The organism is Brevibacterium sp. K72 (assembly GCF_050562175.1).
In the GTDB taxonomy this organism is placed as follows: domain Bacteria; phylum Actinomycetota; class Actinomycetes; order Actinomycetales; family Brevibacteriaceae; genus Brevibacterium; species Brevibacterium casei.
The window spans coordinates 3,063,368-3,524,740 of sequence record NZ_CP191582.1; the positions used below are offsets into that span (position 1 = coordinate 3,063,368).

397 protein-coding genes, 5 tRNA genes, 3 rRNA genes and 4 pseudogenes (2 of these 409 only partly in view) are annotated in these 461,373 nt (G+C 67.9%); 109 read left to right on the forward strand and 300 right to left on the reverse strand.

The genetic code is table 11. The annotated features are described in order from the left end of the window. The 22 genes from gmk to aspS all read right to left on the reverse strand — a co-directional run. Positions 1-425 carry the 5' portion of a guanylate kinase gene (gene gmk, locus ACQ1RG_RS13875; RefSeq protein WP_009377161.1) on the reverse strand. It extends 139 nt beyond the left edge of the window, so only the first 425 of its 564 coding nucleotides appear in the window; the start codon lies at positions 423-425; its stop codon lies beyond the left edge, outside the window. A gap of 19 nt (positions 426-444) precedes the next feature. Beyond that, the gene (mihF, locus tag ACQ1RG_RS13880) at positions 445-756 is read right to left on the reverse strand and encodes an integration host factor, actinobacterial type (RefSeq protein WP_040341490.1); all 312 of its coding nucleotides are present in this window, start codon (positions 754-756) and stop codon (positions 445-447) included. 96 nt (positions 757-852) lie between these two features. Then, positions 853-1,716, reverse strand: coding sequence for an orotidine-5'-phosphate decarboxylase (gene pyrF, locus ACQ1RG_RS13885; protein ID WP_009377159.1), 864 nt, complete (start codon positions 1,714-1,716; stop codon positions 853-855). Then, positions 1,713-4,988, reverse strand: coding sequence for a carbamoyl-phosphate synthase large subunit (gene carB, locus ACQ1RG_RS13890; protein WP_009377158.1), 3,276 nt, complete (start codon positions 4,986-4,988; stop codon positions 1,713-1,715). Before carB ends, pyrF begins: the two co-directional genes overlap by 4 nt. Before the next feature lie 10 nt (positions 4,989-4,998). After that, the gene (carA, locus tag ACQ1RG_RS13895) at positions 4,999-6,138 is read right to left on the reverse strand and encodes a glutamine-hydrolyzing carbamoyl-phosphate synthase small subunit (protein WP_009377157.1); all 1,140 of its coding nucleotides are present in this window, start codon (positions 6,136-6,138) and stop codon (positions 4,999-5,001) included. Then, positions 6,135-6,629 carry a hypothetical protein gene (locus tag ACQ1RG_RS13900; protein ID WP_009377156.1) on the reverse strand — a complete coding sequence of 165 codons (495 nt, stop codon included), beginning with the start codon at positions 6,627-6,629 and terminating at the stop codon, positions 6,135-6,137. Before ACQ1RG_RS13900 ends, carA begins: the two co-directional genes overlap by 4 nt. After that, positions 6,614-7,924 carry a dihydroorotase gene (locus ACQ1RG_RS13905; protein ID WP_009377155.1) on the reverse strand — a complete coding sequence of 437 codons (1,311 nt, stop codon included), beginning with the start codon at positions 7,922-7,924 and terminating at the stop codon, positions 6,614-6,616. Before ACQ1RG_RS13905 ends, ACQ1RG_RS13900 begins: the two co-directional genes overlap by 16 nt. Beyond that, entirely contained in the window at positions 7,917-8,894 is a 978-nt protein-coding gene (locus ACQ1RG_RS13910; RefSeq protein ID WP_430600169.1) for an aspartate carbamoyltransferase catalytic subunit, read from the reverse strand. The genes ACQ1RG_RS13905 and ACQ1RG_RS13910 overlap by 8 nt, the downstream gene beginning before the upstream one ends. Then, entirely contained in the window at positions 8,891-9,442 is a 552-nt protein-coding gene (gene pyrR, locus ACQ1RG_RS13915; RefSeq protein ID WP_009377153.1) for a bifunctional pyr operon transcriptional regulator/uracil phosphoribosyltransferase PyrR, read from the reverse strand. The genes ACQ1RG_RS13910 and pyrR overlap by 4 nt, the downstream gene beginning before the upstream one ends. Positions 9,443-9,554: 112 nt before the next feature. After that, complete coding sequence (nusB, locus tag ACQ1RG_RS13920) at positions 9,555-9,962, reverse strand: transcription antitermination factor NusB (RefSeq protein ID WP_009377152.1); 408 nt, start codon at positions 9,960-9,962, stop codon at positions 9,555-9,557. After that, positions 9,963-10,523: an elongation factor P gene (gene efp, locus ACQ1RG_RS13925; protein WP_009377151.1), complete on the reverse strand. Its 561-nt coding sequence runs from the start codon at positions 10,521-10,523 to the stop codon at positions 9,963-9,965. A gap of 129 nt (positions 10,524-10,652) precedes the next feature. Next, positions 10,653-11,765, reverse strand: coding sequence for a 3-dehydroquinate synthase (gene aroB, locus ACQ1RG_RS13930; RefSeq protein ID WP_063250253.1), 1,113 nt, complete (start codon positions 11,763-11,765; stop codon positions 10,653-10,655). Then, positions 11,762-12,385 carry a shikimate kinase gene (locus tag ACQ1RG_RS13935; RefSeq protein ID WP_009377149.1) on the reverse strand — a complete coding sequence of 208 codons (624 nt, stop codon included), beginning with the start codon at positions 12,383-12,385 and terminating at the stop codon, positions 11,762-11,764. The genes aroB and ACQ1RG_RS13935 overlap by 4 nt, the downstream gene beginning before the upstream one ends. Further along, on the reverse strand, positions 12,382-13,575 hold the full coding sequence (gene aroC / locus ACQ1RG_RS13940; RefSeq protein ID WP_063250252.1) for a chorismate synthase: 1,194 nt from the start codon (positions 13,573-13,575) through the stop codon (positions 12,382-12,384). The genes ACQ1RG_RS13935 and aroC overlap by 4 nt, the downstream gene beginning before the upstream one ends. Positions 13,576-13,585: 10 nt before the next feature. Continuing rightward, a complete protein-coding gene (locus ACQ1RG_RS13945; RefSeq protein ID WP_144587538.1) occupies positions 13,586-14,341 on the reverse strand; it encodes a prepilin peptidase in 756 nt (251 codons plus the stop codon). A 3-nt stretch (positions 14,342-14,344) separates the two neighbouring features. After that, positions 14,345-15,199, reverse strand: coding sequence for a shikimate dehydrogenase family protein (locus ACQ1RG_RS13950; RefSeq protein ID WP_167560886.1), 855 nt, complete (start codon positions 15,197-15,199; stop codon positions 14,345-14,347). Further along, on the reverse strand, positions 15,175-16,302 hold the full coding sequence (gene mltG / locus ACQ1RG_RS13955) for an endolytic transglycosylase MltG (protein ID WP_009377145.1): 1,128 nt from the start codon (positions 16,300-16,302) through the stop codon (positions 15,175-15,177). The genes ACQ1RG_RS13950 and mltG overlap by 25 nt, the downstream gene beginning before the upstream one ends. Next, the gene (gene ruvX / locus ACQ1RG_RS13960) at positions 16,299-16,769 is read right to left on the reverse strand and encodes a Holliday junction resolvase RuvX (RefSeq protein WP_009377144.1); all 471 of its coding nucleotides are present in this window, start codon (positions 16,767-16,769) and stop codon (positions 16,299-16,301) included. Before ruvX ends, mltG begins: the two co-directional genes overlap by 4 nt. After that, positions 16,766-19,420 (reverse strand): alanine--tRNA ligase, encoded by a 2,655-nt coding sequence (gene alaS, locus ACQ1RG_RS13965; RefSeq protein WP_009377143.1) that lies wholly within the window; start codon positions 19,418-19,420, stop codon positions 16,766-16,768. The genes ruvX and alaS overlap by 4 nt, the downstream gene beginning before the upstream one ends. A 164-nt stretch (positions 19,421-19,584) precedes the next feature. Then, positions 19,585-20,184 carry a 30S ribosomal protein S4 gene (gene rpsD, locus ACQ1RG_RS13970; RefSeq protein ID WP_009377142.1) on the reverse strand — a complete coding sequence of 200 codons (600 nt, stop codon included), beginning with the start codon at positions 20,182-20,184 and terminating at the stop codon, positions 19,585-19,587. Between the two features lie 242 nt (positions 20,185-20,426). Next, positions 20,427-21,938 (reverse strand): replication-associated recombination protein A, encoded by a 1,512-nt coding sequence (locus ACQ1RG_RS13975; protein WP_051995522.1) that lies wholly within the window; start codon positions 21,936-21,938, stop codon positions 20,427-20,429. 41 nt (positions 21,939-21,979) lie between these two features. Further along, entirely contained in the window at positions 21,980-23,761 is a 1,782-nt protein-coding gene (aspS, locus tag ACQ1RG_RS13980) for an aspartate--tRNA ligase (RefSeq protein WP_009377140.1), read from the reverse strand. Positions 23,762-23,859: 98 nt separating this feature from the next. Between aspS and ACQ1RG_RS13985 the strand changes: the two genes are divergently transcribed. Beyond that, positions 23,860-24,195 (forward strand): ArsR/SmtB family transcription factor, encoded by a 336-nt coding sequence (locus ACQ1RG_RS13985; RefSeq protein WP_009377139.1) that lies wholly within the window; start codon positions 23,860-23,862, stop codon positions 24,193-24,195. Positions 24,196-24,231: 36 nt separating this feature from the next. Here ACQ1RG_RS13985 and hisS read toward each other — a convergent pair whose 3' ends face one another. Together hisS and ACQ1RG_RS13995 are read right to left on the reverse strand one after the other, a co-directional pair. Next, a complete protein-coding gene (gene hisS / locus ACQ1RG_RS13990; RefSeq protein WP_009377138.1) occupies positions 24,232-25,566 on the reverse strand; it encodes a histidine--tRNA ligase in 1,335 nt (444 codons plus the stop codon). An 85-nt stretch (positions 25,567-25,651) separates the two neighbouring features. After that, the gene (locus ACQ1RG_RS13995; RefSeq protein ID WP_009377137.1) at positions 25,652-26,299 is read right to left on the reverse strand and encodes an MBL fold metallo-hydrolase; all 648 of its coding nucleotides are present in this window, start codon (positions 26,297-26,299) and stop codon (positions 25,652-25,654) included. A gap of 106 nt (positions 26,300-26,405) precedes the next feature. Here ACQ1RG_RS13995 and ACQ1RG_RS14000 point away from each other — a divergent pair, with 106 nt between their 5' ends. Further along, positions 26,406-27,758 (forward strand): DUF349 domain-containing protein, encoded by a 1,353-nt coding sequence (locus ACQ1RG_RS14000; protein WP_009377136.1) that lies wholly within the window; start codon positions 26,406-26,408, stop codon positions 27,756-27,758. Between the two features lie 146 nt (positions 27,759-27,904). Next, a complete protein-coding gene (locus ACQ1RG_RS14005) occupies positions 27,905-28,489 on the forward strand; it encodes a hypothetical protein (protein ID WP_009377135.1) in 585 nt (194 codons plus the stop codon). Here the strand turns inward: ACQ1RG_RS14005 and ACQ1RG_RS14010 are convergent. The 19 genes from ACQ1RG_RS14010 to ACQ1RG_RS14100 all read right to left on the reverse strand — a co-directional run bounded on the left by ACQ1RG_RS14010 (position 28,468) and on the right by ACQ1RG_RS14100 (position 49,419). Next, positions 28,468-30,765 (reverse strand): RelA/SpoT family protein, encoded by a 2,298-nt coding sequence (locus ACQ1RG_RS14010; RefSeq protein ID WP_095375515.1) that lies wholly within the window; start codon positions 30,763-30,765, stop codon positions 28,468-28,470. The genes ACQ1RG_RS14005 and ACQ1RG_RS14010 overlap by 22 nt on opposite strands. A gap of 20 nt (positions 30,766-30,785) precedes the next feature. Further along, complete coding sequence (secF, locus tag ACQ1RG_RS14015) at positions 30,786-31,802, reverse strand: protein translocase subunit SecF (protein ID WP_009377133.1); 1,017 nt, start codon at positions 31,800-31,802, stop codon at positions 30,786-30,788. Beyond that, positions 31,799-34,123, reverse strand: coding sequence for a protein translocase subunit SecD (gene secD, locus ACQ1RG_RS14020; RefSeq protein ID WP_238614622.1), 2,325 nt, complete (start codon positions 34,121-34,123; stop codon positions 31,799-31,801). The genes secF and secD overlap by 4 nt, the downstream gene beginning before the upstream one ends. A 27-nt stretch (positions 34,124-34,150) precedes the next feature. Continuing rightward, positions 34,151-34,774, reverse strand: a complete 624-nt coding sequence (gene yajC, locus ACQ1RG_RS14025; RefSeq protein WP_238614621.1) for a preprotein translocase subunit YajC — start codon at positions 34,772-34,774, stop codon at positions 34,151-34,153. A gap of 81 nt (positions 34,775-34,855) precedes the next feature. Continuing rightward, positions 34,856-35,899, reverse strand: coding sequence for a Holliday junction branch migration DNA helicase RuvB (gene ruvB, locus ACQ1RG_RS14030; protein WP_101623730.1), 1,044 nt, complete (start codon positions 35,897-35,899; stop codon positions 34,856-34,858). A gap of 41 nt (positions 35,900-35,940) precedes the next feature. Then, complete coding sequence (ruvA, locus tag ACQ1RG_RS14035; protein WP_430600170.1) at positions 35,941-36,561, reverse strand: Holliday junction branch migration protein RuvA; 621 nt, start codon at positions 36,559-36,561, stop codon at positions 35,941-35,943. A 69-nt stretch (positions 36,562-36,630) separates the two neighbouring features. Next, positions 36,631-38,562, reverse strand: coding sequence for an HNH endonuclease signature motif containing protein (locus ACQ1RG_RS14040; protein ID WP_186372557.1), 1,932 nt, complete (start codon positions 38,560-38,562; stop codon positions 36,631-36,633). 985 nt (positions 38,563-39,547) lie between these two features. Further along, a complete protein-coding gene (gene ruvC / locus ACQ1RG_RS14045) occupies positions 39,548-40,144 on the reverse strand; it encodes a crossover junction endodeoxyribonuclease RuvC (RefSeq protein WP_430600171.1) in 597 nt (198 codons plus the stop codon). Next, positions 40,144-40,896 (reverse strand): YebC/PmpR family DNA-binding transcriptional regulator, encoded by a 753-nt coding sequence (locus ACQ1RG_RS14050; protein WP_095375512.1) that lies wholly within the window; start codon positions 40,894-40,896, stop codon positions 40,144-40,146. Before ACQ1RG_RS14050 ends, ruvC begins: the two co-directional genes overlap by 1 nt. Positions 40,897-41,151: 255 nt before the next feature. After that, the gene (locus ACQ1RG_RS14055) at positions 41,152-41,631 is read right to left on the reverse strand and encodes an NUDIX hydrolase (protein WP_040341488.1); all 480 of its coding nucleotides are present in this window, start codon (positions 41,629-41,631) and stop codon (positions 41,152-41,154) included. Beyond that, complete coding sequence (pgsA, locus tag ACQ1RG_RS14060) at positions 41,618-42,238, reverse strand: phosphatidylinositol phosphate synthase (RefSeq protein WP_009377124.1); 621 nt, start codon at positions 42,236-42,238, stop codon at positions 41,618-41,620. The genes ACQ1RG_RS14055 and pgsA (ACQ1RG_RS14060) overlap by 14 nt, the downstream gene beginning before the upstream one ends. A gap of 4 nt (positions 42,239-42,242) precedes the next feature. Then, complete coding sequence (locus ACQ1RG_RS14065; protein WP_131247765.1) at positions 42,243-44,501, reverse strand: alpha/beta hydrolase family protein; 2,259 nt, start codon at positions 44,499-44,501, stop codon at positions 42,243-42,245. After that, on the reverse strand, positions 44,498-45,112 hold the full coding sequence (locus ACQ1RG_RS14070) for an HIT family protein (RefSeq protein ID WP_009377122.1): 615 nt from the start codon (positions 45,110-45,112) through the stop codon (positions 44,498-44,500). Before ACQ1RG_RS14070 ends, ACQ1RG_RS14065 begins: the two co-directional genes overlap by 4 nt. Continuing rightward, positions 45,109-47,115, reverse strand: coding sequence for a threonine--tRNA ligase (thrS, locus tag ACQ1RG_RS14075; RefSeq protein WP_119296213.1), 2,007 nt, complete (start codon positions 47,113-47,115; stop codon positions 45,109-45,111). The genes ACQ1RG_RS14070 and thrS overlap by 4 nt, the downstream gene beginning before the upstream one ends. Positions 47,116-47,309: 194 nt before the next feature. Continuing rightward, complete coding sequence (locus ACQ1RG_RS14080) at positions 47,310-48,689, reverse strand: DUF4190 domain-containing protein (protein WP_009377120.1); 1,380 nt, start codon at positions 48,687-48,689, stop codon at positions 47,310-47,312. A 344-nt stretch (positions 48,690-49,033) separates the two neighbouring features. Next, a tRNA-Val gene (locus ACQ1RG_RS14085) sits at positions 49,034-49,105 on the reverse strand. 38 nt (positions 49,106-49,143) lie between these two features. After that, a tRNA-Val gene (locus ACQ1RG_RS14090) sits at positions 49,144-49,215 on the reverse strand. A gap of 34 nt (positions 49,216-49,249) precedes the next feature. Continuing rightward, a tRNA-Cys gene (locus tag ACQ1RG_RS14095) sits at positions 49,250-49,320 on the reverse strand. A 26-nt stretch (positions 49,321-49,346) separates the two neighbouring features. Then, positions 49,347-49,419 (reverse strand) — tRNA-Gly (locus tag ACQ1RG_RS14100). Positions 49,420-49,553: 134 nt separating this feature from the next. On the opposite strand from ACQ1RG_RS14100, the gene ACQ1RG_RS14105 reads away from it, so the two are divergent. Beyond that, positions 49,554-50,033, forward strand: coding sequence for a PGPGW domain-containing protein (locus ACQ1RG_RS14105; protein ID WP_223289878.1), 480 nt, complete (start codon positions 49,554-49,556; stop codon positions 50,031-50,033). Positions 50,034-50,207: 174 nt separating this feature from the next. On the opposite strand, the gene zapE is transcribed toward ACQ1RG_RS14105, so the two are convergent. The 8 genes from zapE to hrcA form a co-directional block, all read right to left on the reverse strand. Further along, positions 50,208-51,221 (reverse strand): cell division protein ZapE, encoded by a 1,014-nt coding sequence (gene zapE, locus ACQ1RG_RS14110; RefSeq protein ID WP_009377118.1) that lies wholly within the window; start codon positions 51,219-51,221, stop codon positions 50,208-50,210. Between the two features lie 97 nt (positions 51,222-51,318). Continuing rightward, entirely contained in the window at positions 51,319-52,254 is a 936-nt protein-coding gene (gene era, locus ACQ1RG_RS14115; RefSeq protein WP_009377117.1) for a GTPase Era, read from the reverse strand. 1 nt (position 52,255) lies between these two features. Beyond that, positions 52,256-53,524, reverse strand: coding sequence for a hemolysin family protein (locus tag ACQ1RG_RS14120; RefSeq protein ID WP_009377116.1), 1,269 nt, complete (start codon positions 53,522-53,524; stop codon positions 52,256-52,258). Between the two features lie 3 nt (positions 53,525-53,527). Further along, positions 53,528-54,016, reverse strand: coding sequence for an rRNA maturation RNase YbeY (ybeY, locus tag ACQ1RG_RS14125; RefSeq protein ID WP_009377115.1), 489 nt, complete (start codon positions 54,014-54,016; stop codon positions 53,528-53,530). After that, positions 54,013-55,032: a PhoH family protein gene (locus tag ACQ1RG_RS14130; RefSeq protein ID WP_009377114.1), complete on the reverse strand. Its 1,020-nt coding sequence runs from the start codon at positions 55,030-55,032 to the stop codon at positions 54,013-54,015. Before ACQ1RG_RS14130 ends, ybeY begins: the two co-directional genes overlap by 4 nt. Before the next feature lie 65 nt (positions 55,033-55,097). Further along, positions 55,098-55,880 carry a 16S rRNA (uracil(1498)-N(3))-methyltransferase gene (locus tag ACQ1RG_RS14135; protein ID WP_009377113.1) on the reverse strand — a complete coding sequence of 261 codons (783 nt, stop codon included), beginning with the start codon at positions 55,878-55,880 and terminating at the stop codon, positions 55,098-55,100. Beyond that, the gene (gene dnaJ / locus ACQ1RG_RS14140) at positions 55,877-56,989 is read right to left on the reverse strand and encodes a molecular chaperone DnaJ (protein WP_095375503.1); all 1,113 of its coding nucleotides are present in this window, start codon (positions 56,987-56,989) and stop codon (positions 55,877-55,879) included. The genes ACQ1RG_RS14135 and dnaJ overlap by 4 nt, the downstream gene beginning before the upstream one ends. A gap of 101 nt (positions 56,990-57,090) precedes the next feature. Further along, complete coding sequence (gene hrcA, locus ACQ1RG_RS14145) at positions 57,091-58,143, reverse strand: heat-inducible transcriptional repressor HrcA (RefSeq protein WP_009377111.1); 1,053 nt, start codon at positions 58,141-58,143, stop codon at positions 57,091-57,093. Between the two features lie 136 nt (positions 58,144-58,279). On the opposite strand from hrcA, the gene ACQ1RG_RS14150 reads away from it, so the two are divergent. Then, positions 58,280-59,137, forward strand: a complete 858-nt coding sequence (locus tag ACQ1RG_RS14150; RefSeq protein ID WP_430600172.1) for a DUF3097 domain-containing protein — start codon at positions 58,280-58,282, stop codon at positions 59,135-59,137. Positions 59,138-59,331: 194 nt separating this feature from the next. Beyond that, positions 59,332-60,129 carry a DUF4870 domain-containing protein gene (locus tag ACQ1RG_RS14155; protein ID WP_009377109.1) on the forward strand — a complete coding sequence of 266 codons (798 nt, stop codon included), beginning with the start codon at positions 59,332-59,334 and terminating at the stop codon, positions 60,127-60,129. A gap of 76 nt (positions 60,130-60,205) precedes the next feature. Here ACQ1RG_RS14155 and ACQ1RG_RS14160 read toward each other — a convergent pair whose 3' ends face one another. The 3 genes from ACQ1RG_RS14160 to lepA all read right to left on the reverse strand — a co-directional run bounded on the left by ACQ1RG_RS14160 (position 60,206) and on the right by lepA (position 64,385). After that, positions 60,206-60,850, reverse strand: a complete 645-nt coding sequence (locus tag ACQ1RG_RS14160) for a hypothetical protein (protein WP_131247771.1) — start codon at positions 60,848-60,850, stop codon at positions 60,206-60,208. Positions 60,851-61,286: 436 nt separating this feature from the next. Then, positions 61,287-62,516, reverse strand: coding sequence for a radical SAM family heme chaperone HemW (gene hemW / locus ACQ1RG_RS14165; protein WP_009377107.1), 1,230 nt, complete (start codon positions 62,514-62,516; stop codon positions 61,287-61,289). Further along, positions 62,517-64,385: a translation elongation factor 4 gene (lepA, locus tag ACQ1RG_RS14170; RefSeq protein WP_081590978.1), complete on the reverse strand. Its 1,869-nt coding sequence runs from the start codon at positions 64,383-64,385 to the stop codon at positions 62,517-62,519. 165 nt (positions 64,386-64,550) lie between these two features. Here lepA and ACQ1RG_RS14175 point away from each other — a divergent pair, with 165 nt between their 5' ends. The 3 genes from ACQ1RG_RS14175 to rpsT all read left to right on the forward strand — a co-directional run bounded on the left by ACQ1RG_RS14175 (position 64,551) and on the right by rpsT (position 66,441). Further along, positions 64,551-65,330, forward strand: a complete 780-nt coding sequence (locus ACQ1RG_RS14175) for an endonuclease/exonuclease/phosphatase family protein (protein WP_009377105.1) — start codon at positions 64,551-64,553, stop codon at positions 65,328-65,330. Positions 65,331-65,368: 38 nt separating this feature from the next. Beyond that, entirely contained in the window at positions 65,369-65,974 is a 606-nt protein-coding gene (locus ACQ1RG_RS14180) for a type II toxin-antitoxin system PemK/MazF family toxin (RefSeq protein ID WP_009377104.1), read from the forward strand. Between the two features lie 206 nt (positions 65,975-66,180). Further along, a complete protein-coding gene (gene rpsT / locus ACQ1RG_RS14185) occupies positions 66,181-66,441 on the forward strand; it encodes a 30S ribosomal protein S20 (protein ID WP_009377103.1) in 261 nt (86 codons plus the stop codon). 183 nt (positions 66,442-66,624) lie between these two features. Here the strand turns inward: rpsT and holA are convergent, their stop codons facing one another. After that, positions 66,625-67,608 (reverse strand): DNA polymerase III subunit delta, encoded by a 984-nt coding sequence (holA, locus tag ACQ1RG_RS14190; protein WP_009377102.1) that lies wholly within the window; start codon positions 67,606-67,608, stop codon positions 66,625-66,627. Between the two features lie 53 nt (positions 67,609-67,661). On the opposite strand from holA, the gene ACQ1RG_RS14195 reads away from it, so the two are divergent. Further along, a complete protein-coding gene (locus ACQ1RG_RS14195; protein ID WP_156491169.1) occupies positions 67,662-68,237 on the forward strand; it encodes a hypothetical protein in 576 nt (191 codons plus the stop codon). A 52-nt stretch (positions 68,238-68,289) separates the two neighbouring features. Here the strand turns inward: ACQ1RG_RS14195 and ACQ1RG_RS14200 are convergent, their stop codons facing one another. The 4 genes from ACQ1RG_RS14200 to ACQ1RG_RS14215 all read right to left on the reverse strand — a co-directional run bounded on the left by ACQ1RG_RS14200 (position 68,290) and on the right by ACQ1RG_RS14215 (position 73,778). After that, positions 68,290-70,620: a ComEC/Rec2 family competence protein gene (locus tag ACQ1RG_RS14200; RefSeq protein ID WP_063250242.1), complete on the reverse strand. Its 2,331-nt coding sequence runs from the start codon at positions 70,618-70,620 to the stop codon at positions 68,290-68,292. After that, complete coding sequence (locus ACQ1RG_RS14205; RefSeq protein ID WP_009377100.1) at positions 70,604-71,464, reverse strand: ComEA family DNA-binding protein; 861 nt, start codon at positions 71,462-71,464, stop codon at positions 70,604-70,606. Before ACQ1RG_RS14205 ends, ACQ1RG_RS14200 begins: the two co-directional genes overlap by 17 nt. A gap of 134 nt (positions 71,465-71,598) precedes the next feature. Further along, complete coding sequence (locus tag ACQ1RG_RS14210; RefSeq protein WP_009377099.1) at positions 71,599-72,474, reverse strand: DegV family protein; 876 nt, start codon at positions 72,472-72,474, stop codon at positions 71,599-71,601. Beyond that, positions 72,471-73,778: a UDP-glucose dehydrogenase family protein gene (locus tag ACQ1RG_RS14215; protein ID WP_040341484.1), complete on the reverse strand. Its 1,308-nt coding sequence runs from the start codon at positions 73,776-73,778 to the stop codon at positions 72,471-72,473. Before ACQ1RG_RS14215 ends, ACQ1RG_RS14210 begins: the two co-directional genes overlap by 4 nt. A gap of 93 nt (positions 73,779-73,871) precedes the next feature. Between ACQ1RG_RS14215 and ACQ1RG_RS14220 the strand changes: the two genes are divergently transcribed. Next, the gene (locus tag ACQ1RG_RS14220; protein ID WP_009377097.1) at positions 73,872-74,567 is read left to right on the forward strand and encodes a hypothetical protein; all 696 of its coding nucleotides are present in this window, start codon (positions 73,872-73,874) and stop codon (positions 74,565-74,567) included. A 62-nt stretch (positions 74,568-74,629) separates the two neighbouring features. Here the strand turns inward: ACQ1RG_RS14220 and nadE are convergent, their stop codons facing one another. Both nadE and leuS read right to left on the reverse strand, forming a co-directional pair. After that, the gene (nadE, locus tag ACQ1RG_RS14225) at positions 74,630-75,466 is read right to left on the reverse strand and encodes an ammonia-dependent NAD(+) synthetase (RefSeq protein ID WP_009377096.1); all 837 of its coding nucleotides are present in this window, start codon (positions 75,464-75,466) and stop codon (positions 74,630-74,632) included. Between the two features lie 35 nt (positions 75,467-75,501). Further along, positions 75,502-78,414, reverse strand: a complete 2,913-nt coding sequence (gene leuS, locus ACQ1RG_RS14230) for a leucine--tRNA ligase (protein ID WP_063250139.1) — start codon at positions 78,412-78,414, stop codon at positions 75,502-75,504. A gap of 173 nt (positions 78,415-78,587) precedes the next feature. Between leuS and ACQ1RG_RS14235 the strand changes: the two genes are divergently transcribed. After that, positions 78,588-80,396 (forward strand): AMP-dependent synthetase/ligase, encoded by a 1,809-nt coding sequence (locus ACQ1RG_RS14235; protein WP_430600173.1) that lies wholly within the window; start codon positions 78,588-78,590, stop codon positions 80,394-80,396. 99 nt (positions 80,397-80,495) lie between these two features. Further along, a complete protein-coding gene (locus ACQ1RG_RS14240; RefSeq protein ID WP_063250140.1) occupies positions 80,496-81,527 on the forward strand; it encodes a glutathione S-transferase family protein in 1,032 nt (343 codons plus the stop codon). Positions 81,528-81,585: 58 nt separating this feature from the next. Here the strand turns inward: ACQ1RG_RS14240 and ACQ1RG_RS14245 are convergent, their stop codons facing one another. Beyond that, positions 81,586-82,290, reverse strand: coding sequence for a DedA family protein (locus ACQ1RG_RS14245; RefSeq protein ID WP_063250141.1), 705 nt, complete (start codon positions 82,288-82,290; stop codon positions 81,586-81,588). 112 nt (positions 82,291-82,402) lie between these two features. On the opposite strand from ACQ1RG_RS14245, the gene ACQ1RG_RS14250 reads away from it, so the two are divergent. Next, positions 82,403-83,452 (forward strand): YhjD/YihY/BrkB family envelope integrity protein, encoded by a 1,050-nt coding sequence (locus tag ACQ1RG_RS14250; protein WP_063250183.1) that lies wholly within the window; start codon positions 82,403-82,405, stop codon positions 83,450-83,452. A gap of 43 nt (positions 83,453-83,495) precedes the next feature. Continuing rightward, positions 83,496-84,980, forward strand: a complete 1,485-nt coding sequence (locus ACQ1RG_RS14255) for a glyceraldehyde-3-phosphate dehydrogenase (protein WP_063250142.1) — start codon at positions 83,496-83,498, stop codon at positions 84,978-84,980. Between the two features lie 123 nt (positions 84,981-85,103). On the opposite strand, the gene ACQ1RG_RS14260 is transcribed toward ACQ1RG_RS14255, so the two are convergent. The 9 genes from ACQ1RG_RS14260 to ACQ1RG_RS14300 all read right to left on the reverse strand — a co-directional run bounded on the left by ACQ1RG_RS14260 (position 85,104) and on the right by ACQ1RG_RS14300 (position 96,140). Next, the gene (locus ACQ1RG_RS14260; protein ID WP_430600174.1) at positions 85,104-85,700 is read right to left on the reverse strand and encodes a hypothetical protein; all 597 of its coding nucleotides are present in this window, start codon (positions 85,698-85,700) and stop codon (positions 85,104-85,106) included. Beyond that, a complete protein-coding gene (locus tag ACQ1RG_RS14265; RefSeq protein ID WP_430600175.1) occupies positions 85,697-86,665 on the reverse strand; it encodes a D-2-hydroxyacid dehydrogenase in 969 nt (322 codons plus the stop codon). The genes ACQ1RG_RS14260 and ACQ1RG_RS14265 overlap by 4 nt, the downstream gene beginning before the upstream one ends. Next, positions 86,607-88,325: an MDR family MFS transporter gene (locus ACQ1RG_RS14270; protein WP_232252587.1), complete on the reverse strand. Its 1,719-nt coding sequence runs from the start codon at positions 88,323-88,325 to the stop codon at positions 86,607-86,609. The genes ACQ1RG_RS14265 and ACQ1RG_RS14270 overlap by 59 nt, the downstream gene beginning before the upstream one ends. Positions 88,326-88,366: 41 nt before the next feature. Beyond that, complete coding sequence (locus tag ACQ1RG_RS14275) at positions 88,367-89,005, reverse strand: TetR/AcrR family transcriptional regulator (RefSeq protein ID WP_095375490.1); 639 nt, start codon at positions 89,003-89,005, stop codon at positions 88,367-88,369. 235 nt (positions 89,006-89,240) lie between these two features. Further along, the gene (gene dnaG / locus ACQ1RG_RS14280) at positions 89,241-91,256 is read right to left on the reverse strand and encodes a DNA primase (RefSeq protein ID WP_391532191.1); all 2,016 of its coding nucleotides are present in this window, start codon (positions 91,254-91,256) and stop codon (positions 89,241-89,243) included. Between the two features lie 3 nt (positions 91,257-91,259). Next, on the reverse strand, positions 91,260-92,567 hold the full coding sequence (locus tag ACQ1RG_RS14285) for a deoxyguanosinetriphosphate triphosphohydrolase (RefSeq protein ID WP_373314604.1): 1,308 nt from the start codon (positions 92,565-92,567) through the stop codon (positions 91,260-91,262). Between the two features lie 2 nt (positions 92,568-92,569). After that, the gene (dusB, locus tag ACQ1RG_RS14290) at positions 92,570-93,733 is read right to left on the reverse strand and encodes a tRNA dihydrouridine synthase DusB (RefSeq protein WP_063250146.1); all 1,164 of its coding nucleotides are present in this window, start codon (positions 93,731-93,733) and stop codon (positions 92,570-92,572) included. Positions 93,734-93,738: 5 nt separating this feature from the next. Continuing rightward, a complete protein-coding gene (locus ACQ1RG_RS14295) occupies positions 93,739-95,418 on the reverse strand; it encodes an ATP-binding cassette domain-containing protein (RefSeq protein ID WP_131247781.1) in 1,680 nt (559 codons plus the stop codon). Positions 95,419-95,591: 173 nt separating this feature from the next. After that, positions 95,592-96,140, reverse strand: coding sequence for a helix-turn-helix domain-containing protein (locus ACQ1RG_RS14300; protein ID WP_009377081.1), 549 nt, complete (start codon positions 96,138-96,140; stop codon positions 95,592-95,594). A 54-nt stretch (positions 96,141-96,194) separates the two neighbouring features. On the opposite strand from ACQ1RG_RS14300, the gene ACQ1RG_RS14305 reads away from it, so the two are divergent. Then, on the forward strand, positions 96,195-97,745 hold the full coding sequence (locus ACQ1RG_RS14305) for an L-lactate permease (RefSeq protein ID WP_009377080.1): 1,551 nt from the start codon (positions 96,195-96,197) through the stop codon (positions 97,743-97,745). A 308-nt stretch (positions 97,746-98,053) separates the two neighbouring features. On the opposite strand, the gene ACQ1RG_RS14310 is transcribed toward ACQ1RG_RS14305, so the two are convergent. Further along, a complete protein-coding gene (locus tag ACQ1RG_RS14310; RefSeq protein ID WP_009377078.1) occupies positions 98,054-99,322 on the reverse strand; it encodes an FAD-dependent oxidoreductase in 1,269 nt (422 codons plus the stop codon). A 38-nt stretch (positions 99,323-99,360) separates the two neighbouring features. On the opposite strand from ACQ1RG_RS14310, the gene ACQ1RG_RS14315 reads away from it, so the two are divergent. Continuing rightward, a complete protein-coding gene (locus tag ACQ1RG_RS14315; RefSeq protein WP_040341482.1) occupies positions 99,361-100,008 on the forward strand; it encodes a TetR/AcrR family transcriptional regulator in 648 nt (215 codons plus the stop codon). Here the strand turns inward: ACQ1RG_RS14315 and ACQ1RG_RS14320 are convergent. Beyond that, the gene (locus ACQ1RG_RS14320) at positions 99,924-101,252 is read right to left on the reverse strand and encodes a M24 family metallopeptidase (protein WP_009377072.1); all 1,329 of its coding nucleotides are present in this window, start codon (positions 101,250-101,252) and stop codon (positions 99,924-99,926) included. The genes ACQ1RG_RS14315 and ACQ1RG_RS14320 overlap by 85 nt on opposite strands. 204 nt (positions 101,253-101,456) lie before the next feature. On the opposite strand from ACQ1RG_RS14320, the gene ACQ1RG_RS14325 reads away from it, so the two are divergent. Both ACQ1RG_RS14325 and ACQ1RG_RS14330 read left to right on the forward strand, forming a co-directional pair. Then, a complete protein-coding gene (locus ACQ1RG_RS14325) occupies positions 101,457-101,942 on the forward strand; it encodes an Lrp/AsnC family transcriptional regulator (RefSeq protein WP_009377070.1) in 486 nt (161 codons plus the stop codon). Next, positions 101,939-103,330, forward strand: a complete 1,392-nt coding sequence (locus tag ACQ1RG_RS14330; protein WP_051995511.1) for an aspartate aminotransferase family protein — start codon at positions 101,939-101,941, stop codon at positions 103,328-103,330. Before ACQ1RG_RS14325 ends, ACQ1RG_RS14330 begins: the two co-directional genes overlap by 4 nt. A gap of 151 nt (positions 103,331-103,481) precedes the next feature. On the opposite strand, the gene ACQ1RG_RS14335 is transcribed toward ACQ1RG_RS14330, so the two are convergent. Beyond that, entirely contained in the window at positions 103,482-104,864 is a 1,383-nt protein-coding gene (locus ACQ1RG_RS14335) for a glycine--tRNA ligase (RefSeq protein WP_430600176.1), read from the reverse strand. Positions 104,865-105,201: 337 nt separating this feature from the next. Between ACQ1RG_RS14335 and ACQ1RG_RS14340 the strand changes: the two genes are divergently transcribed. Further along, positions 105,202-106,992 (forward strand): DEAD/DEAH box helicase, encoded by a 1,791-nt coding sequence (locus tag ACQ1RG_RS14340; protein ID WP_430600177.1) that lies wholly within the window; start codon positions 105,202-105,204, stop codon positions 106,990-106,992. A gap of 346 nt (positions 106,993-107,338) precedes the next feature. Here ACQ1RG_RS14340 and ACQ1RG_RS14345 read toward each other — a convergent pair whose 3' ends face one another. From ACQ1RG_RS14345 to ACQ1RG_RS14360, 4 genes are all read right to left on the reverse strand, one after another. Beyond that, complete coding sequence (locus ACQ1RG_RS14345) at positions 107,339-108,124, reverse strand: isoprenyl transferase (protein WP_119296196.1); 786 nt, start codon at positions 108,122-108,124, stop codon at positions 107,339-107,341. Then, positions 108,121-108,849, reverse strand: a complete 729-nt coding sequence (gene recO / locus ACQ1RG_RS14350) for a DNA repair protein RecO (RefSeq protein ID WP_009377063.1) — start codon at positions 108,847-108,849, stop codon at positions 108,121-108,123. The genes ACQ1RG_RS14345 and recO overlap by 4 nt, the downstream gene beginning before the upstream one ends. A gap of 65 nt (positions 108,850-108,914) precedes the next feature. Next, positions 108,915-110,678 carry a 2-isopropylmalate synthase gene (gene leuA, locus ACQ1RG_RS14355; RefSeq protein WP_009377062.1) on the reverse strand — a complete coding sequence of 588 codons (1,764 nt, stop codon included), beginning with the start codon at positions 110,676-110,678 and terminating at the stop codon, positions 108,915-108,917. Positions 110,679-110,933: 255 nt separating this feature from the next. After that, on the reverse strand, positions 110,934-112,100 hold the full coding sequence (locus ACQ1RG_RS14360; RefSeq protein ID WP_164672034.1) for a DUF6636 domain-containing protein: 1,167 nt from the start codon (positions 112,098-112,100) through the stop codon (positions 110,934-110,936). A gap of 61 nt (positions 112,101-112,161) precedes the next feature. On the opposite strand from ACQ1RG_RS14360, the gene ACQ1RG_RS14365 reads away from it, so the two are divergent. Both ACQ1RG_RS14365 and ACQ1RG_RS14370 read left to right on the forward strand, forming a co-directional pair. Continuing rightward, complete coding sequence (locus tag ACQ1RG_RS14365) at positions 112,162-112,941, forward strand: L,D-transpeptidase family protein (RefSeq protein WP_009377058.1); 780 nt, start codon at positions 112,162-112,164, stop codon at positions 112,939-112,941. Then, positions 112,941-113,504: a hypothetical protein gene (locus tag ACQ1RG_RS14370; protein ID WP_009377056.1), complete on the forward strand. Its 564-nt coding sequence runs from the start codon at positions 112,941-112,943 to the stop codon at positions 113,502-113,504. The genes ACQ1RG_RS14365 and ACQ1RG_RS14370 overlap by 1 nt, the downstream gene beginning before the upstream one ends. On the opposite strand, the gene ACQ1RG_RS14375 is transcribed toward ACQ1RG_RS14370, so the two are convergent. Together ACQ1RG_RS14375 and ACQ1RG_RS14380 are read right to left on the reverse strand one after the other, a co-directional pair. After that, entirely contained in the window at positions 113,467-114,138 is a 672-nt protein-coding gene (locus ACQ1RG_RS14375) for an NAD(P)-dependent oxidoreductase (RefSeq protein WP_009377052.1), read from the reverse strand. The two genes, ACQ1RG_RS14370 and ACQ1RG_RS14375, sit on opposite strands and share 38 nt — an antisense overlap. A 58-nt stretch (positions 114,139-114,196) precedes the next feature. Further along, a complete protein-coding gene (locus ACQ1RG_RS14380) occupies positions 114,197-115,972 on the reverse strand; it encodes an N-acetylmuramoyl-L-alanine amidase (protein ID WP_009377047.1) in 1,776 nt (591 codons plus the stop codon). Between the two features lie 157 nt (positions 115,973-116,129). Here ACQ1RG_RS14380 and ACQ1RG_RS14385 point away from each other — a divergent pair, with 157 nt between their 5' ends. Both ACQ1RG_RS14385 and ACQ1RG_RS14390 read left to right on the forward strand, forming a co-directional pair. Continuing rightward, positions 116,130-117,011 (forward strand): DUF817 domain-containing protein, encoded by an 882-nt coding sequence (locus ACQ1RG_RS14385; protein WP_009377045.1) that lies wholly within the window; start codon positions 116,130-116,132, stop codon positions 117,009-117,011. Positions 117,012-117,049: 38 nt separating this feature from the next. Continuing rightward, positions 117,050-119,710, forward strand: a complete 2,661-nt coding sequence (locus ACQ1RG_RS14390; protein WP_009377043.1) for a penicillin acylase family protein — start codon at positions 117,050-117,052, stop codon at positions 119,708-119,710. 54 nt (positions 119,711-119,764) lie between these two features. On the opposite strand, the gene ACQ1RG_RS14395 is transcribed toward ACQ1RG_RS14390, so the two are convergent. Beyond that, on the reverse strand, positions 119,765-120,964 hold the full coding sequence (locus ACQ1RG_RS14395; protein ID WP_009377041.1) for an alpha/beta hydrolase family protein: 1,200 nt from the start codon (positions 120,962-120,964) through the stop codon (positions 119,765-119,767). A 141-nt stretch (positions 120,965-121,105) separates the two neighbouring features. On the opposite strand from ACQ1RG_RS14395, the gene msrB reads away from it, so the two are divergent. Then, positions 121,106-121,525 carry a peptide-methionine (R)-S-oxide reductase MsrB gene (msrB, locus tag ACQ1RG_RS14400; RefSeq protein WP_009377039.1) on the forward strand — a complete coding sequence of 140 codons (420 nt, stop codon included), beginning with the start codon at positions 121,106-121,108 and terminating at the stop codon, positions 121,523-121,525. Continuing rightward, on the forward strand, positions 121,526-122,062 hold the full coding sequence (locus ACQ1RG_RS14405; RefSeq protein WP_009377037.1) for a GNAT family N-acetyltransferase: 537 nt from the start codon (positions 121,526-121,528) through the stop codon (positions 122,060-122,062). Between the two features lie 45 nt (positions 122,063-122,107). Here the strand turns inward: ACQ1RG_RS14405 and ACQ1RG_RS14410 are convergent, their stop codons facing one another. Continuing rightward, positions 122,108-122,572 (reverse strand): MarR family winged helix-turn-helix transcriptional regulator, encoded by a 465-nt coding sequence (locus tag ACQ1RG_RS14410; RefSeq protein WP_009377035.1) that lies wholly within the window; start codon positions 122,570-122,572, stop codon positions 122,108-122,110. Positions 122,573-122,686: 114 nt separating this feature from the next. Between ACQ1RG_RS14410 and ACQ1RG_RS14415 the strand changes: the two genes are divergently transcribed. Continuing rightward, positions 122,687-122,902, forward strand: coding sequence for a hypothetical protein (locus ACQ1RG_RS14415; protein ID WP_009377033.1), 216 nt, complete (start codon positions 122,687-122,689; stop codon positions 122,900-122,902). Positions 122,903-123,035: 133 nt separating this feature from the next. Here the strand turns inward: ACQ1RG_RS14415 and hemQ are convergent, their stop codons facing one another. From hemQ to hemE, 3 genes are read right to left on the reverse strand one after another with little or no spacing between them, the layout of a single operon-like run. Continuing rightward, positions 123,036-123,746: a hydrogen peroxide-dependent heme synthase gene (gene hemQ / locus ACQ1RG_RS14420; RefSeq protein ID WP_009377031.1), complete on the reverse strand. Its 711-nt coding sequence runs from the start codon at positions 123,744-123,746 to the stop codon at positions 123,036-123,038. Continuing rightward, positions 123,743-125,167 carry a protoporphyrinogen oxidase gene (gene hemG, locus ACQ1RG_RS14425; protein ID WP_009377029.1) on the reverse strand — a complete coding sequence of 475 codons (1,425 nt, stop codon included), beginning with the start codon at positions 125,165-125,167 and terminating at the stop codon, positions 123,743-123,745. Before hemG ends, hemQ begins: the two co-directional genes overlap by 4 nt. Continuing rightward, a complete protein-coding gene (hemE, locus tag ACQ1RG_RS14430; RefSeq protein WP_040341475.1) occupies positions 125,164-126,219 on the reverse strand; it encodes a uroporphyrinogen decarboxylase in 1,056 nt (351 codons plus the stop codon). Before hemE ends, hemG begins: the two co-directional genes overlap by 4 nt. Positions 126,220-126,410: 191 nt before the next feature. On the opposite strand from hemE, the gene ACQ1RG_RS14435 reads away from it, so the two are divergent. Genes ACQ1RG_RS14435 through ACQ1RG_RS14445 form a run of 3 tightly spaced genes read left to right on the forward strand, consistent with a single transcriptional unit; the run spans position 126,411 to position 128,784 of the window. Beyond that, on the forward strand, positions 126,411-127,025 hold the full coding sequence (locus tag ACQ1RG_RS14435; protein ID WP_009377025.1) for a DUF3000 domain-containing protein: 615 nt from the start codon (positions 126,411-126,413) through the stop codon (positions 127,023-127,025). Continuing rightward, positions 127,022-128,194: an HRDC domain-containing protein gene (locus tag ACQ1RG_RS14440; protein ID WP_009377023.1), complete on the forward strand. Its 1,173-nt coding sequence runs from the start codon at positions 127,022-127,024 to the stop codon at positions 128,192-128,194. The genes ACQ1RG_RS14435 and ACQ1RG_RS14440 overlap by 4 nt, the downstream gene beginning before the upstream one ends. Beyond that, positions 128,191-128,784, forward strand: a complete 594-nt coding sequence (locus tag ACQ1RG_RS14445; protein WP_009377021.1) for an AAA family ATPase — start codon at positions 128,191-128,193, stop codon at positions 128,782-128,784. Before ACQ1RG_RS14440 ends, ACQ1RG_RS14445 begins: the two co-directional genes overlap by 4 nt. A 29-nt stretch (positions 128,785-128,813) precedes the next feature. On the opposite strand, the gene dxs is transcribed toward ACQ1RG_RS14445, so the two are convergent. Then, the gene (gene dxs, locus ACQ1RG_RS14450) at positions 128,814-130,754 is read right to left on the reverse strand and encodes a 1-deoxy-D-xylulose-5-phosphate synthase (protein ID WP_009377019.1); all 1,941 of its coding nucleotides are present in this window, start codon (positions 130,752-130,754) and stop codon (positions 128,814-128,816) included. A 698-nt stretch (positions 130,755-131,452) separates the two neighbouring features. After that, the gene (gene acnA / locus ACQ1RG_RS14455; RefSeq protein ID WP_063250163.1) at positions 131,453-134,137 is read right to left on the reverse strand and encodes an aconitate hydratase AcnA; all 2,685 of its coding nucleotides are present in this window, start codon (positions 134,135-134,137) and stop codon (positions 131,453-131,455) included. Between the two features lie 295 nt (positions 134,138-134,432). On the opposite strand from acnA, the gene ACQ1RG_RS14460 reads away from it, so the two are divergent. Next, positions 134,433-134,627, forward strand: a complete 195-nt coding sequence (locus tag ACQ1RG_RS14460) for a hypothetical protein (protein WP_009377015.1) — start codon at positions 134,433-134,435, stop codon at positions 134,625-134,627. A gap of 78 nt (positions 134,628-134,705) precedes the next feature. On the opposite strand, the gene ACQ1RG_RS14465 is transcribed toward ACQ1RG_RS14460, so the two are convergent. Together ACQ1RG_RS14465 and ACQ1RG_RS14470 are read right to left on the reverse strand one after the other, a co-directional pair. Next, positions 134,706-136,103 (reverse strand): class I SAM-dependent RNA methyltransferase, encoded by a 1,398-nt coding sequence (locus ACQ1RG_RS14465; RefSeq protein WP_063250164.1) that lies wholly within the window; start codon positions 136,101-136,103, stop codon positions 134,706-134,708. 4 nt (positions 136,104-136,107) lie between these two features. Beyond that, positions 136,108-138,018: an APC family permease gene (locus ACQ1RG_RS14470; RefSeq protein ID WP_063250165.1), complete on the reverse strand. Its 1,911-nt coding sequence runs from the start codon at positions 138,016-138,018 to the stop codon at positions 136,108-136,110. Positions 138,019-138,155: 137 nt separating this feature from the next. On the opposite strand from ACQ1RG_RS14470, the gene ACQ1RG_RS14475 reads away from it, so the two are divergent. After that, positions 138,156-138,830, forward strand: coding sequence for a potassium channel family protein (locus tag ACQ1RG_RS14475; protein WP_009377008.1), 675 nt, complete (start codon positions 138,156-138,158; stop codon positions 138,828-138,830). Then, positions 138,827-139,492 (forward strand): potassium channel family protein, encoded by a 666-nt coding sequence (locus tag ACQ1RG_RS14480; protein ID WP_009377006.1) that lies wholly within the window; start codon positions 138,827-138,829, stop codon positions 139,490-139,492. Before ACQ1RG_RS14475 ends, ACQ1RG_RS14480 begins: the two co-directional genes overlap by 4 nt. 35 nt (positions 139,493-139,527) lie before the next feature. On the opposite strand, the gene ACQ1RG_RS14485 is transcribed toward ACQ1RG_RS14480, so the two are convergent. From ACQ1RG_RS14485 to dut, 3 genes are read right to left on the reverse strand one after another with little or no spacing between them, the layout of a single operon-like run. After that, the gene (locus tag ACQ1RG_RS14485) at positions 139,528-139,896 is read right to left on the reverse strand and encodes an OB-fold nucleic acid binding domain-containing protein (RefSeq protein ID WP_009377004.1); all 369 of its coding nucleotides are present in this window, start codon (positions 139,894-139,896) and stop codon (positions 139,528-139,530) included. Between the two features lie 4 nt (positions 139,897-139,900). Next, complete coding sequence (locus tag ACQ1RG_RS14490; RefSeq protein ID WP_063250166.1) at positions 139,901-140,755, reverse strand: DUF3710 domain-containing protein; 855 nt, start codon at positions 140,753-140,755, stop codon at positions 139,901-139,903. Positions 140,756-140,761: 6 nt separating this feature from the next. Continuing rightward, positions 140,762-141,235 carry a dUTP diphosphatase gene (dut, locus tag ACQ1RG_RS14495; RefSeq protein WP_009376998.1) on the reverse strand — a complete coding sequence of 158 codons (474 nt, stop codon included), beginning with the start codon at positions 141,233-141,235 and terminating at the stop codon, positions 140,762-140,764. A gap of 65 nt (positions 141,236-141,300) precedes the next feature. Between dut and ACQ1RG_RS14500 the strand changes: the two genes are divergently transcribed. Continuing rightward, entirely contained in the window at positions 141,301-141,756 is a 456-nt protein-coding gene (locus tag ACQ1RG_RS14500) for a DUF3093 domain-containing protein (RefSeq protein WP_040341470.1), read from the forward strand. 168 nt (positions 141,757-141,924) lie between these two features. Here ACQ1RG_RS14500 and ACQ1RG_RS14505 read toward each other — a convergent pair whose 3' ends face one another. Continuing rightward, positions 141,925-142,224: a DUF4193 domain-containing protein gene (locus ACQ1RG_RS14505; protein WP_009376994.1), complete on the reverse strand. Its 300-nt coding sequence runs from the start codon at positions 142,222-142,224 to the stop codon at positions 141,925-141,927. A 290-nt stretch (positions 142,225-142,514) separates the two neighbouring features. On the opposite strand from ACQ1RG_RS14505, the gene ACQ1RG_RS14510 reads away from it, so the two are divergent. Then, complete coding sequence (locus ACQ1RG_RS14510) at positions 142,515-142,745, forward strand: hypothetical protein (protein WP_009376992.1); 231 nt, start codon at positions 142,515-142,517, stop codon at positions 142,743-142,745. Between the two features lie 181 nt (positions 142,746-142,926). Here ACQ1RG_RS14510 and ACQ1RG_RS14515 read toward each other — a convergent pair whose 3' ends face one another. Next, positions 142,927-144,042 carry a ferrochelatase gene (locus ACQ1RG_RS14515; protein ID WP_082834947.1) on the reverse strand — a complete coding sequence of 372 codons (1,116 nt, stop codon included), beginning with the start codon at positions 144,040-144,042 and terminating at the stop codon, positions 142,927-142,929. A gap of 168 nt (positions 144,043-144,210) precedes the next feature. On the opposite strand from ACQ1RG_RS14515, the gene sepH reads away from it, so the two are divergent. Continuing rightward, positions 144,211-145,326: a septation protein SepH gene (gene sepH / locus ACQ1RG_RS14520; RefSeq protein ID WP_063250167.1), complete on the forward strand. Its 1,116-nt coding sequence runs from the start codon at positions 144,211-144,213 to the stop codon at positions 145,324-145,326. Here the strand turns inward: sepH and cydC are convergent. Genes cydC through ACQ1RG_RS14535 form a run of 3 tightly spaced genes read right to left on the reverse strand, consistent with a single transcriptional unit; the run spans position 145,301 to position 151,397 of the window. Further along, entirely contained in the window at positions 145,301-148,792 is a 3,492-nt protein-coding gene (cydC, locus tag ACQ1RG_RS14525; protein ID WP_063250168.1) for a thiol reductant ABC exporter subunit CydC, read from the reverse strand. The two genes, sepH and cydC, sit on opposite strands and share 26 nt — an antisense overlap. Further along, complete coding sequence (gene cydB / locus ACQ1RG_RS14530) at positions 148,789-149,811, reverse strand: cytochrome d ubiquinol oxidase subunit II (protein WP_009376984.1); 1,023 nt, start codon at positions 149,809-149,811, stop codon at positions 148,789-148,791. Before cydB ends, cydC begins: the two co-directional genes overlap by 4 nt. Before the next feature lie 14 nt (positions 149,812-149,825). Beyond that, positions 149,826-151,397, reverse strand: coding sequence for a cytochrome ubiquinol oxidase subunit I (locus ACQ1RG_RS14535; RefSeq protein WP_009376982.1), 1,572 nt, complete (start codon positions 151,395-151,397; stop codon positions 149,826-149,828). A gap of 252 nt (positions 151,398-151,649) precedes the next feature. Between ACQ1RG_RS14535 and ACQ1RG_RS14540 the strand changes: the two genes are divergently transcribed. Further along, positions 151,650-152,012, forward strand: a complete 363-nt coding sequence (locus ACQ1RG_RS14540) for a BlaI/MecI/CopY family transcriptional regulator (protein WP_119296328.1) — start codon at positions 151,650-151,652, stop codon at positions 152,010-152,012. A gap of 19 nt (positions 152,013-152,031) precedes the next feature. Continuing rightward, positions 152,032-152,925 (forward strand): M56 family metallopeptidase, encoded by an 894-nt coding sequence (locus ACQ1RG_RS14545; RefSeq protein WP_119296183.1) that lies wholly within the window; start codon positions 152,032-152,034, stop codon positions 152,923-152,925. 44 nt (positions 152,926-152,969) lie between these two features. On the opposite strand, the gene ACQ1RG_RS14550 is transcribed toward ACQ1RG_RS14545, so the two are convergent. After that, on the reverse strand, positions 152,970-155,081 hold the full coding sequence (locus ACQ1RG_RS14550; protein ID WP_119296182.1) for a DNA gyrase/topoisomerase IV subunit B: 2,112 nt from the start codon (positions 155,079-155,081) through the stop codon (positions 152,970-152,972). 97 nt (positions 155,082-155,178) lie between these two features. On the opposite strand from ACQ1RG_RS14550, the gene ACQ1RG_RS14555 reads away from it, so the two are divergent. Continuing rightward, positions 155,179-156,003 carry an N-acetylmuramoyl-L-alanine amidase gene (locus ACQ1RG_RS14555; RefSeq protein WP_119296181.1) on the forward strand — a complete coding sequence of 275 codons (825 nt, stop codon included), beginning with the start codon at positions 155,179-155,181 and terminating at the stop codon, positions 156,001-156,003. A 167-nt stretch (positions 156,004-156,170) separates the two neighbouring features. Here the strand turns inward: ACQ1RG_RS14555 and ACQ1RG_RS14560 are convergent, their stop codons facing one another. Both ACQ1RG_RS14560 and ACQ1RG_RS14565 read right to left on the reverse strand, forming a co-directional pair. Beyond that, positions 156,171-157,664, reverse strand: coding sequence for an RNA polymerase sigma factor (locus tag ACQ1RG_RS14560; RefSeq protein WP_040341469.1), 1,494 nt, complete (start codon positions 157,662-157,664; stop codon positions 156,171-156,173). A 580-nt stretch (positions 157,665-158,244) separates the two neighbouring features. Then, positions 158,245-161,001 (reverse strand): hypothetical protein, encoded by a 2,757-nt coding sequence (locus ACQ1RG_RS14565; protein WP_430600186.1) that lies wholly within the window; start codon positions 160,999-161,001, stop codon positions 158,245-158,247. A gap of 330 nt (positions 161,002-161,331) precedes the next feature. Here ACQ1RG_RS14565 and ACQ1RG_RS14570 point away from each other — a divergent pair, with 330 nt between their 5' ends. After that, positions 161,332-163,890 (forward strand): helix-turn-helix transcriptional regulator, encoded by a 2,559-nt coding sequence (locus ACQ1RG_RS14570; protein WP_009379897.1) that lies wholly within the window; start codon positions 161,332-161,334, stop codon positions 163,888-163,890. Between the two features lie 19 nt (positions 163,891-163,909). On the opposite strand, the gene ACQ1RG_RS14575 is transcribed toward ACQ1RG_RS14570, so the two are convergent. Continuing rightward, positions 163,910-165,193, reverse strand: coding sequence for a DUF4192 family protein (locus ACQ1RG_RS14575; protein WP_009379899.1), 1,284 nt, complete (start codon positions 165,191-165,193; stop codon positions 163,910-163,912). A 164-nt stretch (positions 165,194-165,357) separates the two neighbouring features. Between ACQ1RG_RS14575 and ACQ1RG_RS14580 the strand changes: the two genes are divergently transcribed. Together ACQ1RG_RS14580 and ACQ1RG_RS14585 are read left to right on the forward strand one after the other, a co-directional pair. After that, positions 165,358-166,149, forward strand: coding sequence for a spermidine synthase (locus ACQ1RG_RS14580; protein WP_009379901.1), 792 nt, complete (start codon positions 165,358-165,360; stop codon positions 166,147-166,149). 95 nt (positions 166,150-166,244) lie between these two features. After that, entirely contained in the window at positions 166,245-168,455 is a 2,211-nt protein-coding gene (locus ACQ1RG_RS14585) for a HelD family protein (RefSeq protein WP_009379903.1), read from the forward strand. A gap of 239 nt (positions 168,456-168,694) precedes the next feature. Here the strand turns inward: ACQ1RG_RS14585 and nrdR are convergent, their stop codons facing one another. The 22 genes from nrdR to mraZ form a co-directional block, all read right to left on the reverse strand. Continuing rightward, complete coding sequence (gene nrdR, locus ACQ1RG_RS14590) at positions 168,695-169,192, reverse strand: transcriptional regulator NrdR (RefSeq protein WP_040342212.1); 498 nt, start codon at positions 169,190-169,192, stop codon at positions 168,695-168,697. Between the two features lies 1 nt (position 169,193). Then, on the reverse strand, positions 169,194-170,498 hold the full coding sequence (hisD, locus tag ACQ1RG_RS14595; RefSeq protein WP_100227506.1) for a histidinol dehydrogenase: 1,305 nt from the start codon (positions 170,496-170,498) through the stop codon (positions 169,194-169,196). Between the two features lie 39 nt (positions 170,499-170,537). After that, positions 170,538-174,047 carry a DNA polymerase III subunit alpha gene (dnaE, locus tag ACQ1RG_RS14600; RefSeq protein WP_051995583.1) on the reverse strand — a complete coding sequence of 1,170 codons (3,510 nt, stop codon included), beginning with the start codon at positions 174,045-174,047 and terminating at the stop codon, positions 170,538-170,540. 170 nt (positions 174,048-174,217) lie between these two features. Next, positions 174,218-175,141, reverse strand: coding sequence for an RluA family pseudouridine synthase (locus ACQ1RG_RS14605; protein ID WP_009379914.1), 924 nt, complete (start codon positions 175,139-175,141; stop codon positions 174,218-174,220). Then, the gene (locus ACQ1RG_RS14610) at positions 175,134-175,670 is read right to left on the reverse strand and encodes a signal peptidase II (protein WP_009379916.1); all 537 of its coding nucleotides are present in this window, start codon (positions 175,668-175,670) and stop codon (positions 175,134-175,136) included. The genes ACQ1RG_RS14605 and ACQ1RG_RS14610 overlap by 8 nt, the downstream gene beginning before the upstream one ends. Before the next feature lie 165 nt (positions 175,671-175,835). Continuing rightward, positions 175,836-176,657 (reverse strand): DivIVA domain-containing protein, encoded by an 822-nt coding sequence (locus tag ACQ1RG_RS14615; RefSeq protein ID WP_040342213.1) that lies wholly within the window; start codon positions 176,655-176,657, stop codon positions 175,836-175,838. Between the two features lie 158 nt (positions 176,658-176,815). Further along, positions 176,816-177,115 carry a YggT family protein gene (locus ACQ1RG_RS14620; RefSeq protein WP_430600189.1) on the reverse strand — a complete coding sequence of 100 codons (300 nt, stop codon included), beginning with the start codon at positions 177,113-177,115 and terminating at the stop codon, positions 176,816-176,818. Between the two features lie 82 nt (positions 177,116-177,197). Next, the gene (locus ACQ1RG_RS14625) at positions 177,198-177,698 is read right to left on the reverse strand and encodes a cell division protein SepF (RefSeq protein WP_009379922.1); all 501 of its coding nucleotides are present in this window, start codon (positions 177,696-177,698) and stop codon (positions 177,198-177,200) included. A gap of 128 nt (positions 177,699-177,826) precedes the next feature. After that, a complete protein-coding gene (gene pgeF / locus ACQ1RG_RS14630; RefSeq protein WP_009379923.1) occupies positions 177,827-178,558 on the reverse strand; it encodes a peptidoglycan editing factor PgeF in 732 nt (243 codons plus the stop codon). 11 nt (positions 178,559-178,569) lie between these two features. Beyond that, a complete protein-coding gene (gene ftsZ, locus ACQ1RG_RS14635) occupies positions 178,570-179,757 on the reverse strand; it encodes a cell division protein FtsZ (protein WP_009379925.1) in 1,188 nt (395 codons plus the stop codon). Between the two features lie 160 nt (positions 179,758-179,917). Continuing rightward, positions 179,918-180,664 carry a cell division protein FtsQ/DivIB gene (locus ACQ1RG_RS14640; protein ID WP_009379927.1) on the reverse strand — a complete coding sequence of 249 codons (747 nt, stop codon included), beginning with the start codon at positions 180,662-180,664 and terminating at the stop codon, positions 179,918-179,920. Positions 180,665-180,669: 5 nt separating this feature from the next. Beyond that, on the reverse strand, positions 180,670-182,070 hold the full coding sequence (gene murC, locus ACQ1RG_RS14645; protein WP_009379929.1) for a UDP-N-acetylmuramate--L-alanine ligase: 1,401 nt from the start codon (positions 182,068-182,070) through the stop codon (positions 180,670-180,672). A 2-nt stretch (positions 182,071-182,072) separates the two neighbouring features. Next, the gene (locus tag ACQ1RG_RS14650; RefSeq protein ID WP_009379931.1) at positions 182,073-183,173 is read right to left on the reverse strand and encodes a UDP-N-acetylglucosamine--N-acetylmuramyl-(pentapeptide) pyrophosphoryl-undecaprenol N-acetylglucosamine transferase; all 1,101 of its coding nucleotides are present in this window, start codon (positions 183,171-183,173) and stop codon (positions 182,073-182,075) included. A 1-nt stretch (position 183,174) separates the two neighbouring features. After that, positions 183,175-184,629: a putative lipid II flippase FtsW gene (gene ftsW, locus ACQ1RG_RS14655; RefSeq protein ID WP_430600191.1), complete on the reverse strand. Its 1,455-nt coding sequence runs from the start codon at positions 184,627-184,629 to the stop codon at positions 183,175-183,177. 1 nt (position 184,630) lies between these two features. Beyond that, complete coding sequence (murD, locus tag ACQ1RG_RS14660) at positions 184,631-186,178, reverse strand: UDP-N-acetylmuramoyl-L-alanine--D-glutamate ligase (RefSeq protein WP_095376571.1); 1,548 nt, start codon at positions 186,176-186,178, stop codon at positions 184,631-184,633. Continuing rightward, positions 186,168-187,259, reverse strand: a complete 1,092-nt coding sequence (gene mraY, locus ACQ1RG_RS14665) for a phospho-N-acetylmuramoyl-pentapeptide-transferase (RefSeq protein WP_201671067.1) — start codon at positions 187,257-187,259, stop codon at positions 186,168-186,170. The genes murD and mraY overlap by 11 nt, the downstream gene beginning before the upstream one ends. Beyond that, on the reverse strand, positions 187,256-188,722 hold the full coding sequence (locus tag ACQ1RG_RS14670) for a UDP-N-acetylmuramoyl-tripeptide--D-alanyl-D-alanine ligase (protein WP_063250875.1): 1,467 nt from the start codon (positions 188,720-188,722) through the stop codon (positions 187,256-187,258). Before ACQ1RG_RS14670 ends, mraY begins: the two co-directional genes overlap by 4 nt. A gap of 1 nt (position 188,723) precedes the next feature. After that, positions 188,724-190,265, reverse strand: a complete 1,542-nt coding sequence (locus ACQ1RG_RS14675) for a UDP-N-acetylmuramoyl-L-alanyl-D-glutamate--2,6-diaminopimelate ligase (RefSeq protein WP_063250876.1) — start codon at positions 190,263-190,265, stop codon at positions 188,724-188,726. After that, positions 190,262-192,025, reverse strand: coding sequence for a peptidoglycan D,D-transpeptidase FtsI family protein (locus ACQ1RG_RS14680; protein WP_063250877.1), 1,764 nt, complete (start codon positions 192,023-192,025; stop codon positions 190,262-190,264). Before ACQ1RG_RS14680 ends, ACQ1RG_RS14675 begins: the two co-directional genes overlap by 4 nt. Before the next feature lie 82 nt (positions 192,026-192,107). Next, entirely contained in the window at positions 192,108-192,653 is a 546-nt protein-coding gene (locus tag ACQ1RG_RS14685; protein ID WP_101623679.1) for a hypothetical protein, read from the reverse strand. Next, positions 192,650-193,612, reverse strand: a complete 963-nt coding sequence (gene rsmH, locus ACQ1RG_RS14690) for a 16S rRNA (cytosine(1402)-N(4))-methyltransferase RsmH (protein ID WP_063250878.1) — start codon at positions 193,610-193,612, stop codon at positions 192,650-192,652. The genes ACQ1RG_RS14685 and rsmH overlap by 4 nt, the downstream gene beginning before the upstream one ends. A gap of 171 nt (positions 193,613-193,783) precedes the next feature. Beyond that, entirely contained in the window at positions 193,784-194,215 is a 432-nt protein-coding gene (mraZ, locus tag ACQ1RG_RS14695; RefSeq protein WP_040342214.1) for a division/cell wall cluster transcriptional repressor MraZ, read from the reverse strand. Between the two features lie 455 nt (positions 194,216-194,670). Between mraZ and ACQ1RG_RS14700 the strand changes: the two genes are divergently transcribed. From ACQ1RG_RS14700 to ACQ1RG_RS14710, 3 genes are read left to right on the forward strand one after another with little or no spacing between them, the layout of a single operon-like run. Then, complete coding sequence (locus tag ACQ1RG_RS14700) at positions 194,671-195,660, forward strand: AAA family ATPase (protein ID WP_063250842.1); 990 nt, start codon at positions 194,671-194,673, stop codon at positions 195,658-195,660. 4 nt (positions 195,661-195,664) lie between these two features. Next, a complete protein-coding gene (locus ACQ1RG_RS14705) occupies positions 195,665-196,813 on the forward strand; it encodes a DUF58 domain-containing protein (protein WP_009379962.1) in 1,149 nt (382 codons plus the stop codon). Then, on the forward strand, positions 196,777-199,212 hold the full coding sequence (locus ACQ1RG_RS14710) for a transglutaminaseTgpA domain-containing protein (RefSeq protein ID WP_238614755.1): 2,436 nt from the start codon (positions 196,777-196,779) through the stop codon (positions 199,210-199,212). Before ACQ1RG_RS14705 ends, ACQ1RG_RS14710 begins: the two co-directional genes overlap by 37 nt. On the opposite strand, the gene ACQ1RG_RS14715 is transcribed toward ACQ1RG_RS14710, so the two are convergent. The 3 genes from ACQ1RG_RS14715 to dinB all read right to left on the reverse strand — a co-directional run bounded on the left by ACQ1RG_RS14715 (position 199,196) and on the right by dinB (position 201,800). Next, positions 199,196-199,819 (reverse strand): YdcF family protein, encoded by a 624-nt coding sequence (locus ACQ1RG_RS14715; RefSeq protein ID WP_009379964.1) that lies wholly within the window; start codon positions 199,817-199,819, stop codon positions 199,196-199,198. The two genes, ACQ1RG_RS14710 and ACQ1RG_RS14715, sit on opposite strands and share 17 nt — an antisense overlap. Before the next feature lie 96 nt (positions 199,820-199,915). Continuing rightward, positions 199,916-200,329 (reverse strand): DUF3040 domain-containing protein, encoded by a 414-nt coding sequence (locus tag ACQ1RG_RS14720; RefSeq protein ID WP_009379965.1) that lies wholly within the window; start codon positions 200,327-200,329, stop codon positions 199,916-199,918. 232 nt (positions 200,330-200,561) lie between these two features. Beyond that, a complete protein-coding gene (gene dinB, locus ACQ1RG_RS14725) occupies positions 200,562-201,800 on the reverse strand; it encodes a DNA polymerase IV (RefSeq protein ID WP_009379966.1) in 1,239 nt (412 codons plus the stop codon). Positions 201,801-201,875: 75 nt separating this feature from the next. Between dinB and ACQ1RG_RS14730 the strand changes: the two genes are divergently transcribed. Further along, positions 201,876-202,385, forward strand: a complete 510-nt coding sequence (locus ACQ1RG_RS14730) for a hypothetical protein (protein WP_081591034.1) — start codon at positions 201,876-201,878, stop codon at positions 202,383-202,385. Next, a complete protein-coding gene (locus ACQ1RG_RS14735) occupies positions 202,382-203,518 on the forward strand; it encodes a polyprenyl synthetase family protein (RefSeq protein WP_009379968.1) in 1,137 nt (378 codons plus the stop codon). The genes ACQ1RG_RS14730 and ACQ1RG_RS14735 overlap by 4 nt, the downstream gene beginning before the upstream one ends. Before the next feature lie 37 nt (positions 203,519-203,555). On the opposite strand, the gene ACQ1RG_RS14740 is transcribed toward ACQ1RG_RS14735, so the two are convergent. Continuing rightward, the gene (locus tag ACQ1RG_RS14740) at positions 203,556-203,906 is read right to left on the reverse strand and encodes an Rv2175c family DNA-binding protein (protein WP_009379969.1); all 351 of its coding nucleotides are present in this window, start codon (positions 203,904-203,906) and stop codon (positions 203,556-203,558) included. A gap of 157 nt (positions 203,907-204,063) precedes the next feature. Here ACQ1RG_RS14740 and ACQ1RG_RS14745 point away from each other — a divergent pair, with 157 nt between their 5' ends. Together ACQ1RG_RS14745 and ACQ1RG_RS14750 are read left to right on the forward strand one after the other, a co-directional pair. Beyond that, the gene (locus ACQ1RG_RS14745; RefSeq protein ID WP_009379970.1) at positions 204,064-205,137 is read left to right on the forward strand and encodes a LysM peptidoglycan-binding domain-containing protein; all 1,074 of its coding nucleotides are present in this window, start codon (positions 204,064-204,066) and stop codon (positions 205,135-205,137) included. Then, positions 205,134-207,371 (forward strand): protein kinase domain-containing protein, encoded by a 2,238-nt coding sequence (locus ACQ1RG_RS14750; RefSeq protein WP_009379971.1) that lies wholly within the window; start codon positions 205,134-205,136, stop codon positions 207,369-207,371. Before ACQ1RG_RS14745 ends, ACQ1RG_RS14750 begins: the two co-directional genes overlap by 4 nt. 106 nt (positions 207,372-207,477) lie before the next feature. Here ACQ1RG_RS14750 and ACQ1RG_RS14755 read toward each other — a convergent pair whose 3' ends face one another. The 4 genes from ACQ1RG_RS14755 to gcvH are packed head-to-tail and all read right to left on the reverse strand — an operon-like array spanning position 207,478 to position 210,721. Then, on the reverse strand, positions 207,478-208,872 hold the full coding sequence (locus tag ACQ1RG_RS14755; RefSeq protein ID WP_009379972.1) for a class II 3-deoxy-7-phosphoheptulonate synthase: 1,395 nt from the start codon (positions 208,870-208,872) through the stop codon (positions 207,478-207,480). 13 nt (positions 208,873-208,885) lie between these two features. Then, a complete protein-coding gene (locus ACQ1RG_RS14760) occupies positions 208,886-209,368 on the reverse strand; it encodes a bifunctional nuclease family protein (protein ID WP_009379973.1) in 483 nt (160 codons plus the stop codon). Between the two features lie 10 nt (positions 209,369-209,378). Beyond that, on the reverse strand, positions 209,379-210,317 hold the full coding sequence (locus ACQ1RG_RS14765) for an FHA domain-containing protein (protein WP_009379974.1): 939 nt from the start codon (positions 210,315-210,317) through the stop codon (positions 209,379-209,381). Then, positions 210,317-210,721, reverse strand: coding sequence for a glycine cleavage system protein GcvH (gene gcvH / locus ACQ1RG_RS14770; protein ID WP_009379975.1), 405 nt, complete (start codon positions 210,719-210,721; stop codon positions 210,317-210,319). Before gcvH ends, ACQ1RG_RS14765 begins: the two co-directional genes overlap by 1 nt. Positions 210,722-210,954: 233 nt before the next feature. Here gcvH and ACQ1RG_RS14775 point away from each other — a divergent pair. Further along, a tRNA-Pro gene (locus ACQ1RG_RS14775) sits at positions 210,955-211,028 on the forward strand. Positions 211,029-211,145: 117 nt separating this feature from the next. Here ACQ1RG_RS14775 and ACQ1RG_RS14780 read toward each other — a convergent pair. After that, positions 211,146-212,276, reverse strand: coding sequence for an IS1249 family transposase (locus ACQ1RG_RS14780; protein ID WP_144589524.1), 1,131 nt, complete (start codon positions 212,274-212,276; stop codon positions 211,146-211,148). A gap of 161 nt (positions 212,277-212,437) precedes the next feature. Beyond that, positions 212,438-213,652: an MFS transporter gene (locus ACQ1RG_RS14785; RefSeq protein ID WP_223289883.1), complete on the reverse strand. Its 1,215-nt coding sequence runs from the start codon at positions 213,650-213,652 to the stop codon at positions 212,438-212,440. A gap of 287 nt (positions 213,653-213,939) precedes the next feature. On the opposite strand from ACQ1RG_RS14785, the gene ACQ1RG_RS14790 reads away from it, so the two are divergent. Further along, positions 213,940-215,370, forward strand: a complete 1,431-nt coding sequence (locus ACQ1RG_RS14790) for a sugar porter family MFS transporter (protein WP_176472497.1) — start codon at positions 213,940-213,942, stop codon at positions 215,368-215,370. Between the two features lie 68 nt (positions 215,371-215,438). Here the strand turns inward: ACQ1RG_RS14790 and ACQ1RG_RS14795 are convergent, their stop codons facing one another. Together ACQ1RG_RS14795 and ACQ1RG_RS14800 are read right to left on the reverse strand one after the other, a co-directional pair. Next, entirely contained in the window at positions 215,439-216,113 is a 675-nt protein-coding gene (locus ACQ1RG_RS14795) for a DedA family protein (protein ID WP_342474427.1), read from the reverse strand. Between the two features lie 73 nt (positions 216,114-216,186). Beyond that, positions 216,187-217,401: a metal-dependent hydrolase family protein gene (locus tag ACQ1RG_RS14800; RefSeq protein ID WP_009379979.1), complete on the reverse strand. Its 1,215-nt coding sequence runs from the start codon at positions 217,399-217,401 to the stop codon at positions 216,187-216,189. Positions 217,402-217,560: 159 nt separating this feature from the next. Here ACQ1RG_RS14800 and ACQ1RG_RS14805 point away from each other — a divergent pair, with 159 nt between their 5' ends. Next, complete coding sequence (locus ACQ1RG_RS14805; RefSeq protein ID WP_063250854.1) at positions 217,561-221,502, forward strand: Pls/PosA family non-ribosomal peptide synthetase; 3,942 nt, start codon at positions 217,561-217,563, stop codon at positions 221,500-221,502. Beyond that, positions 221,495-222,805, forward strand: a complete 1,311-nt coding sequence (locus tag ACQ1RG_RS14810) for a M1 family metallopeptidase (protein ID WP_063250855.1) — start codon at positions 221,495-221,497, stop codon at positions 222,803-222,805. The genes ACQ1RG_RS14805 and ACQ1RG_RS14810 overlap by 8 nt, the downstream gene beginning before the upstream one ends. Here ACQ1RG_RS14810 and ACQ1RG_RS14815 read toward each other — a convergent pair. The 28 genes from ACQ1RG_RS14815 to ACQ1RG_RS14950 form a co-directional block, all read right to left on the reverse strand. Further along, complete coding sequence (locus ACQ1RG_RS14815; RefSeq protein ID WP_063250856.1) at positions 222,776-223,537, reverse strand: GNAT family N-acetyltransferase; 762 nt, start codon at positions 223,535-223,537, stop codon at positions 222,776-222,778. The genes ACQ1RG_RS14810 and ACQ1RG_RS14815 overlap by 30 nt on opposite strands. Continuing rightward, on the reverse strand, positions 223,534-224,850 hold the full coding sequence (locus ACQ1RG_RS14820; RefSeq protein ID WP_063250857.1) for an MATE family efflux transporter: 1,317 nt from the start codon (positions 224,848-224,850) through the stop codon (positions 223,534-223,536). Before ACQ1RG_RS14820 ends, ACQ1RG_RS14815 begins: the two co-directional genes overlap by 4 nt. An 80-nt stretch (positions 224,851-224,930) precedes the next feature. Further along, entirely contained in the window at positions 224,931-226,130 is a 1,200-nt protein-coding gene (locus ACQ1RG_RS14825; protein WP_119297016.1) for an acetyl-CoA C-acyltransferase, read from the reverse strand. Between the two features lie 89 nt (positions 226,131-226,219). Continuing rightward, a complete protein-coding gene (locus ACQ1RG_RS14830) occupies positions 226,220-226,963 on the reverse strand; it encodes an SDR family oxidoreductase (protein WP_119297015.1) in 744 nt (247 codons plus the stop codon). 259 nt (positions 226,964-227,222) lie between these two features. Beyond that, a complete protein-coding gene (locus ACQ1RG_RS14835; RefSeq protein WP_009379991.1) occupies positions 227,223-227,849 on the reverse strand; it encodes an L-threonylcarbamoyladenylate synthase in 627 nt (208 codons plus the stop codon). A 315-nt stretch (positions 227,850-228,164) separates the two neighbouring features. Continuing rightward, positions 228,165-229,256, reverse strand: a complete 1,092-nt coding sequence (locus ACQ1RG_RS14840; protein WP_009379992.1) for an AI-2E family transporter — start codon at positions 229,254-229,256, stop codon at positions 228,165-228,167. Next, positions 229,257-230,768 carry a ribosome biogenesis GTPase Der gene (gene der, locus ACQ1RG_RS14845; RefSeq protein ID WP_430600197.1) on the reverse strand — a complete coding sequence of 504 codons (1,512 nt, stop codon included), beginning with the start codon at positions 230,766-230,768 and terminating at the stop codon, positions 229,257-229,259. It abuts the gene before it with no gap. Beyond that, positions 230,765-231,424, reverse strand: coding sequence for a (d)CMP kinase (gene cmk, locus ACQ1RG_RS14850; RefSeq protein WP_009379994.1), 660 nt, complete (start codon positions 231,422-231,424; stop codon positions 230,765-230,767). The genes der and cmk overlap by 4 nt, the downstream gene beginning before the upstream one ends. Continuing rightward, positions 231,421-232,587: a prephenate dehydrogenase gene (locus tag ACQ1RG_RS14855; RefSeq protein ID WP_430600198.1), complete on the reverse strand. Its 1,167-nt coding sequence runs from the start codon at positions 232,585-232,587 to the stop codon at positions 231,421-231,423. The genes cmk and ACQ1RG_RS14855 overlap by 4 nt, the downstream gene beginning before the upstream one ends. After that, entirely contained in the window at positions 232,584-233,429 is an 846-nt protein-coding gene (locus ACQ1RG_RS14860) for a pseudouridine synthase (protein WP_040342229.1), read from the reverse strand. Before ACQ1RG_RS14860 ends, ACQ1RG_RS14855 begins: the two co-directional genes overlap by 4 nt. 18 nt (positions 233,430-233,447) lie before the next feature. Continuing rightward, positions 233,448-234,080: an SMC-Scp complex subunit ScpB gene (gene scpB / locus ACQ1RG_RS14865; protein WP_063248821.1), complete on the reverse strand. Its 633-nt coding sequence runs from the start codon at positions 234,078-234,080 to the stop codon at positions 233,448-233,450. Continuing rightward, the gene (locus ACQ1RG_RS14870) at positions 234,077-234,982 is read right to left on the reverse strand and encodes a segregation and condensation protein A (protein WP_259788124.1); all 906 of its coding nucleotides are present in this window, start codon (positions 234,980-234,982) and stop codon (positions 234,077-234,079) included. Before ACQ1RG_RS14870 ends, scpB begins: the two co-directional genes overlap by 4 nt. A 50-nt stretch (positions 234,983-235,032) precedes the next feature. Next, positions 235,033-235,902, reverse strand: a complete 870-nt coding sequence (locus ACQ1RG_RS14875; protein WP_063248820.1) for a ParA family protein — start codon at positions 235,900-235,902, stop codon at positions 235,033-235,035. 40 nt (positions 235,903-235,942) lie between these two features. Next, positions 235,943-236,890: a site-specific tyrosine recombinase XerD gene (gene xerD / locus ACQ1RG_RS14880; RefSeq protein ID WP_063248819.1), complete on the reverse strand. Its 948-nt coding sequence runs from the start codon at positions 236,888-236,890 to the stop codon at positions 235,943-235,945. A 6-nt stretch (positions 236,891-236,896) separates the two neighbouring features. Beyond that, on the reverse strand, positions 236,897-237,559 hold the full coding sequence (locus tag ACQ1RG_RS14885; RefSeq protein ID WP_119297011.1) for an NUDIX domain-containing protein: 663 nt from the start codon (positions 237,557-237,559) through the stop codon (positions 236,897-236,899). 7 nt (positions 237,560-237,566) lie between these two features. Next, positions 237,567-239,246, reverse strand: coding sequence for a CTP synthase (locus ACQ1RG_RS14890; RefSeq protein WP_063248817.1), 1,680 nt, complete (start codon positions 239,244-239,246; stop codon positions 237,567-237,569). Next, positions 239,243-240,391 carry a glycosyltransferase gene (locus ACQ1RG_RS14895; protein WP_119297010.1) on the reverse strand — a complete coding sequence of 383 codons (1,149 nt, stop codon included), beginning with the start codon at positions 240,389-240,391 and terminating at the stop codon, positions 239,243-239,245. Before ACQ1RG_RS14895 ends, ACQ1RG_RS14890 begins: the two co-directional genes overlap by 4 nt. A gap of 149 nt (positions 240,392-240,540) precedes the next feature. Next, entirely contained in the window at positions 240,541-241,743 is a 1,203-nt protein-coding gene (locus tag ACQ1RG_RS14900; RefSeq protein WP_197931841.1) for a glycosyltransferase, read from the reverse strand. Next, a complete protein-coding gene (murJ, locus tag ACQ1RG_RS14905; RefSeq protein ID WP_119297008.1) occupies positions 241,740-243,524 on the reverse strand; it encodes a murein biosynthesis integral membrane protein MurJ in 1,785 nt (594 codons plus the stop codon). The genes ACQ1RG_RS14900 and murJ overlap by 4 nt, the downstream gene beginning before the upstream one ends. Then, positions 243,521-244,393 carry a hypothetical protein gene (locus ACQ1RG_RS14910; RefSeq protein WP_119297007.1) on the reverse strand — a complete coding sequence of 291 codons (873 nt, stop codon included), beginning with the start codon at positions 244,391-244,393 and terminating at the stop codon, positions 243,521-243,523. Before ACQ1RG_RS14910 ends, murJ begins: the two co-directional genes overlap by 4 nt. A 1-nt stretch (position 244,394) precedes the next feature. Beyond that, positions 244,395-245,345 carry a copper transporter gene (locus ACQ1RG_RS14915; protein ID WP_119297006.1) on the reverse strand — a complete coding sequence of 317 codons (951 nt, stop codon included), beginning with the start codon at positions 245,343-245,345 and terminating at the stop codon, positions 244,395-244,397. Next, positions 245,342-246,592 carry a putative cytokinetic ring protein SteA gene (steA, locus tag ACQ1RG_RS14920; RefSeq protein ID WP_259788131.1) on the reverse strand — a complete coding sequence of 417 codons (1,251 nt, stop codon included), beginning with the start codon at positions 246,590-246,592 and terminating at the stop codon, positions 245,342-245,344. Before steA ends, ACQ1RG_RS14915 begins: the two co-directional genes overlap by 4 nt. Before the next feature lie 15 nt (positions 246,593-246,607). After that, positions 246,608-248,311 (reverse strand): DNA repair protein RecN, encoded by a 1,704-nt coding sequence (gene recN / locus ACQ1RG_RS14925; protein ID WP_119297004.1) that lies wholly within the window; start codon positions 248,309-248,311, stop codon positions 246,608-246,610. Further along, entirely contained in the window at positions 248,312-249,253 is a 942-nt protein-coding gene (locus ACQ1RG_RS14930) for an NAD kinase (RefSeq protein WP_009380021.1), read from the reverse strand. Next, complete coding sequence (locus ACQ1RG_RS14935; RefSeq protein WP_430600200.1) at positions 249,250-250,104, reverse strand: TlyA family RNA methyltransferase; 855 nt, start codon at positions 250,102-250,104, stop codon at positions 249,250-249,252. The genes ACQ1RG_RS14930 and ACQ1RG_RS14935 overlap by 4 nt, the downstream gene beginning before the upstream one ends. Further along, the gene (locus ACQ1RG_RS14940; RefSeq protein WP_259864022.1) at positions 250,101-250,349 is read right to left on the reverse strand and encodes a hypothetical protein; all 249 of its coding nucleotides are present in this window, start codon (positions 250,347-250,349) and stop codon (positions 250,101-250,103) included. The genes ACQ1RG_RS14935 and ACQ1RG_RS14940 overlap by 4 nt, the downstream gene beginning before the upstream one ends. Then, on the reverse strand, positions 250,342-251,535 hold the full coding sequence (locus ACQ1RG_RS14945; protein WP_430600202.1) for an HAD-IIA family hydrolase: 1,194 nt from the start codon (positions 251,533-251,535) through the stop codon (positions 250,342-250,344). Before ACQ1RG_RS14945 ends, ACQ1RG_RS14940 begins: the two co-directional genes overlap by 8 nt. Then, positions 251,532-252,641 carry a hypothetical protein gene (locus ACQ1RG_RS14950; RefSeq protein WP_009380028.1) on the reverse strand — a complete coding sequence of 370 codons (1,110 nt, stop codon included), beginning with the start codon at positions 252,639-252,641 and terminating at the stop codon, positions 251,532-251,534. Before ACQ1RG_RS14950 ends, ACQ1RG_RS14945 begins: the two co-directional genes overlap by 4 nt. 12 nt (positions 252,642-252,653) lie before the next feature. Here ACQ1RG_RS14950 and ACQ1RG_RS14955 point away from each other — a divergent pair, with 12 nt between their 5' ends. Continuing rightward, a complete protein-coding gene (locus ACQ1RG_RS14955) occupies positions 252,654-253,724 on the forward strand; it encodes a hypothetical protein (RefSeq protein ID WP_009380033.1) in 1,071 nt (356 codons plus the stop codon). 439 nt (positions 253,725-254,163) lie between these two features. Here ACQ1RG_RS14955 and ACQ1RG_RS14960 read toward each other — a convergent pair whose 3' ends face one another. Next, positions 254,164-254,343 carry a hypothetical protein gene (locus ACQ1RG_RS14960; RefSeq protein ID WP_040342217.1) on the reverse strand — a complete coding sequence of 60 codons (180 nt, stop codon included), beginning with the start codon at positions 254,341-254,343 and terminating at the stop codon, positions 254,164-254,166. Positions 254,344-254,492: 149 nt separating this feature from the next. On the opposite strand from ACQ1RG_RS14960, the gene ACQ1RG_RS14965 reads away from it, so the two are divergent. Both ACQ1RG_RS14965 and ACQ1RG_RS14970 read left to right on the forward strand, forming a co-directional pair. Then, a complete protein-coding gene (locus ACQ1RG_RS14965; RefSeq protein WP_063250342.1) occupies positions 254,493-255,977 on the forward strand; it encodes an aldehyde dehydrogenase family protein in 1,485 nt (494 codons plus the stop codon). Then, positions 255,974-257,569 (forward strand): GMC family oxidoreductase, encoded by a 1,596-nt coding sequence (locus ACQ1RG_RS14970; RefSeq protein ID WP_063250343.1) that lies wholly within the window; start codon positions 255,974-255,976, stop codon positions 257,567-257,569. The genes ACQ1RG_RS14965 and ACQ1RG_RS14970 overlap by 4 nt, the downstream gene beginning before the upstream one ends. A 243-nt stretch (positions 257,570-257,812) precedes the next feature. On the opposite strand, the gene ACQ1RG_RS14975 is transcribed toward ACQ1RG_RS14970, so the two are convergent. Continuing rightward, positions 257,813-259,594, reverse strand: coding sequence for a BCCT family transporter (locus ACQ1RG_RS14975; RefSeq protein WP_009380042.1), 1,782 nt, complete (start codon positions 259,592-259,594; stop codon positions 257,813-257,815). A 434-nt stretch (positions 259,595-260,028) separates the two neighbouring features. On the opposite strand from ACQ1RG_RS14975, the gene ACQ1RG_RS14980 reads away from it, so the two are divergent. From ACQ1RG_RS14980 to ACQ1RG_RS15000, 5 genes are all read left to right on the forward strand, one after another. Next, the gene (locus tag ACQ1RG_RS14980; RefSeq protein ID WP_201670700.1) at positions 260,029-260,952 is read left to right on the forward strand and encodes a LysR family transcriptional regulator; all 924 of its coding nucleotides are present in this window, start codon (positions 260,029-260,031) and stop codon (positions 260,950-260,952) included. Continuing rightward, positions 260,952-262,052, forward strand: coding sequence for a mandelate racemase/muconate lactonizing enzyme family protein (locus tag ACQ1RG_RS14985; RefSeq protein ID WP_009380044.1), 1,101 nt, complete (start codon positions 260,952-260,954; stop codon positions 262,050-262,052). The genes ACQ1RG_RS14980 and ACQ1RG_RS14985 overlap by 1 nt, the downstream gene beginning before the upstream one ends. Before the next feature lie 117 nt (positions 262,053-262,169). After that, positions 262,170-262,445 carry a muconolactone Delta-isomerase gene (gene catC / locus ACQ1RG_RS14990; RefSeq protein ID WP_009380045.1) on the forward strand — a complete coding sequence of 92 codons (276 nt, stop codon included), beginning with the start codon at positions 262,170-262,172 and terminating at the stop codon, positions 262,443-262,445. Between the two features lie 78 nt (positions 262,446-262,523). Then, a complete protein-coding gene (catA, locus tag ACQ1RG_RS14995) occupies positions 262,524-263,393 on the forward strand; it encodes a catechol 1,2-dioxygenase (RefSeq protein WP_009380047.1) in 870 nt (289 codons plus the stop codon). Between the two features lie 148 nt (positions 263,394-263,541). Then, positions 263,542-264,399: an IclR family transcriptional regulator gene (locus tag ACQ1RG_RS15000; RefSeq protein WP_009380059.1), complete on the forward strand. Its 858-nt coding sequence runs from the start codon at positions 263,542-263,544 to the stop codon at positions 264,397-264,399. On the opposite strand, the gene ACQ1RG_RS15005 is transcribed toward ACQ1RG_RS15000, so the two are convergent. The 8 genes from ACQ1RG_RS15005 to ACQ1RG_RS15040 form a co-directional block, all read right to left on the reverse strand. After that, positions 264,281-265,420 (reverse strand): amidohydrolase family protein, encoded by a 1,140-nt coding sequence (locus ACQ1RG_RS15005; protein ID WP_430600205.1) that lies wholly within the window; start codon positions 265,418-265,420, stop codon positions 264,281-264,283. The two genes, ACQ1RG_RS15000 and ACQ1RG_RS15005, sit on opposite strands and share 119 nt — an antisense overlap. A 52-nt stretch (positions 265,421-265,472) precedes the next feature. Further along, positions 265,473-266,774, reverse strand: a complete 1,302-nt coding sequence (locus ACQ1RG_RS15010) for an MFS transporter (RefSeq protein ID WP_119297231.1) — start codon at positions 266,772-266,774, stop codon at positions 265,473-265,475. Positions 266,775-267,032: 258 nt separating this feature from the next. Beyond that, positions 267,033-267,152: ribosomal RNA gene (gene rrf / locus ACQ1RG_RS15015) — 5S ribosomal RNA — on the reverse strand. A gap of 135 nt (positions 267,153-267,287) precedes the next feature. Continuing rightward, a 23S ribosomal RNA gene (locus ACQ1RG_RS15020) occupies positions 267,288-270,391 on the reverse strand. Positions 270,392-270,777: 386 nt separating this feature from the next. Next, positions 270,778-272,303, reverse strand: a 16S ribosomal RNA gene (locus ACQ1RG_RS15025). Together the 16S, 23S and 5S rRNA genes form the textbook arrangement of a ribosomal RNA operon. Before the next feature lie 495 nt (positions 272,304-272,798). Next, the gene (locus ACQ1RG_RS15030) at positions 272,799-273,035 is read right to left on the reverse strand and encodes a hypothetical protein (RefSeq protein ID WP_063250036.1); all 237 of its coding nucleotides are present in this window, start codon (positions 273,033-273,035) and stop codon (positions 272,799-272,801) included. A gap of 1 nt (position 273,036) precedes the next feature. Continuing rightward, positions 273,037-274,389 (reverse strand): TRAP transporter large permease subunit, encoded by a 1,353-nt coding sequence (locus tag ACQ1RG_RS15035; protein WP_063250035.1) that lies wholly within the window; start codon positions 274,387-274,389, stop codon positions 273,037-273,039. Positions 274,390-274,422: 33 nt separating this feature from the next. After that, on the reverse strand, positions 274,423-275,778 hold the full coding sequence (locus tag ACQ1RG_RS15040) for an NAD(P)-binding domain-containing protein (protein WP_119297170.1): 1,356 nt from the start codon (positions 275,776-275,778) through the stop codon (positions 274,423-274,425). A gap of 147 nt (positions 275,779-275,925) precedes the next feature. Here ACQ1RG_RS15040 and ACQ1RG_RS15045 point away from each other — a divergent pair, with 147 nt between their 5' ends. Then, on the forward strand, positions 275,926-276,675 hold the full coding sequence (locus tag ACQ1RG_RS15045; protein WP_119297171.1) for an IclR family transcriptional regulator: 750 nt from the start codon (positions 275,926-275,928) through the stop codon (positions 276,673-276,675). Between the two features lie 46 nt (positions 276,676-276,721). After that, positions 276,722-277,570 (forward strand): formate/nitrite transporter family protein, encoded by an 849-nt coding sequence (locus tag ACQ1RG_RS15050; RefSeq protein ID WP_119297172.1) that lies wholly within the window; start codon positions 276,722-276,724, stop codon positions 277,568-277,570. Between the two features lie 13 nt (positions 277,571-277,583). Here the strand turns inward: ACQ1RG_RS15050 and ACQ1RG_RS15055 are convergent, their stop codons facing one another. The 10 genes from ACQ1RG_RS15055 to argC form a co-directional block, all read right to left on the reverse strand. Further along, positions 277,584-277,985: a YccF domain-containing protein gene (locus ACQ1RG_RS15055; protein ID WP_009381140.1), complete on the reverse strand. Its 402-nt coding sequence runs from the start codon at positions 277,983-277,985 to the stop codon at positions 277,584-277,586. Positions 277,986-278,127: 142 nt separating this feature from the next. Further along, positions 278,128-278,757 (reverse strand): hypothetical protein, encoded by a 630-nt coding sequence (locus ACQ1RG_RS15060; protein ID WP_119297173.1) that lies wholly within the window; start codon positions 278,755-278,757, stop codon positions 278,128-278,130. 34 nt (positions 278,758-278,791) lie between these two features. Next, the gene (gene tyrS / locus ACQ1RG_RS15065; RefSeq protein WP_119297174.1) at positions 278,792-280,078 is read right to left on the reverse strand and encodes a tyrosine--tRNA ligase; all 1,287 of its coding nucleotides are present in this window, start codon (positions 280,076-280,078) and stop codon (positions 278,792-278,794) included. A gap of 129 nt (positions 280,079-280,207) precedes the next feature. After that, a complete protein-coding gene (gene argH, locus ACQ1RG_RS15070; RefSeq protein ID WP_119297175.1) occupies positions 280,208-281,629 on the reverse strand; it encodes an argininosuccinate lyase in 1,422 nt (473 codons plus the stop codon). A gap of 238 nt (positions 281,630-281,867) precedes the next feature. Then, entirely contained in the window at positions 281,868-282,401 is a 534-nt protein-coding gene (locus ACQ1RG_RS15075; RefSeq protein WP_430600207.1) for an arginine repressor, read from the reverse strand. Beyond that, positions 282,398-283,321: an ornithine carbamoyltransferase gene (gene argF, locus ACQ1RG_RS15080; protein WP_430600208.1), complete on the reverse strand. Its 924-nt coding sequence runs from the start codon at positions 283,319-283,321 to the stop codon at positions 282,398-282,400. Before argF ends, ACQ1RG_RS15075 begins: the two co-directional genes overlap by 4 nt. A gap of 11 nt (positions 283,322-283,332) precedes the next feature. Beyond that, positions 283,333-284,547, reverse strand: coding sequence for an acetylornithine transaminase (locus ACQ1RG_RS15085; protein WP_430600210.1), 1,215 nt, complete (start codon positions 284,545-284,547; stop codon positions 283,333-283,335). Beyond that, a complete protein-coding gene (argB, locus tag ACQ1RG_RS15090) occupies positions 284,540-285,616 on the reverse strand; it encodes an acetylglutamate kinase (protein ID WP_430600211.1) in 1,077 nt (358 codons plus the stop codon). Before argB ends, ACQ1RG_RS15085 begins: the two co-directional genes overlap by 8 nt. Continuing rightward, positions 285,613-286,788, reverse strand: coding sequence for a bifunctional glutamate N-acetyltransferase/amino-acid acetyltransferase ArgJ (gene argJ / locus ACQ1RG_RS15095; protein WP_430600212.1), 1,176 nt, complete (start codon positions 286,786-286,788; stop codon positions 285,613-285,615). Before argJ ends, argB begins: the two co-directional genes overlap by 4 nt. After that, positions 286,785-287,894 carry an N-acetyl-gamma-glutamyl-phosphate reductase gene (argC, locus tag ACQ1RG_RS15100; RefSeq protein ID WP_430600213.1) on the reverse strand — a complete coding sequence of 370 codons (1,110 nt, stop codon included), beginning with the start codon at positions 287,892-287,894 and terminating at the stop codon, positions 286,785-286,787. Before argC ends, argJ begins: the two co-directional genes overlap by 4 nt. 44 nt (positions 287,895-287,938) lie before the next feature. Here argC and ACQ1RG_RS15105 point away from each other — a divergent pair, with 44 nt between their 5' ends. The 6 genes and pseudogenes from ACQ1RG_RS15105 (at position 287,939) to ACQ1RG_RS15130 (ending at position 296,074) form a co-directional block, all read left to right on the forward strand. Then, positions 287,939-288,913, forward strand: a complete 975-nt coding sequence (locus ACQ1RG_RS15105; RefSeq protein WP_430600873.1) for a quinone oxidoreductase family protein — start codon at positions 287,939-287,941, stop codon at positions 288,911-288,913. A gap of 470 nt (positions 288,914-289,383) precedes the next feature. Beyond that, positions 289,384-291,441 carry a hypothetical protein gene (locus ACQ1RG_RS15110; RefSeq protein ID WP_430600214.1) on the forward strand — a complete coding sequence of 686 codons (2,058 nt, stop codon included), beginning with the start codon at positions 289,384-289,386 and terminating at the stop codon, positions 291,439-291,441. Positions 291,442-291,722: 281 nt separating this feature from the next. Next, positions 291,723-292,921: pseudogene (locus tag ACQ1RG_RS15115) on the forward strand (IS3 family transposase). 215 nt (positions 292,922-293,136) lie between these two features. Then, positions 293,137-293,781 (forward strand): hypothetical protein, encoded by a 645-nt coding sequence (locus ACQ1RG_RS15120; RefSeq protein ID WP_430600215.1) that lies wholly within the window; start codon positions 293,137-293,139, stop codon positions 293,779-293,781. Next, complete coding sequence (locus tag ACQ1RG_RS15125; protein ID WP_430600216.1) at positions 293,774-294,694, forward strand: McrB family protein; 921 nt, start codon at positions 293,774-293,776, stop codon at positions 294,692-294,694. The genes ACQ1RG_RS15120 and ACQ1RG_RS15125 overlap by 8 nt, the downstream gene beginning before the upstream one ends. 15 nt (positions 294,695-294,709) lie before the next feature. Next, positions 294,710-296,074 carry a 5-methylcytosine restriction system specificity protein McrC gene (locus ACQ1RG_RS15130; RefSeq protein ID WP_430600217.1) on the forward strand — a complete coding sequence of 455 codons (1,365 nt, stop codon included), beginning with the start codon at positions 294,710-294,712 and terminating at the stop codon, positions 296,072-296,074. 5 nt (positions 296,075-296,079) lie between these two features. Here the strand turns inward: ACQ1RG_RS15130 and ACQ1RG_RS15135 are convergent, their stop codons facing one another. The 5 genes and pseudogenes from ACQ1RG_RS15135 to ACQ1RG_RS15155 form a co-directional block, all read right to left on the reverse strand. Beyond that, positions 296,080-297,147, reverse strand: coding sequence for a DNA methyltransferase (locus ACQ1RG_RS15135; protein WP_430600218.1), 1,068 nt, complete (start codon positions 297,145-297,147; stop codon positions 296,080-296,082). 545 nt (positions 297,148-297,692) lie between these two features. Then, positions 297,693-298,044 (reverse strand): annotated as a pseudogene (locus tag ACQ1RG_RS15140) (IS1634 family transposase); the annotation flags it as partial. Positions 298,045-298,077: 33 nt separating this feature from the next. Next, positions 298,078-298,392 (reverse strand): annotated as a pseudogene (locus ACQ1RG_RS15145) (IS3 family transposase); the annotation flags it as partial. A 299-nt stretch (positions 298,393-298,691) separates the two neighbouring features. Beyond that, a complete protein-coding gene (locus tag ACQ1RG_RS15150; RefSeq protein WP_430600219.1) occupies positions 298,692-300,707 on the reverse strand; it encodes an ABC1 kinase family protein in 2,016 nt (671 codons plus the stop codon). Positions 300,708-300,919: 212 nt separating this feature from the next. Beyond that, the gene (locus ACQ1RG_RS15155; protein ID WP_430600220.1) at positions 300,920-301,879 is read right to left on the reverse strand and encodes a LysR family transcriptional regulator; all 960 of its coding nucleotides are present in this window, start codon (positions 301,877-301,879) and stop codon (positions 300,920-300,922) included. Positions 301,880-302,035: 156 nt separating this feature from the next. Here ACQ1RG_RS15155 and ACQ1RG_RS15160 point away from each other — a divergent pair, with 156 nt between their 5' ends. From ACQ1RG_RS15160 to ACQ1RG_RS15180, 5 genes are all read left to right on the forward strand, one after another. After that, a complete protein-coding gene (locus ACQ1RG_RS15160) occupies positions 302,036-302,743 on the forward strand; it encodes an aspartate/glutamate racemase family protein (protein ID WP_430600874.1) in 708 nt (235 codons plus the stop codon). Between the two features lie 195 nt (positions 302,744-302,938). After that, positions 302,939-304,120, forward strand: a complete 1,182-nt coding sequence (locus ACQ1RG_RS15165; protein ID WP_430600221.1) for a sodium:solute symporter family transporter — start codon at positions 302,939-302,941, stop codon at positions 304,118-304,120. A 395-nt stretch (positions 304,121-304,515) separates the two neighbouring features. Beyond that, positions 304,516-305,802, forward strand: a complete 1,287-nt coding sequence (locus ACQ1RG_RS15170) for an ISL3 family transposase (RefSeq protein ID WP_430600222.1) — start codon at positions 304,516-304,518, stop codon at positions 305,800-305,802. Positions 305,803-306,393: 591 nt separating this feature from the next. Then, entirely contained in the window at positions 306,394-306,747 is a 354-nt protein-coding gene (locus ACQ1RG_RS15175; RefSeq protein ID WP_430600224.1) for a hypothetical protein, read from the forward strand. 16 nt (positions 306,748-306,763) lie between these two features. Further along, positions 306,764-307,798, forward strand: a complete 1,035-nt coding sequence (locus ACQ1RG_RS15180; protein ID WP_009381402.1) for an IS30 family transposase — start codon at positions 306,764-306,766, stop codon at positions 307,796-307,798. 518 nt (positions 307,799-308,316) lie between these two features. Here the strand turns inward: ACQ1RG_RS15180 and pabB are convergent. The 4 genes from pabB to pheS all read right to left on the reverse strand — a co-directional run bounded on the left by pabB (position 308,317) and on the right by pheS (position 315,293). Further along, positions 308,317-310,695: an aminodeoxychorismate synthase component I gene (gene pabB / locus ACQ1RG_RS15185; protein WP_430600225.1), complete on the reverse strand. Its 2,379-nt coding sequence runs from the start codon at positions 310,693-310,695 to the stop codon at positions 308,317-308,319. A gap of 13 nt (positions 310,696-310,708) precedes the next feature. Then, positions 310,709-311,590, reverse strand: coding sequence for an SDR family NAD(P)-dependent oxidoreductase (locus tag ACQ1RG_RS15190; RefSeq protein ID WP_430600226.1), 882 nt, complete (start codon positions 311,588-311,590; stop codon positions 310,709-310,711). 79 nt (positions 311,591-311,669) lie between these two features. Continuing rightward, positions 311,670-314,246, reverse strand: a complete 2,577-nt coding sequence (gene pheT, locus ACQ1RG_RS15195) for a phenylalanine--tRNA ligase subunit beta (RefSeq protein WP_430600227.1) — start codon at positions 314,244-314,246, stop codon at positions 311,670-311,672. A gap of 3 nt (positions 314,247-314,249) precedes the next feature. After that, the gene (gene pheS, locus ACQ1RG_RS15200) at positions 314,250-315,293 is read right to left on the reverse strand and encodes a phenylalanine--tRNA ligase subunit alpha (RefSeq protein ID WP_430600228.1); all 1,044 of its coding nucleotides are present in this window, start codon (positions 315,291-315,293) and stop codon (positions 314,250-314,252) included. 241 nt (positions 315,294-315,534) lie between these two features. On the opposite strand from pheS, the gene ACQ1RG_RS15205 reads away from it, so the two are divergent. After that, positions 315,535-317,184, forward strand: coding sequence for an acetolactate synthase large subunit (locus ACQ1RG_RS15205; protein ID WP_095376506.1), 1,650 nt, complete (start codon positions 315,535-315,537; stop codon positions 317,182-317,184). Between the two features lie 69 nt (positions 317,185-317,253). On the opposite strand, the gene ACQ1RG_RS15210 is transcribed toward ACQ1RG_RS15205, so the two are convergent. The 5 genes from ACQ1RG_RS15210 to infC all read right to left on the reverse strand — a co-directional run bounded on the left by ACQ1RG_RS15210 (position 317,254) and on the right by infC (position 320,729). After that, complete coding sequence (locus ACQ1RG_RS15210) at positions 317,254-317,913, reverse strand: pentapeptide repeat-containing protein (RefSeq protein WP_095376505.1); 660 nt, start codon at positions 317,911-317,913, stop codon at positions 317,254-317,256. Between the two features lie 286 nt (positions 317,914-318,199). Beyond that, on the reverse strand, positions 318,200-319,021 hold the full coding sequence (locus ACQ1RG_RS15215; RefSeq protein ID WP_095376504.1) for a TrmH family RNA methyltransferase: 822 nt from the start codon (positions 319,019-319,021) through the stop codon (positions 318,200-318,202). A gap of 202 nt (positions 319,022-319,223) precedes the next feature. Continuing rightward, complete coding sequence (rplT, locus tag ACQ1RG_RS15220; protein WP_009378556.1) at positions 319,224-319,613, reverse strand: 50S ribosomal protein L20; 390 nt, start codon at positions 319,611-319,613, stop codon at positions 319,224-319,226. Positions 319,614-319,738: 125 nt separating this feature from the next. Then, the gene (gene rpmI, locus ACQ1RG_RS15225; protein WP_063250542.1) at positions 319,739-319,945 is read right to left on the reverse strand and encodes a 50S ribosomal protein L35; all 207 of its coding nucleotides are present in this window, start codon (positions 319,943-319,945) and stop codon (positions 319,739-319,741) included. 97 nt (positions 319,946-320,042) lie between these two features. Beyond that, positions 320,043-320,729, reverse strand: coding sequence for a translation initiation factor IF-3 (gene infC / locus ACQ1RG_RS15230; RefSeq protein ID WP_366235556.1), 687 nt, complete (start codon positions 320,727-320,729; stop codon positions 320,043-320,045). A gap of 266 nt (positions 320,730-320,995) precedes the next feature. On the opposite strand from infC, the gene ACQ1RG_RS15235 reads away from it, so the two are divergent. Beyond that, positions 320,996-321,367, forward strand: coding sequence for a DUF1844 domain-containing protein (locus ACQ1RG_RS15235; protein WP_009378551.1), 372 nt, complete (start codon positions 320,996-320,998; stop codon positions 321,365-321,367). Positions 321,368-321,486: 119 nt separating this feature from the next. Here the strand turns inward: ACQ1RG_RS15235 and ACQ1RG_RS15240 are convergent, their stop codons facing one another. Then, positions 321,487-322,260 carry a TetR/AcrR family transcriptional regulator gene (locus ACQ1RG_RS15240; protein ID WP_119297140.1) on the reverse strand — a complete coding sequence of 258 codons (774 nt, stop codon included), beginning with the start codon at positions 322,258-322,260 and terminating at the stop codon, positions 321,487-321,489. 144 nt (positions 322,261-322,404) lie between these two features. Here ACQ1RG_RS15240 and ACQ1RG_RS15245 point away from each other — a divergent pair, with 144 nt between their 5' ends. Next, positions 322,405-323,448, forward strand: a complete 1,044-nt coding sequence (locus tag ACQ1RG_RS15245; RefSeq protein WP_095376503.1) for a hypothetical protein — start codon at positions 322,405-322,407, stop codon at positions 323,446-323,448. Positions 323,449-323,593: 145 nt separating this feature from the next. Here ACQ1RG_RS15245 and ACQ1RG_RS15250 read toward each other — a convergent pair whose 3' ends face one another. The 9 genes from ACQ1RG_RS15250 to ACQ1RG_RS15290 all read right to left on the reverse strand — a co-directional run bounded on the left by ACQ1RG_RS15250 (position 323,594) and on the right by ACQ1RG_RS15290 (position 331,680). After that, positions 323,594-325,237, reverse strand: a complete 1,644-nt coding sequence (locus tag ACQ1RG_RS15250; protein ID WP_095376502.1) for an AbgT family transporter — start codon at positions 325,235-325,237, stop codon at positions 323,594-323,596. Positions 325,238-325,257: 20 nt separating this feature from the next. Next, positions 325,258-326,604 carry an amidohydrolase gene (locus tag ACQ1RG_RS15255; RefSeq protein ID WP_063250546.1) on the reverse strand — a complete coding sequence of 449 codons (1,347 nt, stop codon included), beginning with the start codon at positions 326,602-326,604 and terminating at the stop codon, positions 325,258-325,260. Between the two features lie 89 nt (positions 326,605-326,693). Next, a complete protein-coding gene (locus ACQ1RG_RS15260; protein ID WP_063250547.1) occupies positions 326,694-327,440 on the reverse strand; it encodes an SseB family protein in 747 nt (248 codons plus the stop codon). A 5-nt stretch (positions 327,441-327,445) separates the two neighbouring features. Next, the gene (gene priA, locus ACQ1RG_RS15265; protein ID WP_063250548.1) at positions 327,446-328,174 is read right to left on the reverse strand and encodes a bifunctional 1-(5-phosphoribosyl)-5-((5-phosphoribosylamino)methylideneamino)imidazole-4-carboxamide isomerase/phosphoribosylanthranilate isomerase PriA; all 729 of its coding nucleotides are present in this window, start codon (positions 328,172-328,174) and stop codon (positions 327,446-327,448) included. An 86-nt stretch (positions 328,175-328,260) separates the two neighbouring features. Beyond that, on the reverse strand, positions 328,261-328,914 hold the full coding sequence (hisH, locus tag ACQ1RG_RS15270) for an imidazole glycerol phosphate synthase subunit HisH (protein WP_063250549.1): 654 nt from the start codon (positions 328,912-328,914) through the stop codon (positions 328,261-328,263). Continuing rightward, positions 328,911-329,513: a hypothetical protein gene (locus tag ACQ1RG_RS15275; RefSeq protein ID WP_063250550.1), complete on the reverse strand. Its 603-nt coding sequence runs from the start codon at positions 329,511-329,513 to the stop codon at positions 328,911-328,913. Before ACQ1RG_RS15275 ends, hisH begins: the two co-directional genes overlap by 4 nt. Next, positions 329,510-330,106 (reverse strand): imidazoleglycerol-phosphate dehydratase HisB, encoded by a 597-nt coding sequence (gene hisB / locus ACQ1RG_RS15280; RefSeq protein WP_063250551.1) that lies wholly within the window; start codon positions 330,104-330,106, stop codon positions 329,510-329,512. Before hisB ends, ACQ1RG_RS15275 begins: the two co-directional genes overlap by 4 nt. A gap of 107 nt (positions 330,107-330,213) precedes the next feature. After that, entirely contained in the window at positions 330,214-331,347 is a 1,134-nt protein-coding gene (locus ACQ1RG_RS15285) for a histidinol-phosphate transaminase (RefSeq protein ID WP_063250552.1), read from the reverse strand. 9 nt (positions 331,348-331,356) lie between these two features. Beyond that, positions 331,357-331,680, reverse strand: coding sequence for a LysM peptidoglycan-binding domain-containing protein (locus ACQ1RG_RS15290; protein ID WP_063250553.1), 324 nt, complete (start codon positions 331,678-331,680; stop codon positions 331,357-331,359). Between the two features lie 242 nt (positions 331,681-331,922). Here ACQ1RG_RS15290 and lexA point away from each other — a divergent pair, with 242 nt between their 5' ends. Then, positions 331,923-332,678 (forward strand): transcriptional repressor LexA, encoded by a 756-nt coding sequence (gene lexA, locus ACQ1RG_RS15295; protein ID WP_009378532.1) that lies wholly within the window; start codon positions 331,923-331,925, stop codon positions 332,676-332,678. Positions 332,679-333,063: 385 nt separating this feature from the next. Here the strand turns inward: lexA and ACQ1RG_RS15300 are convergent, their stop codons facing one another. The 3 genes from ACQ1RG_RS15300 to hflX are packed head-to-tail and all read right to left on the reverse strand — an operon-like array spanning position 333,064 to position 336,795. Next, positions 333,064-333,306, reverse strand: coding sequence for a hypothetical protein (locus ACQ1RG_RS15300; RefSeq protein ID WP_101624768.1), 243 nt, complete (start codon positions 333,304-333,306; stop codon positions 333,064-333,066). A gap of 31 nt (positions 333,307-333,337) precedes the next feature. Then, entirely contained in the window at positions 333,338-335,323 is a 1,986-nt protein-coding gene (locus tag ACQ1RG_RS15305) for an ATP-dependent DNA helicase (RefSeq protein ID WP_063250555.1), read from the reverse strand. Then, positions 335,320-336,795, reverse strand: coding sequence for a GTPase HflX (hflX, locus tag ACQ1RG_RS15310; protein ID WP_063250556.1), 1,476 nt, complete (start codon positions 336,793-336,795; stop codon positions 335,320-335,322). Before hflX ends, ACQ1RG_RS15305 begins: the two co-directional genes overlap by 4 nt. 89 nt (positions 336,796-336,884) lie before the next feature. Here hflX and ACQ1RG_RS15315 point away from each other — a divergent pair, with 89 nt between their 5' ends. Next, the gene (locus ACQ1RG_RS15315) at positions 336,885-337,502 is read left to right on the forward strand and encodes a class I SAM-dependent methyltransferase (RefSeq protein ID WP_119297143.1); all 618 of its coding nucleotides are present in this window, start codon (positions 336,885-336,887) and stop codon (positions 337,500-337,502) included. A 56-nt stretch (positions 337,503-337,558) separates the two neighbouring features. On the opposite strand, the gene dapF is transcribed toward ACQ1RG_RS15315, so the two are convergent. From dapF to ACQ1RG_RS15375, 12 genes are all read right to left on the reverse strand, one after another. Continuing rightward, positions 337,559-338,524, reverse strand: coding sequence for a diaminopimelate epimerase (gene dapF / locus ACQ1RG_RS15320; protein ID WP_063250558.1), 966 nt, complete (start codon positions 338,522-338,524; stop codon positions 337,559-337,561). Then, positions 338,521-339,459: a tRNA (adenosine(37)-N6)-dimethylallyltransferase MiaA gene (miaA, locus tag ACQ1RG_RS15325; protein WP_063250559.1), complete on the reverse strand. Its 939-nt coding sequence runs from the start codon at positions 339,457-339,459 to the stop codon at positions 338,521-338,523. The genes dapF and miaA overlap by 4 nt, the downstream gene beginning before the upstream one ends. Position 339,460: 1 nt before the next feature. Beyond that, positions 339,461-340,108: a hypothetical protein gene (locus tag ACQ1RG_RS15330; RefSeq protein WP_063250560.1), complete on the reverse strand. Its 648-nt coding sequence runs from the start codon at positions 340,106-340,108 to the stop codon at positions 339,461-339,463. Between the two features lies 1 nt (position 340,109). Further along, complete coding sequence (gene miaB / locus ACQ1RG_RS15335; protein WP_063250561.1) at positions 340,110-341,606, reverse strand: tRNA (N6-isopentenyl adenosine(37)-C2)-methylthiotransferase MiaB; 1,497 nt, start codon at positions 341,604-341,606, stop codon at positions 340,110-340,112. 44 nt (positions 341,607-341,650) lie between these two features. Beyond that, a complete protein-coding gene (locus ACQ1RG_RS15340) occupies positions 341,651-342,391 on the reverse strand; it encodes a regulatory protein RecX (RefSeq protein WP_430600231.1) in 741 nt (246 codons plus the stop codon). A 4-nt stretch (positions 342,392-342,395) separates the two neighbouring features. Beyond that, a complete protein-coding gene (gene recA / locus ACQ1RG_RS15345; RefSeq protein ID WP_009378512.1) occupies positions 342,396-343,481 on the reverse strand; it encodes a recombinase RecA in 1,086 nt (361 codons plus the stop codon). Between the two features lie 223 nt (positions 343,482-343,704). Beyond that, positions 343,705-343,932: a DUF3046 domain-containing protein gene (locus tag ACQ1RG_RS15350; RefSeq protein ID WP_009378509.1), complete on the reverse strand. Its 228-nt coding sequence runs from the start codon at positions 343,930-343,932 to the stop codon at positions 343,705-343,707. Then, a complete protein-coding gene (locus ACQ1RG_RS15355; protein WP_373270486.1) occupies positions 343,932-344,300 on the reverse strand; it encodes a helix-turn-helix domain-containing protein in 369 nt (122 codons plus the stop codon). Before ACQ1RG_RS15355 ends, ACQ1RG_RS15350 begins: the two co-directional genes overlap by 1 nt. A 147-nt stretch (positions 344,301-344,447) precedes the next feature. Next, on the reverse strand, positions 344,448-344,954 hold the full coding sequence (locus ACQ1RG_RS15360; RefSeq protein ID WP_009378506.1) for a CinA family protein: 507 nt from the start codon (positions 344,952-344,954) through the stop codon (positions 344,448-344,450). Next, positions 344,944-345,678, reverse strand: a complete 735-nt coding sequence (gene pgsA, locus ACQ1RG_RS15365) for a CDP-diacylglycerol--glycerol-3-phosphate 3-phosphatidyltransferase (protein WP_009378504.1) — start codon at positions 345,676-345,678, stop codon at positions 344,944-344,946. Before pgsA (ACQ1RG_RS15365) ends, ACQ1RG_RS15360 begins: the two co-directional genes overlap by 11 nt. 107 nt (positions 345,679-345,785) lie before the next feature. Continuing rightward, positions 345,786-348,530 (reverse strand): DNA translocase FtsK, encoded by a 2,745-nt coding sequence (locus ACQ1RG_RS15370; RefSeq protein ID WP_430600232.1) that lies wholly within the window; start codon positions 348,528-348,530, stop codon positions 345,786-345,788. A 330-nt stretch (positions 348,531-348,860) separates the two neighbouring features. Next, positions 348,861-349,592 carry an ArsR/SmtB family transcription factor gene (locus tag ACQ1RG_RS15375; RefSeq protein WP_082835024.1) on the reverse strand — a complete coding sequence of 244 codons (732 nt, stop codon included), beginning with the start codon at positions 349,590-349,592 and terminating at the stop codon, positions 348,861-348,863. 476 nt (positions 349,593-350,068) lie between these two features. Between ACQ1RG_RS15375 and ACQ1RG_RS15380 the strand changes: the two genes are divergently transcribed. Then, a complete protein-coding gene (locus ACQ1RG_RS15380; RefSeq protein ID WP_009378497.1) occupies positions 350,069-351,283 on the forward strand; it encodes an MFS transporter in 1,215 nt (404 codons plus the stop codon). A 305-nt stretch (positions 351,284-351,588) separates the two neighbouring features. On the opposite strand, the gene aceB is transcribed toward ACQ1RG_RS15380, so the two are convergent. Continuing rightward, on the reverse strand, positions 351,589-353,193 hold the full coding sequence (gene aceB / locus ACQ1RG_RS15385; protein WP_430600234.1) for a malate synthase A: 1,605 nt from the start codon (positions 353,191-353,193) through the stop codon (positions 351,589-351,591). 320 nt (positions 353,194-353,513) lie between these two features. Beyond that, positions 353,514-354,329 (reverse strand): DUF899 family protein, encoded by an 816-nt coding sequence (locus ACQ1RG_RS15390; protein WP_095376490.1) that lies wholly within the window; start codon positions 354,327-354,329, stop codon positions 353,514-353,516. A 477-nt stretch (positions 354,330-354,806) separates the two neighbouring features. Here ACQ1RG_RS15390 and ACQ1RG_RS15395 point away from each other — a divergent pair, with 477 nt between their 5' ends. Further along, positions 354,807-356,612, forward strand: coding sequence for an L-lactate permease (locus ACQ1RG_RS15395; RefSeq protein ID WP_063249005.1), 1,806 nt, complete (start codon positions 354,807-354,809; stop codon positions 356,610-356,612). 285 nt (positions 356,613-356,897) lie between these two features. Here the strand turns inward: ACQ1RG_RS15395 and ACQ1RG_RS15400 are convergent, their stop codons facing one another. Both ACQ1RG_RS15400 and dapA read right to left on the reverse strand, forming a co-directional pair. Further along, positions 356,898-358,544: a ribonuclease J gene (locus tag ACQ1RG_RS15400; protein WP_009378488.1), complete on the reverse strand. Its 1,647-nt coding sequence runs from the start codon at positions 358,542-358,544 to the stop codon at positions 356,898-356,900. A 34-nt stretch (positions 358,545-358,578) separates the two neighbouring features. After that, a complete protein-coding gene (gene dapA / locus ACQ1RG_RS15405) occupies positions 358,579-359,502 on the reverse strand; it encodes a 4-hydroxy-tetrahydrodipicolinate synthase (protein ID WP_009378486.1) in 924 nt (307 codons plus the stop codon). A 128-nt stretch (positions 359,503-359,630) separates the two neighbouring features. Between dapA and ACQ1RG_RS15410 the strand changes: the two genes are divergently transcribed. After that, the gene (locus tag ACQ1RG_RS15410) at positions 359,631-360,938 is read left to right on the forward strand and encodes an ATP-binding protein (protein ID WP_063249006.1); all 1,308 of its coding nucleotides are present in this window, start codon (positions 359,631-359,633) and stop codon (positions 360,936-360,938) included. A gap of 78 nt (positions 360,939-361,016) precedes the next feature. Here the strand turns inward: ACQ1RG_RS15410 and ACQ1RG_RS15415 are convergent, their stop codons facing one another. From ACQ1RG_RS15415 to ypfJ, 3 genes are all read right to left on the reverse strand, one after another. Next, positions 361,017-361,649 carry a TetR/AcrR family transcriptional regulator gene (locus ACQ1RG_RS15415; protein ID WP_009378480.1) on the reverse strand — a complete coding sequence of 211 codons (633 nt, stop codon included), beginning with the start codon at positions 361,647-361,649 and terminating at the stop codon, positions 361,017-361,019. Next, positions 361,646-363,625, reverse strand: a complete 1,980-nt coding sequence (locus ACQ1RG_RS15420; protein ID WP_063249007.1) for an FAD-dependent oxidoreductase — start codon at positions 363,623-363,625, stop codon at positions 361,646-361,648. The genes ACQ1RG_RS15415 and ACQ1RG_RS15420 overlap by 4 nt, the downstream gene beginning before the upstream one ends. Positions 363,626-363,786: 161 nt before the next feature. Then, positions 363,787-364,665: a KPN_02809 family neutral zinc metallopeptidase gene (gene ypfJ / locus ACQ1RG_RS15425; RefSeq protein WP_063249008.1), complete on the reverse strand. Its 879-nt coding sequence runs from the start codon at positions 364,663-364,665 to the stop codon at positions 363,787-363,789. A gap of 56 nt (positions 364,666-364,721) precedes the next feature. Between ypfJ and ACQ1RG_RS15430 the strand changes: the two genes are divergently transcribed. After that, complete coding sequence (locus ACQ1RG_RS15430) at positions 364,722-365,972, forward strand: heparan-alpha-glucosaminide N-acetyltransferase domain-containing protein (RefSeq protein WP_430600236.1); 1,251 nt, start codon at positions 364,722-364,724, stop codon at positions 365,970-365,972. 59 nt (positions 365,973-366,031) lie between these two features. Here ACQ1RG_RS15430 and ACQ1RG_RS15435 read toward each other — a convergent pair whose 3' ends face one another. From ACQ1RG_RS15435 to rimP, 20 genes are all read right to left on the reverse strand, one after another. Beyond that, positions 366,032-366,481 (reverse strand): hypothetical protein, encoded by a 450-nt coding sequence (locus ACQ1RG_RS15435; RefSeq protein WP_063249010.1) that lies wholly within the window; start codon positions 366,479-366,481, stop codon positions 366,032-366,034. Then, positions 366,481-367,221 (reverse strand): 4-hydroxy-tetrahydrodipicolinate reductase, encoded by a 741-nt coding sequence (gene dapB / locus ACQ1RG_RS15440; protein ID WP_063249011.1) that lies wholly within the window; start codon positions 367,219-367,221, stop codon positions 366,481-366,483. The genes ACQ1RG_RS15435 and dapB overlap by 1 nt, the downstream gene beginning before the upstream one ends. A 215-nt stretch (positions 367,222-367,436) precedes the next feature. Further along, the gene (locus tag ACQ1RG_RS15445) at positions 367,437-367,979 is read right to left on the reverse strand and encodes a GNAT family N-acetyltransferase (protein WP_009378468.1); all 543 of its coding nucleotides are present in this window, start codon (positions 367,977-367,979) and stop codon (positions 367,437-367,439) included. A 238-nt stretch (positions 367,980-368,217) separates the two neighbouring features. Further along, entirely contained in the window at positions 368,218-368,844 is a 627-nt protein-coding gene (locus tag ACQ1RG_RS15450) for a superoxide dismutase (RefSeq protein WP_009378466.1), read from the reverse strand. Positions 368,845-369,079: 235 nt separating this feature from the next. After that, positions 369,080-370,246 carry an acyl-CoA dehydrogenase family protein gene (locus ACQ1RG_RS15455; RefSeq protein ID WP_063249012.1) on the reverse strand — a complete coding sequence of 389 codons (1,167 nt, stop codon included), beginning with the start codon at positions 370,244-370,246 and terminating at the stop codon, positions 369,080-369,082. A gap of 115 nt (positions 370,247-370,361) precedes the next feature. Beyond that, positions 370,362-371,990 (reverse strand): thiamine pyrophosphate-binding protein, encoded by a 1,629-nt coding sequence (locus tag ACQ1RG_RS15460; RefSeq protein ID WP_063249013.1) that lies wholly within the window; start codon positions 371,988-371,990, stop codon positions 370,362-370,364. Next, positions 371,987-374,146: an acetate--CoA ligase family protein gene (locus ACQ1RG_RS15465; RefSeq protein WP_430600240.1), complete on the reverse strand. Its 2,160-nt coding sequence runs from the start codon at positions 374,144-374,146 to the stop codon at positions 371,987-371,989. The genes ACQ1RG_RS15460 and ACQ1RG_RS15465 overlap by 4 nt, the downstream gene beginning before the upstream one ends. A gap of 7 nt (positions 374,147-374,153) precedes the next feature. Beyond that, entirely contained in the window at positions 374,154-375,329 is a 1,176-nt protein-coding gene (locus tag ACQ1RG_RS15470; RefSeq protein ID WP_101624759.1) for a Glu/Leu/Phe/Val dehydrogenase dimerization domain-containing protein, read from the reverse strand. A gap of 76 nt (positions 375,330-375,405) precedes the next feature. Beyond that, positions 375,406-376,074: a TetR/AcrR family transcriptional regulator gene (locus tag ACQ1RG_RS15475; protein WP_227007248.1), complete on the reverse strand. Its 669-nt coding sequence runs from the start codon at positions 376,072-376,074 to the stop codon at positions 375,406-375,408. Between the two features lie 110 nt (positions 376,075-376,184). After that, the gene (locus ACQ1RG_RS15480; RefSeq protein ID WP_095376487.1) at positions 376,185-377,459 is read right to left on the reverse strand and encodes a M16 family metallopeptidase; all 1,275 of its coding nucleotides are present in this window, start codon (positions 377,457-377,459) and stop codon (positions 376,185-376,187) included. A gap of 83 nt (positions 377,460-377,542) precedes the next feature. Continuing rightward, entirely contained in the window at positions 377,543-379,774 is a 2,232-nt protein-coding gene (locus ACQ1RG_RS15485; protein WP_095376486.1) for a polyribonucleotide nucleotidyltransferase, read from the reverse strand. A 289-nt stretch (positions 379,775-380,063) separates the two neighbouring features. Beyond that, positions 380,064-380,333, reverse strand: a complete 270-nt coding sequence (gene rpsO, locus ACQ1RG_RS15490) for a 30S ribosomal protein S15 (protein ID WP_009378450.1) — start codon at positions 380,331-380,333, stop codon at positions 380,064-380,066. Between the two features lie 93 nt (positions 380,334-380,426). After that, a complete protein-coding gene (locus ACQ1RG_RS15495) occupies positions 380,427-381,365 on the reverse strand; it encodes a bifunctional riboflavin kinase/FAD synthetase (RefSeq protein WP_063249018.1) in 939 nt (312 codons plus the stop codon). A 152-nt stretch (positions 381,366-381,517) separates the two neighbouring features. Further along, positions 381,518-382,444, reverse strand: coding sequence for a tRNA pseudouridine(55) synthase TruB (gene truB / locus ACQ1RG_RS15500; protein WP_009378448.1), 927 nt, complete (start codon positions 382,442-382,444; stop codon positions 381,518-381,520). Positions 382,445-382,448: 4 nt separating this feature from the next. Next, positions 382,449-383,327 (reverse strand): hypothetical protein, encoded by an 879-nt coding sequence (locus tag ACQ1RG_RS15505; RefSeq protein ID WP_009378447.1) that lies wholly within the window; start codon positions 383,325-383,327, stop codon positions 382,449-382,451. Between the two features lie 205 nt (positions 383,328-383,532). Next, positions 383,533-383,970: a 30S ribosome-binding factor RbfA gene (rbfA, locus tag ACQ1RG_RS15510; protein WP_009378445.1), complete on the reverse strand. Its 438-nt coding sequence runs from the start codon at positions 383,968-383,970 to the stop codon at positions 383,533-383,535. Positions 383,971-384,088: 118 nt separating this feature from the next. Beyond that, positions 384,089-386,926 carry a translation initiation factor IF-2 gene (infB, locus tag ACQ1RG_RS15515; protein ID WP_040341774.1) on the reverse strand — a complete coding sequence of 946 codons (2,838 nt, stop codon included), beginning with the start codon at positions 386,924-386,926 and terminating at the stop codon, positions 384,089-384,091. A gap of 134 nt (positions 386,927-387,060) precedes the next feature. Next, positions 387,061-387,267 carry a YlxR family protein gene (locus ACQ1RG_RS15520; RefSeq protein WP_009378440.1) on the reverse strand — a complete coding sequence of 69 codons (207 nt, stop codon included), beginning with the start codon at positions 387,265-387,267 and terminating at the stop codon, positions 387,061-387,063. A 190-nt stretch (positions 387,268-387,457) separates the two neighbouring features. Further along, positions 387,458-388,420 carry a transcription termination factor NusA gene (gene nusA / locus ACQ1RG_RS15525; protein ID WP_009378438.1) on the reverse strand — a complete coding sequence of 321 codons (963 nt, stop codon included), beginning with the start codon at positions 388,418-388,420 and terminating at the stop codon, positions 387,458-387,460. Between the two features lie 108 nt (positions 388,421-388,528). After that, positions 388,529-388,993, reverse strand: a complete 465-nt coding sequence (rimP, locus tag ACQ1RG_RS15530; protein WP_009378436.1) for a ribosome maturation factor RimP — start codon at positions 388,991-388,993, stop codon at positions 388,529-388,531. A 154-nt stretch (positions 388,994-389,147) separates the two neighbouring features. On the opposite strand from rimP, the gene ACQ1RG_RS15535 reads away from it, so the two are divergent. After that, a complete protein-coding gene (locus ACQ1RG_RS15535) occupies positions 389,148-390,104 on the forward strand; it encodes a hypothetical protein (protein ID WP_009378430.1) in 957 nt (318 codons plus the stop codon). Next, positions 390,101-391,120, forward strand: a complete 1,020-nt coding sequence (locus ACQ1RG_RS15540) for an aminoglycoside phosphotransferase family protein (RefSeq protein ID WP_009378428.1) — start codon at positions 390,101-390,103, stop codon at positions 391,118-391,120. The genes ACQ1RG_RS15535 and ACQ1RG_RS15540 overlap by 4 nt, the downstream gene beginning before the upstream one ends. A gap of 44 nt (positions 391,121-391,164) precedes the next feature. Here the strand turns inward: ACQ1RG_RS15540 and ACQ1RG_RS15545 are convergent, their stop codons facing one another. Beyond that, positions 391,165-391,974 carry a TSUP family transporter gene (locus tag ACQ1RG_RS15545; RefSeq protein WP_009378426.1) on the reverse strand — a complete coding sequence of 270 codons (810 nt, stop codon included), beginning with the start codon at positions 391,972-391,974 and terminating at the stop codon, positions 391,165-391,167. 10 nt (positions 391,975-391,984) lie between these two features. Continuing rightward, positions 391,985-393,895: a proline--tRNA ligase gene (locus tag ACQ1RG_RS15550; protein WP_430600244.1), complete on the reverse strand. Its 1,911-nt coding sequence runs from the start codon at positions 393,893-393,895 to the stop codon at positions 391,985-391,987. A 192-nt stretch (positions 393,896-394,087) separates the two neighbouring features. On the opposite strand from ACQ1RG_RS15550, the gene ACQ1RG_RS15555 reads away from it, so the two are divergent. Both ACQ1RG_RS15555 and ACQ1RG_RS15560 read left to right on the forward strand, forming a co-directional pair. Next, positions 394,088-394,819 (forward strand): NUDIX hydrolase, encoded by a 732-nt coding sequence (locus tag ACQ1RG_RS15555; RefSeq protein WP_430600245.1) that lies wholly within the window; start codon positions 394,088-394,090, stop codon positions 394,817-394,819. An 11-nt stretch (positions 394,820-394,830) separates the two neighbouring features. Beyond that, the gene (locus ACQ1RG_RS15560; RefSeq protein ID WP_009378365.1) at positions 394,831-395,223 is read left to right on the forward strand and encodes an RNA-binding S4 domain-containing protein; all 393 of its coding nucleotides are present in this window, start codon (positions 394,831-394,833) and stop codon (positions 395,221-395,223) included. Between the two features lie 27 nt (positions 395,224-395,250). Here the strand turns inward: ACQ1RG_RS15560 and ACQ1RG_RS15565 are convergent, their stop codons facing one another. Then, positions 395,251-396,129: a DUF4081 domain-containing GNAT family N-acetyltransferase gene (locus tag ACQ1RG_RS15565; RefSeq protein WP_100227458.1), complete on the reverse strand. Its 879-nt coding sequence runs from the start codon at positions 396,127-396,129 to the stop codon at positions 395,251-395,253. An 11-nt stretch (positions 396,130-396,140) separates the two neighbouring features. Next, positions 396,141-397,289 (reverse strand): flavodoxin-dependent (E)-4-hydroxy-3-methylbut-2-enyl-diphosphate synthase, encoded by a 1,149-nt coding sequence (ispG, locus tag ACQ1RG_RS15570; RefSeq protein ID WP_009378363.1) that lies wholly within the window; start codon positions 397,287-397,289, stop codon positions 396,141-396,143. 211 nt (positions 397,290-397,500) lie between these two features. On the opposite strand from ispG, the gene ACQ1RG_RS15575 reads away from it, so the two are divergent. Beyond that, the gene (locus ACQ1RG_RS15575) at positions 397,501-398,976 is read left to right on the forward strand and encodes a serine hydrolase domain-containing protein (RefSeq protein WP_140955760.1); all 1,476 of its coding nucleotides are present in this window, start codon (positions 397,501-397,503) and stop codon (positions 398,974-398,976) included. Between the two features lie 99 nt (positions 398,977-399,075). Here ACQ1RG_RS15575 and ACQ1RG_RS15580 read toward each other — a convergent pair whose 3' ends face one another. Beyond that, positions 399,076-400,596 carry a M50 family metallopeptidase gene (locus tag ACQ1RG_RS15580; RefSeq protein ID WP_140955759.1) on the reverse strand — a complete coding sequence of 507 codons (1,521 nt, stop codon included), beginning with the start codon at positions 400,594-400,596 and terminating at the stop codon, positions 399,076-399,078. After that, positions 400,593-401,867, reverse strand: a complete 1,275-nt coding sequence (dxr, locus tag ACQ1RG_RS15585; protein WP_430600247.1) for a 1-deoxy-D-xylulose-5-phosphate reductoisomerase — start codon at positions 401,865-401,867, stop codon at positions 400,593-400,595. The genes ACQ1RG_RS15580 and dxr overlap by 4 nt, the downstream gene beginning before the upstream one ends. Positions 401,868-401,963: 96 nt before the next feature. Between dxr and ACQ1RG_RS15590 the strand changes: the two genes are divergently transcribed. Continuing rightward, positions 401,964-403,163, forward strand: coding sequence for an acyl-CoA dehydrogenase family protein (locus tag ACQ1RG_RS15590; RefSeq protein ID WP_040341771.1), 1,200 nt, complete (start codon positions 401,964-401,966; stop codon positions 403,161-403,163). 109 nt (positions 403,164-403,272) lie between these two features. Here the strand turns inward: ACQ1RG_RS15590 and ACQ1RG_RS15595 are convergent, their stop codons facing one another. From ACQ1RG_RS15595 to rpsB, 8 genes are all read right to left on the reverse strand, one after another. Further along, positions 403,273-403,941: a hypothetical protein gene (locus ACQ1RG_RS15595; RefSeq protein WP_009378358.1), complete on the reverse strand. Its 669-nt coding sequence runs from the start codon at positions 403,939-403,941 to the stop codon at positions 403,273-403,275. Further along, positions 403,934-404,494: a DivIVA domain-containing protein gene (locus tag ACQ1RG_RS15600; RefSeq protein ID WP_009378357.1), complete on the reverse strand. Its 561-nt coding sequence runs from the start codon at positions 404,492-404,494 to the stop codon at positions 403,934-403,936. Before ACQ1RG_RS15600 ends, ACQ1RG_RS15595 begins: the two co-directional genes overlap by 8 nt. Positions 404,495-404,623: 129 nt before the next feature. Continuing rightward, positions 404,624-405,925, reverse strand: a complete 1,302-nt coding sequence (rlmN, locus tag ACQ1RG_RS15605) for a 23S rRNA (adenine(2503)-C(2))-methyltransferase RlmN (RefSeq protein WP_240388916.1) — start codon at positions 405,923-405,925, stop codon at positions 404,624-404,626. 106 nt (positions 405,926-406,031) lie between these two features. Beyond that, positions 406,032-407,039 (reverse strand): phosphatidate cytidylyltransferase, encoded by a 1,008-nt coding sequence (locus tag ACQ1RG_RS15610; protein WP_009378355.1) that lies wholly within the window; start codon positions 407,037-407,039, stop codon positions 406,032-406,034. Then, positions 407,039-407,596 carry a ribosome recycling factor gene (gene frr / locus ACQ1RG_RS15615; protein WP_009378354.1) on the reverse strand — a complete coding sequence of 186 codons (558 nt, stop codon included), beginning with the start codon at positions 407,594-407,596 and terminating at the stop codon, positions 407,039-407,041. The genes ACQ1RG_RS15610 and frr overlap by 1 nt, the downstream gene beginning before the upstream one ends. Positions 407,597-407,684: 88 nt before the next feature. After that, positions 407,685-408,437 carry a UMP kinase gene (gene pyrH, locus ACQ1RG_RS15620; protein ID WP_040341769.1) on the reverse strand — a complete coding sequence of 251 codons (753 nt, stop codon included), beginning with the start codon at positions 408,435-408,437 and terminating at the stop codon, positions 407,685-407,687. A 159-nt stretch (positions 408,438-408,596) separates the two neighbouring features. Further along, complete coding sequence (gene tsf, locus ACQ1RG_RS15625) at positions 408,597-409,424, reverse strand: translation elongation factor Ts (protein ID WP_009378352.1); 828 nt, start codon at positions 409,422-409,424, stop codon at positions 408,597-408,599. Positions 409,425-409,457: 33 nt separating this feature from the next. Next, positions 409,458-410,441, reverse strand: a complete 984-nt coding sequence (gene rpsB / locus ACQ1RG_RS15630; protein WP_063249026.1) for a 30S ribosomal protein S2 — start codon at positions 410,439-410,441, stop codon at positions 409,458-409,460. 794 nt (positions 410,442-411,235) lie between these two features. Between rpsB and ACQ1RG_RS15635 the strand changes: the two genes are divergently transcribed. Then, the gene (locus tag ACQ1RG_RS15635) at positions 411,236-412,144 is read left to right on the forward strand and encodes a peptidoglycan DD-metalloendopeptidase family protein (RefSeq protein WP_223289966.1); all 909 of its coding nucleotides are present in this window, start codon (positions 411,236-411,238) and stop codon (positions 412,142-412,144) included. A 26-nt stretch (positions 412,145-412,170) separates the two neighbouring features. Here the strand turns inward: ACQ1RG_RS15635 and ACQ1RG_RS15640 are convergent, their stop codons facing one another. The 18 genes from ACQ1RG_RS15640 to smc all read right to left on the reverse strand — a co-directional run bounded on the left by ACQ1RG_RS15640 (position 412,171) and on the right by smc (position 430,925). Beyond that, positions 412,171-413,295, reverse strand: a complete 1,125-nt coding sequence (locus ACQ1RG_RS15640) for a tyrosine recombinase XerC (RefSeq protein WP_009378349.1) — start codon at positions 413,293-413,295, stop codon at positions 412,171-412,173. A gap of 17 nt (positions 413,296-413,312) precedes the next feature. Next, complete coding sequence (dprA, locus tag ACQ1RG_RS15645) at positions 413,313-414,542, reverse strand: DNA-processing protein DprA (RefSeq protein ID WP_040341767.1); 1,230 nt, start codon at positions 414,540-414,542, stop codon at positions 413,313-413,315. Beyond that, positions 414,539-416,203 (reverse strand): YifB family Mg chelatase-like AAA ATPase, encoded by a 1,665-nt coding sequence (locus tag ACQ1RG_RS15650; RefSeq protein ID WP_009378347.1) that lies wholly within the window; start codon positions 416,201-416,203, stop codon positions 414,539-414,541. The genes dprA and ACQ1RG_RS15650 overlap by 4 nt, the downstream gene beginning before the upstream one ends. Beyond that, positions 416,200-416,616, reverse strand: coding sequence for a YraN family protein (locus tag ACQ1RG_RS15655; protein WP_009378346.1), 417 nt, complete (start codon positions 416,614-416,616; stop codon positions 416,200-416,202). The genes ACQ1RG_RS15650 and ACQ1RG_RS15655 overlap by 4 nt, the downstream gene beginning before the upstream one ends. A 174-nt stretch (positions 416,617-416,790) precedes the next feature. Next, complete coding sequence (locus ACQ1RG_RS15660; protein ID WP_009378345.1) at positions 416,791-417,108, reverse strand: DUF2469 domain-containing protein; 318 nt, start codon at positions 417,106-417,108, stop codon at positions 416,791-416,793. Next, complete coding sequence (locus ACQ1RG_RS15665; RefSeq protein WP_009378344.1) at positions 417,105-417,845, reverse strand: ribonuclease HII; 741 nt, start codon at positions 417,843-417,845, stop codon at positions 417,105-417,107. The genes ACQ1RG_RS15660 and ACQ1RG_RS15665 overlap by 4 nt, the downstream gene beginning before the upstream one ends. Beyond that, positions 417,845-418,546 carry a signal peptidase I gene (gene lepB, locus ACQ1RG_RS15670; protein WP_009378343.1) on the reverse strand — a complete coding sequence of 234 codons (702 nt, stop codon included), beginning with the start codon at positions 418,544-418,546 and terminating at the stop codon, positions 417,845-417,847. The genes ACQ1RG_RS15665 and lepB (ACQ1RG_RS15670) overlap by 1 nt, the downstream gene beginning before the upstream one ends. A 54-nt stretch (positions 418,547-418,600) precedes the next feature. Then, positions 418,601-419,281, reverse strand: coding sequence for a signal peptidase I (gene lepB, locus ACQ1RG_RS15675; protein ID WP_430600249.1), 681 nt, complete (start codon positions 419,279-419,281; stop codon positions 418,601-418,603). Between the two features lie 33 nt (positions 419,282-419,314). Further along, a complete protein-coding gene (rplS, locus tag ACQ1RG_RS15680) occupies positions 419,315-419,656 on the reverse strand; it encodes a 50S ribosomal protein L19 (protein WP_009378341.1) in 342 nt (113 codons plus the stop codon). Between the two features lie 171 nt (positions 419,657-419,827). Next, complete coding sequence (gene trmD, locus ACQ1RG_RS15685; RefSeq protein WP_009378340.1) at positions 419,828-420,598, reverse strand: tRNA (guanosine(37)-N1)-methyltransferase TrmD; 771 nt, start codon at positions 420,596-420,598, stop codon at positions 419,828-419,830. A gap of 8 nt (positions 420,599-420,606) precedes the next feature. Continuing rightward, the gene (gene rimM, locus ACQ1RG_RS15690; protein ID WP_009378339.1) at positions 420,607-421,107 is read right to left on the reverse strand and encodes a ribosome maturation factor RimM; all 501 of its coding nucleotides are present in this window, start codon (positions 421,105-421,107) and stop codon (positions 420,607-420,609) included. Between the two features lie 230 nt (positions 421,108-421,337). Then, positions 421,338-421,568, reverse strand: a complete 231-nt coding sequence (locus ACQ1RG_RS15695) for an RNA-binding protein (RefSeq protein ID WP_009378338.1) — start codon at positions 421,566-421,568, stop codon at positions 421,338-421,340. A 1-nt stretch (position 421,569) separates the two neighbouring features. Continuing rightward, positions 421,570-422,043, reverse strand: a complete 474-nt coding sequence (rpsP, locus tag ACQ1RG_RS15700) for a 30S ribosomal protein S16 (RefSeq protein WP_009378337.1) — start codon at positions 422,041-422,043, stop codon at positions 421,570-421,572. Positions 422,044-422,198: 155 nt separating this feature from the next. Then, positions 422,199-423,803 carry a signal recognition particle protein gene (ffh, locus tag ACQ1RG_RS15705; protein WP_119296448.1) on the reverse strand — a complete coding sequence of 535 codons (1,605 nt, stop codon included), beginning with the start codon at positions 423,801-423,803 and terminating at the stop codon, positions 422,199-422,201. 212 nt (positions 423,804-424,015) lie between these two features. After that, positions 424,016-425,236, reverse strand: coding sequence for an ammonium transporter (locus ACQ1RG_RS15710; protein ID WP_119296447.1), 1,221 nt, complete (start codon positions 425,234-425,236; stop codon positions 424,016-424,018). Between the two features lie 233 nt (positions 425,237-425,469). Further along, positions 425,470-426,612, reverse strand: coding sequence for a signal recognition particle-docking protein FtsY (ftsY, locus tag ACQ1RG_RS15715; RefSeq protein WP_119296446.1), 1,143 nt, complete (start codon positions 426,610-426,612; stop codon positions 425,470-425,472). 125 nt (positions 426,613-426,737) lie between these two features. Next, positions 426,738-427,139 (reverse strand): hypothetical protein, encoded by a 402-nt coding sequence (locus tag ACQ1RG_RS15720; RefSeq protein ID WP_009378330.1) that lies wholly within the window; start codon positions 427,137-427,139, stop codon positions 426,738-426,740. A 192-nt stretch (positions 427,140-427,331) separates the two neighbouring features. Further along, complete coding sequence (gene smc, locus ACQ1RG_RS15725; RefSeq protein ID WP_119296466.1) at positions 427,332-430,925, reverse strand: chromosome segregation protein SMC; 3,594 nt, start codon at positions 430,923-430,925, stop codon at positions 427,332-427,334. 177 nt (positions 430,926-431,102) lie between these two features. Between smc and ACQ1RG_RS15730 the strand changes: the two genes are divergently transcribed. Beyond that, on the forward strand, positions 431,103-433,037 hold the full coding sequence (locus tag ACQ1RG_RS15730) for a BCCT family transporter (RefSeq protein ID WP_009378326.1): 1,935 nt from the start codon (positions 431,103-431,105) through the stop codon (positions 433,035-433,037). 34 nt (positions 433,038-433,071) lie between these two features. On the opposite strand, the gene ACQ1RG_RS15735 is transcribed toward ACQ1RG_RS15730, so the two are convergent. After that, a complete protein-coding gene (locus ACQ1RG_RS15735; protein WP_009378324.1) occupies positions 433,072-433,218 on the reverse strand; it encodes a zinc finger domain-containing protein in 147 nt (48 codons plus the stop codon). 601 nt (positions 433,219-433,819) lie between these two features. Here ACQ1RG_RS15735 and trxB point away from each other — a divergent pair. From trxB to chrA, 8 genes and pseudogenes are all read left to right on the forward strand, one after another. Further along, a complete protein-coding gene (trxB, locus tag ACQ1RG_RS15740) occupies positions 433,820-434,794 on the forward strand; it encodes a thioredoxin-disulfide reductase (RefSeq protein ID WP_040341762.1) in 975 nt (324 codons plus the stop codon). Next, positions 434,791-435,117, forward strand: a complete 327-nt coding sequence (trxA, locus tag ACQ1RG_RS15745) for a thioredoxin (RefSeq protein ID WP_009378320.1) — start codon at positions 434,791-434,793, stop codon at positions 435,115-435,117. Before trxB ends, trxA begins: the two co-directional genes overlap by 4 nt. After that, on the forward strand, positions 435,114-436,220 hold the full coding sequence (gene arsB, locus ACQ1RG_RS15750; protein WP_009378318.1) for an ACR3 family arsenite efflux transporter: 1,107 nt from the start codon (positions 435,114-435,116) through the stop codon (positions 436,218-436,220). The genes trxA and arsB overlap by 4 nt, the downstream gene beginning before the upstream one ends. Next, positions 436,220-437,212: a metalloregulator ArsR/SmtB family transcription factor gene (locus ACQ1RG_RS15755; protein WP_009378314.1), complete on the forward strand. Its 993-nt coding sequence runs from the start codon at positions 436,220-436,222 to the stop codon at positions 437,210-437,212. Before arsB ends, ACQ1RG_RS15755 begins: the two co-directional genes overlap by 1 nt. Before the next feature lie 15 nt (positions 437,213-437,227). Further along, a pseudogene (locus tag ACQ1RG_RS15760) lies at positions 437,228-437,626 on the forward strand (arsenate reductase ArsC); the annotation flags it as partial. A gap of 96 nt (positions 437,627-437,722) precedes the next feature. After that, on the forward strand, positions 437,723-438,073 hold the full coding sequence (locus tag ACQ1RG_RS15765; RefSeq protein ID WP_231882174.1) for a low molecular weight phosphatase family protein: 351 nt from the start codon (positions 437,723-437,725) through the stop codon (positions 438,071-438,073). A 178-nt stretch (positions 438,074-438,251) separates the two neighbouring features. Further along, the gene (locus ACQ1RG_RS15770) at positions 438,252-438,587 is read left to right on the forward strand and encodes a PadR family transcriptional regulator (RefSeq protein WP_040341809.1); all 336 of its coding nucleotides are present in this window, start codon (positions 438,252-438,254) and stop codon (positions 438,585-438,587) included. Beyond that, complete coding sequence (gene chrA, locus ACQ1RG_RS15775) at positions 438,580-439,800, forward strand: chromate efflux transporter (protein WP_009378308.1); 1,221 nt, start codon at positions 438,580-438,582, stop codon at positions 439,798-439,800. The genes ACQ1RG_RS15770 and chrA overlap by 8 nt, the downstream gene beginning before the upstream one ends. A gap of 95 nt (positions 439,801-439,895) precedes the next feature. Here the strand turns inward: chrA and mutM (ACQ1RG_RS15780) are convergent, their stop codons facing one another. Beyond that, entirely contained in the window at positions 439,896-440,750 is an 855-nt protein-coding gene (mutM, locus tag ACQ1RG_RS15780) for a bifunctional DNA-formamidopyrimidine glycosylase/DNA-(apurinic or apyrimidinic site) lyase (RefSeq protein WP_040341758.1), read from the reverse strand. Between the two features lie 579 nt (positions 440,751-441,329). After that, a complete protein-coding gene (locus tag ACQ1RG_RS15785) occupies positions 441,330-442,328 on the reverse strand; it encodes an arsenic resistance protein (protein ID WP_009378305.1) in 999 nt (332 codons plus the stop codon). A gap of 105 nt (positions 442,329-442,433) precedes the next feature. Here ACQ1RG_RS15785 and ACQ1RG_RS15790 point away from each other — a divergent pair, with 105 nt between their 5' ends. From ACQ1RG_RS15790 to lspA, 4 genes are read left to right on the forward strand one after another with little or no spacing between them, the layout of a single operon-like run. Further along, entirely contained in the window at positions 442,434-442,859 is a 426-nt protein-coding gene (locus tag ACQ1RG_RS15790) for a MerR family transcriptional regulator (protein ID WP_009378303.1), read from the forward strand. Between the two features lie 37 nt (positions 442,860-442,896). Next, positions 442,897-443,256 carry a Cd(II)/Pb(II)-sensing metalloregulatory transcriptional regulator CmtR gene (gene cmtR, locus ACQ1RG_RS15795; protein ID WP_007633539.1) on the forward strand — a complete coding sequence of 120 codons (360 nt, stop codon included), beginning with the start codon at positions 442,897-442,899 and terminating at the stop codon, positions 443,254-443,256. Then, a complete protein-coding gene (locus ACQ1RG_RS15800; protein WP_009378300.1) occupies positions 443,253-445,163 on the forward strand; it encodes a heavy metal translocating P-type ATPase in 1,911 nt (636 codons plus the stop codon). Before cmtR ends, ACQ1RG_RS15800 begins: the two co-directional genes overlap by 4 nt. Then, entirely contained in the window at positions 445,160-445,723 is a 564-nt protein-coding gene (lspA, locus tag ACQ1RG_RS15805) for a signal peptidase II (RefSeq protein WP_009378298.1), read from the forward strand. Before ACQ1RG_RS15800 ends, lspA begins: the two co-directional genes overlap by 4 nt. A gap of 195 nt (positions 445,724-445,918) precedes the next feature. Here lspA and ACQ1RG_RS15810 read toward each other — a convergent pair whose 3' ends face one another. The 6 genes from ACQ1RG_RS15810 to merA form a co-directional block, all read right to left on the reverse strand. Then, the gene (locus tag ACQ1RG_RS15810; RefSeq protein ID WP_311199573.1) at positions 445,919-446,227 is read right to left on the reverse strand and encodes a zinc finger domain-containing protein; all 309 of its coding nucleotides are present in this window, start codon (positions 446,225-446,227) and stop codon (positions 445,919-445,921) included. Positions 446,228-446,635: 408 nt separating this feature from the next. Next, a complete protein-coding gene (locus tag ACQ1RG_RS15815; RefSeq protein ID WP_009378292.1) occupies positions 446,636-447,553 on the reverse strand; it encodes a cytochrome c biogenesis CcdA family protein in 918 nt (305 codons plus the stop codon). 3 nt (positions 447,554-447,556) lie between these two features. Next, a complete protein-coding gene (locus ACQ1RG_RS15820; protein WP_009378285.1) occupies positions 447,557-448,036 on the reverse strand; it encodes a TlpA family protein disulfide reductase in 480 nt (159 codons plus the stop codon). A 45-nt stretch (positions 448,037-448,081) separates the two neighbouring features. Further along, a complete protein-coding gene (locus ACQ1RG_RS15825) occupies positions 448,082-448,375 on the reverse strand; it encodes a hypothetical protein (RefSeq protein WP_009378284.1) in 294 nt (97 codons plus the stop codon). Positions 448,376-448,403: 28 nt separating this feature from the next. After that, complete coding sequence (gene merB / locus ACQ1RG_RS15830; RefSeq protein ID WP_009378283.1) at positions 448,404-449,072, reverse strand: organomercurial lyase MerB; 669 nt, start codon at positions 449,070-449,072, stop codon at positions 448,404-448,406. A 50-nt stretch (positions 449,073-449,122) separates the two neighbouring features. Next, positions 449,123-450,544 (reverse strand): mercury(II) reductase, encoded by a 1,422-nt coding sequence (gene merA, locus ACQ1RG_RS15835; protein WP_430600254.1) that lies wholly within the window; start codon positions 450,542-450,544, stop codon positions 449,123-449,125. A gap of 103 nt (positions 450,545-450,647) precedes the next feature. Here merA and ACQ1RG_RS15840 point away from each other — a divergent pair, with 103 nt between their 5' ends. Continuing rightward, complete coding sequence (locus ACQ1RG_RS15840) at positions 450,648-451,037, forward strand: heavy metal-responsive transcriptional regulator (RefSeq protein ID WP_009378277.1); 390 nt, start codon at positions 450,648-450,650, stop codon at positions 451,035-451,037. Between the two features lie 352 nt (positions 451,038-451,389). On the opposite strand, the gene mutM (ACQ1RG_RS15845) is transcribed toward ACQ1RG_RS15840, so the two are convergent. The 7 genes from mutM (ACQ1RG_RS15845) to coaD form a co-directional block, all read right to left on the reverse strand. Further along, positions 451,390-452,229, reverse strand: coding sequence for a bifunctional DNA-formamidopyrimidine glycosylase/DNA-(apurinic or apyrimidinic site) lyase (mutM, locus tag ACQ1RG_RS15845; protein ID WP_040341752.1), 840 nt, complete (start codon positions 452,227-452,229; stop codon positions 451,390-451,392). Continuing rightward, positions 452,222-453,169 carry a bifunctional DNA-formamidopyrimidine glycosylase/DNA-(apurinic or apyrimidinic site) lyase gene (gene mutM / locus ACQ1RG_RS15850; protein WP_430600256.1) on the reverse strand — a complete coding sequence of 316 codons (948 nt, stop codon included), beginning with the start codon at positions 453,167-453,169 and terminating at the stop codon, positions 452,222-452,224. Before mutM (ACQ1RG_RS15850) ends, mutM (ACQ1RG_RS15845) begins: the two co-directional genes overlap by 8 nt. A gap of 22 nt (positions 453,170-453,191) precedes the next feature. After that, the gene (gene rnc, locus ACQ1RG_RS15855) at positions 453,192-453,896 is read right to left on the reverse strand and encodes a ribonuclease III (protein WP_430600257.1); all 705 of its coding nucleotides are present in this window, start codon (positions 453,894-453,896) and stop codon (positions 453,192-453,194) included. 3 nt (positions 453,897-453,899) lie between these two features. Beyond that, positions 453,900-454,103, reverse strand: coding sequence for a 50S ribosomal protein L32 (rpmF, locus tag ACQ1RG_RS15860; RefSeq protein WP_063249041.1), 204 nt, complete (start codon positions 454,101-454,103; stop codon positions 453,900-453,902). Between the two features lie 2 nt (positions 454,104-454,105). Beyond that, positions 454,106-454,624 carry a YceD family protein gene (locus ACQ1RG_RS15865; RefSeq protein WP_009378265.1) on the reverse strand — a complete coding sequence of 173 codons (519 nt, stop codon included), beginning with the start codon at positions 454,622-454,624 and terminating at the stop codon, positions 454,106-454,108. A 131-nt stretch (positions 454,625-454,755) separates the two neighbouring features. Beyond that, positions 454,756-455,943, reverse strand: coding sequence for an MFS transporter (locus ACQ1RG_RS15870; RefSeq protein ID WP_009378263.1), 1,188 nt, complete (start codon positions 455,941-455,943; stop codon positions 454,756-454,758). A 3-nt stretch (positions 455,944-455,946) separates the two neighbouring features. Beyond that, positions 455,947-456,435 carry a pantetheine-phosphate adenylyltransferase gene (gene coaD / locus ACQ1RG_RS15875; RefSeq protein WP_009378261.1) on the reverse strand — a complete coding sequence of 163 codons (489 nt, stop codon included), beginning with the start codon at positions 456,433-456,435 and terminating at the stop codon, positions 455,947-455,949. 79 nt (positions 456,436-456,514) lie between these two features. On the opposite strand from coaD, the gene ACQ1RG_RS15880 reads away from it, so the two are divergent. After that, on the forward strand, positions 456,515-457,021 hold the full coding sequence (locus ACQ1RG_RS15880) for a hypothetical protein (protein WP_009378258.1): 507 nt from the start codon (positions 456,515-456,517) through the stop codon (positions 457,019-457,021). A gap of 55 nt (positions 457,022-457,076) precedes the next feature. Here the strand turns inward: ACQ1RG_RS15880 and ACQ1RG_RS15885 are convergent, their stop codons facing one another. From ACQ1RG_RS15885 to ACQ1RG_RS15895, 3 genes are read right to left on the reverse strand one after another with little or no spacing between them, the layout of a single operon-like run. Next, positions 457,077-457,526 (reverse strand): hypothetical protein, encoded by a 450-nt coding sequence (locus ACQ1RG_RS15885; RefSeq protein WP_009378255.1) that lies wholly within the window; start codon positions 457,524-457,526, stop codon positions 457,077-457,079. A 43-nt stretch (positions 457,527-457,569) separates the two neighbouring features. Beyond that, complete coding sequence (locus tag ACQ1RG_RS15890) at positions 457,570-458,019, reverse strand: hypothetical protein (RefSeq protein ID WP_131248111.1); 450 nt, start codon at positions 458,017-458,019, stop codon at positions 457,570-457,572. A 4-nt stretch (positions 458,020-458,023) separates the two neighbouring features. Then, positions 458,024-458,773, reverse strand: a complete 750-nt coding sequence (locus ACQ1RG_RS15895) for a GntR family transcriptional regulator (protein ID WP_009378251.1) — start codon at positions 458,771-458,773, stop codon at positions 458,024-458,026. 113 nt (positions 458,774-458,886) lie between these two features. On the opposite strand from ACQ1RG_RS15895, the gene ACQ1RG_RS15900 reads away from it, so the two are divergent. The 4 genes in view from ACQ1RG_RS15900 to ACQ1RG_RS15915 are tightly spaced (at most 21 nt apart) and all read left to right on the forward strand, a layout consistent with a single transcriptional unit that may run on beyond the window. After that, positions 458,887-459,768 carry a transporter substrate-binding domain-containing protein gene (locus ACQ1RG_RS15900; RefSeq protein ID WP_009378249.1) on the forward strand — a complete coding sequence of 294 codons (882 nt, stop codon included), beginning with the start codon at positions 458,887-458,889 and terminating at the stop codon, positions 459,766-459,768. Positions 459,769-459,789: 21 nt separating this feature from the next. Further along, positions 459,790-460,581, forward strand: a complete 792-nt coding sequence (gene ehuC, locus ACQ1RG_RS15905; protein ID WP_063249045.1) for an ectoine/hydroxyectoine ABC transporter permease subunit EhuC — start codon at positions 459,790-459,792, stop codon at positions 460,579-460,581. Continuing rightward, positions 460,581-461,237, forward strand: a complete 657-nt coding sequence (gene ehuD, locus ACQ1RG_RS15910) for an ectoine/hydroxyectoine ABC transporter permease subunit EhuD (RefSeq protein WP_063249046.1) — start codon at positions 460,581-460,583, stop codon at positions 461,235-461,237. Before ehuC ends, ehuD begins: the two co-directional genes overlap by 1 nt. Then, positions 461,224-461,373, forward strand: partial view of an amino acid ABC transporter ATP-binding protein gene (locus tag ACQ1RG_RS15915; RefSeq protein WP_140954586.1) — the 5' end (the start) only. The gene runs 654 nt beyond the window's last position; only the first 150 of its 804 coding nucleotides appear in the window; it begins with the start codon at positions 461,224-461,226; its stop codon lies off the right edge, out of view. The genes ehuD and ACQ1RG_RS15915 overlap by 14 nt, the downstream gene beginning before the upstream one ends.

The window sequence follows — 461,373 nt, forward strand, 5'->3', positions numbered from 1 at the left end:
TCGGCGGACTCGGTCCCGCGACCGGTGAGGCGGCACACGAGCTCCTCCCATGTCGGCGGGGCGAGGAAGACGAAGAGGGCGTCGGGCATCTTCGCCTTGACCTGCCTGGCGCCCTGGAGGTCGATCTCGAGGAGCGAGGGCACTCCTGCCTCGAGCCTGCTCCGCACCGGGGCGGCGGGAGTGCCGTAGCGGTGCCGACCGTGGACGACGGCGTATTCGAGCATCTCGTCGCGGGCGATGAGTCCGTCGAACTCGTCGTCGGAGACGAAGTGATAGTGGACACCGTCGATCTCGCCGGGGCGGCGGGGCCGTGTGGTCGCGGAGACCGAGAACCAGATCTCGGGGTGGTGCTGTCTGATGTAGCTGCTGATGGTGCCTTTTCCGACCGCTGTGGGCCCCGCGAGCACGGTGAGTCGAGTGTTCACAGATCTGAGGTTGTCACACTCAGGAGTATTTCTCCAACAGGGCGTTCTTCTGGTGCACTCCGAGTCCCTTGATGCGGCGCGAGGAGGCGATGCCGACCTCCTCCATGGCCGCTTCGGCGCGCCTGTCGCCGACGCCGGGCAGGGAGCGCAGCAGGTCGAGCACGCGCATCTTCGCGAGCGCTTCGTCCTTCCCCGCCTTCTGGAGCACTGCCGCGAGATCCGTCTCTCCGCTCTTGAGCGCCGCCTTCACCTCGGCACGCACCTGTCGAGCCTTGAATGCCTTGTCAAGGGCGGCCGAACGCTGTTGCGGGGTCAATGGTTCGAGTGCCACATTATCTCCTCTGTCACCATGAACGGGCAGGTAGGGAAGTTGCTTCAGTCTAAAACACAAACCCGCATGACCGACACAGCGAGGAGAAGAAAAACCTCAGTCGTCGAGGGTCAGGGACGCGTTGAGCGCCTTCGCCGCCTCGCGCAGACCTGTCGGTCCGGCTGCGAGCACGGCCCGGGAGGCGGCGACGACGATCTGGCGACGGCGCAGCGCCTCCCGCCCGAAGACGGCGATGAGCTCGCCTCGGCCCGCACCCTGGGCGCCGACGCCGGGAGCGAGAATGGGACCTCCGCAGTCGCTCGGGTCGAAGCCGAGTTCGGACGCTGCCCGTCCGATCGTCGCACCGACGACGAGGCCGTAGGGACCCAGCCCCTCCCCCTGCGTCAGCTGCGCATTGGCCTGGGCGACGGCGGCGGCGACGCTGCCGGCCACGGAGTCGCCGAAGCCCTCGACCGGGTGACCCGTCCGGGCGTGCTGGACGCTCGCGCCTTCGGGATTCGAGGTGAGGGCGAGGACGAACAGGCCCCGGTCGTCGGCTGCCGCGAGGTCGAAGGCGGCGCCGAGCGCGCCGACGCCGAGGTACGGGGAGACCGTGACGGCGTCGGCGGACAGCGGCGAGTCGGGTGCGAGATGGGCCTGGGCGTAGCCGGCCATCGTCGAGCCGATGTCCCCGCGTTTGACGTCGAGGATGGTGATGAGCCCCCGCTCACGGCACGCGGCCAGCGTCTCCTCGAGGGCTGCGACCCCGGCGGAGCCGAAGCGCTCGAAGAACGCCGACTGCGGTTTGACCGCGGCCACGGTGCCGGCGAGCTCGGTGACGGTGCGCAGGGCGAACTCCCTCACCCCGGCTGCGGTCAGGGGCAGCCCCCACGCCTCGAGGAGGTGGTCGTGGGGGTCGATGCCCACGCACACGGGTCCGTGCGCGGCCATCGCCTCCGAGAGCCTCGTGCCGAACATCATGCGCTCCAGTCCTGGAGGCTGCGCACGCCGAAGGTCTTCTCCCGCACCGCGTGGAGCGAGGTGACGGCGGCTGCGAACTCCGCGATCGTCGTGATCAGCGGCACCGAGTTCGCGGTCGCGGCGGCGCGGATCTCGTAGCCGTCGGCGCGTTCCTGCCGGCCGGCAGGGACGTTGATGACCATGTCGATCGTGCCCGCTGCGAGGTAGTCGAGCACCGTGCGGTCCTCGGCGTCGGCCTCGAAGTGCTTGTGCACCTGGGAGGTCGCGATCCCGTAGCGGGAGAGGACCGCGGCGGTGCCGGTGGTGGCGACGACGTCGAAGCCCATGTCGACGAGCTCCTTGACCGGCAGCACCATGGCCCGCTTGTCGCGGTCGGCGACGGAGACGAAGACGGTGCCCGAGGTGGGGAGCTTGATCGAGGCCCCGAGCTGTCCCTTCGCGAACGCTGTCGGGAAGTCGTGGTCGATGCCCATGACCTCACCGGTCGAGCGCATCTCGGGTCCGAGCACGGAGTCGACGACCTTGCCCTCGACGGTGCGGAACCGACGGAACGGCAGCACGGCCTCCTTGACGGCGATCGGGTGGTCGAGCGGCAGCGTCGAGCCGTCACCGGTCTCCGGCAGCAGGGTCCCGCGCAGATCGGCGATCGTCCGCCCCACGGCGATGAGCGCGGCGGCCTTCGCCAGCTGCGTCGACGTCGCCTTCGAGACGAACGGGACGGTGCGCGAGGCGCGCGGGTTGGCTTCGATGACGTAGAGGACGTCGGCGGTGATGGCGAACTGGATGTTGAGCAGTCCGCGCACGCTCACGCCTTCGGCGATCGCCCGGGTGGCGGTGCGCACCCGTTCGAGGACGTCCTCGCCGAGGGTGAGCGAGGGCAGCACGCACGCGGAGTCGCCCGAGTGGATGCCGGCCTCCTCGATGTGCTCCATGATGCCGCCGATGAAGATGTCCTCACCGTCGTAGAGGGCGTCGACGTCGATCTCGATCGCGTCCTCGAGGAAGCGGTCGACGAGGACGGGCCGGTCGACGGAGACCTCGGTGGCGGTGGCCATGTAGTCGAGCAGCTGGGTGCGGTCGTAGACGATCTGCATGCCGCGCCCGCCGAGGACGTACGAGGGGCGCACGAGCACGGGATAGCCGATCTCCTCGGCGATGACGGCCGCCTCGTGGGCGGTCACCGCGGTGCCGTGCTTGGGGGCGGTGAGACCCGCCCGGGCGAGGACGGCACCGAACTCGCCGCGATCCTCGGCGAGGTCGATCGCCTCGGGCTGCGTGCCGAGCACGGGGACGCCTGCTGCCTTGAGCCGGTCGGCCAGTCCCAGCGGGGTCTGCCCGCCGAGGGTGCAGACGACGCCGAGGACGGGACCGGCGGCGAGTTCGGCGTGGTAGACCTCCATGACGTCCTCGAACGTCAGCGGTTCGAAGTAGAGGCGGTCGGCGGTGTCGTAGTCGGTCGAGACGGTCTCGGGGTTGCAGTTGACCATGACGGTCTCAAAGCCGGCCTCGCCGATGGCCATCGTCGCGTGGACGCACGAGTAGTCGAACTCGATGCCCTGGCCGATCCGGTTCGGGCCCGAACCGAGGATGAGCACGGCGGGGCGATCACGCGGCTCGACCTCGGTCTCCTCGTCGTAGCTCGAGTAGTGGTAGGGCGTGTGGGCCTCGAACTCGCCGGCGCACGTATCGACGGTCTTGAACACGGGCCGGATCCGCAGGGCGTGGCGGACCCCGGTGACGACGTCGGTGCTCAGGCTGCGCAGGTGGGCGATCTGCTCGTCGGAGAAGCCGTGGTTCTTCGCGATCCGCAGCACCTCGGCGTCGAGCTCGTCGGCGCCGGCGATGAACTCGGCGACCTCGTTGATGAGTTCGATCTGGTCGAGGAACCACGGGTCGATGCCGCTCGCCTCATGGACCTCGGCGTTCGTCAGGCCGGCCGCGAGTCCGCGCTGGACGGCGTGGATGCGGTCTGCGGTGGGGTGGCCGATCGCCTCGAGCAGGGCCTCGCGCACCTCGTCGTCGGAGATGTCCGGCAGGTCCGCCCAGGAGAACGACGAGCCCTTCTGCTCCATCGAGCGCATCGCCTTCTGCAGTGCGGTCGTGAAGTTCCGGCCCAGCGCCATGACCTCGCCGACGGACTTCATGGTCGTCGTCAGGGTCGGGTCGGCGGCGGGGAACTTCTCGAACGTGAAGCGCGGGATCTTGACGACGACGTAGTCGAGGGTGGGTTCGAAGCTCGCCGGGGTGACCTGCGTGATGTCGTTGGGGATCTCGTCGAGGGAGTAGCCGACGGCGAGTTTGGCGGCCATCTTCGCGATCGGGAAACCGGTCGCCTTCGACGCCAGCGCCGAGGACCGGGAGACGCGCGGGTTCATCTCGATGACGACGATGCGCCCGGTGACGGGATCGACGGCGAACTGGATGTTGCAGCCGCCGGTGTCGACGCCGACTGCGCGGATGACGTCGATGCCGATGTCGCGCATCCGCTGGTATTCGCGGTCGGTCAGGGTCAGCGACGGGGCCACGGTGATCGAATCGCCGGTGTGGACGCCGACGGGGTCGACGTTCTCGATCGAGCACACGACGACGACGTTGTCCTTGTGGTCGCGCATGAGCTCGAGCTCGTACTCCTTCCACCCGAGGATCGACTCCTCGAGGAGGACCTCGGTGGTGATGGAGTCGGAGAGGCCGGCACCGGCGATGCGGCGCAGATCGGTCTCGTCATACGCCATGCCCGATCCGAGTCCGCCCATCGTGAAGGAGGGGCGGACGACGAGGGGGTAGCCGAGCTCCTCGGCGCCGGCGATCGCCTCGTCGAGGGTGTGGCAGATGACGGAGCGGGCCACCTCGGCGCCGCAGTCCTCGACGATCTGCTTGAACTTCTGCCGGTCCTCGCCGCGCTGGATCGCGTCGACGTCGGCGCCGATGAGCTCGACGCCGTACTTCTCCAGCGTGCCCGCCTCGTGGAGGGCGATCGCGGCGTTGAGCGCGGTCTGCCCGCCGAGGGTCGGCAGGATCGCGTCGGGGCGCTCCTTGGCGATGATCGACTCGATGATGTCGGGGTCGATGGGCTCGACGTAGGTGGCGTCGGCGACGTCGGGGTCGGTCATGATCGTCGCGGGGTTGGAGTTGATGAGGATGACGCGCAGGCCCTCTGACCTGAGCACACGGCACGCCTGGGTGCCGGAGTAGTCGAACTCGCAGGCCTGCCCGATGACGATGGGACCGGAGCCGATGACGAGGACGGAGTCGAGATCGTTGCGAAGTGGCATGGGCGGCTCCTTAGGCGCGGGAGGACATGAGGTCGACGAACCGGTCGAACAGGTAGTCCGAGTCGTGGGGTCCCGCGGCGGCCTCGGGATGGAATTGGACGGAGAAGGCGGGGATGTCGAGGCACTGGAGTCCCTCGACGACATCGTCGTTGAGGCACACGTGCGAGACGACGACACGGCCGAAGTCGGGATCGGCAGGCGCAGTGGTCTCCCCCTCGAGGGGGGCGTCGACGGCGAAGCCGTGGTTCTGCGCGGTGATCTCGACCTTGTCCGTCGTCCGGTCGATGACGGGGACGTTGATGCCGCGGTGGCCGAAGGGCAGCTTGAACGTGCCGAAGCCGAGTGCCCGGCCGAGCAGCTGGTTGCCGAAGCAGATGCCGAAGAAGGGGATCCGAGCCCCCAGCACCTCGCGCAGCAGCGCGACCTGCTCGTCGGCGGTCGCGGGGTCGCCGGGTCCGTTGGAGAAGAAGACGCCGTCGACGCCGAGGGCGCGGATCTCCTCGAACGTCACCGAGGCGGGCACGACGTGGACGTCGATGCCGCGCTCTGCCAGGCGCTGCGGGGTCATCGCCTTGATGCCGAGGTCGACGGCGGCGACGGAGAACTTCGCCTCCCCCACGGCGGGCACGAGTTCGGGCTCGCTCACGCTCACCTCGTCGGCGAGCTGGGAACCGGCCATCGGCGGAGTCGCGAGCACGGTCTCGAGCATCGTCCCTGGGTCCGCCTCGGCGGCGGGACCGGAGAAGATGCCCATGCGCATCGCGCCCTTGTCGCGCAGATGCCGGGTGAGCGCACGGGTGTCGACGTCCTTGATCCCCACGACCCCCGCCTCGGCGAGGTGGGTCTCGAGGTCGCCCTCGGAGCGCCAGTTCGACGAGATCCGGGAGGCGTCGCGGACGACGTAGCCGGACACCCAGATCTGCCGGGACTCGTCATCGGCTGCGTTGATGCCGGTGTTGCCGATGTGCGGAGCCGTCTGGATGACGATCTGCCGGTGGTAGGAGGGGTCGGTCAGGGTCTCCTGGTAGCCGGACATCGCGGTGACGAAGACGGCTTCGCCGACGGTCTCCCCGACGGCTCCGTAGGCGGACCCGGTGAACGTGCGGCCGTCTTCGAGCACGAGGACGGCGGGAGTGGTGGACAGTCTCATGGTGCCTCTACGATCATCTCTCTGATGCGGTTGACGGTGGGCGCGGTGTCGGCGGAGTAGCGGGCGCGGAAGCCGGTGTCGACGAGCGTCTCGCCGAGCCTCCACGTGATGCGCACAATGCCGCCGCGTTCGACGAATTTGCCGATCATCCCCGAGGTGGTGTCGACGGAGACGATGTCGGCGCGCGGGATGAGGAAGTCCTCACGACCGGCGAGGTCGAGGATCACTCCCCCGTCGGTGACGACGAGCTCACCGCTGGTGCGGATGCCGAGCCCGTGGATGGCGACCCGCTCGAGCGGGTGTCCCGCGTGCGTGGTCGAGACGTACGAGCCCTCGACGGGATCGGCGATCGGGGTGATGCCGAGGTGGGGCTTGGCGGGCGCGGTGAGCGCCTCCTGACTGCGCTTGCGCCGCGTCCACCCCCATGTGAGGGCGAGGAGGATGAGGAGGAAGATGCCTGCGATGATGAGGACGCTCACGCTTCGGTCCATGATGCTCCTCCCGGGTGGGGTGTGCTCAGCGCACCGTCGGCGAGCACGCGGTGGCCGTAGAAGAAGGTGTCGGTGACCTTCGTGTTCACCTCGACCCCGGCGAAGGGGTTGTTCCGGCCCTTCGTCGCATGCTCGGCCGGGGTGATCGTGTGCGGTGCGGCGGGGTCGATGAGGACGATGTTCGCGCTCGCCCCGGTCTCGAGGCTGCCGTGGCCGGTGGCGCCGGTGATCCTCGCCGGTGCCTGCGAAATCACACGGGCGACGTCGCCGAAGTCGAAGTCGTAGTCCTTCATCGCTTCGACGACGACGGCCAGCGCCGTCTCCATCCCGACCATGCCCATGGCCGCCGCGGACCATTCGCTGCATTTGTGCTCGGCGGTGTGCGGGGCGTGGTCGGTGCCGACGACGTCGATCGTCCCATCGGCCAGGGCCTCGCGCAGGGCCTGGACGTCGCGGTCGGTGCGCAGCGGCGGGTTGACCTTGTAGACGGGGTCGAAGGTGCGCACGAGTTCGTCGGTGAGCATGAGGTGGTGAGGGGTGACCTCGGCGGTGACCCGGACCCCGCGCGACTTCGCCCAGCGGATGATGTCGACGCTGCCGGCCGTGGACACGTGGCAGACGTGGAGGCGGGAGCCGACATGTTCGGTGAGGAGGACGTCGCGGGCGATGATCGACTCCTCGGCGACCGCGGGCCAGCCGGGCAGGCCGAGTTCGGCGGAGACGACGCCCTCGTTCATCTGCGCACCCTCGGTGAGCCGGGGCTCCTGGGCGTGCTGGGCGATGACGCCGTCGAAGGTCTTGACGTATTCGAGGGCGCGGCGCATGAGGAGGGGGTCGGAGACGCAGATGCCGTCGTCGGAGAACATCCGCACCCTGGCCTCGGAGCGGGCCATGGCGCCGAGCTCGGCGAGCTGACGGCCCTCCAGCCCGATCGTCACGGCGCCGACGGGCACGACCTCGGTAAAACCGGCGGTCCGGCCCAGCCGGTGGACCTGCTCGACGACGCCGGCGGTGTCGGCGACCGGCGCGGTGTTCGCCATCGCGTGCACGCACGTGAACCCGCCGGCTGCGGCCGACCGGGAGCCGGTGAGGACGGTCTCCGCGTCCTCCTTGCCGGGCTCGCGCAGGTGCGTGTGCATGTCGACGAACCCGGGCAGGGCGATGAGCCCGGTGGCGTCGACGACCTCGTGGTCGTCTCCGAGCAGTTCGGGGTCGACGATCGTGCCCTCGGAGATCGCGATGTCGGCGATTCCGCGGCCGAGGACGTCGGCGCCGGAGATGAGATAGTCAGTCAATGGTCTCCTCCTGACCGGTCAGCAGGCGGTGGAGGACCGCCATGCGCACGCTCACCCCGTTCTCGACCTGGTCGAGGATGAGGGCGCGGGGCGAGTCCGCGGCGGCCGCCGAGATCTCGAACCCGCGGTTCATCGGGCCGGGGTGCATGATGAAGGTGTCGCCGAGGCGCTGCAGTCGCGCTTCGCTCAGGCCCCACAGCCGCGCGTACTCGCGGGCGTTGGGGAAGAACGACTCGTGCATCCGCTCGTGCTGGACGCGGAGCATCATCACCGCGTCGAAGTCGACCGCGCCGATGGCGGAGTCGAGGTCGTAGTGGATCGTCACCGGCCACGTCTCGGCACCCCACGGGAGCAGGGTCGGCGGGGCGACGAGGTGGACGTCGGCGCCGAGGCGGTCGAGGAGGTGGACGTTCGACCGTGCCACCCGGGAGTGGAGGATGTCGCCGACGATGGCGACGCTCGCACCGTCGAGGCCCTTCCCGCGGGGACCCTCGGCGACCGCGCCCGAGGCGGGGACTCCGGCGAGTGCCCGACGGAGGGTGAAGGCGTCGAGGAGGGCCTGGGTGGGGTGTTCGCGGGTGCCGTCCCCGGCATTGACGACGGGGACGTCGATCCAGCCGGTGTCGGCGAGACGCTGCGCGGTTCCGGCAGCCGAGTGGCGGACGACGATCGCATCCGCACCCATCGCGGAGATCGTCTGCACGGTGTCCTGGAGGCTCTCGCCCTTCGAGACCGATGAGCCCTTCGCGGAGAAGTTGAGCACATCGGCCGACAGACGCTTCGCGGCGGCTTCGAAGGAGAGCCGCGTGCGGGTGGAATCCTCGAAGAAGAGGTTGACGACGGTGCGCCCCCGCAGCACGGGCAGCTTCTTCACCTCGCGGGCGCTGAGCTGGGTCATCTCCTCGGCGATGTCGAGGAGACCGATCGCGTCGGCGCGGGAGAGCGAGGAGGTGTCGAGGAGGTGCTTCATCCGCGGCCTCCCGAGATCGTCACTGCGTCCTCGCCGTCGACCTCGGTCAGCGAGACATTCACCCTCTCGCTCGAGGAGGTCGGGAGGTTCTTGCCGACGTGGTCGGCGCGGATCGGCAGGTCGCGGTGGCCCCGGTCGACGAGGACGGCGAGCCGGACCCGTGCGGGCCGGCCGAGGTCGGAGAGTGCGTCGAGGGCGGCCCGGATCGTCCGCCCGGAGAAGAGCACATCGTCGACGAGGACGACGGTGCGTCCGTCGATGCCCGCATCGGGGATGCGGGTGGGCTCCGGGGCGCGGTAGGCGCCCGAACGGAGGTCGTCGCGGTACATCGTGATGTCGAGGCTGCCGACGAGCCGATCCGCGGACTCCGGTCTTCCCGAGATGTCGGCGATGAGTCCGCCGAGGCGGTTCGCCAGGGGCACTCCCCGTCGGGGGATGCCGAGGAGGACGAGGTCGTCCGTGCCCTTGTTCGATTCGATGATCTCGTGGGCGATGCGGGTCGTCGCCCTGCGCACATCGGCGCCGTCGAGCACTGTTCGCTCTGTCATGTCTGCCCTTCTCCGCCTCTCGGGACGGTGGTTAAAGGAGCGTGTCCAGCCCAAGTCTAACCGCTGACCCGGGTGGGGTGATCCGCTGGGTCCGGAGTCCGGACCCAGGGACCTAGGTGAGCGTCGGTTTGACGTCGAGGATGCGCGAGAGCAGCCCCGAGACGAAGCCGGGCGAGTCGTCCGTGGAGAACTGACGGGCCAGGGAGACGGCCTCGTCGATCGCCGCGGCGTCGGGGATGTCGTCGTTGAAGAGGATCTCCCACGTGCCGATCTCGAGCAGGGCCCGGTCGACGGCGGGCATGCGATCGATCGTCCACCCCTGCGCATAGGTGGAGATGATCTCGTCGATCTCCTCCCGGCGTGCCTTGACGCCGTCGACGATCTCGACGGCGTAGGGCTTCATCGGATAGGCGGGGTCGTTCGAGCGCATGGCCACGACCTCGTCGATGTCGAGTCCCCGCTGCCCGGCTTCGAACAGGAGTTCGAGGGCCCGGCGGCGGGCCCGGCTGCGTGCCGACACTTACTTGACGCGGCCGAGGTAGTCACCCGTGCGGGTGTCGACCTTGATCTTCGTGCCCTCTTCGAGGAAGAGGGGGACCTGGATCTCGTATCCGGTCTCGAGGGTGGCCGGCTTCGAGCCGCCGGTCGAGCGGTCGCCCTGGAGGCCGGGCTCGGTGTGGGAGATCGTCAGCTCGACGGAGGCGGGCAGTTCGACCGACAGCGGTGTCCCGTCGTGGAAGGAGACCTGCAGCTCCTGGTTCTCGAGCATGTAGTTCGCGGCGTCGCCGACGAGGCTCGAGGGGATGGTGACCTGGTCGTAGTCCTTCGCGTCCATGAAGACGTAGTCGGATCCGTCGTGGTAGAGGTACTGCATGTCGCGGCGGTCGACGTTGGCGGTCTCGACCTTGGTGCCGGCGTTGAACGTCTTGTCGATGATCTTGCCGGAGATGACGTGCTTGAGCTTCGTGCGGACGAAGGCCGGACCCTTGCCGGGCTTGACGTGCTGGAACTCCAGCACCTGCCACAGCTGGTTGTCGAGGTTGAGCACGAGACCGTTCTTGAGGTCGTTGGTTGTCGCCACTAATCCGTCCTTCTTCACATCATCGTCCCCGTCGACGAGGTCGCTACGGGTGAGGCAGTTTTGCCAATGAACGATTCTATCAAGCCCGCCCAGGGCTCGTGAAACCGCGAGCCGCGGGCGTGCGGGGCCTCACAGGGTCGGACCGAGGAGCTTCCGCGGGGACTCCTCCCCGATCTCCTGGTAGGCGGTGTGGAGGAGTGAGACGTCGGGGATCTCGACGGTGGCGGGCGCGCCGATCTCGGACAGGAGCACCATCCGCAGCATCGAGCCCCGGGTCTTCTTGTCCCGTCTCATCGTCTCGAGCAGCTGCGGCCAGACATCCGACCGGTAGCCGGTGGGCAGACCGAGCTTCGAGAGCAGCTCGCGGTGTTCGTCGACGACCTCGGCGGGCAGGTTCCTCACCATGGCCGCGACCTCGGCGGCGAAGACCATGCCCACGGACACGGCCGCCCCGTGGCGCCACTGGTAGCGCTCCTTGTGCTCGATCGCGTGGGCGAGGGTGTGACCGTAGTTGAGGATCTCACGGCGGCCCGCCTCGGTGAAGTCGCCGGAGACGACTTCGGCCTTGACGGCGATCGCCCGTTCGATGAGCTCCCGGAGGACGGGTCCGTCGACGTCGCCGATCTCCTCGCGGGTGTGGTCGCGGATGAGGTCGAGGATGGCAGGGTCGGCGATGAAGCCTGCCTTGACCACCTCGGCGAGGCCGGTGAAGAGCTCGTTCTCCGGCAGGGTGCGCAGGGTGTCGAGGTCGGCGAGGACACCGGCGGGGGCGTGGAAGGCACCGACGAGGTTCTTGCCCTCGGCCGTGTTGATCCCGGTCTTGCCTCCCACGGCCGCGTCGACCATGCCGAGGACCGTGGTCGGGATGTGGATGACGCGGATGCCGCGCAGCCAGGTGGCGGCGACGAACCCGCCGAGGTCGCTCACCGCTCCCCCGCCGACGGTGACGATGGCATCGGTGCGGGTGAAGTCGGACTGTCCGAGGACCTGCCAGCAGAACGCGGCGACCTGGACGTGCTTGGCCTCCTCGGCGTCGGGGATCTCCGCAACGATCGCGTCGAGTCCGGCGGCGGCGAGGTCGTCGCGGACGGTCTCGCCCGTCGTGCGCAGAGCGCGGGGATGGATGACGAGGACCTTCTCCGCCTGCGGGCCGAGCAGTTCGGGCAGCTGCCCGAGGAGTCCGTGTCCGACGAGCACCGGGTACCGGCCTCCTGCGTCGACGTCGATGGTGGTCACGCTCATGGGTTCTCCTTCGTCTGTTGGTACTTCGCGTACTCCTCGGCGCGCTGCAGGCCGGTGAGGACGTCGACGATCCGGTTGACCACGGTCGACGGCGGCGAGTTCGAGGCCTGGACGCGGAAGGTCGCGACCTGTTCGTAGAGGGGTTCGCGCTCGCTCACGAGCGCGAGCCAGTTCTCGACAGCGGACCCCGACCCGCGCAGCAGCGGCCGGTGCGGGGCGTTGAGTCGGGGGGCGACGGTGTCGACGTCGATGTCGATGTGGACGACCTTGATCGCCGGGTGGAGCAGCTGCGCCCGGGTCCCGGAGTTGAGGATCGCTCCCCCGCCGAGCGAGACGATTCCGGGGCGGTCGAGGAGGCGGCGCAGCGCCTTGCGCACGACTTCGCGTTCGAGTCTTCGGAAGTGGTCCTCGCCGCGGGTGACGAAGATGTCGGCGATGACCCCGTGGCGGTCGACGATGTTCGCGTCGGTGTCGGTCAGCGGCAGCCCCAGACGGTCGGCGAGCAGGCGGCCGATCGTCGACTTCCCTGCGGCTGGGGGTCCGGTGAGCACGATGCGCGAGTGCGCGGCGGGGACCGGCTCCAGGGGTGGGACCGGTTTCGGAAGCGGATGCTCGTTCATCGCCCGATGCGCAGGTTCTCCGGAATGGCGGCGAGGTAGCCCTCCAGGTTCCGCTTCGTCTCGGCCACGGAGTCGCCGCCGAACTTCTCGACGACCGCCTCGGCGAGGACAAGGGCGACCATTGCCTCGGCGACGACGCCGGCGGCGGGGACGGCACAGACATCGGAGCGCTGGTGGTTGGCCTTCGCGGGCTCTCCCGTGGCGACGTCGACGGTCGACAGGGCGCGGGGCACCGTGGCGATGGGCTTCATCGCTGCCCGCACGCGCAGGGGCTCGCCGGTGGACATGCCGCCCTCCGTCCCGCCGGCGCGGTTGGAGGCGCGACGGTAGCCGGAGCCCGCGACGAGGATCTCGTCATGGGCGGCGGAGCCGGGGCGAGCGGCGGTGAGGAAGCCGTCGCCGACCTCGACGCCCTTGATCGCCTGGACGCCCATGAGGGCGCCGGCCAGACGCGAGTCGAGGCGGCGGTCCCAGTGGACGTGGGAGCCGAGTCCCGGCGGGAGGTCGTAGGCGAGGACTTCGACGACGCCGCCGAGGGTGTCCCCGGCCTTCTTCGCCGCGTCGATCTCGGCGACCATCCGGGTGGAGAGGGCGGGGTCGAAGCTGCGGACGGGATCCCCATCGAGGGCGTCGACATCGCTCGCCCGCGGCAGCGCACCGTCCCGGGAGTCCTCGACGCCGCCGATCGCCACGGTGTGGGAGACGAGCGTGATGCCGAGTTCGCCGAGGAACTTCGCGGCCACGGTGCCCAGCGCCACGCGCATCGCCGTCTCGCGGGCCGAGGCGCGTTCGAGGACGGGCCGGGCCTCGTCGAAGCCGTACTTCTGCATGCCGACGATGTCGGCGTGGCCGGGCCGGGGTCGGGTGAGCGGGGCGCTGCGGGCCTGACCCTCGAGCTCGGACTCGTCGATGGGGTCGGCGCTCATCACCGTCTCCCATTTCGGCCATTCGGTGTTGCCGACCTCGATCGCCACCGGGGAGCCGAGGGTCTTCGCATGGCGGACGCCGCCGAGGATGCGCACTTCGTCGGCCTCGAACTTCATGCGGGCGCCACGCCCGTAGCCGAGTCGGCGCCTGGCGAGATTGACGCGGATGTCGTCCCTGGTGATCGGGATGTGGGCGGGCAGCCCCTCAATGATCCCGATCAGTGCTTCGCCGTGGGATTCGCCTGCAGTCAGCCATCTCAACATTCCACCGATTCTATAGAACGAACCTCGCCGAGACCGACCCGACCCACAATCCGGTCAGCATCGCGGGACCGAACGCGATCGTCGTCTGGTGCAGGCTGCCCGCACGCGCGCCGGCGACGATCGCCCAGGCCCCTGCGACGAGCATTGTGACAACGAGGACGAGGGCGGGCGCCCACGGGGAGATGAGGGAGGAGACGCCGGCGACGACGACGGCGAGCTTGACGTCGCCGAGTCCCATCGTCGGGCGGTGCAGGGCACGCCCGAGCAGGTGGAGTCCGCCGAAGAGGAGGAGCCCGCACACGGCTCCGACGAGCCCGAACCACCAGCTCGTCGAGCTGCCGAGACCGATGCCGAGGCCGCAGGCGAGGACGAAGAGCCCGATGAGCGGGTACATGATCCGGTCGGGGAGGCGCCGGACGACGAGGTCGGCGACGACGAGGACCGGGGTGGCACCGGCGGTGGTCCCGAGGACGAGGGCCATGAGCACGAGGTCGAGCGTGCTCAGGGAGGGCGGGACGAACTCGGTGCCGCTGCCGGGAGCGATCGCCGTCCAGTCGGGACCCACCGGGACGAGGAACGCGGCGAGTCCGGCGATGACGATGCCGGCGAGGACGAGGAGGACCGGACGGAAGGCGCGCGAGCCGGTGACCGTCTCGGCGTCGGCGGTGTCGGCGAGCCAGCGGGCGGGAGTGCCGACGAGGAGGAGTCCGGTGCCCGCGGCGACGGCCGTGCTCAGGCCGAGCAGGACTGCGCTCTCGACCGTCACGGCTCAGTCCCGTTCGGGCAGGGCCGCGTGCATCGATGCGGCGATCGCCTCGATCTGAGCCGGGCTCGGTGGGGTGCCTGCGGCTGCGGTGAGGAAGAGCACGGCCTGGGCGACGGCCTGTTCGAGGAGCATCGCGGTGCCCGGCACGGCGGTGTACCCGTGGGCGGAGGCCCCGGTGAGGACGGCGGACTCGGCGGCGTAGGCGACGTCGAGGGCGACGCCGCTTCCCGGTTCCCACGTCAGGGTGGGGGCCGCCTCGGCGGGGAGGGTGGAGACGACGACGGCGGAGGACCGGATCGTCTCGAGACCGCCGATCTCGACGGCGAGCCCGAGGCGCGTGCCGAGCTCGGCTGCGGCGGCGGCACGGGAGGCGCTGCGGACGAGGAGGTCGACCTCGGTGATGCCGAGGCGCACGAGGGCGAGCAGCGCCGACCGCGCTGTGGCTCCGGCACCGAGGATCGTCGCCCGGGTCCCGGACCCGGGGCGCAGGCGGATCGCTCCGACGATGCCGTCGACGTCGGTGTTCGCCACGGTCGTCGCGTTCGGGAACCGCACGAGCGTGTTGGCCACGCCGGTCGCCTCGGCGGTCTCGTCGAGGTCCCAGCCGCGTTCGCGGGCGAGGGCGACGAGACGCTCCTTGAGCGGCATCGTCAGGGAGAAGCCCGTCTCCGCCGGATGGGCGTCGAGGAAGGCGGCGAGGTCTTCGTCTCCGACCTCGGCGCGACCGTACTCACTGTCCTCGAGTCCGAGAGCCGCGAACGCCGCACGGTGGAGGACCGGGGAGAGCGAATGGGCGATCGGACGCCCGAGCACGGCGGCGCGGACGACCGGGCTCACCCGTCCTGCTCCCGCAGCCATGCCCGGTACTCCTCGACGTTCTTCTGGTGCTCGGCGTAGGTGTCGGCGAACTTCGTCTCACCGGTGTCCGGATTCGTCGCGACGAAGAACTGCCAGCTGCCGTCCGCCGGGTTGAGTGCGGCGTCGACGGCCCCGGCGCTCGGCGAGTTGATCGGTCCGGGCGGCAGGCCCTTCCGCTTGTACGTGTTGTACGGGCTGTCGGAGTTCCGCTCCTCCTTCGTCGTCGTCAGGTCCGCGCGGGCGCCGTGGATGTAGGCGACCGTGGCATCGGACTGAAGGAGCTGACCGGTCTTCGAGTCCTCCGAGATGCGGTTGAGGAAGACCCGGGCGACCTTCTTCCGTGTCTCCTCGTCCCCCGGGGATTCGATCTCGACGAGGCTGGCGAGGGTGAGGATGCGGTTGGCGTCCTTGTTCTCGATGCCCGCGGTCTCGAGCTCGAGCTTCGTCTTCGCGACCATCTCGGAGACGATGTCCTCCGCCGTCTTCGCCTTGTCGAGGTCGTAGGTCGCGGGATAGAGGTAGCCCTCCAAGCTGGGCGCGTCGACGTCGAGGCCGTAGTCCTTCGGAGTCCTGTCGTCGATCGCCTTGTCGACCTCTTCGGCCTTCATCCCCGATTCGATCATCGTCGCTTTGATCTGGTCGATCTTGCGTCCTTCGGCGATCGTGAGCTTCGGGGGTTTGATCGGGTTGATGAACGCGTCGACGGCGGCCTTCGAACTCATCTGCTCACGGAGGATGACCGGTCCCGCCTGGATCGTGAGATCGCGTCTCTCGACCTCCTCGAGGAAGGGCTTGGAGTCCTTGATGACGCCCTCCTCGACGAGCTGGTTGGCCACCGACCGCGCCGAGGCGCCGGGCGGAATCTCGAGCGTGACCTCGGTCGTGCCATTGCCCTCGTAGTCGCCGCCCCCGCCGAAGAGGTCGTCGACGACACCGCCGGCGGCGCGGAGGCCGAAGAAGCCGCCGAGGCCGAAGACGAGGACGCAGACGGCGACGATGACGGTGGTGCGACGTTTGCGCATCATCCGCCGGCGCTTCTTCGCTCGGATCTCGGCGCGTGAGAGCCCTTCGTCGTCCGAGAACTCACCGGGGAACGGGTTCATTGCTCACTCTCCTGTTCGGGCAGCTCCCGACCGGCGGGCCTGCCCGTGTTGCGTTCGGACTCGAGCGCGTTCTGCAGAATGATGACGGCCGCCTGTGCGTCGACGATCTCGCGGCGCTGCCGTGAGCTCTTGCCCGCAGCTGCGAGCGAGCTGTGCGCCTCGACGGTGGAGAAGCGCTCGTCGACGAGGCGGATCGGCACGTCGGTGTCGATCCGGCGGGCGAAGTCGAGGGCGGCGGCGGCCGCGGCGCGGGCGGAGCCGTCGAGGGACTTCGGGTCGCCGACGAGGATCTCGATGGGTTCGTACTCGGCGATGATCTCCCGCAGCTGCCGCAGTGCCGCCGGCTCGTCGGCCCGGCGGATGACGGCGAGCGGGGTCGCGAGGATCCCATCGGGATCGCACGCCGCGACCCCGATCCGCACCGATCCGATGTCGAGGCCGAGACGTCGGCCGCGCCGCAGTGTCACGTGAGGGCCGCCTTGACCGCGCTGATCGCGGCCGGGATCTGCGTGGTGTCGCTGCCGCCGCCCTGGGCGAGGTCGGGCTTGCCGCCTCCTCCGCCGCCGAGGGTGGAGCTCGCTGCCGACACGAGCTTGCCGGCCTGCGCTCCGGACTCGCGGGCGGCCTCGGTGGTGGCGATGACGACGACGGGCTTGCCGCCGCTCACGCCGATGCCGAGGACGACGGCGACCCGGTCGCTGACGCGGGCGCGCAGGTCGGTGACGATCGTGCGGACGTCCCCGCCGCTGGAGACCTCGCCGAGGTCGGCGACGACGAAGAGCGTGTTCCCGACGGTCTCGGCGGTCTCGAGGAACCGTCCGGCCTGGGCGAGCAGCTGCTGGGACCGGAGGCGGGAGATCTCCTTCTCCGCGTCCTTGAGCCTGACCATGAGCTCGGAGACCCGGTCGGTGACATCCGTGCCGGGCACCTTGAGCATCTCCGAGAGCGAGGACACGATCGTGCGTTCGGCAGCGAGTGAGCGGAACGCGTCCATCCCCACGGAGGCTTCGATGCGGCGCACTCCGGAGCCGACGGAGGCCTCGGAGAGGACGGAGATCGGACCGACCTGCGCGGAGGCGCCGACGTGGGTGCCGCCGCAGAGCTCGCGGGAGAACGGTCCGCCGATGTCGACGACACGGACGATGTTCGGATACTTCTCCCCGAAGAGGGCCATCGCGCCCGAGCGCTTCGCGTCCTCGAAGGGCATGTACTCGGTGCCGACCTCGTAGTTCGAGCGCACGGCGAGGTTGGCGACGTCCTCGATCTCGGCGCGCATCTGCGCGCTCGGTGCCTCCGGGTAGGAGTAGTCGAAGCGCATGTATCCGGGCTGGTTGAGCGAACCTGCCTGGACGGCGTGGGTGCCGAGGATCTCCCGCAGGGCCGCGTGGACGAGGTGGGTGGCCGTATGCGCCTGGGAACCCTGGAAGCGATGCTCGTGGTCGACCTCGGCGAGGACGTCGGCGCCGACGGGGATCTCGCCGTCGATGACCTCGATGCGGTGGGCGGCGAGGCCCTTGACCGGGTTCTGCACGTCGAGGACTTTGGCGGTGAAGCCGTCGCCCTTGATGAGGCCGACGTCGGCGCGCTGGCCACCGGATTCGGCGTAGAACGGGGTGAGGTCGAGGACGAGGTCGCCGGTCTGTCCGGTGGTGAGCACCTCGCGGGCCTCGCCGTCGACGACGATGCCGCGGATCCGGGAATCGGCCTCGAGGTCGTCATAGCCGACGAACTCGCTTCGGCCCTCCTCGAGCAGGGCGGAGTAGGCGGAGAGGTCGGTGTGTCCGCCGCCCTTCTTCGCCTTCGCATCGGCCTTCGCTCGGGTGCGCTGTTCGGCCATGAGCGCGCGGAATCCGGCCTCATCGACGTTGACGCCGTGTTCGGCGGCCATCTCGAGGGTGAGGTCGATGGGGAAGCCGTGGGTGTCGTGGAGGGCGAAGGCGACGTCGCCGGAGATCGTCTTGTCCGAGTCCTCGAGCTTCTCGTACGCGGTCTCGAAGAGCTGGGTGCCGGATTCGAGGGTCCGCAGGAAGGCCTTCTCCTCGGCGTAGGCGATGCGCGAGATCCGGTCGAAATCGGTCTCGAGCTCGGGGTACGAGTGCTTCATCGCGTTCATCGACACGGGCAGCAGCGAGGGCATGACCTCGGTGGTGACGCCGAGGAGGCGCATCGCGCGCACGGCACGGCGGATGAGGCGGCGGAGGATGTAGCCGCGTCCCTCGTTGCCGGGGCGCACGCCGTCGCCGATGATCATCAGGGCCGAGCGGACGTGGTCGGCAACGACGCGCATCTGCACGTCGGAGTGGTGGTCGGCGCCGTACTCACGGCCCGAGAGGCGACTCGCCTCGGCGATGACGGGGAAGACCTCGTCGATCTCGTACATGTTCTCGACGTCCTGGAGGAGGAAGGCGACGCGTTCGAGGCCCATGCCGGTGTCGATGTTCTTCGCGGGCAGCTCGCCGGCGATGTCGAAGTCGACCTTGGAGCGGACCTCGGAGAGTTCGAACTCCATGAAGACGAGGTTCCAGATCTCGATGTAGCGATCCTCATCGGCGATCGGTCCGCCCTCGGCGCCGTAGGCGGGACCGCGGTCGTAGTAGATCTCGGAGCAGTAGCCGCCGGGTCCGGGCTGACCGGTGTGCCAGAAGTTGTCCTCGTTGCCGCGCAGCTGGATCCGCTCACGCGGGATCGAGGTCTCCTCGAGCCAGAGGTCGATGGTCTCGAGGTCGTCCTCGTGGACGGTGGCCCAGAGCAGGTCGGGGTCGAAGCCGAGGCCGCCTTCCTCCGTCGGGGAGGTGAGCAGACCCCACGCGTAGCGGACGGCTTCGCGCTTGAAGTAGTCGCCGAAGGAGAAGTTGCCGTTCATCTGGAAGAACGTGCCGTGGCGGGTGGTCTTGCCCACCTCTTCGATGTCGGCGGTGCGCACGCACTTCTGGACGCTCGTGGCGCGGAGGAACGGCGCAGGCTCGCGACCGGTGAGGTACGGGATGAACTGGACCATGCCCGCGATGTTGAAGAGGATCGAGGGATCGGAGCTGATGACCGACGCCGAGGGCACGACCACGTGTCCGTTCGCCTCGAAGTAGTCGAGCCAGCGCTGTTTGATCTCTGCCGTCTTCATCCATGGCCTTTCAGATGGTGCGTCTGCGGTGGGCGCTGCGCGCCCGTTCCAGAATAGTTTAATTGCTCACCAGTTCAGATGGTGGTCGCCTGCGCGTCGGCGCGTGCAGGTGAATGCACGACTGCCCGGAACGCGGGACGTTCCGGGCAGTCGTGAGAGGTGGCTCAGCGCGAGTAGAACTCGACGACGAGCTGCACGTCAGCGGTGATCGGGACCTCTTCGCGCTTGGGGCGGCGCAGCAGGGTGGCCTGCAGGCCCTCAAGGTTGACGTCGAGGTAGCCCGGAACTGCCGGGAGGACGTCGCGGTGTCCGCCGGCGGCGGCGACCTGGAACGGATCCATGTCGGCGCTCTTCGGGTGGACCTGGATCGTCTGGCCTTCCTTGACGCGGAAGGACGGACGGTCGACGCGCTGGCCGTCGACGGTGATGTGGCGGTGGACGACGAACTGGCGCGCCTGGGCGATCGTGCGGGCGAAGCCGGCACGGAGGACGAGGGCGTCGAGACGCATCTCGAGGAGCTCGACGAGGTTCTCACCGGTCAGACCTTCGAGGCGCTTGGCCTCCTTGTAGGTCTTGAGCATCTGGGCCTCGCGGATGCCGTACTGGGCGCGAAGACGCTGCTTCTCCTTGAGGCGGACCGAGTAGTCGCTGTCATTGCGGCGACGGGCGCGGCCGTGCTCGCCCGGGGGGTAGGGGCGGCGCTCGAAGTACTTCTCAGCCTTCGGGGTCAGCGGCAGGCCGAGGGCGCGCGAGAGGCGAGCCATCCGGCGGTTACGTGCTGGTGCTGGCACTGGGTTACCTTTCTTGGGTGTGGGTCGTCCCGGCAGGCATGATGTCCTCGCCCTGATCGGAACCGTTGTTTCCCCGGTTGGGAAAGAGGGATTGAGCGTCGAGAACCGCTCGCACCGACCGCCTTTACATATGAGGCACAACAGCTGACCATCTTAGCTCAGTCGCCGCGTCCCCCGCAACGCGCGGGCCGGGGGCGAACGCCGACGGGCAGCCCTCACTCTCCGCGCAGGAGACGGCGGATCGTCTCGAGGCGCTCCCCCATCGTCCGCTCCATGCCGTTGCCCGACGGCGTGTAGTACTCCTTGCCGCGCAGCGCTTCGGGCAGATGCTGCTGTGGTGCCACGCTGTGCGGGAAGTTGTGGGCGTATTTGTAGCCCTTGCCGTGACCGAGCTGCTTCGCCCCCGGATAGTGGGCATCGCGCAGGTGGTCGGGGACCTCCCCCACGAGGCCGCTCCTGACATCGGCGATCGCCGCGTCGAGGGCCTTGTAGCTCGCGTTCGACTTCGGTGCCATCGCCAGGTAGGTCACCGCCTCGGCGAGCGGGATCCGCCCCTCCGGCATGCCGATGTTCTGCACGGCCGTCGAGGCGGCCACGGCGATCGGCAGGGCCTGCGGATCGGCCATGCCGATGTCCTCGGCCGCGGAGATGACGATCCGACGCGCGATGAAGCGCGGGTCCTCCCCGGCGACGATCATCCGGGCGAGATAGTGCAGCGCGGCATCGACGTCGGATCCGCGGATCGACTTGATGAACGCGGAGACGACGTCGTAGTGCTGGTCCCCGTTCTTGTCATAGCGCACCACCGCTTCGCTGCTCGCCTCGGAGGCGGCCTCGACGGTGATGCGAATCGGGCTTGCTTCGCCGTCGGCCGACTCGTCGTCGACAACGTCACCGCCACGGCTCTCAGTGCTGACCGCCTCGGCAGCCTCGTCATCCGCACTCTCAGCGTCGTCGGCGACAGCCTTGCCCGCGCCGCCGCCGCGCTCCCCCGCCTGCGCCGCGGCGATGCCGGCGGCAGCCTCGAGGATCGTCAGTGACCGGCGGGCGTCGGCCCCGGCGATGCGGACGATGAAGTCCTTCGCCTCGGCATCGAGCTCGTACTCTCCCGCCAGACCCCGCTCGCTGACCATCGCGCGATCGAGCAGGGTCGAAATATCGTCATCGCCGAGCGGACGCAGCGTGAGCATGAGGGACCGTGAGAGCAGCGGGGAGATGACGGAGAACGACGGGTTCTCCGTCGTCGCCGCGACGAGGACGACGAGGCGGTTCTCCACGGCCGGCAGCAGAGCATCCTGCTGGGCCTTCGAGAACCGGTGGATCTCATCGAGGAAGAGCACGGTCGTGCGCCCGTACATCTCGCGTTCGCGCCGGGCGTTCTCGATCACCTGTCGGACGTCCTTGACTCCGGCGGTGATCGCCGAGAGTTCGACGAAGGTGCGTCCCGGCGCATGGGAGATGACGTGTGCGAGGGTCGTCTTCCCGACCCCGGGCGGACCCCAGAGGATCACCGAGGAGGCCCCAGCCCGGTCTCCCCCGCTCGCCTCGACGAGCTGGTCGAGCGGGGAGCCGGCGAACGTCAGATGCTCCTGGCCGACCACCTCGTCGATGGTGCGCGGACGCATCCGCACGGCCAGGGGGTCGAGTGCCCTGCCTGCGGGCGCACTCGGACCCGGGCCGGGGATCTCCCGGTCCGGGTCGGAGAAGAGGTCGGGACCCTGCGTCACCGCGGCCACCGCCTCACGCCGGCACCGACGTCATCGCGACATCAGTCGTCGGTCTCGGCGTCCGGGTCGAAGTCGACTCCCGCCTCGGCGCGCTGGGCTTCGGTGATCGGGGCCGGAGCCTGGGTGAGCGGATCGTAGCCGCCGCCGGACTTCGGGAACGCGATGACCTCGCGGATCGAGTCGACCCCGGCGAGCAGGGAGACGATGCGGTCCCAGCCGAAGGCGATGCCGCCGTGCGGGGGCGCACCGAACTTGAACGCCTCGAGGAGGAAGCCGAACTTCTCCTCGGCCTCGTCCTCGCCGATGCCCATGATCTCGAACACGCGCTCCTGGACGGCGCGCTGGTGGATGCGGATCGAGCCGCCGCCGATCTCGTTGCCGTTGCACACGATGTCGTAGGCGTAGGCGAGAGCGGCCCCCGGGTCGGTCTCGAGGGTCTCGAGGTACTCGGGCTTCGGGGCGGTGAAGGCATGGTGGACGGCCGTCCACTGTCCTTCGCCCACGGCGACGTCGCCGGCGGCCTGCGCATCGGCGGCGGATTCGAAGAGCGGAGCGTCGACGACCCAGACGAAGGCCCAGTCGCCGTCCTTGATCAGGCCCACGCGCTCGGCGATCTCCCGGCGTGCGGCACCGAGGAGGGCGCGGGAGCTGTTCGCGTCTCCGGCGGCGAAGAAGATCGCGTCGCCCGGGTTCGCGCCGGCCGCCTCGACGAGACCGGCCTTCTCCGTCTCGGAGATGTTCTTGGCCACCGGGCCGGTGAGGGTGCCGTCCTCGGCGACGAGGACGTAGGCGAGTCCCTTGGCTCCGCGCTGCTTCGCCCAGTCCTGCCACGCATCGAGCTGGCGCCTCGGCAGCGATCCGCCGCCGGGGTAGACGACCGAGCCGACGTAGTCGGACTGGAAGACGCGGAACGGGGTCTCGGAGAAGAACTCCGTGAGGTTGGTGAGTTCGAGGCCGAAGCGCAGGTCGGGCTTGTCCGACCCAAAGCGCTCCATCGCCTCGTGATAGGTGATGTGCGGGATCGGCGTCTCGATGTCGTAGCCGATGAGCTTCCACAGGGCGACGAGGATCTCCTCGGCGAGGGCGATGATGTCGGCCTGCTCGACGAACGAGGCCTCGATGTCGAGCTGAGTGAACTCGGGCTGACGGTCGGCGCGGAAGTCCTCGTCGCGGTAGCAGCGGGCGATCTGGTAGTAGCGCTCCATGCCAGCGACCTGGAGGAGCTGCTTGAACAGCTGCGGCGACTGCGGCAGCGCGTACCACGACCCCGGCTGCAGGCGTGCGGGGACGAGGAAGTCGCGGGCGCCCTCGGGGGTCGACTTCGTCAGCGTCGGCGTCTCGATCTCGACGAAGCCGTGCTCGTCGAGGACCGTGCGGGCGGCCCGGTTGACCGCCGAGCGCAGACGCATCGCATGCGCGGGACCCGAACGGCGCAGGTCGAGGTACCGGTAGCGCAGACGGGTCTCCTCGCCGACGGTGCCGGAGTCCTCCGCATGGTCGGAGACCTGGAAGGGAAGGGGGGCCGCCTCGGCGAGGATCTCCACGCTCGTGTCGACGATCTCGATCTCACCGGTGGGCAGGTTGGGGTTCTGGTTGCCCTCGGGGCGCAGGGAGACCGTGCCGGTGACCTTGACGACGGTCTCGTTGCGCAGTGCGTGGGCATCGTCCTCGCGGACGACGACCTGGACGATTCCCGAAGCATCCCGCAGATCGATGAAGGCGACACCTCCGTGATCGCGGCGACGATCGACCCACCCGGCGAGGGTGACGGTCTCTCCTGCGTTTGCGGCACGCAGGCTTCCGGATTCGTGGCTTCGCAGCACAGAGGGCTCCTTTACGATGGTCATGCGGGGAGTGCGTCAACCATGATAGTCGCTCGCACGGACATTCCCGCACGCACCGGCGGGCAGCGAGAGGACGCATGGACGGACACGAATCGGACCCGGCCCCCACCTCGGCGCAGGTCGAGGTCGCGGCGGAGACGTTCCGCATGCTCTCCCAGGCCACCCGACTGCGCGTCGTGTGGACCCTGGTCCACCAGGAGCTCGATGTCTCCTCCCTCGCCGAGGCGATCGGTGCGACCGTGCCCGCCGTGAGCCAGCATCTCGCCAAGCTCCGTCTCGCCGGGCTCATCTCCTCCCGCCGGGACGGGCGGAGGATCTTCTACACCGTCGACGACCCGCACGTCGTCTCGATGGTGCGGGAGATGTTCGACCACATCGCCCCCGACGGGTCGCTCGCCCCCGACCCGGAGTGAGGCGGCAACCCTGAGTAAGGCAGGGACCCCGAGCCGTCAGCCCTGCGTCACCTGCGGCCAGCGGTCCTCGACGCTCGGCTCCCATGTCTGCGGGTCGGCAGGCGTCTGCTCGCCGGTGCGGATGTCCTTGACCTCGTGACCGGACTCACCGTCGGTGAACCACACGAAGGGGATCCCCCGGCGCTCGGCGTAGCGGATCTGGCGACCGAACTTCGCCGCACTCGGTGAGACCTCGCACGGGATGTCGCGGGCGCGCAGGGCGGTGGCGACCGTATCCGCCTCAGACCGGCGCTCCTCGTCGGTGACGGCGACGACGACGGCCGACGGGGTGCCGCGGGAGGCGGTGATGCCGGAGTCCTCGCCGAGGACGAACGCCATGAGGCGCGAGACGCCGATCGACATGCCCACACCCGGGTAGGTCTTCTTCCCCACCGTGGCCAGCGAGTCGTAGCGCCCGCCTGAGGCGACGGAGCCGAGCTCCTCGTGTCCGACGAGCTGCGTCTCGTAGACCGCTCCCGTGTAGTAGTCGAGTCCGCGGGCGATCTTCAGCTGCGCGACGAGGACGCCGGGCGCTCGCTCGGCGGCGGCGGTGAGCATCCTCGTCAGGGACTCGAGGCCCTCGTCGAGGAGGGGGTGCTCGACTCCGAGGGCGCGCACCTCCTCGGCGAAGTCGGGCGAGTCCGATTCGATCGCGGCCAGAGCGAGGCACAGCTGCTGCTGGCGCTCATCGGCTTCCGCTTCGGCGGCGAGGAGCTTCGCGACCTCCTCGGGCCCGATCTTGTCGTACTTGTCGAGGCACCGGAGCACTGCGGGGATGTCGGTGAGTCCGATGCCGCGGGCGAAGCCCTCGAGGAGGCGGCGGTCGTTGACGACGATGCGCACCGGTGGCACCCCGAGCGGGGCGAGCCTGGCGAACGCGTCGGCGATGATGAGCGGGATCTCGACCTCGACGTGGCCGGGCAGCTCGGCGTCGGCGATGACGTCGACGTCAGCCTGGATGAACTCGCGGTAGCGCCCGGCCTGCGGCCGCTCACCGCGCCACACCGGCTGGATCCGCGCGGCCCGGAACGGGAAGCTCAGCTCGTTCGCGTTCTCGGTGACGAAACGGGCCAGCGGCACAGTGAGGTCGAAGTGGAGGCCGAGCGGATTGCGCTCGGTGCCCTCGGAGTGGAGTCGGGAGACCGCGAAGATCTCCTTGTCGATCTCCCCATCCTTGGCGAGCTGGCTGATCGGTTCGACGGCACGGTGGTGGAGGGCGGAGAAGCCGTGGAGGGCGAAGGTGTGCTCGAGGATGTCGATGATGCGCTTCTCGATGACGCGCTCCGCCGGGAGCCGTTCCGGGAATCCGGACAGACGGGCTGACTTCGCCATGGTTCTCCTTGCTCGTGTGGATGCTGCCCTGGCAGGCAGTGCCGGTGCCTCGCCGAGGCGGCGCCTCGGGCGGCTGTGGATCGGATCAGAGGAACGGGTTCGTCCGGAGCTCGTGGCCCACCCGCGAACCCGGACCGTGTCCAGGATAGATGGGAACGTCGGGCAGGTCCGCAAAGGCCCGCAGTGTGCTGCCCATCGCCTCGGCGTCGCCGCCGGGCAGGTCGATGCGCCCGATGGCTCCGGCGAAGACGACGTCGCCGGTGAAGACGACCTCCTCACCGTCGGCGCTCACCCGCAGCAGGGTCGACCCTTCGGTGTGGCCGGGGGCAGCGACAGCGGTGACGGTGAGTCCGGCGACGGTGACGGCGGTGCCGTCGGTGAGGTCGACCACCTCGGCGGGGGCCTGCCAATCGGTGAGCAGCGGAGCGATCATCTGTGCGAACGCCGGCCCCAGGGTCTCCCCCGGTGCGGCCATCCGGTAGTGGTCATCGGCGCCGAGGTGGACGGGAACGTCCCAGCGCTCGAGCATTCCCGGCAGCCCGAGGATGTGGTCGGGGTGGCCGTGGGTGAGGAAGATCGCCTGCGGGGTCAGTCCCTCCTCGGCGAGGACCTCGGCGAGGCCGGGAGCGGCGTCGAAGCCGGCATCGACGAGGATGCAGTCGCTGTGCCCCTCGGCGCGCACGGCGTAGCAGTTGACGTCGAGGAATTCGGCACGGGTGGTCAAGACATCCATGGGCAGAGTCTATCCAGACGGTGGCGGATGGTTATGCTGGTGTCACGCAATGATCGAGTGATCGGCGAGACCGCCGGTTCGACCGATGAGGAAACAGGTGAGAGACATGTCGACCCCGACCCCCAAGCCGACTCCCCGCCCGTCGTCGCTGCCCCGCCCGCAGGCGGCTCAGCCGGTGACCGGGACCACCGTCGACCACGACGCCGAGGTGGCGCGCGCGGTCACGCACGGTCGCGCGGACGAGCAGGGGACGGTGTTCGTCATCACCGCCGACGGTGAGCGTGAGGTCGGCCAGTACCCCGACGCGACCGGTGAGGAAGCCGTCGAGTACTTCGCGAAGAAGTACGTCGAGCTCGTCGAGCACGCCGCTCATCTGCGCAACCGACTCTCCGCCGGAGCGCCCGGACGCGAGGTGACGACGGCGGCGACCGCGCTGCGGGACTCGCTCGCCGACGCGAACGTCGTCGGCGACCTCAAGGGTCTCGCCGCGACCCTCGACACGCTCCTCTCCGACGCCAAGGCGACGGAGTCGAAGCAGGCGGCCCGCGCCGAGGCGGCCAAGCTCGAGGCCGCGCAGAAGCGCGAGGAGATCGTCGTCGAGGCCGAGACCCTGGCCGGCAAGGATCCCGAGAAGATCCAGTGGAAGGTCTCCGGTGCCCGTCTGCGGGAGCTCTTCGCCCAGTGGAAGGACATGCAGCGCAGCGGACCGCGCCTTCCGCGGTCGGTCGATCAGGAGCTGTGGGGCCGATTCTCGCAGGCCCGGAACACCTTCGAGCGCAAGCGCAAGGACTTCTTCGCCGAGCTCGACAAGCACAACTCCGAGGGCAAGCGGATCAAGGAGAAGATCGTCGCCGAGGCGGAGTCGCTGTCCGGGTCGACCGACTTCCGCACCGTGTCCCAGAAGTACAAGGACCTGATGACCCAGTGGAAGCGCGCCCCGCGCGCCTCGCGCAAGGACGACGATGCCCTCTGGGCGCGCTTCCGTGCCGCCCAGGACGTCTTCTTCGCCGCCAGGGATGCGGAGAACGCCGCACTCGACGAGGAGTACAAGGGCAACCTCGAGGTCAAGGAAGCGCTGCTGAAGAAGGCGCAGGCGCTGCTGCCGATCACGGATCCGGTGGCAGCGAAGCGTGAGCTCCGGGTCATCCAGGACGAGTGGGAGGAGGCCGGGAAAGTGCCCCGCGCCGATGTCTCCCGGATGGAGAACGGTCTGCGCGAGGTCGAGCGGGCGCTCGCCGACGCCGAGGACGCGGCGTGGAAGCGGAGCAACCCCGAGACCAAGGCCCGCACCTCGGGGGCGCTGAGCCAGCTCGACGAGTCGATCGCCGAGCTCGAGGCGGCGCTCGAGACCGCGAAGGCCTCGGGCGATGAGAAGTCCGTCGCCGATGCGCAGGCCGCTCTCGACGCCCGGCGTGCGTGGCGCGATCAGCTCGCGCAGACGGCGGCCGAACTCGACTGACGCTCAACAGCTTCTCGTCAGGGCCGGACGGTGAACCGTCCGGCCCTGATTCTTCTCTGTCCACAGGCGCGGACCCGAGTCCGTGGTTGTCCACAGGCCGACGATTCGGTCTTGCCCTCCCAGGGTGAGACGACGATAGTGGCCTCATGGAGGACATCTTCCGACTCCGCGACTACGGCTACGAGCAGCTCACGGAGCTCACCCTCGACGGTCTGCTCGTCCCACTGACGGAGACGACGTGGGTGCGGTCGGGTGCGGTGCTCGGACCAGAGGATCGAATCAGTGCGCTGGCGGCGCAGATCCCAGCGCGGCTCGTCGTCTCGCACTCGACTGCCTGGTGGGTCCATGTCGGTCTCGGTCGGGCGCCGAGCCCGCTGACCTTCACGACGCATCCGCGCAGGCGGGTGCTCGACCAGGACGGAGCCGTCGTCCACGAACTCAACCTCGGCCGCGGCGACTGGGAGACGATCGCCGGTCTGCCGGTGACGACGCCGATGCGCACGCTCTACGATCTGCTCCTACCGCACGTCCGCCGTCCGGAGGCGGGTTCGGCCAGGGCGGTGGCCGAGATCATCGACGAGGTGCCGCCGGCGATGCGCACGCGTTTTCGGCTCTACCTCGACGGGGTCTCCCGGCGGCCGTACGCCGCGCAGATGCGGGAGGTCGTCGATCGGCGCGGACACACGTCGACCCCCTGGCCGCGCGCACCTCAGCCGCCGGAGATGCGGTAGACGTCGAAGACGCCTTCGACCTTCCGAACGGCGGAGAGCACCGTGTCGAGGTGGCTTGCGTCGCTCATCTCGAAGACGAACTTCGACTGAGCGACGCGGGCCTTCGAGGTCGCCACGGAGGCGGAGAGGATGTTGACGTGGGTGTCGGTGAGGACCTTCGTGATGTCCGAGAGCAGTCCCGAGCGGTCGAGGGCTTCGACCTGGATCTGGACGAGGTAGACGCCGCTCGTCTTCTCCCCCCAGGAGACCTCGACCATGCGCTCGGGTTCGCGTTCGAGGGAGACGACGTTGGGACAGTCGACCCGGTGGACGGAGACTCCCGAGCCGCGGGTGACGAAGCCGACGATCTCGTCCCCGGGCACCGGGGTGCAGCAGCGGGCGAGTTTGACGAGGACGTCGTCGACGCCCTTGACGACGACGCCGCCCGAGGACGAATGATGACCCGAGGACTGGCCGGTGCGATTGCGCGGTGCCGGAGGCAGGACCGCGGCCTCCTCGTCGTCGCCGACCTCCTTCGCGAGCAGGTCGACGACGTGGGCGGCCGAAGTCACCCCGTTGCCGATCGCCGCGTACAGCGCGGTGACGTCGGGCAGGCGCAACTCGGTCGAGACGACCTGAAGCGCCTCCTGGCTCATCAGGGCGTTCGCGGACAGGGAATGGCGGCGCATCGCCCGGGCGAGCTGCTCGCGGCCGTTCTCGATCGCCTCTTCGCGGCGCTCCTTGGAGAACCACTGGCGGATCTTCGACCGGGCGCGCGGGCTCTTGACGAAGCCGAGCCAGTCGCGGCTGGGACCGGCGTTCTCGTCCTTGGAGGTGAAGACCTCGACGGAGTCGCCGTTCTTGAGCTCGGTGTCGAGGGCGACGAGGCGGCCGTTGACCCGGGCGCCCATCGTCTTGTGCCCGACCTCGGTGTGCACGGCGTAGGCGAAGTCGACCGGCGTCGCCCCGGCGGGCAGGCTCATGACGTCGCCCTTGGGCGTGAAGACGTAGACCTCCTTCGAGTTGACCTCGTAGCGGAGGCTGTCGAGGAACTCGTCGGGGTCGCTGACCTCACGCTGCCAGTCGAGGAGCTGCCGCAACCACGCGGCGTCGTCGACGCCGCCGTCGTCGGAGACCTTGACGGAGCGGGCAGTGTTCGAGGTGATCGCCTTCGACGGGTTGCCGCGGTCCTTGTACTTCCAGTGCGCGGCGACGCCGAACTCGGCTCTGCGGTCCATCTCGTGGGTGCGGATCTGGATCTCGACGGGTTTGCCGTTCGGGCCGATGACCGTCGTGTGCAGGCTCTGGTACATGTTGTACTTCGGCATCGCGATGTAGTCCTTGAACCTGCCGGGAACCGGGTTCCAGCGGGCGTGGACGATGCCGAGGGTGGCGTAGCATTCGCGGACGGTCTCGACGAGGACGCGGACTCCGACGAGGTCGTAGATGTCGGCGAACTCGTGACCGCGCACGACCATCTTCTGGTAGATCGAGTAGTAGTGCTTCGGGCGGCCGGTGATGGCCGCCTCGATGCCGGATTCGGCGAGCTCGGACTGGAGTTCGGACGAGACGGTCGCAAGGTACTTCTCGCGCTCGGGCGCACGGTCGGCGACAAGGCGGACGACCTCGTCGTAGACCTTGGGGTGGAGAACCTGGAACGAGAGGTCTTCGAGCTCCCATTTGATCGTGTTCATGCCCAGCCGGTGAGCCAGCGGGGCGTAGATCTCGAGGGTCTCGCGGGCCTTCTTCGTACTCGAGGCGGCGGGGACGAACTTCCACGTGCGGGCATTGTGGAGGCGGTCGGCGAGTTTGATGACGAGGACGCGGATGTCCTTGGCCATCGCGACGATCATCTTCCGCACGGTCTCCGACTGGGCAGCCTGACCGTAGGTGAGCTTGTCGAGCTTCGTCACCCCGTCGACCATCGCGGCGACCTCGGGCCCGAAGGACTCGGTGAGCTGCTCGAGCGAGTAGTCGGTGTCCTCGACGGTGTCGTGGAGCAGAGCAGCCGCCAGGGTGACGGGGAGCATGCCGATCTCGGCGAGGATCGTCGCCACCGCCACCGGGTGGGTGATGTAGGGGTCCCCGGACTTCCGGGTCTGACCGCGGTGGGCCTCCTCGGCGACCGTGTAGGCACGGACGACAAGGTCGATGTCGGCCTTCGGATGGCTCGCCTGCAGGGCACGGATCATCGGTCCGAGCACCCTGGGGTAGTCGGCGTTGTTCTGTGCCCTGGCCGCCCACCAGGCCAGACGGGAGATGCCGCGCGGACGGCGCGATTCAGCTGATGATGCCATCACATCCCCCTCTCAGCGTCTCAGACCTCGGCGTGGATCACCGGTGGAACGTCCTCGGATCCATTCCGTAAACGCAATTCTCGCACGGCTTCTTCCTGTTCCTTCACCGCGGGTTCGTTCGCTCGCAGAAGCGCGTAGAGGGGGCTGGCGACGAAGAGGGTCGAGGCCGCGGCGACGATCGTGCCGATGAACAGCGACAGGGAGATGTCGACGAGGGTGCCGGCGCCGAGGAGGAACACGCCGATGAAGAGGATCGAGGCGATCGGGAGGACCGAGACGACCGAGGTGTTGATCGAACGCACCGTCGTCTGGTTGACGCCGAGGTTGACGAGCTCGGAGAACTTGAGGTTCCGTTTGTCCTGGAATCTCGTCGTGTTCTCTCTGATCTTGTCGAAGACGACGACCGTGTCGTAGAGCGAGAAGCTCAAGACGGTGAGGAAGCCGATGATCGCCTCGGGTGTGACCTCGAAGCCGGTGACCGAGTAGATGCCCATGGTGATGATCATGACGACGAAGAGGCCGATGATCGCTGCCAGGGACATCTTCCAGGTGCGGAAGTAGAGGGCCATGACGATCATCGCGATGGCGACGAAGATGACGAGGGCTCTGATCATCTTCGACGTCACGTCAGCGCCCCATTGGGGACCGACGAAGGTCGAGGTGACGTCCTCGGCATTGACCGAGTAGCCGGAGGCCAGGGCGTCGCGGACCTCCTGCATCTGGGGATCGGTGAGCTGGTTCGTCTCGATCCTCACCCCGGTGTCCCCGGTGGGGGTGAGCCGGGGTTCGGAGTCGGGGACGACATCGGTGACGATCGATTCGCCTTTGGCCGCCGAGGTGTCGGTGACGTTGTCGACCTGGAACTGCGACCCGCCGCGGAAGGCGATGCCGAAGTTGAAGCCGGCGACGAGCGGGACGAGGAGGGAGAGGAGGACGAGGACGCCGGCGATGCCGAGCCACAGCTTCGCCTTCCCGACGAACGGGATCGACGACTCGCCGTTGTGGAGGCGGTTGCCCCACGCGAAGAACCGTTTCACTTCTCGTCTCCCGTCTCGTCGTCGGACTGCCGCGCCGCGCGCCTGGCGGCCGCCTTGCGTTCGGCGATGGTGCCGCCGCCCGCACTCGGCTCCGTCCGTGAGCGTCGCCGCTTGCCGGAGCGCGCGCTCGAGGTCTTCTCCTCGGCGGTCGTGCTCGACTCCGCAGTCACTTCTGTGTCTGCCGCCTCAGTCTCCTCGGCGGCTTCGCTCGACGTCGTGCGGGTGGCGGTCTTCGTCGTGCCGTGCTCCTCGGCGGTCACCTCGGCACTGGTCGCGGAATCGGAACCGCCCGAGTTCGCAGCGGACTCGCTCTTCGCCTTCGCGCGCCGGCCGGCGATCGTGTCGCTGTCGATGCCGGCTTTGCGGGCGCGCGCCTTCTCCCGGCGCTTGGCTTCGGGAGACTTCTCCGACTCGGGGAGGTCGATGTTGAGCGCTCCGCGGTAGGCGGCGCGTTTGACGCCGAGCAGACGCGGGTCCATGCCCGACATCGGGTGTCCCTGGCCGAAGAACTTCGTTCTCGCGAGCACTTCGAGCATCGGATGGGTGAAGAGGAAGACGACGATGATGTCGACGATCACGGTGAGTCCGAGGGTGAACGCGAATCCGCGCACCGAGCCCACGGCGAGGATGTAGAGGATCACCGCGGCGAGCATGTTCACCGACTTCGACGCCCAGATGGTGCGCTTGGCGCGGTCCCAGCCGACTTCGACAGCCGAGAGGAGGTTGCGGCCGCTGCGCAGCTCGTCCCGCACGCGTTCGAAGTAGACGATGAAGGAGTCCGCTGCCATGCCGATGCCGATGATGATACCGGCGACACCGGCCAGGGAGAGGCGGTAGCCGTATCTCCAGGAGGCGATGAGCAGCAGCAGATAGGTGAGCACACCGACGACGACGAGGCTTGCGACCGTGACGAGGCCGAGCACGCGATACTGCAGGAGCGAGTACACGACGACGAGGATGAGGCCGACGAGGCCGGTGAGCAGGCCGATGTTGAGGTAGTTCGCGCCGAGGGTCGGCGAGATCTGTTCTTCGCTCTGCACCTGGAAGCTGATCGGCAGGGAGCCGTTCTTGAGCTGGTTGGCGAGCGTCTGCGCCTCGTCGAGAGTGAAGTTGCCGGAGATCTCTGCACGGCCGTCGGAGATGACGGCGTTCGAAGTCGGGGCGGAGAGGACGAGGCCGTCGAGGGCGATGGCGAACTGGTTGTACGGCTGCTGCAGGCCCGTGATCGCCGAGGTGATCTGCTTGAAGATCTCACGGCCGGTGTCGTCGAACTCGAGGTTGACGGCGGGCTGGTTGGTCTGGACGCCGTTGGCGCCGGCCGCATAGCCGAAACTCGCGTCCTTGAGGTGGTCGCCGGAGAGTTCGACGGGTCCGAGCACATACTTCGCCGAACCGTCCTGGGCACATGCGACTACGGGTTCGTCGGCGGGCTGCTGCTCACCACCGGTCCGGTTCTTCGGGTCCGTGCAGTCGAGTTCCGTGTAGCGCTTGACGATGGCCTCGGTCTGCCATTCCGAGGCGTCCTTCTCCGGGTCGAAGAGGGGACGCGGTGTGGAGTCGGTGACCTTCGTATCCTCGCCCTGACCTTCGCCGGCCGGGGTCTCGCCACCTGCGGGAGTCTCTCCGCCGGCCGGGGTCTCCTCGCCGGAGCCCGAGGCGTCCTTGCCGGCAGGGCCGGGAACGCTGCCGCCGGCGTTCGGGTCGGTCTCAGTTCCGTTGCCGGTCTCAGTGCCGCTTACGGTGTCGGCTCCGGCGCCGGTTCCGGTGCCGGAGTTGACGACGGCTCCGCCGCCGGCCGGCGATTCCTGATTGCCGCCGGTGAGCTCCTCGAGGCGCTTCCGCTCTTCGTCGGAGAGTCCGTCGTCGCTGTTGCCGCCGCCGTTCTCGCTGCCCTGCTGCTCCTCATTGATCTGCTCCTGGGAGCGGGGGTCGCCGACGAGGGCGACCCGCCGGAACACGAGTTGCGCCGAGGAGCGGACGAGGTTGCGGGTCTCCTCATCAGGATTGCCGGGCAGGTTGACGACGATGTTCCTGTCGCCCTGGGTGGTGATCTCCGCTTCGGAGACGCCGGTCGAGTCGACTCGCTGGCGGATGATGGCGACCGCCTGATCGAGCTGCTCCTTGCTGATGGTCGTGTCCTCGGAGACCTGGGGCTCCAGGATGATCGAGGTGCCGCCTTCGAGGTCGAGGGCGAGCTTCGGTGTGGTCGTCGCGTCGGACCAGATCACTCCCCCGGCGAGGACGCCGCCGAGGACGAGGGTGACGATCGCCAACCACAGGAACCGCAGACCTGGTCGCGGCTTTTCTTCGATATCGGACACGATTCAGCTTTCGATCGGGTGCGGGTGTCAGTTCTTCTTGTCGTCGGAGTCCGGCGTGCTTCCGGGCTTCTTCGACGAGTCCCCTGCGGCCGAGTCGTCTTCGAGGCCATCGACGGCCTTCTTGTCGGTGGTGCCGCCGGTCGTGTCGGCATCGATCGTGTCAGCGGTGTCGGTCTTCCGCGCATCCTCGGCCCGACGGGCCTCAGCGGTGTTCGCATCGGCGTCGGCCTTGGCGATCGCGTCGATGTCGTCGGCCTGCGCGGTCGTCGCCGCGTCGGCGTCCCCATTGCCCTCGGCGCGCTTGCGCTCGTTCATCGCGTCGAGTTCGGCGTCGGTGATCGCCGGGGTCTCAGCGGCGTCGTCAGTGGTGCCGTCGGCGATGGGCGCGACGTCGGTCTCGGGGTTCTCGATCTGGCCGATCGCCTGGCGGTGGACCTTGAGGATGGTGCCGGGGCCCGATTCGATGGTGACCTGGTTGTCCTCGTCGTTGATCGAGAGCACGGTGCCGAAGACGCCGAAGGTCGTCATCACCTTCGCCCCGGGAACCAGACCGGCCTTGATCTGCTCCGCTCGCGCCTTCTGCTTACGCCGAGAGTTGAACAGGAAGAAAATCAGCAGCGCGGCAAGCGCGAGAGGGATGAGCAAATCCACAGGTATCAACCTTCCATAAGAACGGACCAGTGCACTAGCTTAGTTCGAACTGCGCACTCAAGGCGAACCGGTGGCCCCGGTTCAGAACTCATAGTTTGCTGGGACGTGGAGGCCCAAGTGCCTCCATGCCGCCGAGGTGGCGACGCGTCCGCGCGGAGTGCGGCTGATGAGTCCCTCCCGCACGAGGTAGGGCTCGGAGACCGTCTCGACCGTGTCGGCCTCCTCGCCGACGGAGACCGAGAGAGTGCCGAGGCCGACAGGGCCCCCGCCGAAGCGCCGGCAGAGCACGTCGAGCACGGACCGGTCGAGGCGGTCGAGGCCGAGTTCGTCGACTTCGTACACGGTGAGCGCATTGAGGGCCGCCGCCTCGTCGATGACGCCGGAGCCGCGGACCTGCGCCCAGTCGCGGACGCGCCGGAGCAGGCGGTTGGCGATGCGCGGGGTGCCGCGCGAACGGGTGGAGATCTCCTCGAGACCACGCACCTGAGCATCGATGCCGAGCATGCGGGCCGAGCGTTTGAGCACGGTGAGCAGGTCTGCGCTCGAGTAGAAGTCGAGGTGGCCGGTGAAGCCGAACCGGTCGCGCAGGGGTGCGGGGAGGAGGCCCGAGCGCGTGGTCGCCCCGACGAGGGTGAAGGGCGGAAGGTCGAGCGGGATCGCCGTGGCACCGGGCCCCTTGCCGACGATGACGTCGACGCGGAAGTCCTCCATCGCGACGTAGAGCATCTCCTCGGCGGCCCTGGCCATGCGATGGATCTCGTCGATGAAGAGGACTTCGCCCTCTTCGAGGGAGGAGAGGATGGCGGCGAGGTCGCCGGCGTGCTGGACTGCCGGGCCCGAGGTCACCCGCAGGCTCGCCTGCATCTCATGGGCGATGATCATCGCCAGCGTCGTCTTGCCGAGTCCGGGCGGTCCGGAGAGCAGGACGTGGTCGGGAGTCCTGCTGCGCGCCTTGGCGGCGTCGAGGACGAGGGAGAGCTGTTCGCGGACCTGGGGCTGTCCGATGAAGTCCTGGAGTCCCTTGGGACGGAGCGCGGCTTCGGCGTCGCGCTCGGCCGCTTCGGCGGTGCCGGAGACGAGGCGGTCCTGCTCGGCCCCGGTGAGTCGCTGGTCGCCGAAGTCCATTTCGTAGGAGTCGGGTTCGCGCGACAGAGATTCTCGTCCGGTCATTTCCTCGCACCCAGGACTTTGAGGGAGGCCTTGAGGAGTGTCGAGGTGCCGGCGTCAGGACCGAGCTCGCTGACGACGTCCTGCACCGCCTCGGCGGCCTGGGGTTCCTTCCACCCGAGGCCGACGAGGGCGTCGACGACCTGCTGGTTGACTCCCCCGAAGGACAGCGCGGGCGCGGAGGCCGTCGCGGCGAATTTCGGCAGCTTGTTCTCGAGTTCGAGGATGATGCGCGAGGCGCCCTTCTTCCCGATGCCCGGCACGCGGGTGAGCGCGGTCGCGTCCTGTCCGGAGATGGCGGCGGCAAGCTCGTCGGGGCCCATGACCGAGAGGATGGCCATAGCCAAGCGCGGACCGATGCCGGAGATGGTGAGGAGGACTTCGAAGGTGTGGTTCTCGTCCTCGGTGCCGAACCCGAAGAGGGTCATCGAATCCTCGCGGACGACGAGTGTGGTGACGAGCTCGATTTCGGCGCCATGGCGAGTCCCCGCGAGGGTGTCCGGTGTCACGTGCACTTTGCGTCCGACTCCATAGGTGAGGACGACGAGGTGGTCAGCTGCGATGCGATGAACCGTACCGCTGAGGAAACTGATCACGGACAGCCTTTCGGGTGGGAACACTTGTACGAATCCAGGTTAACAGGAACCCTTAACCCAACGTATCCGACATGCCCGGGCGGAGTCCGCCGTTCACCCACCGCCACCGAAGCCACCAGCGTCGCTTTCGGGTTCACTCCCGGGCGCTGGCCCACTGCTCCCTGGAGGCTCACCGTCATGTGGAGGCCCACTCGTCCCCGGAGGTTCGTCAAAGAGGGTTTCGGCGGCCTCGCGGGCGATGAAGCGGGCGTGGAGGATCGGTCTGCGTTCGACATCGATCGAGGCGGGCGGAATCCACGCGGGTCTGCCGTCAAAGAGCATGTAGGCATACCAGTCCGATTTGTCGATGAGGTGGTGATGCATTCCGCATGCCAAGGTGAGGTTGTTGAGTTCGGTCTTCCCGCCCATCGCCCAGGGGACGATATGGTGCGCATCGCACCACCCCGGAGGTGTCTCGCACCCGGGGAACGTGCATCCCTGGTCGCGTGAGGCGAGGATGGCGAGCTGCTTCGCCGTCGCATGCCGATTCTCGGTGGCCAGAGACAGGGATTTCGCCTTGTCGCTCATGAGGTGAAAGAACACCGAGCCGTTGAGTCCCTCGTCGACAGCGAGGTCGATGGGAAACTCCGCTTCGGCTCCGGTGGCCGCTCGGCCCTTCTTCTCCGCAAGGTGCTCGGCCGTCGCGTTGACGACGAGTGCGAACGGTGCGCCCTTGCCCACTCGGTCCATCTCGATCCGGGAGATCATGGTGGCGAACCGTTCGTAGATGAGGTTCTTCACCGATCCCTGAGCGTCAGAGGTGTCGACGAAGGCTCCGTCTTCTCGCACGCCCCAACCCCGGCTGATGCCGCAGTCGGTCGCGCCCGGAGTCAGGTCGGTGGGGACACGCGCATCCGAGACGTCGCCGGAGAGGACGCTGGAGAACAGGTCGACGATCTCCTGGTCGCCGGCACTGTGCGGCTGCCCGGTGATCGGGTCGAGATCGCCGGCACGACCAGCCGGACTGCCGCCGACAAGGCCCTCAGAGCCCGCGCGAACGACCTCAGCGCCGCTGGTGCCGTCAGCGCCTGTACCGTCAGCGCCGCTGGTGCCGTCAGCGCCTGTACCGTCAGCGCCGCTGGTGCCGTCAGCGCCCGCGCCGACAGCGCCGGCACCTGCCGCTCCGCTGCCTGCGTCGCCGCTCTCGACAGTTCCGTCTCCAACACTGCCGGTGGTCGCAGGGTCGTCGGCTTTGATCCGCGAGGTCAGCCAGCCCTGGAGGATGCCGCCCGAGATCGGGTCGAGCAGTCCGGACAGATCCCAGTCGCCGTCTCGTCGCTGGCGAACATTCACCCGATACTTCGAGCGATCATGCGAGTCCGGGGGCTCCTCACCGTCAGGGTCGAGACGATCAAGCATCTCGGTGAAGATCCGCTTGAGGTCGGACACCCGCACGCTCGGTGCGCGCGAGACAAGCTTCTCCTCGACCCTGCTGCGCACATCGGAGGAGATCCAGAACGGTACGGCGTCCATGCATTCGCCGATGACCGCTGCCTGACTCGAGGAGAGCCGGCCGGATCGCAGGCCCTCGGCCACGACAGGGTACTTGGGCGGTCGTGACTGGCCGGTGACATCGACTCGGTTCCCGAGGTTCTTGGCCAGTTCCGTGCGCCGGTGAGCTTCTCTGCCACTGAGCTTGAGCTTGTCCTGCACAAGTGACTTGGTGGTCTTCGCGCCGTAGTCCTTGGGAGTGCCGGTGCGTTCGAACACCGAGAGGGTGACGGCCGAGAGCAGGTCGACGATGCGACTGAGTGCTTCGAGGCCCTGCATCACGGTGACAGCCTCGTCGGGTCCCATCGGACGTTGGAAGGTCTGCAGCTGTGTGGCGAGCTCGGTGAGAGCAGTGAGGCTCCCCGTGACCTCCGGCACCGACGACTGCATGTCGGCCCACTGCTCGCTGCTGAGCATCGGGTGCGGGGAGTCGGGAATCGAGGTGTCACGGTGCTCGTCGACGGCAGTCTGGAACGGGTTCGCGATATCGGACACGCACGGCCGATCCACTGCATCCGAGCCCACATCGGTCAGCTTGTCTTCTCCGCTCCGACCGGTCCCTCCCCCTGCGATGCCATCGTCTCGAACGCCGTCGTCCGAGCGATGGGATCCATCCGAGCGCAGGGACCGTTTCGCAGCCGCGCGCTTCGAGGACTGTTTCCCCGCATCGGACCGCGCATCATCAGACCGCACTTCGCGCGACTGACTCCCAGCAGCCCCGCAATCGTCGGAAACGACTCGGCCCTCGTCTGTCTGCGGACGGGGTTCATCGAGCTTGCCGAAATCCTGGGGTGCGACCGGAGCGATCTCACCGAAGCGATCGGCGAGTTCGTGTCCGCCGAGATCCATACCGGCGTCTCTGAGCTGATCGAACAGCGACTGCGGCTGGCTTCCGCCCGCTCGTCCACCCGCGCCGCCGACCGACGATTCGTCTCGGGTCCACGGGAGCGGCTGTCCGGCCGCGCGCCCTCCCTTTCCGTCGGAGCCTCTGCTCCGACGGCTCGGCGTGCGATCCGGTGTCAGCGTCATAATCTCAGTGATTCGTCCATCAACATCTTCGTTGTGCGGTTGGTCACATTCTACGCGCGTTCATTTCGCCATGTCTACAGTTTCGTTCGATTTTTTCAGAGTTTTTTCTATGTGTTTCGCCGTCGTTCTAATCGGTGTAGATTCACGTCTCTGACCAGCGCACACGTTCCGCAACCAACAAGATGCACGCACGCAGAGAACCGAACGTCGATGCTCCGAACACAGAGGCGCGCGAGATAGAACGACTTCCGAGCACGAGGGAAACAGCCTGCAGGGAGCGACGCAACACGGCACTGATCCGCCCAAGGAACCGCCGTCGAAGGGCGGGGGAACACACCCCCAAAAATGCGGGGAAACAGGACGTTGAAGCGCGAATAGGCATCGCCCGCCGTCCATTCGCCCTGACACAGCGTCGGCATTCGGCGTCATCCGAACAGTACGCCCGGAACCCTCACTTCGCGTCGCGCAGGGCTCTTGCCCACTGCTCCTGGGCCTTCGTCAGCCGGCTCCCCTGCCGGCCGCCGCCCTTGCGCTCGGTGAGGTCCTTGTTCGCACCCGGAGTCGACTGCGCGCTCAGCGCCCCTCTCCATGAGTGGCAGATGGCGATCGCCAGTGCGTCGGCGGCATCCGCGGGCTTGGGCGGAGCGTCGAGGCCGAGGATGCGGGTGACCATGTTCGTCACCTGTTTCTTGTCGGCTCGGCCGGAGCCGGTGATCGAGGCCTTGACCTCGGACGGGGTGTGCATCGCCACGGGGATCCCGCGGCGCGCGGCGAGCCCCATCGTCAGCCCCGAGACCTGGGCGGTGCCCATGATCGTCGAGACGTCATTGCGCGCGAACACCCGCTCGATGGCCACCACATCGGGACGGTGCACATCGAGCCAGGTGTCGAACGCCTCGGCGAGGCTCCCCAGCCTCAGGTCCACGGAATCCGCGGACGGGGTGCGGACGACGTCGACGGCGACCATGGCGACCCGACGGGCCGACAGGGTGTCGATGACGCCGAGCCCGCACCGCGTGAGGCCGGGGTCCACGCCGAGGATGCGCATCAGGCGTCGAGTTCTGCGAGGACCTCGTCGCTGACGTCGGCGTTCGAGTAGACGTTCTGGACCTCATCGCTGTCCTCGAGGGCATCGATGAGCTTGAACACCTTGGCTGCGGTCGCAGCGTCGAGGCTGACCTTGAGTCCGGGCACGAACGACGCCTCGGCGGAGTCGTAGTCGATGCCCGCGTCGACGAGCGCGGTGCGCACGGCCACGAGGTCGGTCGCCTCGGAGATGACCTCGAAGGTCTCGCCCTCGTCGTTGACCTCTTCGGCCCCGGCTTCAAGGGTCGCTTCGACGATGGCGTCCTCGTCGGTGCCCTCGGCCGGGACGACGATGACGCCCTTGCGGTTGAAGTTGTACGACACCGAGCCGGGGTCGGCCATCGATCCGCCGTTGCGGGTCACGGCGACCCGGACTTCGGAGGCCGCACGGTTGCGGTTGTCGGTGAGGCACTCGATGAGCAGCGCCACGCCGCCGGCCGCGTAGCCTTCGTACATGATCGTCTCGTAGTTGACCGCTTCGCCGTCGAGGCCGCCGCCGCGCTTGACCGCGCGGTTGATGTTGTCGGCCGGGACGGAGTTCTTCTTCGCCTTCTGGATCGCGTCGAAGAGGGTCGGGTTGCCATCGGGATCAGGTCCACCGTTGCGTGCGGCAACCTCGATGTTCTTGATCAGCTTGGCAAAGAGCTTGCCGCGCTTGGCATCGATGGCAGCTTTCTTGTGCTTAGTCGTTGCCCATTTGGAATGACCTGACACTGGTGTTCCTTCCTATAGATACAGCCCTACGATTCTATACGCTCGCGCCCCTCCGCCCGAAAGCGCGCCGGAGGACGGAATGAGGAGCACCCCGCCGAGGCTGTTCGTCGGTCCCAGCCTTCCCCCGCCGAGGCTGTTCGTCGTCCCAGCCGACCCCGCCGGTTCTCCCCTGCGACGGTGAGCCGATCCCGGCGGAACCGCCGATCGAGCTGAGCCGGCTGCCGAGGCGTCTGCCGGCCGACCGCCCGCAGACAATCAGTCGATGACGAGCGGGACGTCGGGGACGGCTCCCCGGGAGGCGAGCTCCATGAGGCTGAGCAGGTTCCTCGGGTAGATCGTCTCCGTCGTCTCGAGCAGCTCTTCGCGGCTCCACCAGCGGAACTCGAGGAGACTGCGCTTCTCGATGTCCGTCCACACGGCGTCTTCGAGCTCGATGTCCTCGGTCGTCCGATAGGCGAAGTAGGTCTCGAGCTGCCGCAGCTCCTTCTCCGTGAAGTGGAAGACCTCGTCGCGGATGGCGAGCGGACCGATGAGGTCGCCGGGCTCGCATTCGATGCCTGTCTCCTCGGCGAGCTCCCGCGCCGCCGTCTGCGCCGGGGTCTCGCCCATCTCCGAACCGCCGCCGCACGTCATCCACCACTGGTGGGACGGAGTGAGCAGGTCCTGGGCCCTGATGAGGAGAACCTCGTCGCGCTCATTGAGCAGTACGACCCGCGAAGCTTTACGAGGTTTCATGGTTCTCCAGGAGTTGACGGCGGACAGACGAAATTCTTTGCAGGATAGTGATGCAGCAGGCGATCATCAAGACGCCCAGGGCGACCGTCAGAACGATATCGGGTAGTCCCATTCCGACCAAGCCGGTGACGACGAGTGTGACCAACAACCGATCGGCGCGCTCGGCGATCCCACCCGCGGCGTGGACGCCGAGTCCCTCCGCGCGCGCCCGGACGTAGGAGACGAGCGAACCGGTGACGAGACAGCCGAGGGCGAGCAGCGCGGTGAGCGGGTCGGAGGCGCCGAGGAAGAACCACAGGGCGAGCCCGATGAAGACCGCGGAATCAGCGATCCGGTCGAGCGTCGAGTCGAGGAAGGCCCCCCAGAGGCTGTTGCGCCCGGTCTCCCGGGCCATGATCCCGTCGAGCATGTCGCAGAAGACGAAGACCGTGATGACGATCGTCCCCCAGAGCAGCTGCCCGAGCGGGTAGAACACCAGGGCACCCGCGCACACCCCGATCGTCCCGATGTACGTCACGGCATCGGGTGTCAGTCCCAGGCGCAGGAGGAGCCTCGCCAGGGGACGGAAGAGTCGGGTGAATGCCGCGCGGGCAATGGTGTTGAGCATCGGGTCAGCGAACCACCGCGGTCGTCAGTGGACGGTCGTCGGTCGCCGACTCCGCCGGTCGCCCGCCGAGGTGGGTGTCCCACCAGTCGATGATCGCGTCGAAGCGCTGCCGCCGATGGCGCGGCTGCCCCGACCGGGAGAGTTCGTGGTTCTCGCCGGGGAAGATGAGCAGCTCGGTCTCCACGCCGGCCCGCTGCAGGGCGGCATAGTACTGCTGAGCCTGCTCGAGCGGGCACCGGAAGTCGAGTTCGGAATGCATGACGAGTGCCGGGGTGCGCACCTCAGCTGCATGGGCGAGCGGCGACTGCCGTTCGATCGCGGCGGCGTCCCGGCTCGTGTACTCCTCCGAGAAGAAGCGTCCGATGTCCGAGGTGCCGACGAAGCTGTGCGGGTCGAGGTAGCCGCGTTCGACGATCGCGGCCCGGAACCGGTGGTCGGCGGCGATCGTCATCGCGGTGAGGTATCCGCCGTACGATCCGCCCTGCACGCCGAGGCGGTCCCCGTCGAGGTCCGAATCGAGCGCGAGCGCATGCTCGAGGACGGCGAGGACGTCGGCCATCGCCGGCTCCGCCATGTTCCCCTGCACTGCCGTGCCCCATGTGCGGGTGCGTCCGCCTGAACCGCGAGGGTTCGCGTACACGACCGCATACCCCGCCGAGGTGAGCACCTGGGTCTCGTCGAACCATCCGTGCGTGTACTGGGCGAAGGGACCGCCGTGGATGTTGAGGACGACTGGGAAGGGTCCCTGACCTGTGGGTTTGGCGAGCCATCCGGTGATCGTCCCGCCCTCGCCATCGACGCGCAGAAGCCGCGGGAGGACGGAGTTCGCCGGTGCCGGGTGCGCGCGCAGCACGCTCGGCCCCGTCTCCCCCGCCGAGGCGGTGGCCCCGGCTGCCTCCGCCGCATCGGCGACGCCGGCGACGGCGAGCCCGGATTCAGCGGAGGACACGGCGGCGACGTCGGAGTCGTACATGTCGTCCTCACCGGCTGCGTGCGCCTCGGCGAGCGTCGAATCGGCATGGGGGTGCTCATCGTCGACGAGGTCGGCGACGGCGTTGGCGTCCATCACCCCGCCCTCGATCGAGCTGTGGCCCGCGATCTCCGTCGCCCCAGCCGTCGGGCTCGGCCCGTCGGCGCCGGAGCCGTCGAGGCCGACCCGGATGAGCACGGCGGGACTCTCCGGGGTCACGGCAGTGGCGACGGCGGTTCCCCCGTCGACGGCGAAGCCGGTGACGACGCTGAGCGCATCGGTGAGGAAGCGGAGGTCGTCGAGTACGACCGCCTCGGCGGACAGATCGATCCTCGCCAGGCGCGTCGCACCGTCGGTGTCGACGGCGACGACCGCCGACTCCCCGAGGACGATGGGAGGCAGGGAGGCGATCGCCACGGTTTCGGGGTCGGTGAGCCGGCGGGTCGTGCCCGTGCTCAGATCATGGACGAAGAGGCCGGGCATCTGACCGACGAAGTCGAGGGCGTCGCGCGTGAGGTCGGCGCCGACGAGGAGGACGCGATCGTCGTCGATCCAACGGTGCAGACTCACGCTCATCCGCGGCAGCTCGAGTGCCTCCGGTCCTTCGGAGCCGAGCAGCCACACCGTCGAGCGCAGGTCGGGTTCTCCCCGGTCAGGAGTGACGTCGGCGATGACGCTCATCCGTGCGCCGCTCGGCGAGAACTGCGGGTCGTGGACATCGGACTCGGGGGTCTGAAGCATCGTCGACAGCGGCACCTCGGCGCTGCCGGTGATGCCCGCCTTGCCGAGGCCCGGCTCGATGAGGTCGACGAGGAAGGCCCGGGCGGGACGATCCCCCACATACCCGAGCCCGTTGGCGTGATACGCCGCCGAGGTGATCCGACGCGGTGCCTCCTCCTCGGCGGGGATGTCGTCGTCGGTGCCGTAGCGGCCGGATTCGGCGACTCGGGCGACGTAGAGGGCGCGACTGCCGGCATCGTCGATGTCGAACTCGGTGACGCCGAGGTGGTTGTCCGTGATCCGGTGCGCCGTCGCGAGCGAGGGGCCGGCGAAGAGCTGCGGTCGCTCGGACTTCTCAGCGCTGAGATATCCGGACCAGTGCTCGCCGATGTGCGGGGCCGAGTCACGCCAGCCGTGCGTGATCCGCTGCGAGGACTCCCCACGGAAGGCGAAGAGCTGCGTGAGGTAGGTGTTCGACTCGAGGTCGGGGCGGGTGATCGCGACGATCGTGTCCTCACCGGCGACGACGGGCGTGGCGTATTCGGCGAGCGAATCGAGGTCTTCGGGGTTCATCGGTTCCATTCTCTCGACAGCGCTGCCCGGGCATCGGCGTGCACTTGCGGCAGGGCTTTCGTCTGTGCGACGACGGGCAGGAAGTTCGCGTCTCCGCTCCAGCGCGGGACGACGTGCTGGTGGAGGTGGGCGGCGATCCCGGCACCGGCGACCTCGCCCTGGTTCATGCCGAGGTTGAAGCCGTCGGGCCCGGAGACCGACCGGATGACGCGCATCGCCTTCTGCGTGAAATGGGCGAGCTCGACCGTCTCCTCCTCGGTGAGCTCCGTGTAGTCGGCGACGTGCCGGTAGGGACAGATGAGGAGATGTCCCGGGTTGTACGGATAGAGGTTGAGCACGGCGTAGACGGACTCACCGCGAGCGACGATGAGCCCCTCCTCGTCGGACTTCTTCGGTGCCGCGCAGAACGGGCATTCGTCGACACCCGAGTCCTTCGGCTTGTCCTGGCCGCCGATGTAGACCATCCGGTGCGGTGTCCACAGCCGCTGGAATCCGTCGGGCTCCCCCGGGAAGCCCGAGGCCGACTCGATGTCGGCCAGGTCCATGCCGAGGTCGGGTTCGGTCCGCTTCCCCTCGCCGAGGTGGTCGGACTGTCCGTCCTCCGTGGTCATACCTGGGCCTTGGTCTCGATCGCCTCGACGATCCGCTCGATCGCCTCGGCGACGGGCACTCCGTTGTCCTGCTCACCGTCGCGGAAGCGGAAGGAGACCGCACCGGCGTCGCGGTCCTCCCCACCGGCGATGAGGACGAAGGGCACCTTCGACTTCGAGGCGTTGCGGATCTTCTTCGGGAAGCGGTCGTCGCTGTCGTCGACCTCGACGCGCACGCCCGCGGCGCGCAGCTTCACGGCGACCTCATAGAGGTAGTCGTTGAACTCGTCGGCGACGGGGATGGCGGTGACCTGGACGGGTGAGAGCCAGACCGGGAACGCTCCGGCATAGTGTTCGGTGAGGACACCGAGGAAGCGTTCGATCGAGCCGAACTTCGCCGAGTGGATCATCACCGGCTGCTTGCGGCTGCCGTCGGCGGCGACGTATTCGAGTCCGAAGCGCTCTGGCTGGTTGAAGTCGAGCTGGACGGTCGACATCTGCCACGTGCGCCCGATCGCATCCCGGGCCTGGACGGAGATCTTCGGGCCGTAGAACGCGGCTCCGCCGGGATCGGGGACGAGTTCGAGTCCGGACTCGGCAGCGACCTGCTCGAGGGTCGCGGTCGCCTCGGCCCACTGCTCGTCGGAGCCGATGAACTTGTCCTTCTTCTTCCCGTCCTCGTCGCGGGTGGAGAGTTCGAGGTAGAAGTCGTTGAGTCCGAAGTCGCGCAGGAGGCTCAAGACGAAACCGAGGAGATGGCGGATCTCGGCGGCCGCATCCTCGATCGCGACGTAGGAGTGCGAGTCGTCCTGCGTGAGCGCCCGGACGCGGGTGAGACCGTGGACGACGCCGGAGGGTTCGTCGCGGTAGACGGTGCCGAACTCGAAGAGCCGCAGCGGCAGATCCCGGTAGGAACGTCCGCGGGAGCGGTAGATGAGGTTGTGCATCGGGCAGTTCATCGCCTTGAGGCGGTAGGGCGTGCCCGCCTTGACGATCTCTCCCTCCTCGTCACGGACCTCGTCGACGAGCATCGACGGGAACATGTTCTCGCCGTAGTAGGGCAGATGGCCCGAGGTGTAGTAGAGGGTCTCCTTCGAGATGTGCGGAGTCCCGACGTACTCGAAGCCCTCCTCGATGTGGCGGGCGCGGACGTAGTCCTCCATCTCGCGCTTGATGACACCGCCCTTGGGGTGGAAGACGGGCAGACCGGAGCCGAGCTCCTCGGGGAAGGAGAAGAGGTCGAGTTCGGCACCGAGCTTGCGGTGATCACGGCGTTCGGCCTCAGCGAGGCGGTCCTGGTAGGCCTTGAGGTCGTCCTTCGAGGCCCACGCGGTGCCGTAGACGCGCTGGAGGCTCGCATTCGCCTGGTCGCCGCGCCAGTAGGCGGCAGAGGAGCGGGTGACGGCGAACCCGTTGCCGATGAGCTTCGTGTTCGGCAGGTGGGGGCCGCGGCAGAGGTCCTGCCACACGACCTCGCCCTTGCGGTCGACGTTCTCGTAGACGGTGAGTTCGCCCGCCCCGACCTCGACGGCTGCGGACTCGTCGTCGCCGGCGCCCTTGTCGCTGATGAGTTCGAGCTTGTACGGCTCGTTCGCCATGCGCTCGCGCGCCTCGTCCTCAGTGACGACGACGCGGTTGAAGGTCTGGCCCGACTTGACGATCTGCGCGGCCTTCTTCTGGATGGCCTTGAGGTCATCGGGGGTGAAGGGCTCGGCGACATCGAAGTCGAAGTAGTAGCCGTCGGTGATGTAGGGGCCGATGCCGAGCTTGGCATCGGGGAAGAGCTCCTGCACGGCCTGCGCGGTGACGTGCGCGGTCGAGTGGCGGAGGATGTCGAGACCCTCGGGGGAATCGATGAGGATCGGGGCGATGCTGTCGCCCGGGGCGAGTTCGCGGCTGAGGTCGGCCGGCTCCCCATTCAGCCACATCGCCACCACCGCGCGGTCCGTGGAGAAGATCTCCGTCCCGGTCAGACCCTGTCTCCAGGGAATGCTCTCACCCGCGCAGTCGATGCTGTCTGCCACTGAATCTCTCCGATCGTTGTGCTTGTCTCACGTTGCGGCGCCGACACGCTGACGGCTTCTGCGCGCACGCCGCTCTTAGAGTCTAGTACCAAAACGGGTCTGCGAAATCAGTTGGGTGGCAGTCGTATGACTGCCACCCAACTGCCCCTGCGCGACTGCGGTGGGGAACGCTCGGACTCGCTCCGGCCCGGTCGTCAGACCTTCTTGAAGTCGAAGGTCGTGCCCTTGCCGAGGTCGTCGAAGAGCAGGAGCTGGAGCTCCATCTGATCGACCTCATCGGCGGGAACGCCGTATGCGAACTCGTAGGTCTTCTCACCGCCGGCGGGGACGGGTTCGGCGAAGGCAAGGATTCCCTGGTACTTGTTGCCGTCGAAGACGTCCGAGTAGGTCGCGCCCGAGCCGTTGGAGGCCGTGACGCTGGTCAGGGACATGTCGATCTCGGAGCTCGAATTGTTCTTGATCGTCATCGTCACGATGGCGATCTCGCCGTTCGTCGACTCCGCGCCGATCGCGGTGTTGCTCGCCGTGCCGGGCGCGACGCTGACTGCAGCCGTGACGTCGGTGCCGATCTCGACTTCTCCGCCCTCGACCGGTGCGGCCTCCGCCGTCTCCTCGGTCGCCGGCGACTCGGCACCGGGATCGGTCGGGTCGATCGGTGCACCGTAGGAGGTGGGCGCATCCGACATCTCGTCGACGGCCTTGCCGAGCATGCCGATGCCGATGATCGTGGCGATGATGACGATGATCGAGATGAGGATCGAGACGAAGCCGAGGATGAGACCGGTGATGGTCACGCCCTTGTTGCTCGCCAGGCCCTTCTTGATCGCCGAGAGGCCGATGAAGCCGAAGACGACGGCGGCGATGCCGAAGATCAGGCCGATGCCGAAGACGAAGGCGAGGACGACGCCGATGATGCCGCCGATGAGGGCGAGGATGCCCCAGATGTTCTTCGAGGTGCTGCCGCCGGATCCCGAGGAGTAGTTCCCGTAGGAGGCGTTCGGGTTCGCAGGCGTGAACTGGTCTCCCCCGCCGCCGGCTGCAGCATAGGCCGGCTGCTGGCCGTACTGGTTGGAGTCGTAGCTCTGACCGTAGTTCTGATTCTGGTCGTAGCCCTGGGCGTTCTGGTCATAGCCCTGGCCGTAGTTCTGGTCGTAGCCGCCCTGGGAACCCTGGGCGTTCTGGTCGTAGCTCTGACCGTAGCCCTGACTCTGGCCGTAGCCGCCCTGGGAGCCGCCGTACTGACCGTCCTGACCGTACTGGGACTGAGAGCCGTAGTTCGGAGCCTGGTTGTCCGAGCCGTAGCTCGGCGCCTGGTCACCAGAGCCATAGCTCGGTGCCTGGTTGTCCGAGCCGTATGACTGCGTCGGCTGGTCGGACCCGTACGACGGCGCACGGTCACCCGAATCGTACGAACGGGTCGGCTCGTTCGATCCGTACTGGGGGGCCTGGCTGTTCGAACCGTACTCGCTGCCGTTCTCATCTGCTGAACGGCTCTGATCGTTCGCGGAATTCTCGCCGGTGTTCTCGTTGTCCGAACGGCGGTTCGGATCGTACGGATTCTGCGGGGTAGACATATGTGCTCCGAGTCCTTGTGTGGGCTGTGCTCTGACTAGCGTACAAGCATAAGAGTAGCCTCAACATGCACTGTGCGTGGCAGAACTGCCACACATGTCGCCTTTTCCGTCGGCGCGTCGTGAACGGCGACAATGCTGCCGCTCAGCCGTCGACCCGGCCGACGGAGGAGAAGGCGCCGCGTGGCTGCCTTCGGCCCGGGAGGCGGGTGAGAAGACGCCGGCGCCGAGGGGCTTCAGCTGCTGCACTGCTGGGACCGCGGGGGACCGCGAGAGCGCGGACCCCGAGGAGTTGAGCACTGGCGTGAATGCACGAAACCCCAGGTCAGAGCCTGGGGTTCCTAGTGTGCGCGATACTGGGATCGAACCAGTGACCTCTTCCGTGTCAGGGAAGCGCGCTACCGCTGCGCCAATCGCGCTCTATTCATTTGTTGCACCGGAACCGTGAAGGCCCCTGTGCGCGATACTGGGATCGAACCAGTGACCTCTTCCGTGTGAAGGAAGCGCGCTACCGCTGCGCCAATCGCGCTAACTCACCGACAGACGAGCTGTCGGAGAATCCGAGGTGGCGACGGGATTCGAACCCGTGTATACGGCTTTGCAGGCCGCTGCCTCGCCTCTCGGCCACGCCACCGCCAAGGCAGTGCCATGACGCCTCCGAGCGGATGACGGGACTCGAACCCGCGACCCTCACCTTGGCAAGGTGATGCTCTACCAACTGAGCCACATCCGCGTTTCGCTGCCCGGTTTCCCTGGCAACGAGATATAACTCTATACGCAGCCGGGCACGGACGCAAAATCCAAACGCGGTGATCGTCGTCACAGATCCGAATCAAGCTTTCAGACTCCTCGGGTTGAATGGCTGACGTGGATGAGCGACCCCCTGACAAGCGGCCAGCGGGCTGGCTGTCGCGCCATCACAAGCACGGCCGGCCCTCCTGGCGTCGGTTCCGTCTGGGGTTCCTGCGCTGGCGGATGAGCGTGACCGCGAACCCGCACGCGGCCCGGCTCTACAGGTTCATCGTCGGCGGAGTCGGCTCGCTCATCGTCGTCATCGGGCTCATCCTCGTCCCCCTGCCCGGCCCCGGGTGGCTCATCGTCATCATCGGCCTCTTCGTCATCTCGACCGAGTTCCACTGGGCCAGACACCTGCTCCACTTCGTCCGCGTGCGCGTCGAGGCGTGGACGCACTGGATCATGCGCCAGCCGCTGTGGGTGCGCTGGGCGGTCGGCGCTCTCACCGCGGCCTTCGTCGCCTGCGTCGTCTGGCTGGTGCTGCGCCTCATCGGCATCCCCGACTGGGTGCCCCACTTCGGCGGGGTCTTCGAGGCCCTCGACCTCCGCTGAGGGAGGAATCCAGACACGGCCGTCGAGGTCGTCGACCGGAGGCGTCCGCCCTCGGACCTCCACCCAGCCCGGAATCCAACCAGAAGTGGTCGAAGAACCGAGGAGAATCGACCGATTCGGGCAGAATGCCTCGGTTCTTCGACCACAACTGGAAGTGAGGGAAGGGAGAAGGGACTACTCCGGAGAGGAGAGCGCAGTGAGGCGCGAGAGGCAGCGCATGTACTTCTTGCGGTACCCGCCGGACAGGGACTCCTCGGTGAAGACCCGGTCGAGGCGCTCACCGGAGTTGATGATGCGCACATCCCGGTCGTAGAGGCGGTCGACGAGCGCGACGAAGCGCAGCGCCACGCTCTCATTGTCGATCGTGTGGACGTTCTCCCACACGGCGGCGTCGATGCCGTCGACCATCCTCCCGTACTTCGAAGGATGGACGGTCGCGAGATGCTCGAGCAGAGTGCTGAAGTCATCGCGGGCGACCACTCCGGGCAGCTCGGCGGCAGCCGCATCGAGTTCGGCCGGCGTCAGCGGTTCAGCCGGTGCGGTGAGCCCGCGGTGCCGGTAGTCCTGACCGTCGATCCGGTAGACCTCGAACTGGTCGGCCAGGGCCTGGATCTCCCGGAGGAAGTCCTGCGCGGCGAAGCGACCCTCCCCGAGCGATCCCGGGAGGGTGTTCGAGGTCGCGATGATCTTCACCCCGGCGTCGGTGAGCTCGCGCATGAGCCGGGACATGAGCACCGTATCGCCGGGATCGTCGAGTTCGAACTCATCGACGCACACGAGCTTCATCTGCTTGAGGTCGTCACGGGCCCGGACGAAGCCGAGTGCCCCGACGAGGTTGGTGTACTCGACGAACGTGCCGAAGGTCGCCGGCTTCTCGTTCGCGTGCCACGCCGAGGCGAGAAGGTGGGTCTTGCCGACGCCGTAGCCGCCGTCGAGGTAGACGCCCTTGGGACCGTCCTTGCCCTTGGAGAAGAGCTTTCCGAAGAACCCCTTCGACCGGTCGTCGGCGACGAACTCCTCGAGCTTGGCTCGCGCTTCGGCCTGCGAGGGCTCGTTGGGGTCGGTCCGGTAGCTCGCGAACGACACGTCCTCGAACTGCGGGGGCGGGACGAGTCCGGCGATGAGTTCGTCGGGGGCGACGGTGGGATTGCGCTCGCTCAGCGAGGTGAGGGTCTGCTCGGCATTCACCCGCCCTAGTCTATTGCAGGGCACGTTCGGGCCGGCATGACCCCAGACACACCGGGCGACGGCCCGAGGCAGCGACAGGCGGCCCGCGCGCCCGGCCTCAGGTGAAGTCGAAGCCGAGGCGTCCGAGCTGCTTGGGATCGCGCTGCCAGTCCTTGGCGACCTTGACGTGGAGGTCGAGGAAGACCTTCGTGCCGAGCAGCGCCTCGATGCCGCGGCGCGACTCCGAGCCGATCTCCTTGAGCCGCTTCCCGCCCTTGCCGATGATGATCGCCTTCTGACTGGGGCGTTCGACGTAGAGGTTGACGTGGACGTTCCACAGCGGGTTGTCCTCGCTGCGGCCCTCCCGCGGGTACATCTCCTCGACCTGGACGGCCAGCGAGTGCGGCAGCTCATCGCGGACGCCTTCGAGGGCGGCCTCGCGGACGAGTTCGGCGATCATCACCTCTTCGGGTTCGTCGGTGAGCTCGCCTTCGGGGTAGAGCGGCGGGGACACCGGCAGGTAGCTCGAGAGCACCTGATCGACGGTCTCGACCTGGAAGCCGTCGACGGCGGAGACGGGGATGACGTCGGCGAAGTCGGCGAGTTCGCTCACGGCCAGGAGCGCCTCGGCGACCTTGTCCTGACTCACGGTGTCGACCTTCGTCACGAGGGCGACGATCGGGGTCCGGCCGTCGAGGAGGGCGAGCTGGGAGGCGATGTAGCGGTCGCCGGGTCCGATGGGCTCGTCGGCGGGCAGGCAGAAGCCGATGACGTCGACCTCGCTCAGGGTCGCGACGACGAGGTCGTTGAGCCGGGAGCCGAGCAGGGTCCGGGGCTTATGCAGGCCCGGGGTGTCGACGATGATGAGCTGATGGTCGTCCTCGTGGACGATCCCGCGGATCGTGTGGCGCGTCGTCTGGGGCTTCGCCGAGGTGATCGCCACCTTCTCGCCCACAAGCGCGTTCGTCAGCGTCGACTTGCCCGTGTTCGGGCGGCCGACGAAGCATGCGAAGCCCGCCCGGAAGTCCTCGGGGTAGTCCGTGCGAAAGTCCATCTCAGCTCTCTTCCTCAGGTGTGTCGACCCGTGTCACCGTGACGTGGGCGATGCGGTGGCGGCGGCCTTGGCCTTCGAGCGCGGTGAGGCGCAGACCGGCGATCTCGGCGCTCGAGCCGGCGATGGGCACGCGCCCGATGAGCTTCGTGAGCAGACCGCCGACGCTGGTGACGTCGTCGACGTCGATGCGCACGTCGAAGTACTCGGCGAAGTCGGTGATCGACATCCGCGTGCTCACGAGGTAAGTGCCGTCGTCGGCCTCGACGAGGTCCTCATCGACGGCATCGTATTCGTCGTCGATCTCGCCGACGATCTCCTCGACGATGTCCTCGATCGTCACGAGTCCCGCGGTGCCGCCGTACTCGTCGATGAGGATCGCCAGATGCGTCGACTCGATCTGCATCTGCCGCAGCAGGTCGTCGGCCGGCTTCGTCTCCGGGACGAAGAGGACGCTGCGGGCGAGCGTGTTGACCGGACGCTCGGCGTCCTCCGGATGCTGATGGAGTCGCCGGGCGACGTCCTTGAGGTAGGCGACGCCTTCGATGTCGTCGAGGTCCTCTCCGCTGATGGGGATCCGGGAGAACCCGGAGCGGAGGAAGAGGTTCATCACCTTGTTGAGCGGAGTGCCCGAGGTGACGGTGACGAGGTCGGTGCGCGGGACCATGACCTGCTTCGCCGAGGTCTCCGAGAGCATGAACACCGACTGGATCATGTCGCGTTCGCCGTCCTCGATGATGTCGGACTCGCTCGCCCTCTCGACGAGGTCGCGCAGCTGATCCGAGGTGACGAAGGGTCCGTCCTTGTAGACCTTGTCCGGGGTGAGCAGGTTGCCCAGCCACACGAGGACCTTCGTCAGGGGACGGAGGACGACGAGGAGGAAGGTGACGATCCCGCTCAGTCCCAGGCTCACTCCCAGCGAACGGCGACGCCCGATCGTGCGCGGGGAGACCCCGGCGACGACGAAGACGGCGATCGAGGAGGTGAGCACGGTGAGGACGACCATGAGCGGACCGACCGAGTAGAGCGAGTCGTAGGCCAGCGCGATGAACACGGTCGCGAGCGCCTCGAGGAAGAGGCGGACGAAGATGATGACGTTGATGTTCGTCGGCAGGTCGGCGAGGATCCGCTCGACCCGCACCGCCGAGGCCTTGCCCTCGTCCTTCGCATCCTGGATCGCGTGGTGGGAGACGCTGAGCAGCGCCGCGTCGACGGCCGCCAGCGTCGCCGAGAAGATGAGGCAGAGCAGCGCCGCGAGGAAGAACCAGAGCACGGCTCAGACCTCGGTCGGCGTCGGGATGTCCGTCCGGCCGTCGTAGCGGGCGGCGAAGAACGTCAGCAGCAGGTGGCGCTGGAGGGCGAACATCGCCTCCCGCTCCTCCGGCTCCCCGTGGTCGTAGCCGAGAAGGTGGAGGAATCCGTGGACGGTGAGGAGGAGGATCTCATCCATCGTCGAATGGCCCGCCGCTGCGGCCTGCTTCGCGGCCACGGCCGGGCAGATGATGATGTCGCCCATCTGGCCCTCGGTCGGGGCGTCGGCGCGACCCTGGCTGAGCTGGTCCATCGGGAACGACATGACGTCGGTGGGTCCCTCGAGGTCCATCCACGTGACGTGGAGTTCGGACATCGCCGCCTCGTCGACCATCGTCACCGACAGCTCCGCCCCGGGGTGCATGTGCAGGGCCTCGCCGAGGTATTCGGTCAGCGCCACGACCTCGTCGAGGTCGACCTCGTCCTCGGTCTCGTTGGCGATCTCGGTGTTCACTTCGCGTTCCCCCACAGGTCGTAGGCGTCGACGATCTTCGTCACCAGCGAATGCCGCACGACGTCCTTGCTGCCGAGCTGGCAGAAGGCGAGGTCGTCGATGTCGGCGAGGATCTTCTGGACGACCTTGAGTCCGCTCTTCGTGTTCCCGGGCAGGTCGATCTGCGAGACGTCGCCGGTGACGACCATCCGGGAGCCGAAGCCGAGCCGCGTGAGGAACATCTTCATCTGCTCGCCCGTCGTGTTCTGGGCCTCGTCGAGGACGATGAAGGCGTCATTGAGGGTGCGCCCGCGCATGTAGGCGAGCGGGGCGACCTCGATCGTGCCCGTCTCGATGAGCATCGGGATCGACTCGGGGTCGACCATGTCGTGGAGGGCGTCGTAGAGGGGGCGGACGTACGGGTCGATCTTCTCCCCCAGCGTGCCCGGAAGGAATCCGAGGCGCTCCCCGGCTTCGACGGCCGGGCGGGTGAGGATGATCCGTGAGACGTCCTTGTTCTGGAGGGCGTTGACGGCCATGGCCATCGCCAGATAGGTCTTGCCCGTGCCCGCCGGGCCGATGCCGAAGGTGATCGTGTTGTTCCGGATCGCCTTGACGTAGTCGTGCTGGCCCATCGTCTTCGGGCGGATCGACTTCCCTCGGGTCGAGAGGATGTTCGTGCCCATCACCGCCGAGGCCGCCTTGCCCTCGGAGGAGAACGAGGCGACGCGGTCGATCGTCTCCTCATCGATGCGATGGCCCGACTGGTGGAGCTTCTTCAGCTCACCGATGACGGTGACGAACGAGCTCACCTGGTCGGGATCGCCGGCGGCCTGGAGCTGGTTGCCGCGCAGGTGGAGGTCGAGTCCGGAGAAGACCCTCTCGAGCGTGCGGAGGTTCGCCTCTCCGGGGCCGAAGAACTCGACGAGGTCGATCGAGTCCGGGATGACGAGGCGGACGGTCTCCGAGGACGCCGAGTCCGCTGCGGTCGATGAATCGGTGGAGGTGTCCAGAATGGTCCTTCGTTCGTAGGTCACTCAGGCGGAGCGTCGCGCGCTCACCCGAGGTGAGGACAGGTCAGCTTCTATCGTAGTCCGGTTCGTCACCAGCGGCCCAGGGAATTCTGCGCGAGGACGAGTCCGGCCGGTCCCGCCGAGGAGGACCGGAGGACGGTGTCGCCGAGGACGACGGTGCGCGCCCCGATCCCCTGCAGGGCCTCGAGCTCGGCCTCGGTGATCCCGCCTTCGGGTCCGACGATGAGGACGATGCGCTCGGTGCTGCCCGCATCGAGGTCCCGCAGCTGCGCGGTCAGGCGGGTCGCCGCGGCTTCGTGGAGGACGAAGATCGCCTCCCCACCCGGGTCGGCTGCAGCGGAATCCCCGGTCCCCTCGCCGAGGCGGTGGGCCAGTCCCGTGCCGCGTGCGAGCTCCCCGAGGACGGGGAAGCGCGAGCGCCGCGACTGGAGGGAGGCCGCGGTGAGGAGGTTCTCCCATTTCGCGGCCATCTTCGCGGCCTTCTTCGCCGGCCAGTCGGCGATCGAGCGTTCGGCCGCCCATGGGATGACCTCGTCGACGCCGATCTCGGTGGCCGCCTCGATCGCCTGGAGGTCGCGGTCGCCCTTCGCAAGCGCCTGGACGAGGACGAGCCGAGGTCCGTGCTCGGGAGTCCGGGTGACCTCGGTGACGTCGAGGACGAGTGCAGTCGCCGAGGCGGTGCTCACGGTTCCGCGGGCGCGGACCCCGTGCCCGTCGACGACGTCGATCTCCTCGCCGGGGCCGATCCGGCGCACGCGCACGGCGTGCCCGGCGACGTCCTCACCGAGCGTGAGCGCGGAACCGGCGACCGCCTCGGCGGCCTGCGGGGAATGGAAGACCGGGAGGCTCACCGACCGGCGAACTTCTCACGCATGCGGGAGAACATGCCGCGGTTCTCGGTCGTGATCTGCGCGCGCGGTGTCTCCTCGCCGCGGACCGTCGCGAGTCGGGCGAGCAGCTCCCGCTGTTCGTCGTCGAGCCTGTCGGGCGTGGTGACCTCGACGGTGATGAGGAGGTCCCCGCGGGTCTCGGTCCGCAGGCGGGTCGCGCCGAGGCCCGGAAGCCTGACGACCGTGCCCGACTGAGTGCCGGGTTCGATGTCGAGGTCCTGGGTGCCGTCGAAGGTCTCGAACGGGATGCGGGCGCCGAGCGCCGCCGCGGTCATGGGCACCGAGACGGCAGCGCGGAGGTTGTCGCCGTCGCGGCGGAAGACCTCATGGCGGGTGACCATGACCTCGACGAAGAGGTCACCGGCGGGACCGCCGCCAGGGCCGACCTCGCCCTGGGCGGAGAGCTGGATGCGCGTGCCGTCGGAGACTCCGGCGGGGATGCGGATCTTCATCGTCCGCTGCTTGCGCACGCGTCCGTCGCCCTGGCAGTTGAGGCAGGGGTGCGGGATGACGGTGCCGAAGCCGTGGCACTGGTTGCACGTCTGGTTCGTCACCATCTGACCGAGCAGGGTGCGGGTCATCCGCTGGATGCTGCCGGAGCCGTGGCACAGCGAGCACGTCTCGATCGAGGTGCCGTCCTGGGTGCCGGCGCCGCTGCACGTCTCGCACACGACCGCAGTGGTGACGTCGAGGTCGACGGTGCCGCCGAAGGCCGCGGTGCGCAGATCGATGTTGACGCCGACGAGGGCGTCCTTGCCGCGCTGGGTGCGCGGGATCGGACCACCGGCGGAGCCGCCCCCGCCGCCGAAGAAGGTCTCGAAGATGTCGCCGAAGCCGCCGAAGCCGCCGGCAGGGAAGCCCTGACCGTTCTCGCCGCCGCCCATGTCGTAGTTGCGGCGCTTCTGCGGATCGGAGAGGACCTCGTAGGCGAGTGAGATCGACTTGAATTCCTCGTCGTAGCCGGGGTTGACGTCGGGGTGGTACTTCCGGGCCAGCTTGAGGTACGACTTCTTGATCTCAGCCGCCGAAGCGTCCTTGGACACTCCGAGTGTTTCGTAGTGATCGGCCACTGAAACTTCTCTCTCCCTGATGGTGATCGTGGTGTGTGGAACTGTCTGTCAGGTGGGACTGTCTGGGGCGACGGGCGCTGCGCCCGCCGGTGAGGCCTCGCCTATCCCCGTTCGAGGGCGGAGGACACGTATTTGGCGACGGCGCGCACGGCCGAGATCGTCGTCGGATAGTCCATGCGGGTCGGACCGAGCACGGCGAGGCGGGCCGAGGATCCTGCCACATGACCATATTCGGCGGCGACGACGGATGTCGAGCTGAAGGACTCGTGAGTGTTCTCACGGCCGATGCGGACACTGATCTCGGCGTGGTCCTCGGCCATCGAGGTGAGCAGCTTGAGGAGGACGACCTGCTCTTCGAAGGCTTCGAGGATCGGGGCCATCTGCTCGCCGAACTCCTTGCCCGAGCGGGCGAGGTTCGCGGTGCCGGCCATGATGATCCGCTCTTCGCGGGTCGCGGCGACAAGATCGATGACGGCGTCGCGGAGGCGGGCGAACGTCGCCTCTCCCCCTGGGACTTCGGCCATGCCCTCGGCAGGGGCGTGATCCGACTCCGCCGCTCCGGCGGCCTCGCCGAGGTCGATGCGTGAGAGCTTCCGGCCGGCGAACTCGGCGTTGATCCGCTCACGGATGCGGGCGAGATCCTCCTCATCGACCGCCTCGGCGAGGCCGACGATCTTCTGCTCGACCTGGCCCGCGTCGGTGATGAGGACGACGAGGATCCGGCCGGCGGCGAGACCGACGACCTCGATGTGCTTGACCCTGGCCTGCGAGACCATGGGGTACTGGATGAGCGCGACCTGGTGGGTGAGCCCGGCGAGCAGGCGGACCGTGCGGTCGAGCATCCCGTCGAGGTCGGATTCGCTTTCGACGAGCTGGATGATCGCGCGGCGCTCGGCGGCGCTGAGCGGTTTGAACTCGTCGATGCGGTCGACGAACATGCGGTAGCCGAGGTCGGTGGGGATGCGCCCCGCCGAGGTGTGCGGCTGGGCGATGTATCCCTCGGCCTCGAGCTGAGCCATGTCGTTGCGGATCGTCGCGGGCGACACCCCGAGGGTGTGCCGCTGCACGATCGCCTTCGACCCCACGGGTTCGTTCGTGGCCACGAAGTCTTCGACGATCGCACGGAGCACCTGCGCGCGCCTGCTGTCGTTCATCCGACTCCTCCCGGAATTTGGCACTCGAATAGTCCGAGTGCCAATTCTACGCCTCTTCTCCGGTGAATTCACTTTCCGCCGCCCCACCCGCGGGTCAGCGCGGATCGGCCCTGCGCATTCACTACGCTGGTGGGCTGTGAATGCCTTTGATCGCTATGGTTCGGACGTGCTCTCCGGTTCGTCGCCGTCCTCGCACCGGCCCAAGAAGTCCCGCCCCGTCGAGGTCGGCCTCGGCATGGTGCTCGAAGACGCGATGAGCGGTTTCGTCGGCGCCGTCGTCGGTGCCGAGAAGACGACGGGCGGCGTCGTCGTCAAACTCGAGGACCGCCGCGGCGCTGTCCGGTCATTTCCGCTCGGCCCCGGCTTCCTCCTCGAGGGCGAGCCTGTCGACCTTCGCCTGCCCAAGCGCAAGCCGGCTGCCCCCGGTCGTACAGCCTCGGGCTCACGTGCCGTGGTCGGCGCGAAGGCGCGGGTGGCCAGGGGGTCGCGGATCTGGGCCGAGGGCAAGCACGACGCCGAGCTCGTCGAGAAGATCTGGGGCGACGACCTGCGGATCGAAGGCGTCGTCGTCGAACCCCTCGGCGGACTCGACGACGTCGCCGACAAGCTCGCCGAGTTCGGCCCGGACCGGCAGCATCGGGTCGGGATCCTCGCCGACCATCTCGTCTCCGGGACGAAGGAGTCGAAGATCGCCGAGGCGGTCCGCTCCGATCCGCGCTACCGCGACGTCGTCCACATCATCGGCCACCCGTACGTCGACATCTGGCAGGCGGTCAAGCCGCACGTCGTCGGCATCGCCGCATGGCCGACCGTCCCGCGCGGAGAGGACTGGAAGACGGGGATACTGCGCCGCATCGGCTGGCCGCACGCCGATCACAAGGACGTCGCCGCCGGATGGGTGCGGATCCTCAGGTCCGTGAGCACGATCGCCGATGTCGAGCCGACGCTCTCGGGCCGGGTCGAGGAGCTCATCGACTTCGTCACCGTGGACTGAGGGGTCTGAGTTCGCTGCGGGGCTGCGTGGACTGAGGTCGCTGCGGGGACTGAGGTCGCTGCGGTTTCGACTCCGAGGCAGTCGCAAGGGCCCGGCTCCGAGGCAGTTGTGACGAACTTGGAACGCCGCTCCCACCCTTCGGCTGGGGCCGCTGGTCTAGGGTGGAAGTGCAGAAGCTTCTCGAAAGGACCCTCATGTCGAACTCCCCGCAGCCTCCGAACGGAGAGCCGAACCAGTCGCGTCCGATGCCTCCGAACTACACCCAGGCGTCCGGACCCCAGCAGCCCTACAGCCAGCAGCCGCAGCAGAACTCCGGTTCGCAGCAGCAGTACGACTCCCAGCAGAACTCCGGTTCGCAGCAGGGCTACGGTCAGCAGGGTTATGGCTCCCAGCAGAACCAGTATGGCAGCCAGCCGCAGAGCTACGGCGGCCAGCAGCAGCACGGTTCCCAGCAGAACTACGGCGCTCAGCAGTACGGCTCGCAGCAGGGCTATGGCCAGCAGTACGGCGGCCAGCAGAACTACGGCGGCCAGCAGTACGGCGTCCAGCCCGCGATGCACGCCAACCCCGCGATGTTCGACTCCGCCAACCTGCCCGAGTCCGCGTACGGTCCGGGCTCCGAGCGCTTCTGGAACGCCACCGACTCCGAGCGGACCACCGCGCTGTGGACGAACATCGGGTCGCTCTTCGTCGGCTTCCTCCCGCTCATCATGTTCCTCGTGAAGAAGGACGAGTCGCCCTTCGTCCGCGACTACGCCCGCCAGGGCACGAACGCGTGGATCACGAACATGATCGCCACGTTCGCCGCCTCGATCGTCCTCGGCATCATCGGCACCATCCTCGCGTTCGTGACGATGGGCTTCGGATTCCTCATCGTCTACTTCGCGTTCCTCATCCCGCTCGTCTACGCGGTCATCTACATCATCGCCGCCGTGGCTGCGAACAAGGGCGAGGGCTACAAGTTCCCGCTGACGATCAACTTCATCAAGTGATCAGCTGCGGCCATTGAGCCGCCGACTCTCGGACCCGCCGTCTGCGCATCTGCGCAGGCGGCGGTCCTGTTTCGGCTCACCGTGAGAATCGCCTGTTCCGGCGGTGGACGAACCACGCCGACGAACGCGGGAGGAAGGCGAAGACAAGACTGGCCGTCGCGAAGATCTGAAACCCTGCGGTGAGAACCGGACTGAACGGAGTGAGGACGAAGAGTGAGGCGACGAGAGCGATGAGCGCCACCCATTTGGCGTGACCGCGCCCCACGAGCACTCTCCACGCATAGATGCAGAACGCCGCGATGACCACGAGCCCCACAATGATGCCGAAGGCGACGAGGGCGTCCGCCAGGCCCGTTGAGATGTCGGCAGCGGCGTTGACCGGTTCGACGCCGGTCGTGTCCCCGATGCCGCGCAGCATCCAGCCGAACGACCTCAGTGTGCGTCCACCGGTGACTGCCATCGAGATGATCGCGAGGACGATGAACAACGGCGCGATGAGCCCGAGGACAGCAGCGGTGCGGATCTCCCACGGCCGACTCGGGCGGCCGTGCCCCTCGCCGGGAAGTCGACTCGAGACCGCATACATGTCCCTGCCGTGACGCCATGCGGTCGTCGAGGCCGCCGCAGTCGTGTGTGCCGCGGCGCGTCCTTTCGCTGCCGCCGCCCGTGAAGCGCTTCCCGCCGCCGCGCGTCCCCGCTTCCAGAGGTCGGACCGTTGCACGGACTCAGCAGCCGTCGCCGCTGCGCCCACGGCATCTCTGCCCAGACGCCTGAGGTCTGCCGTCCCCGACGGCCGCCGGGACGAGTGCCGCCGGGGTCTCGAGCGCGGAGGCGGCCCGGATGCCTGCGGCGGGAGGTAAGACGGAGGCGGTGCTGGCGACTCCGGAACAGGCGGCTGGCCTCCACGCGGATCAACGCCGGGCGGGCGGGAATCAGAACCCCGGTCCGCATTCGCTCCAGGCACAGCAGAGTCCTGTCGGCCGTGTCGGTCATCTTCGGGCTGAGGGTTCGACATCGTCCACCTCGCTTGCTCCGCACCGTCGGGGGTCCACGAAAGGTACACCACATCATCCACGATAGGTGTAGTCAGTCTAGCAGGAGCCCTCCGACGAACGCAGGCCGTTTCCGCACGTCATCGTCGGGCGTCATGGTGGGCGTCACCGTACGTAGTCGGTGAGCACCCTGACCATATGGTCGGCCATGAGCCGGCCCTGGAGCGTCGGGGAGAACCGGCCGTCGGCGACCGCCGCGGCGTCGAGAAGTCCCTGCTTGACGAAGGTGCGGATCGCCGCCTCGCTGCCGAGGCCCAGCGAATCGAGGGGCAGCTCGGAGTCGATGCGGGCGGCGAGCATGATCCGCTCGATCTCGCGCGTCGTCTCCGAGAGCACCTCCCGTCCGATCGCCGGGGAGTGACCGGCGAGGAGCCTGTCCGACCAGGCGCGGGGATGCTTGGCGTTCCAGAACCGGACTCCCCCGACGTGGGAGTGCGCACCCGGGCCGAAGCCCCACCAGTCGGCACCCCGCCAATACGCCATGTTGTGCTCACAGCGGGTGTCCGGGTTCTTCGACCAGTTGCTCACCTCGTACCAGCGCAGACCGGCAGCGGCCATGGCCGCATCGGCGATCTCGTACTTGTCGGCGAGGTCGTCCTCATCGGGCATGGGCAGCTGCCCGCGACGAACCATCGCCCCCATCTTCGTGCCCGGCTCGACGATGAGCGAGTACGCGGAGATGTGGTCGACGTCATTGGCCAGCGCCGAGTCGAGGGAGGCACGCCAGTCGTCGATCGACTCCCCCGGTGTGCCGTAGATGAGGTCGAGGCTGAGCTCGAGCCCGGCCTCCTTGACCCAACGCGCGACATCCGGGATCTTCAGCGGATCGTGCGTGCGATCGAGGGTTGCGAGCACGTGCGGGACCGCCGACTGCATGCCCACGGAGATGCGGGTGAAGCCGGCGGCGGCCAGCGTGTCGAGATAGGCGGGACTGAGGGTGTCCGGGTTCGCCTCGGTCGTCACCTCGACATCGGAGGCCAGCCGGTAGCGGGAGCGGATGTCGGAAAGGACACCGGCGAGCACCTCGGCGGGAAGGATCGTCGGGGTGCCCCCGCCGAAGAAGATCGTCCCGACCTCACGATTGCCCGCCCCCGCCTCGGCGAGGACACGGGTCGAGAGATCGAGCTCCCGGGAGATCATCTCCCGGTAGTCGTCGCGGTTGGCACCCGGTCCGAGTTCGTCGGCGGTGTAGGTGTTGAAGTCGCAGTAGCCGCAGCGCACGCGGCAGTAGGGTACGTGGACGTAGAGGCTCAGCCGCTCGCCGTTCCCGGTCCCCGCCGAGGCGGGAAGGGAGCCGTCGAGCGGTGGGATCTCACCGATCGGCTGTTCCGGCACCTACTTCTTGGCGTCCTTCTTGTCCGGTTCGTCCGAGGACAGGGCCGCGATGAAGGCCTCCTGCGGCACCTCGACGCTGCCGACCATCTTCATCCGCTTCTTGCCCTCCTTCTGCTTCTCGAGCAGCTTGCGCTTGCGGCTGATGTCGCCGCCGTAGCACTTCGAGAGCACGTCCTTGCGGATCGCGCGGATGGTCTCACGGGCGATGATGCGCGAGCCGATGGCGGCCTGGATAGGGACCTCGAACTGCTGGCGCGGGATGAGTCCGCGCAGCTTGCCGGCCATGAGCACCCCGTACGAGTACGCCTTGTCGCGGTGGACGATCGCGGAGAACGCGTCGACCTGATCGCCGTGGAGGAGGATGTCGACCTTGACGAGGTCGGCGCCGTCCATGCCGTCGTCGGCGTAGTCGAGGGAGGCGTAGCCTTTCGTCCGGGACTTGAGCTGGTCGAAGAAGTCGAAGACGATCTCGGCCAGCGGCAGGCGGTAGCGGATCTCGACGCGGTCCGAGGACAGGTAGTCCATGCCCTGGAGCTTGCCGCGGCGGTCCTGGCAGAGTTCCATGACCGCGCCGATGTAGTCGCTCGGGGTGAGGATCGTCGCCTTGACCATCGGCTCGCGGACCTCGCGGATCTTGCCGGTCGGGAACTCCGAGGGGTTCGTCACGACGACCTCGGAGCGGTCCTCGAGGGTGACGTCGTAGATGACGCTCGGGGCGGTCGAGATGAGGTCGAGGTCGAACTCGCGCTCAAGGCGCTCGCGGACGATCTCGAGGTGGAGGAGGCCAAGGAACCCGCAGCGGAAGCCGAAGCCGAGCGCCGTCGAGTTCTCCGGTTCGTAGACGAGGGCGGCGTCGTTGAGCTTGAGCTTGTCGAGCGCGTCGCGCAACGCCGGGTAGTCGGAGCCGTCGATGGGGAAGAGCCCGGAGAAGACCATCGGCTTGGGCTCCTCGTAGCCGGCCAGGGGCTCCTCGGCCGGGGCTGCGGTCGCGGTGACCGTGTCGCCGACCTTCGACTGGCGGACGTCCTTGACACCGGTGATGAGGTAGCCGACCTCGCCGACGCCGAGTCCCTTCGTCGCGATCGGCTCCGGGGAGGACACACCGATCTCGAGGAGTTCGTGAGTCGTGCCCGTCGACATCATCGTCACCTTCTGCCTCGGCGACAGTGCGCCGTCGACGACGCGGACGTAGGTGACGACACCCCGGTAGGTGTCGTAGACGGAGTCGAAGATCATCGCCCGCGCCGGCGCATCGGCGTCGCCGACGGGCGCGGGGATGTCGGTGATGATCCGGTCGAGGACGCCTTCGACGCCCTCACCGGTCTTGCCGGAGACCCGCAGGACGTCGTCGGGGTCGACGCCGATGAGGTTCGCGAGCTCCTCGGCGTACTTGTCCGGCTGCGCGGCCGGCAGGTCGATCTTGTTGAGCACCGGGATGATCGTCAGCTCGTTCTCCATCGCGAGGTAGAGGTTCGCGAGCGTCTGGGCCTCGATGCCCTGCGCGGAGTCGACGAGGAGGAGCGCGCCCTCACAGGCGGCGAGCGACCGGGAGACCTCGTAGCTGAAGTCGACGTGGCCGGGGGTGTCGATCATGTTGAGTGCGTACGGGGTGCCGTCGGTCTCCCACGGCATGCGCACGGCCTGGGATTTGATGGTGATGCCGCGTTCGCGTTCTATGTCCATCCGGTCGAGGTACTGCGCGCGCATGTCGCGCGGCTGGACGACGCCGGTGATCTGGAGCATCCGGTCGGCGAGCGTCGACTTCCCGTGGTCGATGTGGGCGATGATGCAGAAATTGCGGATCAACTCGGGTGAGGTCGCGGACGGTGTGATCCGCTGGAGTGCTTGTGGCGACACCTGAGGTGACATGAACGCCCTTTCTTCAATTCGTGCGAACCTCCATTGTTCCACGACTCGGCCTCCCGGCCGGAATCCGCGGTCGCCCCACTCACCTGCCCGGTCGCGCTGGTCCGGCGAGGGGAAATCGCTGCGGATATCCCCGCGATCGCGGTCGAGGTCCGCGATGATGGTCTCATGAGCGACTTCACCGTTATGAGCTTCAATCTCCGCTACCCCGCGATGGACGGGCATCCCGTCGCCGAGCGTCTGCCGGTCGCCGCCGAGCTCATCTCCGCCGCCCACCCGCACCTCATCGGCACGCAGGAGGGTGAGCTCGATCAGCTCGAGAAGCTCATCGAGCTGCTGCCCGATGAGTACATCTGGCTCGGCGAGGGGCATTCGGGCGGCAATGCCGGGGAATTCACCGCGATCATCTGCGACTCCTCCCGCTTCGAAGTCGAGACCGTCGACATCAGCTGGCTCTCCGAGACCCCGGAGACCGTCGCCTCCGAATCGTGGGGCGTCTCCCATGCCCGGACCCTGACGACCGTCGACTTCACCGACCTCGAGTCCGGACGCAGGCTGCGCCTGCTCAACACCCACCTCGACCACAAGTCCGAGCGTGCGCGGCTGGAGTCGGCGAAGATCATGGCGGAGACCATCGCCGAGGTGGCCGTCCCCTGTGTCATCACCGGTGACTTCAACGTCGCCACCGGTGCCCCGGTGTATGAGTACTTCACCTCCGAGCTCGGCCTCACCGACACCGCAGTGGCAGCACCCGGGGAGGACATCGGCACCTTCCACCGCTACAGGGGACCGAAGGCCGGGGAACCGCGCATCGACTGGATCCTCACGACGAAGGGACTCGAGACCGTCTCGACCCGCATCGACACGTTCAACGTCGACGGCACCTACCCGTCCGACCATTTCCCCGTCGAGGCGACCCTCCGCTGGGCCGACGACGTCGTCGCCTGAGCGGTCCCTGCGGCCCATCGTCCACTAGGCTGGGCGGCATGAGCTGGAGATCAATCGTCAACCGTGCCGTGCAGATCGGTGTCCGCGAGGGCATGAAATACCTCAGGCAGTCGCAGAGCAGGCGGTCGCAGGGCGGCGCCGACGACAGCCGGGGGGCCGATCGCCGCCCGGGACCCCGTCCTCAGGGGCAGGGGCCGACCGGGAACGCGAGGACCACCTCGGCGAGGGATGACCGTCCGGGAACGGGCTACCCGGGTGACTACCGGGGATCGGTCACCGTCGTCTACTCCCCCGATCTCGACGGAGACGCCGATCCCGGCGAGGTCGTGTGGGGGTGGATCCCATTCGAGGAGGATCACACGAAGGGCAAGGACCGCCCGTCGCTCGTCATCGGCAAGGACGGGGCGTGGGTCCTCGTCCTCATGCTCACGAGCAAGGACCACATTCCCGGCGGGATCGGCGAGGTCCGCACGGATGGCAGCGCCCGGTGGATGAACATCGGCAGCGGCGCCTGGGATTCGCAGGGACGCCCCTCGGAGGTCCGCCTCGACCGGATCATCCGCCTCGATCCGCGCAGCATCCGGCGTGAGGGCGCGGTCATGGACCGGTCGGTCTTCGACCTCGTCGCAGCCGAATTCTCCTGACGCGGGGACCGGGTCGGGGATTTCCGCCGGGCGGAGCCAGCCTGTATCATTGTCAACTGTGTCTTCATCATGGCGTGTGTCTCGCCGAGGTCGGGTGAAGATGCCATCCGATGCGATTTCGTCAGAGTGTTTCCCCGCCGAGACGAAGGCTGTCGCGCGGATGCGCCCTCACGACCATGTAGTACGAACACGGAAGAGTGTTGAAATTGGCTAATATCAAGTCCCAGATGAAGCGGATCAAGACCAACGAGAAGGCTCGCCTGCGCAACAAGGCAGTGCGTACCGAGGTTCGTGGCCTCGTCCGCAACGTCCGTGAGAGCATCGCTGCCGGCAACAAGGACGAGGCACAGCAGGCTTATGCTGTGGCCGCCCGCAAACTCGACAAGGCTGTCTCGAAGGGTGTTCTGCACAAGAATAACGCTGCGAACCGCAAGTCGAAGCTCGCCAAGCAGATCAACGCTCTCTGAGTCGCTGACTGAGGTTTGCCTGAAGGGGCCCGATCCGCACTGCGGATCGGGCCCCTTCGTCTGTGCCGGGAGGTCCCTTCCGCAGGGCAGCGACTCGGCGCCGGACCTCCCGCGCTCGACTCAGCGCGTGCGGCGAGCTGGCGCACGACTCAGCCGGCGCGTGTGGGCGAGCTGGCGCGCGGCTCAGCGGGTGCGGGCGAGGCGGCAGACCTCGGAGACGAAGGTCTCGACGGCGTAGACGGGATCTCGGCCTCCGCCCTTGACGGCTTCGTCCGCTTCGGCGGCGGCGATGAGCGACTGGCCGAGCGCGACTTCGTTCCAGCGCCGGACCTCGCGCCGAGCGCGATCGACCTGCCAGGGGGCCATCTTCAGCTCGGCCGCGAGCTCGCCGCTCGATCCGGAGAAGCCCTGCACCTTCGCCATGCCGCGGAGCTTCATCGCCACGGCCGCGACGAGCGGGACCGGATCCGATCCTGTCGACAGCGCGTGCCGGAGGAGGCTGAGTGCGCTCTTGGCGTCGCCGGAGACGGCCGCGTCGGCGACCTTGAACCCGGTCGCTTCGACCCGCCCGCCGTAGTAGCGGTCGACGATCTCTGCGGTGATCGTGCCTTCGGTGTCCTCGATGAGCTGGTCGACACCGGCGTTGAGTTCGGCGAGGTCGGAGCCGAGGGCGGCCATGAGCGAGGCCATCCCCGCATCGTCGATCTGACGCTTCGCGGCCTTGAGCTTCGTCTGAGCGAACTTCGCGCGGTCGCTCTCGTTCTTCAGCGCCGCCGCGTCGATGCGGGGGAAGCCAGCGGAATCGAGCTTCTTCACGAGTTTCGCACCGCGGTTGCCGCCACCGTGGAGGAGAAGGACGACAGCGTCGTCATTGGGTTCGTCGAGGTAGGCGAGGGCGTCCTCGAGGAACGCCTCCGAGCACTTCTCGACGGCGTCGACGACGATGAGCTTCGCGCTGGAGAACAGCGACGGCGAGGCGGCCATCTCGAGTTCCCCGCCCTGGTATGCGGCGGCATCGAACTCAACCTCTTCGGGCGACTTCTTCCGGGCAGCGGAGACGATGCGGTCCTTGGCCATCCGGATGAGCACAGATTCGCCGCCGGAGATCATCACGACGGGCGCGGGCTTGGCCGAGCTCCACGGGATGAGGGTCTTCTTCGCTGCCATGCTCCCAAGCCTATCGTCCGCCACAGACGCCGACACTCACTAGACTCCTGACCATGGACCCAGCGCATCGTGCCGCCTCAAAATACGGAACCTACATCGAAGCCACCGGAGCCAAAGCAGACTTCGCTGAGGCGATGACCACGTGGGTGCCCGTCGCCCACGCTCTCCTCGTCGAGACGGCGCGCTCCTACAATCGGACGACGACGTACAAGGAGCTCACCGACCTCGTCCAGACCAGGTCGGGCATCAGGACGAAGATGCTCATCGGCCATTGGAGCGGTCGACTGCTCGAGGCAGTCGCGGTCCGATCCGCCGACGCCGGTGAACCTCCGCTCACGTCGCTGTGCGTCCATCAGGACGGGACCGTCGGCGAAGGCTATCGAAGTGCTCCGAAATCGGTGGAGAGCAATCCTGAGTCCGACGTCGACGATCTTGCAGCCGCCCATCGCCTGCTCTGCTATCGGCGTTACGCGACGGACCTGCCCGCCGACGGCGGAGTCCCGACCCTCACCCAGAAGGTCGCCGCGACCCGGTCGAAGCGGACAAAGGACACTGAGAGACGACGCGCGGTGTGTTCCGTGCACTTCATGGAACTCTCGGCCACCGGTGTCTGCCCCGAGTGTGACTGAGCCGGCACTCCTGCGACAGCCGTCTGGTCGGCTCTCGCCCGCCTTGGGGACCTCAGCGGTCGCAGCTGTGTGCGGTGCTGTATCGGCCGCCTGAGTAGAGGGCGATCGTCCCGCACCGGTCGGTGCGCAGCACCGGAACCGGACCGAAGGCGCGCAGGGATTCCGTGGTCGGGTGACCGTAGCGGTTCTCCCCGACGGAGACCGTGCCGAGGCGGGCGCCGGCCGCCCGATAGAAGTCCGGGGAGAGGTCACCCGACCCATGGTGGGGTGCGATGAGCACATCGACCGGCCGCAGGCTCTGAGCGAGGACGTACTGCTCCTCCTCGCCGATGTCGCCGGGGATGATGACGCTCAACCCATCGAGGTCGACGCGCAGGACGAGGGAGTCCTCGTTGCGCGCCTCTGTGCCCGACTCGGCGTCCGTGCCGGGCGGGTCCGCAACGGCCGAGAGATCCGGTACCCTCCCAGGACCGCTGTCCGAAGAGGCCGTCGTGCCCGCCGCCGCGGCCGGCGGCCAGAGGACCTCGATGCCGACCCCGCCGACATCGGTGCGACTCCCCCGGGAGAGTCCGACCACCTCGGCGCCGGTGTCCGCGACGATCCGGGCGACCTCCGGACCGTTCGCGACGGTCTCCGAGACCCAGAGCCGACCGATGTCACGCGACCGTGTCGTCCCCGCATACCCACCGCTGTGGTCGGCGTCGAAATGCGAGATCGCGAGGTCGAGCCGGTCGACGCCGGCATCGTCGAGGCAGGCGTCGACCGGTGCCGGGTCCTTCCCGGAATCGACGACGAGGCCCGCCCCGTCGCCGAGGTTGATCACGGTCGCCGACCCCTGACCGACATCGCAGACGAGCACGAGCCAATCCCGCGCCGGTCCCCGCGGACTGCCGGTGACGACGACGGCCGCTCCGAGGGCGATGACGAGGGCGATGACGGGGATTCCCCACAGGCGTCTGCGCACGAGTAGGACGATGCCGATCGTCAGCCCGGCGAGGAGAGCGAGAGCGACGATCGATCCGAGGGGAGGCTCCGGCCACGACAGAGACGCCCCGGGCAGGAGGGCGCAGACGCGGGCGACAGCGACGATCCACCACGCAAACAGGGAGCCGAGCCACGCCGTGAGTTCGGCGGCGAAGCCCATGACCGGAACGCCGAGGAGACTGAGGCCGCCTGTGACGAGGGAGAGGAATCCCGCAATCGTGGCCGGCAGCACCGCGGGGCTCGCGAGGGCGTTCGCGACGACCGACCATCCGCCGAGGCGGGGGTCGATGGCGACGAGCACCGGCGTGCACGCAAGCTGGGCGACGAGCGGGACGAGGAGGGCGGTCAGCAGCACGCTCGGGGCGCGCGGCCAGCGCACGTTGAGCCGTCTGAGCAGGATCGGGACGGCGAACATGATCGCGGTCGTCGAGATCACAGAGAGGACGAAGCCCACCGAGGACGCGAGCATCGGCAGACCGGTGAGGAGCAGGCTGACGGTGCCGGCGATGACGGCGACCGGAGAGATCCCACCCCCGCGGAGGAAGACGACAGCGACGGCGATCGCCATCCCCGCCGCTCTGATCGCGCTCGGTTCGACGCCGACGATGAAAACGTAGCCGAGGCACGTGAGCACCCCGACGGTCACCCGCGTGCGCGGTCCCGCACGGCAGGCACCGGCGAGGAGTCCCGCGCCGAGGCTGACGATCGTCACGTTCGTGCCCGAGACGGCGGAGAGGTGCGTGAGGGAGACGATGCGCATGTCCTCGACCATCTGCGCATCCTGCGGGCCCGTGTCGCCGACGACGAGGCCGGGCAGGAGCGCTCCCCCGTCGTGGCCGACGGCCAGGGAGTCCGCTCGGAACCGTTCCCGCAGTTCGGCCCGCCACCGCCACACGCGGTTCGGGGCCCGGATGACGGCCGGCTCCGCTTCGGAGACGCGGATCCGGTCGAGGCGTTCGGTGCGCATGACGACGCGCGAGCCGGCGGCGGGGGTGCCTGGGGCGAGGACTTCGGCGAATCCGCCCGGGGTGATCAGGGTCAGTCGTGACCACCCGGAGGGGCCGGGCGTCGTCGTACCGACGACGATCCCCTCGGTGTCCGTGGGTCCGTCGGGGCCGCGCGCAGCGGCGAGCGTGAGGACCTGGACCGAGGCGAGGCACGCGAAGACGATGAGTCCCACGCCGAGGTGGTGACGCGGTCTCAGGACCGCGAATCCGACCGCGCCGATCACGACGGCGAACCCGAGCACCCACGGTCCCGGCGCGAGGAGGGCGAGTGCCCACAGCCCCGCCGCGCAGGCGACGAGGCGCACCGATCCCGGCCACAGGGTCGCCGTGGTCCGCGTCCAGTCGAGGACGGTACGACGCAGCCCTGCCCTCGGCTCACCCGACCGTGACAAGGTCCTTGAGGCTTTCGAACGTCTTCGGACCGATGCCCTTGACGAGGAGGAGGTCCTCGACGCTGGTGAACGGCGTCGCCTCGCGGTGGGCGATGATCGCCTCGGCGGTGACGGGGCCGACTCCGGGCAGGGTCTGCAGGGTCGTCGAATCCGCCGTGTTGAGATCGATCTTCGCGCCGGTCCCGCTGCCCGAGGCGTCGGAGCCTCCCCCGCTGCCGGACGAGCCTGAGCCCGACGATTCGGCGCCCGAGCTGCCCGAGCCGTCCGCGCCCGAAGGAGCAGGAACCGTCGGCGCCGAGGCGGGAGGGTCCTCCCCGACTGCGGGGATCCAGATCTGCTCGCCGTCGGCGACGATACGGGCGAGGTTGACCGCCTCGGCGTCGGCATCGGCCGTCAGGCCACCGGCGGCATCGACGGCGTCGCGGACGCGCGAACCGCCGGCCAGGGTGACGACGGAGGGATTCTCCACCTCCCCGGTGACGTGGACGACGACCTCGGCCGCAGGGTCGGCTTCGGGTGACGCACCACCCGTCTCACCGGCTGCACGCTGCCCGCCCGGTGCAGCGTCGCCCGCCCCTGGTGCCGGAGCGTCCGTGGCAACAGGTGCCGGGGCGCTCGGCGCCTGTTCGGTGTCGGCCGGTCGGAGCACCCAGTACGCGAGGACGAGGACGGCGATCGTCGCCACGGCCAGCGCGATGAGCACGGGCAGGCGGACGCGGCGCGGCTCGACGGGCTCCTCGTCGCCGGCAGTGTCGCTCGTGACGACATCGCCGGGCACCCAGCCGCCGCGTTCCGCACTCGACGTGAGGAGGCCGGCGAACCGGTCGTCGGGGGACACAGCCATGCGCGCACGCTACGACTCGAACCAGCCAGGAGACCAGGAGGTCGACAATGCCTGTGGACGGAGGTTGAGCGTCCACAGACCGTGAGCACACGAGTGGAGCGAGCGTGCACAGAAAAGTGCGCACGAGTGGGGAGTCAGGGCGTCGTCTGGATCGTGATGCCGAGGGTGCCGGGGCCGACATGGGCGGTGATGATCGGTGAGAGGGTGCGGAAGCTCGTCGTCAGCCCCCGCTCGGCGAGCTTCTCGGTGAGAGCGACGACGTCCGCATCATCAGGATGACCGTCGGCCTGCTGGACCTCGATCTCGAGCGGCCGGTCGTCCTCGCTCAGGGATGCGGCCGCCTCGGCGGCGATGAGACTCATCCGCTCGAGCGCCTTCGCGCGCGTGCGCACCCGGGCGATCGGGGTGACGACCCCGCCGGTCAGCCCGAGTACGGGAACGATCTGCAAAGCGCGACCGAGCAGCGAGGACGCGGCGCCGATGCGCCCGCCCCGGCGCAGATGCTCGAGGCTCTGCGGGGCGAAGACCGTCGTCGTCTCTCCGGCGCACCAGTCGGCGACGGTCCCGGCGATCGAGGCGACGTCCTCACCGCGGGCGATCCCTGCCGCGGCCACCTCGACGGCCCCGGCCAGTCCCGCCGAGGTGGTGCGGGAGTCGACGACGTCGATGAGCACGGGCTGGTCGGCCGCTGCGCTCACCGCGGAGTCCCGGGTGCCCGAGAGCTCGCCGGACATCGTGACGACGACGATCGCCTCGGCGCCGTGGTCGATGAGGTCGGAGTAGGCGGCGGCGAACTGGCCGGGGGTGGCCATCGACGTGCTCACCTCGGTGCCGGCGTCCATCTCCCGGCAGAGCACGTCGACGTCGAGGTCGCCGTCGGTGAAGGACTCGCCGCCGATGATCACGGTGAGCGGGACGATGCGGAAGAGCCCGCCGGTGGTCTCGTCGAGCCGGGCGATCTCGTCCTCACGCAGCTGCGCCGTCGAGTCGGTGACGAGACCGATCCTCATGGGCGCCCCAGCGCCCGATACGTCCACCCCGCCGCCCGCCACTGCTGCGGATCGAGGACGTTGCGCCCGTCGACGAGGACCGTGTTCGCCACCAGGCCCGCCACCTGGGCCGGATCGAGGTCACGGTACTCGCTCCACTCGGTGAGCAGGAGCACCGCGTCCGCCCCGGTGAGCGCCTCGGTGGTGTCGGTGACGAAGTTGAGCTCCGGAAACGCCCGGGAGGCGTTGTCGACAGCCTCGGGATCGGTGACGGTGACGACACCGCCCTGGGTGCCGATGAGACGGGCCACGGCCAGGGCCGGCGAGTCCCGGACATCATCGCTGTCGGGTTTGAACGCCGCCCCGAGGATCGTGATCCTCTTGCCGATGAACGACCCGCCGAGGGCATCGCGGGCAATGTCGACCATCCGCACCCGCCGACGCATGTTGATCGAGTCGATCTCCCTGAGGAACGCCACCGCCTGATCGGCCCCGAGCTCACCGGCCCGGGCCATGAACGCCCGGATGTCCTTGGGCAGGCACCCGCCGCCGAAGCCGAGACCCGCGTTGAGGAACTTCCGACCGATCCGGTCATCCATCCCGATCGCATCGGCAAGCAGCGTGACATCGGCACCGGAGGTCTCGCAGAGTTCGGCCATCGCGTTGATGAACGAGATCTTCGTGGCAAGGAACGAATTCGCCGCGGTCTTGACGAGCTCGGCGGTCGCGAAGTCGGCGACCAGGCGCGGAGTGTCGGCCTCGAGCATCGAGGCGTAGACCTCGTCGAGGGCCTCAGTGGCCGTCTGGCCGGCCTGCCCGTCGGCGACACCGTAGACGAGACGGTTCGGGTGGAGCGTGTCCTCGACGGCGTGGCCCTCGCGGAGGAACTCGGGGTTCCACATGAGGACTCCCCCGGCGGGTTCGACGAGTCCGGCGAGGCGACCGGCAGTGCCCACGGGCACCGTCGACTTGCCGACGACGACCGCCCCGGGCTGCAGGTGCGGCAGCAGCGCATCCACAGCCGCATCGACATAGGTGACGTCGGCGGCGAACTCGCCGGGCTTCTGCGGGGTGCCCACGCACACGAAGTGCACGCGCGCCTCGGCGGCATCGGCGATGTCGGTGGTGAAGTCGAGGCTGCCCTTGTCCTGGGCTTCGAGCAACAGGTCGGCGAGGCCGGGTTCGAAGAACGGGGGCCTGCCCTCGCGCAGGGCGCTGACCTTGGCCTCGTCGACATCGACGCCGACGACCTCATGGCCCAGCGACGCCATCGCGGCCGCGTGCACGGCTCCCAGGTACCCACAACCGATGACCGAAACCTTCACCCGCACACTCCCGTTCGAACCGAGCAATTTCACGCACACTATATGTCACCTGCTTGCACGATATCTGGAGGCGGAAACAGTACGCTTGGATTCGTGAAGCGTTTCCTCGATTTCCTCACCAATTCGACGGCAGCGGTGGCACTCGCGGCCATCGTCGTCGTCGGACTCGTCCTCTTCCTCATCCCCCCGCTCCACCCCTTCGCGTGGGTGATCGGCATCGTCGTCTGCCTCGGTGCGGCGGCGGCTCTGCTCATCTTCCACGGCGAATGGCGACGGGCCCAGACCCAGATCGATGGGCTGCGCCAGAGTCTGAGCACCGAACGCGGACGCCTCGACGCGGTGGGGCTCACCCCCGTCGACGAGGAGGTCGCCCAGATCCCCGACGAGACGCGGGCGCAGCGGATCCTCACCCTCCTGCCCGACGAGGGCGGCCTCGTCCAGTCCCTGCGTCTCGATGCGACCTTCGGCACGCTCGCCGTCGACGAGTTGGCCCCCCTGCACACCTTCCGCGAGGAGTTCGCGAAGTCGAGCTTCGACAATCCCCGCTCGCACACCGCGTTCATGAACCTCTACCGCGCCGCCGAGGCGCTGTCGATCTGGGTCAACGAGGAGACGCGGACGCTCAGCGACGACGACGCGAAGCGCGAGATCCGCCCCGGCGACACCCGCGAGGGCGGCTGGCGCGAGTACACCGAGGCCCGCAGCCGCGGCGAGAGCCTCGGCGACCGCTTCGTCTCCGCCCGCTGGGAGTTCAAGCAGACCGCGCTCGAACTCGGCCTCGTCGCCTGAACCCAAGGCAGACGCACAGAGACCCCGACCGGATGGTCGGGGTCTCGTCCGATCGCCGTCCCTCAGTGCCGGATCCACCAGTCGTCGGTCGGGGTGACCGGGGTGCGGCGCTTGTGCTCGGTCGCGCGGTAGCGTTCGATGATCGTGGTCGCGACCGCATCGTCGACCTCCCGGCCCTCGAGGAAGTCGTCGATCTGCTCGTAGGTGAGCCCGAGAGACGACTCATCGGTCTGACCCGGCGCCTCGTCGAGAAGGTCGGCCGTCGGGGTCTTCGTCGTCAGGTGCTCAGGCGCGCCGAGGTGGCGCAGCAGGGCCCGGCCCTGCCGTTTGCTCAGCCCGGAGAGCGGGATGACGTCGGCGGCACCGTCGCCGAACTTCGTGAAGAAACCGGTGACCGCCTCGGCGGCATGATCGGTGCCGACGACGAGGAGCCGCTTCTCCCCGGCGATCTCGAACTGAGCCGTCATCCGCATCCGCGCCTTGACGTTGCCCTTGCCGAAGTCGGAGATCGCCTCCCCCATCGCCGCACGGTACTCCTCGGCGGCGGCGTCGGTGGCGGCGCCGATGTTGAAGACGACCTCGTGGTCGGCATCGATGAACCTCAGCGCGTCCTGCGCATCGGACTCATCGGCTTGGACGCGGTACGGCAGGCGCACCGCCCAGAACTCGGCGTCGGCACCGCGCCGGCGCAGGTCCTCGACCGCGAGCTGGCACAGCCGACCGGCCAGGGTCGAGTCCTGGCCTCCGCTGATGCCGAGGACGAGGCCGCGCACTCCCGTGGTCAGCACGTAGTCGACGAGGAAGTCGACCCGCTTCTTCACTTCGGTCGCCGGGTCGATCTCCGGGCGCACGCCGAGGGTGCTGCGGATCTCGTCCTGGACGGCGTCGTGTGTGCTCATGAAGGTCTGAGCCCTTCCTGGTCAGAGGCCTGGACTCAGGCCTCGGGGACGATGTTGACGAGCTTCGGCGCCTTGACGATGACCTTGCGCACGCCGGCTCCGCCGAGCGCCCGCTGGACGTTCGACGACTCGAGAGCGAGCGCCTCGAGGTCGGCCTCGGAGATGTCGGGGGCGACGTCGAGACGGGCCCGGACCTTCCCCTTGACCTGGACGACCGCGGTGACGGTGTCGGCGACGAGGTAGGCGGGGTCCGCCTCCGGGAAGTCGACGTAGGTGATCGAGGACTCGTGGCCGAGCCGCGACCACAGCTCTTCGGCCAGGTGCGGGGCGAAGGGAGAGAGCATGATCGCCAACGGCTCGAGGACGTCGGCCGTGGCGGCACCCTGCTTCGTCAGGTGGTTCGTGAGCACGATGAGCTTCGAGATCGCCGTGTTGAACCGCAGATGGTCCATGTCGTCGCGGACTCCGGCGATGACCTGGTGGGCGACCTTGAGGGTCTCCGGGTCGGCGGTGCCCTCGGCGATCACGGACTCTCCGGTCGTCTCGTCGACGAAGAGGCGCCACACCCGCTGGAGGAAGCGCTGGGCGCCGACGACGGCGCGGGTCTCCCACGGACGGTCCTGCTCGATGGGACCCATCGACATCTCGTAGACGCGGAACGTGTCGGCGCCGTAGGCGTCGTACATCTCGTCGGGCATGACGGAGTTCTTCAGCGACTTGCCGATCTTCCCGTACTCGCGGTTGACCTGCTCCCCCTGGTACCAGAATGTCAGCTCGCCGTCGTCGCCGGCCCGCTCCTCCACCTCGGCGGCGGGGACGTAGACGCCGCGGGAGTCCGTGTAGGCATACGCCTGGATGTAGCCCTGGTTGACGAGCCGGTGGAAGGGCTCCGAGGACGTGAGGTAGCCGAGGTCGTGGAGGACCTTGTGCCAGAAGCGGGCGTAGAGGAGGTGGAGCACGGCATGCTCCTGACCGCCGACGTAGAGGTCGGCGCCGCCGCGCGGCTTCGCGTCCCGCGGCCCCAGCCAGTACTCCTCGTTGACGGGGTCGACGACGGCCGAGGAGTTGTGCGGGTCAGCGTAGCGCAGCTGGTACCACGAGGAGCCGGCCCAGTTGGGCATCGTGTTCGTCTCCCGGAAGTACGTCCGCGGTCCGTCGCCGAGGTCGAGTTCGACCTCGACCCAGTCGCGGTTGCGGCCGAGCGCCGGCTCCGGCTGGGAGTCGGCGTCGTCGGGGGCGAAGGTGCGCGGGGCGAAGTTGTCGACCTCGGGCAGCTCGACGGGCAGCATCTCGTCGGGCAGGGCGATCGGGGTCCCCGTCTCGTCGTAGACGATGGGGAACGGCTCACCCCAGTAGCGCTGCCGGGAGAACAGCCAGTCCCGCAGGCGGTACTGGGTCGACCCCTCGGCCAGGCCCTTCTCCGCCAGCCACGCGGTGACCCTCGCCTTCGCCTCGTCGACGGCGAGCCCGTTGACGTCGACCTCGGCGTTGGCGGAGTTGATCATCACTCCGGGGCCCGTGTACGGGGTGTCCTCGTCGTGGTCGGCAGGCGGCTGGACCGTCCGGACGTAGGGCAGACCGAACTCCTTCGCGAACTCCCAGTCGCGGGCGTCCTCGGCGGGCACAGCCATGATCGCGCCGGTGCCGTAGCCCATGAGGACGTAGTCGGCGACGAAGATCGGAATCTGCTGCCCGGTGGCCGGGTTCTCGGCGTACGACCCGGTGAAGATGCCGGTCTTCTCCCGGCTCTGCTGCCGGTCGGCGTCGGTCTTGGCCGCCGCTGCCCGCTGGTAGGCGGCGATCGCCTCGGCGGGGCTGGCCGCTCCCCCACGCCACTGCTCGGGGGTCTGCGGATCCCACTCTGCTGCGGTCAGCTCGGCGACCTGCGGATGCTCGGGGCTGAGCACGAGGTAGGTGGCGCCGAAGAGCGTGTCCGGTCGGGTGGTGTAGACCTCGACGGAGGACTCGGAGCCGGTCAGCGGCAGGCGCAGCAGGGCGCCCTTCGAGCGGCCGATCCAGTTGACCTGCATCCGGTGGACCGCGCTCGGCCAGTCGAGGGCGTCGAGGTCGTCGATGAGACGGTCGGCATAGGCGGTGATGCGCATGTTCCACTGCCGCAGCGTGCGCGTGTAGACAGGGAAGTTCCCGCGTTCGGACAGCCCGTCGGCGGTGACCTCCTCGTTCGCGAGCACGGTGCCCAGGCCCGGGGCCCAGTTGACCGGGGACTCCGAGACATAGGCGAGCCGGAAGTCCTGGAGGACGGTCTCCTGCTCGGCGTGGCTGAGCTCCTGCCACGGACGGCCGTCAGGGGTGGGGCGCTGACCGGTGGCGAACTGCTCGATGAGCGTGGAGATCGGCCGGGCTGCACCCGTGCCGTCCTCGCCGGGGGTCTGCGCCTCGGGGTCGTACCACGAGTTGAAGATCTGGAGGAAGATCCACTGCGTCCACTTGACGAAGTCGTCGTCGGTCGTCGCGAAGCTGCGGCGCTCGTCGTGGGCGAGGCCGAGGCGACGCAGCTGTGCCTTCATGTTCGCCATGTTCGCGTCCGTCGTGATCCGCGGATGCTGCCCGGTCTGCACCGCGTAGAGGTCGGCGGGCAGGCCGAAGGCGTCGTAGGACAGCGCGTGCATGACATTGCGCCCGCGCATGCGCTGGTAGCGACCGTAGACGTCGGTGCCGAGGTAGCCCAGGGGATGTCCGACGTGGAGTCCCGCGCCCGAGGGGTAGGGGAACATGTCCATGATGTAGAGGGATTCCCGCTCGCCGAGGTCGGACGGCGGTCCGTACGCGGACGCTGAGGAGGCGTCGAGGTCCTGGCTGAGGTCACCGGTCGGGTTGGGCGTGTGGAACGTGCCCGCCTGCTCCCATGTGCGCTGCCAAGTCGACTCGATCTTCTCCGCCAGCTCCGCGTCGTAGCGGAAGCCGGTCTCCTCAGGGTTCGTCGTCATTACCAACCTTCACCAGACTTCACGTTTGATCCATCGTAGCCTGAGCGTTCGGCCCTCTCATGTGGCTAGACTGCAGATGAGACCTCGCAGGACGGAAAAGGTGAGCGATTTCACTACTGAACGATCGCACACTAAGCTTACTGGGCAGTCACCCATGTCCCGAAGGAGTACACATGAGCCCATCGACAATGCCCCAGTCATCCACTCCGGTCGTCGGGTTCGACGTGGACACGACGTCCTCGACGACCGATGTCCTCCTCTCCCGCCTGGAGTCCCACCCCGACCACGGCGCCCTCGCGAAGTTCTCCGACGGAGAGTGGGTCGAGGTGACGACCGCCGACTTCGTCGCTCAGGTGAGTGCGGCCGCCAAGGAGCTCATCGCCTCGGGCGTCGGGTTCGAGGACAAAGTCGCGATCTTCGGCCCCACCTCCTTCGACTGGACTCTCAGTGACTACGCCGTGTGGTTCGCCGGGGCGATCTCCGTGCCCTTCTACGACACGTCCTCTCAGGACCAGCTCGCCTGGATGCTCGAGAACGCCGAGGTCACCAGCGGCCTCGTCGCGACCCGGGAACACGCTGAGCGGGTCCGCGATGCCGCGGCGATCGCCGGTCTGCCCGCCCCGCGCCTGTGGATCTGGGACGAAGGCGCGTTCCTCGACCTCGCCGCCGCCGGCGAGAGCGTGAGCGACGCCGATCTCGAGGCCCGGCGCGCGCAGGTCGGCAGCGAGTCGATCGCGACGATCATCTTCACTTCGGGCACCACCGGACGCCCGAAGGGCTGTGTGCTCACCCATGCGAACTTCGTCCAGACCGCGCAGGCCGCCGAGCAGCAGATCCCCGAGGTGACCGGAGAGGACGGCCGCTGCCTCCTCTTCCTCCCCCAGGCCCATGTCTTCGCCCGGTTCATCGAGGTCCTCTGCGTGTCCACGGGCGCCCTGCTCGCCCATCAGTCCGATCTCACGAAGCTCACCGACGCCCTCGGCAGCTTCAAGCCGACGTTCATCCTCGGCGTCCCCCGGGTCTTCGAGAAGGTCTTCAACTCGGCGCTGGCGAAGGCGCAGGCCGGGGGGAAGGAGAAGATCTTCCGGCGTGCGGAGAAGGTCGCCGTCGCCTATTCGAAGGCCCAGGACGCCGGCAGGGTCCCGGCGTCGCTTAAGCTCCAGCACGCCCTCTTCGACAAGCTCGTCTACAGCAAGCTGCGCGAGATCATGGGCAACAACGTCAAATGGGCGGTCTCGGGCGGCGGACCGCTCGGCACCCGCCTCGGCCACTTCTACCGCGGCATCGGCCTCATCGTCCTCGAGGGCTACGGCCTGACCGAGACGACGGCGCCGATCACGGTCAACATCGTCAAGAAGTCGAAGATCGGCACGGTCGGCGTGCCCCTGCCCGGCGCCACCGTCGCCATCGCCCCCGACGGCGAGGTGCTCGCCAAGGGCGTCCCGGTCTTCCGCGAGTACTGGAAGAACCCCGAGGCCACGGCCAAGGAGTTCCACGACGGCTGGTTCGCCACCGGTGACCTCGGCTCCCTCGACGAGGACGGCTACCTGAGCATCGTCGGACGCAAGAAGGAGCTCATCGTCACCTCGAGCGGGAAGAACATCGCGCCGGCTCCGCTCGAGGACGCCCTGCGCCGCCACCCGATCATCGGCCAGCCCGTGCTCGTCGGCGACAACCGGAAGTTCATCACCGCGCTCATCTTCCTCGACCCCGAGATGCTGCCGACGTGGCTGAAGAACCACGGCCTTCCCGAGATGACACTCGAGGAGGCCGCGGAGGACGACACCGTGCGGCAGACGATCGAGGCGGCCGTCGAGCGTGTCAACCGCACGGTCTCCCGCGCCGAGGGGATCAAGAAGTTCCGCATCGTCCCCGTCGAGCTCAGCGAGGCCAACGGCTACCTCTCGGCCAAGCAGTCGGTCAAACGCCACATGCTCGGCAAGGACTTCGCCGACGAGATCGAGGCCCTCTATGCGGAGTGAGTAGTATAGATTTCAACCACCGTGTCGGCCGCGGCCGTCGGGACGCCGTCAGGCGACCGCGGCCAACAGGGGGTCCACCATCGCCAGAGAGGAGATCCCATGTCGAACGACACCGCCGCCTACGTCAACGTCGGCGAGGAGTACAACCGGGACACGAACTACATCGAGGACCGCATCCTCGATGATCCCGACGCCCGCTGGCCCGTCGAACCCGGTCGCTATCGGCTCATCGCCGCCCGTGCGTGTCCGTGGGCGAACCGCACCGTCATCGTCCGCCGCCTCCTCGGCCTCGAGGACGTCATCTCGCTCGGCATGCCCGGGCCCACCCACGACCAACGGTCGTGGACCTTCGACCTCGATCCCGGCGGCGTCGATCCGGTGCTCGGCATCGAGCGCCTCCAGCAGGCGTTCTTCACCCGGTTCCCCGACTATCCGCGGGGGATCACCGTGCCGGCGATCGTTGACATCCCCACCGGCGCCGTGGTGACGAACGACTTCCCTCAGATCACCGCGGACTTCGCGACGCAGTGGCGCTCCTACCACCGGGAGGGTGCGCCCGATCTCTGGCCCGAGGAGTCTCGGGACGAGATGGAGTCGCTCATGAAGCTCATCTACACGGAGATCAACAACGGCGTCTACCGCTGCGGATTCGCCGGGTCCCAGGAAGCCTACGACAAGGCCTTCGATCGCCTCTTCACCGCGCTCGACACGATCGAGGAGCGGCTGGCGACCCGCCGGTTCCTCATGGGCGAATCGATCACCGAGGCGGACGTCCGGCTCTTCACGACGCTCGCACGCTTCGACCCGGTCTACTACGGGCACTTCAAGACCAACCGCACGGCGCTGCGCGACTTCCCCAATCTGTGGGGGTACGCCCGCGACCTCTATCAGACGCCCGGGTTCGGCGACACGATCGACTTCACGCAGATCAAACAGCACTACTACATCGTCCACAAGGACATCAATCCCACCGGCGTCGTTCCCGACGGACCGGATCTCTCCGGCTGGCTCACCCCGCATGGTCGTGAGGAGCTCGGTGGCCGTCCGTTCGGCGACGGCACGCCGCCGGGACCCGTGGCCGCCGGCGAGGAGGTTCCCGTCGAGCACACCGCCGCCGCCTGGGTGAGCTGAGACCCTGATGGCGTGACTCGCCGAGGCGATCGCCGATGGAGGCCTGGACCCGCGGGGTTCAGGCCTCCGTCGTCTCCGCTCGGCTGCGGCGACGGCGGCTGCGGACCTTGAGGACGATCCAGACGACGACGGCGATGACGACGACGGCGATGACGAGTGTCTGGAAGTACCCGGCGTAGGTCTCGACGATCGACCAGTTCTCGCCGAGGAGGAAGCCCGCGACGATGAGGACGGTGTTCCAGATCGTGCTGCCGGCGGCGGTGAGGAGAATGAACTTGACCATGGGCATCGCACGCATGCCCGCTGGAATCGAGATGAGCGAACGGAAGATGGGGATCATCCGTCCGAAGAAGACGGCCTTGTCGCCGTGACGGTCGAACCATGAGACCGTCTTGTGCACGTCGGCGACGTCGACGAGCGGCATCTTCACCGCGACCCGCACGATGCGGTCGAGACCGATCCACCGGCCGATCGCGTAGAGCAGGACGGCCCCGACGACCGAGCCGATCGTCGCGAAGACGATCGCCAGGACCAGGCTGAGCTGACCGCGACTGGCGGTGAAGCCGGCCAAGGGCAGGACGAGCTCGCTGGGGATCGGGGGGAAGATGTTGTCGAGGAAGACAAGGAACCCGACGCCGATGGGACCGAGGGTCTCCATGATGCGCACTGTCCAGGCGGAGAAGCCGCTGAGGTTCTCCGCGGCGCCGGAGGCGACGGTGTCGATGAGCAGTCCGGGCGCGGCGAGAGCGGCGGTGTGCGACATGCGCAACAGTCTAGGCAACGGCCTTGTCTGCCGCTCACAGAGCGCTCCCAGCGGTTAGTGTGGGAGCAGACACCGCACCGAACGAGCACTCAGTGACATGAAGGAGCACTCAGTGACACCAGCGAAGATCCTGGCCTCACGCAGTCCGGTCGCCGAAGCCGGACACCACGCCATCACCCAGCCCGGGCCCGCACATCTCATCCGCGCAGTGCAGCGCTTCATCCAGCGGCTCGGCAATCAGTTCGGGGCGGCGATCACCTATTTCCTCGTCCTCGCCATCGTCCCCATCGCGATGTTCACCTTCGCCGGTCTCGGTTTCGTCCTCGACGTCCTCCGGCCCGACCTCGTCCCCGTCATCACCGAGCAGATCGAGGCCTTCTCCCCCGGCAACTCAGCGATGACCGACCAGCTCGAGGGCTTCCTCAACGACTGGCAGGCCGTCGGCATCTTCGGTATCCTCGCGGGTCTCTACACCGGGCAGGGATTCATCGGCAACCTCGGAGCGGCAGTGCGCGCTCAGCTCCACGACGACTTCGACGACGAGGTCAACCAGCCGTTCGTCAAGAAGTTCGTCGGCAACGCCGTGACCCTCCTCGGGCTCATCGTCGGTCTGCTGCTCACCGTCGCCCTCACGGTCGTCGGCACCGGCCTGCGGTCGTTCATCACCGACCTCTTCAACCTCTCCGGCTGGATGTCCGGGCTTCTCGTCGCCGTGCCGATGCTCATCACGTTCGGGGCGTCGTGGCTGATCTTCATGTTCCTCTTCACGATGCTGCCCGAACATCCGGTGGACAAGCAGGCGAAGGTGCGGGGCTCGCTCATCGGAGCGGTCTGCTTCGTCATCCTCCTCAACCTCGCCACCGTCCTCGTCGACCTCTTCTCCGCGGGCAAGGCCGCGGGTGTGTTCGGGTCGATCATCGCGATCATGCTCACGCTCAACATCTTCGCCCGCATCATCCTCTTCGTCGCCGCCTGGATCGGCACCGCGCAGGCTCCGCGGCCGAAGGAGGACGACAGCGCTGATCACGGGTTCATCGAACCGAAGCTCCAGGCGCAGACTCTCGGTGCTCTCATGGCCGGTGCCGGGATCGTCGCGCTCACCCTGCTCGGCTTCAAGCGCTTCGACGAGAGGCGGTCGGAGAGCGCATCGGCGACACGGTAGAATGGAGCGGGAACTAGTCAATTGAATAAAGGGGACTCGACCTTTGACTGAAGCAACCACAGCTCGTCTCGACGAGTGGGCGAAGAAGCAGACTGCGGCTGAAGACCTCATCCCGCTCGTCGGCCGCCTCTACCGCAACAACGACGTGCTCCTCACCCTCTTCGGGCGTTCGCTGCAGGGCAAGTCCGTGACCGGCATGATCAAGGCTCACCGCTATGCCCGTCACTTCCTCGGCGAGGAGCTCGACATCGAGACCACGCTCGAGGTCGTCCGCGCTCTCGCCGACCTCGACCTCGGCCCTGCCCGGATCGATCTCGGTCGCCTCATCGTCAAGCTCAACGAGCAGTCGGCCTCGACCGCCGATTTCCTCGCCGCTGAGCTCGACCAGGTCATCGGTGCGCAGTCCTCCGACGATGAGGGCGTCCGCGACGTCGTCCTCTACGGCTTCGGACGCATCGGGCGTCTGCTCGCCCGCATCCTCATCGACCGCGCCGGCGGTACCGGGATGCGTCTGCGTGCGATCGTCGTCCGCCGCGGCGGGGAGAACGACATCGTCAAGCGCGCCTCGCTGCTGCGCCGCGACTCCGTGCACGGAAAGTTCGACGGCAGCATCGTCGTCGATGAGGAGAACAACACGATCCTCGCCAACGGCACCCTCATCCAGGTCATCTACTCCGATGACCCCTCCCAGGTCGACTACACCGCGTACGGCATCAACGACGCGATCATCGTCGACAACACCGGCAAGTGGCGCGATGAGGAGGGTCTGTCGAAGCACCTGCAGAGCAAGGGCGCATCGAAGGTCCTGCTCACCGCTCCGGGCAAGGGCGACATCAAGAACATCGTCTTCGGCGTCAACGACTCCGACATCACCGACGCGGACACGATCCTCTCCGCCGCGTCGTGCACGACGAACGCGATCACCCCGGTGCTCAAGGCGCTCAACGACCGCTTCGGTGTGCGCAACGGCCACGTCGAGACGGTCCACTCGTTCACGAACGACCAGAACCTCATCGACAACTTCCACAAGGGCTCGCGTCGCGGCCGTGCCGCCGGCCTCAACATGGTGCTCACGGAGACCGGTGCGGCGAAGGCTGTCGCGAAGGCTCTGCCCGAGCTCAAGGGGAAGCTCTCGGGCAACGCGATCCGCGTGCCCACCCCGAACGTGTCGATGGCGATCCTCAACCTCAACCTCGAGACGCCGACGACCGTCGACGAGCTCAACGCGTTCCTCCGTGAGACGTCGATGAACTCGCCGCTGCGCAACCAGGTCGACTACGTCGCCTCCCCCGAGCTCGTCTCGACCGACCTCGTCGGCTCGAAGCGTGCGGGTGTCGTCGACGGTCTCGCCACGATCGTCGACGAGGACCGCGTCGTCGTCTACGTCTGGTACGACAACGAGTTCGGCTACAGCTGCCAGGTCATCCGCTGCGTGGCGGAGATGGCCGATGTCGACACCCCGGCCTTCCCCGTCGTGGAGCAGGCCGAGGCCGTCGTCGAGACCGAGCCCGAGGTCGCCCCGGTCTGATCCGCTTGGTCGGTCCGGACTGAGCCCGGGACTCCGAAGAGGCGCCCACGTTGTGAACGTGGGCGCCTCTGTCGTCTTCGTCGGCGACGGCTGTCCGGATCTTCCTGACCGCCACCGAGGTGGTCAGGCCCTGCCCTCGCCTCGGCGCTCCCGCTCGAGGGCGTCGTGGAGCCAGATCGGGGTGAACGTGGCGAAGCGCCGGGAGAGTTCGTCGTCGCCGTCGAGGATGAGTGCGAACCTGTCATCGGCAGTCGAGAGCTCGTGCGCCCAGATCGGGCCGAGGCAGGCGAGGAGCAGGCAGGCGAGGACGACGGCGGCACCGAGGATCGGCGTCTGCGGCCACAGGAGGATCCCGAGGAGCACGCCGAGGACGGCGAAGCCGATCGCGATCGCCATGCCGCCGGAGCGGGTCCGCGGGACACGGGGCGTCGCCGGTCGTCTCGCCGCCACCGAATCGAGCGGGTCCCGACCGAGCCTGGTCCACGCGACGATCGCACCGAGGGCGCAGACGATGCCGATCATGATGAGGCTGAAGGCGGAGAAGAGGAGCACGGCATCGATCCTCTCCCCCTGTGCCTGCAGTTCGGCGCCGAGCCCGGCGACGAGCATGGCGACGGCGAGGACGAGCATGCTCAGCAGCCGCGCACGCCTGATCGCCGTGAGCTCGGCGAGAACCCGGGCGAGATAGCTGCGTTCGGCGTCGCCGTCGATCGTGCTCATCGGACGAACCCTGCCTTCTTGTCGACGGTGTGGGGAAACGGAGTGCCCTGCCGGTGGAGGGCGAAGAGCTCGAGGAACTGATCCTCCAACCGCTGGCGCCACCCGTGGGTGTCTCCGGACATGTGCGGGCTGATGACGACGTTCTCGCACTCCCACAGCGGGTGGTCGGCCGGCAGCGGTTCGACGTCGACGACATCGAGGGCGGCACCGGCGATCGATCCCGCAGCGAGGGCGTCGACGAGGGCGGCGGTGTCGACGGTCGCGCCGCGGCCGACGTTGACGAAGAATGCGTGGGGATCCATCGCTGCGAACACGGAGGCGTCGAAGAGGCGCTCGGTGCGTTCGGTGAGCGGGGCGATGTCGATGATCCAGTCGAAGCCGGACACGTGGGCGGCGAGCTCGCCCGAATCGATGATCGTGCCGAAGTCGGGGTCACCGCCTCGCGCGTGACTGCCGGCTCCGACGACCTCGACGTCGAGCGCGCGGAGCACGTGCGCGATCTCGCGTCCGATCGCCCCGGTCCCGACCACGAGCGCCCGCGTGCCTGAGAGGTCGGAGGTCGACTGGCGGTTCCACGCCTGACGACGCTGGTCGGCGAGGACGGCCGCCAGCGACTTCGCGTGGAGGAGCAGGAAGCCGAGGACGAACTCGGCGATCGGCCGGTCGAAGACGCCGCGGGCGTTCGTGACGACGACGTCGGAGTCGATCAGTTCGTCGAAGAGCAGCGAGTCGACTCCGGCGGCGGCCACGTGGACCCAGGCGAGGTCGTCGGCACGGTGGAACTGTCCGGCCAGCGCCGTGGAGAAGAAGTCCCAGAGCAGGAGCACATCGGTGCCCGGCAGAGCGTCGCCGAGCTCATCGGCACTGGCGGCGACGCGGACCTCGACGTCCTCGAGGTCCCCGAGGTCACGCAGGCGGTCGGGAACCCCGTCCTGGGGTGTCGTGAGAATCGTCAGTGTCGTCATCCGCGGAAGCTTTCGTGATCGTCGGCAGACTCAGACTATCCGATGCCGGGGTCGCTGCGGCAACCTCGGCGCCCTCAGGGACGAGGACGTGCTCACGGCTCGTCGTGTCCTTCTTCAGCGTCTTCGCCAACGGCGTGTTCGGCAGGAAGAGGAGAATGACGAAGCCGGCGAAGGCAAGCGGAGCCACCCAGAGGAAGAGGGGCACGAGTGCGTCGTTGTACGAGGTGATGATGAGGGTGTGCAGGGGTTCGGGCATCTGGGAGACGATCTGCGGGGTCAGACCCGTCGAGGAGACCTGAGGCGGCTGCGCGTCCGGTGAGGCGGCGGCGAGGTCGGTCATCCCGGCCTTGATGTTCTCAAGCAGACGCTGGGTGAAAACCGAGCCGATGAACGCCATGCCCAGGGTCGCTCCGACCTGGCGGAAGTAGTTGTTCGCAGCCGTCGCGGTGCCGACCATCTCGACGGGGAAGGCATTCTGGACGACGAGCACGAGGATCTGCATGCTCAGGCCGAGGCCGAGGCCGAGGAGCGCGAGGCCGACCATCGGCTCCCACGCGGGGCTGTCGGCCTTGAGCGTCGAGAGGAGGACGAGGGAGGCACCGATGAGGAGGATGCCGATGAGCGGGTAGCGCTTGTACCTTCCGGTCCGTGCGACGACGAAGCCGATGAGGGTCGAGGAGAGGAGCATCGTGCCCATCATCGGGACCATCATCAGTCCGGCCACGGTCGCGTCGATGCCGTGGACCATCTGCAGGTAGGTCGGCATGTAGGAGAGAACGCCGAACATGCTCACACCGATGAAGAGGCCGGCGATCGTCGAGAGCAGGAAGTCGCGGTTGACGAAGAGTCTCAGCGGGATGACCGGCTCGCTCACCTTGGATTCGACGATGACGAAGGCGACGGTCGCGAGGGCACCGACGACGATGAGTCCGTTGATCTGCCAGGAGCCCCACTCGTAGTCGTGGCCGCCCCACGCGGAGACGAGGACGATGCAGGAGGTGACGATCGAGATGAGGGCCATGCCACCGACGTCGATCTTCGGGCGGGGGCCGTGCGTGTGTTTGGGGATCTTGAGGAAGACCGCTGCGGCGATGAGCGCGACGGCTCCGAGCGGGAAGTTGATCGCGAACGCCCAGCGCCAGCCGGGCCCTTCGGTGAGCCACCCGCCGATGAGGGGGCCGGCGACCGAGGAGACGGCGAATGCGGAGCCCATGATGCCCATGTACTTCCCGCGCTCGCGGGCCGGCACCACAGAGGCGATGATCGACTGCGAGAGGATCATCATTCCGCCGCCGCCGATGCCCTGGAGGACACGGCCGAGGATGAGCGTCGACATCTCGTTCGCGACGAGGGCGAAGACCGATCCGGCGAGGAAGCAGCAGATCGCGAACATGAACAGCGGCTTGCGGCCGAAGAGGTCGCCGACCTTGCCGTAGATGGGCATCATGATCGTCGAGGCGAGCATGAAGGCCGTCGACACCCAGAGCATCTGGTCGACTCCGTCGAGTTCGCCGACGATCGTCGGCAGCGCCGTGGCGAGCACGGTCTGGTTGAGGGAGAACATGAACATCGCGATCATCAGTCCCACGAAGAGGAGGATGATCGCCGAGGTGGTCATCGGCTGCGTGTCGTTGCTGTGGTTGCCCGGTGAGGTCGTCATGTCCCCGGTCCTCAGGTCGTTGTTGCTTCTCATCTCAGCTTTCATCTCAGTCGCTCGAGCACCTTGAGGAAGAGCCCCAAGGAGTCGTCGTAGACGTTCTTCGTGCCGTCGGGGTCGGCGGCGAGGTCGGGCGTGCGCTTGACCACCCGCGCAGCGTGCTGGAGCGGGACCATGCACAGTTGGGTGAGCATCCGCGCGCTGCGCCAGGCGGAGTCCTCGGACGAGAACTCCTGGCCGAGGTGCTTGAGCCGTGCGAGCACGTGCTCGGAGACGAGTTCCTCGAGCGCCTCGACCTGTTCGAACCGCTTGGTCACGAGCTCCGGATAGGCGGCGAAGAGCTGCCGCCTGCGCACCGAGAGCCGCGGGTCCGTGCCGACGAGGAGCGCTTCGCGCACGAAGTTCGCCGTGTCCTCGGCCAGGGACTCGATGCCGGTGTCGGATTCGACATAGTCGCGCACCAGCTGGGTGTCGATGGTCGAGACGTCGAGGCCGACGATCGCGTCCTCCTTTGTCTGGAAGTAGTTGAAGAAGGTCCGCGGAGACACCCCCGCGTCGGCGGCGATCATCGCCACCGTCACCGAGTCGAGTCCCTCGTCGAGGACACGGGTGATCGCCGCTTCGTGGAGCGCGGTGCGGGTCGCTCGCGCCTTCTTCGTCCGCAGCGATTCGTGGTCAGTCATGCCCTCAATTTTGCACCATCTGCAACTTTTCATCAACTGCAAAATTGCAACTGTGCAGTATTTCACGCCCGAACGCCGACGGGACGTTCAGGATTCGAGGATTCGGGAGTTCGCGGGCGGCCGCGAACGCGCGCTGGGTCGCTGCTCGAGTGAGCGATCGCGGGGTCGGGCGATCGCGGGTGACGGCGCTGCGGAGTCCTCCGCGGGATGTCGGAGCCTGGTGACAGAGTCCGAGTCAGGCCATGAGTTCGCGCAGGCGCACCCGGTGCTGCTCAAGCACCTGGAGCTGGCGCAGCAGCGCGGTCTGCGCCTCGGCGTCCGTGGCGGACTGTCGCTGGAGGCGCGAGTGGAGTTCCTTCGCGATCCTCTCGAGGTCATAGTCGAAGAGCTTCGCGACGATGCCCTGGGCGAACTTCTCGGCGCCCATTCCCTCGGACACGGGCAGCGGGGTGACGAGGAGCTGGGCGATGCCGGGCTTGAGGTCCTCATCGCTGGCGTCCATGACGGTCTCCACCCACCGCCCGGGGTCGGCGGCTCCCGCGCGCAGTCCTCCCGCCGCGCTGAGCACGGCTTGGACCCGGCGGTACCCGGGATGCTCGAATGCGTGGGCAGAGAGCGAGTCGAAGAGCTTCGCGTTGACGAACTCCGGATGCTGGAGGGCGACCATGAGCGCGCCCTTCTCCGTCTTCAGGCGCGTCGGAGTGATCGGAGCGGAGAGGTTTGAGACGTCGGGGCGCTCGTCGTAGACGTATTCGATGCCGTCCTCACCTGGCGCCCCCGGCCGACCACCGCCGCCCGCGGAATCCCCCGGACCGCCGGGGGCACCGCGGCCCCCCTTCGCACCGGAAGCGCTGCTCGGACCCGGACGGCCGGCGGTCCGAGCGTTCTCGGATCCCGACTGCCGACCCCGGTCCGATGCGGAGGCGCGCGGGTGCCGGCGGGCGGTCTTGACGGCAGCCTCCACCTCGGCGATGTCGACGCCGATGCGACCGGCGACGAAACGGTGGTAGTGGCTGAGGCTGTTCCGGTCGCGGATCCCGGCGAGCACCTCGGCGCTGGCCCGGACGGCGGCGATGCGGCCCTCGACGGTGTCGAGGTCGTACTGGGCGATCGCGGTGGTGATGACGAACTCGAAGAGGGGTCTGCGGCCCTCGATGAGCTCCCGGATCGCGGCATCGCCCTTCTCCAGGCGCAGGTCGTTGGGGTCGAGGCCCGAGGGTTCGACGGCGACGAAGGTCTGCGCGGTGAACTCGGATTCGAACTCGAAGGCCTTGAGCGCCGCCTTCTGTCCAGCCTCGTCGCCATCGAAGGTGAAGACGACCTGCGCGCTCGGGTCGTCGCCGATGAGGCGGCGGACGATCTTGACATGTTCGGCGCCGAAGGCCGTGCCGCACGTCGCGACGGCCTGGGTGACGCCGGCGAGATGGGCGGCCATGACATCGGTGTAGCCCTCGACGATGACGACGCGCTTGGTCTTCGCGATGTCGCGCTTGGCGAGGTCGAGGCCGTAGAGGACCTGGTTCTTGTGGTAGAGCGCGGTCTCCGGGGTGTTGAGGTACTTCGGCCCCTGATCGTCGTCGAAGAGCCGCCTCGCCCCGAAGCCGATCGTCCGACCCGTCATGTCCTTGATCGGCCACATCACCCGCCCGCGGAACCGGTCGTAGATGCCCCGGCTGCCTTCGCTCGCGAGCCCGGCCGCGAGGATCTCCTCATCGCTGAAGCCGGCCCGGCGCAGGTGGGAGGTGAGCGCATCCCAGGACTTCGGGGCGAAGCCGATGCCGAAGTGGGCGTTCTCCCCGGGAGGGAAGCCCTTCTCGGCGAGGAAGTCGCGGGCGATCTGCCCGGCGTCCTCACCCAGAGCGGTGGCGAAGAAGCGCTCGGCGACCTCGTGCATCTCGAGCAGACGCTGGCGTCTGCTCGCCTGCTCCCGGTCGGGGCCCTTGCCGTCCTCGTAGCGCAGGTGCATCCCGATCCGCCCGGCGAGCATCTCGACGGCCTCGACGAAGCTGAGCTGCTCGACCTTCTGGAGGAAGGTGAAGACGTCCCCGGATTCCCCGCAGCCGAAGCAGTGGTACATCCCGACCTGAGGGCGGACGGTGAACGAGGGAGTCTTCTCGTCGTGGAAGGGGCACAGGCCTTTGAGCGAGCCGATGCCCGCGGTCTTGAGCGTGACGAACTCGCCGACGACCTCGTCGAGGCGCGTGCGCGAGCGCAGCTCGTCGATGTCCTCGCGCTTGATGAGTCCGGCCATGGTCTAGAGACGATCCCCCGCCCCGGCTTGGATCCGGTGGTAGAGCGTCCACGCCGAATGGTCGGTCAGGGACGCGATCTGGTCGGCGATGACGCGCAGTCGGGCCGCATCGTCGGCGGCCTCCGCATGGTCGGCGGCGAACATCGGATCGAGCCCTCTCGGGTGCGCGTCATACCATTCGGCGAGCGTGGTGATGACGGTGTCCTGGATGTCGTGGAGGCGCAGCCGGTCCTCCGCGACCATGACCGTGAGCGTGGCCATCCCCTTGAGCACGGCGATCTCCACGGCCGTGGACTCGGGGACAACGAGCGAGGCCTGGTAGCGGTTGAGCGGCTCCCACCCGTACTCCTCGCGGGTCGCGGCCTCCGCGGCGCCGACGAAGCGGCCGATGAGCTGGCTCGTCATGTGCTTGAGGGCGGCCTGGGCGCGGCGGGAGCCGTCGAATTCGGTCTCCGGCCAGTACGCGGCGGCCTGGAGGCGGGTGAGCGCCTTGTCCATCTCCGCATCGTCGGTCTCGGGCAGGTACCACTGCCGGGTGATCGCGAAGAGCTCCGCGCGTCGGGCCTCATCGGTGAACTCGCTCAGGCGCAGGTGCCCGGCGACGACGGCGTCCTCGACGTCGTGGACCGAGTAGGAGATGTCGTCGGCGAGATCCATCACCTGGGCCTCGAGGCAGCGGCGACCGTTGACGACACCGGCCCGGTAGAAGTCGAAGACGGCGATGTCGTCGTCGTAGACGCCGAACTTCCGCACTCCCGAATCGCGTCGACCGGCCGAGGCCTCGGCCCGCGGCCACGGGTACTTCGTCAGGGCGTCAAGGCTGGCCCGGGTGAGGTTGAGCCCGGCGGGTCGGCCATCGGGGGCAAGCACCTTGGGTTCGATGCGGGTGACGAGGCGCAGGGTCTGCGCGTTGCCCTCGAAGCCGCCGATGTCGGCGCACAGCCGGTCGAGGATCGTCTCCCCGTGGTGGCCGAAGGGCGGGTGCCCGAGGTCGTGGCTCAGGCATGCGGTGTCGACGATGTCGGGATCGCAGCCGAGGTAGCGGGCGAGTTCGCGGCCGACCTGCGCGACTTCGAGGGAGTGGGTGAGCCGGGTGCGGACGAAGTCGTCGGTACCGGGCGAGACGACCTGCGTCTTCGCGCCGAGGCGGCGCAGCCCCGAGGAGTGGAGCACACGGGCGCGGTCGCGCTGGAAGGCCGAACGACGCGGGTTCTTCGCCGGTTCGATGACCCAGCGCTCCTCGTCGCGGGCGGTGTAGTCCGCGACGTGCCCGGAGGCCTGGGCGATGCGTGCGGAGGTCTCGGTCGGCACGCTCAGCCTCCCGAGATGTCGAGTTCGGCTTCGGCGAGCAGCGCGGTGCCGCTGGCATCGAAGACGCGGGAGTCGAGCCAGCCCTCGGGCAGGTGGGGCCGTTTGGGGCGGGTCGTGCGTCCGCGCGAGCCCTCGGCGGCCTCCCCCGGGTAGGGGGCGTCGTCGAGTTCGGCGAGGAGGGCGTCGAGTTCGGCCAGGGATGAGACCATCGCGAGTCGGCTGCGCAGATCGCCGCCGACAGGGTAGCCCTTGAAGTACCACGCGATGTGCTTGCGCAGGTCGCGGACTCCGTAGAACTCCTCGCCGTAGTAGTCGACGAGGTATTCGCCGTGGAGGCGGACGGCACGGGCCACCTCGGCCAGTCCGGGACGGTGGCGCTCATCGCTGCCGTTGAGTGCGTTCGCGAGGTCCCCGAAGAGCCACGGCCGTCCCTGACAGCCGCGGCCGATGACGACGCCGTCGCAGCCGGTGCGCGCCATCATCTCCAGCGCGTCCTCGGCGGAGAAGATGTCGCCGTTGCCGAGCACCGGGACGCTGTCGCCGAGGTGGTCCTTGAGCCGGGCGATCGACTCCCAGTCCGCGGTCCCGGAATAGAGGTCGGCGGTCGTGCGCCCGTGCAGGGCGATCGCCGCGACGCCCGCGTTCCGGGCGGTCTCCCCCGCGTCGAGGTACGTGTGATGGTCGGCGTCGATGCCCTTGCGCATCTTCACCGTCAGCGGGATCCCGCCCCGGTCGGCTTCGCGCACCGCGGTGGTGACGATCGCCGTGAAGAGGTCCTGCTTCCACGGCAGGGCCGAGCCGCCGCCCTTCCGGGTGACCTTGGGCACCGGGCAGCCGAAGTTGAGGTCGATGTGGTCGGCGCGGTCCTCCTCGACGAGCATGCGCACGGCCTGCCCGATCGTCACCGGGTCGACGCCGTAGAGCTGGACCGAGCGCGGGGTCTCATACGGTTCGTGGTGGATGATGCGCATGCTCTTGGGGCTGCGTTCGACGAGCGCGCGTGAGGTGACCATCTCGGTGACGTAGAGTCCGGCACCGTATTCGCGGCAGAGCCGGCGGAACGCGGTGTTCGTGATCCCGGCCATGGGGGCGAGCACGACCGGGGAGGACAGCTCGATGGGGCCGATGCGCAGAGGCGCGACGGCCGGGGACGTGGATTCGCTCATGACACTCACCCGTCCATTATCCCAAAGGCAGGCAAATCGGACACCGCCCGGTCCGTTCCCTTACTCACAGTCGTCGACCGGTCGCCCTCGGCGGGTGCCTCCCGCAGTTCGCGAACGTCCCATTCGGTGACCGCGCCCAGTTCCTCGCCGAGGCGGTCGTCGTGGGTGACGAGCAGCATCGCTCCCCCGAATCCCTCGAGCGCCGAGGTGAGCGCCCGCTGGGAGGCGACGTCGAGGTTGTTGCCGGGTTCGTCGAGGAGGAGCAGCTGCGGGGCGGGGTCGGCGAGCAGGGCGGCGGCGAGCGCGACGCGGAAGCGCTCCCCTCCCGAGAGCGTCCCGCACAGCTGCTCGGTGCGCCCGGCACGCAGACCCATCGCCGCGAGCACCTCGTGGACGCGATGCTTCTCCAGTCCCGGGTTCGGGTCCCGGACGGCATCCATGACGCTCGAGTGCTCGGGCAGCCGGTACTGCTGGTCGAGGTGGGCGATGGGCACGTGGACGGCTGTGCTCAGCCCGGGGAAGAGCTCGACGACCGGAGCGCTCGCCGACCCACCGCGCAGGGCGGCGAGCAGGCTCGACTTTCCGGCGCCGTTGGGTCCGGTCAGGCGGATCCGCTCCGCTCCGACGATCGTCCACGGACGCTCGAGCCCTGCGCTGTCGATCTCGAGCACCCGCTTGCCGGCATGGACCTCGGTCTCGGGCAGGTGGAGGGTGATCGACGGGTCGCGGCGGAGGGCGTCCTTCGCCCTCTGCACGTCCGCTTCGGCTCGGGCTTCGTCGGCGGCTTTGTCTCCGCGACGTTTGGCTGCCGACTTCTGGGCGAAGTCGCTCAGTCCGTTCATGACGATCTTCGGCCGCCGCTTGTTCGCCGTGTCCGTGGCCGCCTTCCGGTCGGCGCGCGCCAGCGTCGTCTCGAGCTCGATGCGCTGGCGCTTCTCGATCGTCAGCGTCTTCTTCGCATCGGTGAGCCGAGACCGCTTGGCCTCCTCCTCGGCGGCGACCATCTCCTCGTAGGCGCTGTAGCCGCCGCCGTAGACACGCAGTTCGTCAGTCATCTCGACGATCGCGTCCATCGTCTCGAGCAGGTCTCGGTCGTGGGAGATGATGAGGCTCGGTCCGCTCCGCCGGTCGAGGAGCTCGCCGAGGAGTCTGCGCCCTGCGGCATCGAGGTTGTTGCTCGGCTCGTCGAGGATGAGCCATGCGGATCCGGCGAGAGCCGCACGGGCGAGGCCGATGCGCATGGCCTCCCCACCGGAGAAGGTCCGCAGCCGGCGGTCGAGGTCACGGGACTCGAGACGCAGCCCCACCTCGGCGAGGGCGGACAGGGCCCGCTCTTCGATGTCCCAGTCGTCGCCGATGACGGCGAAGTCCTCGTCCTCCCCGTGCCCGGCGAGGGTGCGGTGGAGGGCGGAGCGGACGGTTCCGATGCCGAGGACGGTCTCGACGGGGACATCGGTGTGCGGGAGCAGCTGGTCGATGTGGACGGCGCCAGCGGAGCCGATGACGGTGCCCGTCGTCGGGGTGAGTTCGCCGGTGAGGAGACGGGCGAGGGTGGACTTTCCGATCCCGTTGTCACCGACGAGGCCGACGCGTCCGGTCGGGATGGTCGCGGTGAGGGAGTCGAGGATCTCGGTGTCGTCGCCGAGGCGGTAGCCGAGTCCGGAGATGGAGATGGCAGCAGTCATCTGTGACCTCATTTCGTGCACACGTGTGTGGTGCGGGGCCGTTTCGCCCGCGGGTGCGGAAATGAGTGGTCACTTCACTGGGGGTGGCTACCTTCCGACGGGAATGGGACCCGTCAAGGATGCCTGAGTCCGGTGGGGCCCGTCAAGGGCGGACCGCCTCGGCGGGGGCGGTCTCAGACGATGATGAGGATGAGTTCGGCCGGACGGTCGCTGGGGTTGGCGACCTGGTGCGGGACGTCGCCGGGGGCCTGCGCGCAGTCGCCGGCGCGGAGCACGGTGCGACGGTCGATCGTGACGATCTCGACGATCCCGGCGAGCACGTAGAAGGTCTCCCGGGATCCGGAGCGGTGGGCGGCGATGGCGGAGGTCTCGCTGCGCGGATCGAGGGTGTAGTGGATGACCTCCATGTTCTCCATCGGGGAGGGGAGGTCGCGGCGGTGCGTGCCCGGACCGTAGCTCGTGAGCGCGAGGATGGCTTCGCTGGGAGTGATGACGACCTCGGGTTCGGCGAGCAGTTCGCCGACGTCGACGCCGAGGGCGCGCGAGAGGCCCATGGCATTCGAGACGGAGGTGTCCTGTTCGCCGCGCTCGATCTTCGACAGGGCGGCGCGGGAGATCCCGGCGCGGGCGGCGAGCTCGTTGAGCGTGAGGTTGCTGTGCCGCCGGCGGGACCGCACCCGCGCGCCGAACACCCGCGCTCCCGTGTCCTCTGACTTCGCCATGATCCCATCCTAGTGTATTCTCAGATAGTAGATTTCGATCCATGAAGAGCGAAAATGCCCGGTGTCCTTGCGCTCTCCCCTCTTGCCCTCGTGATCGTCCTCCTCGCCGTCCGGGTGCCGACATGGATCTCGGCGGCGGCAGGACTCCTCGGGTCGATCGTCTGTGCGCTTCTCGCATTCCCCACACCGCTTGCCGTCTTCGCCGCCGCCGGCACCGACTACTTCCCGCTCGTCGTCGAAGTCGCCCTCATCCTCCTCTTCGGCATAATGCTCGCCTCGATCCTCGAGGCCAGCGGTGCCATGCGCGCACTCTCCGGCTGGGTCGAGGCGACCGTGCCGAGTCGATCGATCGGCGTCGCCCTCGTCGTCTTCGGGATCGTCCCCTTCGCCGAGTCCGTCACCGGCTTCGGCATCGGTGTGACGATCGGCGTGCCGGTGCTGCGCCACCTCGGCTGCTCGATCCGCCATTCCGCGCTCTTCGGCCTCCTCGGGCTCGTCGCCGTCCCCTGGGGTGCGCTCGGCCCGGGCACGACCGTCGCTGCCGCGCTCGCCGACCTCGACGTCGACGCGCTTGGCCTGACGACGGCCTGGATCAATGCGATCCCCATCGCCGTCGTCCTCGTCGCGATCATCGTCCTCGCTCGCCCGAAGCCCCTCAGCGCCCTCGGCATGGCAACTGCCGCCGGGCTGCTCTGGGCCGGCATCCTGGCTTCGAACGCCCTGCTCGGCATGGCCCCGGCTGGCATCGTCGGCTCGCTCCTCGTCATCGCCGGCATCGGCCTGCCCCTGTCGATCCGCAGCCGCTTCGCCGGGATGGACCGCAGGCTCGGCCGCGCGGTGTTGCCGTATGCGACACTCACGGTGGGCATCCTCCTCGCCCGTGAGCTCTACGCCCTCGTCCCGTCGCCCCTCACCGACATCGTCTCCTCTCCCCCGTTCTGGCTCGCGGTCGCCTGCCTCGTCGCCGTCCTCGTCGCCCGGGGCCGGGGGCGAGCGCGCGGGGCGAGCGCCGGGCCGGCGGACACCCCGGGTCCCGGACCGACGGACACCCCGGGTCCCGGACCGACGGACGCCGAGGCCGGCGAAACGGCGGACGCAGGCGACTCCGGCACCGACCCTGACCCAGCTGTCGCCTCGGCGAAGGAACCCCTGCGCCCGGTCGCGGCGTCCGCGGTCCGCGCATGGGTCCCCATCGGGGCGGCGACGGCGGCGTTCATGGTCATGGGCTGGGTGATGACGACGAGCGGGATGAGCGACGCGATCGGCGCACTCGTCCCCGCCGGCCTCCTCCTCGTCACTCCGTGGCTGACCACGGTCGGGGCGGTCCTCACCGGGTCGAACACGGGCAGCAACGCGATGTTCTCGGGCACCCTCGCCTCGGCGGCCGACGCGGCAGGGGCCCCGGCGATGACGGTCGTCGCCGCCGGAAATGTCGCAGGATCCTTCGCCGCCCTGGCCGCGCCCCCGCGCGTCGCGATGTCCGTCCAACTCTCCGGCGGCACCGGCGCGGATCCCCGCGACGGATTGTGGGTGCTCGGCCGCGCGGCGCTCATCGTCGCGATCAACGCGCTCGCCGTCGGCCTCTGGCTGCAGTTCCTCGGGTGATTTCCTTCGACGACATCACGCCGCGTCACAGTTCGCCCCCGCAGGCGCACGTCCTCCCCGAAGCGGCACCTCCACCCCGCAACCGCACGTCCTACCCGTGACAACACCCCATCGTCGTCGGTTCACAGACAACCCTCCGCTCGGCACGTCATCCCCGCAGCGACGAAACCTCCCCGTGCACGCGTAGGAAATACCGCTCCGGGTGCCGGGTGCGTGCATCCCCGCCGAGGCGGTCGTCCCGTCCGCGCAACCCGCACCAACCGCGTCGCAGTCCGCGTCCGCCGCCACCTCCGCAACCGCAGCCGCATTCACCGCCTGCTGAAACCGCGCCGCGCATCGGCACCGACATGTTCGGGGCGAGGCCCCACGCCGATGATGCGTCCGGGCACGTGGGCGAGCGCGGGGAATCGGGCGACGAGGCGCAGAGGCAGGGGCGGACGCGAGGCTGGGCGATCCGCGAGGAGCACCGCCTGGATGCGCAGCTGGACCCACTGGATGAGCGTCGCCGGCCAGGCGCGCCGCCTCTGCACTCGGCGCAGCTGCCTCGCCGTCGGTGTGCCCGCGCGGAGATTCGGCCCGAGGATTCGCGCCGCGGCGACCGCGTCCTGGATGGCGAGGTTGATGCCGACTCCACCGGCCGGCGACATCGCATGCGCGGCGTCTCCGATGCACAGCAGGCCGGGTGCGTGCCAGCGTCGCAGGCGCTCCAGTCTCACCCGCAGGAGCCTGACGTCGTCGAGACCCACGTGCTCCATCCGTCCGCTCAGCTGCGGGGCGATCCGGGCGACCCGCGCCCGCAGTGCGGTGAGCGCCGCCGCCGACGGCACCCAGGTGCCTGCCGGGATCGCATTGGCGACCTGGAAGTACTCGCCTCGGTCGATGGCGAGGAGAAGACCGGCACCAGCCTGCACGAAGGGAAGGGACTCACCACTGGCCTTCGGCACGCGGAACCAGAGCACGTCCATCGCCGTCGCCAGCCGCCGGGGGTGCAGTCCCGCTGCGTCCCTCACGGTCGAATCCCGACCGTCCGCCGCGATGACGAGGCGTGCCTGCAGGGTCTCCTCCCCCGTCGACGATCGCGTGCGGACACCGTCGATCCGCTCTCCCGCCCGGACGACGTCGATGACCTCGGTGCTGCGCAGCAGCGTGAACGTCGGCTCGCGCAAGGCGGCGCGGGCGATGAGATCGAGGAACTCCCACTGCGGCATGAAGCTGATCACCCGACGCCGGGTCGGCAACCGCGAGAAGTCAGCGAGCACGAACTCCTCCTCGTTCCACCGCAGCCTCACGCGAGGCATGTCCTCGTGCGGCAGGGTGAGGAACTCGTCGAGGAGGCCGAGCTCGGCCAACAGGTCCTGGGTTGAGGGATGGATGGTGTCGCCGCGGAAGTCGCGGAGGAAGTCATCGTGCTTCTCCACCACTGTGACCCTCACCCCGAGACGGGCGAGCACGAGCCCGCAGACGAGGCCGGCGGGACCGCCGCCGACCACGATGCAGTCCGTGTCCGCCGCCGCGCCGAGTCGCCGCGAATCGTCACCGGTGACCGTCTGATCCTGTTCGAATCGCTCTGCCTTCATGGCCTCAGACTGCGCCCGAGAAATGGGACAATGCCACCATGGTCAATAAACAGCCGGGTCGGCCCTCGGGGACGTCGGACGCCCGGCAGAGACTCGTCGCCGCGGCTCAGCGTCTGCTTGCCGGCGGACATCCGGCGACGATCACCGCTCGGCAGATCGCGGCGGAGGCAGGCCTGAGCCACTCGCTGGTCAATTATCACTTCGGCTCGAAGGACGAACTCCTCATCGTCGCCCTCGCCCTCACCGTCGCCCCGCATCATGTCGTTGCCGCGGCGACCGAGCACGGCACCCTCGACGTCCGGGCACTGGCCGAGGGCATCGTCGCAGTCTGGGATCACCCCGTCCACGGCCCCCGCCTCGTGGCGTTCGCCAGAGAGCTCGCCGATGACGGTTCGCGGGCTCAGCTGCTCAGCCGCTATCTCGAGCGGACCGTCTTCGGCGCCCTCGCCGAGGCGGTCGGACGTACCGCAGCCCGTCGGCTCGCCGTCGTCATCGTCGGCACGATCTTCACCCGCTACGTCCTCGCGCTGCCGATGATGGCGACCCTGTCCCCCGCCGAGGTGGTTCGACAGATCGTCGCCCTCGCCGGTCCGATGCCGGCTCAGAGCCGGATGAGTTCGCGCGGGAAGTCCGTGAAGGTGTCGACACCGGTGTCGGTGACGAGGATCGACTCGGAGAGTTCATAGCCGTAGCCGTTCATCCACATCCCGCAGATGAGGTGGAAGGTCATGCCCGCCTCGAGGATCTGGTCGTCCTCCGTCCGGATCGAGATCGTCCGCTCACCCCAGTCCGGCGGATAGCCGATGCCGATCGAATAGCCCAACCGACTCGGCTTCTCGAGCCCGCCCCGGGCAAGCACCCGATTCCACGTTCGCGCGAGTTCGGCTGTCGGCACGCCCGGGGCGGCGACGTCGAGGACCGCCGCGAGCGCCTCGGCGACGACCCCCTCGAGGCGGACGAGCTCCTGCTTCGGACGCCCCACCACGGCAGTGCGCGCCAAGGGGACATGGTAGCGGCGGTGGACCCCGGCGAGTTCGATGCTCACCGACTCATCGGCGGCGAAGGTCCGATCCGTCCAGCTCAGGTGCGGAGTGTCAGCGCTCTCACCGGTGGGCATGAGCGGGACGATCGCGGGATAGTCACCCCACGACGTCCCGCTCCCCCGCGCCTGCGCGGCGGAGATCGCGGCGGCGACCTCGTGCTGGCCGACCCCCTGCCCGACCGTGCCGAGGGCCGCGTCCATCGCCGCGCTCGTCACTTCGGCAGCCCGGTGCATGAGCGCGAGCTCGTCAGCGGACTTGATCGCCCGGATCCAGTTGACGAGCTCGAACGAGTCGACGAGACGCCACTCCGGCACACCGTTGACGAGCGCCCGGAAGGCGCGCGGGGAGAAGAAGTGCGAATCCATCTCGACCCCGACCGGCGAGGACGAGGCCCGGGCGACCTCCCACCGCTGACGGAGCGCGAAGGCGACCCAGTCGAAGGGGTGGATGTGCGGGCGCTGGACGTAGCGCTCGGGGTAGCCGACGATGTCCTCGGGCGGCAGCCACGAGGTGTGGGAGGCCCCGCGGGCGTCCATATCGCGCAGGAAGAGCGTGAGCGGACCCGAGGAGGGGACGAAGAGCAGCTGCGGGGTGTAGAACGACCACGCGTTGTAGCCGGTGAGGTAGTAGATGTTGGCCGGATCGGTGACGATGAGCGCCGAGAGCCCCTGGTCGCTCATCCGTCCGCGCACCGCCGCGATCCGGGCGAGGTACTCCTCTGGGGAGAACCCGAGGTTCTGCGCCCCGATCGTGTCGACCTCCCCCGGTGTCGGCTGCGGGCGCGAGCGCACCGCCTGCCCTGCACCGCCCTGCTCGGATCCCGGCCGCATTCCCTGGACGTCGGGACGGTCCGCCTCGCCGCCGGTGAACAGCTCGCCTTCATTCATGCCCTCAGTGTGGTGATCGCGCTCACACGGTGTCAATGACGGTCCGCGAGCGTGTCGACAGGCACCGCCTGCACCTCGGATCGCCACGCATTGACGGATACAGAATGAAATTTCAACACAATCAACTGAATCCGCACAGCGGACTACGCATTCCGACTGATTCAATGGTAGATTGATCTGAGACTCACATCACGGAGGTGAAGAATGGCCCACTCGCTGCCGAGCGGAAGCAGTCACCGCCTGGGCAACCTCGACGAGAAGTCCAAGGCGATCATCGTCGAACTCCAGCATGACGGACGCAAGTCCTACTCTGCCATCGGGAAGTCCGTCGGACTCTCCGAGGCGGCCGTGCGACAGAGGGTGTCGAGGCTCATCGACTCCGGCGTGATGGAGATCGTGGCCGTGACCGACCCGCTCAGTCTCGGCTTCGCCCGACAGGCCATGGTGGGAGTGAAGGCCCGCGGAGACATCTCGAAGGTCGCCGACAGGCTGCACGGGTACGACGAGATCGACTACCTCGTCGTCACCGCGGGGTCGTTCGACCTCCTTGTGGAGATCGTCTGCGAATCGGACCGACACCTCATCGATTTCGTCAACAGGGAGCTCCGGTCGATCGACGCGGTCGTCGACACAGAGCTCTTCATGTACCTCTCACTCGAAAAGCAAAAATACAATTGGGGGACACGATGACAGACAATGTCACCAGAGCCGGCACTCCGTATCAGGAAGCCGTGCGCAACAACGTGTGGATGCATATGGCTCCGCACCAGGCCCTGTTCAACGGCGGACAGGCACCGATCATCACCCGCGGCGAAGGCCACTACATCTTCGACGATCAGGGCAAGCGCTACATCGACGGCCTCGCCGGTCTCTTCACCGTCCAGGTCGGACACGGTCGCGAGGAGATCGCGAAGGCGATGTACGACCAGACCATGAAGCTGCCCTTCATGCCGCTGTGGTCCTTCGCCCACCCGCAGGCCATCGAGCTCTCCGAGCGCCTCGCCTCCTACGCCCCCGGCGATCTCAACCGCGTCTTCCTCACCTCCGGCGGCGGCGACTCCGTCGAGTCCGCGATGAAGCTTGCCAAGAACTACTTCAAGCTCACCGGCAAGCCCGGCAAGCACAAGATCATCTCCCGTGCCACCGCCTACCACGGCACCCCGCACGGCGCCCTGTCCGTGACCTCCCTGCCGGGCCTGCGCGAGCAGTTCGCCCCGCTCGTCCCCGGTGCCCACAAGGTCCCGAACACGAACTTCTACCGCGCACCCGAACCGTACGCGCACGATGAGAAGGCCTTCGGCCGCTGGGCCGCCGACCGCATCGCCGAGGCGATCGAGTTCGAGGGTGCCGACTCCGTCGCCGCCGTCTTCCTCGAGCCCGTGCAGAACTCCGGCGGCTGCTTCCCGCCGCCTCCCGGATACTTCGAGCGCGTGCGCGAGATCTGCGACGAGAACGATGTCCTCCTCGTCTCCGATGAGACGATCTGCGCCTACGGTCGCATCGGCGACATGTTCGCGTGCAACGACTTCGGCTACGTCCCCGACATCATCACCAGCGCCAAGGGCATCACCTCGGGCTATGCTCCGCTCGGTGCGATGATCGCCTCGGACCGCCTCTTCGAGCCCTTCGGTCCTGGCGGCGACGCGACGTACTACCACGGCTACACCTTCGGCGGTCACCCCGTCGCCTGTGCCGCCGCGATGGCGAACTTCGACGTCTTCGAGAACGAGAAGCTCAACGACCACGTGCACGAGAACGCCGGCGCGTTCAAGTTCACGCTCGAGAAGCTCAAGGACCTCCCGATCGTCGGCGACGTCCGCGGTGAGGGCTTCTTCTACGGCATCGAACTCGTCAAGGACAAGGACACGAAGGAGTCCTTCACCGAAGAGGAGTCGGAGCGGATCCTCAAGAACTTCGTCTCGGCGAAGATGTACGAGAACGGCCTCTACTGCCGTGCCGACGACCGTGGCGACCCGGTCATCCAGCTCTCGCCCCCGCTGACCGTCGGTCAGAAGGAGTTCGACGAGATGGAGCAGATCATCCGCGGCGTCCTCCAGGAAGCCTGGACGATGTTCTGATCGTCACTCGCACGACGACGGCCTCGGCACCTTTCACAAGGTGCCGAGGCCGTCGTCGTCGGTGCCGGGGGCAGGGCCGCTGTCAGGTTCTCGCCCCGCCGAGGCGGTCGCACGGCTGCGGCGGACCCGCCGTGCCGTGCGACCGTGGAGCTCAGGCCCCGCCGAGGTGGTCGGCGAGGTAGGACTCGACCTGATCGAGGCTCACGCGCTCCTGGCTCATGTCGTCGCGCTTGCGGATCGTCACCGCACCGTCGTCGAGGGAGTCGAAGTCGTACGTGATGCACAGCGGGGTGCCGATCTCGTCCTGGCGGCGGTAGCGGCGACCGATCGCTCCGGCGTCGTCGAAGTCGATGTTCCAGCGACTGCGCAGGCGAGCGGCCAGAGCCTTCGCCTCGGGAGTGAGCTTCTCGTTGCGGCTGAGCGGAAGCACAGCCGCCTTGACCGGAGCGAGGCGCGGATCGAGCTTGAGCACGATGCGGGTGTCGGTGCCGCCCTTGGTGTTCGGCGCCTCGTCCTCGGTGTAGGCGTCGATGAGGAAGGCCATCATCGACCGGGTGAGGCCGAACGCGGGCTCGATGACGTAGGGCGTGTAGCGGTCGCCGCTGGCCTGGTCGAAGTACTGCAGCTTCGCCCCCGACGCCTCGGTGTGGGTGCTCAGGTCGTAGTCGGTGCGGTTGGCCACGCCCATAAGCTCACCCCACTCCGAGCCCTGGAAGCCGAAGCGGTACTCGATGTCGATGGTGCCTGCCGAGTAGTGGGCGCGGTCGTCCTCGGGGACGTCGAAGCGGCGCATGTTCTCTTCGCTCAGGCCCAGGCCGAGGAACCAGTTCCAGCAGTCCTCGACCCATTCGTCGAAGAGGGCTGGAGCGTCGTCGGGGTGGACGAAGTACTCGAGCTCCATCTGCTCGAACTCACGGGTGCGGAAGATGAAGTTGCCGGGCGTGATCTCGTTGCGGAAGGACTTGCCGATCTGCCCGATTCCGAACGGCGGCTTCTTCCTTGATGCGGTGAGCACATTGTTGAAGTTGACGAAGATGCCCTGCGCGGTCTCCGGGCGCAGGTAGTGCAGTCCGGCCTCGGACTCGACGGGGCCGAGGAACGTCTTGACGAGTCCGGAGAACTGCTGCGGCTCGGTCCACTGGCCGCGGGTGCCGCAGTCGGGGCACACGACGTCGGCCATCCCGTTCTCCGGAGCCTTTCCGTGCTTGGCCTCATAGGCCTCGATGAGGTGGTCCTCGCGGTGACGGTGATGGCAGTGGAGGCATTCGACGAGCGGGTCGACGAAGGTCTCGACGTGACCGGAGGCTTCCCACACGCGCTTGGGCAGGATGATCGACGAGTCGAGGCCGACGACGTCCTCGCGTCCGCGGACGAAGGTCTGCCACCACTGGGACTTGATGTTGTCCTTGAGTTCGACGCCAAGCGGGCCGTAGTCCCACGCCGAGCGGGAACCACCGTAGATCTCCCCTGCCTGGAAGACGAATCCTCTGCGCTTGGCCAGGGCGATGACGGCATCGAGCTTGGACTGTGCCACGGTTGACTCTCCTTGGTATCCGTTGCCGCCACGGCCGGCTGCCGTGGCGCACAGACTCCAGCCTATCGGGTCACGGCCGCCTCCAGGTGAAGCGCGGCAGGCGATGGAACTCACACCTCTTACGCAGGGTCGGGGCCGCCTCGGCGAGGATCGGCACGGTAGACTGGTGCCACACCCAAACCTTTCTCCGTACCGATGGCTGTGCCCGCGCGCAGTCGGAAGGAAGCGTACGGTTCCGGCCCGGATTGCCAGTCATGATCGCACAAGCGGCCGCAGGGTAGATCGCCACTACAGTCATCTGCGATCAAGTGTGTGCCGACGTGAGAGAGAACCACTCATGACCGAAGAATCCACTCAGGAGACCACGCCGACGTTCGCCGAGCTCGGCCTCCATCCCGAGGTCCTGCGCGCCGTCGAAGCCCTCGGCTACGAATCGCCGTCCCCGGTCCAGGCCGCGACGATCCCTGCGCTCGTCGCCGGTCGCGACGTCATCGGACTCGCGCAGACGGGTACGGGCAAGACCGCGGCGTTCGCCCTGCCGATCCTCTCCCACCTCGCCGAGGCGGGGCGGGCATCGGACGGACCGTTCGCTCTCGTGCTCACCCCCACCCGTGAGCTCGCGCTCCAGGTCGCCGAGGCGTTCACCTCGTATGCGACGAATCTCGACGACTTCTCCGTGCTCCCCATCTACGGCGGCCAGTCCTACGGTCCGCAGCTCGCCGGCCTCAAGCGCGGTGCGCAGGTCGTCGTCGGCACCCCCGGTCGCGTCATCGACCACCTCAAGCGGGGCTCGCTCAAGCTCGAGAACCTCCAGCACCTCGTCCTCGACGAGGCCGACGAGATGCTCAAGATGGGCTTCGCCGAGGACATCGAGGAGATCTTCAACGCCACCGGCGACTCGCGTCAGGTCGCTCTGTTCTCGGCCACGATGCCGACCTCGATCCACCGGCTGACCGGCAAGTACCTCAACGATCCCGAAGAGGTTCGGGTCGCGGCGAAGTCGCAGACCGGGTCGAACATCCGGCAGCGCTACCTCATGGTCCAGCACTCCCACAAGCTCGACGCGCTCACCCGCATCCTCGAGGTCGAGGAGTACGACGGCATCATCATGTTCGTCCGCACCAAGCAGGCCACCGAGGAGCTCGCGGAGAAGCTGCGGGCGCGTGGCTTCAAGGCCTCGGCGATCAACGGCGACATCCCGCAGCAGGCCCGTGAGCGCACGGTCGAGATGCTGCGCGAGGGCAAGATCGACATTCTCGTCGCCACCGACGTCGCCGCCCGTGGTCTCGACGTCGAGCGCATCTCGCTCGTCGTCAACTACGACATCCCCCACGACACGGAGTCCTACGTCCACCGCATCGGCCGCACCGGTCGCGCGGGACGCTCCGGTGAGGCGATCCTCTTCATCACCCCGCGTGAGCAGCGCCTGCTCGGCTCGATCGAGCGCGCGACGAAGCAGAAGGTCGAACCGCTCACTCTGCCCAGCGTCGAGGAGCTGACGAACACGCGCGTGGAGAAGTTCACCAAGCGCATCGACGACGCGCTCGCGACGACGGAGCTGAGCGAGCTCGCCACCGTCATCGAGCAGTACGAGCTCAGCCGCAACGTCCCCGCCACGGACATCGCCGCGGCACTGGCGTCGATGGTCCTCGAGTCGAACTCCCTCAAGGCCGAGCCGATGCCCGAGCCGACCCGCGGCAAGCAGGGCCGCGACCGTGACGGCAAGCCCGGCCGTGAGCGCGGCGGTCGCAGCCGCGAGGGCATGGTCACCTATCGTCTGGCCGTCGGCCGCAACGAGCGGGTGCAGCCCGGTTCGATCGTCGGAGCGATTGCGAACGAGGGCGGCATCACCTCGAAGCAGATCGGGCACATCGACATCCGCTCGAACCACACCCTCGTCGACCTGCCCGCGGATCTCGATCCGGGTGTGCTCAAGAAGCTTGCGAACACGGAGATCCAGGGCCGCCCGATCGACATCCGTCCCGACTCCGGTCGTCCGGGACGCCCGTTCAAGAAGCGCAACTTCGACAAGCAGCCCGGCGACAACCGCAACTTCCGCGGCGACCGCCGAGGCGGCGGGAAGAAGTTCGGCGGCCGCGACCGGGACCGCTCGCGCGACCGGTACTGATCTCGCGTCAGTAGCCGGCGCTCTCCGCTTGACGGTCGGCGCCTGGTATTGAGTCGGTGTTCTCAGCGTCAGGGTCGGCGCCCGGTACTGAGCCGGCACACAGCCAGAAGGGGCCCGCAGCATTCGTGCTGTGGGCCCCTCGCGCTGTGCGGAACGGCCTCTTCTGCTGAAGTTCCGCCCAGGACGGGGGCCGCCTCAGCAGAGAGAGCACTCTCCCGATGTCCACGTTTCGACTCTGAGTCACTTTTCGCCCGATCGGTCGGGGCATGCCCCGACCGATCGGGCGAAAAGTGACTCACACCGGCGACGCTCGGGCGGAAAAACGATCGTCCTGGCGGAAAGTGACTCAGCTCGCGGTCTCCCCCGGCCGATCGACGGCACCGCCGAAGCGCCGGTCGCGGCGCGCGTACTCCTCGATCGCCGCCCACAGCGTGCGCCGGTCGACGTCGGGCCAGAGCACGTCCTGGAAGACCATCTCCGCATACGCGGACTGCCAGAGGAGGAAGTTCGAGGTCCGCTGCTCGCCCGAGGACCGGAGGAAGAGGTCGACGTCGGGAACCTGCGGCGCGTAGAGGCGGGAGCGGATCGTCTTCTCGCTCACCTTCCCGGGCTTGAGCTTTCCCGCCGCCACCTCGGCGGTGATGGCATTGACGGCGTCGACGATCTCCGACCGACCGCCGTAGTTGACGCAGAACTGCAGGGTCAGACCTGTGTTGTGCTTGGTCATCTCGGCCGCGGTCTCGAGTTCATCGATGACCGAGCGCCACAGGCGACCTCGCCTGCCGGCCCAGACAATGCGCACCCCGAGCGCGTTGAGCTCGTCCCGACGCCGGCGGATGACGTCGCGGTTGAACCCCATGAGGAAGCGGACCTCCTCGGGTGAGCGCTTCCAGTTCTCCGTCGAGAACGCGTACGCCGATAGATAGTCGACGCCGATCTCGATCGCCCCGAGGATGACGTCGAGCAGGGACGCCTCCCCCGCCTTGTGGCCCTCAGTGCGCGGCAGCCCGCGCTCGTTGGCCCAGCGCCCGTTGCCGTCCATGACGACAGCGACGTGGGAGGGCACGAACTTCGGGTCGAGGCGCGGAGGTCTCGCCCCGCTCGGATGGGCGGGAGGGGCAGGATAGGTCACGTGCGCTCCAGGACAGACAGTGATCGGATGTTGCGTTCGAGGTGCCACGACACCCAGTCCGAGACGAGCTTGGAGCCGTCGATCTGGTCGTGGAGGTCCGAGGCTTCGGCACTCTCCCAGTCCCCGGTGAGGAGGGCGGCGAGGTGGTCGAGCGCGTCGGTGTCGGGCAGGGCGGCCCCGCTCGGGCGGCATGCCGAGCACACGGCGCCGCCGAGCGCGGCCGAGAACGCCCGGTGCGGTCCCGGCGCCCCGCATTGGGCGCAGTCGAGCAGACTCGGCGCCCATCCGGCGACCGACATCGCCCGCAGCAGGTACGCGTCGAGGGCCAGCCTCGGCGGGTGCTCGCCCTTGCACAGGGAGCGGATCGCGGAGACGAGGAGGAGGAACTGGGCCCGGGAGACGGGTTCGGCCTCGGTGATGCTGCGGGCCGTCTCCGCCATCACCGAGGCAGCCGAATAGGCGTCGAAGTCCGCGCCGATGCCGCGGGCGAAGGGTTCGATGAGCTCGACCTGGGTGACGATGTCGAGGTTGCGTCCGATGTGGCACTGGACGTCGACGAGCATGAACGGCTCGAGGCGGGAGCCGAACCGCGACTTCGTGCGCCGGACCCCCTTCGCGACGGCGCGGACGAGTCCGTGGCTGCGGGTGAGGACGGTGACGATGCGGTCCGCTTCGCCGAGCTTGTGGCCCGCGAGGACGATGCCTTCATCACGATAGCTGTGCACCGATCCATTATCGCAGAGCGCGGCAGGGAATGCCCTGCCGCGCCCTGTGAGTGTCGCCGCCCGGCTCACTCCTCGCGGTCGCGCACCGCTCGGTTGACCGCGGAGATGACCGCCTTGAGCGAGGCCTTCGTGATGTTCGGGTGGAGGCCCGCACCCCAGCGCACCCGGTCGTCGATGGCGAGTTCGACGTAGGCCGCGGCCGTCGTGTCCGCTCCTGATCCGATCGCGTGCTCCGTGTAGTCCTGGAGGCGCATGTCGAGGTCGAAGTTGTCGTTGAGCACGCGCACGAGGGCGTCGATCGGGCCCTTGCCCCGGCCTTCGTACGTCCGCTCCTGGCCGTCGACGATGAGGTCGACCTCGATCCGCTCGGAGGAGGTCGTGTCGTCGACGGCCCCGGACTCGGTGCGCAGCCCCACGATCTGGAAGCGGCCCCAGGTCTGGTCGGGGTTGTCGCTGGGCAGGTACTCGTGGTTGAAGATGCGCCGGATCTCCTCGGCGGTGAGCTCGCCTCCGGCCTCAGTGTGCTGCTGGACGGCCTTGGAGAACTCGACCTGCATCCGGCGCGGCAGATCGAGACCGTACTCGCTCTTGAGCAGGTAGGTCACGCCGCCTTTTCCCGACTGCGAGTTCACGCGGATGATCGCCTCGTACGAGCGGCCGAGATCCTTCGGGTCGACGGGCAGGTAGGGCATGTCCCATTCCATGAGGTCGACAGGGACCCCGTCGGCCTTCGCATTGCGCTCACGGTCGGCGAAGGCCTTGTTGATCGCATCCTGGTGCGAGCCGGAGAACGAGGTGAAGACGAGGTCGCCGCCGTAGGGGTGACGTTCGTGGACGCCGATCTGGTTGCATTCGGTGACCGTGTGGATGACCTCGTCGATGTCGGAGAAGTCGAGTTCGGGGTCGACGCCCTGCGTGTAGAGGTTGAGCGCGACGGTGACGAGGTCGAGGTTGCCGGTCCGCTCTCCGTTGCCGAACAGGCAGCCTTCGATCCGATCGGCGCCGGCCATGATGCCGAGCTCGGCCGCAGCGACCCCGGTCCCGCGGTCGTTGTGCGGGTGGAGGGAGACGGCCACCTCGTCGCGGTAGGGCATGTTCCGGCAGAACCATTCGATCTGGTCGGCGTACGTGTTCGGGGTGCCGCGTTCGACGGTGGCGGGCAGGTTGACGACGGTCTCGCGTCCGGCGGCGGGCTGCCACATGTCGAGGACGGAGCCGACGATGTCGAGAGCGAACTCGGGTTCGGTGTCGACGAAGATCTCCGGCGAGTACTGGTAGCCGAAGTCCGCGTCGCCGAGCAGCGTCTCGGCGTGCTTCATCACCGCCTGGGTTCCCTGCAGCGCGATGTCGCGGGTCTGGTCGAAGCCGTCGCCGTCGAAGCCGAAGACGACCTTGCGGAAGACCGGGGCGGTCGCATTGTAGAGGTGGACGGTGGGCATCTTCGCCCCGACGAGCGATTCGACGGTGCGTTCGATGAGGTCCTCGCGCGCCTGGGTGAGGACGGAGATCCGCACGTCGTCGGGGATCGCATCATCGTCGATGATCGAGCGGACGAAGTCGAAGTCGACCTGACTCGCCGCGGGGAACCCGACCTCGATCTCCTTGAACCCGAGTTTGACGAGGAGATCGAACATCCTCCGCTTGCGATCGGGGGTCATCGGGTCGATGAGCGCCTGGTTGCCGTCGCGCAGGTCGGTGCTCAGCCAGCGCGGGGCCTTCCGGATGACCTGGTCGGGCCAGGTGCGGTCGCGCATGTCGAGCGCGATCCGGTCCTGGAACGACTTGTACTTCTGGTACGGCATGGGGGTCGGCTGCTGCAGATTCATCATTCCTCGTCATCTCTCGTCGTGCGGATCAGCATGGAGGACTCCGCGACGAGGGCGCTGTCCGTTCAGGACTCGTCGCGGCACGGAAGGAGGATGAACCTGTGAGCCACGCCTCCACGGTAGACCGCCGACCCGCCGGGGCGAGCGCACTGTCCACATCTCAAGACACATGGCTCGTGATCCGACACCGTCCCCTGCCGCCGAGGCGGTCGACGGTCCCCGGGACCACCGCAGTCCCCGACGCCGCCGGGGCGGCCCTCAGTCCCCGAGGAAGTCGACCGAGGCTCGGCGAACCGTGAAGCCGACGCCGGTGGAGTCGGATGTGCACGTCATGCCGTCCTCGGCGGACGTGCATGTCATCCCCGAGGCCGAGATCGACTCTCCGTATCCGAGGACGCGCGCCGGCCCCGCGTTCTCCGGGGCCTCGACGCACGAGAACCCTGCGCCTTCGCCGTTGGCGACGACGACCGAGCCCCAGTTCTCCATCTGGCAGTCCTCGGGCCGTTCCGGAGGCGTGTAGTCGAAGGAGCTGATGACACAGCGAGCCCGCTCGGAGTCGATCGTGCACTCGATGTTGCCCGACGGCGAGGCGAAGGTCTCGACCGCGGCCGGTGGGCTCGACTTCTCAGGTCCCTCGGTCGGTTCGAGACTCGGGGCGGGGCTCGGACTCACCGGCCCCGAGGCGACGTCGTCCCTGCCCTGCATCGAATCCCAGACGATGTAGCCGACGATGCCGAGGGCGAGGACGAGAGCGATGGCCGCGAGGACCCACAGCCACGCCGGCACGCGCTTCGTCTCCGGCTCGCGCCGGTAGGGTCCCCCCGGACCGCTGCCGCCGCCGGCCCCCGTCGGACCCCCCGGACCGTAGCCGTCACCGCCGTAGCCGGCGGCGTACCCGGCACCTGCCGGAGGGACGGGAGTGCCGCCGCCCTGACCCTGCGACCCGTACCCTGCCCGACCCGGAGCGGCTGCCGCGCCGGAGGCCGCTGCCATGCCGGAGACCGCGGCGCCGAAGCCCTCGCCGCCGCGACCCGGACCTTCAGCTCCCCCGTTGTGCGGGGTTCCCTGCGGGTTCCATTGGCGCGGCGCCGAGGCGGCCTGCGCCTCGGCAATGTCTGATGCACTCGCCTTCCTCGGGGACGGTCCGGACTCCTCGGACTCCGGTCCCCCGGATCCTGCGCCCTCGGCGGCGAGCTGACGGAGTTCATCGAGGCTGAGGACCTCGGTGGCCTCAGTGCCGTCGGCGGAGACCATCGACCGCAGCCGTTGGATCTCCTCGGCCGACAGCGCCTGCGTCGATCCGTCGGCGTCGGCGGGCCTGTCCTGGCCGATGAAGAGCTGCGTGGTGATCGAATCCGGAGTCTCCTCGGCCGGTTTCCGGCGCCCGGGGCGCGGAGGATGGTTCGGCACGGGTGGAATGCTCATGGGAGCCATTTTCTCACAGACACGCACCCCGCCCGGGTCGCGCCCGTGAGAGGATGGCGTCATGGTCAGTGCTCGCACCCGCCTGTGCGCGGGCGTCGTCGGGCTCGCGTTCGTGCTCTCCTCGTGCGGGCCCGACGAGGAGCCCCCCGACACCGACCGGGGTCTCGCGGCTCCCGCTCAGCAGATGCGGACCGGCGACTTCGCCGTCCCCGCCCAGCTCGACCCCGGCGGTCAGGAGTCCGCCTCGGCGGCAGGACCGACGGTCCCGGGGCTCGGCCCTGAGACCTCGGCGCAGATCCCGGCCGGCACGACCCAGGTCATCGTCGTCAGCAGCCCCGACGTGCAGTCGGAGTCCGGTGAGCTCGCCTTCTACGAGCGCACGGACGAGACGTGGACGAAGCGGAAGACCTTCCCCACCCACAACGGCTCCAACGGCTGGCTCGCCGACCGCCGGGAAGGCGACAAGACGACCCCGAGCGGTGTCTTCACCCTCACCGATGCAGGCGGATACCGGAAGAACCCGGGAACGAAGCTGGACTACACGCGCGATGCCGGACTGCCCGCCTCGGCGACCGTCGCCTACGGGGAGGAGTACTCCCGCGTGTTCGACTACATCATCGCCATCGACTACAACCGCAAGCGCGGCACTCCGCCGACCGACCGGACGCGGCCCCTGGGCACGGAGAAGGGCGGCGGCATCTGGCTCCACCTCGACCACGACTCGGGCACGAACGGGTGCGTCACCCTCAAGGAGAAGGACCTCCTGTGGATCATGCGGACGATCGACCCGGAGGCGGACCCGCGCATCGCCATGGGTCCCGTGAGCGAACTGAGGGAATGATGCGCCGGATCACCATCGCCCTCGTCCAGACGATCAACGGCGCCTACGCCCACGACGGCTGGTCGACGGGGGTCTCGACGCCGACGGACTTCCGCTACTTCGTCGGACTGCGCCGGCGAGCGGGAGCGATCATCATCGACCGCCGTACCGCGCTCAACCCCCGGCTGCCGATGATCAACGCCCCCGGCAAAGCCCTCGAACACACCCCCGTCCACGTCCTCACGGAGTCCGACCCCGCTGAGCTCGCCCGGCAGCTCGCCGATCGGGGACTCGACTACCGCGCCGTGGGCTTCACCCCGAACTCCCTCGCCGAGGTGGTCGCCGGGCTCGCGTCGGACAGCGACGAGATCGTGTGCGAATCCGGGCCCAACCTCGCCTACCGGATCCTCGAGCACTATCCGCGCACGGAGCTGCATCTGAGCATCTCGCCGCGCTACCTCCGGGACGGTCTCACCCACTTCTCGGGGCTCGAGGCCGACATCCCCCTGCGCGTGCGTGGGATCGAGCAGCTCGACGATCAGGTCGTCATCCGCTATGCGAAGGCGAAGCCCCCTCCTCAGTGAGCAGGGCGTCGGACGGGGCGAGGTGGGTGATGACCTCGTCCGTGCCTGCAATGAGGATGCGCTCGGCGGCGCTGACGACGACGTCGATGCCGATCGTCTCGACCCCGCCCTCGGTGTCGTTGCGCTCATCGCCGTGGAGCGGAGCGAGGATGGTGAGCTCCCGGAACCGCACGGTCGGGGACTCGGCGTCGGCGACGCGGATGAGCATCTGCTGGGCGGCCCCGAAGACGCTGATCGCCCCCGAGCCCACGCAGGCCTCGATGCTCGCGACGCCGTTGAACGCGAGGTGGGTGCCCACCCCGAGGTCTGCGGCGACCGCGCACGCCGAGAAGTGCGCGCGCAGGTACGAGTCGAAGTCGGCGTCGAAGGCGTCGATGCCGCGGCCGAGCATCGGCCCGTCGACGTACCAGCCGCCGACCGCAGCGATCTGCGCGTCGATGCTCAGTCCCACCTCGGCGAGCGCCTCGGCGACGGCGTGCGGTCGCTCGACCCAGTCGGGGACGACGAGTGGGGTGAAGTCCGCCGAGGCGGTCGGCGGAGTGCGGACGACGCCGACGATGTCATGGTCGCCGGACAGGCGTCGGGCCAGGCGGGAGCCCACCCAGCCGGAGGCGCCGAAGAGAAGGATGCGCATCAGCCCAGTCTAGGGGGCGGGCTCGCCGGCGGACCCTGCCTCGCCTCTGACAGGATGCTCACCCGGCGAAGACCTTGACGCCCTCGCTCGCCGTGTACGTCATGTACCCCTTCTCGAAGTTCTGTCGGGTCTTGCCGTTCGAGGTGTACTCGCCGCTCGTCGGCAGGCCGAGGCTGCTGCGCTCCCAGCCGAGCGACTTCCGCTTGCCGAGGAAACCGCCGCTGAGCGGCTGGCCCTTCGTCGTCGACGAGTACGTGATGATGCCGCCCGCGAAGTTCTGGTAGACCGCGGTCGAGCGGTACTTGAAAGTCACTTCGTCGCTCGTGGGGAACCCGAGCCTGCCCTTCTCGTAGCCGATCGCGCCGTACGCGGTCCTGATTCCGCCCTTGTTGAGGTGCGCCCCGGTCGCGCTCGACCAGTAGACCGTGCCCTTCGTGAAGTGCTGGTAGGCGCCGTCGGGATTCGACAGCGACCTCTCGGTGCCCGTCGGCTCCCCGGTCTGCGCCCGATGCGCACGGTAGTACGCGCCGATCGCTCCCTTGGTGACGTAGCCGAGCGAGGACTGGAGGTTCGCCGCCGCGGTGCGGATCGACCCGAGCCGGTTGTAGAACGCCGTGCCCGGGCAGTCCGTGTAGCTCGTGTCCCGGTGGCCGGAGACGGTCTTGAGCGTGACCGACTTCCCCTCCGGATACTTCGAGGTGCTTCCCCCGCCGGAGGTGAGCGTCATCGACCCTGTCGGTGAGAACGCGAACATGTTCGCCTTCCACGCGACGACCCGTTCGACGGCGCGCTGGGCGGCCGAACTCGGGGCCGATCCGCTGTACGTCCCGAGGACGGCCACCCCGATCGTCCCCGAGTTGAAGCCCGAGGCGTGTGCCCCGGTGATCGCCTTGTCGATGCTGCCGGCACGGCCTTCGTAGATCGTGCCGAACCGGTCGACGAGGAAGTTGTAGCCGATGTCGCACCAGCCCCGGGACTGCGTGTGGAACGTGAGGTAGCCGCGGATGATGCCCGGCGCCTGGGCCTGCGTGTACGAGTTCGACCCGGCCGTGTGGTGGAGGAAGACGCCCTTCGCGCTCGACGTCTGGTCCGACTGGCAGCGCACGAGGCTCTCGTCAGCGCCCCACTCCTTGCGGGTGACGATGTTCGCCTTGAGTCCTTGGTCGTAGATCTGTGGGGACAGTCCCTGTGTCGGGTCCGGGGCCGGCGGCGGGTCGATCGCCTCATCGGCATCGGTGACCGGGGTCGAGACCGTCGTGATCTCGAGGTCCGTTGTCGCGGCCGAACCGTTGCCGCTGCGCACCTCGACTCTCGAGGAGTCGAGGACGGGCACGGCCTCGGACTCACCGGAGACCGCTGCCGCCTGCTGCGCCTCGGCGGAGCCGTCGTCCGGCCCGCCTTCGTCCTCGACGCGAAGCTCCTCCCAGTCCGACCATGTCCCGGACTGCTTGTAGCGGATCTCGAGGCCCGGGTCGTCGCCGTTCCACGTCGCACCGAGGATGGTCACCTCGTCGGCGTCGAGGTCGATGCCCGTGACAGCGCCGGCACGGGCCGAATGCGTGGCGATCGCGGTGTCGCCGAGGGTTTTCGTCGCCGGTGGGTCCGAGGCGGCGCCTGAGCCGGAGCCGGAATCGGTCGCCGGTGGGTCCTTCGGATCGGAGCTCTCGGTGGGGTCGGCGCTCTCGGTGGGATCGGGGGTCGTCGCGGGTGCGGAGGTTCCCGGTGTGTCCTCGGGGCTGCCGAGTTCAGCGGCGAGCGCGGTCGTGCCGAGGGAGGCGGTGAGGGCGAGTGCAGTGGCGGCGGAGATGGTCAGTGACAGCGCTCGTGTGCGCATGATGCTTCCTCGCAGGTCGGTGACACCTGCGATGCTACCCGAGCTGTGAGCAGCTTGTGAAGAACCTCACTGTGCCGGGGGTCCCGCCGAGGCGCACCTCTGGCCTGGAACGATGACGATAGTCTTGAGGCCTCCGACCGATCGCCGAAGGACCCCGATGACCTCTGACCGCGAGCTCACGCGGCTCGAACTCCTCCTCGATCGCTTCGCCAACCGCTGGCTGACCCGGGTGCCCACCGGAGTCCGGGAGTTCCTCGTCTTCGGGATCAAGCAGGCGTGGGCGTGCCTGTTCGGGGCGCTCATGCTCGCGGCCATCGTCGCCACCGCGTGGTGGTATCCCGACGGGGCGGCCCTCGACCGCAACGACCTCCTCGTCATCATCGCCGTGCTCATCCAGATCGGCATGCTCGCCTTCCGTCTCGAGACGGGTCGGGAGTTCCTCGTCATCGTCGTCTTCCACATCGTCGGCACGGGGATGGAGATCTTCAAGACCGCCGTCGGGTCGTGGAACTACGCCCCCGGCGGCGTCCTCCACATCGGCGCGGTCCCCCTGTTCACGGGATTCATGTACGCCGCCGTCGGGTCCTACATCGTCCGCGTCTACCGCCTCTTCGACCTCCGCTTCAGCCATTACCCGCCGAGGTGGATCACCGCGATCATCGCCGCTGCCATCTACCTCAACTTCTTCACCCACCATTGGCTGCCCGACATCCGTCTCGTCCTCGTCGCGGCCACGGTCATCGTCTACTTCCGCTGCACGATGCACTTCCGCGTCCACACCCGCACCCTGCGCATGCCGATCCTCCTCGCCTTCGTCCTCGTCGCCTTCTTCATCTGGATCGCGGAGAACATCGGCACGGCCGCGGGAGCCTGGCTCTACCCGTCCCAGGCCGGCGGCTGGGAGCTCGTGCCCGTGACAAAGCTCGTCGCGTGGTTCCTGCTCATGATGATCTCCGTCGTCCTCGTCACCTTCGTCTACCCGCCGCGGCCCCCGGAGGACCCGTCGGCCGGCGTCGATCCCGCCCGTTCCCGCCGGTGAGCACCTATACTCTGAGGTGACGCCGTCGAAGGAGACCCATGGCTGCCGCGGATGCTGACGTGCCGAGCCCGCTCGAATCCGCCATGCGCCCACCCGACGGTACCCACCTGTCCCTGAGCATGAAGGCCGTCCTCCGCGTCGTCGCGGCCCTCGTCGCCCTCCTTCTCATCGCCGTCCTCCTCGGCATCGGCGTCGTCCGCCGCTCCTTCCCCACCACCGACGGAACGCTGAGCATCCCCGGCCTCGACTCCCAGGTCGTCGTCACCCGCGATGCCTCCGGCATCCCCCGCATCGAAGCGGACACGGCCCGCGACCTCTTCCTCGCCCAGGGGTTCGTCCACGCCCAGGACCGGTTCTGGGAGATGGACTTCCGTCGGCATGTCACCGCGGGCCGGCTCTCCGAGCTCTTCGGCGCCTCCCAGTACCGCACGGACGCGTTCATCCGCACGCTGGGCTGGCGGAGGGTCGCCGAGGAGGAGGTCGCCCGCCTCGACCCGACGACGCTCTCCTACTACCAGGCCTACGCCGACGGGGTCAACGCCTACCTCGCCGACCGCTCCCCCACCGAGGTGTCCCTCGAGTACGGCATCCTCGGCCTCCAGACGGGGCCGGTGACGATCGAGGAGTGGACGCCGGCCGACAGCGTCGCCTGGCTCAAGGCGATGGCATGGGACCTGCGCTCGAACCTCGAGGACGAGATCGACCGCGCGATCTCCGCGGGGTCCCTCGACGAGTCGCAGATGGCCGACATCTACCCCGACTACCCCTATGACGACCGCCCCACGATCGTCGACGGCACCCCGGAAGCCGAGTCGGCAGCGGAACCGGGAACCGCCTCGGCGGACCCTTCGACATCGGGAACCGCCTCGGCGGGGGACGACCCGAACGCCGGAGGCACCGTCACCGACCCCCGGCCGGAGGACGCCCTGCCGGGCGACCTCACCGAACTCGACGAGCAGATCCGCAGGCTCCCGGCGCTGCTGGGGATGAGCAGCCACGACCTCGGGTCGAACTCGTGGGTCGTCTCCGGGGAGCTCACGGCCACCGGGGCCCCGCTGCTGGCCAATGACCCGCACCTGTCGCCGGCGATGCCCTCGGTCTGGTATCAGGTGGGTCTGCGCTGTCGCACGGTCTCCCCCGCATGCCCCTTCGACGTCTCCGGTTTCTCCTTCTCCGGCATGCCCGGGGTCGTCATCGGCCACAACCAGTCCATCGCGTGGGGGATGACGAACCTCGGCCCCGACGTCACCGACCTCGTCGTCGAGAAGATCCGGGACGCCAACGTCCTCTCCGACGCAGGCGATGAGAGGGTCGAGACTCGGCAGGAGACGATCGAGATCGCCAAGGAGGAGCCGCGGACGATGACGGTGTGGGAGACGAAGCACGGACCGATCGTCTCCGACCTCGACAAGACCTACCGTCGCGTCCTCGACACGACGACCGGGGAGAAGTCCGCCACGGAGGGATTGGGCGGAGTGCGCTACCGGCTCGCCCTCGAATGGACGGCCCTGCAGCCCGGGCGCACGGCCACGGCGATCTTCGCGCTCAACAGGGCGACGAACTGGGAGGAGTTCCGTGACGCCGCCGAGCTCTTCGACGTCCCCTCCCAGAACCTCGTCTACGCCGACACCGAGGGCAACATCGGCTACCAGGCGCCCGGGAAGATCCCCCGCCGCGGCACGGCCGACGGAATGATGCCCCGCCAGGGCTGGGAGTCGGCCCAGGACTGGCAGGGGTGGATCGGCTTCGATGAGCTGCCGTCCCTGTTCAACCCCGAACGCGGCTGGATCGTCACCGCGAACAACCCCGTCACGCGTCCCGGGCAGTCCGTGCGGCTGTCCGGCGACTTCGACAGAGGCGACCGGGCCGAGCGGATCACCGATCTGCTCACCGAGGCGATCGCCGCCGGTCCCGTCACCGCTGACGACTTCTCCCGCATCCAGGGCGACGACCTCAATCCTATGGCCGACACGCTCCTGCCCCGCCTCCTCGCCGTCGACGCCCAGGGGGATGCCGACATCGAGGCGGGTCAGGAGCTGCTGCGGACGTGGGACGGACGCGACGCGGCGAACAGCGCCGGTGCGGCGTACTTCAACGTCGTCGTCTCCACCGTCCTCGACGAGGTGTTCGCCCCGAAGCTGCCCAAAGGGGTGCGCCCGAGCGGCGGCAGCCACTGGTACCTCGTCATCGACAACCTCCTCACCCAACCCGACTCCCCGTGGTGGCAGGAGGGCGAGGTCGAGAACCGCGACGAGGCCCTCGCCCGGGCGCTCGGCTCCGCGTGGAACCGGACGGAGGACCTCCTCGGTCCGGAGCCGGTGACATGGCGGTGGGGCACCCTGCACGAGCTGACGATCCGCAACGCGAGCCTCGGCGAATCCGGGATCACCGCGGTCGAGCGGCTCTTCAACCGCGGACCCTACGAGGTCTCGGGCGGCTCAGGAGTCGTCAATGCCACCGGCTGGGACGCCTCCGAGGGCTTCGCGACGAACTGGGTGCCCTCGATGCGCCAGATCATCGACCTCGCCGATTTCGACGACTCTCGCTGGATCAACCTCACCGGCGCCTCGGGGCATGCGTTCCATCCGAACTATGCCGACCAGACCGAGGACTGGGCGGCGAATCGGACCCGCCCGTGGGCGTATTCGCCGCAGGCCGTGCGGGAGAGCACCGTCGACACGCTCGTCCTCACGCCGTGATCGGGTGGATCCGTGATCCCGCGCCGAGGCGGGGCTCAGTCGTGGAGTCGCGCCTCAGTCGTGCGGGAGGACCTTCGTCTCGAGGAAGTTCGCGACATCGTCCTCCCAGCGGACGGGGTCGATGTTCCATTCCTTCGTGTGTCGGGCCCTCTCATAGGCCGGCATCGTCACGAGGTCGCGCCGAACGGAGGCGAGCGCATGGGACGGTGAGGAGGGGACGAACTCGTCGTCGTCGGAGTGGATGAGGAGCACGGGCACATCGAGTTCCGCCGCCCGCGTCACCCAGTCCATCCGGCTGAGGTCGAGGGGCGTCTCGAGCCCGGTGATCGGGCGCGCCCACGGCTGGGTGATCATCTCGAGCGTGAGCTTCGCGACCGGGGTGGGCAGCATGTTCTTCCGTGCCTGCCCGTCGAGGACGTTGATCCAGTCGACGACGGGCCCGTCGAGGACGAGGGCGGCGACGTGCTCGCGGTTGCGTCCGCGGGAGGCGGCCTGGAAGGCGATTGCCCCGCCCATCGACCAGCCGAAGAGGACGACGTTGCGGGCACCGCGGGCGAGGGCATAGTCGATCGCGGCGTCGACGTCGATCCATTCGGTGTCGCCGAGGCCGTAGCGGGACGAGGACTCGACCCGCACCTCAGCGTCGTTGCGGTAGGACATGGCGATCGCCGGGACGCCGAGAGTATTGAGGACGGGGGCGGCACGCAGGCCCTCGGCGCGGGTGCTCGCCCGGCCGTGGATGAGGATCGCCCAGGTGTCCGAGGGCTCGGGGTGATCGGTGGGCAGGTACCACGCGGGCAGGACTCCGGCGTCGGATTCGAGTTCGATGTCCTCGAACTTCACGCCCGCTGCCAGCGGGTCGGGGTAGACCACGCCGGTCCACCGACCGTGGCGGGCCCGGCGGATGTCGCCCTTGGTCACGGAGAGGATCTCCCGGGACACCGTCTGGGACCTGGGGTCGTATTCGACGATGTCGCCGATGACGGCATGACCGGCGCCCTGGCTGAAGTAGAGACCGTACGTGCCCGGGACCGTCGTCTCCTCATCGGCGGGCAGGTGGATGCGCATGTTCGGTGAGAAGCCGTCGATGTGGAGGATGTCGAGCTCTTCGGGTGCGTTCTCGGGAACGACGATGCGGCGGGCGAAGTACGCGGCGAGTCCCGACGACGCCACCGAGATCACGGCGCCGACACCGGCACCGACGCCGACGGCGGCGAGCAGCAGACGCGTCGGGAACTGTGAGTCGCGGACCATGTGAACCTCCTGATCTCATTCTCTCCCACGGAATGAGATCTCTCCAAACGCTGTTGAGCTGGTGGGAGGGTCTGTCAGGACCACCCTGCGGCTGGGATGATGGATGCGACCAGTCCCGCACGAGAGAGACCGGAGGACATGATGAGTGAGACGAACGCCCGCACCGCAGCAGACGGCGAGGAGGTCCGCTGGCAGGACGTGCTCAGCCCCGAGGAGTTCGCCGTCCTCCGGCAGGGCGGCACGGAGAGGCCCTTCACCGGCGAATACGTCGACACGACGACGGCGGGGATGTACCAGTGTCGGGCGTGCGGCGCCGACCTCTTCCCCTCAGACACGAAGTTCGCCTCCCACTGCGGCTGGCCCTCCTTCTACGCCCCGCTCGCCGAGGACCGCGTCCGCTACATCCGGGACACGTCGATGGGCATGGAGCGCGTCGAGGTCCGCTGCGCGAACTGCGACTCGCACCTCGGCCACGTCTTCGAGGGTGAGGGATACGACACCCCTACTGACCAGCGCTACTGCATCAACTCGATCTCGCTGCGGCTCAACGAGGACGCCTGAATGTCCGATCTCGTGCTCAAGCGCTTCGCGGAGCTGACGACGACCGAGCTCTACGGCATCCTCCAGCTGCGCTCGCAGGTCTTCGTCGTCGAACAGGACTGCGTGTTCCTCGATCTCGACGGCGTCGACACCCTCGAGGGCACGCTGCATGCGTTCTTCCCGGGACAGGGGCGGACGATGGCCGATACGCACGGTGCGGAGCTCGGGAAGAGCCTCATGCCGCTCGCTTACGCGCGGGTGCTCCCACCCGACTTCGCCGACGGTCCGGCGGCGGAACCCGGGGCGCGCAGCATCGGCCGCGTCGTCACCGACCCGGCCGTCCGCGGCGGAGGCTGGGGCAGGCGGCTCGTCGCCGACCTCGTCGAGGCCTTCCCCGGCGAGCCGCTCACCCTCAACGCCCAGTCGCACCTCGAGCGCTTCTACTCAGGCTTCGGCTTCTCCCCCAACGGTCCCCGCTTCGACGAGGACGGGATCGAGCACACGCCGATGTCGCGCCCGGCCTCCGCACTCGTCGGCGATGCCGCCGGGACGCTGTGAGTCCGACCGCGTCGGCGTCCCCGCCTGTCACCGGGGCAGCGTTCGTCACCCGGCGGCCTTCTCCTCGGCGGCGTTCGAGGCGTCGACGGCGGCGATGAGGTCGGTCATCGTCGCGTGGAGTGCGCGCAGACCGGCTTCGTCCATGCCGAGCTTCTCCATCATCGCCGGGGGGATCGCCTCCGCCTCCGTGCGCAGCGCGGCCCCGGTCGGCGTGAGGTCGACCTCGACGATGCGCTCGTCGGCGGCGCTGCGGGTGCGGGTGACGTAGTCGAGGGCCTCGAGGCGTTTGACGAGCGGCGACACGGTCGCCGGTTCGAGCCGGAGCATCTCCGCGATCCGGCGCACCGGCAGGCGACCGTGCTGCCAGAGCGCGAGCATGACGAGGTACTGCGGATGGGTGAGGTGGAGCGGGTCGAGCACCGAGCGGTACGCTCCGATGACGCTGCGCGAGGCCACCGCGAGGGCGAAGCAGATCTGGCTTTCGAGATCGAGTGGGTCATGGTCGGTCATCGTGTTGTTCCCCCAATTAGTTAGTGCACTAACATTAAGTGTACTATTGAAATGTCGGAGCGTCCGTGCACACCGGGATCCACCCGGTCGGAGAGCCCGAGGAGGACTGCCCCCATGACTGAGAACCACGATCCCCAGCGCCGCGTGAAGTGGCTCAACCAATTCTTCCGCAGGATCGTCGGCCCCGCCCAGGTCGACGGCACACGCCCCGGAGGCTACTTCGAAGACGCGAACCGCAGCACCGAACAGCTTGAGGCGCTCGGACTCGAGATGCGCACGGATGCCGCCGGACACTCCTACGTCGTCAGGCGCGAATCGCCTGGCGAGTGAGAGCGTACTGATCTGAAGCGCAGCAGCGAACCGAAGGGGGCCGACGCCATGATGGCGTCGGCCCCCTCGTCGTCTCTGCCGTCGGCGGCCGGCGGGTCCGCCGCCGTGGGTCGATGCCACGGCGGCGGAGCGCTCAGCGCCAGTCGGAGATGATGTCGACGAGCTCGCGGCGCGGGCCCGTGTAGAACGGGATCTCCTCGCGCACGTGCAGGCGGGCCTGCGTGTTGCGCAGATCGCGCATGAGGTCGACGATGCGGTGGAGCTCCTCGGCCTCGAAGGCGAGCAGCCATTCGTAGTCGCCGAGCGCGAACGCGGAGATCGTGTTCGCCTTGATGTCCTTGTACGGGGCGGCGGCGATGCCGTGGTCGCGCAGCATCGTCGAGCGCTCCTCCGGGTCGAGGACGTACCAGTCGTACGAGCGGACGAACGGGTACACGCAGATGTAGGAGCCGGGCTCGTCGTCAGTGAGCAGCGCGGGCAGGTGAGCCTTGTTGAACTCGGCGGGGCGGTGGAGGCCGACGACCGACCACACGGGTTCGAGGACTCCCCCGAGCAGGGTCCTGCGGATCGCGGAGTACGCGGCCTGGACGAGTTCGATCGTCGGCGCGTGGTACCAGAACATCACGTCGGCGTCGGCGCGCAGGGCGGAGACGTCATAGATGCCGCGGACGACGAGACCCTTCTCCCGCAGCGGGGCGAGCGCCTCGTCGAGCTCGGTGGCGAGCTCGGCGCGGTCGGCGTCGCCGAGTTCGGCGGCAGCGGCGAAGACCGAGTACGCGATGTAGCGGGTCTCCTGGTTGGCGCGTTCGATCTGCTCCTCGGTGGGCTGGGTGTAGTCGCTCATTGATTCTCCTTCGTCTCATCTGGACTGTCAGTGGTCATCAGTCGGTCCGCGACGGTGTGGGCACGTCCGATGCAGGCGGGGATGCCCACACCCGAGTAGGCGGATCCGACGAGTTCGAGTCCCTCGATGCCCGCGATCTCCTCATCGAGGTCGTCGACGGCGTCGAGGTGGCCGGGCACGTACTGCGGCAGCGCCCGGTCCCAGCGCCTGACCTCCGCGGTGAGGATCCGGTCGCCGCTGCGTCCGGTGATGGCCTGCCAGTCGGCGAAGGCGCGGGCAGTGAGCTCGGCGTCGTCGAGGTCCTGCCAGGTGCCGGGCGCGTCGCCGAAGCGTCCCACGCTCATCCGCACGAGCGCGGTGCCGGCGGGGATCCGTCGCCGCATCCACGGCCATTTGTTCGACGCGAACGTCGAGGCTTTGATGAAGGCGTCCGCGGTGGGTGGGACGAGGAACCCGGACCCCTCGAGATCGTCGTCGCCGAGGTCGATGTGGGCGAGGACGAGGGCGGTCGAGGCGTAGGGCACGGCCGCAAGCGTCGTCGCGGGTCCCGGGGCCGCCTCGGCGAGGAGATCGGCGGTGACATAGGCGGGGGTGGCGAGGATGACCGTGTCGGACTCGATCGCGCCTTCGGGGGTCGCGACGCTCCAGCCCCTTCCGGCCCGGCTCAGGCCGGTCACCGGGGAGCCGGTGCGGATCTCTCCTCCGGCTGCAGTGATCGCCTCGGCGAGGGCGGGGATGAGGGCTCCGATGCCTCCGGGGAGGCTGAGGAAGACGGGTGCGGGTTCTCCGCCGGGATCGGTGTGTGCGGTCTCTGCGCGGGCGGCGAGCAGGGTGGCCGCCCGGTCGAGGACGGAGGTTCCGTCGAGGGCGGCGGGGAGGAGGGCGGGGACGGTCGCGGCGAGCGAGAGGTCGCGGCAGCGCCCGGCGTAGACGCCGGCGAGGAGGGGGTCGACGAGCGTGTCGACGAGGTCGTCGCCGAGGCGGGCGGCGAGGAACTCCCCCACCGAGGTGTCCGTGCCCGCGATCGGGGCCGTGACCTCCTCGGCGGCCACCCTCGCGGTCGCCTCGGGCCCGAGCAGACCTGCCACGGTGTCCGGGTCGGCGGGCACGCCCATGATCGTCTCGCGCGGGATCGGCCGCAGCCCTCCTCGACTGAGCACCTGCGAACCGTGCTCCCGCGAGGGGTGGACCGGGTCGAGTCCGAGTTCGGCGATGAGCTCGCGCGTCTCGGGGCGGCGGTGGAGGCTCGCCTCGGCGCCGAGATCGATCCCCTCAGCCACCGTTCCCGACAGGGTCGTCGAGTCGAGGCAGCCGCCGAGGCGGTCGGCCGCCTCGAGCACGATGACCTCGTGCTCGGACGCGAGGCGGTGAGCGGCGGCAAGACCGGAGATCCCGCCGCCGACGATCGTGATCCGGCTCATCGGGTCGCCGCCGCCTCCCCGAGGATCTCCGCGGACACCCGATGGACCTCAGCGACGACGCGGCCCGGCACCTCGGGGTCGGTGTCGGGCAGGACACCGTGGCCGAGGTTGAAGACGAAGCCGGCGTCGTGGCTGAGCCCGGCGCGGACGATCTCACCGATGCGCGGGGCCAGCGCCTCCCACGGGGCGAAGAGCAGCGCCGGGTCGAGGTTGCCCTGGAGGGCCTGCCCGGGCTGGATGCGGGTGGCGGCGTCGGTGAGTGCGACGCGGAAGTCGACGCCCATCGCGGTCGACCCGGCCCGGGACATCGAACCGAGCAGCTCCCCGGTCTGGACGCCGAAGTGGATGCTCGGCACGTCATGGCCGGCGAGTGCGTCGAAGACCGCGGTCGAGTGCTCGAGGACGTGGTCGTCGTAGTCGCGGCGGTTGAGGTAGCCGGCCCACGAGTCGAAGAGCTGGAACGCCGACGCGCCGGCGGAGAGCTGCACATCGATGAACGTCGCGGAGATGCGCGCGAGCTTGGACAGGAGGAGGGAGAAGGTCTCGGGGTCGGCGACCACGAGCGACTTCGTCTTCTCGTGGTTCTTGCTCGGTCCGCCTTCGATGAGGTAGCTCGCCAGGGTGAACGGGGCCCCGGCGAAGCCGATGAGCGGGGTGTCGGAGCCGAGCTCGGCGGTGATGCGCCCGACCGATTCGGCGATGTCGGGAATCTGGTCGGGTTCGAGCTCGGGCAGGGCCTCGACGTCGGCGCGGGTGCGGATCGGTGCGGCAAGCACCGGTCCGCGGCCGGCGACGATCTCGACCTCGACACCGGCCGCCTGGAGGGGGACGACGATGTCGGAGAAGAAGATCGCGGCGTCGACTCCGTGACGGCGCACGGGCTGGAGGGTGATCTCGGTGACGAGTTCGGGGTCCCGGCAGGAGTCGAGCATCGAGGTGCCCTCGCGCAGTCTGCGGTACTCGGGCAGGGAGCGACCGGCCTGCCTCATGAACCAGACGGGGGTGTGATCGATCGGCTCTCCCCGCAGAGCAGGCAGCAAAGTTGAAGTCATGAGCCCATCCTCCCATTCCAGAGACCCCGCCGCCCAACCGCGCACGGTTTCAAGACGCTGCGTCTTGCGCCCGGATCCGTTGCGGGACCCGGACCCTGAGCCGGCAGACTCCGTCGGTGGGAAGCGATTCTCTCGGGCCGCCTCGGCGTGGATGATTCCGCACCGGTGCACGCTGTTCTATCGTGTCGAGTGTGGTCAACACCTCGCCTCTCAACCGCATACCGGCGGAGTTCAGCGCCGTGACGTCGGTGCTCCGTGAAGCCCGGGACACGAACAACGTCTCGATCTCGGAGATCCCGGCTCCCGCGAAGCTCGCGCCCTACTCCTATGCCCTCGGCGCCGAGGTCACGGCCGACGAGAACTTCATCGCCGCCAGCGGTGAGTCGATCGAGGAGCTCGCGACCGGACGCATCGTCGTCCTCTTCGACCCCGAGGCCCCCGAGGAGTGGGAGGGGCCGTTCCGGATCGTCTCCTACATCCGGGCCGAACTCGAACACGAGCTCGGCAACGAGACGATGCTCGGCCACGTCGCCTGGTCGTGGCTCGAGGATGCCCTCGAGGCCAATGACTGCGAACTCGTCGCAGCAGGCGGGACGACGACCCGGGTGCTCTCGGAGAGCTTCGGGACGCTGGCGACGAGACCGGCGACGATAGACTTGGAGCTGCGCGCCTCGTGGACGCCGATCATCACCGAACCGGAGATGATCGGCGATCATCTCGAGGCCTGGATCGATCTGCTGTGCACCGTCGCGGGTCTCCCGCCCCTGCCTGAAGGAGTATCAGCCCTGCCCGGGCGACGTCGATGACTACCGAACCACCGCTTCTCTCCGTGCCCGAACACGGCGTCCCACCCGTCGTCGACACCTCAGAGGCCTTCGCCGAGGTGCGCGCCGGTCTCGCCGCAGGCTCCGGTCCCATCGCGATCGACGCCGAACGCGCCTCGGGCATCCGCTACGGTCAGCGCGCCTTCCTCGTCCAGCTGCGCCGCGCCGGTGCGGGCACCGTCCTCCTCGACTCCGAGGAGCTCGGGGACCTGTCGGCGCTCAACGCGGCCCTCAGCGGCGGCGAGTGGGTCATCCACTCCGTCACCCAGGACCTGCCGTGCCTGCAGGATCGCGGCATGGTCCCCACAGCGCTCTTCGACACCGAACTCGCCGCCCGACTCCTCGGGTGGGAGAAGTTCGGCCTCGCCGCGGTCGCCGAACGCACGCTCGGCGTCCGCCTGGCCAAGGAGCATTCGGCCGTCGACTGGTCGACCCGTCCCCTGCCGGAGGAGTGGCTCAACTACGCCGCCCTCGACGTCGAGGTGCTCCTACCGATCCGCGACGCCCTCGCCGCAGAGCTCGTCGCGGCCGGCAAGTGGGAGTTCGCGGAGCAGGAGTTCGCCCACCTCCTCGACTTCCGTCCGAAGGTCCATGCGGAGCCGTGGCGACGCACGAGCGGGCTCGCGAAGCTCACCTCGCGCGCCGAGCTCGCGAAGGTCCGCGAACTGTGGCTGACCAGGGACGCGATGGCCTCCGAGGTCGACATCGCACCCTCGAAGGTGCTGCGCGACCGTGAGCTCGTCGACATGGCGCGGTCGCGGGCCCGCTCGAGCGATGACCTGCTCGGACGCTGGTCCCGGCTCTCCCGTGCCGACGCGGCGAGGCTCTTCCGGGCCCTGCGCAGGGCCGCTCGCCTCACTCCCGACGAACTGCCTCCCAAACGTGAGCCGAGCCGACTCCCCCGGTCCCCATTCAGCCACACGGAGATCAAGGAGCGCACCGCCGCGCTCAAGGCCGCAGTCGCCGAGGTGGCCGAGGAGCACACGATCCCCCACGATGTCCTCCTCCAGCCCGCTCTCGTCAAGTCGCTCGCCGCCTCCGGGCGCGAGGACGTCGAGGCCTTCCTCACCGAGCACGGGGCCAGGCCGTGGCAGGTCGCACTCACGGCCCCTCCGCTCTCAGCGGCGCTCGATGAACTTCCTCGCGCATGAGCGAACACGGTGAGGGAGCGCCCTGGCCGGGTGCAGCCGGTCAGAGTGCTGCCCGGCTCATCCGCCCACCCGAGCTCATCCTCATGGTCGGCCTCGCCGGCGCCGGGAAGTCGACCCGCGCCGCAGAGCTCGCCGCCTCGCTGCCCGCCGTCCGGCTCTCCCCCGACGAATGGATGCGCCCGCTCTTCGGCGACCCCGATCCGGACGGTCAGCGCCCGGTCCTCGAGGGCAGGCTCATCGCCACCGCGCTCGAGATCCTCCGCGCCGGCACCTCGGTGATCCTCGACTTCGGACTCTGGAGGAAGCAGGAGCGCGTCGCCCTGAGCTGGCTCGCTGCCCGAGTCGGAGCGGTGGCACGCACAGAGTATCTCCCGATCAGCAGGGAGATGCAGGCCGAACGGATCGCCGAGCGCCACCGCCGGTCCCCGGAGACGGAATGGCCCGTCACCCAGGCCGAACTCGATGAGTGGCGGGAGATGCTCGATGAGCCGGATTCCGCCGAGGCGGTCGGCGACTTCGGGGCCCGCGCCGCCGAGGACTGGAGCGGGTGGATCGCCGAGAAGTGGCCGACGGCGTTCGCCGAGACCTGAGGCTCTGGTCTGAGGCTGAGGTCTGAGGCTCAGACGGCGCGGCGACTGCCGTGTTCGGCCCGTCCCCGCACGTCCGCGGGCAGGGCGTTGACGATCTCGGCGACCATCGTCGGCACGTCGAGGCCGATGTACTCGAGGATCTCGTCGCGGGTGCCCTGCGGGAGGAACTCGTCCGGGGCGCCGAGTTCGACGACGCCGATGCGGGAGTCCGCGGCCCGCAGGTCGCTGCGGATGCGCGAACCGATGCCGCCGAGGCGGACCCCGTCCTCGATGACGGCGACGAGGCTGTGCTCGCTCGCGAACTCGATGACGCTGTCGGGCACCGGCAGGACCCACCTCGGGTCGACGATCGTCGCAGACAGACCTTTCGCGGCCAGCGCCTCGGCGACCTCCTGGGCCCGGGCGGCGAACGGTCCGACGGAGACGACGAGGACGTCCTTGGCCTGACCGGCAGGGATCTCGCGGATGACGTCGACGCCGTCGGCGGTGCGCGTGAGAGCAGGCACGTCCGCCCCGACGCTTCCGCGCGGGAAGCGGATGACGGTGGGGGCGTCGGAGATCGCGACGGCTTCGCGCAGCTCCTCGGTCAGGCGTGCCCCGTCGCGTGGGGCGGCGAGCTTGAGGCCGGGGACGATGCGCAGCATCGCCATGTCCCAGACGCCGTGGTGGCTGGCCCCGTCGGGGCCGGTGATGCCGGCGCGGTCGAGAACGAAGGTCACGCCCTGCCCGTGGAGGGCGACGTCCATGAGGATCTGGTCGAAGGCCCGGTTGAGGAAGGTCGCGTAGATGCACACGATCGGATGGAGTCCGCCGTAGGCGAGGCCGGCGGCTGAGGCGACGGCGTGCTGTTCGGCGATGCCGACGTCGAAGACGCGGTCGGGGTAGGCCTCGGCGAACTTCGCGAGCCCCACGGGCAGGAGCATCGCTGCGGTGACGGCTACGACGTCGTCGCGGTCGCGGGCGATCTCGAGCACCTCGTCGCCGAAGACCGAGGTCCACGACGCCTGCTTCGACGGGGTCGAACGGCCGGTGACCGGGTCGATGACGCCGACGGAGTGGAACTGGTCGGCGTCGTCGTTGACGGCAGGGTCGTAGCCCTGGCCCTTCTGGGTGATCATGTGGACGATGACGGGCCCGCCCTCGTACTGCTTGGCCCGGGCCAGAGCCTTCTCGACGCTCTCGAGGTCGTGGCCGTCGACAGGGCCGAGGTATTTGATGCCGAGTTCGTCGAACATGCCGGTCTGCTCTGCGCTGACCATGTCCTTGAGCCCCTTCTTCACCCCGTGGATCGCGCTGTACGCGGCACGGCCGGGGGCACCGGACTGCCGGAGCGTCGACTTGCCCCACGAGAGGAGCTTCTCGTAGCCGGAGGTCGTCCGCAGCTCGTCGAGGTGGGCGGCGAACCCGCCGACGGTCGGGGCGTAGGAGCGGCCGTTGTCATTGACGACGATGACGAGTTTGCGCGGCGGGGTCGAGGTGTCGGCGGCGATGGTGTTGAGCGCCTCCCAGGCCATGCCGCCGGTGAGCGCACCGTCGCCGATGACGGCGACGACATGACGGTCGCTCTCGCCCTTGAGCTGGTGGGCCTTGGCGATGCCGTCGGCCCACGACAGGGACGCCGAGGCGTGGGAGTTCTCGATGACGTCATGGTCGCTCTCGGCCCGGCTGGGGTAGCCGGAGAGGCCGTGGCGCTGGCGCAGAGTGCCGAACTCCGCCATCCGCCCGGTGAGCAGCTTGTGGACGTAGGTCTGGTGGCCGACGTCGAAGAGGATCGTGTCGTGTGGGGAGTCGAAGACCCGGTGCAGCCCCATCGTCAGCTCGACCACGCCGAGGTTGGGGCCGAGATGCCCGCCCGTGCCCGCGACCGTCGTGACGAGGTAGTCGCGGATCTCCTTCGCGAGCACTTCGCACTCGGCCGAGTCGAGTCCGCGCAGGTCCTCAGGCGACTCGATCGACTCAAGGAATGTCATGCGGCCTCGCTTCTCGGATGGGACGGCGATCGACGATCGGTCGATCGCGATGGTGCAGGTGGTACCACTCGGAACATTTTAGCGCGTCGGCTACACGCAACCCAGCTTGCCTCGAAGATTCGTGTCGCCGGTCACGCTCGGCACGTCGCCCACGGGGTACGTCTCCCCGTGCCTTGAACCCATGCCCGCACCTCGGCGAAGTCTCCCACCCCGCACCCAACACCCTTGGCCGCGCTCCGCACCCGACACTGCACACCACACCGTCAGCCGCACAACGCACCTGTGGCACGACAACCTCGGCGGAGCTCCGCATCCCGCACCCGGAGCGCGAAAAACAACCGTTGCAGAGGTTGTGTGTGCGGCTGAGGGTGCGGGGTCCGCAGGAGCCCCACCTCGCCGAGGCGGTCCCCCGCACCCGAAACCCACACCACACCGTCAGCCGCACAACGCACCTCTGGCACGACAACCTCGGCGAAGCTCCGCACAACGCACCCGGAGCGCGAAAAACAACCGTTGCAGAGGTTGTGTGTGCGGCTGAGGGTGCGGGGTGCGCAGGAACCCCACCTCGCCGAGGCGGTCGACCCGGGCCGTCCCCGCCGAGGCGGACGCACGCACCCCATCCCGCCGAGGCGGCCGAACGCGAACGTCCCCCGCCCCGACCCCATGAGGGCCGGAACGGGGGACGTCGTCCGAGCGGATCAGGCAGTCGCGAGCTGACGGAGCACGTACTGGAGGATGCCGCCGTTGCGGTAGTAGTCGGCCTCACCCGGGGTGTCGATGCGCACCACGGCGTCGAAGTCGACGGTCGTGCCGTCGTCCTTGGTCGCTGAGACCTTGACGGTCTTCGGGGTCGTGCCCTCGTTGAGCTCGGTGACACCGGTGATCGAGAAGGTCTCGGTGCCGTCGAGTCCGAGCGACTCGGCCGATTCGCCGACGGGGAACTGCAGCGGCAGGACGCCCATGCCGATGAGGTTCGAACGGTGGATGCGCTCGAAGCTCTCAGCGATGACCGCGCGGACGCCGAGCAGCTTCGTGCCCTTGGCCGCCCAGTCGCGCGAGGATCCCGAACCGTACTCCTTGCCGCCGAGGACGACGAGCGGGATGCCCGCGGCCTGGTAGTTCACGGACGCGTCGTAGATCGTCGTCTGCGGCGCACCCTCCTGCGTGAAGTCGCGGGTGAACCCGCCCTGGACTCCGTCGAGGAGCTGATTGGCCAGACGGATGTTCGCGAACGTGCCGCGGATCATCACCTCGTGGTTGCCGCGACGCGAACCGTAGGAGTTGAAGTCCTTGCGCTCGACGCCGTGCTCGACGAGGTACTTGCCGGCCGGGGTGTCGGCCTTGAAGGAGCCCGCGGGCGAGATGTGGTCGGTCGTCACCGAGTCGCCGAGCTTCGCGAGCACGCGGGCGCCCTCGATGTCGGTGACCGGGACGGTCTCGAGCGTCATGCCGTCGAAGTAGTTCGGCTTGCGCACGTAGGTCGAGTTCTCGTCCCACTCGAAGATCGCGCCTTCGGGGGTCTGCAGCGCCTGCCAGCGCTCGTCACCGTCGAAGATCCGACCGTACTCGGTGTCGAACATGTCGGTGGAGATCGAGGAGTCGATGACCGACTGGACCTCCTCAGGCGAGGGCCAGAGGTCCTTGAGGTAGACGTCGACGCCTTCGGAGTCCTTGCCCAGCGGCTGGTTCTCGAAGTCGAAGTCCATCGTTCCCGCCAGCGCGTAGGCGATGACCAGCGGAGGCGAGGCGAGGTAGTTCATCTTCACGTCGGGGCTGATGCGGCCCTCGAAGTTGCGGTTGCCCGAGAGCACTGCGGTCACGGCGAGGTCGTTGTCCTGGATGGACTCGGAGATCTCGGCGTCGAGGGGACCCGAGTTGCCGATGCAGGTCGTGCAGCCGTAGCCGACGACGAAGAAGTTGAGCGCCTCGAGATCCTCGATGAGCCCGGCCTTCGTGTAGTAGTCGGTGACGACCTTCGACCCCGGTGCGATCGAGGTCTTCACCCACGGCTTCGAGTTGAGTCCGCGCTTGCGCGCGTTGCGGGCGAGCAGACCTGCGGCGAGCATGACAGAGGGGTTCGAGGTGTTCGTGCACGAGGTGATCGAGGCGATCGCCACGGCGCCGTTGGCCAGCTCGAAGTTCCGTCCGTCACCGGTCGACACGGGTGCCGACTTCGACTCCTCGCCGGGAGCGGCGTAGTTGTGGATGTCCTTGGCGAACTGGCTCTTGGCATCGGAGAGCTCGATGCGGTCCTGCGGACGCTTCGGTCCCGAGATCGAGGGCACGACCGTGGAGAGGTCGAGCTCGAGGTACTCGGAGTAGGCGACCTCGTTCGCCGGATCGTGCCACAGCCCCTGGGTCTTCGCGTAGTCCTCGACGAGCTGGATCTGCTCGGGCGAGCGGCCCGTGAGCTTGAGGTAGTCGATGGTGACGTCGTCGATCGGGAAGATCGCGGCGGTCGAGCCGAACTCTGGGCTCATGTTGCCGATCGTCGCACGGTTGGCCAGCGGCACCGAGGCCACGCCCTCACCGTAGAACTCGACGAACTTGCCGACGACGCCGTGCTGGCGGAGCATGTCGGTGATCGTGAGGACGACGTCGGTGGCGGTCACGCCCGAGGGGATCTCCCCGGTGAGCTTGAAGCCGACGACGCGCGGGATGAGCATCGAGACGGGCTGGCCGAGCATCGCGGCCTCGGCCTCGATGCCGCCCACACCCCAGCCGAGGACGCCGAGGCCGTTGACCATCGTCGTGTGCGAGTCGGTGCCGACGAGCGTGTCGGGGTAGGCGCGGAGCACTCCGTCGACCTCACGCGGCATGACGACGCGGGCGAGGTATTCGATGTTGACCTGGTGGACGATGCCCATGCCGGGAGGCACGACCTTGAAGTCGTCGAACGCGGTCTGGCCCCAGCGGAGGAACTGGTAGCGCTCGCCGTTGCGCTCGTACTCGATGTCCATGTTGCGCTCGATCGCGTCGGCCGTGCCGAAGGCGTCGATCTGGACGGAGTGGTCGATGACGAGCTCGGCCGGGGCGAGCGGGTTGACCTTGTCCGGATCGCCGCCGAGCTCCGCGACCTTCTCACGCATCGTGGCGAGGTCGACGATGCAGGGCACGCCGGTGAAGTCCTGCATGACCACACGGGCCGGGGTGAACTGGATCTCCGTGCTCGGGTCGGCGCTGGGATCCCAGTTCGCGAGGGCCTTGATGTGCTCCTCGGTGATGTTGGCACCGTCTTCGGTGCGCAGCAGGTTCTCCAGCAGCACCTTGAGGCTGAAGGGAAGCTTCTCCGCCCCGGGGACCGCGTCGAGGCGATAGATCTCGTAGTCCGTATCGCCCACGGTCAGGGTGCTCTTCGATTCGAACGTATCGACGTTGCTCATCGTGATTCTCCTGTTTCATTCGACACTCATCCAAGAAACCGGGCCAGGCCCTGCGCGCGCACCGATTTACGCGACACAATTGTTTCCAAAAGTATCTTGACGTCAAGATAAATTCTAGCGCATTCCCCTGCCGATGACCACCTCGGCGAGTCGCCATTCGGACAGGGCAGGCTCGGGTTTTCCTCCCCACCTCGTCCGGTTCGCACCACGGCGCCGGCGGCCCGCCCGGTCCTAGTCTGGAGCGAGAACACAGCACTGTCCGCTCCGTCGACGGACCCCTGAATGAGGAGAGACCATGGATCCGTTCACCCTCGGCGCCGGCTTCGGCTTCGGCGCCCTGCTCGTCGGCATCATCTTCGCCGTCGTCTGCCAGACCGTCGCCAAGGAGAAGGGGCGCTCGGGCGGCTGGTGGGGCCTGTGGGGATTCCTCACGACGTTCCTCGCCCTCATCGTCCTCGTCCTCCTCCCCCGCAGGTCCGGCGTCCACTGAGTCAGTCCCTCGCCGAGGCGGCCGTCCGGTCCTGCCGAACCGTCCGGGGGCGCTCCCGTCCCCGGCCGAGGTGCCGGCTCAGCGCCGGAGGACCGTGACCGTCTCGATGTGTGCGGTGAGTGGGAAGAGGTCGAAGCCCTCGAGGCTCTCGATCGCGTAGCCGCCGGCGGTGAGGGCGGCGAGGTCGCGGGCGAGCGTGCCCGCATCGCAGGAGACGTAGACGATCGAGTCCGGACCCGATTCGACGAGGCGGTCGGTCACAGCCTTCCCCGCTCCCGCGCGGGGCGGGTCGAGGATGACGACGTCGGAGTCAGGCAGTGTGGCGGTGTCGACCCGTCCGGCGACGAACTCGGCGTCGAGACCGGCGGCATTGGTCCGCGCGTGCTCGATCGCCGGTCCCACTCCTTCGACGCCGTAGAGGCGCGCGCCCGTGGCCGCGGCCGCGCCGATGCCGAGCAGCCCGACCCCGCAGTAGAGGTCGACGATCTCACGGGCGTCGTCGGGCAGGGCTGCGACGACGCGGTCGCTGAGCAGCGCTGCCGCCTGCTCGTGGACCTGCCAGAAGCCGTCGGCGGAGACCGTGAAGTCGCGACCAGCCACGGTCTCCGTGAGGGTCTCAGTGCCCCGGTGAACCTGCAGAGGCCCAGTGGGCTCCCCCGCCGCAGAGCCCCCGTGGGAGCGGTGCGCACTGCCGCGGTGCCGGCCGCGGGCGCGGCGATCGTGTCCGCGGCGTGCCGTCTGCCGCGGCGGCGCTGCCGGTCCGGTGAGCAGCGACCAGTCCTCGGGCAGGGCCTCGGCGAAGTCGCGCAGCGCCGTGTCCTCGACCGCCCCGCGGACGATGACGGCACCGGTCTGCCCCGTCGCGGCGAACTCGACGCGCTCGGCACCGGGCAGGCGCACGGTGCCGAGGTCCACCTCGGCGATGGAGGTCACGGCGAGCGGTGCGCGACCCACGGCGACGACGTCGTGGCTGCGGGACCTGACCATGCCGAGCTCGCCGTGCCGGTCGACGGCGAGCTGAACACGGGTGCGCCAGTCCGTGCCCGTCGTCTCCCCGGGTGCGGCGGACACGGTGACCTCCCGGTCGAGTCCCCCGAGGCGCCGCAGCTGGTCGGTGACGATCTCCGCTTTGAGGTCACGGCTGTGGGCGAGGTCGACGTGGGCGAACTCCATGCCCCCGAACAGACCGCCGGCGCCCCGGTCGTCGGGACCGGCCGCCTCGGCGAGGTAATCGATCCGACGGTCGGGGACGCGATGCTCGGAGGCCTCGAGGACCTCGGTGACCTCGGCACGGAGCACCTTCCCCGGTCCCGGCACGGTGCGGGCGCGGACGAGCTCGCCGGGCAGGGCCCCGGAGACGAAGACGACGCGGCCGTCGTCGCGGGCGACGAACGAGCCGCCGGCGGCGGGACCCTCGATGCGCAGGACGAGGTCCTCGCCGTTCGGGTGTGCGGAGGCGGGGGTGTGGGGGCTCACGATCTCAGGCCTGTCCGTAGAGGGGAAGTTCGGCGTCGGGACCGTCGCCGCGATGCTGACGCGAATAGGAGCGCAGCCGCCACGGGACGGAGACGACGACGACATTGGGGACGAGGAGGAGTCTCGTGCGCAGTTTGAGGGCGACCTGGTTGTGGAGGATGTGCTCCCACCAGCGGCCGACGATGTACTGCGGGATGTAGACGATGACGAGGTCGCGCGGGGAGCGCCTGCGGATCGCGAGCACATGGGCGAGCAGGGGGCGGACGAGCTCACGGTAGGGCGAGGCGAGCACCGTCAGAGGCACCGGCAGCTCCATCTCGTTCCACCGTCGCTGCAGCCTCTCCGCGGCCTCCTCGTCGACGGCGACGGTGACGGCCTCGAGCTGGCTCGACCGGGCCACCCGGGCGTAGGCGAGTGCCCGCAGGGTGGGCTTGTTGATGTCGTTGACGACGACGATCGCGTGCGTGTTCGACGGGATCGTGCGCGAGTCGACCTCGGCGTCGGGGGCGAGTTCGCTCGCCACCCGTGAGTAGTGGCGGTGGATGGCGCCCATGACGAGGTAGAGCACGGCCATCGCGGCCACGGCGATCCAGGCGCCGGCGAGGAACTTCGAGACGATGACGACGATGAGCACGCCGGCGGCGATGACGCAGCCGACCCCGTTGATGAGCCGGTTGATGCGCATCCGCATCCGCGCCTTCGGGTCGATGACCAGGCGCAGGCGCTTGTTCCAGTGGAGCACCATGCCGAGCTGCCCGACGACGAAGCTCGCGAACACGCCGACGAGGTAGAGCTGGATGAGCGTCGTCGCCGAGGCGTTCGTCGCCACCACGAGGATGATCGCTGCGACGGCGAGGAGGAGGATGCCGTTGGAGAAGGTGAGCCGGTCGCCCTTGCTCGCGAGCTGGCGGGGCAGGAAGGCGTCCCTGGCCAGCCGCGATGCCAGTCCGGGGAAGCCCTCGACGGCGGTGTTCGCGGCGACGATGAGGACGAGCGCGGCGACGAGGACGACGATGTAGAACATGATCGGGGTGTCGGCGAAGATCGTGTGCGCGAGCTGACCGAGGACCGGTTCCTGTTCGTACTCGGCCGAGACGGGACTGCCGTCGGCGCGGACGAGATAGAGGTGCGGATCGTCGACGTACTTCACCCCGGTCACCGAGGCGAGGTAGGTCAGCCCCGTGAGCATGATCGCGGCGAGGAACCCGGAGAGGACGAGGGTGTTGCCGGCGTTCTTCCCGCGCGGCTTCGCGAACGCGGGAACCGCGGTGGCCACGGTCTGGACGCCGGCGAGCGCCACCGAACCCGAGGAGAAGGCGCGGAGCACGATGAGGACCGTCGCGAGTCCCAGGCTCGCCTGGTCGGCCAGCTCGTCGTGGACGATCGTGTAGTCCGCCGTCTCCGCCTGCGGGACGTCGCCTTGGGCGACCATGAGCAGGCCGACGATCATCGTGAGGAAGACGGCGCCGAGGAAGAGGTAGGTGGGGATCGCGAGCAGCACGGGCCGTGCCCGTGATCCGCGGAGGCCGAGGAGGGAGATGACGACGATGCCGACGATCGCCACCGGCACCCGGTAGGGCGCGAGCAGAGGGAAGGCCGTGGTGATGTAGGCGGCGAAGACCGTCATCGACACCGCGAGCGTGAGCACGTAGTCGACGAGGAGGGCGGCGGCGACGATGAGACCGGCCTTGGGGCCGAGGTTCTTCGACGCGACCTCGTAGTCGCCGCCGCCTGACGGGTAGGCGCGGACGTTGAGCCGGTAGCAGGCGACGATGACGAGGATGACGGCGCCGACGGCGACGCCGATCCACGGGGCCACGGTGATCGAGACGAGCGTCGTCAGTGAGAGCGCGAGGAGGATCTCGTCGGGGGCGTATGCGACCGAGGAGAGCATGTCCGAGGCGAAGACGGGCATAGCGATGCGCTTCTTGAGCGCGGGTGCGCGCCTGTCCTCACTGCGGAACGGCCGTCCAACGAGTAGTCTTTTGACGGCATCAGAAAAACTGCTGGCCACGAGCACCAATGGTAGAGCACGTTCCGAGAAGGGATACCATGCACTTCGTCATCATGGGCTGCGGCCGAGTCGGGGCAACGCTGGCCAAAGCACTCGATGCGAATGGCCACTCGGTTGCCGTCGTCGATCGTGACCCCGACGCCTTCCTCAAGCTCGGACCCGACTTCAAGGGTGCGACGATCACCGGCCTCGGATTCGACCGGGAGACCCTCACCCAGGCCCGCACCGCCGACGCGTTCGCCTTCGCCGCCGTCTCGAGCGGAGACAATTCCAACATCCTCGCCGCGCGTGTCGCCCGGGAGACCTTCGGCGTCCCGAACGTCGCCGCCCGGATCTACGACCCCGACCGCGCGCAGGTCTTCGAACGCCTCGGCATCCCCACGGTTCCCACGGTGCGCTGGACGGCGGAGCAGGTGATGCGCAAACTCGTCCCGCAGGGCTCGATCACCGAGTTCCGGGAGCCCTCAGGCAACCTCGTCCTCGCCGAGGTCCACCTCGACCCCGGGTGGGTGGCCAGACCCATCGCGGAGATCGAGGAGGCCACCGGCGCGCGGGTCGCCTACGTCACCCGACTCTCCGAGGGCATCGTCGCCACCGACGAACTGCTCATCCAGGACGGCGACCTCGTCCACCTCATGTGTCCGGTCGGTCGCCTCAGCGAGATCGAGCGCATCCTCGACAAGCCCGTGACCGCCAGGGAGGAAGAAGAATGAGAGTCGTCATCGCCGGCGCCGGATCCGTCGGCCGCTCCGTGGCCAGGGAGCTGCTCGACAAGCACCACTCCGTCCTCCTCATCGATCAGAGCAAGGAGGCGCTCGGGCACGAGAAGATCCCCGGCGCCGAATGGCTGCTCTCCGATGCGTGCGAGCTCTCCGGTCTCGGCGAGGCCCACCTCGAGGAGGCCGACGTCGTCGTCGCCGCGACCGGTGACGACAAGACCAACCTCGTCCTCTCCCTGCTTGCGAAGACGGAGTTCGGGGTGCCCAGGACGGTGTCCCGGGTGAACAACCCGAAGAACGAATGGCTCTTCGACGACAACTGGGGCGTCGATGTCGCCGTGTCGACGCCGAGGCTGATGACCGCGCTCGTCGAGGAGGCCGTCGAGGTCGGCGGCCTCGTCCATCTCATGAGCTTCGAACGGGGGCAGGCGGGGCTCATGGAGTTCACCGTCAACGAGACCTCGGAACTCGTCGCCTCCAGGATCGGGAACATCAGCTTCCCCGTCGACACGGTCCTCGTCGCGATCATCCGCAACGCACGGGCGTTCGCGCCGAGCCCGGACGACGTCATCGAGGCAGGAGACGAACTCTTCTTCCTCTCCTCCCCCGATCAGCAGGGGGCGCTGCTCAGCCTGCTCCAGGCCACAGCGAAGTGAGCGGACGCGAGCGCTGAGCACCCGTCGGAGGGTGCTCAGTCGTCGCGGGAGGCGACGAGCTCGTAGACGGGGTTGTGGGCGCGCAGGAGACCGTCGCGGTCGCAGAAGCGGCCTTCGAGGACGATGAGCGCACCGGGCCTGATGCCGCTGATCTCCCGGCGGCCGAGGAACTGTGCCTCGACTTCGCCGGTGCCGTCGGAGACGGTGATCGTCAGCCGCGGATTGTCACTGTTCGTCGACCGGGTCAGGGAGCTGACGACGCCGGCCACGCGCACCGTCGACCGGGACGGGACGGTGTCGATGCACGAGACGCCGGGGATCCGGCTGGCCAGCCGCAGGTCCTCGCGCGCGTCGTCGTCGCGAGACCCGAAGCCGTGGCTGAGGCGGGAGATGAGTCCGCGCATGGGATCAGCGGACCTCGGTGATCTCGGGTCCGCGGGCGAACGGGTTGATGTCCTCGGTCTCGTCCGTCTCCTCCTCGGCGGCCTCGACCTCGGGGGCGGTGAGCACGATGAGCTCTCGGGGAGCCATCGCCTCCTGCCCGCGGTCGACGACGACGCCGCGGACGAGGGCGCTGAGCTCGGCCCTCACCTCGGTGTCGGTGACGGCCTTGCCGGAGAACACGGCGCGGATGAACCAGCGGGGGCCGTCGATGCCGGCGAAGCGCATCGCGCGCCTGCTCGGGCGCCCGTCTTCGGACTTCGCGGGAACCTCGACGGCGAGCTCACGACCGAGGCCGGTGTGGAGTTCGGTGCACTCGCCGCCCTGCGCTTCGACGCTCGTCGCGAGCTGGCGGCGCACGGTGTTCCACAGGCCTTCGGAGCGCGGGGTCGCGAATGCCTGGAGCTGCACACCGCCGCCGTCGTGGATGAGGGTGACGGCGAGCACGCGCTCGGTCTCGTCGTCGGTGTCGAGTCGGATCTGCATGCCGTCGACGACGGGGACCTTGAGCGCCCCGAGGTCGAGGCGGTTGAGCTCGGGGTAGTCCTCGGCCGCGTCGAAAGGACCCTTCTCGGAGCGGTCGAAGGGAGCGGACTTCTCGAGCATCGCATCCTCGTCGAGGTCCTCGGTCTCCGCCTCCGTCTCGACGACGTCGTCGGAGGCGGATTCGTCGGAGGTGGACTCGTCGGAGGCATCCGCCTCGGCGACCTCCGTCTCGGAGTCCACGGCTGAGTCGGTCTCGTCCCGGTCGACGACCTCGGTGTCCGGGGTCTCGTCAGTCTCCGGTGACGACTTCTTGGAGAAACGTGAAAACAGTCCCATGATCCTTCACTCCACTGTATTGCCGAGGCCGGTGACGACTCCGCCGGTGGAGCCGAATCCGCCGGCGCCGCGGTCGCTGTCGTCGAGGCTGTCGACGACGCGGAAGTCGGCCTGCCGGACCTCTTGGATGATGAGCTGGGCGATGCGGTCTCCGCGGGAGATCCGCATCGGCACCTTCGGGTCGAGGTTGATGAGCGGCACCTTCACCTCACCGCGGTACCCGGAGTCGATCGTCCCGGGTGCGTTGACCACGGTCACCCCGTGCCGGCTCGAGAGTCCCGAGCGGGGATGGACGAAACCGGCGTGGCCGGCGGGGAGCGCGATCGCGATGCCCGTGGGCACCACTCTGCGCTCGAAGGGTTCGAGGGTGAAGTCGATCGCCGAGCACAGATCCGCGCCGGCGTCGGACGCGTGTGCGTAGGTCGGCGGGGCCATTCCCTCGTCGACGAGCGTGATGTCGATCTGCAAGCCTTCTGTCACAAGGAAGCACTCTAGTCCTCCAGGCTGAGCGCTTCAAAAACGTCCGCTGTGGGACAATGGGGGACATGGCTCAGACTCATACCGAACCGCACGTCGCCTTTCGGGAGAAGGTGCGCCCCTCGCCTGCGATGTGGGTGCTCTCCGCGATCGGCGCGGGCTCGACGGCGCTCATGGTCCTCCCCGTGTGGGCGCTCGGCGCCTTCGTCCTGCCCGTGATCACCTTCGCTCTCCTCGCCCTGTGGCTGCGTTCGCTGACCGTGACGATCATCGTCACCGACCAGAGGCTCTACGTCGGTGAAGCCCACATCGAACGGATCTTCATCTCTCGCGCCGAGGCGCTCGACGAGACCGCGACCGGCACCGCCCGCGGCGTCGGACTCGACGCGCGCGCCTTCCTCGTCACCCGCCCGTGGGTGAAGACCGCGGTGCGCGTCGACATCGACGACGCGGCCGACCCCACACCGTACTGGCTCGTCTCGACGCGCCGACCCCGCGAGCTCGCCGCCGCTCTCAACGGCTGAGCCCGCCCGGCAGAGCCGCACGGCACGGCTGAGCCCGGCCCGGCAGAGCCGCACGGCCCGGCTGTGCCCGGCGGCACTGCCGCTGAGCCCGCCCGGCTCGGCTGCGTCCCGGGAAAACGAAAACGCGCCCCGAATGGGGGCGCGTTGACGACGTCGACGAGGTGAGGCTCAGCCTGCGCAGTCCGTGCAGATGAGGATTCCGCCCTCATCGCTGGCCAGCTGCGAGCGGTGACGGACGAGGAAGCACTCCATGCACGTGAATTCGTCGTTCTGCTTCGGAAGCACGCGGACGGAGAGCTCTTCGTTCGACAGGTCGGCTCCCGGGAGTTCGAACCCTTCGGCGGCCGCCGTCTCGTCCTCGTCGATCTTGCTCGCCTGGGCCTGCGAGCGCTGCGCCTTGAGCTGCTCGATCGAGTCGCTCTTGATTTCGTCGTCGTGCTTGCGAGGTGCGTCGTAATCGGTTGCCATATGGCCTCATCGCTCTCTGTCGGGTGTGCTGAAATGGAGTTTCAGCCCCTGTCGCCTATCGTGTCCCCAGCATTGTGCACTGCATGGCACCCATTGGCAAGAGCAGATGATAACCTGTCACGGTGATTCTCGTCACCTTATGACGCTCACACATACGACTCTCGAAAAGCTCTGTCAGAATGCAGAGGACGATGCCGTGCGCGTGCGCCGGATTTCGACGAGCACCGAACACACGTCGGCGATGACTCCGCTCATCCCCGACCGACTATTCCCGGAAGGACGGATGCACGATGAGTGAATTCGCAGAGCAGCTGGACAGCAGGATCGACGATGTTCGTCACCGCTTGCAGGATGCCCGATCAGCCGGAGACGACTACCTCGTCGAGAACCTCATCGACGACCTCGAGAACCTCCTCGAACTCGCCGACCGCAACGACGTCGACACCGGGCCCATCGTCGAGGTCATCAAGGCCGAGACCGGTGCGCTGCCGGTGATCCCGGAGCCTGAAGAGCAGAGCTGAGTCCCACCACCGAGGCGGTGGAACGACGGAAGGCGGGTGCCCGAGGGCACCCGCCTTCCTGCGTACGCGCTGTCCGTGCGCATGCTCTGTCGAGCGCGAACCCGCGCTCGCTCAAGCCCGCCGTCACTTTTCGGACGTTCCTCGCCTCGCAAAGCGACGGCCGGCGTGAATGAGAGAGATCTCACCCGGCAGCAGGCGCCCAGTTCGGCAGCGTGGGCTTGTCGGCGCGGCCGCGGCAGCACGCGATGCTGCACGCGCCGCTGCCGGGGGACAGCGGCGTCGTGCCCGGCAGCGCGGGCGTCTCGACGGACTCCCCGCGCAGCTGTGCGAGCCGCTCCTCGACGAGGTCGACGAGCCCGGAGACGAAGCGCGGGTGGGTCCCGACGGTGGCGACGCGGGTGAACGCGAGCCCGAGGTCGGCGGCCGTCGCCTTCGCCTCGGTGTCGAGGTCGAAGGCGACCTCCATGTGGTCGGAGATGAACCCGATGGGCACGAGGACGACGCCGGTGACGCCCTCCGCGGCGAGTTCGGTCATCCGGTCGTTGACGTCGGGCTCGAGCCACGGCATCGAAGGCGGTCCCGACCGCGAGCAGTAGACGAGTTCGGCGGGCAGGCGCTGACCGGCCTCGAGCCCGTCGAGCAGCCACGCCATGAGCTCTTCGTGCTCAGCCCGGTAGCCGACGGTTTCGACCTCCGAGGCGGCCTGCATGACGTCGGGGATCGAATGCGTGACGAAGAGGATGCGGTGCCGCTGCGGGTCGAGCTCCCCGACCTGTCCGGCGAAGTCGGTCAGCCCCTCCCCGAGGAGCTCGGCGCAGGCCTCGGCGTAGCCGGGGTGGTTGTAGAACTGGCGGATCTTGTCGAAGCTCACCTCGACGCCCTCCGCGGCCAGCGTATCCACGGTGCCGGCGAAGTCCTCGCGGTACTGGCGGCACGAGGAGTAGGAGGAGTACGCCGAGGTGTCGATCGCGAGGAAGCGGCTGCGACCGGCCTTCGCCTCGTCGCGGGCGACGTCGGTGAGGTAGGGCGTCCAGTTCCGGTTGCCCCACACGATGGGAAGGTCGAGGTGACGGCGCCCGATCTCGTCCCGCAGCGCCGCGAGCAGCGCCTTGTTCTGGTCGTTGATCGGGGACTTCCCCCCGAATCCGTAGTAGTGCTCCCCCACCTCCTCGAGCCGCTCGTCGGGGATGCCGCGGCCTGCGGTGACGTTCTTGAGGAAGGGAACCACCTCCTCGGGAGCTTCCGGTCCGCCGAAGGACATGAGGACGATGGTGTCGATGGGAGCTGTCGTATTCACGACTGCGATTTTACAGGCTGCAGTCCTCCGCCGCCCGCTGTCCGCACCCTGAGCGGATCCGACTCACGAGGGCGCCGGATTTCGCGACTCGCGCGGAAATCTGCGGGCTTCGAGGGCTCGGACGTGACACGATGCAGGGTGAGAAGCGATGACAAGGAGCGAAGGCGAATGCGTGAACTGATCTTGCACGGGGTCGACGCCGACGGCACACATCTGCTCCTCGGCGATGACTCCGGGGCGCAGTACAGACTGGCACTCGACGAGTCGCTCTATGCGGCTGTGCGCAAGGACAGGGCCGTGGTGCGCTCCGATGCGCCCGTGCGCCCCCGCGACATCCAGGCGATGATCCGCGGCGGCATGAGCGCCGAGGAGGTCATCTCCGCCACCGGCGCCGATCCCGACCAGGTCCGCACGTACGAACGTCCGGCGCTCGCCGAACGCGCGCACATGGCGCACACCGCGAGCCGGCATCCCATCTACTCCGACCACGATCCCAACGGCGATCCGACCCCCCTCGTCGAGCTCGCCCAGACCCGCCTGGCGATGCGCGACGTCGACATCGAGACGATGGACTGGGACGCCTGGAAGCAGCAGGACGGCAACTGGTACGTCGAGCTCAGCTTCACCGCCGCCGACCGCAAGCGGACCGCCGGATGGAACTACTACCGGGGTTCGCTCACCGCCCTCGACGACGAGGCGAAGTGGCTCGCCGACTCCGGACCCACCGACACCGGACCGATCCCCGGCTACAGCTCGAACGGGGAGCGCCGCCGCACCACCGAGGAGATCGAGACTCCCCCCGCCGAGGCGGAGGTGGCATCACGCTCCCAGGAGCGTCCGGCCACACTGAGCGACCATCAGGCCGAGACGGGTCGGATCCTGGAGAACCTCCGCCGTCGCCGGACCCGGCATGACGACGACGAGGAGCCTCGGGGCCGTCTGCGCGCGGTGACCGAGGATCCCGAGACCCATCCGCAGGGCGCTCACACCGCCCCCGGCCGTCCCGCCGATGCCACCGATGACGAGGTCCTCGCGTTCGAGTCCCGCTCCCCCGCCGAGGCGGATCACGTCTCCGGTGAGGACGAGCAGGAGCCGACCCAGGAGGTCGGGACCTTCGACGACGACAATCAGCTCTCCCTGCTCAACGAGCCCGGTGTCAGCGACGGCGTGCCCTCCCCCAAGGAGCCCGAGTCCAAGGAGTCCGAGTCGCGGGCGAAGAAGAAGAGCAGCCGCGCCTCGATCCCCAGCTGGGACGAGATCATGTTCGGATCGAAGCGGGACTGACCTCCGTCCCCAGCTGCTCCACCCGGTCGCCCGCGGCCACCAGGCTGTGATCATGGGTGACCATGATGACCGTGTGATCGCTCAGGCTGGTACGCAGGTCGTCGATGAGGCGGTGCGCGGTTCCCTCGTCGAGGTGGGCCGTCGGTTCGTCGAGGACGATGACCTCGGCCCCGGTGAGCAGGGTGCGGGCGATCGCCAGCCGCTGCCGCTCGCCGCCGGAGATCTCTCCACCGTGGTCACCGACCCACCGGTCGAGACCGGCCGGGGTCGCCCAATGCCCGAGGCCTGCCGCACGCAGGGCTGAGAACATCGCCTCATCGTCGGGGACCCGTCGCGAGGCCAGGGCGAGGTTGCCGCGCACCGTCGACCTGAAGACGTGCGCCTCCTGCGGACACCACGCGATGCGCCCGGCGAGCTCCTCGGGACCGAGGGCGAGGACATCGATGCGCCCGCCGTCCCCCTCTTCGGCCGAGTAGGTGCCCGACCAGGGGTCGAGGAAGCGCAGGAGAACGCTCACAGTCGTCGTCTTCCCGCTGCCGCTCTCCCCGCACACGACGGTCCACGCGGTGGCATCTGCCGTGAGAGCGAGGTCCTCGAGCACGGGCACGCCGTCCCAGCCCACCGAGACGTCGGCGAGCTCGAGCTCGGTCAGGGGCGCACGATCCGGCTCCCAGGCCTCGGACTCTGTCCGGGCCGCCTCGGCGGGGTGGGCCTCGGTCTCCTCGGACTCGGCCGGATCCGCCTCGGCGAGCTCGGACTCAGCGGCGGCGGTGACGGGCGGGAGCCGGTCGAGGGCGATGCCGAGAGCGGGCATCTGCCGCCACGCCCCCAGGGCGGAGGCGAAGACGTCGGCGAGGCCGAAGGTGCTGAGGACGACGACGGCGAGGATCTCCGTGGGAGCGCCCGAGGTCAGTGCGATGACGATCGCCGCGAGCACGGTCGAGGCCTCGATCCACAGTTGAGCGGCGCCGAGGTGGCGCGCCGACCTCTTCTGCGCGGACTCGAGGTCGTCCTCGGCCTCGGCGAGTCGGTCGAGCACCGCGTCCTCGGCGCCGTTGGCGCGCAGGTCGGCCTTCGCACCGAGGGCACGGGTGAGGAGCGAGAGGACCATGGCCCGACCGACGTGGATGCGGTTCGCGAGCACGCCCTCGGCCCGGACGAAGACGAGTGGGACGACGATGACGTTGATGATGCCGAGGACGACGATGACGGGCACGGAGGCCGGGTCGAGGATCGCTGCGGCGATGATCACGGCGGTGACGACGAGGGCTGTGACGACGGGCGGGAAGAGCGTGCGGGGCACGAGGTCGCGGACTTCGTCGGCGTCGGCGACCATCGTCGCCAGCGCCGTGTCCGAGGAGAGCATCTTCCGGTCGCTCATCCCGGCCTGTGTGAAGTGCGTCCACAGCACCGAGCGCAGCCGTCCGAGCGCACCGAAGACCGCCGAGTGGAGGTGGAGCCGGCTCACGTAGAGCAGGACGGAGCGGCACAGACCGAAGAAGCGCACGCCGACGATCGCGACGAGCAGCGTCATGATCGGAGGACCGTACGAGGCCTCGACGATGAGCCACGCGGAGACGGCGGTGAGCGAGATCGCCGCGAGGCTCGCCGCGCACGCGGTGAGCAGGGCGATGGCCATGGTGCCGGTGAACAGCGGCAGGGTCGCCCGCAGCGTCCTCCAGCGGGCGCGGAGGGTGCCGGGTCCTCCGTGGGTCCGCGACGACGCGTCGATCCGAGCCTGCGCGCTGCGCTGTGCCGTGCGCTCGGTGTCGGTCGCAGGCCCCGCCGGGCCGGCACCCGAGGGAGGCGGGCTCGCGACATCCGCTGTCGTTCCGGTGTTCGGGCCGGCGGTGTGCGATGAGGCGGTCTTCGCTGCCCCCGAGGCGCTCGGGACTCCCGTGCGCCCCCTGTCCCCATCGGTCGCCGGTGCCGTCTCCGCCCGGCCGAGGACCGGGGTGATCGTGTCCGTGGCGAGGGCGAGGACCCGCGGGTCATGGCTGGCGAGGACGACCCGGGTGTGCTTGGCCGCCTCGGCGATCATGGCGATGATGATCTCCGCATTGTCGTCGTCGAGGTGGGCGGTGGGTTCGTCGAGGACGAGCAGATCGGCGTCCTCCCGCATCCGGGCGCGGAGGCGGACGAGGGCGAGCCGGCGCAGCTGACCGGGACTGAGCGCCGCCGTCGCCTGGTCGCCGTCGACAGGCAGCCCCGCCTCTCGCAGGGCAGCGGTCGCGTCGTCGTCTGAGAGCCCGAAGGTTGCAAGCTCCTCGCCGACGGTCGCGCCGAAGGTCCGCGGGCTCTGCGGGACGAGGGCGGCCCGCTGGGAGGCGATCGTCGTCTCCGCACCTTCGGGCAGGCTGCCCGTGAGCGCTGAGAGCACCGTCGTCTTCCCCGCCCCCGAGGGACCGAGCACGGCAGTGATCCCGGGTTCCGTCGGCATCGTGTCCGCCCAGGTGATCGTCGTGCCGTCGGCGTAGACGGCCCGGTGGTCGCCTCCCGTCGCCGAGGCGCCGGCGCGGTCGCCGGGGACGGCGTCCTCCCTCGTGCGGTCGGGGTCGTCGAGCAGGGTGTGGGCACGCTCGAAGGCGTCCCGACCGTTCTCACTGGCGTGGAAGCCGGCCCCGAGGGCCCGCAGCGGCATGAAGCACTCGGGGGCCAGCAGCAGGGCGAGGAGTCCGTCACTGAGCTCCATCGACCCGGACACGAGTCGGACGCCGATGACGACGGCGACGAGGGCGACGGAGATCGTCGCGATGAGTTCGAGGGCGAGGCTGGAGAGGAAGGCGACGCGCAGAGTCGTCAGACTCGCCGCATGGTAGTCGTCGCTGAGACGTCGCAGGGTGCGCGCGTGCTCCCGGGAGCGGCCGAGGCCGATGAGGACGGGCAGTCCCTCGGCGAGCTCGGCGAGGTGGTCCGAGAGCCGTTCGAGGGCGCGGATGCTCTGCTTCGTCGTCTCCTCGGTGTAGCGGCCGATGAGGATCATGAAGAACGGCACGAGCGGGAGGCAGAGGACGATGATGATCGCCGAGAGCACATCGGCGAAGACGATCCGCACGAGGAGGACGGCCGGGACGATCGCGGCCTGCGCGAGGGCGGGGACGACGGTGGTGAAGTAGTCGTCGAGGTCGTCGATGCCGCGGGTGACGGTGACCGCGGCCTTCGCGCGCGGCTGGCCGGGGCGGCGCAGCAGAGTCCCGAGGATCCGGGAGCGCAGCCCTCGCTTGGCAGCGGCGGACTGCGCGGTTCCCAGGCTGTGGTCGGCCCACAGGCTCGCCCCGCGCAGGGCCGCCCCGAGCACGCCGAGGACGACCCAGAGCGGGACGGGCCCGAGGTCGAGGATCGTGCGCACGAGCGCCTCGGCGATGAAGACGATGCCGACCGCGCGGACGGCGGCCGAGGTGAGAGCGAGGACGAGGGACCTCCTGCCCCCGGGCAGGGACAGGAGGATCCCGAGCGGTGAGCTCACGAGCGGATCGCCGCCGGCACCCGGTGGGCGTCGGGGATGTGCGATTCGGCGATCCGGTTGAGGAAGTGCCGGTAGCTGTAGATCTGGTAGCCGATGACGATCGGCAGGAAGATCGCGGTGACGATGAGCATGACGCCGAGGGTGTAGTCCGACGACGAGGCAGTGCCCACGGTCAGCGAGAACGCCGGATCGAGCGTCGAGGGCAGGACGTTCGGGTAGACGCCGGTGAAGACGGCGGCCATGCCCGCGAGGAGGAAGAGCCCATGGAGGAAGAACGCCTTCTTCTCCGCCCCCGCGCGGATCGCAACGTATGCTGCGATGATCGCGACGACGGCGATGCCGACGGGCACGACGAGCCACGTGCGGTTGAGAATCGCGAGGACGAACCAGATGAGCATCGGCACGGAGCACACGAGCATCGACTTCGTCGCCCAGCGCCGGGCCTTCGCCCGCAGTTCGCCTTCGGTCTTGAGCGTGAGGAAGAGGAGGCCGTGGACGAAGCAGAAGGTCACCCCGGCGAGACCGCCGAGGACGGCAGGCCAGCCGAACCACGCGAAGGCTCCGCCGACGAGGTCGCCGTTCTCATTGAGCGGCAGACCTGTCGTCGTGGTCACGAGGAGGGCGCCGATGAGGAAGGCGGTGACCGTCGAGCCGATCGCCATCGCCCAGGTCCAGAACGTCAGCCACCGCTGGGTGTGGCCCTTGCCGCGGTACTCGATGGCCACGGCACGGAAGATCAGCCCGAGCAGGCAGAGCGTGAGCGGGATGTAGAGGGCGCTGAAGAGCGAGGCGTACCAATGCGGGAACGCCGCGAACATCGCCCCGCCGGCGGTGATCAGCCACACCTCGTTGCCGTCCCAGACGGGACCGATCGAATTGAGCAGGACGCGCTTGCCGCGCTCGTCCTTGGTGAAGATCGGCATGAGCATGCCGACGCCGAGATCGAACCCGTCGAGGAAGAGGTATCCGATCCACAGGACTGCGATGAGGACGAACCAGATCGTCGCAAGAATCTCCATCGGTCTTCTCCTCCTCAGTAGGCGAACGACAGAACGTCGTCGTCTTTGCCGGTGATGGTCGGTTTGTGATTGGACTCGGCGAGTTCGGGCATCGCCGAGGCGACCCCTCCCCTGATGTACTTCGTGAGCAGTTTGAGCTCGACGACCATCAGTCCGCCGTAGACGAGGGTGAGGCTGATCAGCGAGAACAGCAGCATCGCCGGCGTCACCTGGGGCGAGAGCGCGGCCTGGGTGAACATGTACACCCCGTCGAGCTGCGCCGGGTTCGGAGCGACGACGAAGGGCTGACGGCCCATCTCGGTGAAGATCCACCCGGCCGAGTTCGCGATGAACGGCGCGGCGATCGCCAGCAGCGCCCCGCGCATCAGCCAGGTCGAGGTCGGCACCGTCCCCTTGCGGGTGAGCCACAGTCCGACGACGCAGACACCGGCGGCGATGATGCCGAAGCCGATCATGGCGCGGAAGCCCCAGTACGTGACGATCATGATGGGCTGGTAGTTGATCGGCTCGCCCGCATGCTCGCCGTAGCGCGGATCGTCGGGGATCGTCGTGCCGTAGCGCTCCTGGTACTCCGGCAGCAGCGTCGTGACACCGTGGACGGGAGTCTCGAAGTCGCCGTTGGCGAGGAACGAGAGCAGACCCGGGATCTCGAGGACGTTCTGGACCTCGGAGCACTTGTTCGAGGCGGGGTCGCCGATCGTGAGCACAGAGAACTCGGTGCCGTCGTGGCAGGCGCCCTCGGCCGAGGCCATCTTCATCGGCTGCTGCTCGAACATGAGCTTGGCCTGGATGTCGCCGGTGATCGAGACGCCGGCGAAGGCGATGATGCCGGTGATCGCTCCGATCCGCAGAGAGGTGATCCACACCTTGTAGTCGATCTTGTCGCGTCCGGGAACGTCCGCAGCGCTGCCGACGATGACCTTGCCGTCGGCTCCGACGGAGTCGATGCCGTCCTTGCGCCGACGGTAGAGGTGGTACCACGAGATGCCGACGAGGAAGCTGCCGCCGACGGCGAGGGCGCCGAAGAGGGTGTGGGTGTAGGCCGCGATCGCGGTGTTGTTGCCGAGCACCGCCCAGACATCGGTCATCACGGGCTTGCCGTCGACGAGTTCGACGCCGACGGGGTGCTGCATCCACGAGTTCGCGACGATGATGAAGAACGCTGAGATCCACGAGCCGATGACCGCGCACCACAGCGCGGTCAGGTGGAGCCAGCGCGGCAGTCGTCCCCAGCCGAAGATCCACATGCCGAGGAACGTCGATTCGAGGAAGAAGGCGAGCAGAGCCTCCATCGCCAGCGGGGCACCGAAGACGTCGCCGACGAAGCGGGAGTATTCGCTCCAGGCCATGCCGAACTGGAATTCCTGGACGAGACCGGTGGCCACGCCCATGATGAAGTTGATGAGGAAGAGCTTGCCGAAGAACTTCGTCGCCCGCAGGTAGACCTCGTTGCCCGTGCGGTGGTAGATGGTCTGGAGGATCGCGACGAGCATGCCGAGCCCGAGGGTGAGCGGAACCATCCAGAAGTGGTAGACCGTGGTGATGCCGAACTGCCAACGGCCGATGAGCACCGGATCCAGTTCCATGGGCTTCTCCAATCCTGTCGTCGAGGGAATCTTTCTACAACACGTAGAATTCTACGCCCGGTAGAAGTCGGTTGGACAACGTCTCACAGTGCGACTCATCACGTCCTGACATCTGCGCCGTCGCCGTCGCAGACACGGCGGCACCAGGAGAAACTCCCGCCACACGGAGGTCGACCTCACATGGAATTCGACAATGCGTAGAGGTAGAATGAGCGGACAAGGCGAATGACCATATCGAAGGACAAGGGAATCGTGGGCACACTGGGCGAACTCGAACGCAGCGTCATGGACGCCATCTGGGTCCACGACGACGGACTGAGCGCGGCTGAGCTGCGCGACGCCCTCGCCGATCGTGACCTCGCACTGACCACGATCCACACCGTGCTCACACGCTTGGAGAAGAAGGGCTTCGTCACCCGCGACCGCAGTGTCCGCCCCCATCGCTACATCGCGGTGTCGACGCGTGAGGACCACGTCGCCGAACTCATGACCGAGGTCCTCTCGCAGGCCCCGGACCGGCAAGCCGTCCTCGCCCGCTTCCTCGGCACCGTGACCGAAGCCGACGAGAAGACCCTGCGGAACCTGCTCGGACGCAACCACTCGTCGCGTTCCTGACGGCGGACCGAGTTCCACCATGATCTTCGTGGGATGCCTTCTGGCGATCCTCGCATTCCTCCTCGCATGGCCCGTGCCTGCGCTGCTGCGACGATTCCGCAGCGATCCGATCTCCGAAGTCATCCTCTGGCAGGCCGTCGGGCTCTCCGGAGGCCTCTCCCTCATCGGAGCCGCACTCGCCTTCGCCGTCGACCCGGAGGCGACGAGCCTCCCCGACGGGCTCTGGGACCTGGTGCGCGGCGAATCCCACGCGAAGCTCTCGATCTTCGCGTGGATCTTCCTCATCATCGCACTCGTGCTGATCGGGCGCCTCCTCGGCTGCCTGGCGCTGACGTTCTACTCAGCGCGGAGGACTCGACTGCGTCATGCCGAGATATTACACCTGCTCAGCGAACCATCCCAGAACTATCCCGACACTCGCATCATCAGTTCCGACGAGGCGGTGGCGTACTGTCTGCCGCAGGGCCCGAGAAAGGGCACAGCCGTGCTCTCAACAGGGCTTCTTGAGGTTCTCAGCGAGGACGAGCGTTCGGCGGTCATCGCGCACGAGAAGGCCCATCTCGATTTTCGTCACGATATCCTTGTCATTCCCTTCGCGGCCTGGCATCGGGCGCTGCCGTTCTTCTCGGCGACGGCGATCGGGCTGAACTCGGTCAACCGGCTCATCGAGTTCATGGCCGACGATCAGGCCCGCGACCGTGTCGACCCGGCCGTGCTCGCCCGCGCGGTGTCCGCGGCTGCCAGAATCAGCCCCGAGCACCGGGAAGAGCTGAGCGCCGAGCGCATCCAGCGCCTCTCCCAGCCTCGCCATCCTGCCAGGGCCGTGGTCCGGCTGTTCTCGTGCCTGGCAGCCGCCGGGCTGCTGCTCATCCCCACGGCGCTCCTCTTCGTCCCCGTGCCCGCCCTGTTCTGAGCAGGCGGCGGGCAGACGCGCACGCTCGGACGCTCGGGGCGGTCTCAGCTGTCGATGCGCTCGGCGTCGAGGATCGCGGCGCCGGAGACGATGAATTCCTTCCGGGGGCCCACGGATGAGCCCATGAGGAGTTCGAAGGTCCGCTCGGCCGCCTCGGCGTCGGCCATCGTCACCCTCCGCAGGGTTCGGTCGGCGGGATCCATCGTCGTCTCCGCGAGCTGGTCGGCATCCATCTCGCCGAGGCCCTTGTAGCGCTGGATCGGCTCCTTGTACGTCTTCTTCGACTTGTCGAGCTTCTTGAGAAGCGCATGGAGTTCGGCCTCGGAGTACGTGTAGACGATCTCGTTGGGCGTTCCGCGCTTGGTCACGATCTCGACCCGGTGCAGAGGCGGGACGGCCGCGAAGACACGACCCTCCTCGACGAGCGGCTTCATGTACCGGAAGAAGAGCGTGAGCAGCAGCGTCCTGATGTGGGCGCCGTCGACATCGGCATCGGTCATGATGATGACGCGACCGTAGCGGGCCGACTCGAGGTCGAAGCTGCGGCCCGAGCCGGCGCCGATGACCTGGATGAGGGCCGCGCATTCGACGTTGGCGAGCATATCGGCCAACGAGGCCTTCTGGACGTTGAGGATCTTCCCGCGGATCGGGAAGAGCGCCTGGTAGTCGGAGTTGCGGGCGGCTTTCGCCGTGCCCATCGCCGAATCGCCCTCGACGATGAAGAGCTCCGTGCTCTCGACTCCGTTGTCACGGCAGTCGTAGAGCTTCGCGGGCAGCGAGGACGCCTCGAGCGCGGTCTTCCGGCGCTGGTTCTCCTTATGGGTGCGCGCGGAGATCCGGGATTTGAGCTCGGCGACGACCTTCTCCATGAGGACGGCGGCCTGCTGCTTCTCCGCACGCTTGGACGAGGTGAGGATGGCCCCGAGCTGTGCCTCGACGGTCTTCGCGACGATCTGGCGGACCGCGGCGGTGCCGAGGACCTCCTTCGTCTGCCCCTCGAACTGGGGTTCGGCGAGTTGGACCGTGACGACGGCGGTGAGCCCGGCGAGGACGTCGTCCTTCTCGAGACGGTCCTTGCCGAGCTTGAGCTTGCGCGCATTGGCCTCGACCGCTTTGCGCATCGCCTTGAGGGTGGCCTGTTCGAAGCCGGCGAGGTGGGTGCCGCCGTGCGGGGTGGAGACGACGTTGACGAAGCTCTTGATCTTCGTGTCGTAGCCGGTGCCCCAGCGCAGGGCGACGTCGACGCCGACCTCGCGTTCGACCTCCTTGGACACGAGGTGCCCCGAGGAGTCGAGGACGGGTACGGTCTCCTTGAACGATCCCGTCGACTGCATCCGCCAGGTGTCGGTGATCGGCGGGTCGATCGAGAGGTGGTCGACGAACTCGGTGATTCCGCCGTCGAACCGGAAGTCCTCGACCCGTTCGGCGATGACCTCACCGGTCTCGTCGCGGGCGACACCGCGCCGGTCGACGATGGTGAGTTCGAGTCCGGGGACGAGGAACGCCGTCTGCCGGGCGCGTTCGACGAGGTGCTGGTAGTCGAACTGGGCGCTGCCGAGGAAGATCTGCGGGTCGGCCCAGTAGTGGACCTTCGTGCCGGTGACCCCGCGCTTGGCCTTGCCGACGATCTCGAGGCCGGTCGCCTCGTGGAACTCCTCGAACGGGCTGTCCGGGCTCGGGGTGCCGCCGGAGTCGTCGAAGCGTCCGGGCACGCCGCGGCGGAAGGACATCTTGTGGACCTTCGACCCGCGGGTGACCTCGACGTCGAGGCGCGAGGACAGGGCGTTGACGACGGACGCGCCGACGCCGTGGAGTCCGCCGGACGCGGCGTAGGAGGAGCCGCCGAACTTGCCGCCGGCGTGGAGCTTGGTCATGACGACCTCGACCCCGGTCAGCCCGGTCTTCGGTTCGATGTCGACGGGGATGCCGCGACCGTGGTCGGTCACGGCGACGGAGCCGTCGGGTTCGAGTTCGATGAGGATGGACGAGCCGAACCCGCCGAGGGCTTCGTCGACGGCGTTGTCGATGATCTCCCACAGGCAGTGCATGAGCCCTCGGGAGTCGGTCGTTCCGATGTACATGCCCGGCCGCTTCCGCACGGCCTCGAGGCCGGACAGGACGGACAGATGGCGGGCGCCGTAGCTTTCCTCTTCCACACTCTTCCTCTCGTTCGATTGAATTCTAATCGTCCGACTCCGCGGCACCCGGCTGCGGGGGCACCGTGTCGGCGGGGAATGCTGGGACAATGGGCTCATGACAGCTCGGCGCCGCACCTCGCACCCGCCCCGCGGCACGCTCGCCTGGGCGAGCACCCTCGTCACGGCGGCGATGCTCACCGGTTGCGCACAGGGAGCCTCCCCCACCGCCGACCCGACCTCGGTCGCTCCGGAGCCGTTGGCCACATCCACCTCGGCGACGGCGACCCCACCGAACGACGCATTGGCGGGGCGGACCATCGCCCTCGACCCCGGGCACAACGGCGGCAATGCCGCGCACCCCGACGAGATCGCCCGACAGGTCCCCGACGGGCGCGGTGGGACGAAGGCATGCAACACGACGGGCACAGCCACCGACGACGGATACACGGAATCCGCGTTCACGTGGGCGGTGGCCCAGCTGCTCTCCGAGAACCTCGAATCCAAGGGCGCGAGAGTGATCATGAGCCGCGACGACGATGACGGCGTCGGACCGTGCGTCGACGAACGCGGCACGTTCGCCGATGGGGCCGACGCGCTCGTGAGCATCCACGCCAACGGCAGTGAGTCGAGCAGGACGAAGGGATTCCACGTCATCGTCGCCGATCCCGGGACGAGTCCCGAACTCGAGGAGCAGTCGAACGCCCTCGCGACGTCCGTGAGCGCGGCGATGGCCGAGTCGTTCACCCCGAATCGGGCCTACGGCAAGGAGGCGATCAGTCCGCGTCCCGACCTCGCCGGACTCAACAACGCCTCGGTGCCTGCGATCATCGTCGAATGCGGGGAGATGCGCAATCGCGACGAGGCGAAGGTGATGGAATCCGAGGACGGACAGCGGCGCTACGCCGAGGCGATCGCTGCGGGGATCGACGACTGGTTCTGACGATCGGCGCCGGCTGAGGTGCGGCACGGAGACCCGGGACTGCAGACGGCGGCGGGCACAGGGGTCGAGAGCAGCCGCCATTGCACAGTCCCGCGCGGGAAACGCGACGACGTCGGGCACGGCACCGGAATGTGCCGTGCCCGACGTCGTCGCAGCTGTGAGCGTGATCAGTCGAGGTAGTCGCGCAGAACCTGTGAACGCGAAGGATGGCGCAGCTTCGCCATCGTCTTCGATTCGATCTGGCGGATCCGCTCGCGGGTCACCCCGTAGACCTTGCCGATCTCGTCGAGGGTCTTCGGCTGACCGTCGTTGAGGCCGAAGCGCATCGAGACGACGCCGGCCTCGCGCTCGGAGAGCGTGTCGAGGACAGAGTGGAGCTGCTCCTGGAGGAGGGTGAAGCTCACCGAGTCCGAGGGCACGACGGCTTCGGAGTCCTCGATGAGGTCACCGAACTCGGAGTCGCCGTCCTCGCCGAGGGGCGTGTGCAGGGAGATGGGCTCGCGGCCGTACTTCTGCACTTCGACGACGCGTTCGGGCGTCATGTCGAGTTCCTTCGCGAGCTCTTCGGGGCTCGGCTCACGGCCGAGGTCCTGGAGCATCTGGCGCTGGACACGGGCGAGCTTGTTGATGACCTCGACCATGTGGACCGGGATGCGGATCGTGCGCGCCTGGTCGGCCATGGCGCGGGTGATCGCCTGACGGATCCACCACGTCGCGTACGTCGAGAACTTGAAGCCCTTCGTGTAGTCGAACTTCTCCACGGCGCGGATGAGGCCGAGGTTGCCTTCCTGGATGAGGTCGAGGAAAAGCATGCCGCGACCCGTGTAGCGCTTGGCGAGCGAGACGACGAGACGGAGGTTCGCTTCGAGGAGGTGATTCTTCGCGATCCGACCGTCGTGGATGATCCACTTGTAGTCCATCGTCAGACGCGGGTCGCTCACCTCGCCCTCCTCGAGGAGGTGCTCGGCGTACATCCCGGCTTCGATGCGCTTGGCGAGGTCGACCTCCTCGGCGGCGTTGAGGAGTGCGACCTTGCCGATCTGCTTGAGGTAGTCCTTGACCGGGTCGGCGGTCGCACCCGCGGAGACGACCTGCTGGGCAGGCGCGTCGTCCTCATCGGCGTCGGAGACGATGAAGCCGCCGGCCTCGGTGACCGCGGCGTTCTTCTCCTTCTCCTCGGAGTTCTTCGTCTCCGTCGATTCGGAGGGGCTGAGCTCGGTGGCGAGTGCATCCGCGGTCGGCTCGACCTCTTCGGTCGACTCGAGGTCCGCGTCGGACTTCTTCTTCGTGTTCGTCTCTTCGCTCGGCTCAGCGGTCTTCTTCGCGGCCGTCGTCTTCTTCGCCGTCGCGGTCTTCTTCGCGGCGGTCTTCTTCGCCGGTGCCTTCTTCGTCGTCTCGGTCGTCGCCGAATCGGTGTCGTCAGCGGGAGTCTTCTCCGCCGCCTTCTTGGTCGTGGTGGTCTTCTTCGCAGCCGTCGACTTCGCGGTCGTCTTCTTCTCGGCCGTCGACTTCTTCGCCGCTGTCGTCTTCGCTCGCGTGGTCGTCGACGTCTTCGTCGTCTTCTTCCCCTTCGCCGCTGTGGTCGTGGAGCCACCCGTGGACGTCGTCGCGGACGTGGCCTCGGACTCCTCAGTCACCGTTTTCCTGTCGACTGTCGGCACGTGTACACCTTTCGCGAGCGTTCATACTTCCCGATTGCACCAGGACATTACTAAGACCCTTGTCAAGGGGGCACAGAGTTCGTGTCCGTTGGGAGGAGCGCACAACTCTCCCAATATGCAATGACAGGGTCAACGCACAATCCTCGCACGTTATTCCTTGTGCTGTCCATTTCTCCGCGCGGTTTCGCTCGCCGGTCGGCCGTCGATGGACACCTCGTTCGTCGAAGGTCGGAGCCGTGACCCGGGTCGGAGAGCAGCCGGCAGACCGTTTCATCCCCGGAGCAACGCCGCGCACCCGCGGCACGATGACAGCCCCGGAACGCCACAACCTCGGCGGAGTTCGTCTTGTCATACCTGTACCGGCAATTCATCCCTCTGCACGGGGATGATTTCGCACCAGCGGTGACTGGTGGTGTGACCCCTCGGAGCGCGAAGGATTCCGCCTCCGAACACGGGGCGACCTGGTTGGAGTCAACAGCGAATCGGCCGTGACCCTGTCCTCCTGAGAGGAGAACTCGAGTCACGACCGTTCACTTCACGCGACGCGCGGGCGTGAATCTTCTCGACGCGGCTGAGGTGATCAGTTCCGTCGACGTGCGAGGACGAAAGCGGCAGCACCCGCGATCAGCAGCAGAGCTCCGATGCCCACCAGGCCTAGTGGCGCCCCACCTGTTCGCGGCAGGTCGCCACCGTCCGAAGCTGCACCGCTGCCGGCAGAGGATTCACCGGCTGCAGAGGACGAACCTCCCCCGGCACCAGAGCCGGCTGACGAGGCAGATCCCGAGTCGGAATCCGAAGCAGCAGACGAACCGCCCGTCGATCCCGAGTCATCCTTGGAGCCTGAGTCGTCCTTCGAGCCGGCATCATTCTTGGACCCCGAATCGTCCTTGGAGCCTGAGTCATCGTTCGATCCCAAGTCGTCCGCGGAAGCCGAGGCATCCGTGGTGCCGGCGTCGTCCTTGGAACCGGATTCATCCTTCGATCCCGAGTCATCCGCGGAAGCTGACGCATCCGTGGTGCCGGCGTCGTCCTTCGATCCCGAGTCATCCGCGGAAGCTGACGCATCCGTGGTGCCGGCGTCGTCCTTCGATCCCGAGTCATCCTTGGAGCCTGAGTCGTCCTTCGACGCAGCGTCGTCCTTGGAACCGGAGTCGTCAGCGGAAGCCGAGGCATCCGTGGTGCCGGCATCGTCCTTCGATCCCGAGTCGTCCGCGGAAGCAGAGGCGTCCTTCGACGCAGCGTCGTCCTTGGAACCGGAGTCGTCCGCTGAAGCCGAGGCATCGGTGGTGCCGGCGTCATCCTTCGATCCCGAGTCGTCCGCGGATGCAGTGGCGTCCGTGGTCCCGGCGTCGTCCTTCGAAGCCGAGTCGTCAGCCGCCGCAGTTGCGTCCTTCGACGCAGCGTCATCCTTGGATCCGGAGTCATCCGCAGAAGCCGAGGCATCCGTGGTGCCGGCATCATCCTGCGAACCGGAATCGTCGGCCGCCGCCGTTGCGTCCTTCGACGCGGCGTCGTCCTTCGATCCCGAGTCGTCAGCGGAAGCACTGGCGTCCTTCGACGCGGCGTCATCCTTCGATCCCGAGTCATCCGCGGAAGCCGAGGCATCCGTGGTGCCAGCGTCGTCCTTGGAACCAGAATCGTCAGCCGCAGCGGATACGTCCTTAGATCCGGAGTCATCCGCGGAAGCCGAAGCATCCGCAGTGCCGGCGTCATCCTTGGATCCGGAGTCGTCGGCCGAGCCGTTGTCCGCAGTGACTGTGAAAGTCGTGGTTGCAACGGCAGAGAACTCGCCGTTGGTCAGACGCACGGTCTTCTCACCCTCAGCAGCACCCGCCGACTTATACACAAACGACACATTCCCCGACGCATCAGACCGCTTCGTCTCCACATCACCACCGGCAACATTGAGCACCACATCAGCATCCGCAGGGAACCCCGAACCCGACACAGTCACACCAGGATCAGCCAACTCAGACACCGTCACCGACCCCGGCGACACCGACACCTTCGGCTCATACACCACCGGATCCGCAGTCACCGTGAACGACGACGACGCCGACCACTGACCACTCGTCAGCTTCACCGCCTTCTCACCCTCAGCAGCACCCGACGACTTATACACAAACGACACATTCCCCGACGCATCAGACCGCTTCGTCTCCACATCACCACCGGCAACATTGAGCACCACATCAGCATCCGCAGGGAACCCCGAACCCGACACAGTCACACCAGGATCAGCCAACTCAGACACCGTCACCGACCCCGGCGACACCGACACCTTCGGCTCATACACCACCGGATCCGCAGTCACCGTGAACGACGACGACGCCGACCACTGACCACTCGTCAGCTTCACCGCCTTCTCACCCTCAGCAGCACCCGCCGACTTATACACAAACGACACATTCCCCGACGCATCAGACCGCTTCGTCTCCACATCACCACCGGCAACATTGAGCACCACATCAGCATCCGCAGGGAACCCCGAACCCGACACAGTCACACCAGGATCAGCCAACTCAGACACCGTCACCGACCCCGGCGACACCGACACCTTCGGCTCATACACCACCGGATCCGCAGTCACCGTGAACGACGACGACGCCGACCACTGACCACTCGTCAGCTTCACCGCCTTCTCACCCTCAGCAGCACCCGACGACTTATACACAAACGACACATTCCCCGACGCATCAGACCGCTTCGTCTCCACATCACCACCGGCAACATTGAGCACCACATCAGCATCCGCAGGGAACCCCGAACCCGACACAGTCACACCAGGATCAGCCAACTCAGACACCGTCACCGACCCCGGCGACACCGACACCTTCGGGTCGTAGCTCGGGGTCGGAGTCTCGTTCTTCGCGGTGAAGTTGAACCGGTAGCCCTGGCAGCCGAGCGAAGGCATCGAAGCATAGCCCTCCCCGGAAGCGGTGCCGTCGGACTTGATGACGACGTTCTCCAACCGGTACTGCACCTCGGCGCCACCGCTGTTCTCGTTGAAGAGCCATTCGAGGTCGAACGGAACATCTGCGGTCACCGCGGTCTTGGGAATGCCAGTCCACTGCATCGCCGTGGGGAAGAGTCCGCACTGGATATAGCTCTCGGTATCGAACTCGGTGATGTTGCCGTCCTTGTCGATGACAAGCTCGACCGTGGCCCCGTTGTAGGCGTCGCTGGAACCCGTATAGGTGCCGGCTGGAGGCTTTCCGGCCGCCGAAGCAGCACTCGATGCGAAAGCCAGGGATGCGAACAAGGCGAGGACGGCGAATATCGCGAAGACGATCGTCTTCGGCGATCTCACTGCCCTCCGAGGGGTATTGCTGTGCATGGGAGCACAATCCTTTCTTAGGGAACCACGGCAGCACATCCGCGAACGATGTCCTCAGGACACATGCGAGCGACTCGTCTCCGCAGAAGACGAGTCGACCCACTGTTCGCGAACTCTCCAAGTCTGTCGAGCGAATTCTCAGGTGCCTACCCGTATTACTACGGGTATTTGGCCCGAACTGCCCGCAGTTCGGGCTGCGACCGTGCCCGACGCATCCGAGCCGTTCGAAGCTGGACTAGTCTTGGAACACCCTTGTCCCCACAGCGTCACGAATACGTCCTGACAACGTCACTGATCGAATACAGCACTCCTTGCTGCGAAAGGATGTCCATGTTGCTCGGACGTGCCGCAGAGGTCCACCGGATCTCCGCATGGCTGGACTCCGCGACGAGCGAATACTCTGGTCCGCTCCAATTCCTCGAGATCGCCGGATCCATCGGCGTCGGCAAATCCACTCTCGTCACCTCGGCACTCCACCGACGTCGCTCCCGGAATGAGACCGTCGTCGTCTGCCGCGGATCACGCTCAGCACAGGTCTCACCGCTCTCAGCGGTCCAACCTCTGATCTCGGAGCTGCTCAACGAAGATCGTGCCCGTCTGCTCGATCTGTCCTATATCGGCCGCATCGCACGCGACTGCGCTCAGCAGCTGGGCGCGAAACCCCTGGTGCTCGTCATCGACGATACGCAGTGGATCGATGCCGCGAGCACCGAATTCCTCCGCCTCTTCCTGCGCCGGCCGGCCCGCGCCCACCGCTCCGTGATCGCCATCCACCGCCCGGATCAGGCTCCTCATGAGCTGCTCGAGGAGGCCCGCTCGCTCGGCGCCCACATCGAACAGCTCTTCCTCGACGTCCTCGACGACGCTGCGATCCGCGAGATCGCCACCGGCATCACCCCCGCTCAGACCGAGTTGGTCGTCGCAACGGCCGCGGGCAACCCCTTGTTCGCCTCGACGCTGACATCCGTGTTCCGCAGGTTCGCGGACTCGACCTCGATCGACGAGGCGCTCGACCTCGCCCGAAGTCACCGGACGACCATTCTCCAGAGTGTCGTCATGGCCGACATCGAGTCGCTTCCCCGCGAAGTCCGCGACGTCGTCTTCGCCCTCGCCGTCCTCGATCGCCGCTCCCCCGCCGAGATCGCCGCCGTCCTCGGCATCCCCGACGCCTCGGTCCAGGCCTCTCTCGACACGCTCATCGGCACCGGCCTCCTCGACCCCAACCCGCAGCTCACCCTGCACCCGCTGGTCACCCACAGCGCAGTGATGAACGCGGAACCAGCGCTTCTGCGCAGACTCCACCGCACCGTCCTCGACCTGCCCGGCCACACACCGCTCTCCAGCGCCACGCACCTGTCGGCGCTCGGCCCCCACGCCACCGCCGACGAACGTCGACGCCTCATCGATTCAGCCCGACTCGCGATCGGCTCCGACCCTGCCACCGTCGTGAAGTGGCTGGCTCCCCTCGCCGAGGCGACCCGATCCCCTGCGTCGGCGCACGACCATGAGGCGGCGATCCTCCTCAGCCGAGCGGAGCTCCTCAGCGGCCGCGTCCGCGAGGCCGTCGACCGCCTGCGCACGATGGCCGAAGGCCTGCAGGCGGCCGCGGATGGTCCCGCCCCCGACTCTTTGCTCAGCCAGATCCGGGTCCTCCTCGCGCGGGGTCTGCGCATGCTCGGCCACCCCGAAGCGGCGATCGACGTCCTTGAGACCCACCTCGACGACGCCGACCCTGCACTCGTCATGGAGCACATCGCCCTGCAGACGCTCACCGATGCGCCCGTCTCCAGAGCACTCATCCGCAGGCTGATTGCCCGGGACGAACTGCGCTACCGGGCGGCCGCCCTGAGCTTCGAGGTCATCTCGAACCTCAATCAGGGACTCATCCACGAAGCACGGGACCTGTTCCGCGAGCTGCCCCCGCTCGTGACCTCCCTGCCCCCGGAGGACGCGGTCGAGATCATCGATGCGATCGCCTCGGCGGCATGGGCGGCGTACCTGCTCGACGACTTCGGATCCGGGATCGACTTCGCCTCCATGGGTCTGCGGATCTCCCGGCGTTTCGGACACGGTGACATCAGCTCGAATCTCGGAACCGCACTCTCCTTCTCCCTCCTCGCCCGAGGACGCTTCGGCGAAGCCGAGCTCGCCGCAGAGGAGGCCATCGAGGACGCCGTGCGCTTCGGCTCCCCCGACTTCATCGCCATGGCGCTCTCCGGACTGGTGCAGTCGGCGATGTGGCGTCGGGACACCGCCGAACTCGAGGGCCTCTCGGCCCGCATGGATGAAGCCCCGACTCCGTCGGTCGCGTGGTGGCGACGCACCGTGGAGACGAATGCCGCCCGGCTCACCGCCGTGCTCGGGCACCCGGCGACGGTGAGGCCGTCGCTCCATCCCCACGACGCCTCGATCGCCTATCGTCACGCCGACGCCGCACTCGTCGCCCTCACCGAGGGACATCCGCACGAGGCCAGGGCCCTGCTGTCGACCGGACTCGACTGGGCGGAGAAGTTCGATCTCGGTTCGCAACGGGCCCTGATCCTCACCATGCAGGCCGAACTCCTCGAACAGTCAGGCAACGACCTCGAGACAGCCGTCGAACTGAGCCGCAGGGCCGCGGACATCTTCGATCGCCTCCACATGCCCGCCCATCTCGCCCGCGCCCGACGCACGCAGTCCGCGGCATCGGCCGAACTCTCCCGCACGGGCGTGAGCGCGCTGACGAAACGCGAACGGGAGGTCGCCGAGCTGGCGGCCAACGGCCTGAGCAACAAGGAGATCGCCGAGACACTGGTCATCAGCCCGCGCACCGTCGAAGAGCACATCGCCAAGGCCCTGAAGAAGACCGGACTGAGTTCACGCACCGGCCTGGCCAAGCTCTTCGGCTGACGAACCCGATCGTCACCGGTCAGAACGGTGCGCGGCGGCGCGGTTCGGGCATGAGCCACTGCGGGAGGAACCCCTGACCGATCGCCGAGACGAGGAGTTCGGCCAGCGAATGGTGCGGGTCGTGGTCGAGCGCGGCGAACGCGTACTGCTCGGCCAGGGTCGATCCGCCGAGCGACCAGTGGAACCACGCGATCACTCCGTAGGCGGTCGCGAGCGTCTCGGGACCGGACCAGTGGACGTACGCCTCGCACAGGTCGATGGCGAGCAGGATGTCGCGGTGCTGCGGGGCGCGCGCGGACAGGCCGATCATCTGCTCGGCGGCCAGCCGCGAGGCCCCGGCGCGGCGGGCCGCGCGGGCGAGCTCGGCCGGGGCGAGACGGCACATCCGCTTGGGGAGGAAGTCGGGGTGGTCGAAGCTGAGGATCATCTCGAGCGCATCCCTGGACCACTTCTCCGCGAGCAGACGGTCGAAGGCGCAGACCACGTCGGGAGTCATGAGCGCCTCGAGTCGCTCCCGGTCGAACTCGTCCGTTCCCGCACGCATCTCGAGCAGGGTCGGATAGATCTCGCCGAGGCGGCCGAAGCTCTCCTCGACGCTCGGGCGGGGATCGGCGGCGCCGCTGCGGTACTCGGCGGCCGCCTCGGCGTCCACCGGTCGGACGACGAGGTCCGCGGGCCCGGCGGCCGGGGCAGATCCGGTCGAGACGAGCTCGGTCGCGCACGCCGAGGACTGGGCGAGGGCGATGTCGGTGCCGGGATCCTCGCCGTCGTCGATGCGACCGAAGCGTCCGCCGCTCACCCACCACGCGCTCAGGGTCGCGATGCCCGCATCGCCGAGCGCCGTCGCCATCTCATCGGTCGCGGCGCGCACGAGTCCGCGGTGCAGTCCCGCATAGTCCTCATCGAACCAGTCCTCGTCGGCATCGTCGTCGCAGACGCTGTCCCCGCCGGCACCGTCCCCGAACCCGACACGATCGCCGACCCCGTCCCCGTGCCCACGGGTCGGCCCGAAGCGCTCGGGGACGGCACCGGCGGGGATGTAGTCGTCGTCGTAGAGGATGAGGAAGACCCCGCTCGGCGCACACGCCCGGCACACGAGGTCGCGCAGCCACTCACCTCCCTCCGCGAGCGTCATCGCAGCCGTCTCGAGGTCGAAGTCGACGCGCATCGTCGTCCCGCACGACTGCACGCCGTCGCCGTCGGTGACGACGAGGATGGCGACGAGGCTGCTCGCCGGGGTGTATCCGAGGGTGTGCGGCACGATCCCGATGAGATCCTCGGCCGTCTTCGCTGGCGTGTCCATGCCCACAGTCGACTCCCCCGTCCCGGCCGTGCGCCAGAGCCGCGGTCCCGGCTGTGGACGGAGCCTGGCCGTGCACAGGCCGAGCGCACACGAGTCGGCGTCGCCGTCCACACGCGCCCGGGCGGCGAATTGCCCTCGGCGGCGAACTGGCATAGAAGTGAGGGGTGGCGAAGAGACGGATATTCACAGCCCCGAGCACACAGGTCGTTCCGATCGCAACCGGGGAGGCCCGGCTGGAGAAGGTCGACGGAGAACCCGACAGCTACGTCCTCCACGTCAACGGCGTGCCGTCGTCGTCGATCACCCTCAGCGATCCCGCCCGACTCGACTTCGAATACCTCGACTGGATGTCCCGGATCATCGAGACGGCCCTGCCCGGCGGATCGCTGCGCGCCATCCACCTCGGCGCCGCAGGCTGCGCGCTGGCCCGCGCCCTCGACGCCCGTCGGCCGGGCTCCCGGCAGACCGCGATCGACATCGATCCCGTCCTCATCGACCACGTCCGCACCTGGTTCGACCTTCCCCGCTCCCCCGCTCTGGCCCTGCGCGCCGGGGATGCCGCCGAGGAGGTCGCAACCTTCCGCGACGACACCGCCGATGTCATCATCCGCGACGCGTTCTCCCACGACTCCGTCCCCACCCGCCTCCAGACGGCGGAGTTCTACGCCGACTGCGCCCGTGTCCTCAAACCGGCAGGCCTCTTCCTCGCCAACGTCCCCGACTCGGGAGACCACCGGGTGCTCAGGGATGAGATCAGGGCCGCGTCCTCCGCCTTCGCCCACGTCGCCGCCGCCTCGGAGTCCGGGGTCCTCAAGGGACGCCGCCGCGGCAACGTCATCGTCGCCGCCTCGCAGGCCCCGCTGCCCGACGCCGCCCTCGACCGGAGTCTGCGCACGGCCCCGACGATGGCGACGTGGCTGGGCGCCGACGAACTTCGCGCCCGCTTCGGCCGCTGAGCACCTTGGTGACGGCGAACACACCGTCCAGGTGACGGTTCGACTACTCCCGTCGCCCAAAGTTCGGCATAATTGAATGCCGATTGGAAGGTGAGATGAGCGAGACTTCAGAAATCCGCGTCGAACAGAGCAAGCTCGACGAACTCTACGCACGACTCGACGAGCTGCGCGATGAGACCACCGACCGTTTGGGGACCGTCCGGATCTCCGAGGTCGGGGGAAACCACCAGCACCGCAGCGAGCGCGACGCCTTCGCCACCCTGTACGAGGACCAGCTCATCCGCCTCAACAGCGCTGAGGACGGACTGTGCTTCGGACGCCTCGACTTCAAGGACTCGGCCGAACCGAGCTACATCGGGCGCATCGGACTCACCGACGCCGATCGCAAGCAGATCCTCATCGACTGGCGCGCTCCCGCCTCGGAGCCCTTCTACCAGTCGACCGCGGCGAACCCGGAGGGCGTCGTGCGGCGCCGTCACCTCGTGACGAAGAACCGCAGGGTCACCGATGTCGAGGACGACGTCCTCGACCTCGACGCCCTCGATGACTCCCAGCGCTCGGCACTCCAGGGCGAGGGCGCGCTCATCGCCGCCCTCACCACACACCGGACCGGGCGGATGGGCGACATCGTCGCGACCATCCAGGCCGAGCAGGATGCGATCATCCGCCAGCCCCTCCAGGGCGTCCTCGTCGTCCAGGGCGGACCGGGCACGGGCAAGACCGCCGTCGCCCTCCACCGCGCCGCGTACCTCCTCTACAGGCACCGGGAGAGGATCGCGAAGTCCGGCGTCCTCCTCGTCGGCCCCTCCCCGGTGTTCCTCAAGTACATCGAGAAGGTCCTGCCCAGCCTCGGCGAGACCGGGGCGCTGCTGCTCACCCCCGGCCAGCTCTACCCGGGTCTCGACACGGAGATCTCCGACGACCCCGTCGTCGCCGAGATCAAGGGTCGTTCCACGATGGCGAGAGTGCTCGCCAACCACATCGCGAACTATGAGCGGGTGCCCGAGCACGACGAGCGCCTCCGGGTGGGGGCCCACACCGTCCTCCTGCGCCGCAAGGACGTCCGGTCGGCCAGGGAGCGCGCCCGCCGCAGCGGCGACGCCCACAACGCCGCGCGCACCGGCTTCGTCTCGGGCCTGCTCAAGACGCTCGCCGAGGACCTCGCCGTGCAGATGGGACTCGACGGAGCGGGCGAGCGGCTGCCGGAGCTCCTCGACGAACTCCGCTCCTCGGTCGACGTCCGCCGCGCCCTCAACCTCGCATGGTTCCCCATCAGTCCCGGCGATGCCCTCCGGACCCTGCTGACCAAGCCGCACAAGCTCGAGGCGGCGGCTGCCGGCGTGCTCACCCCGGACGAGCAGGCAGAGCTCATCCGCCCGGTTGAGGCACCGCTGACGATCGAGGACGCGCCTCTCCTCGACGAGCTCGCGGAGCTCCTCGGTTCGACCCCGCAGCAGACCGCAGCCCGGGACGAATCCGCCCGAGAGTACGCCGAGGCCGTCGTCGACATGACCGAGACTTCGTCGATCGTCAGCGCTGAGACCCTGGCCGCCCGCTGGGCGGAGGAGGGTCCCGCGACGACGCTGGCCGAACGGGCCATCGAGGACCGGGAATGGACGTACGGCCACCTCGTCGTCGATGAGGCCCAGGAGCTCTCGCCGATGCAGTGGCGGGTCCTCTTCCGCCGGGTGCCCTCGAAGTCCGCGACCCTCGTCGGCGACCTCGCGCAGGCCTCCCACAGCGACAGCTCCCGGACCTGGGGATCGATCCTCTCCGAGTTCGTCGGCGACCGCTTCGCCCTCGAGGTCCTCACCGTCTCCTACCGCACCCCGCAGGCGGTCATGGATCTCGCCAACCGCTACCTCCACCGCCACTTCCCCCAGCTCGAACTCGTCGAGTCCGTGCGTCAGGGCGGTCACCCGCCGAGGTTGGTGTCCTTCCCCGACACCGCAGCCGTCATCGCGGGCCTCCCGGAGGCGACCGGGGCCGAGGTCGACGCCGTCGCGGGTGGGAAGATCGCCGTCATCGCCCCCGAGTCCCTCGTCGATGCCGTCGCCGAGGCGCTCTCGGGCTTCGACATCGGGCGCTCGGCGGCCGGCCTCGACCATCAGATCGCCGTGATCACCCCGCAGCAGGCCAAGGGACTCGAGTTCGACTCGGTGCTCATCGTCGAACCGGGGCTCATCGCCCCGATCGGCGCGGACGAGGGTGTCGGCGCGCTCTACGTCGCCCTCACCCGCACGACCGACCGCCTCGGCGTGCTCGCCGCGGTCCCGACGGAGCTTGCCGAACTCGGACTCGACTGAGTCACCGAGAACGAGAAGTCCCCACGCGACGAACCTGAGCGTCGTGTGGGGACTTCTTCTGCTCTCACCAGTGCGAACGGTGAGGATCGCCGTTAACGGCCCGGGAACGTAGAAGGCCGCTTGACGGCTCGGCTTCCCCTCCGAACCGCAAGCGGCCACGCACCATAGGCGCGCACTGACAATGGTACACAACTATGGACGTGATCGCGGAATCCGCTCCGAGATTTTCCGAAGAATCTTCAGTCCTCGAAGTCCTCGGGGACCGCTTCGCGCGAATCACCGGAGCGCAGGGCCGCATCGGCGCGCAGCGAGTCGATCGCGGCTTCGAAGTCCTCGAGCGAGTCGAAGCCCTGGTAGACGCTCGCGAATCGCAGGTAGGCGACCTGGTCGAGTTCGCGCAGCGGTTCGAGAATGCTCAGCCCGACCTCGTCCGCGTCGATCTCCGCGATGCCCTTCGAGCGGATGTCCTCCTCGACCTTCTGGGCGAGCTTCGCGAGGTCGTCATCGCCCACCGGGCGGCCCTGGCAGGCTTTGCGCACCCCGGACATGATCTTCTGGCGGGAGAACTCCTCGGTCACGCCGGAGCGCTTGATCACCGAGAGGCTCGTCGCCTCCATCGTCGTGAAGCGGCGTCCGCAATGGCGGCACTGCCTCCGACGGCGGATCGCCGCCCCGTCCTCGCTCGTCCGCGAATCGACCACCCGGGAATCGGACTCCCGGCAGAATGGACAGCGCATATCACTCCTCGAAGCGGATGGCCACGGCACGTCCGTGGGCCGGAAGGTTCTCGGTCCGCGCGAGCGCCACGACATGGTCTCTGACCTCGCCGAGCGCCGGACGCGAATAGTCGATGACCTGGCTGACCTTGAGGAACGAATGGACGCCGAGACCCGAACCGTGGGCGGCGGTGCCCATGGTCGGGAGCACGTGGTTCGATCCTGCACAGTAGTCGCCGAGCGAGACCGGAGCGTACGGGCCGACGAAGACCGCTCCCCCGTTGACGATCCGTGCGGCCACGGCCCGGTCGTCGGCGGTGTGGATCTCGACGTGCTCACCGGCGTAGGCGTTGACGACGGTGATCGCGTCGTCGAGGTCGTCGACGAGGACGAGGGCGGACTGGCTGCCGGCCAGGGCCGTGCGGATCCGCTCGGCATGGGCGGCCTCCGGGACCTGCCGCTCGAGCTCGGCCTCCACAGCCTCGAGCAGGGGCTGCGAGTCGGTGACGAGCACGGAAGCGGCGAGTTCGTCGTGCTCGGCCTGGCTGATGAGGTCGGCTGCGACGAAGGCCGGATCGGCCGTGGCATCGGCGAGGACGATGATCTCGGTCGGTCCGGCCACGGCGTCGATGCCCACGTGGGAGCGCACGAGTGACTTCGCCGCGGCGACGTAGGCGTTGCCGGGGCCGGTGATGAGGTCGACCGGTTCGAGCACCTCGGCGTCGTCGAAGCCGTAGGCCAGCGCCCCGATCGCCTGCGCTCCGCCCATCGCCCACACCTCGTCGACGCCGAGCATGTGGGCGGTGGCGAGGACCACCGGGTGCGGGAGGCCGTCGGCCTGGGGAGGGCTGGCGATCGCCAGCGACTGGGCACCTGCGGCCTGCGCGGGGACGACGTTCATGACGACCGTCGACGGGTAGACGGCGAGTCCGCCGGGGACATAGAGGCCGACGCGTTCGATGGGCAGGCTGCGGGTGGTCACCTCGGCTCCGGGACCGAGTTCGGTTCGGACGTCGGTGGGCACCTGGTCGGCGGCGACGCGGCGGGTGCGCTCGATCGTCTCCTCAAGCGCGGCCCTGACCTCGGGGTCGAGGTCGGCCGCCGCCTGCGCGAGCGCCTCGGCGGGCACCCGCAGCGTCTCCGGACGGACTCCGTCGAAGCGTTCGGTGAGGTCGGCGACGACACTCGAGCCGCCGACTGCGACGGAGTCGAGGAGCTCGGCGACCCGCCGTTCGACGTCGGCATGGGTCTCCGCCGCCCGAGGCAGTCGCTGCCGGAGGAATCGTCGGCTCAGGGTCTCACCGCGGAAGTCGAGAATGTTCACCAGACCATTCTAGTCCCGCGGTCGCGGGCTCCCGACGCCGCCTCAGGCGCTGAGGCAGCGGGAGCCGAGGAGTGCCTTGAGGTCGCCGTAGAGGCTCGGGTTCGGGTCGACGCGGATCGACCGGTCGAGACGCATGACGGTCTGCCGGCCGGGCTGGGTGAGGACGAGGTGGACGTCCGTGTGGCCCTTGTTCGCTTCGAGGATGCGCCGCAGCTTCTCGGCCATCTCCTCGGTCGCCTTCTCCATCGGCACGATGAGGTTGAGCGGCCGGTCGCCGGGATCCGTGATGTCGGGGATCGTCATCGACATCGCCATGAGCGAGGTCGGCCGGTCGTCGGACTGACGGATCCGCCCGGTCAGGGAGATGACGAGGTCGGTGGCGAGCAGGCTTGCGACCGGTTCGTACGTGTCTCCGAAGAACATCACCTCGACCTCGGCGTCGAGGTCCTCGAGCGTGACGATCGCGTACGGCTTGCCGGAGTTCTTCGACACCTTCCTCGTGACCTGGGTGATCATCCCGCAGACCTTGATCTGCGAACCGTCGGGGCGGTGCGATTCGGGGTCGACCACCTCGGCGATGGAGGCATCGGACTCCGCGGCGAGCACCCCTTCGAGGCCGTTGAGGGGATGGTCGGAGACGTAGAGGCCGATCATGTCGCGTTCGAACGCGAGCTTCTCCTTCTTCTCCCACTCGGGGCGGTCGGGGATCGCGACGGAGAAGCTCGGCCCGTCGTCGCCGCCGTCGAGGCCGGCGAAGAGGTCGAACTCGCCGATCGCCTCCTTGCGCTTGACGCCGATGACCGAGTCGACGGCCTCCTCATGGACCTCGACGAGGGAGCGGCGGGTGTGTCCGAGCGAATCGAAGCCTCCGGCCTTGATGAGCGATTCGATCGTGCGCTTGTTGCACACGTGGCTCGGGACCTTGTCGAGGAAGTCGGTGAACGAGGTGTACGAGCCCTTCTCCTCACGCGCGGCGACGATGCCGTCGACGACGTTGCCGCCGACGTTGCGCACCGCGCCCATGCCGAAGCGGATGTCCTCGCCGACCGGGGTGAAGTGGAGTGCGGACTCGTTGACATCGGGCGGGAGCACCGTGATCCCGAGGCGGCGGCACTCGTTGAGGTAGATCGCGAGCTTGTCCTTGTTGTCGCCCACCGAGGTGAGCAGGGCCGCCATGTATTCGGCCGTGTAGTGCGCCTTGAGGTAGGCCGTCCAGTAGGAGACGACGCCGTAGGCCGCGGAGTGGGCCTTGTTGAACGCGTAGTCGGAGAAGGGCAGGAGGATGTCCCACAGCGCCTGCGCGGCGGCCTCGGAGTATCCGCGCTCCTTCATGCCCCCGAAGAAGCCGACCTGCTGCTTGTCGAGCTCGGCCTTCTTCTTCTTGCCCATCGCGCGCCGGAGGATGTCGGCCTGACCGAGCGAGTAGCCGGCGACCTTCTGCGCGATCGCCATCACCTGCTCCTGGTAGATGATGAGGCCGAAGGTCGTGTCGAGGATCTCCTTGAGCGGTTCGGCGAGCTCCGGATGGATCGGGGTGACCTCCTGGAGGCCGTTCTTGCGCAGGGCGTAGTTCGTGTGCGAGTCCGCACCCATCGGGCCCGGACGGTAGAGGGCCAGCGTCGCCGAGATGTCCTCGAAGTTGTCGGGCTTCATCATCCGCAGCAGCGCGCGCAGGCCGCCGCCGTCGAGCTGGAAGACGCCGAGCGTGTCCCCGCGGGTGAGGAGTTCGTAGGCGCCCCGGTCGTCGAGCTCCAAGTGTTCGAGGTCGAGGTCGAAGTCCCGGTTGGCCCTGATGTTCTCCACCGCGTCGGAGATGATCGTGAGATTGCGCAGACCGAGGAAGTCCATCTTGATCAGTCCGAGACCCTCGGAGGTCGGGTAGTCGAACTGGGTGATGACCTGGCCGTCCTGGAAGCGGCGCATGATCGGGATGACGTCGATGATCGGGTCCGAGGACATGATGACGCCTGCCGCGTGGACGCCCCACTGGCGCTTGAGGCCCTCGAGGCCCTTGGCCGTCTCGAACGTCTCCTGCGCCTCGGGGTCGGTGGCGACGAGTTCCCGGAACTCCCCGGCCTCCTTGTACCGCTTCGCCTCGGGGTTCTCGATGTCGGCGAGCGGGATGTCCTTGGCCATCTCCGCCGGCGGCAGGGCCTTCGTCAGCCGCTCGCCGAGGGAGAAGGGCTTGCCGAGCACCCGGGCGGAGTCCTTGAGCGCCTGCTTCGTCTTGATCGTGCCGTACGTGACGATCATCGCCACGCGTTCGTCGCCGTACTTCCGGGTGACGTATTCGATGACCTCGCCGCGGCGACGATCATCGAAGTCGACGTCGAAGTCGGGCATGGACACGCGGTCCGGGTTGAGGAAGCGCTCGAAGAAGAGTCCGTGCTGGAGCGGGTCGAGGTCGGTGATGCGCATCGCGTAGGCGACCATCGACCCGGCACCGGAGCCGCGGCCGGGTCCGACCCGGATCCCGTTGTCCTTCGACCAGTTGATGAAGTCGGCGACGACGAGGAAGTAGCCGGGGAAGCCCATCGAGATGATGATGTCGAGCTCGTAGTCCGCCTGCTTGCGGACATCGTCGGGGATGCCGTCCGGGTAACGGTATTCGAGGCCCTTCTCGACCTCCTTGATCAGCCACGACGTCTCGTCCTCACCGGGAGGGCACGGGAACTTCGGCATGTAGTTCGCCGAGGTGTCGAAGGAGACCTCGCACTTCTCGGCGATCTCCAGGGTGTTGTCGCAGGCCTCGGGCATCTCGCGGAACAGCGCCCGCATCTCCGCCGGGGTCTTGAGGTAGTAGCCGGACCCGGAGAACGCGAACCGCGAACCGCCCTGGTCGTAGGTGGGTTCGATGAGCTTCGAACCCGACTGGATGGCGAGCAGCGCCTCATGCGCCTTCGCGTCGGATTCGTGCGTGTAGTGGAGGTCGTTCGTGGCCACGAGCGGGATATTCATCTCCCCCGCCAGGCGCAGCAGGTCCTTCGTCACCCGCTTCTCGATCGAGAGCCCGTGGTCCATGAGCTCGCAGTAGTAGTTCTCTGCGCCGAAGATGTCCCGGTACTTGCCCGCCGCGGCCTTCGCCTCCTCGTACTGGCCCAGCCGCAGGCGGGTCTGGATCTCACCCGAGGGGCAGCCGGTGGTGGCGATGAGGCCTTCGGAGTAGTTCTCGAGCAGGTCGAGGTCGAGGCGCGGCCACTTCGCCGTCACCGAGTCGAGAGAGGCGTGCGAGGAGGCCTTGAAGAGGTTGCGCATGCCCGTGTTGTCCTTCGACAGCAGGGTCATGTGTGTGTAGAGGCCGCCGCCGGAGAGGTCGTCGGACTTCTGCGACTCGTCGGTGCGCCACTTCACCCGGGTCTTGTCGGTGCGGTCGGTGCCGGGGGTGACATAGGCTTCGACGCCGATGATCGGCTTGATGTCGGCCTTCGTCGCCTGCGACCAGAAGTCGAAGGCCCCGAAGAGGTAGCCGTGGTCGGTCGTCGCGATGGCCGACATCCCCGACGCCTTCGTCGCCGCCATGAGGTCGCCGAGGCGGGCCGCCCCGTCGAGCATCGAGTACTCGGTGTGGACGTGGAGATGGACGAAATCGTCGTTCGGCACGGGCTGCCTTCCCTCGGATGCGGGCCTGTCTGCCCACCCAGCTTAGACCATGCCGGGGACACGGCTGAGGTGATCTCGGCGACCCCGGACAGCCCCTCCTCAGAGCCCGAATGCCGCGTGTCTCAGCCCTGGCGGATCGTGTCGAGCGCGTGCTGGAGGTCGTCGGGGTACTCGCTCTCGAACTCGACCCACTCCCCCGTCTCCGGGTGGTGGAAGCCGAGTCCCACGGCGTGGAGCCACTGCCGCTGCAGCCCGAGGTCCTTCGCGAGCACCGGATCCGCGCCGTAGGGCAGGTCGCCGGCGCACGGGTGCTTGAGGGCCGAGAAGTGGACGCGGATCTGATGCGTCCGCCCGGTCTCGAGGTGGATCTCGAGGAGTGCCGCCCGCCGGTGGGCTTCGATGACCTCGTAGTGGGTGATCGCGTGCTTGCCCTCGCTGTGGACCGCGTAGAGCCCGTCGTGGCGCGGATGTCGGGCGATGGGGGCGTCGATGGTTCCGAGCACGGGGTCGGGCAGGCCTTGGACGAGCGCGTGGTAGGTCTTCGACACGGTCCGATCCTTGAAGGCGCGTTTGAGCACGCTGTAGGCGTATTCGCTCTTCGCGACGACCATGAGTCCCGAGGTGCCGACGTCGAGGCGCTGGACGATGCCCTGTCTCTCCGATGCGCCGGAGGTCGCGATCCTGAAGCCGGCCGCCGCGAGGCCGCCGACGACCGTGGGCCCGGTCCACCCGATCGCGGGATGGGCGGCGACCCCGACCGGCTTGTCGACGACGACGAACGAGTCGTCGTCGTGGACGATGCGCATCCCCGGCACGGGGTCGGCGACGACCTCGAGCGGGCGCTTGGGTTCGGGCAGCGTGACGTCGAGGCGGGCGCCCGAGGTGACACGGTCGGACTTGCCGACGGGACTCCCGTCGAGTTCGACCCCGCCGTCGGCGCAGATGTCGGCGGCGGCCGTGCGGGAGAGTCCCAGCAGCTTCGACAGGGCCGAGTCGACCCGCTGCCCGTCGAGGCCCTCGGGGACGAGGATCGAGCGCTCAGTCATGGAGGTCCTCCTTGGTCCTCTCCTCGCTGCGCCGATGCGAGCCGTCGAGTTCGATCCCGCGGATGCTCGCGATGACGAGGGTGACCGCTGCCGCGGAGATCGCGATGTCGGCGAAGTTGCAGATGAAGAGCGAGAGGTCGATGTAGTCGACGACGGCGCCGCGGAGGAAGCCGGGCTGACGGAAGAGCCGGTCGACGAGGTTGCCGAAGAGACCGCCGAGCAGCATCCCCAGACCGATCGCCCAGACGCGGGAGCCGAGCTTGCGCGACATCACGAGGATCGCAGCGAAGACGGCGATGGCGATGAGCGGGAAGATCCACGTCACTCCGGAGCCGAGTCCGAGTGCGGCGCCGGGATTGCGGTAGAAGGTGAATCCGGCGAGTGAGCCGATGACGGGGATCGGCGGCTGGCCCTCGAGGAAGGTGACGGCGAGGAATTTGAGCACCTGGTCGATGACGAGGATTCCCGCGGCCAGGCCGAAGAGGATGACGAGCAGCCGCCGTCGCGGCTCCGGGCGGTGATCGTTCATTCGGATCATTCTAGCCGACCCGACCGACCGGAATGTGCCGCCGCGGCACCGGACGAATGTGCACCGGCTGAGAGTTCCGCGGACTCCCTGGGACCGCGGTCTGCGCGGAGACGACGCTGGGGCCGGACGACATCGGTCGTCCGGCCCCAGCGAGGCGCTCGGAGATCAGAGCTTGTGGTTCGAGGATCCGAATGAGTTGCCGTCGAGGGTCTCGGGAGCGAGGCTCGTCGAGTTCTCGAGGTCACGCAGCTGATCGTTGAGGTAGCTCTTCAGGCGCGTGCGGTACTGGCGCTCGAAGTTCGAGAGCTGGTCGATCGAACGCTCGAGCTGGGACTTCTGCGTCTCGAGGCTCGACAGGATCTCGTCGCGCTTGGCCTCGGCCTTGCGGACGATGTCCTGTGCTTCCTTCTCCGCACCCTTGATGAGCTCGGCGCGCTTGCGCTCACCTTCGGCGACGTGCTCGTCGTGGACGCGCTGGGCCAGGGCGATGAGCCCGTGCGAGTCGTTGCCCCCGGCAGCGGCGGCACCGGCACCGGCGCCCGCTGCACCAGCGGCGGCGGCCGGAGCGGCGGCGGAGACGGCGGGAGCGGAGTCGTTGGCCTTCGGGGCCGGGGCGGCTTCCTTGACGACCGGGGCCTTGGGTTCGTCGGCGGCGGGAGCAGACGGAGCCTCGGGAGCCTTCTCGGCCTTCGGGGCGGGAGCGTCCTTGGACGAGTCCGGCGCGGGAACGGCGGCGGGCATGGCCTGAGTGGCGTCGATGTCACCCGCGGGCGCGGCCTTGGCGGAGCCGCCACCGGCTTCGAGCTCCTTGACGCGCTGTTCGGCGGCCGAGAGCTTCTGACGCAGTTCGTCGTTCTCCTGGTAGAGACGGCGGAGCTCGACGACGACCTCGTCGAGGAAATCGTCGACCTCGTCCTGGTCGTATCCGTCGCGGAACTTCACATGCTGGAACCGCTTGTTTACTACGTCTTCAGGCGTGAGCGCCATGAGGTCACCTTTGGTCGATCTGCATTCATTTCACTGCCGCCCACATGGGACGGCTTCAACGTCACATTAGCGTAACACCTGCCGCTTTGTCGTGCAGAAATGCTCCGCCACGCCGAACTGGGCGAACTTCTCCGCCCGTCAGGTCCCCTGCCGCAGTCTCACACGCCCGAGCGCGAGAGCCCGAAGAGGAACGAGGCGATGATCTGGATGCCGATGAGGAGGACGATGAACCCGAGATCGAGCGAGATCTGCCCCAGGCGCAGCGGAGGGATGACCTTCCGCAGGAGCTTGAGCGGCGGATCCGTGAGCGTGTAGACGATCTCGGCGAGGACGAGGAAGAAGCCCTGCGGCTTCGAGTCGCGGGAGAAGACCTGCACAAGATCGAGCACTACTCGGGCGAGCAGCACGTACACGTAGAGGCTGAGTGCCGTGCCGAGGATGTAGAAGATGATGGCCACGTGGGATCCTCGTGCCTTTCGTCGGTGCGGATCTGTCGTCGACCAGACTATACGGTCGACCTGAGGATCTGCTCAGACCGGCTCAGCTCTGGTTGAAGAAGCTCGCCTGAGTGTCCGCGTCGGATTCGCTCTCTCCGCTGACCTCGATGTTCTCCGGGGTGAGGAGGAAGACCTTGTTCGTCACCCGTTCGATCGAACCGTGGAGTCCGAAGATGAGGCCGGCGGAGAAGTCGACGAGGCGCTTCGAGTTGTTCTCGTCCATCTCCGAGAGGTTCATGATCACCGGGGTGCCGTCGCGGAAGGCCGCGCCGATGACCATGGCGTCGTTGTAGCTGCGGGGATGGATGGTCTTGATGCGATTCATGGAGGTTCCTGGCGCCGGAGTGTCAACGGGACGAATCGGTGTCGGGTGGATCGGCGTCACCTGCGCGGGCGGACGCTCGTCGACCGGGGCGGGCTCCTTCGCGCGCTCGGGCTCGTCGTAGGTCTCGACGACCTCGCGGTTCCGTCGCTCGGGAGTCTGGGGCTCGTCGTCCTCTTCGACGAATCCCAGGTACTCGAGAGTCTTCTTGATAGCTGACATACCTAACGCTCCTCTGGCCTCCGGCACTTCGACATCTGCGGCCAAACTATCGCACTCTCCGCTTCCGCAGGCGGTGCCGTCGCGGTGTGTCGTGCGGAAAAATCCTCACATCCCTCGAGGCGACGGGGTCACTGCAGCCAGACGACGCCGGCGAAGCGGCCCGTCCGCCGGCTGCGACGGTACGAGTAGAGGTCCTCGGACTCGCGCGAGCACGTGCGGGAGAAGTGGTCGATGACCGCACCCTCGCGGCGCAGCTGCTCGGCCACGGCCCCGGCGACGTCGAGTGCAGGGGTGCCGGACACCGAGACCGAGGCGGCGACGGGTTCGACCGCGGCGACCTCGTCGCGCAGGGACGCCGGGACCTCGTAGCAGCGCGGGCACACGGAAGGGCCGATGACGGCATGGATCTCACGGGCCCCGAGCTCGCGCATCGCGGAGAGCGTCTCCGAGACGATGCCTGCGGCCATGCCCGGGCGCCCGGCGTGGACGGCGCCGATGACTCCCGCCTCGGTGTCTGCGAGGAGGACCGGAGTGCAGTCGGCGACCATGATCACCAGACCGACCCCGGCAAGCGCACTCACCTGGGCGTCGGCTTCGGCACCGGCACGGATGGCGGCGGTGTCGGTGACGTGGTGGACGGCCGTGCCGTGGACCTGGGAGACGAAGCTGAGACGCTCCGCGCTCAGCCCGAGGACCTGGGCGAGGGCGGAGCGGTTGGCGGCGACGAGCTCCTCATCGTCGCCGACGTGGCGGGCGAGGTTGAACGAGGAGAAGTCGCCGCTCGAGTATCCGCCGTGCCGGTCGGTGAACGCGACGTGCGCGGTCGACCTACCGGGGACGACGAATCTCGAGTGCAGCATGGTGCCGGATGCTACTTGAGGAAGTCGGGGATGTCGAGATCGTTGTCGAGGCTCGACGTGCTCCGCTCATTGGGCAGCGAGGTCGGGATCTGGTGCTCCTCACGGCGCGGTTCCTCGCGGCGCGGTTCCGGCTCGGAGGTCTCGGGCTCGGAGGAGTCGAAGGTCTCTGCGTCGGATTCGACGACGGCGGGTCCCGACGACGCGGCGACGCCTGCCGGCACGGCCTCGACGACGTTCGCCTCCTGACCGGCGACGGTGCTGTCGAACCCGGCGGCGATGACGGTGACCCGGCATTCGTCGCCGATGTTGTCGTCGATGACGGCGCCGAAGATGATGTTCGCCTCGGGGTGGGCGGCTTCCTGGACGAGCCGGGCGGCTTCGTTGACCTCGAAGAGGCCGAGGTCTGCCCCGCCCTGGATGCAGAAGAGCACACCGTGGGCGCCGTCGATGCTCGCCTCGAGCAGCGGGGAGGCGATCGCGGACTCAGCGGCCTGGACGGCCCGGTCGTCGCCGGTGGCGGCACCGATGCCCATGAGCGCCGTGCCTGCGTCCTGCATGACGGATTTGACGTCGGCGAAGTCGAGGTTGATCAGGCCCGGCACGGAGATGAGGTCCGTGATGCCCTGGACGCCGGAGCGCAGCACCTCATCGGCCGAGCGGAACGCCTCGACGACGGAGACGCTGCGGTCGGAGATCGAGAGCAGACGGTCGTTGGGGATGACGATGAGGGTGTCGACCTCTTCGCGCAGTGCCGCGATGCCGGCTTCGGCCTGCGCCGAACGGCGGCGGCCCTCGAACGTGAAGGGGCGGGTGACGACGCCGATCGTCAGGGCGCCGAGCGACCGGGCGACGCGGGCGACGACGGGAGCCGCACCGGTTCCCGTGCCGCCTCCCTCACCGGCGGTGACGAAGACCATGTCGGCGCCCTCGAGGGCGTCGCGGATCGCGTCCTCGCTCGACTCGGCGGCCTTGCGGCCGATCTCCGGGTCGGCGCCGGCGCCGAGTCCGCGCGTCTGGTCGCGGCCGATCTCGAGCTTGACATCGGCGTCGGAGAGCACGAGCGCCTGCGCGTCGGTGTTGATGGCGATGAACTCCACGCCCCGCAGGCCGACGTCGATCATCCTCTGCACAGCGTTGACACCACCGCCGCCGGTACCGGCAACCTTGATATCCGCTCCGGATTGTGGGAATTCAGCCAAGTCGGTTCCTCGTCTCACGTGCATCGTCCACGCTGTCTCAAGCGTGCATTGTTCGAAGTCTCTGCCCTGAGGCTATTGGCCTGGGCGATACCACTGCAACCATTCTCCCCGGAGTGTCGGACATCGGCCAGTCTCAGCCTCGGTGTGTCGGGGCCAATCGTCAGCCGGTGACCGGCACGGAGGGCACCGACACGTCGATCTCGGTGCGTCCGTCGGCGGCGAGCTGGAGTGCCGTCTGCATCTTCTGGCTCGCGTTCTCCGCGTCGCCGAAGACGACCGAGGCCTTCGTCTCCCCCGTGTCGATGGTGCCGGCCAGTCCCTCGCTGCCCTTCGCCTCGACCGTGCTCAGCTGAGAGCGCAGCTCGGGGCTGAGCGAGGACATGAAGCGGACGACCGCGGCGATCGTCTCCTCGTTCGGCGAGGCCGATTCGAGGACGGTCAGCCCCTTCGGCGCCTCGTCGACGGTGCCGAGGTCGACGGCCTCGGCGTCGTAGAGGGTGAAGCCGCCGCCCGCGGCGATCGCGATGACCGGGGTGCGGTCGGTGACGGCGATCGAGATCGACTGCGGTCCGGAGTAGCGGACGTCGGCCGCCTCGGCGCGGGGGAACTTCTCGAGGACCTCGGCTTCGATCCGGGACAGGCGCAGCTGCGGCAGCGGGGTGCCGCCGTGCTCGGCCTCGACGAAGTCGGCGACCTTCCCGCCGGCCACGAGCTCGGAGCCCTCGACGGAGACCGACCCGAGGGCGAGCAGCGGGGAGAACCAGGCGACGGCCGCGAGCGCGAGGACGGCGGCGATGCTGCCGAGGACGGTCAGGCGCTTGGCCCAGACCTCCCGGCGGCGGGCCCGGATGATCCCGGTGAGGTCCGCCGTCGACTCGTCGCCGACCCGTGGGGGCTGCAGGGGCACCGGTCTCACTTCTCCAGGGCGGCGAGGATCTCCGGACCGAGGATCGTCACGTCGCCGGCGCCGACGGTGAGCACGAGGTCTCCGGGGCGGACGCGTTCGGCGACGAACGGTACGGCGTCGGAGAACGACTCGAGGAACGTCACATGGGAATGTGGCACCCGTTCGGCGATGAGGTTGCCGGTGACCCCGGGCACAGGGTCCTCGCGGGCCGGGAAGACGTCGAGGACGACGACCTCGTCGGCGAGTCCGAGGGCCTCACCGAACTCGGCCTTGAACTCCATCGTCCGGGAGTAGAGGTGCGGCTGGAAGATCGCCCACACCCGCCCGTCGTCGGCGACGACGCCGCGGGCCGCGGAGAGGACCGCGCGGACCTCGGTGGGGTGGTGGGCGTAGTCGTCGATGACGCGCACGCCCGCGGCGAGCCCCCGCTCCTCGAAGCGGCGGCGGGTGCCTCCGTATCCGGCGAGTCCGGCGGCGGCGCGTTCGACGTCGGCGCCGAGGCTGTGGGCGACGGCGATCGCGGCCGTGGCGTTGCGGGCGTTGTGGGCTCCGGGCTGGCGCAGCGCCACCGGCAGCGGTGCGCTGCGGCCGGGCACGAGGAGCGAGAATTCCGAGCCGAGTCCGGAGACGAGGTCGACGATGCGGATGTCGGCGTCCTCGGCGGTGCCGTAGAGGAGGACACGGGTGCCGGTCGCACGCGCGTGCTCGGCGACGTCCCGGGAGCCGGGATCGTCGGCGCAGGCGATGACGGTGCCCCCGCGCGCCCTGATCCCGTCGCAGAAGTCGATGAAGGCCTGCCGGACGTTCTCGGCGGTGCCGTAGTGGTCGAGGTGGTCGGCTTCGACGTTGGTGAGGATGCCGATCGCGGGATCGTAGAGGAGGAACGAGCCGTCGGATTCGTCGGCCTCGGCGACGAAGACGTCTCCGGTGCCGAGGTGGGCGTTCGTGCCCGTCGTCGAGAGCACTCCCCCGATGACGAAGGACGGGTCGAGGCCCGCGGCCTGCAGCGCCACCGTCGTCATCGACGTCGTCGTCGTCTTCCCGTGGGTGCCGGCGACGGCGACGGCGGTCGAGTCGGCCATGAGCGAGGCGAGTGCCCCGGAGCGGTGGAGGATCCGCAGCCCCTTCTCCCGCGCGGCGACGAGTTCGGGGTTGTCGTCGCGGATCGCCGAGGAGACGACGAGGGTGTCGGCCTCGCCGAGGTGGTCGGCGGAGTGTCCGATCTCGACGCGGGCACCGAGGGCCCGGAGGATGTCGACGACAGCGGACTCCTTCGCGTCCGATCCCGACACGCTCACCCCGTTCATCGCCATGATCCGGGCGATCCCGGACATGCCCGACCCGCCGATGCCGATGAAGTGGACGGCTCCGAGCTCGGTGACGGGGACGATCTCAGCTGTGCTCATGGTCAACCTCTCAGAGCGGTCGTGGTGATCTGGGCCATGGTGGCCGCGGCATCGGTCGGGTAGTCCAGGGCGCGTGCCGCCCTGCTCATCCCTCTCAGACGGTCGGGGTCGGCGAGCAGGGGCAGGACGACGTCGGTGACGGTCGCGGAAGTGAACGCCTGGTTGTCGATGATCTGCGAGGCCCCGGCCTCGGCGCTGCCTGCGGCGTTGAGGCGCTGCTCGCCGTTGCCGATGGGCAGGGGGACGTAGATCGTGGGAACGCCGGCGACGGTGGCCTCGGCGACGGTGGCCGCCCCGGACCGGGCGACGAGGAGGTCGGCGGCCGCGTACGCCTTGTCCATCCCGTCGACGTAGTCGACGACGTGGTAGTCGGGCAGCTCGGCGGTCGCCTCCCGGAGGGCCTCGCCCTTGCCGGCCCCGGTGATATGGAGGACCTGGACTCCGGCGGCCTGGCACGCGGCGGCGGCGCCCTGGAAGGCCTCGTTGATCCGCTGCGCTCCGGAGGATCCGCCGGTGACGACGAGGACGGGCCGCTCGTCGGTGAGTCCGAGGGCGGCGCGGGCGGCCGCGCGCACGGACGGGTCGTCACGGTCGAGCTCGGCGATCGAGGCGGGCATGGGCATCCCGACGAGCTCGGCGCCGCGCAGCTTCGTCCCCGGGAAGGTCACCCCGACCCGACCGGGACGGGTGAGGACCGCGCCGAGGCGGTTGGCCATGCCCGGCTTCGCGTTCGCCTCGTGGATGATGATGGGGATCTTCGCCTGCTTCGCGGCAAGGTAGGCCGGCGGGCACACGTACCCGCCGACGCCGACGACGGCGGCGACGTCGCGCTCGGCGATGATGGCCCGGACCGCTGCGATGTTGTCCGCGAAGCGCTTCGGGAACCTCAGCAGTCCGGCCGAGAGCGACCTGGGCATGGGGACCTTCTCGATCGTCAGCAGCTCGAAGCCCGCGGCGGGCACGACCCTGGTCTCGAGGCCGTCGTCGGTGCCGAGCGCGAAGACGTCGGTCTCGGGAAGGGACTCCCGCAGCTCCCGTCCGATCGCGAGCATCGGCGAGATGTGCCCGGTGGTGCCGCCACCGGCCAGGAGAATGCTCGTCACGTCATTTCCTCACTTTCTTCGCGAGTACGCCGAAGGAGGACCGCACACGGTCCTTGTGGGCACGGATCGCCTCGGCGGCTCCCTCTTCGGTGCGGGCGAAGGAGAGGAGGACGCCGACGGCGAGGAGGGAGGCGATGATCGACGATCCGCCGTAGGAGACGAAGGGCAGCGGGAGGCCGATGACGGGCAGGAGGCCGGCGACGACGCCGATGTTGATGGCCGCCTGGCCGATGAGCCACGCGAAGAGGCCCGCCGTGGTGATCTTGACGAAGAGGCTCGTCGAGCGCATCATCACCCGGATGAGTCCGAAGGCGAGCATCGCGAAGACGAGGATGACGGCGAGCGTGCCGACGAGGCCGAGCTCCTCGCCGATGATCGCGAAGATGAAGTCGTTGTGCGCCTCCGGCAGCCACGACCACTTCTCGCGACTCGCTCCGAGCCCGACGCCGAACCATCCTCCCGAGGCCAGGGAGAAGAGTCCGTGGTTGGACTGCCAGGCCTGACCGGTGACGTCGATCGCCGACTGGTCGGAGTGACCGGTGATCACCGTGGTCAGCCGGTTGAGACGGTTCTCGCTGCTGAAGACGAAGAAGGCAGTGACCGCGCCGAGTCCGAGGGCGAGCAGGGCGAAGTACTTCCCGGGGAAGGCGCCGATGAAGAGGCAGGCCAGGGCCATCGCCATGAGGACGAGCGCGGTGCCCAGGTCGTTGCCCGCGACGACGAGGCCGACGGCGGCGCCGATGCCGGGCACGACGGGGATCATCGCATGGCTGAAGGTCGTCATCTTCCCGAACTTGTTCGCGAGCACGCAGCCGAGCCACACCGCGAGGGCGATCTTGAGGAACTCCGAGGGCTGGAGCTGGAAGCCGCCGATCTGGATCCAGTTCGCATTGCCCTTCGTCGCCTTGCCGAGCCCAGGGACGAAGACGGCGGCCTGCATGAGAACACCGAGGCCCATCGCCCACCACGCCAGGCGCTTCCACATGGTCAGTGGGACGAAAGAGGCGGCGATGAGGAGCGCGAAGCCGACGCCGGCGAAGCCCGCCTGCTTGTTGAAGTAGGCGAACGAGGAGCCCTCTCCCCCGTCGTACGAGGTGATCGAGGACGCCGAGAGCACCATGACGAGGCCGAGGCAGGTGAGGGCGACGACGGAGATGAGGATGATGTAGTAGGTCGTGAGCGGGTGGGCCGACACCCGGGAGTACTCGGCGCCGATCGCCCGCAGCAGTCCGCGACCGGGGAAGGGCCTGCGAGTCCGGCCAGCCGTCGCTGTCGCCGAAGCGGTCCTCGCCGAGGCGGTCGCCGGCTTCGTGCGCTTCGGTTTCGCGGACTTCGCCGGCTTCGGCTTCGCCTTCGCTGTTCCTGCCGCCTTCGCGGGCGCTGCCGCCTTCGCGGGCGCTGCCGCGGAGCTCGTCGGTCGGCGTGCTCCCGGTTTCGCGGTGCTCTGCCGTCCCATGTCAGGCCTCCGTGCGGGCGTGGACGGCGCGGGCGAAGAGGTCGCCCCGGGTGGTGTAGTCGAGGAACTGGTCCATGCTCGCGGCGGCCGGGGCGAGGAGCACGGTGTCCCCGGCCGAGGCGATGTCGACTGCCGCGGCGACCGCGGCGTCCATGACCGCAGCTCCCCGCTCACGGGGGGCGACGGTGGGATCGTTCGGGTCGTCGGCGAGATTCGGGTCGATGCGCACGATCTCGAGGTCGGGGACCGCCGCGATCGCCGCCTGGCGCAGCGCGGTGTCGTCGGCGCCGATGAGGACGAGGGACTTGAGCCGCTGGCCGTGCCGGGAGAGCAGATCGGTGAAGTCGGCGCCCTTCGGCAGGCCGCCGGCGATCCAGACGATCGACTCGAGGCTGGACAGCGAGGCGTCGGCGGCGTGGGTGTTCGTCGCCTTCGAGTCGTCGACCCAGCTCACCCCGTCGGCCTCCGCGACGGTGACCATCCGGTGGGCGCCCGGGGCGTGATCGCGCAGCCCCTGCGCGATCGCCTGACCGGGCACGTCGATGCTGCGGGCAAGGGCCGCTGCGGCCAGGGCGTTGGCGATCTGGTGATCGGCGGGTCGTCTGCCCGGGGTGCCGGCGGCCTGCGCGACGTCGCTGAGCGAGGCGAGTTCGGCCGCGGCGGTGTAGCGCTGCGGGATGAAGGCCCGGTCGACGAGGAGCTCGTCGACGACGCCGAGCTCACCGGCGCGGGGGATCTCCGTGGTGAAGCCGATCGCCCGGGCCCCGGCGACGACGTCGGCGTCCTCGACCATGCGCAGGGTCGCCTCGTCGGCGACGTTGTAGACGCACGCGGTGGACACGTCGTGGTAGATCTTCGCCTTGTCGGCGGCGTACGCCTCGGCGCTGCCGTGCCAGTCGATGTGGTCGGGGGCGAGGTTGAGGACGACGGCGGAGGTCGCCGACATCGAGAACTCCCAGTGGAGCTGGAAGCTCGAGAGTTCGATCGCGAGCACCTCGAGTCCGGGTTCGAGGACGGCTTCGAGCAGCGGCGTGCCGATGTTGCCGCAGGCCCGGGCGCGCAGCCCGGCGGCGAGCAGCATCGATTCGAGCATCGTCGTCGTGGTCGTCTTGCCGTTCGTGCCGGTGATCGCGAGCCATTTCGCGTCGTTGGTCCCGCGGATGCGCCAGGCGAGCTCGACCTCACCGATGACGGGGATCCCTGCGGCGATCGCCGCGGCGAGCACGGGCTGCTCGGGCTTCCAGCCCGGTGAGGTGACGACGAGGTCGAACCGTCCCTCGGGCAGGTCCGCCACTGCCGCCGGTCCGCGTCGGATGTCGACGTCGAAGACCTCGAGGATCTCGGTCTTCTCGCTGAGGTCGCGGGTCGTGTCGCCGTCGATGACGACGACCTCGGCACCGCGTTCGCCGAGGTGGACGGCGGCGGGAAAGCCGGTGACGCCGAGTCCGGTGACGAGGATCCGCAGTCCGGCCAGGGACGAACTCGGTCCGGACAGGGCCGCGGGGACCCGGTCGGCGAGCGGATAGTTCAGGTCGGGGTCAGTGGCCAACGCGGGCGACCCATTCGGCGTAGAAGAGGCAGATGCCGGCGATGACGAAGAGTGCGGCGATGATCCAGAAGCGGACGACGATCGTCACCTCGGCCCAGCCCTTGAGTTCGAAGTGGTGCTGCAGCGGGGCCATCCGGAAGACGCGCTTGCCTGTCGTCTTGAACGAGGCGACCTGGATGATCACCGAGAGCGTGACGATGACGAAGAGTCCGCCGATGACGAGGAGGAGCAGCTCGGTGCGCGACATGATCGCCAGACCCGCGATCGCGCCGCCGATCGCCAGCGATCCGGTGTCGCCCATGAAGATCTTCGCCGGTGAGGTGTTCCACCACAGGAAGCCGAAGCACGCGGCGGCCATGGCGCCGGCGACCATGGCGAGGTCGCGGGGGTCGCGCATGTAGTAGCACGCGTTCGTCGCCTCGGACATGAGGTTGCAGTTCTGCGTCGACTGCCACGTGCCGATGACGACGTAGGCGGCGAAGACGACCGCCGAGGCGCCCGCGGCGAGACCGTCGAGTCCGTCGGTGAGGTTGACGGCGTTCGAGACGGCCGTGACGATGAGGTTCGCCCAGATGACGAAGAGGATGAGGCCGAGGACGCCGCCGGCGAAGGCGAGGTCGAGGTTGGTGTCGCGGATGAAGGAGATCTTCGTCGACGCCGGGGTCTCTTCGAAGGCGTTGGGGAACTGGAGGGCGAGGACGGCGAAGGAGATGCCGACGAAGGCCTGCCCGAGCAGCTTCGGCACCGGCCGCAGACCGAGCGAGCGCTGCTTCTTGATCTTGATGAAGTCGTCGAGGAAGCCGACGACGCCGAGGCCCGCGGCGAGCCAGAGGACGAGGAGTCCCGAGGCGGTGGGCACCGAGCCGGTGAGGAGGTGGCCGAGCAGGTAGGCGATGATCGCGGCGCCGATGATGACGACGCCGCCCATCGTCGGGGTGCCGCGCTTCGTCGCATGCGTGGTCGGACCGTCATCGCGGACGAACTGCCCGTAGCCGCGCTTGACGAGGACCCGGATGAACAGCGGGGTGCCGACGAGCGCGAGGAAGAGGCTGACACAGGCTGCGAGCAGAACCGCGATCATTGGGCCCCCGAGACGCCGGCGATGTCGTCCCCGAGGTACCGCAGACCGGCGTCGCGGGAGGACTTGAACAGGACGATGTCACCAGGGGCGAGTTCGGCGCCGAGCAGGTCCTTGGCCTCGGCGACGGTGGCGACCCAGGTCGCCTCGTTGCCCCACGAGCCTTCGAGGTTGGCGGCGTTGAAGATCGGCTTCGCCCCCTCGCCGACGACGATGGTGCGGGTGATGTTGAGCCGGACGACGAGTTCGCCGATGTCGGAGTGCGCGGACACGCTCTCGTCGCCGAGTTCGAGCATCTCGCCGAGCACGGCGAAGGTCCGGCGGGGGCGGCTGTCCTCGTCGCCGCGGCCCATCGCCGCGAGCGTCTTGAGCGAGGCGCGCATCGACTCCGGGTTGGCGTTGTAGGCGTCGTTGAGCACGGTCACGCCCGAGGGCGAGTCGATGAGCTCCATCCGCCAGCGGCTCGCCGCCGAGGAGGTCGCGAGCGTGGTGACGATCGACTTCACCCCGACTCCGCAGGCGAAGGCCACGGCGGCCGCGGCCAGGGCGTTGCCGACGTGGTGCTCGCCGACGAGCGCGAGACGCACCTCCTGCGGCTCCTCGCCGGGCAGATGGAGGGCGAACGAGGGGTGGCCGGAGGAGTCGGTGGAGATCCCGGTCGCGCGGACGATGCGGTCGTCGGCACCGACCCATTCGGGCAGGGATTCCCGCTGGGAGAACCACAGCGTCTCGACGTCTGCGGCGAGCACCTCGCGCATCGCCGCGACGCGGGAGTCGTCGGCGTTGAGCACCGCCGTCGAGCCCGCGACGAGCGATTCGACGAGTTCGGCCTTCGCCCGGGCCGTGTTGTCGATCGAACCGAACACGCCCGAGTGGGCGGTGCCCACGGCGAGTTCGACGGCGATGTCGGGCCGGATGAGGCTCGTGAGGTAGGCGAGGTTGCCGATCGAGCGAGCGCCCATCTCGAGGACGAGGAACTGCGTCTCCTCGTCGGCGCGCAACGCGGTGAGCGGGACGCCGACCTCGTTGTTGTACGAGTTCGGGGGCCACACCGTCGGGCCGGCACCGGCGAGGAGATCGGCGGTGAGGTCCTTGACGGTGGTCTTGCCGACCGAGCCGGTGATGGCGATGACGCGCAGCTCCCCGGTCTCACGCAGCGCTTCGACGCTGCGGCGGGCGAGCTGCCCGAGCGCCTCGGTGGCGTCGGCGACGAGGACCGTCGGCAGCGGGCTGTCGTCGACGGTGGGGACGGATTCGCCGATGACGAGCGCGGCACCGGCCTCCACGGCGGCGGCGGCGAACTCGATGCCGTCGAAGTTCTCTCCGCGGCGGGCGACGTAGATGTCACCGGGGCCGACTTCGCGGGAGTCGGTGACGACTCCGGCGCTCAACAGGGATTCGGGGTCGATGCCGTACAACTCGCCGTTGACGGCGGTTGCGATCTCGGCTGCACTCAGTCGCTTCATATCAACTGTGAACTTTACCTGTTTCGGGGCGCCCGAGTCGCGCGGTCAGCGCTGAGCGTGTCCTCGAGCGGTCGTCGAATTCGGTGACGACGCCGCCCGCCGACTGGCCCGTCTCATGGCCCTTGCCCGCGATGAGCACTGTGGTCGCGGGGCTCGCGGAGGCGATCGCCTTGTCGATGGCCTCGCCGCGATCGCCGATTTCGATGACCTTCTTCACACGCGCGCCTCCCGCAGCGATCTCGGCATCGATTCCCGCCCTGACGGCGGCCCGGATGGCCGCGGGGTCCTCGCTGCGCGGGTTGTCGTCGGTGAGAACGATCACATCGGCCCCGCGTGCCGCGGCCGCACCCATTCCGTGGCGCTTGCCGGGGTCGCGATCGCCGCCGGCGCCGACGACGATGACGAGCTCGTCGCTGTCGGCGTCGAGCGAGGCGAGGGCCTTCGCGATCGCATCGGGCGTGTGGGAGTAGTCGACGATCGCCCGCGGAAGCTCGTGCGCTGCGTCCTCGGCGATGCCGATGACCTCCATGCGTCCGGGGACGGCGGCGGTGAACGTCCGCCCGATCGCGCTCAGCTCGGTCGCCGGGATCCCGGATTCGACGAGCATCGCGGCCGCGAGTGCGGTGTTCGTGACGTTGAAGTCCCCCGGCAGCGGTGAGCGCAGCGGAATGGTCTCTCCCTCGCCGAGGCGGAGGCTGAAGTCGGATTCGCCGGGTGTGTGGTCGATCCGCAGCCGGCTGCGGTCGTCGCGGCCGAGGGTGGTCACGGGGATCTGCGCGGCCGCGGCCATCCGCTCGCCCCATTCGTCCTCGATGACGATGACGGCCCGGTCGGCGAAGGCGCGGGTGAAGAGCGCGGCCTTGGCCGCGAAGTACTCGTCCATCGAATGGTGGAAGTCGAGGTGGTCCTGGGAGAGGTTCGTGAACCCGGCGACGGCGAAGTGGGCGCCGTCGACGCGGTGCTGGCTCAGCGCGTGCGAGGAGACCTCCATCGCGCACGTGTCGACGTCGGCGGCGCGCATCTTCGCGAACAGGGCGTGGAGCTCAGGTGCCTCGGGAGTGGTGCGCACGGCCGGCACGGCGGTGCCGTCGATGAGGGTCGCCACGGTGCCGATGACGCCGGTGCGCCGTCCGAGGGCCTCGAGCATGCCCGCGAGCAGGTAGGTCGTCGTCGTCTTCCCGTTGGTCCCGGTGACGCCGAGGAGCTCGGGGCGGACGTCGGTGCCGTAGACGGCGGCGGAGACGAAGCCGAGCACGGCCCGGGGGTCGTCGACGACGAGGCCGGTGACCGCGGCGAGGGCGTCCGGGTCGACCGCCTCGGCGATGAGCCGCCAGCCGACCGGATCGGTGAGGATCGCGCTCACGCCTGCGGCGATGAGGTCGGGGGCGAAGCGGGCGCCGTGGACGTTCGACCCCGGCAGGGCGGCGTAGAGCTGCCCCGGGGCGACCGTGCGCGAGTCGTGGGAGACGCCCGAGACCTCACGGTCGGGGTCTCCGTGGATCGTGCCGGGGGCCGCGGGGAGCAGCTGGGAGATGCGCATCATTTCCATTCTCGAGCAGGCAGGTTCGGGTCCGTCGACGACGGGGGGATCTTGTAGTGCCGCATCACGAAGCCGGCGACATCGGAGAACACGGGCGCGGCGGCGGTACCACCGTAGTAGCCCTTCCGCGGGCGCTGCAACGTCACGGAGATCGCGAACTGGGGGTCCTCGGCGGGGATGACTCCGACGAAGGACGCGGTGTAGCCGTCGTAGCCGCCGCCTTCGGCGGACGGGGCCTGCGCGGTGCCCGTCTTGCCGGCGACGCGGTAGCCGGAGACCTGCGCGGACTGTCCGGTGCCCTCGGCGACGACGCCCTCGAGCATCGCCAGCGTCTGGTCGGCGGCCTTCTCACTGACCACCCGTCTCGGTTCGTCGGCGGGGAGAGGGATCGTCCTGCCCGATGGAGAGATCGTGCCGTCGACGAGGCGGGAGGGCACGTCGACTCCTCCGTTGGCGATCGTCGCGATGACATCGGTGGTCTGGATCGCGTTCGCCGCCATGCCCTGTCCGAACATCACCGTGTACTTCGTCCGCCCGTCCCAGTCCTGATAGGGGTGGAGGATGCCGCCGGTCTCGGCAGGGAAGCCGATGCCCGATGCCGATCCGAAGCCGAAGCGCTTCATGTACTCATACCGCTGCGCCTCGGTGAGCGCCTGACCGGCGAGGATCGTTCCGGTGTTCGAGGATTCGGCGAGGATGCCGGCGAACGTGAGCTTCTGGTCGGGGTGGGGTGAGGAATCGCGGAACTCCTCGCCGTTGGGTGCCTTCCACGTGTCGGGGACCGTGAACTCCTGGTCCGGGGTGACGAGGCCCTGGTCGAGCAGCGCTGCGGCGGTGACCATCTTCGCCGTCGACCCGGGCTCGAAGACGTCGGTGAAGATGCGCGACCCGCGGTCGGCGCCGTCGACCTTGCCCGGATTGTTCGGGTCGACGCTCGGGGCATCGGCGGCGGTGAGGATCTTGCCGGTCTTGATCTCCTTGATGACGACCGATCCCGACTCGGCCTTGTGCTTCTTCACCTGTTCGGCGATCGCCTGCTGCGCGTAGTACTGGACGGACGGGTTGATCGTCGTGCGGATGCCGTCGCCGTCCTTGGCCGCGCGGATGTTGTTGTCGCCGAGGGGGATGATGTCCCCGCGCGCGCCGCGTTCGTACTGCTGCTGCCCGTCACGGCCCGAGAGCTGCTCGTCGTAGGCGAGTTCGAGGCCGGCCTGGGCCGGGCCGTCGGAGCTGAGGAAGCCGACGAGGTTGCCGGCGACCCCGCCGGAGGGATAGGAGCGGACCGCGTACTCCTCGGCGGAGATGCCGAGGATGTCAAGGGCCTCGATCTCCCGCCAGGTCTCCGAGGTCAGGCCCTTGGCCACCGGGTTCCACCGCTTGTCGCCGACGAGTTCGGGGTAGAGCAGGCCCGGGTCGGTGTTGAGCGGTCCGGCGAGCGCCTCGGCGGCCCCCCACGCTCCGAGCAGCTTGCCGTCCCGTTTGTACTGGGCGACGTTCTTCTGGTCGACGACGAGCTGATAGCGGGAGACGCTGTCGGCGAGCACCGTGCCGTCGGCGGCGACGATCTGTCCCCGGTCGGCGGGCAGGGTGCGGGTGACGAGGCGGTTGGCCAGTGCCTTCTCCGCGAGCTTCATCGAGTCCATGCCCTGGATGGAGACGAGGCGGACGCCGGTGACGACGAGGACGATCACGGAGAGGATCGCGACGACGGCGATCCGACGGCGCAGGTTGGGTGCCTTCGCCTTGCGCGCTCGTGGGGCCATGCCTCGTCCTTACCTCGTGGCTCGTCTCTGTCTCCGGGCGCCGGCCCGGCTGCGGGGCTCCCCCGCCCCGAGCGGGCGAGGATCAGTTCGGGGACTTCTGTGCGGGGGGTGCGATGTCCTTGCCCGGGCTTCCGCCGACGACGGGAAGCTTCTCATCCGATCGTAGATTGGGTCGGAGGTCCTCCCTGGTATCGGCGCGCGGGCCGGGGACGACTGTCGGCTTCTTCTCACCGGACTCGTCGATCGGCGGGGCGTCGATGACCTTGCCCGTCTTCGCGTCGAGGAACTCCGGGGAGGTGTCGCGGACGAGGCCGAGCTCCTCGGCGGCCTTGGCGATGTTCTGCGGGGACTCGCGGTAGGAGTTGTCCTCGACGAGGCGGTCCTTCTCCTCGGCGAGTTTCTCCTTCTCCGCTCCCAGCCGCTCGATCTCATACGAGGTGTTCGAGATGAAGATGTTGAGGAGGAGGACGGCGACGAGGGTGGCGACGAGGATCCCGATGCAGAGCAGCGAGAACGGCAGCTTCGACTTCGGCAGCTCGAACTTGAGCAGGCGCAGCCGCGGAGACGATGCGGGGGTCTCCTGCCTGCGGCGCTGAGGTGCTCCGGCGACGGCGTGTGCGTGGCTCACTGCTGGTCCTCCCTGATCTTGACAACGGCGCGCAGCCTCACGCTCTTCGCGCGAGGGTTGGTCTCGGCTTCCTCGTCGTCGGCGACTTCGGCTCCGCGCACGATCTCGCGCAGCCACGGCTGCAGGTGCTCGGGCACGACGGGCAGGTCCGGCGGCGCCTGGCTGACGGTGCCGGCTCGGAAGATCCGCTTGACGATCGTGTCCTCGAGCGACTGATAGGACTCGATGACGGCCACTCCCCCGACGTGGAGCGCTTCCAGCGCGGCCGGCAGGGCAGTGCGGAGCACGCCGAGTTCGTCATTGACCTCGATCCGCAGCGCCTGGAACGTCCGCTTCGCCGGGTGGGAGCGCTTCTTGCCCTCGGGCAGGACGCGGGCGAGCATCGCCGCGAGCTGATCGGAGGTCTCCCACGGGGTCGTCTCACGGTCAGTGACGATGATCTTCGCGATCTTCCCGGCCATCTTCTCCTCGCCGTACTCGCGCAGGATGCGCCGCAGTTCGGCTTCGGGATAGGTCGCGAGCACCTCGGCGGCGGTCCTCCCCCGGCTCTGGTCCATGCGCATGTCCAGCGGGGCGGGACGGGAGTAGGAGAAGCCGCGGTCGTCCTCGTCGAGCTGGAGGGAGGAGACGCCGAGGTCGAGGAGGATGCCGCTGATCGCCTCGATGCCGAGGTCGGCGAGGACGCGCGGCAGTTCGTCGTCGACGGCGTGGACGATGTCGGTGCGCTCGGCGAAGGGGGCCAGCCGCTTCGTCGCGATGGCGATGGCCTCGAGGTCGCGGTCGATGCCGACGAGGTGGACGTCGGGGAAGGCCCGGAGCACCGCCTCGGCGTGGCCGCCCATGCCCAGGGTGCCGTCGACGATGACGGGGGTGCGCCCCTGGTCGCGGGCGGCGGCGACGCCGACGCCGAGGAGCTCGACCACGCGCTCGAGGAGCACTGGCACATGCTGTGCGTTCATGGTGGAGTCCTTCGTGCGTGGTCGTCTCTGGTCTCGGTGCCCTGCTGGAGTCGGAACCTTGTCCGCCGCGGCCCTGGCACCGGGGAAGTGTGTCAGGACGGGTGAGCTTCGGAACCGGGGAAGTGCCCCGAATCTCAGCACACGGCGGGCAAGGATCGAACCCGAGCAGGATCAGATCACTCCGGGGATCACCTCGTTCTCGCGTTCGGCGAAGGCCTGCTGCGCTCCCACGAGGTACTCCTCCCACGTCGGTGCGTCCCAGATCTCGACTCGGTTGCCCATGCCGATCACTGCGACCTCCCGATCGAGCGATGCGTACTGCCGCAGTATGTGCGGGACGGTGATGCGCCCCTGCTTGTCCGGCTGATCCGCAAAGGCCGCCGACAGGAACACGCGCTGGTAGTCGCGTGCCTCCTTGTTCGTCTTCGGCGCGTTCTGGATCCGCTCGTGCTCGGCCTCGAACTCCGTGGTGGGGAACAGGGTGAGGCAGTTCTCCTGGCCACGGGTGAGAACGAGTCCTGGCGAGAGCTCGTCACGGAACTTTGCGGGCAGGATGAGGCGACCCTTGTCGTCGAGCTTCTGCATATGAGTGCCCAAGAACATGTCGTCTCACCCCTTTCGAAACCAATCGGCTCCGATAGCAACCACCCTACTCCACTTCCCTCCACATCATCCAGCACATTCCCCCCACTTCCTCTCCAGAGCCAATGAAATCCCAGGTCAGACCGGTGGAGGAAAGTGGAGAAAATTTCCCATCGGCGCGTTCGACGGTGCTCGTCTCCCGGTGGGATGGGCCGCCTCGGCGGGGGTGTCAGGGTCCGTGATCCCCGGATTTCCGGGGTTGACCGCCGAGGTGGAGGGCAGTGGGGAGGAAAGTGGGGCGGTCGGTGGAGCGAAGTGGGGCGGGCGGTAGAGGAAGGTGGGGAGGGAAGTGGAGACCCGCCGGGAGGCGTGTGGGCAGGGCCGGGGAGCGGAGTGGGGCGAGGTCGACGGCGACCGCAGAGTTCCTGAGAGGCGCCCGAATGGATGCCGGGGGCGGGATAGGGAAGAATGGACGCATGTCGACCAGCCAGGAAGCCACGCAGACCAACTCCGTCATCGGCACCGAGCACATCGAATGGGTTCAGCAGCTGACGTCCCGCGCCCGCACGGCGATGAACTCCGTGCTCGAGGGCAAGGACGAAGCCGTCGGCCTCTCCCTCATCGCCCTCCTCGCCGGCGGCCATGTCCTCCTCGAGGACGTGCCCGGCGTCGGCAAGACGCTCCTGGCCCGTGCGATGGGCAAGGTCGTCGACGGTTCGGTCCGCCGCATCCAGTTCACGCCCGACCTTCTGCCCACCGACGTCGTCGGGGTCAACCTGTTCAATCAGGAGACCCGCCACTTCGAGTTCCGGCGCGGCCCGGTCTTCGCGAACATCGTCATCGCCGACGAGATCAACCGCGCCTCCCCCAAGACCCAGTCGGCGATGCTCGAGTGCATGGCCGAGGGTCAGGCGACGATCGACGGGGAGACGCACAGGATGCCGTCGCCGTTCATCGTCGTCGCCACGCAGAACCCCATCGACATGGAGGGCACCTACGCCCTGCCCGAGGCCCAGCGCGACCGCTTCATGACCCGACTCTCGCTCGGCTACCCGGCGACGGCCGACGAGGTCGATCTGCTCGACAATCAGATCGAGCACGACCCGCTCGCCGCGGCACAGGCGGTCACGAGCCTCGAACAGGTCGGACAGGCCCGCGACATCGTCCGTCACGTCGGTGCCAGCCGCGAGCTGCGCGAGTACATCGTCGCGATCCTCCAGGCCAGCCGCAACGACCAGGCGATCCTGCTCGGCTCATCGCCCCGCGGCGGCGTCCACCTGCTCCGTGCGGCGAAGGCGCGCGCAGCACTGTCGGGCCGCACCTTCGTCACCCCCGACGACATCCAGGCACTCGCGCCGTACATCCTCGCCCACCGCATCATCCCCCGCGACGGCGACGACTCCGAGCTCGCGGCCGAACTCATCGGCCGTGTCCTCCAGCGGGTCCCCGTCTCTGCGAATCAGTGACGGCATGCGACTGAGCACCTCGGGAATCATCTTCATCATCGCCGGTGCCGCGCTCATCGTCGGCGCCTACCGGTTCGCCCTGCCCGGTCTGCTCCCCGCCGGCCTGCTCCTCCTCGCCCTCGTGCTCCTCTCCGCGGCGCTCATCGGGTGGGGCACCCGGCGGATCTCGGTGAGCCTGCGCACCCCCCTGCCCGAGGTCCGGCTCCGGCCCGGCGGCGACCGGTACCCCCTGGCGCCCGAAGGCAAGGAGGTCGAACTCGACGCGGTGGTGACGAACACCGGCCACCTCGCGGTGCCGTCCTCGACGATCGACTTCATCGCCGCCGACGGATTCGGCGATTCCACCGTCGGGGAGGTCCCGCCGCTGGCCGGCGGTCGCTCGCAGACCGTGCTCACCTCCTTCACCCCCGGACGACGCGGGGTCAGCGGCATCGAGTCGGTGCTCATCACCGTCGCCGGGCCCTTCGGGCTCGTCACGGCGAAGAAGAAGGTCCTCGGGTCGTTCCCCATCGCCGTGGCTGTGCCGACGCTCGGCGCGCGCATCCCCCGCGAATCGGCGAACCGGCCCGCCCGCCTCGACGAGGGGAAGATCCGCTCCGGGCACACCACCCGCGACTTCCACACCCGGGAGTACGTGCCCGGCGACGACCTCCGGCACGTGCACTGGCCGACGACCGCGAAGTCCGGGGAGCTCATGGTCCGCCACGAGGCCGAGGAGGAGACGCTCCACGCGCTCATCGTCATCGACCTCGATCGTCCGGAGCAGGCGCCCGACGAGCTCGAGACCGAGTTCCTCATCGCCGCCGCGGCAGCCGCCGGGGTCGCCTTCCTCCGCGCCGACTACGAGGTCTGCGTCGTCGCTCCGGGACACGAGATCAGGTTCCGCGGGCAGAAGGACGTCGACCGACTGCGCCTGCTCACCGCGCTCATCGAACCCGGGCGGGCCGAGCTGCCCGCCCATGACGATCCCAACCACGTCGTCATCTGCGCCGCCGACGACTCCCGCGCCGAGGCGATGGCCGCGCACTTCTCCCGGCGGATCCCCATCACGGTCCGCAGCCTCTCCGAGATCGACGACATGACGATGCTCGGCCTCAGCGAGGACCTTCCGGAATCGTGGACGACCTTCGAGACGAAACGGGTGATCCGATGACCGCCGACCTCGCCCAGACCACCGAGGCGAAGTCCTCGACCTGGTTCGAGTCCCTCGCCGTGTTCGTCGCCATGGTGCTCACGGCGATCGGTCTCTCCGCGGTCTTCTCCGACCTGGGCTGGCTGCCGCCGGTCCTCGTCGCCGTCGCCCTCATCGTCGCCGTCGGCGCGATCTTCCGCAGCATCGCCGGACTGCGGGCCACCGGCACCGCCGTCATCGCCCAGTGCGTCGCCGGCGTCTACGCCGTCCTCATCCTCTGCGTGCCCGACACGATGCTCTTCGGGGTCATCCCCACCGGTGATTCGTTCGTCGCCGTCATCGACCTGCTCTCCTCCGGGGTGAGCGACCTCTACGCCTCGACGCCGCCGGCGGCGAGCACACCCGGCTTCACCGCGATGCTCACGATCGCCTTCACACTCATCACGATCCTCATCGACGGCCTCGTCTCCGACCTGCGCGCGCCCAAGGTCTCCGGTGTGCTCCTGCTCGTGCTGTGGATGATCCCCGTCTTCTTCGCCCCCGCCGAGGTCCGCTGGTGGCACATCGCCGCAGTGCTCGCGGCCTTCCTCCTCCTCATCCTCAGTCCGTACTTCCCGGCGGCGAAGTGGCGGGGCGGACTCACCGCGCTCGTCGCCGGAGCGGTCGCCGTCATCCTCGGCATCGGTCTGCCCACGATCCTGCCGACGGTCCCCACCCTGCCGGACCGGGCCTCGAACAACCAGGGCGACCTCACGGTGACGAATCCGTTCCTCGACCTGCGCTCCGACCTCGGTGACCGGGACGACTCGACGCTGTTCTCCTACACGACGACGGCGGAGGAGCCGGAGCCGATCCGGCTGACCTCGGTCAACTCGTTCGACGGACAGACGTGGGCCCCGACGCCGTTCGGCCTCGACCAGTTCGCGATCGCCTCGGAAGGGCTGCCGTGGCCGGAGGGGCTGCCGCGCAACAACGGCTACACCGAAGAGCGCATCGACGTCACGATCGGCGACTACGACCAGCAGTACCTGCCGACTCCCTATGCGCCGCAGCAGCCCCAGGGACTCAACCGCCGGTGGATCTACGACGAGGAGTCGCTGACGATCGTCGGCAACGGTGAGCGCTCAGCAGGTCAGCAGTACTCGATGGAGTACCTCTCGATCACCCCCAACGTCGAGGATCTGAGGACGGCGACTCCGGTGAACTCGAGCCAGTTCGAGACCGAGCTCGAAGTGCCCGCGAGCCTGCCCCCGAGCGTGCAGCAGACCGCGGAGGACGTCACAGCCGGGGCGAGCAACCAGTGGGAGGCGGCTGTGCTCCTCCAGGCGTACTTCCGCAGCGGTGAGTTCGAGTACTCGCTCGACGCTCCCGAACAGGCCAGCGGCGATGCGATCTCCGACTTCCTCACCGAGAAGAAGGGCTACTGCGTCCAGTTCTCCTCGGCGATGACGATCATGGCGCGGACCATGGGGATCCCCGCCCGGATCGGCGTCGGCTTCGCCGGAGGCACCGAATCCGGCGACGGGTACGAAGTGTCCATGCAGGATTCGCACGCGTGGCCCGAGCTCTACTTCGAGGGCGCCGGCTGGGTCCGCTTCGAACCGACGCCCGGCGGACCGGCCGGCGCCCCGCCGGCGTGGACGCTCGCCGACGGCAGCAGTGAGAGCACCGACGAGGAGACCGAGGAGTCGGCCTCGCCGACAGAGGAGCCGACGGAGTCGGCTGCCGAGACGGCTCCGGCCGAGACCGAGGAGCCGACGACCGAGGAGACCGACGCGGCCGCCCAGCCGGCGTCGGCGGACTACTCGACGATCGTCTGGGCCCTGGTCATCGCCGCGCTCGTCCTCCTCCTGCTCGCGATCCCCGCGATCTGGCGGATGCTTCTGCGCAGCCGCCGCACCGGCTCACCCGTCGACGTCGAACGGGTGTGGACGGAGATCAGGGCACTGGCCACCGACTACGGGCAGAGCCTCGACCCGAGCCGCACCCTGCGCCACGACGAGCTCGTCCTCGCCGGAGGTCCGGCAGTCGCCGGCGCCGCTCCGGGGGATGCCGGGCCAACCGCCGGGGACCCGGCGACGGGCGGGCCTGGGCCCGGCCCCGGACCCGACGGTGCGACTGCCGGACCCGACAGCGCGACCGCGCGCCCCGACGGCAGACTCGCCCCTGCGGGCGGACTCGACGCCCTGCGCCGACCGGTGCCCTCGGGCCCTGACGGAGGCCGCCGCGACACCGCGCTGGCCGGGTTCATCGACGCCCTCGAGGCCAAGCGCTACGGTGCGCAGCCGGTCGACGTCTCTGACGCCGAGGCCCGTGCGGTCGTCGACGAGGTGCAGACCGACCTGTCCGAGCATGCGACGCCGGGCGCACGGATCCGGGCGAAGATCTGGCCGGCGAGCATCTTCAGCCCGCCGAAGTGAGCCTCCGGAGGCTCCGGCGTCCGAGGACCGCTTCGACGGGTTTGACCCACCACAGCTCCCCGAGGCGGTAGTCGCCGCCGCGGACGAGGCGCTCGGCGAGGTCGGGGCGCAGCCGCCGCAGGCAGATCCGTGCCTTGAGGGCATGGTGGGACGTCGAGACGACGGCGATGCTCGTCGCCTCCTCGAGGAGCGGGATCGCCTGCTCGATGTTCTCCTTCGTGCTCGTGCTTGCCGTCTCGAGGCGGATGGCACCGGTGAAGCCGAGCTCGTCGCGGGCGTACCGGCGCATGAGTTCGGCTTCGGGGAGCGCTCCTGCGACCGCGCCGCCGGAGAGCACGAGCGCGGACTCCGCGGCTTCCGGATCGACCGAGCGCACGCCTGCGCGCACCCGGAAGCGGTTGATCGCGTTCGCCCGTGGACCCGGGTTGCGGTACCCGAGGACGAGGACGGCGTGCGACGCCGACGGATCGGTGGCGCCTTCCGACGTCTCCGACCCGCTCCGCGGGAACCCTCGCCGGCTGGCGGCCCAGCTGGAGAGCTCACCGAAGGCGACGACGCCGATCGCGGCGATCACCCCGGCCGAGGTCAGTGCTGCGGCTGTGCGCACGAGTCGTTCCTCCCCCGGGAGGATCCGGCAGGGACAGCAGAAATGCGCCCCCGGCTGGGAGCGCATTCGGTTGGCATTCGGTGTCTCAGCGGTCGGTCATTCGCCGCGCTGGCGCTTCTCCCACCGGTCCTCGATCCGGCTCATGAAGCCGCCGGAGGAGCCCTTCGCGTTCGACTTCGGCGCCGCCGCACCCGTGGAGCCCTTCGCCCCGCCTCCGATGCGACCGGGACGGCTGAACGCCCAGTACATGCCGGCGACCATGAGGCCGAAGCCGACCACGCCGAGGGCGATCCAGGCGACGGCCTGGTTGACCATCGAGATCGCGAAGATCGTTGCGGCGAGACCGAGGAGCGCGACGAGGATGCCCACGACGAAGCGCTTCGCCGAGAACCCGGGACCGCTGACAGCGGCCTGGGTCTCCGAGATGTTGCGTGCGAACCGGGGGTCTTCGCTGCGCAGCTGCTTCTCCAACTGATCGAGAAGCTGCTGTTCGTGATCGGAGAGTGGCATGTCGAACCCCCGTTTCCTTACTCTGGCCTGTGCCTCAATCATAGTCTCTGAACACTGAAAAAACATCTCGGGAACGGGGGCGACGGCGGTATTCCCATCCCGTCCACAGACTCGTCCGCACGCCCGTCTCCGCAGGGCTGCAGACCGGCGCTGCGGCCCCGGTGCCGCGGCCGGGTCGAGGGGCCTCGACGTTCTCCCAGGCCAGCCGCCGTACTCGGTTCCCGCCCCGTCCTCAGCGCGGCCTGGGGTGCCTACGCAGCAGTGAGGCCTGGGAGATCGCATCGGTCCCGAAGCGCCGGCGCACGTCGTCGAGCGCCATCTCCGCCTCCCTCCCCGCATGCTCGGGTTCGTCCAAGCGGGCTTGTCGTCCGCTGACCGCGAAGTCCATGAGCCCGGCGGCCCTGACCCCGAGCAGCCTAACCCCCCGCTGACGCTGCTCGCGCAGCCCGGTGAGCGCCGGCCGCAGCGCCTCGTACATCTCCCGGGCGAGGTCCGTGGGCGCCTCGAGCGTGATCGACCGCGACAGGGTCGTGAAGTCGTCGAGACGGTATTTGAGCCCGAGGGTCGTCGCGACCTTCTCCTCGGCCCGCACCCGGTGGGCGACCTTGTCGCAGAGGCGCAGGAGCTCGTGCTCGAGTTCGGAGACGTCCCAGATGTCGGCGCCGAAGGTGTGCTCGGCGCTGATCGAGCGGTCCTTGACCTGCCGGTCCATGCCGTGCGAGTCGAGTCCGTGGGCGCTGCGCCACAGGTGGTGTCCGTGCGCCCCGAACACCCGCCCGACCCAGGCCTCGTCCATGGCCGCGAGGTCGCCGATGAGCCGGATCCCGTATTTTGCGAACCCGATGCGGGTCTTCTCCCCCACCCCCGGCAGCGCTTCGATCGGCATCGGGTCGAGGAACGTCTGCGTCGCGGCGAGCGGGACGAGGAGCTGGCCGTGCGGCTTCGCCCGCGCCGAGGCGAGCTTCGCGACCACCCGGGAGCCGGCGATGCCGACGGAGGCGCTCAGGCCCGTGCGCGCTTCGATCTCCGCGCGCAGCGCCGAGGTGATCGCCACCGGGGAGCCGAGGCGCCGCACCGCCCCGGAGACGTCGATGTAGGCCTCGTCGACGCTGACCTGGTGGCAGTCGGGGGTGACCTGGGCGACGAGCTCGAAGACCTGCTTCGAGTACGCGGAGTAGAGGCCGTGGGAGGGCGGGATCACCTCGGCGACGGGGCACAGGCCCATCGCCCGGGACATCGGCATCGCGGCGTGGACGCCGAACTCCCTGGCCTCGTAGCTCGCGGAGACGACGACGCCGCGGCCGGCCCGCCCGCCGACGATGACGGGACGGCCGACGAGTTCGGGACGGGTGAGGAGTTCGACGGAGACGAAGAACGAGTCCATGTCGAGGTGGAGCATCGTCGCACCGGTGTCGTCCGTGCCGAGATGCTCGAGGTCACCGCCGGAGCGGGCCAGCTGTTTGCGGCTCATGTCCCACCCATGGCTCGATCGCGGTCCGAACCGGCGGGTTCGGCTCCTGCGGGGTCTGCGGGTAATCTGTCAGACATGGTATCGCGCAGGACTGTCACGACGCTGACTCTCGCCTTGGGCCTCGCTCTCACCGGCTGCACCGGCCAGTCCGGGTCGACGCCGGACGCCTCGCCGAGCGAGGCATCGACCACCCCGGCGGGCACGCAGTCCGCCGACCCCACCGGGTCTCCGGCCCCGACGGAGACGGCTGCGGAGGAGGAGGTCGAGCTCCCCGACTTCATGGAGCCCTACCCCGACGCCGAGGTGATCTCGAGCTCGCGCGCGGCCGCCGAATCGGGCGAACTCGACGCCGTGAGCCTCGTCATGCGCGCGCAGGCCGAACCGAAGGACATCATCTCCTTCTACACCGACCGGCTCGAGAAGGCCGGCTTCGAGACCTTCGGCAAGGAGTCGATGACGAAGTCCGCGCAGGTCGTCAACTTCCGGCACAAGGACAACGACGGCGTCCTCGTCATCACCGTCAGCGACGACCCGGACGATCCCAAGGCCTCGATCGTCTCCCTCGGCGGGAACATCGCTCCGTGATCTCAGCCGACCGCGTCGAGTCCCTCGACGCTCCCGCTGACATCGCCGCCGAGGCGGCCGCCGGAATCGAAGGCTTCCTCCGAGCGAAGGCCGCCGAGTTCGCGGCCATCTCCCCGGACACCGCCGAGATCGGCGACTCGCTCATCGCCTACACCCGCGGCGGCAAGCGGATCCGACCCGTCCTCCTGTGGTGGGGCTTCCAGCTGGCCGCCGGCAGCGAGCTGACCCCGGGGTCCCAGGCGCGCACCGGGCTCGCCGAGGCAGCCGCTTCCCTCGAGCTTCTCCACGCCGCGGCCCTCATCCACGACGACGTCATCGATCATTCGGACACCCGCCGCGGGGCTCCGGCCCTGCACCGGCAGTTCGAGTCCCTCCATGCCTCGCTCGGCTACGAGGGCGACGGCGAGGCCTTCGGGGTCTCGGCCGCGATCGTCATCGGCGACATCTGTCTGGCGTTGAGCGAGGAGCTCTTCGAGTCCGCGCAGGACCGCCTCGGCGCCTCCGTCCCCGCGCAGCGTCTGCGCGCGCAGATGCGCCGGGACGTCATGGTCGGGCAGTTCCTCGACGTCCGCGCCGAGGTTATCCCCCTCGACGACGCCCGCATCGGCGAGCGGGCGTGGGAGGTGCTCAGCTTCAAATCGGCGAAGTACTCCGTCGAGCAGCCGCTGCTCCTCGGGGCCGCGCTCGGCGGGGCCGACGACGCGCAGCTCGCCGCGCTCTCCCGCTTCGGCCTGCCGCTCGGGCAGGCGTTCCAGCTGCGCGACGACGTCCTCGGCGTCGTCGGCGACCCGAGCGCGACAGGCAAACCCGCAGGCGACGACATCCGCGAGGGCAAGCGGACGGTCCTCATCGCAGAGAGCCTGCGCCGGATGGACAGGGAGCAGGCGGACCTGCTCGCCTCCCGCCTCGGCGATCCGACGCTGAGCGCGGAGACGGTGGCGGAGACAGTCGCGATGCTCCGGGAGGTCGGCGGACTCGACGCCCTCGAGGAGATCATCGCCGACCGGCACGCTGCGGCGCTGAGCGAGCTCAGCGCCTGGTCAGGCGGCAACGGGGCGGCGTTCGACCTCGGCGAGGGGGCACGGACGCGGCTGACGTCCTTCGCGGAGACGCTGAGCTACCGGCAGCGCTGAGCCGCTGAGAGCTCTGCGCCGAGGCGCAGGCGGGGGCTCAGAAGGCCAAGGCCTGGGCCCGCCGGCGGACCTCCTTGCGGTTGCCGGCGCGCAGCAGGTCGATGGGACGACCCGGCAGGGAGTCGTCGGGGGTGAAGAGCCACCTGATCGACTCCTCGTCGTCGAATCCGGCGTCCTTGAGCGTGCTCAGCGTCCCCTTGAGCGGGGTGAGGACCTCGCCGTCGACGAAGAAGGCCGTCGGCACGCGCAGCACCTTGGGGTCTCCGTGCTTGTATCCGCAGATGGCGCCGTCCTCGAGGAGTCGGCGCACCTGTGTGATGCCCAGTCCGGTGGTCTCCGCGATGTCGGGAAGGGTGGCCCAGTCCTCGACGAGTTCTTCGGTGTTCACGCCCCCAGCGTAGCAATTCCTCGGAAGAAACACGCCGCCATGCCCGCCGCAATCCCGGGCTCGGAGCGGCCCAGTCGATACGCTGGTGGGTGGAACTTCCCCACACGATATGCAGCCGAACAGGTGACAGATGACACGCTCGCGACGGACTTCTCCGATGCCGATCACCGCCGCCCCTGACATCCGTGCGGCCTCCCGGGTGAACTCGACCGGTCCCGTCCCCCGTCCCGAGGGGTCCGGCGATGCCCCCGCCGAGGCGGCTCCCGAGTCGACCCCTGCCGCCGACACCGCGCCGTCGTCTGCGGCCCCTGACCGTGCCGCGACCCCGCAGTGGCTGACGGGCACGAAGAGCGAGACCGTCCCCGTCACGCACGGTGGCCGGACGTACAAGGTCAAGCAGGGCGACACCCTCTACGCCGTCGCCAGCCGCCACGGCGTCTCCGTGCCCGCGCTCGCCGAGCTCAACCGGATCTCGCCGCGCCAGAACCTCGTCCAGGGCCAGGTGCTCTCCCTGCCGGAGAAGAACGACCTGCCCGAGACCGATCCCTCGCACATTGTCGCCCCCGGAGAGACGCTCTTCGGCATCGCCGCCTCCCACGGGGTCTCCCCCGGCACGCTGCGGCGGGCGAACGGGATGGGCGAGGACTCCCACATCCGCGTCGGAGAACTGCTCATGCTCCGCGACACCGGCACCCGCCCCCGCCGGCAGGCCCCCGAACCTCCGGCCCCGCTGCCCCAGGTCGCCGCCGGCGGCTGGGGTGAAGAGCTGCGGGAGAGCGTCGTCCAGGCGGCCCGCCTGAACAAGGCCACGCTGCTCGGCCGCTCGCACCCGAACCCTGAGCAGGCGCGGCTCCTCGTCGCCTCGATCGCCGAGGAGCTCGGCGCCGAGCCCGCGCTCATGCAGGCCGTCGCCGCCCAGGAGTCCGGCTTCCAGCACGCGACCGTCTCGGCGGGCAACGCGATCGGCATCATGCAGGTCACCCCCCGCTCGGCCAGATGGGCCAGCGACATCGTCGGACGCGGACTCGACGTCCTCGACATCGCCGACAACATCGTCGCCGGCACCGTCATCCTCGGGTGGCTCATCGAGTCCACCGACTCCGAGGACGAGGCGCTGGCCGGCTACTACCAGGATCTGCGCTCGGTCCGCGCCGACGGACCGCTCCCGGAGACGAAGGCCTTCGTCCGCGGCGTGCAGCTCCAGCGGAAGCGGCTGGAGGAGGCCCGATGAACTCGCTGCCCGACCCGCTCATCGGGGTCGTCCTCAACGACCGGTACCGGATCGGCGCGAAGATCGCCCGCGGCGGCATGGCGATGGTCTACCGGGGCACCGACCTGCGTCTCGACCGCGAGATCGCGATCAAGGTCATGCACGAACACCTCATCTCCGATGACACCTTCGTCGAGCGCTTCCGCCGTGAGGCCATCAACGCCGGTCGCCTCACCCACCCCAACCTCGTCGCCATCCATGATCAGGCGCGTGACGGAGACGTCGTCTACCTCGTCATGGAGCACCTGCCGTCGGTGACCCTGCGCCGCGAACTCAAGCACCGCGGCACCTTCACCCCCCGGCAGGCGATCGTCGTCCTCGACGCGATCCTCGCCGCTCTCGAGGCCGTCCACTCGACGGGCATCATCCACCGCGACCTCAAGCCCGACAACGTCCTGCTCGGCACCGACGGTCAGGTCAAGCTCGCCGACTTCGGGCTCGCCCGCGCCGTCACCTCGGCGACGACGACGAAGACGCTCATCGGCACCGTCGGCTACGTCGCCCCCGAGCTCGTCACCCGGGCCGGCGCGGATGCCCGCACGGACCTCTACACGGTCGGCATCATGTTCTACGAGATGCTCACCGGCTCGCAGCCCTACACCGACGACGTCCCCATCCAGGTCGCCTACCGGCACGTCCACGACACGGTCCCCCCGCCCTCGGAGCGCACCGACGGCATCAGCCCGCTCCTCGACGCGCTCGTCCTCTGGGCGACATCGAAGGATCCCGAGGACCGACCTGAGGATGCCGGGGAGTTCCGCCGGGCCCTCGCCGAGGCGCGGGCGCAGATGTCCGATGCCGAACTCGACTACGGCGATCCCGACGCCGTGGCCGGTGAGCACTCTCCCGCACTCACCGCGAGCATCGACCTCGGCGAGGAGGTCCCGAAGGAGCGGAAGTCCCGCACCGACGAGATCCCCTACCTCGCCGAGGAGGATGCCGACGGCGAGGGCACCGCTGCCGCCGATGATGCCGCCAATGCCGCGGCCAACGGCGATGAGGACTCGGCGTCCGTCCCTCTCGCCGGTACCGCTGCCGCGGTGGCCGCCGGTGGCACGGCCGCGGCGATCGCCACGGGCCCGGGAGCGGAGCGGGCCGAGGACACGGACGATCCTCAGGACGCGAGCGACGACGATGCCGCAGCCGACGGCGCGACCGCCTCGGCGGGCGACGTTGACACGGCCGACGATGCGACCGCCTCGGAGGATGCCGCCGACACAGGGAAGGACGGCAAATCCACCCGCGCGGGCAAGCGCACCCGCACGAAGGCGGCGGCGATGTCCGCAGCGGCCGCCGCCGGCTCCGGCAGCGGAGGCTCCGGCTCCGCTGGCTCTGGCAGCGGCGGCTCAGGCACCGGCGGCGGGAGCCGCGGTGCGGGCGATGACGACCCGGCCCCGGTGGCGGCCGGTGCCGCGCACACCCGACGGCGCAGGCGTCGGCGTCTGGCGACGACGGTCGGCGCAGGACTCGTCGTCCTCGTGCTCCTCGCGTGGCTGATCATCGCCAACCTGCCTGCCCCCACCTCCATCGTCCCCGGTCAGCTGGCCGGGAAGGAGTTCTCCGAGGCGACCGAGGTCGTCGAGAGCAGCGGTCTCAACCCGGAGAAGCAGGAGGTCTTCGACGATTCGATCCCTGCAGGCACCGTCATCGGCTCGGAGCCGGTCGGCGGCACGGAGCTCTCCCCCGATTCGACGGTGACGCTCGTCGTCTCGAAGGGGGTCGAGACGTTCGCCGTGCCCGAACTCGAAGGACTGAGCGCCGAGAAGGCGAAGGCCGCGCTCGACGACGCGGGCCTCGGGGTGGGCAAAGTCGACGAGAAGTACGACGAGAACGTCGCCAAGGGCATCGTCATCAGCGCCTCGGAGAAGGAAGGCGAGGAACTCGTCCACGATGCGAAGGTCGACCTCGTCGTCTCCAAGGGCGACGCCCCGGTCGAGGTCCCGGACGTCGAGGGCCTCACCTACGACGCGGCGTTCGCCACCCTGACGAAGCGCGGCTTCCGCGTCGGCAAGGAGGAGGTCTTCTCCGACACGGTGCCCAAGGGCAAGGTCGTCTTCCAGTGGCCCAAGAGCACCGAGGCGAAGCCGTACAACTCCCTCGTCATCGTCCGGGTCTCCAAGGGCAAAGAGGAGAAGAAGGACGACAAGCCCAAGGACGAGAAGCCGAAGGACGAGAAGAAGGACGAGGGCAAGTAGGACCGGCCTCGCGTCCTGAAATCTCGCTCGTCGAGATCTCGACCCTGATATGACGAAGCGCCGGCGGATCACCGCCGGCGCTTCGTCGTCTCAGTGCTGGGCTCGCTCAGCCCCTCCGGGTGAGGTACTCGGCGACCTGGAAGGCCATCTCGAGCGACTGGTCGTGGTTGAGGCGCGGGTCGACGAGCGTCTCGTAGCGACGGCGCAGCCCCTCGTCGTCGATTTCGGTGGCGCCTCCCATGATCTCGGTGACGTCGTCGCCGGTGAGTTCGATATGGAGGCCGCCGGGGATCGTCCCGGCCTCCTGGTGGGCTGAGAAGAAGCCCTCGACCTCGGCCATGACGTCTTCGAAGCGGCGGGTCTTGTAGCCCGTGCTCGAGGTGATCGTGTTGCCGTGCATGGGGTCGCTCATCCACGTCACCTGCGGGAGTCGGTCTCCGATGCCGGCGAGCAGCTTCGGCAGGACGTCGTTGATCTTCCCCGCACCCATCCGGGTGACGAAGGTCAGGCGCCCGGGTTCGGCGTTCGGGTCGAGCTTCTCGGCCAGCGCCAGGGCGTCCTCGGCGGTCGCGGTGGGACCGAGCTTGACGCCGATGGGGTTCTGGACCTTCGAGAGGAAGTCGACGTGGGCGCCGTCGATCTCGCGGGTGCGCTCCCCGATCCACAGGAAGTGGCCGGAGACGTCGTAGGGCAGGCCGGTGCGGGAGTCGATGCGGGTGAGCGCCCGCTCGTACTCGAGCAGCAGCGCTTCGTGGGCGGAGTAGAACTCCGTCGTCCGCAGGGCGTCGAAGTCGGCGCCGCAGGCGTCCATGAAGCGGATCGCGCGGTCGATCTCCCGGGCGGTCTGCTCGTAGCGCTGGTAACCGGGGTTCGAGGCGAGGAAGCCGCGGTTCCATTCGTGGACGAGGCGCAGGTCCGCGAAGCCGCCCTGGGTGAAGGCGCGGATGAGGTTGAGCGTCGACGACGACACGTGGTAGCCCTGGAGCAGCCGCGCGGGGTCGTGGCGTCGGGACTCCTCGGTGAATTCGTAGCCGTTGACGATGTCCCCGCGGAACGAGGGCAGGGTCACTCCGTCGCGGGTCTCCATGTCCGCCGAGCGGGGCTTGGCGAACTGCCCTGCCATGCGCCCGATCTTCACCACCGGCATCGAACCGCCGTAGGTGAGGACCGCTGCCATCTGGAGGACCGTCTGGACCCGGGCGCGGATCTTGTCCGCCTGGGCACCGGCGAAGGATTCGGCGCAGTCGCCGCCGGCGAGGACGAACGCCTCACCGCGGGAGGCCGCCGCGATCCGCTGCTTGAGCACGTCGGCTTCCCCGGCGAAGATGAGCGGCGGGAGGCTGCGCAGCTTCGTCAGGGAGTCCTCGAGCGCCTCGGCGTCGAGATACGTCGGCTGCTGTTTGGCGTCCATCGACCTCCAGTCGTCGAGACCGGTGAGGTCGTCGGTGCCGGCTGCGGTGATGTCGGTCTGAGCGAAGACCGGATCGATGTGGAGGCTCACGCTAGTTCTTTCTTCATTGCTCGTCGCCGGTCTCGAAGTCCTCGGCGGAGACGTTGTCGAGGAAGTCGCGGAACTGGGCGACCTCCTCCTCGTCTGCTTCGGGCGCTTCGATGCCGGCGTCTTTGAGGAGGTCGGAATCGACGTAGACCGGGCACTCGGCTGTCAGGGCCAGGGTCACGGCGTCCGAGGGTCGGGCGGAGATCGTCCTGCCGTCCTCGGTGTGGAGTTCGGCGAGGAAGATCTGACCGTCGCGGCCGGTGATCGTGACGTCGGCGAGCTCGTCGTCATGGGCGGCGAGGACGTCGAGCAGGAGGGCATGCGTCATCGGCCGCGGCGGGGTGAGACCGCGCTGCGCGATCGAGAGCGCGTTCGCTTCGATCGCCCCCACCCAGATCGGCAGGTAGTAGGCGGGCTCGGTGGCCTTGAGCAGGAGGATCGGCTGATTGGCGGGCAGCTCGATGCGCACCCCGACGACCTCGACTTCGACGTTTGGCATTATCCCCTTCTCAGGAGCGCGGACGCTGCTGGAAGATCATCCGGAACTTCCCGATCTGCACGTCCGCGCCGTTCTGCAGTTCGATGGAGTCGATGAGCTGACGGCCGACATAGGTGCCGTTGAGCGATCCGGTGTCGCGCAGCGTGAACCCGCTCGGCGTGCGGATGAACTCCGCGTGCTTCCGCGAGACGGTGACATCGTCGAGGAAGATGTCGGCGTTGGGGCTGCGGCCGACGGTGACGACGTCGGTGTCGAGCAGGATCTGCGAACCGGAGTCCGGTCCGGAGACGACGACGAGGAGCGCATCGGTGTCCTGGAGACCGTCGAGGTCGGGCACCGGGTGGATCTCACCGGTGTGCGGATCGAGGATGCCCTGGAACGGCTGCCGACCCGAGTCGGTCATGCTCTGTCCACCGGGAACCGGGTACTGCTGCTGGTTGGTCTCGCCGCCCGAGCTCGGCTGCTGGGCGTACTGCTGCTCGCGGGGATCGTGACCCTGCTGGCCCGCCTGCTGCGGATAGCCGCCGTCCTGCTGGTACCCGCTCTGCTGGTACCCGCCTGGCTGCTGGTATCCGTCCTGCTGCTGGTATCCGTCCTGCTGGTACTGGGCATGGCGGCCCTGCTGGTCGTCCTGTCCCTGGTATCGGCCCTCGTCGTACCGGCCTCCGGGCGCCTGCTCACCGGTCGGGTGATCGGCGTGCCGGCCGTGGCCCTGCCCACCGTCCTGCTGGTGCTGTCCCTGCTGGTCGCCGCCGTAGTTCGGTGCCTGCGGGGCGCCGTCGACGGAGGGCTGGCCGTAGGCCGGCGTGTTCGGCCGGGCGTCTCCGCCCTGGTCCTGCGGGGCGCCGTCACCGGGGCCGAAGGGGAACTTCTTCGACTGCGGGACTTCGCCGTTGTCGTACCACGGCTGCGAGGGATTCCGGCGACCTTGGTCATTGTTCTGCGACATCATGCCTCCTCGCTCTGCACGAGCTTGTGGTACTGCTCCTCATCCATCAGACCGGTGACCTGCTCAGGATCGCTCGCCTCGACGAGGTACATCCATCCGTCCTCGTAGGGCGAGGAATTCACGGTCTCCGGTCTGCCTTCGAGGGCATCGTTGACGTGGGTGATCGTTCCCGACAGCGGTGCGATGAGGTCGGACACGCTCTTCGTGCTCTCCACCTCGCCACAGGACTCCCCCATGGTGATCGCATCTCCGACGGCAGGCAGGTCGACATAGACGACGTCGCCCAGCTGAGACTGGGCGAAGTCCGTGATGCCCACGCGGTAGACGGCGTTGTCCTCCGTGGTGTGGACCCACTCGTGGTCCTTCGAGTACAGGTAAGACACTGGAAAATCCAGTTCCGCCATGTCGACTCCTCTTAGCTTGTCGGTGTTCCAAGCATAGCCGCCTGGGGTGCTTGCATAACAATCGCGAAACAGAAATGTTACTGACCCCCTGAAAGGGAGTCCGCAGACACCTGTTTCTCCGGTGATTACCTGGGATGATACTAGTTTGTCGAAGGTCACGATCGGCAATTTTGGCAGTTGGACGACGATCGTTATAGGCTAGTTCTCGTTGCTTCGGCCCAGGTGCTGGACAACGGGCTATGGCGCAGCTTGGTAGCGCGCTTCACTGGGGGTGAAGAGGTCGTGGGTTCAAATCCCGCTAGCCCGACTTACTGATCGTTCGATCACTAACGCCTCGAACCACGGGTTCGGGGCGTTTCTGCTTTGCCGGCGGTCATCGACGAGTCGGGGTTATAGGACAGAAAGTGTGTCTTTTCCGGGCGCGTCACCCGCGTCGTCCTCCCCACCCCTTCTGGATGCCGATGCCGTCTTCCCACGAGAACCCTGTCCCGTACTCCACCGGTCCGATCGGCTCCTCACGAGGAGCACGCACACGCTTCGGCGGTGCCCAATGCTCCGGCCCGACCAAGGACCACCCCGTCCCGGCCTGATGAGACCTCTCGAAGAGGAACCAGTCCACCCCACGCCGGGCATGCCCCTCACTCAACCCGCGGTGTGCCCGCAGCAGTCCTTTGATGCCCGCATTGATCCCGCCTTCTAACGCGTTCGTCGTCCGCGCGAGCTCGATACCCTCGTCAGCGGCATCCAACCAGGTGAACAAGTGTCCTTTCGCGATGATCCGTGAGAGGAAGAAATACGCTCGACGGGTCCGCAGATGCGTGTACCACCACGACTGTCCACGACGGACATGCGCCGGCCTCGCACCAGCGTCTTTGGCCCTGGTGCGGTGTTTGAGGAACCTTGACCACTTCGCCTCCCACGACGCGAACGCCGCCAACCACGCTGCTGCTTGATCGCGGGAGTCAACCCGCGGCAGCGCCTGGTACAGGCGCAACAGTTCCTGGTTGGCCGGCAAGCTCGGATTCCGGGTCAGGTGCCGGTGTCCGGCCTGCCGGATATGGAAGAAACACCGTTGGATGCGGGTATCTGGCCACAGCGTCTCGATCACAGTGGTCAAAGGACCGTTGCCATCGACGACGGCGTATCTCGGGGCAGGGATACGGGCGATCAACGCCGTCCAGGACGCGGTCTTCTCCCGATCACACCACTGCCAGTGAATGACCTTCTCCCCGGTGTAGGCGATGAGGACGCACCACCCGTTGAAATAGGTGCCATCGAGCATGATCTGGTCATGGATCTCCCCAGTCGCTGACACGGTCGGGGCGATTCGCCAGCACCATTGAGTGCGGCGGCGGAAGGTTCGGGTCGACCCGAAGTGATCGACAGCCGTCTGTGGTGCGGGACCGAGTAGCCAGTCGAGGAAGACCCGCAGCTCGGTTCTTCGTGTCGATACGGCCCGTGTACCGGTGCTGCTGGCCCCGCAGTTCGGGCACCGGTACCTCGGTGTACCAGCACTGGTCGTGCCGTTCTTCTTCAGCCTTGTTTGACAGATCACGCATGTACGTCGATTGCAAGCACCCCATCGATGCTAAGCCCGATCAGCTAAGCAAACCGGGTATTGCCGTTGGGATTGCTGGGCACGAGCCTGATCCGAGACACACTTTCTGTCCTATAGCCCACGAGTCGCCGGCCCGATCCTTGTCACGCATTCGCGGCTCACCCGTGATCGGCTGCCGCTCCCCGGCTCCCGGGACCGTCGAGGCTGGGTGCGAAGACCGCCGTGACCACCCCGATGAGGACGAGCAGCCCGAGCCCCCAGCGCAGGCTCGCCGCCGTCGCGATGATCCCGACGAGGGGACTCGTGGCGAGGAAGCCCGCCCGCATCATCCAGTTGACGAGCGTGACCCCGCCCGCACCGCCGACGCCCGGGATCCGTGAGGCCGCCGTGATCGCGTTCGGCACGAGGGTCGCCGCCCCATAGCCGAGGGCTGCGAGCGAGACGAGCAGCTGCACGGTCCCGGTGGACGTCGCCAGTCCGAGACCGCCGAGGGCGATGAGGATCCCGCCGAGGCGGCCGATCCGTCCCGCGCCGAAGCGCTGGACGAGGACGTCCCCGGAGAACCGTCCCAGGCAGTGGGCGCCGATGACGGTGCTGAAGGCGATGCCCGCCTCGGCCGCAGGCATCCCGCCGAGCTCGACGGCGGCGAGCGCCGACCAGTTGTTGGCGATGTCCTCGACCGCGATCCCGCACACCGCGACGACCGCCAGCGGCAGGGCGATGCGCATGATGGCGCGACGCCGACCGGGCATCGCCGTCGGGGTACCGTCCGCAGAGTCGTTCACGAGGCGCCTGCCCCACTGCCGTCCCTCCGCACCGAGAAGCAGTCGGCCGATGACGACGAGGACGATGCAGCCGAGCGCGACGACGACGAGGTGGAGGCGCATGTCGACCCCCGCGGCCGAGGCGGCCGTGGCCAGGGCTCCGCTGAGCAGACCGCCCAGGCTCCACACGGCGTGCATCGAGGAGAGGATGACGCGGTTCCGGTTCTCCTGCACCCCGATCCCGACGACGTTCTGGGCGACGTCGACGACGGCGTCGCAGACACCGGCGACGAAGAGGCACGCTGCCATCATCCACCCGTTGACCGACCACGGAGTGAGCGCGGCCGCGGCGACGAGGGCGACGGTGCCGCCGAGGACGACGGGATTGGGACCGAAGCGCGCGATGAGGCGGGCGGGCAGCACGGAGGAGAGGACGGCGCCGAGGGCGAAGCAGGAGACGACGAGCCCGAACTCGATTGAGTTCAGGCCCAGCCTCTCGACGAGCTGGGGATACCACGGGAGGAGACCGGCGAAGGCGGCGCCGTTCGACCCGAAGTAGATCCCGGCACCCGCGATGCCGGAGAATCCCGGCTTCCGCTGTCCGTCCACGCCCGCCTCCCTCCCGTCCCCTGCGTGGGGATTGCCGTCTCCGAGCACACTGCCGCCCACTCTACCCACGCCCCGGACACACCCGTTCACGTGCGCACCCCGCCCCGGGACCGCCTCGGCGAGGGACCCCAGCGGGAAATCCCCGCCGAGGATGTCGTCCATCACCTCCGACCTGGCGTAGCCTGGGGGACGATCCGCAGTCGGGACGCCCGTCCCGGCGACCACATGAGCCAAGGAGACCTCCCGTGTCCACGTCACCGAAACCAGCCGACGACCGGCTGCACGGAATGGAGCGGGTGTCCTCCCGCATCATCGGCATCTCGATCGCCGCAGCCCTCGGCGGGTTCCTCTTCGGCTTCGACACCGCCGTCATCAACGGTGCCGTCGACGCCCTCGCCGAGGACTTCTCCCTCGGCGCAGCCCTCAAGGGCTTCGCCGTCTCCTCGGCCCTCATCGCGTGCGCGCTCGGAGCATGGTTCGCCGGCAGCCTCGCCAACCGCTTCGGACGCCTGCCGGTCATGGTCGTCGCCGCGATCCTCTTCTTCGCCTCGGCGATCGGCTCGGGACTCGCCTTCGGGGTCACCGACCTCATCATCTGGCGCATGGTCGGCGGCCTCGGTGTCGGTGCGGCCTCGGTCATCGCCCCCGCCTACATCGCCGAGGTCTCCCCCGCCCGCGTGCGCGGCCGCCTCGGATCGCTCCAGCAGCTCGCGATCGTCACCGGCATCTTCGCCGCCCTCCTCTCCAACGCGCTCCTCGCCTCGGTCTCCGGCGGGGCGGCCGCACCGTTCTGGTTCGGCATCGACACGTGGCGGTGGATGTTCATGGTCGAGGCGGTCCCCGCCCTCGTCTACGGTCTCGCCGCCCTCGGCCTGCCCGAGTCCCCGCGCTTCCTCGTCGCCCGCGGACGCGAGGAGGAGGCCGCGAAGGTCCTGCGCGACTTCACCGGCGTCGTCGACACCGATGCCCTCATCGCACGCATCCGCGATTCGCTCAAGCGGGAGGAGCGCGAGTCCTTCCGCGACCTCCTCGGCAGGGCGTTCGGGCTCAAGCCGATCGTGTGGATCGGCATCCTCCTCTCCGTCTTCCAGCAGTTCGTCGGGATCAACGTGATCTTCTACTACTCGACGACGCTGTGGAAGTCCGTCGGGTTCGACGAGTCGAGCGCCCTGCTCACCTCCGTCATCACCTCGGTGACGAACATCCTCGTCACCATCGTCGCGATCCTCCTCGTCGACCGGGTGGGACGCCGGAAGATGCTGCTCGCCGGCTCCGCCCTCATGGGGCTGTCGCTGGCGACGATGGCGCTGTCCTTCTCCTTCGCCGAGCTCGTCACCGCCGCCGACGGCACGCAGAGCGCGGAACTCGGCGCACCGTGGTCGATCATCGCGCTCGTGGCCGCGAACCTCTTCGTCGTCGGCTTCGGCGCGACATGGGGGCCGCTCGTGTGGGTGCTCCTCGGCGAGATGTTCCCCAACCGGATCCGCGCCGCCGCTCTCGCCGTGGCCGCGGCCGCGCAGTGGGTGGCGAACTTCGCGATCTCGACGACGTTCCCCGTCTTCGCCGACATCAGCCTCACCTTCGCCTACGGCTTTTACGCGTTCTTCGCCGTCCTCTCCTTCTTCTTCGTGTGGTGGAAGGTCCCGGAGACGAAGGGGATCGAACTCGAGGACATGACCGAGGACGCCGCCCCTGTCCACCACGGGCGCGAAGGCTGAGCCCCGTTCCCCTGCGTCAGGGGTGTCCCCTTCCTCAGGGGTGCCGTCCCTCAGGGGCGTTGCCCCTTTCAGGGGGTGTCGTCGCCGGACCGCGCCGAGGCGGGGCCGGTCGCGGTCTCGTCCGTGCCCTCGGGTGCCGCGCCCGTCTTGCCGGGTGCCGCGTCCATGCCGCCGGGCGTCTCGTCCGTATCGCCGGGCGTCTCGTCCGGATCCTCCCCGTCCCCGCTCTTCGGTGACCCGTCCCCGCGCCTGAGGCCGATGACGAGGCCTGCGATTGCGAGGACGAAGAAGACGCCGAGGCCCACGGTCAGACCCGGAGCGGCGGCATAGGCCATCGCGAGGGCACGGAACCCGATGAGGCCGACGGTCGAGTAGATGAGCGCCCACAGCGACCCGCCGAGGATGAGGGCGGGGACATAGCGGCGCGCGCTCATCCCCGTCGTCCCCGCGGCGAGGTTGACGACGGTCTGGAGTCCGACGGTGAGGAAGGAGACGGCGACGACCGGGGCGCCGAAGCGTTCGATCATCGCCTCGGCCCTGCGGTATCGGGGTCCGGACATGATCCTCTCGACGCGGTCGATGCGCTGCATGCCCTTCCGGGCGAGGCGCCCGAGGAGGTAGGTGCCGCCGGCGCGGGCGAGGATGATGCCGAAGAGGATGAGCCAGGTGACGGCGATCGGCAGCGACCAGTCGAGGGGGTTCATCGGTGCTGCGTGCCTCCGTGCCGGGTGCGGTGTGCTCACACCGATTCTACGCCGATGTTAGCCTCACCTCACACCGCCCGGGAGCCGGCCTCGCCCGGTCGGCAGCGCGTGCTCAGACGCGGGTGCCGTCGAGCCAGACCTCGCTCACCCGGTCTTCGATGCCGCGGACGTCGTCGCTGCTCAGGTCCCCGTCGACGAGGACGAGGTCGGCGAGCGCGTCCGGGGCGATGCGCCCCCGGTCGTCGTGGCCGAGGAGGTCGGCGGCGACCGAGGTGCCTGCGGCGAGCGCCTCGGCGCTGCTCAGACCGGCCCCGGCGAGCAGGCTGATCTCCTCGAGGTTCTTCCCATGGGGTCCGACCCCGGCGTCGGTGCCCATGGCGATGCGGATGCCCGCCTCGTGCGCCCTGACGATCGACTCGTGATGGGTCTCGATGACGGCGTGGGCCTTGTCGATGACGGACTGGGGCAGGCTCGCCCCCGCCTCGGCGGCCTTGATGACGGCCCGCGGCGCCTGGAGGGTGGGGACGAGGAACGTCCCGTGCTCGAGCATGAGGTCGATGGCCTCGTCGTCGAGGTAGATCCCGTGTTCGATCGAGCGGACCCCGGCCCGGACGGCGTTCTTGATCCCCGGCGCCCCCTGAGCGTGGGACATGACGTGCGCTCCCTGGGCGGCCGCCTCGGCGACGATGACGGCGATCTCCTCCTCGGTGAACTGGGAGTGCCGGGGATCGTCGCGCGGGGAGAGCACTCCCCCGGTCGAGCAGATCTTGATGTGGTCGGCTCCCGCCCGCAGCAGCTCCCGGGTCTTGCGCCGGACCCCGTCGACGCCGTCGGCGACGCCGGAGGGCCGTCCCGGGTGCGGGGCGAGGAACGGGGAGTCGGAGCCGGAGACGAGGTGGAAGTCCCCGTGCCCGCCGGTCTGGGACATGATCGTCACGGCGATCGTCATCCGCGGTCCCCGGACGACGCCGGTATCGACGGCGACCTTGGCGCCGAGGTCGGTCCCGCCTGCGTCGCGCATGGTCGTCACCCCGCCCGCGAGCGTCTCCTCCATGTGACGGACGGAGGAGTAGAACGGCAGCGAGAAGGGGTCGTGGAAGGCCGAGGTGCTGGCCGCGCCGGCGCTCATGAGGTGGACGTGGCAGTCGATGATCCCGGGGACGAGGGTGCGCTCAGAGCAGTCGACGAAGGTGTCCGAGGCGTTGTGGGAGCCCTGCCCCGCCTCGGTGATCGCCGTGATCCGCCCACCGTCGACGACGACGTCACGACGGCCCGGGATGAACCGGGTCCCGTCGAAGACCTGCGCATTCGTGAACACTGTGACCATCGGCAATCTCCTCATCATCGGTGTCGGCTTCCTCACATCTATCACGTCCGGCGGGGCCGCGTCATGTTCACCGGTTCGACACCTTGACGCAGTATGATCAGGGCCGATACGGGTCGTCTGCCTCGGCACCGGCCCCTGGTCGCTCGATCCGGAAGAACTGTGACTGACTACGCCGCGCAATTCCCTGCTCAGCCTCGCCCGCGCGAGGACCGCACCCTCATCGACGTCCTCCTCGAGACGGCGGGTGCCCACGGTGATCAGCCGGCGATCGACGACGGGCACACCGTGCTCAGCTACTCCGAGCTCATCGTCGAGATCAGGGATCTCGCGCTCTCCCTCGCCGAGGCGGGCATCGGTCCCGGTGACAAGGTCGGCATCCGCGTGCCCTCGGGGTCGGTCGACCTCTACGTCGCGATCCTCGGCACGATGATGCTCGGGGCCGCGTACGTGCCCGTCGACGTCGATGACCCGGAGGAACGGGCGCGCACGGTCTTCTCCGAGGCGGCCGTGACCGGGGTGATCACCGCGGGACGGGTGATCGAGGCCCGCACCGACCGGGGACCCCTCGACCGTGCCGAGCTGCGCAGCCCCACCCCGGACGACGACTGCTGGGTGATCTTCACCTCCGGCTCGACGGGCACCCCCAAGGGTGTGGCCGTGAGCCACCGTTCGGCCGCCGCCTTCGTCGACGCCGAGGCGGCGCTGTTCTGTCAGGACGATCCGCTCGGTCCCGGCGACCGGGTGCTCGCCGGACTCTCCGTGGCCTTCGACGCCAGCTGCGAGGAGATGTGGCTGGCGTGGCGCCACGGTGCGTGCCTCGTGCCGGCCCCCCGCTCCCTCGTCAAGTCCGGAATGGACCTGGGCCCCTGGCTGTCCTCGCGCGGCATCACCGTCGTCTCGACCGTGCCCACCCTCGCCGCACTCTGGCCCGCCGAGGCGCTCGACGCCGTGCGGCTGCTCATCTTCGGCGGCGAGGCCGCCCCACCCGAGCTCGGGCGACGACTGAGCGAGGAGGGGCGCGAGGTGTGGAACACCTACGGTCCCACCGAGGCGACCGTCGTCGCATGCGGGGCGATCCTCGACGGCACGGAGCCCGTGCGCATCGGCCTCCCGCTCGACGGCTGGGCGCTCGCCGTCGTCGACGCCGCAGGCGTGCCCGTCGCCGAGGGCGAGACCGGTGAGCTCATCATCGGCGGCATCGGGCTCGCCCGCTACCTCGACCCGGCCAAGGACGCCGAGAAGTACGCCCCGATGCCCACACTCGGCTGGGACCGCGCGTACCGGTCCGGCGATCTCGTCGTCAACGACCCACGGGGACTCATCTTCGTCGGTCGCGCCGACGAGCAGATCAAGCTCGGGGGTCGGCGCATCGAACTCGGAGAGATCGACGCGGCCCTCCAGGCTCTGCCCGGTGTCGAGGGTGCGGCGGCCGCGGTGAAGACGACCCCGGCGGGAACGGACATCCTCGTCGGCTACCTCGCGACCACCTCGGCGGGGGCCGAGGAGAGGATCGACGGCTGGGAGGAGACGCTGCGGGCGGAGCTGCCGGCCGCGCTCGTCCCCCGGCTCGCCCTCGTCGACGAACTCCCGACGAAGACCTCGGGCAAGGTCGACCGCAACGCCCTGCCCTGGCCGATGGGCGAGACGGCCGAGGCCGAGGACTCCGCGGAGACCTTCGGCCCCGACGTCGAGTGGATCGCCGAACAGTGGACGGCGGTCCTCGGCACCCGGCCGGGATCGGACACGGACTTCTTCACCGTCGGCGGCGGCAGCCTCGCCGCCGCCCAGCTCGTCTCGCGTCTGCGCCTCGAGCACCCGAGCGTGACCGTCGGCGACATCTACGCCCACCCGCGGTTCGGGGCGCTCGCGACCCTGTGCCTCGGGGACGAGGGCGCCGCCGTCGCCGCAGGACCGCAGCGCGACATCGCACGGACTTCGAAGGGGATGCAGGCGTTCCAGACGCTGCTGGCCGTCCCCGTCCACATCCTCGCCGGAGTCCGCTGGGTCGTCATCGCCATGGTGCTCGCGAACCTCGCCGCCGGACTCGGCGCCGCGGTCCCGTTCACCCCGTGGCCGGTCGTCATCACCCTCTTCCTCGTCTTCGTCACCGCGTGGGGGCGGATGCTCATCTCCGCCGCCGCAGCGAGGCTCCTCCTCTTCGGGCTGCGGCCCGGGGTCTACCCGCGCTCGGGCTGGGTGCACAAGCGCCTGTGGCTGGCCGAGCACATCGCCGACATCGCCGCCGCCGTCTCCGTCGCGAGCGCCCCCTGGGTGACGTGGTACGCGCGCCTGCTCGGGAATCGGGTCGGCTCGGACGCCGACCTCCACTCCGCCCCGCCTGTCACCGGCTTCCTCACCCTCGAGGCAGGGGCTGCGATCGAACCCGAGGTCGACCTCAAGGGCTGGTGGGTCGACGGGGACCTGCTGCGCATCGGGACGATCGAGGTCGGGGAGAACGCGACGGTCGGGGCGCGCTCGACGCTCATGCCCGGCACCCGCATCGGATCCGGGGCGCTCATCGAGGCCGGGTCCGCGGTGACCGGGAAGGTCCGGCGCAACCAGATCTACTCCGGTTCGCCGGCCGTGCGCATCGGCAAGGCGAAGAAGACGTGGCCGGCACCACCGGACCGGCGACGGCTGCCGTTCCTCTTCTACGCCGCCGGATCCCAGGTCAACGCCGCCCTGCCCTACCTCGCCGCGATTCCGGGGCTCTGGCTCATGGTCGCCGTCTCCGGCATCGACGTCGTGACGAACCCGTGGCTCGTCCTCGCGTGGTCACCGCTCATCGCATGCCTGTGGTTCCTCACCACGGCCCTCCTCATCCTCCTCTCGGTGCGGCTGCTCGCGATCGGGATGGAAGAGGGGGAATTCCCTGTCCGCTCGGCCCGCGGCTATCGGGTGTGGGCGACGGAGAGGCTGCTCGATCTCGCCCGCGACCTCCTCTTCCCCCTCTACGCCTCGATGCTCACCCCGTGGTGGCTGCGCGCGCTCGGAGCGAAGGTCGGTCCCGGCACCGAGATCTCCACCGTCGTCTTCGTCCCGAAGATGACGACGATCGCCGCCGGCGCCTTCCTCGCCGACGACACCATGGTCGCCAGCTACGAGCTCGGCCACGGGTGGATGCGCGCGGGCCGGGCGAAGGTCGGCAAGCGGGCGTTCCTCGGCAACTCGGGCATCGCCTCCCCGGGTCGCCGGGTGCCGAAGAACGCGCTCGTCGCCGTGCTCTCTGCGGCCCCGGCGAAGGCGAAGAAGGGCTCGTCGTGGCTCGGGTCTCCCCCGGTGCAGCTGCGCCGGGCCGCCGTCGACGCCGACGAGACGCTCACGTACGCCCCGAAGTTCGGGGTCAAGGCCGCCCGCGCTCTCTTCGAGACGATGCGGATCACCTCGGTGATGGTCGGCGGCGCCCTCGTCGCCGCCGTCATCCTCACGATCATCGCCCTGCTCGACCTGCCCGGCGGGATCGGCATCTCCGGGGAGCGGGGGAACTTCTTCGCCTCCGTCGGCCTCGCCCTCGTCACCTCCGGGCTGGTGATGTTGGCGGCCGGCGCGGTCGCGGCGGGACTCGCCGTCATCGCGAAGTGGGTCTTCGTCGGCCGCATCTCCCCTGGCGACCACCCGCTGTGGTCGTCGTTCATCTGGCGCGGCGAGGTCGCCGACTGCTTCGTCGAACTCGTCGCCGCCCCCTGGTTCACCCGCAACGCCGTGGGCACGCCCGCGATCGTGTGGTACTTACGCGCGATGGGCGCGAAGATCGGCCACGGTGTGTGGTGCGAGAGCTACTGGCTGCCCGAGGCCGACCTCGTCCGCCTCGGCGACAACTCCACGGTCAACCGCGGCTGCGTCGTCCAGACCCACCTCTTCCACGACCGGGTGATGAGCCTCGACGTCGTCGAACTCGAGGCCGGTGCCACGCTCGGCCCCAACAGCGTCATCCTGCCGGCCGCCACCCTCGGGGAGAACTCGACGGTCGGGGCGACCTCGCTCGTCATGCGCGGGGAGTTCGTGCCCCCGCATGCGTACTTCAGCGGCAATCCTGTCATACCCTGGGTGGATGCCCCAGAACTTCCCCGCGCCGAGGCGGTCGACACGATCCATGCCTGACAGCTACACCCCCGGAGTCGGCACCCCCGACCTCCACATCGACCACTACGACATCGACCTCGACTACCGGATCGGACCCAACCGGCTCTCCGGCCGCGCCCGGCTGACCGGGCGGGTGCTCACTGAGACGACGGCGATCCTCCTCGACCTCACGGGCATGCGGGTGACGAAGGCGAGCGTCAACGGGCGCAAGGTCCGCTTCGCCGCCCGCGCCGGGAAGCTGCGCCTGACCACGGAGCCGCTTGCCCGCAATCAGCCGGTGCGCATCGACATCGCCTACGCGGGCAACCCGCAGCCGGCGATCGGGACCTGGGGAGACATCGGCTGGGAGGAGCTCGAGGACGGAGTCCTCGTCGCCGGGCAGCCCATCGGGGCCTCGACGTGGTTCCCGTGCAACGACCACCCCTCGAACAAGGCGACGTTCCGGATCACGGTCCTCACCGAATCCGAGTACACCGTCGTCTCCAACGGCGACCTCGTCGAGAAGGTCCGCAGGGCCGGGCGCACCGCGTGGACGTTCCAGTCGGGCACGCCGCTGGCGACGTATCTTGCGACCGTGCAGATCGGCCGCTACCGGCAGGGCCCGATCGCCGTGCCCCTGAACTCTGCGCCGAGCCCCGTGCCCCTCGGGCTCTTCGCTGCCGAGCACTGGAACCGGGCGGCCCTGCGCCTGCCCGTCCAGCACGCCATGATGAACGCGTTCATCGAGCTCTTCGGGCCCTACCCGTTCGACCGCTACGACGTCGTCGTGACGAACGAGGAGCTCGAGATCCCCCTCGAGTCGCAGCCGCTGTCCGTGCTCGGACCCAACCACCTCGGACCCGAGTGGGAGTCCGAGCGCCTCATCGCCCACGAGCTCGCCCACCAGTGGTTCGGCAATTCGCTCACGCCGAGGCAGTGGTCGGACATCTGGCTCAACGAGGGCTTCGCATGCTACGCGGAGTGGCTGTGGTCGGAGGCCTCAGGTCGGATGAGCGCCGACGAGTGGGCGCTGCGCTGGTACGAGTCGCTCGCCGTCTCCCCGCAGGACATCGTCCTCGCCGATCCCGGGGGGCCGGGGATGTTCGACGACCGCGTCTACAAGCGCGGAGCAATGTTCCTCCATGCTCTGCGCGTCAACCTCGGCGACGCCGTGTTCTTCGACGGCGTCCGCGAGTGGACGACCCGGCACCGGCACGGCAGCGTCGACACGGCCGAGTTCATCGCGCACTTCACCCGCATCGCCGGGCGCAGCATCGCCGAGGTCGTCGACCCGTGGCTCTTTCGGACCGCTCTACCGCAGCTGCCGCACCATGAGGTCTGAGTCGCCGTTGCGCCCGACCGTGGCGAACCCCCGGTCGACGTAGAGGTTCTTCGCCCCGTTGCCGTCCTCGACGGCGAGGCTGACGGCCTCGACCCCGCTCATCCTCGCGAGTGAGAGGAGGACGTCGAGGAGCGCCGTGCCGATCCCTTCCCCCTGGTGGTCGGGGAGGACGGTGATCGAGAGCTCGGGGATGTCCGCTGCCACCCAGCCGTAGCCGGCGAAGGGCTCGGCAGTGTCCTCGGCGTCGTCGGTCGCGGTCTCAGGCCCCGCCTTCGCAGTCCCGGCATCCGCCTCGGCGGGGGCACTCTCACCGGAGGATCGGGACCGGTTCCCGGTGTCCTCGGCATCCGCCTCGGCGAGCACCTCGGATTCCACGGTCCGGCCCGCCTCGGCGGGATCCTCACTCAGCCCTGTCGCGAACGCGGCATCGGCAGGACCCTCATCGGGGGTCTCGACCCCGCCGCCCTCAGCCAGGCGCAGCCATGCGAGCCCGAGGATCTCCTCTCCGGACTCGTCGAAGCAGGCCACGGCCAGGTCGCGGGTCCGCCCCCAGTCGGCGAAGTAGTGCCGGGCGTCGGGACGGGTGACCAGCTCCTCGCGCGGGATCGTCGGGGCGTCCATCGACCAGTTGAAGCAGAGGTCGACGAACGGGAGGAAGGTCTCCTCGGGGGTGTCGGCCGGCAGCGGTCGGATCCGGGATCGGAGGTCGGCGGGTGTGTCGGAGCTGGTCATGTCAGTCCCTTCTTCACGGCGGTGCGGATCCACTGGTGGTTGCGGACTCGCCAGCCCAGCGTGATCGCGCGGAGGCCGATGAAGCCGAGGCAGAACGCCGCCCACAGGCCCTGTGCGCCCGGCCAGAGTCCGGTGACCGGAACGAGCAGGAGGGCGTAGCCGATCACCGCGACCAATTGTGCCAGAGCGAGGTAGCGAGCGTCCTCGGCACCCATGAGGACGCCGTCGAGGACGAAGACGTACCCGGCCACGGGCATGCCGAGGGCGAGGATGGGCAGGAGTCCGGTGAGGGTGGCGATGACGGCCGGGTCGGAGGAGAAGACGAAGGGGATGATCCCGGAGCCGGCGACGAGGACGAGGCCGACGAGGATCCCGAACCCGATGCCCCAGACGATGAGGCGGCGGTTGATCGCGGCGACGACGTCGACCCGCTGCGCCCCGAGCTGGAGGCCGATGAGGGCCTGACCGGCGATCGCGAGCGAGTCGAGGGCGAGCGCGAGGGCGAAGAAGAGGCTCTGGGCGACCTGGATCGCCGCGAGGTCCGTGGCGCCGAGCGCGGTGGCGAGGACGACGAGGATGATGAGGGAGGCGCGCAGGCTCGCGTTGCGCACGAGCAGCCAGCCCGAGGTCTTCGCCGAGGAGATCACCCCGGCCCAGTCGGGGCGGAAGCTCGCGTGGTGGCGGCGGGCGGCGCGCAGGGCGATGAGGATGTAGACGGCGCACATGCCGGCCTGGGTGAGGACGGTGCCGAGTGCGGATCCGGCCACGCCCATGCCGAGTCCGTAGATGAAGAGGGCGTTGAGTCCGATGTTCGCGACACAGCCTCCGGCGGCGACGACGAGAGGGGTGCGGGTGTCCTGGAGGCCGCGCAGCAGCCCGGTCGCGGCGATGACGACGAGCATGAACGGCAGTCCCCACCACGAGATCGCGAGATAGGCGTGGGCGCCGCTCGCGATCTCGGGTGTCGGTCCGAAAGCGCCGATGGCGGTGCCGAGCAGCGGCAGTCCGAGGGCGAGGAGGACGACCGAGGTGAGGAGCGCAAGCCAGATGCCGTCGAACCCAGCACCCACGGCTCCCCGGGTGTCCCCGGCACCCATCCGCTTGGCCACCCGCGGGGTCGTCGCATAGGCGAGGAAGACCATGAGCCCGAGGACGGTCTGGAGGATCGTCGAGGCGATCGCGAGCGATCCGAGGGCGCCCGCACCGAGATGGCCGACCATGGCCGTGTCGGTGAGGAGGAAGATCGGTTCGGCGATGAGCGCGCCGAGGGCCGGCAGCGCCAGCCGGAGTATGTCCCTGTCGATCGCTGCCACGCCTGGCAGTCTATCGAATCGCCGGCGAGGCGCGCGCCCTAGCCTCGGGCGCAGCGCGCGCCTCGGCGGAGGGGCAGGCGTCAGGCGACTTCGAAGAGTCCCGCGGCTCCCTGCCCGCCGCCGATGCACATCGTCACGACGACGTACTTGACGCCTCGGCGCTTGCCTTCGATAAGGGCATGGCCGACGAGGCGGGCCCCGGTCATCCCGTAGGGGTGGCCGACCGAGATGCCGCCGCCGTCGACGTTGTAGCGATCGGGGTCGATGCCGAGCCTGTCCCGGCAGTAGAGCGCCTGGACGGCGAAGGCCTCGTTGAGCTCCCACAGACCGATGTCGTCGATCTTCAGCCCGTGGGCGTCGAGGAGCTTGGGGACGGCGAAGACGGGGCCGATGCCCATCTCGTCGGGGGCGACTCCGGCGACGGCCATGCCCCGGTAGATCCCGAGCGGGGTCAGTCCCCGCCGGGACGCCTCGGTGTCGGACATGAGGACGGAGGCCGAGGCACCGTCGGAGAGCTGGGAGGCGTTGCCCGCGGTGATGCTCGGCTCCTTCGAGGCGACCCCCGGCTCGAGGACGGGTGTGAGCTTCGCGAGCCCCTCGAGCGTCGTCTCGGGGCGGTTGCCCTCGTCCTTGGTGAGCGTGACCTCCTGCGTGGACGTCTCCCCGGTCTCCTTGTCGAGAACGACCTTCGTCGAGGTCAGAGGGACGATCTCGTCGTCGAAGCGGCCTGCCTCCTGCGCGGCGGCGGTGCGCTTCTGCGATTCGAGGGAGTAGGCGTCCTGGTCCTCGCGGCTGACCCCGTAGCGTTCGGCGACGACCTCAGCGGTCGCGAGCATCGGGTAGTAGATCCCGGGAACGTTCTCCTCGAGCCACGGGTCCTTCGCCCGGTAGGTGTTCATGTGCTCGTTCTGGACGAGGGAGACGGATTCGACGCCGCCGCCGACAGCGATCTTCTGCCCGTCGACGATGATCTGCTTCGCCGCGGTGGCGATCGCCATGAGGCCCGAGGCGCACTGGCGGTCGACGGACATGCCGGCGACCGAGACGGGCAGTCCCGCCCGCAGACCCGCCTGACGGCCGATGTTCGTCGACTGGCTGCCCTGCTGGAGGGCGGAGCCGATGATGACGTCATCGACCTCGGCGCCTTCGACACCGGCGCGTTCGACGGCGTGGGCGATCGCGTGACCGGCGAGCTCCTGGGCCTGGGTGTCGTTGAACGCCCCTCGGTAGGCCCGCCCGATCGGGGTCCTGGCGGTGGAGACGATGACGGCATCGACCATGGTGTGGCTCCTTCGAAAGCAGTGCGGTGGGGTGGGGCGGTGGGGCGGTGGCGCGGATGGCGCGGCGCGGGCGGCGCGGCGCGGGCGGGTCAGTCCTTGGGTCCGCCGGCGACGTAGATGACCTGGCCGGAGACGAAGCCTGCGCCCTCGGAGACGAGGAATGAGGCGGTGTTGGCGATGTCCTCGGGATTTCCTGCGCGACCGACGGGGATCTGGCTGATCGCGGCCTTCTTGAAGTCCTCGAAGTCGACGCCGACGCGTTCGGCCGTCGACTTCGTCATGTCGGTCTCGATGAAGCCCGGGGCGATCGCGTTGGCGGTGACTCCGAACTTGCCGAGCTCGATCGCCCACGTCTTGGTCATCCCCTGGATCCCGGCCTTCGCCGCCGAGTAGTTCGTCTGCCCGCGGTTGCCGAGCGCCGAGGTCGATGACATCGAGACGATGCGCCCGAACTTCTCGGCCACCATGTGCTCCTGCACGGCCTTGGCCATGAGGAACGCCCCGCCGAGGTGGACGGAGAGGACCTTCTCGAACTCCTCGTAGGTCATCTTGAACAGGAGGTTGTCGCGGAGGATGCCGGCGTTGTTGATGAGGACGGTGGGCGGTCCGAGACGATCGGCCACCTCGGCGACGGCGGCGGTGACGGAGTCCTCGTCGGAGACGTCGGCGTTCAGTCCGATCGCCTCTCCCCCGGCTGCGGTGATCGCCGAGACGGTGTCCTCGGTCGGTCCCATGTCGAGGACGGCGACCCTGAGGCCGTCGGCGGCGAGCCTGGTCGCGATCGCGGCGCCGATGCCGCGTCCGCCTCCGGTGACGATTGCTGTGCGTGCCATGCGTGATCCTCCGGGGTAGGTGGTGTGCGACGCAGCGTGACTCCCGTCTCACTGCGGTCAGGTCTCACTCTAGCCGAGAATCGCTCCTGAACGAATGATTGCTCACTGGGCGAGAACGCGCCTTCACCAACGCGGTGATCCAACGCCCGGCACGCCACCAACGCGGTGATCCGACAAAAACGCGGTCTGCAGACCGCGTTTTTGTCGGATCACCGCGTCGAAGCGGAGCAAGGCCGCGGGTCGAAGCGGAGGGGGCCGCCTACTCCTCGTCGAAGCGGGAGACGTCGCCGGCGCCGACGCGCGCGACCTCCGGGTACCTGCCGGTGAAGTCGATGACCGAGGTCGGCACGACGCCCGGCGTCCCGGACTCGATGACGACGTCGACGTCGTGGCCGATCTGGTCCATGACGTCGTCGGCCTCGGTGAGCGGGTCCTCGTCTCCGGGCAGGAGGAGCGTCGAGGAGAGGATCGGCTCCCCCATCGCCTCGACGAGGGCGAGAGCGGTCGTGTTCTGCGGGATGCGCGCGCCGACCGAGTGCTTCTTCGGGTGCATCATCCGGCGCGGCACCTCCTTCGTCGCCTTCATGATGAACGTGTACGGGCCGGGTGTCATCGACTTGATCGCGCGGAAGTCCGAGTTGTCGACGATGACGAACTGTCCGAGCTGCGCGAAGTCGTGGCACATGAGCGTGAAATGGTGCTTGGAATCGAGGTGGCGGATGCGCGTGATCCGCTCGATGCCCGCCTTGTTCTCGAGCGCACAGCCGAGCGCGTAGCACGAGTCGGTGGGATAGGCGATGAGTCCGCCGTCACGGAGCACCTCGGCGGCCTTCGTGATGAGTCGGGGCTGGGGGTTCTCGGGATGGATCTTCAGTAGTGTCGCCATAGTCCATGGTAATCACGGGTGCGCTCCGTTGGGAACGAGCAGCCGGCACCCGCGATCCGGTTCCGTGCCGAACCACGCCAAGCAGGGAAATCGACGCTCCCACGATCCGCCGCATCGCCGATCCACGTGGGGCCCGAAATCCGCGCCGCCCGCGACGCGGAAACCCGGCTCTGCGTTGATCGACAGAATTTCGCCGAGGTGGCCGACCAGAGTGCGTGCCCGTGCCGTCGCGGCGTGCCGGCGGCCGCGGACCCTCGCCGAGGCGGTCCGCCCGGCTCTGCGTGGATCGACGGTGCGTCGCCGAGGTGGTCGGGGTCAGTGGACGGGGGTGTGGGCGGTGCGCGGGTCGGAGGCGATGAGGATGTTCACCCACCGGGCCTTCGGGTCGGCGTCGACGAGGAGGGCCTTGAGAAGCAGGGTCGCGGGCAGTGCGAGGAGGGCGCCCAGCCATCCGAGGACCCACACCCAGAAGAGCAGGGAGAGGAAGGAGACGAGCGGGGTCACCCCGACCGACTCGCCGGTGAACTTCGGCTGGATGATCGCCTGGATGACGAAGTTGAGCACGCTGTAGGCGACGATCACCCACACGGCCGACTGCCACCCGCTGTCGACGAGGGCGAGCAGGGCGGGTGGGATGAGCCCGATGACGAAGCCGATGTTGGGGATGTAGTTCGTGAGGAACGCGAGCACACCCCACACCCACACAAGCGGGACGTCGATGATCGCCAGTGCCACGACGTCGAGGATCGCGACGATGAGGCCGAAGATCGTCGCGACCACCCAGTAGCGGCGCACACCGGACGCGAACCCGCCCAGCGACTGCGCGAGCGCAGGCTTGGCGTCCTTGAGCATCCCCATCCGCGACGACATGCCCATCGAGTCCATGGCGACGAAGAAGACCGCCATGATCACCGTCGTGAGCAGACCCGCCCCGAGCGAGACGTTGGTGAGCAGCGGGCTGACAGCGTCGAAGATCGAACGGACGTTGAACTGCCGCAGTTGCGCTTCGAGGACGTTCGAGGTCACGCCGAGCTCCCCGAGCATCGACATGAGGCTGTGATAGGTCGCCACAAGCTGGTTGCCGTAGCTGGGGATGAGCATGACGAGCTCGGCGATCGCCCACGCGGTGAGCCCGAAGAACCCGAAGAGCATGACGAGGACGAGGACGACGGAGACGCACGCGCCGAGCGCCCCCGGCACGCGATGCCTCGTCAGCCAGCGCTGGAGCGGGTAGACGACGATGTAGAAGTTGAGCGCGAGGAAGACCGGAGCGACGATCTCCTGGAGCCCGCGGAAGAACGTCAGGGCGTAGGCGAGCCCGGCGATCGTGAGGACGACAACGAGTGCTCTCGCCGGCGGCCTGGCGTGCCACGGAGTGACTGCCTGGGGCTCAGTGCCTGCGCTCAACTACCGACCTCGTCTCTTCTCCCTGATCCGCATCGAGACCTCGATCGGCGTCCCTTCGAAGCCGAACGTCTCGCGGAGTCGTCTGATGATGAAACGACGATACCCCGGTTCAAGGAATCCTGTGGTGAAGAGGACGAATTTCGGTGGGCGCGACTGCACCTGAGTGCCGAAGAGGATGCGCGGCTGCTTGCCTCCGCGCACCGGGTGCGGGTTCGCTGCGACGAGTTCGCCAAGGAACGCGTTGAGGCGTCCGGTCGGGATCCGCTTGTCCCAGTTCTCCAGCGCGGTCTCCATCGCCGGTACGAGCTTCTCGGCGTGTCGGCCGGTCTTCGCGGAGATGTTGACCCGCGGGGCCCATGCGACGTGGGCGAGGTCGCGTTCGATCTCGCGTTCGAGGTAGTAGCGGCGCTCCTCGTCGAGGAGGTCCCACTTGTTGAACGCGAGCACGATGGCCCGTCCCGCCTCGGCGGCGGTGGTGACGATCCGCACGTCCTGCTCGCTCAGCGGTTCCTGGGCTTCGAGGAGGACGACGGCGACCTCGGCGCGCTCGAGCGCGGTCTGCGTGCGCAGGGCCGCATAGAAGTCCGCACCGCTGGCCTGGTGGGCACGGCGGCGGATGCCCGCGGTGTCGACGAAGCGCCACTGCCTGCCGCCGAGTTCGATGAGCTCGTCGACGGGGTCGCGGGTGGTGCCGGCGACGTTGTCGACGAGCACGCGTTCGGACCCGACGAGCTTGTTGAGCAGGGAGGACTTGCCGACGTTGGGACGCCCGACGAGGGCGACCCGACGCGGACCACCCTCCTCGATGCGGGTGTCGACGGCGGAGACCTCGGGGAGGACGGAGACCGCCTCGTCGAGGAGGTCGGCGACGCCGCGACCGTGGAGGGCCGAGACCGACCACGGCTGGCCGAGGCCGAGGCCCCAGAGTTCGGCAGCCATGAGCTCGCCGCGTTCGTCGTCGACCTTGTTCGCGGCGAGGATGACCGGCTTCTTCTTCTTCCGCAGCATCTTCACGACCATCTCGTCGGTCGCGGTCGGTCCGGTCGTGGCATCGACGACGAGGACGACGGCGTCGGCCATGTCGACGGCGACCTCGGACTGGATCGCGATCCGCGAGGCCATGCCCTTCGAGTCGGAATCCCAGCCGCCGGTGTCGACGAGGGTGAAGTCCTTGCCGTTCCACTCCGCCTGGTAGTTCACGCGGTCGCGGGTGACACCGGGGACGTCCTCGACGACGGCCTCACGGCGGCCGAGGATGCGGTTGACGAGCGTCGACTTGCCGACGTTGGGGCGGCCGACGATCGCGAGCACCGGGTTGGCGCCGATCGCCTCCTCGTCCTCGATCTCGAAGCCGAGGGAGTCGAGCAGCGCCCGGTCCTCGTCCTCGAGCTCATAGCTCTCGAGTCCGGCCTCGAGCGCGGTCGCCCGCTGCTCGGCCTCTTCGTCGCTGATCCGCTCGAGACGCTCGGCGAGCGCCTCATCGGGGGTCTCGTGGAATTCCTCGTCGGTCATTCTGCGTCCTTCACCAGGTCGAGCACGGTCCCCACGACCTGCTCGAAGTCGAGATCGCTCGTGTCGAGGGTGTACACGCCCTCGGCGGCGGTGAGGAAGCTCGTCGTGGCCGAGTCCTTGGCGTCACGGCCGGTGACGAGCGACGCGGTGGCGGCGACCGCCTCGGCGTCGGCACTGCCGTGGACCTCCTTGGCCCGGCGGGCCACGCGGACGTCGTCGCGGGCGGTCATGAGGATGCGGACCTCGGCGTCGGGGGCGACGACGGTCGTGATGTCACGGCCTTCGACGACGATGCCGGGGGACGCTGCGGCGATGATCTCCCGCTGCCGTTCGATGAGCTCGGTACGGGCGTCGGGGACCGCGGAGACGGTCTGGACGTTCTCGGAGACCTCGGCGCTGCGGATCTCCTCGGCGACGTCGATGCCGTCGACGGACACCGCGAAGTCGTCGGGGTCGGTGGAGATCTCGAGGTCGGCACCGCGGACCTGCTCGAGGACGTCGACAGGGTCGGTGACCCCGCGGCTGAGCGCCAGCCACGCCATCGCGCGGTACATCGCACCCGTGTCGAGGTAGGCGAAGCCGAGGCGGCGGGCGACCTCCTTCGCAGTGCTCGACTTGCCGACCCCGCTGGGTCCGTCGATGGCGACGACGCTCATGTGGTTCCTTCCTTCTCGATGGCGGATTCGGGGATCCGCCATCCCAGTGCTTGCAGTCCGGTCTCGAGTTCGTTCGCGTTCGCGGGCATCACGGAGACGTCGACGATGCCGAGCCGGCGCCCCGGGGCATGGTCCATCCGGAAGTCCTCGACGTTGATGCCGAGGTCCCCGATGTCCTTGAACAGGGAGGCCAGGGTCCCCGGGGTGTCGGGGATGAGGACCGTGACGACAGCATATGCGGTCGGGGCCTGTCCGTGCTTGCCGGGGATCCGGTCGTGTCCCTCGTTGCCGTGGGCGATGGCCCTGGCGATCGCCCCGGTCGACCCGGGTCCGAGGCTGAGCGCCTCGATGAGGGAGTCGAGCTCCCCGCGCAGGGCGAGCAGCACCGTCCGGACCTCCTCGGCGTTGCCGGAGAGGATCTGTGTCCACAGTCCGGGGTCGGAGGCGGCGACGCGGGTGACGTCGCGCAGTCCCTGCCCGGCGAGCGCCACCTCGTCGAGCGGGGCGTGGCGCAGCTGGGAGGCGACGAGGGAGGAGACGACCTGCGGGACGTGGGAGACCTTCGCGACCGCGGCGTCGTGGATGCGCGGGTCGAGGTGGGTGACCGAGGCGCCGGTGGCCTCGGCCATCTCGACGACCTCCCGCAGCCGGGAGGCCGGCGTGTCGTCGTCGGAGCAGATCACCCACGGTCGGGCGGTGAAGAGGTCGGGGCGGGCGGAGATCGCCCCGGACTTCTCCCGTCCGGCCATCGGATGGCAGCCGATGTAGCGGTCGAGCTGGTCGGCGGTGACGAGACCGCGCACGGTCTCGAGCAGGCGGGTCTTGATGCTCGCGACATCGGTCACCGTCGCCCGCGGGTAGTCCCGAAGTGCTGCGGCGATGACGTGGGCTGCGACGTCGGGCGGGGTGGCGACGACGACGATGTCCGGGTCGATGCCCTCCCCCGCCGAGGTGGTCGCCCCGGGTGAGTCCCCCGCCGTTCCCGGCACGGCCGTTCCCGGCACGGGCACGGCCGGGGCCACCGGTTCACCGGCGCCGAGGTCGGAGGCGAGCTGCTGGGCGGTCGGCGAGGTGTCCTCGAGGGTGACCGTGTGTCCGCGCCCGGACAGGGCGAGGCCGAGGCTCGCACCGAGCAGCCCGGTGCCGATGATGTGGACTCTCACAGGTCGACGGCCTCGAAGAGCTCGCCGATCTCATCCGAGCGCAGGGGTCGGATCTTGCCCTGCCGCTGCTCGGCGAGCGAGATCGGTCCGAACTGGGTGCGCACGAGGCGTTCGACGGGGTTGCCGATCGCCGCGAGGAGACGGCGCACGACCCGGTTGCGGCCCGAGTGGAGGGTGAGTTCGACGACGGAGCGGCCAGGCGTCGAGTCGACGAGCTTGAACTCGTCGACCGTGACGATCCCGTCGTCGAGTTCGATGCCGGCCTTGAGCCGGGCGCTCGCATCCTTGGCGATCTGCCCCTTGACCTGCGCGAGGTAGGTCTTGGGGATCTCGTAGCGGGGATGGGCGAGGCGGTTGGACAGCTCCCCGTCGTTGGTGAGCAGGATGAGGCCCTCGGTGTCGGTGTCGAGGCGTCCGACGTGGAAGATCCGCTCGGCGCGGTTGCCGACGTAGTCGCTGAGGTTCTTGCGCCCCTCGGGGTCCTTCATCGTCGAGACGACCCCGGCGGGCTTGTTGAGCGCGAGGTAGACCTTCTGCGGGCTCGTCGAGATCCGCAGGGTGTCGACGTAGACCGCCTGGGTCTCCGGATCGATGCGGGTGCCGAGCTCGGTGACGATGTTCCCGTCGACCTCGACCCGTCCGTCGAGGATGAGCTGCTCGCACGCGCGACGGGACCCCAGCCCCGCCTCGGCGAGGACCTTCTGCAGGCGCACTCCCCCGCTGACGTGGGCGTCCGAGGTCTCTCCCGTGCCGGTGGGGGCCTTCTTCGCGCTCGCACGCTGCTTTCGGCTCGGACGGTTGCTGCGCCCGCCGGGCGCCCTGGGATCGCGGTAGGGACTCATGGGGACCATTGTCTCAAATCAATCGTCCTCTGGTGACATTCCGTCCTCGACTGTGGCGAGGACCTCGGTCTCGTCGGCCCCGAACTCCTCGAGGTCGGCGTCCTCGGGCAGGTACGGGGCGATGTCGGGCAGCTCGTCGAGGCTGACCATGCCGAGGGCGTCGAGGAACTGGTGGGTCGTCGCATAGAGCAGCGCCGAGGTCGTCGCCTCCTTCCCCGCTTCGACGATGAGACCCCGCAGGAGCAGGGTGCGGATGACGCCGTCGACGCTCACCCCGCGGATCGCGGCGATGCGGGGCCGGGAGATCGGCTGTCGGTAGGCGATGACGGCGAGCGTCTCGAGCGCTGCCTGGGAGAGCTTCGCGCTCTGCCCGGCGGTGAGGAAGTCCTTGACGACGTCGTGGTAGTCCCCGCGGGAGTGAAGGCGGAAGCCGCCGGCGACCGCGCGGATCTCGAAGCCCCGCTGCCGCCTGGCGCCCTGCCCGTCGGGGCCGGCAGGGGCACCGTCGTAGTCACGGGCCAGTTCCGCGATCGCCTCGGTCACGGTGTCCTCGTCGATGCCGAGGGCCGTCGCGAACTCCTCGGCGGACACCGCGGAGTCGCTGACCATGAGCACGGCTTCGATGCCGGAGAGGATCTCATCGTCGATCATGCCTGGCCTTCCGTCGTATCGTCCCCGTCCGTCTCCCCCGCCGAGGTGGCGCCGTCGTCCGTCTCTCCCGCCGAGGCGGTGCCGGCCTCAGCACCGTCCCCGTCCTCCTCGGCGCTCCACGCGCCTTCGGTGCGCAGGTCGACGCCGTCCTCGGGGGTCTCGGTCCGCGTGATGACGAGCGGGCCGAGCGGTTCGGCCTGGTCGAAGTCGCAGAGGCCGACCTTGAAGAGTTCGAGGAGGGCCAAGAACCGGGCGACGACGACGAGCGTGTTCTCGGAGGTGTCGAGGAGGTCCTGGAACTCGACGTCGCCCGAGCGCAGCAGTCCGAGGATGAGTCCGCGCTGTTCGGAGACACTGACGAGAGGGAGGTGGATGTGGTCGACGGCGACCGTCGGCGGGGTGTGGTCGCGTTGGAGGACGGTCGCGAAGAGGGAAGCGAGCTCACCTGGGCCGATGCTCAGCTCGAGCGGGGGCAGGACGTCTTGGAACTCCTCCTCGAGGCCGACCGAGCGGGGGACGCGGATGGAGCCTGCGGTCATCGCCTCGGAGAGGAAGCCGCTCACGGCCTTGTACGCCTTGTACTGAAGCAGGCGGGCGAAGAGGAGGTCGCGGGCTTCGAGGAGTTCGAGGTCGAGTTCCTCCTCCCCCTCCTCGTGCGGGAGCAGGCGCGCAGTCTTGAGGTCGAGGAGGGTGGCGGCGACGAGGAGGAACTCGGAGATCTCGGCGAGGTTGGACCCGCTGCCCCCGTCCTTCTCCGACAGTTGCGTCGTGTACGCGATGAACTCGTCGGTCACCTCGGCGAGCGCGATCTCCGTGATGTCGAGGCGACGCTTCGAGATGAGGCCGAGGAGCAGATCGAAGGGGCCGGAGAAGTTCTCCAGCTCGACCTGGAACCCATGCACGTCGTCGGCGACGGCATCGTCGTCGGCGACGGTCTCGACGGCGGTCTCGCTCAGGGTGCGCCTCCGCGGGCGATGAGCTCCCGGGCCAGGCGCCGGTAGGCCTCGGAGCCGGGGTGCTTGGGCGCGAACGAGGTGATCGGCTCGGCGGCGACGGAGGCGTCCGGGAACTTCACGGTGCGGTTGATGACGGTGTCGAAGACCTTGTCGTCGAAGGCCTCGGAGACCCTGGTCATCACCTCTTTCGAGTGCAGGGTCCGCGAGTCGAACATCGTCGCGAGGATCCCGTCGATCTCGAGCGAGGGGTTGAGCCGGTCCTGGACCTTCTCGATCGTCTCGACGAGGAGGGCGACGCCGCGCAGGGCGAAGAACTCGGTCTCGAGCGGGATGATCACGCCGTGGGAGGCGGTGAGCGCGTTGACGGTGAGCAGGCCGAGCGAGGGCTGGCAGTCGATGAGGATGACGTCGTATTCGCCGGCGACCTTGGCGAGCGCCCGGGAGAGGACCTGTTCGCGAGCGACCTCGCCGACGAGCTGGACCTCGGCGGCGGAGAGGTCGATGTTCGCCGGCAGGACGTCGATGTTCTCGAAGTCGGTTTCGACGATGACCTCGTGCGGGTCGAGGCGCGGGTTCATGAGCAGGTTGTAGACGCTGATGTCGAGGTCGTACGGGTTGATGCCGAGCCCCACGGACAGGGCACCCTGCGGGTCGAAGTCGACGAGGAGCATCTTGCGTCCGTACGCGGCCAGGGAGGCGCCGAGGTTGATCGACGACGTCGTCTTCCCCACCCCGCCCTTCTGGTTGACCATGGCGATGATCCGGGCGGGCCCGTGCGAATCCAGGGATGCGGGTTCGGCGAAGTCCTCGGCTCCCGCCGTCGGGGTCGTCGCTGTGGGGAGATCCAACGCCTGCTGCGGATTCATCACTCGGTCGGCCACCTTTCGTTGCGTGCTGGAACCAACCCTACCGCGCCCTGGGGTGCGAGGTGGCGTAGACCTCGCGCAATGTTTCCTCCGACACCTTCGTGTAGATCTGCGTCGTCGTCACCGAGGCGTGGCCGAGCAGCTCCTGGACGACGCGGATGTCCGCCCCGCCCTCGAGGAGGTGCGTGGCGAACGAGTGGCGGAACGTGTGCGGGGAGACTTCCGTCTCGAGTCCGGCGAGGCTGCCGGCGCGTCCGACGATCTTCCACGCCGTCTGCCGCGACATCCGCGTGCCCCGCGCGTTGAGGAACAGGGCGCCTGCCGGAGTCCCGGACCTCGCCTTCTCGGCCATCGTCGGGCGCACCCGGGTCACCCACGCCCCGAGGGCGACGGCCGCATGGGAGCCGAACGGGACGATCCGCTCCTTGCCGCCTTTGCCGTAGAGCCGCACGAGCCGGGTCTCGAGGTCGAGGTCGTCGAGGTCGGCGCCGACGGCCTCGGAGATCCGGGCCCCGGTCGCGTAGAGGAGTTCGAGGAGGGCCGCCGCCCGGATCTGGGCCGGCTCCTCCCCCGCCGTCGTCGCGAGCATCGCCTCGATTGCGGAGAGCGAGAGCGCCTTCGGCAGCCGCAGCCCCTCCCTGGGCGGGCTGACCTCGGAGGCGGGATCGGTGTCGGTGAGACCGTCGGCGAGGGCGAAGGCATGGAACCGGCGCACCGCGACGAGGGCGCGGGCCCGGGTCCGCGGGGCGAGCCCTGAGTCCTGGAGGTGGAGCGCGAAGTCCTCGACGTGGGCCCGGGTCACCCCGCCGAGGCGGTCGATCCCGGCCTCGGCCAGCCAGGTCCCGTACCTGCCGAGGTCACGGGCGTAGGCGTCGATGGAGTTGAGCGAGAGTCCGCGTTCGAAGCGCAGAGCCGAGAGGTACGAGCCGATCGCGCGGGCGATCTCGGCGGGAAGGTCGGGAAGGAGTTCGGCGCCGTGACGGGCCATGGGGTCTCAGGCGTCCGTATCGTCGGCTGCGTCGCGGCGGTCGACGAGGAGCCGGGGCGCATCGACAAGACGGGTGCGCACGGGTCGGCCGGCCGCCTCGGCGGCAAGGACGTTGCTCACCTGGAGGACCGCGAGCTGGGCGACGGAGTTGGTGATCCGCCCCGCGGCGATCGCGTCGAGGGCCTCGGGCACGCTCACCCACCGGTAGACGAACCCGGCCTCCTCGTCGCTGCGGGCATGCTGGTCGGCAGCGGGCACCTCGGCGAGGTCACGGGCGAGGTAGAGCCGGATCGTCTCGCTGCTGCCGCCCGGTGAGAGCGCGGAGTCGGAGAGGACCTCCCAGCGGGCAGCGGTGAGGTCGGCCTCCTCGGCGAGTTCGCGCTTCGCAGCGGTGAGCGGATCCTCACCGGGGATGTCGAGGAGTCCGGCCGGAACCTCCCACAGGCGGGCGCGGACGGGGTGGCGGTACTGCTGGACGAGGAGGATCTCGCCTGCCTCGTTGAGGCAGGCCACCGCCACGGCCCCGGTGTGGGCCATGAGGTCGCGGACGAGTCCGGTCGCCTCGGGCAGGTCGAAGGTCTCCCGCCGGATCGTCCACACGGCGCCCCGATACACCTCGTCGGAGGCAGTGATCTCCGGGGTGAACGGGACGTCGTGCAGATCGCTCACGGTCGGCTCACTGGCGCTCGAGTGCCGCGGCGACGAGGCCCGCGAAGAGCGGGTGGGGCTTCGTCGGGCGCGACTTGAGCTCGGGGTGGGCCTGGGTGGAGACGTAGTACGGGTGTTCGCTGCGCGGGAGTTCGACGAACTCGACGAGCTCGCCGTTGGGCGAGGTGCCGGAGAAGACGAGCCCCGCCTCGGCGAGGTCGTCGCGGTAGGCGTTGTTGACCTCGTAGCGGTGACGGTGGCGTTCGCTGATGTCCGTCGACCCGTAGGCCTCGGCGACGACGCTGCCCTCGTCGAGCTTCGCCCGGTACGTGCCCAGGCGCATCGTGCCGCCGAGATCGCCCTCACCGTCGACGATCGACATCTGCTCGGCCATCGTCGCGACGACCGGGAACTTCGTGTCGGGGTCGAACTCGGAGGACGAGGCGCCCTCGATGCCGGCCTTGTGGCGGGCGTACTCGATGACCATGCACTGCAGGCCGAGGCACAGGCCCAGCGTCGGGATGCCGTTCTCGCGGGCGAACCTCAGCGCTCCGACCTTGCCTTCGATGCCGCGGATGCCGAAGCCGCCGGGAATGCAGATCGCGTCGAGACCTGCCAGCGCCTCGGCGGCGTCCGCATCGGACTCGCAGACATCGGACTGGATCCATTCGATGCGCACCTTGGCGTCGTTGGCGAAACCACCGTGGCGCAGCGCCTCGGTGACGGAGAGGTAGGCGTCGGGCAGGTCGATGTACTTGCCGACGACCCCGATGGTCACCTCGTGGGCGGGCTGGTGCACGCGCTCGAGCACCCAGTCCCACTTCGTCCAGTCGACGTCGCGGAAGGGCAGGTTGAGGCGGCGGATGACGTAGACGTCGAGGCCGCCGTCGTGGAGGACCTTGGGGATGTCGTAGATGCTCGGCGCATCGACGCACGAGACGACCGCTTCCATGTCGACGTCGCACGAGGAGGCGATCTTGCCGCGGATCGAATCGGGCAGCTCCCGATCGGAGCGGAGCACGATCGAGTCCGGCTGGATGCCGATCGAGCGCAGTGCGGCCACCGAGTGCTGGGTCGGCTTCGTCTTGAGCTCTCCCGAGGGTCCGAGGTAGGGCACGAGGGAGACGTGGATGAAGAAGACGTTGTCGCGGCCGACGTCATGGCGGACCTGGCGGGCCGCCTCGAGGAACGGCTGCGACTCGATGTCGCCGACGGTGCCGCCGATCTCCGTGATGATGACATCGGGACGGTCCTCGGCGGGACGCTCAGCCTGCGCCCGCATCCGGGCCTTGATCTCGTCGGTGATGTGCGGGATGACCTGGACGGTGTCGCCGAGGTAGGCCCCGCGGCGCTCCTTGGCGATGACCGAGGAGTAGACCTGACCAGTGGTGACGTTGGCCGCCCCGTCGAGGTCGATGTCGAGGAAGCGCTCGTAATGGCCGATGTCGAGATCGGTCTCCGCACCGTCCTCGGTGACGAAGACCTCACCGTGCTGGAACGGATTCATCGTGCCCGGATCCACATTGAGGTAGGGATCGAGCTTCTGCATCGCGACCTTGATGCCGCGCTGGGTGAGCAGGTGTCCGAGGCTCGATGCCGTGAGACCCTTGCCGAGAGAGGAGGCGACGCCGCCTGTAACGAAGATGTGCTTGACTGTGTTCGGCTCGTGAGCCCCGATTCGATTCACCACGGAATTTGATTCTATCAAACCCGGCTTGCCGACTTCGACAGGGCCTCGACCTCGGCGTAGAGACCGAGGAGGCTCGCGGCGATCTCACCGGGGTTGTCGACGTCGATGACCCGCTTCTTCGCGGCGATCGCCTGCGCACCGCGGGCTGCCGGATCGTCGAGGAGATGATTGATCTCACGCAGCAGCGCGTCGGTGTCGTCGGCGGGGACGATGTCGGCGGCCTCCCCCCAGATGCCGGCGCGGCGTTCGGCGCCGATGAAGACGGTCGGCTTGGCCAGCTGCATGAGGTCCTCGTGGCTGAGTCCGGTCATCTGCTCGCTGGCGATGACGACGTCGGAGGCGGCGGCGACGTCGACGAGGTCACCGGCAGGGGCGACGATGACGCCGCGGTCGGCGAAGGCGGAGGCGATGGTGCGGCGGTCGCGGCCGGTGCCGGTGAGGACGAAGACGACCTTGCGGTCGGGCCGGCGCCTGTTGATCTGGTCGGCGGCGTCGAGGACGGTGGCCAGGGCCGTGTGGTCCTTCAGGGCGATCGGGCTCGCGACCATCCACGTGCCGTCCCCGATGCCGAGTTCACGGCGCACCTGCGCCCGGGAGGCGGTGACGGTGAGGTCGGTGTCGATGTCGGGGGTGACGAGTTCGGCGCGTTCGACGAGCGGAACGGAGCCTGCGAACCATTCGACGACGGGTTCGGTCGTGCCGAGCACTCCGCGGGCGGTGCGGGCGACGATCTCCGCACCGGTCTTCTCGATGACGTCGGCGGGGGCGAAGTTCTCGACGGTGGCGACCGCGGTCGGGCTCAGGCGGGCGGGCAGGCCGGTGAAGCCGAGGCCGGTCAGCGTCGCGGCGTGGAGTCCGTGGCCGTGGACGATGTCGACGTGGGGGTAGATCTTGTGGAGCGTGAAGGCCGAGGCGGGATCCGAGGGTGAGAGCCGGCGCTTGGCGCTGAGCTCGATCTCGCGGTAGTTCCCGATGAGGTCCTCGGGGACGTCGAGGCGGTCGAGGATCGACCGGTGGGCGGCGAGACCGACCTGGTGACCGGCCCGGAGGTGACCGATGACGGCGAGCTTGGCCACCTCGGCGACGGGGTCCGTCGTGTCGGCGAGCACGTGAAGGATCCGTGCGTCGGTGCTCAGCGGCTGGATCTCGGCGGTCTCGGTCATTCCTCATCCCTCTCAGTCGTGTGTCTCTAGCCTACCGGTCTCCCCCGGCCTCTTCGGCAGCGGCCGGGGCCGTGTTCGGCACGGTGTCCGCCCTGGTCGTCGCCGGGGTCGTCGGGGTCGTGCGGACCCCGGTTCTCCGAGGCGGGAGTTCAGTCCCGCGGTGACGGCTGGGTCTCCGCGTAGACGGCGAGCAGCTCGGCGGCGACGTCGCCTTCGTCGGGCAGCTCCCGTCCTCGGGCCCTGGCCCGCTCCCCGAGCTCGGCACGCAGCGCGGGGTTCTCAGCGAGCGTGCCGATCGCGTCGGCGAGCGACTCGTCGTCGTCGGAGTCGATGAGGACGCCTGAGTCCCCGACGAGCTCCGGGGTGCCCCCGGTGGCCGTGGCGACGATCGCCTGCCCGGTCATCAGCGCTTCCTGGAGGACGAGGGCCCGGGCCTCCCAGACGCTCGTGAGGACGTAGACGTCCGCGGCGGCCAGGAGTGCGGCGACGTCGTCGCGGGCTCCGAGGAAATGGAGGGCCGGAAGCGCCGAAGCGGTCGCGGCCTCTGCATACTGCGCGCGGACCTCGGCGAGCACCGCCTCATCGGCGGCCCCAGCGACGAGGACGACGATCTCGCGTGCGTCGGCGGCATCGGCCGGTGCGGCGGCGTCGGCCGGGTCGGCTGTGTCGGTCGGTGCGTCCGGGTGACCGAGGCGGCCCAGGGCACGGACGAGCATGCCGTAGTTCTTCTGCGGGGCGACGCGGCCGACGGCGAGCACGATGACGGCGTCCTCGCTGAAGTCGTACTCGGCGGCAAGCGCCGCCCTCGTCGCGCGGGCCTCGGCGGCGCCGACCTCCCGGATCGCGGGGGCCGCTGCCGGAGAGAAGCGGGCGTCGCGGGCACCGAGGTCGTGGGCGCGGACGACGAGGTCGGTGCTCGCGGCCAGCGTGAGATCGGCCCCGCGAGCAAGCAGCCGTTCGATGCCGGTCTCGACGCTCCCGCGGATGCCGGTGCCCGAAGCCTGGTTGTGGAGGCTTTCGATGAAGGTCGGCCGCGGGCGCAGCAGACGGGTCGCGAGATGGGCGATGAGTCCGGCGCGGAAGCCGTGGGCATGGACGATGTCAGGGCCGAAGCCGCGCAGAATGCGTCGCAGCCGGGCGACGAGGACGGTGTCGCGCAGATCGACGCCGGTGCCGACATCGAGGGCGGCGAAGCGGACCCCGGGGAGGGCGGAGAACCCGAAGTGCTCGTCGGTCTGGGCCGGGCCGATGACGCCGACCTCGTGGCCGGCGGCGGCGACGTCGCGGGCGAGTGCCCGCACGTGCGTGCCGACTCCGCCGGTCGACGTGCCGATGACGTAGACGATCCTCATGGTCTCTCCTCCTCGTTCTGCGGTGCGGGGCCGGGTCGCTGGGGTGCGGCACCGGGGGTCGAGGGTGGGATGCCCGGACCGTCGTGGTCGGGACCCGGCTCCGGGGCGGTGGGCACGGTGGGGTCGGCGGGTCCCTGGGTCTGTCGGCGGGAGGCGAGCATGCCGCGCACCTCGGCGACGTAGCCGCGGTCGAGGACGAGGATGCCGGCGAAGACGAGGCAGCCGACGAGGGCTGCGAGGATGCCGACGATGACCGAGGGGACGGCGGCGGTGCCGATGAGACCCGCGAGCCACCAGGCGGCCAGCGCGCCTGCGGCGGATCCGAGCGCTGCGGCGAGGAGCGAGTGGAGGCCGCGGCGAAGGATGCCGCGCAGTGCGTCCGAGCCGAGGACCCGGCGGATTGAGACGAGGAGCGCGGCCGCCGCGGCGCTCATCCCGAGCACATAGCCCGCGCAGATGGCCACGAGCGTGCGCTCGGGGCTGCCGTTCGCCTCGGTGAGGGCGATCGCCGCGACCATGCCGACGATGACGAGGATCCACCCGGTCGTCGTCGCCGCCGCCGCGTGGCGGGAGCGTTCGAGGGCGTAGAAGATCCGTGAGCCCCACGCGATGAACGACCAGCCGGGCACGGCCAGGGCCATGACCATGATCGCGGTGCGCATCGCCGAGAACGGGGCGGCGTCACGACCGCCGACGGCATCGATCGAGGTGAAGAACGATTCCAGCGGTCCGGCGGCGCTGAAGAGGATGACGGTGCCGAGCAGTCCGATGGTGACGATGACCGCCGAGGTCGTCGCCGTCATCGCGCGCAGCCGCACTCCCGCCGCCTCACGGTCGGCCGCCTCGGCGTCGTCGTCCTTCGTCCGGCCCACCCACGTCGACAGGGTCGGGAACATCACGGTGACGACGGGGATCGCGAGGACCGCGTAGGGCAGGAGGTAGACGGCGTTGATGTAGTTGAAGAGGACGAACGTGCCGGTGCCGCCCGAACGGTTGGAGAGGACGAGGGTGACGAGCACGGCTCCCTGCTGGGCGAGCAGTGCGGCCATGCCGGCCCCGGCGAGGCGCAGCGCCCGGTGGGCGACGCCGGGTGGGAACGACCACGTGGGGCGGATGCGCAGCCCGGTCGAGCGCATCGGCAGGGCCAGCGGCAGGGCGAGGGCGGCGACACCGGCGGTCGTGCCCCAGCCGAGCCATCCGATGTGGGTCTCCCATGTCGCGTCGGTGCCGCCGACACCGCGGTAGGTGATGTAGGAGCCGATGACGACGAGGCTCGAGAGCAGCGGGGCGAACGCCGGCCAGAGGAACTTCCGGTGCGCCTGGAGGACGCCGGTGAGGACGGCGCCGATGCCGTAGAGGACGAGCTGCGGGGAGAACATGAGGAGGAAGGAGGCGGTGGCGACCTGTTCGTCCCCGGCGGAGTCGACGAGGAGGGTCGCGATCGGCTCGGCGAAGACGGCGAGGACGATCGTCAGGGGCAGCGTCACGGACACCGCCCAGGTGAGCAGCGCCGAGGTGATCCGCCCGGCCGTGTCCCGGTCGGCGCGGGCGAGCGGGATCGCGAGCAGGGGGATGACCGCTCCCGCCAGTGCGCCTCCGGCGACGACCTCGAAGAGGATGTTCGGCACCTGGTTGGCACTCTGGTAGGCGGTGCCGACGGTGCCGGCCCCGACCGTGCTGGAGAAGACGAGCCACCGGAGGAACCCGACGAGCCGGGTGATCAGGGTGATGATCGAGACGAGCAGCGCCGCGGAGGCGAAGACCCGGAGGAGCCGGTTCACTTCACCGTGCGCCCGAAGGCGTCGATCTCACGCAGTCCGGGGGTGGATTCGATGACGGATGTGAACGAGACCTTCTCCGAGGCCAGGGTGAGGCCGGCGAGGACGGCGAGGAGGACCGCGCGCGTTCCGGCGCTCGTGTTCGCCGCCACGGTCGTGCCGATGGCAGCCCCGAGGGCGTTGGCTCCGGTGTCGCCGAGCATGACGGACCCGTCGAGGTCGTCGGGCCACGCGGCGAGGCTCGTGCCGGTGACGACGGCGGTCGGCACCCAGGTGAGCTGCCGCTGATGCGGCATGAGGCCGAGGACGAGGAGACCGGCCTTGAGTGCGCGTCCGGGGCGAAGGTCGAGGAGGTTGAAGAGGTTCGCGGTGCCGGCGATGACCCCGCCGGCGACGACGGTGTCGATGCTCGCCTTCCACCACGGTGCCGTCTCAGCGGGGCGGAAGGCGTCGAGGAGTCCGTGGTGGCGACGGTTGTCGGGGCCGAGGATCGCGGCGGCGATGATCGCGGCGACGGGGATGCCGGTGACCTTGATCGCCCCGGTGGTGACCTGTCCGTGGGCGAGGGCGCTGAGGTGACCGCGCAGGCCCTTCGACGACCCGGACTCGAGGAAGTCGTCGACGGCGCCGAGGACGCCGGAGACCGAGGTCGCGAGCAGGGTGGCCGCCCGCTGCCGCGGATCTTCGATGAGGGCGCTGCCGGCGAGCAGTCCTGCGGTCACGGCCGGGCCCTCGACGAGGGAGACGTCGCGTCCGGCATGGTTCGTCCGCACCGCGCGCTCATGGCGACGCAGCGGGGAGTTCAGCACGGCCTTCGTCACGCCGTATCCGACGAGACCGGCGACGGCGGAGCTGACGAGGGTTCGGATCATGTCATTCCCTTCCGGGCAGGATCGATTCGGCGTCCGAGGCGAAGCCGAAGTGGCCGTGGGTGCCGGCTCGGCCGGCGGCGATCGCGCAGACCGTGATGATCGCCCCGGCGCCGAGGCCGAGGCCGTCGACGGTCGAAGCCCGGGACTTCCCGGTGCGGAGCACGGAGACGAGGCCGTTGGCCGCCGAGGCGGCGTCGCCGGCGACGACGACGGACGTCGCCTCGTTGGTGAGCGCGTTGACGAACTCGGTGACGGCGTCGCGGGAGGCCATGTCGCCGGTGGCCTCAGGGCTCGGTTCGGTCTCCTCGGCGAGCTGGGAGTTCTCGTCGTCGATGATGACGAAGAGGTCCGTCGTCTTGTGGTCGGTGTCCGTGCGCAGGCGCCCGGCGTCGACGAACGCGTTGAAGATCTCCTCGGCCTTCGCCTCGGCGTCGTCGCGGTCCTTGCCCTCGGCGAGCATCGAGGCCTTGCCGGTGAGCGCGATGACGAGGGCTGCGCGCAGCGCGGTCGCATCATCGGCGGGCAGGGCGGGGACGAGTCCGCGCAGGGTGGTCATGAACTCTCCGGCGCCGCTGACGCTGAGCGCATCGTCGACGAAGGAGACGTCGCTGGCGATCGTTCCGCCGGCCTCCTTGATCCGGTTCGTCACCTCCTCGACCTGCTGGGGGTCGGCCTCGGGGGCGGAGATGACGGTGACCGTCGCATCCTTGAGGGTGTCGCCGATGAGCTCGGGGGCCGCGGCGGTGACGAACTCGTTCTGCTTCTCGATGTTGCCGTTGGCGGCGTCGAGCTTCGTGCGCAGGTCGTCGCGGTCGGCGCGCAGGGCGTCGACCTGGCTCTGCAGGGACTCGCCGATCGGCTCCTTGAGGGGGCCGGCGCCGAGGACGATGCCGACGGCCAGGGCGAGGAACACCGAGACGAGGGAGACGAGGTGGTAGCGGAAGTCGATCACGAGAGAGTCCTTGAGTCGAGTCCGGCCCAGATCGTGCCGGCGGATTCTGAGGTCGCGGCGGGATCCCCGCCGAACAGGGAGCCGATCCAGCCGAAGACGCCGTCGAGCTGGGCTCCGATGAGTCCGAGGAACGTCTGCCCGGCGGCGGTCGCCGCCATGGCGACGCCGAGCGCGACGAGTCCGGCGATGATGAGCACCGCGAGCTGCAGGCTGGAGATCCGCTGCCGGTAGAGCAGGGAGACGCCCTTGGCGTCGATGAGCTTCGACCCCACCCGCAGACGGGTGAGGAACGTCGAGGCCATGCCCTTGCGTCCCTTGTCGAGGAACTCCATGAGCGTGTCATGGGTGCCGACGGCGACGATGAGGTCGGCGCCCTTGTCGTCGGCAAGGAGCATCGCGATGTCCTCGCTCGTGCCCGAGGCGGCGAAGGCGACGCAGTCGCCGCCGAGGGCCTTGACCCTCTCCGTGCCCGGCGCGTGTCCGTCGCGGTAGGCGTGGACGACGATCTCCGCGCCCGAGGTGAGCGCGGAGTCGGACACGGAGTCCATGTCGCCGACGATCATGTCCGGCTTGTAGCCGGCTTCGAGGATCGCATCGGCGCCGCCGTCGACGCCGATGAGCAGCGGCCGGTACTCGCGGATGTAGGAGGCGAGGATCGCGAGGTCCTCTTTGTAGTGGTAGCCGCGGACGACGATGAGGGCGTGCCGGCCGGCGAAGTCGGTCCGCACCTCGGGGACGACGAGTTCGGCCGAGAGCAGGTCGGAGTCCTTGCGGATGTACTCGATCGTGTTGTCGACGAAGTCGACGAGCACGGAGTTCATTCCTGCCTCGGCCTCGTTCATGTCCTCGGCGATGGTCTCCGGGGTCTGGAAGACGCCCGAAGCCACCTCGGTGCCGTTCCGGTAGACGATGCTGCCGTCGATGCTGATCTCGTCGCCTTCGCTCACCGTGTCGAAGATCTCAGGTCCGGTCGCGTCGATGAGCGGGATTCCGGCGTCGACGATGATGCCGGGGCCGAGGTTCGGGTACCGGCCGGAGATCGACTTGTCCGCGTTGATCACGGCGACGGGGCGGCACGCGACGAGCGCCTCGGCGGAGACGCGGTCGATGTCGGAGTGCTTGATGATCGCGATGTCACCGGCGGCCAAGCGCTTCGTGAGGTCCTTCGTCCGTCGGTCGAGCTTGGCCGGGGCCGCATCGGACCGGGTCGGGACAGGGGGGTTCTCCCGTAGTCTGCGCGCTTTCATGGTTCGCCTATTCTCTCATGTTGCCGCAGCGGCACCGGCCTTGACCTGCCGCGCGGAGTCGAGGAGTTCGGCTGCGTGGGCCTTCGCCGAGGCGGAGTCCTCCATCCCGGCGAGCATGCGGGAGAGCTCGACGACCCGGTCGTCCTCGCTCAGCTCCCGCACGCCTGAACGCACGGTCTCCGCGTCGTCATCCTTGACGATCGTCACGTGCGTGTCCGCCCAGGCCGCGACCTGCGGCAGGTGGGTGACGACGATGACCTGGGCGTGGCGGGCGAGCTTGGCCAGGCGTCTGCCGATCTCGACGGCGGCGCGACCGCCGACGCCGGCGTCGACCTCGTCGAAGACGTAGGTGGGCACGCCGTCCTCGGCGGCGCGGACGACCTCGATGGCGAGCATGACGCGGGAGAGCTCACCGCCGGAGGCGATCTTGGCGATGTCGTCGCCGGTCGAGGAGTCGTGCGGGGCGAAGGTGAGGCGGATGTCGTCGAGGCCGTGGACGGCGGGTTCGCGTTCGGTGATCTCGAAGCGCACCTGCGCCTTGGGCATCGACAGGGCGGTGAGCTCCTCGCTCACGGCGGCCGAGAACGACTCCGCGGTCGACCGGCGCAGAGCGCTCAGGGCGGCGCCGGTCTCGCGCATGGCAGCCTCGGCGGCCTCGAGTTCGCCGTCGAGCTGGTCGAGGTCGCGGTCCTCGGCTTCGAGCTCGGTGAGTTCGGCGGCCGCGCGGGTCTCGAAGGCGAGGACCTCCTCGACGGTCTCGCCGTAGGGGGCGAGCGAGCCGAGTTCGGCGCGTCTGGCTTCGGTCTCCTCGAGCGAGGTCTCCCCCAGTTCGTCGAAGCCCGAGAGGTAGGAGCTCAGCTCCGCGGCGGCGTCGGAGAGGCGCAGCACGGTGTCGGAGAGGCCCTCGCGGATCCGGACGAGTTCGGGGTCGGAGGACTCGACGTCGCTGAGTGCGCTGATCGCCTCGTGGACCCGGTCGACGGCGGCCCCGGTCTCGTCGATGTCCGAGCCGAGCAGAAGGTCATGGGCACCGCCGACGGCGCGGGTGATGTCGGCGGCGGCACCGAGCTTCGCGGCAAGTGCGCTCAGCGCCTCGTCCTCGCCGGGGACGGGGCGGACGGCGTCGATCGCGTCGAGGCAGCCCTGCAGCCAGAGGATGCGCTCGCGGCGGGCGGCGGTCGAATCCTTGATCCGCTGGACGCGGGCTTCGGTCTCGCGCCAGTTCTCGAAGGCCCGCGAGTACTGTGCGGCCGCCTCGGCGAGGTCGGGTCCCCCGGCGGCGTCGAGGAGCCGGCGCTGGGAGGCCTGGCCCTTGAGTTTGAGCTGTTCGGACTGGCCGTGGAGGGTGATGAGGTCGTCGGCGATCTCGGAGAGCACTCCGATCGGCACGGTCCGGCCGCCCGCTGTCGCCCGGGCGCGGCCCTTGGCGGCGACGGTGCGGGAGATGATCGCCTCGTCGTCGGCACTGCCTCCGGCTTCCTCGATGCGGGTCTGCACGGTGCCCGGCACCTCGGTGAAGATGCCTTCGACCTCGGCCTTCTCCGCGCCTTTGCGGACGACCCCGGCTCCGACCTTCTCCCCCATGAGGAGGCTGAGGGCGGAGACGAACATCGTCTTGCCGGCACCGGTCTCACCGGTGACGACGGTGAAGCCGGGGGCGAGTTCGACCTCGGCCTCGGCGATGACGCCGAGGTGGGAGATGCGCAGTTCGGAGATCATTCAGCCTCCTTCGATCGGTCCCCGCCATCCGGAGACGGGCAGGCGGAACTTCGCGACCAGCCGGTCGGTGAACGGACCGGTGTGGAGACGGGCGAGCTTGATCGGCGATTCCGAGCGCTTCGCCTCGACGCGTGCCCCGGCGGGCAGTTCGAGGGCGCGGCGGCCGTCGCACCAGAGGACCGCGGCGAAGTCGGGATTCGACGGGGAGATCTCCACGCCGAGGCGGGAGTTCGGGTTGACGACGAGCGGTTCGGTGAAGAGCGCGTGGGCGGAGATGGGGACGAGGAGGAGGGCCTCGACCTCGGGCCAGACGATCGGTCCGCCGGCGGAGAACGAGTACGCGGTCGACCCGGTGGGGGTGGCGAGGATGACGCCGTCGCAGCCGAACGCGGAGACCGGGCGGGAGTCGACGCCGAGGACGACGTCGATCATCCGCGCCTTCGAGGTCTTCTCCACGGTCGCCTCGTTGAGCGCCCAGGCCGAGTAGATCTGTTCACCCTCATGCCACACGGTGACGTCGAGGGCGAGCCGCTCCTCGACGAGGTAGTCGCGGGCCGAGGCACGGTGGACCGCCTCGGCGAGGTCCTCCCTCTCGCTCTCGGCGAGGAATCCGACGTGACCGAGGTTGATGCCCATGAGGGGGACGCCGGAGCCGTGGAAGCGTTCGGCGGCGCGGAGGATCGTGCCGTCGCCGCCGAGGACGATGACGAGTTCGCACTTGGACTTCCAGGTCGCGAGCTGGCTGGCGCTGATGATCACGCAGCGGGAGAGGAGGTCCTGGTGGACGTCGGGGTACGAGCTGCGGGAGGAGATGTCGAGGATCTCCTCATCGAGGACGACCGGGGTGATGCCGTCGTCGAGGAGCGCCCTCCACACCTGCACGGCCGCCACCGCGGAATCCTCGCGGTTCGGGTGGAGCAGCACCATGATGTACCGGCTCACGACTCTCCTTCCACACTCTGGGCTTCCATGTTCTGGGCCAGCATGATCGCGTCGAGGCGGTCGGGGATCTCCGCCGTGACGAGCCTATCGGACGCACCCGGGGTGGATTCGGGTCGAACACGCAGGAAGTACTCGCGGTTTCCGCTCGGTCCCGGCAGCGGTGAGGCGGCGATGTCGCTCACGCGGGCGCCGGCCTCGGTGATCGCGGCGAGGACGGATTCGACGGCGCGCCTGCGGTCGGCGGGCTTGGTGACGACGCCGTGCTTGTCGAGGACGGAGCGGGCGAGTTCGAACTGCGGTTTGACCATGAGGAGGAGTTCGCCGCCGGGACGGACGACGCCGAGCAGTGGTTCGACGAGCAGGCGCAGGGAGATGAACGAGACGTCGGCGACGACGAGGTCGACGCTGTGGGCGGGGACGTCGGAGTCTGCGAGGTCGCGGAGGTTGAGGCCTTCGCGGACGTGGACGCGCGGGTCGTCGCGCAGGGTCGCGGCGAGCTGGTCGTGGCCAACGTCGACGGCCCACACCCGATCGACTCCGCGGCTGAGGAGGACCTGGGTGAACCCGCCGGTCGAGGCTCCGGCGTCGAGGGCGGTGCGCCCGTCGAGGCGGTCGATGCCGAAGTCGTCGAGCGCGCCGAGGAGTTTGTGGGCGCTGCGTGCGACCCAGGGGTCGGGATCGCTCACGGTGATCTCGTCGGTGCCGGAGACCTCAGCGGACGGTTTGGTCGCCGGAGTGCCGTTGACGCTCACGCGCCCGGCGGCGATCTCGCGGGCGGCGCGGGAGCGGGAGGGCAGCAGACCACGGTCGACGAGGGCCCGGTCGAGTCGGGTCCCGCCCGGTCGGCTCACAGGGAGCCCACCTGCGTCTCGAGGTCGTCGAGGAGGGCGGAGAGTGCCGTGTGGCGTTCGTTGGCCGGGGCCTCGGCCGTCTCGGCGAGGCCGCGCTTCCACGCTTCGGCGGGGACCTCCTTGTTGACACTGCCCGGGGTGGGGGCTGGGGCGGGGGCTGGCGTGGGCGCTCCTGGGGTCGGCCGGTTGCCTGGGGTGGGGGCTCCGGGGGTCGGCCGGTTGCCTGGGGTGGGCGTGTCAGTCATCGATCCTCCTCGGCAGATTTCCCGGCTCTATGCTCTCACCTGCGTCGATCGCCTTCCAGGCCAGCCGCAGCGCCGCTTCGATCGCCGCCGGGTCGCTCAGCTCAGCCTCGGCGAGATCGATCTCCCGGCCACAACCAGTCCCCCGCGATTTGCTGGTCGCTGCACCGAGGTCCGCGGGCGATTTCGGCGCATTCTCCTCGGCAGAGTGACCAGGGAATCGCATCGTTGCGGCCTGCACGCTTCCACCGTCCCCGTTTGCGGTCGACAAATGGTGGTCGATGGGCCGATTCTGCGTTTTCGCCTCGGTTTTGCGACCACCGTCGGGCGCGGTGGAGCCGACCGGCCGACTCGTCGCGGCATCGAGGACGCGCGGAAGGTCGGCGAGTGTCGGGAGGATGAAGGTCGGGCGTCGGATCGGGTCGGCGGTGAGCGCATCGTGGAGGTCGTGGACGCCGGTGAGGACGAGCGCGGTGTCGAAACCGGCGCGGTTACCGCCCTCGATGTCGGTGTCGAGGCGGTCGCCGACCATGAGCGGTCGCCGAGCGCCGAGCCGCTGCACCGCATGCGTCATGACATCCGGGGAGGGTTTGCCGACGATCCGCGGCTGCCGGTCGGTGAGGCGGGCGAGCATGTCGACGAAGGCGCCGTTGCCGGGGACTCGGCTCGCGCGGCCGACCATCGAGTAGTCGGGGTTCGTCGCCCACCAGTCGAGGCCGGTCGCGATCGCTTCGGCGGCGCGGACGATGCCCGCGTAGTCGATGTGCGGGTCGAGGCCCTGCGCGAGTGCGACCGGTTCGTCGGCGAGCGAGTCGACGATCGTCAGTCCGGCCTCGGTCAGTGCTGTCGAGAGTCCCGTCGTGCCGATGAGGAGGATCTTCGCCCCTGTGCCGTACTCCTCGCCGAGGCGGGCCGCGAGCACCTGCGAGGAGGTGATGACCTCGTTCGGCTCGGTCGGGATGCCGAGGTTGGAGATGTGGTCGGCGACCACCTCGGCGGTGCGGGTGGCGTTGTTCGTCACGTAGCCGACGGGGATGCCGCGATCGTGGAGACCAGCGATCCCCTCGACGGCGCCGGGGATGGCGTCGGGGCCGTGGTAGACGACGCCGTCGAGGTCGAAGAGGACGCCGTCGATCGGCGTCCCCGCGGGGACGCCGAGGTCGCGGGCCTGCTCAGCGCCCGGTGTCACCGATCTCCGTTCGCCGAGTCCGATCCCTTCGGGTCGTCGGCGGCCTCGGCCGCGTCACTGGGGGCGGAGTCGGCATCGGCGGTGTCAGCGTCAGCGGCGTCGGCCGCGTCAGCGTCGGTGGTTTCAGCGTCGTCGTCCGAGTCGGCGTCAGCCTCGGCGAGGATCTCGTCGAGTTCGGCCTCGATCTCGTCCTCGGAGACCTTGACCTTCTTCAGTTCCTTCTCGGAGACGTGCGTCTTCGCGGACTTCGCCGGCGCGGCTGCCGAATCCTCGGCTGCGGCTTGGTCAGCGGCGGCTTCCTCAGAACTCGCATCGGTCGCACTGCCGTCGGCCGGGGCGTTCGAGTCGTCCTCTGCGCCGGAGGTGGCAGAGGCAGCGGATTCGTCAGCGCGCTCTGCGTCGCCGGACTTCGCAACGTCACCTGAGTCCGCGTCGTCGTCAGGCGCCGAATCGCTCACCGCATCGGTCGGGACACCCACCGACTCGGACGAGTCGGTCTCTGCCGCCTCAAGGTCGCCTTCGGGGGCAACGTCGGTGTCGTCACCCTGACCACCGGTCTCGGCAGGTGCCTCGCCCTCGAGCTCCTCGTCGGGGATCTCTTCGATGGTCTCGATCTCGACGCCGAAGTTCGGGTCGGGCTCCTCATCGCCGAACAGGGTTCCCGTGGCCTTCGCCGTGCGGCGGGAGAGCTCTTTGTACTTGTCGGCGAGTTCGGTCTCACCGTGGAGGCGCAGCACCTCGGCGTAGGCGGCCATCAGGCGCACGAGGGCGCCGCCGGGCCGCTGGGTGAAGTCCTCGGCTTCGATGAGCCTGCGCGCGGCGTCGATGTCGCCGAGGTCGGACTTGGCTCCGGCCGCGACGATGACGAGTTCGGTGCGGGTGTCGTTGTCGAGCTCGGCTTCCTTCGACCATTCGAGGAGTTCGAGGGCCTTCTCCGGTTTGCCGCGACCGCGTTCGGCGTCGGCGATGAGCGCGATGTTCTCATTCGAGCCGGAGATGCGACGGTGGGTGCGCAGTTCGCGGACGGCTTCGTCGTACTTCTCGACGTGGTAGGCGGCGATGCCGAGTGCTTCGCGGACGAGGCCGACGCGTCCGGCGCGGGCCATCGCGGCCTTCGCGTGCTCATAGGCGCGTTCGGGATCGACGTCGAGGAAGCCGCCGGTCGCGACGAGGTGCTTCGCGACGGTTTCGGCGTTCTCCTTGTCGAGCGAACGCAGCTGGCCGCGGATCTCCTTGTCGAGTTCCTTGCCGGTGATGTCCTCGGGGATCTCGGGTTCCTGGAGGCGAGGGCGGCGGGAGCGCTGTTCCCGCGCGTAGTCACCGGTGTCGGTCGCGCGGGAGGCGCGACGGTCGTTGTTGTTCCGACCGTAGCCGCCGCGGTCGCCTTGGTATCCGCCGCGACGGTCGTCGTCGCCTCGGCGGTCCCCGCGGTATTTCCCGCGGTTGTCGTCTCGGCGGTTGCCGCCGCGGTAACCGCCCTGACGGTCATCGTCACGGCGATTGCCCTGGTAGCCACCTCGACGCTCACCGTCGTTACGGCGATCCCCGCGGTATCCGCCCCGGTTGTCATCGCGACCTTCTCCGCCGCGGTAACCACCCTGACGGTCGTCGTCCCGGCGGCCCTGGAATCCTCCACGACGATCGCCGTCACGGCGATTGCCCTGGTAGCCGCCTCGGCGCTCACCGTCATTGCGACGGTCCCCGCGGTAACCACCCCGGTTGTCATCGCGGCGATCTCCACCGCGGTAGCCGCCCTGACGGTCGTCATCGCGCCGGCCCTGGAATCCTCCACGACGATCGTCGTCACGGCGGTTGCCCTGGTAACCGCCGCGGCGGTCACCGTCGTTTCGGCGGTCTCCGCCGCGGTAACCGCCCTGACGGTCCTCTTCACGGCGGCCCTGGAATCCTCCACGACGATCGTCGTCGCGGCGATTGCCCTGGTAGCCGCCTCGACGCTCACCGTCATTGCGACGGTCCCCGCGGTATCCACCCCGGTTGTCATCACGGCGATCTCCGCCGCGGAATCCGCCGCGCTCACCGTCATTGCGACGGTCCCCGCGATAACCATCCCGGTTGTCATCGCGACGGTCCCCACCGCGGTACCCGCCCTGGCGGTCATCGTCACGGCGATTGCCCTGGTAGCCGCCTCGGCGGTCGGAGTTTCGCGGCCCGCGCTCACCACGCGATGACGGAGAGTCCTGTCGACGATTGCGACTGCCTCCGCGATTGTCGTCGCCCGAGCGGCGGTTGTGCTGGCTGTCTCGCGAATCCCCTTGGGCCACGATTCTCCCTATAAAGACTTTTCAATGATTCCGCCCCATTCTAGTCCACGACCGCCTCAGGCACCCTGTGGGCGCGGACACGTCGGACCAGTCATCTTGCCGTGCAGCCCCGCGATTTCGGGGCTTCCCACCTCGGAGTCCGCAGGAAGCGCTCTGTTAGACTCGTCGCGAACCGATCAGTGAGCCCCGAGCATGGGGCGACCACCCATTCGCACGCAGTCAGTGGGGTATTCATGGCCGCAGAGACGACAGATGTCGTGAACCTGCACCTGGATCGGAGCCCTCGAGTCCGCCGCCGCGTCGGATCAAGCCGCCTCCGTGTCGGACCAGACGGCATCACCCTCGCCTACGCGAACTCGTCGGATGTGCAGGCCTGCCTCGTCCGGTCACCCGCCTCGGCGCCCTCGCCCACGACGACCGCACCTGTCCGCACCGGCAGCACCACCGCCTCGGCGGTTGCCGTCCCACCGGCCACGGGCACGACGGTTCGCATCCTCGGCACACCGACGACCGCCTCGGCGAGCATCGCTGTCCACCCCGGTGACGGTTCACCGGACGGACCGCACCTGCGCATCCCGCTGCCGACTGCCCCCGCCGTCGGCTCAGCCCGCTGGCGGCTATGATCGCTGTCCGCACGACCGCACTCGAACGATCGCATCAGGAATAGGAGACATCGTGCCCAACACACTCTTCATCGATGGCAAGTGGGTCTCTGCCCAGGACGGCAGGACCCGCGAGATCCACAACCCTGCCGACGACACGCTCGTCGCCGTCGTCGACGAGGCGAGTCCGGCCGACACCGAACTCGCGATCGCCGCCGCGCGCCGCGCCTTCGACTCCGGCGTGTGGTCGAGCAGGCCCGCGAGCGAACGCGGTGACTTCCTGCTCCGCTTCGCCGCGGTGCTGCGTGAGCGCAAGGAGGAGTTCGCCGTCGCCGAGTCCCTCGACACCGGCAAGCGCATTGTCGAGTCGCGCATCGATATGGACGACATCGCCAACTGCTTCGACTACTTCGGCAAGCTCGCCGCCAACGATGCCGGACGCATCGTCGACGCCGGCTCGGACTCCGTCGTCAGCCGCATCTCCTACGAACCCGTCGGCGTGTGTGCGCTCATCACGCCGTGGAACTACCCGCTGCTCCAGGCCGCGTGGAAGATCGCCCCGTGTCTGGCCGCCGGCAACACATTCGTCCTCAAGCCCGCCGAGCTCACCCCGCACACCGCGATCATGACGATGCAGGTCATGGAGGAGCTCGGGCTGCCCGCGGGAGTCGGCAACCTCATCCTCGGCGCCGGTGCCGACGCTGGTGCCCCGCTGTCGACGAGCGAGGACGTCGACATGGTCTCCTTCACCGGCGGGCTCGTCACCGGTCGCCTGCTCGCGGCCAATGCCGCGGCGACGGTGAAGAAGGTCGCCCTCGAACTCGGCGGCAAGAACCCCAACGTCGTCTTCGCCGACGCCGACCTCGACGCAGCCCTCGACAACGCCCTCAACGGCGCGTTCGTCCACTCCGGCCAGGTCTGCTCGGCCGGTGCCCGGCTCATCGTCGAAAACTCGATCGCCGAGGAGTTCGTCGACAAGCTCGTCGAGCGCGCCTCGCAGATCCGCCTCGGCGGGCCCTTCGATCCCGATGCCGAGACCGGACCGCTCATCTCCGCCGCCCACCGCGACAAGGTGACGAAGTACGTCGAGAAGGGCATCGCCGAGGGCGCACGCCTGCGCTGCGGCGGCAAGTGGGGCGAGGGCGAACTCGAGAACGGCTACTACTACCTGCCGACCGTCCTCGACAACGTCGAACGCGGCATGTCCGTCGTCTCCGACGAGGCCTTCGGTCCCGTCGTCACCGTCGAGACGTTCTCGACCGTCGACGAGGCGGTCGCGACTGCCAATGACACGATCTACGGTCTCGCGGGTGCCGTGTGGACCCAGGATGCGGGCAAGTGCCAGGAGGTCGCGGCGAAGCTGCGCCACGGCACGATCTGGATCAACGACTTCCACCCGTACCTGCCGCAGGCCGAGTGGGGCGGCTTCAAGCAGTCCGGCTTCGGCCGTGAGCTCGGACCCACCGGCATGGCCGAGTACCAGGAGGCCAAGCACATCTACCACAACCTCGAACCCGCCGTGACCGGTTGGTTCCCCGTGCACACCGAGAGCGAATGATCGCAGCGAGAGCGAAGAAGGAGATTCCCGTGGACACCACCCACAGCTTTGACTACGTCGTCGTCGGAGGCGGATCGGCCGGAGCCGCCGTCGCCGCTCGCCTGAGCGAGGATCCCACCGTCACCGTCGGTCTCCTCGAGGCCGGCCCCACCGACGTCGACGAGGACGTCATCCTCCGCCTCAACCGGTGGATGGAACTCCTCGAGTCCGGGTTCGACTGGGACTACCCGATCGAGAAGCAGGAGCACGGCAACTCGTTCATGCGCCATGCGCGGGCGAAGGTCCTCGGCGGCTGCTCCTCCCACAACTCGTGCATCGCCTTCTGGGCGCCCAAGGAGGATCTCGACGAGTGGGAGACGAAGTACGGCGCCACCGGCTGGGGTTCGAAGGACACCTTCGGCCTGTACAAGAAGCTTGAGAACAACGAGCTCCCCGGCGACCACCACGGCCATGACGGTCCGGTGCGCCTGATGAACGTGCCTCCGGTCGATCCCTGCGGCATCGCGCTCCTCGAGGCGTGCGAGCAGGCGGGCATCCCCACGGTGCAGTTCAACGAGGGCGAGACCGTCATCAACGGTGCGAACTTCTTCCAGGTCAACCGCAAGGACGACGGCACCCGGTCGTCCTCCTCGGTGAGCTACCTCCACCCGATCCTCGACCGCGAGAACCTCACGATCCTCACCGACACCCAAGCCAAGGAGATCGAGTTCGACGACGAGAACAACGCCACCGGCGTCCTCGTCGTCAACAACGCCTTCGGCAAGACGCACCGCATCGAGGCGAAGAAAGAGGTCATCGTCTCCGCGGGTGCGATCAACACCCCGCAGCTGCTCATGCTCTCGGGCATCGGACCGAAGGACCACCTCGCCGAGGTGGGGATCAAGTCCCGTGTCGACGCTCCCGGAGTCGGGGAGAACCTCCAGGACCACCCCGAGGGAGTCATCTCGTGGGAGGCGAAGAAGCCGATGGTCGAGGACTCGACGCAGTGGTGGGAGATCGGCATCTTCTCCCCCACCGAGGATGGCCTCGACCGCCCCGACCTCATGATGCACTACGGGTCGGTGCCCTTCGACATGCACACTGTGCGCCAGGGGTACCCGACTTCCGAGAACACGTTCTGCCTCACTCCGAACGTCACGCATGCTCGCTCGCGCGGCACGGTGCGTCTGCGCTCGTGCGACTTCCGCGACAAGCCGCTCGTCGATCCGCGCTACTTCACGGATCCCGAGGGCCACGACATGCGCGTGATGATCGCCGGCATCCGCAAGGCCCGTGAGATCGTTTCGCAGGATGCGATGTCCGAGTGGGCCGGCCGCGAGCTGTTCCCCGGCACCGACGCACAGACCGACGAGGAGCTCGAGGACTACATCGTCCGCACCCACAACACCGTCTACCACCCGGTGGGCACGGCGAAGATGGGCGCTCCCGACGACGACTCGGCTCCGCTCGATCCGCAGCTGCGCGTCAAGGGTGTGGGCCGCCTGCGCGTCGTCGACGCCTCGGCGATGCCGGAGATCACCACGGTCAACCCCAACATCACGGTGATGATGATGGGCGAGAAGTGCGCGGAGATGATCAAGAACGGGCAGTGATGTCGGTGGTCTAAGGCGCGTGACGCCGGCCGGGGGTCTGGTTTGCGTGACGCGACCTGGCGATCCGGCAGGGCGCTGACGGGCACTGACCACAGCGGAGGGCCGGTCGCACACCACATTCGGTGCGCGACCGGCCCTCTTGCGCGACTGATTCACTTTTCGCCCGATCGGTCGGTTCGAAACCCGATCGATCCGGCGGAAAGTGACTCAAGCCGGCGCGGCTGGCCGACCCGCGCCCCACCCCTACTCCCGCTGCGGCCGGGCCTTGCTGCCGGTCCGGCTGGCGAGCGTGCTCTGTCGCTTCGGCTTCGCCTTCGGTGCGTCGACGTAGGGGTCGCGGAACTCCGGCGCAGGCTCGTCGGCCTCGGGGGCGACGACGGTCTCCTCCGACGCGTCGTACTCGTCGTTGAAGGCATCGTCGTCATCGGCCCTCCGCTCGGCCTCCTCCGGCGGCAGCACCTTCTTCCACCGGCGCATGCGCACCCGCGGCGGCTCGCCCGCGTCCTCGCGCAGGGCACGCATGAGCGCGTAGATCTGGAAGTAGGCGATGACGAAGAACGGCAGACCGACGAGGATGATCGTCGACTGCAGCGCCTCGAGACCGCCTGTGCCGGAGAACACGAGGAGGGTTGCGGTGACGACGGCGATGGCAAGCGCCCAGAAGATCCGCTGCGCCAAGGGGTTGAAGTCCTCGTGCCCGTTGTTCATCGTGTCGACGACGAGCGCCGCCGAGTCGACGGAGGTGACGAAGAAGATGACGACGAGCATGATCGCGATGACCGAGATCGGACCGGCCAGCGGGTAGTTCTCGAGGAACGCGAAGAGCGCGCCCGGAATGTCGCCCTGGTTGACGACCCGGTCGACGAGACCGCCGCCCTTGTTGAACTCGATGTCGAACGAGGCGTAGCCGAAGACGCCGAACCAGATGATCGAGAACGCCGAGGGGATCGCGAGGACGCCGATGACGAATTGGCGGATCGTCCGTCCGCGCGAGATGCGGGCGATGAAGATGCCGACGAACGGCGACCATGTGATCGTCCACGCCCAATAGAAGACCGTCCAGCTGCTCTGCCACCCGGTGTCGGCGAACGTGTCGTTCCACAGCGCCAGCTGCGGCAGCTGCTGGATGTAGGTGCCGAGGGACTCAAAGATCCCCCGCGCCATGAACAGCGTCGGCCCGACGACGATGATGAAGACGAGGAGCAGCACGGCGACGACGATGTTGATATTCGAGAGCACCTTGATGCCCTTGTCGAGACCGAGCGAGACCGAGATCGTCGCCAGTCCGCAGACGACGCCGATGATGATGAGCTGCCACAGCGCGTTCTCCGGGATCCCGAAGAGCTGCGCGAGTCCCCCGTTGATCTGCAGGGTGCCCAGTCCGATCGAGACGGCGACGCCGAAGACGGTGCCGATGATCGCGACGACGTCGATCGTCTTCCCGATCGGCCCGTGGATCCTCTCACCGAGGATGGGCTGGAAGATCGAACTCACCCGCGGCGGCAGGTTGCGCTTGTGGATGAAGTACGCGAAGCACAGCGCTGGCAGCGTGAAGATCGTCCATGTGTGCAGGGTGAAGTGGTAGTACGTGAAGTTCATCGCGTCCGCCGCGGCCTCGACCGTGCCCGGTTCGATCCCGGTGCTCGCCCGGGGCGGATCGCCGAGGTGGCTGACCGGTTCCGCGACACCCCAGAACATGAGGATCGACCCGATGCCCGCGGCGAAGAGCATCGCGAACCACGCACCGTTGGAATGCTCGGGCGGTTCGTCGTCGGGTCCCAGCTTCGCCCGTCCGTAGCGGGAGGCGGCGATGTAGATGAGGAAGACGAGGAAGACGGTGACGCCGAGGATGTAGAACCATCCGAGGTTGCGCAGCAGCCAGTCGGAGGCGGCGGAGACCCCGGTGTCGAGGGCGTCGGTGAAGAGGATCGTTCCGAGGACGAAGAGAATGATCACAGCGGCTGAGGAGAAGAAGATGACCGGGTTCGTCCTCAGCCTGAGAGCATCGTGCAGACGGTTGAGCATGCGCTGTACCTTCCATTGATGTGTGCTCACCACGCTATCGAAGTTCGCAGATATGACAACAACGCCGATTGCGGCCACGGCACGCCCAGCGCCCACCACGACCGCCGAGAATGCCCAGATCACGGGCTCAGCGCGCCCCGCAACACCCTGCAGGATCGCCACCCGACTGCAGTGATCGCAGGCGGTGCACGCGCGCCGGGAGCACACACTGCGCGCCGCTCGCGTGCCCCGCGATTGATAACATCAGCGTCTCAATCGAGACGTAATCGGCTCTTTAAGTCATCCGTGATCGGGCCTACTGTGACTACTGACAGCACCGGCCGGCGTGGCGTCGAACCAACGGCCCCGAACCACAAGCCTCGAACCATCGGCCCGACAGCGCAGCCTCGACGGAGAGGGAGACCGATGACGATCGCACCGATGAGCGTTGTCCCATGATGATCGAGACCCGCCAGCTGCAGTACTTCGCCACCGTCGCCGAGGAACGCCACTTCGGCCGTGCCGCGGAGCGGCTCAACCTCGCCCAGCCCTACCTCTCGCAACAGATCAGGAAGCTCGAACGCCAGCTCGACACCACCCTCCTCAACCGGACGACGCGCTCGGTCTCACTGACGGAGGCGGGCAAGCACCTCCTCGACGAGGCCCGCCGCGTCCTCGCCGACCTCGAAGCCCTCGGCACCGAGGTCCGACTCATTGGCGACGGCCTCCAGGGTCCGCTGCGGCTCGGCTTCACCGGGTCGACGACTTACGGGATCATGCCCCAGGTCGTCCGGCGGACCGCCTCGGCGGCACCGGCACTGCGGCTGACCGTCAGCGGTGAGATGATCACCCCGCGCCTCATCACCCGGCTCCTCGACCACACGATCGACATCGCACTCCTGCGGTCGAACTCGCGGATCCCGGGGCTGACCTACGCTTCGCTCGGCTTTGAATCCTGTGTCCTCGCCGTCCCCTCCGACTCCCCACTGGCCGACCATGAGACCGTCCCCGCCGCCGAGGTGGGAGCGCACGCCCTCGTCGGCTACCCCGAGAACTCGGTCATGGCGGCCGCGACCCAGCGGCACCTCTCAGCGCACTCCGCCCAGCCCGAGTACACGGTGCGCGCCTCGGAGACCTCGACCCTGATGTCGCTCGTCGCCGCCGGACTCGGTGCCGCCGTCATCCCGCGCACCGCCACCGCCCTCGGCCTGCCCGGGGTCCTCTTCCGCGAGCTCAGTGACGCCCCGCGCACCGAGCTCGCCCTGGCCTGGCGCAAGGACGAGGACACCGCCGCCATCGCCCGGATGTCCGACATCATCGCCGAGGTGGTCGCCGACGTCATCGACGACCCGGCCTCCGCCGAGGAGGCGAGCGCCTGATGCGCATCACCGCCGTCGAGACGATCCCCTACCGGATCCCCATGCGCAAACCCCTGCGCTTCGCCAGCGGCGAGGTCGACCACATCGAGCACGTGCTCGTACGCCTGCGCACCGACGACGGGCTCGTCGGCACCGCCGACATCCCGCCTCGCCCCTACACGTACGGGGAGACGACCGACTCCGTGACAGCGATCATCGGGGGTGTCTTCACCGAGGCGCTGCTTGGCGCCGATCCCCTCGACCGTGCACTCATCCACGCCCGCCTCCACCGCACGGTCGGCAATCAGACAGCGAAGGGCGGCATCGACATCGCCCTGTGGGACCTCATCGGCCAGGCCCTCGAGACCCCGGTCCACCGCCTCCTCGGCGGGTTCGCCCCGTCCGTCGAGGTCTCCCATATGCTCGGCTTCTCCCCCGCCGAGGCGGTCGTCGACGAAGCCCTCGCCTGTGTCGAGTCGTACGGGGTGCGGGCATTCAAGATCAAGGTCGGCCGCCGTCCGATCTCCCTCGACGTCGAGGTCGCGATCGCCCTGCGCGAGGCCCTCGGACCCGAGGTGCTCCTCTACCTCGACGCGAATCGCGGGTGGACGGCGAGCGAGGCCCGCCGCGTCCTCGAGGCCACCGCCGACCTCGACCTGCGGTTCTTCGAGGAACCCGATGACGCCGCCGAGGTGCTCGCCCGCAGGTCTCTCGTCTCCGCCTCACCGATACCGATCGTCGCCGACGAATCGGCGTCCACCCTCGGCGAAGCGGCCCGGGAGATCCATACGGGAGGGGCGAGCGCGCTGTCGATCAAGACGGCGCGGACCGGGTTCACGGAGTCGGCGAAGATCCTCGGGTTCGCCGAGGCGCTCGGCATCGACGTGCTCATGGGCAATCAGATCGACACGCAGCTGGGCAGTGCGGCGACGGTGACGTTCGGGGCGGCGTTCGAGCACTCCTCGCGGTATCCGGCGGAGCTGTCGAACTTCCTCGACATGGGCGATGACCTCATCGGCGAGCCGCTGACGATCGTCGACGGTCGCCTCCCGGCACCGACTGTGCCCGGCGTCGGGACTGCGGTCGATGAGGACAAGCTCGCCCGCTACCGCCTCGACTGACCCGGCAGCTGCGCCGACTGGCATCCGAGCCGACGACCACCGACCGCGACCCCGACCGATGACCACCGACCCAACCCCCGACCACCGACCGACGACGAACCGCAATTGGAGGCGACGATGCTCTACCTCGTGAGGATGGATGTGACCCTGCCTGAGGGTCAGAGCCCGGAAGAGAGAGCCGAGCTGCTCGCCCGGGAGAAGGCCTATTCGCAGGACCTGCAGCGCGACGGCAGGTGGAAGGAGATCTGGCGGATCGTCGGCGAGTACGCGAACTACTCGGTCTTCGACGTCGCCGATCACGACGAACTCCACGGCCTCCTTGCCGGGCTGCCGCTCTTCCCGCACATGCGGATCAGCGTCACGCCGCTGGCCACGCATCCCTCCCACATCTGACCACGATCCCACCACCCGAACACGCACTCACCACCCGAACCGCCGGCAGAGCCGGCTCGTCACAGAAGAGGAACAGCAATGTCTGAGAACAGTTTCACCGAAGAGGTCACCGCCAGGGCCGCGGATTCCGGGGCGAACGCCTCGGCGCGGTTCCAGGAGCGTCAGGCCAAGGCGGCCGGCGGAGTCGTCGACCATGAGCGGGTCGCTCTGCTCGCCGGGAAGGCGGTCAAGGCGCTCAACGACCTCGTCCTCGAGGAGCAGGTGACCTATGAGGAGTACAACGCGTTCAAGGCGTGGCTGATCAAGGTCGGCGAGGACGGCGAATGGCCGCTGTTCCTCGACGTGTGGCTCGAGCACTCAGTCGAGGAGGTCGCCAACCAGGACCGCGAAGGATCGAAGGGCACGATCGAGGGCCCGTACTACCTCGAGGGCTCACCGGAGCTGCCATGGAACGGGACCATCCCGATGCGCCCGGACGAACCGGGCACACCGTTCGTCTTCAAGGGCCAGGTGACGTCGACCGACGGCGCTCCCCTGCCTGGGGCGAAGCTCGAGCTCTGGCATGCCGACAATCTCGGCTTCTACTCGCAGTTCGCGCCGGGGCTGCCCGAATGGAATCTGCGCGGGACCTTCGTCGCCGACGACGAGGGTCGGTATGAGATCCACACGATTCGGCCTGCGCCCTACCAGATCCCCACCGAGGGAGCGTGCGGCCAGCTCATCGAGGCGGCCGGATGGCATGCGTGGCGTCCCGCGCACATGCACTTCAAGGTCCATGCGCCGGAGCATCAGCTCATCACCTCGCAGCTCTACTTCCCCGGCGATCCGCACAACGAGGACGACATCGCCTCGGCGGTCAAGCCCGAGCTCATGCTCGATCCCCAGCCGAACCCGGACGAGGAAGGCGAGATCACCGTCTACGACTTCGTCCTCGACCCGGCCCGCTGAGAAGGCCCGTCGCTGAGGAGGCGTCCACGACCGCGGCCGCGGCAGCAGCTCACCGAGCTGCTGCCGCTCAGCCATGTCACCACCTCGGCGATGCACCACCTCGGCGAGTGACCACCCCACGAATCCGACGTCTGATGGGAACTGGACGATGATGGAGAACCTCGACCTGCGGGCGGTGCCGAGCACGTTCATCCAATCGATCGATCGTGCGCTGATCATCCAGAAGATCCTCCGGGACTCCGTGCCGCTGCACCTGCAGGAGATCAGTGCGCGCACGTCCCTGTCGCCGTCGACGTGCCATCGCATCCTGCAGATGCTCGTCTACCGGGACTTCGCGACCCAACTCGATGACCGTCGGTATACGGTCGGGCCGGCGGTCACGGCTCCGTTGCCGGTCTCCGATGATCTCGACGCACTGCAGGAGAGTGCTCGGCCGCGGATGGATCGCCTCGCGGAGGAGGTCGGCGAGACCTGCCACCTCATGGTGCGCACGGGCAGCACGGTTCGTGTCCTCGTCTCGAGCCCGGGCAGCCTTGAACCCCGCGTGGGCAGTCGGGAAAACGCCGTCCTGCCGGCGGCGACGACCTCGGGCGGTCTCGCGCTGCTGGCGCAGATGCCCGATGAGTGGCTCATCCGGGTCTTCTACCTTCAGCAGTCGGGGCGTTCGTCCCCGGTGACCGAGCACTTCCCGACGGCTGCGGACTTCCAGCGGACCATGGAGCGCATCCGTCGCGACGGCTTCGCCCAGGTGTCCGGGCTGACCGAACGCGGGGTCGATGCGTTCGGGATCGCTCTGCGGGGCGCCGAGGCGGTCGCACCGGTCGCACTGAGTGTGGCCGCCCCGACGGTCAGGGCGGCCACACTTTCGTCCTCGGTGACGCGGGAGGCTATCCTCCGATGCGCTGCGGAGATCGTGGAGCGGGCCCCGCAGGCGCAGGCTCAGTCGCAGGCCGGGGAGCCGCCTGGGACTCAGGCTGGGATTCGGACCGTGCCGCAGCCTCGGTGACGGTGCGGATGGGGGCGGTCGGCGAGGTGCCGTCGGCACCGCTGCCCGACTCCAGACCGAACAGTCGTGCCGCGTTGCCCGAGGCGATCTTCTCCTTGTCCCGGTCATTGAGCTCGATCGCGTCGAACCACCGTGCCGCCTCCTCCATCGACTCGAACGGGTAGTCGGCGGAGAACATGATCCGGTCGGCGCCGACCTCCTGGATCGCGTTGAGCAGTGCGGGAGTGCGGAAGTTGCCGCTCGTGGTGAGGTAGAAGTTCGTCCGCAGGTAGTGGCCGAAGGAGTGCTCGACGTCGAGTCCGCGCGGTGCCACTGCGAGACGGTGATCGGTGCGCCAGATGTTGAAGGGCAGCAGTTCGCCGAGGTGGCCGAGGATCACCCTCACCCCCGGGTGTCGGTCGAAGAGGCCGGAGCCCATGAGCCGCAGCGCGTGCGTGCCGGTCTCGACGGAGAACGCCCACGAGGAACCGTAGAGCCAGGGATGCCCGTCGTACTGGGGGCTCTTCGAGACGAGCGGATCGCGGGGGTGGAGGTAGACGGGAACGTCGAGTTCGGCGACGGTGGCCCAGAAGTCCTCATAGCGTGGGTCGTCGAGGTAGACGACCGTGTTCTCGTCATCGACCTGGGAGAAGCCGTTGATGAGCGCCCCGAGGAGACCGAGTTCCTTCACCGATCGTCGCAGCTCCTCCGTGGCAGCATCCGGGTCCTGCATGGGGAGGGCAGCGAAGGAGGCGAAGCGGGCGGGGTTCACCGCGACCTGGTCGGCGGCGTAGTCGTTGAGGCGGTGGGCCCAATCGACGGCGTGAGCCCGATCGTGGAGCGACTGGATTCCCGGCGCGAGGAGGGAGAGGATGACCTTCTCGATCTCGAGGTCGTCCATCTGTTGCAGCCGGGCCTCGTGGATGTCGAGCAGCGCTGCTCGCCGGGCCGGCCACGCGTCGGGGGTGAAGTGCTCGGCGGACTGCTCGACGATGTTCGGGTCGGAGGCGCCGAAGTGCTCTTCGAGGGCGATCTTCTTCATGGTGTTCTCTGCTCCTTGCTGGTGGTGGTGCGGGTCGTGGGGCGTCGTCGCCTCAGGGCTGGGAAGCGGCGGGTGCGGCGGAGGTCCGGTCATCGGCGTTCGCGGCGACGGTGGGCAGCGCGGCTCGGCGGATGACGACGATAAGGATGACCATGACACAGGCGGCGAAGAGCGCTCCCCCGGCGAAGGCCGAATAGACCGCGGCGACACCGGCGGCAGTGCCGATGAGCAGACCTCCGGTCTGCGGGGCGAGCACGGCGCCGAGGCGGCCCACCCCGAGAGCCCATCCGAGGGCGGTTCCGCGGATCGCCGCGGGGTAGGTGTTGTTGATCGCGCCGATGATGAGGCAGAGCGACCCGTGGGTGCCGATGCCGGCGACGACGAGCAGCAGGTAGGTGACGAGGGTGGGCAGTTGGTCGGAGATCATGATGACCATGGCGATCCCGGTCAGGGCTGTGGCCACCGAAGCGGCGGCGAGGGCTCCGAAGCGCGTGCCGGCCCAGGCGGTGAGGATCGACCCGATGACCGCGCCGAGGTTGAGCGAGAGAGTGAAGGTGAGCGCGGATCCGAGGTCGTAGCCCTGGGTTTCGAGGAGGCGGGGAAGCCACGTGCCGAGCCCGAACCATACGAAGAGCACGGCGAGGGCGGAGACGGCGAAGAGGACGGAGATCATGGCGTAGCCGCCGGTGAAGAGGGTGCTCGTCTCCTTGCGTGCGGATTCGAGGCGTCCTTCCTCCTGCCCGCGTGTTGGCAGGTACTTCAGGGCGAAGGGGATGATGAGCAGGGAGATGAGGGTGAGGAAGAACATCCAGCGCCAGCCGAGGGTGGGGATGACGATGAGGCCGGTGAGGGCTGCGAGGACGCCGCCGACGGGCACGCCGGACATCATGATCGTCGCGACAGTGGCGCGCCACCGGGGTGCGACGAGGCCGGCGACGAGCGCGTTCGAGCTCGGCAGCAGTCCGCCGAGACCGACTCCGGCGAGGAAGCGGAGGATGCCGAAGAGGATGGGGCTGTCGACGGCTCCGCAGAGGGCGTTGAGGCAGGTGAAGAGGATCGTGCAGACGATGACGGTGCGCTTCTGGCCGAAGCGGTCGCCGAGGCGGCCGCCGGCAAGAGCGCCGATCATCATTCCGACGAATGCCAGGGAGCCCAGCGTCCCGATCGACGCGTTCGTCAGTCCCCACCCGGTGGTTTCGATGAGCGAGGTCTGGACGGTGCCGAAGACGATGAGGTCGTAGCCGTCGGAGACCACGAGCAGCCAGGCCACGAGGATGGCCATCGTGGGCACGACTTTCGCCGTGGCGGTGGATGTGGGTGCGTCGGGTCGGCTGTGACCGGTCGGGTTGCTCATGTCCGTCTCTTCTCGATTCCTCACCGTTGAGGTGTGCGGCAGTATCTCTGCGACGAGTTGGACGTTACGGGGGAAGCGACGGATGGCCACGCGGATCCGCGTCCAATTCCATATCGTGAAAAACCACGGTCACGGCAGTGGTCGTGAATGCAGAAAAGGGGAACCCCACCAGGTCCCCCCGCTCCCCCACAGGCTCCTACCCGTGAATGAAAAAAGGAGGGGATCCTGCCCCAAGGACAGGATCCCCTCCAACGAATATTGCGGCAGTCACTTACTCTCCCACAACCACCAAGTTGCAGTACCATCAGCATGACATGGGCTTAGCTACCGGGATCGGAACGGTTAACCGGGCGTTTCCCCACCACTATCACCACCGCAAAACCATCAGACAACCACCACACACGAGAGTGTGTGTGGTAGTGGTCCAAGAACCGTACAGCGAACGCGAACACCATCGTGTCATCTCGTCAAAAAATCGTTAATGCTTTTCACGCACACACCAACCCTCTTGGGTTGTGTGAGTGATCGGCGTATTAGTACCAGTCAACTCCACACCTCACAGTGCTTCCATACCCGGCCTATCAACCCAGTGTTCTCCTGGGCACCTCTCCCCACAAAGGGATGGAAATCTCATCTCGGAGCAGGCTTCCCGCTTAGATGCTTTCAGCGGTTATCCTTCCCGAACGTAGCCAACCAGCCATGCACCTGGCGGTACAACTGGCACACCAGAGGTTCGTCCGTCCCGGTCCTCTCGTACTAAGGACAGCCCTCCACAAATTTCCTACGCACGCAGCGGATAGGGACCGAACTGTCTCACGACGTTCTAAACCCAGCTCGCGTACCGCTTTAATGGGCGAACAGCCCAACCCTTGGGACCGACTCCAGCCCCAGGATGCGACGAGCCGACATCGAGGTGCCAAACCATGCCGTCGATATGGACTCTTGGGCAAGATCAGCCTGTTATCCCCGAGGTACCTTTTATCCGTTGAGCGACCACGCTTCCACAAGCCATGGCCGGGTCACTAGTCCCAGCTTTCGCTCCTGCTCGACACGTCCGTCTCACAGTCAAGCTCCCTTGTGCACTTACACTCGACACCTGATTGCCAACCAGGCTGAGGGAACCTTTGGGCGCCTCCGTTACTCTTTAGGAGGCAACCGCCCCAGTTAAACTACCCATCAGGCACTGTCCCTGAACCCGATCAGGGTCCGAAGTTAAGGAATCCAGAATGGTCAGAGTGGTATTTCACTTGCCGACTCCACCCGATCTGGCGACCAGGCTTCAACATCTCCCACCTATCCTACACAAACCACACCGAAGCCCAATACCAAACTATAGTGAAGGTCTCGGGGTCTTTCCGTCCTGCTGCGCGTAACGAGCATCTTTACTCGTAATGCAATTTCGCCGAGTTCGTGGTTGAGACAGCAGAGAAGTCGTTACGCCATTCGTGCAGGTCGGAACTTACCCGACAAGGAATTTCGCTACCTTAGGATGGTTATAGTTACCACCGCCGTTTACTGGGGCTTAAATTCTCCGCTTCACCCAAGGGTTAACGGGTCCTCTTAACCTTCCAGCACCGGGCAGGCGTCAGTCCGTATACATCGACTTACATCTTCGCACGGACCTGTGTTTTTAATAAACAGTCGCTTCTCTCTGGCCTCTGCGACCACCACCAGCTCCCAACCGCAAGGGCTGTTCACCAGGATGGCCCCCCTTCTCCCGAAGTTACGGGGGCATTTTGCCGAGTTCCTTAACCACGATTCTCTCGATCACCTTAGTATTCTCTACCTGACCACCTGTGTCGGTTATAGGGTACGGGCAACACACACCCTCACGTCGATGCTTTTCTCGGCAGCAGAGGATCACCAGATCACCCCACCACTGTGGGGCGCCCATCAGCTCTCACACACTCGTGGGGACGGATTTGCCTACCCCCACATGCTACGACCTTAGACCACGACTACCATCGCGTGGCCTGGCTACCTTTCTGCGTCACACCTCACGCTTACCGACTCCACACTCAGGTCCTCACCACCCCACCAACCAGACATCCGAAGACGCCACGGGTGGACCGGGGAGTTAGTCTCATGTGTTTTGGTATTGTCGGTTGTGTGTCGGTACCAGAATATCAACTGGTTGTCCATCGACTACGCCTGTCGGCCTCGCCTTAGGTCCCGACTTACCCAGGGCGGATTAGCCTAGCCCTGGAACCCTTGGTCATCCGGTGGACGGGTTTCTCACCCGTCTTTCGCTACTCATGCCTGCATTCTCACTCGTGACGCCTCCACCACTCGTTCACACGGCGACTTCACTGGCGACACGACGCTCCCCTACCCAACACCACACCATTACAGTATCGTGATGCTGCCACAACTTCGGCGGTGTACTTAGCCCCGCTACATTATCGGCGCTCAATCACTTGACCAGTGAGCTATTACGCACTCTTTCAAGGGTGGCTGCTTCTAAGCCAACCTCCTGGTTGTCTTCGCAACTGAACATCCTTTCCCACTCAGCACACGCTTAGGGGCCTTAGTTGATGGTCTGGGCTGTTTCCCTCTCGACAATGAAGCTTATCCCCCACTGTCTCACTGCCACGCTGAACCTTACCGGCATTCGGAGTTTAGTTGACGTCAGTAACCCGGTGGGGCCCATCAGCCATCCAGTAGCTCTACCTCCGGCAAGAACCACGCAACGCTGCACCTAAATGCATTTCGGGGAGAACCAGCTATCACAGAGTTTGATTGGCCTTTCACCCCTAACCACAGGTCATCCCCTCCATTTTCAACTGAAGTGGGTGCGGGCCTCCACAACATCTTACTGCTGCTTCACCCTGCCCATGGCTAGATCACTCCGCTTCGGGTCTAGGACACGCGACTGGACCGCCCTATTCGGACTCGCTTTCGCTACGGCTACCCCACACGGGTTAACCTCGCCACGCACCGCTAACTCGCAGGCTCATTCTTCAAAAGGCACGCCATCACACCAACACGGGTGCTCTGACGGATTGTAAGCACATGGTTTCAGGTACTCTTTCACTCCCCTCCCGGGGTACTTTTCACCATTCCCTCACGGTACTGATCCGCTATCGGTCATCAGGAAGTATTTAGCCTTACCAGGTGGTCCTGGCAGATTCACACGGAATTCCACGAGTTCCGTGCTACTCGGGGACACGTGTCACACCGGGGCCACGCGTTTCGTCTACGGGACTCTCACCCACTCCGGTACTGTTTCCCACCAGCTTCGACTACACGTAAGCACTCATCAGCGTCTCGGTCATGCTGAACCGAACACACACACCCCACAACACCATGTACGCAACACCAGCACGCTTGACACGCACACGGTTTAGGCTCATCCAGTTTCGCTCGCCACTACTCCCGGAATCATTCTTATTTTCTCTTCCTACGGGTACTGAGATGTTTCACTTCCCCGCGTTCCCTCCACACACCCTATATATTCAGGTGCGGGTCACCGCACTCGCATGCGGCGGGGTTCCCCCATTCGGACATCCTCGGATCACAGCCCGTTTATCGGCTCCCCGAGGCTTATCGCAGATTTCCACGTCCTTCATCGGCTCCTGATGCCAAGGCATCCACCATGCGCTCTTACACACTCACACCCACCCCTAGAGGTTGGTATCAGTGTGCGCGAAAATATCACACTAAGATTTTTTGACTCAAAGAAAATCACACTACACACCAGCACAAAGGCTGGTGCTTGATGCTCGCGTCCACTATACGATTCTCAAACCACTACCAATCACCACCCCAGCCAGCACCAGCACTGCTGCTGCCTCTGGGTTGGGTCGGTGCCTGGTGAAACCACTTGTGGTTCCAGGACCCAACAGCGTGTCTGTTCTATCCGACCACCCACCCACCGTGCCCGGGGCATTGACCCCAGCCCGGCTGGTTGGGCGAGCGAAGTATGTGATGTTCCACCCTTGAGCAACCCACCCGAACCACACATGGGTTCTGTTGGTGGGCACCATACTGGTGTGCTCCTTAGAAAGGAGGTGATCCAGCCGCACCTTCCGGTACGGCTACCTTGTTACGACTTAGTCCCAATCACCAGTCCCACCTTAGACGGCCCCCTCCTTACGGTTAGGCCACCGGCTTCGGGTGTTACCGACTTTCGTGACTTGACGGGCGGTGTGTACAAGGCCCGGGAACGTATTCACCGCAGCGTTGCTGATCTGCGATTACTAGCGACTCCGACTTCACGTAGTCGAATTGCAGACTACGATCCGAACTGAGACTGGCTTTAAGGGATTCGCTTGCCCTCACGGGTTCGCCTCTCTCTGTACCAGCCATTGTAGCATGCGTGAAGCCCAAGACATAAAGGGCATGATGATTTGACGTCATCCCCACCTTCCTCCGAGTTGACCCCGGCAGTCTCCTATGAGTTCCCACCATCACGTGCTGGCAACATAGAACGAGGGTTGCGCTCGTTGCGGGACTTAACCCAACATCTCACGACACGAGCTGACGACAACCATGCACCACCTGTACACCAGCTTCAAAGAAGAGGACCTGTTTCCAGGACGGTCCGGTGTATGTCAAGCCTTGGTAAGGTTCTTCGCGTTGCATCGAATTAATCCGCATGCTCCGCCGCTTGTGCGGGCCCCCGTCAATTCCTTTGAGTTTTAGCCTTGCGACCGTACTCCCCAGGCGGGGCACTTAATGCGTTAGCTACGGCGCGGAGAACGTGGAATGCCCCCCACACCTAGTGCCCAACGTTTACGGCATGGACTACCAGGGTATCTAATCCTGTTCGCTCCCCATGCTTTCGCTCCTCAGTGTCAGTTACAGCCCAGAGTCCCGCCTTCGCCACCGGTGTTCCTCCTGATATCTGCGCATTTCACCGCTACACCAGGAATTCCAGACTCCCCTACTGCACTCTAGTCAGCCCGTACCCACTGCACGCGCAACGTTAAGCGTTGCGTTTCCACAGCAGACGTGACCAACCACCTACGAGCTCTTTACGCCCAATAATTCCGGACAACGCTCGTACCCTACGTATTACCGCGGCTGCTGGCACGTAGTTAGCCGGTACTTCTTCTGCAGGTACCGTCACTTGCGCTTCTTCCCTGCTGAAAGCGGTTTACAACCCGAAGGCCGTCATCCCGCACGCTGCGTCGCTGCATCAGGGTTTCCCCCATTGTGCAATATTCCCCACTGCTGCCTCCCGTAGGAGTCTGGGCCGTGTCTCAGTCCCAGTGTGGCCGGTCGCCCTCTCAGGCCGGCTACCCGTCGTCGTCTTGGTGAGCCATTACCTCACCAACAAACTGATAGGCCGCGAGCCCATCCCCAACCGAAAAAACTTTCCACCACCAGACATGCGTCCGGCAGTCGTATCCGGTATTAGACCCAGTTTCCCGGGCTTATCCCGAAGTCAGGGGCAGGTTACTCACGTGTTACTCACCCGTTCGCCACTCATCCACCCGGTGCAAGCACCAGGCTTCAGCGTTCGACTTGCATGTGTTAAGCACGCAGCCAGCGTTCGTCCTGAGCCAGGATCAAACTCTCCATAAAAAAATTTACTTCTAGTGATCCCGGCAAGACAGTCACCCATCCACGGGGGTGGACGGTGACCCCACCATGAACCGAAACAGTCCATGGATTTTGGTTGTCTTACCAGAAAAAATTTCTGGCATCACATTGTTCAAACAAACACGCTATTGGATTCTCAAACCACAAACACACACCCACACCACACACGAATATTCGCGTGCTCGTTGGGGGCATCCACAGGATTGCGTCCGCCCGATCCACACACCCGGACTGTCCTGCCCAAACTACTGTTTGTGCTGGTGACACCCGGTGGAAACACCCCGTTGTTGTGGTGTTCCCGGTGAGGCGAACGAGATATAACTCTAGACCACCCGAACACCCCCACGCAACCCGAAAACCGAAACTTCGGCTGTGACAACCGTCACCGCTGTAGTCAAGCGGGAAAGCGGCTCTTCACGAGGGCGCCCCGAGGGCCGGTTGCGGGAGGATCCCCGCACCCGGCCCGCTGACAGAACATCAGTCGTCCGCCTCGGCGCCGGTGGTCGTGTAATAGGCGTAGCCGAGGAGGCTGACGACGATGGCGGCGATGATGCTCGGTCGCGCCAAGGTCTCATAGGCGGCGTCGATCCACGCCCCCTGAGCGAAGACGAGACCGACGAGCTGGGTGATGACGATGGTGAAGGCAAGGACGAGGAAGATCGCCATGGCCAAGGTGAAGAGCGGGAGCAGGATGGTCTTCAGGGTGGTTCTCATGTCAGCCTCCCACAGGGACAGGAACGATGCTCAGCGCGATGAGCACGCCGAGGATGAAGATGGGTACGACGTAGTAGATGACCAGGGGGATGAATGTCTTCTCCGGTTGCGCCTCGGTGAGGCCTGAGGCGACGAAGATCGATCCCGAGGCCGGCGGCGAGGCGCCTTCCGTCGAGGCGAAGACGAGGATCGCGACGACGGCGAGCAAAGGGTCGATGCCCGCCGCGACCATCGAGAACAGCGCCACCTGCCCGACCGCGCTCAGGGTCGCTGTCGACGAGAGCGGACCGGCGACGACGACCACGAGGACGCCGATGAGCGTGACGAGCAGCCAGAGAGGCAGATCGAGTGTCTCCAGGAGCGAAGTGACATCGGTGGCGAGGCCCAGTGAGGCCAGCACCTCGGAGGCCATGATCGCGAAGAAGAGGATCGCGCCGATGGTGTAGAAGCGGGGGACGGAACCGGCGAGGAACTCCCACCATTGCCGAGCGCTCTTCGGGAGCTCCTTCCGGGCGACGATCGCGCTGATGGCGATGATGAGGATCGGGATCCACATGATGAGTGAGATGTTGCCCAGCGACTCCCCGATCGTGGCGATCGATGAGAGGAAGTCCGCGAGAGGTCCGACGGTGATGAGGATCGGAATGATCGCGCCGAGGAAGACGAGCACTGACGTCCAGCCGAGGCGCAGCGATGTCCGCAGAGGGACGTGGTCCGCTCCCGTCTCCGGCCTGATCCCGTCGCGGTGGACGAACCAGGCGGTCAGCCCGATGCGCAGGAGCACCTGGTACGAGCCCGCGACGAGCAGCGCCAGATACACCTGTGACGTCGTCACCAGGGTTCCGGCGAACCCGATCATGATGATCATCGACGCACTCGGCGGAAGTGCCGCGCCGAGGCCCGCGTTGCCGGCGATGACGGTGGCCGCACGTTCACGTTTCCAGCCGGTGCGGACCATCCACGGGCCGGTGATCGACCCGGATGCGGCGGCATTGCCTGTGTTCGATCCCCCGGCCAGTGCTCCCATGGCCGCCGAGGCGACGGTGTCGACATAGGCCGGCCCGCCGGGCAGACGCCCGAGCAGAGAGGAGAGGATCGTGATGAGCTTGTTCATCACACCGGTCCGTTCGACGAAGTAGGTCATGAACACGAACGCGACCGCGGCGTAGAGCACTTCGTTCTCGGAGGCTTCGACGAAGGCGTCGGCGGCGAACTGTGGGGCGTTGGCACCCGCGAAGAGCAGTGTGACGATGAAGCCGAGCAGCATCGCCTCGGCCATATTCCGTTTGATGACGACATTCCAGATCACGATGACCGCGATGAAGACTGCCAGGGCGATAAGGGCGAGAGGCATCGTTGTCCTCCCCTTTCTGATCGGTGGTGGGTCCTAGGACTGGGTGCTGCTCGCAGCCGTCGCGCGGATCTCCTTCTGACGTCGCTGTTCGTCGGCGATCACCGCTCTGCCCGCTGCGACCGCCTGTTCGGCTGAGGTCGCGGGGACGACGAGGACTCCATCGGCATCGGCGACGATGTAGTCGCCGTGGTGGCAGACCGCTCCGGCGACGGAGATCGTCTCGCGGAGGCGCCCGGGTCCCGATTTGTACGGGCCCGCCGGTGAGACGGCTCTCGCCCACACGGGGAAGCCGAGCTGTGCGATCTCCGCCGCGTCGCGGATGGCGCCGTCGATGACCATTCCTGCGATCCCCCGAATCTGAGCCCGTTCAGCGATCAGTTCTCCGATGAGCGCCCGGTCGGTCTCACCGCCGCCGGCGATGACGAGGATGTCGCCCGGGCGGGTGAGCGGAAGCGCGCGATGGATGGCTTGATTGTCTCCCGGACGTGTGAGGACGGTGAAGGCCCGTCCGGCGATGGGGGCACTGTCCCACATGGGTTTGATGCCCGAGTCGAGGAATCCGAGGCGATCGCCACCGTCGCCGAGGGCGGACGTCGGAAGCGCTGCGAGTTCGGCGGCAAGGTTCGAACCCTGTGCTCGCGCCACCCCGAGATGGACGGAACGGGCAGCCTCGCTCATCGGCCAGGGGTGTGCGTGTTCGGCCAGGAGGTCGATGCTGTCGCCGAGCTCGGCTGCGCGCCGGAGGGCGTGCGTCCGGGTGCCGGTGAGAAGCCGATCGAGCGTGGCCTCCCCATCGGCGAGTTCCCCTGCGATCTGGGCACGCATCCAGTCGACCTCCCCGGACTCCTCTCCTGCCCGCATCGATTCGGTGATGAGGGCGCCGAGACCCTTCATGAAAACGCTGCGGAGCAGCTTCCGCTGGGAGGCGTCACCGATGCGTCCCTGGATGGGTTCGGCGTCGGCTCCGACGATCCGCAGAAGCTCGGCGGCCTCCTCGGAGTGAGCCCCGGAGAGGAGTACGCGGACTCTGGCACCGTAGCGCGGTACGGAGCCGATGACCGCACCGTCGACGACCTTCGCTCGCGGGCCGAGCGCCTCGGCGACCTCCTGTTTGCGTGTGGGCGACGCGGCGTTGAGGTCGAGGAAGAGCGCGCCGTCCTGCAGTGCTTCCGACGCCTCCTCGGCCACCGCGACCGACGGACCTGCCGTCGTCAGACCGAGGACGAGATCAGCGCCGGCCACCGCCTCGGCGATGCTGCCGGCCATCGACACCCCGCTGGGAGGATCGATCGGGCGCGGATCGAACCCGACGACTTCACATCCGGCCTCGACGAAGGCCGCCGAATAGAGCGATCCGGCTTCACCGAGACCGAGTACTGCAACACGCATCTTCGCGCTCCTATCATTCTGTGATAGTTTCTATCATTGTGTAGTAGGTGGTGATCAGTGTGATCCAGCCGCTGCGTCAAGTCAAGGGCTGCAGCGACGATTCGCTCTGCGAAGATGGGTCCGTCGGCGATTTCAGGAGGACATTCGGTGGCAACGACGAACAACCAGGGGCGGACGCTCGATCGAGCCCTCGATGTCCTCGAGTGCGTGACGAGCACCCACGAACCGGTGACCCTGACCGAGATCTCACGCGCAACGGGACTGCATCTCGCGACGACGCAGCGCCTCATCGGCCAGCTGGTCAAGCGCGATTACCTCAAGAGCACCCCGCGCGGCTACACGCTCGGTCCCCAGGTGCTGCCGATGTCGCACTCGTTCGTCCTCCAGGATCGGCTCGCCCTGGTCGCGCCGAGCGTGCTCTCAGCACTGACGGACCACACCTCTCTGACGTCATCGGTGTTCGTCCGGGTGGCGGATCGCCGCGTGCTCGTCTCCCGGTTCGAGGCCCCCAACCCCCTGAGCTACCAGTTCCCGGTCGGGCAGGTGCTCGGCCTCTTCGTCGGCGGCGGAAAGGTCTTGCTGGCACACGCCGAGGAAGAGGATCGGGAGCGCCTGCTCGCCGACTACGAGCCTGTGGCGCTCTCGAGCGGTCGCCTGCAGAACCTCGAGGAGCTGCGGAACGATCTCGAGCAGATCCGCGAGACCGGCTATTTCCTCGCCGAGGCGGAGCGGAGCAAGGACAGCCTGAGCACGACCGTGCCCATCTGGTCACCGGACGACAGCCTGTTGGGCACGATCAATCTCGTCGCGAACACCGGGGACACGACCAGGAAGGAGCTCGAGAGGCACACCTCGACGCTTCTCCAGGCGAGCCGGCGGATCACCGCCCAGATGTGACGTCTTAATCCGACAAGGCGGCATGCGCGGATCGTAGACTGGGTCCATGACCCAGAAGGAACAGCGCGAACGTCTCGGCCAGAACGATCTCGACCTCGAAGACGGTCTCGTCCAGGAGGCGTCTGCAACCGTCACCGAGGGAGCCGCGCGTCTCAATCGGAAGCTGCCCGAACTCATCGTCACTGGTCTCTTCGGTGGAATCGACGTCGGCCTGGGGATCCTGGCGATGATCCTCGTCAAACAGGCCACAGGGTCGGATATCCTCGCCGGCATGGCCTTCGGCATCGGTCTGCTGGCGCTCAAACTCGCTCATTCCGAGCTGTTCACCGAAGAGTTCCTCCTGCCGCTCAATGCCGTCCTCGCAGGAGAGGCGAACTGGCTTCAGCTGGTGCGCCTGTGGGTGATCAGCCTGGCGACGAACCTGGTGGGCGGGGCGGCGTTCGCCTGGCTCATCGTCCTCGGCCTGCCCGACTATCACGCGGTGCTCGTCGACACGGCCCTCGGCTACATCGATCAGCCCTCACTCGCGGTGATGATCGGGCTCTCCCTTCTCGCGGGAGCGACGATCACCCTGGCCACGCGCATGCAGCAGGGGGCGACGAATCAGGTGGTCACCGCGATCGTCTGCATGGTCACCGGACTGCTCGTCATCGGGTTCAGCATGCTCCACGGGGCGATCAACGCGATCATGATCTTCGCGGCTATGTTCGCCGGCGCCGACATCTCAATCCTGCAGTTCCTCCAGTGGTTCGTCATCGTCATCATCTTCAACATGCTCGGCGGACTGCTCGTCATCGCACTCCCGCGGGTCATTCGGACCTATCGGGTGCTCAAAGCGGTGCGTCGGGGTGAGATCTCGCTCGAGGAGCTGCAGGCGCAGGCGTCTCAGGACTGAGGTCCGGTTCGCGTCACCGCTGGTGGTACCTGGGCAGCACGGCGTCGCTGTCGACGATCTGCTTGCCCAGTGGCATGAGCGAGACGGGGATGAGTTTGATGTTCGCCCATCCGAGCGGGATGCCGATGATCGAGACGAACAGCGGGATCGACGTGATGACGTGTCCGATCGCGAGCCAGATGCCGGCGACGACGAGCCAGATGATGTTGCCGATCGTCGCACCGATCCCGGCGGTCCCGGTGTCGACGACCTCACGGCCGAAGGGCCAGAGCGCGTAGTTGCCGATGCGGAACGAGGCGATTCCCCACGGGATGGTGACGATGAGGATGCAGCAGATGATGCCGGCGATGTAGTAGCCGATGGCCAGCCACAGGCCGGAGAAGATCAGCCAGATGAGGTTGAGCAGGGTCTTCACGGTGTGCTCCTCTTTCGTCGTGGAGTTCCATCGTCGTCCACCATGACCCGGGTCGGCAACTGCGGTTGTCTGCATTTCTGCCTGGGGAGATCCCTACGCGGAGGTCTGGTTCCGCCTCACACCTTTGGCCGACGCAGCCCTTTCACCACGAGCTGAGACGCTCAGCTTCCTCACGCCCCGAGGCGAATACGAGTACCAGGGAGGCGATCATGCCTGCCAACAGCACTGCTCCGCCCCACCCGGCATCGGACTCGTCGGGCCCGACGGCGATGAGCGAGAGGAGCACCGGGACGAGTGAGCCCACCAGCCCGAGAACAGCGACGATCCGCGAGAATCTGCGCCGGCCGCCGGTCATCAGCCCCGCGGCGACGATCGGCAGCACGACGAGGACGAGCATCGCCACGATGATCGCCAGTCCGATGAAGCCCACCAGGAAGGCGATGAGAAGCGCCGGGGAGTCCGACGAGCCCGAGTCCTCTCCGAGCAGGACCTCCGCTCCGGAGTTCGACAGCCCGGCGCCCGCGATCGTGGCCACCGAGAACGGCTCATCAGCATCCTCGGCGGTGGTTTCCGTGAACATCGGAAGGAAGGTCCCGAGCACGAGCAGAGCGGCAGCACCGAGGCAGCACAGGGAGATCAGGGCCCGTTCGAGGCGGAGCACCCGGTAGTGAAGGCGGTTGACCTCGGCAGTCAGATCTCGCCCATCCGCGCCCGGAGGACGACCGACGCCGCGCGGCGAGGCATCCCGCTGCACGGCGTCGTCGCTGCTCATCGGCTCATCCGATCCAGGCTCATCGATTCCGGTCTCAGCCGACGATGTCGACCGCTCCGAGGGTCTTCTTGCCGCGGCGCAGGAGGACGACTCCCCCGCCGGCGGTGTCGAGGACGTCGTCGGCGGTGAGCGTCTGATCCTCGCCGGACACCTTGACGTTGTTGACGTAGGCGCCGCCGTCCTTGATCGCCCGGCGGGCTTCGCCCTTGGACTTGACGATGCCCGCGGTGACGAAGGCGTCGGCGACGGGCACGCCTGCACCGAGCGATGCCGCAGGGACCTCGCCGCGCGGCAACTCGGCGGTCGCGGCACCGAGGGTCGCCGGGTCGAGGGACGTCAGCTCACCGCCGCCGAAGAGCGCGGCAGCCGCGGCGATCGCCTGATCGTACTGCTCACGTCCGTGGACGAGGGTGGTGACATCCTCGGCGAGGACCTTCTGCGCCAGTCGGGTGTGCGGGGCAGCTTCGAACTCGGCCCCGATGGCCTCGAGCTCCTCGAGCGGACGGAACGAGAAGACCTTGAGGTACTTCATGACGTCGCGGTCGTCGGCGTTGAGCCAGAACTGGCTGAACGCGTACGGGCTGGTCAGCGAAGCGTCGAGCCAGACGGTGCCCGACTCGGTCTTGCCGAACTTCGTGCCGTCGGCCTTCGTGATGAGCGGGGTCGCCATCGCGTGGACGCTGGTCGCCTCGACGCGGCGGATGAGGTCGACGCCCGAGGTGAGGTTGCCCCACTGGTCGGATCCGCCGGTCTGCAGGGTGCAGCCGTAGCGGCGGTAGAGCTCGAGGTAGTCGTTGCCCTGAAGCACCTGGTAGGAGAACTCGGTGAAGGACAGGCCGGACTCGTTCTTCAGGCGCGCGGACACGGACTCCTTCGCGAGCATCCGGTTGACCGGGAAGTGCTTGCCGATGTCGCGGAGGAAGTCGATCGCCGAGATCTCCGACGTCCAGTCGTAGTTGTTGACGACCTGGGCCGCGTTCGGTCCGGTGAAGTCGAGGAAGCGTTCGACTTGGGCACGGATCTTGCCGACCCATTCCTCGACGATCTCGCGCGGGTTGAGCGTGCGCTCCCCCGACATCCGCGGATCGCCGATGAGTCCGGTGGCCCCGCCGACGAGCGCAAGCGGACTGTGCCCGGCCTGCTGGAGGCGGGAGGCTGTGATGAGCTGGACGAGGTTGCCCATGTGCAGGCTCGGCGCGGTCGGATCGAACCCGACGTAATAGGTCAGCGACTCCTCGTCCAGAGCTGTCTGGAGCGCGGTCTCGTCGGTCGACACCGCCACGAGCCCGCGGGCTTTGAGGTCACTGAATACGTCGGTCACTTCGGTCCTTTCGAAACTGTGTGGACTGCCGGCATCGAACCGGCCCTCCCAATTCTACGGCGTACGTGAGACCGTGACCGTTGCGGTCCGGGGTGAGTCCTTCCCCGCCGAGGTGGTCGGACGTTCCCGTCACACGCTCCGGGGCGACTCCGCGAAGGTCCGCAGCCTGGCCACCTTGGCGCGGGCGCTCTCGAGCTGGACGGCCACGGCTGACCGCGCTGTCCCGCCCTTCGCGTCACGCGAGTCGATCGAGCCGAGCGTCGTGAGCACTTCCCGCACCTCGGGGGTGAGGTGCTCGGAGATCCCGGCGTAATCCTCGTCGGTGAGGTCCCACAGTTCGACGTCGCGGGACTCGGCGAGCTGAACGCACGCACCCGAGAGCTCGTGCGCGACGCGGAACGGCACGCCCCGGCGGACGAGCCATTCGGCGATGTCGGTGGCGAGCGCGAAGCCGCGCGGGGCGAGGTGGGCCATCCGCTCGGTGTCGAACTTCAGGGTCGCGATCATCCCGGTGAACGCCGGCAGCAGGAGCTCGAGCGTGTCGGTCGCGTCGAAGACCGGCTCTTTGTCCTCCTGCAGATCGCGGTTGTAGGCCAGCGGCAGCGCCTTGAGCGTGGCGAGCAGTCCGGTGAGGTCGCCGATGAGGCGGCCGGCCTTGCCGCGGGTGAGCTCGGCGACGTCGGGGTTCTTCTTCTGCGGCATGATCGACGACCCCGTCGAGTACGCGTCGTGGAGCGTGACGAACGAGAACTCCTTCGTCGCCCATGCGATGACCTCCTCGCTCAGCCGCGAGAGGTCGATGCCGATCATCGCGGTGATGAAGAGGTACTCGGCGAACACGTCACGCGAGGCGGTGCCGTCGATCGAGTTCTCGACCGAATCGGCGAACCCGAGATCGGCCGCCACGGCCTGCGGATCGAGTCCGAGCGACGACCCGGCGAGCGCCCCTGAACCGTACGCCGAGACCCCGGCACGGTCGTCGAAGTCGACGAGCCGCTCGACATCGCGCAGCAGCGGCCACGCGTGCGCGAGCAGGTGGTGGGCGAGCAGCACGGGCTGTGCGTGCTGGAGGTGGGTGCGCCCGGGCATCGGCGCCTCGGGGTGCTCCTCGGCCTGGGCGATGAGGACGTCGACGGCATCGAGGACGAGGCCGGCGATCTCGCGAGCGTGATCGCGCAGGTACATCCGCCCCATCGTCGCGATCTGGTCATTGCGCGACCGGCCCGCCCGCAGCTTTCCGCCGAGCTCCGGCCCCGCGATCTCGATGAGCCCACGCTCGAGCGAGGAGTGGACGTCCTCGTCGGACTCGGCGGCGACGTACTCCCCCGACTCGACACGGCGCGCGAGCTCGTCGAGCGCCGAGAGCATCCCCGCGAGCTCATCATCGGTGAGCAGACCCGCCCGGTGAAGGACGGCAGCATGCGCCTTCGACCCTGCGATGTCGTACTGGGCGAGCCGCCAGTCGAAGTCCGTCGACTTGCTCAGTGCTGCCAGCGCATCGGCCGGTCCGTCGGAGAAGCGTCCGCCCCACAGGCTCAGTCGTTCACTCACTCGTCGTCCTTTCGTGCCGTGTCACGGCCGTTCGTCCCCGTCCCATCCAGGACCGGTCATCGTCAGTCATTGTCTCACCGCCGCCGAGGCAGTGCTGGGCGCGTTCGTCCGCTCGTTCCACGCGAGGCCCGAATTCCGCGTCGCGGGCGGCGCGGATTTCCGGCGCGGCGTGGATCGAGCCAAACTTCGAGTTGATCGAGGCCCGCGTGCCGACCGATCCCGCGCCCCACCGCAACCCTCACCCGTCTGCGGCCCCGCCGGCGGCCAACTCGAGGAAGGTCTCCGCGAGCGCCTGCCCGCCGACCGCGGCATCGGCGATGACGAGGACGGTGTCGTCGCCGGCGATCGTGCCGAAGATCCCCGTCATCGACGACCGGTCGATCGCCGAGGCGAGGTACTGCGCAGCCCCGGGCGGGGTCCGGAGCACGACCATGCTGTCCTGCGCGGCCGCCGAGACGAGCAGCTCCTCGAGCAGCCGCGGCAGCTTCGCGTCGAGACTGTCCCCCGTCGATTGCTGCAGGCTGCGGTCACCGCCCTCACCGGGTACGGCGTACACGGATCCCGACGTGGACCGGATCTTCACGGCCCCCACCTCGGCGAGGTCGCGCGACAACGTCGCCTGGGTCACGGAGATTCCGAGCGTCGCGAGCTCATCGGCGAGCTCGATCTGCGAGTGCACGGACCGGCGAGTGATGAGATCGATGATCTTCTGCTGCCGGGCCGTCTTCGTCAGCGGCGCAGCGCCGGCCTGAGGAACGGTGTTCTCGCTCATCGCGATTCCAGGAGGAACGTGAGCAGGGCCTTCTGCGCGTGAAGGCGGTTCTCGGCTTCGTCGAAGACCGCCGAGGCGGGGCCGTCGATGACCTCGGCCGTGACCTCTTTGCCCCGGTAGGCCGGCAGGCAGTGAAGGAACATCGCGTCGTTGCCTGAGTTCATGAGCTCCTGCGTCACCTGGTACTTGACGAACGGGGACGCGTCATCGTCGCGGCCGGCCGCGTCCTGGCCCATCGACACCCATGTGTCGGTGACGAGGACGTCGGCACCGTGCGCCGCGGCGACCGGGTCGTCGGTGACCGTGAGCGATCCGCCGGTGGTCGCGGCCAGGGCGTTCGCCTCGGCGACGATGGTCTCATCGGGCTGGTAGTCGGCGGGGGCGGCGATGCGCACGTGCATGCCGGCGTTGACTCCGCCGAGCGCGTACGAGTTCGCCATGTTGTTCGCCCCGTCGCCGAAGTAGCTCATCGTCAGCCCCGCCAGTGCCCCGCGGTGTTCGCGGATCGTGAGCAGGTCGGCCAGGATCTGGCACGGGTGGAAGTCGTCGGAGAGCGCATTGATGACCGGCACGGTCGAGTGCGCGGCCATCTCCTCAAGCCCCGCCTGGGCGTAGGTGCGCCAGATGATCGCCGAGACCATCCGCGCCATGACCTGCGCGGTGTCGGCGATGGACTCCTTGTGCCCGAGCTGCGCCTCACCGGGGTTGATGATGAGCGGCTGACCGCCGAGGGCCGCGATGCCGGCGGCGAAGGAGACCCGGGTGCGGGTCGAGGTCTTGTCGAAGATGATCGCGGCCGTCTGCGGCCCCGCGAGCGGGGTCCGCGAATAAGGCGCGGCCTTGAGCTCGGCGGCGAGGTCGAGGACCTCGGTGAGTTCGGTGGGGCTGAGGTCGGTGTCCTTGAGGAAATGGCGGGTCATCGTGGTCCTAGTCAGTCGTGTGTGAGGAGGTCGGGCAGGGCGGTGAGGAACGGGGCGATCTCCTCGTGCGTGATGGTCAGCGGCGGGGCGAGGCGCAGGCGTTCGGGGGTGACTGGGTTGACGATGAACCCCGCCTCGAGCGCGCGGGCGGCGATGGCCTTGGCATCGGGGCTGTTCCCGGCGAGTTCGACCCCGAGGAGGAGTCCCTGCCCGGTAACGCCGGCGACACCGGAAACGCTCGCCAGTTCGGACTTCAGCTGCTCGCCGAGGCGGCCCGCATGATCGAGCAGTCCCTCGGTTTCGATCGTGGTGAGAACGGCGAGCGCGGCGGCGCACGCGATGGGGTTGCCGCCGAAGGTCGTGCCGTGCTGGCCGGCAGAGAGCAGGCCGGTGTTTTCGGTGCCGACGGTGATCGTCGCCCCGATGGGCATACCGCCGCCGAGGCCCTTCGCCGAGGTGATGATGTCGGGGACGACACCTTCGCCGATCGCAGGATCCTGGTGGGCGAACCAGTTCCCGGTGCGTCCGATGCCTGACTGCACTTCATCGAGGATGAGCAGGGCCCCGGCAGCAGAGGTGAGCTCCCGGGCCGCGCGCAGGTATCCGGCGGGGTGGGTGCGGACACCGACCTCACCTTGGATGGGTTCGATGAACACGGCCGCAGTCGTGTCGTTGATCGCGGCGGCGAGTGCGTCAACGTCGCCGTAGGGGACGTGGACGACTCCGGGCACGCCTGGGGCGAAGGGCTCACGGTAGGCGGCTTTCGCGGTGAGCGACAGGGCGCCCATCGTGCGACCGTGGAAGGCCCCGTCGACGGCGATGATGATCGGGCGGCCCCCACCGCCGGCGCGGCGGGCCATCTTCAGGGCGGCTTCGTTCGCCTCGGCACCGGAGTTCGAGAGGAACACCGCGGAGCCTTCGGGCAGGTCGAGGATCTCGTGGATCTTCTCAGCCAGCGCGATCTGCGGGGGCGAGGTGAAGAAGTTCGAGATGTGGCCCAGCGTCGCGGCCTGCTCGGACACGGCCCTCACCCATGCGGGGTGGCAGTGGCCAAGCGCGTTGACCGCGATCCCGGCGAGCAGGTCGAGGTACTGCTTCCCGTCGGCATCCCACACGTAGGAGCCGCGACCGCGAACGATGTCGAGCTGGGGTGACCCGAAGACGGGTGAGAGGACGCGGGAGAAATCATCGCGCCAGGTGGCGGTGCCGGTCGTCGCCTCACTCATTGTTCGCCTCCGCGAATTCGTCAGCGCTGCCGGCAGCGCTCCCGGCAGCGCCGGCAGCTGTGATCCCGGCACCCCGGCCAGCGTCCTCGGTCTCGTTCTCGTCCGAATGCCCGCGGTGCCCGTCGCCGAGCGGGGCGGGTTCGACGACGGTGTCCTCGACCATCGTGCCGATGCCCTCGGACGTGAACACCTCGAGGAGCAGCGAGTGCGCCATCCGGCCGTCGATGATGTGGGCCTGCTGCACTCCGTGTTCGATCGCTTCGAGGGCAGCGGTCATCTTCGGGATCATCCCCGCGTCGAGGGTCGGCAGCAGGGCGCGCAGTCGGTCGGGGCCGATGCGGGAGATGAGGGAGGACGTGTCGGGCCAGTTCGCGTAGAGGCCGGGGACGTCGGTGAGCATGATGAGCTTCTGTGCCTTGAGTGCCTTCGCGACGGCGGAGGCGGCGAGGTCGGCGTTGATGTTGAGCGGTTTGCCGGCCTGCCCGCCGATCTCCGCGGCGATCGAGCAGATCACGGGCACCCGGCCGGCATCGAGGAGTTCGGTGAGGACGGTGGTGTTGACCTCGGCGATCTCGCCCACCCGGCCGAGGTCGACGGTCTGTCCGTCCACCTCGGCGACGGTCTTGTGGGCGAGCAGGAGATCGGCGTCCTCACCGGAGAGCCCGATCGCGGCGTTGCCGTTCATGTTGATGCGGGAGACGATGTCGCGGTTGACCTGGCCGGCAAGCACCATGCGGATGACCTCGGCGGCTTCCTCGCTCGTCACCCGCTGGCCGGCCTTGAACTCGGATTCGATGCCGAGCTTGGCGAGCATCGCCGAGATCTGCGGTCCCCCGCCGTGGACGACGACGGGGCGGATGCCGGCGAAGCGGAGGAAGGCGATGTCGTCGGCGAAGGACTGCTGGAGCTCCGGGGAGATCATCGCATTGCCGCCGTACTTGATGACGATCGTGGCCCCGGCGAAGGTCTTGATCCACGGCAGCGCCTCGGTCAGCGCTTCGGCCTTGACCTGGGCGGCGGCGAGGCGGGCGGCGGTGGATTTCGTGGAGAAGTCGGGCTGAGTGCTCATGTGGAGTAGGCGCTGTTCTCTTCGACGTAATCGTGGGTGAGGTCCGAGGTCCAGACGGTCGCGGTCGCGTCCCCGGCGTGGAGGTCGATGACGACGTCGACCTCGCGTCCGAAGACCACCTCGGCGGGGTCCGCGTACGGACCGGAGGCCCGGCACACTTCGACGCCGTTGATGGTGACGTCGATGGTCGTCGGGTCGAACTCCGCCGAGGTGGTCCCCACCTGGGCGACGACGCGACCCCAGTTGGGGTCCTCCCCGAAGATCGCGGCCTTGAAGAGGTTCGACCGGCCCACGGACCGGGAGACGGTGAGCGCCTCGTCCTCCGAGGCAGCACCGCGGGTGGTGATGGCGATGTCGTGGTGGGCGCCTTCGGCGTCGACGTGGAGTTGGCGCATGAGGTCGTGGCAGACCTCGCCGAGGAGGTCCCCGAATTCGCCCTCGTCGACCGTCGTGTCTGCGGCTCCCGAGCTCATGAAGATGACGGTGTCGTTCGTCGACATGCACCCGTCGGTGTCGAGGCGATCGAAGGTGGTCGCCGTGGCTGCGCGCAGCGCTGCGTCGAGGACGGGCGGGTCGAGAGGGGCGTCGGTGGTGATGACGACGAGCATCGTCGCGAGCCCTGGAGCGAGCATGCCCGCGCCTTTGGCCATGCCGCCGATCGTGTATCCGCTGCCCTCAGCTGTCGCGGTCTTCGCGACGGTGTCGGTGGTCATGATCGCCTCGGCGGCGTTCGCTCCCCCGGTGACGGAGTCGTCGGCTGCGGCGACGAGCTCGGGCAGGTGGTCGAGGATCCCGGCGCGGAACTCCTCACCGCCGACGCCGATGAGGCCGGTCGAGCAGATGAGGACCTCGTCAGCCTGGGTGGGGATGCCGGAGTCGGTGAGGAGGGTCGCGGTGTCTTCGGCGGTGAGTTGGGTGGTCGCGAATCCGAAGTCGCCGGTGTAGCAGTTCGCGCCTCCGGAGTTGAGGACGACGGCGCGCGCGTGGCCGGTGGCGGAGACCTGCTTCGACCAGATGACGGGGTTGGCTTGGCACCGGTTCGACGTGTAGACGGCGGCGACGGCGGTGCTCGGTCCCTGGTTGACGACAAGGGCGAGGTCTTTCTTGCCGCTGGGTTTGAGGCCGGCGGTGAGGCCGGCGGCGGTGAAACCGAGGGGTGCGGTCACGCTCATGGGGCGACTCCTTCGAGCGGGAGGGCGGCGGTCTCGTCGAGACCGAGGGCGAGATGAATGGATTGGAGGGCTTGGCCGGCGGTGCCGCGGACGAGGTTGTCGAGCGCCACGACGACGAGGATCTTCTCGGCCCGGGCGTCATAGGTCGCCTGGATCTGGGCGACGTTCGATCCGGTGGTCGCCGAGGTGCGCGGCCATTGGCCCTCGGGCAGGACACGGACGAAGGGTTCGTCGGCGTAGGCCTCGGTGAGCGCCGCGGTCAGGGCGTTTGTGAGTGCGTCGGCGTCGATGCTGCCGTCGGCGGTACGCGGGGCGTTCTCCCCCGGGTCGGCGGTGAGAGTGGCGAGGATGCCGCGTGACATGGGGACGAGGGTCGGGGTGAAGGAGATGCGGACGGGACCGTCGGCGGGGTCGGCACCCAGGACGCCGTTGAGGTTCTGTTCGATCTCGGGGACGTGGCGGTGGGAGCCGCCGGTGCCGTAGGGGGATGCGTCACCGAGGATCTCGGCGGCGATGAGGTGGGGTTTGAGCGCCTTGCCGGCTCCGGAGACGCCGTTGGCGAGGACCGCGTTGAGTCCCTTCGGTGCGATGAGGCCCGCGGCGAGCAGCGGTGCGAGGCCCAACGTCACGGCGGTGACGTTGCACCCGGGTACGGCGATGCGGGTGGTGTCGCTCAGTCGGCTGCGTTGTTTCGTGCCGTCGGCGAGGAGTAGTTCGGGCAGTCCGTAGGTCCATGTGCCCTGGTGGGGTGAGCCGTAGAAGGTCTCCCACGCTGCGGGACTGATCAGGCGGTGGTCCGCGGCAAGGTCTACGATCAGGGTATCGGGGCTGGTCTCGGCCAGTTCCCGGGCGATCGCCCCGGACTTGCCGTGGGGCAGGGCGAGGATGACGACATCGTGGCCGGCGAGCACCTCGGCGGTGGAATCGGCGATGACGAAGTCCGCGTACCGGGGAAGGTGGGGCTGATGCCTGCCGAGCTTCTCGCCCACGCTGGAGTGACCGCACACGGTGGTGACGTTGAGGTGGGGGTGAGTGCTCAGCAGTCGGAGGACCTCTCCCCCGGCATAGCCGGTGGCGCCGGAGACGGCGACCGTCAGATCGTTCATATGAATAACCATACAGCATCATTAAATTATATGCAGGAGGCGTGATGACCCAGGCGGTTCGAGCAATGCAGGCCGGCGGACCAGAGGTGCTGGAGTTCTCGGAAGTCGAGACGCCGGCGCCTGGGCCAGGTGAGGTGCTCGTCGACGTCGAGGCGGCGGGCGTGAACTTCATCGATACATATCGGCGTTCGGGGGTCTATCCGATGGATTATCCGCATGTCGTGGGCGTCGAGGGCACGGGTCGGATCGCCGAGGTGGGTGAGGGTGTCGAGAGCTACCGGGTCGGTGATCGGGTGGCGTGGCATGAGGGTCCGGGGTCGTATGCGACGCAGGTCGTCGTGGCGACGGACAATCTGCTTGCGGTGCCGGAGGGTGTGAGCGCCGAGGTGGCTGCAGCAATGCCGTTGCAGGGGCTCACTGCGCAATATCTGGCGACGACCTCGCATGCGATCAAGCCGGGTGATACGGCGCTTGTCCACGCTGGGGCCGGTGGTGTCGGGCTTGTGCTCACGCAGATCATCAAGCACTTGGGCGGAAATGTCATCTCGACAGTGAGCACCGAGGAGAAGGCGGAGCTTGCTCGGCAGGCGGGCGCCGATGAGGTGTTCCTCTACGGTCCGGGCGTCGACGTGGCCGCGACGGTGCGGGAGCTGACGGACGGCGAGGGTGTCGAGGTCGCTTATGACGGGGTCGGCAAGGACACGTTCGATGCCTCGTTGGCATCAATCAAGCCGTTGGGATCGATGGTGCTCTTCGGTGGGGCGTCGGGTCAGGTCCCGCCGTTCGACATTCAGCGGCTGAACTCTTCGGGCGGGATCTTCCTTTCGCGGCCGTCGCTGGTGTGGATGGTCGCGACTCCGGAGGCGTTGGCGAAGCGCTGGGCGATGGTCTCGAGCGGCGTCGAGAAGGGCTGGCTCGACTTCCGGATTGGGGAGACCTTCCCGCTGGCAGAGGCTGCCGAGGCGCACCGGGCGCTCGAGGGGCGGAAGACGACGGGGAAGGTTGTGCTGGTGAATTAATCACCAGAAGTGATAGCTCACCTTCACCTCAACGACGGTCTACCATTCAGCACCAACAAACCACGACCATAAATCGAGAACTCGGGAGTCACACCGACACCTTCAAAAAATGGCGCTCCCCTCGCGGAATGAGTCTCGTTCCGGCAACCGCGCACTTGCACCCCGCCACATCGCGCCCGATCGGCGCGACCTTTAGCGCTGTAACCGTACCTTGAACGCCACAATCGCCTCCATCCACCCAATCGATTTGATCCATTCCAGAAAATCAGCTCGAACTAAATTTGTCGATTCCCGTTAACTATTAGAACAAACTGGACGCCTAAAACCTATATCTGCATCTGGCGCATCCAAGTGTTCGCAAGGACTCGGAACGCTCGAACACGCGGCCACAAGTTCTACGCGGCCCCAGCGAAAGCTCGCTTATCATTCAAGTGTGAGTCGTTCTCAACCGTCAAAGGAGACGCTGGAAGATGAAACTCATTCCGTTCAAGGAACTCGCACTATTGCTGAACAAATCTGGCCTACCAGGCAACGGAAGTAAGAGCTTTGGCATACCCAACAGCGCCGACTTCTTCGTCGATCCGGTGCTGGCGGTCAAGGAAGAATTGGGTGATCTTTCGTCAGAAGTGATCCTCGTGTCTGCCAGAGGCGCTGCTGGCAAGAGCAGAACGGCTCTGGAGCTCGCGGCACGATCGGGCGCACCGCTTTGGCGCCTCGAATTGGATGATGCCGTAGGTCGAGCAGCGCTCCCATTGAATCTTAATACCTACCTTGCGACTATCAACGGGTTGAAATTCATCGCTCAGCTCCCGGAAAGGCCCGCACTATTAATCGATTCCCTTGATGAAGCTCGTTCAAGAGTCTCACCACAGTCATGGGAAGAGTTTCTTGACTCAATCGCCGAAGCCGCCAGCCACGGCCTGCAAACCGTACTTTTTGGACGAGATCGTACTTTAGAGGATGTCTGGCTAAAACTCGCAGACGCCGATCGATCGATAGCTTGGCTCGAGGTGTCACACTTTCCGATTGAAGAACAACGAAACTATATCGATGGTCGCAGTCAAGCATACAAACGCAACGCAACCTTAGATACGAGCGATGAGAACTACAAGGAGGCGAGAGAAGCCCTACTCACCGCCCTGGTGGGCGCATTGGATGAAGACTCAGCCGAGACCTTCGTCGGATATCCTCCAGTCCTCGACGCAGTCGCTACTGTGCTTGCGTACGACCAGAACCACTTCAAACTTGCCCAAGATATCAAATCAGAAACATCGGGCACACGACATCTCGAGGTACTGCGCCGTATCCTAGCTGACCTCCTGATCAGGGAACAAGGAAAATTAGCACCATTAGCGCGAGACCTCGGATTGGACCCTTCGACGGTCTACAAGCAAGAAGAGCAAATCCAATGGTTATGGCACGATATCGAAGGAAGCAGCGCACCTGATTTATCATACATTTCGGATCCTGCAAAACGACATGAATATCAGATTGGCCTACAGCGATTTCTCGATGATCACCCCTTCCGCACTGAACAACAATGGGCTAGCACCGTGTTCGAGGCATTTTCTGCCGCGGAACGAATGACAGAAGAATTGCCGCGAACAAGCCTGTATGAAGTGGGCACTCACTCAGGCCTCCTCTTTGACTTTACCGCCACTGCTCATTTCAGCGAGGAAACAATTCTGGATGAATGGCAATTTGCCGCGCTCCACGCTTCAATTCTCGCCGGAGAATCGCAAGGAAGTACCGCGACAATATCCGCGGAGAAAATTGATCAAGAATTTTTTCGCGGAAGCATGGAGATTACCCGCCTAAATGGGCTATTGGGCCTCTCGTTTACTCTCATTCCGGACGACCCAAATTCCCTTTCTCTAGTCGGGCCGCTCGAGTCTTTGACAGTCTTTACAGAAGGCGGGATAGTCGTCCCCGCGCTTGACAAGGGAAAAGTCATGGGACCTGATCTATTCTTACACTGCAAAGCAATCGATATTTCAGGCACCGAGGTGCAGTTTGCAAGAATGTCTTCAAATGCTGGATTGGATGGATTGGATGTAAGAATCGAGGTAACAGGGAAGCAATTGCGGTTGCCTCCGTCGATTGCGTCTGCTCCGGCCACTGGAACTTTTGAACTGGCAGTGCCGGAAGACGCTCAAATTGCTTATCCGTGGTTCGACTACCGAACGATTCTTGAGTCGGATGACGAAATAGACCTGAAGTCCAGAGCTGTGCGCTTCCTCAATAAGCTTCAGAATCTAGCGCGTAGCCACGGTCATAGCGACGGTCGTGCAACTTTCTTCATGAAGTTGCAAGGTCGACAGCCTTTGAAGGCGCAACAACTTCGCGGTGTATTGGATGTTCTGGAATCATTCGGTGCTGTCCGCTTTCAAGGTGATCTGATTTTCCTTACTGAGGAGGCTGATCAACATCGTTTTAGCGGAAAATCCATTCCCGGACAGAGGACAATCGCAGAGGAATGGAGTTACTGGGGGCCGATTGTAGAGAAGATTATGCAAGTCCTAGAATAGACGAAACTCGTACGGACATTTGACGGCCTGCACTAACGCGAGTTTAGTGCCTCTTGACTATGGATCTCGTGGACCAGAAGGTCTGACTCTTTGAAGAATGTGACGGCCCCTTCACAGCTGGCGCACGAGGTCCTGGTGGGCGCGTCTGACTCACGGCTCTTCTGACGTCACCCTTCTGGTGGCTGTCCTGCTTGCGACGTGTAGGCCGGCTCGGCTCACTTGGGACTGCTAAGGGTTTGGCTGACATCACCACTGGATATGTTCTAGGGAGTTGAGAGGTCATGCCAAAGATCTACACAGATGAGTTCAAGCAGTCAGCACTCGAGCTCATCAACGACGGAATGACCCCGAAGAAGGTCTGTGCGGATCTCGGGATCTCGAAATCAGCCCTCCAAGCCTGGGTGCACGACGCGCGCCCGCGCGAGCACGGCCTCGAGCCCTCGCACCATCCTGCGGAGTCACGGGCCCAGGCGGCAGCGCTGAAACGCATCCGGGAGCTTGAGCGGCAGAACAAGATCCTCCGCGAGGCCGCAGCCTACCTCTCACAGGCGAACTTGAAGGTCGGTGGTCATCACCCACAATGATGTACCCGCCGGTACCGTGACCTTGCTGCCACCGGGGCGCCGGTAGGAGTTACCTGCCGGGTGCTCGGCTTTTCGAAGCAGGGGTTCTACCAGTGGTGCGCTCACCCGGTCTCAGCTCGGGATTGGGAGGACGCACACCTGATCAATGCCGCCTACGACGTCCATACGGACGATCCTTCAGTATCGGGCACCGGTTCATCGCTGATGAACTCTATGCCGCCGGGCACGGGGCCTCTGAGCGTCGTGTGTGGCGGTCGTGTTTTCAGGAGCAGTTGTTCTATCACACGATCAAACGAGCCCGGAAGCATGGCAAGAAGCCTGGGCCGCCGGTCTGTGATGACCTCGTCAAACGCGATTTCACCGCGAGTGCAATCAACGAGCTGTGGTTGACCGATATTCCCCCGCAAGCGGGAGGTACCCCCACCGAGCATCACACCGGTGAGGGGAAGCTGTACATGTGCGCGGTCAAGGACGTCTACAGCAACAAGATCGTCGGTTGTGCCATCGCTTCGCGGATGAAGACATGCCTGGCGGTGGCGGTGATCGAGGATGCTGTGGTCCGTCATGGCGTGCCCCGAGCCGTAGCCGGCTGCGTGGTCCACAGCGATAGGGGCTCGCAGTTTAGGTCGCGGAAGTTCCAGCCTCTCGGACTGGTCGGGTCGATGGGGCGGGTCGGCGAGGCTGGGGACAATGCGGCGATGGAACCGTTTTTCGCCGTGTTACAGAAGAACGTCCTCGACCGATGTCGTTGGGCGTCGCGGGCGCAGTTGACGACGGCGATTGTGCGCTGGGTTGAACGGGCCCATCACTGGAAGCGTCGGCAGCGGCGTTTGGGTGAACTGATCCCGGTTGAATACGAACTGGTTCATCACAACGCCGTCGTTCTGGCGGCATAAACCCCGGTGACAACTCAACCTTCAGCAGTACCGTAATGTGACTGGCTCGGCGCCGCCTCAACATGTTGTTCACAAGGGTCAAGCACGGGGTCTTCTACGAGGCGAAGACCCCGGCAGCTGCTTGACAATGAATGTAACGGGGCAAACAGGCACGGCCTTGCACGGTCGTGGTAAACCTGTGAGAGGATCCGCGGCTAGTACATTAGACTTCAAGCATGCCTGACGAAACAGTGCCGACTCACGTGTTGAGCACAGCTGCGGTCCGATGGAGCATCACCACTTTAGGCGCTCAAGAACTGCATCCCACATTCCCGATGTACCTTTACTTACGTACTCAGGAACGTTCGGGAAAGCTCTCAAAGGCCTCTGCGTCAGCTGAGGAGCTCCTCTCGCTGATCCGTATGCCAGGCCACAGGAACAAGCCTTACTACTTCCCGCTGATTGGTCGCGGCAAGCGCACAGGAGAGCCGTTGCCCACGTTCTGGCGCGGCGCGAATATTCCCGGGAGCTGGTCGCCGGGGTCGCTCGGTCGACAAATGCCTTGGTTGCAGGCGGAATCGCGCGGGTATGCGTGGCCGGAAAGCCACGTCGAGAGGGCGCTTACCGACATGCTCAAGGGTCGACGCGTGTCCGCGGTCGCATTGGGGGCGTATTTTTTGCGCAACGACGGCTTCGTCTTGTCGGGTACACCGTCCGCAGAGGACCTGATCGCTGGTTTCTGCTCCCGCTTCGACTACCCGAGCGTTACAGATGCAGAGTTCGATCAACTTTTTACCATCGACATCCCCGATGTCAAGTTCGATTGGTTCGACCCTTATGTCCCTCTCGAAAAATCAGAAGAGGAGCCCACGAATGTTTGAGCAGATCGTACAGAATGTGCGCATGCTCGAGGCCGATGACCTTGGCATCGGTGTGAAGGATCAGGCAAAGTCTAGCCACGCCTCGAGCGCGCCGGATGCTCCTTTGATTCCAGCGGACGACCCTATGGTGCAGGAGATTGCCCGACTCGCAGGGGTCTACGGCGGCGTGATTTTGTCGGGATCACCGGGAACCTCGAAATCGTACTACGCAAGTGCGGCTGCGGAGAGGATCGCAGGCGATAAGAACCGTGTGAGGTTCGTACAGTTTCATGCGAGTTATCAGTACGAGGACTTCATGCTGGGCTTCACTCCGACGACGAGTGGCTTCGAGGTCAAGGAGGGACCGTTCCTTCAACTGGCCAAGTCTGCTATCCGAGATCCTAGCTACACCTATGTGCTCGTTATCGATGAGCTGTCTCGGGCCGATGTTGGGCGGGTATTTGGTGAGGCGCTCACCTATGTCGAGACCACCAAACGCGAGCTCCCGTTCACGATTGCCAGCGGCGAGGAAATCAAAGTCCCGGAAAACCTCGTGCTTCTGGCAACAATGAACCCGTTCGACCGGGGCGTGGATGAGGTCGATGCCGCGTTCGAGCGTCGATTCGCGAAGATCTCAATGGATCCAGATCGCGACCTGCTGAAGGCCATTCTTGAGTCGAACGAAATGGACGAGGAATTGCAGCGACGGGTTATCAGCTGGTTCGATCGCATTAACGGCCATGCGCAGAGCAACCCAGCCGCAGCAGTAGGCCACGCGTACTTCTCGACCGCTATCGATGAGAAGACGCTTTCCGACATTTGGAACTACCAGCTCAAATACCTGGTCAGTCGTGCTTTCCGGCGAGACGAGAACACACGATCAGCCATTGAAACTGGTTGGCAATACATCATCGAGCCGCCCGACCCAAGCTGAGCCGGCCCACTAAACATGTTCGAGACGACTAACGAAGATGTCCATGTCGTGGACTGCGTCGAGTACGCACAAATTGACGTAGATTCTGCATTTTGGCTCGGTGAGGATAACCGCGCGATTTTCAATCCGGAGATCGATGGCAAGGACGTTCTGCGTGTCAATTTCAGCAACGGCGTTTTGAAGCTTCAGGCAACTTCGTTTGTCGGCGTTATTCCAATCAACGATCGTCTAGTCCTTCGGGTCCGTCCTCGGGTTCCGATGAAGAGCCTGACCCGGATGGTGAGTGAAACAGGCCACGGCGTCATGGCCCTATCTGCGCTACGCGAATACGACGGGCGTGGCAAGGCCGACGACTGGGCCATGGGGCACTACACCGATTCGCTTCTCGACTTCCTAGACGAACTCATTGACGCAGGCCTTATGCGCGCGTACGAGCGCCGTGAGGGCGAAGGGCACTTTCCGCACGGCCAGTTATCTACTTCTCGGACGATCCAGCACTTTTTGGCAAAGGATGTTCCCAATAAGGCGGCATTCTCTTGGTTTGAGCGGACCGTCGACATTCCGGCCAACCGGTGCATCAAGGCAGCCATGGAAGTTATCTATGACCACCTGACAAGGATCAAGGCGCAACCACGAAAGGGCGACAAAGCTCGTTTGAGGCGGTTGGCCGGCCACTTCGCTGCGTTCGAAGGCGTAGCGCTCGATGCCGACAATCGTTATCTCGATGACCCCCTGGTAGCGGGCTATGTTCCGCTACCCGACTCTCGGGTGTATTACCGCCCAGTCCTAGACCTTTCGAAATTAATTGTACGCGGGATCGGCATAGCTCTTGATCTAGGCGGCAACGACGTGCAAATGGGGTCGCTTCTAGTCGATACCAACAAACTGTTCGAGAACTTCGTCCGGATCAGCCTTGCGAACTATGCTCGCGCGCATCGTTGGCCAGTCGAAGTGCTTGACGGTAACACCGAGGGGAAAATTGATTTATACGACATACCCGATCAACCTCCTTCACCACTAGGATACGGGATGGCGGCGATGGCAAGTCGCAACTCTGGCGCGGCCCAGCCTGATGTCGTTTTGCGCTCCGTCGGCGGCGAGGTTCCGCTTATCGCTGAGATCAAGAACACCTCAACTTCAGACTCCACCCTTCCGGACCGTGGACACGTGGAACAGGCTGTTACTTACGCTGTCCGCTTTGGCCTCGACTTCGCGTTGCTGATCCACCCCTGGAACTCCGGAACTAAGGGCCTCACCTACGTCGGGCGGGTCCGTTCGATTGACGTATACGACTACCGTCTCGACATGTCTAGCGACGAACTTCTCGACGAGGCGCTCAATGATATGTCAGTTACTCTCGCACGGTTGGCTGAAATCTGACCGCTTTAACCGTTCACGTTAGGCTGACTCATCCAGTTAACCAGGTCGACGCCAATGCCGTCCCTACCTTCGTCAACTGCAGTCGTCAACGTTGTACCGGTACCTGAAAACGGGTCAAGGACCACGCCGCGGGCTGGCGTGCCGTGGCCGCAATCTGTCCAGCCGATCGTGCGCTTACGTGCGAATGTGAATTCGCGGAAGTAGCCACCCAGCGCGAGTTTGGCCTCAGCAGCTAGGCGTTGCACCTCGACACTGTTGCGACCAGTGCCATTCTGAAACTTTGTCGCCTTACCTACGTCTGAGACTCCGAACGCCTGAATAGCCCTGATGTGTTCAGCCGTCAGACCTTTCTCTTCGGCGAGCGCCATCGCCCTTTTGGCCTGTGGACGATTCGGGTCGAGCTCAGTAGTTCGCTCGATGACCCGACGCCGTGCGACCTTGCATGTTGCGCAGACCTGCGGCGGAGCTGCAAGGATAATGGCGCGGCGCACAAGTTCGCGGGGGAAGGGAGCCAGGTGCCGTCCCATATTCCGTTCCGGGTTGATCGTCCACACGTCGCCCGGATTGGCTCCGTTGCCGAACTTCTCCGAGTAACCTACTAGGTCATAATAGTAGGTTGGCTTGTAGGTTAGGTGGATTACGTATTCGTGCCGACTGGCTAGGCGGTTCTTGACTGGATCGGGCATACCCGATTCCTTGGCCCAGATGATTCGGTTGCGGATCAACCAGCCACTCTTCGCGGCCTGCCACTCGATCTGGCCAGGAATACCGAGTAAGGACTTGTTGAAGTAGGTGTCGCCGACGTTAAGGAACACTGAGCCGTGGGGCCGAAGGACACGTTTCCATTCGGCGAGGCAGTCCATTATTGATGTGACGTAACCGTCCGCAGTTGGCTCAAGACCGATCTGGTCGCTGTGCCCGTAATCTCGTTTGTTCCAATATGGGGGCGAGGTAACGACGAGGTCAACCGAACTCTCAGGCAAACCAGTCTGACGAGCATCGCCAGGATTGAACGTCAGCTGCGCATCACAAAGATCCGGCACCCAATCATCAAGCTGGCTGATGCTTGTCATGCCAAGTGTTGCTCGACCTTCGCCAAGGTTCGAGTCCACGCCTCGACTTGGATGCTTCTTGGTTTGAGCCACAATGTCCTCTCTTGCTTAGCTGCGACAGGTGTTCGTCTCGTTGCCGAGGTGTGAATCGAGCTGAGGTCGTCGGCGAGCGCTTGTTGCTGGTGGTCACCAAAATCTGCGCCCGGATTCCGCGAACCAATGAGCTTTCGTGTTAGTTGCTAGCTTGTAAACATCTGCGATCCTCTGACTGCACTCCACCCAGAGCACATTCGAAGATTCTAGCATACACTAGCGATTTCGTTTCTAATATATGCGAGTGTCGTAGTGTCGGCTATCTCCCGGTCTTCTCGACCTACCGCAGAGTGGGCGACGGAGGCTTCGCGGTTCGAGATCTGGGTGCTGTACAACAGTTTACTCGTGCCGGACGAACGAGTCGGCGCCAGAGAGCCTTGCCTTCGGTGGCGGCGAGGCCCCCGGCGTTGATAGTGCCCGACGGCGAACGATCCCCGTCCCTCCTGGGTTGGGTCAAATGCGTTAGTGCTTGATCACTGCAGTTTCAACGCGTCCAGGAGGCTTCGACTTAACTTCACCCAGAACGGGTGGCAGGGTCGTGATCGTCCCGTTGATCTCGACAACTGCCGACCGTAACGGTCGCAACATTCGCAAGAACCGTCGGATCGACATGCCCGACCGGTCCTGAATGGTACGAGAAACAGCAAGCGCTGCGAACACAATCGTCAGATGCGCCTCGATCGCATCGTAGGTCCGAGCTAACATCGGCCTGGCCCTTAGGTCGGTCTTCGACATCCTGAAAGACTGCTCAACATGCCACAAGTCGTGGTACGACCCGATTGCCTCCCGGTCATCCATGATCGAGTGCTCAATATTCGTCACCCACGGGACTGATGAAGCTTGAGTCGACTCCGGGGTTTATGCCGCCAGGACGACGGCCTCGTGGTGAACTAGTTCGTAGTCAACCGGGATCAGCGTATCCAAACGCCACGGCCGACGCTTCCAGTGGTAGGCCCGCTAAACCCAGTGCACAATCGCTGTCCGTAGCCCCGCACTGGTGTCCCAAAGACACCTGTCGAGTACGTTCTTCTGCAGCACGGCGAAGAACTATTCCATCGCAGAGTTGTCACCAGCGGCACCGACCCGTCCCATTGACCCGACGAGCTCACAGCGCCGTAGAGCATAATGGAGCTTCCGGAAACGAAACTGCGACCCGCGATCCGAGTGTACGAGGCAACCGGCCACGGCCGTCGAGCGTCTTAGCAAAAGCGAAAGAACTCAGAAGGGACTCAGAAAGGACGAGGCGATCACCAGAGCAGGGGCTATGATCTTTTTCACCGCGACCACCGAATCCTTCCTGCGCCGTCAGACTGTAGGAAGTAGATCCTTGCCGGCCAAGTCTGAGGCACCCGCTACCGAGAAGTACATATGCCGCCATTGGCGTTGCCATCTGCCAATCATGGCCGCAGAGTAACCGTACGCTACGAGGACCGACTGATTCGGCGAATACGGACTACTGCTCTGAGCTGCCCCTACCCCAACGAGTCCCACGCCATCCGCTGCCGCAGCGCTGGGGCCAGCACCAGCGCCGCCAGCACACTGCCCGCCAGCAGAACCCACGCCCCGAAGTACGTGAAGAGCTTGAGCTCCGGTGCCAACTGCGGGCCGAAGTCCGCGGCCATGAGGATCACGCCCCCGAGGATCAACGCTGTCGAGACGATCACCTGGATGAACTGCTCGACCGTCGACTTCAGGAGGTTCTTGATCATGTCGATGTTCAACCCGCTCGTCCCGACATCCAAGGTCCCGTCCTGCAGATGCCCGGCGATCCGCGCGACCTGGGCCGGCAGCTCGGCCATCTGCGGCACCGTCGCCGCGAAGTAGAGCGTCAACTCACTCCGATCAACACCCAGTCCCCCGACCTGGCGCAGCAGATCCTTCCCGTTCCGGGTCACCAACGTGAGCAGGTTGAGGCTCGGATCGAGCTTCATGATCGATCCCTCAAGCGTGCTGATCGCCCGGAACGCTGTCGCCACCGACGTCGGCATCGGGAACCCGAAATCAACAACGAAATCGATGAGCTCCTCGAACAGCGCCGCTGACGTCGACCCCGGCCGACCATCCCCGTATTTGAGCATGATCTGCCCGATCTCCCGCTGCAGCTCCCGCAGATCGACATCGCTCGGCGTGCCCAACAGCTCGAGGATCGCCGCGGTCGCCGCCTGCGAGTTCTGCGAATCGAAGGCCATGAGCAGCAGCGCGATCGCCCGCCGATCTCGCTTGTCGATGAACCCGACCGCACCGAAGTCAACGAGTCCCGCTCGCCCCGTGGACGAGACGACTATATTGCCCGGGTGAAGGTCCGCGTGGAAGATCCCCTTGCCGAGCACCTGGCGAACCACCATGAGGAAGAGATCCTGCGCGATCTCACCTCGGGCGATGCTCGAGAGATCCGCAACGATCTCCGAGGCATGCGACAGCGGCACCCCCTCGACGAGGTCCATGACGATGACGTACTCCCCCGACAGCTCGGGATAGACATTGGGGATCTGCACAACCGAGGGACGCAGCGACTTCGACCGTCCCGCCTCGTCGGCCTCCCGCAGGGCTTCGATGTGGGCGAGCTCGCCCCGGTAGTCGAGCTCCCCCATGAGCGAATCGACGAAGCTGTGCGCGAGCTTGACGACCCCGACCTTCTTCGCCCAATCCGTCGACCGTTCGAGCCGCTCGGCCAGGGTGAGGACGATGTCGGCATCGGCCTTGACCTGCCGACGGATCTTCGGCCGCTGCACCTTGACCGCGACGACCTGACCTTCCCACGTCACCGCACGGTGGACCTGCGCCACCGACGCGGCCGCGAAGGGGACTTCGTCGAACTCGGCGAACACCTCGGCGACGGGACGGCCCCACAGGGCCTCCAACTGGCCTTTCACCTCGGCAAAGGGAACCGGCGGAACGCCGGCCTGGAGTTTGGAGAACTCCTCGACGAACTCGTGCGGGATCATGTCGCCGCGGGTGGCGATGAACTGCCCGAGCTTGACGAACGTCACTCCGGCCGCCGCCAGCGCATCACGGGTCGTCGCCGCGATCTCGCGGAGGGACACGCGCAGGGTCGGGATGCGGGGTTTGAGGTAGCGGGCGAGTCCGAACTGGATGAGGATCTTCTGGACTTGGGCGAGGCGGTTGACTCGGCGATACCAGGTGGGGATCTTCGGGGCCGAGCGCAGCACGGAGGACAGCGTGCCGGTGGGCATGACGAGTTCGATGGCGAGGAGGACGAACATCTGGAGGACGATGGCCCACGCGAAGAGGAGCAGGAAGACCATGATCGCGGGGAAGCTCATGTCGAGGCTTGGGTACGTGTTGTCCTCGGAGATGCCGAGGAGCTTGTACGCCTGGAGGGTGATGGGCCAGATCGAGAGGCCCATGATGAGGGAGACGACGATGTTGCGGGCGGCGCCGGTGCCGACGATCATCATCCGCCGGACGAGGAAGCCGACGATGAGGGCGTTGATGAGACCCAATCCGATGGAGTAGAGGATCGTCATCTAGGCTCCTTGTCGTTCCGGGGACAGTGCCGAGTCGCTGGTGCGTGGTTGGAGTGTGTCCGGGGTGCGCGTCCAGGGCTCGTGTCCAGCCTAGTGGATGAAGTCTGAGATCTCTCTGGTCAGAGGGTGCGCTGGGTGGGGCGGGCCTTGGTGGGATAGGTCTTGGTGGGGTGGGATGGGTTGGGTTCGGCTGGATCAGGTCCTGCGGTTGGTCAGAGCCCCGTCGTCCTCGCCCCTGCGCTCAGAGTGCGAAGGGCGCCGAGGAGGTCGGTGATCTCCGGTGCTGTGTCGAGTTCGGCTGGGACGAGGGCGCTGATGCGCCTCGTGCCGACTTCGGCGATCGAGATCGCGGCGATCCCGTCGACCGCGGTCGTGCGTCGGGCGCTCTGCGGGAGCAGGGCCACGCCGAGGCTGTTCGACACCAAGGCTTGGATCGCGCCGGGATTGTCGGTGATGTGCCGGGTGCGCGGTTCGAACCCTGCGCGCCGGCAGAGGCGCTCGGCGGTCGATCGGCAGCGGTCGCAGCCCATGATCCACGGCAGTTCGGCGACGTCGGCGAGCGCGTGGATCTGTCCCGCCCGGTTCCAGCGTTCGGGGACGAGGAGGTCGAGTCGATCCTCGCCGAGGTCGATCGTCGTTGCGCCCTCCAGCTGCGGTGGGTCTTCGTCTTCGTGGTGGAAGACGAAAGCGACGTCGATCGCGCCGCTGTCGAGGAGAACGAGCGCTTCGGGCGGTTCGGCTTCGACGACTTCGTACGAGTGGCGGGTAACGGCGTCGGGCTGGTCGGCGGCGCTCGTCTCCAAGGTCCCGAGGGCGGCGGCCAGTGGTCCGATGACGAAGCTCGGGAAGCCGGCGAGGCGGACGTTGCGCCCGCCGAGGCCGAAAGCCGTGGACAGGTCGCGGCGGAGTCCGGTCACCGAGGCGGCCACCTCGGTGGCGCGGATGAGGGCGAGTTGGCCGGCGGTGGTGAGGACGATACCGCGTGGAGTGCGCTCGAAGAGGGTGACGCCGAGGACCTTCTCGAGGGCGGTCATGTGTTGGGAGAGGGCGGGCTGGGACCAGCCGATCTCACGGGCTGCAGCGCCGAGGCTGCCGGCGTCGGCAATGGCGCCGAAAAGGAGAAGCCGTTTCGGATCACCGGTGGCGAGTGCCTGGTCGAATTGCTGTGACATAAGTCAATCTTATGCCAGGGCAGTCGGAAGTGGGTCTACTGCTCGGGTCTTTGGTGATTCAGACTGGAAGGGCATAAGAGTTGCGGGTCTGCGGGTCAGGGTTCCTGTCCGTTCGCGGATCTGCGGCAGGTGGTTTGGACGATGAGGAGATTGACGGTGCGGAGAATCGGACTGCTGGGCGGGATGAGCTGGCACTCGAGCATCGAGTACTACACGAAGATCAATGCGGCAGTCGCCGAGCGCCTCGGCGGTCACCACTCCGCGCAGATCCTCCTCGACTCCTGTGACTTCTCGGGAATTCGCGACTTCCAGATCGCCGAGGACTGGGAGGGTGCGTCGGCTGCGTTGGCGGCGACCGGGCAGCGTCTGGCCGATGGCGGCGCCGAGGCGGTCGCGATCGCGACGAACCTCATGCACAGGACCGCACCGACCGTTGAGGCGACGGTCGACGTGCCGCTCATTCACATCGTCGACTCAATCGCAGCGATGGCGAAGGAGCGCGGGTACTCGACGCTTGCTGTCCTCGGAACGAAGTGGACGATGCTCGACGGTTTCTACACCGAGCGCCTTGAGGCGCAGGGAATCACGACGCTGATTCCGGACGAGGTGACGTGCCTTGAGGTCGATCAGATCATCTGGGATGAGCTCACCCAGGGCAAGTTGACCGATCCCTCGCGCGGCCGCTACATCGAGATCATGCAGTCGCTGGCTGACCGCGGCGCCGATGCCGTAGCGCTCTCCTGCACGGAGATCGGTCTGCTCGTTCCGCCGGAAGTCGCTCCCCTGCCTGCAATCGACTCAGTCGACGCCCACGTGGCCGCGATCGTCGAGTGGATGATGGCGGACGAGATGGCCGCCGTCTGATCGTCGTTGACCGGCCTAAGCGCACAACTATGATGGGTCTGCCGCTCTCTCCTCACGCACAGAATCGCTTGCCATTAGGCAATCCTGCTTGTCACCAATGAGTCCGTCCGGTAGCTTCTCGGCATAGGAAACGCTTCCTGTGTTCGTTGCAGGGCCCACGCTTTCGTGGGTCCTGTCCGATTTTCGAGGAGGGGCATGGACGCTCCAGGGCTTGGCGGACTCAATTGGGCCGTGATCATCATCTATCTGCTGGCCACCTTGGCGATCAGTTCGGTCACGGACATCAGCCCGGTTCTCATTGCCGCGGTCGTCGGCGTGCTCTCGGTGATCTACACGTTCCTCGGCGGGATGGAGGGAGTGATCTGGTCAGACGTTGCACAGGCGATCATTCTCCTCGTCGGCGCAGCAGTCATCCTCATCTTCGGCATCGCTGCCATCGACGGCGGTCTGACCACTGTCGCCGCTGATGCCGCTTCCGACGGCAAGTTCATCACTGCCGACAACTGGACGATCGGCGGGGCGGCTGCTGCGATCCCCATCATCTTCCTCGGGTCGGTCTTCAACAATCTGCACCAGTACACAGCAAGTCAGGATGTGGTGCAGCGCTATCAGACCACGGATTCGCCGAAGAGCACAGCGAAGTCGCTCATGGTCAATAGATTCCTTGCACTGTTGACGATTCCGCTGTTCTACGGGATCGGCACTGTGCTTTACAGCTACTACCGGCATGCTGATGCGTTGCCAGCCGACTTCAATACGTCGGCGATCGTGCCGTACTTCGCGGTGAAGGTGCTGCCGGCGGGGATCTCGGGTCTGCTCATCGCGGCGATCTTCGCAGCGGCGCAGTCGACGATCTCGTCGAGTCTCAACTCGATTTCGGCGTGCGTGACCGTCGACATCCGCGACCGATTCTTCCCGCCGCGAGGCGGGAAGCCGCGTTCAGGTGTTGGATTCTCTAGGTTCGTCATCATTGCGGTCGGGATTGCGTCTGTCGCTGTGGCGCTCTACCTGGTCGCGACCGATCAGGCGGAGACGTGGGATCTGTTCCTCAGCATCACCGGCCTCTTCGGCGTCCCCCTCGCGGGTGTGTTCGCCTTGGGGATCTTCACGAAACGGGCCAACACCTTCGGAGTGCTGTGTGGCCTGCTACTCGGGGCTGGGCTCGCCTGGTACGTCCAGAACGTCGTCGGCCTCAACACGTTCGCGATCTCGATCGTTGCGTTCGTGGCGTCGGTGGTCCTTGGGTACGTATTCTCGGTGCCGACAGGGTCCCTCGCAGTTCACGCGGATCGCGACATACTGCCGTTGACGATCTACGGGAAGCGGGAGGCGTATGTGCCACATCGCCTCCGTCGACACGAAACCCAAGCCCATTAATTGACCAGATAGGTTAATCATAAGAGCGGCCTGCGGGAATCCAATACTTTCGACGAACTTTTCCCCCTTCCGGACATCGGTACAAAATGAACGGATAATCGTTCCACTGGTGTGCACTGCAACCGCAAATCCTAACACCTCTACAAGTTGCAGATATTCTAGAGTGGTCGCCTCGGAACAAACGTAGGTTCAACGAAGTCAACTACCAAATTGACAATAGATCGAAGCGTCAACGGCTATGGCCAGTAGCGTAGACCGCCTGTCGTAGGGTATGCTAACCGGGCTCTTCGCGGCTCGTGGTGAAGGAGAGCGTCGCGTCGCTGGCGTAGAACGGCCCGTGGTCCTGCTGTGATGGGTGTTGTCAAGACATCCACACCTCAGAGGACCACGAGCCTGTGCACGAGAATACTGGTTCGCAGCGTGATGCTGCGAGCACGATCTTCAACTTGCCCGATTACCGCGTCACAGACGCGATCGACCTGCCCGACGGAGGCCGTCGAGTGGTGATCGCCTCGACCGTCCCGCCCGGATGTCCGTCCTGCGGGGTGCTCGCGACCAAGGTCCACTCCCGCCGGTCCCAGAAGGTGCGCGACGTCCCCGTGGCCGGGGCGGTGGAGGTGGTGTGGGCCAAGCGGCGCTGGTTCTGCCTCGAGCCGGCCTGCGCCCGGGGCACGTTCTGGGAAGCCACCGACCAGGTCCCTTACCGTGCGCGTTCGACGACCCGGTTGCGGGATCAGGTCGTCTCCGCGGTGATCACCTCGGGCCGGGCTGCCTCCGAGGTCGCCCGGGCCCATGGCGTCTCGTGGTGGCTGGTCCAGGCAGCGCTGGCGGCGGCCGCCGTGGTCCTCCCCGCCGCCGAGGACGTGCCCGTGACGCGCCTGGGCATCGATGAGCACCGCTACCGTTCGGTGCGCTGGTTCCGCACCGATGAAGGTGCCTGGAGACGGTTCGAGCCATGGATGACGACCCTGGTCGACCTGACCACCGGGCAGGTCCTCGGCGTCGTCGACGGCCGGGACTCCACCGCCGTCGGGGACTGGCTGGCCCAGCGTTCGGACGCCTGGCGGGAGCGGATCGAGATCGTTGCGATCGACCCGTCGGCCGCGTTCCGCAAGGCACTGCGGACCTACCTGCCCCGTGCTGCGGTCTCGGTTGACAAGTTCCACCTCGTCAAGCTCGGGAACGACATGGTCACCGCCGTGCGGCAACGCCTGGCTCGCACTCATCGCGGTCGTCGGGGCCGGAAGGATGACCCGGCTTGGGCGCACCGGATGCTGTTGCTGCGCGGCGCTGACACCCTGAGCCCGCGTGCCTGGGAGCGGTTGGAGACGGTGTTCCGCACCGATGATCCCACCGACGAGCTCTCCGCCGCTTGGGGCATCAAAGAGCAGCTCCGCCGCCTCCTGGATACCGACACCCTCGCCCAGGCCTGGGACGAACGGATGCGGATGGGCTACTTCTCCCAGATCGCGAATATGCCCGAGGCGACCAAGCTCTACGACACCATCGTGACCTGGTGGGACGCGATCGAGGTCCTCATCGTCACCGGCGCGACCACCGCCCGAGTCGAGGCCGCGAACACCGGCATCAAGAACATCAAACGCACCGGCCGCGGCTTCCGAAACGCGGAGAACTACCGGATGCGTATCCTGCTGGCCAGCGCCGCGAAAACCGTAGCGTGAATACCCGCCCCAACAGGGTCATTCACCACGAACCGCGAAGAGCCGCTAACCGACACATCGAAGTTGAGGGAGGACGCATTGGACTGTGACGGCGACGAAGACCATAGCAAGCGCCCCTCTACGACAAATAACCTGAACCTTGACATGATTTCCGTTGAAGTTCAAGGTTCGAGTGTTCTTCCAATCGCCGCGTCGACTGAGCTCCAGCTACAACTGGAGATATACGGCAAAAAACTTCTAGCCGAGACAGAGCGCCTAGAAGCCGAACATCGAGACTCAGATCTAAATGAACAGCAATTTACCAATTCGATGGTCCGACGAGCAGCGAGAGCCATCCAACGACCAATTACCCAAGTAAAATCGGTTTCTACAATCGCTATTGTAATGAATGTATTGGGCGCATCGCTAATCAGTGGTTCCGGAATATTTTACTCGGTTGCTACGACCGCATTTCACAATGTCACTGGCACTACATTTAGTGTAGCCGTAACAACGGCATCGTTCGTCTTGGGCGCTTGCTTAAATCTCGGATCATATATTTTGCCGAAGAAGACAAAGATCAGCAGCAATTCGAACTGGCAGGAGATCTAGATGGACCTCAACAATGACCGACTAACCCCTGCCGCCCAGGCGACACTAGATGAAATTGTAACGAATTATAGAGACCGCATCCTCGAAATCCTGCTTAAATCAGATTTGAAGCGAATTGGCCCACCCGATGTTTTACGTGTTGAAGAAGTCGGCCGCAATAGCGCCACTCTTGCCAATCTTCTTGAATTGAGCACATCATTTCAAGATACCAATTTCCGTCGAATGCGACGGTATTCATTGATGCTACTATCTATTTCGGTATTTCAAGCAGTAATTGCGGTAGGATTGACCGCCGCATACTACCTGGGTGGTGTCATAGCGTCGAAGCAACACTCCCGGTCGGCGGGGGTCTGATCGGTGGAGTGTGCAGATGGCGCGGGTGGGGTTGTCGTTCAGCGACAGGTCGGAGATCTCGGCGGCCTCGAAAGCGGGCTGGTCGGTGCGGAGGATCGCCCGTCACCTGGGGCGTTGCCCGTCGGTGATCTCGCGGGAGCTTCACCGGAACTCGACGAAGACCCGCGGCTACCAGGCCGTGACCGCAGACGTCAGAGCGCAGCGTCGGCGAGCTCGCCCGCAGCAGCGGAAGGTCGCGGGGGATCCGGTGCTGCAGGCGAGGGTGGACGCCGACCTGGCCGCGTCCTGGACGCCGAACGAGATAGCGGGCCGGTTGCGTCTGGAGGCGACAGACCCGACCGTTGAACGCATGGCGAACTCTCCTGACGCACGCGGCCGAACCGTCTCCGGTGAGGCTATCTACCAGTACATCTACGCAATCCCGAAGGGTGAGCTCGCCCGCAAGGGCATCTTCCTGCAGTCCAAGCGGACCAAGCGCCGACCACGTACGACCGGGCGGACGCGCGGTGGCCCAATCGTAGGTATGGTCCCGATCGCGGAGCGAGGTGAGGACGCCGCCCAGCGTCGGGTGCCGGGGCACTGGGAGGGTGACCTGATCATCGGGAAGAACGGCACCTCGTGCGCGGCGACGCTGGTGGAGCGGATGAGCGGGTTCACCGGGCTGCTGGCCCTGCCCTCGAAACACGCCGAGCCAACCGCTGACGCGGTCATCGAGTTTTTCAACGACCTGCCCGAGATGATGAAGGCATCGTTGGCGTGGGACCAGGGCAGCGAGATGGCCCAGCACGCGAAGGTCTCCCTGGCCACGGCGATGCCGGTCTACTTCGCCGATCCCCACTCGCCCTGGCAGAGGCCCAGCAACGAGAACACGAACCGGCTCTACCGGGAGTATCTGCCCAAGGGCACGGTGATCCCCGATCACCAGCCCTACCTCACCACCATCGCCGAGGAGATCAACAATCGACCCCGCCGCCGACTGGGCTATCTCACGCCCACCGAGGCATTCGCTCGACTGCTCGCCGGCGAGCCCCATGTTGCTTCGACGCCTTGACATCGCCCTGTTCCCCGCAGATGCATACACAGTATCCCTCCTGGTCACTTTCGCTCTGATTTTCTCTAGCTGCTATATGCTGTCATTTTTGATATTCAGAGCTGCATCTCGAGCGCGTCTACAATCCCAAATAATAGGATTTCAATCCGGATTGATTTCTGACCGCGACCTCTACGCATTTCGCTCCAGTTCAGGACCTTCATTTTTGGAGCTTTCGAATACTTTTATGGATAAATGGCAAACGGCAGAACATGAACTCGGGAGAATTGCAAAGGCTTCTCCGTCTTCAGGGTTGAATGCGTCCAGTTTAGGCGACGCGATATCTCGCCTAAGCAGTCGAGACTTGATTTCGGATAATGATGAAATTGAGTTTCGCCATCTCCTCCGACTTCGAAATAGCATCGTTCACCGCCCCGGCGACGCAAAAATCACTCAGTCGGACATTAATGACTTGGAGAATTTGATCCAATCACTCAAAAGAAAATAACCCAAACGCCCTCAGACTTTTGAAATATGTATCAACTTGTCGCGATTGACTTTGTTTTAATAATCGTTTCTCGAAACTCATCGGATGAATTTGAAAGTATCACAATAGCTCCTCCTACGCCATAGGTGAGTTGATCATCGGACAATACCGAAGTGCGGATGAGCACGCTGAGGTCGACGGCACCGTCGAGGGAGAAGAAGCCGACGGCTCCGCTGTAGACACCGCGGGGGCCCTGCTCGAGGTCATCGATGATCGACATTGTGCGCTGCTTGGGCGCGCCAGTCATAGATCCAGGTGGGAATGCTGCTCGGATGCACTCCACGGATGTCGCGGTGTCTCGCAACTGGGATCGAATCGTCGAGACGAGCTGGTGGACCGTCGCATAAGTCTCGACGTCGAAGAGCTTTGTGGCCTCGACCGAGCCGATTTCAGCTGTGACGCCGAGATCGTGACGGACGAGATCGACGATCATGAGATTCTCCGAACGATCCTTCACCGACGAATGCAGGTCAGCCTTCAGTGCTTCGTCTTCCTCGGGGGTACTCCCCCGCGGTCGCGTGCCCTTGATCGGCTTCGACTCTGCCACGCCACCCGCCGAGATCTTCACAAACCGCTCCGGCGACGTACTGAGTACGTTCACCTTGGGCGACTTGAGGAATGCTCCGAACGGCGTTGGGTTGTCTCGTCTCAGATTCCCGTAAGTCTCCAGCGCGTCTCGAGTCCACGGCATCTCCAACATATTGGTCAGACATACTTCGTACGTCTCACCGTCGTTGATCAGCCGCTTTGCTTCCGCAATGAGGTCGAGATACTCAGAACGCGAATGCCGTGCTTGCAGCTCCGGAGGAAAGTCCGTCAGCGTTTCCGGTTCACGGCTGCGTACTGCTGGTCCTACCGCCCTGGAGTCTGGCTTAGCCGTGTCCAGATCTGGCTCGATCGCATCGATCCGGCGAGTGGTCTCGTCGAACCACGCTCCACACTCATCCTCAGTCACGCCTTCGCTGCTGAGCGCCAGGAGATAGACACTCCCTTGTTCATGATCGACGACCAGCGCCCTGTCCAAGAACATCATCAGCGCATCCGGTTGCTCGGACGCGTGCTTCCCCGGCGAACCGACCTCGGCTTTGAGCTCGTAGCCGAGATATCCGACCCACCCCAGACGGAAAGCGAATGGCAGCTCGGCAACCTTCGGCGATTGCACCAGCTCAGTCGCTTGGAGGTCAGCGTTGAGCCAATCAAAGAACCCGGAGTGAAGAGTCACCGTCTCGTCGGTTGACCTCACCTCAACCGTCCCCGTGGGGACGTCTGCTGTGACCACTCGACTCAGCGGCCCGGTTGGCGCACCCATGGTCGAAAATCGCGAATCCGGATGCCCCGGCATGTTGCCGTCAAGCCACACCGCTTCAGGCTTATCGGCGAATAGTGCGGTAAAGACGTCGGAAGACGAGGCATTCATCGACAACTTGCGCACATGCAGGGTCACCATCCGCTGCTCGTGGACTGCCGAGTCGCCGACGCCGCCAGCAACGTCCTCGACCTCTTCGTTGCGAATGAAGCGCTCTCCGGAAGCCGGACGAAAATCATCCGACAGGCTCTGTCGACTGGCGCGCGGCGAATCCTGCCCAGCCAACCACTCCTCAGTCATCCGCCGAAAGTTCCGCAGCAACTCGGCCGCGTGCTCTGTCGCGATCGACTCCGGATGGAACTGCACACCCCACTGCGGCCGCGTTTTATGCGCGAGCCCCATGAGCACACCGTCATCCGACCACGCAGTCGGCTCAAGGTCGTCCGGCAGCTCAGCAACAACCAACGAGTGATACCGCGCGGCCACGAACGGCGACGGCAGCCCCTCGAACAGACCCGTCCCTGAGTGCGAAATCTCGGAGACCCGCCCATGCCGAGGCTCGGGTGCGTGCGCGATCGTCCCGCCGTGGACGTAGGCGATCCCCTGATGACCGAGGCACACACCGAGCACCGGGATCTCCGCGCGCGAAATGACATCCGCACAGATCCCGAAGTCTGCCGGCACCACCGGCGTCCCGGGCCCCGGCGAGATGACGACATTGTCGAACTCGTCGAGAACCGCCGACGAATACTCAGCCCAATCATTGGGCACGACGACCGGCTCGCAGCCATTCACCTCGGCGAGGAGATGGAAGAGATTGAACGTGAACGAGTCAGCGTTGTCGATGAGCAGCGTTCGCACCCGTTTTGAGCTACTTTCCGGGCCCTGAGCAACCTGGCGCAGGGTTGCTGAGCGACCGGAGGGTTGCTGAGACGCGCCCCGAGAAGCCGGCTGCGGCGCAGTCGACGCGGCCACTGCGGTCGGTGCGGTCACTGCGGCCGGCGCGGACACTGTGGTCGCTGCGGTCGGCGTGGTCACTGCGGTCGACTCGGTCTCTGCGGTCACGGGTGGAGCCAGGTCAGCCGAGCACGAGCCGACGGGTCGAATCCGCGAGACCTGCCGCCGCCTCGGCGCGGAGGGACTCTTCGGTGTCGGCACCGGCACGGATGTACCGGCCAGTGAACGCATCGAGCGACCCCGACGCCAAAGCCAAGGCCAAACCCGTGACCTGCTCCGGTGTCGTCCAGTCGCCCTCGGTACGGAAGTCGTGGACGGGCATCGACTTCGTCATCGCGGTCTCGACGACGCCGGGCGCCATCTCGAAGATCCGCAGACCCTGATCGTGTCCGAAGTGGACGACGGAATCGGCGATCCGGAACAGCGACGCCTTCGACGCCGAATACACCGCGTACGCTGGCGTTCCCGTCGCCCCCGACCCCGAGTTGAGGTCGATGATGCGGCTGGGACGCCCGGTCGCCTCGGCGGCGGCGATGAGGACGGGCGCGAACGCGTTGACCATGAGCGCGACACCGAGGACGTTCGCCCCGACGACCCCCGCGAGGCTCTCCGGGTCGGCGTCCCACAACGGTCCCTCCGTCGACTCGATGCGCCCGGCATTGTTGACCAGCACCTGCAGCCGCTGCCCGGTCTCCGCCTCCAGCCCGGTCACCGCGGCCTTGAGCTCGGCCACGGATGCCGCATCATCGACGGTGAGCCCGAATCCGGTCGCCTTCCGACCGGTCGCCTCCGCAATCTCGGCGGCGGCCTCCCGGGCCTTGATCGCCGAGGTGGCTGTGACGACGACACGGTACCCGGCACGGGCGAACGCCTCGGCGAGGTGCCGACCGATGCCCCGTGCCCCACCGGTGATGAGCGCGATCGTCTCCGCCGGGACCGCTGTCGCCTCGGCGGCACCGTCACCGGCAGGCAGGTGCGTGCCGTAGGGAAGCTTCTCACTCATGGTCGGGACTCCTCAGGGTCAGCGGTCGATCGGACAGGTCAGCCGGCCGACCCAGCAGGCCGGACGGCACGCGGACGGGTCAGCCTCGGACGACCGCTCCGTGGCGTTCGGCGGCCAAGGCCGTCGCCGCCTCACGCATCGCCGAGGCCTCATCGGCCTTGAGCGTGCGATCCGGCGCCCGGAAGGTCAGACGGAACGCGAGCGACTTCTTGCCCTCGGGCAGCTGGTCGCCGGTGTAGAGGTCGAAGATCTCGATGCCCTCGAGATCCGCACCCGCTCCCTCGACGAGGGTCGCCTCGAGCGTCTGCGCGGGCAGATCCACATCGACGACGACCGCGACATCCTGACGGGACACCGGGTACGTCGACAGGGCGCCGTCCCAGGTCCGCAGGTCAGCCTGGGCAAGCAGGGCGTCGAGGTCGATCTCGAAGGCGACCGTGCGGGCCGGCAGTCCGAGGTTCTCGCACACCTTCGGGTGCAGCTCGCCGGCGTAACCGAGCACCTCACCGTCGGCGAGCATGAACGTCGCCGCCCGACCCGGATGCCACGGGGCACCCCGTTCGGCTGCGACGCTCACACCGACACCGCTGATCGCAGCGATCCGGCGGACCATGTCGATAACGTCGGTCGCCTCCGCGCGACGGCCCTTGCCCCAAAGGCCGGGGAACTCGACGTGACCGGCGACGACACCGGCGAAATGATACGGCTGGGCCGGCACCGAGGCGTAGATCTCCTCGAGCTCAGCCTCGGTGGGATGGTAGCCCGGCAGGAACCGCGGTCCAGGCTTGCCCGGCAGACCCTCCGCGGTCGAGACGAGCCCGGCTTCGAAGAGCGCGACATCTTTGGCTCCGCGACCGAAGTTGCGCACCGCGACATCGAGCAGCGTCGAGAGCAGGGTCGTGCGCATGAGCGGCAGATCCTCGGACATCGGGTTCGCGAGCCGGATGTGCTGGCGGCGCGGATCGTCGGACTCGAGCCGCAGGTCGTCATCGCGCTTCGCCGAGGTGAACGGGTAGCTGTAGACCTCCGTGAACCCGTCCGCGGTGAGCAGGTTCGAGATCCGCCGCCGGGCCCGCTGCGCTTCGGTGAGTCCGGAACCGGCACGGGCGGCCGGCTGAATGGAGGGAATCCGGTCGTAGCCGCCGGTGCGGGCGACCTCCTCGACGAGGTCGATGTCCGCGGTGAGGTCGGGACGCCAGCTCGGCACCGTGACGCGCAGGACTCCGTCACCGAGGTCGTCGACGTCGGCGCCGATGCCCTCGAGGAGGGACACCACCTCGGCGGGGGTGTAGTCGACACCGACGACCGAGGACACCCGATCCACGGCGAGGTCGGTGACCGTCGGGGCCGGGGCCTCACCGATCTGCGTGGTCGCGGCACTGAGCGTGCCGCCGGCGAGTTCGACGAGGAGATCCGCGCAGCGCCTGGCCGCGACCGGTCCGAGCATCGGGTCGACACCGCGTTCGAAGCGACGCGAGGCCTCCGAGGAGAGCTTGTGCCGGCGCGAGGTGCGTGCGATCGAGATCGGGTCGAAGTGAGCGGCCTCGATGACGACGTCGGTCGTCTGGTCGCTGACCTCGACGGCGGCGCCGCCCATGACTCCGGCGAGGCCGATGATCTTCGACGACCCGTCCGGGCTGCGGTCGGTGATGAGGAGGTCCTCGGCGTCGAGGGTGCGCTCGATGTCATCGAGAGTCGTGAACGTCTCCCCCGCCTCGGCGCGACGGACGACGATCTCCTCACCGAGCAGCGCCGTGTCGTAGGCGTGCAGCGGCTGCCCGAGTTCGAGCATGACGTAGTTCGTGATGTCGACGGTGAGGCTGATCGGGCGCATGCCCGCCTCGAGGAGGCGGTGGCGCATCCAGTACGGGGTCGTCCGGGTCGGGTCGATGCCGGTGACCTGGAGCGCGGTGAAGACATCGCAGCCGGGCACGCCGTCGATGGGACGGACGTCGTCGATGACGACAGGGAAGCCGTCAGCGGTGGGGGCGTTCACCTCGGCGACTGCCGGGCTGCCGAAATCGGTGAAGGTCTGGCCCTTCATCTGGGCGTACTCACGGGCGATGCCGCGCATCGAGAGCTGATAGCCGCGGTCGGGGGTGACGTTGACGTCGAGGGTGACGTCGTCGAGACCGAGGAGGGCGATCGCGTCGTCGCCGGGCTCACCGGTGAGACCGAAGTCGGTGAGCACGATGATGCCGCCGTGATCGTCACCGAGGCCGAGCTCAGCGGTCGAGCAGATCATCCCATCCGAGGTGTGACCGTAGGTCTTGCGGGCGGCGATGTGGAAGTCACCGGGCAGGACGGCGCCGGGCAGGCACACGACGACGAGGTCGCCGGGTGCGAAGTTGTGGGCACCGCAGATGATGCCGCGGCTCGGACGCTCCTCACCGGGCTGCGGGTCCTTCGGGTCGTCGGCGGCCTCGTTGTGCTCGGGTCCGACGTCGACGCGGCACCAGTTCACGGTCTTGCCGTTCTTGTGCTCTTCTTTGGTCAGCTCGAGGACACGGCCGACGACGAGGGGTCCGGACACCTCGGCGCCGAAGAAATCCTCCTCTTCGAGTCCGATCGCGGCGAACTGCGCGGCGAGGGCGTGCGGGTCGGTGTCGGCCGGGTAGTCGACGTAGTCAGCCAGCCAGGAGAGTGGGACGCGCATGTATCAAGCCTTCATTCCGAAACGGGCCGAGAAGCGCACATCGCCTTCGACCATGTCGTGCATGTCATTGATGCCCTCGCGGAGCATGAGCGTGCGCTCGATGCCCATGCCGAAGGCGAAGCCCTGGTAGACCTCGGGGTCGATGCCGGCGGCGCGGAGCACATTGGGGTGGACCATGCCGCAGCCGCCCCATTCGATCCAGCCCGGCCCGCCGACCTTGTTGGGGAACCAGAAGTCCATCTCCGCGCTCGGTTCGGTGAACGGGAAGAAGCTCGGGCGCAGGCGGGTCCGCGACTCGGGTCCGAACATCTCGCGGGCGAAGCCGTCGAGGGTGCCCTGGAGGTTCGCCATGGTCAGGCCCTTGTCGATGGCGATGCCTTCGATCTGGTGGAAGACCGGGGTGTGGGTGGCGTCGAGCTCGTCGGTGCGGAACGTCTTGCCGGGGCACACGACGTAGAGGGGCACGCCGCGTTCGAGCAGGGACCGCGACTGCACGGGTGAGGTGTGGGTGCGCAAGACGAGGCCGGCTTCGGGCGGGTCGACGAAGAACGTGTCCTGCATCTGCCGGGCCGGATGGTCGGGGCCGAAGTTGAGCGCATCGAAGTTGAGCCATTCGGCTTCGATCTCGGGTCCTTCGGCGACCTCCCAGCCGAGGCCGATGAAGTAGTCCGCCGCCTGCTCCTGGATGAGGGAGAGCGGGTGGCGAGCGCCGAGGCCGCGACGGTCGGACGGGAGGGTGACGTCGATGGACTCCTCGATGAGGACGGCGGCGTCGCGTTCGGCTTCGAGCTCGGCCAGGCGTTCGTCGTGGGCCTTCTTCACCAGTCCGCGGGACTTGCCGACGATCTTGCCGGCGGCGGCCTTGTCGGCCTTGTCGAGTCCGCCGATCGCCCGGTTCGCCAGTGCCAGCGGGGCCTTGTCGCCCATGAAGTCGATCTTCGCCGCCTTGAGGTCATCAAGGGTGCGGGCGTCCGCGAACGCCTGCAGCGCCGTATCCACGGCAGCCTGCACGGCTGACTCGTCCAAGGGGTCGAGCTGGTCTGTCATCGAAGTCCTTTGTCGACTGCTGTGATCTCGGCATTCGACTGGTCATTCGAATGCCTCTCTGCCGCAGATCAGTCTATCGTCTCGGGGACTCGTGGTCGGGCGGTCGTCCGGGTGGCGGTCGGGGACGATGGCGGAGTTCCGGGTCCACCTCGCCGAGGTGACCGTACGGAGCGTTCGTCCGCTCAGTCCCTGTGATCGAGAAGTCAGTGCCCTTGACGGTTTCACGCGCTACTGTCGGAACATGACGACGAATGAGAGCGATGTCCCAGTCAAGGCGTCCGATGTCATGGTCCGTGCCCTCGAGAACGAGGGTGTCGAACGAATCTTCGGGATCCCCGGCGAGGAGAACCTCGACTTCCTCGATTCGCTCAGACGCTCGAACATCGAACTCGTCATCACCCGCCACGAACAGGCCGCCGCTTTCATGGCGGCCACCTACGGTCGTCTCACCGGCAAGCCCGGTGTGTGCCTGACGACTCTGGGCCCCGGCGCGCTCAACCTTGCCACCGGTGCCGCGTACGCACAGCTCGGCGGGATGCCGATGGTGATGATCACCGGACAGAAGGGCATCCTCACCGCCGAGCAGGCCCGCTTCCAGATCGTCAACACCGTCGCCGCGATGGGACCGCTGACGAAGTCGACCCACCAGATCATCTCGCCGAGGATGATCCCCACGATGGTGAGAGAGGCGTTCCGCGTCGCCGTCGACGAACGCCCCGGTCCCGTTCATCTCGAACTCCCCGAGGATGTCGCCGGCACCCCCGTCGAGCACTACGATCTCATTCCCCCGCACCCGATCCAACGGCCTACCCCGTCGAACGAGGCGCTCATTGCCGCGGCCGAGGTCATCCGCAATGCGAAGCGCCCCCTGCTCATGCTCGGGGCCGATGCCTCGCGAGCCGACTGCAGCTGGCCGCTCGCCGAGTTCGTCCCCCGCGTCGGCATCCCCTACTTCACGACGCAGATGGGCAAGGGCACGGTCTCCGGCTCGACCGGCCTCTACATGGGCACTGCGGCGCTGACCGACCGTGACTACGTCCACGACGCGATCGAGCAGGCCGACGTCATCGTCACGATCGGCCACGACACGACGGAGAAGCCGCCGTTCACGATGGACGAGCACGGCCCCACCGTCGTTCACCTCGGATTCCGTGCCGCAGTCGTCGAGCAGGTCTACTTCCCCCAGTACGAGGCGGTCGGCGATCTCGGACCCACGCTCATGCGCCTCGGCGACATGCTCGAAGGGCAGGTCCCCAACGCAGGCGCGCTGCTGCCGATGCGCGAGGAGATCCTCACGAAGATCGAACAGGGGTCGAACGACGACCGGTTCAGTCCGCAGCGGATCGTCCACGAGGTGCGCCGCGTCATGCCGGTCGACGGGATCCTCGCCCTCGACAACGGCATGTACAAGATCTGGTTCGCCCGCAACTACCGCACCACCAGGGCAAACACCGTCCTCCTCGACAATGCGCTGGCGACGATGGGGGCGGGCCTGCCCTCGGCGATCGGGGCGAAGCTCACCCACCCCGAGTGCCGAGTCATGGCGATCTGCGGTGACGGCGGGTTCATGATGAACAGCCAGGAGATGGAGACCGCGGTGCGGCTCGGCCTCGACCTCGTCATCCTCATCCTCGAGGACAACGCGTACGGGATGATCCGGTGGAAGCAGGCCGTCGACGGGCTGACGGACTACGGGATGACGTTCGGCAACCCTGACTTCGTCACCTACGCCGAGTCCTACGGTGCCAAGGGGCGTCGGGTCGAGGACATCGCCGACTTCCACGATGCCCTCGAGTCGGCGTTCACCGAGGGTGGAGTCCAGCTCATCGTCGCCCCGATCGACTACACGGAGAACGTCCGCGTCCTCATCGAGGAGCTGCGGGACCGGTAAGTCGTTCGGGCGTTGCCCGGAATCAGACCGACCCCCGCCGAGGCGGCCCACCGTTATCGCCCAGCCCTCCTACTCGACGGTGACGCCGAGTTCGCGGGCGAAGAGGTCGGCGAAGACCATGAGCTGCTGCTCGTCGATCGTCGTGCCACGCAGCGAGTGGATGCCCGAAAGCCTGCGCGGGGCGAGTCCGCGCAGGTCAACGCCGCCGAGGCTCGATCCGTCGAGCTGGAGGTCGGCGATCGTCGTGTCCGGGAAGGCGACGAGCTTCGCGGTGCCCATGCCGAGGTCGAGTTCGTCGATCGCGCACCCGCGGAACTCGACGTCGGTGAGCTTCGCCGACCGCAGGTTGAGGTAGGAGATCCGGCAGTTCTCGACGACGACCTTCTCCCACACGCTGTCGACGAAGACCCCGGCTCCGATCCGGCCCCCGCTGATCTCGGTGTTGAGCAGGTTCGCTCGCGGCATCGTCAGGGTGTCCGCGCGGGAGTCGACGAGGCGGACCCCGGAGAGCCGCGCCCCGGTGAAGTCGGCGTGCGCCTCGGCGTCGCCAAAGGTCACCCTGGTGAAGGCCGAGTCAAGGAACGTCGTGCCCTTCGCATCCACCTCGGCGAGGTCGAGGTCGGTGAAGTCGCGCCCTTCGAGGAACTCGTCGGGACCGATGTCGCCGAGGAGGCCCTCCGCGAGGTTCGCATGGTCAATGGTCGGCAGCTTCGGTGCGGCGGTCGTCATGTCTGCACACTATCGCCGAGCGATGACGCGGCGTGTGAGCGCCTCTCGATCAACGGTTCGGTGAAGAATCGACGCTCCGCCGATCACTGCCACTCCTCGATCAACGCCGGGCTCGAATTCCGCGTCGCTCGCGACGCGGAATTCGTGCTGCGCGTGGATCGAGCGTCGGAGGACCGTCGCCGCGTGGAACGAGGGCTAGCGGGTCGACTGCGCGCACGCAGTCCCGGAGGACCGTCGCCGCGTGGATCGAGCACCGCGACCAGCCCATCGCGCCGCCCCTCCCCTGCTACATCCGCTGGTTGCGCGCGGATTCGAAGATGCAGATACCGGCGGCGGTGGCGAGGTTGAGGCTCTCCGCCTGACCGTAGATCGGTACGGCAACGGACGCGTCAGTGACCTCGAGGTCCTCGGGCCGCATGCCCCAGGCCTCGTTGCCGAAGACCCACGCGGTGCGGGCGGAGAGGTCGAGACCCGACTCCCACGGGTGGTGGAGGTCGTGGGCGGCGCCGTTGCCGTCGGCGGCGAGGACCTGGAGGCCCCGGGCCCGGGCGAGTTCGGTCACCTCGGGCAGGCCGACTCCGATGACGACAGGGATGTGGAAGAGGGAGCCGGCGGTCGAGCGGACGGTCTTGTCGTTGTAGACGTCGACCGATGACGAGGTGAGCACTACGGCATCGGCACCGGCTGCATCCGCGAGGCGGATGATCGTCCCGGCATTGCCCGGGTCACGGACCTGGGAGAGGACGACGATGAGCTGGGCGTCCTTCGTCACGACCGAGGTGAGGTCGACATCGAGGGTCCGGCACACGGCGACGACTCCCTGGGAGTTCACGGTCGAGGCGAGCTCGGTGAGCACCTCCTCGGTGACGATCGAGAGGAAGACCCTGCTGTCCTGGGCGGCTGCGACGAATTCGGGATGGGACTCGGCGGCCGCCTCGGTGAGGAAGAGCTCATCGACGGCGTCAGGGGAAGCCAGCGCCTCACGGACGGCCTGGGGACCTTCGGCGAGGAACCTGCCGGCAGCACGACGACCTCGGCGGTTGAGCAGCTTCGCAGCGTTCTTGATCCGCTTCGACTGCGGGGAGGAGATGACGTCGGGAAGCTTCATGGCTCGCTTTCGGGTCGGTGAGGCGGACGGTCGGAGAGACGGTGACACTGACGGGGGTAGAGGAAGTGAGGCAGACGGTCAGGGAGGCGGCGACAGGACCGCGCGGACAGACCAACGGCCCCGACGGATCGAATGAACGATCGCGGTCGGGGCCGTGGTGAAAGCGACGGGGCGCTTTCAAAGCGTCAGTCCGAGGCAGACGTCAGGCGGCCGGGGTCTTCGCGGCGTTGACGTCGGTCGGGAGGGCGTCCTTGGCCACCTTGACGAGGTGGGCGAAGGTCGCTGCGTCGTTGACGGCGAGCTCGGCGAGCATGCGACGGTCGACCTCGATGCCAGCGGCCTTGAGGCCCTGGATGAAGCGGTTGTACGTCATGCCGTTGGCGCGGGCGCCGGCGTTGATGCGCTGGATCCAGAGGCGACGGAAGTCACCCTTGCGAGCGCGGCGGTCACGGTAGCTGTAGACCAGCGAGTGGATGACCTGTTCCTTGGCCTTGCGGTACAGGCGCGAGCGCTGTCCGCGGTAGCCGCTTGCCCGGTCGAGGATGACCCGGCGCTTCTTGTGGGCGTTGACTGCCCTCTTCACACGTGCCACGTGTTACTCCTTTGATTCGTTTCGTCCGGCTGAGCCGGAGTCTGGTTCAAGCTGTGGGGATCGGCTCGTGGGAGCCGTGAACCGGCGGGTCGCTGCGACCTGGTCGGTCGCGCGGCCCCTGCGGGTCACTTGCCCTTGAGCTTGCCCAGAAGCTTGCGGGCCTTGGCGCGATCGCCGCCGGTGAGGACCTGGTCCGTACCAACTCGACGCTTGCGGCTCGAGGACTTGCCCTCGAACTTGTGCTGGTTGTTCACGCCTTCACGCATGATCTTGCCACTGCCAGTCACGCGCATGCGCTTCTTGGCGCCGCTGTTCGTCTTCTGCTTCGGCATCGTGCCGTTCTCCTTTGCATTTCGTTGCGAGCACCGGAGCGCCCACAACTACTTCACCCGCCGGACCACTCGGATCCGGCGATTCGTTACCTGTTTCTCACGCCTCGGGCGCTGCGTTCTTCTCCGCAGCGACTCGATCACGTCGGGACTTCACCTCGGCGCCGCGGCCCTTGGCATCGGACGATGCCTTGCGAGCCTCCGCCTTGGCGTCGGATTTGGACTTGTGAGGAGCGATGACCATCACCATGTTGCGTCCGTCGACCCTGGGTGCGGACTCGACGGTGCCGAGGTCCGACACATCTTCGGCCAGACGGTTGAGCAGTTTGATGCCCATCTCGGGGCGCGACTGTTCGCGTCCGCGGAACATGATCATGACCTTGACCTTGTCACCGCCGGACAGGAACCGCGTCACGTGGCCCTTCTTCGTCTCGTAATCGTGTTCGTCGATCTTGAGACGGAAGCGGATCTCCTTGAGCGCAGTGTTCGCCTGGTTCTTCCGGGCTTCCCTGGCCTTCTGGGCAGATTCGTACTTGTACTTCCCGTAGTCCATGAGCTTGGCCACGGGGGGTTTCGCCTGCGGGGCAACCTCGACGAGGTCGAGATCTGCCTCTCGGGCGAGATCGAGTGCCTTGCGAATGGCAACGATACCGACCTGTTCACCATTGGGTCCGACCAACCGGACCTCGGGAACCCGAATCCGGTCATTGATGCGCGTCTCGCTGATGTGTTCACTCCTTTTTAGCTCAAATGGTGTCGTGGCAATGAAAAAGGCTCCCATCGACACGAATGCCAAGGGAGCCTGCACACACGATCACTGCGGTCATCGAGACCGTGAGATCTTCCGTGAATACACCTCGATCCTCTGCCATCGATCCCAGCTTCCGCCGAGGTCAGACGTACAGTAGATCTTCGGACCCGATCGCTCGTCGCGATCCAGGTGGGAGTCAGACTCCGCTTCGCACCGTACCCAGTGTACTACGGTTCATGACTCTTCGCACATCGCGCCCCCTTCCCGCGGTCCCGGCTCCGCAGTTGTGGGAAGCTAGTCCCATGACCTCTGAAGACCCCAACACCGCCGAGGCGGTCGCCGACGTCACGCGCGACATCGCCGAGGTGCCCGCCGTCGAGATCATCACCTCCACGGCCGTCCATCTCATGTCCGCCGCCGCCGTCAACCTCGGCCTCGCCGAGGACACACCCGAGCAGTCGGCCGCCGACCTCATCGACCTCGACGAGGCGCGCAAACTCATCACCGCCCTTGCCGGCCTCGTCACCGGTGCCGCCACCGTCATCGGCGACCACCATGCCCGCCCCCTGCGCGACGGCCTGCGCAGCCTGCAGCTCGCCTTCCGCGAGGCCTCGACGATCCCCGACGAGCCCGGTCAGGGCCCCGGAGAGAAGTTCACCGGCCCCGTCCGCTGATCGCTCAGCGTCGTTCGAGGACTGACGTCCTCAGCGTGAGTGCGGCCCCTGCCAGTTCGGCAGGGGCCGTTCGGCATTCATGGTGAGAATTCCCTCGCCGAGGTGGGGCGACGATACCCTCACCACCCGAGCTGGCGGACGACCGAGGTCATGAGCGCGTCCTCGACATCGTCGAATCCGGGCCCGAACTGCCCGAAGCGCAGTGAGCTGATGAGACCGATGATCGCGACCCAGACGGTGATCGCCGCCGAGGTGGCCTCCGGGTGGACGTCGATGCCGAGCGTGCGGATCTCCTCGGCAAGACGGGCGAGGCTCTGATTCGCCTGCGCCTCAGGCGGCGCCGGCTGCGCGGTCGCACCATCGCCTGCCGTCGGCGGAACGACCCCGTCCCATGGTGACCTGCGGCCATCACCGTCGGCCGCTTCCCGTGCCGCGCGATCTTCGAAAGCCAGCGCCCTCGCCCGCAGATCGGCGACGAGGCGGATGAGTGCGGCCATGACGCGGGTGCCGGGTTCGACGGTGACCTCGTGGGGAGCAGAGTAGGCGGCGATCGGGGTGCCGTAGATGAGCGCCCAGCGCTGCGGGTGCTCACGAGACCATGCGAGCATCGCCAGCCCCAGCGATGCGACTGAACGGTCCTGCTCGAGCGCCGCATCGACGGCATCGGCCAGCGATGTGAACGCGTCGGCGATGAGGATGGTGAGCAGTTCGTCGCGGGTCTTGACATACCGGTAGACCGCACTCGAGACGATCCCGAGCTCACGAGCGACCGCTCGCAGCGACAGGGCCTCGACACCGGATTCGTCGAGCATCCGGTTGCCGATCTCGACGATCCGCGTCTCCGTCTCCTCGCGCGCCCGCTGTCGCGGTGTCTTCGTCGCCTCGTCGCTCATGCCCTCATGGTAGATCGAGAGAGCATGCGAGGTAAAAGTGAGCACTGCTCTTGTTTCGGCAGTCTGGCCGCGCTACGCTCGAAGCGTCAACACAGAGAGCAGTGCTCACACTTTGCCTCTGATCATTCTCGAAGGGGTTTACTCATGCGCTCAGCACTCGTCCTCGGCTTCGGTCAGATCGGCACTCAGATCGCCCACGACCTCACCGCCGTCGGCATCGACGTCCGTGTCATGACTCGGTCGCGACCCGACGGACTGACAGTCACCGACACAGCGATCGCTCACCGCGCTGGCCTCGACTCACTTGCGCCTCAGCATGGCACCGAGCACGCCCGTCCAGCCGCTGGCTCCGAGACGGTGCCCGGCACCGACCCCGTGGCGACCGCCCGCGGTCGGATCACGTGGTCTCAAGGTGACGCGTCATCAGCCGAAGCTGTCCGCCAGGCCGCGGAGGAGGTCGGCGCGGAGGCGATATTCGCGTGTGTCCACACCGCCTATGACTCGCGAGTCTGGGCGAGAATCCTGCCAGGACTCGAAGCCTCGATCCTCGACGCTGCCGCCCAGCTCGGCATCGCTGTCGTCTTCCCCGAGTCCGTCTATGCCTTCGCCGGTCTGACCACGCCGATCACGGCAGATGCGGAGTTCGCGCCCGTCGAGGAGAAGGGGCGGATTCGTCAGCAACTGCTCGTGGCTCGCTCTGCCCATCCCGCGCAGGTGGTGAGTGTGCTCGCCGGGGACCTCATCGGCGCAACGGCCTCACCGACGAGCTCGGTGGTCCGCCTCTGCATCACCGGTCGCATCACCGCAGGCCGCTGGGCAGTCGTTCCGGCACGCACCGATGTGCCCCACGGGATCACGGTCATCGACGACATGGCGGCGACGATGATCGACGCAGCAACCGATCTCAGCGCGGCCGAACAGCGCCATGCGGGGAGCCACCGGCTCGTCATCGCCCCGAGCGCGAATCCGACGCTCGCCGAGGTCACCGCCTACGCCCATGACGTGCTCGGCTCGACCTACCGGAAGCCGATCGCTCTCCCCCACGCCGTCGTTCGGGCAGCCGGCTGGTTCGACCGGTCGATGTTCGAACTCGCCGAGCTCGCCCCGATCTGGCGCCGCCCGTGCCTCATCGATTCAGGAGACGCTGATGCCGACTGGCGAGCCGGCATCGACGCGATGCTCCGGTGATCGCGGAACCGCAGCCCCACCTCGGCGGGCATGCCCCGGTTATGGGCCACCACCTCGGCGGATGTACCCACGGAACCGCGTCCCCACCTCGGCGGGCGCACACACGGAACCGTCCCCCCACCTCGGCGAGGGAACCTGATCGTCCTCAGCTCTGGTTGAGGAAGATCCCGTTGCCGGGACCGAGCGGCAGGTCGAGGAAGTACCAGAGCGCGAGCAGCGCCGCCCACGCGAGCCAGAACGGGATGACGAACGGGAACATCCGGGAGATCACGGTGCCGAGGCCCGCGTTCGGCTCGTAGCGGCGGACGAGACCGAGGAGGACGATCATGTACGGGTTGAGCGGGGTGATCACCTGCGTCGCGGAGTCGCCGACGCGGAACGCGGCCTGGATGAACGCCGGTTCGTAGCCGAGGAGTGCGAAGAGCGGGACGAAGACCGCGGCCATGAGCGTCCACATCGATGAGCCGGAGACGATGAAGAGGTTGAGCACGCTCGCGAGCAGCATGAAGCCGATGATCGCGGCGAACCCGGTCAGTCCGATCGCCTCGAGTCCGGAGGCACCGGCGACGGCGATCCACGACCCGATTCCCGTCCAGTTGAACAGGGCGATGAACTGGCCGAGGATGAACGCGAGGATGAGGAAGGACATCATGTCGATGATCGACTGGGCCATCATCCGCACGACGTCGTTCATCGACCGGATCGTGCCGACGACGATGCCGTAGACGACGCCCATGAGCATGAAGTATGCGAAGACGATGAAGACGATCGAGGACAGCAGCGGCGACTTCGGGAGGAATCCGCCCTCCTCGTTGCGCCACGGCGAGTCCGGGATGAGCACGGAGACGAGGATGACCGCAGTCAGGGCGAGCGCGGAGAGCAGCGCCCAGAGCAGGCCGCGTTTCTCGGCGGGTTCGAGCGTCGGGGAGACTTCCTTCTGTGCGGCTTCGATCTCCTCGGCGCTCACGGAGTTCTCGCTGTAGTCGACGTCCGTGGCCTGGTACTTCTTGTCCAGGCCCTGCGTCGTCGCGTCGACGTAGTCACGCGGCACGCCCTTGCGGACCATGTTCGGTTCGATGAGCTTGTCGATGATGAACCCGGCGATGATCGCGAGCATGATCGAGGCGACGATGTTGAAGTAGTAGTTCGAGACCGGGTTGACCGCCTGGTACTCGATGCCCGGCAGGGTCTCCATCACCGAGGTGGTGATGCCGGCGAAGAGCGCGTCGAGGCTGGTCGGCACGATCGATGTCGAGTAACCGGCACCGGTGGCTGCGAACCCTCCGATGAGACCGGCCATCGGGTGCCGGCCGGCGGCCTTGAAGACGAGGGCGGCGAGCGGCGGGATGATGATGAACGCCGAGTCGGCCATGATCGACCCGACGACGCCGACGAACCCGACAGCGTAGGGCAGCAGCCAGCGCGGGCTCGATCCGAACGCGACCCGCACGGCCGCGGCGAGCATACCCGACTTCTCGGCGACCCCGACGGCGAGCAGGATCGGCAGGACCGTGGCCAGTGGTGGGAACCCGATGTAGTTCTCCCCCATCGTCGTCGTCAGCCAGGCCATGCCCTCACCGGTGAAGAGACCCTTGATGGTGACGATCTCGTCGCTGCCGGGAATGGCGACGGAGACTCCTGCGATCGCCATCGCCGTCGAGATCGCGCCGGTGATGAGGAAGAGTCCGAGGAAGAGGGTGAACGGTTCGGGCAGTTTGTTGCCGATGCGTTCGATCCCGTCGAGGAGGCGCTGGCCGAAGCCGACCTTGGCTGGTGTCTGCGCTGACATGGCTCTGCTTTCTCTCGTGGCTAGGCGAAGTAGTTCTCGACGTCGATGGCGCCGCCGGCGCGGGCGAACTCGGTGTCGACCTCGGCGGCGAGGTCATCGTCGACGAGGTAGTCCAGCGCCGTGCACGCGAGCCCGTAGGCGGCGTCGTGGGCCGCGGCCTCAGCTTCGGGGGTGATCGCCGCGGCCGCGAATTCCCTGGTGTGCAGGGCGGTCTCGGAGTCCGCGGTCCTGATGAGCGGGTGGATGCCCGGGATCCGGTAGGAGACGTTGCCGAAGTCCGTCGAGGCGGCGATCGACTCGTCGAGGACGCCCCCGGGCAGCGGGGTCCTCCCCTGCGCGATCTCGTGGAGCGCCCACCGCTTCGTCAGCGCGGAGTTCGTCCGCACCGGCAGCGACGGCGGGTGTTCGTCCCAGGTGATCTCGACGCCGGTGCCGGTCATGAGCGCCGCCCCCTTCGCCGCATCCTCGACCCGCTGCGAAAGCTCCTTGAGCGTCTCCGGGTACTTCGAGCGCACATAGCACTGGACGGTCGCCGTCTCCGTGATGATCGACGGCCGGGTGCCGCCGTCGGCGATGACGGCGTGGAGGCGGGAGATCGGCGGCATCTGCTGGCGCATGAGCCCGAGTCCCTGGTAGAAGAGGGTCGCGGCGTCGAGCGCGTTGCGTCCCATGAAGGGCTGCGCCGAGGCGTGCGCGGCGGCCCCGGAGTAGGTGACCTCGAGCAGGCGCCTGCCCAACCACACCTGGTCGGCGCAGTCGTAACCGTACCCGTGGACCATGATCGCCGCGTCGATGCTGTCGAAGGCACCGGCCCGGGCCATGACCTCCTTGCCCGAGTGCCCCTCCTCGGCGGGGGTGCCGAGGAGGACGACCGTGCCCGGCACCGCCTCGGGGTTCTGCCGGTAGAGCTCGTCGAGGGCGAGGAAGGCCCCGACTCCGGCTGCGGCGATGAGGTTGTGCCCGCACGCGTGGCCGATCTCCGGCAGGGCGTCGTACTCGGCGAGGATCGCGATCGTCCGGCCGTTCCCGTTGCCGGTCGTCGCCTGGAGCGTCGTCTCGACGCCGTAGAGCCCGGTCTCGACGGCGATGCCCCGGGATTCGAGCACCGCGGCGATCGCTGCGACGGACTCGACCTCCTCGTAGGCGGTCTCGGCGAGCTCGTGGATGCGGTGGAGGAGCCCGGTGATCTCGTCGCCAGCACCGGTGAGGGCGGTGGCGATGGCATCTGTGCTGGTGGTCGGGGCGCCGGTGAACTCCGAGGTCCACTCGGCGGCGTTGTCCGCTCGCGCCCGGGTCTCCGCGGCGATGTGGTCGAGGTAGCTCTCATCGGGGACCGTGGCACGGCCGAGGTCTCTGGGTGCGCTCATGGCTCACAAGCATAGGAGACGCCGGTCACAGACACACCCATGACCCGTCACAGAGGATGGTCTCCCGGGGCGGCCTCAGAGGGGTGGACTCAGACCGCGGTGAGCTGAAGGGCGAGCGAGTCCGCGCGTTCGACGACGATCGGATCGGCGGCCAGCGCCTGCTGGAACCGTTCGACCTCCTCGGCGGGGACCTGGCCCGTGACGCCGAGGCGGATGCCGAGTTCCGGTCCCTCGACATGGACGCGCGCGCTGCCGGGGCTGAGGCTGATCCGGGCGAGCCAGGGGAACCGTCCGGCCAGGGCCACGGCCGCCTCGGCGACGGTGGGATCGGCCCACGCGGGAGTCCACGGTCGACCCTGGGCAAAGGCGAAGAGGGCGGGGCGGCGGAGGAGGAACGACCGGTCGGTGCCGGGGTCGAGGACGACGAGCTGGGAGTCGGCCTCGATAGCCCCGAGCGCCAGGCGTTCGGACTCGATGGGCACCGGCCTCGCCTCGGGATGCCACGCCGTCAGCGGTGGGATCGCGGAGAATCCGGGTGTGCATTCGCGTCCGTCCTCGGCCTGGAGGCGGACCATCGCCATGTCCGAGGAGTTGTCGACCATGAGGCCGTTCTCCCCGACGCCGTGGTCGACGGCGATCGGGACGATCGGGGCATAGAGGCGGACGCCGGCCAGGGCGGCGACGACGCCCTGGTGGGCAGCCGGGTCGAGCGGTGACTCCGCGGCCGTTTCGAGCGCGGCCAGGAGGGGCGCATCGGCCTCTCCGGTGTCACCGGAGAACGGGTTGGGCGCGAGGTTCCGGCCCTCCCAGGGCTGGCCGGCGGAATCGGTGGGCATCGGGTTCAGCGTCCCGCGACGTCGAGCGCCTCTTCGAGGGTGAACTTGCCCGCGTAGAGCGCCTTGCCGACGATCGCGGAGTCGACCCCTGCGGGCACGAGAGCGCGGAGACTGCGGAGGTCGTCGAGGCTCGAGACCCCACCAGAGGCGGTGATGGGCTTGTCGGTGCGCGTCGTCAGGGATTCGAGGAGCTCGAGGTTGGGTCCCTGGAGGGTGCCGTCCTTGCGGACGTCGGTGACGACGTAGCGGGCGCAGTTCGCGGCTTCGAGACCGGCGAGGACCTCGAAGAGGTCTCCCCCGTCCTTCGTCCAACCCCTGGCCGAGAGCGTCTGGCCGCGGACGTCGAGGCCGACGGCGATCTGGTCGCCGAAGCGGGCGATCATCTCCGCCGTCCACTCCGGGTTCTCGAGCGCGGCGGTGCCGATGTTGACGCGCTCGGCCCCGGTGTCGAGTGCCCGTTCGAGGCTTTCGGTGTCGCGGATCCCCCCGGAGATCTCGACCTTGATGTCGACGGCCTTGACGACCTGGTTGAGGAGGTCGGAGTTCGATCCGCGTCCGAACGCGGCGTCGAGGTCGACGAGGTGGATCCACTCGGCTCCGCGCTCCTCGAAGTCGTGGGCGGCGTCGATGGGCGATCCGTAGTCGGTCTCGGTGCCGGCTTCGCCCTGGACGAGGCGGACGGCCTTGCCGTCGGCGACGTCGACGGCGGGAAGGAGGACGAGCTTGTCAGTCATGGTGGCCTTTCTTCTGTCGCGCATGCGCTGCGACGGGGTCGACGGGTGCGGGGATCGGCTCGAGGGGCGCTGGGGCCTGACGGCTGCTAGCGGCTGTCAGGTGAGCGGCCTCCGTCAGAGACGCGGTCATCGTCGGGGAACGAGGCGATCCAGTTGCGCAGCAGGGCGGCACCCGCCTGAGCGGACTTCTCCGGGTGGAACTGCGCTGCCCACGTGGTCCCGTCCTCGACGGCGGCGATGAACTCCGAACCGTGGCGGGCGGTCGTCACAAGCGTTCCCGCGGGGTGATCGGTCGCCGCGTACGAGTGGACGAAGTAGAACTTCTCGTCCTCGATGCCAGAGAACATCCGCGACCCTTCGGCTGCAGTGATGTCCGACCATCCCATATGCGGGACGACGGGAGCATCGAGCGCGGTGACCTCGCCGGGCCACAGACCGATGCCCGCCGTCTCGACACCGTGTTCACGACCCTGCGAGAAGAACACCTGGAGGCCGACGCAGATGCCGAGCAGCGGCCGTCCCTCCTCGTGGCGGGCTCTGATGAGGTCGAGCGCATCGACCCCTTCGAGCCCGGCCATGACGGCGGAGAACGCGCCGACGCCGGGAACGAGGAGCCCGTCTGCGGCCTCGATGTCAGCGTGGTCGGCAGTCAGTCTCACCTCGGCGCCGGCGGCCTCAGCTGCGCGGACGGCAGAGCGGACGTTGCCTGCTCCGTAGTCGAGAACGGCGATCGTCGTCATCGTGACCGGCCTCCGGACAGGACTCGGGAGATCCGCCAGAGGGCGAATCCGAGGACGACGACACCGAGAACGGCGACGCCCCACGCCACACCGTTGCCGCTGAGCCCGAAGCTCACGCCGAAGGCGAGGACGATGCCGGCGAGGACGGCGACGATGATCCACAGCAGCGCTGTCCGTGCCAGCGCCGCCCGGCCCGGTGTCATCGTCGCGGCACTCGCCTGGAGCTTCGACATCGACGAGGTGGGGATGTTGCCTTCGACCTGGTCGGCCGTCGTCGTCTCGAGCAGGAGCTGTTCGACGACGTCGGGAAGGTTGCGCAGGGCGAGCCCGGCCGGCACATCGGATTCGCGGGCACCGTTGCGGTAATGGCCGGCGTCGATCTGCTCGTCGCTGCGGACGAGGAGGAGGACCTCATGCTTGCCGGCGAGCTTCGAGATCGCCGCGGCCGCCTCGTTGCCGGCTGCGACTCCGGTGTCGGCGAGGACGATGCCGGTGAAGTCGCCGACGGGCACGATCGTGCCGGTGATGTTCGAGAGCACGCAGGCGGCGGCGAGCTGGTCGGGAACCCCGAACGGGGTGACGACGACGGTGGTGCTCATAGGACTCCCTTGGTGCTCGGGACCGCGGTGGTGCGGCCATCGGGTTCGACGGCTTCGCGCAGGGCCCGGGCGAACGCTTTGAACTGGGCTTCGACGATGTGGTGGGGGTCGCGGCCGCGGATGAGGTCGAGGTGGACGGTCAGCCCCGCGTGCAGCGCGATCGATTCGAGGGCGTGCGAGGTCATCGACCCGGTGAAGTGTCCGCCGATGAGGTGGTACTGCTGCCCTTCGGGTTCTCCCTCGTGGACGAAGTAGGGGCGGCCCGAGATGTCGACGACGCATCGGGCCAGCGATTCGTCGAGCGGAACGAACGCGGAACCGTAGCGGCGGATGCCGGCTTTGTCCCCGAGCGCCTCGGCGAGGGTCTGGCCGATGACGATCGCGGTGTCCTCGACGGTGTGGTGGACGTCAATGTGGGTGTCGCCCTTGGCAGTGACGTCGAGGTCGATGAGCGAGTGCTTCGCGAGCGCCGTGAGCATGTGGTCGAAGAACGGCACGGTCGTCGCGATGTCCGCCTTGCCGGTTCCGTCGAGATCGAGGGCGACGGACACGGTCGATTCCGATGTCGACCGCTCGCGCTGGGCCTGCCTCATAGTGAGCCTTTCGTCGTGTGCCGCGCCGTCATGTGCGGCGCGGATGCTGCGCTTCCCATTGTCCCAGGGTCACCGCCCGGCTGAGAACCGGGGCGACCTGCGGCGACTCAGTGGGCGCTGAGCAGGGTGGAGGGATCGTCAGCGACGATATCGTTCATCGCGGCGAGGAACGCGGTCGTCTCAGCTTCTGTCCCGGCATTGACTCGGGCATGGTGCGGGATGCCGATGTCGCGGATGAGGATCCCCCGGTCGAGCAGCTTCTGCCACAGTTCGGCCGGTTTCGCGATGCCTCCGAAGAGGACGAAGTTCGAATCACTCGGATGGACGGTGAAGCCGAGTTCGGCCAGACGGGCCGAGATCGCGTTCCGGGAGTCGATGAGCCGGTCGACGTTGCCGAGGAGGAGATCGGCGTGCTCGAGCGCTGTGCACGCGAGCACCTGGGTGACGTCGGAGAGGTGGTAGGGCAGGCGGACGAGGCGGAGGGTGTCGATGAGTTCGGGGGCGGCGATCGCGTAACCGAGCCGCAGACCCGCGCATGCGAACGCCTTGCTCATCGTCCGGGAGACGACGAGACGAGGGCGGCCTGCCAACAGGGTCATCGCCGAAGGCAGCGCCGGGCGGGAGAACTCGGCGTACGCCTCGTCGACGATGACGATGCCCGAGCAGTTCTCGTACGCGGCTTCGATGACGTCGAGGCCGAGCGAGGTGCCCGTCGGGTTGTTCGGGGTGCAGAGGAAGACGATGTCCGGGTCGACGCGGGAGACTTCGGCGGCGACCGCCTCGGCGGTGAGTCCGTAGTCGTCGTCGCGCTCGGCATGGATCCATTCGGCACCGGTGCCCGTCGTGATGAGCGGGTGCATCGAATAGCTCGGGGTGAAGCCGAGTGCGGTGCGTCCGGGACCGCCGAAGGCCTGGACGATGTGGGAGAGGACCTCATTCGAGCCGTTGGCGGCCCAGATCATCTCAGGATGCAGCTCGACGGCCGTGCCCGCGCGCTCGTTGACACCAGTCAGATAGTCGACGAGGTGCTCGCGCAGTGCCGTGAACTCACGGTCCGGGTAGCGGTTGAGTCCGGCCAGATGAGTGTCGACGGCCGTGCGCATCGCCTCGACGACGACGTCCGGAATCGGATAGGCGTTCTCGTTGACGTTGAGCTGGACCGGCACGTCGAGGTGCGGGGCGCCGTAGGGCTCACGCCCGACGAGGTCGGAGCGGACTGGCAGAGACTCGATGTTTCCCACACAGCGATTTTAGCGCTGGGGAACGTCGAGGCTCTGGCCGGGGTGGACGACGGGCGAGGACAGGTGGTTGAGCTCGACGATGTCGGCGACGACGTCACGGGTGTCGCGGTCGAGGCCGAGGTTCGAGGCCACCGTCCACAGCGACTCGCCCTCGCCGACGACGACGGAGTCCGCGGCGACGCCGATGACCTCGTCACCGCCGACCGCCTCGGCGGTGAACGTCTGGGTCGAGAAGAAGAGCGTGCCGCCGACGATCGCGAGGGCGCACACGGCGGTGCGGAGCAGACGCACGGCACGGCGGCCGCGGTTGGTCAGATGCAGTTCCTGATTCATCACAGACATCGCATTTACCTCTTTCTTCGTACTATTCCACCCGCAATGGGTAGAACGTCTGTTCTATTCAACACATCATTCGAACAAATGTCCAGTCCATCTCGAACATTTATGAGACAATGAGGGAGAACCAGCGTTGTTGATCGATCTCGAACAACCATCCCAGGCGGCACTGACACGAGGTCTCTCGAGGCGGTTCAACCGGTGGGAAACGGCGGGATTAGAACGAAGGGGAAAGAGCAATGGTGCAGAGCAAACGAGGCAGAGGCAGGCCGCGCAACGAGGATGTTGCCAGCGAGATCGCCGCGGCCCGCAGCGAAGAGGACGAGGTCGAGATCCCTGACGGTCCGACCGGGGCCGGGGACTTCCGTCTCTCCCCCCGACAGCGGCTCGTCCTCGAGACGATCGAGCGCGCCGTCGTCACCAACGGCTATCCGCCGAGCATGCGCGAGATCGGCGAGGCGGCGGGTCTCGCCTCGCTCTCGAGTGTGGCCCATCAGCTCTCCCAGCTCGAGCGGCTCGGCTACGTCCGCCGCGACCCCAAGCGCCCGCGGGCGATCGAGGTCGTCAATCCCTTCGAGGAGGAGGAGGCCGAGCGCGCGAAGTACGAGGAGCTCGCGAACAACACTGTCCAGGTCCCCGTCGTCGGCCGCATCGCCGCCGGTGGTCCGATCCTCGCCGAGCAGGAGGTCGACGACGTCTTCTCCCTGCCCACGCAGGTCGTCGGCTCCGGTGAGATGTTCCTCCTCAAGGTCGTCGGCGATTCGATGATCGAAGCCGCGATCTGCCACGACGACTGGGTCGTCGTGCGCAAGCAGCACACCGCTGACAACGGGCAGATCGTCGCCGCCCTCCTCGACGGCGAAGCGACGGTGAAGACCCTCAAGCGCAAGGCCGGGCGCCAGTGGCTGCTGCCGCAGAACAAGGACTACGACCCCATCGACGGTACGTACGCCCAGATCATGGGCCTCGTCGTCGCCGTCATCCGCCGGCTCTGAGGTTGGGTTCCTCGCGGGCCTCTGCGGGTGGGCTCGCCCCTCGCCGAGGCGGCTGACCGGAAACGCGAATGCCCACGACCGTTGGTGGTCGTGGGCATTCGGCGTGTCTGGGGCGCCTCGGCGGTCGGGGCAAGGGTGTCTGGGGCGAGTCGGCATGCTCCGGCAGGCGGGTGACGGCTGGCGTGCGTGTCGCCGCAGGCCTCGCGCTCTGCCGACCGGCACCTCGAGCGACAAATCATCCCCGTGCAAGCAGCGGATTTAGCGCTACGGGTGCGGGGTGTGAAACTGTGCGGAGGTTTTGCCGCTAAGGGGAGGTTTTACCGCCGAGGGGAGGTTGTGCCACTGCGGGGATGAATGGCCGCCTCGGGGCTGACACGAACCGCCCCTATATGCCCGTCATGGAGTCGGCAGTCGAATAGCCCTCCGTCCACTCCCCGTCATGGAACAATGCGACCAGGGTGAACACCATGGCGAGACCGCCCAGAACGAAGAGCACGATCGGCCAGACGTTGAGATATGTGGCACCCATGAGCAAGCCGATTCCCCCTCCGGCGAGAAGGACGACACCCGAGAGGAAGCACGGCAGCCAGTATTTCCGATAGGGCTTCTTCTTCCGCTTGCGAGCCATGGCGCGAACTTTACCACCCGGCCCCGCGCCGTCACTTCTTCGCGGCGTCCTCGTCCTTCGTCGCGGCCAGGCGCCCGAGTGCTGTGCGCACGACCGCCGGATCCGTCGTCGGCCACATCTGCGGCATCGAACTGACGAGGTAGCCGGCATAGCGGGCCGAGCGCAGACGCGAGTCGAGGACCGCGACGACGCCCTTGTCCCCGGTCGACCGGATGAGCCGACCGGCACCCTGCGCCAGACGCAGCGCGGCATGCGTCGCGCTCACCGCCATGAACCCGTTGACCCCGCGCCGGTCGGCGTCCCGGGCCCGCGCCTGCATGAGAGGGTCGTCCGGGCGCGGGAAGGGGATCCGGTCGATGATGACGAGCCGGTTCGTCCGGCCCGGCACGTCGACGCCCTGCCAGAGGGACATCGTCCCGAACAGGCACGCCTCGTCGTCGGCGGCGAACCGGGAGACGAGCGACGGCAGACCGTCGTCGCCCTGGAGGAGGATCGGCAGATCGAGCCGGTCCCGCAGGTGCTCGGCCGCGGCATTCGCAGCCGCGCGGGACGAGAAGAGTCCGAGCGCCCCGCCCTTCGAGGCTGTGACGAGGGCTTCGAGTTCGGCCAGCGCTTCCTCGCTCAGCCCGCTGCGACCGGGTTTGGGCAGGTGGGAGGCGACGTAGATGATGCCCTGCCGGCCGTAGTCGAACGGCGATCCGGCGTCGAGGCCGTCCCACCTCGGCGAGTCGGGGCCGACGAGACCGAGCGAGGCGGCGACGGCGTCGAAGTTCCCGCCGAGCGACAAGGTCGCCGAGGTGGCGACGACGGTTGACTCTTCGAAGATCCCGTGCCGCATCGTCCCGGCCACGCTCAGGGGCGCGACGACGAGGTTCGTCGTCTCCCGCTCGCGGAAGGTGCTGCGGCTCAGCCACACGACGTCGTTCTTGCCGGGGTCGCAGAAGCGTTCGGCGAGTTCGAAGATCTCCTGGCACCGGGCCTTCGCCATCTGCCGGCCGGCGTCCGCGTCCTCGCTGCGTCCGCCGATGTCGTTGATGATCTGCCGGGCGGAGTCGCGGATCTGCGTGAGCGCGAGGGCGAGGGGTTCGGGCAAAGAGAGCATGAGCCCTTCGCTCACCCCGGCGGTGGCGCGTTCGAAGGCCGCCGAGGCGGTGTCGAGCATCGCGGTCACGCCGTCCTCGACCGTGGTGTGCTTGCGCACCGCCGAGGTGGCCGCCGAGAGCATGCCCGTGTTGATCTGGCCGGACAGGGCATTGGTCACCCGGTCCTTGAGCTCGTGTGCCTCGTCGATGATGATGACGTCGTGTTCGGGCAGGACGGCGTTCTCCCCGAACGCGTCGATCGCGAGCAGGGCATGGTTGGTGACGACGATGTCCGCCTCGGCGGCGGCGTTGCGGGCCTGTTCAGCGAAGCATTCGGTGAAGAGCGGACAGTTCGAGCCGAGGCAGTCGAAGGCGTTGACGGAGACCTGCGCCCACGCTTTGTCGCTGACGCCGGGGATGAGGTCGTCCCGGTCTCCGGTCTCCGTGGTCTTCTCCCACGTGCGGATGCGTTGGATCTCCTCGCCGAGGCCCGACCGGTCGGCGGGCTTCCGTCCGGCGGCGGCATCGGCGCCGAGGTCGAAGAGCATTCCCTCGTCCTCGTCGGGGTAACCGCCGGCGAGTTTGTGCTTGCACACATAGTTCCGCCGCCCCTTGAGCAGGGCCGCCTTCGGCAGCGGGTCGAGGGACTTCTTCACGGATTTGAACAGGCGCGGGAGGTCACGGTGGATGATCTGCGTCTGCAGGGCGAGCGTCGCCGTGGAGACGATGACCTTCCCACCGGTGCGGCTCGCGTACTCCGCGGCCGGCACGAGGTAGGCGAGCGATTTGCCGGTTCCGGTGCCGGCCTGGACGAGGAGGTGGATGCCCTTGTCGAGCGACGAGGCGACCGCCTGCGCCATCTCGGTCTGACCCTCACGGGTCGACCCGCCGATGGCGCCGACGGCCGCAGAGAGCAGGTCGGCGACCGAGCTCACTCGCCGATGACCATGTCAGGCCGGCGGAACTCCTCGAGTTCGGCGGCGAGCTCGGCCGGGACCTTCGCGTGCATGCCCGTGCCGCCCTCACCGTGTTCTTCGTGATCGACGGTGCCCAGCGCATAGATCTTCGAGACGAGGTCGCCGCGCTCGTAGGGGATGAGCACGGAGACTTCGATGTTCGGCGACGGCAGCTTCTCCTCGATCGTCTCGACGAGGTCGGCGATGCCCTCCCCCGTCGTTGCGGAGACGAACCGGGCGCCCGGGTATTCGGCACGCAGCGCCGTGACCACGGTCTCGTCAGCGAGGTCGACCTTGTTGAAGACGAGGAGTTCCGGGATGTCACCGGTGTCGACGTCCCCGAGGACCTCGCGGACCGCGCGGATCTGCCCCTGCGGGTCCGGGTGGGAGGCGTCGACGACGTGGAGGAGGAGATCGGAGTCCGAGGCCTCTTCGAGCGTCGACCGGAACGCCTCGACGAGCTGGTGGGGCAGGTTGCGGACGAATCCGACGGTGTCGGTGTAGGTGAACGTGATGCCGTCGGAGGTCCGGGACTGTCGCACCGTCGGGTCGAGAGTCGCGAACAGGGCGTTCTGGACCATCACCTCGGCGTCGGTGAGCCGGTTGAGCAGGGACGATTTGCCGGCGTTCGTATAGCCGACGATCGCCACGGAGGGCACATGGTTGCGTGCGCGGTTCTTCCGCTTCGTGTCCCGGGCGGGCGCCATGCCGGCGATCTGGCGGCGCAGCTTCGCCATCCGGGTGCGGATGCGGCGCCGGTCGAGTTCGATCTTCGTCTCACCGGGACCACGTGAGCCGATGCCGGCACCGCCGGCGACACGGCCACCGGCCTGCCGGGACAGCGATTCACCCCAACCGCGCAGACGCGGGAGGAGGTATTCGAGCTGGGCGAGTTCGACCTGCGCCTTGCCCTCACGGGACTTCGCGTGCTGGGCGAAGATGTCGAGGATGAGCGCGACGCGGTCGACGACCTTGACCTTGATGACATCCTCGAGTCCGCGCCGCTGGCTGGGCGCGAGTTCGGAGTCGATGATCACGGTGTCGGCGCCGACGGCTTCGACGATCTCCTTGAGCTCGGCGGCCTTGCCGCGGCCCAGATACGTTCCCGGGTCCGGCTTGTCGCGGCGCTGGACGATAGCGTCGAGGACTTCGGAGCCTGCGGTCTCGGCGAGGGCGGCGAGTTCGCGGATCGAGTTCTCGGCTTCGTCGAGAGTCGTGTTCCACAGTCCGGCGAGGACGACGCGCTCGAGCCGGATCTGTCGGTATTCGACCTCGGTGACATCTTCGAGTTCCGTCGAGAGGCCCGCGACGCGGCGCAGGGCGGCACGCTCGGCGAGGTCGAACTGCGATTCCTCGTCAGCGGCGGCTTCCTTCGGGCTCAGCGCCTGGGCACCTCTGGCGAGGACACGGTCGAGCATCGCTTCCCGACGCTCTTTGTCAGTGGACGTCATTCATTCCTTTGTTCGTGGCAACCGCTGTACACGAAGTACAACGCACATGTGCGTCCATCTATTCTCCCACAGCCGTTTAGACTGGGACGGTGTCGGAGCACTATTTCACCGAGAGCCCCTCGAGCCAGGCCAAACGCCGCGAGATCACCCTCGATCTCGCCGGTCGCACCGTGAGTCTGGAGACGATGAGCGGGACCTTCTCCCCCACCCGTCTCGACCCCGGCACGGCGGTGCTGCTCAAGCATCTTCCCGATCCCGAACCCGGCGACCTCCTCGATCTCGGGTGTGGGTGGGGTCCCATCGCCCTCCATTCCGCGTTCCAGGCCTCCGACGCCGAGGTGGACGTCCGAGTGTGGGGCCTCGACGTCAACTCCCGGTCCCTCGAGTCGACCGCGGCGAATGCGGCCAGGCTCGGCCTCGATTCGGTCCGCACCGTCACCGCCGACGAGGTGCCCGCGGATGTGCAGTTCACGACGATCCGGTCGAATCCGCCGATCCGCGTCGGCAAGGACGTCCTCCACGAGCTCCTCGAGACGTGGCTGCCGCGCCTGGCCCCGGGCGGGCGCGCCGACCTCGTCGTGTCGAAGAACCTCGGCGCCGATTCGCTGCTCACCTGGATCCGCGAGATGCTCGGCGAGGGGTTCACCGCCGAGCGCACCGCCTCGTCGAAGGGCTTCCGGATCCTGACGATCCGCAGGGACGCCTGAGCCTCCCCCGCCGACACGGGCTGTTCCAGCAGGTCATCCCCCGCCGAGGCGGTCGCTCAGTCGATCGTGCCCGTGGCCACGAGCACGGCCGGACCCGCGAGGGTGACGGTTCCCTGGTCACCGCCCTCATCAGGAGTGATGCCGATGCGCAGGCGTCCCCCGGGGACGTCGACACGCCACTGCAACGGTGAGGTCGGTCCCGCCCAATGGTGGGCGGCGATGGCCGCCGCGCACGCCCCGGTGCCGCAGGATCGGGTCTCGCCGACTCCGCGTTCGGACACCCGCATGCGCAGAGCGCCTTCGCCTCCGGCGAGGTCGCTGCGGGCCGGTTCCATGACGATGAACTCGACGTTCGACCCTTGCGGGGGCACGGGGTCGAGGACGGGAGCGTCACGGAGGTCGGCTGCGGAGAGTTCGGCCGCCTCGGCGAGGGCGACGACGGTGTGCGGATTCCCCGTCTCGACGGAGAGCCCCGGTCGGGGGACGTCGATGCCGTCGGTGGTGACGAGGGTCTCGGCGGTCTCATCGATCGACCAACGGCCCATGTCGACGGTGTACCACGCGTCCTCGGGGCCTCCGGGGGTCGACGCCGTCGACGGCTCGGTCTCGCCGAGGGCCGGGTTGAGGGTGATGCGCACGGTCTTGATGCCGTCCCGGGTGCCGACTTTGATCTCCTCGCTGTCGGCGGGGACCCGGCTGGTCTCGAGCAGGGCATGGGCGAAGACGCGCACCCCGTTGCCGCACATCTCGGAGAGGCTGCCGTCGTGGTTGTAGTAGTCCATGAACCATTCGGCGCCGGCAGCGGCCTGCTCGTCGGCGCCGGGGATGCCGCTGTCGGCTGAGCGGACGATGCGGATGACGCCGTCGCCGCCGAGGCCCGTGCGCCGGTCGGCGAGCAGCGCGACGGTCTCGGGATGGAGGGTGAGGTCGCCGCCGTCATCCTCGAGGAGGACGAAGTCGTTCTCGGTGCCGTGGCCCTTGTGGAACCGGGTGCCGGCGAGTGCGGCGAACGGGGTATTCATGACTCCAGTCTAACGATGTCCAGGGCCCGGTCGAGCTTCGCCCCCGCCTCGGCGACTCCGGAGTCGATCCAGGTCACGCGCGGATCGCGGCGGAACCATGTGTCCTGGCGGCGGGCGAACTGGCGGGTGCGCACGATCGTCGATTCCCGGGCGGACTCGGCGTCGATGGCACCTGCGAGGTAGTCCTGGATCTGCGCGTAGCCGATCGCCCGCGACGCGGTCTTCCCGTGGGCGAGCCCCTGGTCGAGGAGAGTGCGGACCTCGTCGACCCACCCCGCGTCCCACATCAGACCGACGCGGGCGGCGATGCGCTCGTGCAGAGTGCTGCGGTCGAGGGCGAGGCCGATGTGGATCGTCGGTTCGATCGCCGTGTACTCGGGCAGGGATGCGGTGAAGGGCTGCCCCGTGAGCTCGATGACCTCGAGGGCTCGGACGATGCGGCGGACGTCGTTGACGGTGATCTTCTCCGCGGCCGTGGGGTCGAGGTCGGTGAGTTTCGCGTGGGCGGCCCACCGGTCGGCGTCGACCTCGGTCTCGAGTCGGGCGCGCACCTCCGGATCGGTGCCGGGGAAGTCGAGGTGGTCGGTTGCGGCACGGGCGTAGAGTCCCGACCCGCCGACGAGGATCGGCCGGTGCCCGCGGGCGCGGATGTCGGCGATCGCGGCCCGCGCCTGCTCTTGGAAGGTCTGGACGTTCGCCTCATCGGTGACGTCGAGGATGTCGATGAGGTGGTGCGGGATTCCGCGGCGTTCGTCCGGCGGCAGCTTCGCCGTGCCGATGTCCATCCCGCGGTAGAACTGCATCGCATCCGTGTTGACGATCTCCCCGCCGAGGCGCTCTGCCAGGTCGAGGGCGAGATCGGACTTCCCTGTCGCCGTCGCTCCGACGACCGTGATGACGGGTGGGTGCTCGTGGGTCTCGGCGTGCTCGCCCATCTCAGTACTCGATCTCGGCGCAGAGGGTGCGGACGTCGTGGACGGTCGTGTCGACGATGATGGTCGTGCGGTGACGAGAGGTCGTCGTTGTCGTACCGAGCGCGCGACCGAGGAGGTCGAGGTCGGCGTGGACTGCCGCGGCCTTGCCGACGAGGTCGCGCAGTCGCTCGAGGTCACCGGCTCGCACGGCGTCGACGACGGCGGTGTCGAATTCGCGTGCCCCGGCCACCGGTGCCAGCGGTGAGTCCGCCGAGGCGGCCGCGGAGAAGTCGATCGGGATGAGGATGTCGTCACTGGAGCCCAGCGGTCCGATGGTCACGCCCGCATCATGCGCGTGGAGGGACGCGACGCTCAGTCCCGGGTGGGCGGTGACGCAGTGCTCGCGCTCGGCTTCGTCGAGCTCGGTCGCTGCCTCCACCCAGTCCGCCCCGTCGAGGCGTTTGCCCGTGCGGGTGTCGATGCCGCGGTCGATGCCGAACCCGCCGAGGCCGAGGAGTGTCGGGAGCATGTCGACGGGCAGGGCCCACCGGTCGGCTGAGGTCAGGGTCGCACGGATCCCGGCGCGCACCTCGGCGACGGACTCTGTCTCGGAGAGATCGACGTCGGGAAGGAGAACGGGGGCTGAGGGGATGAGCGCGAGGCGGCCCATCTCAGCTGCGGGGGCGGATCGTCGGCATGCCGAGGACCGTGGCACCGCCGGCCGATGAGCCAGGGCTCGGTGCGCCGCACGAGTCGGCCTGGGCGCGGTCGTAGGCGTCGCCGGCGCGGGAGGGGCGCACGCTGTACCCGGTGTCGGCGAGGAGGAAGTAGGGTTTGGCGTCGGTGACGGTCGCGGTGACGAAGTCGCCGGGTCGCGGTGCCGGTGTGCCGTCGGGAAGTCCGACGTGGACGAGGCGGTTGTCGGCGGCGCGACCGCTCAGGCGCGGGGAGTCGGCGCTCGGCAGACCGGTGACGAGGACGTCGACCTCGGTGCCGATGAGGGCCCGGTTCTCCTCCCACGCGATCTCGTCCTGGAGGGCGATGAGGCGTTCGAAGCGCTCCTGGACGACCTCTTTGGGCAGCTGGTCGGGCATCGTCGCGGCCGGGGTTCCCGGGCGGATCGAGTACTGGAAGGTGAAGGCCTGGGAGAAGCGGGCCCGGCGGACGATGTCCATTGTGCCTGCGAAGTCCTCCTCGGTCTCGCCGGGGAAGCCGACGATGATGTCGGTAGTGATCGCGGCGTTGGGGATGCGGTCGCGCACGGAGTCGAGGATGCGCATGAACCGGCTCGTCCGGTAGGAGCGGCGCATGGCTTTGAGGATCCGGTCGGACCCGGATTGCAGCGGCATGTGCAGCTGCGGCATGACGGTGGGGGTCTCGGCCATCGCTTCGATGACGTCGTCGGAGAACGCGGCCGGGTGCGGGCTGGTGAAGCGGACACGTTCGATGCCCTCGACGTTGCCGACGGCGCGCAGGAGCTTCGCGAACGCGCCCTTGTCCCGGAATTCGGCGCCGTAGGAATTGACGTTCTGGCCGAGCAGGGTGACTTCGACGACGCCGTCGGCGACGAGGGCTTCGACCTCGGCGAGGATGTCGCCGGGACGGCGGTCCTTCTCCTTGCCGCGCAGGCTCGGGACGATGCAGAACGTGCACGTGTTGTTGCAGCCGACGGAGATCGAGACCCAGCCGGAGTGCTGGGATTCGCGACGGCTCGGCAGAGTCGAAGGGAAGACGTCGAGGCTTTCGAGGATCTCGACTTGGGCCTCGTCGTTGTGGCGTGCGCGTTCGAGCAGCGCGGGCAGGGATCCCATGTTGTGGGTGCCGAAGACGACGTCGACCCAGGGGGCCTTCTTGACGATGGTGTCGCGGTCCTTCTGCGCCATGCATCCGCCGACGGCGATCTGCAGACCGGGGTGCTGCTCCTTGACCTTGGCGAGGCGGCCGAGGTTGCCGTAGAGACGGTTGTCGGCGTTCTCGCGCACCGCGCACGTGTTGAACACGACGACGTCGGCCTGGGATTCGACATCGGCGGGAACGTATCCGGCGTCGTCGAGGAGTCCGGACAGGCGTTCGGAGTCGTGGACGTTCATCTGGCAGCCGTAGGTCTTCACCTCGTAGCTGCGCGGGTGAGCGTCGGTGGCGTGCGGGGCGTCGATGAGTTCAGTCATGGCCCCACCATTCTACCGCCGTCGAGCACGCCACTGTCTCCGGCTCAGGTCTCAGCGAGGACCTCTCGAGTGACCTTGAGGCAGATCGTCGAGGAGAAGCCACGGCGGGCGAGCATCCCGAGGATGCGACGCTCGCGGACCTCATGGGCGAGACCCCGGGTCGAGCGCGCCTTCTTCTCGGCGACCTCGCGGGCGAGGTCCTCCTCGCCGTCGACCTCCTCGACGACCACGGCGATGGTCTCCTCGTCGATGCCCTTCTTCACCAGCTGTCGGCGCAGGGCCGAACGGGAGAGCTTCCGGCTCTCCCGCTGGGCTTTGGCGAAGCGCTGGGCGAACTGGGTGTCGGCGAGGAGGTTCGAGCGCTCGAGCTTCGTGATGAGGCGGTCGGCGACCGCAGGGTCGATGTCGCGGCGCAGGAGCTTCTCGCGCAGCTCGGTCGACGAGTGGTCGCGCATCGCGAGCATGTTGAGCGCGGTCCTCTTCGCCTTCGCATACGCCTCGGCGAGTTCCGGAGAGTCCGCGAACGGCTCGTCGGGCACGGTACCGGCCGACTCCCCCGCGCTGGGACCCGCGCCGGGCACTCCCTGAGCGGAACGTGCCGAACCCGGCCCCGCCTCGGCGGATTCGGTCGAACCCACCGCACCCTCGGAACCGGTGCCCGACGTCTCCTCGGCGTCACCGGCGTCGAGTCGCGCGAAGAAGCCCGTCCCGCCGGCGGCCTGTCGAGACTCGAGGTCCGACAGGGCCCGGCGAAGGTCGGTGAGCGTCGTCGGGTCCTCGCTCATGGCCTCACGAGACCTCGACGTCGTCGGACTCCTCAGCGGCAGGAGCGTCGGCGGGATCCTCGTCGACCTTGATCAGCCCCATCTTGTGCTTGATCTTCAGCTCGATCTCCTCGGCGAGGCCGGGGTTGTCGCGGAGGAAGTTGCGGACGTTCTCCTTGCCCTGGCCCAGCTGGTCGCCGTCGTAGGTGAACCACGAACCGGACTTGCGGATGATCCCGTTGTCGACGCCCATGTCGATGAGGCTGCCTTCGCGGGAGATGCCATGGCCGTAGAGGATGTCGAACTCGGCCTGCTTGAACGGCGGGGCGACCTTGTTCTTGACGATCTTCGCCCGAGTGCGGTTGCCGATCGCGTCCTGGCCCTCCTTGAGGGTCTCGATGCGGCGGACGTCGATGCGCACGGAGGCGTAGAACTTCAGCGCCTTGCCGCCCGAGGTGGTCTCGGGTGAGCCGAAGAAGACGCCGACCTTCTCACGGAGCTGGTTGATGAAGATCGCCGTGGTCTTCGACTGGGCGAGTGCTCCGGTGATCTTCCGCAGGGCCTGCGACATGAGGCGGGCCTGGAGGCCGACATGGCTGTCGCCCATCTCGCCCTCGATCTCGGCCTTGGGCACGAGCGCCGCCACCGAGTCGATGACGATGATGTCAAGGGCGCCGGAGCGGATGAGCATGTCGGCGATCTCGAGCGCCTGCTCACCGGTGTCGGGCTGGGACACGAGCAGCTGGTCGGTGTCGACGCCGAGCTTCTTCGCATACTCGGGGTCGAGGGCGTGCTCGGCGTCGATGAACGCGGCGATGCCGCCGGCCTTCTGCGCGTTCGCGACGGCGTGGAGGGCCACGGTCGTCTTACCGGAGGACTCCGGACCGTAGATCTCGACGACGCGGCCGCGCGGGAGACCGCCGATGCCCAGGGCGATGTCGAGGGAGACCGAACCCGTCGGGATCGACTCGATCGGCTCCCGGACTCCTTCGCCGAGGCGCATGATCGCGCCCTTGCCGTAGTTGCGGTCGATCTGTCCGAGGGCGGCGTCGAGGGCCTTCGACTTGTCGCCGCCGGTGGGGATCTGCAGGTTCTTGGGTGTACGCGCCATGACCTCTCCTAAGGTGTCGTTTCCTGTGAGACCAACGCTAGAAGACGGCACTGACATGAGGACAGAGGAGGATTCTCCCCTGTGGACAGTCGGCCACTCGTGGTCACAGGTCCCGTGATTCGCTCACCAGCATAGCCCATATGGGAACAGGTGTTCGATATATGTCGGCGTGTCGGGCGAAGATCTGTCCGAACCACCAGGCATGCCGCAGCCCCGGATGAGGTCAGAACGGCGTCGACCGGGGCTTCTCCTTGCCGAGGCGACGGGATTCGGGGACGCCCATCGAATCGCACACGGCGATCCAGATGTCGCGGGGTTCGATGCCGCGGCGGAACGCCTCGGCGGCGGTGATCGACCCGATGCTGCTCAGGGTGAGGTCGGTGTGGAGCGAGGCCGCGCGGGCCTCACCGAACTCCTCATTCATGAGGGTCCAGTAGAGGGTGTGGCGCATTACGGCTTGGCTGCCAGCCGCGGAGACGGGTATCCGCCGGGGTGTCCGAGGATCTTGTCCGAGAGCTCCTGCGGGATGGTATCCGGGATCTCGACGCCCTCTGCCAGGGCGAAGCGATCGGAGACCTCGGTGAGCAGCGCCGAGACGGGGAGATCGAGGGCTTCGCAGATCGCCGACAGGAGTTCGGAAGAGGCTTCCTTCTGTCCGCGTTCGATCTCGCTGAGGTAGCCGAGCGAGACGCTGGCTCCCGTGGAGACATCGCGCAGCGTCCGTCCCTGACGGCGGCGAGCGGAACGCAGGGCGTCGCCGATTTCAACTCTCAGTAACATTGTGCGTCCCTCCCTTTGCTCGCGCGATCGTGCATTCAACTTTACAGCCCGGCCGCGCGGACGCGCCAACCTGGGCGGGTGAGATCGGGGTATTGCCAGTCCTTTCGGAGAAACCGGCGCGGTGGCATTTCAGTGCGTATGTCATTGTGATGAGACAACCGCTGAGACAGGGAACTTATTCCGCGCTCATTCCCCACCGGGACCGAACGCGAGCTTCGTCGTGAACTCGCCGAGGCGCTCGATCATCGTCGCGACCGTGGCCTGCCGGATCGCCTCCCGGTCCCCGGTGAAGTGATGCTCGAGGACTTCTGCACGGGAGCCGAAGGCGACGGCCGTGAAGACGAGTCCGACCTCCTTGCCGTCCTGCGGATCGGGTCCGGCGACCCCGGTGCACGAGACCCCGATGTCGGCGATGCAGGCGCGAGCGGCTCCGACGGCCATCTCCGCGGCGACGTGCGGGTCGACGGGTCCGGTCTCCTCGAGACGGTCGGCATCGACCCCGGCAAGGGTCGCTTTGAGGTCGGTGGCATAGGTGACGAGTCCCCCGCGGACGACCGCGGAGGCGCCGGGGACGTCGACGAGAGTGGAGATGAAGCGTCCCGCGGTGAGCGATTCCGCCGAGGCGACCGAGAGTCCCAGCCGCGTGCACGTGGCGATGATGCCCCGGCACGTCGCGAGAAGGTCAGCGGCCATCGTCGGACTGTGACTGGCCCGGAGTGCCGTCATCGCGAGTGCCACCACGGTTGCGTTCGCCGAGGTTGCCGCCGCTGTCCGCATTGCCGGCAGGTGCGCCTGCCTCCCCCGCATGCGCGGCGCGGGCGAGCTTCGCCGCCTGGATGCAGTAGTCGACGCCGGTGACGATCGTGACGATGATCGCGGCGACGAGGACGAGCCACGCGATGACGAGGAGGACGACGGCGACGACACCGGGCACGAGGAACGCGAGCGGCTTCCACAGGAGCAGGAGGCCGATCGCCACGGTCTGGAGGACGGTCTTGATCTTGCCGCCGCGGGAGGCGGGCATGACGGCGATGCGGATCATGAAGAACCGCAGCACCGTGATGCCGAGTTCACGGACGAGGATGATCACGGGCACCCACCACGGGACCTCGCCGACGACGGCGAGGCCGATGAGAGCCGCTGCCATGAGCGACTTGTCGGCGATGGGGTCGGCGATCTTGCCGAAGTCCGTGATGAGGTTGTACTTGCGAGCGAGGTCGCCGTCGATCTTGTCGGTGAGCATCGCGAGCAGGAACACCGCGAGCGCCCACCACCGCGTCGTCATGTTCTGCCCGCCGTCATTGAGAAGCAAGACGAGGAAGACGGGAACGAGCAGGATCCGCACGACAGTCAGCGCGTTGGGGAGGTTCCAGTTGCTCGGGGCGGCCTCGGGTGGGGTCTCAGCTCGTTCGTTCACACCTCAACCCTATCGGAGACCCCTGGCAATGAGACGGAGCCGACCGCTTATCGTGGGCGATCGACTCCGCAATCGTTATGCCGGCCGCCTCACAACGGCCCGTGGCCTCAGCGGCCGGTGAGCTGCCAGGCGTCCTCTCCCGAGGCCTCGACGACCTCGAGTCCCGTCTCCGGGTCGATGTCGCCGACCCGCAGATCCTCGGCATGGCCGACGCCGTTGCCGTAGCGGTCCTCCCTCGCCGAGGCGGTCCCCCGACTGTCATCGGACGCACCGTACTCGTCGCCGGAGTCACCGTAGTCGTCGTCGAAGTCCTCGGCGAAGTCATCGGCAGCCGAGGCACCCGCGGACGGATCGGCCGCCTCGGCGGGCGGGGTCTCCCCCTTGATGACGGCCAGGGTCGCCGGCAGATCCTCGGGGCGGACGAGGACGTCGCGGGCCTTCGATCCCTCGGAGGGGCCGACGATGCCGCGGGACTCCATGAGGTCCATGAGGCGACCGGCCTTCGCGAAGCCGACACGGAGCTTGCGCTGGAGCATCGAGGTCGAGCCGAACTGGGTGGTGACGACCTGTTCGGCGGCCTGGAGGAGGAGTTCGAGGTCGTCGCCGATCTCCTCGTCGATCTGCTTCTTCGGCGCCTCGACGGCGACGTCCTCGCGGTAGTTCGGGGTGAGCTGGCCCTTGACGTGCTCGACGACCTTCTCGATCTCGGACTCATTCACCCACGCACCCTGGACGCGCATCGGCTTCGCCGCACCCATCGGCAGGAACAGGGCGTCACCCTGCCCGATGAGCTTCTCCGCACCGGGCTGGTCGAGGACGACACGGGAGTCGGCGAGCGAGGACGTCGCGAACGCGAGCCGGGAGGGCACGTTGGCCTTGATGAGGCCGGTGACGACGTCGACGCTGGGACGCTGGGTGGCGAGCACGAGGTGGATGCCGGCGGCGCGGGCGAGCTGCGTGATCCGCTGGATCGAGGCCTCGACGTCGCGGGGGGCGACCATCATGAGATCGGCGAGCTCGTCGACGACGACGAGGAGGTACGGGTAGGGCTGGAGGACCCGCTCGGACCCGGGCGGCACCTGCACGCGGCCCTCGCGGACGGCCTTGTTGAACTCCTTGATGTGCTTGAAGCCGAAGTTCGCGAGGTCGTCGTAGCGGGCGTCCATCTCGCGCACGACCCATTCGAGCGCCTCGGCGGCCTTCTTCGGGTTAGTGATGATCGGGGTGATGAGGTGCGGGATTCCCTCGTAGATCGTCAGCTCCACGCGCTTGGGGTCGACGAGGATCATGCGCACCTCGTCGGGGGTCGCGCGCATCATGATCGAGGTGATCATCGAGTTGACGAAGCTCGACTTACCGGCACCGGTGGCACCGGCGACGAGGAGGTGGGGCATCTTCGAGAGGTCGGCGACGACGAATCCGCCTTCGACGTCCTTGCCCACGCCCATGACCATCGGGTGGTCGGTCTTGCGGGCGGCCTTCGAGCGGAGCACATCGCCGAGGGCGACGTTCTCGCGGTCGGAGTTCGGGATCTCGATGCCGATCGCCTTCTTGCCGGGGATCGGTGAGAGGATGCGGACGTCGGCGCTGGCCACGGCGTAGGCGATGTTCTTCGACAGCGCGGTGACCTTCTCGACCTTCGTGCCCGCACCGAGTTCGACCTCGTACCGGGTGACCGTGGGTCCGCGGGAGAACCCGGTGACCTGGGCGTCGATCTTGAACTGCTCGAGGACGTCGCGCAGGGCCTCGACGACGCGGTCGTTGGCCTCGGAGCGCTCCTTCGCGGGCGGTCCGGGGACGAGGTAGTCCGAGTTCGGCAGGGTGTAGGTGACGTCGCCGGCGAGGGTGAGCTGTTCGACGCGTTCGGGCAGCTGCTCGGTCGGGGGCGGTGCCGGGGTGTTTGTCGTCGGCACCGGCGCCGAGGCGGCAGCGGAGTTCGCGGTGTGCGCGACGGTCGGCGCGTCCTCCATGCCGATGGCCTTCTTGAGCGCCGAGGCCTCGCGTTCGGCCTTCGTCGGGCGGCGCTCCCCGGGCTTGAACTGGGGTTCGGTCTCGATGACCGTGGTCGCGGCCTCCTCGTCGGAGACCTCCTCTTCGCGGATGTAGGCCTTGTCGTAGGCCTTGTCGGCGAGGTCGTCGTCGACGGGGGTGTCGAGCTCGGGGATCTCGGTCTTCTTCTTCCGGCTGCGGCGCTTGGCGCCCATGACCGGTTTGAGGCTCGAGGTATGGGTGTTCTCGGCCACGAGATCGGTCGAGTTCGCCTCGGCGGTGTCGGCATCCTCGGCGTTCGGGGTCGGCCGGGCTCCGCCGGTCAGGCGCTGGTAAAGCGCGGTGAGCCGGGTCGGGATCGCGCGGACCGGGGTCGCGGTGACGACGAGGAGGGAGAAGAGTCCGAGGAGGACGAGCAGGGGGACGGCGACGTAGACGGTCGTGGCGATGACGAGCGGGGAGGAGATGACGAAGCCGAGCGCTCCGCCGCCGTTGGCCATCGCCTCGCGGGAGTTGACGAAGCTCGGGTTGCCCGCGGCGATGTGGGCGAGTCCGGCCGCCGAGAGGAGCAGCAGGACGATGCCGATGAGGATCCGGTTGTTGCCGCGGTTGTCGTCGCCGCGGAGGAAGAGGCGGATCGCATAGGCGAGGAAGACCACCGGCAGGGCGAGTGCGACGCGGCCGAAGGTGCCTTCGACGACGTTGCGGACCACATCGCTGATCGCGCCGGGGATGTTCCACCATTCGAAGGCGGCGATGACGATCGAGAGCCCGACGAGGAAGAAGGCCGTGCCGTCCCTCTTCGTCGGTGACTGCTCGTCCGGTTCGTCACTGAGGATCTTTCGCGCACGGTTTCCGGCCATGTGGGCCACTCCCCTCCACGCACCGGTGACAACGTTTGTCCCGGGGTCTTCGGTCCCCGCTTGTCCGGAACCGCCCTTCGCCTTGGAGGCCGCCTTAGAGGCAGAGCGCTTTCCGGTACCAGAAGCGGGGGAAGTCGTTCTGGTCGCCATGCTCCATATCCTAGGGCGATTCGGCGCGCGGGGCCTGCAAATCCGGAGGTCTCGGCGCGCCTTGAGGGTCGTGTTGCTTCGACGCGGTGATCCGACAAAAACGCGGTCTGCTAACCGCGTTTTTGTCGGATCACCGCGTCGGTGTTCGGAGGGGCGTCGCGTCACCGCGTTTGTGTCGGATCACCGCGTCGGTGGCTGCTCGTCGTCGGGGCCGCCGAGGCGGTCGCCGGGAGAACTGGTGCGCGCGCTCGGGTGCATGGCGACGAAGACCGCCCACTCGCGCGCCTCGGCGCCGTCACTGCGGGCAGCGGAGTTCCGGGAGCGGAAGTCCTCGAGCAGGTCCTCGAGTCGCTGCCGGAACTCGTCGACCTCCTCAGCGGTGAGCATCGCGGCCATCCGACTCATCGTCCGCTCCTCATACGGAGCTGCCGAGAACTCCGCGGAGAACGCATCGATCATCGGGTTCGTCACGTCACCGGCGTCGATGAACCAGCTCTTGCCGGTCGCGAGGTACGGGATCTCCCGTGCGCCGCGGCGACCGCGGCGCACCTCCTGGGCCGCGAGGAACCCGGTGTCGGCGAGCATCCGCACGTGGTGGAGGGAGGTCGCAGGATTGAGCCCGGTCGCCTCGGCGATCTCACGGTTGGTCAGCGCCTCATTGAGGCACAGGCGCAGTATCCGGAGCCGCACACTCGAGGCGAGCGCCTTTGCCTCTGCGTCGGTGGCGTCGCGGCGCTCGATCGCCACGGCGACACGCTCGGCGTCGCGGGTGGGGCGCTCGGCGTCGCGGGTGGGGCGCTCGGCGTCGCGGGTGGGGCGCTCGGCGCCGCGGGTCAGGGGCTCGCTGTCGCGGCCAGTGCTTGGCGGTGGGCCTTCTCGCCCCTCGCCAGGCATTGCCGGCTTCGCGTTCATGGCGTCTCCGCATTCATGCCGTCAACGCTAGCCAACGGTTGAGAGAAGTCAATCACTTCGTAATGGGGCATTGTCCGCCGAGCGCAGTGGTGTCAGACTACTGATTGAGAGAACTCAATCACTGCTGTGATTCCCGCTGACTCGAAGAAGAGCCCATGAGCACAGACGACGCTACTGATCCGCCGACTACACCGGTGCCGACGACACCGCCCCCGATGCCTTCACCGCTGCCCGCACCGGCCTCTCAGTCAGAGCCGGCGGAATCGTGCCCGAGCACCACTCCCCCGGACTCACCGTCGAACGCAAGCACGTCGTCAAGCAGCATGCCCCCGACAGCACCGTCGAGCGACACTGCGACACAGACCGAGCCAAGGTCCTCACCCGCGGACAGCGCTCTGCCGACTTCGTCGTCGAGCTCTGGCTCTCCGACCGGACCACGCTCTCTGTGGCGCCACCACGACTTCCGGCAGCTGTGGATGGGCGACACTGTCTCCGTCTTCGGCAACCAGCTCGTCCTCTTCGCCCTCCCTCTCATCGCCGTGCAGCTGCTCGAGGCGAACGCGTTCGAGATGGGCGTCCTCGCCGCGCTCGAGAACGCCGCCTTCCTCCTCATCAGCCTCCCGGCCGGCGCTTGGGTCGACCGGATGCGCAAGCAGCAGGTCATCGTCGCAGGCGATCTGCTCCGCGCCGCGTTCCTCCTCACGATCCCGCTCGCGTGGGCGCTCGACCTGCTCACCATGGTCCAGCTCTGCATCGTCGCAGCATGCGTCGGCGTCGTCACCGTCTTCTTCGACGTCGCGAACCAGTCCTATCTGCCCGAGATCGTCGCGGGCGACCAGATCGGCGACGGCAACGGCAAACTTCAGGCGAGCCAGCAGACCGCCCTCGTCGTCGGCCCCTCGACGGCGTCAGGACTTGTCGGCCTCATCGGCGGACCACTGACGATCGCGGTGACGAGCGTGTGCATGGGACTCTCGAGCCTCTTCGTCAGCCGCATCCGCCACCGCGAAGACACGCCACAGCCCGACAGCAGACCGACGCTCGTCGCCGACATCCGCGAGGGCCTCGCCTTCGTCTTCGGACACCCGCTGCTGCGCCGGATCGTCGCATGCACGGGCCTGTCGAACTTCGCCTCCTCGGCGATCTTCGCACTCCTCGTCCTCTACGCGCTGCGCACCCTCGACCTCAACCAGTTCCAACTCGGACTCGTCATGTCCCTTGGTGCCGTCGGCGGCATCGTCGGGGCACTGAGTTCGTCGTGGGTGCAGAAGGTTATCGGCGAGGGCCGCTCGATCGCGGTCTCGGCGACGCTGTCCGGCCTCACCTCACTCGCCGTCCCCCTCGCCTCCGTCCTCCCGTCGCTGCCGACGCTGCTCATCGGGTGGCTCGTCCTCTCATGCTGCGTCGTCGTCTACAACGTCACGCAGGTGAGCTTCCGCCAGCGGCTGTGCCCGAAGCCGCTGCTCGGGCGGATGAACGCCTCGATCCGCTTCCTCGTGTGGGGTCCGATGCCCGTGGGCGCGTTCCTCGGCGGGACCATCGCGCAGGGGATCGGCATCGTTGCCACACTGTGGATCTTCGCGGGCCTCGCCGTGCTCTCCGCCCTGCCGGTGCTCATCTCCCCGCTGGTCGGGATGCGCACGCTCCCCCGCGAACTCGACGCCCTCGCCGACTCCACGACGACATCGTGACCCCGGCCCCGCCTCGGCGAGGGAACACCACTGGACCACATCGACAACAACGCGGTGACACAACCGACCAGAAACAACAACGCGGTGATCCGGCAAAAACGCGGTCTGCTGACCGCGTTTTTGTCGGATCACCGCGTCGGTGGTTGCGGAGTGTCGGATCACCGCGTCGGTGCCGCCTGATCGCCGGACGACGCCCGCGCCTCAGGCCTCAGGGCCTCGCGCCGCAGGCCTCAGGGCCTCAGGCCTCAGGGCCTCAGGGCCTCAGGCCTCAGGGCCTCAGGGCCTCAGGCCTCAGACCTCAGACCTCAGGCCATCTTCGCGTACGCGGGCAGGGTGAGGAAGTCGACGTAGTCGGGGGCGACGGCCACGGAGAGGAAGAGGTCGGTGGCGTCCTTCCAGTCGGATTCGTCACCGGGAAGCTTCGCGACCTCCTCGGCGACGAGCTTCTCGACGAGCTCCCGAGTGACCTTCTCACCGGTGTCGAGTTCGACGCCTGCGTCGAGCCACTGCCACACCTGGGAGCGGGAGATCTCGGCGGTCGCCGCATCCTCCATGAGCCCGTGGATCGCGACCGCACCGTTGCCCTCGAGCCACGCCCGCAGGTACTGGATGCCGACGCTGATGTTCGTCCGCAGCCCCGCCTCGGTGATGGCACCCGGGGTGGATTTGACGCCGAGGAGCTCGGCGGCGGTGACGGAGACATCCTCGCGCTTGTTGTCGATCTGGTTGGGCTTGTCGCCGAGGGTCTCGGTGAAGACCTCCTTGCACAGGGCGACCATGCCCGGGTGGGCGACCCACGAGCCGTCGAAGCCGTTGCCGGCCTCACGGGACTTGTCCTCGCGGACCTTGGCGAACGCCGCTTCGTTGGCCTCGGGGTCCTTGGCCGGGACGAACGCGCTCATGCCGCCGATCGCATGCGCCCCGCGCTTGTGGCACGTGCGCACGAGCAGCTCGGTGTAGGCACGCATAAAGGGCACCGTCATCGTCACGTCCGAACGGTCGGGCAGGAGGTAGTCGGAGCCGCGGGAGCGGAAGTTCTTGATGACGGAGAAGATGTAGTCCCAGCGGCCGGCGTTGAGGCCCGCGGAGTGCTCGCGGAGTTCGTAGAGGATCTCCTCCATCTCGAACGCCGCCGGATAGGTCTCGATGAGCACGGTCGCGCGGATCGTGCCGCGGGCGAGGCCGAAGGAGTCCTCAGCGTGCTCGAAGACCTGGTTCCACAGGCGCGCCTCGAGGTGGGACTCCATCTTCGCAAGGTAGAAGTACGGGCCCTTGCCCTTCTCGATCTGGAGCTGCCCGGCGGTGGCGAAGTAGAGCGCGAAGTCGACGAGCGACCCCGAGGTCTCCTCACCGTCGACGAGGATGTGCTTCTCCGGCATGTGCCACCCGCGGGGGCGGACGACGATCGTCGGCAGCTCCTCGTCGGGGGCGAGCGTGTACTCCTTGCCCTCGGGCGAGGTGAAGTCGATCTCGCGGGTGAGGGCGTCGAGGAGGTTGATCTGACCGCCGATGACCGAGTCCCACTGCGGGGTGTTCGCGTCCTCCTGGTCGGCCAGCCACACCTTCGCACCCGAGTTGAGCGCATTGATCGTCATCTTCTTGTACGTCGGGCCGGTGACCTCGACGCGACGGTCCTCGAGGCCGGGCGCAGGCGGGGCGACCTGCCAGGTCTCGTCCTCGCGGATCTCCTTGGTCTCGGGAAGGAAGTCGAGGTCGGCGCCGTTCGCGATCTCCTGCTGGCGCACCCGGCGGGCCTCGAGACGCTCGAGGCGGTCCCCGTTGAATTTCCGGTGCAGCTCGGCGATGAGCTCGAGCGCCTGCGGGGTGAGCACCTTCTCCGCCCCGTCGGGCAGCTCGCCCCTGATCTCCATCCCTGCGGGAACGTCGAGGTTCTCGATATGAGCAGTCATCGGTGGTTCTCCTTCTACAGCACCTCTGCGGTGCGTCGAGTATCGCTGGCAACGGGGTTTGACCGGCGAAACTTTCACATCGTGAAATTTATTGTTCACACACCGAAAAGACTATGACGTGATCCACGTCTCGTCAAACCTCTGCCGGAGCCGTGTCCGCACACCCCCTCGCCGAGGCGGGACCACCCCGAGAATGGCCCGTTCGTGGCGTCGGGGTCGGGGACCCCGGACGGGTGCCCAGCACCAGGGGCCGCGTGCCTGCGCCCCGCGAAGGGGACCGGGGGCGCCCGGTCTCAGCGTCGGGCGACGCGGCGCGGTTCTCAGTGACCGTGGCCGTCGCGTCCGAGCGAGGTCACCGGCGCCGCGCCGTGCCGCGTCCACTGGGGAACCGGGCGCGATGTCGGGCCCCATGTGGCCCGTCCCGCGTCGTCGGTGCGCCAGTACCATCCGACCGGCGACCCGCGTCCGCCGACGGGCGATCCCGCGTCGGGGACCTCAGGCCAGTCCTCGGGCACGTCCTCCCACCCCTCGCGCCGACCCAAGGGAGTCATGTCGAGGAGACCGAGGAACCCGGTCACCGGTTCGACACCCCGTCCGGTCGTCGAATACGTGAGGAACACCCGGTCGCCTCGGCGAACGAAGCTGAGCAGGGACCCCATGTCCCCACCGAGCGGTTCGTCGAGACCGCGGACGGAGAACCACGGCTGCTCGTATCCCATGAAGTGGACGTACGGGCGGACCTCGGACCACGCCCCGGAGGTGAGGACGGCGAAGGAGACGCCGCGGGCGTTGAGGTAGACGGAGTCCTGGAGGCTCCAGGCCACGGCGGTGCAGCCTTCGCACTGACCCTGATGGGGTGCGCCGTCGTACCACATGTGCTTGTAGACGATGAGTTCGTCGCGGCCGTCGAAGAGCTCGCGGAAGGCGACCGCGCCGTCCTCGCCATGGACCTCGGCGTCACCGTCGATCTCGACCATCGGCAGGGTGCGACGGGCGGCGGCGATGGCGTCCGCCTCGGCGGTGTGGGCCTTCTCCCGGTCGAGGAGCTGGGCGCGTTCGTTGCGCCACGTGTCGGCGTCGACGACCTCGGGCAGGCCGGGAATCGTCTCGTCTGACTCTCTGGGGATGAACGTCATGAGCTCCGACTCCTTCGTCAGCCGCGGGCAGCCGACTGCCAGCGGTGCGCTGTGTGCGAGCGAGCGGCCCACGCCCCTGGTGGAGGTCCCCAGCCGGAGTTCTCCGGGTGGAGCTCTCCTGCCGGAGGTCGTGTGACGCCCGACACTGACGACATTATCGGCCCTGGCGAGCCGACTCAAGACCCACAGGCGACCTTGGCGTCCGGACCAGGCCGGTTGGGAGGATGGGCTGGCGGCCAGGTTGACGGTCGGGCGGGCACAGCTGGGCCGCCTCGGCGGGGGTGGGGGCCGCCTCGCCGGGGGCGGCGGGCCACCTCGGCGGACCGATGACGCCACCCGACCGATCGACCTCACCCCGCCTCGGCGAGCGGACTGCACCCTTGACCAGGGACATCGGTCCGGGCAAAGATGACACCAGAGGCCGTGCCCACCGCGGCTCCCCTACCAGTGGCAGCGTCGCCACGGATCGGAACGACGATGGACAACCTTGCCGTAGCCGCCCTTCTCGCCCTCACTCCGATCCTGCTCGCGGGCGTCCTCCTCATCGGCTTCCGCTGGCCGGCGAAGTACGCGATGCCCGTCGGACTCATCGCCGCAGCCCTCGTCGCGAACTTCGCATGGCAGATCGAATGGGTGACGATCGCCGCCTCCGTCGTCCAGGGCCTGCTCGTGGCGATCGGACTGCTGTGGATCGTCTTCGGCGCACTCCTCCTGCTCGCGACGATCACCCGGTCCGGCGCCATCGAGACGATCCGCGCAGGCTTCGTCTCCATCTCCCCCGACCGGCGGGTCCAGGTCATCATCGTCGCGTGGCTCTTCGGGTCCTTCATCGAGGGCGCCGCCGGCTTCGGCACCCCGGCCGCCGTCGTCGCCCCGCTCCTGCTCGCCCTCGGGTTCCCCGCGATCGCCGCGGTCCTCGCCGGGCTCATCATCCAGTCGACGCCGGTGAGCTTCGGTGCCGTGGGCACCCCGATGATCGTCGGCATCGGCACCGGCCTGTCCCAGGAGGAAGGGTCCATGTCGCCCGACGTCGCCGCCCGCGCCGCCCAGCTCGGCCTCGACCAGTCGCAGTTCGTCGCCCACACCGCCGTCCAGGTCGCCCTCATCCACGCGGTGTGCGGCATCCTCATCCCGCTGCTGCTCGCGTGCCTGATGACCGGGTTCTTCGGGGAGCGGCGCCGGTTCGCCGATGGACTCGCCGTCGCCCCATTCGCGATCTACTCCGCGTTCGCGATGATCGTGCCCTACATCCTCGTCGCGATGTTCCTCGGTCCTGAGTTCCCCTCCCTGCTCGGCGGGCTCATCGGGTTGGCCATCGTCGTCACGACCTCCCGCATGGGATTCCTCATGCCGAAGACGGTCTGGGACTTCGCGCCCCGATCGATGTGGCCGGCCTTCTGGATGGGCACCGTCGACCCCGCCGACGAGGCCGCGCACCTGCAGAAGAAGATGTCACTGGCCCGAGCCTGGGCGCCCTACCTCATCGTCGTCGCCCTCCTCCTCATCACCCGCAACGTGCCCCCGATCAAGGAGTTCCTCAACGGTCCGGCCGTGATCAAGATCGAGGGGATCTTCGGAACCCCGATCAACCAGAACATGGATCTGCTCTGGTCGCCCGGCGCGATCTTCGTCCTCGCGTGCGGACTGACCTACCTCATCCACCGGATGACGAAGGAGCAGATCGGGTCGTCGTGGCGGATCGCCGGGGGCCAGATCGCCGGAGCCGCCGTCGCACTCCTGTGCTCCCTGCCGCTCGTGCGCGTGTTCATCAACTCCGGGTCGGACTACAACAACGCGGGCCTCGATTCGATGCCGGTCACCCTCGCCGAGGCGGCCGCCTCCACCGTCGGCGACGCCTGGCCCCTGCTCGCCCCCTTCATCGGGGCGCTCGGCGCATTCGTGGCGGGATCGAACACGGTCTCGAACATCATGTTCTCCCAGTTCCAGTTCTCCACCGGCGTCGCGATCGGCGCGGCCTCGCCGGAGACGGTGGTGGCCGCACAGGCCGTCGGCGGGGCGGCGGGAAACATGGTCGCCGTCCACAACGTCGTGGCCGCCTCGGCGACGGTCGGTCTCATCGGGCGCGAGGGCGAGCTCATCCGGCGCACGTCGATCCCCATGCTCGTCTACGCGCTCACTGCCGGTGCGCTCGCGTTCATCGGCATCAACGGCCTGGGCGCGAATTCGGGCACGGTGGTGCTCAGCGCGGTCGTCGTCGGCCTCATCGTCCTCGTCGTCCTCGCGCGGAAGTCGGCAGGAAAGCCGCTCGTCGCGAACGCCTGACGTGGTGGGCACTGGGCGCGAGCGGGCGCTCAGCCTGACGCCGGCGGGCGTCGGCCGCCCTCCCCCGCGACTTGAGGACCCGCAGTGTCGATTCGAGCGTCCAGAATCGACACTGGGCGTCCTCGACTCCGGGCAATCCGCCCGCCATGCCACCGCACACACGGCAAAAGCGCGGTGAACCGACACAGGCGCGGTGAAATCACCACGCGCGTGTCGGCTCACCGCGCTCAAGCAGCACCCAGCGGCCGCCGACAAGCGACCGGCCGCCGGCGACCGCGCAGATCCTCAGACGATGACGACCATGGGGACGATCATCGGCTTGCGCCGCAGCTTCGAGGACACCCAGCGCCCGACCGTGCGGCGCACGACCTGCTGGAGCTGGTACTGGTCCGTCGTCCCCGACTCGAGTGCCTCCTCGACGGCCTTGGTCACCTTGGGGATGATCGAGTCGAAGACGGAGTCGTTCTCGGCGACGCCGCGGGCATGGATCTCAGGGCCGGCGATGAGCGTCTTCGTCTGCGAGTTCACGGCGAGGAAGATCGTCACGAAGCCCTCACCGGCGAGCACGAGACGGTCCTTGAGATCCGCCTCGGTGATCTCACCGACGGACGAACCGTCGACGAAGACGTAGTTGCAGTCGACGGCACCGACCACCTCGGCGTGGCCGTCCTTGAGGTCGACGACCCAACCGTCGTCGGCGAGGACGATGTTGTCGGGATCGACCCCGGTCGCCTCGGCGTGGCGGGCGTTGGCGAGCAGGTGTCGCCACTCGCCGTGGACGGGCATGACGCCGCGGGGCTTGACGATGTTGTAGCAGTAGAGGAGCTCGCCGCCGGACGCGTGACCGGAGACGTGGACCTTCGCATCGGCCTTCGAGATCACCTTCGCGCCGAGCTTCATGAGGCCGTTGATGACCTTGAACACCGAGTTCTCGTTGCCGGGGATGAGCGAGGAGGCGAGGATGACGGTGTCGCCGTCGCCGACCTCGATGCGGTGGTTGCGGTTGGCCATGCGGGAGAGCGCTGCCATCGGCTCGCCCTGGGACCCGGTGCACATGAGCACGACCTGGTCGTCGGGCAGGTCGTCGACGTCCTTGATGTCGATGAGCACGCCCTTGGGCACGTCGAGGTAGCCGAGGTCGGCGGCGATCTTCATGTTGCGCACCATCGACCGGCCGACGAGGGCGACCTTGCGTCCGTGCGCGCTCGCGGCGTTGAGCACCTGCTGCACGCGGTGGACGTGCGAGGAGAACGAGGCGACGATGATGCGGCGCTCGGCGTGGCCGAAGAGGTTCTCGAGCACCGGGCCGATGTCCTTCTCGAGCGCGGTGAAGCCGGGGACCTCGGCGTTCGTCGAGTCCGTCATGAACAGGTCGACGCCCTCCTCGCCGAGGCGGGCGAAGGCGCGCAGGTCCGTGATCCGGCCGTCGAGCGGGAGCTGGTCCATCTTGAAGTCACCGGTGTGGAGGATGTTGCCGGCACCGGTGCGGATGAAGACGGCGAGCGCGTCGGGGATCGAGTGGTTGACGGCGACGAACTCGAGGTCGAAGGGCCCGAGCTGGTCGGTGTCACCGGCCGCGACGACGCGGGTGATCGGCTTGATCCGGTGCTCCTTGAGCTTCGCCTCGATGAGCGCGATCGTCAGCTTCGAGCCGAGGATCGGGATGTCGGGCTTGCGCTTGAGGAGGTAGGGCACGGCTCCGATGTGGTCCTCGTGGCCGTGGGTGAGGACGAGGCCGACGATGTCGTCGAGGCGGTCGTCGAGGTAGGAGAAGTCGGGGAGGATGAGGTCGACGCCGGGCTGCTCCTCCTCGGGGAAGAGGACGCCGGCGTCGACGATGAGGATCTTGCCGTGGTATTCGAACACGGTCATGTTGCGCCCGACCTCGCCGAGGCCGCCGAGGGCGACGATGCGGACCGCTTCCGGGTCCATCTTCGGCGGTGGACCGAGCTCTTGGGTCAATGCGTTATTCACTGAGGTAACCACTCCTGGTCAGTTGGGCGGTGACGAACGCCGTCTGCTCCTCATCTGCTGGGAGCAGCGGCATCCGGGTACCGCGGTTGGTCAGTATTCCCTGGGCCTGCAATGCGGCCTTCGCCGAGATCACTCCCGGCATGTGGTTCATGAGGGCGTCGACGACGCCGGCGGTCTCGTAGCTCAGCCGCCTCGCTGTGTCGAGGTCGTTGTCGTAGACGGCCTGGACCATCGCCGCGAAGCGGTCGGAGCACACGTGTCCGGCGACGGAGACGAGTCCGAGGGCGCCGATGGCCAGTAGCGGAAGGTTGAGGGCGTCCTCCCCCGAGTAGTAGACGAGGGACGATTCGGCCATCACCGTCTGCGAGGCGAAGAGGTCGCCCTTGGCGTCCTTGACCGCGAGGATGTTCGGGTGGTCGGCGAGTCCGAGGAGCGTCTCCGTCGTGATCGGCACCCCGGAGCGACCGGGGATGTCGTAGAGCATGACGGGCAGGTCCGTGGAGTCCGCCGCCGCCCGCATGTGCGCGGCGATCGCCGGCTGCGTCGGCTTCGAGTAGTAAGGGGTGACGACGAGGAGGCCGTCCGCGCCGGCGGCTGCCGAGCGCTCACTGAGGTCAACCGTGTGCGCGGTGACATTGTTCCCGGTGCCGGCGATGAGCTTCGCGCGGGTGCCCACGGCACCGCGGACGACGCGGAGGAGTTCGATCTTCTCGTCGTCGGTCGTCGTCGGGGACTCCCCCGTGGTGCCGGAGACGACGAGCATGTCGTTGCCGAGGTTCACGAGGTGGTCGGCGACCTTCTCCACGCCCGCCCAGTCGATGGTCCCGTCGTCGTTGAACGGAGTCACCATTGCCGTGCCGACGGTGCCGAACGCTTCGATCGCGGCGGTCGCCGCACTGTCCCCGAGAATCGCCATGGAACCAGGATACCGCCGCCGCCCTCACCTGCGGGGAACCGGTCCAGGCGCGCCGAGGTGGTCGGCTGAGACGCAGATCACATAGGCTGTGCTCACGCCCCGTGACGACTGCACCGAAGGAGAGTTCGATGAGCCGCACACGCATCCGCGATTTCCACGACGACGACCTCGACGGGATCGTCCGCCTCTGGGAGGCGGCGCAGGCCTCCCCCGCCGCCCCCGTCTATTCGCTGCCCGAGGTCATCGCGTCGTGCCAGAACGACCATGCCGTCGTCGCCGTCCGCGGTGAGGAGATCGTCGGTGCCGCCGTCGGCCGGGCCGCGCACGCCCAGGGGTGGATCGTCTTCTTCCATGTCCTCGCCGAGGTGGCCGATGAGTCCGGACAGGGTGAGCACGCCGAGGCGGGGCTGCTTGACGCCCTCGAACGCCATTTCATGCCGCTGGGGCTGGGGAAGCTCTCGATCCTCGTGCCTGAGGAGTCCCCGGCGTTCGCGGGGCTCGAGTCCAACGGCTTCCAGGTCCGCTCGCAGCTGCGCTATCTCGAACGGCAGATGCCGGTGCAGCGGCGCGAGCTCGATCTGCTCCGCAGCGTCGGCGGCCGCATCCTCCCCCGCCATCTGTGGGATGCGGTGAGCGGAATGCAGGAGGAGAAGGACATGCTCGAGGATCGTCTCGTCGTGCCCCTGTCCGAACCCGACCTCGCCGATCACTTCGGTGTCGTCCCACCACGGGCGGTCATGCTCTTCGGTCCTCCCGGCACCGGGAAGACGACGTTTGCGAAGGCGGTGGCCTCCCGTCTCGACTGGCCGTTCGTCGAGCTCTTCCCCTCCCGCCTGTCCGGGGAGCCCGGTGGGGTGGCCGCGGGTCTGCGGACCTCGTTCGAGCAGATCGGCGAGCTCGAGCATGCGGTCGTCTTCATCGACGAGGTCGAGGAGATCGCCTCGAAGCGCGGCGGCGAACCGCCGTCGCCGACCCAGGGGGTGACGAACGAGCTCCTCAAACAGGTCGCGGAGTTCCGGGACCGGGAGGGCCGGCTGCTCATCTGTGCGACGAACTTCGTCCGGGCCCTCGACGCCGCATTCCTCCGGCATGGCCGCTTCGACTACGTCATCCCCATCGGCCTGCCCGACGAGACCGCCCGGCACGCCATCTGGTCCCGCTACATCCCCGACCACGTCATCGGCGACATCGACGTCGACGCACTCGTCGATGCCAGCAGCGGGCTCACCCCGGCCGACATCGAGTACGCGGCCAGACGGGCCTCGCAGGAGGCCTTGGCCGCCTCGCTCGGCAAGGACCGGGTGCCCATCGACGCCCGCACGGACGTGCTCACGACGGAGAACTACCTCGACGCGCTGCGGGCGACCAGGGCGACCGTGTCCGAGGAGACGGCCCGGGAGTTCCGCGACGACGTCCAGACCATCGCCAGGCTCTGACAGCGGGGCTCGGCCAGTGCCGGACTGAGGCCCGGGGCGAGCCGCGTCAGTGCAGCGCTGATGCCAGGGTGAGCCGCGTCACCGGTGAGCCGCCGCTGCGGCGTCGACGCCGAGGAGCGACGCGGCCGTCGCTTCGAGCGACGTGCTCATCCGGTCGGGTCGCAAGTCGGTCCGTCCCGCCGCGACGGCGAGATCGAAACCGTCGATCTGCGCGATGAGGGTGTCGACGATGAGGTCGATGCCGATGCGCGGGGTGAAGGAGCCCTCGGCGATTCCCCCTGCGATGAGATCACGGAGGTGGGTCCGCCACCCGGCGAACACCTCGGCGACGGAATCCTTGAGAACGGGACTGCGGCGGGATGCGGCGACGAGTTCGACCCAGACGATCGCCCGCTGCTCGTGGGACCCGACGGTCGGGACGGCGGCGAAGGTCGACCGGAGCCGCTGCCATGCGGTCCCCGATCCGCCGGAGAGGTCCGCGATCGCCGCGATGACGGCTCGGCTGTGGGCGGAGAACGCCTCGACGAGGAGGTCGTCGCGGGAGGCGAAGTAGTACTGGACCGTGCCGACGGAGACTCCGGCACCGGCGGCGACGTCCTTCATCCGCACGTTCTCGGGTCCGCGCCGGACGATCTCGTCGATCGTCGCCTCGAGGATCGCCGAGCGTCTCGCGGCAACCTCGGCGGGGTCGAGCTGAGGTCGCGGGCTCACGCTCCGACCGCCTCGGTGCGGGAGAGGTTTGTCGCGGCGACGAGCCCTTCGTAGACGGCCTCTTCGACGGTGCGCGGGGCCAGGGCATCGCCGATGACCGTGACGTCCGCTCCCCTGAAGTCGAGGTCCGGGGTGGACGAACGGGGCGCGGCGGAGACGAGGGTCGCCGTCACCCCCGCGACCTCGTGGACGATCTCGCACAGCGTCGACTGGAGGTAGCCCGTGTCCTCGTCGATGCCGACCAGGCGCGCGTCGGCCAGGAACTCGACCCCGGCCCGCATCGCCTGCGAGACGAGCAAGGTGCGCGTGTACTGCTGGATCGCTGCTCCCGCGAAGTTCGCGGCGGTGGCGAGCGTGACGGGCCGGCCCGCCTCGGCGAGGCGCAGCGCGATTCCCAACCCGATCCAGTCGCCCTTCCAGTCGGCGACGAGGATGCGCCCGGTCGGCAGGGTCGGCTCCTCGGTGAGGTAGGTGCGGGCCCCGATGACGAGGGCGTCGTCGGCGATCTCGAGAGCGGGCATCCGCTCGACGGCGCCGGTGGCGACGATGACATGATCGGGGGCGAGATCGTCGAGGACGTCCTGGGTCACCGGCGTCGACGTGCGCAGCTCGGCTCCGGCGCGGGCCGCCTCGGCGGTCAGGTTCGTCGCGGCCCCACCGAACTCCGCCCGGTACGGCAGGGTCTGGGCGAGCAGGACGGCCCCGCCGAGGTGGGGCTTCGCTTCACAGACGACGACGTCGTGTCCTGCTTCGGCGGCGACGGCGGCTGCCTTGAGACCGCCCGGTCCCCCGCCGATGACGAGGACGCGCTCGGCCCGGCGCACGCGCGGGCGGGGCAGGAAGGTGAGCTCGCGGCCGGTCTCAGGGTGCTGGATGCACGAGATGGGCACGCCCATCTGGAAGTGGCCGATGCAGGCCTGGTTGCAGCCGATGCACGCGCGGATCTCGTCGACGGCGTCGCGCGCGGACTTCTCTGCGATGTCCGGGTCGCAGATCATCGCCCGGGTCATGATCGCCATATCGGTGCGGCCTTCGGCGATCGCCGCTTCGGCCTCGTGCGGCTGGTTGATCCGGCCGGCGACCATGACCGGCCTGTCGGTGACCTTCTTCACCTGTGCGGACAGGGTCGTCGCGTATCCCGGGTCGATCTGCATCGAGGGGACGATGTGGACGGCGCCCTGGAGGGTCGAGGAGTCCCCGGCGGTCACGGAGTAGTAGTCGAGACAGTCGAGGGCATCGAGGTGGCCGATGAGGTCGAGGATCTCGTCGGCGACGAGGCCGTCCTCGGTCTTCTCCTCCCCGGAGATCCGCAGGCCGACGACGACATCGTCGCCGACTGCGGCGCGGACGCCCTCGACGACCTCGGTGAGGAAGCGGCGTCGGTTCTCCGGGGTTCCGCCGTAGTCGTCGGTGCGGGTGTTGATGCGCGGGTTGAAGAACTGGATGGGCAGGTAGCCGTGGCTGGCGACGATCTCGACGCCGTCGATGCCGCTCGAGGCGATCCGCGCCGCGGAGTCCGCGTACCCGGCGATGATGTCCTTGACCGTGGCGGTGCTCAGGGCTTCGGGGACGACTCTGAACCGCTCCTCCGGGACGTCGCTCGGAGCGACGGCACGGGGTGCCATGCCCTGGTCGCCGTCCATGACCTCGCGGCCGGGGTGGAAGAGCTGGGCGAAGATCGTCGCGCCGTGGCGGTGGACGGCCTCGGCGACGGCGCGATAGCCGGGGATCGCGGAGTCATCGGTGGCCATGAGGACGTGGTTGGTGTAGCGGGCGGTCTCGTGGACGCCGGAGACCTGGAGGACGATGAGTCCGCAGCCTCCCTGTGCCCGGGCCTCGTGGTAGGCGACGAGGTCGGGGCCGATCTGCCCATGGTCGGCGAGGACCGTGTCATGACCGGATGAGACGATGCGGTTTCGGATGGTCCGAGGACCCAGGGTGATCGGCTCGAAGAGGTGCGGAAAGAGGTGAGACATGGATCGTCCTTGATGCATGCGGGTGCTGACCCGTAATTCATATCACGGTATGGATAACCGCGGAAGAGGTGTCTCGTCTCTGTGTGCCGCGCGGCCAGGGCGGGCTCGCCGCGCGGTCAGGGCGGGCTCGCCGCACGGTCAGGGTCTGCTTCGGGAAACGGTCAGAGCTGGCTGCCGGGTACGGCGAACGCGTCGCAGCTGCCGAGGCCCTCGTTGTAGCCGCTGGTGAACCAGCGCTGACGCTGCTCGCTCGTGCCGTGCGTGAAGCTTTCGGGGTTGACGAAGCCCGACTGCTGTTGGATGTAGTCGTCGCCGACGACGAATGCCGCGTTGAGGGCGTCGTCGAGCTGCTTCTGCGTCGGCGGCTCGAGGTACGGAGTGCCGTTGTCGTCGGTGAGCGTGGTGACGTCGCCGAGCCACGCTCCGGCGTAGCAGTCGGCCTGAAGCTCCGTGCGCACACCGTTGCTCTCCGGTCCGGTGCCGTTGTTCGGGTACTTCTCCATCGTGCCGGTGATGTTCTGGATGTGGTGGCCCCACTCGTGCCCGACGATGTAGAGCTGCGCGAGGTCGTCGGCGGAGGCGCCGAACTGCTGGCGCATGACGTCGAAGAACGACGGGTCGATGTAGACCCCGCGCTCGGGTGGGCAGTAGAAGGGGCCGACCGCGTTCGAGGCTGTGCCGCACTGGGTGGGTGTCTGACCGTCGACGATCGTCAGGCGCGGCGGGGTGTACCCTTCGACATTCTGCGCCCAGTAGTCGTCGAGGACGACCTGTGCGCCGGCCATCCGGCAGTCGGTCGAGCGGTTGGCGTCCTCGCCGGTGTCGCACTGGAGCATCGCCGCTTCGTTCGAGGTTCCCTGCTGCTCGCCGCTGTCGAGCATCGTGCTGCCCATGAGCCCTGTGAGGTCGACGCCGAGGAGGGGACCGATGAGGAAGACGAGGAGGCCGACCACACCGACACCGCCTCCGGCGATCGCCGTATTCCGGCCGCGGCGGCTCGTCCGGTTGGTGCTGATGTCAGCGTTCGGGTTGAAGGTCATGGCAATAAGATACCCAACGTGCCCTGATATCTGGGCAACCATGTGAGAATCGTTCCATGAGCACTCAACCGGCGACCACCTCGGCGGGGATCCTCGCCCGCCTGAGCCCCCACGGTCGCCTCGTCGGCCTCGATGCCGCCCGCGGACTCGCGCTGCTGACGATGATGATCACGCACATCTTCCCCCTCACCGATGAGGCGATGCCGACGTGGGCGACGGTCTTCTCCGGTCGGGCCTCGGCGCTCTTCGCGGTGCTCGCGGGGTGTTCGCTGGTGCTCTCGACGCGGAGCACGCTGGCTGCGACCGGGCGTCTGCGCGACGTCGCGCCGGGTGTGCTCGTCCGAGCGGCCTCGATCATCGTCATCGGCCTGTTCCTCGGTGCGATCACGACGAACCTCGCCGTCATCCTCGTCAACTACGGGGTGATGTTCGGCATCGCCCTCCTCTTCCTCCGCCTGCGGGCCTGGGCGCTGTTCACGCTCGCCGGCGTATGGATGGTGGTCAGCCCGATCGTCTCGATGTGGCTGCGAAGCAGCTTCGGCCTGGAGCCCTCATACCTGCCGATGTCGTGGGCCGACCTCGGATCCCTGGAGAACGCGGCACTCGAACTCGTCCTCACCGGGTACTATCCGATCCTCCAATGGATGGCGTACATCCTCCTCGGCATGGCGGTGGCGAAGATCGACATCGGCAAGCACCTCACTGCGCTGTTCGTCGCAGGAGTCGCGCTCTTCCTCATCGGCCGCGGAGCGTCGTGGCTGCTCCTCAACGTCGCCGGCGGCCTGCAGGAGCTCGAAGCCGTCGCCGCGGCCAGCGGCGCCGACCTGACAGCGGCGCTGTACGTCAACAGCTACGGCGTCACCCCGCCGGACTCATGGTGGTGGCTGGCGATCGCGGGACCGCATTCGGCCACGCCGTTCGACCTCATCTCCACCGCCGGCACTTCGCTTGCGGCGATCGCCGTCTGCCAGGCCGCCGCGATTCTGCTGGGTAGGCGGTCATGGCTCCTCGCTCCCCTCAGCGCACCGGGGTCGATGCCGCTGACGGTCTACGCCGCTCACGTCATCCTCGTCGAGATCACGCACCCGTACTTCCAGCCCGCGCCGATGGTCGAGTCGGGCGACCCCGTCAAGCTGACGACGGAGTACGCCATCCATGCGGTGAGCTTCATCGTCTTCGCGATCGTGTGGAAGCTCTTCGTCAGCCCGCGCGGACCGCTCGAAGGGGTGATCGCCTCGCTCGTCAAAGCGGTCAGTCCGAAACGACCGGAGCGAGAGGAGTCCCGCGAGGGGTCCGGCGGAGTCTGAGCCGCGAGGCCTGAGCCCTCGGAAACCTCCGTGCAGACGTCAGTCCCGACGCGCAGGCTTCAGGCCCGGCCAGTCCGCTCCATCGTGATCGCCTTGCGCATCGTCGACCGGGCTCGCCTGCGGTCGCCGCTCGCGTCGTAGGCACACGAGAGACGGAACCATGAACGCCAGTCCTCGGGTGCGGCCTCGGCCTCCGACTGGTACTGGGCGAAGGCTTCGTCGGCGGCCTCCTGGACGATCCGGCCGCCCGGTGTGCGGGGCAGGTCGTCGACGGGCAGGCCGCCCTCGGCTTCGAGGATCCGGGCGAGCTTCTCCATGCGCGCGCCGAAGAGGAGCTCCATGATGAGCGCCCAGGCACCGACGACGGGCAGGACGAAGAGCGCCACCCCCATGAGCTTGGGGACGAGGTCGGGTTCGCGGATGAGGATCCACGCCCGCTGTCCCATGATGACGAAGTAGAACGCCAGGAGGACGGAGACGACGATCGCTCCGATCTTCGCCTTCGACATCAGAGGTCGAGCATGTTCTCGAGGCCGTGGATGATGCCGGTGCGGTCCCCGATCGCGCGGACCGCGGTGATGATCCCCGGCATGAACGCCGAGGTGGAGAACGAGTCCGTGCGGATCGTCAGGGCCTCCCCTGCCGCACCGAAGTGGATCTCCTCGGAGGCGGTCATGCCGAGCTGGCGGATGGCGTGGACGTGGATGCCGTCGATGACCGCTCCGCGCGCACCGTCAGGATCGGAGTCGGTGGCGTCGGGAACGGCTGGCAGGTCGGCGGCCTTCCTGGCAGCGGCGATCCGCTGGGCGGTGTGCACGGCCGTGCCGGAGGGGGCGTCGAGCTTGCGGGGATGGTGGATCTCGACGACCTCGGCGGAATCGAAGTAGGGGGCGGCCACCTCGGCGAAGCGCATCGCCAGCACCGCGCCGATCGAGAAGTTCGGGGCGATGAGCACGGCGGTGTCAGGGTGGTCGGCGAGGAGGTCGCGGAGGCGGTCGAGCCGGTCCGCGTCCCAACCGGTGGTGCCGACGACGGTGTCGATGTCGTGCTCGACGAGGAAGCGGACGTTGTCCTCGGTCGCCTTGGGCACGGTGAGCTCGACGGCGACGTCGACATCGAGGTCGGTGAGCGTTTCGAGCGAGTCGGAGCTGCCGAGCGCGGCGACGAGGTCGAGCCCGTCGGCGTCCTTGACTGCCTCGACGGCCTGCGCACCCATGCGCCCGTGTGCTCCGATGACGGCGACCTTCATGTGCGCTCACTCCCTCTGAGAACCTGCTGTGTCCGGACGCATTCGTCCGCAGGACAGTCTAGCGACTCGGGTTCGGTGCCGTTGTCAGCGATCGAGCCGCGCTCAGCCACCTTCCGGGCACTCGGCAACCTCACGCTGGGTTGCTGAGCGCCCCGGAGGGTTGCTCGGATGGCGGGGTCGACACGAGCAGCACACTCAGCAACCGCGACGTTGCGTCACTGCCGAACCGGGAGGCGGCGACCCGGTGACCGCGGATCGCCGGAGAGGCGGGCGCACACCTCAGTGTCGAAGCGGACGCCGTCATAGAGCAGCTTCTCGCGTTCCCGGCCTTCGACGAGGAACCCGGCAGCCCGTGCGACAGCGGCCGACGCGGGATTGTTCACCCGGTAGCCGAGTTCGAGGCGGTAGACGTCGAGCTCGTCATGGGCGACATCGACGAGGGTGCGCAACGCCGACGATGCAAGCCCGCGACCGCGCGCCGAGGCGGTGAGCCAGTACGAGATCCACGCCGTCGAATGCCGCTGTTCGATGCATGAGGCCATGACATTGCCGAAAAGGTCGCCGTCGGCTTCGACGATTGCGAGCGCCCACCCGGTACCGTCGGCTTTCGCAGCGAGCACGCGGTCGAGCCATTCGCGGGCCCCGGAGATTCCGCGGTCGTCGGGGATATTCGATCGCAGCTCAGCGTCGGCGTTCGCGTAGATGTCGACGAGCGCCTCGGCGTCGTCCGTCGACCACGATCTCACGTGCACGGTCATGGTCTCACCCTAGCGGTGTCGACTCCAGCCACCCTCCGGGCACTCGGCAACCTCACGCTGGGTTGTTGAACGCCCCGGAGGGTTGCTCGAATGTGTGCGGGCAGACCGCGATGGTGCCGCTGGTGCTCCGCAGACACGACGACGGCTCGGACTCCGCCATGGAGTCCGAGCCGTCGCGCGAGCGTGATCGCCACCCACCTCATACCCGGTCGGGGCGAGCGCTCAGATCAGAAGGGCCTCAGCCGAGGAGCAGACCCTTGGTCTGGTTGACCGCGCGGTCGAAGCGGGCACCGGCGTCCTCCCAGTTGACGATGTTCCACCAGGCCTTGACGTAGTCCGGCTTGACGTTCTGGTAGTCGAGGTAGAACGCGTGCTCCCACATGTCGAGCTGGAGGATCGGGGTTCCGCCCTGCTGGATGTCCGACTGCTGGTCGTGGAGCTGTTCGACGAAGAGGTTGCCGCCGAGCTGATCGTAGACGAGCACGGCCCAACCCGAGCCCTGGATCGTCGTCGCAGCGGTCGTGAAGACCTCGCGGAACTTGTCGAACGAGCCGAACTGGTCGTCGATCGCGGCAGCGAGCTCGCCGACGGGCTTGTCGCCGCCGTCCGGGGACATGTTCTGCCAGAAGATCGAGTGGTTGACGTGACCGCCGAGGTTGAACGAGAGGTCACGGATGAGCTTGGGCAGGTTCGCGAGGTTGCCGGATTCGCGCGCCTCGGCGATCTGCTCGACCGCGGTGTTCGCGCCCTTGACGTAGGTCGCGTGGTGCTTGTCGTGATGCAGCTCCATGATGCGAGCCGAGATGTGCGGCTCGAGAGCGGAGTAGTCGTAGGGCAGTTCCGGAAGCGTGTACTGCTCAGCCATGTGATTCCTCCTGAAGAGAATTGATGCCCGCCTGGTCCGGCGGCTTCATTTTCGACCCTATATCAGGGCCTCATCTCGAACAACACACCCATCGACCGCGCTATTCCGGTTCTCACGAGAAATGATCGTCGCGCGTCGAGTCGTCGCTCGACGCCTTCTGCCCCGCTCGTGCGCGGGCACAACCCCACCTGTGCCGGATCTCGGCCCCCACCCGTGTGAGGCCCGCTGCCGCGCCTCACACGAGGTTGCGGGAGATGAGCACGCGCATGATGTCGCTCGTGCCCTCCTCGATCTCCTCGAGCTTGGCATCGCGCATCCACTGCTCGACCGGGTGCTCGCGCGAGTAGCCCCAGCCCCCGAGCGTCTGGACCGCCGCCCACGTGCAGAACATCGCCGTCTCCGAGGCGTTGAGCTTCGCCATCGCCGCCGAGGCGGTCACCCGCTGACGCGGCACCGCGGACCCAGCGTCGATCATCCGCGCCGCATTGAGCACCTGCAGCCACGCCGCGTCGATGCGGGCGGACATATCCGCGAGCCGGAACGCCACCGCCTGATGGTCGATGATCGCCTTGCCGAACTGGGTGCGCTCCCGCGCATAGTCACGCGCGTACTCGTACGCGGCCCGCGCGGTCCCGAGTGCCGCCGCCCCGAGGACGACGCGGGAGATGTCGAAGGTGCGCATGAGCCCGTAGAAGCCCTCTCCCTCCCCGCCGAGGCGGTTGGCCTCGGGAACGAAGGCGTCGGAGAGGAAGATCTCCCGGCAGACGATAGCCCGCTGCCCCATCTTCTTCATGGGCGCCCCGAACTCCATGCCCGGGGTGTCCTTCTCGAGCAGGAACGCGGTGACGCCGCGGGAGCGCTGGGCGGGGTCGGTCTTGGCGAAGACGACGTAGAAGTCGGCGAGGCCGGCATTGGAGATCCATGCCTTCTGCCCGTTGAGGACATAGCCGCCGTCGGCACGGTCGGCGCGGGTGATGATCGACGCCGAGTCCGACCCCGACCCCGGTTCCGTCGTCGCCAGTGCTGTGAATTTCGGGTCGTCGCCGGTCAGCGGCCGCAGCCACGCCTCCTTCTGCTCGGGTGTGCCGAGCGCGAGGATCGGGTCGGCGAAGAAGCCGTTCGAGCATACGAAGTTCCCGATGCCAGGGTCCCCGAAGCACAGCTGCTCCTGGACGAGGCACTGGGTGAAGACGTCGGTGAATCCGCCGCCTCCGTACTCCTCGGGGATCATGAAGTCGGTGATCCCGACCTTCGCAGCAGCCCGGAAGATGCCGACCGGGGACTCGGTGTCGGCCTCGTCGACGGCGCGGGCAGCGGGTCGGATCTCCTCGGCGGCGAAGGACCGGCAGAGGTCGATGACGTCGCGCTGCTCGTCGCTGAGCGGCCAGGGGGTGTAGCTCATGGTTCTCCTTCGTCTCGCCCGGTCGGCGGGCGGTCGATCGTGGGGTCGGGGTCGGCCGGGGTGGGTCGCCTTGGGTCAGGGTCGGTCGTTGCGGGTCAGGGTCAGCCGGTACGGGTCAGGGTCCGAGCATGTCCGCGGCGGCGCGGGAGTCCTCGAACAGGTGGATGAGGGTGGGACCGGGACGCTCGACCGCCTCGGCGAGGGCGGCGGCGAGCTCCTCGGCACTCTCGACGTGGACGCCGTGGGCACCCATCGCCGTCGCGAGCGCCGGGAAGTCGGGGGCGGTGAGGACGACGCCGGACGGGACGTCGCCCCTGTCGGCCATCTCATTGCGGATCTCCCCATAGCCGCCGTTGTCGACGATGACGAGGGTGAGCGAAACCTGCGCCTGGACTGCGGCGGAGAGCTCGGCGATCGTGAACATCGACCCGCCGTCGCCTTCGACGGCGATGACACGCGACTCGGGGGCTGCGATCTTCGCCCCGATCCCCGCGGGCAGCCCGTAGCCGAGGGTGCCGGCACCGGCGGGATAGAGGAAACGGTCGCCGTGTCTGGCCCGCCACCCGGTCTGCACGCCGTAGTAGCAGGCCATCGTCGAATCCGCGGCGATGACCACGGGCGACTCCGAGAGCGCGGTGAATGCGTTGAGCCCCTCGCACAGCGGCGCCCAGGGCGCGCCCTCACGGGCGGCGGCGATCGCCTCGTCCCTGAGTCCGACCCGCCACGACCGTGCTGCGTCCGTCGACCCCGCCTCGCGCACCCTTCCCGCCTGGGCCGTCAGTGCGGCGGTCGCCTCCTTGGCATCGGCGACGATCGGGTGGGTGACGACGGCGTTCCTCAGCATCTGCATCTCGTCGATGTCGATGCGCACGACGGTGCCGGGCAGGGGCAGTGGCTGGGGCCAGAAGTCGCTCGGCGCGAGTTCGGTGCCGATCGCGACGACGGCGTCGGCCTGCCCGAGGATCTCCGGCAGCTCCGGGAGGAACCCGATCGCCCCGAGCACGACCGGATGGTCATCGGCGACGGCGCCCTTCGCGTTCGACGAGAGGACGATCCCCGCCCCGAGCGCCTCGGCGAGGTCGATGACCTCCTCCCCCGCCCCGTGGGCCCCGGCCCCGACGATGAGGAGAGGATGCTGGGAGTCGGCGAGCGCCTCGGCGGCGGACTCGATCGCGGACACGCTCACCTGCGGCAGCGGACGGGTCACGGACGGGTGGAGGACGCCGGGGCCGCTCGCCTCGATGAGGTCGAGGGGGATCTCGATGAACGCCGGCCGCGGCCGTCCCGAGCGCATCACGGTGAGCGCCTGACCGACGGCGAGGGAGACCTCGGGCACGCTCGTCACCCGGTGGCTGTCACCGAGGATCGCCTCGATCGCGAGCGCCTGGTTGCGCACCTCGTGGAGGAGTCCGGTGCCGCGGCCGGGGTGGGTCAGCGGCATGCCGGGGCCGATGAGGAGGACGGGGACGGAGTCGGTGAACGACTGGAGCAGCGCGGTGAGCGCGTTGAGCACGGCTGGGCCCGTGGTGGTGACGACGACCGCGATGTCGCCGGTGGTCCGGGCCGCACCGTCGGCCATGTACCCCGCCCCCTGCTCGTGGCGCGGGGAGACGATGTCGATGCCCTCGGCGCTCAGCTGCGCAAAGACCTCGAGGTTGTGGGTGCCGGGGATGCCGAAGACGCGGGTGACGCCCTCGGCCGCCAGTGCCTTGGCCAGGTGGCCGCCGCCGGTGAGTTCGGTCATGCTCGCATCTCCTCTGAAACGTCGTTCGTGCGGTGGACGGGAGCCGCCGCCGTGGAGGCGGCGTCCTCGCTGCCCGCCTCGGCGTCCTCTCCGGTCGCCTCGGCGTCCTCTCCGGTCGCCTCGGCGTCGTCTCCGGTCGCGGTGAGGACGAGGGCATCGACGGCGATGGCGCCGGATTCGGCGACGCGGACGGGGTTGATCTCGACCTCGGCGATCTCGTTGTTCGCGGCGATGAGCCGGGAGACGGAGACGACGACGTCGACGAGGCTCTCGACGTCGGCCGCCGGCCGGCCCCGCCAGCCCTGGAGCAGGCGGTAGCACGTGAGCTGGGTGAGCATGTCGTGGGCCTCCGCGCGCGAGACCGGGGCGAGCTCGAGCCGGGTGTCGTTGTAGAGCTCGGTCTCCGTGCCGCCGGCCCCGACCATGACGATCGGCCCGAAGTTCTCGTCCTGCCGCCCGCCGACGAGGATCTCGACGACGTGATTGCGTCCGTCCATCTCCTCGACGATGTACTCGCCGGCGCCGAGGCGGGAGACCATGTCCTTGTGCGCTGCCTCGAGTGCGGCGAGATCCCGCAGGCCCAGGGCGATGCCCCCGACCTCGGTCTTGTGCGCAGGCCACCCCGCCTTGAGGACGAACGGCGGGGTGAGCTCGGCGGCACCGACCGCCTCGGCGAGGTCATCACCCTCGGCCACGGTCACGGCACGGGGCACCTCAACACCTGCGGAGATGATCGTCTCGCGCGCCGCCGAGTACCCGCGGCCCCACGGGGTGACGGTGCCCGAGAGCTCGAACGCCTCGGCGATCCGCCCCGCATGGGAGGAGTAGAAGGCGGCGCGGGAGAGCACCCGCATCGTCGTGTCGATCGACCGGTAGCAGGGCACGGCGCGGGCCCACATGTCGGCCACGGCCTGGGAGTCCGCACTCATCGAATGGACGAGCAGCGGCTTGCGGTGCTCCATCGCCGCCCGGCCGAGCTCCTCGACCTCGGCCAGCTCCGCCTCGAGGAGCTCGGGGGTGTTCTCCCCGTAGCACCCGAAGTAGCCGCTGAGGACGACGGCGTCGACGCGCTCGTCGGCGAGGAGTTCGCGCACGACGCGGACGTAGATGCCGAGGTCCGACTCTCCTGCCCCGTCGAGGTCGACGGGGTTCTCGACGTGCCCGGCCTCGGGTAGGAGCGCCTCGACGCGGGCGCGCACGGGCTCGGCTACGGGGTCGACGGTGAGCCCGTGAAGTTCGGCGATGTCCGCGGCGATCGCCCCTTGACCGCCGGAGTCGGAGACGATGCCGACCCGACGCCCGCCGGGCAGCCACGACGAGGCGAAGAAGCCGGCGAGTTCGACGATCTCCGAGGGCGAAGCGAGGCGGATCGCGCCGGCCTTCCGGCACGCGGCGTCGACGGCATCGATCGCCGAGGTGAGCGAGCCCGTGTGCGAGCGCGCGAGTCGCTGTCCCGCATTCGACGCCCCGGTGGTGAGGATCATCGTCGGCTTCCCTGCCGCCCGCAGGCGCTGCATCGCCGCCACGAGGGCCGTGCCTCCGGTGAAGGATTCGAGGTAGAGCGCGACCTGGCTCGTGTCCGGATCGTCGACGAGGGAATCGAGGATCTCTGCGGCGCGGACGTCTGACTGTCCGCCGATCGAGGCGAAACGGGAGATGCCGAGTCCGCTGCGCGCCGAGAGCGTGGCGATCTCCGAACCGAGCTGTCCGCTCTGGGTGACCACGGCGAGCGATCCCGGGGTGAAGTGCCCCCACGCGAGGAGGAGCTCGTTGGCGGAGTCGACGAGCCCGAGCGACCCGGGTCCGATGAGACGGGCGCCGGCCGCGGTGATCGCCTCGGCGAGCTCCTCCGCCTGCGGAACCCGGGTCGAGATGATGAGGAAGGCGCGCACGCCGAGGTCGAGCGCCTCGGTGACGACGCCCGCCACGGCGGTGCCGGGGATGGAGACGACGAGGAGTTCGGGCACTTCGGGCAGGTCGCGCAGTCGTGCCCACGTCCGCTCCCCCTGGATCGAGGTTGCGCGCGCATTGACGAGGAAGACCCGGCGTCGTTCCGCTCCGGTCAGCGCTCCGGCGGCGAGCCAGAACCCCCACTTCGCGGGGTCGTTCGAGGCCCCGAGGACGGCGACGCTGCGCGGATCGAAGAACACGTCCACGTCGGACCTACCTCCCGCCCGCTGAAGCTGTGACAGCCTCGAGCTCGACGAGGTTCGCGTCGACCTTCCGCTGCGCGGCGGCGCGCGGGCTGATGCCCTCGTCCTTCGCCGTGGAGAGGGCCTCGCTCGTCAGCGCCCCGAGGGTGTCGGTGATGATCTCCCGGCTCTGCTCCCAGCTGCCGTCGATGTCGCCGAATGCGACCCACCACCACCACGCGTTGGTCGCGGAGTTCGCGAGGAAGTCGGGAACGACGACCACACCGCGCGCGGCGAGCAGCTCCTCCGCCTCGGGCAGGACGGGCATGTTCGCGGCTTCGACGATGTACTTCGCTGTGATCCGTCCCGCGTTCTCCGGGGTGATCGCATAGCTCACGGCGGCAGGGATGAGGATGTCGGCGTCGGCGGCGAGCCAGTCGTCGCGGTCGCCGACCTGGTCGCCGGGGCGCAGGGCGTCTCGGGAGACCCCGCCGAAGGGGTCCCGGGTCGCGAGCAGGGTCTCGACGTCGAGGCCCTCGGGGTTGGAGACGAAGCCGTCGGCATCGGCGATGCCGACGACCCGGACCCCCGCCTCGGCGAGGAAGCGGGCGGTGGCCCCGCCCATCGACCCGAACCCCTGGATGACCGCGGTCGCCCCCTCCGGGGAGCGTCCGTCGGCCGCAAGTGCGGTGAGCGCCGCGGTGGCGACGCCGAGCCCGCCGACGAGCTCGTCCTGGGGCATGCCGTCGACGACGGTGTCGAATGCGGCGAGCGAGCGCCTGGCGGAGTCCTCGGGATCGTCCATGAGCTTCTCGACGGCGGCGAGTCCGCTGCCGAGGGCCCGGCGCTCGAGGATCTCGTCGATGTCGTCCTGGCGCACCCCGAGGTCCTCACCGAGCGCCCAGTACGCCCGCATGATCGGGTTGACGGCGACGAGGAAGCGCTCGAGGACGTCCGTGGCACCCTCGGCGCGCGGGTCGAAGTCGATGCCGCCCTTCGCGCCCCCAAGCGGGACGTAGCGTCGGCCGGGCACGAGGTGGATCGCCTCCTTGCGGGTCATCCCTTCGGCGAGACCGCGGACCTCCTCGAGGGTGCAGCCCTCCCGCATCCGCAGCCCGCCGGACGCGCTTCCCCGCACGAGCGTGTCGATGACGACGAATCCGTGGGTGCCGGTGACGGGATCCTGCCAGGTGATGTCCAAGAACATGGGGCCTCCGAGTCTTTAACTGAACCGCGGTTCAGTAACGTCTGAGACCCAGTCTGACGCGCCGGAGGACCGTGCGTCAAGAGTGCGGTGGGAGTGATTCCCCGGGTGCTCTGCCGCCCGGTGCCGCGGACGTGGCATCGCGGGCGAGGAGGGTGTCAGCGAACTCCTCGACCCACGCGAGCATCGTCGCCCGCTCCTCCTCTCCCGGGCCGACCATGAGGCGGACGGAGAGGCCGTCGAGGTAGGCGAGCAGCCGGGTCGCCGCGACCGCGGCAGGCTCCCCCGGGTCCTCGCCGTCCAGGGCGAACTCCCCGGTGGCGACGCCGTCGGCGATGACTCTGGCGAAGACGTCCTGCCATTCCCGGTCGAGGACGGTGAGCGTGCTCTGGATCTCCGCATCGAAGAGCGCCGAGGACCACGCGTCCATCCAGATCGTCCACGCCCGCGTCGACCCGCTGGGCAGGTACCACGCGAGGAGGTCGGACAGTCGTGCCGTCGCCGGGGCGTCGGTGTCGACGATCTCGCGGGCGCGGTTGAGGTCGGACTCGCCGGCGTGGGCGAAGGCGGCCGCGACGAGGGCTTCCTTCGTCTGGAAGTGGTAGATGACGAGGCTCGCGCTCAGGCCGAGGCGCCCGGCGACGTCGGCGACGCGCAGCGCACGCAGTCCGGTCGCCTCGATCTCGTCGACGGTCGCCGCGAGGATCTCCTCCCGGCGCACCGATGCCCGCTTCCGGCCCATTGCCATCCCCTCGACGGATCCTTGCTCAGTCCCGGACGCTGCCGTCCGGTAGCGGGGCGGAGTGCCCCATGAGCGTCCATCGTACTCAACGGTCGTTCAGGCGCGGGACGGTCTGCTCAGATCGCGACGTCGGTGGGAGGTCCGACGAGGGAGAGCGCCTTGGGCTGGCCGAGCAGCTGTCCGGCCATGCCGCTCACCTGCTCCGGGGTGACGGAGCGGATGCGCTCGATGAGGTCGAGCGGAGGTTCGATGGGGATCCCGAAGATCTCGGCCCGAGCGAGGCGATTCATCCGCGCCGCCGAGGATTCGAGTCCGAGGACCATCGAGCCCGAGAGCTGGGAGACGATCTCGTCGAGTTCGCTGCGACTCGGCGCGTGCTGCGCGAGACGGTCCCATTCGCTCAGCGCGAGGTCGAGGACGGCCTGCCCGTTCTCGGGGCTGCATCCGGCATAGATCCCGAACGTCCCGGTGTCGGTGAATTGGCTGGCGGTGGTGTTGACCGCGTAGGCCAGCCCCCGCTCCTCGCGGATGCTCTGGAACAGCCGCGACGACATCCCGCCCCCGAGGAGGGTGAGCAGGACCGAATAGACGAACCGGTCCGGGTGGCCCTCGGGCAGCCCCTCGCATCCGAGCAGCATCCCCAGCTGCTCGGTGTCCTTGGCCGTGTGAGAGCGTCCGGTGAGGAAGTCCGGCCGGGTCCGCGCCGAGGCGGCAGCGTGGGGATGTCCGCCCCCGACGGTCCCCGGGGTGAGGATCTGCGCCCCGCCGAGGCGGTCGGTCGTCTCCGCGTCCCGGGCGACGGTCGTGGCGAAGGCCCCGGTCTCGGCCAGCGCCCGCTCGACCATTCCGACGACCTCGGCGTGGTCGGCTCCCCCGGCGGCGGCGATGATGAGCCGGCGGGGCACGTACGTCGACGCGTAGTGGTCGAGGAGGGTGTGGTGTCCGAGGACGCGGATCTGCTCCTTCGTCGCGCCCACCGGGCGGGCGAGGGGGTGGTCGCCGAAGACGAGGGTGTCGAAGTCCTCGAAGAGGACATCGCCGGGATCGTCGGCGGCCATGGCGAGCTCTTCGATGATGACGCCGCGCTCACGCTCGAACTCGGCGCTCTCGAGGGTGGAGTCCGAGACCATGTCGAGCAGGAGCGCGGTGATGTCGGGCAGGTCGGTGACGAGGCACCGCGAGTAGTAGCAGGTGAATTCCTTCGCCGTGATCGCGTTCGAGTCCCCGCCGGTGCGGTCGAAGGCGGCGGCGATGGCCAGGGCGTCCTTCGTCGAGGTGCCTTTGAAGAGCATGTGCTCGAGGAAGTGGGTCGATCCGGCGGTGTCCGCGGATTCGTCGCGGGAGCCCGCTGCGACCCAGATGCCGATGGTCTCCGAGGCGAGACCGGGCATGTGCTCGGTGATGACCGTGAGACCACCGGGGAGGACGGACCGAGCGATCGGTGCGTCCTCCCCGGTGTGGGCAGACTGGGAGATCAGTTCTCCGACTCCTCGTCCGATCCCTCGGAGTCCTCGTCCTCACCGTCGACGACGGGAGCGAGCGAGAGCTTGCCGCGGTCGTCGATCTTCGTGATCTCGACCTGGACCTTCTGGCCCACGCCGACGACGTCCTCGACGTCCTCGACGCGCTTGCCGTCGTTGAGCTTGCGCAGCTCGGAGATGTGCAGGAGGCCGTCCTTGCCCGGGGTGAGCGAGACGAACGCGCCGAAGCTCATCGTCTTGACCACGGTGCCGAGGTAGCGTTCGCCGACCTCGGGGACCTGCGGGTTGGCGATCGCGTTGATCATCGACCGGGCCGCCTCGGCGGAGGTGCCGTCGGTCGCGCCGATGAGCACGGTGCCGTCGTCCTCGATGCTGATGTCGGCGCCGGTGTCCTCCTGGATCTGGTTGATCATCTTGCCCTTGGGGCCGATGACCTCGCCGATCTTGTCGACCGGGATGTTGACCGAGATGATCCGCGGGGCGGTCGCCGCCATCTCACCCGGGGCGTCGATGGCCTCGGCCATGACGTCGAGGATGACCATGCGGGCCTCGCGGGCCTGCTTGAGGGCGGCGGTGAGCACCGAGGAGGGCAGACCGTCGAGCTTCGTGTCGAGCTGGATCGCGGTGACGAAGTCACGGGTGCCGGCGACCTTGAAGTCCATGTCGCCGAAGGCGTCCTCGGCACCGAGGATGTCGGTGAGTGCCGCATACGCGGTCTGCTCGCCCTGGTCGGTGGAGATGACGTCGGAGACGAGGCCCATGGCGATGCCGGCGACAGGCGCGCGCAGGGGCACACCGGCCGAGAGCATCGACAGGGTCGAGGCGCAGACCGAGCCCATCGAGGTCGACCCGTTCGAGCCGAGGGCCTCGGAGACCTGACGGATCGCGTACGGGAAGTCCTCACGGGAGGGCAGGACCGGAGCCAGTGCGCGCTCGGCGAGGGCGCCGTGGCCGATCTCGCGGCGCTTCGGGCTGCCCACACGGCCGGTCTCACCGGTCGAGTAGGGCGGGAAGTTGTAGTGGTGCATGTAGCGCTTCGAGGTCACCGGGGACAGCGAGTCGATCTGCTGCTCGAGCTTGAGCATGTTGAGCGTCGTGATGCCGAGGATCTGGGTCTCACCGCGCTGGAAGAGAGCGGAGCCGTGGACGCGCGGGATGACGTCGACCTCGGCCGAGAGCGGACGGATGTCCTTGAGCCCACGACCGTCGATGCGGATCTGCTCGGTGAGGATGCGCTTGCGCACGATCTGCTTCGTCAGCGCGTTGAGAGCCGCCGCGATCTCCTTCTCACGGCCCTCGAAGCGCTCTCCGAGCTTGTCGAAGAGCTCAGCGAGGAGCTCTTCGCCCGCGGCTTCGCGCTCCTGCTTGTCGGCGATCTGGAAGTTCTCGGTCTGCTTCGCCTCGGCGAGGTCCTTGACGGCCTCGAAGACGTCGTCCTGGTAGTCGCGGAAGACGGGGAACTCGACGGTCGGCTTCGCGGCGAGGTCGGCGAGCTCCTGCTGGGCGCGGCAGAGTTCGGCGATGAAGGGCTTTGCGGCCTCGAGCCCCTCGGCCACGACCTCTTCGGTGGGGGCCTTGGCCCCGGTCTTGACGAGGTCGAGGGCCTGGTCGGTGGCCTCGGCCTCGACCATCATGATGGCGACGTCGTCACCGACCATGCGACCGGCGACGACCATGTCGAAGACGGCGTCGTCGAGCTGCGAGAAGTTCGGGAACGCGACCCACTGGCCGTCGATGAGGGCGATGCGGACACCGCCGATGGGGCCGGAGAACGGCAGACCCGAGAGCTGGGTCGACATCGACGCGGCGTTGATGGCCAGGGCGTCGTAGATGTGGTCGGGGTTGATCGACATCACGGTGACGACGACCTGGACCTCGTTGCGCAGGCCCTTGACGAAGGACGGGCGCAGCGGGCGGTCGATGAGGCGGCACGTGAGGATCGCATCGGTCGAGGGACGGCCCTCGCGGCGGAAGAACGAGCCGGGGATGCGGCCGGCGGCGTACATGCGCTCTTCGACGTCGACGGTGAGAGGGAAGAAGTCGAAGCCCTCGCGGGGGTTCTTACCGGCCGTCGTGGCCGACAGCAGCATGGTGTCGTCGTCGAGATAGGCGACGGCGGAGCCGGCGGCCTGCTTGGCCAGGCGACCGGTCTCGAAGCGGATGGTGTGCGTGCCGAAGCGACCGTTGTCGATCGTTGCGACCGTGGATTCAGGGGTGGTTCCCACGTGATCTCCTTGTTCGGTGCCGAGTCCGGGCGACGGGTGCTCGCCCTGTCGGCGGACAGTGTGGAAGACGCCATGGAATCAGGGCCGGTCATCGATCGGGGCCCACGGAAGGTTCCCTCCGGAGGCCACTACCGAGGACCGAAACGTCCATGGGCGTCCGCCGGTCAGTCTACAGCAGATGCCGATGACGGCCAGTGAGCCTGCTCCCAGGCCCGGAGACGACTCCCAGGCCCGGAGACGACGAACGCCCCGCCGGTGAGGGCGGGGCGTTGGACGAGATCGGATGCGATCAGCGGCGCAGACCGAGGCGCTTGATGAGCGAGCGGTAGCGCTCGATGTCGACCGCCTGCAGGTACTTGAGCAGACGACGGCGCTGGCCGACGAGGAGCAGCAGGCCGCGACGCGAGTGGTGGTCGTGCTTGTGGTCCTTGAAGTGCTCGGTGAGATCGGTGATCCGGCGGGTGAGCAGGGCAACCTGAACCTCGGGAGAACCGGTGTCGCCCTCGTGAGTCGCGTATTCCTTGATGATCTCCTGCTTGGTGGCAGTATCGAGAGCCATGGAGTTCTCCTGACGTATCGTTGCGCGGCGCCGGAACCTGTCTGTTCCAGCCCTATGGGACCGCGGCCGGTGAAAACGGCAGAGGTCAGCTTATCAGGTGTGGAGCACCTCGCGCACATCGGCGATGTCCTCGTGCATCTGCGCGATGAGGTCGTCGAGGCCGGAGAAGGCGACCTGACCGCGGATGCGGGCGACGAACTCGAGGACCATGTGCCGGTCGTAGACGTCGAACTCCCCGAACTCCTTGTCGAGCACATAGGCCTCGACACGGCGGTCACAGCCCTCGAAGGTGGGGTTCGTGCCGACCGAGATCGCGGCGGGGAACGGGTGGTCCTCCCCCTCGAAGCTCGCCCAGCCCGCGTAGACGCCGTCAGCGGGGATGAGGCCCTCGCCGTCGGCGGAGAGGTTCGCCGTGGGGAAGCCGAGATCGCGTCCGCGGGCGTCGCCGTGGACGACGGTGCCCTCGACCCGGTGGTAGCGGCCGAGCTGATCGGCCGCCTCGGCGACATCGCCTGAGATGATCTGGTCACGGATCCGCGACGACGAGTACCGTCCCCCGCGTCCGACCTCGTCGATCGTCACGGTGGTGAACCCGAACTCCTCGCCGAGGCGGCGCAGGGTCTCGATGGTCCCGGCGTTGTCGTGGCCGAAGCGGACGTCGTCGCCGACGACGACACACCGGCAGTCGAGGCCGTCGACGAAGTAGCGGGAGACGAACTCCTCAGGGGTCTGAGCGGCGAAGTCGAGATCGTAGGGCTGGATGAAGAGGGCGTCGATGCCGGTCTCAGCGATGAGCTGCGACTTCTGGCGCACACTCGTGATCATCTGCGTCGGCGTCTCGGGCTGGTGGACGGTGCGCGGGTGCGGGTCGAAGGTCATCGCGACCGATCGCAGGGAGTGCTCGTCAGCCTCGGCGGCGACGGCGCGCAGCACGGTCTGGTGGCCACGGTGGACGCCGTCGAAGTTGCCCAGGGTGATGACGGTGCCGATGCCGTCCTGCGGGACCTCGTCCAGCCCGTGATAGATCTCCACTCGAGCGCTGCTCCTTCCGTGCACCGACTCAGAGTATCGCAGTGGGATGATGCGTGCGAACCGGTCCTCAGCGGGGGCTCTCCATGCGCGCGGAGCGGCCGCTGTGAGTCGGTTTCCGCCCGATCGGTCGGTTCGCGACGCCCCGCGGCGGCTCAGGCGAGGCCGATGGCGAACGCGGTGCGGGACTTGAGGCTGCCGTCTGCGCGGACCTCGGCGACGGAGACGAGTTCGCCGGCGCTGGTCACGGCGACGTCGCTGCCGTCGACCCCGGTCGTCGTCCACGGTCCGGCCAGGGACTTGCCCTGCATGAGGTCCCTCGCCCCGGCCGCATCGACGGTCACGGTCGGGAGCAGCTGGGAGGCCGCCTCGGCGAGCGGGATGAGTGGCGGGGCGGGGGTGTCGAGGTCGTCGGGGATCGTCACAGCGCCCTGGAGGTCGAAGGGCCCGACCCGAGTGCGGCGCAGTGCGGTGAGATGACCGTGGACCCCGAGGCCCGCACCGAGGTCGCGGGCGAGGGCCCGGATGTACGTTCCCGAGGAGCAGTCGACGACGACGTCGAGGTCGATGTGTCCGCCCCCGGCACTGTCCCGCCGGGTCTCGAGGACGTCGAACTGCGTCACCTCGACTCGGCGGGGTTCGAGGACGACGTCCTCGCCGGCTCGGACACGCGCATACGAGCGCTTGCCGTCGACCTTGATCGCCGAGACGGCGCTCGGGACCTGGTCGATGGGCCCGCGCAGGGCGGTGACCCCGGAGGCGATGTCGGCGTCCGTGACCGCAGCCAGGCGCGCGGGGTCCGCGAAGACGTCCGGTTCGGAGTCGGCGTCGTCGGTCGGGGTGCCGGCGCCGAGGCGGATCGTCGCTGCGTAGGTCTTCGACACCCCGGTGATGTGGCCGAGCAGCTTCGTTCCCCGACCGAGGCCGAGGACGAGGACGCCGGTGGCCATCGGGTCGAGGGTGCCGGCGTGGCCGACCTTGCGGGTGCCGTACCAGCGGCGGATGCGGGAGACGACGGCGTGGGAGGACAGCCCCTGCGGTTTGTCGCAGACGAGGATGCCCTGCGGGGAAGTCTCGCTCACCTGGTCAGTTGAACGAGGCGTGGACGTGGTCCATGTGGTTCTGCGTCGCCGAACCGCGGTCCTCCATCGACTTCCAGCCGCGGCCGGGCATCCAGATGCGCTTCTCGAAGATGACGTACTTGACGTTGAGCGCCTTCGCATTCTTGATGAGGTACTCGGAGATGCGGTCGCCGGTCGAGCCGGCGATCATGATGTCGACGGCTTCGCCGGTGTTGTGGTCCGAGCCGGTGCCGGGGCGACGGCCACCGAAGGTCTTGACCTCGGGGAACTTCGCGCACACGGCACGGTAGCCGTTGACGGCGTTGGGCAGGAGACCCGACTCGATCGAGGACGAGACCTTGCACGGGGGCGTCTCGACGCCCGACGGGGTGCTGCCGCCGCCCTTCGACTCCGACTTCTCCTCGCCCTTCGAGCCCGACGCGCTCTTCGAGGCCTGCGCGCTCGACTCCTGGGTCGGCTTCGGCTTCGGGGTCTTGACGTTGAGGGTGGTCTTCGAGGAGGTCTTGTTCTTGTACTTCGGGTCCTTCTTGACCTCTTCGATGTACTCCTTGCCGGCCTTCTCGCGCTGTGCGTCGATCTCCTCCTGGCTCACGCCGGTGGAGGCGGGCGCCTCCTGCTGCTGCGAGGTGCTCGCGGCCTCGGTCGTCACTTCCCCGGTCTGCGGGGGTCCCATGACGACGCTCGAGCCGACGACGGCGGCCGTCGCGGCGGCCGGCACGGCGATCGCTGCGACGACGGGCCGCTGCTTGACCGTGGCGAGCACGGACGTGGCCGTCGAGGGGGCCTCAGCCGAGTGCCGACCGGTCGAGCGCTTGGCCGCGGGAGCGAGGTCCCGGATCAGTTGCTTGGCGAAGCCGGGCTTTGGTGAAGAGTGCTTACCCAATGCAGAAATCCCTTAACAGAGTCGTAATCAGATCGTTACCCGAAAAAGTCTAGGGCATCGCGGAAAGATAACAAAACTGTTACGCAGGATTTTTCTGCCCATCGTGAGCAAGGTCGCTTCCGCTCCCCCACCCGGCTACCGCCTCGGCGAGGGCGCGGCACACGGGTCGGCGCCGGGACCGCCCGCCCTCACCTCGGCGGATGTCTCAGGACTCGTCGGACTCGACCTCGGACCGCTTGTACGGGTCGGCGTCGCCGGCGGGCTTCGCATCCTTCTTGAGATCGGCGATGCGCGCGTCGTCGGCGGCCGCTCGGGCGAGGAGGTTGTCGAGGCGCAGCGCCTCCTCGGGGACGGCGTCGGCGATGAACTCGAGGCTCGGGGTCAGCCGGATCGTCAGACCCTTGCCGACCTCGGAGCGGATGAAGCCCTTCGCGGATTCGAGCGCCTTGGCCGTCGACTCGAGGTCGGCGCCGTCACCGTAGACGGTGTAGAAGATCGTCGCGTGCTGGAGGTCGCCGGTGACGCGGACATCGGTGACGGTGACGAAGCCGAGCCGGGGGTCCTTGAGCCTGCGTTCGATCGTGCTCGCGACGATGACCTTGATCTGGTCGGCGATCTTGCGTGCGCGGGTTGCGTCTGCCATGTGGTGTCCTTTGTCGTGGCCGGTCGGGTGCCGGTGAGTGCTGGGAAGAAGTCTATAAGGAGCGAAGCGGCCGGTGCGTGATCGCACCGGCCGCTTGGCCAATCAGCTCACGAGAGCGTCAGTCGCGCGGCTTCTCGCGCATCTCGAAGGTCTCGATGATGTCGCCGACCTTGAGGTCGTTGAAGCTGCCGAGTCCGATGCCGCACTCGTAGCCTTCGCGGACCTCGGTCGCATCGTCCTTGAACCGCCGCAGCGATTCGACCTTGAGGTTGTCGCCGATGACCACGCCGTCGCGGGTGACCCGCGCCGCCGAGTTCCTCGTGATGACCCCGTCGCGGACGATCGAACCGGCGATGTTGCCGAACTTCGAGGACCGGAAGACCTCGCGGATCTCCGCCGAGCCCGTCTGGACCTCTTCGAACTCGGGCTTGAGCATGCCCTTGAGCGAGTTCTCGATGTCGTCGATCGCCTGGTAGATGACCGAGTAGTAGCGCACGTCGACGCCTTCGCGGTCGGCCAGGTCGCGGGCCTTGGCCTCGGGTCGGACGTTGAAGCCGATGACGATCGCGTTGTCGACGGTGGCGAGGTTGATGTCGTTCTCCGTGATCGCACCGACGCCGCGGTGGATGATCCGGAGGTCGACCTCGTCGCCGACGTCGATCTTGAGCAGCGAGTCCTCGAGCGCTTCGACGGCACCGGAGACATCGCCCTTGAGGATGAGGTTGAGCATGTCGACCTTGCCCTCGGCGAGTGCCTTGGTGAAGTCCTCGAGGCTGATCCGCTTGCGGCCGCGGGCCTGGGCGGCGTTGCGCTCGATGGCGTCGCGCTTCTCCGCGATCTGGCGTGCGGTGCGGTCGTCATCGGTGGAGATGAACGAGTCGCCGGCGCGCGGGACCGAGGAGAGTCCGAGCACCTGGACGGGACGCGAGGGTCCCGCCTCGGAGACGGAGTTGCCATTCTCGTCGAACATCGCACGCACACGGCCGAACGCGGTGCCGCAGACGATCGCATCGCCCTGGCGCAGCGTGCCCGACTCGACGAGGACAGTCGCGACGGCGCCGCGGCCCTTGTCGAGCTTCGCTTCGATCGCGATGCCGCGGGCTGCCTTGTTCGGGTTCGCCCGCAGGTCGAGCGCGGCGTCCGTGGTGAGCAGGACCGACTCGAGGAGCTCGTCGATGCCCTCGCGCTTGAGCGCGGAGATCGGGACGAACATCGTGTCGCCGCCGTACTCCTCGGCCACGAGGTTGTACTCGGTGAGCTGCTGCATCACCTTGGCCGGGTTGGCGCCGTCCTTGTCGATCTTGTTCACCGCCACGACGATCGGCACATCCGCCGCCTGAGCGTGGTTGAGCGCTTCGATCGTCTGCGGCATCACACCGTCGTCGGCGGCGACCACGAGGATCGCGAGGTCCGTCGACTTCGCACCGCGGGCACGCATGGCGGTGAACGCCTCGTGACCCGGGGTGTCGAGGAAGGTGATGCGACGCTCGGAGCCCTCGTGCTCGACCTCGACCTGGTAGGCACCGATGTGCTGGGTGATGCCGCCGGCCTCACGGGCGACGACGTTGGCCGAGCGGATCGCGTCGAGCAGCTTCGTCTTACCGTGGTCGACGTGACCCATGACGGTGACGACCGGCGGGCGGGCGACGAGATCGTCGTCGTCCTCCTCGGCGGCTTCCGCATCGAGGTCGATGTCGAAGGTCTCGAGCAGCTCACGGTCCTCGTCCTCGGGTGAGACGATCTCGATCTTGTAGCCGAGCTCCTCACCGAGCACCTGGAAGGTGTCCTCGTCGAGGGACTGGGTGATCGTCGCCATCTCGCCGAGGTGGAAGAGCACCGTGACGAGGTTCGTCGGGTCGGTGTTGATCTTCTCGGCGAAGTCGGCCAGCGACGAGCCGCGGCGCAGGCGCAGCGGCGTCTCGCCGTCGCCGCGCGGAACCGTGACACCGCCGATCGACGGTGCCTGCATCTGCTCGAGCTCGGCGCGCTTGGCCCGCTTCGACTTCCGGCCCTTCTGGCGGGGACCGCCGCCGCGGCCGAACGCACCCTGGGTGCTGCCGCGACCGCGACCCGAACCGCGACCGCCGCCCGGGCCTCCGCCCGGTCCGCGACGTCCTGCCGGAGCGCCGCCGGGTGCGCCGGCGGGACCGCCGGGTCCACCGGCGGGAGCGTTGCCGCGGCCGCCTCCGCGTCCTCGGCCCGGAGCGGGCTTGTTGAGCGCGGAGTTCTTCATCATCGACGGGTTGGGGCGGGGGGCGCCGGGCCGAGGACCGGCTGCGCCTGCCTCACCGCTGGGGCGCGGAGGACGCTGGCCGGGCTTGGGCATGCCCTGCGAGTTCGCGAACGGGTTGTTGCCGGGACGCGCACCGCCCTGACCGCCCTGGCGGCCGCCGGGCTTCGGGGCACCTGAGCGTCCACCGGGCTTCGGCATGCCCTGCGAGGGAGCGAAGGGGTTGTTGCCGGGACGAGCGCTGCCCGCACCGCCCTGACGACCGCCGGGCTTCGGGACACCGGGCTTGGCCGCACCCGGCTTCGGGGCTGCTGCGGGCTTCGGAGCCGCCGGACGTGCCGGGGCTTCGTCAGCCGCCGGGGCGGGCGCCTCGGCCGCAGGCTTCGCGGCAGGCTTGGGTGCCGACTTCGCCGCCGGCTTGGCAGCGGACTCGGACTTCGCCGCCGGCTTGGCGCCGGGCTTCGCTGCCGGCTTGGCAGCCGGAGCGCCGGGCTTGGCCGCGGCCTTTCCGGGCTTCGCAGCCGGCTTCTTGGTCGAATCGCCTCCGGCCTTGCCGCCGGCAGGCGCGGAATCGGCGAATGCCTCCTTCACCCGTCGCACGACGGGGGCTTCGAGCGTCGAGGAGGCGGACGAAACGAATTCGCCCATGTCCTTGAGTTTCTCGAGGACGATCTTGCTGGTTGTGCCGAGCTCTTTCGCGAGCTCATGGACACGGGGCTTTGCCACAGTTCTCCTGTCCGGGTTCCTTCCCGGTCAGGAAGAAACCTCATCAATGAAGAGCAGGTCTCATTACACTGCTCTCTCGAATTCCGGTGAGGGTGTCATCGCACGACACTCACTACTTGTCATCCATTCTTGGCTCACCCGTTCTGTCTGGGTTCGGTGTCCAGCTCCGGAAGGTCCGAAGCGGTGATCTTCGTCCGAAAGGCTCGGGCGAAGGGAGCGGATGTCCGCGCCTTCTCGAGGCACTTCGCATCCGGGTGCATCCAGGCCCCTCGTCCCGGCAGTGTCTTCGACACGTCGGGGACGATGGCCGGCCGCTCGTCGGGGCGATGCACGAAGCGCATGAGCTCGTCCCGATCCGCTGTCTGCCTGCAGGCGATGCACGTCCGTTGGGGTGCACTGCCAGCATTCACAGTCAACAATTCTACAGCACTTCCATTCCCGGTTCCGCCACCGGCGAACGTGGTCGGGATCACGCCGAGGCGTTCGGGCGCCTTGTCGGGACCGCAGCACGCCTCGCCGAGGCGGTCGCCCTCAGTCCTCGGCGACGATGTCGATCTTCCAGCCGGTGAGCTTCGCGGCCAGGCGCGCGTTCTGGCCCTCCTTGCCGATCGCGAGCGAGAGCTGGTCGCGCGGGACCACGGCCCGGGACTCCTGGCTGCCGGCGTCGAGGATGTCGACGCGGGTGGCCTTCGCCGGGGAGAGGGCGTGGGCGACGAACTTCGCCGGGTCGTCGCTGTAGTCGACGATGTCGATCTTCTCCTGCCCGAGCTCGTTCATCACCGCGCGCACACGGGAGCCGAGTTCGCCGATGCACGAGCCCTTGGCGTTGACCCCGGGTTTCGTCGCACGGACCGCGAGCTTCGTGCGGTGGCCCGCCTCTCGGGCGAGGGAGACGATCTCGACGGTGCCGTCGGCGATCTCGGGCGCCTCAAGGGCGAAGAGCCGGCGGACGAGGTTCGGGTGGGTGCGTGAGACGGTCACCGAGGTGCCCTTGGGTCCCTTGTGGACGTCGGCGATGTAGACCCGCAGCCGGGTGCCGTGCTTGTACTCCTCGCCGGGCACCTGCTCGTGCGGGGGCAGCACCGCTTCGACCTCGCCGAGGTCGACCTGGACCATCTGCGGGTCCCGACCCTGCTGGATGGTGCCGGAGACGATCTCTCCCTCCCGCCCCTTGAAGGAGCCGAGCAGGGTTTCGTCCTCGACATCGCGCAGACGCTGGTGGATGACCTGGCGCGCGGTCTGCGCGGCGATGCGTCCGAAGCCTGAGGGGGTGTCGTCGAATTCGCCGATGGGATTGTCGTCGTTGTCGAATTCGACCGCCCAGATGCGCACCTCTCCGGTGGACTTGTCGAGTTCGGCACGGGCATCGGGCCACGCGCCCTCGGTCTTCTGGTAGGCAAGGAAGAGCGCCTGCTCGATGAGTTCGATCAGAGTGTCGAACGGAATCTCGCGCTCACGTTCGATGACGCGCAGAACATCGAGATCGATATCCATGGCCCTTATCCTCTCCGGCCCCAGGCGGTGCGGTCGTGCCGCTGACCGCCTGACGCATTGAATTGTCGGTGTTCACTTATCAGGCGAACCAGTGTATCGCAGTTGCCCTCACCGGAACTTCAGCTCCACCTGGGCCTTGACGATGTCGCTGAGGCCGACCGACCGCTTCTCCCGCCGGGCGGGGTCGGTGCCGCTGATCGCGTCGTCGGCGACCTCCTCGAGGTCGAGCTTGAAGCTCTCCTTCTTCGTGCTCACCTCGAGCCGGCGCCCGAGCACCCGCCGGAAGTGACGCGGCTGTTCGAGCTTCCGGGTCGCTCCGGGGCTCGTCACCTCGAGCTGGTAGGGCTTGTCGCGGAAGACCTCCACGGAGTCGAGGGCATCGCCGACGATGCGCGTGGACTCAGCGATCTTGTCCATCGACATCGGCTCCGCGGTCGACTCGTCGAGGTCGACGACGACCGTGAGCGTGCGCCGCTGTCCCGCGGCGACGGCCTTGACGGTCTCGAGGTGGAACCCGGCCTCGGCCAGGGGCTCCCTCAGCAGCGCCTCGATACGTGCGACGTCCTCGTCCATGCTCTCTCCGTTCCTCTCGTGACGACTGCTGACCACACCGATCGGGAGCCGTCCCACCCTCGTTTCCGAGGGCCGCCGAGCCGGTCCCGTCACCGGTGCATCCCACCCTATGCGAGACCCCGGGCGAAGGTTAAGCATCCGCTACGATTGCCCTATGCGTTCTCCCCTCACCCGTCGTTCCGTCCTCATCGTCGGCGCGGCGGGGGCAGGGCTCGGCCTCCTCTCCGGGTGCGGACTGCGCCTCGACACTCCCCCGGAGATCCCGACGCTCGATGCCTCCCAGGAGCTGCGCAACCGCATCGCCCGGATCCTCGCCGAGGCGTCGGTGACCGACGGCGATCCCGAGACCGCCGGTGAGGACCTGCAGAAGCTCCGGGACGCGATCGGTCCCGTCTGGGCCCCGCCGAGCGAGCTCGCGACCGAACCTCCCCCCACGGAGCAGCCCCGTTCCTACCTCGATGCCGCCCAGGCGGTGTCCACGGCCGTCTTCGACGCCGTCTCCCAGCTCGGCTCGGGTCTCATCCCCGTCCTCACCGACGTCGCCACCGGGTGCGCGCTCACCGCGGGAACGGTGCGCGCTGAGATCCGCGAGGGTGCCGAGCAACGCCTCCGTGAGGCCTTCGCCGGTGCCGCCGACGATGCCCGAGCCACCCCCGCCGAGGCGGCCCCGGATTCCTCACCCGGTCAGGACGGCGGGGCGAAGGACTGGAACACGATCCTCGATCAGGCCCGCGCCGCCGCGTACGGCTACGAGCGCCTCGCCGTGCACTTCGATCGGAAGTCCCGAGAGCGGCAGAGCGCCCTCGACCGGCTCGAATCGCTCGGATCGCTGGTCGGAGAGATGCTCGAGAACCTCGGTGAGAAGGCGGCCGGCCCCGACGCCCCGGCCTGGAAGCTCGATCCGAGCCCGACGGATGCGGAGTCGGCCGCGCAGCTCGCCCTCTCCCTCGAGGACGCGGTCGCCGCCTCGCTGCTGCCGTGGCTGCGCACCGATCCGGCCGCGGCCCTGCGGGTGTGGGAGTCGGCGCGGGCCAGGGAGGCCTTCGCCGCACCGCAGCCGCTGCGCTACACCTATGACGCCGGGCCGGAGTCGCCGAAGGCCGGGACGTGAGGGTCCCGCCCGTCCTCTACCGGTCGACGCGCGACATCATCGGCACCGCGCGCACCGACGCCTGGGTCGCAGCCCTCGACTTCATGGCCCATGAGCTGGGTGAGCGGTGGAATCTGCGCTTCGACGAGGTCCCCGGCGCCCCCTGGGCCGGATGCGAGAGTCTCGTCATCCCCGTCCTCACCCAGGAGAACTACCAAGGCGTGCTTCGGTTCGCGGCCCCCACCTCGGCGCATACGGCCGCGCACGCGCAGGCGCTGCGGGCGCTGAAGATGTGGAACGGGCACGGAGCGGTGCGGGTGATCCGCGACGACCGCAGCTTCCGGGTCACCCTGCAGGAGCGGCTGCGGACGAAGGCGAACCTCTCCGTGCTCCCCCTCGCCGAGGTGCCGCCGGTGTGGGGTGCGCTGCAGAAGTCCCTCGAGATCCCCGCCGGGCCCGACTTCATGCGCGTCCAGGACATGGCCGCGGGCTGGCTGTCGACGTTCGAGGCCGATGCGACGCTGCTGAGCGGATGGTCGCAGACCGTGCGCGAGGACGCCCACGTCCTCGCCCATGCCCGCACCTGGATGCACACGCTGGCGACCTCGGAGGAGAACTGGCTCATCCACGCCGACCTCCACTACTACAACATCCTTGCCGGCAACCCCGACGCCTCGGGCGTCTCGACGTGGAAGGCGATCGACCCGCAGCCGCTGTCGGGGCCGACGGCGTACACGATCGCCCCCGTCCTGTGGAATCGGCTGACGGAGATCCCCTCCCGCATCCCCCGGGAGCAGGCGGCCTGGCTGCGCGGCTTCGCCGCCGACCTCGCCCGCCATGCCGGCATCGATCCGCAGTACGGCATCGGTGCGGCGGTCGCCCGTGAGGTGACGAACATGTTCTGGTACCTCCGCTCTGCCCGGAACGGAACCCCGGAGTCCCTCGCCGATGCCGCCCGCTCCCTGTGGGTCGCCCGCGCGCTCACCGGTGCCGACGTCCTCGGCGTCGACGCGCACGCCCTCAAGGCCATCGGCTAGGCGGACATCAGTCACGCGCGGCTCCTGCCCGCTGCGGCGCTCCCCTACCGGATGAGGTCGGAGACGACGTCGGAGCCGAGTTTGAGGATCATCGCCGAGACCACGACGACGAAGACGATGCGCACGAACCCCGAGCCCTTCGCGATCGCGGTGCGCGCCCCGATGATCCCTCCGACGACGTTGCCGGCGGCGACGACGAGTCCGAGCAGCCAGACGACCTGGCCGTCGGGGACGAAGTAGACGAGTGCCCCGAAGTTCGTCGCCCAGTTGACGACCTTCGCCGTCGCCGAGGCCTGGAGGAACGAGAAGCCGATGATCGAGACGAAGGCGATGACGAGGAAGGACCCGGTGCCGGGGCCGAGCACTCCGTCGTAGACGCCGATGATGAGCCCGATGAGCCACGACAGGGCATGGTGGCGCTTCGAGGTCTCCCCGTAGCGGAGACTGACATCGGCGCCGAGGCTGGGGTTGAGCAGGGTGAACAGCCCCACCCCGATGAGGGCTGCGAGGATGATCGGGGTGAAGAGACCCGCGGGGACGAGGGTCGCGAGCTTCGCCCCGATGACGGCGCCGAGGAAGGCCGTGGCCGCGGCGGGGATCGTCGCGGACCGGTCAGGGGTGATCCGTCTGAGGTACGTCACCGCCGAGGCGGTCGTCCCCGCGATCGACCCGACCTTGTTCGTCGCGACCGCCTGGACCGGGGTCATCCCCGGGACGAGGAGGAGCGCGGGGAGCTGGATGAGTCCCCCACCGCCGACGACGGCGTCGATCCACCCGGCCAGGGCTCCCGCGGCGAGCAGCCACAGGAGCATGACGAGGGTGACGTCGATGCCGCCGGTGAGGACCTCGCTCATCGGCGCCCGGTCACGCCTTCGGTGCGGACTCGGCCTCGGCGCTCGCGGCGGCGGCCTCGGCGTCGTCGATCGCGGCCTCGATCGAGTCCTCGACGACGGCGGCGTCGCCGGCGGCGGCAGCCCGGGCGTAGGCGGCACGGACGTTCGCCACGGTGGTCGGGACCACCTCGGCGAGGGGAAGCTCACGCTTGTCGTCGGCGAAGCGGTCACGGACCTCGACGACCCCGTCGGCCAGGCCCCGGCCGACGACGATGAGCGTGGGGATGCCGATGAGCTCGGCGTCGGCGAACTTGAACCCGGGCGAGACCTTCGTGCGGTCGTCGAGGAGGACGCTGACCCCCTCGGCCTCGAGCTCGGCGGTGAGCGCCTCAGCCGCCTCGGCGATGTCCTCACCCTTGCCGGCGGCGATGATGTGGACGTCGGCCGGGGCGAGGTGCTGGGGCCAGAGGAGGCCCGCCTCGGTGTGGTACTCCTCGGCGATGCACGCCATGACCCGGGTGACGCCGAGGCCGTAGGAGCCCATCGTCACGGTCGCCGTCTTCCCGTTCTGGTCGAGGACGGTGAGGTCGAGGGCCTCAGCGTAGCGGCGGCCGAGCTTGAAGATCTGGCCGATCTCGACGCCGCGGGCGAGTTCGAGCGGTCCGGAGCCGTCGGGGGCGGGGTCGCCGATGACGACCTCGGCGGCCTCGATCGTGCCGTCGGAGACGAAGTCACGGCCGGCGACGAGGTCGAAGACGTGCTTTCCGTGCTCGTTGGCCCCGGTGATCCACCGGGTGCCGGGGACGATGCGGGGGTCGAGGAAGTAGCGCAGCTTCGTCGAGCCCTCGAGGCCGAGGACCGGGTGGTCGAGGTCGAGGCCGGGGCCGATGTAGCCCTTGACGAGTTCGGGGTGCATCGCGAGGTCCTCGGCGGTGGCGGCCTCGAGGTCGACCTCGCCGGTGTTGAGCATCCCGGTGCCGGCGGCGCGGTCGAGGTCGACCTCGCGGTCGCCGGGCAGGCCGATGACGATGACCTCGCGGGTGCCGTCGGGGTGGGTGAGCGCGCAGACGACGTTCTTCAGCGTGTCCGCGGCGGTCCACTCGCGGTCCTCGCGGGGGTGGTCGGCGTTGGCGGCGGCGACGAGGGTCTCGATCGTCGGGGTGTCCGGGGTGTCCTCGACATGGGCGGCGGGGATGCCGTCGAACGGGATCGGATCGGGGACGACCGAGGTCACGGCCTCGACGTTGGCGGCGTACCCGCCGGCCGAGCGGACGAAGGTGTCCTCGCCGACCTCGGAGGGGTAGATGAACTCCTCGGTGCCCGATCCGCCCATCGCACCCGGGGTCGCCTTGACCGGCAGGCAGGGCAGGCCGAGGCGGGCGAAGGCGCGGAGGTAGGCGACCCGCATCGCCTCGTAGGAGGCGTCGAGTCCGGCGTCGTCGATATCGAAGGAGTACGCGTCCTTCATGATGAACTCGCGCCCGCGCAGGAGGCCGGCGCGGGGGCGGGCCTCGTCGCGGTACTTCGTCTGGATCTGGTAGAGCGAGAGCGGAAGGTCCTTGTAGGAGGAGTAGAGGTCCTTGACGAGGAGGGTGAAGAACTCCTCGTGCGTGGGCGCGAGGATGTAGTCGTTCTTCTTCCGGTCCTGGAGGCTGAAGAGGTCGGGACCGAAGGCCTCCCAGCGCCCGGACTGCTTGTACACCTCGGCGGGCAGGAGGGAGGGGAAGTGGACTTCCTGCGACCCGGCGCGGGCCATCTCCTCGCGCACGATCGCCTCGATCTTCCCGAGCACGGCGAGTCCGAGCGGCAGCCACGTGTAGATGCCGGGGGCCGAACGGCGGATGTAGCCGGCGCGGTGGAGGAGCTTGTGGCTGGCGACTTCGGCGCCGACCGGGTCTTCCTTCTGGGTCCGGACGAACAGCGACGACATGCGCAGGGCCATGGGCGTATCTCCTTGGGCGACTCGGGGGACAGATCGAAGACTATCCGCCCGCGTGCGCGTGCGTCCATTCGCCTGGCCGTCCCCGTCCGGCGGTGCGAGTCCGACAGGTGAGCTGGACCGTTTTCTCCGGTGGATCGGGAGCCAACTAGACTGGTCAGCGCTGTCGATTCCGTTGACCCGATCGTGAAGAGCATGCCTGACACCACCCAGCTGTCCCAGTTCCCCCGGCCCTCGGTCGCCGTCGACACTGCCGTCCTCTGCCCCGTGCCCGACCGGGGCCTCAACGTGCTCCTCACTCTCTCCCGCGACGGACGCTGGCAGCTTCCCGGGTCGATCCTCCGACCGCAGGAGCGCCTCGCCGAGGCGGTCGCCCGGTGCCTGCGGGAGAAGGCTCAGCTCGTCGACCGCTCCCCCGTCCAGCTCCACGTCTTCGACCAGCCCGACCGCGACGATCGGGGCTGGGTGATCTCTGTGGCCCACCTCGACGTCCTCTCGGCCGCCGATGTCGGACTCGGTGAGAGCGCCGACGACGGGAGCGTCGCCGGTGGGGACGAGGGCGTGCCCCGCAAACTCGTGCCCGTGCACACGGTCGCCGAGCTCAGCGACGAGCACCAGGAGATCGTCCGCGTCGCCGTCCACCGGCTCCGCGCCCTCCACGAGCGCACACCCGACCCCTTCGGGCTGCTGCCCGAGGAGTTCTCGCTGCGTCAGCTGCGCAGCCTCCACGAGGTCGTCGCCGGCGAGGAGCTGCAGGCCGATACGTTCCGCCGCACGATGCTGCCGCTGCTCGACGCCACCGGCCGCGCGGTCACCCAGGGGCGGGGCCGGCCGGCGCAGACGTTCACGAGGCGCTCGGAGATCGCCCTGCGGCAGGACTCCAGGGGCGGTCTCGACGGGCCGGGAGTCGGCATCCATGCGCAGTGAGGGCGGTTGCCGTGGACATTGACCGGACACCGGGCGCGACGGTGCGCATCGACGTGTGGCTGTGGACCGTGCGGATGTTCAAGACCCGCAGCCTCGCCACCCAGGCGTGCCGGGGCGGCCACGTCCAGGTCGACGGGCAGCGGGTCAAGGCCGCGCAGAAGGTGACGATCGGCCAGGAGGTGCGGGTGCGCAAGGCGGGCACCGAGTTCGTCTGGAGGATCACCGGCATCCTCCCGACGAGGCCGGGGGCCGCGATCGCCGTCGGCGCCTACGAGGATCTCACCCCGGCCCCCGACCCTGCGCTGCGCGGGTTCGTCCCCAAGCGCGACAAGGGGCTGGGACGGCCGACGAAGAAGGACCGCCGGGACCTCGACCGGCTCCGCGGCCGCCGCCCCGAGCGCTGATCTCAGCAACCCTCCGGGCGCTGCGCGTCAGTACATCACGGTCGCGAAGGTGCCGACCTGGTCGAAGCCGACGCGCCGGTACATCCGCAGCGCCGCCTCGTTGTAGTCGTTGGCATAGAGGCTCACCGTCGGGTGCCCGGCAGCGCGGGTCTGGACGACGACGGCGGCCATGCCTGCGGCACCGAGTCCCTGGTTGCGCGCCTCGGGGTGGACCCACACGCCTTGGACCTGGACGATCCGGGGTGAGCGGATGCCGATGTCGGCTTTGAAGAGGACCTGTTCGGTACGGTCGGTGGCCGGCCACCTCGGCGCGGGCTGGCCGGAGGGCAGGGAATCGGAGATGCGCACGAACGAGTTCCCGCCGCGGATGATGCCGCGCACCCGCGCGAGATAGCTCGACTCCCCGCCTTCGATGGGCGAGAAGCCGACTTCCTTGGTGAACATGTCGACGCTGGCGGGGAACACGGTCGGCAGCTGGTCGACGGTCGCGAGGCGGACGTCCGGGTCGGGGTCGACGAGCGGATCGGAGCTGATCGCGAGCAGGGGCTGGCGTCCCCGCACCCCGCGCGGCCTCCCCCACTTCAGCCGGGAGTCGAGGTCCATGATGACCTCGCGCCGGCCGATGAGGGAGCATGACGACCGGCCGTCGGCGTTGAGCTTGCGCGCGAGCACCTCGTTCGTCGCCGGCGTGGCTGCGACCGGGATGATGTTCCCGCCCACCCAGTACGCGGCGACCGGCCGGTCACCGTCGAAGACCCCGTAGAGGGCTCCCGCCGGGGACCCGGTCTGCGCGGTGCCGGTGACGTTGAGGAGCGCGAGCAGGTAGACGTTCTCGCACGGATTGAGGGTCAGCTGGCTCTTCAGCCACGCGGTGTGCCGATGCCCGAGTGGAGCGATTCTCAACACATCGGGATCTCTCAGCCGACGACGACTTCCGGCGGACCGGAGGGAACGTCGGAGTCCTCAGCGATGCGCATGGCCTCTTCGATGAGCGTTTCGACGATGAGGGACTCGGGCACGGTCTTGATGACCTCGCCCTTGACGAAGATCTGTCCCTTCCCGTTGCCGGAGGCGACTCCGAGGTCGGCCTCGCGGGCCTCACCGGGTCCGTTGACGACGCAGCCCATGACGGCCACGCGCAGCGGCACCTCCATGCCCTCGAGTCCGGCGGTGACCTTCTCGGCGAGCGTGTAGACGTCGACCTGGGCCCGACCGCACGAAGGGCAGGAGACGATCTCGAGCTTGCGCGGCTTGAGGTTGAGGCTCTCGAGGATCTGGTTGCCGACCTTGACCTCTTCGACCGGGGGCGCGGACAGCGAGACCCGGATCGTGTCGCCGATGCCCTTCGAGAGCAGGGCGCCGAAGGCCGTGGCCGACTTGATCGTGCCCTGGAAGGCGGGGCCGGCTTCGGTGACGCCGAGGTGGAGGGGCCAGTCGCCGCGTTCGGCGAGCATCTCGTAGGCCCGGACCATGATCACCGGGTCGTGGTGCTTGACGGAGATCTTGAAGTCGTGGAAGTCGTGCTCCTCGAACAGCGAGGCCTCCCACACGGCGGACTCGACGAGCGCCTCCGGGGTGGCCTTGCCGAACTTCTCCATGATCCGCTTGTCGAGCGATCCGGCGTTGACGCCGATGCGGATCGAGGTGCCCGCGTCCTTGGCCGCGGCCGCGATCTCCTTGACCTGGTCGTCGAACTTGCGGATGTTGCCGGGGTTGACGCGCACGGCCGCGCAGCCGGCGTCGATCGCGGCGTAGACGTACTTCGGCTGGAAATGGATGTCGGCGATGACGGGGATCTGCGACTTCTGGGCGATCGCGGGCAGAGCGGCGGCGTCGTCGGCCGAGGGGCAGGCGACGCGGACGATGTCACAGCCCGAGGCGGTGAGCTCGGCGATCTGCTGGAGGGTCGCGTTGATGTCCGTCGTCGGCGTCGTCGTCATCGACTGCACGCTGATCGGGTAGTCGGAGCCGACTCCCACCTTCCCGACGTGGATCTGCCGGGTCTTCCGCCGAGGTGCGAGGACGGGAGGCGGAGGCGCTGGCATTCCGAGGTTGACCGATGTCACGAAGACGATCCCTTCATTTCGGCTGTCGGCGGCTGGATCGCAGCCGCCTCGGCCCGATAGTACGAGTCATTCTCATTGTAGGTCGATCGGTGCGTCCGCGACCGGTCGCCCCCGGTGGGATCCCTCACGACCTGGGCGTTGCCTGTCAGCGCCGCGCGGTCCGCACCGGCCCCGACCCCGTCGCGTCAGTGCCGGATGAGACACTGATCACATGGACGAACAGGCGCAGGCGGAGAGCATGACGATCGCCCCGGTGCGCCCGGACCTCGACGTCATCGCCGACCGGCTCCACCGTGCCGAGCGGGAGCTCTCGGCCGTGGGCGGGGAGGTGGCGTTCGGCATCGTCGTGAGGAACGGACCCGGTCACGCCGAGGCGAAGCTGACCAACCCGTACCGTCCCTTCCGGATCGCCTCGATGACGAAGTCGTTCACCGCAGCGGTCATGGGCTCGCTCGAGAACGGCGGGCTCAACTACGACTATCCGATGTACTTCCTGGTCCCCGACCTCAAGGGCACCGCCGTCGGCGAGCTCACCGCCCGCGAGTGCCTGACCATGGGCACGGGATTCGGCAGGGACGACCCGTGGGCGGACCGGATGGAGTCGATGAGCCGCTTCGACTTCCTCACCTTCCTCCAGCGCCCGCTCGTGCCCATCGCTCATCCCGGCACCGGATTCGAGTACTGCAACCTCGGCTACGCGCTCCTCGGTCTCGCCGCGGAGTCGGTGACCGACCGCACGTTCCCGGAGATGGTGACCACCGAGGTGACCGGACCCCTGCAGATGCCCCGCACCGGTTTCGATGTCGCCGACTTCCCCGACCTCGTCCCCGGTCTGCGCATCGACCGGCTCGGCAGAGCGCACAGACTGACCCCGACGCGGCCGGGCGCCTTCTCGGCGATCGGCGGCATGGTCTCGACAGCCCACGACATCTGCCAGTGGATGACCATCCACATGGACGCCCTCGACGCCGAGGCGAACACGGCACCGGGTGCGTGGTCGCACGTGCTCGCCGCGAACCAGCGGCCGCACCGTCCGATCGCCGTCGAGACGAGCCGGCTGCACACCGAGGAGGTCCACTACGGCTACGGCCTCATGCACCGGCAGGACTCCCGCTTCGGCCGTGTCCTCTGCCATTCCGGCGGCTACCCCGGATACGGCTCGCACATGCGGTGGTTCCCCGACCTCGGCTTCGGCATCGTCGTCCTCGGCAACACGACCTATTATCCGGCCGAGCGCATCGTCCGCGACGCCGTCGACGCCGCGTGGCTGACCGCCATCGGTCGCGCCGAGGAGAACCCTCGCCTCCGCCGGGACGAACCCGTGACACGGGCCTCACCCGTGCTCGAGCGTGAGACCGCACCTGCCCCGACGCACCCGCTGCCGCCGGGTCCGCGCACCGGACGCACCGTCCTCGGTGCCGTGGCCGCGACCCTGACGTGGGATGACGCGTTCGCCGATGCGCACTTCGCGGTGAACATGGACCTCGACGAGCCACGACAGGAGAGGAGGGAGCGCACCGCAGCCTGGCTCGAGTCGCACCGGGTCGATGCGACCCGACCAGTCACCGTCGACGACCTGACGATGGAGACCCGACTGCTCGGAACCGTCACCGTGGCAGAGGGGGCAGCGATCACCGTTCGGCTCGACCACCTCGGCGATGTCCAAGCGATCACCCTGAGCGAGTGAGACCGCGGCCGGAAGCCTAACGGCTGGGGCGGCGGCACGGCGGCGTACCGGCTGGGACTGCGGCCCGGCGGCGCGCCCGCTGGGGCAGCGCCGGCCTACCTACCCGGCCGAACGGAAGATCGCGTCGAGGGTGATCGGCTTGACGAGGTCGACGTAGACGAGCAGTGCCGTCATGGCGAGCATGAGGCTGATGACGACGTAGGTGAGCGGCAGCAGCTTCGCCGTGTCGAAGGGCCCGATCTTCCCGCGTCCGCGCCACCGGTTGATCCGCCGCCTCGCCCCTTCGTAGAGGGCGACGGCGATGTGCCCGCCGTCGAGCGGCAGCAGGGGGATCATGTTGAACGCGAAGAGGAAGATGTTGAGGGAGCCGAGGACCCCGAGGCCGAGCTGGGCCTTCTCGACGACCTGGAGCTCATCGGTGGAGACGATCTCGCCGGCGACGCGGCCGACGCCGACCATGCCGACGAGACCCTCGGCGTCACGCTCCTTCGCCCCGGTGGCGACCTGCGCGATGTCGACGAGCTTGACCGGGAGGGTGACGATGGCCTTGAACACGCCGGTGACCTGATCCCACACGGCGCCCGGGAACTCCGCCAGCGGCAGGGGCTGACGCTCCTGGACCGGCCCGATGCCGAGGAAGCCCTCGGTCACGGTCTGCGGGCTGCCGTCGGGGTTCGTCAGCGGACGCCCCCGGTCGTCGACGCGGGGACGCTCGTGGGCGATGATCGGCACGGACACCGTCTGCGCCTGCCCGTCGCGGACGAAGTCGACGTCGACGCGCTGGCCGGCGTGGTCCTTGATGACCGAGGAGAGCTCATCCCAGTTCTCGGTCGGGACACCTGCCACCGCGGTGATCTCGTCGCCGGGTTCGAATCCGGCCTCCCACGCGGGGGTGAGCTGATCGCCGGGCTGGCATGAGTTCTGCTGTGATGCGGGTCGCTCTGCCGCCTCCGAGGCGGGCACCGCGCACTCGACGACGGTGGCGACCGTCGTCGTCGGCGTCATCACCCCGATGCCCATGAGCGAGATCGCCATGATGATGATCCCGAGGACGAGGTTGACGAAGGGCCCGGCGAACATGACGACGAGGCGCTTGGGCACGCTGAGCGCGTAGAACGTCCGATGCTCCTCCCCCGGTGCGATCTCGTCGTTCGACATCTCCCGGGCATCGGCCATCGTGTTCTCGAACAGCCGGCCCTTCCGCTTCCTTGGGCGCCGCTCGGCATCGCCGAGCATGTCCTCATCGGTGACCCGGCCCTCATCCGGCACCGTGTCCGGCGCGATCTCCGCCCCCTCGCCGAGGCGGTCGTCCGACTGTGCGGCAGCGCCGTCGGTCCGCCCGGCGACGGCCGGCTCGCCCACCCGCTGCTTCGTCGCCTCGAGCGGCGGGTACATGCCGGGCATCGCGATGAACCCGCCGAGCGGCAGGGCCTTGATCCCGTACTCGGTCTCACCGCGGCGGAACGAGAACAGGGTCGGCCCGAAGCCGACCATGTAGTGGGTGACCTTGACCCCGAACCGCTTCGCCGGGGTGAGATGACCGAGCTCGTGGAGCGCGATCGAGATCGAGATGCCGATGAGGAAGAGGACGATCCCGAGGATGAAGAGGACGACCGTCATCGCCTCACCTCGCTCGAGCGCCCGGCGGCGACGACCGCGGGCTGAGCGTCGGGCTGTGCGTCACCGGTCTGTGCGGCGACGTGATCGCGCGCGAACCCCCGGGCCCACGCGTCGGCGGCGAGCACGGTCTCCACGGTGTGCTCGGGTGCGGGCTCATGGGCGGCCAGGGCCCGTTCGAGACCCGAGTCGATGCCGGTGAACGGGATGTCGCCGGCGATGAATGCCTCGACGAGGACCTCGTTGGCGGCGTTGAACACCGCAGGGTAGCTCCGGGCCCGCTTCCCCGCCTCGATCGCGAGGCTGAGCGCGGGGAACGCGACATGGTTGACCGGTTCGAACGACCAGTGCATGGGCTGACCCCAGTTGTTCGGCACGGCACCCGAGGGGATCCGGCGGGTGGTGCCGTCATCCTGGGTGCCCAGGGCGTAGGCGATGGGCAGCCGCATGTCCGGAGGGGAGATCTGGGCGATCGTCGAGGCATCGGTGAACTCGACCATCGAGTGGATCTGGCTCTGCGGGTGGACGACGACCTCGATGTCGTCGAAGTCGATGCCGAAGAGCAGATGGGCTTCGATGACCTCGAGCCCCTTGTTGACGAGCGTCGCCGAGTTGATCGTGATCATCGATCCCATCGACCACGTCGGATGCTTGAGCGCCTGGGCCGGGGTGACGCGGCGCAGCGCTTCCCGGGTCATGCCGCGGAAGGGCCCGCCCGAGGCGGTGATGACGAGCCTGGCGACCTCGCCGTGCGTGCCGGAGCGCAGGGCCTGCGCGATCGCCGAGTGCTCGCTGTCGACGGGGATGAGGCGGGCGCCGGTCCGCTCGGCGGCGTCGAGGACGAGGGAGCCGCCGATGATGAGCGACTCCTTGTTCGCCAGGGCGACGTCGGTGCCGGCCTCGAGCGCCGCGAGCGTCGCGCCGAGTCCGGCGGCTCCGGTCACGGCATTGAGGACGATGTCGGCCGACCGGCTCGCGACCGCCTCGGCGGCGGTCTCCCCCAGATGAATCTCACGAACGGGATCATCGATTCCGCGGTCTGCGGCGAGTTCGGACAACCGTTTCCGCACGTCGTCCTCACCGCCGGCGGGAGGAGAGGTCAGCCCGATGACGGGGACGGAGAAGTCGAGCGCCTGGGTGAGCAGAAGGTCGACCTGGGACCCTGCGGCAAGGCCGACGACTGCGAAATCCGTTGCGTTCTCGGCCAGTACGTCGAGGGCCTGAGTGCCGACCGACCCGGTCGACCCGACTACAATGACATTACGTTCGCTCACGCCTACCGATGATGCCAAAGTTCTCTGGGAAATGACTCGACAAGGGACTTCTCGGCGTGGGCGGAGCACACCAGATCAAAGGCGAGAGAGGTATAGATGAGTGCAACGATGAGCCCCGACGAGATCCTGGGACTGGATTCGGTCTTCGACGCCGACGACCTCGAGTTCGCGCACGTCGTCCGCAAGTGGCTCGACGAGAACGTCCGCGAGAAGATCGGCGACTACTTCCTCGATGCGACGATTCCCGCTCGTGAACTCGCTGAGGGCCTCGGGGAGCTCGGCGTCCTCGGCATGCACCTCGAGGGCTACGGCTGCGGCGGGTCGACCGCCACCCAGTACGGTCTCGCCTGCCGTGAGCTCGAGGCCATCGACTCGGGTCTGCGCTCCCTCGTCTCCGTCCAGGGGTCGCTCGCGATGTTCGCCATCCACCGCTACGGTTCGGAGGCGCAGAAGGAGGAGTGGCTGCCGAAGATGGCCGCCGGCAAGGCACTCGGCTGCTTCGGACTCACCGAACCCGACGTCGGCTCGGACCCCTCGGGCATGAAGACGACCGCCCGCAGGGACGGTTCCGACTGGATCCTCAACGGTTCGAAGATGTGGATCACGAACTCACCCGTCTCCGACGTCATGGTCGTGTGGGCGAAGACGGAGGAGACCGACGACAAGGGCCGTCCGGTCATCCGCGGCTTCGTCGTGCCGTCGGACACCGAGGGCGTGCAGACCCCGGAGATCCACCGCAAGATCTCCCTGCGGGCCTCGATCACCGGTGAGATCGTCCTCGACAACGTCCGCCTGCCCGAGGATGCGATGCTGCCCGAGGCCAAGGGCCTCAAGGCTCCGCTCTCGTGCCTGTCGGAGGCGCGCTTCGGCATCGTCTTCGGCGTCACCGGTGCCGCCCGCGACGCTCTGCTCTCGGCGATCGAGTACACGGGCACCCGGATCCAGTTCGATCGCCCGATCTCCTCATTCCAGATCTCGCAGCAGAAGCTCGCGAAGGCCTTCGGCCAGTACTCGCAGATCACGCTGCTCGCCGCTCACCTCGGTGAGCTCAAGGACTCCGCGAAGGGCGTGCGCCCCGAGCAGATCAGCCTCGGCAAGATGGTCAACGTCGACACGGCGATGAACGTCTGCCGGGACCTGCGTGCGCTCTTCGGCGGTTCGGGGATCACGAGCGAGTACCCGCCGCTGCGCCACGCGGTCAACCTCGAGACCGTGCTCACCTACGAGGGCACCCATGAGGTCCACCAGCTCACGCTCGGCCGGGCCCTCACCGGGATCAACGCCTTCGCGAACTGAGGTCGACGCCGGTCGGCGTCCTCGACCGGCGCACCTGGTCATCCGACCGGTCGCTTCCGCCCCGCCCTTGTGCGCCGCCATCGGCGCCGAGGCGCGGGGCGGTCGCCATTCACCCCTGTCGGCGGAGGAATTCCTCGAGCCAGGGCAGGCTCTCAGCCGCGCTGAGGGGACCGTCGTTCGTGAGGACGAGGGTCTGAGACGGGTCGAGCGCGGCGACCTCGGCGGATTCGACGCGGGAGTCGCGCATCGCCTGGTCGAGGTTCGCGGTCTCCCCCGCGATGCTCACACCGACGCCCTCGAAGCGCGAGCGCACGACCTTGACCGAGGCCCGTCCGGGTTCAATCGGGTCGGCGTCGATGCCGACGATGCGCACCTCGGCGGGGTCGGTCTCCGAACCATCTGTGCGGGCGTCGACGACGACACCGAGGCGCATCGCAGCAAGCACACTGAGCGCCCGGGCGACAGCAGGGACATCGGCGTCGACGCGCACCCTGCTCGTCCCGGTGTCGACTCCCATCGTCCGGAGGATTCCGGCGAGTTTCGCGCTGCGGTCGAGCGCCTCGGCGCGGTCGAGTTCGACGGGCACGGCGAGTGCCTTGAGCAGGCGCGGATCGGTGACCTCGCGCCCGTCGATGAGGGGCGCGTCCGGGACGTCCCCGGTGATGACGGTGTCGTCGGTCCGACCGAGGACGATCGGGTAGTCGAGGATCTCGAAGACCGGGTTGAGGGTGCCGGGAGTCCCGTCACCGGGCTTGGTGAACCAGTGGAAGTCAGTCAACGGAGGCCATCACCTCGACGACGCGGTCGATGAAGGCATCGACCTGATCCTCGTCGTAGGCCTTGTTGCCCTTCGCGGTCTTGAACAGGACCCTGCGGACCTGGTCGACGCTCATCGCCACGCCCTGCGTGAAATAGGCGTTGACCTTCTCGCACATGTCGTCGACCTGGGCGATGTCGTAGCCGATGACGCCGGCGGGCGGGCTGTCGAAGCGCTCCCCCGCCTCACGGACGAGGCGTCCCCGCAGGGACGCGGCGACGCGGGTGAGCTCCTGCACCCAGGCGTCCTGTCCGGACTGGGCGATGAGGCGGTCGCGGGCCTGCTTGGCGAAGGCGTCCTCGAGGCGGTCGAGGGCGGCGTCGACGACGGCGACGTGGTAGCCCTTGCGGACGAGGTCGAAGCCGACCGTGCGCACGGCACGGGAGTCGAGGTCGCCGGGCTGCGGCGTGGGTCGTTCGAATGACTCGCGTGCCCTCTTGAAGAAGCTGTCGACCTGCTTCGGGTCGTAGCCGTTCTTCCAACCGGACATGCGGGGGAACGTCGTGTCCGCCATGATTCCTCCGTACAGAGTGTGTCGTTTCCACCATGATAGTTCGAGCATCGGTGGTCCGCCGCAGTCACTGCGGCGCGAAGTGTCGGTGGCTCGGGCCCGGGTCGGGTCCGGCCTCGGCCGAGTCAGGCGTCAGTCGGCGGCGGCGAGCTGTCCGCAGGCACCGTCGATGTCGGAGCCGCGGGTGTCGCGGATCGTCGTCGGAACGCCGGCGTCGACGAGCCGGCGGACGAACTCGTCGGCGACGGCCGGGTCCGAGGCCGTCCACACGGATCCCGGGGTCGGGTTGAGCGGGATCGGGTTGACGTGCACCCAGCCGCGGCCGCGGGCGTTGAGCTTCTTCGCGAGCAGATCCGCCCGCCATGCGTGGTCGTTCATGTCCTTGATGAGCGCGTACTCGATGCTCACCCGGCGACCGGTGACCTGGTAGTAGTTGAAGGCCGCGTCGATCGCCTCGTCGGCCTTCCACCGGGTGTTGACCGGGATCATCTCGTCGCGCAGCTCGTCATCGGGGGCGTGGAGGCTGAGCGCGAAGGTTACGGGGATGTCCTCGGCGGCGAGCTTGTTGATGCCCGGCACGAGCCCCACGGTCGAGACGGTGATCCGCCGCGCCGACATGCCCAGGCCCTCGGGCGCGGGGGCGACGAAGCGGCGGACCGCGTTCATCACCCGCTTGTAGTTGGCCAGGGGTTCGCCCATGCCCATGAAGACGATGTTCGTCACCCGTTCCGGTCCTCCCGCCGAGGCGGCCGCCGGGTCGGTCGCGGACTCGCCGGGGGTCTCGCCCTGCTCCTCGTCGGCTTCCGCACCGAGGGCGACCTCGTCGTCGGCGTCGGCGCTCGGCTTGGACGGTGCGAGTTCACCGGCGGCGATGGCCTGGTTGGCGCGGATGACCTGTTCGACGATCTCGGCCGTCGACATGTTCCGGGTCAGACCCTGCTGGCCGGTGGCGCAGAACGGGCAGTTCATCCCGCAGCCGCACTGGCTCGAGACGCACAGTGTGATGCGGTTGCGGTAGCGCATGAGGACGGATTCGACGAGCGCACCGTCGAAGAGACGCCAGAGGAATTTGATCGTGTCGCCGTTGCCTGTCGTCAGGCGCCTGACCTCGGTGAGCAGCGGAGGGAAGAAGCGCTCTGCAAGGGGTGCGCGCAGATCCTTGGGCAGGTCGGTCATCGACTCGACGTCGGTGTGGTAGCGCGTGAAGTAGTGGGTGGAGAGCTGCTTGGCGCGGAAGGCGGGAAGACCCATCTCGGTGACGGCGTCGATGCGCTCGTCCATCGTCATGTCCGCGAGGTGCTGCTGGGGTTGGGCGACGCGGGGGGACTTGAAGTTGAGCAGCGGGCGACCGTCGCGCATCGGGGTCGTCGACGTCGTCCCGTCGGCGTGTTCGACGACGGGCCTGACCTGTCTGCTTCCGGCTGGAGGTATCACTCCCCCATTGTCTCATGCCGGTCCCGGCGACGCTGTGTGGTCGGGGACACCCGAACTTTCGACCGCCTCGGCGAGGGGATGCGACGACCGGGCGGCCGTCCCAGCCTCACATGAAGCCGGGGAGGAAGGAGAAGAGGACGAGGGCGACGGGCGCGGTCGGGAGGATCGAGTCGAGGCGGTCCATGACGCCGCCGTGACCGGGCAGCAGGGTGCCCATGTCCTTGAGGTGGAGGTCGCGTTTGATCATCGATTCGCTGAAGTCGCCGAGGGTGGCGAACGCGGGGATGACGACGCCGATGACGAGCCCGGTCCAGAACGGGGCGTCGAAGAGGGTGATCGCCAGCGTCGTGGCGACGGCCGTGGTGAATACGACGGATCCCAGGTAGCCCTCCCAGGACTTCTTCGGCGAGATCCGCGGGGCGATGGGATGCCTGCCCCAGAGCACGCCGAAGACGTAGCCGCCGATGTCGGAGGCGACGACGCTGGCAAGGAAGATGATGACGTAGAAGTTGCCGTTGGGCAGGGTGAGGAGATAGACGACGAAGCACGCCATGAGGCCGACGTACGTGAGCGCGAAGAGGGAGAGGGAGACGTCCTTGACCGCGTTCTTGCGCCGCTCGACCATCGTGAAGAGCATGACGGCCCCGGCGCTTGCGGCGAACGTCACCCACAGGGCCTCACGGCCGCCGAAGTACGTGGCGACGACCATGCAGGCCGCGGAGATCATCGTCGGGATGCGGGAGACGAGCGATCCGGACCGGGAGAGCGCGTTGGCGAGCTCCCACATCGCGGCGACGATCGCGATGAGGATGATGAAGAGGAAGGTTTCGGGAAGGAGGATCAGCGAGGCGAGCACGATCCCGCCGATGAGGAGGCCGATCCCGATCGCCGCCGGGAGGTTGCGGCCGGCCCGGCCGTAGTCCTTGGGTGCGGGCGCCGTCTCGACCTCGACCTCGACGGCAGCGGTCTCCTGCGTGAAGACCGTGTCGGTGCCGCGGAGGTCGCGCCGCTTCGGGAACGGTGTCGGCTCTGGGGTCGCCGCAGTCTCCCGATCCGACCCCTCGTCGGGGGTCGGATCGGAGGTGGGACGGTCGGGCCCGGTCAACGCGATCATCAGACCTCGAGGAGCTCGGCTTCCTTCTGGCCGAGCAGCTTGTCGATGGCGTCGACCTTCTTCTTCGTGATGTCGTCGAGTTCGGAGATCGAGCGGGTGACCTCGTCCTCGCCGGCTTCGCCGTCCTTCTTGATCCGCTCGAGGGTGTCCTTCGCGTGGCGGCGGATGTTGCGGATCGAGACCTTGCCGTCCTCGGCCTTGCCCTTGACGATCTTCACGTACTCCTTGCGGCGCTCCTCGGTGAGTTCGGGGAGGACGACGCGGATGACGTTGCCGTCGTTGGCGGGGTTGGCGCCGATGTCGGAGTTGCGCAGGGCGTTCTCGATGTCACCCAGGGTCCCGCGGTCGTAGGGAGTGACGAGGATCGTGCGGGCCTCGGGCGTCTGGAACGACGCGAGCTGCTGGAGCGGCGTGGGAGCGCCGTAGTAGTCGATCTCGATGTTCGCGAAGAGCGCGGGGTTGGCCCGGCCGGTGCGGATCGACGCAAAGTCCTCTTGCGTGAATTCCACGGCCTTGTCCATCTTCTCCCTGGCCTCTGCCAGTGTTTCTTCAATCACGAGACACTCTTTTCAGTCGATTGGAGCTGTGTGAACATTCTATGGGTCCGAGGTGGTTTTCTGCTGACCCGGACCGGTGCGGTGTGGGCTACTTGACCAGTGTGCCGATCTTCTCACCGGCGATGGCCTTGCGCAGGTTTCCCTCACCCTGCATGCCGAAGACGTGCATGGGAAGCCGGTTGTCCATGCAGAGGGAGAACGCGGTGGCATCGACGACTTTGAGACCCTTCTGGAGAGCCTCCTGGTAGGTGATCTCGTCGATCTTCGCAGCCGTCGGGTCGAGCTTCGGGTCGGCGGTGTAGACGCCGTCGACGCCGTTCTTGGCGATGAGGACCTCATCGGCGTGGATCTCGAGCGCGCGCTGGGCCGCGACGGTGTCGGTGGAGAAGTAGGGCAGACCGGCGCCGGCGCCGAAGATGACGACGCGGTTCTTCTCCATGTGGCGCATCGCCCGGCGCGGGATGTAGGACTCGGCGACCTGGGACATCGGGATCGCGGTCTGCACGCGGGTGTCGACGCCGAGCTGTTCGAGGAAGTCCTGCAGAGCGAGGCAGTTCATCACGGTTCCGAGCATTCCCATGTAGTCGGCGCGCGTGCGGTCCATGCCGCGCTGGGAGAGCTCGGCGCCGCGGAAGAAGTTGCCGCCGCCGACGACGATGCTCACTTCGACGTCCTCGACGGTGGGGGCGACTTCCCGGGCGACGGCAGCGACGACGTCGGGGTCGACGCCGATGCTGCCTCCGCCGAAGACCTCGCCGGAGAGCTTGAGGAGCACGCGGCGACGATGCGTGCGCACCGGTCGGCTGGCGTGGCTCGATTCGTGTACCGGGGTGGATGTCATGAGGTCCTTCTTCCATGCGTTCGGCGCCGCCGCAGGCAGCGCCGATCCGGGTGGTTCGTCTGGGTCAGTCTAGCGAAAACGGGGCCGGACCCATCGGTCCGACCCCGTCATCGGATCCTGTGGGAGTCCTCACGGACCCCCACAGCGATCACAAGCGGATCAGGCTCCCACGCGGTAGCGGAGGAAACCGGTCGCCTTGAGGCCGGCGGCCTCGAGGACCTTGCCCACGGTCTGCTTGGGATCCTTCGCGAATCCCTGGTCGAGCAGGCAGTTCTCCTTGAAGAAGCCGTTGACGCGGCCTTCGATGATCTTCGGCAGAGCCTGTTCCGGCTTGCCTTCGTTCTTCGCGGTGTCCTCGGCGATGCGGCGCTCGTTCTCGACGAGCTCGGCCGGGACGTCCTCACGCGAGAAGTACTTCGGCGCGAGGGCGGCGATGTGCACGGCGACGTCGTGCGCGACGGCCTGGTCGTCACCTTCGTAGGCGAAGAGAACACCGACCTGCGGGGGCAGGTCCTTGTTCGTGCGGTGGAGGTAGGACTCCACCTTCTGGCCTTCGAGACGACCGACGCGGCGCAGGTCGACCTTCTCGCCCAGGGCGGCACCGGACTCGGTGATGAACTGGGCGACGGTCTTGCCGTCGGCCTCGACCGAGAGCAGCGACTCGGCTGACTCGGACTTGTTCGACACGGCGAGTGCGAGGACTTCGTCGGCGAGGTCGATGAAGCGCTGCGACTTCGCGACGAAGTCGGTCTCCGAGTCGAGCTCGATCATGGTGCCGACGCCGCCGTCGACGAAGGTGGCGACGAGACCGTCGGAGGTGGCACGGCCTTCGCGCTTCGTGGCGCCCTTGAGGCCCTTCACACGGAGGAGCTCGATGGCCTTCGCCTGGTCGCCGTCGGCCTCATCGAGGGCCTTCTTGACGTCCATCATTCCGGCGCCGGTCTTCTCGCGCAGTTCCTTGATGTCAGCGGCAGTGTAGTTTGCCATTCTTTCTCCTAGTGGTGGTGGAGGTGAGTGAGATCAGGACTCGGTGGAGTCAGCGGCAGCGTCGGCGGCTGCGGCCTTGCCCTCGGCGTCCGCTGCCTTCGCATCGGCGTCGGCGACGGCACCTTCGGCGGCGGCGTCCGTCGCGTCGGTGGCGGTGGTCTCCTCGGACTGGGCCTCGGCTGCGGTGGCAGCGGCGGAGGCTTCGGTCGAGGCGGATGCGGCGTCGGCGTTCGCCTCGGCGGCGTTGCCCTCGAGGAGCTCGCGCTCCCACTCGGGCATCGGCTCGACGGCGGAGACGTTCTTCTCACCGGACTCGTCGTCGCCGGAGTGGCGGGCGATGAGGCCCTCGGCCACGGCGTCGGCGATCACGCGGGTGAGCAGCGAGACCGAGCGGATGGCGTCGTCGTTGCCCGGGATCGGGTAGGTGACGTCGTCGGGGTCGCAGTTGGTGTCGAGGATCGCGATGACCGGGATGCCCAGCTTCTTCGCCTCGTCGACGGCGAGGTGCTCCTTCTTCGTGTCGACGATCCACACAGCGGACGGGGTGCGCTGCATGTCGCGGATGCCGCCGAGGGTCTTCTCGAGCTTGTCCTTCTCGCGACGGAGGATGAGGAGTTCCTTCTTCGTGTGCGAGGAGCCCGCAACGTCGTCGAAGTCGATCTCTTCGAGTTCCTTCAGCCGGCGCAGACGCAGGGAGATGGTCTGGAAGTTCGTGAGCATGCCGCCGAGCCAACGCTGGTTGACATACGGCTGGCCGACGCGCTTGGCCTGCTCGGCGATCGATTCCTGGGCCTGCTTCTTCGTGCCGACGAAGAGGATGGAGCCGCCGTGGGAGACGGTCTCCTTGACGAACTCGAACGCGGTGTCGATGTAGCCCAGCGACTTCTGCAGGTCGATGATGTAGATGCCGTTGCGCTCGGTGAAGATGAAGCGCTTCATCTTCGGGTTCCAACGACGGGTCTGGTGTCCGAAGTGAACGCCGCTGTCGAGCAGCTGGCGGATGGTGACGACGGCCATGCCGACGCCCTCCTTTCTCGTGCACCCTGCGGGTGCGTTGTGCCATGGTTCGCGGCCAACACGGGGCTGGCGGCGACGATGGCGGTTTCGGTTGATTCCTGGTACCCGGTTCGCCCAACCCACATGCGCGTACGCATGCACCATGGGATGGAGAAGAGATCGGATACGCGTAGTCAGAAGACACGCTTCTGCTGAGGGCAGTCTATCGCGGGTGGCCAAGCCTGCGCCAATCGGAGGATGTCCCTCGCCGAGGCGGCCGCCGGGTGTGCCTGTCCCGTGCCCGGGCGGCTGCGCCACCTCCCGCCGAGGCTGCCGTCGGGTTCGCGTCGCCTCTGCGCTCTCGGGCGGGCTTCCCGCTTCCGCGACTCGTGCGCATTCGGCTGTGGACGCGCATTGCGCTCAGCATGCCTCCCCGCGGTGTGGGGCACCGGCGAGGGTGAGCGGAGCCCGGCCCATCGGGGGTCCGGTGGTCCCACTCGTGTGCTCTCTCCTGTGCATGCGGCACCGACTCGTGTGCGCGCGGCCTGTGGACGCCCGATGGTCGTCCACAGGCGGAGAATCCTCTGCTGACAGCACCGGCGGCATCGATTTCCATGGGCGTTATGGCCGTTCCCGAATCGACTCGTCCGCCCCACCGCAGCGCTGCCCCTCTTCCGCGACGGCGACTGTCGGCCCGTCCGACTCGGCGTCCGTCTGCGCGTCCGCCTCGGCGACGCAAAGCCGGTCCCCTGCCGAGCAGGCCGCTGCTGTGGATCAGCGTCCTCGTCACCGCGGTTCTCGTCGCCCTCGGCGGCGTGGGCGCAGCTGACGCCTCCCCGCAGGCTTCCCGAGCCGCGGGCACCACCTGGGTCACGCCGGTACCGGCGATGGAGATCGTCACCGCCTTCGATCCGCCGCGGGAGACATGGCTGGCCGGGCACAGAGGCATCGACGTCCGGGCCGTACCCGACGAACCCGTGCGCGCCCCGACCGCGGGCACCATTCGCTTCCGCGGCTCGGTGGCGGGCACCGAGACGATGAGCATCACGACGGAGTCCGGTCACGTCGTCTCCTTCCAACCGGCGCGTTCGGATGCCTCCGTCGGCGACCGCTTCGCAGCTGGTGAGCAGATCGGCACGGTCTCGACGGGCGCGCACTGCCAGGAGTCCTGCCTCCACATCGGCGTCTGGCCTAAGGACAGCGACCGGGCGTATGTCGATCCGGCGCCGTTCTTCGGTCAGGATGCGTCCCTCCTGCTGCCGCTCGCACGCAAGCCGGCCGAAGAGCCGGCCGGCGATGACACGGATTCGGGTGCGGGCGGGTGGGGCGGACACCGGAATGGGCGCATTCCCGCCTCGGCGCTGTGCCCGCTCACCACCGCCCCCGGGCACATGCTCCGATGCGATGCGCAGGCCGCATTCGACCGCCTCTCCCACGCGTACTCCGCGCGGTTCGGCAGGCCGATCTCGGTCACCGACTCCTACCGGGACTACGACACCCAGGTCATCCTCAAACGGCGCAAGGGAAAGCTCGCGGCGACGCCGGGGACGTCGAACCACGGGTGGGCGCTCGCGATGGACCTCGGGGGCGGCATCAACTCATTCGGCAGTGCCGAGCATCAGTGGATGCGGGCGAACGCTCCGACGTTCGGATGGGTGCATCCGTCGTGGGCACGGCAGGGAGGGTCCCTGCCCGAGGCATGGCACTGGGAGTTCAGGAAGTGAGCGCGTGCCGGACGTGAGCGAGTCGCTCAGGCCCGCGGGTGGGCCTGCCGGTAGGTCTCCTGCAGGCGCTGCATCGACACATGGGTGTAGATCTGCGTGCTGCTCAGCGTCGAATGCCCGAGCAGCTCCTGGATCTGGCGCAGATCGGCACCGTTGTCGAGCATGTGCGTGGCAGCCGAGTGGCGGAGACCGTGCGGTCCGATGTCGGGGGCGTCGGGGTTGTTCGCGCCGTAGCGGTGGACGAGCTCGCGGACCTGGCGGGCGCCGATTCGGCCTCCACGCAGGCCGAGGAAGAGCGCGTCACCGCTCCTGTCGGTGGCGAAGCGCTCCCGCAGTCTCAGCCAGATCGCGAGGGCATCGCGTGCCGGGCCGCCGAAGGGCACCCGGCGCTCCTTGTCGCCCTTGCCGAGCACGGTGATCATCGACCGCTGGTGGTCGACGTCGCTGCGGTCGAGGCCGCAGAGTTCGGATACGCGCACGGCCGTCGCATAGAGCATCTCGAGGATGGCGGCGTCCCGGGCGAGCAGCGCCTGAGCGTCATCGTCAGACTCTGCAGCCTCATCCTGTTGGGAGTCCGCCCCCGCTCCCCTGCTCGCTGTCGCTCCGGCCCCCTCACGCGCGCGGTCCGACCCGGCTCCTCCCCGCCGATTGCCTCCGTCACCACTGCGTCCTGCCGAGACGAGGGCGGCCGCCTGCTGGGGTTTGAGCACGGTGGGCAGCCGTGAGTCCTTCTTCGGGGTGCGCAGACGCGCGGCCGGGTTGGACGGCAGTCCGTGGGTGCTCACGCAGTAGGAGAAGAACGATTTGATCGCCGCGATCTTGCGCGCCACCGTCGACTTCGCCGCTCCCGCATCGTCGAGGGCGATGAGCCACGACCGCAGATCGTCGAGGCTGATGTCGGACACGGCGATCCCACGTCCGGACCCCACTGACCCAGCGCCACCCGAATCGTCGGTCTTCCGTGACCGGTCGGTCTCCCGTGACTGTTCGGGGGTCCGGGTTGCGCGTCGCCCCGGCAGATGGGCGGCGTGCGCGAAGAAGTCGCCGACATCACCGACGTAGGCGCGGCGGGTATGGGCGGAGACGTCACGCGCGCGCAGGTGGTCGGCGTAGTCGTCGACCACCTCGGGGAAGCGAGGCGATGAGGTCACGCTTCAAGCGTACTCGTTCAGCGCCGGCGCAGCTTCTTCCACCCGGGCCCGTCGCGTTCGCTCAGTCCCTCGATCTCGAGGAGGGCGAGCGCCGAGAGCGCATCGGCCACCGTCAGGCCCGCTCTGGCCGCAAGCGTGCCGACATCGAGGGCTTTCGTCGCCGAGAGCGCGTTGAGGCAGATCCGCTCCCGTTCGCCGAGGTCGTCGACCCGGTCATCGCGGCCGCCCGCTCCAGAACCCCCACCAGCTCGAGAGGAATCCCCGGCTGCACTGCCGCCGAGGTCGCCCAACGGCAGCTCCTCGGGCCGGACGAGGTCGAGGACGTCGGGGGCGCCGGTGACGAGGTCGGCTTCCCTCAGACGGATGAGCCGGTTCGTTCCGGCCGATGACGCCGAGTACACCGACCCGGGGTAGGCGGCGACGACGCGGGAGAGTTCGAGCGCGTGCCTGGCGGTGTTGAGCGCCCCGCTGCGCCACCCGGCCTCGACGACGACCGTGGCAAGCGCCGAGGCGGCGATGAGGCGGTTGCGCAGGAGGAACCGGTGGCGCATCGGAGTCATCCCGGGTGCGGTCTCGGAGACGAGGAGACCGTGCTCGAGCACCTGTGCGAAGAGGTCCGAGTTCGCCGCGGGATAGAACCGGTCGACTCCCCCGGCCATGAATGCGACCGTCGTGCCCTCCCGGGCGAGCGCCGCACGGTGAGCGGCCGCGTCGATGCCGAAGGCTCCCCCGGAGACGACGGTGTACCCGTCGGCGGCGAGATCCCAGGCAAGGTCGGAGGCGCACTTCGTCCCATAGCCGCTCGCCGCCCGCGCCCCGACGACGGCGACCGCCTGCGCAAGCGCCTCGCGCAGGGTCGCCGACCCGCGCACCCACAGCCCCAAGGGCGCTGCGGGACCGAGTTCGTCGATGGCGGTCGGCCATTCGTCGTCGGTGGGGATGACGAGACGTCCGCCGAGGCGGGCCATGCCTTCAAGGTCGTGTTCGCCGTCGGCGTCGGCGGCGCGCACTGCCCACCGGGCGAGCGCCTCGGGGAGTCTCCCCTGACCGGTGATGTCCCCGAGCTCGGCGGAGAGCCGTCCGACGACCTCGTCGACCGCGACCGCCCCGGAGGAGATCGCCCGGATGAGTTCGACCGCGGTCACAGGGCCCGCGGCATCGACGAGGGCCTTGAGCAGGCCGTCACCGGGTTCGCCGATCCGCAGGAGTGCTGCGACGGCGATGCGCTGCGGGGTCACGTCCATCATGTCTCCTGGGTCCGCAGCGCGAGGGCCGCAGCGATCCGGTCGGCGTCGGGAGCCTCCGCCCCGGCGAGGTCGGTCAGGGTCGTGGCGACCCGGAGCACTCGGTCGTAGCCGCGCATCGTGATCCTCCCCGTCTCGAGCGCGCGGTCGAGGCTGCGCAGAGCTGCCGGTCGCATCCCGAAGTGGTCGCGCAGCCACGGCCCCGGTGCCATCGCATTGAGCGACCAGTCGCAGTTCGCATACCGATCCGCCTGCGCGCGCCTCGCGTGCTCGACTCGTGCGGCCACACCTGCGCTCGACTCCTGCTCCCCGCCGAGACGCAGGTCGGCCGGAGTGACGGGGTAGAGCTCGAGCTGGAGGTCGACACGATCGAGGAGAGGCCCGGAGAGGCGATTGCCGTACCGGCGTCTGTCCATCGGCGTGCAGTTGCACACCGTGTTCGCGCCCGCCTGCATGCCCGCCCCGCACGGGCACGGGTTCGCGGCCATGACGAGCTGGAACGATGCCGGCAACACCATCGACCCCCAGGCCCGGTGGATGTGGACCTGACGGGCCTCGAGCGGCTGCCGCAGCGCTTCGAGCACGTCCCGGGAGAACTCCGGCGCCTCGTCCATGAAGAGGACACCCCGATGGGCTTTGCTGAGGATGCCGACCGTGCCGGGCTTCCTGCCTCCCACGAGCGCCGAGGCGGTGCTCCGGTGATGGGGTGCCTCGAACGGCGGCCGGTGATCGAGCTCCTCACCGGGCACGAGTTCCCCGCGCAGAGAGCGCACCGCGGCGACTTCGAGGGCCTGGGCGTCGTCGAGCGGTGGGAGGATCCCGGGCAGGCACTGAGCGAGCAGGGTCTTCCCCGCGCCCGGGGTGCCGCGCATGAGGAGGTTGTGACCGCCCGCAGCGGCGACCTCGAGCCCGAACCGAGCCTCATCCTGCCCCTGCACCTCGGCGAGGTCGTGGAGTTCGGTCGGATGCGCTCCCGGTCCGGGAGCCTCGACGACCGGTGGCAGGGCGGGAACGGCGAGGCTGCCGCCGTAGGCGTTGACGAGTTCGGCCAGCGAGGACACCGCGAGGACATCGACGTCTCCGATGAGCGCGGCCTCCGCCCGGTTGCCGGCGGGAACGACGAATCGGTCGAAGCCGGCGAGCAGGCCGCAATGGAGGCTCGGCAGCACGCCGCTCACCGGTCGGATGCGGCCGTCGAGGCCGAGTTCCCCACAGTGGATGACCGCCTCGGTCTCGGCGGAGCTGATGATCCCGCGGGCCTTGAGCACGGCGACGGCGATGCCGAGATCGAAGCCGGTGCCGATCTTCGGCACACTGCCCGGGGTGAGGTTGATCGTCAGATGCTGGGTGGCGACCGGGATGCCGAGGAAGGCGAGCGCCGCACGCAGCCGCTTGCGCGATTCGCTCACCGAGGCGTCGGGAAGGCCGACGATGTCGATGCCGGGAAGACCTGCGCTGACGACGGCTTCGATCGAGACGATCTTTCCGGCCAGCCCCCAGAGGGCGACGGCGGCGGCCCGTCCGACGACGGTCTTCTCCGGTGTCGTCTCGCCACTCCTCGCGTCCTCGACTCCCAATGGTTCGTCGCCGTCGGGGCTCCAGTCGGCGTCGACAGCATCGCAGTCATCCCCTGGGTCATCGACGATGTGCAGCTGTTCGCTCATGCGTCGACCTGCACATTGCGCACATGGGTGACGGTCGGGCGCGGTGACATGACGATGCCGATCGCGTCGATGCGGGTCGCAGGGTAGAACTCGGCCTGCTCGCGCAGCCACAGTCCCGAGAGCATCCTGATCCGACGCAGCTTCACCGGCGTGATCGCTTCGAGCGGTGAGCCCTGCCGCATCGTGCGGCGGGTCTTGACCTCGACGAAGACGATGGTCGCTCCGTCGCGGGCGATGATGTCGATCTCTCCCTCACGGCACCTGACATTGCGGTCGAGGACGACCATGCCCTCGGCCTCGAGGCGGGCGACGGCGAGGTCCTCACCCGTCCGGCCCAGGGCGAGCTGACGGTCACCGCGGGTCGGGGTGTCCGTCGGCCGCGCAGTCCGTCCTGTCTTCGTCGTCCGTGCCATGCCGTCCAGGCCACCACAGCACGTGGTCGTCTGGAAGCATCAGAGAACGGCCTGTGGACAGCGGTTGAGCCTCCACAGGCCGTGAGCACATGAGTGCGCGACGCTCCACACCCGGATCACGCACGAGTCAGGGCTGTCAGCCTCGGCGCCGACGGCATTCCGTTCAGCGGCGGCTCAGCGCCCGATCGAGGTCGGCGGCTCGAGGTCGGACTTGGCGATCTCCTCAATGTTGACGTCCTTGAACGTGAGCACGTGGACCATCTTGATGAACCTGGCCGACCGGTAGCTGTCCCACACCCAGGCATCGCGCAGGGTGAGCTCGAAGTAGACGTCGCCGGCGTCGTTGTGCGCTTTGAGGTCGACGTGGTTGGCGAGGTAGAAGCGGCGTTCGGTCTCGACGACGTAGGCGAAGAGACCGACGACATCGCGGTACTCCTTGTAGAGCTGGAGTTCGAGCTGGGCCTCGTAGTCGTCGAGATCGTCTGTGCTCACGTCGTTCCTCTCTTCGCGTCGTTCTCGGGGTGCAGCCGGAAGCTCATCCGGTGGTGGAGGCTCGGTCCGTGCTCGGCGATGGCCTGCCGGTGGTGAACGGTTCCGTATCCGACGTTCGACTCCCAACCATACTGCGGGTGCGCCTCGGCGAGGCTGATCATCGTTTCGTCGCGGTGCACTTTCGCCACGATACTCGCCGCCGCGATGACGGGAACGCTGCCGTCGCCCTTGATCACGGTGCGCACGGGCGGCAGCTCCATGTCGGCGGCGGGCCCGAATATCCCCAGGCAGTCGAGCGTGAGTGGAGCCGAGAGCCAGTCGTGCTTGCCGTCGAGGAGGATCATCGTCGGTCGCGACGACGCACCCGCACCCGGGCCGCCGGACGCTGTGCCGAGCGCACCCTCGAGTGCCCGCCGAGCCGCGAGGTTGAGGGCCATGGTCATCCCGAGGGCGTCGATCTCGGCAGGCAGGGTCGATCCGACGGCCGAGGCGTGCGCCCATGCCTGGACGCGAGCGGTCGCCGCCGACCGAGAGGGACCGTCGAGCTGTTTGGAGTCGTGGATGCCCTCGGGCACGTCGGCGGCGCACAGGGGGCCGAGTTCGAAGACGGCGACGCCGACGCTCACCGGTCCGGCGAGCGCTCCGCGTCCCACCTCGTCGACGCCGATGACGATCTCATACCCCTCGGCGGCGAGTGCGCGTTCGACGCCGAGGTCGTGCAGTCCTCGTCCGGTCATCAGCTGACAGTGATTCCCTGCGGATCGGGCACGTCTGCGAAGACGTCCTTGGGGGTGGAGACCCACCGGACGTGGCTGAGCGGCCAGTTGACGAAGAACACGGTGCCGACGACGTTCTCGGCGGGAACGAACGGCTGGGTGTCCTGGTGGTAGCGCGAATCGGCGGAGTTGCTCCGGTTGTCGCCCATCACCCAGTAGGAGCCTTCGGGCACGGTGACGGAGAACTCCATCTCGGAGGGCGCAGTGTCCGGCGGCAGATACGTCTCCTCGATGGGGGTGCCGTTGACGAGGATCCTCCCCTGGGCGTCGCAGCATTCGACGGTGTCCCCGCCGACCCCGATGACGCGTTTGACGAGCTGGTTGCCCGCGTCGGAGGGGGCGAGGCCGAGGAATTCGAGGACGGGGTTGGGCTGGTAGGCGGACACCTCGGCGTCGGTGAGCCAGTCGTCGGGATCGTCGAAGACGATGATGTCACCGCGGTTGGCCGGGCCGAACTTGGGGGCGAGCTGGTTGACGAGGACCCGGTCGTCGATCTGCAGGGTGTCCATCATCGAGCCGGAGGGAATGTAGAACGATCGGACCACCCAGGTCTTCAGCGCGGTGGAGATGAGGAGGGCGATGATGATGATGACCACGGTCTCGGCAAGGCCGCGCAGGAGCTTCTTCGACTTGGGCGGGGAGGGCTGAGGTTCGGTGGTCATTCGTTCGCTTTCGCATGGGTCCGCGACCGGCGCGGGGTGGCTGGAACGAGCGTATCAGTCGATGCTGGAGCCGTGACCGATGACCGGGCCGATGACGCGGTCGACGGGGATGAAGCCGCCGCCGGGGCGCCCGAGCAGCGCCCGGGAATCGGCGGAGTCGTTCCGGTTGTCGCCCATCACCCACATGGTGCCTTGGGGGATCCGGGTGGAGAATTCGGTCGCCGAGGCGGGCAGCGGCGCGTACTCCTCGTTCAGGGGTTCGCCGTTGAGGAGCAGTCGGCCCTGCGCATCGCAGCATTCGACGGTGTCCCCGCCGAGGGCGATGACGCGTTTGACGAAGTAGACGTCGCGGGGACCGACGCCGACCCACGAGCCGATCTTCTGCAGCGGGGTGGGCAGGGCGTCGTCGACGAAGGAGCCGCGTCCGTCGAAGACGACGATGTCGCCGCGGTCGATCCGACCGCCCAGCGCATCGGGGCGCCACACGGAGATCGTGTCGCCGGCCATGAGGGTCGGCTGCATCGACTCACTGGGGATGGTGAAGCGCTGGATGACGAAGCCGCGCGCCGAGGCGCCGAGGACGACGATGACGACGGCGATGGCGGCGAGGACCTTCCACACCGTGGGCGAGAGGCGGCGGGACGAGGACGCGCCGCCTTCGCGCGCGCCTCCTCGCCCCATCCGGGAAATGCGAAAACGCGACCCGGAGGTCGCGTTCTCGTCATGCTGCGGCATGTCGTGTCCGTGCGGCGCTGAGCCGGACGGTCATCAGGCCTTTTCGCGGATGCGAGCAGCCTTGCCGCGGAGGTTGCGGAGGTAGTAGAGCTTCGCGCGGCGGACGTCGCCGCGGGAGAGGACCTCGATCTGCTCGACGATCGGCGAGTGCACCGGGAGGGTGCGCTCGACTCCGACGCCGAAGCTGATCTTGCGAACGGTGAACGTCTCGCGAACGCCGTCGCCCTGGCGACGGATGACGACGCCCTTGAAGACCTGGATACGCGAACGGCTGCCCTCGACCACGCGGACGTGGACGTTGAGGGTGTCACCGGGGCGGAAATCGGGGACGTCGGACTTCAGCGAGGCTGCATCGACAACATCGAGCTTCTGCATAGTGCTTCTCCTGTGGCCTCTGCTTCAGGTCGAGGACACGCATATCGGACCGGTCTGACCGGTGATCGGATTCGTCTGCCGGGATCGCTCCCCTGGCCGCCGGAGTCCATCCGGCGGGCGATTCGGGCACCCATCCCCCTGAAGCAGGTGGATGCCAACAAACGCGACGATCTATTCTGTCACGGTTCCGTCCCCGGACTCAAACCGATCGAGGACCTCCCGGTCCCGGGCGTCGAGGTCACCGAGGCCCGTGAGCAGGTCCGGCCTGACCTCGGCGGTGCGTTCGAGACGTCGGTCACGTCGCCACCGGGCGATCGCGGCATGGTTGCCGCTGAGCAGGATCTCCGGGACGTCGTGGCCGCGCCAAGTGGCGGGCTTGGTGAAGATCGGGTATTCGAGGAGGCCGTCCTCGTGGCTCTCTTCGGTCAGGGACTCGGGGTTGCCGATGACGCCGGGGATGAGCCGGCTGACCGCTTCGATCATCACCATCGAGGCGACCTCGCCGCCGTTGAGGACGTAGTCGCCGATGCTCATCGGCCGCACCTCGAAGGACTGCCCCGCCCAGTCGAGGACGCGCTGGTCGATGCCCTCGTAGCGTCCGCACGCGAACGTGAGGTGCTCGGTGTGCGCGAGCTCCTCCGCGATCCGCTGATCGAAGACCTCACCTGCGGGACTCGGGACGATGAGGATCGGCTTCGTCGCCTCCCCCGTCCCCTCGCCGAGGATGTGCTCGAGCGCGAGTGCCCACGGCTCGGCCTTCATCACCATGCCTGCCCCGCCCCCGTAGGGCGAGTCGTCGACGGTGCGGTGGCGGTCGAACGTGAAGTCGCGGAGGTCGTGGACGGTGAGGTCGAGGAGTCCCTGCTCGATGGCCTTGCCGATGAGGGAGAGCTTGAGCCCCTCGAGATAGGCGGGGAAGATCGAGACGACGTCGATGCGCATGCCCGGGCTCACTCGGCGTCGAGGAGGCCGGCCGGCGGGGTGAGCGCGATGCGTCCGGCGTCGGTGTCGACCTCGGGGACGATCTCGGTAACGAACGGGATGAGGACCTCGTGGCCGTCGGTGTGCCTGAGGTGGAGGAGGTCCTGGGCGGTGCCGTTGGTGACGTCGACGATCTCGCCGACCTGCTCATCGCCGACGAACGCCTTGAGTCCGATGAGGTCGTCGAGCAGCCACGCCTCTTCGTCGTCGGCTTCGTCGTCCTGCTCGGCGAGGAGCAGCGTGTTGCGGATCTCCTCGGCGCGTGTCCGGTCGGGGACCTCGTCGAAGGCGAGCAGCAGGCGGTCGCGGTGCCAGCGGGCGGACGTGAGCGTGAGTTCGCCGATGTCCGGGTCGGTCGCATAGGTCATCCCGGGCACGAGCCGCTCGTCGGGCCGGTCGGTGCGGACCTCGACGGTGAATTCGCCTCTGATGCCGTGCGGTTTGCCCAGCCGGGCGACCACCAAGTCCATGCGTGCTCCTTGTCGTGTGCGAGTGCTCGTTCAGCACTCAGTGTAGTTCTCCGGCCGGGACCCTCTGCGGCTGCACCCGCTCGGTTCCGATCCGCATGGCATGGATCGATCCGTACCATGCGGATTCAGACCGAGCGGTTGCGTCGGCACCGACCCGAGCCCCGCCTCGGCGGTGAATGCACGAAGGGGACGTCCGGCACGCGGCCGACGTCCCCTTCGCGGTGGTTGGTCTACGCCTCGATGAGGTCCACCCGCACCGACTCACGGCCGGCGAGGGAGTTGATCACGGTGCGCAGGGCCTTCGCGGTGCGACCCGCGCGGCCGATGACACGTCCGAGGTCGTCGGGGTGAACCCGGACCTCGAGCGTCGTCCCACGCTGGGACGACCGGGACCGAACTGCGACGTCGTCGGGATGATCGACGATGCCGCGGACCAGGTGTTCGAGCGAATCAGCCAACATGTCAGGCGTTGTCCTCAGCGGCTTCGGCCTGAGCGGCGTCCTCGGCCTCGACGGCCTTGGCGACGTCGTCGGCGGCGGTGTCCTCAGCCTCGACCTCAGCGGCGTCGGCCTTGCCGGAGCCCTTCTGGGTGATGGCTTCCTTGATCACCGAGTCGGCGTTGGGAGCGACGTAGGCTTCCTTCTCCGGCTGCGGCTTGACGGTGTTGACGGCTTCGCCCTCACCGGTGAACTTCTGCCAGTCGCCGGTCAGCTTGAGGAGGTTGCGGACCTGGTCGGTCGGCTGGGCGCCGACGGAGAGCCAGTACTGCGCGCGCTCCGAGTCGATCTTGATGACCGAGGGGTCGCTGAGCGGCTGGTAGATGCCGATCTCCTCGATCGCGCGACCGTCGCGACGGGTGCGCGAGTCGGCGACGACGACACGGTAGAAGGGTGCATGGACCTTGCCGATGCGGGTCAGACGAATCTTGACTGCCACTGTAGTGGTGTCTCCTTTTGTGTTCTGTTTGCACAGAGGCACCGCACAGTCGTGGGGTTGACGTGGCGGAGTCTGCGACCTGGACTATCGACTCGAGGCAGAAGAGAGGGCCCGCGCCGAGGCGAAAGTACAAGAGATCATTGTGCCAGAAAGGGCTACTTCTTTCCACCTGGGAACATGCCGCCGAATCCCTTCGGCAGCTTCGCGAGATCGAAGTCCTCATCCCCGCCGAGGTCGACGCCGCCGAACGCGGAACCGACCGGGTCCTTCGTCTTCCCCGCCTTCCGCTCCTGGGCGGCCTGGGCCTGCTCGGCGCGCTTGGCCGGGTTGCCCGACTGGCCGGCCTTGCGGCCCTTCTTCTTCCCCGCGGCCTTCTTCTTCCGGTTGGGGCCTCCCCCACCGGGCAGTCCGCCCATTCCGGGCATGCCGACCATCCCGGGCATCCCCGGCATACCGCCGCCGCGGCCCATGCCGCGCATGAGCTTCTGCGCCTGCGTGAAGCGCTCCATGAGCTGGTTGACCGCGGTCACCGTGGTGCCGGCGCCCTTGGCGATGCGGGCGCGACGTGATCCGTTGAGGACCTTCGGGTTGCTGCGCTCGTACGGTGTCATCGATCTCACGATCGCCTCGACCCGGTCGACCTCGCGTTCGTCGAAGTTCTCGATCTGGTCCTTGTACTGGCTCATGCCCGGCATCATGCCGAGCATCTTCTTCATCGAGCCCATCTTCCGCAGACCGGCCATCTGGGTGAGGAAGTCGTTGAGGTCGAAGTCCTCGCCGGACTCGAACTTCTTCTGGAGCTTCGCGGTCTCCTTCTCGTCGAAGTTCTTCTCGGCCTGCTCGATGAGGGTGAGGATGTCGCCCATGTCGAGGATGCGGTCGGCCATCCGGTCGGGGTGGAACGGCTCGAAGTCGGTCATCGACTCACCGGTCGAGGCGAACATGATCGGCTTGCCGGTCACCTCGGCGACCGAGAGCGCGGCACCACCGCGGGAGTCGCCGTCGAGCTTCGAGAGCACGACACCGGTGAAGTCGACGCCCTGAAGGAACGCCTCGGCGGTCGTCACGGCGTCCTGACCGATCATCGCGTCGATGACGAAGAGGACCTCGTCGGGGTTGACCGCCGCGCGGATGTCCGCGGCCTGCTGCATGAGCTCCTCGTCGATGCCGAGGCGGCCCGCGGTGTCGACGATGACGACATCGTGGAGCTTCGACTTCGCGACGTCGATGGCGTCGGTGGCGACCTTGACCGGGTCGCCGACGCCGTTGCCCGGTTCGGGCGCGTAGACGACGGCACCGGCACGCTCACCGACGATCTGGAGCTGGCCCACCGCATTGGGCCGCTGGAGGTCGGCGGCGACGAGCATCGGGCGGTGGCCCTCGGACTTGAGCCAGTGAGCGAGCTTGCCCGCGAGCGTCGTCTTGCCGGCACCCTGGAGGCCGGCGAGCATGATCACCGTCGGCGGGCGCTTGGCGAAGGTCAGCCGCCGCGTCTGTCCGCCGAGGATGCCGACGAGTTCCTCATTGACGATCTTGACGACCTGCTGACCCGGGTTGAGGGCACCCGAGACCTCTTCCGACAGCGCCCGTTCGCGGATCCGCCCCGTGAACGCGCGGACGACGGGCAGCGCCACGTCTGCGTCGAGGAGCGCGCGGCGGATCTCGCGGATGGTGGCATCGACATCGGCTTCCGAGAGCCTGCCCTTGCCGCGGAGATTCTTGAACGTCGCGGTGAGCCTGTCGGAGAGGGAGTTGAACACGTGCAAGCCTTCTTCGTATGCAATGGTCGACTCTCTAGACTAACAACTCCGCCTGGGAGGCTCCGAATCCCGCGGACCCCTTCCCCGACGCCAGAGCACCCCACCCGAGTCGTCTGCTGGGACCTCGGGTGGGGTGGTCTGTGAGCACTCCGGCGTACTCCCCCGTCGAGGCGGCCGGCGAGACCGACCGGCCCCCTGACGGGAGTCTCGGGTCAGCGGAAGGAGTAGGCCCGCTCCGCGTGTTCGATGGTGTCGATGCCGTCGAGTTCGTCGCGCGGATCGATCCGCAGTCCCATGGTCTTCCGCAGCACGAGCGAGATGACGAGGGTGACGGCTCCGGCGTAGACGAGGGCGACGAGGCACGCGACGATCTGGGCGACGAGGAGTCCGAAGCCCCCGCCGTAGAAGAGTCCGGCCGCGGTCTCCTCGGTGGGGATCGCGAAGAACCCGATCATCACCGTGCCGATGATGCCGGCGACGAGGTGGACGGCGACGACGTCGAGCGCGTCGTCGTAGCGCAGGCGGTTCTTCGCGACGACCGCGAAGTAGGCTCCGGCGCCGGCGGCGACGCCGATGAGGATCGCGGCGTAGGGTTCGACGTCGGCGCAGGCGGGGGTGATCGCGACGAGACCGGCGATGAGGCCCGAGACGCTGCCGATGCTGCTCGGACGCGAGGCGCGCAGACGTTCGATGGTGATCCAGGTGATCATGCCGGCGGCAGGAGCGACGAGGGTGTTGACCCAGATGAGGCCTGCCTGCTCGATCGTCGAGGCGGCGCCGCCGTTGAACCCGAACCAGCCGAACCACAGCAGTGCTGCGCCGAGGACGGTGATGGGGATGTTGTGCGGCTTGTGCGGCGTCGAATAGCGGACCCGGCGGCCCATGACGACGACGAGGACGAGGGCGGAGATGCCGGCGTTGATGTGGACGACTGTGCCTCCGGCGAAGTCGATCGCGGCACCGAAGACGCTGCCGATCGCGCCGTCGGCGGTGAGTATCCCATCGCCCCAGACCATGAAGGCGAGCGGGCAGTAGACGAAGGTGACCCAGAGGGCGGCGAAGACGAGCCAGGTGGAGAACTTCGCCCGGTCGGCCACGGCTCCGGCGATGAGGGCGATCGCGATCATTGCGAAGGTCGCACCGAAGCCGATCGAGATGAGCGCCTCAGGTTCACCCGCCACCGCGCCGGAGAGGCCGATCTGGCTGAGCGGGTTGCCGACGATGCCGCCGATCGACTCGCCCGAGCTCAGCCCATAGCCGTAGAGCACCCAGACCAGCGCCCCGACGGCCATCGCCGAGAAGACCATCATCATCATGTTGATGCTCGAGCTGATCCGAGTCATCCCTCCGTAGAAGAAGGCCACACCGGGGGTCATCAGCAGCACGAGCCCCGCGGCGACCATCATCCACACATTCACTGCATCGAGTTCCATGTCGTCGTCTCTCATTCGTCTCAGTCGGCTCCGGTTCGAACCGAACGAGACCAGTCTCGACTGGCGACGTCACGGGAATGATTCGCTTATGTTTCGAGTATGTGACACGGACCTCAGGAGAGGTGGAATCCCAGGTCAGATGTGGTGAATGCAGTCGCGAACTCGTTCTGAAAGCCGTCTCAGCGGCTGGACAGAGGCAGAGTCGCCGCCTCAGTCGAGGGTGCCCGCGGCCGTCAGTCGAGGAGGGCGTCGACGAAGCCCTCGGCCGTGAACGGGGCGAGGTCGTCGGCTCCCTCGCCGAGGCCGATGAGCTTGACCGGGACTCCGAGCTCCCGCTGGACGGCGATGACGATGCCGCCCTTCGCGGTGCCGTCGAGCTTGGTGAGCACGATGCCGGTGATGTCGACCGCCTCGGCGAAGACCTTCGCCTGCTGCATCCCGTTCTGACCGGTCGTCGCATCGAGGACGAGGAGGACCTCGTCGATGTCGTGGCCCTCCCCGAGGGGACGGGTGGCCACGCGCTTGACCTTGCGCAGCTCGTCCATGAGCCCGACCTTGTTCTGCAGGCGCCCGGCGGTGTCGATGAGGACGACGTCGGCGTCCTCGGCCTTGCCCTGCTCGACGGCGGCAAAGGCGACCGAGGCGGGGTCGGCACCCTCCTCGCCGCGGACGGTCTCGACGCCGACACGCGAGCCCCACGTCGTCAGCTGCTCGGCGGCGGCCGCACGGAACGTGTCGGCGGCACCGAGGAGGACGGACTTGTCCTCGGCGACGAGGACGCGGGCGATCTTGCCCACGGTCGTCGTCTTCCCGGCGCCGTTGACGCCGACGACGAGCATGACGGCCGGGTCGCCGGCGGTGTGCGCGGTCGCGAGCTCGCGGTCCATCGTCGGGTCGACGAGCTTGACGAGCTCCTCGCGCAGCAGTCCCCTGACCTCCTCGGGGTCGCGGGTGCCGAGCACCTTGACCCGCTCGCGCAGGGTGTCGACGAGTTCGGCGGTCGGTTCGACGCCGACGTCGGCGAGGATGAGGGTGTCCTCGATCTCCTCCCACGTCGCCTCGTCGAGGGTGTCGCGGGAGAGGAGGTTGAGCAGACCGCGGCCGAGGCCGGAGTTCGACTTCGCGAGCCTCTCGCGCAGCCGGACGAGGCGGCTCGCCGGTTCGGTGGGAACCTCGGAGCCGGCGGCCTTCTCCCTCTCCTTCGTGACGGTCTCGGAGATCTCATCGATCGAGAGCTCGCCGGTGAAGTCGGCGTCGATCGACCGGTCCTCGCCGAGCCCCTTGCGTCGGGCGTTGATGCGCAGGCTGATGCCCAGCGCCACGACGAGGATGAAGACGATGGCTGCGACGATGAGCAGGATGATCGGCTGGTCCATTGCGGGACGTCCTCCTTGGTCTGCTGTCTTGTGCACCGTAACGCGTTACGGTCTGGGCCCCGTGACCGTGCCACGGGCTGGACCGCGCGAGGGCAGGACAGTGCCCACGGCGGTGAGGTGTGGTCTCAGGTGCCGCGGGAGCTGAAGAGCAGACCGGCGGTGGTGCGCCAGCCGGTGCCCGATTCGGGGATCTTCCAGTGGCGGGTGCGCGGCCTGACCGTGAGCAGCGACGGGGCCGCATGGCGGCGCGGCTGGGGCCGGAGCACATAGGAGTGGTCGCGGATCGCGGTGACGGCCGCCTGCTCGCGCGTGGCGAGGTGGGAGGTGCCGTCGTCGTGACCGAAGAACTCGTGGACTTCGTCGTCGTAGCCGGTCCACTGGCCCGGCAGACGGAACCGCTGCACGTCAGAGGAGTACTTCAGGCGGCCTTCCGCCCGCAGCCCGGGGAGAGCGACGAGGAGGACGACGACGAGGGCGAGGGCGAAGGAGATGGCGAGGCCGACGATGACGACGAGAACTGCATTCATGCCGGGCAGTCACCCCGTGGTTCAGCCGACTCGGCCATGGACGTCCCGCTCCTCATGTTCTCCGACAGTGCTCCTTCGTCCGACAAGTCTATAGTCCCTGCACAGGGCATGAGCGATCCGGGGTCGTGTGGCTGCTGGAGAATTCCCTGGGACTCCCCTGAGCATCTCCGGCTCGGAGCCTCCGACGAGACGTCAGTGACCTGCTGGCGCGGACTGCTCGGAATGGGAGGGGATCCGCTGGGAGATCACCTTGGAGACCCCGTCGCCGTGCATCGTCACCCCGTAGAGGGCGTCGGCGATCTCCATCGTCCGCTTCTGGTGGGTGATGACGATGAGCTGACTCGAGTCCTGCAGCTCCCGGAACACCGTGAGCAGGCGGGAGAGGTTGAGGTCGTCGAGGGCGGCCTCGACCTCGTCCATGACGTAGAACGGGCTCGGCCGGGCCTTGAAGATCGCGACGAGCATCGCCACGGCCACGAGCGAGCGCTCCCCTCCGGAGAGCAGCGACAGCCGCTTGACCTTCTTCCCCGCGGGCCTCGCGTGGACGTCGACGCCGGTGGTGAGCATGTCGTCGGGGTCGGTGAGGCTCAATCGTCCCTCACCGCCGGGGAAGAGACGGGAGAAGATGTCCTCGAACTCGCGCGCGGTGTCGGCGTAGGCCTCGGCGAAGACGCGTTCGACGTGACGGTCGACCTCCTCGACGAGCTGCATGAGGTCCTTGCGGGAGGATTCGATGTCGGCGATCTGCTTCTCGAGGAACTGGTGGCGCTCCTTGAGCGCTTCGTACTCCTCGAGCGCGAGCGGGTTGACGGTGCCGATCCGGTTGAGCTGCTTCGTCGCCTCCTTGTGCCGCTTCTCGACCTCGGCGCGGACGTAGGGCCGCTCCTCCTCGCCGTCTTCGAACCCGGGAACGGGGGTGTCGGGGCCGTAGGCCTCGATAAGGCGCTCGATCGAGAGCCCCGTCTCCTGTTCGGCGCGGTGCTCGATCTCCTCGAGCTTGAGCCTGTACCTCTCCTTCGCGAGTTCGGCTTCGGCGGCGGCGTCCTTGAGCCTGCCGAGTTCCTTCCGCGTCGTGCTCAGCTCCTCGCCGAGGCGGCCCTTCTCCTCCCGCAGGCCCGCGCGCTCGGTGACGAGGACCTCGATGGACTCCCCGAGCTCGGCCACCGTGGCGGTCGCCAGCGCCGCCGCCTCCTCGGCGACCTCGGCGATCGCCTGCGCCGAGGCGGCCGCGGTGGTCTTGCGGGCGATCGTCCGCTGGGCCTGCTCGCGGGCCGCCTCCTCGGCGGTGGCCTGGCGCAGCAGGGAGTCGACGCGGTCGCGGAGGAACCTCGCTCGGTCGGTCGCGGACTTATGGGCGATGCGAGTCTCGATGACGTCCTCGGAGGTCTGGGAGACCTGCCGGCTGAGGTCGTCGCGGCGGGTGGTGTCGACGACCTCGTCGACGTCCTCGACTCCGGCCAGTGCCGCCTCGGCGGCGTCGGCCTCCTGCCGGGAGGCGGCGAGTCGGCGGTGGAGTTCTGCGTCGTTGTCGGCGGCCCGGGCCAGCCGTGTCTCGTCGGCGCTGATCTCCCCGGCGATGCGGGAGACCTCCTCGGCGGCGGCCATGATCTGCGCGTCGGAGGAGTGGAGGGCCTCGAGTGCTGCGGCGGTGACGGGCTTCGCCTCGGCGAGCTCGGCCTCGGTGGCGGTGATCTCCGCGTCGAGTCCGGCCACGCTCGCTTCGAGGCCGGCGATCGTCTCCTCGGTCTCGGCGAGCGCCGTCTGGGAGGCGAGCCTCGTGCCCGAGGCGGTGCGGGTCCGGCTCACCCGGGTCGAGGTGATGACCTCGCCGTGGAGGGTGACTGCGGTGAGCTGCGGGTGCGCGTCGACGACGGCGAGCGCGGCGGCCGCATCCGGGTTGCAGACGACGGAGGAGAGGGCGGACTTGACGAGCCCCTCGAGGTCGGGATCGTCGGCACCGACGACGTCGGCGAGGCGCGTCGCCTCCGGTGCGTGGTCTCCGCCCTTGCCGGATCCCCCCGCCGAGGCGGTCGCCTCAGCGAGCCCCGGCGCACCGTCGGGTTCGGGGCGGGGTCCGCTCGGGATCGTCAGGGAGACGTTCGTGTCCTCGCCGAGGTGGTCGAGCACCGTGAGCGCGGCCTGCGGGGAGTCGACGATGACGCCGCTGACCGTCGACGACAGGGCGGCGGCCACGGCCATCTCATAGCCGGTGGTCACGGTCAGCCGCTCGGTCACGGCGGTCCGCACGCCGGGCAGTCCGGAGGAGACGATGTCGTCGAGGTCGGCCTCGAGCGCGGTGCCCAGGGCCAGCGCCTCCGCTCGGGCCCGGGCGGAGGCGAGCTCCGAGCTCGCGTCGGCGCGCCTGGCCTTCTGCTCGGCGAGCGCGTCTTCGAGCGCGGTCTGGGCGGCCTTCGCCGTCTCGTAGGTCTCATCGAGGGTGCTCTCGCCCTCTTCGACGTTCTCGACCGCGTCTTCGGCCACGGTGAGTGCTTCACGGCGGTCGGCAATGCGGGCTTCGATCGTCGTGATCTCGGTGCGCCCGGCCTCGATCCGGGATTCGAGGTCGGTGATGCGGGCCTGTGCCTGCTCCTGGCGGGAGTGGAGGGTCGAGCGGTTCTTCACCGCCTCGGTGATGGCGATCTGCGCGGACTTCACCTCGGCCTCGGCCTCCCGCAGGGCCGCGGTGAGCTCCTCCTTGCGGGTGTTCGCGGCCTCGAGGGCGGTCGTCGATGCGGTGACGGCCTCCTCGGCGGCGCCGAGTTCGTCGCTGATGCCGTCGGCCTGGCTGCGCAGCTCGGCGGGTGAGCGTCCCTCCCGGCGGCCGAGGCTCGTGACCTCGGAGAGGAGGTGGGCGCGCTTGTCTCCGGCGCGGCTGGCCAGGCCGCTGGCGCGCACGGCCTGGGTCTGGGTGCGGGACTCCGCGGTGCGCATCGCTTCGAGGTCGCCCTCGACGGTGGTCAGGCGGGTCTCGATCTCGTTCAGCCGGGATTCCGTCTGCGTGCGGCGGGCTTCGAGGTCGGCGATCCGCTCGGTGTGGTCGCCACCCCCGTCGGAGGCGGCGAAGAGGGAGGCCTGGAGGCGCACGGCATCGTCGGCCAGCAGCCGGGCGGTGGCATCGCGAAGGGTGGCCTGGACGGTGGCGGCCCGGGCGGCGGCCTGGGCTTGGCGTCCGAGCGGTCCGAGCTGCCGGTTGAGTTCGGTGCGCAGATCGCCGAGGCGGTCGAGGTTCGTCTGCAGGCCGGTGAGCTTGCGGACGGCCTTGTCCTTGCGGCGGCGGTGCTTGAGGACGCCGGCGGCCTCCTCGATGAAGCTGCGGCGCTCGATGGGGTCGGCATGGAGGATCGCGTCGAGGCGGCCCTGGCCGACGATGACGTGCATCTCCTTGCCGAGGCCGGAGTCGTTGAGGAGCTCCTGGATGTCGAGGAGGCGGGCGGGTGCCCCGTTGACGGCGTATTCACTGCCACCGGTGCGGAAGAGGGTGCGGGAGATCGTCACCTCGGTGTAGTCGACGGGGATGGCTCCGTCGGAGTTGTCGATGGTCAGGGTCACCTCGGCGCGGCCGAGGGCCTGGCGCTTCGAGGTGCCGGCGAAGATGACGTCGTCCATCTTCCCGCCGCGCAGGTTCTTCGCGCCTTGTTCGCCCATCACCCAGGACAGCGCGTCGACGACGTTGGACTTGCCTGATCCGTTGGGACCGACGACGCAGGTGATGCCCGGCTCGAACTTCAGGGTCGTGGCCGAGGCGAAGGATTTGAATCCGCGCAGGGTCAGGCTTTTGAGATGCATCGTGCCCTTAAGCATAGCGGGATTGCGGGCATCGCGCCGCTCACCCTGTTGCCCACGTCACACATTTTGGTAGTCTGCCTCTCACGTCGCCTATCCGGTGCCGCCTGCATAAGCTCCACCGCCGTCGAGACCAAGGAAGGATCGCCGCACAGAGGCGCAGTCGCGGCAACCGAAACCATGAGCGATTCCCCCGACGAGTCCACGACCACCTCGGCGACGAACGGCTTCGACAGGACCCGCGAACTCATCACCCACCTGCAGAACCCGCCGACGAAGAAGCGCTATCTGCGCCGGATCGGACTCGACAAGACCGTCTTCTTCACCGCCGGCTTCATCGCCGTCGCCTTCGTCGTCTGGGGGTTCATCTCGCCTGAGAGCCTCGGCGTCGTCGCCGGTGCCGCGCTGACCGGGGTGATGGACAACTTCGGGTGGCTCTTCGTCATCGCCGCCACCGTGTTCACGATCTTCGTCATCGTCGTCGCCGTCAGCCGCTTCGGCCGGATACCGCTCGGCAAAGACGGCGAGACCCCGGAGTTCCGGACCTCCTCGTGGATCGCGATGATGTTCGCGACCGGCATGGGCATCGGCCTCGTCTTCTCCGGTGTGGGCGAGCCCCTCTTCTTCTACATGTCTCCCCCACCGGCGACCGTCGACGGATCGACCGCCGAGGCGATGGGCACAGCCATGGGCACGACGCTCTTCCACTGGACCCTCTACCCGTGGGCGATGTACGCGATCGTCGGCCTCGGCGTCGCCTACGGGTCGTTCCGGCTCGGGCGCTCGCAGCTCTTCTCCTCGATGTTCACCTCGCTCTTCGGCGAGCGCGTCGTCAACGGCATCGGCGGGAAGTTCATCAACATCCTCGCGATCCTCGCCACCCTCTTCGGTTCAGCGTGCTCGCTCGGGCTCGGCGCGATCCAGATCGGCGGCGGCATCGAGACCGCGGGCATCCTCTCCGACGTCTCCTCCCCCATCCTCGTCGTCATCATCGCGATCCTCACCGCGGCGTTCGTCGCCTCGGCGGTCTCCGGGGTGGAGAAGGGCATCCAGTGGCTGTCGAACATCAACATGGTCCTCGCCGTCATCGTCGCCCTCATCGTCTTCATCGGCGGGCCGACCCTGTTCATCCTCAACGTCGTCCCCTCCGCCGTCGGGTCGTTCATCGAGGATCTGCCGCAGATGGCCTCACGGACGGCAGCGAACGGAGTCGGCGTCAACGAATGGCTCTCGTCGTGGACGGTCTTCTATTGGGCATGGTGGATCTCGTGGTCGCCCTTCGTCGGCCTCTTCATCGCCCGTATCTCCCGCGGTCGGACGGTGCGCCAGTTCGTCACCGGCGTCCTCATCGTCCCCTCGGTCGTCTCGACGATCTGGTTCGCGATCTTCGGCGGCGGCGCCATCGGCATCCAGGAGCGCGCGGAACGCGGTGAGGGCACGGTCAGGGCGCTCGCAAGCATCGTCGACGGTGAACCGGACATCAAGATGGACACGATCCTCTTCGACCTCCTCGGCGCGCTTCCCCTGCCCAATCTCATCGCGATCATCCTCATGATCGTCACCGTCATCCTCATCGCGATCTTCTTCGTCACCGGTGCCGACTCCGCGTCGATCGTCATGGGCACGCTCTCGGCCAACGGTGCCCTCGAACCGGGCCGGCGGCTCGTCATCTTCTGGGGTGTCGCGACCGGTGCGGTGGCCGCCGTCATGCTTCTCGCCGGGGGCAGTGACCCCGCCGAGGCGCTCAACGGGCTGAAGAACATCACGATCGTCTCCGCGCTGCCGTTCGTCATCGTCATGCTCCTCCTCTGCGTCGCGCTGTGGAAGGACCTCTGCCAGGATCCGCTGGTCATCCAACGGGAGCTCGCGACCCACCTGCTCGACCAGTCCGTGGCCACCGGCGTCAACGAGTACGACGGTCAGGCCTTCGGTCTGGCGACCTCGGAGCTCAGTCAGGTCCCGACCGACGGGGACGGGCCGGACGGCTCAGACGGTTCGGACCGTGTGGGGGCCGGCCGGGCCCGGACCGGGGTCGGGAAGGGCGGGGACGCTCCCCCGCCGATCGGGCACGAGCCCGATGATCCCGACGCCGAGGCGGACGGTCGTCGGACGTGAGACGACCCCGGCCGTGAGGTGAGCGCACGTCAGCTCACCGGTACCGCGGCGCCTTCTGGCACTGCGGGCAGAAGTGGGTGCCGCGTCCGCCGACGGTGAGCTTGACGATCTCGCCGCCGCAGCGCACGCACTCCTGGCCGCCGCGACCGTAGACGAGCAGCGCCCGATCGAAGTATCCCAACTTCCCACGATAGATACATTGAAAGACTGGGGGTCTCCAAAGGTGACGTATCCGCTGGTCAGAGGCTACTTCACTACGAAGTGACGTACGGACGACGTGCGTTGCCTACACACCAGAGTACGGCCTCAAGACTTCAACATGCCAACGGCGCGGTCGAATGTATAACCGGGCATCCGCGACCGTGCGCACAGGACTCCTCCGCCATCGAGGATGGGCACTGCGTCACCTATGACGCACTCCCGGTCACCCTTGCTTCTTCTTTTGGCGTCCTGTTCGAGCTAGTGGTCCGTGAAGACCTTGGCGATGGACGTCGTCCGCTCCCGCGTCAGAGGCGGCGCGGTCCGGACATTGGCCCACTCCCCTCGCTCCACTGAGTTCAAGGGAAAGGTCCGATCTGTGCGTGGGCTGCGCCATGCGGCCACCTGGTGCAGGAACGCGGTGCGTCATCCGGATTTGAGGGCGTAGGCGCATCCAATGCACGCCGCCATGCGGCCGCTCCAACCCTGGCGGGTGCGTGGTGCGGCGACATCCAAGGTGAACATCGAGTGAACCCTCATGTGCCAGCTTGACCCATTGATTCGACATCCTTCAATATAGAAACATGTCGAATCAAGATACTGAGTTGGTCATCGTCGGATCGGGCCCTGCCGGATACACTGCCGCGGTCTACGCGGCGCGAGCAGGCCTCGCCCCAGTGTTGATCGCCGGTTCGGTCACGGCCGGCGGCGCGCTGATGACGACGACCGAGGTGGAGAACTTCCCCGGCTTCGTGGACGGCGTCCAGGGACCGGAGCTGATGGAGGCGATGCGTGCGCAGGCCGAGCGCTTCGGTGCCGAGATCGTCTATGACGATGCGATCCGCCTCAGCCTCGACGACGGCGTGAAGATGGTCGAGACCGGGAATGGCGTGACGTATCGAGCCCGCGCGGTGATCCTGACGATGGGCTCGGCCTACCGGAAGCTCGGCCTCCCCGAGGAGGATCGTTTGTCCGGGCACGGCGTCTCCTGGTGCGCCACCTGCGACGGCTTCTTCTTCCGAGATCAGCAGATCGCTGTGGTCGGCGGCGGAGACTCCGCGATGGAGGAGGCCTTGTTCCTCGCCCGGTTCGCTTCGAAGGTGACCGTGGTCCACCGGCGTGACGAGTTCCGGGCGTCGAAGATCATGGCCCAGCGCGTCATGGAGCACCCGAAGGTCGAGGTGGCATGGAACAGCGAGGTCGCCGAGATCCTCGGCGACGAGCGAGTGACCGGGTTGCGGCTGCGCGACACCACCAGCGGGGCCGAGCGCGCTCTCGACGTCACCGGGGTATTCGTCGCGATCGGGCACGATCCGCGCTCCGAACTCGTGGCCGGTCAGGTCGGCATCGATTCCGACGGCTATGTACAGGTGGCCCACCCGTCGACGCGGACTAGCCTGCCGGGCGTCTTCGCGGCCGGCGATCTGGTGGATCACACGTACCGGCAGGCGATCACCGCCGCCGGCACCGGCTGCGCCGCCGCGCAGGACGCCCAGCACTACCTGTCGAATCTTGCTCCTGCTACCCACGCGGAGCCCGTCCTGGAGGTCTCCGCATGAGCACCATTGCCCACGTCACCGACTCCACTTTCCAAGCCGAGGTGACTGAGTCGGAACTACCTGTCATCGTCGACATCTGGGCCACCTGGTGCGGGCCGTGCAAGGCGATCGCTCCGATCCTGGACCAGCTCGCCGAGGAGTACGACGGTCGTGCCCGGATCGTCAAGGTGGACGCCGACCAGAACCCGGAGACCGTGACAGCAGCCGGGGTGACATCCATCCCGACCCTCGCCTTCTACACGGGCGGAGAACGGGTCGATGTGCTGATCGGCGCGCATCCGAAGCCTGCCATCGCCGCGAAGCTCGAGGAGCTGCTCGCATGACCGCCGCATCCACTGCTACTGCCCGCATCGCGCCGAAACGGCTCTCCACGCTCGACAAGTGGCTGCCGCTGTGGATCGGCCTCGCCATGGTCGCGGGACTCCTTCTAGGCCGATTCCTCCCTGCACTGTCAGACCTGCTGAGCCATCTGGAGGTCGGCGGGATCTCGGTCCCGATCGGGCTCGGGCTGCTGGTGATGATGTACCCGGTGCTCGCGAAGGTCCGCTACGACAAGGTCGCCGCCGTCACCGGCGACAAGAAGCTGCTGGCCTCCTCGCTTGTGCTGAACTGGCTGGTCGGCCCCGCCGTGATGTTCGCCCTCGCGTGGATCTTCCTGCCAGACCTGCCCGAGTACCGCACCGGCCTCATCATCGTGGGCCTCGCGCGCTGCATCGCCATGGTCGTGATCTGGAACGACCTCGCCTGCGGCGACCGCGAGGCGACCGCGGTGCTCGTGGCGATCAACTCGGTGTTCCAGGTCGTGATGTTCTCCGTGCTCGGCTGGTTCTACCTGACGGTGCTGCCCGGCTGGCTGGGCCTGGATGCTCAGGGGCTGGAGGTCTCGGTCTGGCAGATCGCGCTGAACGTGCTGGTGTTCCTCGGCGTGCCGCTCGTCGCGGGCTTCGCCTCGCGATGGATCGGCGAGAAGCGGCGCGGACGGGATTGGTACGAGGAGAAGTTCATCCCGAAGGTCGGTCCCTGGGCCCTCTACGGCCTGCTTTTCACCATCGTGCTGCTGTTCGCCCTGCAGGGAGACGCGGTGCTGGGCAAGCCGCTGGACGTCGCACGGATCGCGCTGCCGCTGCTGGTGTACTTCGGCCTGATGTGGTTCGTCGGGCTCCTGCTCGGCAAGGGCATCGGCCTCGGCTACGCGCGGTCGACGACCCTGGCCTTCACCGCGGCGGGCAACAACTTCGAGCTCGCGATCGCCGTCGCGATCGGCACCTTCGGGGCGGCGTCCGGCCAGGCGCTGGCAGGCGTCGTCGGGCCCCTCATCGAGGTCCCTGTCCTGGTGGGGCTCGTCTACGTCTCGCTCTGGGCCGCCCGCGCATGGTTCCGCACAGACCCGTACGCCGCTGAAACCATCACTGAATCGAGGACATGATGAGCGAGGACATCCTGCTGCCCGAGCCGTGCGCGCCGACAGCGTCGCACGCGATCAGCACTGAGGTCGCGGCCACGGTCGCGAGCGCGTTGAAGGCGCTGGGCGACCCCTTCCGGCTGCGGATGCTCTCGGCGATCGCGGCAGACCCGCGCGGAGAGTCCTGCGTGTGCGACCTCGCCGAGCTCGCCGAGGTCTCCCAGCCCACGGTCTCCCACCACCTGAAGGTCCTCAAGAACGTGGGCCTGTTGGACGCCGAACGCCGCGGCACCTGGGTCTGGTACCGCATCAACCCGGCACGCCGTTCGGCGGTGACCGCACTGCTGGACGCCTTCGCGCCGGCGGCCATCGCCGAGGCAGCGCCCGAGGCACTGCCTGACGAGGACCCTGCGGACACGGACGCGCAGATCGCCCATCTCGCCGCGGACCTCGCGGCCGCGACCCCGGCCCTGCCGCCCGAGACCGTGACTGGCATCGTGCGGGAGTCCTACGCCGCACTGGCCCGCAGCGCGAAGATCACCCGCTACATCGTGCCGCTGACCGAACGGTTCGCGAGGCAGCGCCTGGCCGACCTCACCCGAGACCGCGAGAGCGCCGCACCCCAGGTGCTGTTCGTCTGCGTCGCGAACGCCGGCCGCTCCCAGCTCGCCGCCGCCCTGGTCAGCCGGCTCTCCGGCGGACGGGTGATCGCCCGCTCGGCCGGATCTACCCCGGCCGCGGACGTGCACCCGCACGTCAGGTCCCTGCTCGCGGAGATAGAGGGAGACGACGCATCTCAGCGCTTCCCGAAGCCGCTCACCGACGACGCCGTGCGCGCCGCCGACGTGGTCGTGACCATGGGATGCGGCGATGTGTGCCCGGTCATCCCCGGAGTCCGCTACGAGGACTGGGCCGTGGGAGACCCGGCCCTCGCCTCGCCCGAGGGCATCGCGGCCATCCGCGACGACATCGAATCCCGTGTCCGCAAGCTGCTCGACACGCTCCTCACCGACTGAAACCGAAGGAACCTCATGACCGACCAGAAGCCCTCCGTCCTGTTCGTCTGCGTCCACAACGCCGGACGCTCCCAGATGGCCGCCGGCTACCTCCGCGACCTCGCCGGCCACCGCATCGAGGTCCGCTCCGCAGGATCGATGCCCGCCGACCAGATCAACCCGATCGCGGTCGAGGCCATGCGCGAAGAGGGCATCGACATCACCGCCGAGCAGCCCAAGGTCCTCACGACCGAGGCCGTGCAGGACTCCGACGTCGTGATCACCATGGGCTGCGGCGACGCCTGCCCGTTCTTCCCCGGCAAGCGCTACGAGGACTGGAAGCTCGAGGACCCGGCAGGGCAGGGCATCGAGGCGGTCCGGCCCATCCGCGACGAGATCCGCTCGCGCATCGAAGCGCTCATCGAGGAACTGCTCCCCCCGGCCGCCCCGCAGCAGCAGGACGAGCGCCAGCCTTCGGTGCTGTTCGTCTGCAAGAAGAACGGCGGGAAGTCCCAGATGGCCGCCGCGCTCATGCGCAAGCTCGCCGGCGACGCCGTCCAAGTCCACTCCGCGGGCACGGCCCCGGGGTCCGAGCTCAACGCCATGTCCGCCGCGTCCGTCTCCGAGGTCGGGGCGAGCATGGACGGCGAGCACCCGAAGCCGATCGACCCGGGCCTCCTGCTTTCCGTGGACCGCGTCGTCGTCGTCGGCGAGGAAGCCGTGGTCGAGCCCGTGCCGGGAATGGCCGGGGTCCTCGAGACCTGGGTGATCGACGAGCCGTCGACGCGGGGCATCGAGGGCGAGGATCGGATGCGCCTGATCCGTGATGAGATCTTCGGGAAGGTCCGCGAGCTCGCCACGGAGCTCGCATCTGAAGACTGAGCGAACCTCTGCAAGAACGAAAGGCGTTCGCTCGCGCTGCTGGGGATCGAACTTTCTCGCACCGGAGCAGAAGCCCCCGCCGTCTCGTGACACTTCAGCTGTTCGTTGAATCATCGAGACAGGCGACTCCGAGTCCTTGACTCACTATCTGTAGTCGATATCGATGCACGTTGCTGACATGGAGTCCAACGACGACGCTTCGACGGAGTTCGAGCACCACGACCTATTGTCCGGGCTCGTGCGCATGCACGTCCTGCACCACGCAGCGCAGGAGGAGATCTACGGGGCGTGGATGATCGAGGAGCTCGCAGGCCATGGCTACCGGCTTTCGCCCGGGACGCTATACCCGATGCTGCGCCGGATGGTCGCCGACGGATATCTGACCATGCGCTCCGAGCGCGACGGACGCACGGTGCGCAAGTACTACTCCGTCACCGACAAGGGACGCGAAGGGCTCGCCCAAGCGCGGGAGCGCGTCCAGATCTTCACCCGAGAGGAACCCGAACATGACTGATGCCGTGTCCGCACCGACGAGAGCCGTGGGAGGCTCCGCCTGGGAGGTGTTCCGCGTCTTCCTCAGGCTCGGCGTCACCTCCTTCGGCGGACCGATCGCGCACCTGGGCTACTTCCGCACCGAGGCCGTCGAGCGCCGGAAGTGGCTGGACGACAGGGAGTACGCCGACCTCGTCGCGCTCTGCCAGTTCCTGCCGGGCCCCGCGTCGAGCCAGGTCGGGTTCGCGATCGGCATGCACCGCGCCGGGGCCCTCGGCGCGCTGGCGGCGTTCCTCGCCTTTACGTTGCCATCGGCGGCGCTGATGGTCGCGTTCGCCTACGGGGCGTCGCTGTTCACCGGCCCCGTCGCCGAGGGACTGCTCATCGGGCTGAAGATAGTCGCGGTCGCCATCGTCGCCCAGGCGGTCCTGGGGATGGCGAAGAGCCTGGCTCCCGACAGGCAGCGCGCGTCGATCGCAGCCGTCGCCGCGGCCGCGGCCCTGCTGCTGGCCGGATCGTCAGGGCAGGTCATCGCGATCGCGCTCGGCGCGGTCGCCGGGTACTTCTTCTGCCGTGCTGCGAGCATGGCGACCGGCGGGGCGCTGCACTTCCCCGTCCGGCGCGGCGTCGGCGCAGCGAGCCTGGTCCTGTTCGGGATCCTGCTGCTCGGCCTGCCAGTGGCAGTGATCGCGACGGGCTCAGGAGGTCTAGCGCTCTTCGACGCCTTTTACCGCGCGGGCTCCCTGGTCTTCGGCGGCGGGCATGTCGTCCTGCCGCTGCTCCAGTCCGGAGTCGTCGAGACCGGGTGGGTGGGCGACCAGCAGTTCCTGGCCGGCTACGGTGCTGCGCAGGCGGTGCCCGGGCCGCTGTTCACCTTCGCCGCGTTCCTGGGCACGGCATCGACCACTGGGCCCGGCGGAGTCCTCGGAGCGGCGATCGCCCTTGTCGCCGTCTTCCTGCCCGGATTCCTGCTCCTGGTCGGCGTGCTGCCGTTCTGGAACTCGCTGCGCCAGCGCCCCTGGGCCCAGGCCGTGATGCGCGGAGCCAACGCCGCGGTCGTCGGTATCCTCGCCGCAGCCCTGTACTCCCCGGTGTTCTCCACCGCGATCACCGGCCCCGGCCCGTTCGCTCTCGCGCTGGTCTGCTTCGTGCTCCTGATCGCGTGGAAGCTGCCGCCGTGGGTCGTCGTGATCGTCGGCGCTGCTGGAGGAGTGCTGCTCTCGCTCGTGCCCTGAACGGACAGCTTGTGTCGTCCGCGGGAGCCCTGAGCACTTTCTCCACATCTGTCTGCTCAACGTCCGTGACCTGGCCTCCTCAGGCAAACTCCTCATCACGCTAGGGTCGTTGTCGATTTTCGCTGGCAGATCGGACACGAGTGGCTCGAGCGGTTCATGAATTGTTCCCGCACGATCGGCGTCCCGCAGCGCGTGCAAGGCTGGCCGGTACGACCGTAGGCATTCAGGCTGCGGGCAAAATAACCGCTGCTGCCGGCCACGTCGACATAAAGGGAATCGAACGAGGTTCCGCCTTGGTTTAGCGCGGCGGCCATGACGTCGCGCGCAGCATCGATCAGCGTTGAGATCCTTGGCTTGCTCAAGGACGATGCCGCCGTCTCCCCGTGCACCTTGGCAGCCCAGAGTGCTTCGTCGGCGTAGATGTTCCCGATGCCGGACACTACCGTCTGGTCCAGCAGCACGCGCTTGATGCCGGTTTTTTTGGCCTTGATCAACGCAACTGCTGCCGGCTGGTCGAACAGCGGATCGAACGGATCCCGCGCGATGTGGGCGATCGGCGAGGGTAGCACCGCTCCGCCTTCGTCGTACATCAGATGCCCGAACGTGCGCTGGTCATCGAACCGCAGATCGTGGCCGCCGTCGGTGAAGGTGATCCGCGCCCGCTCGTGCGCAGCGACGGCAGCATCAGGCGACGTGATGAGCATCTGCCCGCTCATCCCCAGGTGAGCCAGTAGTGCGTCCTCGCCGTCCAGGATCAGCCACAGGTACTTACCGCGGCGGGCAGTCCCCGTGATCGTCGCCCCGACCATCCGTGCGGCCAAATCCTCCGTACCGCGCACATGACGGCGGGCCGCACGCGGATGCAGAATAGTGGCCGAGGCGATCGTCCGGCCACGGACATGATCGTCGAGTCCACGGCGCACGACCTCGACCTCAGGAAGTTCAGGCACGGGTAGCACCTCGCAGTGTCCGGGACCCAGGGCTACGGCGGTGCGCTACTGAACAGGTCGGGCTATCGAGGCGCTTGGTCAGAGCCTGTCGTGCCAAGTCAGACCGGGGTATGATTCGTTGACGCCGGCCCGCTGACCGTCACTGCCAATCGCGACATTGGAGTGAACGGCCTCCTTCGACCCGCTTTAATGCAATGTTTAAGTAGCCCTACTTCCCACGATAGATACATTGAAAAACTGGGAGAGTAAGACGATGGCGTTTTCGCTGGTCAGAGGCTACTTCACCGCTAAGTGACGTGCGTATGATGTGTGCTGCCTCCACACCAGAGTACGGCCTCACGACGTCAACCTACCAACTGCCCGATCGAAGGAAGGATCGGGCATCCGCGACCCGTGCGCACAGGACGCCTTCGCCATCGAAGCAGTCCCGGCCTCCACTTCTCCTTCTCTTGGCCTTCTGTTCGATCAGGTGGTAGTGGGGACCTGAGCGACGCCCGCCGGCCGCCCTGACGAGAGCCGAGGCCCGCCTTCGGCACTTCTCTGATTGAGGGATCCCGGCACCCCCGTTGCACGAGGCTTCTACGACACGGACTTCGCCGGTCCTATCTCAGGATCGTGAGCCACGCGGATGATCCACGGGATCAGTCGCACGAAAACCACCATGACGACCAGCTCGACCAGGGTCTGCGTGACGACCACGAGGGGCGCGAGGTCGAACGCCGCGGGCAGCGCGAGCACCAGCGGCAGCACGACGAGTGAGTTCCGGGTCGCGCCGCTGAACACGATCGCCCGTCTGCCCGGCACGTCGAGGCCCGCGACTCTGCCCGCCAGCATCCCGACCGGCACCATCACGGCGGCGAAGAGGACGTAGACCGGCACCGCGAGGAGCAGAGAGCCGAGCCGCGCGCTCACGCCAGCGATCTGCGAGGCGACGACGACCGCGAGCGTGGCGACCATGAGCGGCACCATCGCGCCCATGACCGCCTGTTCGACCCTGCGCGCGGCGCGCGATCTGGCCGCGGACAGCTGGGTCAGCGCCGCGCCCACGAGGGGCAGGGCGATGATGAGCACGAAGGCCTCGACGAACGGCGCGAACTCCACGGACCCCACGAACTCCGCTCCGACGAACAGCCATAGGTACAGCGGCAGCAGGAGCATTTGGGTGAGCATCAGCAGCGGGGCGGCTGCCAAGAGCTTCTCCTCGTCGCCGCCGGCAAGCCCGGCGAAGACGATCACATAGTCGATGCACGGGGTCAGCAGCACGAACAGCACGCCGACGAGGAGCACCTGGTCGTGGGCCACGATCCCCGACAGCAGCCAGACGACGGCGGGCACCAGCACGAAGTTCACGACGAGGATCGCGGCGAGGAAGCGCCAGTCGCGGAAGGCGTGCCCGATTCTGCCGAACGGGATGCCGAGGAACGTGGCGTAGAGCAGCAGCGCGAGCACTGGGTGGATCGCCAGCTCGGCCGGGTAGGCGACCACGGGCCAGGCCAGCCCGACGACGGCCCCGATCGCCAGCCCCGCGACATAGAGCGCGACCTGGTGCCGCTCCATCCATTCCACGCTCATCTGCATCTGTTCTCCCTCATCACGTGCAAGGGCGGGCAATCCCGCCTACAGAAAAACGTTAGACCTTGAACCCGGGTTGAAGGTCAAGCTAGCGAAGCATAGGCTCGAAGCATGAAGATCTCCGAGGTCGCCGAGCGCAGCGGAGTGCCGGCGAGCACGCTGCGCTACTACGAGCGCCTCGGCTTCCTCGCGGCGCGCCGGAGCCCGAACGGATACCGGGACTTCGACGAGGGCCACCTCGAGCGGCTCGACTTCATCGCTTCAGCCAAGCGGCTCGGACTCGAACTGCCCGAGATCCGCCGCCTCTTGGAGCTCGCCGACACGGGCACCTGCACCGGCGTCAAGGTCGCGCTGCAGCCGCTGCTGGCCGAGCAGATCGCCGCCGTCGAACGGCAGATCAGCATCCTGACCGTACTCCAGGAACAACTGAGCGCGGCGCAGGCCCACGTCGACGACTGCCCGGACAGCGACGAGCAGTGCCGGTCCGAGTGCGCGTTCCGGGCCTTCGCACGGACCGCGCCGGTGCCCCATCAGTAATAGCCAATAGGTCAGCCATTGCTGTATAGTTCAGTGCATGCTGACTATTGCTTCTCGCCTCGACGTCATGAACCGGCTGGGCCGGGCCATGGCGGACCCGACGCGCTCCCGGATCCTGATGACCCTGTTGGACGGGCCGAGCTACCCGGCCGTGCTCTCGCGCGAGCTGGAGCTGACGCGCTCGAACGTGTCGAACCACCTGACCTGTCTTCGTGACTGCGGGATCGTGGTCGCCGAGCCCGAGGGGCGGCAGACGCGCTACGAGATCGCCGACCCGCACCTCGCGGCGGCGCTCACGGCGCTGGTGGACGTGACGCTGGCCGTGGACGAGCACGCGCCGTGCGTGGACGCCGAGTGCACGGTGCCGGGCTGCTGCGGGACTGGAGCGGGCGCGTGAGCGCGGCGTGCGGGTGCGACGAGCCGGAGACCCGGGTCGGCGAGGAGGCCGAGGAGGAGCGGGAGCGCCTGTGGTGGCGTGACCGCGGGATCATGGTCCCGGTGCTCTCCGGCGTCGCCTTCGGCACGGGCCTGGTCCTGGAATGGACGGGGGCGGAGATCCCGTCGCTGGTGGCGTTCTGGATCGGCCTGCTGCTGGGTGCGTCGACGTTCACCCCGGGCGCGGTCCGCAAGCTGTTCAAGGGCAAGCTGGGCATCGGGCTGCTGATGACGATCAGCGCAGTGGGCGCGGTCATCCTCGGCTACGTCGAGGAGGCCGCGGCGCTGGCGTTCTTGTACTCGATCGCCGAGGCGCTGGAGGACAAGGCGATGGACCGCGCCCGCGGCGGGCTGCGGGCGCTGCTCAAGCTGGTCCCGGAGACCGCGACCATCCGGCGGGATGGCGCGTCCGTGGAGGTCGCCGCGAAGGATCTGGCCGTTGGTCAGCTGATGCTCGTGCGTCCGGGTGAGCGGATCGCGACCGACGGGATTGTCCGCACTGGTCGGTCGAGCCTGGACACCTCGGCGATCACCGGGGAGTCGATCCCGGTGGAGGTCGAGCCCGGCGACGCGGTGTCGGCCGGGGCGATCAACACCGCCGGTGCCCTGGAGGTCGAGACGACCGCGGCGGGCACCGACAACTCGCTGACCACGATCGTGGAGCTGGTCGAGCAGGCGCAGGCCGAGAAGGGGGACCGTGCCCGCCTGGCCGACCGCATCGCCCGGCCGCTCGTGCCCGGCGTGCTGATCCTCGCCGCTCTCGTCGCGGTCATCGGCTCGCTGCTGGGCGACCCGGAGCTGTGGATCACCCGCGCCCTCGTGGTGCTCGTCGCCGCGTCGCCGTGCGCGCTGGCGATCTCCGTCCCGCTGACCGTCGTCGCCGCGATCGGCTCGGCGAGCAAGTTCGGCGTGATCATCAAATCCGGTGCCGTGTTCGAACGGTTCGGCGTGATCCGCCACGTCGCCGTCGACAAGACCGGCACCCTCACCCGCAACGAGCCCGCCGTCACCGCCGTCCTCACCACGGACGGAGTGGACGAGGCGCAAGCCCTGGCCTGGGCGGCATCCCTGGAGCAGCACAGCACCCACCCGCTGGCCGCCGCGATCACCGCCGCCTCGCCCGGAGCCCCCGCCGCCCTGGACGTGACCGAGCAGGCCGGGCACGGCATCGAGGGCACCCTCGACGGGGCCCGGGTCACCGTCGGCAGCCCCCGCTGGCTGGACGCGGGAACGCTCAAGGACCAGGTCGCGGGCCTGGAGGAGCAGGGCATGACCGTCGTGATCGTGCACCGCGACGGGGCTCCGGTCGCGGCGATCGGGGTCCGCGATGAGCTGCGCCCCGAGGTCCCCGAGGTGGTCCGCACCCTCGCCGCCCAGGGCGTCGGGATGACCATGCTCACCGGCGACAACGCCCGCACCGCCCGGGCGCTGGCCGCGCAGGCCGGGATCGACGACGTGCGCGCCGAGCTGCGCCCGGAGGACAAGGCCGCCGCGATCAGCGAGCTGGGCAGGCACGGCTCGGTCGCGATGATCGGCGACGGCATCAACGACGCCCCCGCCCTGGCCGCCGCGGACATCGGCATCGCGATGGGCGCGACCGGCTCCGACGCCGCGATCGAGTCCGCCGACGTCGCCTTCACCGGCCACGACTTCCGGCTCCTCCCGCGCGCGTTCGACCACGCCCGCCGCGGCAGGCACATCATCAACCAGAACATCATCCTGTCCCTGCTGATCATCACCGCGCTGCTGCCGCTGGCGCTGTTCGGCGTGCTCGGCCTCGCAGCGGTGGTGCTGGTGCACGAGATCGCCGAGGTGATAGTGATCCTCAACGGGCTCCGCGCCGCCAGGACGAGGAAGACCGCCTCGTGAACGTGCCGGATGCCGTCGAGACGGCTGACGCCGGCGTCGCGGACGAGAAGGCCCCGCCTCCTCCCACCCGGCGGGCGGTCGGCGCAGCTCTCGCCGTCGGCGCGCTCGGCCTCGCTCTGGACCAGGGGACGAAGGCCCTCGCGGCCGCGCGGCTGACGCCGGGCGAACGGGTCCCGCTGCTCGGCGACTTGTTCGGCCTGTCCCTGGTCTACAACCCCGGGGCCGCGTTCTCGCTCGGCGCGGGATCGACGTGGATCTTCACGGCCGTCGGCGTCCTCGCTTCGGTGGCGGTGGTCGTGTTCGCCGCGCGGCTTCGGGGCTTGCGGTGGGGCCTTGCCCTGGGCATGGTCCTCGGCGGTGCGGTCGGCAACCTCGTCGACCGGCTCGGTAACCCGCCCGCGATCGGTCAAGGGCACGTCACGGACTTCCTCGCCTACGGGAGCCTCTTCGTCGGGAACATCGCGGACGTCTTCGTGGTCGCCGGTGTCGGCCTGGTCTGCCTGAACCTCGCCTCGCCGAGGCCGGGCGAAAATCATCGCGTACGAAATGCCCAGCCGTGATGAAACTGGAACAGCTGAACATCGCCACCCACAGGAGATGTTTCGTCACGAAAGTGCGACCTCGGTCTTCGGAGTCCGGTTCAGTTCTACTTCACCGAGTTCTTGCATCCGGCGGGGCGTATTCGATCGATGCTGGGGCCTACGTGCATTGATCAAGGCGCGTCGAAGCAACACTCATCGCGTGAAGCAGGGCCTCTATCGTTCCAGCTGGCAAACCGGGCAGAGGTGGCTCGATCGGTTCATGATCTTCTTCCGTACTATCTGCGTTCCGCAGCGCTCGCACGGGTGTCGAGCGATCCCATAGCCAGCCAGAAGGTGCACCCCGTAGCCTGCGTCACACAATAGGAGCAATGAATTACGGGAGGTGTGACGAAGGGGTCTGAACTGTTCACCGGCGGATTCACGCCGGCGGGCGTGGTGACGTACAGTGCCTATGTTACGAGAACGGAGCCTCAGGACTTCAGCCTGAGAGGAACGGGCGCAGTCGAGGAAAGAGCCGGCCACAAGCGATCTACGGTCCAGGAAACCTCTGCCATCGACGGATGGACATTACATCCCTGCTGCGAAGACCCAGCTTCGACACCTCATTTTCGTTTGCCATCACATTCGAGCAGGTGGTCAGCGAAGATCCGGGTGATGTCCTCGCCTGTTCGCGCGTCAGCCGCAGCGCAGCTTTGCCGATCTTCTGGACGTGCACGTCGTGCACGACCGAGCCGAGCGCCTAGTCCAAGACCGAGACTCGGATCATTGTCCTGATGAGCGGGCGTCCGTCGCGTCCACTCACCTTCTCGGTACGGGCCGGAAGTCTTCCCCGCCATATTCGCCGCCAGATGATCTTGGCGCTGTAGTTTTGGCGCTCGGCGGTAGTTACGACGTCGAGTCAATCGTCCTCAGATTCCGGCAGAGTCGTGCTCACTCCGTCGTCGCGCTCGGCCGGTCGTCGGCAGAGTGCGCTTGCTCGGCGTCGCAGCAGTCTCCATTGGCCTTCCAGATGGACATAGGACGGCGTCCGGCGAGGGTTCCGAGCAGCAGCGCGACGAACACGGCCGCGACGGACACTCCGGTCACGACGCCGACGTGCCCCTGGACCCAGTCAGACACCGAAGTTGCGACCGCGGCGACGGCATTGGTGCGGCCGAACGCTGAAGCGTCACCGGTGACGGCCGGGTACCAGTACCAGGCCAGGTAGGCCCCGGTGAGGATGAGCACGGCGGCGGTGACCCTGGGGCCATAGCGTGCCAGTGAGGCAATGCGTCGCGAGAGCGCCGTACCGGCAGCGGCAGCGGTGACGGCGACGAGCAGCAGGACGCTCGCGGATCCCGCGGCGTAGACGGCGAAGACGAGGAGCAGGCCGGCGAAGCTGGCTGTGGCCTGCGCCTGCGCGACGACGGCGAGGAACACTCCGAAGGTGCACGACAGCGACGCCGCGGCGTAGCCGACCCCGAAGACGACCATGCGTGCGGTGCTCGGCGGACGCGCCGTGACCCGGCTGGGGATGCCGGGCAGCCGGAGCGAGAACGAGCGACCGGCCAGCATCGCCGCGCCGAACAGGACGAGCACGACGCCGACGGCGAGCCCCAGTGCTGGAGCGGCCTGGATCAGGCTCCGCGCTCCGGCACTCACAGCGATACCCGCCAGCGCCAGCGTGCCTGCGAACCCGATTGTCACGGCGAGGCCTGCCCGCAGCGATCGCAGGAGGCGCACCGGGGCCGGGGAGGATGCGGCGTCGCCCAGCGCGTGGGTGATCCATGCCGGAAGCAGTGCAAGACCGCAGGGGTTGACCGGGGCGATCATTCCGGCAGCGAAGGCGAGGGCAAGGAGTCCACCCATGGCTCAGGCCCCGGCCTTTTCGAGCTCGCCGATGATCGTCTCAGCGTCGGGGTCGGTGGCGCGGAAAGTCACCCGGCCGTCGGAATCGACGATGATGAGCGTGGATAGCGCGGCGACGTCGAATCGCTGGGACAGGGTTGCGCCCTGGTCGATGGCGGCGGGGACGCGTTCAGCCTCGACGTATTTCATGAAGCCTTCGATAGTCTCCTTGGTTTCGCGCGGATCCATGTCGACGGCGAGGAATCCGGCACCGGTGCCGTTCGCTTCCGCGCTGGCGGCGGCCTCGCCGAGGGATCGGACCCCGCCGACGCATTCGCCGCAGCCGACAGAGAAGAAGAACACCGCGGTGGGCTTCCCCGCGGCGGGCAGGCTGACCTGCCTGCCGTCGATGCTGGTCACGGCCGCGGGCGAGCCGACATCGGCTGTGGGCGCGGCGTCGTCAGATTTGCCGCAGGCGGTCAGGACCAGCGGTCCTGCGACCATGAGGCCTGCGAACGAGAGCGCCGCGCGGCGGGTGAGGGGGGGTGGTCATAGGTTCTGGTCTTCCTTCGTGTCGGTGGCATGATCGGAATCAATGGTCGGGCAGCAGTCGTGGCCGGTGCGGTCGCTGCGGGTCCGGCGGTGGGCGGCGGCGAGTACGACGAGCACCACGAGCGCCATGCCGGTGCCTACCACACAGGGGTTGGCGAGGATCCCGCCGAGGCCGGCGAGCACGCCGCCGGCGATGAGCAGCGGCAGACCGCAGCACAGTGCCATGAGGAGCACGACCCCTGCCCCGAGCACCAGGCCGCCGCCGGGTCGGTCGTCGCGTCTGGTCGTCATCGGTGTTCTCGTTTCATTCGGGGCCCGGCTAGCAGCAGCGGTGGCAGCGGTCGGCAGTCTGGGCGTCGGCCCGGAGCCGGTCGAGCAGGTGGGAAGCGAGTTCGATGCCGATCCGATGGGCTTCGATCACCGGCACCGCTTGAGCCCCTGGGTGCTCAGCGAGCCATCCGGCGGCGTCGTCTGCAGATGTAAAGTAGTGCACCTGGTCGCAGAACGAGGAGCGGATCGAGGTGATCTGCTCCGGGTTCACCAGGGACACGACGGCGCTCGCGGGTTCGACGCGGGTGACGCCGGTGGCAGGGTCGACGTTGACGGCGACGACGATCCTCTCGCCGCTGGCCGGGGAGACAGACTCCACGCGGGCCGCCCGGTCGAGGAGGCCAGGGAAGACCAGGGTGTCCAAGGCGCACCAGGTGTAGAGCTCCTGATCGGCCACGGCGAATCGGTGCGGGGTCGGGCGCAGGGTGAGGCCCTGGCCGACGATGCGGCCCTGGTCGTCGTACTCAGTGTCGGGCACGGCGGCCAGTCCGTTGCAGGCCTGCTCAGGGGTGCGGCCGGCGGCGGTGGCGAGCTGCTCGATCGTGACGGGGTCGCCGTCGACGAGCAGCCGCAGCAGCGGGACCAGCAGGCCGGGGTCGAGGCCGGTCTCCTCGGGCCTGTTGAGCCGATCGGGCAGTTGCGTGCTGAGGTCGGACATTTCGGTTTCCTCCATTTCTGAGTTCGGGCAGGTGCTGCTTCCGGGTCGGGTCAGGCGCAGCAGGACAGCTTCGAGACGTCGGCGGTGAAGGCCTTGGCGGCGATCCGGATGCCCTCGGCCATGGTCAGGTACGGGGCCCAGGCGTCGGCGACCTCCGCGACGCTCTTGCCGAGCACGTGGACTCCGGCAGCGGCGAGCTCTCCGGCGTCCTTGGCAACGGCGGTGAGGCCGAGGATCTCTCCGGTGTCCGCGTCGGCGACCATCTTGATGAACCCGCGGGTGTCCCGGTTCACCAGCGCGCGGGGCACGTACTCCAGCGGCAGCACCCGGCAGTCGCAGCGGATGCCTGCGTCGAGGACCTGCTTCTCGGTCATGCCGACCGCGCCGATGGCAGGCCCGGTGAACGTCACACGCGGCAACCGGGCATAGTCCACCGACCTCTCGGCGTCGGCGAAGGCGTTCTCGGCGACCAGAGTGCCGTGGTGGGCGGCGACGTAGACGAATTCGGGGTGCCCGGTCACGTCGCCGGCGGCCCAGATCCGGGGGTTCGAGGACTGCAGCTGGTCGGAGACCACGATCTGCCCGGATTCGCCGGTCTTGACCTCCACCGCCTCAGGGTTCAAGGCATCGGTCACGGGCCGGCGGCCGAGCGCGACCAGGAGCTGGTCGGCGCGGAACTCCTGCGAACCGCCGGACACGTCGGCGGCCACGATGACCTTCCCGTCGGCGCTGCGAGCGACGCTGGTCGGGACCGCTCGGCGGACCACCCGGATGCCCTCGTCGGCGAAGACCTCGGCCAGCGCCTTGGACACCTCCGGCTCCTCCTTCGAGGCCAGCCGGGAGCGCACCAGGAGGGTGACATTCGATCCGAGGCGGGAGAACAGCTGGGCCTGCTCCAGCGCCACGTATCCGCCGCCGAGCACCAGCAGCGACTCGGGGACCTCGGTCAGCTCCATCGCCGTCGTGGAGGTCAGGTACCCGGCCTCCTCCAGCCCGTCGATCGGCGGGGCCCAGGGATGTGAGCCTGTGGCGACCAGGTACTGGGCGGCCTCGATCGTCTCGACAGCGCCCTCGGCAGACCTGACCTCGAGGACCGGAGCTTCAGGGGTGCCGGCGAACGCGGCTTCGCCCTGCCGTACGTGCCAGCCGTACGACTTGGCGACGTCCACGTACTTCTCACCCCGCAAGCCCTCGACGAGGTCCTGCTTCCCGCCAATCAGCGTCGGCATGTCCACCGGTCCCGCGGCCGTGGCGATGCCGGGGAACCGCTGCGAGGCGTCTACGGCAACATGCCGGGCATCAGCGGCGGCGATGAGCGCCTTCGACGGCACGCAGCCGGTGTTCACGCACGTGCCGCCGAAGGTCCCGCGCTCGATCATCGCCACCGACTTGCCGAGCGTGGTCGCGCGGATGGCGGCGGCGAACGCGCCGCCTCCGGATCCGATGATGGCGAGGTCGTACTTGGTAGGCATCGCTGCTCCTGTCAGTCCTTGGATTTCTGCTCCGTCTCAGCCATACTGGACCTTCCAGTACAGGGGAAGGTCAAGCGCGGCCGCGACACGGATGGAGGAGGCCATGAGGATCGGGGAATTCGCCGAGGCGGCCGGCACCACGGCGAAGACGCTGAGGTTCTACGAAGAGCAGGGGCTGCTCCCCCCGCCCGACAGGACGTCGTCGGGGTACCGCGACTACCCGCCGGACGCAATCGCGCGCGTCGACTTCGTCCACCGCGGCCAGGCTGCCGGCCTCACGCTCGCCCAGATCCGCCAGATTGTGGACATCCGCGACGCCGGCCACGCCCCGTGCGCCCACGTCCGAGACCTGCTCGACGCGCGCCTGCGCGACATCGAGCAGCAGATCGCCCAGCTCACCGCCTTGCGCGACACCATCGCCAACCTCCGGGACGACGCGGCGCACCCCGAGCCCGAGACCTGCAGCGCGGACCAGGTCTGCCGGTACGTATAGACAAGAGAGCCGCGACCGGCGAATCCGACAGACCGCTGTTCCAGGGCGCACGACGATGCGCAGTGGCGCAACGATGCTGCCCCCTTCAGGGATGGCGGCAGGGACGATGGCCAGAGGAGCCGTTCTGGCATCGACATCTCGGTTTGGTCGATTGGCGAGCACCACGTCAGGACACGAGGACAGACCGGTTCAGAAGGGCCGGATCTGTTCACTCGGGACTCGCCGAGCTAGCAGAGCTGACCGCGGTCCACCATCCACGGCGATGAGACTCGCTATATATCTATGTACAGCGGATCGAGCCGAACCCCACTGCGACCGCGGTCCGCCTGCAACTCGAGAGACGACCTCTCGACTAGCGTTTCCGCTGGCAGAGCGGGCAAGAATAGCTCGACCCGTTCATCAACTTCTCCCGCACGATCGGCGTCCCGCAGCGCCTGCAGGGCCGGCCGGCACGACCGTAGGCGTTCAGGCTGCGGGCAAAATACCCGCTGCTGCCGGCCACGTCGACATAGTGAGAATCGAACGAGGTGCCGCCCTGGGCGAGTGCAGCCGTCATGACGTCTCGCGCAGCCTCGATTACCGCCGAGATCCTGGACCTGCTCAACGACGCTGCCGGTGTCTCCCCGTGCACCTTGGCAGCCCACAGCGCCTCGTCGGCATAGATGTTCCCGATGCCTGACACCACCGTCTGATCCAGCAGTACGCGCTTTATGCCCGTGCGCTTACTCTTGATCACCGCAACTACCCCCGGCTGGTCGAACAGCGGATCGAAGGGATCCCTCGCGATATGGGCGATCGGCGACGGGAGCACTGCTCCGCCCTCGTCGTACATCAGATGCCCGAACGTGCGCTGGTCATCGAACCGCAGATCGTGGCCGCCGTCGGTGAAGGTGAACCGCGCGCGCTCGTGCGCACCGACTGCAGCATCGGGGGACGTGATGAGCATCTGCCCGCTCATCCCCAGGTGCGCGAGCAGCGCGTCGTCGCCGTCCAAGATCAGCCACAGGTACTTGCCGCGGCGGGCGGTCCCCGTGATCGTCGCACCGACCAACCGCGCAGCCAGATCATTCGGGCCACCCACATGACGGCGCGCCGAACGAGGATGCCGGACAACAGCCGAGGCGATCGCCCGTCCGCGGACATGTTCGTCGAGTCCCCGGCGCACGACCTCGACCTCAGGAAGTTCAGGCACGGGTAGCACCTCGCATGATCCGGGACCCGGAGTTACGGCGGTGCGCTACTGAACAGGTAGGACCGTCGAATTGCTTGCCCCGTGCCTGGTCAGACTGCGGTATAGGTGGTCTACGCCCGACCGGTGCCCGGCACAGCCAATCGCGACCTTTGTGTCTGCGACTTGCTTCGACCCGCTCTACGTCAATGTCGAAGCGGCCGGACTCCCCGTTGACGTTGACATAGAGCGAGTCGAAGCTCGTCCCGCCCACGGCCAGGGCATCGCCCATGACGGTCGTCGCCGATTCGAGGACGGCGGCCAGGCGGGAGCGCCGGGTCCGCGCCGGCAGTGCGAGCGGGTGGACTCCGGCCCGGAAGAGCGCTTCGTCGGCGTAGATGTTGCCGATCCCGCTGACGAGCGTCTGGTCGAGCAGGGCCGCCTTGATCGGGGTGCGCTTGCGCGCGAGCGCATCGACCGTGGCCTCGACGTCGAAGGCGTCCTCGAGCGGGTCGGGCGCGATGTGGATCGCCGAGGCGGGCACGAGCCGACCGTGGGAGGCGACGAGGCCCTGCACGCTGAGATGGCCGAAGATCCGCTGGTCGACGAACCTCAGGTCATAGGGTTCCTCACCGCGTTCGAGGCGGAGCACGGCACGCGTGTGCCGGTGCGTCTCATCGGCGGCGAGGTGGACGCGCAGCTGACCGCTCATGCCGAGGTGGATGAGCAGCCCGGCATCCCCGTCGAGGGTGAGCCACATGAACTTCCCGCGTCGCTCTGCCCCGGTGATGGACGCCCCGGTCACGCGTTCGGCGAACGCGGCGGCGGTGGCCTCGTCGATGCGACGCGCCGCGGTGGTCCCGAGGATGCGGGGGTCGACGACCGAGGCTTCGGTGACCCGAGCACCCGTGGTCCATTCGGCGACGCCGCGGCGGACGCTTTCGACCTCGGGGAGTTCAGGCACGGTGCCGGTTCCGACCTGCGCGTCAGCGCTGGTAGTCGGGGTAGAGCGTCCGGATGGCCTTGACGGCGACCTCGGCGGCGGCCGCCTCGGCGGACTTCTTCGACGATCCGTCCCCCGAACCCCAGCCGTTGTCGCCGAGGCGGGCGGTGGCGGTGAAGATCATCGCGTGGTCGGGGCCGGTCGAGGTGATCTCGTAACTGACAGCCCCGAGCCCGAGGTCGGCGGCGGCCTCCTGGAGCGTCGTCTTGTAGTCCATGCCCGCGCCGAGGTTGACGGCGTCGGCGAGCATCCCGTCGATGAGACGGTGGACGAACGCGAACGCGACCTCGCGACCGGAGGAGACGAAGGTGGCGCCGATGAGGGCTTCGACGGTGTCGGCGAGGATCGAGTCCTTGTTCCGACCTCCCGTGAGCTCCTCGCCTTTGCCGAGCAGGATGTGCTGGCCGATGTCGTGGCGGCGGGCGATCTGAGCCAGCGCCCTCGTGTTGACGACGGCGGAGCGCATCTTCGCCAGCTGGCCCTCAGGCAGGTCCGGGTTGTCGTAGTAGAGCGACTCGGTGGCGACGAGCCCGAGCACGGAGTCGCCGAGGAACTCGAGGCGCTCGTTCGTCGGGATGCCGCCGGCCTCGAAGGCGAAAGAGCGGTGGGTGAGCGCTAGACGAAGAGTCTCGGGATCGATGTCGATCCCGAGACTCTTCTGCAGTTCTGCTGTGGTGTCAGTTTCCACAGGTCAGGCGTCAGCGACCTTGCGTCCCTTGTACTCAAGGAACAGCGGAGTGCCGGCTGCGTCTTCGACGACCTTGGCCTGGTGGGGGCGCGAGTACACAACGCGACCGTTCTCCACAGTCTTGACCAGGTTCGGAGCCTGAGCCTTCCACTGCGAACGACGGTGGCGGGTGTTGCTGCGCGACATCTTACGCTTGGGAACAGCCACGTCTAGCTCTCTTTCTTCTCATCCAACAAGTTCTTCAGCTGCGAGAACGGCGAATCGGATTCGCTGTCGTCCTCCTCGATGTCCTCACCGAGGGTGTAGGAGAACTCCTCGCTTCCGTCCTGGGAAGGACTGAAGGGCAGAGCCATCACGACTGCGTCTCTGATCGCGGGTTCGAGGTCGAGCTGATCGCGATTGATGACGTAGGAGTCCTCGTCGCCATCGGCCTGCTCATAGACGTACATCTCGTTGATGTCGACATCTATGGGCAGCTCGATCTCGTCGAGAGTCCTTGCATCCTCGCCGCGGGCCACGGTCGAGACCGTACCCGTCACGTAGATCCCCTCGGAAACGCTCTCGAACATGAGCTCGAGATTCATCGGCGTTCCTTCGGCGACCCCGATCACTTCGATCTTGAGATCCGCCGGAGCCGGCACCGTGGCATTGACACGTTCCCACTCACCCGGATGACCGAGCAATCCCATGGATCGGAGATCGTAGACGAACTCTGACCGCTTCTTCATGCTCTCTCCTCCGTATGCGAATGAGATGCCGCTCCTGCGTTCACACGCGACTCACCATTCTAATCAACGCGGGCCACCATTGCCAATCGTCGCCTCATCCCCGCCGAGGTGTTCCTCGTCACCCCTGACTCTCACCACTTCTCGTGGCTGTTGCGCCAGGTCACCCCTCCGGCGAGGAGGAGCAGCGCCCCGGAGATCGTGAAGACGATGCCGGAGCCCGCGACGATCGTGAGCACCGAGGCGAGCGAGGGGATCGCGACCTGGCTCAGCCGGTTGCCGGCCAGCCGGATCGAGAGCACCGCCGCCCGGTTCGCCGGATCGGAGAGCGTCGAGACCCACGTCATCGTCAGCGGCTGGGTGAGCCCGAAGCAGAAGCCCGCGATCGCCAGGAGGATCGCCAGCGTCCACGTCTGAGTGAGGATCGGGATGAGGATGACGCAGACGCCCGCCGTCGCCGAGGCGGTCCACAGCAGCGAGAGACTCCCCCACCGGTTCGCGAGCATCCCGATGATCATCCGCGAGATCACCGAGGCGAAGGTCCGCAGGGCGAGCAGCCACGTCACCGTCGTCACGCTCAGCCCGTTCTCCTGCCCGATGAGCGGCAGGTAGGCGGTCATGAGGTCGACGGCGGCCAGGGTCGCCATCGACGCGAGGATCGCCGGCTTCATCCCCCGGATCCGCAGCAGCGCCCACGGGGTGCGGACGGTTTCGGCCGCCTCGGCGCGGGAGACGTGAGGGGTCCGCCCGCGGAGCATGACGATAACGGCGGCGATGAGGGTGAGCGCCGAGAAAGCCGTCATGAACCACAGGGCGCCGACGATGTGCGGGGAGCCCCCGGTGGCGTCGGCGATCATTCCGGCCAGGGGCAGGCCGATCGTCTGCCCGATCGAGACGCCCAGGGTGAGGTGGCCGAACTTCGCCGTCAGCCGGGAAGCCGGGAAGCTCTGCGGGATGAGCGCCTGGGAGGCGACGGTCGTGAGCAGCTGCCCGAAACCGAGACTCATCGTCGCGACGAGGAGCACGCCGAGGTTGGGCGCGACGGCGGCGAGCGCGACGGGCGCGATCGAAAGGACGGTGCCGACCCAGAGCACCGCGGTCGCGTATCCGCGGTCGACGAGGCGGCCGACGAAGAGCGCGGTGAGCAGAGGGACGAGCGAATAGCACGCGGTCATGAGGCCAAGGACGACTCCGGTCCCGCCGAGTTCGAGGGTGCGGTAGGAGATGAGGACGCGCACACCGTTGTACGTCGCGTGCGCGAGGACAGTGTGGATGACGAGGCCCGTGAACCAGGCCCGAGAGGAGGAAGGAGTCGCGGCCATGCCTTACGTGTCGGCGCTCAGCGCCGCGAGCACGGGCTCGGGCACGAGGCCCGTGATGTCGCCGCCGTGCCTGTGCACCTCTTTGATGAGGGAGGAGGAGACGTGTTCGAACTCGGGGTTGCCGGGGACGAAGATCGTCTCGAGGTCGGTGAGGTGCTTGTTCATCAGCGCCATCGGCAGCTCGTAGGCGAAGTCCGTGCCCGAGCGCAGACCCTTGACGACGGCGGGGGCACCGATCTTGGCGCAGTAGTCGACGAGGAGGCCACCGGGGACGACGTCGATGGAGATGTTCTCGGCATCCCGGGTGCGTTCGTCGGCGGCGAGCGAGGCGCGGATGAGATCGGCCCGGGTCTCGGGGTCGAAGCGGCCGGACTTCGAGGGATTGTGGACGACGGCGACGACGACCTCGTCGAAGAGCTTCGCCGCACGGGCGATGATGTCGAGATGACCCATGGTGATCGGATCGTAGGATCCGGGACTGACGACCTTCATGGCCTCATCGTATCCCGCGCCGTACGCTTGGCCCGGTCGGTCCGCTTGCCGAGCACTCGGCTGAAGCTATGGTGCAGCCATGAGTTGTTTCGACACTGGCTCCCGAGTGATGGTCGGCGGACTCTCCCGGCAGCGACTGCTTGCCGCACTCGATTCTGCGGAGGTGCGCCTGAACGACCACGCACGCGTGCTCATCGCCGGACCGGCATTCGACCGCCGTGACCCGGAACCCATCAGAGTGATCACGCGCAGCCTCTCGACCCTCGGGCTTACTTCCGGAGGCACCCTGCGCCAGATCTTCTCAACCGCAGAAAGCCGAGGGCTTCACCCCTGCCCACCCGACAGCGGTCCGTACCTGAGAATTGCTTGGCTCTCCCAACCGCAGTCGCATGACTCGGTCCAGTCGACCGGGCGCGCGCCGGCCGGGGCCGTGACGATCGCCTCGGAGCCGATCGACGAGACGTTTGCAACGCCCAAGGGGTTCTATCTTCGCCTCGTCGATGGCCAAGCATGGCTGCGCGCTTATCGATGTGACGAGGCGTTCGAGTTCTCAGCCGATGACGTCTTCGCATTCCGAGCCGATTGATATCGGTGTCGAGCGGCGTTCGAATCGGTCAGGACCCGGTCGGTCCGCTTGCCGTTCAGTCCGGGTGGCCCCGCTGCTCCTTGAGCGCCGACCAGCCGTGCCAGGCAGCGGCGACGACGACCATGGCCCCGAAGAGGATGAGCGAGCTGAAGCTCTGAACCATCAATGCGAGTTTCGCCGACTCCCGTCCTCCCGCGGCGGCGAAGACCATCATGCCGCCGATCGAGACGGCGGCGGCGACGAAACCGACAAGGGCCACCCACGCGACCCGCAGCACATGCGAATGCTCCCACCGCAAGCGGGCGGCGAGGAGGCCGAGCCCGAATGCGGAGGCTGCCGCGGAGGCCGTGAAGATCAGCCCGAACCACGTGAGCACTCCCCCGTAGACGTGGACGAAGAACTCGGTGAGGACGACGACGAGGACCATGGCCACGAGCACCGTGACGACCGCTTCGCGCACGAGCGCCCAGTAGCGCGCGGCGTACGAGCGCCCGAGAGGATCCATGCCCAGATCGTATCGCCGGGCCCGTCATGCGATCCCGGTCGGGTCAGGATCCGGCAAGCAGCGCCTCGTGTGCGCGCCGGTCCCGCACCGACATCCACGCGTTCCAACCGAGGCCGACGACGAGGACGGAGCCGAAGAAGTACAGCGACTGCACCGCATACGCGGTGACGACCATGTCAGCGGGAGTGCCGCCGAGCGAGGAGAGCGCCCAGACAGAGATGACCACGAGCACCACGGCCCCGGCACCGGCGATGAGGATGCGGACGGCCGACCACAGCCTCGGTCGCGGGGATTCCCTCCTCAGCAACAGAGCGACAGCGGCCGCCGCGACGGCGAAGGCGATGAGGTAGATGAGACCGAACCACGCAAGGATCGACAGCGGGGAAACGAAGATCTCGGCGGCCATGAAGACGAGGAGAACCCCGACCGCGCCCACGCCCATCAGCTCTCTGACATCGGCCCAGAAACTGGAACGGCGTGGCATCTCACCCATACGCTCACTCTCGCAAGCTCGCCCACTGGTCGTCAACACCGGTCCTCCGCCCCTCACCGCGGACGACGACGGCGTCGGGCTCGGAGGCGGGATTGTGGAGGCGGGCGACCGCCTCGGCGGAGATCCGGCCGATGATCGCCACCGCCTCGGACTCGTCTCCGGCGGCGATCACCTCGGCGAGGCGACGGTGGATGTCGATGAGGTCGCACCTGACCTCGTAGCCGGCCGGATCGGACAGCGACAAGAGCCGCGTGTGGACCATCGAGGCCTTCATCATTGCCCGCAGCCGCGGCGACCCGGAGCACGCGACGATCGCATGGTGGAAGTCGAGGTCGGCGTCGCCGATGGTGCGGGCGGTGTTGTCCTCGATCGCCTTTTCGAGCGCGCTGAGCGCCTCGTCGATGAGCACGGTCGACCGTCTGCCCCGGATGATCATGCGCGCTGCCTGGACCTCGATGGCCTCGCGGACGGCGTAGACGTCGTCGATGTCGTCAGGTCCCATCCGCTTGACCCATGCGCCCCGGCCTGGAGCATGGCTGATGCTGCCCTCGCTGACGAGCCGCTGCAGCGCCTCACGCAGCGAGGGCCGGGAGACTCCGAGGAGTTCGGCCGTGCGGACCTCGCTGATCGACTGCCCGGGAAGCAGACTGCCCCGGTAGATTGCGTTACGGATCTCCTCGGCGACGAGGTCGATCGTCGACGAGCGCACGACTCTGCGGAGCACGGGAAGTTCCGAGGTGTGCGGATCGCTCATGTCACGAGCATATAACGTTGTCTGACAGTGTGACATCACGACTGTAAGAGGATTGAATGGGGCGATGAGACGCACGTCACCCAGTGCGCCGATGCTCACCGAAAGGACCCGCAATGAAATCCCTGAAAGGACTCGCAGCCGCGACCTCGATCCTCGCGCTCACCTTCACCCTCGGTGCCTGCAGCGGAGGAGGCTCAGACAAGAGCACCCTGCAGCAGGCCATCGACGACGGGAAGATCACGGTCGGCTTCGCCGGTGAGGCCCCGTACAGCTTCGAGGAGGGCGGGGAGCTCCAGGGCGCGAGCGTCGCGCTCGCCAAGGAGGTCTTCAAGAACCTCGGGGTCGACAACGTCGAAGGCGTCAACACGGAGTTCGGCTCCCTCATCCCCGGGCTCAACGCCGAGCGCTTCGATGCGATCTCCGCGGGCATGTCGATCCTCCCCGACCGCTGTGAGCAGGCGGCCTTCGGCAACCCCGAGTTCATGTACACCACTGCCCTGATGACGAAGAAGGGCGAGAACGAGGGGATGAAGAACCTCGACGAAGTCAAGGAGAAGGGCCTCAAACTCGCGACCATGACCGGTGCCGTCGAATCCGACTACGCGGAATCGCTCGGCATCGATTCGCAGAAGGTCGGGACTCCGCAGGACGGCATGGACGCCGTAACCACTGGACGCGCCGACGCCTTCGCACTCACCGGCATCTCACTCAACTGGATGGCGAAGAACACGCCTGACGCCGATGTCGCGGTGAGCGAGTCGTTCGTCCAGGAGATCGACGGGGTCCCCCAGGTCGGCGCCGGTGCCACGGTCTTCCGCACCGACGACACCGAACTCCGCGACGCCTGGAACAAGGAGCTCGACAAGATCGTCGGCGATGAGAAGGCCTACCTCGACATCGTCGGCGACTACGGCTTCACGAAGGAGGAGCGGCCCGACGGGTCGATCACGACCGATCAGCTGTGCAAGGGCGAGCTGCCGACCGCTGACTCCTGAGTCGCAGCGCTTCCCGCACTCATGACCGACAAGCTCAGTGCGCTCCAGGGTTTCCTCCCACAGGTGTGGGAGGGAATCCAGGTCACGCTCATTCTCACTCTCGCCGGTGCCGCAGGTGCGCTGGTCATCGCGATCGTCCTCGGACTCGCAATGACCTCCTCGCACGCGTGGCTGCGGATCCCTGCCCGGATCATCGTCGAGTTCTTCCGCGGCACGTCCCTGCTCGTCCAGCTCTTCTGGCTCGTGTTCGTCCTCCCGCTCTTCGGACTCCAGCTCGACCCGATGGCGTGCGGCATCGGTGCGCTGGCCCTCAACTACGGTGCCTATTCCGCCGAGGTGGTCCGGTCCTCGATCGCGACCGTGCCCAAGGGCCAGTGGGAGGCGGCGATCGCGCTCAGTCTCTCCCCGGCCCGCCGGATGCTGCGCGTGATCTTCCCGCAGGCGTGGGCGCTGATGATCCCGTCGCTCGCGACCCTGTTCATCCAGCTGCTCAAGGGCACTGCCGTCGTCTCCTTCATCACGCTCTCCGACCTCACGGACAAGATCGGGCAGCTGCGCATGGCGACGAACGACACGTTCTTCGCCTACTCCGTCGGACTGCTCATCTACTTCGTCATCGCCTGGCTCATCCAGGAGTTCATGAACCTCCTCGAGCGCCGCGCGGTCAAGAGGCTGGGCAGACGCCGTCCCGGTTCGCGCAACGACCGTCGAAGGGCCCGGCGCGATGCCCGTGTCGGCTCGACCGAGGTGACCGGCCCGCGCACGGCCGCCGGTCAGTCCACGGGCAACGTCGGATACGGACAGCCGCTGTGATGTGGAACTGGGAGTTCGCCGCCGAGGCGCTGCCGATCCTGCTCCGCGGCTTCGTCAACACGCTCATCGCCACAGTCGTCGGCACGATCATCGCCGCGATCCTCGGCCTCATCCTCGCCATCGCTATCCGCGGGCTGCCGCGATGGATCAACTGGGTCGTCCGGCTCTTCGTCGCGTTCGTCCGCAACACCCCGCTCGTCGTCCAGCTCGTCTTCGTCTACACCGCGTTCTCGGAGATCCCAGGGCTCGTCGACATCCCGGCGCTCGTCGTCGGCTCCGGGGTCATCGGCGTCCACTATGCGACGTACATGTCCGAGAGCTACCGTGCCGGCATCGACGCGGTGCCGCCGGGACAGCGCGAGGCCGCCATCGCCCTCTCCCTGCCCCCGGTGCGCACCTTCACCGCGGTCATCCTCCCGCAGGCGCTGCGGGCGACGATCCCCTCGCTCGGCAACTACGCGGTCGCGATGTTCAAGGACACCCCGTTCCTCTTCGCGCTCTCCGTCGTCGAACTCGTCACCTCGGCGCAGCAGTTCGGGGCGTCGAAGTTCGCGTACACGGAGGCGTTCACCCTGGCCGGACTCATCTTCCTCGCCGCCAGCTACCCCACCTCCCTCCTCATCCAACGATTGGAGCGGCGCCTTGCCACCTACTGAGAACACCCCGTCCCCGCACAACGACACCGCGCCGGCGATCGAGTTCAGGGACGTCGAGAAGCGGTTCGGGACGACGACGGTGCTCGAGAACCTCAACTTCACCGTCGCTCCCGGTGAACGGGTCACCCTCATCGGC

Excerpts from the sequence above, each read along its gene's own strand:
- pyrF (WP_009377159.1), bottom strand. The coding sequence starts at position 1,716 with ATGATGTTCGGCACGAGGCTCTCGGAGGCGATGGCCGCGCACGGACCC.
- carB (WP_009377158.1), bottom strand. The coding sequence starts at position 4,988 with ATGCCACTTCGCAACGATCTCGACTCCGTCCTCGTCATCGGCTCCGGT.
- carA (WP_009377157.1), bottom strand. The coding sequence starts at position 6,138 with ATGAGACTGTCCACCACTCCCGCCGTCCTCGTGCTCGAAGACGGCCGC.
- ACQ1RG_RS13900 (WP_009377156.1), bottom strand. The coding sequence starts at position 6,629 with ATGGACCGAAGCGTGAGCGTCCTCATCATCGCAGGCATCTTCCTCCTC.
- ACQ1RG_RS13910 (WP_430600169.1), bottom strand. The coding sequence starts at position 8,894 with ATGAAGCACCTCCTCGACACCTCCTCGCTCTCCCGCGCCGACGCGATC.
- pyrR (WP_009377153.1), bottom strand. The coding sequence starts at position 9,442 with ATGACAGAGCGAACAGTGCTCGACGGCGCCGATGTGCGCAGGGCGACG.
- aroB (WP_063250253.1), bottom strand. The coding sequence starts at position 11,765 with ATGAGCGTGACCACCATCGACGTCGACGCAGGAGGCCGGTACCCGGTG.
- ACQ1RG_RS13935 (WP_009377149.1), bottom strand. The coding sequence starts at position 12,385 with ATGAACGAGCATCCGCTTCCGAAACCGGTCCCACCCCTGGAGCCGGTC.
- aroC (WP_063250252.1), bottom strand. The coding sequence starts at position 13,575 with ATGTTGAGATGGCTGACTGCAGGCGAATCCCACGGCGAAGCACTGATC.
- ACQ1RG_RS13950 (WP_167560886.1), bottom strand. The coding sequence starts at position 15,199 with ATGGCTGCGGGAGCAGGACGGGTGAGCCCGGTCGTCCGCGCCGCCGTG.
- mltG (WP_009377145.1), bottom strand. The coding sequence starts at position 16,302 with ATGAACCCGTTCCCCGGTGAGTTCTCGGACGACGAAGGGCTCTCACGC.
- alaS (WP_009377143.1), bottom strand. The coding sequence starts at position 19,420 with ATGAAGACGGCAGAGATCAAACAGCGCTGGCTCGACTACTTCGAGGCG.
- rpsD (WP_009377142.1), bottom strand. The coding sequence starts at position 20,184 with ATGGCTCGCCTCTCGCGCGCCCTCGGCCTGCCGCTGACCCCGAAGGCT.
- ACQ1RG_RS13985 (WP_009377139.1), top strand. The coding sequence starts at position 23,860 with ATGGACGGACACGAATCGGACCCGGCCCCCACCTCGGCGCAGGTCGAG.
- hisS (WP_009377138.1), bottom strand. The coding sequence starts at position 25,566 with ATGGCGAAGTCAGCCCGTCTGTCCGGATTCCCGGAACGGCTCCCGGCG.
- ACQ1RG_RS13995 (WP_009377137.1), bottom strand. The coding sequence starts at position 26,299 with ATGGATGTCTTGACCACCCGTGCCGAATTCCTCGACGTCAACTGCTAC.
- ACQ1RG_RS14000 (WP_009377136.1), top strand. The coding sequence starts at position 26,406 with ATGTCGACCCCGACCCCCAAGCCGACTCCCCGCCCGTCGTCGCTGCCC.
- ACQ1RG_RS14005 (WP_009377135.1), top strand. The coding sequence starts at position 27,905 with ATGGAGGACATCTTCCGACTCCGCGACTACGGCTACGAGCAGCTCACG.
- ACQ1RG_RS14010 (WP_095375515.1), bottom strand. The coding sequence starts at position 30,765 with ATGGCATCATCAGCTGAATCGCGCCGTCCGCGCGGCATCTCCCGTCTG.
- ruvB (WP_101623730.1), bottom strand. The coding sequence starts at position 35,899 with ATGGACTTCGGCGACCAGCGACTCACCGGGGCCGAGCAGGACCGCCTC.
- ruvC (WP_430600171.1), bottom strand. The coding sequence starts at position 40,144 with ATGCGCATCCTCGGCGTGGACCCCGGCCTCACGCGGTGCGGGCTCGGC.
- ACQ1RG_RS14055 (WP_040341488.1), bottom strand. The coding sequence starts at position 41,631 with ATGAAACCTCGTAAAGCTTCGCGGGTCGTACTGCTCAATGAGCGCGAC.
- pgsA (WP_009377124.1), bottom strand. The coding sequence starts at position 42,238 with ATGCTCAACACCATTGCCCGCGCGGCATTCACCCGACTCTTCCGTCCC.
- ACQ1RG_RS14065 (WP_131247765.1), bottom strand. The coding sequence starts at position 44,501 with ATGAACCCCGAAGACCTCGATTCGCTCGCCGAATACGCCACGCCCGTC.
- ACQ1RG_RS14070 (WP_009377122.1), bottom strand. The coding sequence starts at position 45,112 with ATGACCACGGAGGACGGACAGTCCGACCACCTCGGCGAGGGGAAGCGG.
- ACQ1RG_RS14080 (WP_009377120.1), bottom strand. The coding sequence starts at position 48,689 with ATGTCTACCCCGCAGAATCCGTACGATCCGAACCGCCGTTCGGACAAC.
- era (WP_009377117.1), bottom strand. The coding sequence starts at position 52,254 with ATGGACTTTCGCACGGACTACCCCGAGGACTTCCGGGCGGGCTTCGCA.
- hrcA (WP_009377111.1), bottom strand. The coding sequence starts at position 58,143 with ATGAACGACAGCAGGCGCGCGCAGGTGCTCCGTGCGATCGTCGAAGAC.
- ACQ1RG_RS14155 (WP_009377109.1), top strand. The coding sequence starts at position 59,332 with ATGTCGAACTCCCCGCAGCCTCCGAACGGAGAGCCGAACCAGTCGCGT.
- lepA (WP_081590978.1), bottom strand. The coding sequence starts at position 64,385 with ATGTCACCTCAGGTGTCGCCACAAGCACTCCAGCGGATCACACCGTCC.
- ACQ1RG_RS14175 (WP_009377105.1), top strand. The coding sequence starts at position 64,551 with ATGAGCGACTTCACCGTTATGAGCTTCAATCTCCGCTACCCCGCGATG.
- ACQ1RG_RS14180 (WP_009377104.1), top strand. The coding sequence starts at position 65,369 with ATGAGCTGGAGATCAATCGTCAACCGTGCCGTGCAGATCGGTGTCCGC.
- holA (WP_009377102.1), bottom strand. The coding sequence starts at position 67,608 with ATGGCAGCGAAGAAGACCCTCATCCCGTGGAGCTCGGCCAAGCCCGCG.
- ACQ1RG_RS14195 (WP_156491169.1), top strand. The coding sequence starts at position 67,662 with ATGGACCCAGCGCATCGTGCCGCCTCAAAATACGGAACCTACATCGAA.
- ACQ1RG_RS14205 (WP_009377100.1), bottom strand. The coding sequence starts at position 71,464 with ATGGCTGTGTCCCCCGACGACCGGTTCGCCGGCCTCCTCACGTCGAGT.
- ACQ1RG_RS14210 (WP_009377099.1), bottom strand. The coding sequence starts at position 72,474 with ATGAGGATCGGTCTCGTCACCGACTCGACGGCGCAGCTGCGTGAGGAC.
- nadE (WP_009377096.1), bottom strand. The coding sequence starts at position 75,466 with ATGAGCACACACGACGCCGTCCAGGACGAGATCCGCAGCACCCTCGGC.
- leuS (WP_063250139.1), bottom strand. The coding sequence starts at position 78,414 with ATGACGACGAACCCTGAGGAGACCGGCTTCCGCTACGACGCGGAGCTG.
- ACQ1RG_RS14235 (WP_430600173.1), top strand. The coding sequence starts at position 78,588 with ATGAGCCCATCGACAATGCCCCAGTCATCCACTCCGGTCGTCGGGTTC.
- ACQ1RG_RS14240 (WP_063250140.1), top strand. The coding sequence starts at position 80,496 with ATGTCGAACGACACCGCCGCCTACGTCAACGTCGGCGAGGAGTACAAC.
- ACQ1RG_RS14245 (WP_063250141.1), bottom strand. The coding sequence starts at position 82,290 with ATGTCGCACACCGCCGCTCTCGCCGCGCCCGGACTGCTCATCGACACC.
- ACQ1RG_RS14260 (WP_430600174.1), bottom strand. The coding sequence starts at position 85,700 with ATGAGCACGATCGACGGCGACGCCGAACGCAGCTATCTCGCCCGGGTT.
- ACQ1RG_RS14265 (WP_430600175.1), bottom strand. The coding sequence starts at position 86,665 with ATGACGACACTGACGATTCTCACGACACCCCAGGACGGGGTTCCCGAC.
- ACQ1RG_RS14270 (WP_232252587.1), bottom strand. The coding sequence starts at position 88,325 with ATGACGACCTCACCGGGCAACCACAGCAACGACACGCAGCCGATGACC.
- ACQ1RG_RS14275 (WP_095375490.1), bottom strand. The coding sequence starts at position 89,005 with ATGACTGACCACGAATCGCTGCGGACGAAGAAGGCGCGAGCGACCCGC.
- dnaG (WP_391532191.1), bottom strand. The coding sequence starts at position 91,256 with ATGGCCGGACTCATCAAGCGCGAGGACATCGACGAGCTGCGCTCGCGC.
- dusB (WP_063250146.1), bottom strand. The coding sequence starts at position 93,733 with ATGAGCGAATCCACGTCCCCGGCCGTCGCGCCTCTGCGCATCGGCCCC.
- ACQ1RG_RS14295 (WP_131247781.1), bottom strand. The coding sequence starts at position 95,418 with ATGACTGCTGCCATCTCCATCTCCGGACTCGGCTACCGCCTCGGCGAC.
- ACQ1RG_RS14300 (WP_009377081.1), bottom strand. The coding sequence starts at position 96,140 with ATGGCGAAGTCAGAGGACACGGGAGCGCGGGTGTTCGGCGCGCGGGTG.
- ACQ1RG_RS14305 (WP_009377080.1), top strand. The coding sequence starts at position 96,195 with ATGCCCGGTGTCCTTGCGCTCTCCCCTCTTGCCCTCGTGATCGTCCTC.
- ACQ1RG_RS14310 (WP_009377078.1), bottom strand. The coding sequence starts at position 99,322 with ATGAAGGCAGAGCGATTCGAACAGGATCAGACGGTCACCGGTGACGAT.
- ACQ1RG_RS14315 (WP_040341482.1), top strand. The coding sequence starts at position 99,361 with ATGGTCAATAAACAGCCGGGTCGGCCCTCGGGGACGTCGGACGCCCGG.
- ACQ1RG_RS14320 (WP_009377072.1), bottom strand. The coding sequence starts at position 101,252 with ATGAATGAAGGCGAGCTGTTCACCGGCGGCGAGGCGGACCGTCCCGAC.
- ACQ1RG_RS14325 (WP_009377070.1), top strand. The coding sequence starts at position 101,457 with ATGGCCCACTCGCTGCCGAGCGGAAGCAGTCACCGCCTGGGCAACCTC.
- ACQ1RG_RS14330 (WP_051995511.1), top strand. The coding sequence starts at position 101,939 with ATGACAGACAATGTCACCAGAGCCGGCACTCCGTATCAGGAAGCCGTG.
- ACQ1RG_RS14340 (WP_430600177.1), top strand. The coding sequence starts at position 105,202 with ATGACCGAAGAATCCACTCAGGAGACCACGCCGACGTTCGCCGAGCTC.
- leuA (WP_009377062.1), bottom strand. The coding sequence starts at position 110,678 with ATGATGAATCTGCAGCAGCCGACCCCCATGCCGTACCAGAAGTACAAG.
- ACQ1RG_RS14360 (WP_164672034.1), bottom strand. The coding sequence starts at position 112,100 with ATGAGCATTCCACCCGTGCCGAACCATCCTCCGCGCCCCGGGCGCCGG.
- ACQ1RG_RS14365 (WP_009377058.1), top strand. The coding sequence starts at position 112,162 with ATGGTCAGTGCTCGCACCCGCCTGTGCGCGGGCGTCGTCGGGCTCGCG.
- ACQ1RG_RS14370 (WP_009377056.1), top strand. The coding sequence starts at position 112,941 with ATGCGCCGGATCACCATCGCCCTCGTCCAGACGATCAACGGCGCCTAC.
- ACQ1RG_RS14375 (WP_009377052.1), bottom strand. The coding sequence starts at position 114,138 with ATGCGCATCCTTCTCTTCGGCGCCTCCGGCTGGGTGGGCTCCCGCCTG.
- ACQ1RG_RS14380 (WP_009377047.1), bottom strand. The coding sequence starts at position 115,972 with ATGCGCACACGAGCGCTGTCACTGACCATCTCCGCCGCCACTGCACTC.
- ACQ1RG_RS14385 (WP_009377045.1), top strand. The coding sequence starts at position 116,130 with ATGACCTCTGACCGCGAGCTCACGCGGCTCGAACTCCTCCTCGATCGC.
- ACQ1RG_RS14390 (WP_009377043.1), top strand. The coding sequence starts at position 117,050 with ATGGCTGCCGCGGATGCTGACGTGCCGAGCCCGCTCGAATCCGCCATG.
- ACQ1RG_RS14395 (WP_009377041.1), bottom strand. The coding sequence starts at position 120,964 with ATGGTCCGCGACTCACAGTTCCCGACGCGTCTGCTGCTCGCCGCCGTC.
- msrB (WP_009377039.1), top strand. The coding sequence starts at position 121,106 with ATGAGTGAGACGAACGCCCGCACCGCAGCAGACGGCGAGGAGGTCCGC.
- ACQ1RG_RS14405 (WP_009377037.1), top strand. The coding sequence starts at position 121,526 with ATGTCCGATCTCGTGCTCAAGCGCTTCGCGGAGCTGACGACGACCGAG.
- ACQ1RG_RS14410 (WP_009377035.1), bottom strand. The coding sequence starts at position 122,572 with ATGACCGACCATGACCCACTCGATCTCGAAAGCCAGATCTGCTTCGCC.
- ACQ1RG_RS14415 (WP_009377033.1), top strand. The coding sequence starts at position 122,687 with ATGACTGAGAACCACGATCCCCAGCGCCGCGTGAAGTGGCTCAACCAA.
- hemQ (WP_009377031.1), bottom strand. The coding sequence starts at position 123,746 with ATGAGCGACTACACCCAGCCCACCGAGGAGCAGATCGAACGCGCCAAC.
- hemG (WP_009377029.1), bottom strand. The coding sequence starts at position 125,167 with ATGAGCCGGATCACGATCGTCGGCGGCGGGATCTCCGGTCTTGCCGCC.
- hemE (WP_040341475.1), bottom strand. The coding sequence starts at position 126,219 with ATGACTTCAACTTTGCTGCCTGCTCTGCGGGGAGAGCCGATCGATCAC.
- ACQ1RG_RS14440 (WP_009377023.1), top strand. The coding sequence starts at position 127,022 with ATGACTACCGAACCACCGCTTCTCTCCGTGCCCGAACACGGCGTCCCA.
- ACQ1RG_RS14445 (WP_009377021.1), top strand. The coding sequence starts at position 128,191 with ATGAGCGAACACGGTGAGGGAGCGCCCTGGCCGGGTGCAGCCGGTCAG.
- dxs (WP_009377019.1), bottom strand. The coding sequence starts at position 130,754 with ATGACATTCCTTGAGTCGATCGAGTCGCCTGAGGACCTGCGCGGACTC.
- acnA (WP_063250163.1), bottom strand. The coding sequence starts at position 134,137 with ATGAGCAACGTCGATACGTTCGAATCGAAGAGCACCCTGACCGTGGGC.
- ACQ1RG_RS14460 (WP_009377015.1), top strand. The coding sequence starts at position 134,433 with ATGGATCCGTTCACCCTCGGCGCCGGCTTCGGCTTCGGCGCCCTGCTC.
- ACQ1RG_RS14470 (WP_063250165.1), bottom strand. The coding sequence starts at position 138,018 with ATGCCCGTCTTCGCCTCGGACATGCTCTCCTCGGTCGCATACGCCCCC.
- ACQ1RG_RS14475 (WP_009377008.1), top strand. The coding sequence starts at position 138,156 with ATGCACTTCGTCATCATGGGCTGCGGCCGAGTCGGGGCAACGCTGGCC.
- ACQ1RG_RS14480 (WP_009377006.1), top strand. The coding sequence starts at position 138,827 with ATGAGAGTCGTCATCGCCGGCGCCGGATCCGTCGGCCGCTCCGTGGCC.
- ACQ1RG_RS14485 (WP_009377004.1), bottom strand. The coding sequence starts at position 139,896 with ATGCGCGGACTCATCTCCCGCCTCAGCCACGGCTTCGGGTCTCGCGAC.
- ACQ1RG_RS14490 (WP_063250166.1), bottom strand. The coding sequence starts at position 140,755 with ATGGGACTGTTTTCACGTTTCTCCAAGAAGTCGTCACCGGAGACTGAC.
- ACQ1RG_RS14500 (WP_040341470.1), top strand. The coding sequence starts at position 141,301 with ATGGCTCAGACTCATACCGAACCGCACGTCGCCTTTCGGGAGAAGGTG.
- ACQ1RG_RS14505 (WP_009376994.1), bottom strand. The coding sequence starts at position 142,224 with ATGGCAACCGATTACGACGCACCTCGCAAGCACGACGACGAAATCAAG.
- ACQ1RG_RS14510 (WP_009376992.1), top strand. The coding sequence starts at position 142,515 with ATGAGTGAATTCGCAGAGCAGCTGGACAGCAGGATCGACGATGTTCGT.
- sepH (WP_063250167.1), top strand. The coding sequence starts at position 144,211 with ATGCGTGAACTGATCTTGCACGGGGTCGACGCCGACGGCACACATCTG.
- cydB (WP_009376984.1), bottom strand. The coding sequence starts at position 149,811 with ATGGAGATTCTTGCGACGATCTGGTTCGTCCTCATCGCAGTCCTGTGG.
- ACQ1RG_RS14535 (WP_009376982.1), bottom strand. The coding sequence starts at position 151,397 with ATGGAACTGGATCCGGTGCTCATCGGCCGTTGGCAGTTCGGCATCACC.
- ACQ1RG_RS14545 (WP_119296183.1), top strand. The coding sequence starts at position 152,032 with ATGATCTTCGTGGGATGCCTTCTGGCGATCCTCGCATTCCTCCTCGCA.
- ACQ1RG_RS14555 (WP_119296181.1), top strand. The coding sequence starts at position 155,179 with ATGACAGCTCGGCGCCGCACCTCGCACCCGCCCCGCGGCACGCTCGCC.
- ACQ1RG_RS14565 (WP_430600186.1), bottom strand. The coding sequence starts at position 161,001 with ATGCACAGCAATACCCCTCGGAGGGCAGTGAGATCGCCGAAGACGATC.
- ACQ1RG_RS14570 (WP_009379897.1), top strand. The coding sequence starts at position 161,332 with ATGTTGCTCGGACGTGCCGCAGAGGTCCACCGGATCTCCGCATGGCTG.
- ACQ1RG_RS14575 (WP_009379899.1), bottom strand. The coding sequence starts at position 165,193 with ATGGACACGCCAGCGAAGACGGCCGAGGATCTCATCGGGATCGTGCCG.
- ACQ1RG_RS14585 (WP_009379903.1), top strand. The coding sequence starts at position 166,245 with ATGAGCGAGACTTCAGAAATCCGCGTCGAACAGAGCAAGCTCGACGAA.
- nrdR (WP_040342212.1), bottom strand. The coding sequence starts at position 169,192 with ATGCGCTGTCCATTCTGCCGGGAGTCCGATTCCCGGGTGGTCGATTCG.
- dnaE (WP_051995583.1), bottom strand. The coding sequence starts at position 174,047 with ATGCTCGACGGGGCGGCCCGCCTCGGCGACCTCATGGCGGCGACGAAG.
- ACQ1RG_RS14605 (WP_009379914.1), bottom strand. The coding sequence starts at position 175,141 with ATGACTGAGCGCTCGATCCTCGTCCCCGAGGGCCTCGACGGGCAGCGG.
- ACQ1RG_RS14610 (WP_009379916.1), bottom strand. The coding sequence starts at position 175,670 with ATGAACGATCACCGCCCGGAGCCGCGACGGCGGCTGCTCGTCATCCTC.
- ACQ1RG_RS14615 (WP_040342213.1), bottom strand. The coding sequence starts at position 176,657 with ATGGCGCTCACGCCTGAAGACGTAGTAAACAAGCGGTTCCAGCATGTG.
- ACQ1RG_RS14625 (WP_009379922.1), bottom strand. The coding sequence starts at position 177,698 with ATGTCAGCTATCAAGAAGACTCTCGAGTACCTGGGATTCGTCGAAGAG.
- pgeF (WP_009379923.1), bottom strand. The coding sequence starts at position 178,558 with ATGCTGCACTCGAGATTCGTCGTCCCCGGTAGGTCGACCGCGCACGTC.
- murC (WP_009379929.1), bottom strand. The coding sequence starts at position 182,070 with ATGAGCACAGCTGAGATCGTCCCCGTCACCGAGCTCGGAGCCGTCCAC.
- ftsW (WP_430600191.1), bottom strand. The coding sequence starts at position 184,629 with ATGGGACGGCAGAGCACCGCGAAACCGGGAGCACGCCGACCGACGAGC.
- mraY (WP_201671067.1), bottom strand. The coding sequence starts at position 187,259 with ATGATCGCGGTTCTGCTCGCAGCCTGTGTCAGCCTCTTCCTCGCGCTC.
- ACQ1RG_RS14670 (WP_063250875.1), bottom strand. The coding sequence starts at position 188,722 with ATGAAGCGACTGAGTGCAGCCGAGATCGCAACCGCCGTCAACGGCGAG.
- ACQ1RG_RS14675 (WP_063250876.1), bottom strand. The coding sequence starts at position 190,265 with ATGATGCGCATCTCCCAGCTGCTCCCCGCGGCCCCCGGCACGATCCAC.
- ACQ1RG_RS14680 (WP_063250877.1), bottom strand. The coding sequence starts at position 192,025 with ATGGCCCCACGAGCGCGCAAGGCGAAGGCACCCAACCTGCGCCGTCGG.
- rsmH (WP_063250878.1), bottom strand. The coding sequence starts at position 193,612 with ATGAACGCACAGCATGTGCCAGTGCTCCTCGAGCGCGTGGTCGAGCTC.
- mraZ (WP_040342214.1), bottom strand. The coding sequence starts at position 194,215 with ATGTTCTTGGGCACTCATATGCAGAAGCTCGACGACAAGGGTCGCCTC.
- ACQ1RG_RS14700 (WP_063250842.1), top strand. The coding sequence starts at position 194,671 with ATGTCGACCAGCCAGGAAGCCACGCAGACCAACTCCGTCATCGGCACC.
- ACQ1RG_RS14705 (WP_009379962.1), top strand. The coding sequence starts at position 195,665 with ATGCGACTGAGCACCTCGGGAATCATCTTCATCATCGCCGGTGCCGCG.
- ACQ1RG_RS14720 (WP_009379965.1), bottom strand. The coding sequence starts at position 200,329 with ATGCCACTCTCCGATCACGAACAGCAGCTTCTCGATCAGTTGGAGAAG.
- dinB (WP_009379966.1), bottom strand. The coding sequence starts at position 201,800 with ATGAGCCGCAAACAGCTGGCCCGCTCCGGCGGTGACCTCGAGCATCTC.
- ACQ1RG_RS14730 (WP_081591034.1), top strand. The coding sequence starts at position 201,876 with ATGGTATCGCGCAGGACTGTCACGACGCTGACTCTCGCCTTGGGCCTC.
- ACQ1RG_RS14745 (WP_009379970.1), top strand. The coding sequence starts at position 204,064 with ATGCCGATCACCGCCGCCCCTGACATCCGTGCGGCCTCCCGGGTGAAC.
- ACQ1RG_RS14750 (WP_009379971.1), top strand. The coding sequence starts at position 205,134 with ATGAACTCGCTGCCCGACCCGCTCATCGGGGTCGTCCTCAACGACCGG.
- ACQ1RG_RS14760 (WP_009379973.1), bottom strand. The coding sequence starts at position 209,368 with ATGCCAAACGTCGAAGTCGAGGTCGTCGGGGTGCGCATCGAGCTGCCC.
- ACQ1RG_RS14765 (WP_009379974.1), bottom strand. The coding sequence starts at position 210,317 with ATGTCGCAGAACAATGACCAAGGTCGCCGGAATCCCTCGCAGCCGTGG.
- gcvH (WP_009379975.1), bottom strand. The coding sequence starts at position 210,721 with ATGGCGGAACTGGATTTTCCAGTGTCTTACCTGTACTCGAAGGACCAC.
- ACQ1RG_RS14790 (WP_176472497.1), top strand. The coding sequence starts at position 213,940 with ATGGAGCGGGTGTCCTCCCGCATCATCGGCATCTCGATCGCCGCAGCC.
- ACQ1RG_RS14800 (WP_009379979.1), bottom strand. The coding sequence starts at position 217,401 with ATGGTCACAGTGTTCACGAATGCGCAGGTCTTCGACGGGACCCGGTTC.
- ACQ1RG_RS14810 (WP_063250855.1), top strand. The coding sequence starts at position 221,495 with ATGCCTGACAGCTACACCCCCGGAGTCGGCACCCCCGACCTCCACATC.
- ACQ1RG_RS14815 (WP_063250856.1), bottom strand. The coding sequence starts at position 223,537 with ATGACCAGCTCCGACACACCCGCCGACCTCCGATCCCGGATCCGACCG.
- ACQ1RG_RS14825 (WP_119297016.1), bottom strand. The coding sequence starts at position 226,130 with ATGGTCGATGCCGTCATCGTCTCCACCGCCAGGACCCCGATCGGGCGG.
- ACQ1RG_RS14830 (WP_119297015.1), bottom strand. The coding sequence starts at position 226,963 with ATGGCACGCACAGCAATCGTCACCGGAGGCGGACGCGGCATCGGCGCC.
- ACQ1RG_RS14835 (WP_009379991.1), bottom strand. The coding sequence starts at position 227,849 with ATGGCGACACTACTGAAGATCCATCCCGAGAACCCCCAGCCCCGACTC.
- der (WP_430600197.1), bottom strand. The coding sequence starts at position 230,768 with ATGACCGACGAGGAATTCCACGAGACCCCCGATGAGGCGCTCGCCGAG.
- cmk (WP_009379994.1), bottom strand. The coding sequence starts at position 231,424 with ATGAGCGTCGTCGCCATCGACGGACCCAGCGGGGTCGGCAAGTCGAGC.
- ACQ1RG_RS14860 (WP_040342229.1), bottom strand. The coding sequence starts at position 233,429 with ATGAGTCCCTACCGCGATCCCAGGGCGCCCGGCGGGCGCAGCAACCGT.
- scpB (WP_063248821.1), bottom strand. The coding sequence starts at position 234,080 with ATGATCGACGATGAGATCCTCTCCGGCATCGAAGCCGTGCTCATGGTC.
- ACQ1RG_RS14875 (WP_063248820.1), bottom strand. The coding sequence starts at position 235,902 with ATGAATCCGCAGCAGGCGTTGGATCTCCCCACAGCGACGACCCCGACG.
- xerD (WP_063248819.1), bottom strand. The coding sequence starts at position 236,890 with ATGGCCCGTCACGGCGCCGAACTCCTTCCCGACCTTCCCGCCGAGATC.
- ACQ1RG_RS14895 (WP_119297010.1), bottom strand. The coding sequence starts at position 240,391 with ATGACCGAGACCGCCGAGATCCAGCCGCTGAGCACCGACGCACGGATC.
- ACQ1RG_RS14900 (WP_197931841.1), bottom strand. The coding sequence starts at position 241,743 with ATGAGGATCGTCTACGTCATCGGCACGTCGACCGGCGGAGTCGGCACG.
- ACQ1RG_RS14910 (WP_119297007.1), bottom strand. The coding sequence starts at position 244,393 with ATGATCCGAACCCTCGTCAGCTCCGCCGTCGCCGGTCTCGTCGGATAC.
- steA (WP_259788131.1), bottom strand. The coding sequence starts at position 246,592 with ATGAAAGCGCGCAGACTACGGGAGAACCCCCCTGTCCCGACCCGGTCC.
- recN (WP_119297004.1), bottom strand. The coding sequence starts at position 248,311 with ATGATCTCCGAACTGCGCATCTCCCACCTCGGCGTCATCGCCGAGGCC.
- ACQ1RG_RS14940 (WP_259864022.1), bottom strand. The coding sequence starts at position 250,349 with ATGACTGACACGCCCACCCCAGGCAACCGGCCGACCCCCGGAGCCCCC.
- ACQ1RG_RS14950 (WP_009380028.1), bottom strand. The coding sequence starts at position 252,641 with ATGGCCCGCGCCGGACGCGTCGGCCTCGTCCGCGAAGCACTCGGCATC.
- ACQ1RG_RS14960 (WP_040342217.1), bottom strand. The coding sequence starts at position 254,343 with ATGCTCGCCGAGGCGGTCGTCGGTGTGCCGAGGATGCGAACCGTCGTG.
- ACQ1RG_RS14970 (WP_063250343.1), top strand. The coding sequence starts at position 255,974 with ATGATCGCAGCGAGAGCGAAGAAGGAGATTCCCGTGGACACCACCCAC.
- ACQ1RG_RS14975 (WP_009380042.1), bottom strand. The coding sequence starts at position 259,594 with ATGCTCAACCGTCTGCACGATGCTCTCAGGCTGAGGACGAACCCGGTC.
- ACQ1RG_RS14980 (WP_201670700.1), top strand. The coding sequence starts at position 260,029 with ATGATGATCGAGACCCGCCAGCTGCAGTACTTCGCCACCGTCGCCGAG.
- ACQ1RG_RS14985 (WP_009380044.1), top strand. The coding sequence starts at position 260,952 with ATGCGCATCACCGCCGTCGAGACGATCCCCTACCGGATCCCCATGCGC.
- catC (WP_009380045.1), top strand. The coding sequence starts at position 262,170 with ATGCTCTACCTCGTGAGGATGGATGTGACCCTGCCTGAGGGTCAGAGC.
- catA (WP_009380047.1), top strand. The coding sequence starts at position 262,524 with ATGTCTGAGAACAGTTTCACCGAAGAGGTCACCGCCAGGGCCGCGGAT.
- ACQ1RG_RS15000 (WP_009380059.1), top strand. The coding sequence starts at position 263,542 with ATGATGGAGAACCTCGACCTGCGGGCGGTGCCGAGCACGTTCATCCAA.
- ACQ1RG_RS15005 (WP_430600205.1), bottom strand. The coding sequence starts at position 265,420 with ATGAAGAAGATCGCCCTCGAAGAGCACTTCGGCGCCTCCGACCCGAAC.
- ACQ1RG_RS15010 (WP_119297231.1), bottom strand. The coding sequence starts at position 266,774 with ATGAGCAACCCGACCGGTCACAGCCGACCCGACGCACCCACATCCACC.
- ACQ1RG_RS15030 (WP_063250036.1), bottom strand. The coding sequence starts at position 273,035 with ATGAGAACCACCCTGAAGACCATCCTGCTCCCGCTCTTCACCTTGGCC.
- ACQ1RG_RS15035 (WP_063250035.1), bottom strand. The coding sequence starts at position 274,389 with ATGCCTCTCGCCCTTATCGCCCTGGCAGTCTTCATCGCGGTCATCGTG.
- ACQ1RG_RS15040 (WP_119297170.1), bottom strand. The coding sequence starts at position 275,778 with ATGCGTGTTGCAGTACTCGGTCTCGGTGAAGCCGGATCGCTCTATTCG.
- ACQ1RG_RS15050 (WP_119297172.1), top strand. The coding sequence starts at position 276,722 with ATGACCCAGAAGGAACAGCGCGAACGTCTCGGCCAGAACGATCTCGAC.
- ACQ1RG_RS15060 (WP_119297173.1), bottom strand. The coding sequence starts at position 278,757 with ATGAGCAGCGACGACGCCGTGCAGCGGGATGCCTCGCCGCGCGGCGTC.
- ACQ1RG_RS15075 (WP_430600207.1), bottom strand. The coding sequence starts at position 282,401 with ATGAGCGAGAACACCGTTCCTCAGGCCGGCGCTGCGCCGCTGACGAAG.
- argF (WP_430600208.1), bottom strand. The coding sequence starts at position 283,321 with ATGACCCGCCATTTCCTCAAGGACACCGACCTCAGCCCCACCGAACTC.
- ACQ1RG_RS15085 (WP_430600210.1), bottom strand. The coding sequence starts at position 284,547 with ATGAGTGAGGCGACGACCGGCACCGCCACCTGGCGCGATGATTTCTCC.
- argB (WP_430600211.1), bottom strand. The coding sequence starts at position 285,616 with ATGAGCACTCAGCCCGACTTCTCCACGAAATCCACCGCCGCCCGCCTC.
- argJ (WP_430600212.1), bottom strand. The coding sequence starts at position 286,788 with ATGAGCGTGACCGCACCCCTCGGTTTCACCGCCGCCGGCCTCACCGCC.
- argC (WP_430600213.1), bottom strand. The coding sequence starts at position 287,894 with ATGAACGATCTGACGGTCGCCGTCTCCGGCGCCACCGGCTATGCCGGG.
- ACQ1RG_RS15105 (WP_430600873.1), top strand. The coding sequence starts at position 287,939 with ATGACCCAGGCGGTTCGAGCAATGCAGGCCGGCGGACCAGAGGTGCTG.
- ACQ1RG_RS15110 (WP_430600214.1), top strand. The coding sequence starts at position 289,384 with ATGAAACTCATTCCGTTCAAGGAACTCGCACTATTGCTGAACAAATCT.
- ACQ1RG_RS15120 (WP_430600215.1), top strand. The coding sequence starts at position 293,137 with ATGCCTGACGAAACAGTGCCGACTCACGTGTTGAGCACAGCTGCGGTC.
- ACQ1RG_RS15125 (WP_430600216.1), top strand. The coding sequence starts at position 293,774 with ATGTTTGAGCAGATCGTACAGAATGTGCGCATGCTCGAGGCCGATGAC.
- ACQ1RG_RS15130 (WP_430600217.1), top strand. The coding sequence starts at position 294,710 with ATGTTCGAGACGACTAACGAAGATGTCCATGTCGTGGACTGCGTCGAG.
- ACQ1RG_RS15135 (WP_430600218.1), bottom strand. The coding sequence starts at position 297,147 with ATGACAAGCATCAGCCAGCTTGATGATTGGGTGCCGGATCTTTGTGAT.
- ACQ1RG_RS15150 (WP_430600219.1), bottom strand. The coding sequence starts at position 300,707 with ATGACGATCCTCTACTCCATCGGATTGGGTCTCATCAACGCCCTCATC.
- ACQ1RG_RS15155 (WP_430600220.1), bottom strand. The coding sequence starts at position 301,879 with ATGTCACAGCAATTCGACCAGGCACTCGCCACCGGTGATCCGAAACGG.
- ACQ1RG_RS15165 (WP_430600221.1), top strand. The coding sequence starts at position 302,939 with ATGGACGCTCCAGGGCTTGGCGGACTCAATTGGGCCGTGATCATCATC.
- ACQ1RG_RS15175 (WP_430600224.1), top strand. The coding sequence starts at position 306,394 with ATGGACCTCAACAATGACCGACTAACCCCTGCCGCCCAGGCGACACTA.
- ACQ1RG_RS15180 (WP_009381402.1), top strand. The coding sequence starts at position 306,764 with ATGGCGCGGGTGGGGTTGTCGTTCAGCGACAGGTCGGAGATCTCGGCG.
- ACQ1RG_RS15190 (WP_430600226.1), bottom strand. The coding sequence starts at position 311,590 with ATGAGTGAGAAGCTTCCCTACGGCACGCACCTGCCTGCCGGTGACGGT.
- pheT (WP_430600227.1), bottom strand. The coding sequence starts at position 314,246 with ATGCGCGTCCCACTCTCCTGGCTGGCTGACTACGTCGACTACCCGGCC.
- pheS (WP_430600228.1), bottom strand. The coding sequence starts at position 315,293 with ATGACAGACCAGCTCGACCCCTTGGACGAGTCAGCCGTGCAGGCTGCC.
- ACQ1RG_RS15205 (WP_095376506.1), top strand. The coding sequence starts at position 315,535 with ATGACGACGAATGAGAGCGATGTCCCAGTCAAGGCGTCCGATGTCATG.
- ACQ1RG_RS15210 (WP_095376505.1), bottom strand. The coding sequence starts at position 317,913 with ATGACGACCGCCGCACCGAAGCTGCCGACCATTGACCATGCGAACCTC.
- ACQ1RG_RS15215 (WP_095376504.1), bottom strand. The coding sequence starts at position 319,021 with ATGAAGCTTCCCGACGTCATCTCCTCCCCGCAGTCGAAGCGGATCAAG.
- rpmI (WP_063250542.1), bottom strand. The coding sequence starts at position 319,945 with ATGCCGAAGCAGAAGACGAACAGCGGCGCCAAGAAGCGCATGCGCGTG.
- ACQ1RG_RS15235 (WP_009378551.1), top strand. The coding sequence starts at position 320,996 with ATGACCTCTGAAGACCCCAACACCGCCGAGGCGGTCGCCGACGTCACG.
- ACQ1RG_RS15240 (WP_119297140.1), bottom strand. The coding sequence starts at position 322,260 with ATGAGCGACGAGGCGACGAAGACACCGCGACAGCGGGCGCGCGAGGAG.
- ACQ1RG_RS15245 (WP_095376503.1), top strand. The coding sequence starts at position 322,405 with ATGCGCTCAGCACTCGTCCTCGGCTTCGGTCAGATCGGCACTCAGATC.
- ACQ1RG_RS15250 (WP_095376502.1), bottom strand. The coding sequence starts at position 325,237 with ATGTCAGCGCAGACACCAGCCAAGGTCGGCTTCGGCCAGCGCCTCCTC.
- ACQ1RG_RS15255 (WP_063250546.1), bottom strand. The coding sequence starts at position 326,604 with ATGAGCGCACCCAGAGACCTCGGCCGTGCCACGGTCCCCGATGAGAGC.
- ACQ1RG_RS15260 (WP_063250547.1), bottom strand. The coding sequence starts at position 327,440 with ATGCCCACCGATTCCGCCGGCCAGCCCTGGGAGGGCCGGAACCTCGCG.
- priA (WP_063250548.1), bottom strand. The coding sequence starts at position 328,174 with ATGACTGACAAGCTCGTCCTCCTTCCCGCCGTCGACGTCGCCGACGGC.
- hisH (WP_063250549.1), bottom strand. The coding sequence starts at position 328,914 with ATGACGACGATCGCCGTTCTCGACTACGGAGCAGGCAACGTCCGCTCT.
- ACQ1RG_RS15275 (WP_063250550.1), bottom strand. The coding sequence starts at position 329,513 with ATGAGCACCACCGTCGTCGTCACCCCGTTCGGGGTTCCCGACCAGCTC.
- hisB (WP_063250551.1), bottom strand. The coding sequence starts at position 330,106 with ATGAGGCAGGCCCAGCGCGAGCGGTCGACATCGGAATCGACCGTGTCC.
- ACQ1RG_RS15290 (WP_063250553.1), bottom strand. The coding sequence starts at position 331,680 with ATGAATCAGGAACTGCATCTGACCAACCGCGGCCGCCGTGCCGTGCGT.
- lexA (WP_009378532.1), top strand. The coding sequence starts at position 331,923 with ATGGTGCAGAGCAAACGAGGCAGAGGCAGGCCGCGCAACGAGGATGTT.
- ACQ1RG_RS15300 (WP_101624768.1), bottom strand. The coding sequence starts at position 333,306 with ATGGCTCGCAAGCGGAAGAAGAAGCCCTATCGGAAATACTGGCTGCCG.
- hflX (WP_063250556.1), bottom strand. The coding sequence starts at position 336,795 with ATGACGTCCACTGACAAAGAGCGTCGGGAAGCGATGCTCGACCGTGTC.
- dapF (WP_063250558.1), bottom strand. The coding sequence starts at position 338,524 with ATGAATACCCCGTTCGCCGCACTCGCCGGCACCCGGTTCCACAAGGGC.
- miaA (WP_063250559.1), bottom strand. The coding sequence starts at position 339,459 with ATGGGCGAGCACGCCGAGACCCACGAGCACCCACCCGTCATCACGGTC.
- ACQ1RG_RS15330 (WP_063250560.1), bottom strand. The coding sequence starts at position 340,108 with ATGGGCCGCCTCGCGCTCATCCCCTCAGCCCCCGTTCTCCTTCCCGAC.
- miaB (WP_063250561.1), bottom strand. The coding sequence starts at position 341,606 with ATGACTGAACTCATCGACGCCCCGCACGCCACCGACGCTCACCCGCGC.
- ACQ1RG_RS15340 (WP_430600231.1), bottom strand. The coding sequence starts at position 342,391 with ATGAGCGAGGACCCGACGACGCTCACCGACCTTCGCCGGGCCCTGTCG.
- recA (WP_009378512.1), bottom strand. The coding sequence starts at position 343,481 with ATGGCGCGTACACCCAAGAACCTGCAGATCCCCACCGGCGGCGACAAG.
- ACQ1RG_RS15350 (WP_009378509.1), bottom strand. The coding sequence starts at position 343,932 with ATGCGCCACACCCTCTACTGGACCCTCATGAATGAGGAGTTCGGTGAG.
- ACQ1RG_RS15360 (WP_009378506.1), bottom strand. The coding sequence starts at position 344,954 with ATGGCCGCTGACCTTCTCGCGACGTGCCGGGGCATCATCGCCACGTGC.
- ACQ1RG_RS15370 (WP_430600232.1), bottom strand. The coding sequence starts at position 348,530 with ATGGCCGGAAACCGTGCGCGAAAGATCCTCAGTGACGAACCGGACGAG.
- ACQ1RG_RS15375 (WP_082835024.1), bottom strand. The coding sequence starts at position 349,592 with ATGAACGCGAAGCCGGCAATGCCTGGCGAGGGGCGAGAAGGCCCACCG.
- ACQ1RG_RS15380 (WP_009378497.1), top strand. The coding sequence starts at position 350,069 with ATGGGCGACACTGTCTCCGTCTTCGGCAACCAGCTCGTCCTCTTCGCC.
- aceB (WP_430600234.1), bottom strand. The coding sequence starts at position 353,193 with ATGACTGCTCATATCGAGAACCTCGACGTTCCCGCAGGGATGGAGATC.
- ACQ1RG_RS15390 (WP_095376490.1), bottom strand. The coding sequence starts at position 354,329 with ATGACGTTCATCCCCAGAGAGTCAGACGAGACGATTCCCGGCCTGCCC.
- ACQ1RG_RS15395 (WP_063249005.1), top strand. The coding sequence starts at position 354,807 with ATGGACAACCTTGCCGTAGCCGCCCTTCTCGCCCTCACTCCGATCCTG.
- ACQ1RG_RS15400 (WP_009378488.1), bottom strand. The coding sequence starts at position 358,544 with ATGGACCCGGAAGCGGTCCGCATCGTCGCCCTCGGCGGCCTCGGCGAG.
- dapA (WP_009378486.1), bottom strand. The coding sequence starts at position 359,502 with ATGGCGATTCTCGGGGACAGTGCGGCGACCGCCGCGATCGAAGCGTTC.
- ACQ1RG_RS15410 (WP_063249006.1), top strand. The coding sequence starts at position 359,631 with ATGAGCCGCACACGCATCCGCGATTTCCACGACGACGACCTCGACGGG.
- ACQ1RG_RS15420 (WP_063249007.1), bottom strand. The coding sequence starts at position 363,625 with ATGTCTCACCTCTTTCCGCACCTCTTCGAGCCGATCACCCTGGGTCCT.
- ypfJ (WP_063249008.1), bottom strand. The coding sequence starts at position 364,665 with ATGACCTTCAACCCGAACGCTGACATCAGCACCAACCGGACGAGCCGC.
- ACQ1RG_RS15430 (WP_430600236.1), top strand. The coding sequence starts at position 364,722 with ATGAGCACTCAACCGGCGACCACCTCGGCGGGGATCCTCGCCCGCCTG.
- ACQ1RG_RS15435 (WP_063249010.1), bottom strand. The coding sequence starts at position 366,481 with ATGTCGAAGGCGAAGATCGGAGCGATCGTCGTCTCCGTCCTCCTGGCG.
- dapB (WP_063249011.1), bottom strand. The coding sequence starts at position 367,221 with ATGAAGGTCGCCGTCATCGGAGCACACGGGCGCATGGGTGCGCAGGCC.
- ACQ1RG_RS15445 (WP_009378468.1), bottom strand. The coding sequence starts at position 367,979 with ATGACCGTGCACGTGAGATCGTGGTCGACGGACGACGCCGAGGCGCTC.
- ACQ1RG_RS15450 (WP_009378466.1), bottom strand. The coding sequence starts at position 368,844 with ATGGCTGAGCAGTACACGCTTCCGGAACTGCCCTACGACTACTCCGCT.
- ACQ1RG_RS15455 (WP_063249012.1), bottom strand. The coding sequence starts at position 370,246 with ATGAGCTACACCCCCTGGCCGCTCAGCGACGAGCAGCGCGACGTCATC.
- ACQ1RG_RS15460 (WP_063249013.1), bottom strand. The coding sequence starts at position 371,990 with ATGACCGAACTCACCGGCGGCGGCCACCTGGCCAAGGCACTGGCGGCC.
- ACQ1RG_RS15470 (WP_101624759.1), bottom strand. The coding sequence starts at position 375,329 with ATGTTCTTGGACATCACCTGGCAGGATCCCGTCACCGGCACCCACGGA.
- ACQ1RG_RS15475 (WP_227007248.1), bottom strand. The coding sequence starts at position 376,074 with ATGGCAATGGGCCGGAAGCGGGCATCGGTGCGCCGGGAGGAGATCCTC.
- ACQ1RG_RS15480 (WP_095376487.1), bottom strand. The coding sequence starts at position 377,459 with ATGCCCGGTCTCGCCTCGGAGACCATCGGCATCTGGGTCGCAGCGGGC.
- rpsO (WP_009378450.1), bottom strand. The coding sequence starts at position 380,333 with ATGGCTCTCGATACTGCCACCAAGCAGGAGATCATCAAGGAATACGCG.
- rbfA (WP_009378445.1), bottom strand. The coding sequence starts at position 383,970 with ATGGCAGACGCAACCCGCGCACGCAAGATCGCCGACCAGATCAAGGTC.
- ACQ1RG_RS15520 (WP_009378440.1), bottom strand. The coding sequence starts at position 387,267 with ATGCGCTTCGTGCATCGCCCCGACGAGCGGCCGGCCATCGTCCCCGAC.
- nusA (WP_009378438.1), bottom strand. The coding sequence starts at position 388,420 with ATGGATATCGATCTCGATGTTCTGCGCGTCATCGAACGTGAGCGCGAG.
- rimP (WP_009378436.1), bottom strand. The coding sequence starts at position 388,993 with ATGGACGAGGACGTCGCACGTATCGAGGCGCTGCTGAGGGAGCCCCTG.
- ACQ1RG_RS15535 (WP_009378430.1), top strand. The coding sequence starts at position 389,148 with ATGCGTTCTCCCCTCACCCGTCGTTCCGTCCTCATCGTCGGCGCGGCG.
- ACQ1RG_RS15545 (WP_009378426.1), bottom strand. The coding sequence starts at position 391,974 with ATGAGCGAGGTCCTCACCGGCGGCATCGACGTCACCCTCGTCATGCTC.
- ACQ1RG_RS15550 (WP_430600244.1), bottom strand. The coding sequence starts at position 393,895 with ATGGCCCTGCGCATGTCGTCGCTGTTCGTCCGGACCCAGAAGGAAGAC.
- ACQ1RG_RS15555 (WP_430600245.1), top strand. The coding sequence starts at position 394,088 with ATGCCTGACACCACCCAGCTGTCCCAGTTCCCCCGGCCCTCGGTCGCC.
- ACQ1RG_RS15575 (WP_140955760.1), top strand. The coding sequence starts at position 397,501 with ATGGACGAACAGGCGCAGGCGGAGAGCATGACGATCGCCCCGGTGCGC.
- ACQ1RG_RS15580 (WP_140955759.1), bottom strand. The coding sequence starts at position 400,596 with ATGACGGTCGTCCTCTTCATCCTCGGGATCGTCCTCTTCCTCATCGGC.
- ACQ1RG_RS15590 (WP_040341771.1), top strand. The coding sequence starts at position 401,964 with ATGAGTGCAACGATGAGCCCCGACGAGATCCTGGGACTGGATTCGGTC.
- ACQ1RG_RS15600 (WP_009378357.1), bottom strand. The coding sequence starts at position 404,494 with ATGGCGGACACGACGTTCCCCCGCATGTCCGGTTGGAAGAACGGCTAC.
- ACQ1RG_RS15610 (WP_009378355.1), bottom strand. The coding sequence starts at position 407,039 with ATGATCGCGTTGACCGGGCCCGACCGTCCCACCTCCGATCCGACCCCC.
- pyrH (WP_040341769.1), bottom strand. The coding sequence starts at position 408,437 with ATGACATCCACCCCGGTACACGAATCGAGCCACGCCAGCCGACCGGTG.
- tsf (WP_009378352.1), bottom strand. The coding sequence starts at position 409,424 with ATGGCAAACTACACTGCCGCTGACATCAAGGAACTGCGCGAGAAGACC.
- rpsB (WP_063249026.1), bottom strand. The coding sequence starts at position 410,441 with ATGGCCGTCGTCACCATCCGCCAGCTGCTCGACAGCGGCGTTCACTTC.
- dprA (WP_040341767.1), bottom strand. The coding sequence starts at position 414,542 with ATGATGGACGTGACCCCGCAGCGCATCGCCGTCGCAGCACTCCTGCGG.
- ACQ1RG_RS15650 (WP_009378347.1), bottom strand. The coding sequence starts at position 416,203 with ATGAGCGAACAGCTGCACATCGTCGATGACCCAGGGGATGACTGCGAT.
- ACQ1RG_RS15655 (WP_009378346.1), bottom strand. The coding sequence starts at position 416,616 with ATGGCACGGACGACGAAGACAGGACGGACTGCGCGGCCGACGGACACC.
- ACQ1RG_RS15665 (WP_009378344.1), bottom strand. The coding sequence starts at position 417,845 with ATGACCGGACGAGGACTGCACGACCTCGGCGTCGAACGCGCACTCGCC.
- lepB (WP_009378343.1), bottom strand. The coding sequence starts at position 418,546 with ATGACCACCGAACCTCAGCCCTCCCCGCCCAAGTCGAAGAAGCTCCTG.
- lepB (WP_430600249.1), bottom strand. The coding sequence starts at position 419,281 with ATGCCGCAGCATGACGAGAACGCGACCTCCGGGTCGCGTTTTCGCATT.
- rplS (WP_009378341.1), bottom strand. The coding sequence starts at position 419,656 with ATGCAGAAGCTCGATGTTGTCGATGCAGCCTCGCTGAAGTCCGACGTC.
- trmD (WP_009378340.1), bottom strand. The coding sequence starts at position 420,598 with ATGCGCATCGACGTCGTCTCGATCTTCCCCGCCTATCTCGAGGGGCTC.
- rimM (WP_009378339.1), bottom strand. The coding sequence starts at position 421,107 with ATGGACTTGGTGGTCGCCCGGCTGGGCAAACCGCACGGCATCAGAGGC.
- ACQ1RG_RS15695 (WP_009378338.1), bottom strand. The coding sequence starts at position 421,568 with ATGTTGGCTGATTCGCTCGAACACCTGGTCCGCGGCATCGTCGATCAT.
- ACQ1RG_RS15710 (WP_119296447.1), bottom strand. The coding sequence starts at position 425,236 with ATGGAACTCGATGCAGTGAATGTGTGGATGATGGTCGCCGCGGGGCTC.
- ftsY (WP_119296446.1), bottom strand. The coding sequence starts at position 426,612 with ATGGACCAGCCGATCATCCTGCTCATCGTCGCAGCCATCGTCTTCATC.
- ACQ1RG_RS15720 (WP_009378330.1), bottom strand. The coding sequence starts at position 427,139 with ATGAATGCAGTTCTCGTCGTCATCGTCGGCCTCGCCATCTCCTTCGCC.
- smc (WP_119296466.1), bottom strand. The coding sequence starts at position 430,925 with ATGCATCTCAAAAGCCTGACCCTGCGCGGATTCAAATCCTTCGCCTCG.
- ACQ1RG_RS15730 (WP_009378326.1), top strand. The coding sequence starts at position 431,103 with ATGAGCGATTCCCCCGACGAGTCCACGACCACCTCGGCGACGAACGGC.
- trxB (WP_040341762.1), top strand. The coding sequence starts at position 433,820 with ATGTCGAATCAAGATACTGAGTTGGTCATCGTCGGATCGGGCCCTGCC.
- trxA (WP_009378320.1), top strand. The coding sequence starts at position 434,791 with ATGAGCACCATTGCCCACGTCACCGACTCCACTTTCCAAGCCGAGGTG.
- arsB (WP_009378318.1), top strand. The coding sequence starts at position 435,114 with ATGACCGCCGCATCCACTGCTACTGCCCGCATCGCGCCGAAACGGCTC.
- ACQ1RG_RS15755 (WP_009378314.1), top strand. The coding sequence starts at position 436,220 with ATGAGCGAGGACATCCTGCTGCCCGAGCCGTGCGCGCCGACAGCGTCG.
- ACQ1RG_RS15765 (WP_231882174.1), top strand. The coding sequence starts at position 437,723 with ATGCGCAAGCTCGCCGGCGACGCCGTCCAAGTCCACTCCGCGGGCACG.
- ACQ1RG_RS15770 (WP_040341809.1), top strand. The coding sequence starts at position 438,252 with ATGGAGTCCAACGACGACGCTTCGACGGAGTTCGAGCACCACGACCTA.
- chrA (WP_009378308.1), top strand. The coding sequence starts at position 438,580 with ATGACTGATGCCGTGTCCGCACCGACGAGAGCCGTGGGAGGCTCCGCC.
- ACQ1RG_RS15785 (WP_009378305.1), bottom strand. The coding sequence starts at position 442,328 with ATGCAGATGAGCGTGGAATGGATGGAGCGGCACCAGGTCGCGCTCTAT.
- ACQ1RG_RS15790 (WP_009378303.1), top strand. The coding sequence starts at position 442,434 with ATGAAGATCTCCGAGGTCGCCGAGCGCAGCGGAGTGCCGGCGAGCACG.
- cmtR (WP_007633539.1), top strand. The coding sequence starts at position 442,897 with ATGCTGACTATTGCTTCTCGCCTCGACGTCATGAACCGGCTGGGCCGG.
- ACQ1RG_RS15815 (WP_009378292.1), bottom strand. The coding sequence starts at position 447,553 with ATGGGTGGACTCCTTGCCCTCGCCTTCGCTGCCGGAATGATCGCCCCG.
- ACQ1RG_RS15820 (WP_009378285.1), bottom strand. The coding sequence starts at position 448,036 with ATGGTCGCAGGACCGCTGGTCCTGACCGCCTGCGGCAAATCTGACGAC.
- ACQ1RG_RS15825 (WP_009378284.1), bottom strand. The coding sequence starts at position 448,375 with ATGACGACCAGACGCGACGACCGACCCGGCGGCGGCCTGGTGCTCGGG.
- merB (WP_009378283.1), bottom strand. The coding sequence starts at position 449,072 with ATGTCCGACCTCAGCACGCAACTGCCCGATCGGCTCAACAGGCCCGAG.
- merA (WP_430600254.1), bottom strand. The coding sequence starts at position 450,544 with ATGCCTACCAAGTACGACCTCGCCATCATCGGATCCGGAGGCGGCGCG.
- ACQ1RG_RS15840 (WP_009378277.1), top strand. The coding sequence starts at position 450,648 with ATGAGGATCGGGGAATTCGCCGAGGCGGCCGGCACCACGGCGAAGACG.
- ACQ1RG_RS15865 (WP_009378265.1), bottom strand. The coding sequence starts at position 454,624 with ATGAAGAAGCGGTCAGAGTTCGTCTACGATCTCCGATCCATGGGATTG.
- ACQ1RG_RS15870 (WP_009378263.1), bottom strand. The coding sequence starts at position 455,943 with ATGGCCGCGACTCCTTCCTCCTCTCGGGCCTGGTTCACGGGCCTCGTC.
- coaD (WP_009378261.1), bottom strand. The coding sequence starts at position 456,435 with ATGAAGGTCGTCAGTCCCGGATCCTACGATCCGATCACCATGGGTCAT.
- ACQ1RG_RS15880 (WP_009378258.1), top strand. The coding sequence starts at position 456,515 with ATGAGTTGTTTCGACACTGGCTCCCGAGTGATGGTCGGCGGACTCTCC.
- ACQ1RG_RS15885 (WP_009378255.1), bottom strand. The coding sequence starts at position 457,526 with ATGGATCCTCTCGGGCGCTCGTACGCCGCGCGCTACTGGGCGCTCGTG.
- ACQ1RG_RS15890 (WP_131248111.1), bottom strand. The coding sequence starts at position 458,019 with ATGGGTGAGATGCCACGCCGTTCCAGTTTCTGGGCCGATGTCAGAGAG.
- ACQ1RG_RS15895 (WP_009378251.1), bottom strand. The coding sequence starts at position 458,773 with ATGAGCGATCCGCACACCTCGGAACTTCCCGTGCTCCGCAGAGTCGTG.
- ACQ1RG_RS15900 (WP_009378249.1), top strand. The coding sequence starts at position 458,887 with ATGAAATCCCTGAAAGGACTCGCAGCCGCGACCTCGATCCTCGCGCTC.
- ehuC (WP_063249045.1), top strand. The coding sequence starts at position 459,790 with ATGACCGACAAGCTCAGTGCGCTCCAGGGTTTCCTCCCACAGGTGTGG.
- ehuD (WP_063249046.1), top strand. The coding sequence starts at position 460,581 with ATGTGGAACTGGGAGTTCGCCGCCGAGGCGCTGCCGATCCTGCTCCGC.